At 39.9% G+C, this 436,115-nt stretch carries 373 protein-coding genes, 1 tRNA gene, 1 other RNA gene and 14 pseudogenes; 217 read left to right on the plus strand and 172 right to left on the minus strand.

From position 1 onward, the window contains the following. On the plus strand, positions 1-936 hold a 936-nt coding region (locus tag J4N46_RS02395), incomplete at its 5' end, for a leucine-rich repeat domain-containing protein (protein WP_208058028.1). A 3-nt stretch (positions 937-939) separates the two neighbouring features. Then, positions 940-1,449, plus strand: coding sequence for a GNAT family N-acetyltransferase (locus tag J4N46_RS02400; protein ID WP_208058029.1), 510 nt, complete (start codon positions 940-942; stop codon positions 1,447-1,449). On the opposite strand, the gene J4N46_RS02405 is transcribed toward J4N46_RS02400, so the two are convergent. After that, positions 1,439-2,161 (minus strand): ABC transporter ATP-binding protein, encoded by a 723-nt coding sequence (locus tag J4N46_RS02405; protein WP_009414983.1) that lies wholly within the window; start codon positions 2,159-2,161, stop codon positions 1,439-1,441. The two genes, J4N46_RS02400 and J4N46_RS02405, sit on opposite strands and share 11 nt — an antisense overlap. A gap of 96 nt (positions 2,162-2,257) precedes the next feature. Between J4N46_RS02405 and J4N46_RS02410 the strand changes: the two genes are divergently transcribed. The 10 genes and pseudogenes from J4N46_RS02410 (at position 2,258) to mltG (ending at position 11,964) form a co-directional block, all read left to right on the plus strand. After that, positions 2,258-2,920 carry a TrmH family RNA methyltransferase gene (locus tag J4N46_RS02410; RefSeq protein ID WP_009414984.1) on the plus strand — a complete coding sequence of 221 codons (663 nt, stop codon included), beginning with the start codon at positions 2,258-2,260 and terminating at the stop codon, positions 2,918-2,920. 10 nt (positions 2,921-2,930) lie between these two features. After that, positions 2,931-3,479, plus strand: a complete 549-nt coding sequence (locus J4N46_RS02415) for a tyrosine-protein phosphatase (protein WP_034556617.1) — start codon at positions 2,931-2,933, stop codon at positions 3,477-3,479. Between the two features lie 7 nt (positions 3,480-3,486). Then, a complete protein-coding gene (locus tag J4N46_RS02420; RefSeq protein WP_208058030.1) occupies positions 3,487-4,584 on the plus strand; it encodes a Nif3-like dinuclear metal center hexameric protein in 1,098 nt (365 codons plus the stop codon). A 1-nt stretch (position 4,585) separates the two neighbouring features. Then, entirely contained in the window at positions 4,586-5,371 is a 786-nt protein-coding gene (locus J4N46_RS02425) for a zinc ribbon domain-containing protein (protein ID WP_009414987.1), read from the plus strand. Positions 5,372-5,513: 142 nt separating this feature from the next. Then, positions 5,514-7,319 (plus strand): translational GTPase TypA, encoded by a 1,806-nt coding sequence (typA, locus tag J4N46_RS02430; RefSeq protein ID WP_009414988.1) that lies wholly within the window; start codon positions 5,514-5,516, stop codon positions 7,317-7,319. A gap of 150 nt (positions 7,320-7,469) precedes the next feature. Next, a complete protein-coding gene (gene rpsO / locus J4N46_RS02435; protein ID WP_009414989.1) occupies positions 7,470-7,739 on the plus strand; it encodes a 30S ribosomal protein S15 in 270 nt (89 codons plus the stop codon). 122 nt (positions 7,740-7,861) lie between these two features. Further along, positions 7,862-10,072, plus strand: a complete 2,211-nt coding sequence (locus J4N46_RS02440) for a polyribonucleotide nucleotidyltransferase (RefSeq protein ID WP_208058031.1) — start codon at positions 7,862-7,864, stop codon at positions 10,070-10,072. A 158-nt stretch (positions 10,073-10,230) separates the two neighbouring features. Then, positions 10,231-10,441, plus strand: a pseudogene (locus J4N46_RS02445) (hypothetical protein); the annotation flags it as partial. 4 nt (positions 10,442-10,445) lie between these two features. Beyond that, positions 10,446-10,868: an HXXEE domain-containing protein gene (locus J4N46_RS02450; protein ID WP_208058277.1), complete on the plus strand. Its 423-nt coding sequence runs from the start codon at positions 10,446-10,448 to the stop codon at positions 10,866-10,868. 76 nt (positions 10,869-10,944) lie between these two features. After that, positions 10,945-11,964, plus strand: coding sequence for an endolytic transglycosylase MltG (gene mltG / locus J4N46_RS02455; protein ID WP_208058033.1), 1,020 nt, complete (start codon positions 10,945-10,947; stop codon positions 11,962-11,964). Positions 11,965-12,030: 66 nt separating this feature from the next. Here the strand turns inward: mltG and J4N46_RS02460 are convergent, their stop codons facing one another. Further along, positions 12,031-12,285 carry a hypothetical protein gene (locus tag J4N46_RS02460; RefSeq protein ID WP_009414994.1) on the minus strand — a complete coding sequence of 85 codons (255 nt, stop codon included), beginning with the start codon at positions 12,283-12,285 and terminating at the stop codon, positions 12,031-12,033. Positions 12,286-12,355: 70 nt separating this feature from the next. Here J4N46_RS02460 and J4N46_RS02465 point away from each other — a divergent pair, with 70 nt between their 5' ends. After that, positions 12,356-12,655 (plus strand): DUF4286 family protein, encoded by a 300-nt coding sequence (locus tag J4N46_RS02465; RefSeq protein ID WP_208058034.1) that lies wholly within the window; start codon positions 12,356-12,358, stop codon positions 12,653-12,655. Between the two features lie 269 nt (positions 12,656-12,924). Beyond that, the gene (locus J4N46_RS02470; RefSeq protein ID WP_208058035.1) at positions 12,925-23,202 is read left to right on the plus strand and encodes a T9SS type B sorting domain-containing protein; all 10,278 of its coding nucleotides are present in this window, start codon (positions 12,925-12,927) and stop codon (positions 23,200-23,202) included. Positions 23,203-23,281: 79 nt separating this feature from the next. Here J4N46_RS02470 and J4N46_RS02475 read toward each other — a convergent pair whose 3' ends face one another. The 3 genes from J4N46_RS02475 to J4N46_RS02485 form a co-directional block, all read right to left on the minus strand. Then, entirely contained in the window at positions 23,282-23,404 is a 123-nt protein-coding gene (locus J4N46_RS02475; RefSeq protein ID WP_009416806.1) for a FeoB-associated Cys-rich membrane protein, read from the minus strand. 4 nt (positions 23,405-23,408) lie between these two features. Then, on the minus strand, positions 23,409-24,059 hold the full coding sequence (locus J4N46_RS02480; protein WP_236013594.1) for an SIMPL domain-containing protein: 651 nt from the start codon (positions 24,057-24,059) through the stop codon (positions 23,409-23,411). A gap of 89 nt (positions 24,060-24,148) precedes the next feature. Beyond that, the gene (locus J4N46_RS02485; protein ID WP_208058037.1) at positions 24,149-26,191 is read right to left on the minus strand and encodes an HD family phosphohydrolase; all 2,043 of its coding nucleotides are present in this window, start codon (positions 26,189-26,191) and stop codon (positions 24,149-24,151) included. 410 nt (positions 26,192-26,601) lie between these two features. Here J4N46_RS02485 and J4N46_RS02490 point away from each other — a divergent pair, with 410 nt between their 5' ends. From J4N46_RS02490 to prfA, 14 genes are all read left to right on the plus strand, one after another. Continuing rightward, positions 26,602-27,516, plus strand: coding sequence for a PorP/SprF family type IX secretion system membrane protein (locus tag J4N46_RS02490; RefSeq protein WP_208058038.1), 915 nt, complete (start codon positions 26,602-26,604; stop codon positions 27,514-27,516). A 40-nt stretch (positions 27,517-27,556) separates the two neighbouring features. Next, positions 27,557-29,509 (plus strand): OmpA family protein, encoded by a 1,953-nt coding sequence (locus J4N46_RS02495; protein ID WP_208058039.1) that lies wholly within the window; start codon positions 27,557-27,559, stop codon positions 29,507-29,509. A gap of 144 nt (positions 29,510-29,653) precedes the next feature. After that, on the plus strand, positions 29,654-31,642 hold the full coding sequence (locus J4N46_RS02500) for an OmpA family protein (protein WP_208058040.1): 1,989 nt from the start codon (positions 29,654-29,656) through the stop codon (positions 31,640-31,642). A 94-nt stretch (positions 31,643-31,736) separates the two neighbouring features. Next, positions 31,737-35,090 carry a transcription-repair coupling factor gene (mfd, locus tag J4N46_RS02505; RefSeq protein ID WP_208058041.1) on the plus strand — a complete coding sequence of 1,118 codons (3,354 nt, stop codon included), beginning with the start codon at positions 31,737-31,739 and terminating at the stop codon, positions 35,088-35,090. Between the two features lie 21 nt (positions 35,091-35,111). Further along, the gene (locus tag J4N46_RS02510; protein ID WP_009416799.1) at positions 35,112-35,381 is read left to right on the plus strand and encodes an Imm17 family immunity protein; all 270 of its coding nucleotides are present in this window, start codon (positions 35,112-35,114) and stop codon (positions 35,379-35,381) included. A gap of 218 nt (positions 35,382-35,599) precedes the next feature. Further along, positions 35,600-35,845: a hypothetical protein gene (locus J4N46_RS02515; RefSeq protein ID WP_009416798.1), complete on the plus strand. Its 246-nt coding sequence runs from the start codon at positions 35,600-35,602 to the stop codon at positions 35,843-35,845. After that, on the plus strand, positions 35,836-36,135 hold the full coding sequence (locus J4N46_RS02520) for a type II toxin-antitoxin system RelE/ParE family toxin (protein ID WP_208058042.1): 300 nt from the start codon (positions 35,836-35,838) through the stop codon (positions 36,133-36,135). Before J4N46_RS02515 ends, J4N46_RS02520 begins: the two co-directional genes overlap by 10 nt. Before the next feature lie 20 nt (positions 36,136-36,155). Then, entirely contained in the window at positions 36,156-37,409 is a 1,254-nt protein-coding gene (locus J4N46_RS02525) for an AAA family ATPase (protein WP_208058043.1), read from the plus strand. Positions 37,410-37,419: 10 nt separating this feature from the next. Continuing rightward, the gene (locus J4N46_RS02530; protein WP_208058044.1) at positions 37,420-38,103 is read left to right on the plus strand and encodes an RloB family protein; all 684 of its coding nucleotides are present in this window, start codon (positions 37,420-37,422) and stop codon (positions 38,101-38,103) included. A gap of 8 nt (positions 38,104-38,111) precedes the next feature. After that, positions 38,112-40,949, plus strand: coding sequence for an excinuclease ABC subunit UvrA (gene uvrA / locus J4N46_RS02535; protein WP_208058045.1), 2,838 nt, complete (start codon positions 38,112-38,114; stop codon positions 40,947-40,949). Between the two features lie 48 nt (positions 40,950-40,997). Then, positions 40,998-41,345 carry a four helix bundle protein gene (locus J4N46_RS02540; RefSeq protein ID WP_208058046.1) on the plus strand — a complete coding sequence of 116 codons (348 nt, stop codon included), beginning with the start codon at positions 40,998-41,000 and terminating at the stop codon, positions 41,343-41,345. 37 nt (positions 41,346-41,382) lie between these two features. Next, positions 41,383-42,825 carry an SWIM zinc finger family protein gene (locus J4N46_RS02545; protein WP_208058047.1) on the plus strand — a complete coding sequence of 481 codons (1,443 nt, stop codon included), beginning with the start codon at positions 41,383-41,385 and terminating at the stop codon, positions 42,823-42,825. A gap of 22 nt (positions 42,826-42,847) precedes the next feature. Beyond that, positions 42,848-44,686, plus strand: a complete 1,839-nt coding sequence (locus J4N46_RS02550; protein ID WP_208058048.1) for a HEAT repeat domain-containing protein — start codon at positions 42,848-42,850, stop codon at positions 44,684-44,686. A gap of 70 nt (positions 44,687-44,756) precedes the next feature. Then, a complete protein-coding gene (gene prfA, locus J4N46_RS02555) occupies positions 44,757-45,830 on the plus strand; it encodes a peptide chain release factor 1 (RefSeq protein WP_009416790.1) in 1,074 nt (357 codons plus the stop codon). A 72-nt stretch (positions 45,831-45,902) separates the two neighbouring features. Here prfA and J4N46_RS02560 read toward each other — a convergent pair whose 3' ends face one another. From J4N46_RS02560 to J4N46_RS02585, 6 genes are all read right to left on the minus strand, one after another. After that, entirely contained in the window at positions 45,903-47,813 is a 1,911-nt protein-coding gene (locus tag J4N46_RS02560) for a S9 family peptidase (protein ID WP_009416789.1), read from the minus strand. Continuing rightward, a complete protein-coding gene (locus tag J4N46_RS02565) occupies positions 47,813-48,940 on the minus strand; it encodes a heparan-alpha-glucosaminide N-acetyltransferase domain-containing protein (RefSeq protein ID WP_009416788.1) in 1,128 nt (375 codons plus the stop codon). Before J4N46_RS02565 ends, J4N46_RS02560 begins: the two co-directional genes overlap by 1 nt. A 12-nt stretch (positions 48,941-48,952) precedes the next feature. Next, complete coding sequence (gene rimM, locus J4N46_RS02570) at positions 48,953-49,480, minus strand: ribosome maturation factor RimM (protein ID WP_009416787.1); 528 nt, start codon at positions 49,478-49,480, stop codon at positions 48,953-48,955. 2 nt (positions 49,481-49,482) lie between these two features. Further along, a complete protein-coding gene (locus tag J4N46_RS02575) occupies positions 49,483-50,013 on the minus strand; it encodes a 30S ribosomal protein S16 (protein WP_009416786.1) in 531 nt (176 codons plus the stop codon). 138 nt (positions 50,014-50,151) lie between these two features. Next, positions 50,152-50,871, minus strand: coding sequence for a copper homeostasis protein CutC (locus J4N46_RS02580; protein ID WP_208058049.1), 720 nt, complete (start codon positions 50,869-50,871; stop codon positions 50,152-50,154). A gap of 26 nt (positions 50,872-50,897) precedes the next feature. Then, the gene (locus J4N46_RS02585) at positions 50,898-51,269 is read right to left on the minus strand and encodes a hypothetical protein (protein ID WP_208058050.1); all 372 of its coding nucleotides are present in this window, start codon (positions 51,267-51,269) and stop codon (positions 50,898-50,900) included. A 345-nt stretch (positions 51,270-51,614) separates the two neighbouring features. On the opposite strand from J4N46_RS02585, the gene J4N46_RS02590 reads away from it, so the two are divergent. From J4N46_RS02590 to J4N46_RS02600, 3 genes are all read left to right on the plus strand, one after another. Continuing rightward, the gene (locus J4N46_RS02590; protein ID WP_208058051.1) at positions 51,615-55,685 is read left to right on the plus strand and encodes a pilus assembly protein N-terminal domain-containing protein; all 4,071 of its coding nucleotides are present in this window, start codon (positions 51,615-51,617) and stop codon (positions 55,683-55,685) included. A gap of 3 nt (positions 55,686-55,688) precedes the next feature. Beyond that, the gene (locus tag J4N46_RS02595) at positions 55,689-56,564 is read left to right on the plus strand and encodes a leucine-rich repeat domain-containing protein (RefSeq protein ID WP_208058052.1); all 876 of its coding nucleotides are present in this window, start codon (positions 55,689-55,691) and stop codon (positions 56,562-56,564) included. 154 nt (positions 56,565-56,718) lie between these two features. Then, positions 56,719-58,863 (plus strand): suppressor of fused domain protein, encoded by a 2,145-nt coding sequence (locus J4N46_RS02600; RefSeq protein ID WP_208058053.1) that lies wholly within the window; start codon positions 56,719-56,721, stop codon positions 58,861-58,863. A gap of 80 nt (positions 58,864-58,943) precedes the next feature. Here the strand turns inward: J4N46_RS02600 and J4N46_RS02605 are convergent, their stop codons facing one another. Then, positions 58,944-59,567: an L-threonylcarbamoyladenylate synthase gene (locus tag J4N46_RS02605; RefSeq protein WP_009416780.1), complete on the minus strand. Its 624-nt coding sequence runs from the start codon at positions 59,565-59,567 to the stop codon at positions 58,944-58,946. Continuing rightward, positions 59,564-59,974, minus strand: coding sequence for a PaaI family thioesterase (locus tag J4N46_RS02610; protein WP_009416779.1), 411 nt, complete (start codon positions 59,972-59,974; stop codon positions 59,564-59,566). The genes J4N46_RS02605 and J4N46_RS02610 overlap by 4 nt, the downstream gene beginning before the upstream one ends. 235 nt (positions 59,975-60,209) lie before the next feature. On the opposite strand from J4N46_RS02610, the gene J4N46_RS02615 reads away from it, so the two are divergent. The 4 genes from J4N46_RS02615 to murC all read left to right on the plus strand — a co-directional run bounded on the left by J4N46_RS02615 (position 60,210) and on the right by murC (position 64,761). Beyond that, entirely contained in the window at positions 60,210-61,283 is a 1,074-nt protein-coding gene (locus J4N46_RS02615; RefSeq protein ID WP_236013657.1) for a metallophosphoesterase, read from the plus strand. Positions 61,284-61,392: 109 nt separating this feature from the next. Next, positions 61,393-62,475: an undecaprenyldiphospho-muramoylpentapeptide beta-N-acetylglucosaminyltransferase gene (gene murG, locus J4N46_RS02620; RefSeq protein WP_208058054.1), complete on the plus strand. Its 1,083-nt coding sequence runs from the start codon at positions 61,393-61,395 to the stop codon at positions 62,473-62,475. Between the two features lie 28 nt (positions 62,476-62,503). Further along, complete coding sequence (locus J4N46_RS02625) at positions 62,504-63,406, plus strand: hypothetical protein (protein WP_208058055.1); 903 nt, start codon at positions 62,504-62,506, stop codon at positions 63,404-63,406. An 8-nt stretch (positions 63,407-63,414) separates the two neighbouring features. Then, positions 63,415-64,761, plus strand: a complete 1,347-nt coding sequence (murC, locus tag J4N46_RS02630; protein ID WP_208058056.1) for a UDP-N-acetylmuramate--L-alanine ligase — start codon at positions 63,415-63,417, stop codon at positions 64,759-64,761. Between the two features lie 114 nt (positions 64,762-64,875). Here murC and J4N46_RS02635 read toward each other — a convergent pair whose 3' ends face one another. The 6 genes from J4N46_RS02635 to ettA all read right to left on the minus strand — a co-directional run bounded on the left by J4N46_RS02635 (position 64,876) and on the right by ettA (position 70,756). Continuing rightward, positions 64,876-65,412, minus strand: a complete 537-nt coding sequence (locus tag J4N46_RS02635) for a DUF4199 domain-containing protein (RefSeq protein ID WP_208058057.1) — start codon at positions 65,410-65,412, stop codon at positions 64,876-64,878. A 147-nt stretch (positions 65,413-65,559) separates the two neighbouring features. Continuing rightward, the gene (gene mscL, locus J4N46_RS02640) at positions 65,560-65,937 is read right to left on the minus strand and encodes a large conductance mechanosensitive channel protein MscL (RefSeq protein ID WP_009416773.1); all 378 of its coding nucleotides are present in this window, start codon (positions 65,935-65,937) and stop codon (positions 65,560-65,562) included. A gap of 149 nt (positions 65,938-66,086) precedes the next feature. Beyond that, positions 66,087-67,451: an oxygen-independent coproporphyrinogen III oxidase gene (hemN, locus tag J4N46_RS02645; protein ID WP_208058058.1), complete on the minus strand. Its 1,365-nt coding sequence runs from the start codon at positions 67,449-67,451 to the stop codon at positions 66,087-66,089. Between the two features lie 57 nt (positions 67,452-67,508). Further along, complete coding sequence (locus tag J4N46_RS02650; protein WP_208058059.1) at positions 67,509-68,408, minus strand: NifU family protein; 900 nt, start codon at positions 68,406-68,408, stop codon at positions 67,509-67,511. A gap of 2 nt (positions 68,409-68,410) precedes the next feature. Then, entirely contained in the window at positions 68,411-69,049 is a 639-nt protein-coding gene (locus J4N46_RS02655) for a ribonuclease H1 domain-containing protein (RefSeq protein WP_208058060.1), read from the minus strand. A gap of 15 nt (positions 69,050-69,064) precedes the next feature. Continuing rightward, entirely contained in the window at positions 69,065-70,756 is a 1,692-nt protein-coding gene (gene ettA / locus J4N46_RS02660) for an energy-dependent translational throttle protein EttA (protein WP_208058061.1), read from the minus strand. Between the two features lie 218 nt (positions 70,757-70,974). Here ettA and J4N46_RS02665 point away from each other — a divergent pair, with 218 nt between their 5' ends. Together J4N46_RS02665 and J4N46_RS02670 are read left to right on the plus strand one after the other, a co-directional pair. After that, on the plus strand, positions 70,975-71,574 hold the full coding sequence (locus tag J4N46_RS02665) for a hypothetical protein (RefSeq protein WP_208058062.1): 600 nt from the start codon (positions 70,975-70,977) through the stop codon (positions 71,572-71,574). Continuing rightward, positions 71,564-71,851 carry a winged helix-turn-helix domain-containing protein gene (locus J4N46_RS02670; RefSeq protein ID WP_009416767.1) on the plus strand — a complete coding sequence of 96 codons (288 nt, stop codon included), beginning with the start codon at positions 71,564-71,566 and terminating at the stop codon, positions 71,849-71,851. The genes J4N46_RS02665 and J4N46_RS02670 overlap by 11 nt, the downstream gene beginning before the upstream one ends. Positions 71,852-71,912: 61 nt before the next feature. On the opposite strand, the gene J4N46_RS12830 is transcribed toward J4N46_RS02670, so the two are convergent. From J4N46_RS12830 to J4N46_RS02715, 10 genes and pseudogenes are all read right to left on the minus strand, one after another. Next, on the minus strand, positions 71,913-72,038 hold the full coding sequence (locus J4N46_RS12830; protein WP_009416766.1) for a hypothetical protein: 126 nt from the start codon (positions 72,036-72,038) through the stop codon (positions 71,913-71,915). 26 nt (positions 72,039-72,064) lie between these two features. Next, on the minus strand, positions 72,065-72,493 hold the full coding sequence (locus J4N46_RS02675; RefSeq protein ID WP_208058063.1) for a GPW/gp25 family protein: 429 nt from the start codon (positions 72,491-72,493) through the stop codon (positions 72,065-72,067). A 3-nt stretch (positions 72,494-72,496) separates the two neighbouring features. Continuing rightward, the gene (locus J4N46_RS02680; protein WP_208058064.1) at positions 72,497-73,555 is read right to left on the minus strand and encodes a DUF2931 family protein; all 1,059 of its coding nucleotides are present in this window, start codon (positions 73,553-73,555) and stop codon (positions 72,497-72,499) included. A gap of 537 nt (positions 73,556-74,092) precedes the next feature. Further along, positions 74,093-74,422, minus strand: coding sequence for a hypothetical protein (locus J4N46_RS02685; RefSeq protein WP_208058065.1), 330 nt, complete (start codon positions 74,420-74,422; stop codon positions 74,093-74,095). A gap of 366 nt (positions 74,423-74,788) precedes the next feature. After that, complete coding sequence (locus J4N46_RS02690) at positions 74,789-75,154, minus strand: hypothetical protein (protein WP_009415478.1); 366 nt, start codon at positions 75,152-75,154, stop codon at positions 74,789-74,791. 297 nt (positions 75,155-75,451) lie between these two features. Further along, positions 75,452-76,357, minus strand: a complete 906-nt coding sequence (locus tag J4N46_RS02695) for a hypothetical protein (protein ID WP_208058066.1) — start codon at positions 76,355-76,357, stop codon at positions 75,452-75,454. Positions 76,358-76,385: 28 nt separating this feature from the next. Beyond that, positions 76,386-76,721: a hypothetical protein gene (locus J4N46_RS02700; RefSeq protein WP_208058067.1), complete on the minus strand. Its 336-nt coding sequence runs from the start codon at positions 76,719-76,721 to the stop codon at positions 76,386-76,388. Positions 76,722-76,758: 37 nt separating this feature from the next. Then, positions 76,759-76,935 (minus strand): annotated as a pseudogene (locus tag J4N46_RS02705) (RHS repeat-associated core domain-containing protein); the annotation flags it as partial. A gap of 39 nt (positions 76,936-76,974) precedes the next feature. Continuing rightward, the gene (locus tag J4N46_RS02710) at positions 76,975-77,370 is read right to left on the minus strand and encodes a hypothetical protein (protein ID WP_208058068.1); all 396 of its coding nucleotides are present in this window, start codon (positions 77,368-77,370) and stop codon (positions 76,975-76,977) included. Positions 77,371-77,496: 126 nt separating this feature from the next. Continuing rightward, positions 77,497-78,135 carry an NAD(P)H-binding protein gene (locus J4N46_RS02715; RefSeq protein WP_208058069.1) on the minus strand — a complete coding sequence of 213 codons (639 nt, stop codon included), beginning with the start codon at positions 78,133-78,135 and terminating at the stop codon, positions 77,497-77,499. A 96-nt stretch (positions 78,136-78,231) separates the two neighbouring features. Here J4N46_RS02715 and J4N46_RS02720 point away from each other — a divergent pair, with 96 nt between their 5' ends. Continuing rightward, positions 78,232-79,806 carry a Na+/H+ antiporter gene (locus tag J4N46_RS02720; RefSeq protein WP_208058070.1) on the plus strand — a complete coding sequence of 525 codons (1,575 nt, stop codon included), beginning with the start codon at positions 78,232-78,234 and terminating at the stop codon, positions 79,804-79,806. 130 nt (positions 79,807-79,936) lie between these two features. Here J4N46_RS02720 and J4N46_RS02725 read toward each other — a convergent pair whose 3' ends face one another. The 19 genes from J4N46_RS02725 to J4N46_RS02810 form a co-directional block, all read right to left on the minus strand. Then, positions 79,937-80,647: an ABC transporter ATP-binding protein gene (locus J4N46_RS02725; RefSeq protein WP_208058071.1), complete on the minus strand. Its 711-nt coding sequence runs from the start codon at positions 80,645-80,647 to the stop codon at positions 79,937-79,939. Further along, positions 80,644-82,194, minus strand: coding sequence for an ABC transporter permease/substrate-binding protein (locus J4N46_RS02730; RefSeq protein ID WP_394369218.1), 1,551 nt, complete (start codon positions 82,192-82,194; stop codon positions 80,644-80,646). Before J4N46_RS02730 ends, J4N46_RS02725 begins: the two co-directional genes overlap by 4 nt. A 4-nt stretch (positions 82,195-82,198) precedes the next feature. After that, positions 82,199-83,380: an efflux RND transporter periplasmic adaptor subunit gene (locus J4N46_RS02735; RefSeq protein ID WP_208058072.1), complete on the minus strand. Its 1,182-nt coding sequence runs from the start codon at positions 83,378-83,380 to the stop codon at positions 82,199-82,201. Positions 83,381-83,385: 5 nt separating this feature from the next. Further along, a complete protein-coding gene (locus J4N46_RS02740) occupies positions 83,386-87,717 on the minus strand; it encodes a CusA/CzcA family heavy metal efflux RND transporter (RefSeq protein WP_208058073.1) in 4,332 nt (1,443 codons plus the stop codon). Positions 87,718-87,802: 85 nt separating this feature from the next. Then, positions 87,803-88,123, minus strand: a complete 321-nt coding sequence (locus J4N46_RS12930) for a DUF6660 family protein (protein WP_009411032.1) — start codon at positions 88,121-88,123, stop codon at positions 87,803-87,805. Positions 88,124-88,206: 83 nt separating this feature from the next. Continuing rightward, on the minus strand, positions 88,207-88,587 hold the full coding sequence (locus tag J4N46_RS02745; RefSeq protein WP_208058074.1) for a hypothetical protein: 381 nt from the start codon (positions 88,585-88,587) through the stop codon (positions 88,207-88,209). Positions 88,588-88,881: 294 nt separating this feature from the next. After that, the gene (locus tag J4N46_RS02750; protein WP_208058075.1) at positions 88,882-89,229 is read right to left on the minus strand and encodes a hypothetical protein; all 348 of its coding nucleotides are present in this window, start codon (positions 89,227-89,229) and stop codon (positions 88,882-88,884) included. A gap of 262 nt (positions 89,230-89,491) precedes the next feature. Next, a complete protein-coding gene (locus tag J4N46_RS02755; protein WP_208058076.1) occupies positions 89,492-90,028 on the minus strand; it encodes a DUF4303 domain-containing protein in 537 nt (178 codons plus the stop codon). Positions 90,029-90,033: 5 nt separating this feature from the next. Further along, a complete protein-coding gene (locus tag J4N46_RS02760; RefSeq protein WP_208058077.1) occupies positions 90,034-90,603 on the minus strand; it encodes a hypothetical protein in 570 nt (189 codons plus the stop codon). Positions 90,604-90,787: 184 nt separating this feature from the next. Continuing rightward, positions 90,788-91,261, minus strand: coding sequence for a hypothetical protein (locus J4N46_RS02765; RefSeq protein ID WP_208058078.1), 474 nt, complete (start codon positions 91,259-91,261; stop codon positions 90,788-90,790). A 7-nt stretch (positions 91,262-91,268) separates the two neighbouring features. Next, positions 91,269-92,213, minus strand: coding sequence for a hypothetical protein (locus tag J4N46_RS02770; protein ID WP_208058079.1), 945 nt, complete (start codon positions 92,211-92,213; stop codon positions 91,269-91,271). A 14-nt stretch (positions 92,214-92,227) separates the two neighbouring features. Continuing rightward, positions 92,228-93,166 (minus strand): SIMPL domain-containing protein, encoded by a 939-nt coding sequence (locus J4N46_RS02775; RefSeq protein ID WP_208058080.1) that lies wholly within the window; start codon positions 93,164-93,166, stop codon positions 92,228-92,230. 36 nt (positions 93,167-93,202) lie between these two features. Continuing rightward, positions 93,203-95,149, minus strand: coding sequence for a DUF5018 domain-containing protein (locus J4N46_RS02780; RefSeq protein ID WP_208058081.1), 1,947 nt, complete (start codon positions 95,147-95,149; stop codon positions 93,203-93,205). A gap of 14 nt (positions 95,150-95,163) precedes the next feature. Beyond that, on the minus strand, positions 95,164-95,601 hold the full coding sequence (locus J4N46_RS02785) for a type II toxin-antitoxin system VapC family toxin (protein ID WP_208058082.1): 438 nt from the start codon (positions 95,599-95,601) through the stop codon (positions 95,164-95,166). After that, positions 95,598-95,849, minus strand: a complete 252-nt coding sequence (locus tag J4N46_RS02790) for a hypothetical protein (RefSeq protein ID WP_208058083.1) — start codon at positions 95,847-95,849, stop codon at positions 95,598-95,600. The genes J4N46_RS02785 and J4N46_RS02790 overlap by 4 nt, the downstream gene beginning before the upstream one ends. A gap of 355 nt (positions 95,850-96,204) precedes the next feature. Further along, positions 96,205-97,602 (minus strand): peptide MFS transporter, encoded by a 1,398-nt coding sequence (locus tag J4N46_RS02795; RefSeq protein ID WP_208058084.1) that lies wholly within the window; start codon positions 97,600-97,602, stop codon positions 96,205-96,207. A gap of 61 nt (positions 97,603-97,663) precedes the next feature. Next, positions 97,664-99,823, minus strand: a complete 2,160-nt coding sequence (locus J4N46_RS02800) for a S9 family peptidase (protein WP_208058085.1) — start codon at positions 99,821-99,823, stop codon at positions 97,664-97,666. Between the two features lie 535 nt (positions 99,824-100,358). Next, positions 100,359-101,390, minus strand: coding sequence for a hypothetical protein (locus tag J4N46_RS02805; protein ID WP_208058086.1), 1,032 nt, complete (start codon positions 101,388-101,390; stop codon positions 100,359-100,361). 401 nt (positions 101,391-101,791) lie between these two features. After that, positions 101,792-102,271, minus strand: coding sequence for a Dps family protein (locus tag J4N46_RS02810; RefSeq protein ID WP_208058087.1), 480 nt, complete (start codon positions 102,269-102,271; stop codon positions 101,792-101,794). A gap of 199 nt (positions 102,272-102,470) precedes the next feature. Between J4N46_RS02810 and polA the strand changes: the two genes are divergently transcribed. The 6 genes from polA to J4N46_RS02840 all read left to right on the plus strand — a co-directional run bounded on the left by polA (position 102,471) and on the right by J4N46_RS02840 (position 109,918). Continuing rightward, positions 102,471-105,260 carry a DNA polymerase I gene (gene polA, locus J4N46_RS02815; protein ID WP_208058088.1) on the plus strand — a complete coding sequence of 930 codons (2,790 nt, stop codon included), beginning with the start codon at positions 102,471-102,473 and terminating at the stop codon, positions 105,258-105,260. A gap of 11 nt (positions 105,261-105,271) precedes the next feature. Continuing rightward, positions 105,272-106,105, plus strand: a complete 834-nt coding sequence (locus tag J4N46_RS02820; protein WP_208058089.1) for an EcoRI family type II restriction endonuclease — start codon at positions 105,272-105,274, stop codon at positions 106,103-106,105. Between the two features lies 1 nt (position 106,106). After that, positions 106,107-107,072 (plus strand): adenine-specific methyltransferase EcoRI family protein, encoded by a 966-nt coding sequence (locus J4N46_RS02825; protein WP_208058090.1) that lies wholly within the window; start codon positions 106,107-106,109, stop codon positions 107,070-107,072. 15 nt (positions 107,073-107,087) lie between these two features. Further along, on the plus strand, positions 107,088-107,609 hold the full coding sequence (locus J4N46_RS02830; RefSeq protein ID WP_208058091.1) for a class I SAM-dependent methyltransferase: 522 nt from the start codon (positions 107,088-107,090) through the stop codon (positions 107,607-107,609). A gap of 23 nt (positions 107,610-107,632) precedes the next feature. Further along, positions 107,633-108,934, plus strand: coding sequence for a Na+/H+ antiporter NhaC family protein (locus J4N46_RS02835; protein ID WP_208058092.1), 1,302 nt, complete (start codon positions 107,633-107,635; stop codon positions 108,932-108,934). A gap of 69 nt (positions 108,935-109,003) precedes the next feature. Then, positions 109,004-109,918 carry a hypothetical protein gene (locus J4N46_RS02840; RefSeq protein WP_208058093.1) on the plus strand — a complete coding sequence of 305 codons (915 nt, stop codon included), beginning with the start codon at positions 109,004-109,006 and terminating at the stop codon, positions 109,916-109,918. 131 nt (positions 109,919-110,049) lie between these two features. On the opposite strand, the gene J4N46_RS02845 is transcribed toward J4N46_RS02840, so the two are convergent. The 4 genes from J4N46_RS02845 to J4N46_RS02860 form a co-directional block, all read right to left on the minus strand. Next, complete coding sequence (locus J4N46_RS02845) at positions 110,050-110,700, minus strand: HNH endonuclease (protein WP_208058094.1); 651 nt, start codon at positions 110,698-110,700, stop codon at positions 110,050-110,052. Next, the gene (locus J4N46_RS02850) at positions 110,697-111,926 is read right to left on the minus strand and encodes an AAA family ATPase (protein ID WP_208058095.1); all 1,230 of its coding nucleotides are present in this window, start codon (positions 111,924-111,926) and stop codon (positions 110,697-110,699) included. The genes J4N46_RS02845 and J4N46_RS02850 overlap by 4 nt, the downstream gene beginning before the upstream one ends. Positions 111,927-112,123: 197 nt before the next feature. Then, positions 112,124-112,603 carry an S-ribosylhomocysteine lyase gene (locus J4N46_RS02855; protein ID WP_208058096.1) on the minus strand — a complete coding sequence of 160 codons (480 nt, stop codon included), beginning with the start codon at positions 112,601-112,603 and terminating at the stop codon, positions 112,124-112,126. A gap of 59 nt (positions 112,604-112,662) precedes the next feature. Continuing rightward, positions 112,663-114,345 carry an alpha-1,3-galactosidase-related protein gene (locus J4N46_RS02860; RefSeq protein ID WP_208058097.1) on the minus strand — a complete coding sequence of 561 codons (1,683 nt, stop codon included), beginning with the start codon at positions 114,343-114,345 and terminating at the stop codon, positions 112,663-112,665. A gap of 266 nt (positions 114,346-114,611) precedes the next feature. Here J4N46_RS02860 and J4N46_RS02865 point away from each other — a divergent pair, with 266 nt between their 5' ends. Beyond that, positions 114,612-115,730: a glycosyltransferase family 4 protein gene (locus J4N46_RS02865; RefSeq protein WP_208058098.1), complete on the plus strand. Its 1,119-nt coding sequence runs from the start codon at positions 114,612-114,614 to the stop codon at positions 115,728-115,730. Between the two features lie 44 nt (positions 115,731-115,774). Here the strand turns inward: J4N46_RS02865 and J4N46_RS02870 are convergent, their stop codons facing one another. Further along, complete coding sequence (locus tag J4N46_RS02870) at positions 115,775-116,596, minus strand: leucine-rich repeat domain-containing protein (protein ID WP_208058099.1); 822 nt, start codon at positions 116,594-116,596, stop codon at positions 115,775-115,777. A 401-nt stretch (positions 116,597-116,997) separates the two neighbouring features. Between J4N46_RS02870 and J4N46_RS02875 the strand changes: the two genes are divergently transcribed. From J4N46_RS02875 to J4N46_RS02890, 4 genes are all read left to right on the plus strand, one after another. Then, positions 116,998-119,106, plus strand: a complete 2,109-nt coding sequence (locus J4N46_RS02875; RefSeq protein WP_208058100.1) for a glycoside hydrolase family 97 protein — start codon at positions 116,998-117,000, stop codon at positions 119,104-119,106. Positions 119,107-119,193: 87 nt separating this feature from the next. Then, complete coding sequence (locus tag J4N46_RS02880; RefSeq protein ID WP_208058101.1) at positions 119,194-122,133, plus strand: SusC/RagA family TonB-linked outer membrane protein; 2,940 nt, start codon at positions 119,194-119,196, stop codon at positions 122,131-122,133. A 9-nt stretch (positions 122,134-122,142) separates the two neighbouring features. After that, positions 122,143-123,768 (plus strand): RagB/SusD family nutrient uptake outer membrane protein, encoded by a 1,626-nt coding sequence (locus tag J4N46_RS02885; protein ID WP_208058102.1) that lies wholly within the window; start codon positions 122,143-122,145, stop codon positions 123,766-123,768. Positions 123,769-123,781: 13 nt separating this feature from the next. Next, entirely contained in the window at positions 123,782-124,861 is a 1,080-nt protein-coding gene (locus J4N46_RS02890) for a SusE domain-containing protein (RefSeq protein WP_208058103.1), read from the plus strand. 3 nt (positions 124,862-124,864) lie between these two features. On the opposite strand, the gene J4N46_RS02895 is transcribed toward J4N46_RS02890, so the two are convergent. From J4N46_RS02895 to J4N46_RS02905, 3 genes are read right to left on the minus strand one after another with little or no spacing between them, the layout of a single operon-like run. Then, positions 124,865-125,218: a DUF488 domain-containing protein gene (locus J4N46_RS02895; RefSeq protein ID WP_208058104.1), complete on the minus strand. Its 354-nt coding sequence runs from the start codon at positions 125,216-125,218 to the stop codon at positions 124,865-124,867. 37 nt (positions 125,219-125,255) lie between these two features. Continuing rightward, on the minus strand, positions 125,256-127,007 hold the full coding sequence (locus J4N46_RS02900; RefSeq protein WP_208058105.1) for a TonB-dependent receptor domain-containing protein: 1,752 nt from the start codon (positions 127,005-127,007) through the stop codon (positions 125,256-125,258). A 33-nt stretch (positions 127,008-127,040) separates the two neighbouring features. Then, positions 127,041-130,052 carry a tetratricopeptide repeat protein gene (locus tag J4N46_RS02905; RefSeq protein ID WP_208058106.1) on the minus strand — a complete coding sequence of 1,004 codons (3,012 nt, stop codon included), beginning with the start codon at positions 130,050-130,052 and terminating at the stop codon, positions 127,041-127,043. 190 nt (positions 130,053-130,242) lie between these two features. Here J4N46_RS02905 and J4N46_RS02910 point away from each other — a divergent pair, with 190 nt between their 5' ends. The 4 genes and pseudogenes from J4N46_RS02910 to J4N46_RS02920 all read left to right on the plus strand — a co-directional run bounded on the left by J4N46_RS02910 (position 130,243) and on the right by J4N46_RS02920 (position 132,317). Beyond that, positions 130,243-130,692 carry a hypothetical protein gene (locus tag J4N46_RS02910; RefSeq protein WP_208058107.1) on the plus strand — a complete coding sequence of 150 codons (450 nt, stop codon included), beginning with the start codon at positions 130,243-130,245 and terminating at the stop codon, positions 130,690-130,692. A 131-nt stretch (positions 130,693-130,823) separates the two neighbouring features. After that, a complete protein-coding gene (locus tag J4N46_RS02915) occupies positions 130,824-131,573 on the plus strand; it encodes a helix-turn-helix domain-containing protein (RefSeq protein ID WP_208058108.1) in 750 nt (249 codons plus the stop codon). Positions 131,574-131,709: 136 nt separating this feature from the next. Next, positions 131,710-131,793, plus strand: a pseudogene (locus J4N46_RS12935) (VOC family protein); the annotation flags it as partial. A gap of 104 nt (positions 131,794-131,897) precedes the next feature. Beyond that, on the plus strand, positions 131,898-132,317 hold the full coding sequence (locus J4N46_RS02920) for a hypothetical protein (protein ID WP_208058109.1): 420 nt from the start codon (positions 131,898-131,900) through the stop codon (positions 132,315-132,317). Between the two features lie 16 nt (positions 132,318-132,333). Here J4N46_RS02920 and J4N46_RS02925 read toward each other — a convergent pair whose 3' ends face one another. From J4N46_RS02925 to J4N46_RS02940, 4 genes are all read right to left on the minus strand, one after another. Further along, entirely contained in the window at positions 132,334-133,266 is a 933-nt protein-coding gene (locus J4N46_RS02925) for an IS630 family transposase (RefSeq protein WP_236013596.1), read from the minus strand. Positions 133,267-133,485: 219 nt separating this feature from the next. Then, a complete protein-coding gene (locus tag J4N46_RS02930; RefSeq protein WP_009414673.1) occupies positions 133,486-133,764 on the minus strand; it encodes a SemiSWEET family transporter in 279 nt (92 codons plus the stop codon). Positions 133,765-134,277: 513 nt separating this feature from the next. Continuing rightward, positions 134,278-135,501 (minus strand): hypothetical protein, encoded by a 1,224-nt coding sequence (locus J4N46_RS02935; protein ID WP_208058110.1) that lies wholly within the window; start codon positions 135,499-135,501, stop codon positions 134,278-134,280. A 32-nt stretch (positions 135,502-135,533) separates the two neighbouring features. Continuing rightward, positions 135,534-137,855, minus strand: coding sequence for a TonB-dependent receptor (locus J4N46_RS02940; protein WP_208058111.1), 2,322 nt, complete (start codon positions 137,853-137,855; stop codon positions 135,534-135,536). A 119-nt stretch (positions 137,856-137,974) separates the two neighbouring features. Here J4N46_RS02940 and J4N46_RS02945 point away from each other — a divergent pair, with 119 nt between their 5' ends. Further along, complete coding sequence (locus J4N46_RS02945; protein WP_208058112.1) at positions 137,975-138,934, plus strand: helix-turn-helix domain-containing protein; 960 nt, start codon at positions 137,975-137,977, stop codon at positions 138,932-138,934. Positions 138,935-138,999: 65 nt separating this feature from the next. On the opposite strand, the gene J4N46_RS02950 is transcribed toward J4N46_RS02945, so the two are convergent. The 3 genes from J4N46_RS02950 to J4N46_RS02960 form a co-directional block, all read right to left on the minus strand. Continuing rightward, positions 139,000-139,257, minus strand: coding sequence for a DUF6952 family protein (locus J4N46_RS02950; RefSeq protein ID WP_095913989.1), 258 nt, complete (start codon positions 139,255-139,257; stop codon positions 139,000-139,002). After that, positions 139,238-139,549: a thioredoxin family protein gene (locus J4N46_RS02955; RefSeq protein ID WP_009388481.1), complete on the minus strand. Its 312-nt coding sequence runs from the start codon at positions 139,547-139,549 to the stop codon at positions 139,238-139,240. The genes J4N46_RS02950 and J4N46_RS02955 overlap by 20 nt, the downstream gene beginning before the upstream one ends. An 84-nt stretch (positions 139,550-139,633) precedes the next feature. Continuing rightward, positions 139,634-140,269 carry a peroxiredoxin gene (locus J4N46_RS02960; RefSeq protein ID WP_107781890.1) on the minus strand — a complete coding sequence of 212 codons (636 nt, stop codon included), beginning with the start codon at positions 140,267-140,269 and terminating at the stop codon, positions 139,634-139,636. A gap of 186 nt (positions 140,270-140,455) precedes the next feature. Between J4N46_RS02960 and J4N46_RS02965 the strand changes: the two genes are divergently transcribed. After that, the gene (locus J4N46_RS02965) at positions 140,456-141,559 is read left to right on the plus strand and encodes an IS4 family transposase (protein WP_208058113.1); all 1,104 of its coding nucleotides are present in this window, start codon (positions 140,456-140,458) and stop codon (positions 141,557-141,559) included. On the opposite strand, the gene J4N46_RS02970 is transcribed toward J4N46_RS02965, so the two are convergent. From J4N46_RS02970 to J4N46_RS02980, 3 genes are all read right to left on the minus strand, one after another. Next, complete coding sequence (locus J4N46_RS02970; protein WP_236013597.1) at positions 141,556-141,948, minus strand: helix-turn-helix domain-containing protein; 393 nt, start codon at positions 141,946-141,948, stop codon at positions 141,556-141,558. The two genes, J4N46_RS02965 and J4N46_RS02970, sit on opposite strands and share 4 nt — an antisense overlap. A 111-nt stretch (positions 141,949-142,059) precedes the next feature. Further along, positions 142,060-142,338 (minus strand): SemiSWEET family transporter, encoded by a 279-nt coding sequence (locus J4N46_RS02975; protein WP_009414673.1) that lies wholly within the window; start codon positions 142,336-142,338, stop codon positions 142,060-142,062. Positions 142,339-142,788: 450 nt separating this feature from the next. Beyond that, positions 142,789-143,067 carry a SemiSWEET family transporter gene (locus tag J4N46_RS02980; protein WP_009414673.1) on the minus strand — a complete coding sequence of 93 codons (279 nt, stop codon included), beginning with the start codon at positions 143,065-143,067 and terminating at the stop codon, positions 142,789-142,791. Between the two features lie 692 nt (positions 143,068-143,759). On the opposite strand from J4N46_RS02980, the gene J4N46_RS02985 reads away from it, so the two are divergent. Genes J4N46_RS02985 through J4N46_RS03000 form a run of 4 tightly spaced genes read left to right on the plus strand, consistent with a single transcriptional unit; the run spans position 143,760 to position 146,115 of the window. Next, on the plus strand, positions 143,760-144,167 hold the full coding sequence (locus J4N46_RS02985; RefSeq protein ID WP_208058114.1) for an IGBP1/TAP42 family protein: 408 nt from the start codon (positions 143,760-143,762) through the stop codon (positions 144,165-144,167). After that, entirely contained in the window at positions 144,164-144,679 is a 516-nt protein-coding gene (locus J4N46_RS02990; protein WP_208058115.1) for a J domain-containing protein, read from the plus strand. Before J4N46_RS02985 ends, J4N46_RS02990 begins: the two co-directional genes overlap by 4 nt. A gap of 16 nt (positions 144,680-144,695) precedes the next feature. Next, the gene (locus J4N46_RS02995) at positions 144,696-145,136 is read left to right on the plus strand and encodes a hypothetical protein (RefSeq protein WP_208058116.1); all 441 of its coding nucleotides are present in this window, start codon (positions 144,696-144,698) and stop codon (positions 145,134-145,136) included. Between the two features lie 4 nt (positions 145,137-145,140). Further along, entirely contained in the window at positions 145,141-146,115 is a 975-nt protein-coding gene (locus J4N46_RS03000) for a LuxE/PaaK family acyltransferase (RefSeq protein ID WP_208058117.1), read from the plus strand. Here the strand turns inward: J4N46_RS03000 and J4N46_RS03005 are convergent. Further along, complete coding sequence (locus J4N46_RS03005) at positions 146,105-146,380, minus strand: Sec-independent protein translocase subunit TatA/TatB (RefSeq protein ID WP_009416387.1); 276 nt, start codon at positions 146,378-146,380, stop codon at positions 146,105-146,107. The two genes, J4N46_RS03000 and J4N46_RS03005, sit on opposite strands and share 11 nt — an antisense overlap. A 174-nt stretch (positions 146,381-146,554) precedes the next feature. Here J4N46_RS03005 and J4N46_RS03010 point away from each other — a divergent pair, with 174 nt between their 5' ends. The 21 genes from J4N46_RS03010 to J4N46_RS03110 all read left to right on the plus strand — a co-directional run bounded on the left by J4N46_RS03010 (position 146,555) and on the right by J4N46_RS03110 (position 168,980). Next, positions 146,555-147,532 (plus strand): M23 family metallopeptidase, encoded by a 978-nt coding sequence (locus J4N46_RS03010; RefSeq protein ID WP_034557476.1) that lies wholly within the window; start codon positions 146,555-146,557, stop codon positions 147,530-147,532. Positions 147,533-147,620: 88 nt separating this feature from the next. Further along, positions 147,621-150,053, plus strand: a complete 2,433-nt coding sequence (pheT, locus tag J4N46_RS03015; RefSeq protein WP_208058118.1) for a phenylalanine--tRNA ligase subunit beta — start codon at positions 147,621-147,623, stop codon at positions 150,051-150,053. Between the two features lie 9 nt (positions 150,054-150,062). Next, positions 150,063-153,920 carry an AAA domain-containing protein gene (locus tag J4N46_RS03020; protein WP_208058119.1) on the plus strand — a complete coding sequence of 1,286 codons (3,858 nt, stop codon included), beginning with the start codon at positions 150,063-150,065 and terminating at the stop codon, positions 153,918-153,920. 19 nt (positions 153,921-153,939) lie between these two features. After that, positions 153,940-155,139: a threonine ammonia-lyase gene (gene ilvA / locus J4N46_RS03025; protein WP_208058281.1), complete on the plus strand. Its 1,200-nt coding sequence runs from the start codon at positions 153,940-153,942 to the stop codon at positions 155,137-155,139. Positions 155,140-155,201: 62 nt separating this feature from the next. Beyond that, entirely contained in the window at positions 155,202-156,026 is an 825-nt protein-coding gene (locus tag J4N46_RS03030; RefSeq protein ID WP_208058120.1) for a ComEA family DNA-binding protein, read from the plus strand. Positions 156,027-156,261: 235 nt separating this feature from the next. Beyond that, the gene (locus J4N46_RS03035) at positions 156,262-157,404 is read left to right on the plus strand and encodes an acyl-CoA dehydrogenase family protein (protein WP_009416381.1); all 1,143 of its coding nucleotides are present in this window, start codon (positions 156,262-156,264) and stop codon (positions 157,402-157,404) included. Positions 157,405-157,425: 21 nt separating this feature from the next. After that, positions 157,426-157,878: an RrF2 family transcriptional regulator gene (locus tag J4N46_RS03040; protein ID WP_009416380.1), complete on the plus strand. Its 453-nt coding sequence runs from the start codon at positions 157,426-157,428 to the stop codon at positions 157,876-157,878. Positions 157,879-157,928: 50 nt separating this feature from the next. Beyond that, positions 157,929-158,192 (plus strand): SemiSWEET family transporter, encoded by a 264-nt coding sequence (locus J4N46_RS03045; protein WP_208058121.1) that lies wholly within the window; start codon positions 157,929-157,931, stop codon positions 158,190-158,192. Between the two features lie 178 nt (positions 158,193-158,370). Continuing rightward, the gene (trpC, locus tag J4N46_RS03050) at positions 158,371-159,201 is read left to right on the plus strand and encodes an indole-3-glycerol phosphate synthase TrpC (RefSeq protein ID WP_208058122.1); all 831 of its coding nucleotides are present in this window, start codon (positions 158,371-158,373) and stop codon (positions 159,199-159,201) included. Between the two features lie 22 nt (positions 159,202-159,223). Continuing rightward, positions 159,224-160,495 (plus strand): serine--tRNA ligase, encoded by a 1,272-nt coding sequence (gene serS, locus J4N46_RS03055; RefSeq protein ID WP_208058123.1) that lies wholly within the window; start codon positions 159,224-159,226, stop codon positions 160,493-160,495. A gap of 43 nt (positions 160,496-160,538) precedes the next feature. Continuing rightward, complete coding sequence (locus J4N46_RS03060) at positions 160,539-160,844, plus strand: hypothetical protein (protein WP_208058124.1); 306 nt, start codon at positions 160,539-160,541, stop codon at positions 160,842-160,844. Then, a complete protein-coding gene (locus tag J4N46_RS03065; protein WP_208058125.1) occupies positions 160,835-161,746 on the plus strand; it encodes a ribonuclease Z in 912 nt (303 codons plus the stop codon). The genes J4N46_RS03060 and J4N46_RS03065 overlap by 10 nt, the downstream gene beginning before the upstream one ends. A gap of 34 nt (positions 161,747-161,780) precedes the next feature. Beyond that, positions 161,781-162,362, plus strand: a complete 582-nt coding sequence (locus J4N46_RS03070) for a LemA family protein (protein WP_208058126.1) — start codon at positions 161,781-161,783, stop codon at positions 162,360-162,362. Positions 162,363-162,387: 25 nt separating this feature from the next. After that, positions 162,388-163,494: a TPM domain-containing protein gene (locus J4N46_RS03075; RefSeq protein WP_208058127.1), complete on the plus strand. Its 1,107-nt coding sequence runs from the start codon at positions 162,388-162,390 to the stop codon at positions 163,492-163,494. Positions 163,495-163,606: 112 nt separating this feature from the next. Next, the gene (locus J4N46_RS03080; RefSeq protein ID WP_208058128.1) at positions 163,607-164,602 is read left to right on the plus strand and encodes a DUF4837 family protein; all 996 of its coding nucleotides are present in this window, start codon (positions 163,607-163,609) and stop codon (positions 164,600-164,602) included. Between the two features lie 2 nt (positions 164,603-164,604). After that, on the plus strand, positions 164,605-164,808 hold the full coding sequence (tatA, locus tag J4N46_RS03085) for a twin-arginine translocase TatA/TatE family subunit (protein ID WP_208058129.1): 204 nt from the start codon (positions 164,605-164,607) through the stop codon (positions 164,806-164,808). A gap of 5 nt (positions 164,809-164,813) precedes the next feature. Beyond that, a complete protein-coding gene (locus tag J4N46_RS03090; protein WP_208058130.1) occupies positions 164,814-165,131 on the plus strand; it encodes a YbjQ family protein in 318 nt (105 codons plus the stop codon). After that, positions 165,131-166,189, plus strand: a complete 1,059-nt coding sequence (gene mutY, locus J4N46_RS03095; protein WP_208058131.1) for an A/G-specific adenine glycosylase — start codon at positions 165,131-165,133, stop codon at positions 166,187-166,189. The genes J4N46_RS03090 and mutY overlap by 1 nt, the downstream gene beginning before the upstream one ends. A gap of 128 nt (positions 166,190-166,317) precedes the next feature. Then, a complete protein-coding gene (locus tag J4N46_RS03100) occupies positions 166,318-166,728 on the plus strand; it encodes a single-stranded DNA-binding protein (protein WP_009416368.1) in 411 nt (136 codons plus the stop codon). A gap of 51 nt (positions 166,729-166,779) precedes the next feature. Then, positions 166,780-168,063: a gliding motility-associated protein GldE gene (gldE, locus tag J4N46_RS03105; protein WP_208058282.1), complete on the plus strand. Its 1,284-nt coding sequence runs from the start codon at positions 166,780-166,782 to the stop codon at positions 168,061-168,063. Positions 168,064-168,065: 2 nt separating this feature from the next. Then, positions 168,066-168,980: a glutaminase gene (locus tag J4N46_RS03110; protein WP_208058132.1), complete on the plus strand. Its 915-nt coding sequence runs from the start codon at positions 168,066-168,068 to the stop codon at positions 168,978-168,980. Here J4N46_RS03110 and J4N46_RS03115 read toward each other — a convergent pair whose 3' ends face one another. Beyond that, complete coding sequence (locus J4N46_RS03115; RefSeq protein WP_009416365.1) at positions 168,981-169,313, minus strand: MerR family transcriptional regulator; 333 nt, start codon at positions 169,311-169,313, stop codon at positions 168,981-168,983. Between the two features lie 91 nt (positions 169,314-169,404). Here J4N46_RS03115 and J4N46_RS03120 point away from each other — a divergent pair, with 91 nt between their 5' ends. From J4N46_RS03120 to J4N46_RS03185, 14 genes are all read left to right on the plus strand, one after another. Continuing rightward, the gene (locus tag J4N46_RS03120; RefSeq protein WP_208058133.1) at positions 169,405-171,657 is read left to right on the plus strand and encodes a hypothetical protein; all 2,253 of its coding nucleotides are present in this window, start codon (positions 169,405-169,407) and stop codon (positions 171,655-171,657) included. A 22-nt stretch (positions 171,658-171,679) separates the two neighbouring features. After that, a complete protein-coding gene (locus J4N46_RS03125; protein WP_208058134.1) occupies positions 171,680-172,501 on the plus strand; it encodes a mechanosensitive ion channel family protein in 822 nt (273 codons plus the stop codon). Between the two features lie 2 nt (positions 172,502-172,503). Next, on the plus strand, positions 172,504-172,827 hold the full coding sequence (locus tag J4N46_RS03130; RefSeq protein ID WP_208058135.1) for a hypothetical protein: 324 nt from the start codon (positions 172,504-172,506) through the stop codon (positions 172,825-172,827). Between the two features lie 232 nt (positions 172,828-173,059). Beyond that, the gene (locus J4N46_RS03135; RefSeq protein ID WP_208058136.1) at positions 173,060-173,218 is read left to right on the plus strand and encodes a hypothetical protein; all 159 of its coding nucleotides are present in this window, start codon (positions 173,060-173,062) and stop codon (positions 173,216-173,218) included. A 138-nt stretch (positions 173,219-173,356) separates the two neighbouring features. Further along, complete coding sequence (locus J4N46_RS03140; protein ID WP_009416359.1) at positions 173,357-174,445, plus strand: WG repeat-containing protein; 1,089 nt, start codon at positions 173,357-173,359, stop codon at positions 174,443-174,445. 3 nt (positions 174,446-174,448) lie between these two features. Further along, the gene (gene dut / locus J4N46_RS03145) at positions 174,449-174,880 is read left to right on the plus strand and encodes a dUTP diphosphatase (protein WP_009416358.1); all 432 of its coding nucleotides are present in this window, start codon (positions 174,449-174,451) and stop codon (positions 174,878-174,880) included. 44 nt (positions 174,881-174,924) lie between these two features. Beyond that, positions 174,925-175,665 (plus strand): DUF4292 domain-containing protein, encoded by a 741-nt coding sequence (locus J4N46_RS03150; protein ID WP_208058137.1) that lies wholly within the window; start codon positions 174,925-174,927, stop codon positions 175,663-175,665. A gap of 12 nt (positions 175,666-175,677) precedes the next feature. Next, a complete protein-coding gene (locus J4N46_RS03155) occupies positions 175,678-176,946 on the plus strand; it encodes a murein hydrolase activator EnvC family protein (RefSeq protein ID WP_208058138.1) in 1,269 nt (422 codons plus the stop codon). Positions 176,947-176,994: 48 nt separating this feature from the next. After that, positions 176,995-178,014 (plus strand): UDP-glucose 4-epimerase GalE, encoded by a 1,020-nt coding sequence (galE, locus tag J4N46_RS03160; RefSeq protein ID WP_208058139.1) that lies wholly within the window; start codon positions 176,995-176,997, stop codon positions 178,012-178,014. 4 nt (positions 178,015-178,018) lie between these two features. Beyond that, complete coding sequence (locus J4N46_RS03165; protein ID WP_208058140.1) at positions 178,019-178,558, plus strand: 3-oxoacyl-ACP synthase; 540 nt, start codon at positions 178,019-178,021, stop codon at positions 178,556-178,558. A 53-nt stretch (positions 178,559-178,611) separates the two neighbouring features. Further along, the gene (locus J4N46_RS03170) at positions 178,612-178,869 is read left to right on the plus strand and encodes a phosphopantetheine-binding protein (protein ID WP_208058141.1); all 258 of its coding nucleotides are present in this window, start codon (positions 178,612-178,614) and stop codon (positions 178,867-178,869) included. Next, positions 178,869-180,065, plus strand: a complete 1,197-nt coding sequence (locus J4N46_RS03175) for a beta-ketoacyl-[acyl-carrier-protein] synthase family protein (protein ID WP_208058142.1) — start codon at positions 178,869-178,871, stop codon at positions 180,063-180,065. Before J4N46_RS03170 ends, J4N46_RS03175 begins: the two co-directional genes overlap by 1 nt. A 13-nt stretch (positions 180,066-180,078) precedes the next feature. Then, entirely contained in the window at positions 180,079-180,675 is a 597-nt protein-coding gene (locus tag J4N46_RS03180) for a ribonuclease HII (RefSeq protein WP_208058143.1), read from the plus strand. Positions 180,676-180,822: 147 nt separating this feature from the next. Continuing rightward, positions 180,823-182,445 carry an IS1182 family transposase gene (locus J4N46_RS03185; RefSeq protein ID WP_208058144.1) on the plus strand — a complete coding sequence of 541 codons (1,623 nt, stop codon included), beginning with the start codon at positions 180,823-180,825 and terminating at the stop codon, positions 182,443-182,445. A 134-nt stretch (positions 182,446-182,579) separates the two neighbouring features. Here the strand turns inward: J4N46_RS03185 and J4N46_RS03190 are convergent, their stop codons facing one another. From J4N46_RS03190 to J4N46_RS03205, 4 genes are all read right to left on the minus strand, one after another. Beyond that, positions 182,580-183,845, minus strand: coding sequence for an MFS transporter (locus tag J4N46_RS03190; RefSeq protein ID WP_236013603.1), 1,266 nt, complete (start codon positions 183,843-183,845; stop codon positions 182,580-182,582). Between the two features lie 164 nt (positions 183,846-184,009). Continuing rightward, entirely contained in the window at positions 184,010-185,311 is a 1,302-nt protein-coding gene (locus tag J4N46_RS03195) for a carboxylesterase family protein (protein WP_208058145.1), read from the minus strand. A 26-nt stretch (positions 185,312-185,337) separates the two neighbouring features. Beyond that, entirely contained in the window at positions 185,338-187,308 is a 1,971-nt protein-coding gene (gene dnaG / locus J4N46_RS03200; RefSeq protein WP_208058146.1) for a DNA primase, read from the minus strand. A gap of 26 nt (positions 187,309-187,334) precedes the next feature. Next, positions 187,335-189,842, minus strand: a complete 2,508-nt coding sequence (locus J4N46_RS03205) for a hypothetical protein (RefSeq protein ID WP_208058147.1) — start codon at positions 189,840-189,842, stop codon at positions 187,335-187,337. 128 nt (positions 189,843-189,970) lie between these two features. Between J4N46_RS03205 and J4N46_RS03210 the strand changes: the two genes are divergently transcribed. Further along, a complete protein-coding gene (locus tag J4N46_RS03210; protein ID WP_208058148.1) occupies positions 189,971-190,624 on the plus strand; it encodes a peptidoglycan-binding protein LysM in 654 nt (217 codons plus the stop codon). Between the two features lie 146 nt (positions 190,625-190,770). Here J4N46_RS03210 and J4N46_RS03215 read toward each other — a convergent pair whose 3' ends face one another. Continuing rightward, positions 190,771-190,938: a hypothetical protein gene (locus J4N46_RS03215; protein WP_208058292.1), complete on the minus strand. Its 168-nt coding sequence runs from the start codon at positions 190,936-190,938 to the stop codon at positions 190,771-190,773. A gap of 180 nt (positions 190,939-191,118) precedes the next feature. Between J4N46_RS03215 and J4N46_RS03220 the strand changes: the two are divergent. Further along, a pseudogene (locus J4N46_RS03220) lies at positions 191,119-191,796 on the plus strand (hypothetical protein); the annotation flags it as partial. Positions 191,797-192,002: 206 nt separating this feature from the next. Here J4N46_RS03220 and J4N46_RS03225 read toward each other — a convergent pair. The 12 genes and pseudogenes from J4N46_RS03225 to J4N46_RS03280 all read right to left on the minus strand — a co-directional run bounded on the left by J4N46_RS03225 (position 192,003) and on the right by J4N46_RS03280 (position 205,754). After that, positions 192,003-192,419 (minus strand): hypothetical protein, encoded by a 417-nt coding sequence (locus tag J4N46_RS03225; RefSeq protein WP_009416343.1) that lies wholly within the window; start codon positions 192,417-192,419, stop codon positions 192,003-192,005. 272 nt (positions 192,420-192,691) lie between these two features. Next, positions 192,692-192,892: pseudogene (locus J4N46_RS03230) on the minus strand (IS1595 family transposase); the annotation flags it as partial. A 309-nt stretch (positions 192,893-193,201) separates the two neighbouring features. Further along, positions 193,202-193,942, minus strand: coding sequence for a 23S rRNA (guanosine(2251)-2'-O)-methyltransferase RlmB (gene rlmB / locus J4N46_RS03235; protein WP_208058149.1), 741 nt, complete (start codon positions 193,940-193,942; stop codon positions 193,202-193,204). Positions 193,943-193,947: 5 nt separating this feature from the next. Then, on the minus strand, positions 193,948-196,536 hold the full coding sequence (mutS, locus tag J4N46_RS03240; RefSeq protein WP_208058150.1) for a DNA mismatch repair protein MutS: 2,589 nt from the start codon (positions 196,534-196,536) through the stop codon (positions 193,948-193,950). A gap of 2 nt (positions 196,537-196,538) precedes the next feature. Continuing rightward, a complete protein-coding gene (locus tag J4N46_RS03245; RefSeq protein WP_208058151.1) occupies positions 196,539-199,010 on the minus strand; it encodes a DUF4982 domain-containing protein in 2,472 nt (823 codons plus the stop codon). Positions 199,011-199,020: 10 nt separating this feature from the next. Next, a complete protein-coding gene (locus tag J4N46_RS03250) occupies positions 199,021-199,215 on the minus strand; it encodes a hypothetical protein (RefSeq protein ID WP_009390311.1) in 195 nt (64 codons plus the stop codon). A 5-nt stretch (positions 199,216-199,220) separates the two neighbouring features. Then, positions 199,221-199,664, minus strand: a complete 444-nt coding sequence (locus J4N46_RS03255) for a DUF6934 family protein (RefSeq protein WP_009415318.1) — start codon at positions 199,662-199,664, stop codon at positions 199,221-199,223. A gap of 216 nt (positions 199,665-199,880) precedes the next feature. Then, complete coding sequence (locus tag J4N46_RS03260) at positions 199,881-200,363, minus strand: hypothetical protein (protein ID WP_208058152.1); 483 nt, start codon at positions 200,361-200,363, stop codon at positions 199,881-199,883. A gap of 193 nt (positions 200,364-200,556) precedes the next feature. Beyond that, positions 200,557-201,564, minus strand: coding sequence for a BtrH N-terminal domain-containing protein (locus tag J4N46_RS03265; protein ID WP_208058153.1), 1,008 nt, complete (start codon positions 201,562-201,564; stop codon positions 200,557-200,559). A gap of 2 nt (positions 201,565-201,566) precedes the next feature. Next, positions 201,567-203,216 carry an Ig-like domain-containing protein gene (locus tag J4N46_RS03270; RefSeq protein WP_208058154.1) on the minus strand — a complete coding sequence of 550 codons (1,650 nt, stop codon included), beginning with the start codon at positions 203,214-203,216 and terminating at the stop codon, positions 201,567-201,569. Then, entirely contained in the window at positions 203,216-204,535 is a 1,320-nt protein-coding gene (locus J4N46_RS03275) for a hydroxymethylglutaryl-CoA reductase, degradative (protein WP_208058155.1), read from the minus strand. Before J4N46_RS03275 ends, J4N46_RS03270 begins: the two co-directional genes overlap by 1 nt. Positions 204,536-204,557: 22 nt before the next feature. Further along, positions 204,558-205,754, minus strand: a complete 1,197-nt coding sequence (locus J4N46_RS03280; protein WP_208058156.1) for a porin — start codon at positions 205,752-205,754, stop codon at positions 204,558-204,560. A 274-nt stretch (positions 205,755-206,028) separates the two neighbouring features. Here J4N46_RS03280 and fabG point away from each other — a divergent pair, with 274 nt between their 5' ends. Continuing rightward, positions 206,029-206,763 carry a 3-oxoacyl-ACP reductase FabG gene (gene fabG, locus J4N46_RS03285; RefSeq protein WP_208058157.1) on the plus strand — a complete coding sequence of 245 codons (735 nt, stop codon included), beginning with the start codon at positions 206,029-206,031 and terminating at the stop codon, positions 206,761-206,763. Here fabG and J4N46_RS03290 read toward each other — a convergent pair. From J4N46_RS03290 to J4N46_RS03330, 9 genes are all read right to left on the minus strand, one after another. Continuing rightward, a complete protein-coding gene (locus J4N46_RS03290; RefSeq protein WP_208058158.1) occupies positions 206,754-207,974 on the minus strand; it encodes a beta-ketoacyl-[acyl-carrier-protein] synthase family protein in 1,221 nt (406 codons plus the stop codon). The two genes, fabG and J4N46_RS03290, sit on opposite strands and share 10 nt — an antisense overlap. 99 nt (positions 207,975-208,073) lie before the next feature. After that, positions 208,074-208,307 (minus strand): FoF1 ATP synthase subunit delta/epsilon, encoded by a 234-nt coding sequence (locus J4N46_RS03295; protein WP_009415328.1) that lies wholly within the window; start codon positions 208,305-208,307, stop codon positions 208,074-208,076. Positions 208,308-208,324: 17 nt separating this feature from the next. Continuing rightward, entirely contained in the window at positions 208,325-209,833 is a 1,509-nt protein-coding gene (atpD, locus tag J4N46_RS03300) for a F0F1 ATP synthase subunit beta (RefSeq protein WP_009415329.1), read from the minus strand. 197 nt (positions 209,834-210,030) lie between these two features. Next, positions 210,031-211,236 carry a hypothetical protein gene (locus J4N46_RS03305; protein WP_208058159.1) on the minus strand — a complete coding sequence of 402 codons (1,206 nt, stop codon included), beginning with the start codon at positions 211,234-211,236 and terminating at the stop codon, positions 210,031-210,033. Between the two features lie 373 nt (positions 211,237-211,609). Further along, positions 211,610-212,881 carry a leucine-rich repeat domain-containing protein gene (locus tag J4N46_RS03310; RefSeq protein ID WP_208058160.1) on the minus strand — a complete coding sequence of 424 codons (1,272 nt, stop codon included), beginning with the start codon at positions 212,879-212,881 and terminating at the stop codon, positions 211,610-211,612. Positions 212,882-213,313: 432 nt separating this feature from the next. Then, positions 213,314-215,107: a chloride channel protein gene (locus J4N46_RS03315; RefSeq protein WP_208058161.1), complete on the minus strand. Its 1,794-nt coding sequence runs from the start codon at positions 215,105-215,107 to the stop codon at positions 213,314-213,316. Positions 215,108-215,224: 117 nt separating this feature from the next. Then, entirely contained in the window at positions 215,225-216,994 is a 1,770-nt protein-coding gene (locus J4N46_RS03320; RefSeq protein ID WP_208058162.1) for an aminopeptidase P family protein, read from the minus strand. Between the two features lie 85 nt (positions 216,995-217,079). Next, positions 217,080-217,292 carry a hypothetical protein gene (locus J4N46_RS03325; protein WP_208058163.1) on the minus strand — a complete coding sequence of 71 codons (213 nt, stop codon included), beginning with the start codon at positions 217,290-217,292 and terminating at the stop codon, positions 217,080-217,082. A gap of 35 nt (positions 217,293-217,327) precedes the next feature. Beyond that, a complete protein-coding gene (locus J4N46_RS03330; protein ID WP_208058164.1) occupies positions 217,328-218,005 on the minus strand; it encodes an outer membrane beta-barrel protein in 678 nt (225 codons plus the stop codon). A 215-nt stretch (positions 218,006-218,220) separates the two neighbouring features. Here J4N46_RS03330 and gldB point away from each other — a divergent pair, with 215 nt between their 5' ends. From gldB to rplQ, 37 genes are all read left to right on the plus strand, one after another. Further along, a complete protein-coding gene (gldB, locus tag J4N46_RS03335; RefSeq protein WP_009415337.1) occupies positions 218,221-219,204 on the plus strand; it encodes a gliding motility lipoprotein GldB in 984 nt (327 codons plus the stop codon). A 6-nt stretch (positions 219,205-219,210) separates the two neighbouring features. Then, entirely contained in the window at positions 219,211-220,671 is a 1,461-nt protein-coding gene (locus J4N46_RS03340) for an NAD(P)H-hydrate dehydratase (protein WP_208058165.1), read from the plus strand. A gap of 93 nt (positions 220,672-220,764) precedes the next feature. Further along, positions 220,765-221,508 carry a YggS family pyridoxal phosphate-dependent enzyme gene (locus J4N46_RS03345; RefSeq protein ID WP_208058166.1) on the plus strand — a complete coding sequence of 248 codons (744 nt, stop codon included), beginning with the start codon at positions 220,765-220,767 and terminating at the stop codon, positions 221,506-221,508. 51 nt (positions 221,509-221,559) lie between these two features. Continuing rightward, the gene (locus J4N46_RS03350) at positions 221,560-224,037 is read left to right on the plus strand and encodes a hypothetical protein (RefSeq protein WP_009415340.1); all 2,478 of its coding nucleotides are present in this window, start codon (positions 221,560-221,562) and stop codon (positions 224,035-224,037) included. Then, on the plus strand, positions 224,030-225,697 hold the full coding sequence (locus tag J4N46_RS03355) for a nuclease domain-containing protein (RefSeq protein WP_208058167.1): 1,668 nt from the start codon (positions 224,030-224,032) through the stop codon (positions 225,695-225,697). The genes J4N46_RS03350 and J4N46_RS03355 overlap by 8 nt, the downstream gene beginning before the upstream one ends. Before the next feature lie 359 nt (positions 225,698-226,056). Continuing rightward, the gene (rpsL, locus tag J4N46_RS03360; protein ID WP_002679283.1) at positions 226,057-226,470 is read left to right on the plus strand and encodes a 30S ribosomal protein S12; all 414 of its coding nucleotides are present in this window, start codon (positions 226,057-226,059) and stop codon (positions 226,468-226,470) included. 32 nt (positions 226,471-226,502) lie between these two features. Continuing rightward, on the plus strand, positions 226,503-226,979 hold the full coding sequence (rpsG, locus tag J4N46_RS03365; protein ID WP_009415342.1) for a 30S ribosomal protein S7: 477 nt from the start codon (positions 226,503-226,505) through the stop codon (positions 226,977-226,979). An 8-nt stretch (positions 226,980-226,987) separates the two neighbouring features. Next, positions 226,988-229,108 (plus strand): elongation factor G, encoded by a 2,121-nt coding sequence (gene fusA, locus J4N46_RS03370; protein WP_208058168.1) that lies wholly within the window; start codon positions 226,988-226,990, stop codon positions 229,106-229,108. 15 nt (positions 229,109-229,123) lie between these two features. Beyond that, positions 229,124-229,441, plus strand: a complete 318-nt coding sequence (gene rpsJ / locus J4N46_RS03375) for a 30S ribosomal protein S10 (RefSeq protein WP_009415344.1) — start codon at positions 229,124-229,126, stop codon at positions 229,439-229,441. A gap of 175 nt (positions 229,442-229,616) precedes the next feature. Continuing rightward, the gene (rplC, locus tag J4N46_RS03380; RefSeq protein ID WP_009415345.1) at positions 229,617-230,234 is read left to right on the plus strand and encodes a 50S ribosomal protein L3; all 618 of its coding nucleotides are present in this window, start codon (positions 229,617-229,619) and stop codon (positions 230,232-230,234) included. Further along, entirely contained in the window at positions 230,234-230,863 is a 630-nt protein-coding gene (gene rplD, locus J4N46_RS03385) for a 50S ribosomal protein L4 (protein WP_009415346.1), read from the plus strand. Before rplC ends, rplD begins: the two co-directional genes overlap by 1 nt. Before the next feature lie 8 nt (positions 230,864-230,871). Continuing rightward, positions 230,872-231,159, plus strand: a complete 288-nt coding sequence (gene rplW, locus J4N46_RS03390; RefSeq protein WP_009415347.1) for a 50S ribosomal protein L23 — start codon at positions 230,872-230,874, stop codon at positions 231,157-231,159. 22 nt (positions 231,160-231,181) lie between these two features. Then, positions 231,182-232,009, plus strand: coding sequence for a 50S ribosomal protein L2 (gene rplB / locus J4N46_RS03395; RefSeq protein ID WP_009415348.1), 828 nt, complete (start codon positions 231,182-231,184; stop codon positions 232,007-232,009). 11 nt (positions 232,010-232,020) lie between these two features. Next, the gene (rpsS, locus tag J4N46_RS03400) at positions 232,021-232,299 is read left to right on the plus strand and encodes a 30S ribosomal protein S19 (protein WP_009415349.1); all 279 of its coding nucleotides are present in this window, start codon (positions 232,021-232,023) and stop codon (positions 232,297-232,299) included. An 8-nt stretch (positions 232,300-232,307) separates the two neighbouring features. After that, positions 232,308-232,718, plus strand: a complete 411-nt coding sequence (gene rplV, locus J4N46_RS03405; RefSeq protein WP_009415350.1) for a 50S ribosomal protein L22 — start codon at positions 232,308-232,310, stop codon at positions 232,716-232,718. Between the two features lie 8 nt (positions 232,719-232,726). Beyond that, positions 232,727-233,473, plus strand: coding sequence for a 30S ribosomal protein S3 (gene rpsC / locus J4N46_RS03410; protein ID WP_009415351.1), 747 nt, complete (start codon positions 232,727-232,729; stop codon positions 233,471-233,473). Positions 233,474-233,492: 19 nt separating this feature from the next. Further along, positions 233,493-233,915 (plus strand): 50S ribosomal protein L16, encoded by a 423-nt coding sequence (gene rplP, locus J4N46_RS03415; RefSeq protein WP_009415352.1) that lies wholly within the window; start codon positions 233,493-233,495, stop codon positions 233,913-233,915. A gap of 11 nt (positions 233,916-233,926) precedes the next feature. Beyond that, entirely contained in the window at positions 233,927-234,118 is a 192-nt protein-coding gene (rpmC, locus tag J4N46_RS03420; protein WP_208058169.1) for a 50S ribosomal protein L29, read from the plus strand. Between the two features lie 17 nt (positions 234,119-234,135). Further along, the gene (gene rpsQ, locus J4N46_RS03425) at positions 234,136-234,393 is read left to right on the plus strand and encodes a 30S ribosomal protein S17 (protein ID WP_002675041.1); all 258 of its coding nucleotides are present in this window, start codon (positions 234,136-234,138) and stop codon (positions 234,391-234,393) included. A gap of 2 nt (positions 234,394-234,395) precedes the next feature. Then, on the plus strand, positions 234,396-234,764 hold the full coding sequence (rplN, locus tag J4N46_RS03430; RefSeq protein ID WP_002675043.1) for a 50S ribosomal protein L14: 369 nt from the start codon (positions 234,396-234,398) through the stop codon (positions 234,762-234,764). Positions 234,765-234,783: 19 nt separating this feature from the next. Further along, positions 234,784-235,095: a 50S ribosomal protein L24 gene (rplX, locus tag J4N46_RS03435; protein ID WP_208058170.1), complete on the plus strand. Its 312-nt coding sequence runs from the start codon at positions 234,784-234,786 to the stop codon at positions 235,093-235,095. A 1-nt stretch (position 235,096) separates the two neighbouring features. After that, positions 235,097-235,648 carry a 50S ribosomal protein L5 gene (gene rplE / locus J4N46_RS03440; protein WP_009415355.1) on the plus strand — a complete coding sequence of 184 codons (552 nt, stop codon included), beginning with the start codon at positions 235,097-235,099 and terminating at the stop codon, positions 235,646-235,648. A gap of 4 nt (positions 235,649-235,652) precedes the next feature. Continuing rightward, entirely contained in the window at positions 235,653-235,922 is a 270-nt protein-coding gene (gene rpsN / locus J4N46_RS03445; protein WP_009415356.1) for a 30S ribosomal protein S14, read from the plus strand. 20 nt (positions 235,923-235,942) lie between these two features. Next, on the plus strand, positions 235,943-236,344 hold the full coding sequence (gene rpsH, locus J4N46_RS03450) for a 30S ribosomal protein S8 (RefSeq protein ID WP_009415357.1): 402 nt from the start codon (positions 235,943-235,945) through the stop codon (positions 236,342-236,344). Between the two features lie 22 nt (positions 236,345-236,366). Then, entirely contained in the window at positions 236,367-236,909 is a 543-nt protein-coding gene (gene rplF, locus J4N46_RS03455; protein ID WP_009415358.1) for a 50S ribosomal protein L6, read from the plus strand. Positions 236,910-236,920: 11 nt separating this feature from the next. Then, the gene (gene rplR / locus J4N46_RS03460; protein WP_009415359.1) at positions 236,921-237,277 is read left to right on the plus strand and encodes a 50S ribosomal protein L18; all 357 of its coding nucleotides are present in this window, start codon (positions 236,921-236,923) and stop codon (positions 237,275-237,277) included. Between the two features lie 6 nt (positions 237,278-237,283). Next, a complete protein-coding gene (gene rpsE, locus J4N46_RS03465) occupies positions 237,284-237,808 on the plus strand; it encodes a 30S ribosomal protein S5 (protein ID WP_009415360.1) in 525 nt (174 codons plus the stop codon). A 13-nt stretch (positions 237,809-237,821) separates the two neighbouring features. Next, positions 237,822-238,004: a 50S ribosomal protein L30 gene (rpmD, locus tag J4N46_RS03470; RefSeq protein WP_009415361.1), complete on the plus strand. Its 183-nt coding sequence runs from the start codon at positions 237,822-237,824 to the stop codon at positions 238,002-238,004. Positions 238,005-238,021: 17 nt separating this feature from the next. Continuing rightward, positions 238,022-238,474: a 50S ribosomal protein L15 gene (gene rplO / locus J4N46_RS03475; protein WP_009415362.1), complete on the plus strand. Its 453-nt coding sequence runs from the start codon at positions 238,022-238,024 to the stop codon at positions 238,472-238,474. 15 nt (positions 238,475-238,489) lie between these two features. Beyond that, positions 238,490-239,836 carry a preprotein translocase subunit SecY gene (gene secY / locus J4N46_RS03480; RefSeq protein WP_208058171.1) on the plus strand — a complete coding sequence of 449 codons (1,347 nt, stop codon included), beginning with the start codon at positions 238,490-238,492 and terminating at the stop codon, positions 239,834-239,836. Positions 239,837-239,842: 6 nt separating this feature from the next. Further along, complete coding sequence (infA, locus tag J4N46_RS03485; protein WP_009415364.1) at positions 239,843-240,058, plus strand: translation initiation factor IF-1; 216 nt, start codon at positions 239,843-239,845, stop codon at positions 240,056-240,058. A gap of 228 nt (positions 240,059-240,286) precedes the next feature. Further along, positions 240,287-240,403, plus strand: a complete 117-nt coding sequence (gene ykgO / locus J4N46_RS03490; RefSeq protein ID WP_002676536.1) for a type B 50S ribosomal protein L36 — start codon at positions 240,287-240,289, stop codon at positions 240,401-240,403. Between the two features lie 2 nt (positions 240,404-240,405). Further along, complete coding sequence (gene rpsM, locus J4N46_RS03495) at positions 240,406-240,780, plus strand: 30S ribosomal protein S13 (protein WP_009415365.1); 375 nt, start codon at positions 240,406-240,408, stop codon at positions 240,778-240,780. A gap of 15 nt (positions 240,781-240,795) precedes the next feature. Next, a complete protein-coding gene (gene rpsK / locus J4N46_RS03500; RefSeq protein WP_009415366.1) occupies positions 240,796-241,197 on the plus strand; it encodes a 30S ribosomal protein S11 in 402 nt (133 codons plus the stop codon). Positions 241,198-241,288: 91 nt separating this feature from the next. Next, entirely contained in the window at positions 241,289-241,894 is a 606-nt protein-coding gene (gene rpsD / locus J4N46_RS03505; RefSeq protein WP_009415367.1) for a 30S ribosomal protein S4, read from the plus strand. A gap of 26 nt (positions 241,895-241,920) precedes the next feature. Next, positions 241,921-242,913, plus strand: a complete 993-nt coding sequence (locus tag J4N46_RS03510; RefSeq protein WP_208058172.1) for a DNA-directed RNA polymerase subunit alpha — start codon at positions 241,921-241,923, stop codon at positions 242,911-242,913. Between the two features lie 31 nt (positions 242,914-242,944). Continuing rightward, complete coding sequence (gene rplQ, locus J4N46_RS03515) at positions 242,945-243,409, plus strand: 50S ribosomal protein L17 (RefSeq protein WP_208058173.1); 465 nt, start codon at positions 242,945-242,947, stop codon at positions 243,407-243,409. 95 nt (positions 243,410-243,504) lie between these two features. Here rplQ and J4N46_RS03520 read toward each other — a convergent pair whose 3' ends face one another. The 8 genes from J4N46_RS03520 to recF form a co-directional block, all read right to left on the minus strand. Further along, on the minus strand, positions 243,505-244,926 hold the full coding sequence (locus tag J4N46_RS03520) for a NupC/NupG family nucleoside CNT transporter (protein WP_208058174.1): 1,422 nt from the start codon (positions 244,924-244,926) through the stop codon (positions 243,505-243,507). Between the two features lie 17 nt (positions 244,927-244,943). Beyond that, entirely contained in the window at positions 244,944-245,552 is a 609-nt protein-coding gene (locus J4N46_RS03525; RefSeq protein ID WP_208058175.1) for a bifunctional nuclease family protein, read from the minus strand. A gap of 68 nt (positions 245,553-245,620) precedes the next feature. Further along, positions 245,621-247,066 (minus strand): sensor histidine kinase, encoded by a 1,446-nt coding sequence (locus tag J4N46_RS03530; RefSeq protein ID WP_208058176.1) that lies wholly within the window; start codon positions 247,064-247,066, stop codon positions 245,621-245,623. A gap of 18 nt (positions 247,067-247,084) precedes the next feature. After that, complete coding sequence (locus tag J4N46_RS03535; RefSeq protein WP_034556876.1) at positions 247,085-247,453, minus strand: SPOR domain-containing protein; 369 nt, start codon at positions 247,451-247,453, stop codon at positions 247,085-247,087. A 17-nt stretch (positions 247,454-247,470) separates the two neighbouring features. After that, positions 247,471-248,154 carry a hypothetical protein gene (locus tag J4N46_RS03540; protein ID WP_208058177.1) on the minus strand — a complete coding sequence of 228 codons (684 nt, stop codon included), beginning with the start codon at positions 248,152-248,154 and terminating at the stop codon, positions 247,471-247,473. Beyond that, a complete protein-coding gene (pyrR, locus tag J4N46_RS03545) occupies positions 248,151-248,705 on the minus strand; it encodes a bifunctional pyr operon transcriptional regulator/uracil phosphoribosyltransferase PyrR (protein WP_208058178.1) in 555 nt (184 codons plus the stop codon). The genes J4N46_RS03540 and pyrR overlap by 4 nt, the downstream gene beginning before the upstream one ends. Before the next feature lie 12 nt (positions 248,706-248,717). Continuing rightward, positions 248,718-251,258, minus strand: a complete 2,541-nt coding sequence (locus tag J4N46_RS03550) for an O-antigen ligase family protein (RefSeq protein WP_208058179.1) — start codon at positions 251,256-251,258, stop codon at positions 248,718-248,720. Positions 251,259-251,308: 50 nt separating this feature from the next. Then, complete coding sequence (gene recF, locus J4N46_RS03555) at positions 251,309-252,406, minus strand: DNA replication/repair protein RecF (RefSeq protein ID WP_208058180.1); 1,098 nt, start codon at positions 252,404-252,406, stop codon at positions 251,309-251,311. A 215-nt stretch (positions 252,407-252,621) separates the two neighbouring features. Between recF and J4N46_RS03560 the strand changes: the two genes are divergently transcribed. Beyond that, entirely contained in the window at positions 252,622-253,437 is an 816-nt protein-coding gene (locus J4N46_RS03560; protein WP_208058181.1) for a leucine-rich repeat domain-containing protein, read from the plus strand. A 163-nt stretch (positions 253,438-253,600) separates the two neighbouring features. On the opposite strand, the gene J4N46_RS03565 is transcribed toward J4N46_RS03560, so the two are convergent. Genes J4N46_RS03565 through J4N46_RS03590 form a run of 6 tightly spaced genes read right to left on the minus strand, consistent with a single transcriptional unit; the run spans position 253,601 to position 261,456 of the window. Continuing rightward, positions 253,601-254,755 (minus strand): HmuY family protein, encoded by a 1,155-nt coding sequence (locus J4N46_RS03565; protein ID WP_208058182.1) that lies wholly within the window; start codon positions 254,753-254,755, stop codon positions 253,601-253,603. Between the two features lie 54 nt (positions 254,756-254,809). Then, positions 254,810-256,966: a TonB-dependent receptor plug domain-containing protein gene (locus J4N46_RS03570; protein WP_236013623.1), complete on the minus strand. Its 2,157-nt coding sequence runs from the start codon at positions 256,964-256,966 to the stop codon at positions 254,810-254,812. Continuing rightward, positions 256,896-257,750 carry a lipocalin family protein gene (locus J4N46_RS03575; protein WP_208058183.1) on the minus strand — a complete coding sequence of 285 codons (855 nt, stop codon included), beginning with the start codon at positions 257,748-257,750 and terminating at the stop codon, positions 256,896-256,898. Before J4N46_RS03575 ends, J4N46_RS03570 begins: the two co-directional genes overlap by 71 nt. A gap of 8 nt (positions 257,751-257,758) precedes the next feature. Next, complete coding sequence (locus J4N46_RS03580) at positions 257,759-259,036, minus strand: leucine-rich repeat domain-containing protein (RefSeq protein WP_208058184.1); 1,278 nt, start codon at positions 259,034-259,036, stop codon at positions 257,759-257,761. A gap of 17 nt (positions 259,037-259,053) precedes the next feature. After that, positions 259,054-260,271 (minus strand): leucine-rich repeat domain-containing protein, encoded by a 1,218-nt coding sequence (locus J4N46_RS03585; protein WP_208058185.1) that lies wholly within the window; start codon positions 260,269-260,271, stop codon positions 259,054-259,056. A 15-nt stretch (positions 260,272-260,286) separates the two neighbouring features. Then, on the minus strand, positions 260,287-261,456 hold the full coding sequence (locus J4N46_RS03590; protein WP_208058186.1) for a leucine-rich repeat domain-containing protein: 1,170 nt from the start codon (positions 261,454-261,456) through the stop codon (positions 260,287-260,289). Between the two features lie 594 nt (positions 261,457-262,050). Here J4N46_RS03590 and J4N46_RS03595 point away from each other — a divergent pair. The 8 genes from J4N46_RS03595 (at position 262,051) to J4N46_RS03630 (ending at position 276,169) form a co-directional block, all read left to right on the plus strand. Then, positions 262,051-265,122 carry a thrombospondin type 3 repeat-containing protein gene (locus J4N46_RS03595; protein WP_208058187.1) on the plus strand — a complete coding sequence of 1,024 codons (3,072 nt, stop codon included), beginning with the start codon at positions 262,051-262,053 and terminating at the stop codon, positions 265,120-265,122. 460 nt (positions 265,123-265,582) lie between these two features. Then, the gene (locus tag J4N46_RS03600) at positions 265,583-266,737 is read left to right on the plus strand and encodes a leucine-rich repeat domain-containing protein (RefSeq protein ID WP_236013625.1); all 1,155 of its coding nucleotides are present in this window, start codon (positions 265,583-265,585) and stop codon (positions 266,735-266,737) included. A gap of 26 nt (positions 266,738-266,763) precedes the next feature. After that, positions 266,764-267,951: a leucine-rich repeat domain-containing protein gene (locus J4N46_RS03605; protein ID WP_208058188.1), complete on the plus strand. Its 1,188-nt coding sequence runs from the start codon at positions 266,764-266,766 to the stop codon at positions 267,949-267,951. A gap of 10 nt (positions 267,952-267,961) precedes the next feature. Continuing rightward, positions 267,962-268,750, plus strand: coding sequence for a lipocalin-like domain-containing protein (locus J4N46_RS03610; protein WP_208058189.1), 789 nt, complete (start codon positions 267,962-267,964; stop codon positions 268,748-268,750). Next, complete coding sequence (locus tag J4N46_RS03615) at positions 268,741-270,864, plus strand: TonB-dependent receptor plug domain-containing protein (protein ID WP_208058190.1); 2,124 nt, start codon at positions 268,741-268,743, stop codon at positions 270,862-270,864. Before J4N46_RS03610 ends, J4N46_RS03615 begins: the two co-directional genes overlap by 10 nt. Positions 270,865-270,879: 15 nt before the next feature. Then, positions 270,880-272,130 (plus strand): HmuY family protein, encoded by a 1,251-nt coding sequence (locus J4N46_RS03620; RefSeq protein WP_208058191.1) that lies wholly within the window; start codon positions 270,880-270,882, stop codon positions 272,128-272,130. Between the two features lie 62 nt (positions 272,131-272,192). Beyond that, the gene (locus J4N46_RS03625; RefSeq protein ID WP_208058192.1) at positions 272,193-275,279 is read left to right on the plus strand and encodes a thrombospondin type 3 repeat-containing protein; all 3,087 of its coding nucleotides are present in this window, start codon (positions 272,193-272,195) and stop codon (positions 275,277-275,279) included. An 11-nt stretch (positions 275,280-275,290) separates the two neighbouring features. Further along, positions 275,291-276,169 (plus strand): PorP/SprF family type IX secretion system membrane protein, encoded by an 879-nt coding sequence (locus J4N46_RS03630; RefSeq protein ID WP_208058193.1) that lies wholly within the window; start codon positions 275,291-275,293, stop codon positions 276,167-276,169. A 72-nt stretch (positions 276,170-276,241) separates the two neighbouring features. Here J4N46_RS03630 and J4N46_RS03635 read toward each other — a convergent pair whose 3' ends face one another. From J4N46_RS03635 to J4N46_RS03650, 4 genes are all read right to left on the minus strand, one after another. After that, positions 276,242-277,042, minus strand: a complete 801-nt coding sequence (locus tag J4N46_RS03635) for a TrmH family RNA methyltransferase (RefSeq protein WP_208058194.1) — start codon at positions 277,040-277,042, stop codon at positions 276,242-276,244. 1 nt (position 277,043) lies between these two features. Next, the gene (locus J4N46_RS03640) at positions 277,044-277,241 is read right to left on the minus strand and encodes a hypothetical protein (RefSeq protein WP_009751375.1); all 198 of its coding nucleotides are present in this window, start codon (positions 277,239-277,241) and stop codon (positions 277,044-277,046) included. Between the two features lie 547 nt (positions 277,242-277,788). Continuing rightward, a complete protein-coding gene (locus tag J4N46_RS03645) occupies positions 277,789-278,478 on the minus strand; it encodes a hypothetical protein (RefSeq protein WP_208058195.1) in 690 nt (229 codons plus the stop codon). Between the two features lie 5 nt (positions 278,479-278,483). Then, entirely contained in the window at positions 278,484-278,957 is a 474-nt protein-coding gene (locus J4N46_RS03650) for a DUF6884 domain-containing protein (RefSeq protein ID WP_236013628.1), read from the minus strand. A gap of 330 nt (positions 278,958-279,287) precedes the next feature. On the opposite strand from J4N46_RS03650, the gene J4N46_RS03655 reads away from it, so the two are divergent. From J4N46_RS03655 to J4N46_RS12630, 3 genes are all read left to right on the plus strand, one after another. Further along, positions 279,288-279,776: an SMI1/KNR4 family protein gene (locus J4N46_RS03655; RefSeq protein ID WP_009416532.1), complete on the plus strand. Its 489-nt coding sequence runs from the start codon at positions 279,288-279,290 to the stop codon at positions 279,774-279,776. 270 nt (positions 279,777-280,046) lie between these two features. After that, complete coding sequence (locus tag J4N46_RS12625; protein WP_236013631.1) at positions 280,047-280,226, plus strand: hypothetical protein; 180 nt, start codon at positions 280,047-280,049, stop codon at positions 280,224-280,226. 130 nt (positions 280,227-280,356) lie between these two features. Further along, positions 280,357-280,749 carry a transposase gene (locus J4N46_RS12630; protein WP_236013634.1) on the plus strand — a complete coding sequence of 131 codons (393 nt, stop codon included), beginning with the start codon at positions 280,357-280,359 and terminating at the stop codon, positions 280,747-280,749. Positions 280,750-281,190: 441 nt separating this feature from the next. Here the strand turns inward: J4N46_RS12630 and sppA are convergent, their stop codons facing one another. From sppA to J4N46_RS03675, 3 genes are read right to left on the minus strand one after another with little or no spacing between them, the layout of a single operon-like run. Beyond that, entirely contained in the window at positions 281,191-282,957 is a 1,767-nt protein-coding gene (gene sppA / locus J4N46_RS03665) for a signal peptide peptidase SppA (protein ID WP_208058196.1), read from the minus strand. 36 nt (positions 282,958-282,993) lie between these two features. Next, positions 282,994-283,275, minus strand: a complete 282-nt coding sequence (locus J4N46_RS03670) for a virulence protein (RefSeq protein WP_009751378.1) — start codon at positions 283,273-283,275, stop codon at positions 282,994-282,996. After that, on the minus strand, positions 283,263-283,472 hold the full coding sequence (locus J4N46_RS03675) for a hypothetical protein (protein ID WP_009751379.1): 210 nt from the start codon (positions 283,470-283,472) through the stop codon (positions 283,263-283,265). Before J4N46_RS03675 ends, J4N46_RS03670 begins: the two co-directional genes overlap by 13 nt. 220 nt (positions 283,473-283,692) lie before the next feature. Between J4N46_RS03675 and J4N46_RS03680 the strand changes: the two genes are divergently transcribed. Genes J4N46_RS03680 through sufD form a run of 6 tightly spaced genes read left to right on the plus strand, consistent with a single transcriptional unit; the run spans position 283,693 to position 291,874 of the window. Continuing rightward, entirely contained in the window at positions 283,693-285,555 is a 1,863-nt protein-coding gene (locus tag J4N46_RS03680; RefSeq protein WP_208058197.1) for a M1 family metallopeptidase, read from the plus strand. Positions 285,556-285,597: 42 nt separating this feature from the next. Continuing rightward, entirely contained in the window at positions 285,598-287,184 is a 1,587-nt protein-coding gene (locus J4N46_RS03685) for a DNA methyltransferase (RefSeq protein ID WP_208058198.1), read from the plus strand. A 4-nt stretch (positions 287,185-287,188) separates the two neighbouring features. Further along, positions 287,189-289,054 (plus strand): AIPR family protein, encoded by a 1,866-nt coding sequence (locus J4N46_RS03690; protein WP_208058199.1) that lies wholly within the window; start codon positions 287,189-287,191, stop codon positions 289,052-289,054. Then, the gene (locus J4N46_RS03695; protein ID WP_208058200.1) at positions 289,029-289,805 is read left to right on the plus strand and encodes a TdeIII family type II restriction endonuclease; all 777 of its coding nucleotides are present in this window, start codon (positions 289,029-289,031) and stop codon (positions 289,803-289,805) included. Before J4N46_RS03690 ends, J4N46_RS03695 begins: the two co-directional genes overlap by 26 nt. An 11-nt stretch (positions 289,806-289,816) precedes the next feature. After that, a complete protein-coding gene (gene sufC / locus J4N46_RS03700; RefSeq protein ID WP_009415948.1) occupies positions 289,817-290,554 on the plus strand; it encodes a Fe-S cluster assembly ATPase SufC in 738 nt (245 codons plus the stop codon). Positions 290,555-290,569: 15 nt separating this feature from the next. After that, positions 290,570-291,874, plus strand: coding sequence for a Fe-S cluster assembly protein SufD (sufD, locus tag J4N46_RS03705; RefSeq protein WP_208058201.1), 1,305 nt, complete (start codon positions 290,570-290,572; stop codon positions 291,872-291,874). An 8-nt stretch (positions 291,875-291,882) separates the two neighbouring features. Here sufD and J4N46_RS03710 read toward each other — a convergent pair whose 3' ends face one another. The 7 genes and pseudogenes from J4N46_RS03710 to J4N46_RS03740 all read right to left on the minus strand — a co-directional run bounded on the left by J4N46_RS03710 (position 291,883) and on the right by J4N46_RS03740 (position 297,589). Next, the gene (locus J4N46_RS03710) at positions 291,883-292,566 is read right to left on the minus strand and encodes a DUF6348 family protein (RefSeq protein ID WP_009415950.1); all 684 of its coding nucleotides are present in this window, start codon (positions 292,564-292,566) and stop codon (positions 291,883-291,885) included. A gap of 15 nt (positions 292,567-292,581) precedes the next feature. Next, positions 292,582-293,598: an SMI1/KNR4 family protein gene (locus tag J4N46_RS03715; RefSeq protein WP_208058202.1), complete on the minus strand. Its 1,017-nt coding sequence runs from the start codon at positions 293,596-293,598 to the stop codon at positions 292,582-292,584. Continuing rightward, complete coding sequence (locus J4N46_RS03720) at positions 293,591-294,607, minus strand: SMI1/KNR4 family protein (protein ID WP_208058203.1); 1,017 nt, start codon at positions 294,605-294,607, stop codon at positions 293,591-293,593. Before J4N46_RS03720 ends, J4N46_RS03715 begins: the two co-directional genes overlap by 8 nt. Positions 294,608-294,642: 35 nt before the next feature. Then, positions 294,643-295,579: pseudogene (locus tag J4N46_RS12940) on the minus strand (hypothetical protein). Between the two features lie 100 nt (positions 295,580-295,679). Continuing rightward, on the minus strand, positions 295,680-296,465 hold the full coding sequence (locus J4N46_RS03730) for an SDR family NAD(P)-dependent oxidoreductase (protein WP_208058204.1): 786 nt from the start codon (positions 296,463-296,465) through the stop codon (positions 295,680-295,682). Between the two features lie 24 nt (positions 296,466-296,489). Beyond that, positions 296,490-297,014 carry a hypothetical protein gene (locus J4N46_RS03735; protein WP_208058205.1) on the minus strand — a complete coding sequence of 175 codons (525 nt, stop codon included), beginning with the start codon at positions 297,012-297,014 and terminating at the stop codon, positions 296,490-296,492. Beyond that, positions 297,014-297,589, minus strand: a pseudogene (locus J4N46_RS03740) (Uma2 family endonuclease). Before J4N46_RS03740 ends, J4N46_RS03735 begins: the two are co-directional and overlap by 1 nt. Before the next feature lie 395 nt (positions 297,590-297,984). On the opposite strand from J4N46_RS03740, the gene J4N46_RS03745 reads away from it, so the two are divergent. From J4N46_RS03745 to ric, 8 genes are all read left to right on the plus strand, one after another. Next, the gene (locus J4N46_RS03745; RefSeq protein WP_208058206.1) at positions 297,985-298,812 is read left to right on the plus strand and encodes a universal stress protein; all 828 of its coding nucleotides are present in this window, start codon (positions 297,985-297,987) and stop codon (positions 298,810-298,812) included. Positions 298,813-299,216: 404 nt separating this feature from the next. Next, positions 299,217-299,480, plus strand: a complete 264-nt coding sequence (locus tag J4N46_RS03750; RefSeq protein WP_009415960.1) for a DUF6364 family protein — start codon at positions 299,217-299,219, stop codon at positions 299,478-299,480. After that, entirely contained in the window at positions 299,477-299,890 is a 414-nt protein-coding gene (locus J4N46_RS03755) for a type II toxin-antitoxin system VapC family toxin (protein WP_208058207.1), read from the plus strand. Before J4N46_RS03750 ends, J4N46_RS03755 begins: the two co-directional genes overlap by 4 nt. Positions 299,891-300,024: 134 nt before the next feature. Then, the gene (gene rimP / locus J4N46_RS03760) at positions 300,025-300,489 is read left to right on the plus strand and encodes a ribosome assembly cofactor RimP (RefSeq protein ID WP_208058208.1); all 465 of its coding nucleotides are present in this window, start codon (positions 300,025-300,027) and stop codon (positions 300,487-300,489) included. Between the two features lie 17 nt (positions 300,490-300,506). Next, positions 300,507-301,742, plus strand: a complete 1,236-nt coding sequence (gene nusA, locus J4N46_RS03765) for a transcription termination factor NusA (protein WP_009415963.1) — start codon at positions 300,507-300,509, stop codon at positions 301,740-301,742. 71 nt (positions 301,743-301,813) lie between these two features. Beyond that, positions 301,814-304,690, plus strand: a complete 2,877-nt coding sequence (infB, locus tag J4N46_RS03770) for a translation initiation factor IF-2 (protein ID WP_208058209.1) — start codon at positions 301,814-301,816, stop codon at positions 304,688-304,690. A 280-nt stretch (positions 304,691-304,970) separates the two neighbouring features. After that, positions 304,971-317,288 (plus strand): T9SS type B sorting domain-containing protein, encoded by a 12,318-nt coding sequence (locus tag J4N46_RS03775; protein WP_208058210.1) that lies wholly within the window; start codon positions 304,971-304,973, stop codon positions 317,286-317,288. A gap of 631 nt (positions 317,289-317,919) precedes the next feature. Continuing rightward, the gene (gene ric / locus J4N46_RS03780; RefSeq protein ID WP_208058211.1) at positions 317,920-318,642 is read left to right on the plus strand and encodes an iron-sulfur cluster repair di-iron protein; all 723 of its coding nucleotides are present in this window, start codon (positions 317,920-317,922) and stop codon (positions 318,640-318,642) included. A gap of 80 nt (positions 318,643-318,722) precedes the next feature. On the opposite strand, the gene J4N46_RS03785 is transcribed toward ric, so the two are convergent. Next, positions 318,723-319,718, minus strand: a complete 996-nt coding sequence (locus J4N46_RS03785) for a phosphatase PAP2 family protein (protein WP_394369221.1) — start codon at positions 319,716-319,718, stop codon at positions 318,723-318,725. 1 nt (position 319,719) lies between these two features. Further along, positions 319,720-322,272: a translocation and assembly module lipoprotein TamL gene (gene tamL, locus J4N46_RS03790; protein ID WP_317194289.1), complete on the minus strand. Its 2,553-nt coding sequence runs from the start codon at positions 322,270-322,272 to the stop codon at positions 319,720-319,722. Positions 322,273-322,579: 307 nt separating this feature from the next. Between tamL and J4N46_RS03795 the strand changes: the two genes are divergently transcribed. The 6 genes from J4N46_RS03795 (at position 322,580) to J4N46_RS03820 (ending at position 328,966) form a co-directional block, all read left to right on the plus strand. Further along, on the plus strand, positions 322,580-323,977 hold the full coding sequence (locus J4N46_RS03795) for an aromatic amino acid ammonia-lyase (protein WP_208058212.1): 1,398 nt from the start codon (positions 322,580-322,582) through the stop codon (positions 323,975-323,977). 86 nt (positions 323,978-324,063) lie between these two features. Further along, positions 324,064-325,731, plus strand: a complete 1,668-nt coding sequence (locus J4N46_RS03800; RefSeq protein ID WP_208058213.1) for a formate--tetrahydrofolate ligase — start codon at positions 324,064-324,066, stop codon at positions 325,729-325,731. Between the two features lie 85 nt (positions 325,732-325,816). After that, positions 325,817-326,521, plus strand: coding sequence for a MotA/TolQ/ExbB proton channel family protein (locus tag J4N46_RS03805; protein WP_009415975.1), 705 nt, complete (start codon positions 325,817-325,819; stop codon positions 326,519-326,521). A 12-nt stretch (positions 326,522-326,533) separates the two neighbouring features. Next, a complete protein-coding gene (locus J4N46_RS03810; protein WP_009415976.1) occupies positions 326,534-326,920 on the plus strand; it encodes an ExbD/TolR family protein in 387 nt (128 codons plus the stop codon). A gap of 9 nt (positions 326,921-326,929) precedes the next feature. Further along, a complete protein-coding gene (locus J4N46_RS03815; protein ID WP_208058214.1) occupies positions 326,930-327,745 on the plus strand; it encodes an energy transducer TonB in 816 nt (271 codons plus the stop codon). A gap of 3 nt (positions 327,746-327,748) precedes the next feature. Continuing rightward, positions 327,749-328,966, plus strand: coding sequence for a bifunctional folylpolyglutamate synthase/dihydrofolate synthase (locus tag J4N46_RS03820; RefSeq protein ID WP_208058215.1), 1,218 nt, complete (start codon positions 327,749-327,751; stop codon positions 328,964-328,966). A 35-nt stretch (positions 328,967-329,001) separates the two neighbouring features. Here the strand turns inward: J4N46_RS03820 and J4N46_RS03825 are convergent, their stop codons facing one another. The 13 genes from J4N46_RS03825 to J4N46_RS03885 form a co-directional block, all read right to left on the minus strand. After that, positions 329,002-330,075 carry a mannose-1-phosphate guanylyltransferase gene (locus J4N46_RS03825; protein ID WP_208058216.1) on the minus strand — a complete coding sequence of 358 codons (1,074 nt, stop codon included), beginning with the start codon at positions 330,073-330,075 and terminating at the stop codon, positions 329,002-329,004. A gap of 16 nt (positions 330,076-330,091) precedes the next feature. Continuing rightward, on the minus strand, positions 330,092-330,694 hold the full coding sequence (locus J4N46_RS03830) for a SprT-like domain-containing protein (protein WP_009415980.1): 603 nt from the start codon (positions 330,692-330,694) through the stop codon (positions 330,092-330,094). A 95-nt stretch (positions 330,695-330,789) separates the two neighbouring features. Next, positions 330,790-332,418 carry an apolipoprotein N-acyltransferase gene (gene lnt, locus J4N46_RS03835; protein ID WP_208058217.1) on the minus strand — a complete coding sequence of 543 codons (1,629 nt, stop codon included), beginning with the start codon at positions 332,416-332,418 and terminating at the stop codon, positions 330,790-330,792. Between the two features lie 10 nt (positions 332,419-332,428). Beyond that, on the minus strand, positions 332,429-334,468 hold the full coding sequence (locus tag J4N46_RS03840; protein WP_208058218.1) for a S9 family peptidase: 2,040 nt from the start codon (positions 334,466-334,468) through the stop codon (positions 332,429-332,431). Continuing rightward, entirely contained in the window at positions 334,468-336,531 is a 2,064-nt protein-coding gene (locus J4N46_RS03845; RefSeq protein ID WP_208058219.1) for a glycoside hydrolase family 97 protein, read from the minus strand. Before J4N46_RS03845 ends, J4N46_RS03840 begins: the two co-directional genes overlap by 1 nt. 16 nt (positions 336,532-336,547) lie before the next feature. Continuing rightward, positions 336,548-337,006 (minus strand): Holliday junction resolvase RuvX, encoded by a 459-nt coding sequence (ruvX, locus tag J4N46_RS03850; protein ID WP_009415984.1) that lies wholly within the window; start codon positions 337,004-337,006, stop codon positions 336,548-336,550. Continuing rightward, positions 337,003-337,299: a DUF2752 domain-containing protein gene (locus J4N46_RS03855; RefSeq protein WP_208058220.1), complete on the minus strand. Its 297-nt coding sequence runs from the start codon at positions 337,297-337,299 to the stop codon at positions 337,003-337,005. Before J4N46_RS03855 ends, ruvX begins: the two co-directional genes overlap by 4 nt. A 129-nt stretch (positions 337,300-337,428) precedes the next feature. Then, positions 337,429-337,767, minus strand: coding sequence for a TM2 domain-containing protein (locus J4N46_RS03860; RefSeq protein WP_009415986.1), 339 nt, complete (start codon positions 337,765-337,767; stop codon positions 337,429-337,431). 6 nt (positions 337,768-337,773) lie between these two features. Further along, on the minus strand, positions 337,774-338,184 hold the full coding sequence (locus J4N46_RS03865) for a hypothetical protein (protein WP_208058221.1): 411 nt from the start codon (positions 338,182-338,184) through the stop codon (positions 337,774-337,776). 11 nt (positions 338,185-338,195) lie between these two features. After that, positions 338,196-338,423: an AtpZ/AtpI family protein gene (locus J4N46_RS03870; RefSeq protein ID WP_009415988.1), complete on the minus strand. Its 228-nt coding sequence runs from the start codon at positions 338,421-338,423 to the stop codon at positions 338,196-338,198. Beyond that, positions 338,389-338,805 carry a bactofilin family protein gene (locus J4N46_RS03875; protein WP_009415989.1) on the minus strand — a complete coding sequence of 139 codons (417 nt, stop codon included), beginning with the start codon at positions 338,803-338,805 and terminating at the stop codon, positions 338,389-338,391. The genes J4N46_RS03870 and J4N46_RS03875 overlap by 35 nt, the downstream gene beginning before the upstream one ends. 133 nt (positions 338,806-338,938) lie before the next feature. Then, positions 338,939-341,017: a peptide MFS transporter gene (locus tag J4N46_RS03880; RefSeq protein ID WP_208058222.1), complete on the minus strand. Its 2,079-nt coding sequence runs from the start codon at positions 341,015-341,017 to the stop codon at positions 338,939-338,941. A 26-nt stretch (positions 341,018-341,043) separates the two neighbouring features. After that, positions 341,044-343,137, minus strand: coding sequence for a putative porin (locus tag J4N46_RS03885; RefSeq protein ID WP_208058223.1), 2,094 nt, complete (start codon positions 343,135-343,137; stop codon positions 341,044-341,046). Between the two features lie 179 nt (positions 343,138-343,316). Between J4N46_RS03885 and J4N46_RS03890 the strand changes: the two genes are divergently transcribed. After that, on the plus strand, positions 343,317-343,913 hold the full coding sequence (locus J4N46_RS03890) for a hypothetical protein (RefSeq protein ID WP_208058224.1): 597 nt from the start codon (positions 343,317-343,319) through the stop codon (positions 343,911-343,913). A gap of 317 nt (positions 343,914-344,230) precedes the next feature. Here the strand turns inward: J4N46_RS03890 and J4N46_RS03895 are convergent, their stop codons facing one another. Together J4N46_RS03895 and J4N46_RS03900 are read right to left on the minus strand one after the other, a co-directional pair. Further along, the gene (locus J4N46_RS03895; protein ID WP_236013641.1) at positions 344,231-344,629 is read right to left on the minus strand and encodes a hypothetical protein; all 399 of its coding nucleotides are present in this window, start codon (positions 344,627-344,629) and stop codon (positions 344,231-344,233) included. 83 nt (positions 344,630-344,712) lie between these two features. Further along, positions 344,713-345,060, minus strand: coding sequence for a hypothetical protein (locus J4N46_RS03900; RefSeq protein WP_208058225.1), 348 nt, complete (start codon positions 345,058-345,060; stop codon positions 344,713-344,715). Positions 345,061-345,200: 140 nt separating this feature from the next. Between J4N46_RS03900 and J4N46_RS03905 the strand changes: the two genes are divergently transcribed. Next, positions 345,201-346,268: a hypothetical protein gene (locus J4N46_RS03905; RefSeq protein WP_208058226.1), complete on the plus strand. Its 1,068-nt coding sequence runs from the start codon at positions 345,201-345,203 to the stop codon at positions 346,266-346,268. A gap of 156 nt (positions 346,269-346,424) precedes the next feature. On the opposite strand, the gene J4N46_RS12835 is transcribed toward J4N46_RS03905, so the two are convergent. The 4 genes and pseudogenes from J4N46_RS12835 to J4N46_RS03915 form a co-directional block, all read right to left on the minus strand. Beyond that, on the minus strand, positions 346,425-346,556 hold the full coding sequence (locus J4N46_RS12835; RefSeq protein ID WP_262897131.1) for a hypothetical protein: 132 nt from the start codon (positions 346,554-346,556) through the stop codon (positions 346,425-346,427). Between the two features lie 48 nt (positions 346,557-346,604). After that, positions 346,605-346,739: a hypothetical protein gene (locus J4N46_RS12840; protein WP_262897132.1), complete on the minus strand. Its 135-nt coding sequence runs from the start codon at positions 346,737-346,739 to the stop codon at positions 346,605-346,607. Between the two features lie 272 nt (positions 346,740-347,011). Next, positions 347,012-347,889 (minus strand): annotated as a pseudogene (locus tag J4N46_RS03910) (IS982 family transposase). Positions 347,890-348,508: 619 nt separating this feature from the next. Beyond that, the gene (locus J4N46_RS03915; protein ID WP_208058227.1) at positions 348,509-349,498 is read right to left on the minus strand and encodes a glycosyltransferase; all 990 of its coding nucleotides are present in this window, start codon (positions 349,496-349,498) and stop codon (positions 348,509-348,511) included. 121 nt (positions 349,499-349,619) lie between these two features. On the opposite strand from J4N46_RS03915, the gene J4N46_RS03920 reads away from it, so the two are divergent. Both J4N46_RS03920 and recJ read left to right on the plus strand, forming a co-directional pair. Beyond that, positions 349,620-350,486: a sigma-70 family RNA polymerase sigma factor gene (locus tag J4N46_RS03920; protein ID WP_009416000.1), complete on the plus strand. Its 867-nt coding sequence runs from the start codon at positions 349,620-349,622 to the stop codon at positions 350,484-350,486. 12 nt (positions 350,487-350,498) lie between these two features. Then, positions 350,499-352,193 carry a single-stranded-DNA-specific exonuclease RecJ gene (gene recJ, locus J4N46_RS03925; RefSeq protein WP_208058228.1) on the plus strand — a complete coding sequence of 565 codons (1,695 nt, stop codon included), beginning with the start codon at positions 350,499-350,501 and terminating at the stop codon, positions 352,191-352,193. Here recJ and J4N46_RS03930 read toward each other — a convergent pair. The 4 genes from J4N46_RS03930 to J4N46_RS03945 form a co-directional block, all read right to left on the minus strand. Beyond that, positions 352,183-352,854: a uroporphyrinogen-III synthase gene (locus tag J4N46_RS03930; protein WP_236013644.1), complete on the minus strand. Its 672-nt coding sequence runs from the start codon at positions 352,852-352,854 to the stop codon at positions 352,183-352,185. The genes recJ and J4N46_RS03930 overlap by 11 nt on opposite strands. A gap of 83 nt (positions 352,855-352,937) precedes the next feature. Further along, entirely contained in the window at positions 352,938-354,479 is a 1,542-nt protein-coding gene (locus J4N46_RS03935) for an Rne/Rng family ribonuclease (RefSeq protein ID WP_009416003.1), read from the minus strand. A 226-nt stretch (positions 354,480-354,705) separates the two neighbouring features. After that, positions 354,706-355,002 (minus strand): HU family DNA-binding protein, encoded by a 297-nt coding sequence (locus J4N46_RS03940; RefSeq protein WP_369797066.1) that lies wholly within the window; start codon positions 355,000-355,002, stop codon positions 354,706-354,708. A gap of 151 nt (positions 355,003-355,153) precedes the next feature. Further along, the gene (locus J4N46_RS03945) at positions 355,154-356,353 is read right to left on the minus strand and encodes a 3-phosphoshikimate 1-carboxyvinyltransferase (RefSeq protein ID WP_208058229.1); all 1,200 of its coding nucleotides are present in this window, start codon (positions 356,351-356,353) and stop codon (positions 355,154-355,156) included. A gap of 385 nt (positions 356,354-356,738) precedes the next feature. On the opposite strand from J4N46_RS03945, the gene J4N46_RS03950 reads away from it, so the two are divergent. From J4N46_RS03950 to J4N46_RS03980, 7 genes are all read left to right on the plus strand, one after another. Then, positions 356,739-356,810, plus strand: a tRNA-Arg gene (locus J4N46_RS03950). Between the two features lie 22 nt (positions 356,811-356,832). Then, entirely contained in the window at positions 356,833-358,104 is a 1,272-nt protein-coding gene (locus J4N46_RS03955; protein WP_208058230.1) for an HU domain-containing protein, read from the plus strand. 2 nt (positions 358,105-358,106) lie between these two features. After that, positions 358,107-358,634, plus strand: coding sequence for an acyl-CoA thioesterase (locus J4N46_RS03960; protein WP_208058231.1), 528 nt, complete (start codon positions 358,107-358,109; stop codon positions 358,632-358,634). An 11-nt stretch (positions 358,635-358,645) separates the two neighbouring features. Next, the gene (locus J4N46_RS03965; RefSeq protein ID WP_208058232.1) at positions 358,646-359,293 is read left to right on the plus strand and encodes a metal-dependent transcriptional regulator; all 648 of its coding nucleotides are present in this window, start codon (positions 358,646-358,648) and stop codon (positions 359,291-359,293) included. A 4-nt stretch (positions 359,294-359,297) separates the two neighbouring features. Then, complete coding sequence (locus J4N46_RS03970) at positions 359,298-360,068, plus strand: DUF3298 and DUF4163 domain-containing protein (protein WP_208058233.1); 771 nt, start codon at positions 359,298-359,300, stop codon at positions 360,066-360,068. Positions 360,069-360,080: 12 nt separating this feature from the next. Beyond that, positions 360,081-360,785, plus strand: coding sequence for a phosphoadenylyl-sulfate reductase (locus J4N46_RS03975; protein WP_208058234.1), 705 nt, complete (start codon positions 360,081-360,083; stop codon positions 360,783-360,785). 8 nt (positions 360,786-360,793) lie between these two features. Further along, positions 360,794-361,300: a hypothetical protein gene (locus J4N46_RS03980; RefSeq protein WP_236013647.1), complete on the plus strand. Its 507-nt coding sequence runs from the start codon at positions 360,794-360,796 to the stop codon at positions 361,298-361,300. A 72-nt stretch (positions 361,301-361,372) separates the two neighbouring features. Here J4N46_RS03980 and J4N46_RS03985 read toward each other — a convergent pair whose 3' ends face one another. Together J4N46_RS03985 and J4N46_RS03990 are read right to left on the minus strand one after the other, a co-directional pair. Further along, entirely contained in the window at positions 361,373-362,347 is a 975-nt protein-coding gene (locus J4N46_RS03985) for a deoxyhypusine synthase family protein (RefSeq protein WP_009416013.1), read from the minus strand. 60 nt (positions 362,348-362,407) lie between these two features. After that, positions 362,408-364,987 (minus strand): beta propeller repeat protein, encoded by a 2,580-nt coding sequence (locus J4N46_RS03990; RefSeq protein WP_394369222.1) that lies wholly within the window; start codon positions 364,985-364,987, stop codon positions 362,408-362,410. A 221-nt stretch (positions 364,988-365,208) separates the two neighbouring features. Here J4N46_RS03990 and J4N46_RS03995 point away from each other — a divergent pair, with 221 nt between their 5' ends. The 5 genes from J4N46_RS03995 to J4N46_RS04015 all read left to right on the plus strand — a co-directional run bounded on the left by J4N46_RS03995 (position 365,209) and on the right by J4N46_RS04015 (position 371,553). Further along, positions 365,209-366,144 carry a peptidylprolyl isomerase gene (locus J4N46_RS03995; protein ID WP_208058236.1) on the plus strand — a complete coding sequence of 312 codons (936 nt, stop codon included), beginning with the start codon at positions 365,209-365,211 and terminating at the stop codon, positions 366,142-366,144. A 260-nt stretch (positions 366,145-366,404) separates the two neighbouring features. Next, on the plus strand, positions 366,405-368,138 hold the full coding sequence (locus J4N46_RS04000; RefSeq protein WP_208058237.1) for a DEAD/DEAH box helicase: 1,734 nt from the start codon (positions 366,405-366,407) through the stop codon (positions 368,136-368,138). A 92-nt stretch (positions 368,139-368,230) separates the two neighbouring features. Beyond that, positions 368,231-369,562: a sodium:proton antiporter NhaD gene (gene nhaD / locus J4N46_RS04005; protein WP_208058238.1), complete on the plus strand. Its 1,332-nt coding sequence runs from the start codon at positions 368,231-368,233 to the stop codon at positions 369,560-369,562. 159 nt (positions 369,563-369,721) lie between these two features. After that, entirely contained in the window at positions 369,722-370,285 is a 564-nt protein-coding gene (locus tag J4N46_RS04010; protein WP_208058239.1) for a phosphatase PAP2 family protein, read from the plus strand. Further along, positions 370,285-371,553, plus strand: a complete 1,269-nt coding sequence (locus J4N46_RS04015) for a DUF2851 family protein (protein ID WP_208058240.1) — start codon at positions 370,285-370,287, stop codon at positions 371,551-371,553. Before J4N46_RS04010 ends, J4N46_RS04015 begins: the two co-directional genes overlap by 1 nt. Here the strand turns inward: J4N46_RS04015 and J4N46_RS04020 are convergent. The 4 genes from J4N46_RS04020 to J4N46_RS04035 all read right to left on the minus strand — a co-directional run bounded on the left by J4N46_RS04020 (position 371,536) and on the right by J4N46_RS04035 (position 376,759). After that, on the minus strand, positions 371,536-371,925 hold the full coding sequence (locus J4N46_RS04020; RefSeq protein ID WP_208058241.1) for a pyruvate carboxyltransferase: 390 nt from the start codon (positions 371,923-371,925) through the stop codon (positions 371,536-371,538). The two genes, J4N46_RS04015 and J4N46_RS04020, sit on opposite strands and share 18 nt — an antisense overlap. 15 nt (positions 371,926-371,940) lie before the next feature. Further along, positions 371,941-373,026: a Wzz/FepE/Etk N-terminal domain-containing protein gene (locus J4N46_RS04025; protein ID WP_208058242.1), complete on the minus strand. Its 1,086-nt coding sequence runs from the start codon at positions 373,024-373,026 to the stop codon at positions 371,941-371,943. 5 nt (positions 373,027-373,031) lie between these two features. After that, on the minus strand, positions 373,032-375,497 hold the full coding sequence (locus J4N46_RS04030; RefSeq protein WP_208058243.1) for an SLBB domain-containing protein: 2,466 nt from the start codon (positions 375,495-375,497) through the stop codon (positions 373,032-373,034). Positions 375,498-375,574: 77 nt separating this feature from the next. Continuing rightward, on the minus strand, positions 375,575-376,759 hold the full coding sequence (locus tag J4N46_RS04035; RefSeq protein WP_208058244.1) for a THUMP domain-containing class I SAM-dependent RNA methyltransferase: 1,185 nt from the start codon (positions 376,757-376,759) through the stop codon (positions 375,575-375,577). A gap of 64 nt (positions 376,760-376,823) precedes the next feature. Here J4N46_RS04035 and J4N46_RS04040 point away from each other — a divergent pair, with 64 nt between their 5' ends. From J4N46_RS04040 to purB, 7 genes are all read left to right on the plus strand, one after another. After that, positions 376,824-378,056 carry an exonuclease SbcCD subunit D gene (locus J4N46_RS04040; protein WP_208058245.1) on the plus strand — a complete coding sequence of 411 codons (1,233 nt, stop codon included), beginning with the start codon at positions 376,824-376,826 and terminating at the stop codon, positions 378,054-378,056. A 250-nt stretch (positions 378,057-378,306) separates the two neighbouring features. After that, positions 378,307-378,537, plus strand: a complete 231-nt coding sequence (locus J4N46_RS04045) for a toxin-antitoxin system, antitoxin component (RefSeq protein ID WP_208058246.1) — start codon at positions 378,307-378,309, stop codon at positions 378,535-378,537. Positions 378,538-378,554: 17 nt separating this feature from the next. Beyond that, positions 378,555-379,334 carry a TerC family protein gene (locus J4N46_RS04050; RefSeq protein ID WP_208058247.1) on the plus strand — a complete coding sequence of 260 codons (780 nt, stop codon included), beginning with the start codon at positions 378,555-378,557 and terminating at the stop codon, positions 379,332-379,334. Positions 379,335-379,350: 16 nt separating this feature from the next. Next, the gene (locus J4N46_RS04055; RefSeq protein ID WP_208058248.1) at positions 379,351-379,560 is read left to right on the plus strand and encodes a hypothetical protein; all 210 of its coding nucleotides are present in this window, start codon (positions 379,351-379,353) and stop codon (positions 379,558-379,560) included. Next, positions 379,532-379,822, plus strand: a complete 291-nt coding sequence (locus J4N46_RS04060; protein WP_208058249.1) for a type II toxin-antitoxin system RelE/ParE family toxin — start codon at positions 379,532-379,534, stop codon at positions 379,820-379,822. The genes J4N46_RS04055 and J4N46_RS04060 overlap by 29 nt, the downstream gene beginning before the upstream one ends. Before the next feature lie 17 nt (positions 379,823-379,839). Next, a complete protein-coding gene (locus tag J4N46_RS04065; RefSeq protein WP_009416031.1) occupies positions 379,840-380,970 on the plus strand; it encodes a DNA polymerase III subunit in 1,131 nt (376 codons plus the stop codon). An 18-nt stretch (positions 380,971-380,988) separates the two neighbouring features. After that, positions 380,989-382,323, plus strand: a complete 1,335-nt coding sequence (gene purB, locus J4N46_RS04070; RefSeq protein WP_208058250.1) for an adenylosuccinate lyase — start codon at positions 380,989-380,991, stop codon at positions 382,321-382,323. An 81-nt stretch (positions 382,324-382,404) separates the two neighbouring features. Here the strand turns inward: purB and secA are convergent, their stop codons facing one another. Together secA and J4N46_RS04080 are read right to left on the minus strand one after the other, a co-directional pair. Continuing rightward, the gene (gene secA, locus J4N46_RS04075) at positions 382,405-385,764 is read right to left on the minus strand and encodes a preprotein translocase subunit SecA (protein ID WP_208058251.1); all 3,360 of its coding nucleotides are present in this window, start codon (positions 385,762-385,764) and stop codon (positions 382,405-382,407) included. 131 nt (positions 385,765-385,895) lie between these two features. Then, positions 385,896-386,117 (minus strand): DUF2795 domain-containing protein, encoded by a 222-nt coding sequence (locus J4N46_RS04080; RefSeq protein WP_009416034.1) that lies wholly within the window; start codon positions 386,115-386,117, stop codon positions 385,896-385,898. 1,000 nt (positions 386,118-387,117) lie between these two features. Between J4N46_RS04080 and J4N46_RS04085 the strand changes: the two genes are divergently transcribed. The 3 genes from J4N46_RS04085 (at position 387,118) to J4N46_RS04095 (ending at position 390,111) form a co-directional block, all read left to right on the plus strand. Then, positions 387,118-388,506 carry a sigma-54-dependent transcriptional regulator gene (locus tag J4N46_RS04085; RefSeq protein WP_009416337.1) on the plus strand — a complete coding sequence of 463 codons (1,389 nt, stop codon included), beginning with the start codon at positions 387,118-387,120 and terminating at the stop codon, positions 388,504-388,506. Positions 388,507-389,120: 614 nt separating this feature from the next. Beyond that, complete coding sequence (locus J4N46_RS04090) at positions 389,121-389,456, plus strand: hypothetical protein (RefSeq protein ID WP_208058252.1); 336 nt, start codon at positions 389,121-389,123, stop codon at positions 389,454-389,456. After that, complete coding sequence (locus J4N46_RS04095) at positions 389,422-390,111, plus strand: toxin-antitoxin system YwqK family antitoxin (RefSeq protein WP_208057364.1); 690 nt, start codon at positions 389,422-389,424, stop codon at positions 390,109-390,111. The genes J4N46_RS04090 and J4N46_RS04095 overlap by 35 nt, the downstream gene beginning before the upstream one ends. 43 nt (positions 390,112-390,154) lie before the next feature. Here the strand turns inward: J4N46_RS04095 and J4N46_RS04100 are convergent. Further along, a pseudogene (locus J4N46_RS04100) lies at positions 390,155-390,655 on the minus strand (conjugal transfer protein TraG); the annotation flags it as partial. A 51-nt stretch (positions 390,656-390,706) separates the two neighbouring features. On the opposite strand from J4N46_RS04100, the pseudogene J4N46_RS04105 reads away from it, so the two are divergent. From J4N46_RS04105 to J4N46_RS13045, 7 genes and pseudogenes are all read left to right on the plus strand, one after another. Then, positions 390,707-391,105, plus strand: a pseudogene (locus tag J4N46_RS04105) (IS1595 family transposase); the annotation flags it as partial. Positions 391,106-391,295: 190 nt separating this feature from the next. Continuing rightward, entirely contained in the window at positions 391,296-391,877 is a 582-nt protein-coding gene (locus J4N46_RS04110) for a hypothetical protein (protein ID WP_208058253.1), read from the plus strand. Positions 391,878-392,112: 235 nt separating this feature from the next. Beyond that, a pseudogene (locus tag J4N46_RS04115) lies at positions 392,113-392,313 on the plus strand (IS1595 family transposase); the annotation flags it as partial. 211 nt (positions 392,314-392,524) lie between these two features. Next, positions 392,525-395,437, plus strand: a complete 2,913-nt coding sequence (locus J4N46_RS04120; protein WP_208058254.1) for a glycoside hydrolase family 3 N-terminal domain-containing protein — start codon at positions 392,525-392,527, stop codon at positions 395,435-395,437. Positions 395,438-395,512: 75 nt separating this feature from the next. Continuing rightward, positions 395,513-396,850 (plus strand): UDP-N-acetylmuramoyl-L-alanine--D-glutamate ligase, encoded by a 1,338-nt coding sequence (murD, locus tag J4N46_RS04125; protein ID WP_208058255.1) that lies wholly within the window; start codon positions 395,513-395,515, stop codon positions 396,848-396,850. A 32-nt stretch (positions 396,851-396,882) separates the two neighbouring features. Beyond that, complete coding sequence (locus tag J4N46_RS04130) at positions 396,883-398,139, plus strand: FtsW/RodA/SpoVE family cell cycle protein (RefSeq protein WP_009416114.1); 1,257 nt, start codon at positions 396,883-396,885, stop codon at positions 398,137-398,139. 344 nt (positions 398,140-398,483) lie between these two features. Then, positions 398,484-398,576: pseudogene (locus J4N46_RS13045) on the plus strand (IS1595 family transposase); the annotation flags it as partial. Positions 398,577-398,851: 275 nt separating this feature from the next. Here the strand turns inward: J4N46_RS13045 and J4N46_RS04140 are convergent. Then, positions 398,852-399,961 carry a hypothetical protein gene (locus J4N46_RS04140; protein WP_208058256.1) on the minus strand — a complete coding sequence of 370 codons (1,110 nt, stop codon included), beginning with the start codon at positions 399,959-399,961 and terminating at the stop codon, positions 398,852-398,854. 101 nt (positions 399,962-400,062) lie between these two features. On the opposite strand from J4N46_RS04140, the pseudogene J4N46_RS04145 reads away from it, so the two are divergent. From J4N46_RS04145 to J4N46_RS04165, 5 genes and pseudogenes are all read left to right on the plus strand, one after another. Continuing rightward, positions 400,063-400,242 (plus strand): annotated as a pseudogene (locus tag J4N46_RS04145) (IS1595 family transposase); the annotation flags it as partial. A 167-nt stretch (positions 400,243-400,409) separates the two neighbouring features. Then, positions 400,410-400,871 carry a hypothetical protein gene (locus J4N46_RS04150; RefSeq protein ID WP_208058257.1) on the plus strand — a complete coding sequence of 154 codons (462 nt, stop codon included), beginning with the start codon at positions 400,410-400,412 and terminating at the stop codon, positions 400,869-400,871. Between the two features lie 195 nt (positions 400,872-401,066). Continuing rightward, positions 401,067-402,086: a ferrochelatase gene (hemH, locus tag J4N46_RS04155; RefSeq protein WP_208058258.1), complete on the plus strand. Its 1,020-nt coding sequence runs from the start codon at positions 401,067-401,069 to the stop codon at positions 402,084-402,086. 36 nt (positions 402,087-402,122) lie between these two features. Beyond that, entirely contained in the window at positions 402,123-402,665 is a 543-nt protein-coding gene (locus tag J4N46_RS04160; protein ID WP_208058259.1) for a CopD family protein, read from the plus strand. Between the two features lie 18 nt (positions 402,666-402,683). Beyond that, positions 402,684-404,399 (plus strand): 1-deoxy-D-xylulose-5-phosphate synthase, encoded by a 1,716-nt coding sequence (locus J4N46_RS04165; protein WP_236013650.1) that lies wholly within the window; start codon positions 402,684-402,686, stop codon positions 404,397-404,399. On the opposite strand, the gene J4N46_RS04170 is transcribed toward J4N46_RS04165, so the two are convergent. The 13 genes and pseudogenes from J4N46_RS04170 to J4N46_RS04225 all read right to left on the minus strand — a co-directional run bounded on the left by J4N46_RS04170 (position 404,371) and on the right by J4N46_RS04225 (position 420,217). Then, positions 404,371-405,681 (minus strand): COG1361 family protein, encoded by a 1,311-nt coding sequence (locus tag J4N46_RS04170; protein ID WP_208058260.1) that lies wholly within the window; start codon positions 405,679-405,681, stop codon positions 404,371-404,373. The genes J4N46_RS04165 and J4N46_RS04170 overlap by 29 nt on opposite strands. A gap of 27 nt (positions 405,682-405,708) precedes the next feature. Beyond that, the gene (locus J4N46_RS04175) at positions 405,709-406,509 is read right to left on the minus strand and encodes a hypothetical protein (protein WP_208058261.1); all 801 of its coding nucleotides are present in this window, start codon (positions 406,507-406,509) and stop codon (positions 405,709-405,711) included. Further along, positions 406,506-406,940: a c-type cytochrome gene (locus tag J4N46_RS12645; protein ID WP_236013691.1), complete on the minus strand. Its 435-nt coding sequence runs from the start codon at positions 406,938-406,940 to the stop codon at positions 406,506-406,508. Before J4N46_RS12645 ends, J4N46_RS04175 begins: the two co-directional genes overlap by 4 nt. 84 nt (positions 406,941-407,024) lie before the next feature. Next, positions 407,025-408,779 (minus strand): annotated as a pseudogene (locus J4N46_RS04180) (quinol:electron acceptor oxidoreductase subunit ActD); the annotation flags it as partial. Positions 408,780-408,801: 22 nt separating this feature from the next. Beyond that, the gene (locus J4N46_RS04185) at positions 408,802-411,612 is read right to left on the minus strand and encodes a 4Fe-4S dicluster domain-containing protein (RefSeq protein WP_208058263.1); all 2,811 of its coding nucleotides are present in this window, start codon (positions 411,610-411,612) and stop codon (positions 408,802-408,804) included. Between the two features lie 11 nt (positions 411,613-411,623). Then, on the minus strand, positions 411,624-413,759 hold the full coding sequence (locus J4N46_RS04190) for a S46 family peptidase (RefSeq protein WP_208058264.1): 2,136 nt from the start codon (positions 413,757-413,759) through the stop codon (positions 411,624-411,626). A gap of 148 nt (positions 413,760-413,907) precedes the next feature. Further along, positions 413,908-416,262: a tetratricopeptide repeat protein gene (locus J4N46_RS04195; protein ID WP_208058265.1), complete on the minus strand. Its 2,355-nt coding sequence runs from the start codon at positions 416,260-416,262 to the stop codon at positions 413,908-413,910. Between the two features lie 82 nt (positions 416,263-416,344). Beyond that, a complete protein-coding gene (locus J4N46_RS04200; RefSeq protein ID WP_009416104.1) occupies positions 416,345-417,130 on the minus strand; it encodes a DUF3108 domain-containing protein in 786 nt (261 codons plus the stop codon). A gap of 132 nt (positions 417,131-417,262) precedes the next feature. Next, on the minus strand, positions 417,263-418,201 hold the full coding sequence (rsgA, locus tag J4N46_RS04205; protein ID WP_009416103.1) for a ribosome small subunit-dependent GTPase A: 939 nt from the start codon (positions 418,199-418,201) through the stop codon (positions 417,263-417,265). A 20-nt stretch (positions 418,202-418,221) separates the two neighbouring features. After that, a complete protein-coding gene (locus tag J4N46_RS04210) occupies positions 418,222-418,704 on the minus strand; it encodes a CvpA family protein (protein ID WP_009416102.1) in 483 nt (160 codons plus the stop codon). Positions 418,705-418,820: 116 nt separating this feature from the next. Then, positions 418,821-419,033, minus strand: coding sequence for a type II toxin-antitoxin system YoeB family toxin (locus J4N46_RS04215; protein WP_236013653.1), 213 nt, complete (start codon positions 419,031-419,033; stop codon positions 418,821-418,823). Further along, positions 419,033-419,254, minus strand: coding sequence for a hypothetical protein (locus tag J4N46_RS04220; protein ID WP_009415038.1), 222 nt, complete (start codon positions 419,252-419,254; stop codon positions 419,033-419,035). The genes J4N46_RS04215 and J4N46_RS04220 overlap by 1 nt, the downstream gene beginning before the upstream one ends. Before the next feature lie 597 nt (positions 419,255-419,851). Beyond that, entirely contained in the window at positions 419,852-420,217 is a 366-nt protein-coding gene (locus J4N46_RS04225) for a hypothetical protein (protein WP_009415478.1), read from the minus strand. A gap of 521 nt (positions 420,218-420,738) precedes the next feature. On the opposite strand from J4N46_RS04225, the gene uvrB reads away from it, so the two are divergent. The 8 genes from uvrB (at position 420,739) to dnaJ (ending at position 430,575) form a co-directional block, all read left to right on the plus strand. Beyond that, positions 420,739-422,733 (plus strand): excinuclease ABC subunit UvrB, encoded by a 1,995-nt coding sequence (gene uvrB / locus J4N46_RS04230; RefSeq protein ID WP_009415048.1) that lies wholly within the window; start codon positions 420,739-420,741, stop codon positions 422,731-422,733. Positions 422,734-422,800: 67 nt separating this feature from the next. Then, positions 422,801-423,034: an XRE family transcriptional regulator gene (locus J4N46_RS04235; protein ID WP_208058266.1), complete on the plus strand. Its 234-nt coding sequence runs from the start codon at positions 422,801-422,803 to the stop codon at positions 423,032-423,034. A gap of 71 nt (positions 423,035-423,105) precedes the next feature. Further along, complete coding sequence (locus tag J4N46_RS04240; RefSeq protein WP_208058267.1) at positions 423,106-424,653, plus strand: glycine--tRNA ligase; 1,548 nt, start codon at positions 423,106-423,108, stop codon at positions 424,651-424,653. A 62-nt stretch (positions 424,654-424,715) separates the two neighbouring features. Continuing rightward, on the plus strand, positions 424,716-425,318 hold the full coding sequence (locus J4N46_RS04245) for a PAS domain-containing protein (RefSeq protein ID WP_208058268.1): 603 nt from the start codon (positions 424,716-424,718) through the stop codon (positions 425,316-425,318). 395 nt (positions 425,319-425,713) lie between these two features. Further along, positions 425,714-427,831, plus strand: coding sequence for a peptidylprolyl isomerase (locus tag J4N46_RS04250; RefSeq protein WP_208058269.1), 2,118 nt, complete (start codon positions 425,714-425,716; stop codon positions 427,829-427,831). 206 nt (positions 427,832-428,037) lie between these two features. Then, complete coding sequence (gene pdxH / locus J4N46_RS04255; protein WP_208058270.1) at positions 428,038-428,676, plus strand: pyridoxamine 5'-phosphate oxidase; 639 nt, start codon at positions 428,038-428,040, stop codon at positions 428,674-428,676. A 216-nt stretch (positions 428,677-428,892) separates the two neighbouring features. Continuing rightward, positions 428,893-429,438, plus strand: a complete 546-nt coding sequence (locus tag J4N46_RS04260) for a nucleotide exchange factor GrpE (protein ID WP_208058271.1) — start codon at positions 428,893-428,895, stop codon at positions 429,436-429,438. Positions 429,439-429,450: 12 nt separating this feature from the next. After that, positions 429,451-430,575 carry a molecular chaperone DnaJ gene (gene dnaJ / locus J4N46_RS04265; protein ID WP_208058272.1) on the plus strand — a complete coding sequence of 375 codons (1,125 nt, stop codon included), beginning with the start codon at positions 429,451-429,453 and terminating at the stop codon, positions 430,573-430,575. Positions 430,576-430,665: 90 nt separating this feature from the next. Here dnaJ and J4N46_RS04270 read toward each other — a convergent pair whose 3' ends face one another. Then, positions 430,666-430,884 carry an antitoxin gene (locus tag J4N46_RS04270; protein ID WP_208058273.1) on the minus strand — a complete coding sequence of 73 codons (219 nt, stop codon included), beginning with the start codon at positions 430,882-430,884 and terminating at the stop codon, positions 430,666-430,668. Positions 430,885-431,105: 221 nt separating this feature from the next. Here J4N46_RS04270 and J4N46_RS04275 point away from each other — a divergent pair, with 221 nt between their 5' ends. From J4N46_RS04275 to ssrA, 5 genes are all read left to right on the plus strand, one after another. After that, a complete protein-coding gene (locus J4N46_RS04275) occupies positions 431,106-432,068 on the plus strand; it encodes a type I phosphomannose isomerase catalytic subunit (RefSeq protein WP_009415060.1) in 963 nt (320 codons plus the stop codon). A gap of 41 nt (positions 432,069-432,109) precedes the next feature. Beyond that, positions 432,110-433,114: a 3-oxoacyl-ACP synthase III family protein gene (locus J4N46_RS04280; protein ID WP_208058274.1), complete on the plus strand. Its 1,005-nt coding sequence runs from the start codon at positions 432,110-432,112 to the stop codon at positions 433,112-433,114. 6 nt (positions 433,115-433,120) lie between these two features. After that, a complete protein-coding gene (locus J4N46_RS04285; protein ID WP_208058275.1) occupies positions 433,121-434,107 on the plus strand; it encodes a DUF3078 domain-containing protein in 987 nt (328 codons plus the stop codon). Between the two features lie 5 nt (positions 434,108-434,112). Further along, positions 434,113-434,715, plus strand: a complete 603-nt coding sequence (locus tag J4N46_RS04290) for a thymidine kinase (protein ID WP_009415063.1) — start codon at positions 434,113-434,115, stop codon at positions 434,713-434,715. Between the two features lie 48 nt (positions 434,716-434,763). After that, positions 434,764-435,166: a transfer-messenger RNA gene (ssrA, locus tag J4N46_RS04295) on the plus strand. Between the two features lie 69 nt (positions 435,167-435,235). Here ssrA and J4N46_RS04300 read toward each other — a convergent pair. Further along, on the minus strand, positions 435,236-436,009 hold the full coding sequence (locus J4N46_RS04300; RefSeq protein WP_208058276.1) for a hypothetical protein: 774 nt from the start codon (positions 436,007-436,009) through the stop codon (positions 435,236-435,238). Positions 436,010-436,115: the final 106 nt, after the last annotated feature.

Raw genomic sequence — 436,115 nt, forward strand, 5'->3', positions numbered from 1 at the left:
TGGTTTATAGGAAACAAAGATACAGGCATAAAAGCAGCAGGCACTAATGGTAGTGATGGTACTACTCCTCATATAGGAGACAATGGCAACTGGTTTATAGGAAACAAAGATACAAAAATAAAAGCAGCAGGGGCTAATGGTAAAGATGGTTTACCAGGGAAAGATGGTTCGGTAATTTATGCTGAGGCAGGCAAACCTACTGCTGACAAAGGAAAGCAAGGCGACTATTATATAGACACTGAAACTAAAATGTTCTATGGTCCTAAAGGTGCTACTAATTGGGATTTGAGTACAGGCTTCTCTCTTACTGCGCAACAGCTTTCTTCAGAAAACTACGAATTGAGCAGCGATGGGAAAACATTACTAAAATGGAAGAATGAAAAAACTCGCTTTATTGATATGAATGCTGACCCTAAGCTCAGAGCTGTAGAGAAAATAGGCGACAATGCCTTTGCTCCAATAGGTTCACCAGCTAAGGAACTTACTACGATACTTATAGGCGATAACGTGACTGAAATAGGCAGAGCAGCCTTTAATTCTTGCTATCGTTTGAAAACAATTGATATACCCGAAGGGCTTACTAAAATAGGTGAAGAAGCTTTTGCTAATTGCGTTCGCTTACAGCAAATAGACCTTCCTGAAACGATTACTTCTGTTGAAAAACTTACTTTCACAGGTTGTATAAGACTCAATAATATAGTGATACCTTCAGGAGTAACCGCTATTAAAGATAGAGCTTTCTTGGGTTGTACGAGCTTGAGTAATGTGTTTATACTACAAGAAACCGCTTTTGTAATAAGCACAACTGCTTTTGATAGTGCTAAAGCATTACAAAATATCTATGTACCTACTAATATTCAAAATGCAAATGATAAAGATAAATTTGTAAATCAATACAAGGCACTAAACCCTACTTATGCAGCTAAAATCCGATAGGAAATGAATGATATTAAACTCCGTCCAGCACTTTATGCCGAAAAGGCTGCTATTTGGGATATATTGGCAGCTGCCATTGAAAGGCGAAAAGCCGATGGCAGCCAACAATGGCAAGATGGATACCCTAATGAGGAAGTAGTAGCTAATGATTTAAAAGAAAATTATGGCTATGTGTTGGAAAATAGTGGAGTGATAGTAGGTTATTGTGCGCTTATCTTGAATAACGAGCCTGCTTATGCAGCTATTGATGGCAGGTGGCTTACTAATGGCAGCTATGTGGTAATTCATAGGATAGCAATTTCGCCTGACTATATAGGTAAAGGGTTGGTGCAAGTGATGTTACAACAGATAGAAACATTAGTGAAATACGATGAAATCCCATCAATACGAGTGGATACCAATTATGACAACGCTCCGATGTTGCATATTTTGGAGAAAATGGGCTATCGGTATTGTGGAGAGGTTCGTATGCGAGGAGGGCTTCGTAAGGCTTACGAAAAGGTTATTTTATAAATAACTCTTCTAAGCGCCCGCTTTGGGTTTGAGCTATGAGGTTGGCAGGCGTGTCCTCCATCAAGATGCTTCCGTTGCTCAGTATGGCTAATCGCTGGCAGAAATCTTGAGCTTCTTGTAAGTGATGTGAGGTGTATAAAACCGACATACCCTTGGAGTTTAACTCTTTCAAATAGTTGATTATAATTTGTTTTGAGACGATATCAACCCCAACAGTAGGTTCATCTAAAAATAGGACTTCGGGTTGGTGCAATATAGCAGCAATGAGGTTGATACGTCTTTTCATACCGCCAGAAAAATGCCCAATTTTTTTGTCGGCAACTTCTAATAAATTAACTCTTTGCAAGGCAGTTTCGGTTGCTTTGTAAAGAGTTTTTCCTTTTAACCCATAAAGGCTACCAAAATAATGCAAGTTTTCGCGAGCGGTAAGGGTAGGGTAGAGGGCGTACTCTTGTGGTACAACCCCTATTTTATATTTAATAGATTTATCCTTATAAGTATGTCCGGCAATTTTGAAGCTGCCTGCTGTGGGCTGTATACTTCCGAAGAGAATAGAAAGCAAGGTGGTTTTTCCTGCTCCATTAGCGCCTAAAATACCGTAAATTTCTCCTTTTTTCACTCTTAGAGAAACATCATTAAGCGCAAAATAATCAGCTTCTTTATATTTTTTGTAAAGGTGATCTACCTCTATAGCATTTACAAACTCCGCCATTTGATGATAATTAAAAACGCCGCAAGGTAAGAAGAATTTTGCTCATACCAAAATTTTTTATAAATTTGCCCCGTACCCCCTTCTTACATTATAACAATGACATTATTAGATTATTTACAAAACTTTATCACAGAAGAGCGCAAACAACGCTTTTTGGAAATTATATCCCAGCGCACCAATCATTTTACGGTAGCTATGGAAGATGTATTCCAAATGCACAACACGAGTGCCGTAGTGCGTACCTGCGAAGTTTTTGGTGTGCAACAGGCTCATAGCATAGAAGGACGTTACGGAAAGCGATTGGACGAAAAAATAGCAATGGGTGCCCAAAAATGGGTGGATGTGTTTAGGTATGATGATACCCAGAAATGCATTGATATCCTTAGAGAAAAAGGCTACCAAATTGTAGCTACTACGCCACATAAAGATGCCTATTTGCTGAATGATTTTGATATTAGCAAAAAAAGTGCATTTTTTTTCGGTACTGAAAAAGAAGGTTTATCAGAAAAAGTGCTTGCCCAAGCAGATACTTACCTGAAAATACCAATGGTGGGCTTTACCGAAAGCCTGAACATATCGGTAGCAGTAGCCATTGTACTACAACAACTTACAGATAAACTTAGGCGTAGTAATATCAAATGGCAACTTACAGACGAAGAACGCTACAGCGTTTTAGAACAATGGACGAAAATATCTGTAAGAAACGTGAATGACGTAATAAAACGCTATAATGAACTAAATGCCAAAGCAGAGAAGTAATTCAGAATTTATGAAAAAAAACATCTTATTTTATTGTTTCTTGCTATGTGTTACACTGCTGAGCGCACAACACAAAGCTACCCTCATACACAAAGACGCCAATTTTTATAAGGTAGATGATTTGCTGTATCGCAGTGAGCAATTGGTGAATGAAGACAAAGAAGTGATAAAAAGCACCAATATAAAAACCATTATCAACCTGCGCTATTTTACCCGTACAGGCGATAAGAAAATATTTACAAATAAAGAAGATATTCATCTTATTAACCATCCGTTGCTTACGTGGCGCATCAAAGCCCCTGAAATAGCGCAAACACTTAAACTTATACGAGAACAACAAAAGAAAGGAGCTGTATTGGTGCATTGCTATCACGGAGCTGACCGTACCGGTATAATGGTGGCAATGTATAGGATTATTTATCACAATTGGACTATAAATGAAGCAAAACAAGAAATGTTGCAAGGTCCTTATGGTTACCACAGCGTATGGAAAAACTTAGAAGCTCTTTTTACAGAACAAACCGTAAATGAGGTGCGCCAGCATTTAGGAATTAAATAATAATGTAATGAAAATAAGAGAATTGATAGCATTACTTGAGGAGATAGCTCCTTTAGACTACGCAGAAAGCTTTGATAATGTGGGTTTGCTGGTAGGAGATAGGGAGGCAGAGGTGCAAGGCGTACTAATAGCTATAGATACATTGGAGGCAGTAGTGGATGAGGCTATTGCTAAGAAAGCAAATGTAATAGTGAGTTTTCACCCCATTATCTTCAGCGGACTGAAGTCGCTTACGGGCAAAAACTACGTAGAACGCGTGGTGATGAAGGCAATTGCAAATGACATTGCCATTTATAGTATGCATACCGCTTTGGACAACCAGCTGCAGGGGGTAAATGCTACTATAGCTGACAAACTAAAACTTACTAACAGACAGGTGCTTATACCACAAGCCCATACTATTTGTAAGCTCGTTACCTATATACCCCATAGCGGGGCAGCAATGTTGCGTGAAGCCTTGTTTGCAGCAGGGGCTGGAGCTATAGGCAATTATGACTGTTGCAGCTTTAACCTTGAAGGAGCAGGTACTTTTAAGGGGAATGATTTTTCACACCCCACAATAGGAGTCCGCAACGAGTTGCACACCGAACCCGAAACCCAAATAGGAGTAGTTTTTCCACGCCATTTGCAGGGAAAGATACTAAAGGCATTGCGCACAAATCATCCTTATGAGGAAATCGCTTATGAAGTATATACGCTTGAAAATGACCATCAGCATATAGGCTTAGGATTGCTGGGCGAACTTGAAAAACCTATAGAAGAAAAAGCGTTTTTGACCTATTTGCAAGAAGCATTTGCACTGCAATGTATTAGGCATTCGGCGTTGCGTGGAAAATACATAAAAAAAGTGGCTGTACTGGGCGGTAGTGGTGCTTTTGCAATAGAAAATGCAAAACGAGCAGGAGCAGACGCCTTTGTGACAGCAGACCTTAAATATCACGATTTTTTCAAAGCAGAAGACACTATATTACTTGCCGATATAGGGCATTATGAAAGTGAACAATACATAAAAAATCTTTTATTTGATTATCTTTCAAAAAAAATTACTACCTTTGCGGTCTCAATAACAACGGTTGATACCAATCCTATCAAATATTATTCGTAAAATGGTACAAAAATCAGACATTACTGTAGAAGAGAAATTAAGAGCGCTGTATGATTTACAGCTTATCGACTCTAAAATTGACGAATTGCAAAACACTCGTGGTGAACTACCTTTAGAAGTATCTGACCTTGAAGATGAAGTGGAAGGCTTGAAAAAAAGACACGTAAAATTCAAAGAAGAATTAGATGCTTTGCAAGCTGGTATTGCCGAAAAAAAGGCTAAAATAGAAGAAGCTAAAGGGCTTATAAAAAAATATACTACCCAGCAGAAAAATGTGCGTAATAATAGAGAATACACTTCTATAGCTAAAGAAATAGAGTTTCAAGAATTAGAAGTACAACTTGCTGAAAAACGTATAAAAGAAGGTAAAGCACAAGTAGATCTTAAAAAAGAAGCTATTAAACAAGTTGATGAAAAGAAAGCGGCTCGCGATGCACATTTAAAACATAAAAAAGCTGAATTGAGCTCTGTTCTTGCAGAAACCGAAAAAGAAGAAGCTTTCTTGAAAGAAAAAGCCGAAGAATACGCAGCAAAAATAGAAGACCGCTTGCTGAAAGCTTATCAGCGCATACGAGGCACCGTAATCAATCGCTTGGCAGTAGTGCCTATCCAGCGCGGTGCTTCGGGAGGCTCATTTTTTACAATTCCTCCTCAAGTACAAGCTGAAATTGCATCTCGCCGAAAAATCATCACCGATGAACACAGTGGAAGAATATTGGTAGACGCTGCTCTTGCCGAAGAAGAAAAAGAAAAAATGGAAGCATTGTTTAACAGCTTTCACGCTTAAGAATTTAGAAAATATAACGAAACGCAGTGGATTAAAAAAGTCGCTGCGTTTTTCTATAAAAGTAACTTGCTACAAATTATTGACAAATTGAAAATATTTTGTACTTTTGCACCCTCAAAAAAAATAAAACATAGATATTTATATGACCGCTATTAGAAATATAGCCATTATTGCCCACGTTGACCACGGAAAAACTACCCTTGTAGATAAAATATTGCACCATTGCGCACTCTTTAGAGAAAATCAGGACTCTGGTGAATTGATATTAGATAATAACGACTTAGAGCGTGAGCGAGGTATCACTATACTCTCAAAAAACGTATCGGTTATCTATAAAGATATCAAAATTAACATTATTGATACCCCTGGTCACGCCGATTTTGGTGGTGAGGTAGAGCGCGTACTAAATATGGCAGACGGCGTATTGTTGCTCGTAGATGCTTTTGAGGGTCCTATGCCACAAACGCGCTTTGTGCTGCAAAAGGCTATTGAAATGAAACTGAAACCTATAGTGGTTATCAATAAAGTAGATAAAGAAAACTGTACGCCCGATGAGGTGCACGAAGCAGTATTCGACCTGATGTTTGAACTCGGTGCGGAAGACTGGCAGTTGGATTTTCCTACAGTGTATGGTTCAGCCAAACAAAATTGGATGTCTGAAGATTGGCATAAAAAAACAGATAGCATAGCTCCCTTGCTAGATATGGTTATTACTCATATTCCCGCTCCTAAAATAGAGGAAGGCAGCTTGCAAATGCTCATTACTTCATTGGATTACTCTACTTTTACAGGGCGTATTGCTATAGGTAGACTACATCGCGGTACCTTGAAAGCAGGTATGAATATCTCGCTGATGAAACGCGATGGAAGTGTTGTAAAATCAAAAATAAAAGAACTACACTTGTTTGACGGTTTAGGTCGTAAAAAAGTAGAAGAAGTGCAAGCTGGTGATATTTGTGCTATTGCAGGGCTTGAGGGTTTTGAAATTGGCGATACTATTGCCGATTATGAAAATCCTGAGGCATTGCCTACCATAGCAATTGATGAGCCTACGATGAGTATGCTTTTCACTATTAACGACTCTCCTTTCTTTGGTAAAGATGGTAAATTTGTTACTTCACGACACGTGAAAGAACGCTTGGAGCGAGAGCTTGAAAAGAATTTGGCTTTGCGTGTAGAGCCTACCGATAGTGCTGATAAATTTATTGTGTATGGGCGTGGGGTATTGCACCTTTCGGTATTGATTGAAACAATGCGCCGTGAGGGGTATGAATTGCAAATAGGTCAGCCACAGGTAATTATCAAAGAAATTGACGGAGTAAAATGTGAGCCTATAGAAGAATTAACCATAGATTTACCTGAAAATGTAAGTGGTAAAGCAGTAGATTTGGTAACACTTCGCAAAGGAGAAATGCTAAGTATGGAGCCTAAAGGCGAACGAATGATTATCAAATTTATAATTCCATCACGAGGTATTATAGGTTTGCGCAACCAATTGCTAACAGCTACTGCAGGTGAGGCAATTATTCACCATCGTTTCTTGGAGTTTCAGCCTTATAAAGGAGAAATTGCAGGGCGTATTAATGGTTCGCTAATTTCTATGGAACAAGGTACTGCCATACCTTATTCGCTTGATAAGCTGCAAGATAGAGGAAAATTCTTTATTTTCCCAGGTGAAGAGATTTATACAGGGCAGGTAATAGGCGAAAACTCACGCAGTGGCGATATGGTGGTGAATGTGACGAAAACCAAGAAACTTACTAACGTACGAGCTGCGGGGTCTGACGAGAAAGTAAAATTGGCACCGCCTATTAAGTTTTCGTTGGAGGAAGCATTGGAATATATTCAAAAAGATGAATACGTAGAGGTTACCCCTAAGAATATGCGTATTAGGAAAATTTATTTAGACGAAAACGAGCGCAAACGCCGCGAACGCGAATTTAGTTAGTAGGCTGTTTTTAGAGTCCTAAAAGGTACGATTTTTCCCAAAGTTTAGGACTTCACCGAAAATATTCGTTATAAAATTTGCGTATATAAAAAAAAGGTTGTACTTTTGCAGCCAGAAAATGTACATAATAATCATTAAAATAATATTGGAATGTATTTAACAAAAGAAGTAAAAGCGGAAATTTTCAAGAAGTACGCGGGTTCAGAAAGCAATACAGGTTCAGCAGAAGGACAGATTGCACTTTTTACCTTTAGAATCAATCACCTTACAGAGCACTTGAAAGTGAATCGTAAGGATTTTAACACGGAGCGTTCATTGGTAAAATTAGTAGGTAAACGCAGAAGTTTGCTTGACTATTTGAAAAACACGGATATTGAAAGATACCGTGCGATTATCAAAGAGTTAAACATCAGAAAATAGACGAAAAAGAGAGGAGGCTTCAGCGCCTCCTTTCGTATAGTATAAGAAGAAATAGTTTTTCATTGGTTTCGCGACCCAGCACACAACAACACAACGCAAATAATTAAAAATTAGGATTAAAAATGATTCCAGAAGTAAAAAAAGAGATCATCGATTTGGGTGATGGACGTACCATCACCATCGAGACAGGCAAATTGGCTAAACAAGCCGATGGTGCTGTTGTGGTGCAAATGGGTAATGCGATGCTATTGGCGACAGTAGTATCTGCGCGCGAAATTAACCCCGAAACCGATTTTTTACCTTTAACGGTAGATTATCGTGAAAAATTTGCAGCGGCAGGGCGTTTTCCTGGTGGCTTCTTCAAACGTGAGGCACGCCCCAGCGACCAAGAGATTTTAACGATGCGCTTAGTAGACCGCGTATTGCGTCCGCTTTTCCCTAAAGATTATCACGCTGAAACACAGGTGATGATACAACTCATCTCGCACGATGAGAATGTAATGCCCGATGCCTTAGCAGGTTTGGCAGCCTCTGCTTGTTTGGCGGTATCGGATATTCCGTTTGATGGACCTATTTCGGAAGTGCGTGTAGGGCGTGTGAATGGAAAATTTGTGATAAACCCAAGTCGTGAGCAGTTAGAAGTTTCTGACATTGATATAATGGTGGGAGCATCGAAGGACTTTGTGGCGATGGTGGAAGGTGAGATGAACGAAGTGAGCGAAAAAGATATGGCAGAGGCTATAAAATTTGCTCACGAAGCTATTAAACCTCATATTGAAGCACAATTGCGTTTGGCAGAAAAAGTAGGTAAAACGGTAAAACGCACTTATGAGCCAGAAGTAGAAAATGAAGAAGTAAAAGCTAAAGTATATGATTTGGCTTATACTAAGTGTTATGCAATTGCAAAAGAAAATACTACTAAACAAGAGCGTGGAGAAAAATTTGACGCTGTAAAAGAAGAGTGTTTGGCTCTCTTTACTGAAGAAGAATTGGAAGAGCTTGCACCTATTGTAGGTCGTTACTTTGGCGATGCACAAAAAGAAGCTGTACGCAATCTTATATTGGAAGAGAATATTCGTTTGGATGGACGTAATACTACCCAAATACGCCCTATTTGGTGTGAGGTAGGTTATTTGCCTTCAGCACACGGTTCATCTATCTTTACACGTGGTGAAACCCAATCACTTACAACGGTTACTTTGGGTACTTCTCGTGAGGCAAACGTTATTGATTTACCTTCAGAACAAGGAGAAGAACGTTTTTACTTGCACTACAACTTCCCTCCCTTCTCAACAGGTGAGGCGCGTCCGTTGCGAGGTACTTCACGCCGTGAGATTGGACACGGTAATTTGGCGCAACGAGCTCTTAAACGTATGATTCCTGCCGATTGCCCTTATACAGTACGTGTGGTATCGGAGATATTAGAATCTAATGGTTCATCGTCAATGGCTACAGTGTGTGCGGGTACTTTGGCACTAATGGATGCTGGGGTGCAAATGGTGAAACCAGTATCGGGTATTGCAATGGGACTTATTAGTGATGGTGAGCGCTATGCAGTGCTTTCAGACATCTTAGGTGATGAAGACCACTTGGGTGATATGGACTTTAAGGTAACGGGTACTGCAGATGGTATTACAGCTTGCCAAATGGATATCAAAATAAAAGGACTTTCTTACGAAATATTGGAGAAGGCACTTAACCAAGCTCGTGAAGGGCGTATGCATATCTTGGGCAAAATCACTGATACGATAGCAAAACCAAATCCGACAGTGAAACCTCACGCTCCTAAGATTGTGAAAATGGATATGCCTAAAGAATATATTGGGGCATTTATTGGAACAGGAGGAAAGAACATTCAAGACTTGCAAGCTCGTACCAAAACTACTATTGTGGTGGAAGAAGTGGGCGATTTGGGAGTTGTAGAAATCTTAGGTACTGATGAAGCTGGTATACAAGAAGCTATAGATGCTGTAAATGCAGTGAAATTTGAACCAGTAGAAGGCGAAACTTATACCGTGAAAGTGGTTCGCTTGGTAGAATTTGGAGCTTTTGTAGAGTTTGTACCAGGTAAAGATTCTTTGCTTCACATCTCGGAAGTATCGTGGGATAGAATAGATAAAATAGAAGATGTTCTTAAAGAAGGAGATATAATAGAGGTAAAATACCTTGGTATTGACCCTAAAACTAAGAAAACAAGAGTGTCACGCAAGGCATTGTTGCCACGACCACCACGTGAAGATCGCCCAGCAAGAGAAGATCGTCCTAAACAAGACAGACCTCAAAATGGGAAACCACGTAATGATCGCGATCGTAAAGATGGGCATAAATCTTAGTTTTGCTAACGATAAACTGCTGAAAAGCAGTGATTAGTGAGTATTTTTTTGTGTTCATAGTATTTAAAAAAAACCGAAGATTTTATATATTTTGAAGTATAAAGTTTTCGGTTTTCTCTTTTTTTAGTACCTTTGCCTTCAGATAAAAGATTTCAAAAATGAAACCCTTTCTAATTTCAATAATAACTGATATGATTGAAGTGTCTGTAACATTGGTATATAATATTGTTACTGATAACAAGAACTTTCAGTGGCGAAAGGAAGTGGAGAATATTGAGTTATTAGAAGACAGATTTATTGAATATTACAAAGGCTGAGGATACACACTTTTTTAACAATATTCAAAAGAAAGAAAATGAGTATTATGCAGTATATGGAAACAAATAAATATATACATTTATGGCTACCAATAATAGGGTTACATACTCTTCATCAGTTAGAAGAAAGTATTTCTTTTTGGCAGTGGTATATTGATTTTGTGGATAAGATACCCCAATGGTTGCAATTTTCAAGAATTTTAGAGAGTGCCCATTTGGCTAATGAGCATCCTGAATATTTTGTAGGAGCTTCTGTAGGACAAATTGCTTTTGTAGTACTTATTGCTTTTTTGTGTAGAAAGAATGAAAAAGCTACAAGAATAGCGCTTAGCGTATATCTTGTAGGATTGAGTTTCTTTTTGGTATGGCATATTTTGATAAGCTATTTCACTCATTCTTATTCCCCCGTAATGGTAACTTGCCTTATAGGTATCTACTTAATACCAAAATGGATAACTAGGATGATTAGTAGCAAGTAATATGATAAAATTGAGAAGAGGCAGGAGAGAGCTTGTTATCAAATATAAAAAGATATATAAAACAGATATATAGACAATGAAAAAATGGATAATATTGGCTGTAGTAGCTATTATAGGTGTACTAGGATTTTTTATTTATCGTGCTGTATTTGCAAGTAATACAGCTTTTAACGAGAAAGAGGTGGTACTCTATATTCCTACAGGAGCTGATTTTAGCGATGTATTGCACAAAGTACGTCCGTTGCTAAAAAATAGCTTAGCTTTTGAACAAATAGCACAGCGAATGGGCTATTCTCATAGGGTGAGAGCGGGGAAATATATTATTAAAAAAGGAGCGAATAATATTGAGATAGTACGTGTGCTGCGTAGTCGCAATACCCCTATAAAAGTGAAGTTTAACAATCAGGAGCGGATAGAAGATTTGGCAGGGCGGATAGCCCAACAGATAGAACCTGATAGTACGGCACTGCTACGAGCTTTTTTAGATCCTACTTTTCTTGCTGAAAATGGTTTTACTGAAGCTACTGCATTGGCGATGTATGTACCTAATACATATGAATTGTATTGGAATACTTCGGCAATAGATTTTCGCAATCGGATGCTAAAAGAATATCTTCATTATTGGACTGAGGAACGCAAGGCATTGGCTGCCGCACAAGGACTTACGCCTGTAGAGGTGTGTATACTGGCTTCGATAGTGCAGAAGGAGACGGCTAAAGTAGATGAACGCCCTCGTATAGCAGGGGTGTATTTAAATCGGTTGCATATCAATATGATGTTGCAGGCAGACCCTACAGCTATTTTTGCAATGAAACACCATACGGGAGATTACAACTTAGTGATAAAACGAGTAACGGGAGTGCATACGAGTTTGGAGAATCCTTATAATACATATCAAAATTATGGCTTGCCTATAGGGCTTATCACTATGCCCGATTTATCATCAATAGAAGCGGTGTTGCACCCTGAAAATCACGATTATTTCTTTTTTGTGGCTGATCCTGAGAATTTTGGTTACCACAAGTTTTCGCGTACTTACTTGCAACATAAGGAGAATGCTAAGGAATACCGAAAAATATTTGATGTTAGTCGTTAGAAATCAGTCTGTTAGTTGTTAAATTTTGTATTTACCTAACGACTAATCGCTAACGACTAACTATGACTACAGACTATTTAGCTTTTGGATGAGTTCTCCAGCTTTTACTTGAAATTGTTTTCTTAAGTTTTTGAAATGAACTCCTTTGTTTTCAGCTGTTTTTTCAGCAAATTTATCCATTAAGCCGTCATAAGATTTGAGGGTTTCTCCTAATAATTTTTTACCCTCTTCGGTATTAGCTTTTCCTGTGAATAGAACAGCATCTATGATGTCACCCAAAACGCAGTTAATTTCTTTTTTTAAATTGCGAATACTTGCCATAATTTGAAATGTTTTTTAATATGATGCAAAGATAAGGATTATTTTTTGAAATACAATAAATGAAATAGTTATGTATGTATATAATTTAACAGCAGTAGTAGAACAAAGCGTACTTGCCGACTGGCAAGAGTGGTTTGCTGCAGTTTATGAACCAACTTTAGCAGCTCGAGAAGGACTAAAAGTGCGTGTCTATAAAGTACTTGGAGCCGAAGAAGCTCAGTTTGCTATTCATCACGAAATGAGTACTACAAGTGATTTACAAGAGTTTGTAAAAGGACAACTGCAAGCACTCGTCAACCAAGCAAGCAAACGCTTCGGTGAAAAAGTATTGTTTTTCGGTACTACCCTTCATTTAAATAAAGAATTTTGATTTAATAATTTACTTCTCCATTTCTCAATAATACTATAATTTTTGCTCTCCTCTCACGAACTTTGTCAAAATTGATTTTCTTGATAATCAACTTTCTCACAGTATAAGAGGAAAGAAAAGAATGAAAAGAAAATAGTTAAAATATTTAAATTAAAGTGTAAAAAAAAACTAAAAACAAAACTTGTGTAATATAAAAATAAGTAGTATCTTTGTCGTATTAAATAACCAAAGTTTCTACTATGATTAACCAATATCAAAAAAGTTTATTATTGATTTTTCTATTATTTTCTACTATATTATTAGGAAAGAATAAAAAGATTCTTATAGAAGCTCAAGACGATACATACACCGTTACCTATAGCACTGAAAATCAATTAGTAGGCAGTGTTTATGACAACGATCGTTATGGCACGGCTACCCCTACCGACAAAGAGGTGCAGTTTAGCTACGTTCGCAGGAGTACCGATGACAACGGCAAGTATATCAGTACGAGACGAGGCGGAATGCTCCGACTTCCTGCGGGTTTAGCTGTGGGTCGTCATTACGTATATTATAAGATTAGAGATATTAAAGATGTTACTCATTTTGCCACTGCTACCGCTACTGTAATTGTACTGCCTAAAGCCACAACACCTACAACCGAAACGCCCACAACATCAACATTTACTACCACACCTACTACTACCATACCCCTCACCGCTCAAGACGATACTTACACCGTTACCTATAGTACAGAACCTCAATTAGTAGGCAGTGTCTATGATAACGACCATTACGGCACGGCTACCCCTACAGATAAAGAGGTGCAATTTAGCTACGTTCGTAGGAGCACGGATAATAACGGAAAGTATATCAGTACGACACGAGGAGGAATGCTCCATCTCCCCGCAGATTTAGCTGTGGGTCGCCATTACGTATATTATAAAATCAGAGACATTAAAGATGCTACCCACTTCGCCACTGCTACTGCTACTGTAATCGTACTGCCCCAAACCACGACACCCACTACCGAAACGCCCACCACATCAACTGCAACTACTACACCCACCACCACAACTCTTACCGCTCAAGACGATACATACACCGTTACCTATAGCACTGAAAATCAATTAGTAGGCAGCGTTTATGATAACGACCATTACGGTACGGCTACCCCTACCGACAAAGAGGTGCAATTTAGCTATATTCATAGGAGTACCGATAATAACGGAAAATATATCAGTACGACACGAGGCGGAATGCTCCGACTTCCTGCAGCTCTATCAGTGGGTCGTCATTACGTATATTATAAAATCAGAGACATTAAAGATGTTACCAACTTTGCCACTGCTACTGCTACTGTAATCGTACTGCCCCAAACCACGACACCTACTACCGAAACACCCACCACATCAACCTCTACTACCACACCTACTACTACCACAAATACTACGATAACCCTTACTGCTCAAGACGATACTTACACTGTTACCTATAGCAACGAACCCCAAACAGTAGGCTGCGTCTATGACAATGACCATTACGGTACAGCTACCCCTACAGATAAAGAAGTGCAATTTAGTTATATTCATAGGAGTACCGATAACAACGGGAAGTATATCAGTACGATACGAGGCGGAATGCTCCGACTTCCTGCGGGTTTATCAGTGGGGTGTCATTACATATATTATAAGATTAGAGACATTAAAGATACTACCCACTCTGCCACTGCTACCGCTACTGTAGTAGTACTGCCCCAAACCACAACACCCACCACATCAACTTCTACTACGACACCTACTACCGAAACACCCACCACATCAACTGCAACTACGACACCTACTACCACAAATACTACAATAACCCTTACTGCTCAAGATGATACATACACTGTTACCTATAGTACCGACCCTCAAATGGTGGGTAGCGTCTATGATAACGACTATTATGGCACAGCTACCCCTACAGATAAAGAGGTGCAGTTTAGCTATATTCATAGGAGTACCGATAATAACGGCAAGTATATCAGTACGACACGAGGCGGAATGCTCCGACTTCCTGCGGGTTTGGCAGTGGGGCATCATTACGTATATTATAAGATTAGAGATATTAAAGATGTTACCCACTCTGCCACTGCTACCGCTACTGTAATCGTACTGCCCCAAACCACGACACCCACCACATCAACTTCTACTACGACAACAAGCACCACAACTGCAACTACTACACCCACCACCACAACTCTTACCGCTCAAGACGATACATACACCGTTACCTATAGTACAGAACCTCAATTAGTAGGCAGCGTCTATGACAACGACTATTACGGCACGGCTACCCCTACAGACAAAGAGGTACTATTTAGCTACGTTCGCAGGAGTACCGATAACAACGGAAAGTATATCAGTACGATACGAGGCGGAATGCTCCGACTTCCTGCGGGTTTGGCAGTGGGTCGCCATTATGTATATTATAAAATCAGAGATATTAAAGATATTACCCACTTTGCCACTGCTACTGCCACCGTAATAGTACTGCCTAAAGCCACAACACCCACAACATCAACTGCAACTACCACCCACACCACAGCAACCCTCACCGCTCAAGACGATACATACACCGTTACCTATAGTACTGACTCTCAATTAGTAGGTAGCGCCTATGACAACGACCGCTACGGCACCCAAACGCCCACTGACAAAGATGTGCAATTTAGCTACGTTCGCAGGAGTACCGATAACAACGGGAAGTATATCAGTACAGCACAAGGTGGTATGCTCCGACTTCCTGCAGGTTTAGCAGTGGGTCGTCATTACGTATATTATAAAATCAGAGATATTAAAGATATTACCAACTTTGCTACTGCTACTGCCACCGTAATAGTACTGCCCCAAACTACAACACCGACTACCGAAACGCCCACCACATCAACTGCAACTACTACGCCTACTACTACCACAAGTACTACGATAACCCTTACTGCTCAAGATGATACTTACACTGTTACTTATAGTACTGAATCTCAATTAGTAGGCAGCGTCTATGACAACGACCGCTACGGCACAGCTACCCCTACCGACAAAGAGGTGCAATTTAGCTATATTTATAGGAGTACTGATGACAACGGAAAGTATATCAGTACAGCACGAGGCGGAATGTTACACCTTCCTGCCAGTTTAGCTGTGGGTCGCCATTATGTATATTATAAGATTAGAGATATTAAAGATGCTACTCATTTTGCTACTGCTACTGCTACTGTAATCGTACTGCCCCAAACTACGACACCTACTACCGAAACACCCACCACATCAACTGCAACTACTACACCCACCACCACAACCCTTACTGCTCAAGATGATACTTACACTGTTACCTATAGCACAGAATCTCAATTAGTAGGCAGCGTCTATGATAACGATCGCTACGGCACGGCTACCCCTACAGACAAAGAGGTGCAATTTCTAAAACTCAATAGCAGTGTTGATAATAACGGCAAGTATATCAGTACAAGACGAGGCGGAATGCTACACCTTCCTGTGGGTTTAGCTGTCGGTCGCCATTACGTATATTATAAAATCAGAGATATTAAAGATCTTACCCACTCTGCCACTGCTACCGCTACTGTAATAGTACTGCCCCAAACTACGACACCTACTACCGAAACGCCTACTACATCAACTGCAACTACTACACCCACCACTACCACAAGTACTACGATAACCCTCACTGCTCAAGACGATACTTACACTGTTACTTATAGCAGCGAACCTCAAATAGTAGGCAGCGTCTATGATAACGATCGCTACAGCACGGCTACCCCTACAGACAAAGAGGTACAATTTAGCTACGTTCGTAGGAGTACCGATAACAACGGCAAGTATATCAGTACGATACGAGGCGGAATGCTCCGACTTCCTGCAGGGTTATCAGTCGGTTGTCATTACGTATATTATAAAATCAGAGATATTAAAGATGTTACCCACTTCGCCACTGCTACTGCCACCGTAATAGTACTGCCCCAAACCACGACACCTACTACCGAAACACCTACTACCACAACAAGCACCACAACTGCAACTACCACAAGTACCACCACAACCCTCACCGCTCAAGATGATACTTATACCGTTACCTATAGCAGCGAACCTCAAATAGTAGGCAGTGTTTATGACAATGACCGCTACGGCACGGCTACCCCTACAGATAAAGAGGTGCAATTTAGCTACGTTCGCAGGAGTACTGATAATAACGGAAAGTATATCAGTACAGGACGAGGCGGAATGCTCCGACTTCCTGCAGGTTTATCAGTCGATCGTCATTACATATATTATAAAATCAGAGATATTAAAGACGTTACCCTCTTTGCCACTGCTACTGCTACTGTAATCGTACTGCCTAAAACCACAACCCCCACCACGTCAACCTCTACTACGACACCTACTACTACCACAAGTACCACGATAACCCTTACTGCTCAAGACGATACTTATACCGTTACCTATAGTACTGAACTTCAAATAGTAGGCAGCGTTTATGACAATGACCGCTACGGCACCCAAACGCCTACCGATAAAGAGGTGCATTTTAGCTACATTCGTAGGAGTACCGATGATAACGGAAAGTATATCAGTACGACACAAGGAGGAATGCTTCGTCTCCCTGCAGGTTTATCAGTGGGGCATCATTACGTATATTATAAGATTAGAGATATTAAAGATGTTGCCCACTTTGCCACTGCTACCGCTACTGTAATAGTACTGCCTAAAACCACGACACCTACAACATCAACTGCAACTACTACACCTACTACTACCACAAGCACTACCATACTCCTTACTGCTGAAGACGATACATACACTGTTACCTATAGCACTGAATCTCAATTAGTAGGCAGCGTCTATGACAACGACCATTACGGCACGGCTACCCCTACAGATAAAGAGGTGCAATTTAGCTACGTTCGTAGGAGTACCGATAACAACGGAAAGTATATCAGTACGATACGAGGCGGAATGCTCCGCCTTCCTGCAGGGTTATCAGTTGGTTGTCATTACGTATATTATAAGATTAGAGATATTAAAGATGTTACCCACTTCGCCACTGCTACCGCTACCGTAATAGTACTGCCCCAAACTACAACACCTACTACCGAAACACCCACCACATCAACCTCTACTACGACACCCACCACCACAACCCTCACCGCTCAAGACGATACTTACACTGTCACCTATAGTACCGACCCTCAATTGGTAGGCAGTGTTTATGACAATGACCGCTACGGCACCCAAACGCCTACCGATAAAGAGGTGCAGTTTAGCTATGTTCGCAGGAGTACCGATGACAATGGAAAATATATCAGTACTGGACAAGGAGGAATGCTCCGACTTCCTGCAGGTTTAGTTGTGGGTCGTCATTACGTATATTATAAAATCAGAGATATTAAAGATGTTACCAACTTCGCCACTGCTACCGCTACTGTAATCGTACTGCCCCAAACCACGACACCTACTACCGAAACGCCCACCACATCAACTGCAACGACTACACCTACTACTACCACAAGTACTACGATAACCCTCACCGCTCAAGACGATACATATACCGTTACCTATAGTACCGACCCTCAATTGGTAGGCAGTGTTTATGACAATGACCGCTACGGCACCCAAACGCCCACCGACAAAGATGTGCAATTTAGCTACGTTCGCAGGAGTACCGATAACAACGGGAAGTATATCAGTACAGCACAAGGTGGTATGCTCCGACTTCCTGCAGGTTTAGCAGTAGGTCGCCATTACGTATATTATAAAATTAGAGATATTAAAGATGTTACCCATTTCGCTACGGCTACTGCCACCGTAATAGTACTACCCAAGACTACGACACCTACTACCGAAACACCCACTACATCAACTTCAACTACTACCACAAGTACTACGATAACCCTCACCGCTCAAGACGATACATATACCGTTACCTATAGCAGCGAACCTCAAATAGTAGGTAGCGTTTATGATAACGACCGCTACGGCACAGCAACCCCTACAGACAAAGAGGTGCAGTTTAGCTACGTTCGTAGGAGTACCGATAATAACGGAAAGTATATCAGTACAGGACGAGGTGGTATGCTCCGACTTCCTGCAGGGTTATCAGTCGGTCGCCATTACGTATATTATAAAATCAGAGATATTAAAGATGCTACTCATTTTGCCACTGCTACTGCCACTGTAATAGTACTGCCCCAAACCACGACACCTACTACCGAAACACCCACTACCACAACAAGCACTACAACTACACCTACTACGATAACCCTTACTGCTCAAGACGATACTTACACTGTTACCTATAGCACTGAATCTCAAACAGTAGGCAGTGTTTATGACAACGACCATTACGGCACGGCTACCCCTACAGATAAAGAGGTGCAATTTAGCTACATTCGTAGGAGTACTGATAATAACGGCAAGTATATCAGTACGATACGAGGCGGAATGCTCCGACTTCCTGCAGGCTTGTCGGTGGGTTGTCATTACATATATTATAAGATTAGAGATATTAAAGATGTTACCAACTTTGCCACTGCTACTGCCACTGTAATAGTACTGCCCCAAACCACAACACCCGCCACATCAACTGCAACTACTACACCCACCACAACAACCCTCACCGCTCAAGATGATACTTACACTGTTATCTATAGTACTGAACCTCAAACAGTAGGCAGTGTTTATGATAACGACCGATACGGCACGGCTACCCCTACAGACAAAGAGGTGCATTTTAGCTACATTCGTAGGAGTACCGATAATAACGGCAAGTATATCAGTACGACACGAGACGGAATGCTCCGACTTCCTGCAGGGTTATCAGTTGGTCACCATTACGTATATTATAAAATCAGAGATATTAAAGATGTTACCCACTTCGCCACTGCTACCGCCACTGTAATTGTACTGCCCCAAACTACGACACCTACTACTGAAACGCCCACCACATCAACTGCAACTACTACACCTACTACTACCACAAGTACTACGATAACCCTTACTGCACAAGACGATACATACACTGTTACCTATAGTACCGACCCCCAAATAGTAGGTAGCGTTTATGACAACGACCATTACGACACGGCTACCCCTACAGACAAAGAGGTGCAATTTAGCTATATTCATAGGAGTACTGATGACAACGGAAAGTATATCAGTACAACACGAGGTGGAATGTTACACCTCCCAGCAGGTTTATCAGTAGGTCGCCATTATGTATATTATAAGATTAGAGATATTAAAGATATTACCCACTTCGCCACTGCTACCGCCACCGTAATAGTACTACCCCAAACCACGACACCTACTACCGAAACACCCACAACATCAACCTCTACTACTATCACAAGCACCACCACAACCCTTACTGCTCAAGATGATACTTACACTGTTACCTATAGTACCGAATCTCAAACAGTAGGCAGCGTTTATGACAACGACCATTACGGCACTGCTACCCCTACAGACAAAGAGGTACAATTTAGTTATATTCATAGGAGTACCGATGACAACGGAAAGTATATCAGTACTGCACGAGGAGGAATGCTCCGCCTTCCTGCAGGGTTATTAGTAGGTCGCCATTATGTATATTATAAAATTAGAGATATTAAAGATGTTACCCACTTCGCCACTGCTACTGCCACTGTAATAGTACTGCCCCAAACCACGACACCTACAACATCAACTGCAACTACTACACCTACTACTACCACAAGCACTACGATAACTCTCACCGCTCAAGATGATACTTACACGGTTACTTATAGCACTGAATCTCAATTAGTAGGCAGCGTCTATGACAACGACCATTACGGCACGGCTACCCCTACAGATAAAGAGGTGCAATTTAGCTATGTTCGCAGGAGTACCGATGACAACGGAAAGTTTATCAGTACAACACAAGGAGGAATGCTCCGACTTCCCGCGGGTTTAGCTGTGGGTCACCATTATGTATATTATAAAATCAGAGATATTAAAGATGTTACCCACTTTGCCACGGCTACTGCCACTGTAATCGTACTGCCCCAAACCACGACACCTACTACTGAAACACCCACAACATCAACTGCAACTACTACACCCACCACAACAACCCTTACTGCTCAAGATGATACTTACACGGTTACTTATAGCACTGAACCTCAAATGGTTGGTAGCATCTATAACAACGACCGCTACGGCACGGCTACGCCTACAGACAAAGAGGTGCAATTTAGCTACGTTCGTAGGAGTACCGATAATAACGGCAAGTATATCAGTACGGTACGAGGCGGAATGCTCCGACTTCCTGCGGGTTTAGCTGTCGGTCGTCATTACGTATATTATAAAATCAGAGATATTAAAGATATTACCCATTTCGCTACGGCTACTGCCACCGTAATAGTACTACCCCAAACCACGACACCCTCTACGGAAACACCCACAACATCAACCTCTACAACCACACCTACTACTACCACAAGTACCACTATAACCCTTACTGCACAAGACGATACTTATACCGTTACCTATAGTACCGATCCTCAAATAGTAGGCAGTGTTTATGATAACGATCGCTACGGCACGGCTACCCCTACAGATAAAGAGGTGCAATCTAGTTACGTTCGTAGGAGCACTGATAACAACGGAAAGTTTATCAGTACAGCACAAGGTGGTATGCTCCGACTTCCTTCAGGTTTAGCTGTAGGTCGCCATTATGTATATTATAAAATCAGAGATATTAAAGATGTTACCCATTTCGCCACTGCTACCGCTACTGTAATCGTACTGCCCCAAACTACGACACCTACTACCAAAACACCTACCACATCAACCTCTACTACCACACCTACTACTATCACAAATACTACGATAATCCTTACTGCTCAAGACGATACATACACCGTTACCTATAGTACCGACCCCAAAACAATAGGCAGTGTCTATGATAACGACCATTACGGCACGGCTACCCCTACCGACAAAGAGGTGCAATTTAGCTATGTTCGCAGGAGTACCGATAATAACGGCAAGTATATCAGCACGACACGAGGAGGAATGCTCCAACTTCCTACGGGTTTATCAGTCGGTCGTCATTACGTATATTATAAAATCAGAGATATTAAAGATGCTACCCACTTTGCCACTGCTACTGCCACCGTAATAGTACTGCCCCAAACTACGACGCCTACTACATCAACTTCTACTACCACACCTACTACCGAAACACCCACAACATCAACTGCAACTACTACACCCACCACATCAACCCTCACCGCTCAAGACGATACTTACACCGTTACCTATAGTACCGACCCCCAAACAATAGGCAGCGTCTATGACAACGACCATTACGGCACGGCTACCCCTACAGACAAAGAAGTACAATTTAGCTACGTTCGTAGGAGTACCGATGACAACGGAAAGTATATCAGTACGATACGAGGAGGAATGCTCCGACTTCCTGCAGCTCTATCAGTGGGTCGCCATTACGTATATTATAAGATTAGAGATATTAAAGATGTTACCCACTTCGCAACAGCCACTGCCACCGTAATAGTACAGCCCCAAACCACAACACCTACAACCGAAACGCCCACCACAACAACTTCAACTACCACACCTACTACTACCACAAGCACTACCATACCCCTTACTGCACAAGACGATACTTACACGGTTACCTATAGCACTGAATCTCAATTAGTAGGCAGTGTTTATGATAACGACCGCTACGGCACGGCTACCCCCACAGATAAAGAGGTGCAATTTAGTTATATTCATAGGAGTACCGATGACAACGGAAAGTTTATCAGTACAGCACAAGGCGGAATGCTCCGACTTCCTGCAGGTTTGGCAGAGGGTCGTCATTATGTATATTATAAAATCAGAGATATTAAAGATATTACCCACTTCGCCACTGCTACCGCTACCGTAATAGTACTGCCCCAAACTACGACACCTACTACCGAAACACCCACAACAGAAGAACCTTTGCATCCTATAGCGGTTGCCGATGCCGTAACAACTCCTATGAATACTCCCGTTCTTATCGCTATATTACAAAATGATATACCTTATGATGCTGTTCCTTATATCTCAGCGTTTCCGTATAAAGGCTCTGTAACTCTCAACGATAGCAACGAGGTATTATATATCCCTAATAACAATACTACAGGAGCAGATAGTTTTACCTATGAACTTCGCTCGCCCGATGCTGCTATCTCATTAGCTACAACTACTGTTACGGTCAAAATTTGGTCTCCTATAACTCCTTGCACAGGAATTTCAGCCAATGGTGATGGTAAAAACGATTATTTTCATATTATGGGGATTGAAAATTATCCCGAAAACACGCTTACTATCTATGATAGCAATGCCAATGAAGTTTTTTCAGTAAGTCATTATGATAATGAAGTGTGTAGATTTGAAGGAGCAAACTTACCGCAAGGGGTTTATTTCTTTGTACTAACCTACCGTGATGAAGATGATAATTTAGAGCAACAAGTAGGTTGGTTTTATCTCAAAAAGTAGTTATAGTTACCTGTTAAATAAAAAACTTTGCCAAAGTTTTACTGCTTTGGCAAAGTTTTTTTTAGTAATGAGTACAAGTTTAGTGGCATTTACAATTGTGTTCGCCACAACTTCCTTTTTTTTTGCTGAAAAAGAGCTTCTTTATCAAGAAATAAGCAGCTATCATTACCAAAACGTAAGCTACAATACTCTGCATACTCATAATATTATTGTTTTAAAAGTTCAAAAGTTACCATTATAGAAGCCTCTATACTGATGTTACCTGGTGCTAAAGTCTGTTTAGAAGGACTACCCAAAGCAGCAGCTTCTTTCATTCTAAACACTACAGGTTCTTCATCTTGCACCCCAACTTCTTTGATAGTGAGTGCTTTACCTATGTTTTGGTCTAATGTAATAGCGTAAAGCAACGCTTTTTTGCGAGCGTTATCTAAGGCAGCAATGCGAGCATCTTGTGTTATTTTAGCTCTTTCCACTTCAGTAATGTCAAATGATATACCATCTATTTGGTTTACCCCCGCTTCAAACAACTTGTCCATTAGGGTTTCGTATTTAGACAAGTCTGTAAGTTTGATTTTGATATCTTGCGAAATGCGGTATTTGTAAGTTTTAGTATTGTAATCGTATTGTTTTTGAAGCGACACATAGTCTGTTTTAAAGTTTTCCAAAGGAATTTCTTGCTCGTTGATAGCTTGTATAACCTTCGCTATGCTTTCTCCGTTTTTTTGTCGTAGTAATTTCACATCAGTGCCTTCTCTCTCCACACTTAGCGAAATATTAACAATGGTAGGCTCTACATTTATGCTAGCCTCACCCACCACACTTACGGTAGGCACTACATTTTGTGCAACTGTTGTCATTGTTGATGCTAAAGATAATAATATGAATAAACGTTTCATTATAAATAAATTATTTAGTTTTATAGTATAAGTCCAATTACCGTGCCAATCTACTCAGGATAAGCAATCCGCACGTGGTAAATATTGATAAGTTTGTTTTTAAATACCCGTTTGATAGCCTCTATCTCCCTAAACGAAATATCCGAGTTAGCAAATTGGTTGTCGTCTAACTGCTTCTTTACAATCCTATCTACAAATTCGTTAAGTGCCTCGTAAGTAGGGTTTTTAAGGCTTTTAGTAGCAGCTTCTACCGAATCTGCCATCATAAGAATTGCCGTCTCTTTACTGAAAGGTGTCGGACCTGGGTAGCGAAAATCCTCCTCTTTAGCCTCAGGGTTCATCTCCAATGCTTTTTTGTAAAAGTAATAAGTAAGACTACACCCGTGATGCGTGCGGATAAAATCTATAATTCGTTTAGGCAGTTTGTGTTTGTAAGCAAGTTCCACACCATCAGTTACGTGACGAATAATAATTTTAGCACTTTCTTGCGGATTAAGTGTATCGTGCGGGTTATGGCTCGTCTTTTGGTTCTCAATAAAGTACTGTGGGTTTTTCATTTTCCCAATATCGTGATACAAAGCCCCCACACGCACCAATAACGCATTAGCCCCTATTTCGGTAGCTGCGGCTTCAGCGAGATTAGCTACTTGCATAGAATGCTGAAAAGTACCAGGAGCAAGCTCCGAGAGCTGCCGCAGTAATTTAGAATTAGTGTCCGAAAGCTCTAACAGCGATACATCCGATACCAATCCAAAAGCACGCTCGTAAATATAAGTAAAAGGCTGCGAAAAAAGAATTCCTACTCCATTAAGAATGAATAACACAAGTACCGATAGGTCTACCCCCTTCACAGTGCCCTCGGTAATCACGTAAAAAGCCAAATAAATTACTAAGTACGAAAGTGTTATAAGCCCTGCTGAAGTAAAATAACTCAACCTATAATGAGTGTTTTTAGGAGTAATCATTATTGCCATCGTAGCCATTATTTGTATAAAAACAAACTGAAAACTATTAGGCACTATAAACCCCATAATAAACACAGTGCAGATATACATAAAAATTACCGAACGCAAGTCAAAAAACGAACGTAAAATAAGGATCATCATTCCCACAGGCACTATGTAAATATAATGAGCAGCGTGCCTTGCTATTAGCCCCAACAATAGGATTGTACAGAGCATATTTAGCAGGATAACAATCATTTTTAGATTGTTGTGGTATATCTTAGGTTCGTATTTCCTCAAGTACAAGCACATAATCGCCAGCACTATAGCTACTAAAGCATAATAGCCAGCTACCGACCAATTGTAATTATTCTCACTCCACGTTTGTGCTTCATATTCTTCTTTCAATGAAAGCAGCGAATTGAGCTTCTCACCTTCCACCAGCTCCCCTTTGGCAATAATTAGCTTCCCTTTATTCACCCAGCCCCGTGTCGATACAATCTCTTTGAGGTTCTGTTGCAAAGCTTTTTCAGTAAATTTTTCATCTACTACCAAATTCGGACTTAAAATATCAAAGAAAAGGTCGTAATACACCTTGCAGTATTCATTGTAAGGAGCAGCCGCAAAAAAATGATCTACAGCTTCATTCAGCTGTTCCAATGATAGTATAGGTGCTGTAGGTATTGTTTTAATGTGATTGTTATCTTGGATAATTGCAAGCTCCAATCTGTTTTCTGAAGGTCTTTTTAGTAGTACTCCATTTCGGTAACTTTCAGTAATAAAAAGAGCCGCTTTGTCTAATAATTGCTCGCGTTTAGCTTGAGGTAAATGATTGAAATATTCGTTTTTTTTCTGCTGAAATTTTTGTAGAGCAGAAACCGTAGCCGAACTATCTTCGCGATAATAAACCGTAGATTGTTTGATAATCAGTTGTTCCTCCTCTTGTAGTTGTTCTTTAGTTTTTTTTAGCGGAAAGTCAAACGGTGCATAAAGGTTCTCGTGCTGCCACAATTCCCCCTTCCTGAATTCGTATTTAAATTTAGCCCTTTCAGGAAACACCTGCAAGATAAGCACCAAAACCACCACAAGCGCCAACAGCTTGCCATATATAGAAGTCTTAGCAAAAGTCTTAAGTTTTTTAAAGTCCATATATTAGTTGCTAAAGTATGCTGCAAAAATACAAAATAATTTTGAATTATGGATTCTAAATTGTGAATTTTCACCCCCCCCAATTCAAAATTCAGAATTCAAAATTCATAATTCCCCCATCGAACCTTCAGCGAAGGTTGAGCGAAGGTTGAGCGAAGGATGAGCGAAGGAAAGTCAGCGAGCTGGCGCAGCTGAGTATGTGACGAAGGATAAAAAACTATGCGGCTCGCACTGAAGAATAAATCACCTCACTAAGAAAATTTTCTACACTCAAAAAAAATAACAACAAAAAAAATGATAAAAAAATTGATGATTCAAAAAAAAAGTGTAACTTTGCAAAAAATATGCAGTGATTATTTTAGTATCTAACTAAATATCAATAACTAACAATACAAATACACTTTTAAAAGATGATTAAAAAGAGATTATTTTTATGGGTAGCAAGCTTATTTTCTCTTGTTACCTTTGCTCAACAAGAATCGCAATACACACAGTATATGTACAACACTATGCTGTTCAACCCAGGCTACACAGGTTCTCGTGAAGTAGGAAGTTTCTTTGGAATGTTCCGCACCCAATGGGTAGGGCTAAAAGGAGCACCTACTAACGGAAGTATTAGCTATCACCAGCCTATGCAATCTATGCGCAACGTAGGCTTAGGAGGAAGTATCTTTCGCGAAAGTATAGGCCCTCAAAACCAAACCGCTCTAAACGTAGCCGTGTCATACACTATCAATTTTGAGAACTCAAAATTAGTGTTTGGGTTGCAAGGAGCAGGCAATATTTTTGAAATAGATTATGACGAACTAAAGAAACAAGATGCAAGTGATCCATCACTCAGTGGTAAAGAGAGTGTATTCTCACCCAACTTGGGAGCTGGGTTCTATTGGTATACCAATAAGTACTACGTAGGATTTTCAGTACCTAATATGCTTGAAACTACCCACTACAAAGGCAATGCGGTATCAGTACTCAAAAATTCACAACACTTGTACCTTATAGGAGGTTATGTGTTCGATTTAAGCGACACTGTGAAGTTTAAACCAGCAGTGTTAGGAAAAATGTCCTTTGGGGCACCTTTGCAAATAGACGGCTCTTTGAACTTTATGTTTAATGACAAATTTGTGATAGGGGCATCTTACCGCTGGTCAGCAGCATTGAGCGTAATGGCAGGATTCCAAATAAACGATCGTTGGTTTGCAGGCTATAGTTACGATTTTGAAACCACCGACTTGTCTAAATACAATTCAGGTTCGCACGAAATATTCTTGCGTTACGAATTGGTAAAAACATACAAGAAGATCGTTTCACCACGTTTCTTCTAATAAAACAGAATTACAACTATATATTTAAAATATCTAACGAATGAGAATATTAACTTTTAGTGCAGCCTTATTAGGCACTACACTTCTTTTTGCTCAGCCCGAGAAAGAGCTGGAAAAGGCAAATGAAATGTACAACAACTTTTCTTATATCGATGCAATTAAAATTTACGAACGCATTGCCAAGAGAGGATTTGTTAATCAAGAAATGCTTGAGAGTCTCGGAAACTCTTACTACTACAATGCCGAATATAAAAATGCATTGCCTTGGTACAAGCAACTTTTTGAAGGTAATTACCAAATAAAACCAGAGTATTACTATCGTTATGCACAAGTGCTAAAATCTGTAGGCTCATATGATGAGTCCAACAAAATGATGGCTAAGTTCATAGAGCTTACTAATGCTAATGATACTCGCGCAGCAATGTTTGAGCAACATAAAGACTATCAGAAAGTTATTAAGAAAAATTCTGGTCGTTTTCAGTTGAACAACGCAAGCATCAACACCGAAAGCTCAGAGTATGGTACCGCTTTTTATGGTACTAATAAAATCGTATTCTCAGGAGCTGCAAGTGCTAAAAACTCTCGCGGTAATATATCTCAATGGACAGGGGAAGGTTTTTACGACCTTTACGAAGCCGACCATTACGACCAAAAATTAGGTGAAAGAAAAGATTTTTCATCTACTTTGAATACCCCTTTCAACGAATCTACTGCCGCTTTTACTAAAGATGGCAATACTATTTACTTTACACGTAATAACTACGTAAACAAAAAGTTGGGTACCGATATGGAAAACACTATCCTGCTAAAAATACTTCGTTCTACCAAAGATAAAAGTGGTAAATGGAGCAAGGCAGAAGAGTTGCCTTTCAATAGCGACCAGTACAACGTAGCTCACCCCGCACTTTCACCCGATGGTAAGTACTTGTACTTCGCTTCCGATATGGCTGGTTCATTCGGTAACTCCGATATCTATAGAGTTGAAATATTAGCTAACGGACAATTTGGAAAGCCCGAAAACTTAGGTAATATTATCAATACCGCAGGGCGTGAGTCATTCCCATTTGTGTCTGATGACAACGTATTGTACTACTCTTCTGACGGTATACCTGGTTTAGGTGGTTTAGATATTTTTGCTGTTAAATTTAAAGATGATGGCACCAAAACTAAACCTATGAATATTGGTATGCCTGGTAATAGTGCTGATGACGACTTCTGCTTCGTTATAGATGCGAGCACTCGTTTAGGATTCTTAAGCTCTAACCGTCCTGGTGGTAAAGGTCGTGATGATATCTACACTTTCCACGAAGATGTGCCTTTAGAATTTAGCTGCGAACGCCCTATAAAAGTAGTTATTAAAAATGCTAAAACCAAAGAAGTAATCCCTGATGCTACCGTTACCTTGTCCGACAAAGTAATGACTCAGTTAGACAAACAAAAAACGAATGCTGAAGGTGTTTATACTTTTGAAAAAATAGATTGTAATGACGACCCTCGTTACTACTTGCGCGGTGAAAAACAAAAATTTGAAACTGCCGAAGTAAACCTTACCTTAAAAGAAGACGGCGATGATGAGCTTTACGAAATATTGCTCAAACCAAAAGAAGTGAACCTTAAAAAAGGTATGGACTTAGCGAAGGTGTTTGAAATCCAAGAAATTAAATTTGATTTAGGTAAAGCTGATATCCGCCCTGATGCCGAATTAGAACTTATCAAAATTGTTGAGGCTATGAAGGAATATCCTCGTATGAAGATTGATATTCGTTCACATACCGATAGTAGAGGTTCTAGCAGCGCAAATATGAAGTTGTCTGACCGCCGTGCAAAATCTACTATGAACTGGATAATATCTCAAGGTATTGCTAAAAATCGCTTAAAAGCAAAAGGTTATGGTGAAAGTCGCTTGGTAAATCGTTGTAAAGATGGCGTACCTTGTACCGAAGAAGAACACCAACAAAACCGTCGTAGTGAGTTTATAATTACTGCTATGTAATTCCATAGTAATAAAAACATTACTAATCCAAAAGCATCCAAAACTTTGTCAGCGTCTTTTATCCGAAAAAAAGACGCTGGCAAAGTATTTGTTTTTACATAATCATATAAATATAAAAACATAAAACAACTGACAAATATTCTGATGAAAAAACTTCTTTTAGCAATTTTTGCTATCACTACACTACAAATTTCTCTTGCTCAAGATGAAAAAGACGCTTTGCGTAAAGCTGCCAAATATTACAAAAATTTGGACTATATGGAGGCTATTGCTGCTTACGAAAGTATTGCCCGCAAAGGGATAGAACCTCAAGAGCTCTTAGAGAACTTAGGAAACTGCTATTACTACAACGCCGATTATCAACAGGCGAATAAGTGGTATGCAAAACTCTTTACAGGCAAAGATGCCAAAGGAAAACCTTTTAACATCAAGCCCGAATATTATTACCGCTATGCGCAAACTCTTAAAAGTAAAGGCGAGTATGAAGAGTCTGACAAAGTGATGGATAAGTTCGTAGCTATTGCCGATAAAGACGATACTCGCGCGCTTCTATTTATAAAAAATAGAGATTACCAAAACGAGATAAAACGCAATTCCGATAGGTTAGAACTCAACCTGCTTAAGATTAACACTCGTAAATCAGAGTATGGTACAGCTTTCTATGGTGATAACATCGTCTATGCCACTGCCAGCGGGGGCTTCTTGCGCAAACGCTCTGAATGGACAGGCGATAACTTCTATTCGCTCTACGAAGCTAATACCGATAGCTTGCAGGCTTTTAAAAAATCCAAACTCAATGGTATCAATACCAAGTTCAACGAGTCGACAGCTGCTTTTACCAAAGATGGTAATACAATTTACTTTACCCGTAATAACTTTATCAACAACGAGGTAAAAACCAATGGCGACCAAACAGTGTTGCTAAAAATATTCCGTGCTACTAAAGATAAAAATGGCAAATGGGGCAATGTGCAAGAAATGCCTTTCAATAGCAATATTCACAGCGTAGCGCACCCCGCTCTTTCACCCGATGGTAAGTATATCTACTTTACTTCCGATATGAAAGGCTCTATAGGAGCTTCCGATATTTATAGAGCTCCGATACTTTCTTCAGGAGGTTATGGCAAACCTGAAAATTTAGGCGAAAAAATCAATACACCAGGGCGTGAATCTTTCCCTTTTGTGTCGGACGACAATATATTGTACTATTCATCAGACGGTTTCCCTGGTTTAGGCGGACTTGATATCTTTGCCGTAAAACTCAACGAAAATGGCGACCCTATCTCTAAACCTACCAATATTGGTAGACCTGCCAATAGTGCTGAAGATGATTTTTGCTACGTTATCAATAGCCAAACACACATTGGTTACCTTACCTCTAATCGTCCCGAAGGGCGTGGTAGTGATGATATTTATAGTTTTTATGAGCATACACCTTTGCGTTTTACCTGCCAATATAGCCTTAAAGGTATAGTGAAAGATAATGCCACAGGTAAAGTTATACCCCAAGCCAAAGTGAGCCTTTTCGGAGCTGATAAAAAACTAATGGAAGAAGCTGTAGCCGATGAGGAAGGTCGTTTTACTCTTAAATATACTGCCGATTGTGGCGATTTGCGTTTGCTTTTGAAATCTGAAAAAGAACAATACAACCCCACTGAACAGCCTTTGGCACTCAATAGCACCAAGGAGGTATTTACAGATTTGCGTATGACTCCTATACCTGTAGTGGTAGAAGAGAAAAAAGAAGAAAAAATGGAAGTGGGTAAAGACCTTGCTAAAATGTTACAAATTGATAATATCTATTTTGATTACAACAAGTCTAATATACGTAAGGATGCAGCAGAACAGCTTGCTAAGATTGTAGCTATAATGAAAGAACACCCTACAATGAGAGTAGATGTACGCTTGCATACCGATAGTAGAGGTTCTGATAAATACAACTTAGCCTTGTCAGAACGCCGAGCTAAATCAACTGTACGTTGGATAGTATCTAAAGGTATTAAAAAGAACCGCATTACAGGTAAAGGTTATGGCGAAACTCAGTTGGTAAATGATTGTACTAACGATGTGCCTTGTACTGAAGAACAACACCAACAGAACAGGCGTAGTGAGTTTATTATCATAAGTTACTAATTTAACAAAAGAGGCTCTAAAAAAGCCTCTTTTTTATTGCTTGTCGTGCCGCGACTTGGAAATTATTTATTACTTTTGCCACATTTCTTGATAAATGGTTATTAAAACGGTGGAATTATTACAGTTATTTTCGCAAAGTAAAGCTTATCAGCACCTCATCGAGGAGCTAAAACAACATCGCAACTGCCAAATTGATGGGCTGGTAGGAGCAGCGCTATCAGTAGTGGTAGCCAATCTTTTTTTTCAGAAAAAGCAACATCTGTTTTTGCTATTGCCCGATAAAGAAGAAAGTGCTTATTACTTGAATGATTTAGAAACACTTATAGGCGAAGAGCGGGTGCTCTTCTTTCCCGATAGCTATCGCCGTCCGTACCAAATAGAGGATACCGACAATGCCAATGTGCTACTGCGGGCAGAAGTCTTAAATCAATTGAGCCATAGCAATAAGCCGTTGGTAGTAGTATCCTACCCCGAAGCCTTGTTCGAGAAGGTGATCACTCGCAAGCAATTAGAAAAAAACACACTCAAAATCAGTAAAGGCGACAACCTAACCATTGATTTCCTCAATGAAGTACTCTTTTCATATAATTTCCACCGCACCGATTTTGTTACCGAACCTGGTGAGTTTTCGGTACGAGGGGGAATTGTAGACATCTTTTCATTTTCTAATAATGAGCCTTATCGCATTGAGTTTTTTGGTAATGAAGTTGAAAGTATTCGCATTTTTGATGTAGAAACTCAGTTATCAAAACTCCGATTAGAACAAATTACCGTAATTCCTAATGTAGATAACAAAGAAAGTGAAGAGGTGCGCCAATCTTTTTTGGAGTACATCAGCGAAAAAACGCTTTTTATAGCCAAAGATATAGGCTTGATGCCCCCAAAAATAGACAAACTTTTTGCTAAAGCTACCGATATATACAACAAAATGGAGCAAGGGGTAAAGCGTACTGCCCCAGAGGAACTTTATTGTCAATCAGGAGAATTGCAAAAACAGCTGGAACGCTTCCTGCAAGTGAACGTACATACCGCTTTTTCACCCACCAAAGCACAGCATCAAGAGGTGATACTTCCTTTTTCTACCTTGCCCCAACCTTCTTTCAACAAACAGTTTGAACTGCTCATTGCTTACCTAAACGACAAGCACGCCGAGGGCTATCAGAACTATATATTGTGCGGCACCGAGCAGCAAGCAAAGCGTTTTCACGATATATTTGAAGAAATGGAGCAGAAGGTAGCCTACCAAACGCTACAGCTGTCGCTACACGCAGGTTTTGTAGATAACGAACTGAAAATAAACGTTTTTACCGACCACCAGATATTTGAGCGCTACTATAAATTTCAGCTGAAAAACGGCTATGCCAAAAAGCAAGCAATAACCCTCAAAGAGCTGATGCAACTAGAGGTAGGCGACTATGTTACCCATATCGACCACGGAATAGGCAAGTTTGCTGGCTTGCAAAAAATAGAAGTAGAAGGCAAGCAACAAGAGGCTATCAAGCTGATTTACGGCGATCGCGATGTACTATTTGTCAGCATTCACGCCTTGCACAAGATAACCAAATACAACGGCAAAGACGGCAAGCCGCCCAAAATATACAAGTTGGGGTCAGGAGCGTGGAAAGCCCTCAAACAGAAAACCAAAGCACGAGTAAAAGAAATAGCTTTCAACCTTATTCAGCTATACGCCAAACGCAAAGAGGCACAAGGCTATGCCTTTGCGCACGACAGCTATATGCAGCACGAGCTGGAAGCCTCATTCCTCTACGAAGATACCCCCGACCAAAGCAAGGCTACTGCCGAAGTAAAAGCCGATATGGAAAGTACAAAACCTATGGATAGGTTGGTTTGCGGCGATGTGGGCTTTGGCAAAACCGAAGTGGCTATCAGGGCAGCCTTTAAGGCAGTGGATAACGGCAAGCAGGTAGCGGTATTAGTGCCTACTACGGTATTGGCTTTTCAGCACTACCAAACTTTTAGTCAGCGAATGAAAGATTTTCCGGTGCGCATCGATTATCTGAATCGTTTTCGCACCGCTAAGGAGAAAAAAATCATTTTGGAAGAACTCGCCAAAGGGCAGCTGGACATCGTTATCGGCACGCACCAAATAGTGGGCGAAAAGGTACAATATAAAGATTTGGGGCTGCTGATAGTAGATGAGGAACAGAAGTTTGGGGTAGGGGTGAAGGACAAGCTCAAAACCCTAAAAGAAAACCTTGATGTGCTCACGCTTACGGCTACCCCTATACCGCGAACCTTGCAGTTTAGCCTTATGGCAGCTCGCGACCTTTCGGTTATCAATACGCCACCGCCTAACCGCTATCCTATCGATTCGCAAGTGATACCTTTTAGCGAAGAGGTGATACGCGATGGTATTCGCTACGAAATACAACGCGGTGGACAGGTATTTTTTATGCACAATAGGGTTGAAAACATCAGGGAAGTTGCCGGTATGATACAGCGTTTGCTACCCGATGCCCGTATAGCCATAGGACACGGACAAATGGAGGGCAAAAAGCTGGAAGAAACGATGCTTGCCTTTATGGAAGGAGCATACGATGTGCTGGTGGCTACTACTATTATTGAGAGTGGATTGGATGTGCCCAATGCTAATACTATTTTTATCAATAACGCTCATAACTTCGGCTTGTCCGACCTGCACCAAATGCGTGGTAGGGTAGGGCGTAGCAATAAAAAAGCGTTCTGCTACTTCATCACCCCCCCACTGATAGCAATGAGCGATGATGCCCGCAAGCGTATAGAAGCAATAGCCCAGTTCTCCGATTTGGGCAGCGGACTTAACATCGCAATGAAAGACTTAGAAATCAGAGGGGCAGGCGACTTGCTTGGCGGTGAACAAAGTGGTTTTATCAACGAAATTGGGTTCGATACCTATCAAAAAATATTGCAAGAAGCCATAACAGAACTCAAAGAAAACGAATTTTCAGCCTTGTATCATACCGAAGAGGAAAATAAAACCTATTTAGTAGATACACAAATAGATACAGACTTTGAATTGCTCTTCCCCGACACCTATGTCAATAGAGTAGCCGAACGATTGAACCTATATAACGAGCTAAGTAATATCACCGATGAAGATGTATTGCAAAAGTACGAGCGCAACCTTATCGACCGTTTTGGTAAGTTACCCCCTCAGGCTATCGACCTGCTGAACAGCGTACGTGTAAAATGGTTGGCGACCCGTATGGGGATAGAGAAACTCGTAATGAAAAACGGAAAGATGACAGGTTATTTTATAGCCGACCAGAATAGTCCGTTTTATCAGAGTGCGCGTTTCCAAAAATTGCTTCTTTTCGTACAGCGATACCCCAAGCAATGCCGATTACAAGAAAAAGAAACCCGCAATGGGCTACGCTTACTAATACTCTTTGACAGTATTAACACCGTGTATCAAGCGTTGAAAGTGCTACAGCAAATAGAAGCGTAATAATTTTTAATATTAAACTCTATGAAAACATTATTAAAAGAATTGATAGGAAATAACCCTATTATACTCGGTATTATTTTTCTTTTGGTTACTGCTTTTGGTATTTGTTATATCATTGGAGCTGTAAAAAATTGGGATTGGCTATATAACCCAAATCCTTATGGAAGTTTGATTCAAAGAGCCAGTCATTTTTTAGGTCGTAAAACAGCACGTGTTCTTGGCTTTATTTTTGGTATTGTTTTAACAGTAATAGGGATTTTTGCCTTCTATGACCGTTGTTTTCCCCATTAATGTGAGCTCGTAGAATAAAGTTCAAAACTTTCCTAAAGTTAAACCTCAAAATTTATATACTATGCCAAACCTAAAGCATACCCTCACCGAACCTTGAGCGAAGGATAAGCGAAGGATAAGCGAAGGATGAGCGAAGGAAAGTCAGCGAGCTGTAAAATTATCAGTTCTTAATTGTTAATTGTCAATTAATTATTATCTTTGCCAAAAATATAAGGATTATGAGTGTAGTGAGATTACAAGCAACAATACAAGATTCGGACGTTCCATATTTAGAGAGATTTCTAAAAGGTATATCTGCTACTGATATTAAATTTGAAGATGAAGAAAATTATTTTGATATTCTTTCTACTGAAGACCTTGAAATGATAGCAATATCAAAAGAACAAGGCAATCTTGGTATGGTGACAAAAAATGAAGATGTTTTTAAGGAGATTAGAGAGCTAAGAGAAAGAAAATGGAAATAGTTTGGACTGATAAAGCAAAAGAAAGGCTTAAAGAAAATCTTGAATTTTGGGATATACATAATGGAACACCTTCTTTTTCAGATAAAATATTATTGGAAATTCAGAGATTAATGTTTGAACTTTCTAATAATCCCATTTTTTTAGGGCGTTATAACAAAGATTTAAACCTATATGTAAGAGCTATTCTTAAAGGTAGGTACTTAGTGTATTTTCAAGTTAAAAGTGAAGATAATAGAGAATATATTGAAATTCAATACTTTTTAAGTTCAAAACAAAAACAATTGTTTTAAGATAAAACAGCTTTAGAGATATGGTAGTGCTACAAGATTTTAGTTTTGGTAATTTTCGTTCGTTTAAAGATATTCAAACTTTGAGTTTGTCTAAAGCCCATTTGGCTTCAGCAAAAGATAAGTTATTAGAGCCTACTCACACTTTTGAATATCAGGCACACTCATTTCTGAAAACAAAAGCTATTTACGGAGCCAATGCCAGCGGTAAGAGCAATGTAGTAAAAGCCCTCAATACTTTCTTGAAAATATTATCCGATTCGGTAAAGAATGCAAAAATACTTTCAGAAGTAAATAGCTTTTTTATTAACAAAAGTACGCCTTCTTTTTTTCAGATGATTTTTTGGATAGATGAGGTAAAATATCGCTATGGCTTTGAGGTAGTAGAAGGCAAAATAACAGCCGAATGGCTCTATGCAGAGAAAGCTAAAAGCGAACTTTGTTATTTTATAAGAGAAGAACAACAAATTATAGCGTTAGATACTACTCACTTTGCTGAAGGGGCTATCTATATCAACCTTACCCAACAAGGCGAAGATACCCAAGAGTTACTTACCGATACCAGCTTATTTCTTACAGTGTTGGCATCGTTTGGCTTTGGTAAAACATCCAAACTTCTAATTAGCAACCTTAGCCAAATAAATATTATCAGTGGCTTGAGCGAACCTACAATGATGAGTTATGCCAAAGAAGCACTCAAAAATAAAGATAAGAAACGTTTTATACTCAATTTGCTAAAAAAAGGTGATACTTCTATTGAAAATTTACAATTATTAGATATTACCGACTTTGAAAATGCTGAAAATTCTCAGAAAGATTATTTGGTAGTAGCTAAAAGTATAGGCGAAGAAGAGGCTGATAGAGATATGATTTATTCTTTTGAGCATTATGAGTCGGAAGGTACTCGCAAACTCTTTGAGCTGAGTCCTTATCTGTATGAAGCTATAAAAGAGGGGCACCCCTTAGTGATAGACGAATTTGATGCGCGTTTCCACCCACTGCTTACCAAGCGTATAGTACAGCTTTTTAATTCGGAAGAAAACCAACATACCCAATTTATTTTTGTTACCCACGACACTTCATTGCTGAGCAATACTCTGTTGAGGCGCGACCAAATAGAGTTTGTAGAAAAAGATAAGCAAGGGGCGAGTCATCTGTATGCCTTGGCTGAAATAGAAGGGGTAGAGGCAGAAACTTCTTTTGAGAAAGATTATATACACGGCAAATATGGGGCTGTACCTTTAGTAGAAGATTTTACCGAATTAGTAACCAATTAACCAGAAAACAATGGGAAAGAAAACTAAAGCTGTAAAAGTAACCGACAAGGGAAAACCTTGGGAAAAACAGAAAGCCGCTTACCAATATCAGCCTCTGAAGTTAGCAAATAAAACTATACTGATAGTGTGCGAGGGGCAAACAGAAGAATGGTATTTTAGAAAGTTCTCTGTGGTGAGCCTTTCGGTAAAATGCGTCAATCTGCAAGGACAATCTAAGCTAAATTTGGTGCGAGCTACTGAAGAAATTATCAAAGATGATGATTACACTTTTGATGAAGTGTGGTGTGTATACGATATGGATGTACGCGATATAGATAAAGACTTTGCAAACTTTGATAACTCAATAGAAAAAGCTAAAAAGCTGAACTATAAAGTGGCTTATTCTAATGATTGTTTTGAACTTTGGCTCTTATTACATTATAAAAATATAGAAAATAAGTATAACAGAGATTATTATTACGCAGAACTCAGCAAAATATTTCAGATAAACTATATAAAAAAAGGTAAAAAGATAGATTTTTGTAAAAATCTTTATGGTTTATTACAAAAAGATAGTAACGCATCAGAACAAGAGGCAATAAAACGAGCCGAAAAACTATATGTTGCTAAAAAGCATCTACCTTATCATAAACAAAAACCTGTAACCTTAGTATATCAATTAGTGCAGTTGCTGAATGAATATAAGAAAGATTAAACAAGAAAATGAAAAAAAACACTACTAATATAACCCCTGTAGAAAACCTTGAAGTGCAAGGGGCACGGGTGCATAACCTCAAAAATATAGACCTTAGCATACCTCGCGAAAAGTTAGTAGTTTTCACAGGGCTTTCGGGTAGTGGCAAGTCGTCATTAGCATTCGATACTATTTATGCCGAAGGGCAACGCCGCTATATAGAAACTTTTTCTGCCTATGCTCGTCAGTTTCTCGGGGGGCTCGAACGTCCCGATGTAGATAAAATAGACGGGCTCTCGCCAGTGATTGCTATTGAACAAAAAACAACTTCCAAATCACCACGCTCTACCGTAGGTACTATTACCGAAATATACGACTTCTTGCGCTTGCTCTTTGCGCGGGCTTCTGATGCTTTTAGCTATACCACAGGTGAAAAAATGGTGAGCTATAGCGATGCCCAAATACAAGAGCTCATCACTAAAGAATACAATGGCAAACGCATCAATATATTAGCCCCCGTAGTGCAATCGCGCAAAGGACATTACCGCGAACTTTTTGAGCAGATAGCCAAACAAGGCTTCGTGAAGGTACGCACCGATGGCGAAATACGCGATATAGAAAAGGGTATGAAGCTCGACCGCTACAAAACACACGATATAGAAATCGTTGTAGACCGTATGCAGATAGACGATACCGATGATACCCAAAAACGACTGCAAGAAACCATCAAAATAGCGATGAATTACGGCGATGATGTGCTAATGGTATTAGAGCAAGACAAAACCAAAGCGCAGTACTTCAGTCGCCACCTGATGTGTCCTTCTTCGGGTATCTCCTACCCAATGCCAGAGCCTAACACTTTCTCTTTCAACTCTCCTAAAGGGATGTGCCCACACTGCAATGGTTTGGGCGAAGTGCAAGAAATTAACCTTGCTAAAATTATCCCCGACCCATCGCTATCTATCAAAAACGGAGGTATTGTTGCCATAGGCGAACAGAAAAGCACTTGGATTTTTAAGCAGTTAGAGCTCATCGTTCAAAAATTCGGGCATAAACTTTCTGACCCTATTGATAAGCTACCCCAAGAAGCTATGGATATTATTCTGCACGGCGGCAAGGATAAATATGCTGTAAAATCGGAGGTAATGGGGCTTACGCGCAATTTTGAAATTGATTTTGAGGGAATTATTAGCTTTATCAAGAGTCAGCACGAGAATACCGATATGACAGCTATCAAGCGTTGGGCAGAAGAGTTTATGGATAATGTGCCTTGCGAGCATTGTCACGGCACACGTCTGCGCAAAGAAGCATTATACTTCAGAATAGCCGATAAAAATATAGCTGAACTTTCAGCCTTAGACATTACTGACTTATTAGCGTGGTTTAAAGAATTACCCCAACATATTTCTACCAAACAACAGAAAATAGCTTCCGAAATCATCAAAGAAATTACTACCCGCTTACAATTTCTTATAGATGTAGGGCTTACCTACCTATCGCTGAACCGCAGTTCAAAATCGCTTTCAGGGGGTGAAGCACAGCGCATACGCTTAGCCACCCAAATAGGTTCGCAGCTCACGGGGGTACTCTACATTTTAGACGAGCCCAGCATAGGCTTGCACCAACGCGACAATCAGCGGCTTATCAACTCGCTCAAATCACTGCGCGACATAGGCAATTCGGTAATTGTGGTAGAACACGATGAAGAGATGATACAAGAGGCTGATTATGTGGTGGATATAGGTCCTAAAGCAGGAGTAAATGGAGGTGAAATCATCTTCAAAGGTACCCCTAAAGAATTGCTAAAAGCCAATACCCTCACTGCCGACTATATGAGCAGGCGCAAGCAGATAGAAGTGCCAGCCGAAAGGCGCAAAGGCAATGGCAAAGAGATTATTCTAAAAGGCTGCACGGGCAACAATCTGAAGAACGTAACAGTCAAATTCCCCTTGGGGGTGATGATAGGCGTAACAGGGGTGTCGGGGAGTGGTAAATCTACCCTTATCAATGAAACATTGTATCCTATCCTCAACGCTCATTTTTTCAACGGCGTAAAAAAGCCAATGCCTTATAAAAGCATCGAGGGCTTAGAGCATATCGACAAGGTTATTGATATAGACCAATCGCCTATTGGGCGCACACCGCGTTCAAATCCTGCAACTTATACGGGGGTTTTCAACGAAATACGCACTCTTTTCACCCAAGTGCCCGAGGCGCAAATACGCGGTTATAAACCTGGGCGTTTCAGTTTCAACGTCAAAGGCGGTAGATGCGAAACCTGCGAAGGCTCAGGAATGAAAGTAATAGAAATGAACTTCCTGCCCGATGTATATGTGCCCTGCGAGACCTGCAAAGGCAAGCGCTTCAATCGCGAGACCCTCGAGGTACGCTACAAAGGCAAGTCCATAGCCGATGTGCTTGATATGACTATTAGCGAGGCGGTGCAGTTCTTCGAGCCTATTCCTAAAATATACCGTAAGCTCAAAACTATTGAAGAGGTAGGGTTGGGCTACATCACTTTGGGGCAACAATCTACTACCCTTTCAGGGGGGGAAGCCCAACGGGTGAAGTTGGCTACCGAGCTTTCTAAAATAGATACGGGCAACACTTTTTATATATTAGACGAGCCTACCACAGGGCTTCATTTTGAAGATGTAAAAGTACTCTTAGAAGTCCTCGATCGTTTGGTAGATAAAGGCAATACCGTGCTGGTGATAGAGCATAATATAGATGTGATACGCAAGGTAGATTACATTATAGATATAGGCTACGATGGCGGCAAAGCAGGTGGCGAAGTAGTGGCTTTTGGCACCCCTGAAGAAGTAGCAAAAAACAAGAGAAGCTTCACCGCAGAGTACTTAAAATAATTCTGAATTTTGATTTCTGAATTATGAACCAATGTAAATAATAAAGTTATGAAAAATAATATTATTAAAGATAAGACTTTCGATTTTGCTCTTCAAGCAATTGAATTGTATAAGATACTGAAATGGCAAAATGAGTTTGTAATATCAAAACAATTATTGCGTAGTGCTACAAGTATTGGAGCCAATGTAAATGAAGCATTGGCAGCTGAAAGTAGGGCTGATTTTATTCATAAATTAGCAGTTGCAAATAAAGAAGCAAAAGAAACATTTTATTGGTTGCAATTGTTAAGCAGAAGTCAATTGATTAGCTTTGATTACACTACCTATATAGAGAAAACAGATGAAATTATAAAAATACTGACAAGTATTATAAAAACTACCTCTGAAAAAAAGTAACAGAAATTCAAAATTCAAAATTCAAAATTCATAATTAATGGAGATTTCGCAACAAAAAATTGAAGAACTTGCTCCGAATGCTGAAGCAGCAAAAAAAGGGCGAGAATTGCACAAAAAAGGTAAGTTCGCTAACCTGAAAATTAGTGCCGAAAAGAACCTAATATGGGGCGAGTGTGCAGGTAGTGGTAAGAACCCTTACTATTGTTCTGCCGACTATCTTGATGAGCACAACCCTGTGTTTCGCTGCAACTGCCCTAGTAGGCAGTTTCCGTGCAAACACGCTATCGGGTTGCTTTACTGCTATGAGGCTGATGCTTCGCAATTTGCTGAAGCTGAGGTGCCGGAAGATATCCTTTCTAAACGCAATAAAATAGAAAAAAAACAAGAGAAAAAAGCCCAAGAAAAGGAGAGTATTAAGGAAAAAGCCGAAAAACCTAAAAAGGTGAACAAGGCGGCTTTCACTAAGAAAATAGATGCACAGCTCACCGGTATAGAAACTGCCCAAAAGTTGCTGCGCGACATCGTAAATACAGGGCTTTCATCAGTAGATGCCAAACTGCGCGCTACTCTGAAAGCACAGATAAAAGAGCTGGGTAATTACTATATCGGCGGCATACAAACCGCCTTCAATAACCTGCTGCTATCAATAGAAGAAGTAGAAAACGAAGAATATACTGAGGTAGTAAACAATCTGAACTTCCTTTCGGCTTTACTAAAAAAAGCAACCGACTACCTCAAAGCGCGCAAAGAAGACCCAGAAGGCACGCCTGAATTGTCATCGGCTATTGAAGAGCAAATAGGCTACGTATGGAAGCTGGTCGAACTAATGCAATATGGTCAGTATGAAGAAAATGCAAACCTTGTACAGCTCTCGTTTAATAGTTACGACAATGAGGCGCGCAAAGAGTACGTGGATGAGGGTGTATGGCTGAACCTCAAAACCGGAAAAATATACAAAACACTCAACTATCGTCCTTATAAAGCCGCTAAATACATCAACGAAGATAACAGCGTATTTAGTGTATTGCAGCTAAAAGATTTGTACATCTACCCAGGTGACCAAAACCCGCGTATCCGTTGGGAGGCAGAGGGGAGTGTTGAGCGTCCGTTGCAAAAAGACGATTTGGCTACCCTCAAAAGCTGGGCTTCAACGCAGTTTGCCGAAACTGTCAAATCAGTAAAAAACACGATTAAAAACCCACTGATGGATAAGCAGCCCGTAGTGCTATTGGCACTGCACAAAGCCTACCTAAAAGGCGATAACTTGGTAGTAGAAGATGCTAATGGTTTTGCCCTTACCCTGAAAGATATTGAAGAAGGAGCGGTATCGCCTACTGCCAACCTAAGAGCCTTCTTGCCTGCCAATGCCGAAGGGCTTTGCCTAACAGTGATGATGCACAACGACATAAAAAGTGGCTTGCTATCAGCACAACCGCTTTCGCTCATTACCCCCGATAAGATTGTTCGTTTATTGTATTAGCAACTTAACAAATTGAAAAAGAATGAAACCTTTATACGAATTACAACAAGAATTAAATCGCTTATTTATAGCGGGAAGTAAGTTTGCTAAGAACGACCCTCGCTTGCAGAAGCATATTCCTATACTCAAAAAATTAGGCGAGAAAGCCCCTGTTTTCAATAAATTAGCCCAAGATGTAGAAGAATTATTGCAGCTTGATGCCCAGCAATCGGCTGAAAAGTTGTTATCACTTTCTACTTTGCTTTATTCTGTGCTTTATACGCAAGGCACTACTACTGAAGAGGGAGCAGCTGTAGCCAACCAAGTGCCGAATGTAGCCCTTTCTGACGTGAATACTCAGTACTCATACTTGCAGTTAAAACCTGTACTACAAGCTCTTACCGAAAGCAAATCAGGGCGTTTAGAGACTGTAAAAGATGCTTATGAGCGCGGTATTTTCAAAGACTCTCGTACCTTTGGCTATTTGAGTTTTGCCTTGGCAGACAAGTATTCAGAGTTAGCCGATTATATAATGGAGGTAGTAATTCCTGCTAACGGCAAGGCAATGTTACCTTTCTTAGCAACCGACTTTAAGTTAGAAGACAAGGTAGAGAATGTACGTCGTTTGCGCTTGCTCTATAAGCTCGGTTATGCCGAGGTAGACGGGCTTATCGATAAAATATTTGCAGAAAGTTTGCCCAACCTACAAGCCGAAGCTATAGCGATACTTTCGGATAAAAAAGATGAGAAGACCGAAGATTTTATCATCAGTCTTACAAGCGATAAAAATAAAACGATACGTGGGGCAGCCTATAAAGCATTGGCAAAAATCGGCACACAGCGCTGCATTGATAAGCTATACGAGTTGTACAGCAACAACAAGCAGAAAGGAAACGGGGAACTGTTGGCAGAAGCGATAGCCTCAGTTCCATTAGCCACGCAGTATCAGCCATTCCTTCAGAAAGTACGCGAACGCTTTGAAGCGCTGCTTTCAATGGACGAAGCAGACGAAAAAGCCCTAACAGCAGCCTTTGAGCGATTGCCTATAGAGTGGGAGATTCTCAAACACAAAGATTATCCTGAAACGTATGCACTATTGGGTGAGATTTTAAGCAATAAACGATTTGATGCAATGGCTAAAAAGCGTTCAGCAAGCAATTATAACATAGCCCCTTGCTTGAATGAAATACTCTACACTTTTGATAAAGATAAAGTATTGTCTTTCTATGAGCAATATGCTACTGATGTTTTCGGCAATACTTGGACATCGCCATTAGCTATAAACTATCTCTATCGTGTTTTAGATAGCAAAGAGCGTTTCAGCAGAGAGAAGCTATACGAGGTCTTTGCACCACAATTTAATAAAGCGATTAATGCCCAATATATGATAGAAGCCTTAGCAGGCACTACTTCAGGCACTACTTATCGTTATTATGGTTACTATGGTGGATATTACGATAAAAAACCTCTTGCTAAAGAAGAGTTAGACCCGCGTTGGGCAGACTTGCTTTGCAATTACTTAGCAAGTGCAAAAGGTGATAATAGTCTTAATACCGATGCCCTTATGGTGTTAGATCGTATAGAAGAAGACAGCGAGCGTGTAAACTATCTTATTACTAAGGCATTGGCTAAAAGTTCAGCTTATACTCTAGAACGTCTTTACCGCCTGATAATAAAGCGCAATATGCCTAATAAGTTTGAAGTGTTATATGAGTCGTTGGCAAAAATGCCTAAAAGCAACCAGTATTATTACTGCACAATAGTAGAAGATGATAACTTTTGGAAGCCTTTCCCTAAAGAATATGCCCAAAAGTTCCGCGAGCTACACGAGAAAACAAAGCTCGATATTTTTAAGGAAATAGCGTGGCAAATAGAGAAATAATAACACTTCTCATTTGTCATTTGCCATTAAATTACTATCTTTGCACCCTAAATAACAGAAAATAAACGATATGCTCGATAAATTAAACATCGTTAAACAACGTTTTGACGAGATTTCCGACCTCATTATTCAGCCTGATGTCATCGCCGACCAAAAACGCTATATCCAGCTCAATAAAGAATATAAAGAGCTTAAAGAGCTGATGGATAAACGCGATGAATACATCACCGTGACAGCAAACCTCACTGAAGCTGAAGAAATTATCGCCGATGGCTCCGACCCCGAAATGGTAGAAATGGCAAAATTACAGTTGGAAGAAAGCAAACAGCGTCTCCCTCAATTAGAGGACGAAATCAAATATATGTTGATACCCAAAGACCCTGAAGATGCTAAAAATGCTGTGATGGAAATACGAGCTGGTACAGGTGGCGATGAAGCTTCTATCTTCGCTGGCGACCTTTATCGTATGTACACCAAATACTGCCAAAGCAAAGGCTGGAGTACCTCTGTAATGGATTTCAACGAGGGGACTGCTGGGGGCTATAAAGAGATTATTTTTGAAATTACGGGTGATAATGTATATGGCACTTTAAAGTTTGAAGCAGGGGTACACCGTGTGCAACGCGTGCCACAAACCGAAACTCAAGGACGTGTACACACTTCAGCGGCTACTGTTATTGTGCTGCCCGAGGCTGAAGAGTTTGATGTAGAGCTGGATATGGCAGATGTCAAAATTATCCGCACTACTTCTACCGGACCTGGTGGGCAGTCGGTGAATACTACTTATTCTGCCATACAGTTACAGCACATCCCTACAGGCATAGAGGTGCGTTGCCAAGATGAAAAATCACAGCACAAAAACCTTGATAAAGCACTAAAAGTTTTGCGCTCTCGCCTTTATGAAATGGAGCTGGCTAAAAAAATGGAAGCCGATTCTGCCCGCCGTAAGTCAATGGTCTCTACTGGCGACCGCTCTGCCAAGATACGTACCTACAACTATCCGCAAGGGCGCGTTACCGACCACCGCATCGGGCTTACCCTATACGACTTGCAAAACGTTATCAACGGCGATGTACAACGCCTTATCGATGAACTCCAACTTGCCGAAAATGCTGAAAAGCTCAAAGAAGGAGATGTATTTTAATGACAAATAAATAATAAATAAAAAAGCTGGTTGAGCAATTGTTCAACCAGCTTTTTTATGGTTCTATATTTACTATTTAAGGGTTTCTTTTAGCCATCTGAAGAAAGTACGCTGCCATAATAGTCCGTTTTGAGGTTGCAATACCCAATGGTTCTCATCGGGGAAGTATAAAAGCTCACTCTTGATACCTCGCAATTGCGCTGCCGTAAAGGCTTGAAAACCTTGTTCTTCGGGTACACGATAGTCCTTTCCTCCGTGAATGATGAGTATAGGTGTATCCCACTCTGTTATTTTCTCTATTGGATTAAACTCCTTATATGATTTTTGCGCCACAGCATTCTCTTTTTCCCAATAAGCACCACCTATTTCGTGGTTGTTAAAGAAAAGCTCTTCGGTAGTGCCATACATACTTTGCAAGTTGAATACCCCACAATGCGCTATAAAGCTCTTAAATCGTTTCTGATGAATACCTGCCAAATAGTAGATAGAATACCCACCATAGCTAGCACCCACAGCGCCTAAACGTTCTTTATCTACGTAGGGCTCTTTAGCAATATCGTCTATTGCTGATAGATAATCGCGCATAGCTTGTCCGCCCCAGTCCCCACTGATTTGGGCATTCCATTCTACACCAAACCCTGGTAAGCCCCGTCTGTTGGGTGCGATGATTATATAGCCTTGTGAAGCCATTAGTTGGAAGTTCCACCTAAAACTGTAAAACTGACTTACGATTGATTGTGGACCTCCTTGGCAGTATAGTAGGGTAGGGTACTTCTTATTAGGGTCAAAGTCAGGAGGATAAATCACCCAAGCGTGCATATCCTTGCCGTCAGTAGTTTTAATAATGCGCTCTTTTATAGGACAATCAGCGATGCTTTTATAAGCCTCATCGTTAAAGTGCGAGAGTTGTTGCATAGTGTAGTAAGGCAACTTTTTCTTCTCTTTTAGGTTGATAGTAAATACCTCAGCCGCGTGATTCATAGTAGTACGCACCACTATCAATTTATCCCCCGATTGCCCTACTATCTGGTTTACGTCATATACCCCTTTAGTAAGCTGTTGGGGGGTAGTATCCTTGCCATAAACATCTACTACAAACAGCTGTTCAGTGCCTTGAGTAGGAGCAATCAGGTAAATCTGTTTGCCGTCATTGCTCCAGCGGTAGCTAAATATCGTGTTATCCCATTGGGCAGTGAGGTTGATGCGTTTGCCGTCTTTTAGTATGTAAAGGTCATTCTTGTCAGATTCATCGCCATCGTGTGCCATACTCAGCCACGCCAGTACCCCCTCTTTGCTGTACTGTGGGTTAGTGTCATAGCCCATCATTCCCTCCGTTAGGTTTCGGGTTTTCATTGTCTTGAGGTCATACTCATATATATCAGTATTAGTGCTGAGTACATACGCGGTGCCTGCTTTAGCTTTGGTTACATATAGCACTTTCTGCCCATCAGGACTCCATATATAGTCTTCAGCCCCTCCATAAGGCATTTGCGGACAGTAAAACGGCAGCCCCTCCATTAAATCTTTTTGCTTGCCCTCAGCATCTTCTGTAAATACGTGGTTGTATTTGCCTTCATTCCACGTATCCCAATGGCGGTGGTCAAGCCCATTATACAACTGCCCCGATGATTTAGACAAGTCTTCGTAAAAGTCCTTCCCCAGCACTTTGTTAATTTTCACCTCTTTATGAGTGAGCTTTAGGCTGCGGTCGGCATTGTATTTAGCAGTCAGTTTTTCTATTTCTGCTTCGCTTATTGGGATGGGTACCCCTCCCTTTACGGCTAATTTGTAGTACTCCTTCTTAAAAGTGTTTTCTGCTATATCGGGTGTACTTACGCTCAGCAATACGTATTGTTGGTCAGGGGTGAGCGCTATGGCACTCACGCGCTGCAATTGCCATAGTTTTTCAAGGGTAAGTGGTTGTGGTTGAGCATTTGCTATATAAGCCGTCATCATTACAAGTGTTGTAAATAGTTTTTTCATTATCTATTAGCTTTAATCATCATTTTTTTAGCAATAAAATGGTAGCATTCCACCAAAAACAACCATATTTCTTTTAGTACAAACCCAATACCTGCTTTTATAACAGGTTTTACTCGGTTGTACACCAAGGATATCAACACACACACTATTATAAAAATTGGAGCACCTATCACTACTTGGTAAGGTTTCAATTGCATTGCATAATGTTGTATAAGCCCATAGGAAGTAATACTACCATAAAGCAAAAAGCAGTGTATTACGTAGATAGAAAGTGTGTTTTGCCCTATGGTGCGTATAAACTTAGAGGTAATCACGTTGCGCATCAGTGTAAAGAAGCCAAAAACGAGCAGTACATTCCCCAATCGCAAATAAACAAAATCCTCCATCAATCGCTTAATAAACGAAGAATGCCCTATATAATAAAGTTGTTCTACTATATAATGAGATGCCCATAAGAGAAAAGCCCCCACCGAAAAAAACAACAGTATAGCATTTCTGTATAAGTGTTTATGGTGTTTATATTGCTGAAATAAGTACCCCATAAAGCCCCCAAACGATACGTAACCATACCAAGGAAATATCGTAAAGAGACTACCATTGTTATGAGTAAAGTAATTAGCAATAGGCAGCGGTAGCCAGCTAAATTTAAGCTCTTTATAAAAAGGTTCAAAGGTAAAAGCCAACAGCGTAGTAGTTATAAGTATTGTAGGCATTACCCACGATTTTCGGTTGTATGAAATAAGGTAAGTAGTGATGAGCATCAGTAGCGAAAGCCCTATACAGTGCAACACATCTACACTTTGAAAACTCATACGCAAAAGGTAAGCAATCCCAATGAGCATAAAACCACGCCTAATCCCTTTCTTTACACGTGGGTTACGCCAGCCCACTTTCGTAGCATCACTTTCTTTTACTAACAAGAAAGTGAATATAAAACCCGAAACGGTAAAGAACACAGGAGCCGTAATCCCTGTGCAGTAATACCAAAACCAAAAAATAGGATTCTTGAGGTCGCGATAACTATTGGCAAGTAGCCCATTCACAAAGTGCCCTTGCAACATCATACAGATAGCAAAAGCGCGGATTACATCTATAAAGTCAAGTCTAAATTTCTTAATCTGTTCCATAGTTGTATTTGTTTACTCCTCCTTGTATAGTTCAATAAGCCCTTCAGGAGTATTTACGGTAATTTTACGCCCTTCACGGTCTATTTTATCAAGAAAGTTTATAGGTATTAATATTTGGTGTTCAGCCTCATCTTCCACTTCAAAGAGGGGCTGCACTGTGTTGTCGTTTATGGCTGTAATTTTTCCCACATAACCATATTGGTTATCCATTACCTCAAAGCCAATCACTTCGTGGTAATAAAATTGATTACCCGTTAGGGTAGGCAGTGCCTCCAGCGGCAAGTAGATTTTGTGTTTCAGCAAGGCTTCAGCATCAGCTTCACTATCTACCTCCTCAAATTTTACACGCAATAGGTCTGATTTATGCAAAGTGCTTTTTTCAATAAAAAATGGAACCAAGTTATTGCCCAAAGCAATAAACACTGATTCCATTTCTTCATACATTTCAGGGTCATCAGAATCAAGTTTGATTAAGACTTCACCTCTAAAGCTAAATTTAGACACTATTGTTCCTATATAAAAACAATCGTTCAGTGTCATTCTTAAGCTTCAGTTTCTTGTGTTTCTGCAGCAGCTTCTCCTTCAGCTTGTTCAGCTGTAGCGGCAGCAGCAGCCTCAGCAGCTTTTGCAGCTGCATCGTTTTTACGTTTTTCGTTTGTTTCTTTTTCAGCGTCTAAGGCTTTAGCTTTCGCAGCTGCTTTCTCTTTAGCCAAACGTTCTTCTTTAGAAGATACTTTGTTGTTTTTAGCTTCTAGCCAAGCATTGAATTTTGCTTCAGCTTGTTCTTCAGTAAGCGCTCCTTTAGCTACACCACCCAATAAGTGATGTTTTAATAATACCCCTTTGTACGATAAAATACGGCGTGCAGTATCTGTAGGCTGTGCTCCGTTTTTCAACCATTGTACAGCAGCATCCACATTTAGCTCTATTTGTGCAGGATTGCTAATTGGGTTGTAAGTACCCAATTTTTCAAGGAATTTACCATCGCGTTTAGAGCGTGAGTTGGCAGCTACAATCCAATAGAATGGCTTGCCTTTTTTACCGTGACGTTGTAATCTAATTTTTACTGGCATAAAAAAATTTAATTTGTGAGGTGCTCGACCTCGTTATTAATTCGGGCGCAAAGATACAACTTTTTTATGATATAACAAGTTTTTCCACTGTTTTTTCTGTAAAATCCCATTTTAGCCCATTACCCGATTTTCTAATAATCAACCATTACCCATTATTTTTCGTATGATTTCCCTGTCAGAAACCCCACGCTTTTCTTCGTCCAGAAAGCGTTCTGTCATAAACGAAAAAGGTAGCTTAATCCCAGTAGACCCCAATACCATACCCGAAAAGTGTACTTCGCTAAAGCCTGCCGCTTTTATTTGCACAATACTTTCAGCATTAATACCCCCACCGGGCATAATCATAGGTTTCCCATTGCCTATGCGCTGTAGTTCTTTCAGCAAAGGAAGCCCCTCAATCGCCGATTTTTTACCTCCAGAGCTCAGAATGCGGTCTACCCCCAATTTTTTAAGCGTTTTTATTGCCGCTATAGGGTCAGGAGTACAGTCAAAAGCACGGTGATAGATAAATTCCATAGTGCCTGCCGCTTCTTTCAGCTTAGCCGTACGCTCCACATCTATGGTATTGTCGTGTAATAATACCCCTGTTACCACCCCTTGGCAGCCCAATTCACGACAAAGAACAATATCCCGCAGCATCACGTCAAATTCCTCTTCGCTATAGGTAAAATCACCACTACGCGGACGTATCAGGACACAATTACCAATGCTCAGCTCGTCCATTACTTTTTTTATCAATCCGTAGCTGGGGGTAATACCACCCACCCCCAATTCGCTACACAATTCTATGCGAGTAGCACCCGCAGCTTCAGCATTCTTAGCCGACTCATATGAGTTGGCACAAATTTCATATATCATTTATTTAATCCTTAGTTTTATAGTGATTAGCGATTATTTAACAATTTTTTCTCTTCAGTACTAAGTTTGCGTTGTACTTTCTTGATATCTTCGGCAGGCGGTAGTTTTTCGGGAGTGATACCTCTATCAATAAGCATGAGAAGAATGTCATCTATCTGTCTTTCAGCACCTTTAGCTAAAGTTATCATTTTGCTGACGTCAGCAAAATGATAGGCTACTTTTTCACCTGCACCTTCGCAAGTTACTTTTGCTTTTTGAATAATTAATTCAAAATTACGCCATTGTGCATATCCCAAAAGGGTTTGCAATTCTCTTGCGCTCCAGCATTCAATATCTTCTATTTGCTGCGCTGCCTCTTCAAATTTTTTAAAAAGGTCTTTTATTTCATCTGTTTTCATTGGTTAAAACGTATAAATTTTGATGCTACAAAAGTACAACTTTATTTTTGAATTAGCAAATTTCACTTCCCATTCTCCCCGCTGGCGCAAACTTGCAGCTTGTGCCCAATTCAAAATTCAAAATTCAAAATTCCCCACCCGTCCCACCCGTCTTACAAGTCCTACCTGTCCCACAAATTCAAAATTCAAAATTCTTCTGAGCGAAGGTTGAGCGAAGGTTGAGCGAAGGATAAGCGAAGAATTCCCCCCAACAATAATAAACGAAAAAAAAGCTACTATTTATTTTGCCTATTTATAAATAAGAATTATCTTTGCACCGATTTTAAATTAATTTTATACGTCTTTATGAAAACCTTCAAATTATTAACAGCAGGACTTGCTATTATTACCCTGCTATTCACATCTTGCAAAAAAGAAGAAGAAACGCAAGATGAAACTGCCAATCTCACTTTGGCTAAAACCTCACTTACTCTCAAAGTAGGTGAATATGAAAAAGTAGCTATCAAAACAGGTAACGGTACTTATACAGCTACTTCCAGCGATATTACTAAGGCTACAGTCACCTTAGTAAATAACGAACTTACCATTACTGCCCTTGCCGAAGGACTTGCTACAGTAACCGTAAGCGATGCCAAAAACCACACTGCCGATATTAGCGTAAAGGTACTCGACCTAGTAGTACCTGGCGAACATATCACCCTGCTAAAAGGCAATACAGCTACGCGAACGATCTCCTTTGGTAATGACTATAAAGTGGCTACTACCGATGCTGCCATAGCTACAGCCACAATAGCCAACAACTTGCTTACCATCGAGGCTATCAGCAAAGGTAACGCTTTAGTTACTGTAAAAGACCTCGTGAGCGAAAAAGTACAAACCTTTAGTGTAACGGTAGAGAGCCAGCCACTTGCGCTTTCAGTAGCTACAGTAGCACTTACCAAAGGCGAAAAAGTAGCAGTAGCCATCGTCAGCGGTAATGGTTCTTACACCGTCAGTGTTGCCGATACTGCTGTAGCTGCAGCAACAGTCAGTGGTACTACAGTTACGGTTACAGGAGTAGGGGTAGGTACTACCAAAATTACAGTAAAAGATGCCGATGACAAAACTGCTGAACTTTCGGTTACTGTAAATGCACTTTCTTTGGCACTCGAAAAAACAACTGTAGAAGTAAATGCCGATGCCGCTGTGGAAGTAGCTATCCGCAGTGGTAATGGTGACTATACCGCTCAGGTAGCCGATAACAGCAAAGCAACAGCTACTATTGTAGGCGATAAAGTGCGTATTGAAGGCAAAGCCGCAGGTACTACCAAAGTAACCGTAAAAGACAGCCAAAACAAAACTGCCGAAATCATAGTTACTGTAAAACCACGTGGTTTATCGCTTGAAAGAACCGCCCTTACTATCAATGCAGGCACTACTGCCGAAGTTGCAATTTTTAGTGGTAATGGTGGCTATACCGTTCAGGTAGCCGATAATAGCAAAGTTACCGCTTCAGTAGTAAATAACAAAGTGCGTATTGAAGCCAAAGCCGCAGGTACTACCAAAGTAACTGTAAAAGACAGCCAAAACAAAACTGCTGAAATCACAGTTACAGTAAATGCTTTTTCTTTAACACTTGAAAGAAATGCAGTAGAAGTAAATGCCGATGCCGCTGTGGAAGTAGCAATTACAGCAGGTAACGGCAATTATACGCTACAAGTAGCTGATAACAGCAAAGCAACAGCTACTATTGTAGGTGATAAAGTGCGTATTGAAGGCAAAGCAGCAGGTACTACCAAAGTAACCGTAAAAGACAGCCAAAACAAAACTGCTGAAATTACAGTTACAGTAAAACCACGCGGTTTATCGCTTGAAAGAACCGCCCTTACTATCAATGCAGGCACTACTGCCGAAGTTGCAATTTTTAGTGGTAATGGTGGCTATACCGTGCAAGTAGCCGATAACAGCAAAGTTACCGCTTCAGTAGTAAATAACAAAGTGCGTATTGAAGGCAAAGCCGCAGGTACTACCAAAGTAATCGTAAAAGACAACCAAAACAAAACTGCTGAAATCACAGTTAATGTAAATGCCTTCTCTTTAACGCTTGAAAGAAATGCAGTAGAACTAAACCCTGATGACACTGCCGAAGTAAGTATCACTAACGGCAATGGAAACTATACTCTGCAAGTAGCCGATAACAGCAAAGCAATAGCTACTATTGTAGGTAATAAAGTGCGTATTGAAGGCAAAGCCGCAGGCACTACCAAAGTAACCGTAAAGGACAGCCAAAACAAAACTGCCGAAATTACCGTTACTGTAAGAGCACGCGCTTTGACGCTTGAAAGAACCGCCCTTACTATCAATGCAGGCACTACTGCCGAAGTAGCAATTTTTAGTGGTAATGGTGGCTATACCGTGCAAGTAGCCGATAACAGCAAAGTTACCGCTTCAGTAGTAAATAACAAAGTGCGTATTGAAGGCAAAGCCGCAGGTACTACCAAAGTAACTGTAAAAGATGGTCAAAATAAAACTGCCGAAATCACAGTTACTGTAAATGCCTTCTCTTTAACGCTTGAAAGAAATGCAGTAGAACTGAACCCTGATGACACTGCCGAAGTAAGTATCACTAACGGCAATGGAAACTATACTCTACAAGTAGCCGATAACAGCAAAGTTACCGCTACCATTGTAGGCAACAAAGTGCGTATTGAAGGCAAAGCCGCAGGTACTACAAAAGTAACCGTAAAGGACAGCCAAAACAAAACTGCCGAAATTACCGTTACTATAAGAGCACGCGCTTTGACGCTTGAAAGAACTACGCTTACTATCAATGCAGGCACTACTGCCGAAGTAGCAATTACAGCAGGTAACGACAATTATACGCTACAAGTAGCCGATAACAGCAAAGCAACAGCTACTATTGTAGGCAACAAAGTGCGTATTGAAGGCAAAGCTGCAGGTACTACCAAAGTAACCGTAAAAGACAGCCAAAACAAAACTGCCGAAATTACCGTTACAATCAATCCTTTTAATTTATCACTTGAAAGAAATGCCCTTACTATCAACGCAGGCACTACTGCCGAAGTAGCAATTTTTAGTGGTAATAGTGGCTATACCGTTCAGGTAGCCGATAACAGCAAGGTTACTGCTTCAGTAGTAAATAACAAAGTGCGTATTGAAGCCAAAGCTGCGGGTACTACCAAAGTAACTGTAAAAGACAGCCAAAACAAAACTGCCGAAATCAGTGTAACTGTGAGCCCTCGTAATCTTACTGTAGAAAAAATGAGAGTAGAGCTAAATGCAGGAGCAAATACATTAGTGGCAATTACCAATGGTAATGGTGGTTATACAGCAGTTTCCGAAGATAATAACAAAGTAACGGCACAAATAGAAGGCAATGGCATACGCATCACTGCTAAAGCCGCAGGTACTGCTAAGGTAACTGTAAAAGACAGTGCCAATAAACAAGTAGAAATAGTAGTAGTAGTAAAACCCTACAACCTAACAGTAGATAAAACCGAAGTGGAAGTAAACGTAGGAGCTACTGCCGAAGTGGCTATTCGTAGTGGTAATGGTGGCTACAGCGCGCCAATGTATGACGATACCAAAGTGCAAGTAGCAATAGTAGGTAGCACTGTGCGTATTACAGGAAAGGCAGCAGGCGAAACATCAGTAACCGTAAAAGACAGCCAAGATAAAACAGTTGAAATTATCGTTACTGTAAAAGGTACTGATTTAGAGCTTGCCAAAGCTAATGTAGAAGTAAATGTAGGTGCTACTGCTGAAGTAGCTATTGTAAAAGGAACCGCTCCTTATACAGTATCAGTCATAAACTCAAGCGTAGCCACTGCCCAAATAATAGGAGGCAATAAAGTACGTATTACAGGAGTGGGTGCAGGCACTACCAAGGTAACCGTAGGCGATGACCAGGCTAAACAAGCTTTCATAATGGTAACTGTAAAAGCAGTAAGTACCGATGACCTTTTTGATATAGTAGAAGGTGAGGATATCGAAGAAGAGGACTACAAAAATGAGCGTGTGATAGAAGTAAAAGGTTCAGCTTCAGCTATTAGTGGTAATATAGTACTGCCAGCACGTGGTACAGTCTTAGCCGATAATACTTTAGAATACAGCAGTGTTAGTTCAGTAGATTTTAACAATGTGAAAATCATAGGCGAAGGTGCTTTGCATAGTAGCCGTAACCTTACCAAAGTACTTTTGAAAAAGGTTACCAAAATTAAAAGTATGGCTTTTGCCGAATGTGACAAGCTAAAAGAAGTACGTTGCAATATGAATGTACCACCTACAGTAGAAAGTGATGCTTTTGATGGTATTGCCGAAGATGCAGTACTTTGGGTGCCTCGTGGTAAAAAAGGAGCTTACGAAGACGTAGAGGCTTTCAGCAGTAGTTTTAGTGAAATCAAAGAAATACAATAAACAATGAAAAAGGATAATTTGCTATACGTAATACTCTTTGTTGGCTTGAGCTTGCTCTCTTGCCAAAAAGACAAACCAACCGAGCAACCGCAACCTACCCCACCACCTGCCAAACAGGTATATGACCTTAAGCTGAGTACAACAACCCTCACCATAACCGAAGGCGAGGAAGACTGGGTGGTAATAGAAAGCGGAAATCCTGCCTATACAGTAACAGTTACCAATAGCAACATCGCTACCGCTGTAGTAACAGGTACTACAAGTGTTTCGGTACAAATTACAGCTATAGCAGAAGGAACAGCTACTATAGTAGTAAGCGATAGCCAGAGTAAAACCTTTGAGATAGGACTTATTGTAGAAGCTTCACCTTTTGAACTACAAGAGAGTGGGGGTGAGGTGATTTTAACACTAAAAGAAGGTGCCGAAATACCTTCAGGAGCTATAAAAATTCCTGCTAAAGCTACGGCAATAGACGATGAGGTATTTATGAGTAACAGAGAAATTACCTCAGTGGAAATGCCCAATGTAAAACGCATAGGAAAACAAGCTTTTCGCGCTGCTGCCAATCTCAAAAAAATCGTACTAAAAGAAGTGCAACAAATAGAAGAACAGGCTTTCATCAGCTGCGGACTCGAAGAGCTAACGCTTCCTGCAACAGTAGAACGCATTGGACGTATGGCGTTTATGAACAATAATGAACTGAAGAAAATAACAGTGCTAAACCCAACTCCTCCTGTTATTTACGGAAATACTTTTGCTGGCAATGTAACTATCAAGCAAAAACGCGAATTGTATGTCCCCGAAAGTGCTTTGCAAGCCTACCAAGAGAACGAACAATGGAGCGCAAATTTTAGGACAATAAAAGCCATAGGCAAATAGTAACCCTATCAACCCTCTTTTTGTACCCCACACTTTGGCAAAGTTCAAAAGTCTTGAACTTTGCCAAAGTTTTTTAATACCCTCAGTTTTTCGCTCAAAAACACAAATTATTAAAAAATAATACTTACCTTTGTGGCTTGATAAAAATAGTGTTATGACCGAACAACAAATTTTAAAAAAAATAGAAGTATGGAGTGATGAAGACGACATACAAGCCGTAGTAGATTTTATAGAAAGCCTATCAGTAGAAGATAAAACCCCCGAAGTGCTCAACGAGCTCGGGCGTGCCTATAACAACCTTTATTGGCTAAACCCTACCGAAGAAAACAAACACTATTTGCGCCGCGCTATAGAAGTATTTAAATATATAGAACCCGAATTAGGCAATACCGACTCTTGGAACTACCGCATCGGCTATTCCTACTTTTTCTTAGGTGATTTGCCCAATGCAAAATATTACTTGCAAAAAGATATTTCACAATGGGGTGGTACTACCCAAGAACTCCTCAACTTTATTGCCATAGCCGAAGAGAAAAACCTTTCTCTAAGCGAAGTAATGGAAGGAGGACAGGGCGGAATAGAGTTCGTATTAGAACGCTTCATCAATACCCTACAAGAATACGCACCCCAAATGCTGAAAAAGCTACGTACCAAAGCTACCAAAAAATCAATAGACACCCTCGAAAAACGCTTACAATTTCTCTTCCCCGAAAACTTTAAACAGCTACACCGTACTTTTGACGGACAAGAACCTGGTACTACTTTCTTCTTTGGCAGACATACCTTCGTTGCTATAAACGAAATAGAACCCTTACAACAAGAGTGGCTTAACTTTGTGCTTACCCACTACGGCAAAAATTGGCAGCAAGTAACAATGCCCTCAGTACCCAAAGGCGTTGTGAAAAACCAATTATACAACCCCAAATGGCTGCCTATCATCAGCGTGCGCATCGGCGATGAAGATAAAGATGAAATACTAAGCTACATTTGTACCGACCTTGATAATGACTCAGAAGGCACCTATGGACAAATAATGGCAATAGTGATAGCCAAAGACCTCACCAAATGTAGCATTACCATATTAGCCGATGATCTTCAAGACTGGTTTGATTACTTTATAAGAAACATCAAAAACGGACTCTTCCAATATAACGAAGAAACCGATGACCTTATCATCCCCGCCGATCATTTAGAAGAGATACCTGTTTATTCCAAAGAAGAAAAGATAACGGTAGAACATTTCATAAAGAAAAAGTTTGGCAAGGTAAGCAAAGTACTACACGAAGAGTTAGCCCCCGATGTGTGGTGCGACATCTTAGTAGTAGCTCCTACTGCCCAACACAACTATTACACTCTTGTAACCAAAGATATGGGCGATTACCCTATGAACATACTTGCAGGAGACGATGAAACTGTAATCTGTGAAATGGTAATGCACTTGCCTCCCACTTGGAACAGCGAAAGTACAGCTGAAGAACACCGCAAACCTATAGAATGGATAAAAAAAGTAGTACAAATATCTTTAGAACAAGGGCTCTTCATCAGCAGAGGTCATACTGTATTAGTAGAAAACGGAACACTAAAATCCGATAAATTTGCTTTCCTCTTGGCTGTACCTACTTTAGATAATGACGGCGAAGAACTTTGTTGTAATATAAGCAAGCACAAGTTTGTCTTGTTCAATACCTTTGTGCCTATTTATACCGAAGAAATGTTATACCGCTGGGATAATGATGAAGAAGAACTATTGTCATTATTAGAAAATGACAAACAGCTAAACGACTTTATCATAGGCACTCCTTCACGAGCCAATCTATGTGCCAACTATGAGCCTATGATAGATGCTTCTCGTTTAGACAAGGTGCAGTGGGCATTCACCCAAGAGCCTTATTACAATATGGCGGATTTTTACGAAGCTTTTAAGCGTTATAATGACGATGTAGGAAATGATTTAGAAGATTTCAATCCCTTTGGCACTCTATTCCTTTCACCACGTGTAAAGGTACTTTATCAGGCACAGATAAAAGATGTAGGCGTACTAAACAGTTTTGAGTTCCTCACCAATGAAAACGCCCTTACCGAAGGAACGCCCGATGCCGAAGGCTTTTACGATGTACACATAGTAGCACAGCACGAAAGCGGCGATGGCGTTACCATAGGAGCATTAGAACTGCTATTCTTTATGCACAACACACTGCACAATAAATATTTAGGCAAACGCATCTTCTTTAATGGTTTCGAGCTACAGGGTTATGAAGATGACGGCACCCCCGTTATATTTATATTGTGTAGTGATTAAGCCTTATAAAATTTTTATTACAATTACACCACATACTTTGGCAAACTTTCAAAGTTTGCCAAAGTTTTTTTACCTTGTCCCTAACCAACTACCGAAATATCCCCCTTGCCCTCACGCACCACCACAGGCACATCGCCCGAAAGGTCTATAACCGTAGAAGCCACATTATCACCATACCCCCCATCAATAACAATATCCACCTTATTTTGCCACTTCTCATAGATAAGCTCAGGGTCGGTAGTGTATTCTATAACATCATCTTCATCGTAAATAGAAGTAGATACGATAGGATTGCCCAGCCGCTCCACAATCAGCTGCGCAATAGCATTATCAGGTACGCGAATACCCACTGTTTTTTTCTTCTTAAAATCCTTAGGCAAATTGTTATTGCCCTGCATAATAAAAGTATAAGGACCAGGCAGCGCACGTTTTAGCAGTTTAAAAGTACTACTATCTATTTGTTTCACATAATCCGAAAGATTCTTCAAGCTAGAACACACAAATGAAAAATTAGCCTTTTCCAATTTCACCCCTTTAATGCGAGCTATCTTTTCCAAAGCCTTAGTATTTGTAATGTCGCAACCTAATCCGTAAACTGTATCTGTAGGATAGATAATAAGCCCCCCATCGCGCAATACCTCTACGATTTTAGCAATCTCCTTTTCGTTAGGATTTTCGTTGTAAAGTTTTATGAATTGAGTCATATTTTAATAGTTGTAAATTTACAATAAGAGATAAGTTTGTTATCTTGGTTTGTAATATTGATTTCCCACAATTGTAGCGTGCGCCCCGCATTGATGCATTTTGCAGTAGCGAAAAGAGTGTCGCCTATTTTCCCAGAACGCAGATGGTTTGCACTCAGCTCAATACCCCGTATTTGCTCATTGGGTTTTCGGTGTAATAAGAAAGCAGCCACACTCCCTGCTGTTTCGGCAAGAGCAAGAGTAGCACCCCCGTGTAGCACCCCATCTATTTGCGTAACCTTATCCGTTACAGGCATCGTCATCACAAGGTAGTCTTCGCCCACTTCCGCAATCTCCATTTGCCACAGCCGCATCAGGTTGTTTTCAGGCAAAGTATCCCACTTCTGTTGTAAGTCTTGTTTATTCATTTTCACTAATAATCTGCCGCAAAGGTAACAAAAAATAAAAATAATTCGTACTTTTGCAGCAGATTAATTTATTTTTTATATTTTGACACGTTATCAAATCATCACATTCTTAGTAAGCATTTTCGTTCTCTACTTCCTATTAGCTTACTACGCCAGCAAGAGCCTCAAAACGCTTAAAGCACCCCGCTGGCTGCGCTATACTTATGCAACAATCACCATAGCCATCATTGTACTAATGGCATATCATTGGTTTGGCAAAGGCAAGACCGTCTGGAGTGCTCCACAGCAATATGCCGTAGCAGCCTTCCTCATCTGGTTTATTGTCAATTTAGTAACCAGCATAGTCCTCTTTGCCGAAGATATAACCCGGCTGCTGAGGTGGCTATTTACCAAAAAAAGAGGCAATACCTCCCATATGCCCTCACGCCGCAAATTTGTCAGTGCCTTAGGCTGGGGATTAGCAGCCATACCCTTTGCAAGCCTTCTGTATGCAATCTTCCAAGGAAAATACAACTACAAAGTACTGAAATACACACTCTATTTTCCCAATCTTCCAAAAGCTTTTGATGGCTATCGCATCACCCAAATATCCGATATTCATTGTGGTAGTTTTGATAATTACGACAAGATACGCTACGGGGTAGAACTCATCAATGCACAACAAAGCGATGTGATACTCTTCACAGGCGACTTGGTGAACAACCTCTCCGAAGAACTCTTGCCTTGGCAATCCCTTTTCAGTCAGTTACACGCACCCAGCGGCATCTATGCCATTATGGGCAATCACGACTACGGCGACTATTCATCTTGGGAATCTCCCGAAGCCAAACAAGCCAACATAGAACAATTACATAAGTTAGAAGAAGAAATGGGTTGGAAACTCCTCCTCAATACTCACACCTATTTGCACCGCAATGGCGAGCGTATAGCCCTTATAGGGGTTGAAAATTGGGGACACGGCAGGTTCTCCAAATACGGCGACCTCACCAAAGCAATGCAAGGCATCGCCGCCGATGATTTCAAAATACTGATGACCCACGACCCTACCCATTGGGAAGATATCGTGCAGCCACAGCACAAAGATATCGCTCTTACTCTTAGCGGACATACTCACGGTATGCAGTGCGGTATTGAAGTACCAGGCTGGCGTTGGAGTCCCTCTCAGTACATTTACAAACACTGGGGCGGTATGTACCAAGAAGACGGGCAGTACCTCAATGTCAATAGAGGCTTTGGATACCACGCCTTCCCCGGCAGAATAGGCGTATGGCCAGAAATCACCGTCATAGAATTAAAAACAAAAGAATAATAACCCAATTCAAAATTCAAAATTCAGAATTCTTCCCCCCTCGTTCCACTAAACTTTAAATAAAAGATAGAAACCTGTGCGGATCGCACTTATAAAAAACAATTTAAATATGAAAAAATTTATTATATCAGGAGGAGGTACTGGCGGACATATATTCCCTGCCATTGCCATTGCCAACGAACTCAAACAACGAATCCCAGATGCCGAAATATTATTCGTAGGTGCTAAAGACCGAATGGAAATGCAAAAAGTACCCCAAGCAGGGTATCCTATAGAAGGTCTTTGGATTGCAGGTATCCAGCGTAAGCTCACCTTCCAAAATCTCCTATTTCCCCTCAAGTTCATTTGCAGTATGTTCAAATCACGCCAAATTATAAAACGTTTTCGTCCAGATGCCGTAATAGGCACAGGAGGATTCGCCAGCGGAGCAGTCGTGAAAGTAGCTGCACAAATGGGCATTCCTACTTTCATACAAGAGCAAAATTCATACGCAGGAATTACTAACAAAATGCTCGCCAAGCAAGCCAAAAAAATATGCGTAGCCTATGATGATATGGAGAAGTTTTTCCCTAAAGAAAAAATAGTAAAAACAGGCAACCCCATACGCGAAGGACTTTTGCACGTACAACAACACTTGCCACAAGCATTAGAAGCCTTCGCTCTAAACCCCGATAAAAAAACACTCTTAGTACTTGGTGGAAGTTTAGGAGCAAGACGTATCAACCAGCTCGTAGAAGAACACCTGCCTCTATTTGCTGAATTAGGCGTACAAGTGCTTTGGCAGTGCGGTAAGCTTTATTACGATGAATATAAAAAATACGATAGTCAGCAAGTGAAAGTACACGCTTTTATAGACCATATGGAATGGGCATACGCCTTAGCCGATGTGATTATTTCGCGTGCAGGAGCAAGCTCCGTTAGCGAGCTATGTGTGGTAGGTAAACCCGTGATATTCATACCTTCACCCAATGTGGCTGAAGATCACCAAACCAAAAACGCACAAACCATAGCCAACAAACAAGCCGCAATTTTACTCCGAGAAAACGAGTTGGGCACACTATTTGCCGATACATTTACAAACCTTATCAACAGCGAGCAACAACAAGCTAGCTTAGCAGCCCATATACGCCTGCTCGCACAACCCAATGCTACCAAAGAAATCGTAGATACCATATTGGCATACCAGCATTAGAAATTTATAACCCTAAAAACAATTGCCTATGAAAAAGTTCATATTTTTAATAACAACAATAATATCGTGGGGAGGAATAGCACAAACCACTCTCAAGCCTTCTTATTATGTTGATACTAAAAGCGATGCATTCAAGCACGGCATAGTCGAAATAAAAGAATATGTAAATTATGAGCAATATCAGCAGTTGCAATTGCTAATGAAGAAAGGAAATGTAGGAAATATTAGCAACGAAATGATGCAACAAGCCTACGTAAGCAAGCGCGCTTCATTACAAAAAGGTAAATATATCATTGATAATGACGAACATCAATTTGAATTTGAAGTAGGCAACGGCGGATTGCTGATAGGCGAAGGTAAATACCTCAATAAAAAACGTAATATAGCCTCTACCTACATATTCAATAATGGTCGCCTTGCCGAAATTCACCTCTTTACCCCCGAAGGACGCTTGCGCAAAAAAAATGTCTTCAAAGGAAACCTCATAGAGGGAGTGGTGTATAACCACGAGGGAAATATAGCCCAAAAAATAGAAATACATACAAATTTAAAAGAAGGTTCAGACCAAGTTGTAACTACTTACCACAAAAACGGAAACGTAAGTAAAATTGAAGACCATATCAAAAAAACAACCAAAGAATATTACCAAAATGGCAAACCCAAAATGGAGCTAATTGAAAGCAAAAGTGCCGTAAAATACGACCCCGAAGGTAATATTATTGAAAAATGGTACATTAACGATAAAGGTAATTGCAAAGAAATATACGAAAAAGGAGTTATTACACTCAAAAACTGCGAAAGTAGAGGACTACAAGGAATAAAAATAAGCAATTATTATTACAAAAATGGTCAGTTAGAGTATTACACAATTACCGATGGTAAAACCAATAAAACTCAAAAATACGATTCTAATAACAATCCCATAAATTAATCATAACAATGATAGAAAATATTTATTTTGTAGGTATAGGTGGTATAGGAATGTCCGCATTAGCCCGATATTTTAAGCTGAAAGGAAAAATAGTAGCAGGCTACGACCGTACCCCTACCGAAATTACAGACAGCTTAATACAAGAAGGTATTGCAGTACATTTTACAGACGATGTAAATGCTATCCCCTTAGCCTTTAAGAACCCCGAAAATACATTGGTAGTCTATACCCCCGCTATTCCTAAAAACCACAGCGAATTATGCTACTTCCAGCAAAATGGTTACCAAGTACTGAAACGTTCCGAAGTATTAGGGCACGTTACCAATGATAGCTTTTGCTTTGCTGTAGCAGGCACACACGGCAAAACCACTACAAGTAGTATTCTTGCCCACATATTAGTAGAAAGTGGGACTTCAGTAAGTGCCTTTTTAGGAGGAATAGCCGAAAATTTCAATAGTAATATCATTATCAAAGGAAGTGATTACACCGTAGTAGAAGCCGATGAGTTTGACCGCTCATTTTTGCGCTTATCGCCCAATATTGCTTGTATTACCTCAATGGACGCAGACCATCTGGATATTTATGGCGATGCAGCTCATTTAATAGAAGGTTTTGGCGAATTTGCTAAAAAAATAAAGAAAGGAGGGAGCCTTATATTGCGCAACGGACTTACAATTGAAGGGCTTGAGTACGAAACTTACGGCTTAGATGACGATGCCGATTATACTTTTAGAAATATCCGTGTTATAGACGGCATCTACCACTTCGATTTTCATTATCAAGACAAAACCTACCGCGATTATACTTTTGCCAAACCAGGTAGGCACAACCTGCTCAATGCGCTTGTTGCTGTTTCAATGGCAGTGAAAGGTGGTTTTGATGCCGAGCAGTTGCTACCTCATTTAGCTACTTTTAAAGGAGTAAAAAGACGTTTTTCGTATATTGTAAAAGAAAAAGACTTTGTATTTATTGATGATTATGCACATCATCCTTCCGAGATAAACGCTTTATACCAAGCTGTAGCCGAAATGTACCCCCACACTCCCAAAACGATTATCTTCCAGCCACACCTTTTCACTCGCACCCGCGATTTTATGGATGATTTTGCAAAAAGCTTATCACAATTTGATGAAGTTATCCTATTAGATATTTATCCAGCGCGCGAGCTGCCTATAGAGGGCATTACCTCCGAGGTGTTATTAAATAAAATTACTTCCCCAAAGAAATGTTTAACAACAAAAGAGGATCTAATACCTCTATTACAGCAAAAACGCCCTAAATTACTATTAGCAGTAGGAGCAGGCGATATAGGAGCCGAAGTACCCCACATCAAAGAAGCAATGGCACACCAATAAATAAAAAGAGGCTGTCTAAAAAGTTTTTTTCAACATCCCCCCCCTTTTGAAGGGGGGAAGGGGGGATGTTAATTTCAAAGTTTGACAAAGTTTATTACACTGATAATCAATAAATTATCTAATCGGTTTACTCTTTTTAATAGCCCCTATAATAACCCCTAAAATAACACCACAAACAATAGAAGTTATGAAAGCTGAAATAAAATTAGCTACATCAGAAGGTTTTCTAAGATACAAAGCCTCACGAACTGTTTCAAATTGCTCTTCCGACATACTCCCCGCAAAAGCACTCATTTGTTTCATTGCCAAATCCACTACTTTATCGTAATAGTTAGGGTCTAACACGTTGGTATATAACAGCATATAACCTCCATATAGCACCCCAGCTATAAGCCCAGCCAAAACACCTACTTTAGCCCCATCGCCCACTGTAAGTAAGCCTCCATTATCTTTTTTGTACTGTTCAAGTGCCGCTACCAAAATTGCTGCCGAAATCACAACCCATACAACCAATAGCAAGGCAGATACAGCAAACTCATCAGTGTATAGCAAATCAGTAACGTATTGCAATACGTGAAACGCTATTGACGCCAACCCTAAGAAAAGACCGTACTTCAGTACGATACTTTTCAAATCTACATTTTTTTCCATAAGCTAAAAATTATTATTGGGGCAAAAGTAAAAAAAGCATCTTTAATTTCAAAGAAAACATTACATTTTAACAAAAAAAATACCACGCCGTTAAGCGTGGTTTAGTTAAACTTGAAATGTGTAGCATAGCGGTTACACGAGTCTTTCTTATTTATTCTTCAATAAATCTCTGATTTCAGCCAATAGCTCTTCTTGTGTAGGACCTGCAGGAGCTGCTGGTGCTTCCTCTTGTTTTTTCTTTAGTTTATTGATACCTTTTACAAGCATAAACAATACAAAAGCTACAAACACAAAGTTGATTACAGCCGCAAGAAACTTACCATAAGCCACCCCGTTCCAAATAAGAGCGTCCAATTTGTCTACTTGTGCTGCTTTTAGTGCAGGAGTTAATAACAAAGGCGTAATTACATCGGCTACCAATGATGATACAATAGCTCCAAAAGCCGCACCAATGATAACACCTATTGCCAAATCAACTACGTTGCCCTTTACGGCAAACTCTTTAAATTCTTTCAAAAATCCCATAGATTTTAATTTTTAGTTTACTTATTTTAATCAGGGCGCAAAAATAATACTTTTTTCTGATATACACAAAAAGAAAAGGGACGAATTTCTCAACTGTCCCTTTTCAATCACTAACTAAAAAACTCAATCACTATCTTTTTTCAGTATTACTACACCGTCATACTGAATATTTTTGTGTCGGGCATTTTGCGCTGTAATCGCATATCAAATGCCATACAAATATTTCTAATAAATGGCTTCCCTGCATCCGTAACATTTATTTGCTGTGGTGTTATATGCAGCAATCCGTCATTTTCCATTTCTTTCAAGTTCGCTACTACTTCATCTACCCCTTCAAAGGCAAGTTTGCTATCCTTCCACGAAGTGCTAAAGTTGCACATCAAGTTCAGTATATGCCGTCTGATGATTAAATCCTCTTCGTTCAAAATATGCCCTTTGCATACAGGTATCTCATTCGCAGCTATTCGCGCATAGTAATCATCCAATTCCTTTTCGTTTTGAGCAAAACCATACCAGCTATCACTAATTGCCGACATCCCCAATCCTATCATCACCTGTGTTTTAGAAGCCGTATAGCCCATAAAATTGCGGTGTAACAGGTGCTGTTCAAAGGCTTTATACATACTATCAGTAGGCAAAGCAAAGTGATCCATTCCTATTTCCTCATAACCCACTTTCAGCAAGTGCTGTTTGCCCACCTCGTATAGCTGTCGCTTTACATCACCCGTAGGTACATCTTCATCTTTAAAACCACGCTGCCCATTACCCTTTATCCAAGGCACGTGCGCATAGCTGTAAAAAGCAATACGATCAGGACGCAAACTATTGCTTTTATCAATTGTAAAAAGCACATCCTCCAATGTCTGAAAAGGCAATCCAAATACCAAGTCGTGGCTCACCGATTCGTATCCTATTGCACGAGCTTGCTCCGTTACGCGTTTTACATTCTCAAAAGGTTGCAAGCGGTGTATTGCCTTTTGTACCTTTTCCGAATAATCTTGTACGCCATAGCTCACTCTCCTAAAGCCTAAGTCGTAAAGCTGTTGCAAGTGCGCTTCCGAAGTATTATTAGGGTGTCCTTCAAAGCTAAATTCATAATGAGTAGCTCTGTCAGCGCGCTCCAAAATACCTTCTATGAGTCGTTTAAGTTCACTGGGCTTAAAAAAGGTAGGAGTTCCACCACCCAAGTGTATTTCTTTTATTATGGGGCGTATTGCCAAAAAATCTGTATATAACTGCCACTCTTTTAGTACCGCATCTATATAAGGTGCTTCCATTTCGTGCCGCTTGGTAATGCGTTTGTGGCAACCGCAAAAGGTACATAAACTTTCACAGAAAGGCAAGTGTATATACAAGCTAATACCTTCATTTTCATTGCTTTCCCCGTACGACTTTGCCAAGCTATCCAACCATTTCGCTACCGAGAATGTCTCGTTATCCCAATAAGGAACTGTAGGATAACTCGTATAGCGAGGTCCCGCTACATTATACTTCTGAATAAGTGATATTGCCATTTTTCATAAAAAAACGCTGCAAAGATAATAAAAATATTTTAATAAAAAAATATTTTATCAAATAGCTTCTACATTTATAGATGGATTTCCCAATTTATCTTTCAAAATCACCTCAATACCCTTTTTGAGCGTCTGTACCGATGACGGACAGCCACTACACGCTCCTTGCAATAATACCGCTACGTGATGTGTTTCGGCACAGTACGAAATAAATTGTATATTCCCTCCATCACTTGCTACTGCGGGGCGCACATATTCATCAAGTATAGCCACTATTTGTTGCGATACACTATCTGTTGTTACCATCGATAGTAATTTAGCTTGTGCAGCCTCTTGGTGCTTGCGCACCTCTTCACTGTCTATAAGCGTCCTTCCCTCACTCAAATACTGCCTGATAAACTCCCGCAGCTTGCCCGTAACCTCTTCCCAATCAGCTGATTCGCTTTTAGTAACCGAAATATAATTATTGTCAAAAAATACCTCTTCTACAAAGCTATAATTATCAAAAAGTAGCTTCGCCAAAGGCGCTTTTTCCGCCTCCTCTGCCGATTTGTACTCTATAATAGTAGGTACTAAACGCTTATTAGCTACAAATTTCATTACCGCAGGGTTTGGAGTAGTTTCGGTATAGATAGTTACCACCTCATTAGCAGGTTTCCCCGCCTCACCCAATAGTATTTCTCTTCCCGATTGTAAATACAATAGTACCTGTTGCGCTACCTCTTCCTGCACATCCTTCCATTCCACTATCGGGAAGCGTTTCAATGCAATAAAATTACTCGATATATAAACCGTCTTTACAAAAGGCAAGTAAAAAAGCTCCTTTGCCAGAGGTGCATTTTTAGCCTCATCCACGTTTTTAAACTCATAACTCCCTTTCACCAACGCTTTGTTAGCTTCAAGTTTTATAATATCAGTACTTGTGGTAGCTTGTACTTTCAGGGTAATATCCGTCATTATTATTTGTCTTTACGTCCAAAGTCAGCGGGGTTTTCTCCCCACGCTTGGGTTTCCCATTTCAAAATAAGGTTCGTATAGCTATGGCTGTGCAACCAGTTTTCAGCACGAGCTATCAGCTCAAAGATTTTTTCATTATGGGCGGTTTGTGACACTTTAGTTTTACACACTTTTTGCCGCACCCAGTTTATCGCTATTTGGCTATCCGAATAAATCGGTAGGTTCAAGTTCCGTTGTTCCATAAAAGCTAAGGCGTGTACAATAGCCAAAAACTCACCTATGTTATTAGTACCATCTTTCAGAGGTTTGAGTCTGAAAATTTCAGCTTTAGTTTCCGTATCCACCCCTCTGTATTCCATTACACCAGGGTTGCCACTACAAGCTGCATCCACAGCTATCGAAGGCAGTATCGGTTTGCCAATGCGCTGTAATTCCAAAGCCGATAGAGTAGGGGAGGTGGTACTTTTCTTGCCTTTGTATAGTTCAAAACTCTCTCCAAAAGCTTTTTCTGCCATCGCCAAGCTCTCAAAACTCTTAAATTTAGCCTGATGATAACCGTGAACCGCCTTTTTGCACTTATCCCACGAGCTAAAAACACCCGTTTCGTGTCCTTCCCACACTACATAATACTTTTTTGCCATTTCACTACCTTCCCACTACCTCACTAATTTCTTATATTTAATTCTTGTAGGGGTAACCTCTTTGCCAAGGCGTTTTTTCTTGTTCTCTTCGTATTCCGAGAAGCTACCTTCAAAGAAATACACTTGCGAGTCGCCCTCAAAAGCTAAAATGTGGGTACAAATACGGTCTAAAAACCAGCGGTCGTGCGAGATGACTACCGCACAGCCGGCAAAGTTTTCCAAACCTTCTTCTAAGGCGCGGAGGGTATTCACGTCCAAATCGTTGGTAGGCTCGTCCAACAGCAATACGTTGCCTTCTTCTTTTAGGGTCATTGCAAGGTGCAACCGGTTGCGTTCACCTCCAGAGAGGGTCGCCACTTTTTTGTTCTGCTCACTACCGCCAAAGTTAAAACGACTTAGGTAAGCGCGTGAGTTCACCTGCCTGCCCCCCATCATTATAAGGTCTTGTCCGCCCGAGAAGTTCTCCCAAATAGATTTTTCAGGGTCTATTTGCTTGTGGGTTTGGTCTACATAAGCTATTTTTACCGTCTCGCCTACTAAAAATTCACCACTATCAGGCTGCTCTTCTCCCATAATCATACGGAAAATGGTAGATTTACCAGCCCCATTAGGACCTATTACCCCCACAATGCCCGCCTGTGGCAATACAAAGTTAAGGTCGTCATACAATAGCTTATCGCCAAAGGCTTTGGCTACGTGGCGCGCCTCTATTACATTAGTACCCAAGCGAGGCCCGTTAGGAATGTATATTTCAAGTTTTTCTTCCAATTGCTTTTGGTCTTCATTAAGCAAGCGGTCGTAGTTTTGCAAACGCGCTTTTTGCTTCGCTTGTCGCCCTTTGGCGCCTTGGCGCACCCATTCCAGCTCGCGCTCCAATACCTTTTGGCGTTTGCTTTCGGTTTTCTGTTCTTGGGCAAGGCGTTTAGCTTTTTGGTCTAGCCAAGAAGAGTAGTTACCTTTCCACGGAATGCCCTCACCACGGTCAAGCTCCAATATCCAGCCCGCTACATTATCCAAAAAATAACGGTCGTGGGTTACAGCTATCACCGTGCCGGCATACTGCTGTAGGTGCTGTTCCAGCCACAATACCGATTCGGCATCAAGGTGGTTCGTAGGCTCGTCCAAGAGCAGTACATCAGGCTGTTGCAAGAGCAAGCGGCATAATGCTACACGGCGGCGTTCCCCTCCCGAAAGTACTTTGATAGGCGTATCAGGGTCGGGCGTACGGAGGGCATCCATAGCCACTTCCAGCTGATTGTCTAAGTCCCAAGCGTTCAAAGCGTCAATCTTGTCCTGTAGCTCAGCTTGCTTGTCCATCAGCTTTTGCATCTTGTCAGGGTCAGAATAGTTTTCTTCCAAGCCAAAAAGGTCGTTGATATGGTTAAACTCTTCCAATAGTTTTACCGTTTCAGCAGCCCCTTCGCGCACTACCTCTATTACAGTCTTATTATCGTCCAATTGCGGCTCCTGCTCCAAATAGCCAACCGTGTAGTTGGGAGCAAAAACCACTTCCCCTTGGTAGTTCTTATCAATCCCCGCTATAATTTTTAGCAACGAAGATTTCCCCGAGCCGTTAAGACCCAATATACCAATCTTAGCCCCATAAAAGAAACTCAGGTAAATATCTTTAAGAACTTGTTTGTTAGTAGATGAATAGGTTTTACTTACCTTATTCATCGAAAAAATAATCTTTTTATCGTCTGCCATATCTCAGTCTTTAGTTATTAATAACTCTGCTAAAGGTTCATTAAATACCCTTTTTGCAATGTAAAGAACATATCAATTACCACTGCAAAGATACTAAAAATCTGATAATTACCAAACCTATTAAACTTTTTGCTAAAAAAAGTTCCCTAAAAATTTGGTTTATAAAATAAACTACCTTATCTTTGCAGCGAATTTATAACATTAAATATTTTAAAACTATGGAATTACAAGTAGCCGACAGCTTGAAAATCATTCAATCTGTCATCAATCAACGAAAACAAAAGTACGAAGAAAATGGTTTTTTCCTCATCTTTTGGAGTGTGCTCATTATGCTTGCAGGCACAGTGCAGTTTGCAATGCTCATTGCCAACTATTATCCCAAACAATCAGGTTGGGTATGGGGAGTAGTGATGCCTCTTGGCTTTGTGGTGAACCTCATCATCAAGTACAAAGAAAAGAAAGTTGTTACACAAAAAAATTACGCCGATTGGTTAGATTGGATATGGGCAGTAGCAGGCATTAATGCAATTTTTGCTTTTCTAGTACCTTTAAGTCCTTTTGGCAAATTTCAAATAGCGATTTTGGTCATTTATTTGCCATTTGCTTTTGTAGCTTTAGCAATGGCACTGCAAATGAAAATGAAACTCTGGATAGCCACATCCTTAGTAGCTTTGTTGTTAATTTATGCAGCTATATTTGTACCATTTAGTTATGAAATCTATTTGCCTTTGGTATGTGTAGTATTAGCAGCCCTATTGTTCTTAGTACCTGGTATTCAATTTCATAACGAATATAAAAAGAGAAGTAATGTTTGCTGATTTAAATCCCATTTTGCATTCGCAATTGCGTTTAGCTATCATTTCGCTATTAGTTTCAGAAGAAAAAGCCGATTTTGCCCGTATCAAAGAAGTTACCAAAGCCACATCGGGCAATATTTCGGTACAAATTCAGAAATTAGAAGCCGCAGGCTATGTGAGTGTCAAAAAAACGTTCAAAGACAACTATCCCAACACCCAAGTACAACTCACCCCACAAGGACTTTCAGCCTTTGAACAATACGTAGAAGCACTAAAAAGCTATATTTTTAACCCTTAGTCAAAAGTCTTTAGGCGTTAGCTTACACCCTTGCTAACGCCTAATTCTCTCATTTACTAATTCACAAATTTGCTAATTTCCCTAACCCCCGCTGGCGCGAGCTTGTGTTCTCTGTTTCGCTCTCATTATAGCCCCACATACGTGAAGCACGTCTTAATATGCGATCTCTTATTCTATCTTGATTCATCTTTAATTCATTTTTAGATGTGTTTATTAATAAGACAAAGGTGCTATAAACAAATGCATCCTATACTCATAAGGGTTGTTAGTCTCTCTTATAAATCCTTTGATATAGATTATTACTTTCTTCTTTGTACGGGTCTTTTCTAAGGTACTCAGGTTTTGATTGGTTACCTCTACTTCAACCTCTTCTATAAATAAGCGTTTTTCGTGTCGCTGTATAGCTTCTTTCAAGCTCTCTTTTACCAAGAGTTTTAGGTTGGCATCACTTTTAAGCATATCAAAGTCTGCTTCCCAAAAGCCCGTGCCGAAGCCTTCATCAAACTTACACTCTCCCCAAGCTGTGGTAGCCAGTAGGAAGAGTTGCTGGTCAATGGAGGTTTCTAAGATGGTCTTGGCAAGGTCACGTTTCTCCATCAACGCTTTGAAGTCTATTGGGGTTTTGTAGTAAGTGCCTTTCATAGATTACTCTTTTGGATATAATTGAATGTCAAATGTACTATTAAATAGCTCAAACTCTACATTGGGGATTTCCTGCATTATATCATCTTTTTTTAGATATAGCTTAGGATTTTCAAACTTTTTATCTATTTCTAAATGTAGATCAAAGGGTTGTTTTCCTATCCTTTCATAAAACTCCTTAAAAATCTTTACAAGTTGTTGCTCTCGTTTGCGATATTGGTCATAAGGTAAAACAGAAAACTCCTTACCACCTACATTACCTGGAAATATCCTAAACTCATACCTCCCTCCAGGAGCATCAAAAGTAGTTGCCAATTCAATAGGAATAGGCTTAGGTTCAGGTGTAATAAAATAATTCACTTCATTAAGTTTTAACCTCTTCTCAGCATTGATAAACACAACGTGATTCTCTTCTTCTCCAACTATTTTTTCAGGATAATCATCTCTATCTACTAAATGAAATGTAAAGCGCCAAGGATATTTCACACTAATTTTATCCCAAATATCAGTGGGAATAGTATTATTATTTATTTCATTTAATGTTTGTTGGGGAAGATCTTTTTGAAAAATTTGAACATCCTGTTCACGTGTTAATGTATCTATATGAAAAAACATTTCTTTATAATAATTTTCATTTCCTATGACAATGTATTCTTGTGCTTGATAAATGCCTAATAAAAAGGTATTCTCACCAGTTAAATATAACATTACTTTTCCACCTGGAATAAGCACTAATTTAAAATCACCTCCCCCTTTTTTGTATATAACTTTTTGTTTAAAAAGGGCTTCAATATACTTATGATCTAAATCAAATTCACCTTTAAAGAATTTATTTTCCACATAGGAAAACCACTTAATTTCCATCTTATGAGGTATTGGGCGAAAATTATCTCCTACTATCATTAAACCAGAATCTCTAAATAAAGAATGTGTCAAATCTTGTTGTACAGTGGGGATAGAAAAAAAAATACCTTTTCTACATATAAATCCTCCATCTAATATTCTCATAGGATACCCTTCATCTGCTGATGTTAATATCAGCCATTCATAGTTATTATTCATATTATTATATATCTTTTTTACATAATCTGTATTTTTGATATAAAATAAAAATATAGAAAAAATACATGCTATGATTATTATACTATTTTTTCTCATAATATTTTTTAACCTTTTAAAACATCTCGTTTTTTAAAACTTCCATCTTCTTTTTCCCCCCGCTGGCGCGAGCTTGTAGCTCGTGCCCAATTCAAAATTCAGAATTCCCCGCTGGCGCGAGCTTGTAGCTCGTGCCCAATTCACAATTCTCTCCCCATCCTACTTGTCCCACTCGTCCTACAAGTCCCATAATCGCCTGTGTGGCTCACACCCCCTGCTGGCGCAAGCTTGCAGCTTATGCCCAATTCAAAATTCATAATTCACAATTCAAAATTCAAATTCCCCTCGCACTATTTAGAGCGCTTTATAGGCTTGAAAAACTCTTTTCTCTATGGTGGGTAAAAGGAAATAGTAGGGCAGTTCTTTTGTATTGTATTGATTGTTAATGAAATAAAATTTTAACAAAATATTTAAAACATTACCCATTATCACATTACCAAACTATTTGAATTCAATGGTAAGTTTATTATTACTGTCCTTTGATTCCCAATCTATTTTCCACAATTCTAGTATTTCCTGTATTTTCATATAAATAGTATGTTTTTTTAAAGCTCCACTATTATTAAATATCATTCTTATTTTTCTATAACCAAGCCAAGATGAAAATATATAGCAATTGATATCGTTAATATTTTCACATGCAATCTCTGGCAAATAAAATGCGTCTACTAATGCTTTCCTAAATCCTAATGGAGTTTTACATTTTCCTGAATTTATAATAGCCACATACTCTTTATTTTCTTCAAAAACTTCTTTCTTTTCGGTATTCATTATCTTATTCTTATGAAATTTTTATAATGAGAATTAGTATAATAAACTCTTCCATCACTACCCCCCGCTGGCGCAAGCTTGCAGCTTGTGCCCAATTCACAATTCTCTCCCCATCCTACTTGTCCCACTCGTCCTACAAGTCGCATAATCGCCTGTGTGGCTCATATCCCCCGCTGGCGCGAGCTTGTAGCTCGTGCCCAATTCAAAATTCAGAATTCAAAATTCACAATTCCCCTCGCACTATTTAGAGCGCTTTATAGGCTTGAAAAACGCTTATCTCTGATGGGTAAAGGAAAATTAAAGTTTAGTTCTTTTGTATTATGCTGATTAGTAAGTTGTTGTAATTTTAACAACATATCTGATACATTACCCTTTATGGTGATTTTTAAAATCAGTTGTTACCTCACACTCTCTTAGAAGGTAAGAACGTCCATCTGATAGAATAAAAGACTCCTTATCAATCCAGCCTACCAATATATGTAATAATTCAGCACTTCTTTTTAGTTGGTTTCGCCATCCTTCTATATCCAAATGATATTGGACAGAGAAAAACATATCTCCTTCAGGTGTTATTATGAAACAGCCATCTTCAACGACTCCCCCTTTTGTCGCTAATAAAGGCTTTTGTGCATTTACTATTTTGAAAAAATCATACTTCTCTGTTTTTTGTAAATATAGTATTTCTACACCTTCAATCTTTTCAAAACCTGATATTTTTACATAGTCATTCATACTATTTTGTTATTTTAAATTGAAAATTAGTAATTCCTGCTTCTTCAAAAATCTTTATATAATGATCTCTTAATTCTTTGGAGTTAGTATGATATATTACCCCCCGCTGGCGCGAGCTTGTAGCTCGTGCCCAATTCAAAATTCACAATTCATAATTCGCCAATTCCCCTCGCACTATTTAGAGCGCATTATAGGCTTAAAAAACGCTTATTTCTATGGTGGGTAAAGGAAAGATATTTTTTGTATTATACTGATTAATAAAGTATTGAAACTTTAACAACACGTCTGATACATTACCTATCTATCCAACATTTTTAATACCTCATCTTGCTGTACATTCCAAAAAGGGACTTCTAAAGGTATTTCGGCAAGGGGTGTGTTTAGTAAGGGATGATTAACGATAGGGGTTTCAAGTTGTTCTTGCCTGCGTAATAATTCAATAAGTTTTATTTCATAAGGAATAAAAGCAAAATTAAAGATTTCACTGAACTTAGCAGCTGTATGCATTGCACTAAAAATATGTTGATTGCAAATTTCATATAGAACCTTACCTAAAATTTCTAAGTCTTTGGTATCCCATACCGATAGGAATTTTTTATAAATAGTGTCTTCAGGCAACATTGTTAGGAAATCTTCATTTAGTTGTTTTGTTTTAAGTAAATCATATAGGGTAAATACAAATAAATGATGCTGTTCTCCATTCTTATAACTATTTTTATAATCACTGAAATACAAATCTATATATTTTCTAAAAACAGAACTCATTTCCTCTTTGCCCCAAATAGTGGAAAGTGCCAATAAGCCGCCTAAACCCTTACTTGAGGGTGCTATTACACTATACCGATCAGGAATTTGAGGCAAGCTGAATAATTCGACAATAATTTTCTCCTGCCAAAGCAAATTTTTAGTAAAGTATAGCCACGCCTCTTTATCTCCATTAAGCAACAAGTGCTTGGGCAGTGTATCCAAATGAATTCCTATGGAAGACCGCAAACAACTTGCTTTTTCATATCCATCTTCATTCTCTTTAATTTTCTTACGGATTCTCTGCTTAATCCCCTCTATTATTTCAGATGTTGACGACAGGCAATCATCATCTTTTTTAAGTTTTTTAATTTTTTTATTAAAGAAACTGATAATCTTACGCTCATCATCACTTGTTAATGAGGGTACTTCTGGTATTGTAATCGTTAAATGTTTCATACTTATTTTTTTAGACACATCTGATACATTATCCTGATACATTACCAATTTCAATATCTAAAAAATCAATAAAAAAATCTTTTTTTTTATCGACTAATTTAAATAGTCCTCCTAAAAAATGATTTGTAATATTATCTTCTATAAACAATAATTCACAGGCAGAGTCATTCCATTCTTGAAAATTTCCATAAAAACATTCGATATTCAAGCAATTCATATAAATATTATCTACTTGAAAAGTTATAGAATCTTTATAACCTAAAGAAATATCACACAAACGCATTTCTTTTTTATTAGTCAAGACCAAGTTTGTTTTTTTTAATATATCTTCAACATATTTTTTCTTTGATTTTTTTCTATCCATAATTATTATTTATATATTTTTATTGTTTTCCCCTCCGCTAGCGCGAGCTTGTAGCTCGTGCCCAACCATTAGAGTCGTGTACATATCCATAGAGAGCCACTCCTCCTAATAGCCCAATAGGGTCTTGCGAGATATAGCTACCTGTTTCAGGAGAGTAATACCTAAAGTGATTGTAAGCGAGACTTATTTCTATATCATAGTATTGTCCTTGGTATAAGAAATTACAAAAGTCTTTATCTCCTTTTAGTTTTCTTTATAACAAAATCTCTTTTTTCTCCTCTTTATTTATATCTGTATAGTATATTAATTTACTACTATACATACAATCTATATAAATTAGACTTTCTATTTTGCTAATATAATGAATTTCTAATGTATCTAAATTTATTTTTGTAATAATAAAACCAGATAAACAAAAACGCTTTATAAACATCGGAATGTATAAATACCTTTCAAAATATAAATATGGACTACTAAAAAATTTATTTTTTAACAATTCTTTATTGTTTACATATAAATTTCCTATCAAAGGAGAACCCTGACTAAATTCAATAATATTCTTATATTCTATTTTAAAACCATCTATTTCATCACAAAAACTAAAATTCCACGGAGAATAAGATGTTTTTAATTTATTTATGTTTTGCATTTTACTTTGTTTCTATCAATTTTTCGAGTTTTTATATTTTTAACATCACTATTGTTTACATTAAATTGTAGTAATCCTCCTAAATATTTCAATCCCCTGCTGGCGCGAGCTTGTAGCTCGTGCCTATTAAAGACTGAAAATTTTATTTAAAGCAATGGTAAAAGTTCCTCTAGGAGAGTTGTATACTGCCGATAGCATTTTTTCGGCTAATATTTCGGTAGGCATAGGGCGGTAACGTTTTAAAATGCCTAATTTGTTTAAAAAGTTAATAGTTTTCACCGAAAGATTCTCACCTGCTCTGTCGCTGTTGGAGCGGATGAGTACAGAGGGCTGGAAGATAAGCAGGCTTGGAAAACTAAGTTTTTTCACTGCCTCTTCTAAAGCCCCTTTCATACGATTGTAGAAGAGTTTAGACTGCGCCTTAGCCCCTGCTGCCGATACCAATACGAAGGTAGGTACTCCATTGGCTTTACACTGCTGGGCAAAAGCGTATTGATAGTCATAATCTACCCGCCATTGAGCATCTTTGCTACCTGCCACGGCTAAGGTAGTTCCCAAGCAAGAGAATGCCACATCGCCACGAACCAAATCTGCCCACGCCTCAGGGGTATCAAAATCAACCACGTGAGCGTGTAGCTTGGGGTGACTGATACTCATAGGCTTACGCACGAAGCAATGCACCTCGCTATAAGTGTCGTCAGCTAAAAGTTGCGACAATAAATCTTTTCCGGTAGCGCCTGTAGCGCCGATGATAAGTGCTTTCATAAGGATTAATTTATTAATGCAAAGATACAAAAATAGTCATCAATTATGATTAAAAAATATTTTTTACTATTTTTGCCGCCTCATAATTAATGACCTATGGTGCAATATTTCCCTTACTTATTACTCCTAATGGTGGCTATTATGCTACTGATAATGTTTGCAAACCGGCTCAAGGTGGCGTACCCTATTCTTTTGGTGTTAGGAGGATTGGCAATTAGCTTTATTCCCAATGTCCCAACCATTACACTGAATCCTGATTTGGTACTTATCATTTTCTTACCGCCTCTTCTGTATGCCGATGTTTTTTCGCTATCACTGAAAGAGATGTGGAAGTGGCGCCGCATTATCTTTAGCTTTGCTTTTATTGTAGTTTTTATTACGGCTGCTGCGGTGGCGTGGGTAGCCAATATGGTATTCCCTGGGTTTTCGTTGGCGTTAGGTTTCCTTTTGGGGGGCGTGATAGGCTCTACCGATGCGGTGAGTGCTTCAACGATAATGAAGTTTGTAAAGGTACCCAAACGCATCAGCACAATAATAGAAAGTGAAAGTTTGCTGAACGATGCTTCTTCACTAATAGTTTTTAGGTTTGCGGCTTTGGTAGTAACTACCGGTCAGCTGGTATGGACGGATATAGCGCTAAATTTCCTTTGGGTAGCTATTGGCGGAACGCTTATAGGCTTGGCAGTAGCGTGGGTGATGCGCAAGCTACACAAATTTTCCCCTACCGATGCTAATATGGATATTATCCTTACCTTTATTACTCCTTATATAATGTATATTGTAGCTAACGAAATGGGAGTGTCGGGAGTGTTGGCAGTAGTGGCTGGGGGTATGTATATGTCGCTCCACATTACTAGTATTCTTGCTGCCTCCACATACAACAAAGCGGTAGCGGTATGGGATATTTTAGGCTTTGTACTCAATGGTCTTGCCTTTATGCTGATAGGTCTTGCTTTGCCTGATGTACTCGAGGGTATAGAAGCCGAAGGTATAAGTCTTGCTATAGCTACAAATTATGGGTTGCTCATCACAGGGGTAGTAGTAGGGGTACGACTGCTATCGTCATACGGGGCTTTACTCATTACTCAAGTAATGAAACACTTCATTGCAGTAGCCGACAGGCGGAACCCTGGCTTTCGGTTACCTTTGGTACTTGGTTGGGCAGGAATGCGCGGGGTGCTTTCACTAGCGGTAGCCCTTTCTATTCCTCTAACTTTAGAGAACGGTGAGCCTTTTCCGCATCGCAACCTGATTCTCTACATTACTTTTATAGTGATATTGGCAACCCTACTCGTACAAGGGCTTAGTTTGCCAGCGCTTATCCGATGGGCTAAATTCCCTGATTATGAAGACCATATTCCTGAAGCTGAAGCAGAAAGTCTTATTCGTAAATCTTTGGCGCAAGCGGCTTTAGATTATATGCAAAAGCATTACAAAGAAGGAATAAACGATAGTCTTCTATTACAGAATCAGAAAGATATATGGCAATACCAACTCGATTTGTCGAAGAGCAATACTACTCCTGAAGAGCGAAAGAAATACATCGCTATTTTGCATCATCAGCGGGAAATATTGCAACAACTGAATAAGAACCCACGTATTGATGAAGAGCAAATACGCAATTTCCACCGACAGTTGAATTTAGAAGAAGAAAGATGGGAAGTTAATTAATATTAAAACCCAAACTTACCGTTTTATATGCCGAATAACTGGGTAATCTTTTTGGCATTTACACTTCTATTTGTAACTGCTGGGCATCGCCAGCTTTGTAAATAACGATAGCTTTCATTTTTATAAATTACTAATTTGCCAATTGTCTTACAAATTCATTAGCAGGATTGCTTTTAATCATTTCGGGGGTGTCGTATTGCTGAATAACTCCCTTGTCCAACACCAATACTTTGGTACCCAGTGTTAAGGCTTCGGTGATGTCGTGAGTAACAAATACGATAGTAGCCCCTGAGAGCTGATGCAATGCTTTTAGCTCGTGCTGTAGCTGCTTGCGGGTGATGCTGTCTAACGCTCCAAATGGCTCGTCCATTAGTATGATGTTAGGATTAGCAGCCAAGGCTCTTGCAATCCCCACTCGTTGTTGTTGTCCTCCTGATAGCTCGTGCGGAAAACGCTTAGCCAGTTCAGGAGCGAGGTTTACTAACTGTAGTTTTTCAGCAACAATCCGGCTGATGTCGCTTTTAGGATAATTCTTTAGCACAAGCACGTAGGCTATGTTCTCTGCCACGCTCAGGTGCGGAAAGAGAATATTACCTTGAATTACATAACCTATGTTGCGGCGCAAGGCAATGAGGTTTTCGTTCGCAATATTCTTGCCGTCAATGCGTATCTCCCCTTTGTCAGGCAATACCAGCCCGTTAATCATCTTCAGCACAGTAGTTTTACCAGAGCCCGAAGTGCCTATGATGGTCAGGAAAGTACCGCTTTCAATGGTCAGATTCAAGTTAGCAATAATTTCTTTACCATTATAATTTTTGTGTATATGAGAAAAAGTAATCATCGTTGTGGGTCTAAAAGTCCTTTTTGTAGCAGAAAGTTCTTAGCAACTTCTTCAGGTCGTTTTCTTTCAGTTTCTACTAAGAAGTTGAGGTGCGCCATCGTGGCATCGTCTATTAGCAGGTTCAGCTTTGCCAAAGTAGTGCGCAGGGTGGGGTAGGTGGTCAGTAGCTCGGTGCGTACCACTGTGCCTGCTTTATAGGAGGGGTACATATTACGGTCGTCTTGCAGTACCACCACCTCACTTACCGATAGCTGTCCATCGGTAGTGAAAACCACCATAACGTCAATCTTTTTATCACGCATCGCTTGGTATTTCAGTCCGATGTCCATATCGAGTACCTTTCTAAAGTGTATCCCATATACCTCTTGTAGAGCTTTGTAACCATCTTCTCGCTCAAAGAAGTCGTATTCAGCCCCAAAGATAAGTCGCTCGCTCACCTTAGCCAAGTCAGTAAAAGTTTTAAGCTGGTATTTTTGAGCCATTTCTTTGCTCACTGCCAAACCATAGGTATTGTTAAAGCCGTATAAGTTTGCCCATTCCAATCCGTATTGCTTTTTGTAGGCAGTTTCTAATTCGGCAAACTTTTTCTCGTTGTAAGGGTCTTTGCGTTTGAGTACTGCTTCCCACGCGGTGCCGGTGTACTCGGGGTACATATCAAACTCTCCACGCGCTATGGCAGGGTGAATGTTAGAGGTGCCACCCCCTACACCATTGGTCAGTCGCACCGAAAGCCCCGTGTCTTGTTCAATAAGTAAAGAAAGCATCTGCCCCAGCAAATAGCTCTCAGTCATCGGTTTGGTAGCGATATGTATATCTTTTGTTTTCTTAGGCGAAAGCACGAAGAAAAGAGTGATGAGCAGTGCCAAAATGCCTATCCCTACCAGCTTTAGCGGATTCCGCTTATAGGCAACTTCACGGTGCACCAATCGTTGCTCTACTTTTGCCAAAAGAAAATCAAAACCTAAAGCCAAGAGCGCAATCAGCACACTGCCTATGAGGGTCATCGCACTGTTATTGGTAGTGATACCTCTGTAGATAGCTACCCCCAAGCCCCCAGCACCTACAAACGAGGCAATCCCTGCCAGCGCAATGGTCATCGTTACCATATTGCGAATGCCCGACATTAGCACAGGCAGGGCTAAAGGAAGTTTGATTTTCCAAAGCAGTTGGCTGCGGGTACTGCCCATAGCCTCTGCAGCTTCTACAATCAGCGGATTGATTTGGGTAATACCCGTATAAGTACTGCGGATAATAGGCAGTAAAGCATAGAGTATTAGAGCAATAAGAGCCGTGAGGTTCCCTACCCCCGTAATAGTGATAAAGAAACCCAATAAAGCGATAGAGGGGATAGTATAGAGCACATTCACAGCCCCCAAGAGCCAAACGGCATACTTGCGGTACTCGCTGATAAAGATTCCCAATAGCACCCCTACAAGGGTAGCGATAACTATGGCTGAGAGCGAGATAACCAAATGCTCAGCAGTCAGGTGCAGGAAGAACGGTGCTTCGTCACGAAGAAGAGAAATAAGATCTGTCAAGATGTTCATTAGTTTAGTCTTCGTCTTCGCCGCTATTGACCAAGGTAGCATTGATAAAAAAGGCGCCTTTGGTAGCGATTGTTTGCTCGGGGGCGATCGGTTTTACTGGGGCGATAGCGGTATAGCCACTTTCGGAAGTGCCTTTGGCTACTTCTATTTTCTCGAAGGTAGTTTCCTTATCGTCAGTGTGGGTGATGACAAAGATATACGATTTGCCACTATCTTCTACGATGGCATCATTGGGTACCGCAGGTGCCGTTTCTTTGTCCAGACTTATGACTCCTGTTACGTTCATTCCGCTGATAAGCCCTTGTTTGTCCCCCTCTATGTGGCAATGTACGATGATACTTTTACTTTCATTCTCAAACGAAGCCGCAATGTTATACACTTGGGCATCATATTCGCGAGAGGTGTTATTGGTAGGGTTGAAGTGCACTTGTTGTCCTACCTTAATGTAAGGCAAGTCACGCTCATATACTTGCAAGTGCAAGTGCAGCGAACTGTTGTCGATGATCTCCACGATAGGGGTGGAGGCATCTACATAAGCGCCATTGTTAGTATATACTGCACTGATATTCCCACTGATAGGAGCTACTACGGCTAGGGTAGATTGCATCCCCTCATTGGTTAGGGTTTTGGGGTTCAAGCCCATTAGGCGTATTTGCTCTTCGAGGGCTGCTTTTTCAGTGCGTAAGGTACGTAGTTGGGTAGTGGCCGCTTGTAAGTTCTTACCCGTACCGGCATTGCCTTCGTAGAGGATCTGCTGGCGGTCAAGCTCTTGCTGGGCAAGTTCGATTTGGCTATTTACAGTGAGCAAGCGCTGTTGCTGTTGTAGAAAATCGGGATTGGAAATGGTGGCAATTACCTGCCCTTTGTGGACATAGGTGCCTATTTCTACCTTTACACTTTGGATAATCCCTGTATATATGGTCGATACCTTTGCCTGATAATCGGCAGGCACACTCAGTACTCCATTGGCTTTCAGGGTAGCGGTAAGGGCTTTTTGTTCTATATGCCCCAGGCGAATGTCTACCGTTTTGATTTGCGTTTGGGTCAGGGTGGTCGTATTTTCTCCTTCGTGGTGGTGTTCTTCTTCCGCTTCCTGGTCGTCAGTGGTAGAGGTGTTATTATTACAAGCGGATAAAGTGAAGAGTGAGATAAGGATAAAAGCGATTTTTATACTGTATTTTTTCATGTGTGTTACTGATTTAAAAGGGATTGGAGTTCTATTACTTTTTGATTGAGCGCCTCTATACTTTCAAGGAATGCCAAGCGAGTATCTACAGCTGTCTGTAGGGTATAGAGGTATTCTACATAGCTTATTTCACCGGCACTGTAGCCCAATTGGTTGGCCTTTACGATGCGCTGTGCTTCAGGGAGGGCTTCGTCTTTGTAAAACTGATACTTTTGCAAATTCAGTTGGTAGCTCTCCCACAGATTGATCCATCGGGTGTTGAGCTGTTTTTCTGTTTGCTTAGCTTGCTCTAAGGCGGCTTGCCTTTGGTATTCGTAGGCTTTTACTTTGGTGTGAGTGGCGGTAAAGAGCGGAATTGATAGCCCCACGGTGGCAAAGTGAAAGCGCTGGCTTCTATCGGCGTAGGATTCTACTCCACCGATGGTTTGCATTCCGATGAGGGACTGATTGGTATAGCCCAAAGTAAGATCGGGTAGGGCTTGGGCACGCTCCAAATGCTGATTATTCTGGGCGATGGTAGCCTCTTGGTAGCTTAGCTGTACTAAGGGGTGCTGAGAGAGGCTGGGGGCAGAGGTCTCTTTTAGCAACAAAGGTTCGTATGCAGTGGAGGTGGCGATGGTAAAGTCCGCTTCGGTTTGCATAAGGCTATGCAGGTTGCGATAAGCCGTCTGTGCCAAGGCTTGGTTTTGCTTTAGCAAGAGGGTAATCTCTCCTTTTTTTACCTGTGCGGTGTTGATGTCTATTTTCTTGGTGTCACCTGCCTTAAAACGTACCTGGGCAATACGGATAAAATCATTGAAAAGACTATCGAGCTGCAAGAGTTGCTGCTGCTTGAAGGCTAAGTACTGCAATTGTTGGTATAGGGTACGCACCTGTTGCTTAAGTTCATTTTCCTGAAGGTTTACTTTTCCTTGTTGTAGTTGCGTCTCTGCCAGGTAGCTTTTTTTGCGCGCACTGAATACCGTAGGGAAAGGAATAGACTGGGATATACCTACCGAGAGATCTTTCTCGGGGCTGCTATACTGGCCAAACTGCCCTGTAAGTTCGGTTTTGGGAAGCTCCCAGGCGGTGCGCTCTTTGGCGGTAGCCTCTTGTAGTTTGAGTCGTTCCGCCTTGATAAGCCCATTGTTTTCGAGGGCTATTTGCTCTATTTCAGTTAGGCTGTAAACGGTTTGTGCTTGTAGGGCAATGGGGCTAAGGAGCACAGCGATAATCACCAGTCCTTTGGCTGAGGGCTTTGCCCATTTGAAGCCATTGTTAAAAGCTAAGTAGAGCAAAGGCAATACAAAGAGGGTGAGGAAGGTCGCCGATACCAACCCCCCGATGACCACTGTAGCTAAGGGGCGTTGTACTTCTGCTCCTGCTCCTTGACTGAGTGCCATAGGTAGGAAACCTAAGCTCGCCACCATAGCCGTCATTAGCACAGGGCGTAAACGCATTTCGGCACCCGTAATCACACGATGCAAAAGGTTGGTCATTCCTTCTTTTTTCAGCTGGTTGAAAGTGCCAATAAGCACTATACCGTTGAGCACTGCTACCCCAAAGAGCGCGATAAAACCAATACCCGCACTAATACTAAAAGGCATTCCCCGAAGAAGCAAGGCAAATACGCCCCCAATGGCACTCATCGGGATAGCGCTAAAGATGAGCAATGATTGTTTTATAGAGTGGAAAGCAAGGTATAACAAGAAAAATATTAAAAGTAGGGCTACCGGTACGGCAATAAGGAGCCTATCGGTGGCTTTTTGTAGGTTCTCAAACTGACCGCCATAGGTAAAGTAATAGCCCGTAGGGAGCTTTACGCCCTTTAATTTTTGTTCTATATCACTCACCACACTCTGCACATCGCGCCCTTGCACGTTGAAGCCAATGACGATACGGCGCTTGCCTGCTTCACGGCTTACTTGTGCGGGGCCTAATTCATATTTGATAGTGGCCAATTGGCTCATCGGCACCTGCCCATTTTCGGTAGCTACCATCATATGCTGTACATCGTCAATTCCGGTACGATGGAGGCTATCGAGGCGTACCACAAGGTCGAACCTTCGTTCGTTCTCGAAGACAACCCCAGCCTTCTTACCAGCAAAGGCGGTACTGAGTACCTCATTGACCTCTTGCACCGAAAGTCCGTAGTTGGCCAAGCGTACCCGATCGTAAGTAACATTGATTTGCGGAAGTCCGCTTACTTTTTCGACCTGTGGGGCGGTAGCACCTTCTGTTTTCTGGATAAGTTGGCTTACTCTTTGGGCGTAGTGGGCGAGGGTATCCATGTTTTCTCCAAAGATTTTTATCGTTACATCCTGTCTGACACCTGTCATCAATTCGTTGAAACGCATTTGTATAGGCTGGCTTTTCTCAAAGAAGACCCCAGGAATATCCTTGAGCCGCTCAATGATGGCATCTCCTAATTCCTCATAGGAGCGACCACTTTTCCATTGGTCTTGGCTCTTGAGTACGATCACAATATCGGAGGCTTCCAGCGGCATAGGGTCGGTAGGTATTTCGGCAGAACCTGTTTTGCCTATCACCATTTTCACCTCGTCGAACTCACGAATCAGGCGAGAGGCCTGCATGGAAGTCTCCAAGCTCTGCTTCAGGGAAGTGCCCGGTGGCAGAATACATTCAAAAACAAAATCGCCTTCTTGTAGTTGTGGAATAAACTCACCTCCCATACGGCTGAAAATGCCTACCGCAAGAACGAACAGTACCACGATACTGCCTATTATCCATCCCCTAAGGCGGATAGAACGGACAAAGAGCGGTTGGTAGTGACGGTAGAGCCAGCTTATTATTCGCTCGGCAAAACTGCGCTTGTCACTTACTGTTTTAGGTAGGAGCAAAGCGCTCATGGCAGGGATATAAGTCAGGGAAAGGATCAGGGCACCCAAAATAGCAAAGACGACGGTTTGTGCCATAGGGCGGAACATCTTGCCCTCTACTCCTACCAAGGTAAGAATGGGAATATACACCATCAGGATGATAATCTCTCCGAAGGCGGCACTACTGCGTATTTTGGAAGCGGAATGGAATACCTCCTCATCCATTTGTGCTTGGGTAAGTCGTTGGTGGTTCTTTCGGATCGCCAAGTGGTGCATCACTGCTTCTACCACGATAACCGATCCATCTACGATAATTCCGAAATCTATCGCTCCCAAGCTCATCAGGTTGGCACTTACTCCAAAGAGGTTCATCATTCCTAAGGCAAAGAGCAAGGAGAGGGGAATGGCCGTGGCAACAATCAGTCCGGCACGCAGGTTCCCTAAGAAAAGTACTAAGATGAAGATGACAATCAGCGCCCCCTCTAAGAGGTTTTTCTCTACCGTATGGATGGCGCGTTGTACCAAGTCCGTGCGGTCTAAGAAAGGCTCTATCACTACATCTTCAGGTAGGGATTGCTGTATGGTGGGCAGTTTTTCTTTGATCCGACTGACTACCTCGTGGCTGTTTTCGCCCTTGAGCATCATCACTACCCCACCTACGGCATCTACTTCGCCATTATAGGTAAGGGCACCATAGCGGATGGCACTGCCCAAGCGTACCTCGGCTACATGCTTGATAAAGAGGGGAGGGGTGTGCTTGCCTACGGCTATATTGCCTATGTCTTCAAGGGAGCGAGCCATGCCTATTCCTCGGATAAAGTAGGCATTGGGGCGCTTGTCGATATAGGCACCTCCTGTATTTTGGTTGTTCTGCTCCAAAGCAGTGAAAATATCACTGACACTCACCCCCATGGCACGGAGGCGATCGGGATCTATAACCACCTCATACTGCTTGAGTTCGCCTCCAAAGCTGTTGATTTCGGCTATTCCTTTGGTACCATAGAGTTGGCGAGCCACGATCCAGTCCTGCATGGTGCGGAGGTCTTTGGCGGAATATTTGTTTTTGCTCTGTTCCGTAGGGCGAATGATATACTGATATACCTCCCCCAGTCCGGTACTCACGGGTGAGAGTTCGGGCGAGCCTATGCCTTGAGGGATTTGCTCCTGTGCCTCCTTGAGCTTTTCATTGACTAGCTGGCGGGCAAAGTAGATGTCCATATCCTCGCTAAAGACGGCTGTGATGACCGAGAGGCCAAAGCGGGAAATACTGCGTGTTTCCTCCAGCCCAGGAATATTGGCGATGGCTTGCTCAATAGGAAAAGTAACCAGTTGCTCTACCTCTTGTGAGGCCAAAGTAGGGGTAGAGGTGATGATTTGTACTTGGTTGTTAGTAATATCTGGAACGGCATCAATGGGGAGCCTTGTAGCACTCCATACGCCCCAAAAAATAAGCATAAGGGTCATGAATCCTACAAATAGCTTATTTTTGATGCTAAATAGTATGATTTTGTCTAACATTTCTAATAAGAATTAATGATTAGTTAATGACTAATGATGGGTGAGATGACTAATGAACAATCACTTGAGATGAAGAAAGAAAAGACTATATCTTGGGAGGAGTCCAGATATTCCCATAGTAGTTCGAAGACCATACGGTCAGGGGATAGCTATAGGAGGGAATGGTTGCGGTGGCTTGAGCAATGGTTAAGGCCTCATAAGTAGTGGGCGTGCTGATTACCATTTGGCAGCAAGTGCAAATGCAGAAAGGTGAACAGCTATCCAAATGAAAATGAGAGTGTTCCCCAGTTGGGGCTGTTACAAATTCATAAGAAGCTGAAGACTCCTCACCTTCAAGCATATCCGTACAGGGCAGCCCAGTGAGTGCCAACAGATATAAGCTAAGTATGAAGGTGAAAAATCTCATATTGGGGGCAAAGATAGTAAAATAATGACATATAGCAATCAATCAATGATAATTTTTTGCTAATTCCCAAATTTGCTAATTAGCTAATTAACATACGGGTTTATTCTTTCAAATTCTTCAATACTTATAGGCTCGGTACAGCGAATAAGATAAATATAGGTTTCGTAGCGAAATATCTTCAGGGTTGTTTCTTCATAACAAAAGATGTTATACGAAAAGTCGTATAGGTCGTATTTGTACTGCGAAAAGCCTTTGCGCTTAGTGAGTTCGTACACCAACTGAAAAAGGTAATATACGGTTTCTTGCGAAGCCCCAAAAGAGGCTTGTTCATAAATAAAGGTACGCCCTCCTTGCTTGAATTTTCGCAAAATATGGTCTTTACCAAAAGGAAGCCAGTGCTCTTCGCGTTTGCGAAAGAGTACACTAAAGAGGATAATGCCGAGTATTAATATAAAAACTGCCATACTTTTACAACGTTTATTTCACGGTGCAAAGGTATGGCAGGTTGGGAGTAAAAAACATTGAAGTAGTTCAATAAGTGCGAGCCACATAAGCAATTTGCCGATTTGCGAATTTGTCTTGTGAAGCTGTCCAAAAAGTCTTTAAAAGTACTACTTTGGCATCTCCCCCCCCTTTGAAGGGGGGAAGGGGGGATGTTAATAATCAATTAGTTACAAAAATATTCTGTTCATTAATAAGCTTGTTTTAAGCTAAAACAAAACTTTTTAGACAGCCCCCTCAGAACATATTGTTTTATATTAATCAGTTTCTTTTTCGTATTTGTCTCCGTGAAAGTAATCGTAAGCACTCACTTCCAATTCCCCACAATCAGAAATAAGACATCCTTCTTCATCGTATATACTATAAACTTGCTGTATGTTGCCTATGGGGCATTCACCGTCTAAGCCTAATAGCACGCTGTAAAACACATCGTTTAACAACAGGTCAATCACTTCTTCTAATTGTTCTTTTTGAGTACTGCTCAGTGCCATTTTTTTTATTTTGGTATTTACAGCTGAAGGATAGTCTGGTTGTACCTGAAAGCACGACTTTAAAAAATTTAGCTTTTCAATATAAAAATTCTTTGCAAATTCGTCTGAGGTCATAATGTTAATTTGTTAATTAGCTGATATGTCAATTTGTTCATTACTTAGTTTAATAATTGTTGGTAGATTTGGAAATCCTCGTCTTTTTTTGCAAAAGGTATTCTTTCTTTTTGAGTGTACGCTCGCTAAAAAGCGCACAAAGGGCTTCTATTTGTTCGGTTTCTCCGGAAATGTATTTAGTAAAGTGCTGTTGTAGGGTCATAAATCTATTTATAATTAGCTTATATGGGCAAAAGTTTTAAAATGTTATAAAAAAGAAATATCAGCCAAAAATACCAAGCCATTCCTCTATATTTTCAGCCTTATTAAAGTATAACGCTCTTTCTATATCGGTATCATCAGAGGGCATTAGTTCTACGTTGATATACACTTGTTCTCGTGGTTGGTTGAGGGCAAAAATACCCACAGCATCGAGTTTTTTCATCGCATATACCATAGCAGCAAGTCGGAGGTTGTATTCCTCGTTCCATTGTGCCTCATTGTTGTAATCCATAAGAGAATCACGCTCCTCAAATAATTGCTTTACCTGCCGAAAATATTCCTCATAACCAAAAGCGTAATAAGGGCTATCGGCAAATGAGTATTTGTAGTATGGTATTTCCTCTTTGGGGATAGATCTCTCATTTACCAATCGCTCTAAAGCTTCCACCGACCACGCCGCAATACAAGGTGGAAGAGCCTCACCCGTAGTGAGTAGCACACAATAGTAATAATGCTCTCCGTTTTCAAAGAGTTTTAAAAATGCTTTTTGAGTAGCCTCAAAAATAGCTTCGACTAACGGTTGTAGTTCAGGGGACATTTTGTTTATTTAAAAAAATCTTCTACTTCTTCTATTAAATCATCTAATTCACTTTTGAAAATCTCTTTATAGCGCTCCTCACTCTGTATCATTTGGAGCAGACTTCTCAGTTGTACTCCGTCATCAAGTTCATAAGTGTAAGCAAGAAAATAGATTTCTCTAAGTACTTTTTCATCTAAATAATAATCTCTAAAAGGGAAGGTTGATATCTTTGTAACTACAATGTATTTTAATGTATTTTCTTTGTCTAATAGAAAGAACAAATTATCAGTTACTTTTTTAACATCCAGATTAAATATTGTACTTTGTGTGGTATAGCTAAAAATAAGCATATCATCACATAAATACTGACGAATATTGTCAATCTCCTTTCCTTCAAAGCTAAAATCTCCTTTTTTTATCTTAGAAATGGGTAGATTCTCATCTATTTCAGTATAGAAAGGTGCTATAAGAAGAGATAAAGAACCTACATTATGCAATAACTGTATTTTTAGATAGCATAATTGTTGTTCGCTGTCAAAAGCAAAGACATCTTGAAATGCTTCCACATAGTTGGTAGCTTTTCCCCATTCCAAAATTATATTTCTGTATATAATCTCATTGGTTATCATACTTTCTTTAATAGTTTCTTAAAGCCATTTCTCAACACACCCCTCCCGCATTTAGATAACCTTTTAAGTATTTTATTGTCAGTGCTTTCCATACGATATAAGCTATTATTTTGTCGCAAAAATACACTTTTTTTGCGACAAAACAAGTTTATTTTATCGGTATACTTATCCCTGCCGAAAAGCGAAATTTTCCCGTTTCAAAAGGATAGTTGCCATTTGTATTGCCCCAAGGGAAAGCGTAACCTGCTTTTATATAAAGAAAGAGAATTTGTATACCCGCTTCAGGGGCGAAGTAATAAGGTGAAAAATTCAGCTGTGGGCGCAAGAGCAAGACAGGAATATCAACAAAGCCTCCTCGCTCATTATCGGCTCTTATCCACGCCGAGAGTTGCGCTTCGCCTATAGCGATAAGTTGTTTGTTCTCACTGCGGAAGTTACCAGCAATACCCGCTAATAGTGCTATATTATTGCTGTCGTAATAGTTGTAATGCAACCCCAACTGCCCATAGGTAGACCCTTGTTTAAGGTAACTGGCATCTATTACGTATAGAAGTTCTTTAGAACTTTGGGCTACAGCAGGAACTGATGCCCACAGCAATAGAAGTAAAAAAAGTTTTCTCATTAAGCTGTTATTTTTTTAGCATCAGCATATTCACTTCTTGTATAAAAAAGTCTATATTTTGATGAAGCGAATGTATTACCGACTGCATTTGGTCGAACATCTCGGCACGGGTATGCAAATCGCCTGCATAATAGATACCCCCATCGCTGAAAAGCACTGCTTTTAGTGCCTTTTCTTTGTCGTTATCAAAAAGATTCTTCACCCACCTTTGTTGCATATGCTGCAAAATAGAACCTTCTCCCGAATTGGTAAAGCGGTGTTCGTTAATCATATACCACACAAAAGGAGGAAACTCACCATTGTTCTTTTCAGTCATAAACGAGCGTAACAAGTTGCGCGGGTGCTTTAGCATTACTTTCTTCCCTTTCGGATTCAGGGTAAGGAAACTCAGTCCAGCCCCCAGCACTCCTCCTCCTGCGGCAATGGCTTTATCCCAACCATCGTCTGCTATATAAGCTCCTGCTACCGAAACGGCAGCTCCTATAAGGATAGAAGCAACTGTAAGCCTGCTGATATTTTTATCGTTGAGGTTACTAATGGTAGTCGCTATTTGGTCTATCCGTTCCTCTTCGCAATCCAACTCTGCGGTTACGGCATTCATTTGCGAGAAAATAGCCGTAATCTTGCTGTGGATTTCCAATTGCAGCGTGTTGCGCTTTTGTTGCGCTTCGTTAGAGGGGGCATCGTCTAAGGCAATCAGTGCCAATAAAGGTTTGTCTATATGCGAAGCGTAGGCAATAAGAATGTTTCTGTCAGATAATTTTCCGTTAAAAAGCTTTTTATTCAGTGCAAATTCTTCAGCATCTATTTCTATAGGAGCTTCTTTATCCGAAGTTATGGTATATGCTGGGGGAACACAATAATCCTCAGGAACTATAATTTTCTTAGGAGAAGCACAGCCCACACAAAGCAGCAGGAGAAACAAACAAAAGAGTTTAAAGCTGTTTTTCATAACTATCTAATACTTTAAGGAAGATTTAGTTTTTTAAGTTCGCCTGCGGGCGTTAAGAACATCACCTCTTTGTTTTTGTTTCTTTCAGGGCGATTTACACTCATTTTCATCTCGTAAACAATTTGTATAACAGGCTCGGTGATAATAGGGTTCAGTACTACATCAAAATCTTTATCAGCAATAGGCTGGTAGTACTGCGTTACCGATTTGTTAGCTTGCAGTATATTGCCTGCGCGTTTGCCTTGCAGCGAAGCACTGTTGTAGGCTTCGTAGCTTTTGTATTGCTGTGAGGGCGAAGTCTGTACAAACCCATCAATTATTTTCTTTTCAGCAGTAGCAAAGCTTTCGCCAAGGGTCGTTTCATAGAGTTTTTGCTTGTCCGCAAAAGCAGCTTTCACTTTGCTCATCAGCTCTTTTTTTACCGACTCGAGGTTGCTAGCGTAGTAATCCATTCGCACAAGGTCGTAAATCTCGCTGTTAGAAAGCAAGATGATAAGTTCATTTAGCTGAGAAGCCTCTTTTATTCTGATGTGGAGGTTTTGCTTCAGTTCAAAGCCCACCGGCAGTTCGTTGTAAGTACGCTTGCTGAACACTTTTTTCTCAGTTTCGTATTCGTACATAGGCACAAACGAAATCATATCTACAAAAAATTCAAAGTTTTTAGCCTTAAGAGCAGACAAGGCAGACGAAAGACGCTGAACCATCAGTTGCGTAGCTTCTTCAGCCGTTTTGCCTACTTGCACTATACTAAAAATAGCTACAAAGGCATCAGCTTTTACATTCGCCAAGCCTTTGGCTGTTACTACCATTTCGTAATTGAGCGGAAAATCAAGAGTCGTATCATCGTTATTCCAGCTACTGCGGTTTCTGTCTTTATAATTTACATTGCCAGAGGCTTGCCCAAACGCAAAAGAAGAGCATATTATGGCAGCGGTCAAAAATAAATGTTTCATATCGTTTTCTGTTTTTATATAATTGTCTTATCAAGCCTAATATACTTCTGTGTTGAAGTATACCCTGTATTCCCTGCCGTTTTCTTCTATTAGCGCATAGCCATCAAGTTCGTTTTCTACTTCGTTATAAGAGTCTTTGTCTAACTTGGTAGTAAGCACAGTGTTAGTATATTGCACAAGGTTAGCAATCCTGATGTTGTGAGGATACACTATTTCCTTCACACGGGCACTGCCAAAAGCTTCGTTAAAGGTGAGCTGTACTTGGCAAGGAAAGTATTGGTTGTATTTGCTGTAAATTAGAGCTTTCGTTACACGCAATCGTGGGTGCGTACTTTCAGGCATACGCACTCTTATAGTGCCCTCATATCGCTCTGATTCGGTGTCTACATTCAACAGCCTTACCCAAAATTCATACTCTCCAGCAGGTACTTCATCGTTAATTTTATAGGTTACACTTCTATCCCTATCAGCACGCACTTTATCTACAAAAACACGCTTCATGGACTTTTCTAATACCAACATATTCGGTAGACTTTCGTGCATAAAGTCAAAATTCAAATTCCTACCATAAACGGTTATCTCTTGCCCCTTATCTACTACGTTTCGCGAGATAGAAGTAATCACAGGTTTGTTAGCCACAAGCACCTCTATAGGCTCTTGCTTGTGATTTACAAAAGGAAATACGTATTCGCGCCCGTTTACTTTTATCACAAAGTAAAAATCGCGCCCACTTTCTAGGGGAGTACCAGGCAGGTTAGGCATTTCCAAATACTCTACATTGTATTTTCGTATAAAAGGATAATCTACACCATTTTTGCGCAAGAAGAGTTCGTATTGGCGCATATCTTTGCCGTATAGGTATACTTGAAAGTCTTCTTTAGGGAATACCAATGTTTTATAAGCTTTCCCACCAGAATACGATTGTACCCCCGCAAAGTAAGGCAGCCCATTGTTGAGTAATACAAAAGGTTTTTCATTAGGAGTTTTGCCGTCATAGCTTACGTTTAGATAATAGGTACAGCTGTAGTAGGTACTGGGAACTTCAGCGGTGATTTTATTGCTTGCCTTGTCTATGCTCACCACTCGCAGAGGATAACTCAGTTGCGGGTTGATCACAGAGGTAATAGTAAGGCTTATATCCTCTTTTTTGCTCGGCAAGTAGTTCGTTTTTATGATTATCTCGTCTGCCTTTGCACCGTTGTTGTCAATTACGTTCACTTGCGAAATCGCTATATAACGAGGTAGTAGCTTGCGTACCACCACTATAAAGTCCCGCTTGTTGCCTTCAGTGTCAGTAACGGTATAGCGCACAGGCTGCGAGAAATCCACTATGCTATCATCGGCAGGCTGTACCGTAGCGCGCTTGTCTTTCAAACGGATAATAGTACGTAGCCGCTTGATGTTATGTTCGTCGTCTATTTCAAAGGTATAAGTAGTAATACCCCCTGCAGTAGCTTTTGTACCAGTAAAATAATGACGCTCGTCTTCGGTGCTAAGTGAAAAGTGCTCCACTTCGGTAGAAGTATCAATCTTTACGGTAGCGTAATATTCCTTTTTGCTGCCATCTTCAGCCGTAACCGTATACGTTACAGGCGGATGCATAAAATTCACCTCTTGTAATGAATACGGACTTACATCTGCCTTTGGCGACACTTCTACCATAGGTTTGAGTCCCGTCCAATACTTTTCAGCATTTACAGGCACTACTACTGTAATGTTCGTACCGCTAATAGTACCAGCAATCTCACCATACTGACCAAAGTGTATTTTAAAGCTAAGAATATCTTTTTCGCTACTCAGCTGCGTAGTCCCCGATTGTGTAGTGGGGGTAGTAGTTCCCGTTTGAGTAGTAGAGGTAACTTGTCCCGTCTGTGTAGTAGGCGATGAGGTATTAGCAGGTGTAGGATCTGGCGTTTCCTCTTTGTTACAAGCGATAAAGATTACAAATATCGCCAATAAAATAGTTAAAAGTTTTCTTTTCATATTTTTCTTTTTATTTATCTTGGATTATGAATTACTTTAGCCCCTTGCGCTTCATAAAAAGGGAATTTATCATCACACGAAATGAGTGGCATTCCTACCCCAATAGAATGCCCAATGATAGCAAGGTCATTAGGGTCGTTATGGTTAGAAACAAACTTTAATCGAGCTGCTATCAAAGCATCTTTCTCCTCAAATGGGAGTATATTAATGATGGGAAGTTCTTTTAGAATGTGCTTAATTATTTTCTCACCATCATCAAACTTTTCACTTTCATAATCTACTCCATCAATTCTTCTCTTACGGCATAATTGGGCTATTTCTAACAGAGAAATAGTACTTACATAAAAAGAATTAGCCTCATCGGTCAGTATTGTTTTTATACTATCTGTAATCTCTTTTCTTCTGCCCTGAAATAAGATAAGTACGATGTTAGTGTCAAAAAAGTACTTCATAACTTTTCTTCCTGCATTAATCGCGTCCACATATTAGGACCAAAAACCAAATCTTCATCTAAAACCCTAATCAAAGGTTTTTTTTCAAATTTCAAAACGTAATCCCACATCGTCATTTTTTTCTCAGGGGTCTCGTTTTCGGCTGTTGTTACTTTATTTTCAACAGCTTCTTCTTTTTTTTCAACAAGTGTCTCCATAATCATTGAGTATTTTTCATTCTTACTGCAAAGATACAAAATAATTGCCATAATACAAAAAAATAAGGTGTCCGAAAAGTTTTTAAAAGTATGATTACATATTGCCCGAAAAGTTTTAAATAGTACAACCGCAACATCTCCCCCCTTTTTGAAGGAAGTCCGCGAGCTGGCGCAGCGGAGTATGTGTTAAGGGGGGGATGTTAATAATCAGTTACAAAAATACTTTATCTATTAATAAGCTTGTTTTAAGCTGAAATGAAACTTTTTGGACAATCTCTTGATTATATTGATAATCAATCACTTTTATTCATATTGTAGGGGCGATTTGCAATTCGCCCTCACAAAAAAACTTTTCGGACACCCGCTGCGTACTATTACAGTACTTTTATTTTTTTATATTGCTTGGTTATTTCACACCGTGCATCATCTGTTGTAGCTTCTTGTTTAGCAAGATCATTACCAATCCACAAAGAATTACAAATGCCGAAATAGCAGTAAAGATAACACTTGCACCTAATTTTTCTACATATGAAGCAATGAAACCTCCTGCTGCATTAGCAAAAAATGCCGCTGTCATCCACACACCCATTAGCAAGCCTGCCAATTTTGGCGGTGAAAGTTTCGTAACAATAGAAAGCCCTACGGGCGATAGGCATAGCTCACCTATAGTGTGTATTAAGTAAGTGAGTACCAGCCACGCAAGACTCGCTTTTACGGCTACATCAGTAGGGTCATTACCTATAGAGCCTCCGCGTTCGTATACAGCTCCCAGCATAAAGAAGAACCCTACCCCCAAAAGAATCATACCCATACCCATCTTGAAAGGCGTAGTGAGCGTTTGCCCAAACTTGCTGCTCCAAATACTTGAAAACACAGGTGCTAATAACACTATAAACAGCGGATTCACCGATTGGAACCAAGCTGTAGGAATTTCATACCCCAATACATTCCTATTGATATAGTTATCAGTGTATAACGTAAGTGAAGACCCTGCTTGTTCAAAGCCTGCAAAAAAGAATATCGCAAAGAAGAAATACACAAAAATTACCACAATACGTTCTTTTTCTTCTTTAGTAAGTGGTCTGTGAGCTTCAGCTTCCGATACATTAGCTGTTTTCTTTCCTCCTTTAGGATGCAAACCTAAGTCGCCTAAATATTTTTGAGCAAATAGAATAAATATCACTTCACTCACAAGCATTCCCACAGCTGCTGCCGCAAATCCGTATTTATAACCATACGATATTATCACCTCGCCCGTTTCGGGATTAGTAACGTTGCTCGCAAAGATGTTATCAGTAAGCAACCCTGTAAGTAGCGGAGCCAAGAAAGCCCCAAGGTTGATACCCATATAGAAGATAGAAAATGCCGAATCTAAACGCTTATCACCAGGCTCGTAAAGTCCACCTACAAGTGCCGAAATATTAGGCTTGAAGAACCCATTACCAATAATCAGCAGGAACAGACCTAAGTAAAGCCCAAAATGAGAATGTATCGCAAAGAGCGTAGCCTCTCCCAAGAACATTATAAAGCCCCCTAACAATACCGATTTTCGCTGACCTAAGAAGTTATCAGCTATCCATCCACCTATCAGTGGCGTAAAATAAGTAAGACCTGTGGCAAATCCATAAATAAGTGAGGCAAACTGAGGGTCAAAAGCCAAACCACCCTCCAGCCACGTCTTGGTAAGGTATAGCATTAGGATACCACGCATTCCGTAGTAGCTAAAACGCTCCCACATCCCAGTCAAAAAGACTAAATAAAGCCCTTTGGGATGCTTCTTTTTCTCATTTGTTACATTTTCCATCGTTTATAAATCTATTTTAATTAATTTTATTTGTTAATCATATTCCCAATTCCCTAATTTGCTAATTTCCCATCGCCTCTTCCCAAAACCGTGTCATTTGCTGGTATAGCAGCCAGCGCGTATTGCCCGTATAATCGTAAATGCCGTGATTTTTATCAGGGTAGATACGCCAGTCAAACGTTTTTTGTTCTCCAATAAGCGTGTTTATCAGTACCATAGCATTTTGCACGTGTACGTTATCATCGGCACTGCCGTGTATCAGTAAGTATTTACCCTTAAGTTTGGCAGCGTGTGTAATAGGCGAATTGTCGTCATAACCTGCCGCATTTTCTTGTGGTGTACGCATAAAACGCTCTGTATAGATAGTATCGTAAAAACGCCAATTGGTAACAGGAGCTACCGCTACGGCAGCCTTAAATATATCACCGTGCTGGAATAAGCAGTTAGACGACATAAAGCCCCCAAAGCTCCAGCCCCAAATACCTATGCGCGAAGCATCTACATAAGGATAGCCCCCCACAATTTTAGCCGCTTCCGCTTGGTCTTCCACCTCGTATTTGCCTAATTGTTGGTAAGTGCATTTCTTGAAGTCAGCTCCTTTGAAGCCCGTACCGCGCCCATCTACGCACATCACTATATAACCGCGTTGGGTGAGCATACTATGCCAAAAATCATCATTTCCCCACCATTTGTTAGCCACCTGTTGCGACCCTGGTCCCGAATATTGGTAAAACAACACAGGGTAACGCTTGTGAGCATCAAAGTCTACCGGCTTTATCATATAAGCATTCAGGGTAGCCTTGCTTGTTTTTAGTTCAAAAAACTCCTTTTTGGGGAGGTTATATGCCTTTAGCTGTTCCGCATAAGCCTTATTGTCAATAATGTTATGTTGCACTTGCGCCGTTTTGCTATCTCTCAGCACGTATTGTGGTGGCGTTTGTGCATCCGAAAAACTATGGATATACCACTTGTAATCGCTGCTAAAAGTAGCCCCATTAGTACCTGCTGCTGCCGATAAGGCTCTTTTGCCCTTGCCGTTTAGCCCTACCGCATAAACGCCTCTATTTATAGATCCGTTTTCGGTAGATTGATAGTATAATTCCTTGCTGGTAGTGTCATAACCGTAAAAATCGGTTACCTCCCACGACCCTTTGGTAAGCTGGGTTAGCAATTTGCCTTCAGAGTTGTAATGGTACAAATGCCTATAACCATCGCGTTCCGATAATCTTATAAATCCCCCGTCTTCCAAAAATGTTATAGGAGTATCTTCTATTTCCACATAAGTCTTGCTTTTTTCTTGCAACAGCAGGGTGGTACTTCCAGTAGTCCCTATTCGTAGCAGCTGCCAGTCATTTTGGTGCCTGTTGAGTGTCTGCACTACAAAATTCCCTTTTTTATCGGCTTGCAAACGCGGAATATAATAAGCCGATATGGGCGATACAAGCGTTTTACCACTTGCCACATCGTATAAATGCAAGCTCACTACCGAATTAGCCTCCCCTGCCTTAGGATATTTAAAACGATCTTGGGTAGGATATAACCCATCGCCATATAAATCCATAGAAAATTCAGGCACTTGTTGTTCGTCTGAGCGCACAAAAGCCAATGTACTACCATCAGCACTCCATTCAAAGAGGCGCACCACCCCAAATTCCTCTTCGTATACCCAGTCGGCAGTACCATTGATGATTTTGTTTTTAGCGCCATCAAAAGTAATTTGTCGTTCCTCTTTAGTAGCTATGTTGTAGTAATAGAGGTTGTTAGCGTGAGCATAGGCTAAGCGTTTTCCATCGGGGGAAAAGTGCGGTTCGGTAATTTTTTTGTTGCTGATACGTTGTAGTGTTTTGTTTTTGAGGTTGTATAAGTAATAATCGGCTACAAATGAATGACGGTAAATGTACTCGCTGTTGGTAGCAATCAGCAGAGTAGTTTCATCAGGTGAAAAACTATAGTCGTCTATGCGTTGTATTTCTTGGTTCGCAGCATAAAGCCTACCCACTTTTTTAAGAGAGGCAAAATCGTATAAGTTGATTTCTTGCAGATTATTTTGATTGTATTCCAAAATAGTATATTCAGCACTATGGTTCAGTGCCTTAAGACTGCGAAGGCGTTCAGGATAGAAAGTCCCCTCCTTCCATATATTTTCTAAAGTAATTTGTTGCGCTTGTTGCGCCTGCAAGTAAAACCCACAAAGAGTGAGTACAATAAATAGAAACCGCATAAAATACAAGTAATTTAGCTACAATAATTGCATATAGTGCGCAATATTATGAAATATTTTTAATATAATCGTAATAAAATCCGATTTATTTTCTTTGATTTTTCTTAATATATTGATTATCAGCAAGAAATAGTCATTAATCCAAAGCCATTAGCTTGCACCACACACTTTGGCAAACTTTCAGAGTTTGACAAAGTTAATTGCTCTGATAATCAATCACATTGTAGGGGCGATTGGCAAATCGCCCTCACAAAACACAAAAAAAGAGACTACCCGAAGGCAATCTCTTTTTATGTTACAATTCCACCACGCACTTTGGCAAACTTTTCAGAGTTTGCCAAAGTTTATAATCGCTCTGATAATCAATCGCTTTTATTCACATTGTAGGGGCGATTGGCAAATCGCCCTCACAAAACAAAACTTTTTGCTCCCCCTCTGAGCCGCACAAACATAAAAAAAGAGGCTGCCAGAAAGGTTTTGTTTCTGGCAGCCTCTTTTCATTAGCCTTTCTTAATTGTTTAGATTGAGGTATATACTAAAGAGTAAAATCAAAAGTATGTGTCTTACTTTGGCAGTTTAGTTGGCAAGCATAGTATTTATTCACTTCTTTGCCATCAACAAAAAGATGCGCATCGTAAATACCCAAAGTCAAGCCTTTCACTACCTTGCTTTCACCCGCATTTAGTTGGTATTCCTTGCCGCTCATTTTCACTACACAAGCTTTGCCTGTATTGTTTTTCAAGGTAATTTCACCACGTTCAGCTACTGTAAATTTCACTGTAAATTTACCACCATCTTTAGTTTTTATAGTGCCTTTTGCTTCGCTGCCACAAGGCATCTTTGCCACGTATGCAAAGTCAGTATTATCTTTAAGCACAAAGGTAGCTACTCCTTTTTCGTTGGTAGGACGTGTTTGCTCGTCTACTGTAATTGTAGCATCTTTCACAGGTTTGTTTTCGCTGTCTACCGCTGTAAATGATACCTGTACTTTGGTAGCCAAGGCAATAGTACCTTCTTTAGGTTTGCCGTCCAAGGTCAAAGCAATTTCCTGTACAAAAGGTTCTTCAGCAGTTACCACAAAAAAGTAGTAATCAGGAATATTTTCGTTACGTTTAAAGGTAAAAGTAACCATACCTTGTGCATCAGTAGTGCCTATGAGCGATACACTACCCTCAAAAGCAGGATTTTGTCCCTGCCAGTTGGCTATTTCAGTTTTAACCCCTTGGAAAGCCAAGTCTCCAGCAATGCCATACACTTTCCTGTCTGCCAAAGGCTTACCTCCTTCGGTAACCTTTATTTTTACCACCTGTTGGGCAGGCTGAGCAGGTTGGGTAGTACCTGTTTGTGTGGTACCTGTTTGGGTAGTAGGCGTTTGTGTAGTCGTACCCGATTGTGTAGTGCCTGTTTGCGTAGTACCTGTTTGGGTAGTACCCGTTTGTGTAGTAGGAGTCTGGGTTGTAGTGCCCGTATTAGGCTTTTCAGGGGTAGGGGTGTCGTCTTTAGAACATCCCAATACAAAAAGAACGGTTAGGCACATTAGTGCCAAAATAGAATAAAAACTTTTCATTGTATGAATAATAATTGATTAATTTTCAGTTTTATAACGTTAGTCGTAGTCTTTTTGTTTTTACACTACAAAAGTAATACATTTTTTAATACCCACCAAGAAAAATCTTAACTTTTTTTATAATTTCTTTAGCAGGCTTTAATTTTTTGTGTGTTGGTATAGATAAATTACAAAAAAAGAGACTGTCCGAAAAGTTTTAAAAGTATGATTGCGTCACACACTTTGTCAAACTTTCAAAGTTTGACAAAGTTAATTACTCTGATAATCAATCACTTTTATTTATTTTGTAAGGACGATTGGCAAATCGCCCTCACAAAATAAAACTTTTCGGACAGTCTCTCAATGATTAGTTTTAACCTTCAGTCCTTAGATTGCAATGCTTTCTAACGGACTAATTCCTTTTAAATCCTCTCGTTAAGATAAGATTTAAGCATCCATACGTTCTTTTCTTGTTCCACAACAAAATCACTGATAAGTGTATTAGTACCCTCATCGTTTATTTCGTCAGAGAAAGTAAGGAGTTCCCTTTCCAAAGGTAGTAAAGCACTAATAGTGTCAATTACCAAGCGTACTGTTTTCTCATCGTCAAAGATGTTTTCACCTACAGGTACAGTAGCGTGCTGTACATAGCTGCTTAGGGTATGGAAAGGCACGCCTCCAAGTGTAAGGATACGTTCTGCAATTTGGTCTACTTGTTCTTGAGCAGCTGTGTAAAGCTCTTCAAACTTTATGTGTAGTTCAAAGAAACGTTTCCCTTTGATGTTCCAGTGCACTCCACGAAGGTTTTGGTAATACGTTTGGTAGTTCGCCAACAAAATGTTTAGCAATTCCACTTCTTTTTCTACTTTGGCTTTGTCAAGCCCTAAGGTATTTAAACTCATAATATTTCTTTTTTTAGTTTTACGCTGCAAAGATAATAAGTTTTTTCTCTAAAAGAACAAAAAAATAATAGAAAATATTAATTTTAATATAATGAGAGCTTAGTATTTCTCCAACACCACTTTGGCACTCTATTTATCATCAGCTATTCGTCATTTGTCATTATTTTACTATCTTTGCGCTCTAAAAAACGTTACGGCTATGAAAAAACGTCTCTTCTTACTCGATGCCTACGCCCTTATCTTTAGGGGCTACTATGCTTTTATTAAGAACCCTCGTATCAATTCCAAAGGACTGAACACTTCTGCTATTTTGGGTTTTATGAATTCTCTTTTTGATGTAATGAAAAAAGAGCGACCTCATCATTTAGCAGTGGCTTTTGACAAGGGGGGAAGTGTAGCTCGTACAGAACTCTTTACCGACTATAAGGCTAACCGCGAAGAAACCCCTGAGGCTATCCGTATAGCTATCCCTTACATACATCAAATTCTCAACGCCCTGCATATCCCTATTATAGAAAAAGAGGGCTACGAGGCGGATGATATTATCGGTACTCTTGCCAAACAGGCTGAAAAACAAGATTTTGAAGTCTATATGGTTACCCCCGATAAGGATTATGCCCAGCTGGTGAGCGACAATATCTTTATGTATCGCCCTGCCCGCAATGGCAATGAGGTAGAAATATGGGGGGTGAAAGAAGTACAAGAGAAATTTGAAGTACAAAACCCTTTGCAGGTGATTGATTTTCTCGGTATGATGGGCGATGCAGTGGATAATATTCCTGGGCTTCCTGGCGTGGGCGAAAAAACCGCTAAAAAACTCATTGCCGACTTTGGCTCTTTGGAAAATCTTCTTGCCAATACCGACCAACTGAAGGGTAAGCTACGCGAAAATATAGAAAACAACAAAGAAAAGGGTATCCTCTCAAAGCAGCTGGCTACTATTATGCTCGATGTGCCCGTAACTTTTGATGCCGAAGATTGTAAGGTCTCTACTCCCGATTTTGAAGCGGTAGGAAAACTTTTTGACGAGTTGGAATTCCGTCAGTTATTAGTCAATTTTCAGAAAGTGTACCAACCAGAAGTGGTGGTGCAACCTAATCAGAATACTGCTCCTGCGCAGTTAGACCTTTTTGTACAAGGCGACCTTTTTGCTGAACCACAAATGGCAGCAGTAGAGAGAAAAACCGCTGCCAATACAGAACACTTGTATCAGTTGGTCGATACGCCTATGGCTTGTCAGTTGCTTTTGCAGAGCTTGTTGCAGCAAAAAGAGGTGTGTTTTGATACCGAAACTACTGCTATTGATGCTCTTGAGGCAGAATTGGTAGGTATTTCGTTTTGTTGGTCGGCTCATAAGGCTTATTATGTGCCTTTTCCAGCTGAAAAAGAGGCGGCTACTGCCTTGCTAAACGTTTTTCGCCCGTTTTTTGAACATAAAGATATCGCTAAGGTAGGTCAGAATTTGAAATATGACTTGAAGGTACTGCAAAACTATGGTCTTGAGGTACAGGGGGCTTTGTTTGATACGATGATAGCGCACTACCTTATCAACCCCGATATGCGCCATAATATGGATTTGCTGTCCGAAACTTATTTGGGGTATACACCCATTGCTATTGAACGCTTGATTGGCAAGGGGAAATCGCAGCGCTCAATGCGTACTGTCCCTTTGAATGAGGTGAAAGAATACGCTGCTGAAGATGCCGATGTAACTTGGCAGCTGAAAGATATTTTTAAGGCTGAACTGCCTAAAGTGAACGCTCAGAAAATATATACCAGCTTGGAAATGCCTTTGCTGAAAGTGCTTGCGGCTATGGAACGCGAGGGGGTAAATCTAGACGTGCCTTATCTGAAAGAATACGCCAAAACCTTAGATGCCGAAAGTGCCCAATTGGAAACTGCCATAGCCGAGCAAGCGGGAGAAGCCTTCAACTTGGGGTCGCCTAAGCAATTGGGTGATATTCTTTTTGAAAAGCTGAAAATAGATAGCAAACCCAAGAAGACGAAAACGGGGCAGTATGCTACTTCCGAAGAGGTGTTGGCGCCTTTTGCTGCTAAACACAAGATAGTAGCCGATATATTAGAATGGCGACAAGTGCAGAAGCTAAAATCTACCTATGTAGATGCCTTGCCTTTGGAGGTGAACCCTCGCACAGGGCGGGTGCATACTACTTATATGCAAACGGTGGCTGCTACCGGTAGGCTTAGTAGCAACAATCCCAACTTGCAAAATATTCCTATTCGTACGCCTCGCGGTCAGCAGGTGCGCAAAGCGTTTATTGCCCGTAATGAAGATTATATACTCCTTTCAGCCGACTATTCGCAAATTGAATTGCGCATTATTGCAGCTTTGAGCGAAGAGCATAATATGATTGAATCGTTCTTGCACGGCGAAGATATTCACCGTGCAACAGCAGCAAAAGTGTTTGGCGTGCCTTTAGAAGCGGTAACGCGAGAGCAGCGCAGCCACGCCAAAACAGTGAATTTTGGGATTATCTACGGAGTGTCGGCTTTCGGGCTTTCGGCTCAAACCGACCTGAGCAGGTCGGAAAGCAAGGAGCTGATAGATACGTACTACGCAACCTACCCCAATTTGCGCAATTATATCAATAAACAGATACGTTTTGCTCAAGAACACGGCTATGTAGAGACGGTATTGGGCAGACGCCGTTATTTGCCCGATATTCACTCGCGCAATCAAGTGGTGCGCGGAGCGGCTGAGCGCAATGCGGTGAATGCACCTATACAAGGGTCGGCAGCCGATATTATTAAAATTGCTATGATTCGCATTTATGAGCAACTGCAAGCGCAGCAATTACAAACGCGTATGCTGCTACAAGTGCACGATGAGTTGGTGTTTGATGTTCCTAAAAATGAATTGGAAGTGGTAAAACCGCTTGTAAAAGAAGCTATGGAAAATGCCTTTCAGCTTTCGGTGCCTTTAGTTGCCGATTTAGGTATAGGCAACAACTGGCTCGATGCGCATTAAAAAAATGTAATATGTCTAAAAAGAATCAATCAAACCGATTAACAACCCAACATACAGCATCAAAAGGGGTAGTAGGTATATTTGGTGCTGAATCGAAATGGCACGATCTAGCCGTAAGTGAGGTTTCTCAACTTGTAATGGAACAGCTTCAAAAAGATTTTCCATTACTCTCTTTTCGGTATAGAACAAGTGTAAAAAAGCAAGAAATAAATGTGGCTTTAAGAAAAATAGATGTGGCTTTAGGACAAACACTCTTTCTGCCTAATGCTAGTATTATTCCCGATGGGGGCTTGATAGAAGTGAAAGATGATAAAGGTAATTGGAGAATAATTTTAATATCGGAAGCTAAACATCAGGGTAAAGATATAGAGAATATTAGGGCAGGAAAATTGGTAGGAGTGAATGATGACCAAGACTTAATGCGTGCGGGGAATGCTATAGAAAGAGCTCATAAGAATATAGCCGAAATGGCTAATTTGATGTTAGCAGAGTCTCATTTTCCGTATGTATTGTTTTTAGAAGGTTCTAATTTCTTGACTGAAACTATTGAAGTAATACGCACTGATGGAAGAGTGGTAACACTTGAATATAATTCGGCTAAACTCAATAGATTGGATAAACTTACAGCAGCTAATTACGGAATGCCCATCAACACTAACTTATGTGAAAATAAATTTGTAAAACACAAAGATAAGTTGATTATGTTACAAGCAGCATCAATATATACACAAGGGAATGGTGAAAAATGGAATCCCCAAGCAATGTTTGATGTGATGCTTGTGGTCTCTAAAACTTCTTTGAAAGTATTAGGTAGTGAATTGTTTGTTCAATTAACTCAAAAATAAAATGGCACGAAAAGCGACAAATATCTTGTTACAAAAGGCTAAAAAATCTAAAAATGACGAGTTTTATACCCAACTTTCGGATATTGAAAAAGAGTTGCAATATTACAAGAGTCATTTTCAGGATAAGGTAGTGTTTTGTAATTGCGATGATCCATATACAAGTAACTTTTTTAAGTATTTTGTTTCAAACTTTAAGGAATTAGAGCTTAAAAAAGTTATAGCGGCTTGTTATAACGAACAAACACTTGATTTGTTTCAGCCTAAAGAAAAAGAAAAGGGTTTTTTTGCTGAATATAGCGGAGATGAAATAGAGGTGAAACAGTTTAAAGGAGATGGTGATTTTCGTAGCAAAGAAAGTATTGCATTACTTCAAAAAGCTGATATAGTAGTAACCAATCCTCCGTTTTCGTTATTTCGCGAATATGTAGCACAATTAGTAGCTTATAACAAGAATTTTTTGATTATAGGTAATATCAATGCGATTACTTATAAAGAAATCTTTAAGTTGATACAAGAGAATAAAGTGTGGCTGGGCGTACATTTTGGCAGAGGAATTTCAGGTTTTATAGTGCCTGAATACTATGAACTTTATGGTACAGAAACCCAAATAGACGCTTTTGGTAACCGAATTATATCTCCTAATAATTGCTTATGGCTTACAAATTTGGATAATTTTAAACGACACGAAGATTTAGTACTTACTAAAAACTATTTTGGCAATGAAAGCAATTATCCACAATACGACAATTATAATGGTATTCATATTGATAGAACGGAAAATATACCATTAGATTATACGGGGGATATGGGTGTTCCGATAACTTTTCTGCATAAATTTAATCCTAATCAGTTTGAAATTGTGAAGTTTAGAAAAGGAGATAATGAAAAAGATTTATCGGTAAATGGTAAAAGCCCTTATTTTAGAATATTAGTAAAGAATAAACGTCTTTCTTTTGTTAATTGTTAATTATCAATTTTATTTATGTACAAAACCTTTCCTAAAAAACGCTATCAAAAAACGTTGAGTATTTTAAAAAAATATGCTCCTCAGGGGAGTACTATTCTAGATGTAGGGGTGAAAAATCCTTTTACGGAGGTTATGCTCAAAGAGGGCTATAAAGTGCTGAATACTTCGGGGCAGGATTTAGACTTTCAAGCCGATACGCTACAGGCTTTTGAAGCCGACTTTACGGTTGCCTTAGAGATATTAGAACATTTGGTGAATCCGTTGGCGGTATTGCAACATATCCCTACTAAAAAAGTGCTTATCACGGTGCCTTTGCGCTTGTGGTTTGCTAAGGCTTATCGCAATACTTCCGACCCTCGCGACTGTCATTACCACGAGTTTGAAGATTGGCAACTAGATATGCTTATAGAAAAAGCAGGCTTCCGCATTATTTATCGCGAAAAATGGACGCACCCCGTAGGTAAAATAGGCTTCCGACCTTTGTTGCGTTATTTTACTAACAGATATTACGCTGTAGTGGCTGAAAAACTAAAATAATCACATCTATATAAATATAAAATATGACAAAAAAACTAACAATTGTAAGTATTATCCCGCTACTGATATTTGTAGCTATTTTCTTGAGCAGTGGTTTGTATTTTGATAACTTTTACTCGCTACCTGCTCCTATTATTGCACTTTTTGCAGTGGTGATAGCGCTTCTTATTTACAAAGCACCTATGAATGAGAAAATAGCGCTTTTCTTTAAAGGTGCTGGTGATAGCAATGTGTTGCAGATGTGTGTCATTGCTCTTTTGGCTGGGGCATTTGCATCGGTAGCTAAAGCCTCTGGTAGTATTGATAGTATTGTGAATATGGGTATGTACTACATTTCGCCTCAATACTTTCCTGTAGGTATATTTGTTATAGCATCGTTTTTGTCGTTTGCTACGGGCACTTCGGTAGGTACTATAATGACACTTTCGCCAATAGTTTTCAATTTGGCTACTGAAAGTCATTCCAATACCGCACTTATAGGGGCTTCGTTGCTTTCGGGGGCTATGTTTGGTGATAATCTTTCGCTGATTTCCGATACTACTATTGCCGCTACTCAGTCGCTGGGGTGTAAAATGAACGAAAAGATGAAAGCCAATGGTAAAATAGCCCTGCCAATGGCGCTACTTTCAATGGTAATACTCATTTTGATAGGCAACCCCGAAGCGCAAAACTTCACTCATAGCGAAGCCTACAACAACTTCAATGTAGTGCTTATCCTGCCATATATAGCGGTAGTAATCATTTCGCTTTTTGGGATAAATGTGTTTGTCTCGCTCTTCTTGGGGATACTCTTTGCGGGGGTAACAGGAATGGCTTATGGCAAATACGGCTTTTTAGACTTTACGCAGCACACCTATAAAGGCTTTATGGATATGGCTGATATCTTCTTCCTGTACTTTATCATCGGTGGATTGGCACTGCTGGTAGAGCATTTTGGGGGCATTCAGTACCTGATGAACTTGATTGCGAAGCGTATCAAAGGGGCATCTTCAGCATTGCTCGGTATGGGCTTTTTGGTAACCGTAGCCGATGTGTGTGTGGCTAATAATACGGTGGCTATACTTATTGTTTCAAAGATTAGCAAGCGCATCAGCGAGGAGTTTAAAATTCCGTTGCGCAATGCGGCTTCGGTGTTAGATATTTTTTCGTGTTACGCACAAGGGCTCATACCCTATGGAGCCCAAGTAATTGGTTTGTACCAATTTGCTCATACAATGGACTACGGAGAGCTGGTAATGTACTCTATTTATTTGCATCTGCTGCTGATAGGTACATTAGTATATATCAAGCTAAACACTCAGAAACCTTCTAAAACTAATCTTTAACTATTGTTTAACAACGAGAAATATAAAAAAGTATTACATTTGCAGGAAATTTAAAAAAAAAACGAACAGATGAAAAAGATTTTACTAAGCTTTTTAGCCACAGCTACAATTTTGGTGAGCTGTAACAAAAATGACGACACACCCAACAATCCCCAACAGAGCTCAAACTTGCTAAAGAAAATCATTGAAAAAGATGAAGAAGGCAAGATAGGCGAAGTGCGTGCGTTTACCTATAAAGATAACCACCTTACTACAATCGCTACTGATGAATACAATAATGGTGTACAAACAGGTACTACTATGATTACCACTTATAGCTATGAGGGGAACCTTTTAAAAGAAATGAAGACACCAGAAAGCGAAGTGAAATACTACTATGAAAATGGGAAGATTTCAATAAAGACTGAAAAGTATACACAGCGTACAGGTTATATTAGTAGCTATACCAACCAATACACCTATGAGGGCAACCAAATTGCTACTATATTGCGAACTCAGTCGGCAACTGTATTTGTAAATGGTGGTGCGCAAAGCGGTACAGCCCATTGGAAAAAACAATACACTTATAGTGGTAATACTATAACCGAAGTAGTAACCCATTATACTAAAGATAAAAATGGAGCTGTTATACAAAATTACTTTGGTTCTTATACTAAAACCACTGTTTATACCATTGCTAATGGTAATATACTAAAAGTAGTAAATGACGAAGAGACTACAGAATATGAATATGACAATCACCCTAATCCTTTATATGAAATACAACAGTTGGCTACTATAGAAGATATAGAACTATTGCTTGATGAGGAGAATACTAAAAATAACATTACAAAAGTTATTAGAACAGAGCAACGTTTATCAAAGAAGAAGGTAACGACTTGTGAATATCGTTATAACGCTGCTGGATACCCTATTGAAAATAAAGTATATAAAGAAGATAATGGGGTACGAGAACTTGAAGGTAGTGCCGAGTATCAATACTAAAAAGAATTACGCCAAAGGCTCAGAATAAAAAAAATCCCCGTGCTGGTTTTTAGCACGGGGATTTTTGTTTATTAAACCTAAAGTTTTGTGTTTTGGCAATAGTGTTGTAGGTTATAATTATAAATTGAGTTTTAGGAGTTTTTATTCCAAATAATATCTTGAGCAAATTCACGGAGGAGCTTAGGATTATTTTGTATGATCCAATACTTAAAACCCAAAAACTCTCGATTTATGGTTAATTCCTCTTGTAAAACAAGCCTTGTTTGTTCATTATCAGCTATCAAGAAGTTATTGATGGCTTTCTGAAAAACATTCATTTTACTGAGAAAATCTTCAAAAAAGCGTTCTTCTTTTGTTTTTCTCATTTTATGAGTGCCATTGAAAATTCTCTCTAAAAGAGAGAGCGTTTGTTGTACTTCTGTAGAAGCAGAAATACCTACCTGCTTAAAGACTGCTTTTTTATTGAGATAATCTAACTCTTGAGTAATAAGACTTTCTATAGGCTCTTGGGCAGGATTCAATATGTTGTCAAAGAGATTACTTTTCTTGCCATTACAATAACTACAAGATAAAAAAAGATTATGCCAATCGTATTTTTCTTCGGGAAAATGTTCTTGGCTATGAAGGTGTTCCACTTGGAAATCAGTAGTTAGCACTCGCTCACACAGATAACATTTACCCTGATGATCGGCGATAAGTTGCTGTTTTACCTCTTCAGAATCATATTTTTTTTGAACACTTAAGGATTCAGGTGATGTTGTTTTTTTGAATACTTTTATCATACTTCCAAAGAGTTTATAACAGCTATATATTGGTTCTTCAAGCGAAGGTATTCGCCTACTATCAAGGGAGAAACAACTTCGGGGATTTTATCAAAATCATTGATAAGGCTTTTTAGTTCGCTTTTTTCACTGCTCAGGAGTGTTTCCTTTTCTAAGAGCTTTTTGAGCTTATCCAATTGCATTTCGGCATAGCTAGAAGAGGTTCTTACCCCAAAATATCCCTCTGCCAAAGATTCATACGAATATTCGGTAAGATCATCTACCAACTCTTGGTGCTCTAAATCAAAAGCAATGGCATTACCTATAGAGTTTAGTACAAAAGGAGAATGGGTAGTAACGATAAATTGTATGTTGGGGAATAGCTGGGTGAGCAAAGGTAATACCAAGCGCTGTAGTTCTAAGTGCAAATGCGTTTCTACCTCATCTATCAGCACGATTCCTTCCTGCTGGTAAGCTCTAGTGAGGGTGTCCTTGCGCTGCATTTTTAGGATAAGGTCTATAATGATTTCCAGCACAGCCGCAAAACCATCAGACATTTCAGTAAATTTAAATGTTTTGCCTTGGGTAAGTATCTGAAAAGAATAATCTTTGTAATTAAATAGCAACTGAAGCGCATCATCTTGAAATACTTTCTTTAGAAGTATTTCAAAATCAACAAACCAAGTTTTTATGATATCAGCTTCTCTATCTAAATTTTCATTACGAGCTAAGGCTTCTTGTATTTTAAGGTCGGACAAAAAGTTTAGGAACTCCCTTGTAGCGATTTCTTTAGTATTCCATACTTCTTTAATAGCGGGTTTGGTAGGGTTTAGGGGTTCATTAATCACTACCTTTCGGTTAGCTTGATAGAAAGCAATGATAAATTCCCCTTTTTGGTATTTACTTATAAAGTCATCTATATTGTAGAAATCAACTTTTACTTCACCAAAATAAAAAGCATATTGTTTTTTGTTGTTTTCCAACCATTTCTCATCATCAACGCTATTGCTTCCATTATTTAGCTTATCTTCATAGTATTTTATATACTGTTCATAGCTTAAAAAAAAATTATAAGAGTTATATGCTATTTTATCGAAAAGATTAGCTATAGCCTGAAGTACAGAAGTTTTCCCGCTCCCATTTTTCCCAGTAAGGATAAGATGAGGGTAAGTGTCATTCTCTATAGGAATGTCTATGTTCTGAAGGTGTCGTATCTTATTGATATGTATTTTGTGGATATATCTCATAACAGACTGAAAAATGTTTGTTTTTGCAAATGTACAAAAATATATTAACAAATATGTGTTTTATTGCTTTCTAAATTATAATAATCTAATTGTTACCTAACTTCTAGGTTGCCTTCTTTTTGATGAGGCTGTCCTAAAAAGTTTAAAACAAACTTTTAAGACAGCCTCATTTTTATTTACAGTGCATAAAATTCTTTTTAAGCAGGGTAGTTCAGATTTTCATCTGTAAGGTGATAGAGTGTTTCTTCCAAATACTTTTTAGCTTCGTATTTAGCCATAGGCAAGTTGTTGTTGTAGAAATTGCCGCATTCCATAGCCGAAGCACCAGGGATTTCCCCTTCAAAAGCAGCGATATATTCAAAAAGTTCGGTGATGAGCGGGGCAATATCTCGTGAAGTATAGTCGCCAGCCAAGATAAGGTAATTACCCGTCATACAGCCCATTGGTCCCCAGTAAATAATTTTATCCTTCCACTGAGGGTTGTTGCGCAGCCAAGTGGCAGCAAGGTGTTCAATCGTATGTATTTCGGGGCTGCCCAATACAGGTTCGCGGTAGGGTAATTTCATACGAATGTCAAACGAAGTAAGCACTTCATTGCCTACGTAATCTTTACGTGATACATAAATGCCACGAGCGAGTCGCAAGTGGTCTATACAAAAGCTTGCAATTCTATCCATATAGTTTGATGTTTAGTGTTTAAGGCACAAAAGTAGTAAATTAATTGATAAAAAAAGTATTATTCATTAATCATCACATTTTTTCCACGTTCTATCTTAAAGCGTTCTTTATTCCAGTGGAATGGTTTAAAGTCGTGGTTTTTGATGATTGTATTATTCTTATAAATAACATTTTCTACTGATTTGGCGTACAATATAGGCTCGTCAAAAGTCTCAAAAATATTATTTTTTATACGAATGTTGGAGTGAAAGTATTTTTTTTGCTGCTCCAAGTTAGGTATTTCAGGATAAATAGAAATAATTGCATTTGTAAATTGATAGTTAGCCGTCAAAGCGTTTACAAAGCGATTGTGAGCGATAGTAACATCCCTACAAGCACCCGTTTCGTACCAACCATTGCAGTCGCCACAAAGCAAAATCGCCGCTCCGTGAGTGTGATCAAATAAGTTGTGAGAGCAAATTACCTTTTTGGGCGTACTAAACAGCGCCCCACGTGCCCTATTATTTCGGATAATATTATGCGAAAAAATCACTTTAGGAGTAAGCGTTAGGTTTTCTATTCCGCAATTTAATTGCCCCGATATTTCATCTGGAATTTTTTCAGAAAAACGAATTTCAAATGTTTTAGCTCCCTTGTCAGAGGCACTATCAGTAGCTTTTATAGCCTCAATACGATAGGTTTTGTCGCCTATGGTTTCCATAGTTTCGGCAGCTACAAATTGTACTTCATCACCCGCTTTCCCCCAACTAAATCCCCACGATTGAGGGTGCATATACCGAGCCGTGATGCTATGACTTGATAGCCGTTCAATCACTTTTAGGTAAGTTCCGTGCACGTTGATAGCATCATCAGCCATTCCCTCATAAAGTCCTTTTTCTGAACGAATAGTTCCGCTACACCCCGAAAAATGAGTAGCATCGGCTTGAGTAGTAAAAAAACGCTCCGACCCCTGCTTGATTGCTACTTCAAAGCCTTTGAGCGAGATGTTTTCAGTCAGCTGCGCTAGGAGTCCCATTCCGTAGGCGTTGTGTACTTTTACATTTTCTAACTTTATGTTTTTGCTATCAGTGATAAATATAGCAGGGGTAGGGCGCAGGTAGTTGCGCAGCACCAAGCGTTCATCTTTTTTCAAATAAGGCTTAGCACCCATCCCCTCTATTTGCAAAACATTAGGAGCCAATTCCTTTACATTGGTGGGCTCAAAAGGCAATTCAACCCGTTGGTAAGTCAGGTGTTTGTTAGGAGCAAAGAAAATACCGCTCACAGGGATATCTTCGTAATCTTCGCCATAAAATAGCAATTTGCCGTCTCTTACCTTGTAATTACCCTCAGGAAAAAGTTTCCCAACAATCGTGTTGTTTAGCGAATCCACTTCGGTAATGTGCAGTTGGCGCATATGAGGAATCGCAAAATCAATTGAAAAATTTTTAAGAGTAACATTGGTGCAATGATTTAGTACTATCGGCAGGATAGTGCCGTGAAATACAAAGTCGCTACCATTGCCGTCAATTACCACATTATGAGCATTTTCCAAGTATAAAGCTACTTTTTTAGGGTTTGTTTGGTCGTGGTTAGAGATGTATAGTTCTTTTTCGCAAGTTTCGGACAAGTGGAAGTTGTAAGTGTCTTTTTTTAGTGAAAAGCGTTTGTGTTGCTGAGTGTCAATTTTAGAAGGGTGAGTAACCGAAGTTTTACAAGCTACAAGAGCACAGCACATTAGTATGGCATAATGTATTTTCATAAGGTATATTTTTGTGGTTTGTATTTTTTCAGGCTACAAAGATAGGAGAAAATTAGAGAATTAGCAAATTGGAGAATTAGCAAATTAGGAAATTAGAAAATTAGAGAATTAGCAAATATACCATTAAACACATATCCCCAGCGAACCTTGAGCGAAGGATGAGCGAAGGATGAGCGAAGGATAAGGGGAGGATAACGCTTGTGCGGCTCGCACTGAAGAATAAACATTATTTTGTATCTTTGCCCCATCAAAAAATAAATCAATTAATGAACATCGCTTTAGACGCTAAACGCGCTTTCCACAACACACGCGGGCTCGGTAACTATAGCCGAGACCTTATCCGTATTCTGCAAGAACACGAAATAGGTCATCTATACCTATTCAACCCTCAAAAACGCAAATTTTTAGGGGTGAAAATAGATAACAATACTACCGAAATTACGCCTCAATCCTTCTTCTGGAAAAAGCTGAAAAGCCTATGGCGCAGCCTGAAAATTACAGCAATAGCTCGTGATTTGCCTATTGATATCTATCACGGACTTTCGGGCGAAATTCCTCGCAATATTCATCGCTACATTCCCACAATAGTTACCATTCACGACCTCATCTTTATGCGCTACCCGCAGCTCTATTCCTTTTTTGACAGAAAAATGCACTACCGCAAGTTTCTGTACGCTGCCCACAACGCCCAGCATATCATCGCCATTAGCGAACAAACCAAGCAAGATATCATTCACTATTTAGGCGTTCCCGAAAATAAAATAAGCGTTGTTTATCAAGGTTGCCATAAAGCCTTTAAGCAAACCTATACCGAAGCCGAAAAAGCAGCAGTACGCACCAAATACCAGCTGCCCGAACGCTTTGTGCTAAATGTAGGCGCGATAGAGCCTCGCAAAAACGCTCTCGAAATAGTAAAAGCAATTGCTCCTTTGCCGGACTTCTCACTGGTGCTGGTAGGCAAGCAAACGGCTTATTACCAGCAAATAAGAAACTATGCCCAGCAGCACCATATGGAACACAGAGTGCAAGCCCTCAAAGGCGTAACGATGGAAGAATTGGCGATTATCTATCAGCTATCTGAGGTGTTTTGTTATCCTTCGGTATTTGAAGGGTTTGGTATTCCTATTATTGAGGCGCTCTTTTCGGGCGTTCCTATAATAACCACACAAGGCAGCTGTTTCCCCGAAGCGGGGGGCGAAGGGAGTATTTACATTTCGTTGGATAATGCAGCTGATGAGATACGCGAGGCGATACAGCGCATCAGTAGCGACCGTGTTTTGCGAGAAGAGATGATAGAGAAAGGCTATGCCCACGCGCAGCATTTTACTGACGAAGCCGTATATCAGCAGCTAATGGCAGTATATAAAAAAAACGAACAGCTATAAACTGTTCGTTTTTTTATGTTTTAAACTTTTTGGGGACTGCCCGTTTATGGTTTAGGGTGTATTTTAGCAGCGTAAGTACTCCATTTGGCGGCTGTTTTATAATCATTTACTGATATAGCAGGTACATAGATATTAGGGATTTGGTCTGCATTCAAGCCAAAGAAGATATCATCACCTAAAGTAGGAGGGTTGAGCGCATCAATAGTAATGCTTTGCAATGCGCTACAGTATCCGAAAACAAGGTCATCAATCTTTTCTACAGAAGCAGGTAAGAATACTTTAGTAAGAGCTCTACAGCTAGCAAAAGCTACTTCGCCTATTTGCTTAACTTCTGAGCCTCTTAAGTCTACTTGTGTAAGAGCCTGACAAGAGTGAAATGCACCTTTACTTATAACCCCTACTTTCCCAAAAGTTACTTCTTTTAGATGGTAGCAATTAGAAAACATACTATTAGAAATTTCAGTAGTATAAGGCAATTGTACAGATTCTATATCTGAGAAATAGAAAGCTCCTTTGCCGAAAACTACATTAGAGGTAGTGTTAAACTTTACACCTCCTGTAAGTTTTGTGCCTGCAAAAGCACTTTCACCTATTTCTTTCAAACTATTAGGAAATACAATAGAGGTAAGATTTGAACCTTTGAAGGCTTCAAATCCTATAGTGTTTACTCTTTGCAGCTTGCTGTCAGCTTGCATATCAAGAGTAGTGGTGCTGCTGTTTGTCCATTTCACTAAAGTAAGTCCGTCTGCGTTTAATTGATAATCGCTGGCAGGCACATCGTTTTTGTTTTTGTTGTCATCGCTTTTACTACAACTTGCAAAAGCTAAAACAGCTAAAGAAGCTGCTAAAAAAATGCTTTTTTTCATATTGATTTATTTTTACAATAAAATTTGCAGCAAAAGTACAGCTTATTCCCCAAACTTGCAGTTAAACAAAAGTTAAATTTGTGTTTTGATGTACAAACAATTTTCTCTTTTTTATAGAAAAAATTTCTGTCTACAAACGATATAAGAGCAATATAAGAAGAGCGAAGAATTGCCGAAGTATAAACGCCTATTCGCACCACTCGCCTTAATAATTAATTGCTTTTACTTACCTTGTAAGAGAATTATTTTTCAACATTACAAAGCAGAATTTTGTAATCTCCTAATTATCAAATTAGCAAATCAGTCAATTGTTTTTCTTCTTAAAAAATATATAAAATTATTTGGCAGATAAAGAAAAATATCGTAACTTCGCAACCAAATAAACAAAAAGAAGAAAAAAGATGAGAAGAATAATTTTATTGCTGAGCTTTTTGATGCTTCAGCTTACAATGGCACAACAACAAGCTTCTCCCAACGGTGATGTACAGCTCTCTTTTTCGCTTTCAGCTAATGGCACTCCTACCTATAAAGTTAGCTATAAAGGAAAAGAGGTAGTAAAAGAGAGTACGTTGGGGTTCCTTCTAAAAGAAACAGACCCTCTTACTGGTGATTTCAAAGTAGTAAATAGCAAAAAAACTACTTTCAAAGAAACTTGGAAACCCGTATGGGGCGAAGAAAGCGAAATTCTAAACCACTACAACGAACTTTTGGTAGAGCTACGCCAAGAGAAAACCAATCGCTTGATGAATATACGCTTCCGCGTGTATGATGAAGGGGTGGGTTTCCGCTATGAGTTCCCTACACAAAAAGAGCTTACTTATTTTGTGATAGAGGAAGAATTGTCGCAATTTGCAATGGCAGGCGACCATACTGCTTGGTGGATACCCGGTGATTACGATACCCAAGAGTATGATTATATGGAAAGCAAGCTATCTGAAATACGCGGCTTGATGAAACAAGCGGTTACTGAAAACGTATCGCAGTATGCTTTTTCGCCTACAGGCGTACAAACTTCGCTAATGATGAAAACCAATGATGGCTTGTATATCAACCTCCACGAAGCAGCATTGGTAGACTACTCGCTGATGAACCTCAATTTAGATGATAAAAACTTTATCTTCCAATCGTGGCTAACCCCCGATGCTAAAGGTGACAAAGGCTATCTTTATACGCCTACCAAAACTCCTTGGCGTACTATAATGGTGAGCGATGATGCTCGCAAAATATTGGCTTCACGCCTTATCCTCAACCTCAATGAACCTTGCGCTATTGCCGATACTTCTTGGATAAAACCCGTGAAATATATAGGGGTATGGTGGGAAATGATTACAGGCAAAAGCTCTTGGGCTTATACCAACGACTTGCCTACCATAAAATTGGACGAGGTAGATTACAGCAAAGTAAAACCTAATGGAACTCACGCTGCTAATAACCAAAAAGTACGTGCTTATATTGATTTTGCTGCCAAACACGGCTTCGACCAAGTGCTTATAGAAGGCTGGAATATAGGATGGGAAGACTGGTTCGGGCACCGCAAAGATTACGTGTTTGACTTTGTAACGCCTTATCCCGACTTTGACCTCAAAGGGCTTAACGACTACGCGCATTCTAAAGGCGTAAAACTGATGATGCACCACGAAACTTCTGGTTCTACTCGCAACTACGAACGCCACTTGCACCAAGCTTACCAACTGATGAAAGATTATGGTTACAACTCAGTGAAAAGTGGTTACGTAGGTGATATTTTGCCTATAGGAGAGCATCATTATAGCCAATCTACAATTAATCACTATCTTTATGCAATAAAAGAGGCTGCCAAATACAAAATTATGGTAAATGCTCACGAGGCAGTGCGCCCTACGGGTCTATGCCGTACTTATCCTAATATGATAGGCAACGAGTCTGCACGCGGTACTGAATACGAGGCTTTTGGAGGCAACAAACCTTTCCACACTACTATTTTGCCTTTCACCCGCTTGCAAGGGGGACCTATGGACTATACCCCTGGTATCTTCGAAACCGAGATGAAATACGTAAATCCTAACAATAATAGTCAGATACGCAGTACCTTAGCAAAGCAATTGGCGTTGTATGTAACAATGTACAGTCCGTTGCAAATGGCAGCCGATTTGCCTGAAAATTACGACCGCTTCCTCGATGCTTTTCAGTTTATTAAAGATGTACCTGTAGACTGGCAAAAAAGCGAATACTTAGAAGCTGAACCTGGTCGCTACATCACTATTGCGCGTAAAGACAAGCACAGCGATGATTGGTATATAGGTTGTACTGCTTATGAGGGCGGACACGCTTCAGAATTGTTGCTCAGCTTCTTAGATAAGGATAAAAAATACGAAGCTACTATCTATGCCGATGCTAAAGATGCTGATTATATGAAAAATCCGAAGGCATATACAATTACTAAGCAAAAAGTAAATGCTAAAACTAAGCTGAAGCTAACAGCCGCTAAAGGAGGTGGATACGCTATAAGAATTAGCAAATTAGCAAATTAGCGAATGAACAAATTAGCAAATAAACTAATTGGGCGGTATGTACATTTGCTAATTTTCAAATTTTCAAATTTTTCAAATTTTATTTGTATGAAAGTAAAAATGAACAGGCTACTTTATGGAGTAGTATTTTTCTTGTGTGCAAGCCTTATGGGTTATGCACAGCAAATCACTGTGAAAGGAACAGTGAAAGACGCTTCAGGCTTGCCCTTGGCAGCAGCAAGCGTTGTGGTGAAAGGTACCTCACACGGTACTGCTACCGATTTTGATGGGAACTTTGAGCTCACAGCCAATAAAGGCGTTGTACTTGTAGTCTCGTCATTGGGGTATAAAAACCAAGAAGTGACAGTGAAAGGGGCACAGATGAATGTGGTGCTTCAAGAAGAAATGCAACAGTTAGACGATGTGGTAGTTATCGGTTATGGGGTTGCAAAAAAGAAAGACCTTACAGGTTCGGTAAATATGGTTACCGATAAGGATTTTAACAAAGCTCCTGCCGTAAATGCCGACCAGCTAATACAAGGTAAAGTAGCTGGGGTGCAAATGAGCAGTGGTGGTGGAGCTCCTGGTGAAGGACAAAATATCCGCGTACGTGGTAATGGTTCGTTGTCGTTGTCGTCTAACCCACTTATCGTAGTTGATGGGATACCTATGAACGATGGAGGTGTAGGAGGTTCGCGTAGTATTTTCAACTCTATCAATCCGGAAGATATCGAGAGTATGACAGTGCTTAAAGATGCTTCATCTACTGCTATTTTTGGTTCGCGTGCTGCTAATGGGGTAGTAATGATTACTACTAAAAAAGGTAAAATGAACCAAGATTTGAAAATCAGCTTTAATACTAGTATGGCTATTCAGGATGTGAATAAGTATGTAGATGTAATGAATGCTGATCAGTTTCGCGAAACAGTAAAAAGCCTTAACAATCCTTCAGCTACAGCTCTTTTGGGTAATGCTGATACTAATTGGCAAAAAGAAATATACCAAACAGCTCCTATGAGCAATAGTACTCTTATCCTTTCAGGAGCTTACAAAACACTGCCTTATCGCGTATCAGTAGGACATTCGTATGCCGATGGGGTATTGCGCACCGATAACTTTAAGCGTACTAATGCTAAAGTTAGTTTAACGCCTACTTTCTTTGATAGAGCATTGAAACTAGAACTAAATGCCAATGGTACTTATATGCAAAACCGTTTTGCTAATAAAGATGCTATTGGCTCTGCAGTAACCTACGACCCTACCCAGTCGGTATTTGGAGGGCCTGCTAAATACGGCAATTACCATACTTGGATAGATCCTTCTAGTAGAAATCGTTATAATTTGGCTCCTACCAATCCTATGGCATCGCTTGCTTTTCTTGAAGATACTTCAAAAGTATACCGCTTTATAGGAAATGCAAAAGCCGACTATACCTTGCCTTTCTTTAAAGATCTTATCGCAAGCGTAAACTTTGGTATTGACTATAGCAAAGCTGATGGTGATAAAGTTACCGATAATCGTATGCCTACCGCTACCGCAGGTTTTGATGGTGCTAAAACTACTTATACTAATAAGGCTACTAATAAGCTTTTTGATGCTTATTTGAACTATACTAAAGATATTAAAGAAGCTCACAGCTTAGGACTAATGGTGGGACACTCTTACCAGTCATTTGAGTTTGACGATAATAAATGGGATCATTCTTATTATGTGAATAAGGCAGATAATAAAGATATTAACACTATTGATAAAAGTCGCAACGTGTTGATGTCATTCTTTGGTCGTGCTAACTATAGCTATAAAGAAAAATATTTGCTAACAGCTACTCTTCGTGCTGATGCTTCTTCAAAATTATCAAAGAATAATCGTTGGGGCTACTTCCCTTCAGTAGCTTTGGCTTGGAATATCAAAAATGAAACATTCCTAAAAGAAAGCGAGAAAATAAACGACTTTAAATTGCGCTTTGGCTATGGCGAAGTAGGTAACGTAAATGGATTAGGTGATTATATCTCATATACAAACTATACACGCAGCCAAGATGGGGCTTCATACCAATTTGGCAATCGCTTTTACCAAAACTATCGCCCAGAGGTTACTAATAAAAACCTTCGCTGGGAGCGAGGAAATACCCTCAATGCTGGTATCGACTTTGCGCTGTACAACAACTTGATAACAGGTACTTTAGATGTATATAGAAAAATCACTAAAGATTTGATAGCTAATACAGCTATAGACCCTTTTACTAACTTCCGAAACCGCGTAAATGCCAATGTAGGTGATATGGAAAACAAAGGGGTAGAATTTGGTGTTACAGTTACTCCTATACGCGATACCGAAAAGAATATCCGCTGGAGCTTAAATTACAACGTGTCGTATAACGATAACAAGATTACACGTATGCCAGACGACCAACCTACAGGTGGTATTCAGGGAGGCAATGGTAATAAAGTACAACTGCATCGCGAGGGTTATACACCTAGTGCTTTTTATGTATATCAACAAGTATATGACGCGCAAGGAAAACCTATAGAAAATACTTTCGTTGATAGAAATAATGATGGGAAGATTGATGCTAAAGACCGTTACCTCTATAAATCGCCTTTTGCTCCTGTAACTATGGGCTTCGGTACCGACCTTACCTATAAAAATTGGGATTTGAACATTACTACTCGTGCCAACATCGGTAACTATGTATATAACAACACCCAATCGCGTTTAGACCAATCTACAGAAATAACAGCTAATAATATACTATCAAACGTAAAGGCTAATTATAACGATACAAGATTTGTTCGTCATGACGACCATTCTTGGTTTAGCGATTTGTATGTGGAAAATGCATCCTTCTTCAAAGTAGATAATGTTACTCTTGGATATACTTTCCCAGGTACTGATAAGATGTACATCCGACTTTATGGTACCGTGCAAAACGTACTGACACTTACCAAATACAGCGGTTTAGACCCTGAAGTATTTGGAGGTATAGATAATAATTTCTATCCTCGCCCACAAACCTACTTGGTAGGGCTTAATATTAACTTTAAATAGTAAATGCAGATGAAAAAATATATTATACATAGCGTTTTGGGGCTTACAATGGCACTTACGCTTAGTGCTTGTATGAAAGACTTAGACCAAGAACCTATAGACCCAGATAGCGTTACCGAAATAGAAGTGTACAAAAATGCAACTGAAGCAAGAGGAGCTTTAACTAAAATCTATGCGGCGATGTCGCTCACAGGTCAAAAAGGACCTCACGGAGCTGCTGACATTGATGCTGAAGACGAAGGAGAAAATGGTTATTTGCGTAATTTGTTTTATGTACAAGAGTTTAGTACTGATGAGGCTATGACTGTTTGGACTGACGGAGGGGCGCTTTCTTTCCACGCTATGGATTGGACATCTTCTAATAAGTTTATCAATATGTACTACAATCGTTTAGGACAACAGATAATGTTTGCTAATTCGTTTATTGATAATGCTCAGCCTTTGGCTGCTGATAGAGAAGTACAATATTATATAGCCGAAGCGCGTTTCTTGCGTGCTTATGCCTATTATAACCTCATAGACGCTTTTGGGAAAGCTCCTTTGCTAACTTCATCAAGTGTTGAGGAGAAACCTTTTCAAAAAAGTAGGGTAGAGCTTTTCAACTTTGTAGAAAGTGAACTAAAAGATTTGGAAACTAAACTAAAAGCTGCAGGGAGTAATGAATATGGGCGTGTAGATGCTGCTGCTGCACAGGCTTTATTAGCGCGTTTGTATTTGAATGCCAAAGTATATACAGGCGTAGAACGCTATACCGATTGTGTTACGTATGCTAAAAAGGTAATCAATACAAGTTATCGTCTTCACACCACCGACCGCAATAACAATGGTACTGCTTATGACGATTTGTTTCTTGCCGATAACGACCGCAATGATGCTCAAAACGAATTTATATTTGTGGTTAGTTGTGATGGTTTAAATACTAAGTCGTATAGTAGTGCTACTTTTCTCATCCACGCAGCTATCGGGGGTACTGTGCCTGCAGCAGCCTTAGGAATGAATGGAGGCTGGAATGGAACAACTACCACCAAAGAGTTTGTAAATAAATTTGAAGTACAAGATAGAAATTCTAAAAGCGAACCTACCTCTTGGAAGGATAAGCGCGCTATGTTCCATACCGATGGACAAAGTTTTGAATCACAAAATCTTACTAATTTTCAAAAATCAGGTTATGCAGTAACTAAGTTTAAAAATATAACCTCTCAAGGTCAACCAGGGAAAGACCCTGCTAAGGAATTTGCAGATACTGATTTGCCTATTATTCGTTTAGCCGAAGTGTATCTTACTTATGCAGAAGCAGTACTACGTGGTGGTACAGGAGGCGATAGGGCTACTGCTTTAGATTACATCAATCAGCTGCGCACTCGTGCCTATGGCAATGCTTCAGGCAATATAACTGATACTCAGCTTACTTTAGATTTTATCTTAGATGAGCGTGCTCGTGAGCTTTACTGGGAAGGGCTTCGCCGTACCGACCTTATCCGCTATGATAAGTTTACTACCAATAGCTACTTATGGTCGTTTAAAGGAGGAGCAATTTCAGGGGTAGCAGTACCTGCATTCCGCAATATATTCCCTATCCCCGATGATGCGCGTAGTGCAAATAGTAACTTACAACAAAACCCAGGCTACAATTAATAAAGAGAATACTATGAAAAATATTTTAAAATCAATATTATTGCTATCGGGGCTTACCTTATGGGTGGCTTGCGAGAAAGACGAAGAAAAAGCAATACTAAATGCGGATGCTAAAGTAGTTTCAGAGCTATCAGCCTCATCAGTAGTGCTTGAAAAAACGCAATCGAATACAACTGCACTTACTGTAAAATGGGAGACTAAGAACTTTAATATCCTATTAAAGAAATCCTATTCGTTAGAGTTTGTAAATGGTGATAAAACAAAAGTACTTTCAGTAGAACACTCTCCTTTGGAAATCAAGGGTAAAGAGCTTAACGATTATGCTTTAGCTATAGGTTTGGCACCAGAAGAAGCTACTAGGATCAAAGTACTTGTAAAAGCACTCCTTAGTGACCAGCGAAGTTTGGTTTCTGAGCAATCTCTTACCATTACTCCTTACCCCGATGCGCTTAAACCTAGTGAATGGAGCGTGGTAGGTGCATTTACTGAAGGCGGATGGAAAGAAGATAGAGGTATTCCTTTCTGGAATTACGAAGGAGATAAGTTGGCTACTTACATCACACTTCCTGGAGGTAATCCTGAAGGAAGAGAGTTTAAATTTGTGAAAAATAAGAAATGGGATGGTTCTTTGGGTGATGACCAAAATGATGGAGTAGTAACTGCAGGGGATGATAATATCAATAAAAAGGTTAAAACATACTTAGCAGGTACTTATCAGGTGATTTTCAATCCAAAAGATAATACTTATCAGATGAACACACCTTATTCTTGGGGGCTTGTAGGTGATTTTAACAATTGGGGAAATCCACTTCATAACGGCACTATACTTCCTGATAAGCCTATGACCTATGACGGCAATACCAATACTTGGGTGTTGAAAGATATGGTGTTAACTCAAGAAAGTGGTGTTAAAATTCGTTTAAATAGTTCGTGGAGCGTGAATATAGGTGTTGATGCCGATGACGATACCACCAACTTAGAAGGTGCTGCCAAAGCTGGTGGTAAAAATATTAAACTACCTGCAGGTACTTATGATATAGTGTTCTCTTTCAATATAGAAAACAAAGGTACTTATAAGATAGTACGAAAATAAGAACTATAAACAACAATAATTTTTAATAGCCTGCATAAGAATAGGCAACGCACTTTTATCAATCACCTTGCTCGCAGTGAGCAAGGTGATTTTTTTATGTGCTTTTAGTTGTTCGCAAAAAGGAGCAAAGGCAGCATTGGTAGCCAACTCTTCGCTGTAGTCTTTTTTAAAGGCTTCGTAATCGTTGTCTTGGTGATAACGCTGCCTCAGTAGAGTAGAGGGGGCAATATCTTTCGCCCAAAGGTCTAATGCCAAAGCCTCTTTTTTGATGCCACGAGGCCAAAGCCTATCAGCAAGAACGCGAAAACTATCGCTGTCATCTTGCTCGTTATATACACGGCTTAATGTAATTTCCATAGTATTTAGTATATAATCGTTCGTTATAGATTGCGGCTTATTTCTTTCCAAGTCCGAACAAAAAGCGTAAGCCCCCGTATATCTGTAAGCCTTGCGAATGGTAATAAGCCCACAATTCGTGGTTTTTAGCACTCAAATTATTGGCTTTCGCAAATAGCTGGAAGTGCTTGTTCAGCGTATAGTCGGCGTGCAGATTTACATCTATATAACCATTTAGCGTGATTTTTTTAGGCTCAATAGTGCCTATTAGGTAATCCAAGTCGTAGCGATTGCCTATATAGAAAATGTCAATCCCTGCAAATAAGTTAGGCAATATTTTAAAATCGCTGTATAACGACACCTGTATTTGTGGCAAATTCCAAGCAATGTGCTCATATTGGTTATCAGCCTTGTAATAGTTGTATTTGCCTTCCAAAGTAAAGAAAAAGAACTCTTTTAGGTTACCTTCCATAGCTACTTTTCCTTCAATTTCGCTTACCCTGTCATACACTACCCCAAAAGCGTTGTAGTATTGGTAAGGCAGAGGATTGTTGGGGTCTATAGGGCGTTCGGTAAAAGTAGTGATGAGCGGTTTTTCTTTGCTCAGCCTATAGCTACCCTGCACGCGGTATTGCAAGCCCGTAGCCACCTTGCCATTAATGCCCACAAAGGCATCAGCTTGCACATTGGTAGGTTTCAGTTCCAGCATTGGGGCTAAATAAGGATTGCGCTCGCTTAGTTTGGATAGTGTATTTTGCTGCATTGTTCCTTTTATGCCCCCGTGTAGTATCGCATCGGGGGTGAGAGCGTACGAGGCTTCCACATCGGGGTAAGCCTTAAATTTGTCATCATCAGTTTGGTTGGCATCTACGTATAGCATAGAAACTCCCAATTTGGCTGATAAGTTCCCTGCTTTTAGGTGATAAGCAGGTTGTACCCCAAAGAGCATCCAGCGGTTTTTAATCTCATTCACAAAGTTATCTTGCCTTGTAAAGTTTCCTTCGTAATAGTCAAATAGCAATTTTCCTTGCACCTGTTGCCCATCAATGAGTGGCACTTCAAACGAAGGTTTTACTTTTAGGTTTACCTCTTGGCTATTAAAGCTATCCGAAAGTGCATCTACCGAGAAGTCGAACCCTTTGAAGTAAGGATTTGCCCATTGCAAATAGGCGTTACCCCCATAGTTAGTGTAAGCCTGCTGCATATCGCTTATTTTATCTATCAGGAACGTTTTGCTGAACACATCAGGGCGTATGCCGTAGTAGTTGTGCATTCGCCTGCCAAGGTAGCCGTTGATGCCCCAAATAAGCGCTTCATTTTGGTAGTTATAGCCCAGCGTACCTTTGGTATTGGCATAGTTCGTTTCAGGCAAAGCGTCAGGCACATCGCCGTTGCTCGACAAATGGTCGGCTACTAACGAAATCTTACTATTTTCGTTCAAGTCGTAGGTAATGTTAGCCTCGCCCATTAGCGTATTTAGCAACCCTAGCCCTGCACCTATATATGAGTTTAGGTAATCCTCGCGAACAGTGCGTTTTTCTATAGGGGCAGCTTTTCCTTTTTCAGGCACAAAGGTAGAAGCTACAGGCACCGAGTTGAAAGTATACTTTATCGTCTTCTTTTTCACCGTGATAGAGTCGTTTTTTATTTTTACTTCATCACGTTTTTTATAAGCGTCGGCTATAGTAGGGGCATATGATTTTACCACATCCACCACCTTTGTTGTTAGGCTGTCCTTTCGGCTTTGCGCACTTAGTATCATAGGGAGTGCCAGAGCCCACAAGCAGATATATATTCTATAATTAGTCATTATTATTTTGTTCTTATGGTTATAAAATTAATCCTATTGCTTTACCGATGAGTTAGTTTTGGCTGTTTCGGCTTTTATGGCAGCCAATTCTTTTTTAGCTTCAGCTACTATTTCGGGCATATCTTTAAAGCTTTTTGCTACGCTTTCAAGTACATAAGTAGCCTGATAGCTGTCTTTTTGCCCATAAAAGTTCTTAGCCATCACGATAAGGCTTTTGGCAGCGTATTCTTTTTGTGCCCCATAGTCTTTAGCAATTCGTTGCACTACTTCGTTAGAGGCTTTGTAATCTTTATCTTTATTTTTGTAATAAGCATCGTAATACAAGGCTTCTGCAGCCACGTTCTTGTTTTCGGTGCCTGTTTTTTCCACCTCTTTGTAGTATTTACGAGCCTGAGCATCATCGCCTTTTTTGAAGTAAGTACGAGCCAATACCACATAAGCATCAGCCTTTACGCGCTCATCTATTTGCTTGTCGGCTAATACCTTGTTGGCATATTCGTTAGCCTTGTCATATAGATTTTCGTTATAGCACACACGCATTAGGTTACTGCGAGCAAAGGTGCGGTTTTGGCTGATAGTCGCTCTTTTTTCAAGCTCTTCCAAGTAAGGTTTAGCCTTTAGGTAGCTGCCGGCATCTAATAGTATTTGGCACACGCGCACCAATGATTGTTCGCTGAAGTCGTTAGAACTACTCTTGTACACTTTCTCAAAATAAGTGAGAGCGTTGGCTTTGTTACCCTTGTTGAAGTACGATTGCGCCAAGTAAAATTCGGCATTGGTACGTCTCATTCCGTTAGGGTACTGTTTGATGTATTTTTCAAAACCAGCAATAGCCTCATCTAAGTTGTTTTGCAAATATTGTCGTTCTGCCGATTCGTAAGTGGCTGCTTCAAGTTCCAAATTGGTAACCTCTACATAGCCCAAGCTCTTTGCCCAAGCGGCATATTCATTCACCTGACCCATATCTACATAAATCATCTTTGCCGAAGCCACCGCCTGCGAAGCCTCATTTGTATTGGGGTAATCTTTAGCAATTGTTTTGAATAGTTGTAAGGCTTTTTGCTCTTCACCTCTGCTATAGTACACCAATCCTTGTCGTAATAGCACACGAGGCACTAATACATTTCCTTTGTAGTTTGTAGAAAGCTGCTCGTAATATTCCATACCTTTGGACATATTTCCTTGCGTTACGTAGGTACTACCCAATTCGTATAGCGCATTGGGGCGCAAGTTTGAGTCGGGGTAGTTTTTTATAAACTTTTCCAACTCCTCAATTTTGTTATTAGCACGGTCTACAAAACCATAGCTAATAGCCTTTTGGTATGCAGCGTAATCCTGATTCTCGGTTTTTGCTTCTATCAGTTTGTTGTAGCCCTCCATTGCAGGCCAGTACTTACCGGTTACAAAATACGAATCTGCCAATCGCAACATTGCATCTTGTTTCCAAGCCTCATCTTTAGGGCTTTGTTTCAAATAATTTTCAAAGTTTGTGATAGCATTAGCGTATTGGTGTTGGTTGAAATAGCTATAAGCCAAGCTGTAATACACCTTGCTGTATTCATCAGTTTTTGTTGCCGAAGGATTTGCTAAGAATTTGTCGAAGAATGTTGTAGCTTTGCTGAAGTTTTTTAGCTGATAAGCACTTTCACCAGCCCAGTAAGCCGCACGAGCCGAGATAGTGCTGTTATCGGTAATAGCACGTTCCAAATACTTAAGAGCTTCGGTGTATTGCTGATCGTTGAACAGTTCCGCACCCCTGTAGAAAGCTACTTTTTTGTAAAGCTCCTTATCCTTTGCATCGGTTGATTTTTCTAATATACTTATTGCAGCCTCATAGTTGCCCGATGAGATATACGAATCTACTAGTAGCGATTGTATTTCTTCCTTGTTGTCTTTAGGATAAGCTTTGGCATAGCCCATTAGTACCGAAGGCACTGCTTCATAAGCATTTCCTATTTCATAGCTCAAGCGAGCGTAGTTTAGGTAAGCATCTTTTTTTATTTGCTCGTCAAAAGCCATTTGCGAAGCATTTCTAAAAGCGTTTAGAGCCTCTTGCTTTTTATTGGTTTTTAGGTAGCATTCTGCCAAGTGGTAGTAAGCATTTTGGGCTACTTCATCATTCCCGTCTATAATCTTGTTAAATTGCGAGATAGCTCCCTCGTAATCGTTGTTTTTGTAGAACGCATACCCCATATAATAATAGTCGGTATTAGAAAGTTTCCCTTTTTTGCCTTTGTACAACATCAGGTGAGGCAAAGCCTCTTGGTATTTTTTAAGGTTGAAGTAACTTTCACCCACAATTTTGTGCAGTTCCGAAATTTCTTGTGCATTTTTTGTTTTGGCGAGTTGTTTTTCGCCTTCCTCAATAGCGTCATCGTACAACGCCTGACTGAAGTACATATTTGCCTGAAAATAGCTCACATTCTTATCACTATCGTTAGCACTTAGTTCGCCAAATAGCTTTTCAGCTTTTTGGTAGTCATCGGCATCGTAAGCCATATAGCCCAAGTAGTATTTAGCATCGTTGCCGTAAGTGCTACTGTTTTGCACCGCCTCAAAGTGTGAGCGCGATTCGCTTTGTTTGTCCAATGTAAAAAGAGCATATCCCTTTTGGAAGTTTAATTTTTCTTTTTCGGCACTATTTAGCCTGAGTGGGTCTACAGAGGCATACCATTCTAAGGCTTCTGTATAATTTCCTTGTTCGTAATAAAGGTTTGCCATTTGCAAATAAGCATCGGCACTTAGTGGCGACTCGGGGTGGCTTGTAATAAACTTATTTACCAAAGTTTCAGCCCCCTTTTGTCCCAAAATAGCAGCGATTGTAGCCACATAATATTCACTTTGAGTGCGTATCGTTTTATCAGAACCATTGTTCATCGTTTCCCTAAAGATAAGCTGAGCAGGCTGATAAAGCTTTCGCACAGATAGTCCCAACCCTTTTTGATACCGTTGTTGTGCATTGGTATCGCTTGAGGTTTCTTGTGCTATCAAAGTACCACTACTTATCAATACCCATACCATTAGTAAGAAAAATCGCTTCTTCATAAATATATTTTTTTGAATAATTGCTGCAAAGATACAAAATAATGTTTAATGGATAATGATTAATGCTTAAAAGTTTGCTTAATATTGAGTCGAAACTGAGTTATGTTATCCTTGCTCTTCCTTAGTTACAATTTTGCTCATTTGCTCATTTGTTGTATCTTTGCGTGAAGAATTAATAAATACAATTTCTATGAAAAACATTTTTTTATTCTGTTTAGCCCTTGTGGGCTTTGCAGCAACAGCACAGACCTATGAATTTAAGGTCGTAACAGCAGTAGAATCGGTAGTGCCTTCTGGTATGGGGCGTTCACGCTTGATTTCGACTAATGAAGAGCGCAATTACAAAGATTTTACCACTACCCGCTCCGAAGAAGGCGATGAGCGCAATAAAAGCGACCGCGATGAGATTCGCGTAAAAGGCTTTGACGAAACCAAGTTGCTGAACTTTTTCAATATTGCGGGGATTCGCTTCCAAAATATCGCTGCCAACGATGCCCTTATCACTTCCAAACTCAATGCGATGAGCGAAGAAGGCTGGGAACTAGCCTTCGTTACCAGTGGTGTAGAAAGCAATTCAGGCAAAGAAGATTCTACAGGGCTTTTTATCACCCGTTTTGTGTTCAAACGTTTGAAGAAATAGCTGTTTTACGCTTCCCCTTTTGCGCCACACACTTTGGCAAACTCTTAAAGTTTGCCAAAGTTAATTACTCTTTGAAACGCTAATCAATACCGCAGCTTGTGCACTTATCGCTTCGTTCCTATTATCACCCTATGCAATCCGTTATTCCTGCGGAAGAAAAAGAGGTTACTTATACCGAGTTTCTTCCGTGTGAGGCTTTGCGTTCGTTTATTTATTGCTATTGGGAACTGAAATCACCTCCGCGTAACACGCCTTTTTGCTACCGAGTAGTTGCCGATGGCTGCATCGACCTGTTTTTTGAATGCAACGCCCCACAGATGAGTTCCCTTATGGGCTATTGCAATACGTATGTAGAGATTCTTATAACGGGGGCTTTTCATTATGTGGGGGTTCGCTTTTTGCCTAGTGCCTTTCCGCTACTTTTCGGTCAGGATGCTTTTGAAATCAGCGCACAAGAAATACCCTTGCGCGAGGTACTGCCTGCACTGGCTACTTATATTGCTCAGCAGTTGGAAATTCCCCTTTCGTTAGCTGCCATTGCACAGCACTTGGACAACTATTTTCTTCGCCACCTATCACAACGCCCTTTGCAGACGGACAACCGCTTTTTCTCCGCCCTTTTGCAGATATTGCAAAGCAAAGGGAGCATACACATCAGTCAGTTAGATACCGGTATCAGTACCCGACAGTTGCGCCGCCTTTTCGACTACTACATAGGCGATAGTCCTAAAGCTTTTAGCAATATTGTGCGCTTTCAGCATATACTAAGTACAAAAGCCTATCACAACCATTCTTTTTTAGACACCTATTACGACCAAGCCCACTTTATCAAATCGTTTAAAACATTCTATGGCGATACCCCGAGTAAGGTGTTAGGCTGAAGAATGTCCGTTTTTTACAATCGTATTCCCTGCGCTTGCGGTACTTTTGCCCCCGAATAACAAATATATTATCAGAATGAAATTAAACGCAGGTATTATCACCGAGAAATTAGCTGAGAGCAAGGATTTCTAATAAGAGCCTTGGGGCGACCGCCATTTTGCCATTGTAGATCCTAACGGCATCGATATAGATATCGTAACCTATTCCGCCCCTGAGTAAAAATGAAAATCCTCACTGAAAGAAAAATCTATCAGTGGGGATTTTTTTATTAGAAAATTATTTACTACTTTTGCACTCATCATTCGTAATTCGTCATTAAAATTATGCCTCATACCTCTTCATTACTTTGCAAGGCAATTATAATAGAGACTATAGTTGTTGTTATTTCAGTATATATATTAGGAACAATCTATGGCGGAACAGATGCAGCTGGTTCAATTATAGGAATCATCTTTATCCCCCTACTTGCAGGAGTAATTCCCTCTTTCTTAATAGCTAAAATCATAGAAAAGCACATAAAACTCACTTCTAAAAACCCAATAATAGGTGTTCTTCTATTTTTTGTACTCACCTTTATTTCCGTAAATATAGGCGCTATAGTTTTCAGTTTTTTAAAAGATGGTGAATGGATTGAAAGACATCATTTATATGAAATAGGAGAAGCATTCTTCTATTCCTGTGGTATACAAACCTTAGGGGTAGCCATTTGGTTAGGAATAAAACTCCTGACTTGTCCGGATTAGTGCGACAAATTTATAGTCAAAAAGAAATGGTTTGCGAATTTATCAAACGGAAATTGAGAGTTAGAAGTGACTCTAACTCCTTTTTATAAGTATGTATATTATCAAAGAAATTCCTTATAGCATCTCGGAATTCTGTCTTGTTCCGATAGAAACCCGTATTGATTACTTTTTTTCGTAAGAATTTCCACAAGTGCTCTATTAAATTGAGGTTCGGAGAGTATGGAGGCAAGAAAATTTGCTTGATTCTATTATCTTCTACCCAGTTTTGAAGCTCTTTATTGTGATAATAGCGAGCATTATCGGATATAATATAAATATTTTTAGCGTTTGGATGCTTTTTAAGAGCTAATTCGTAAAGTTCTTTTGTTGATTCTGCATTAACGCATTCACAATCAAGAGCTATTACATCTGTAACATCATAAGCATTAAGCAAACCATTGATATTCACTCTATCACGTCCACTAACTGTTGGTTGTTGAAACTCTTTACCTTTCTCTATCCAAGCATAAGTGGAACGGCTGTTGTGCGTAGGATGAACACCATCGGCAAAATACACCACATCCCCTTCTTCCTTTTCTTGAAGAATTTTAGAGAGCGCTTCAGCAAATAGTTTTTGTTTTAAAGGATCCGCCTCACAAGGCACTTCGGTTGTTTTCTTGTAGGAAAAACCAATTCTGTTAAGTAAATCAGCCATTCCTTGTGGAGTATAGGTAACTTCAAAAGTGTCTTTAACCCATTGAGATACTTGTTTTGCATCTGTATAAAGATGTGTGCGTAACTCTTGTTTTAAGGATTCTATTTGAAAAATATTAAGCAGACCTTGATAACCTTTATAACGATTCTCAAGAAGTTTATCTAGTCCTCCTTCAAGATATAAGGAACGATAACGATAAGTAGTAGAAATATCTATACCCAAGCAATCAGCAACAAAAATAGGAGTATTGCCCATAGAAAGCATCAAAATGCAGGTAACTCGGGCATAATCCAGCGACCTTGCAAGTTGCGTTGGAGCTTTCTAAGTTCCTCTATTTCTGTTGGTGATAATGTTAGTTCCATAGACAGTGCAAAGATAATAAATCTTTTATTTATTCGCAATCTAAATATATTCCAATGTAGGGATTAGTGATCGTTTTTGCTTTTGCCGAAAAAGCAGAAACATACAGTAGCTTTAAAGTGAAGTAATAAAAGTTAAGAATCCTAAAACTACCCCTACCAAATTGGGGATAATGAGAATATAATCTGGCTTAGGCTCTTTTGTCCAGCCATACACCACCCAGATAAGACAAGACCCAGCTGCAAACAAAGGTTGCCAAGGTTGTGCTTTGTGCCCCTCTAAGTTGGCCATAATTTGAGGAATATAGGCTACAAATACAGCCACTCCTATAAAGGCTCCTATGGAACCTATAAGCAAATTAATTTTTTGCTTGATATTTCTTTTTTCGTTCATAATAATATGGTTTTCTGCAAAGATAGTAATAATTTGCGATTTTACAAAGAAACTTCAAAAATAATTAGAAACATTTTTATTTTACACTCTGCGTAACGAAGCCTATAATCTCCGAATATAAGGGTCTTCCACTACATCAATAATAGCTAAAATATCAGCTGGAATACGCATTGATGAGTGAGTAATATTAAGCTTTTTTGTCAATTTCTATAGTCAAAAAGAAATGGTTTGCGAATTTATCAAAATGCAGGTAACTCGGGCATAATCCGAGCGACCTTGCAAGTTGCGTTGGAGCTTTCTAAGTTCCTCTATTTCTGTTGGTGATAATGTTAGTTCCATAGACAGTGCAAAGATAATAAATCTTTTATTTATTCGCAATCTAAATTTGTTTGACTATAATTCGGTTGCTTTTGCCCATAAAGTGATGAGCATTGTTTCAGGTATTTTGTTCATAAAGCTTACGAATTAGAATCAAGGCCTGTCGAACGTGTCAAACAGGCCTGATTTCGAGAGTTAGAACTCGTGAAAGAACGCTGGGTTGCCTACAGTGGTTAGTATTTGCTCTATTGTACCAGTAGCGGGGTCGTACAAAAATAGTCCGCGTTTATCAGTACCAAAGGCAGCAAATACAGCTTTATCCTTGTACTTGCTGATGAATACACTATACCCATCGGTAAGAGGTATGCCTTCTATTTGCTTAATAGTTTTAGCATTAAGGTCTATAATAACAGCCATCGAGCTTTTGGCAGTATAAGGGTTTGCCGTATAGAGTTCAGAAATACCTACATAAGCAGCTACTTTGCCGCTACCCATATACTGTGCGTTAAGTACGCAAGCGGGTTTATAGGTAGTACCTTCAATAGTGGTGGTAGATATATCCCACGTTTTGGCAGTATCAAATTCTGTTTCCGATACAGTGTTAGCATTTGGTATGCATATAAATCCACTTTTTTTATTAGCAGGGTTGAAGCCAAAATATCCTACAGTAGCTATATACAGGTCTTTTGTTTCGGTAACGAACATCATTCCTCTACACTGAGCCATAGGGCGTGTAGGGAAAGTAAGTCCTGAAGTAGTTTCAGAAATTACTTTTTCTACTACGTCTGTTTGTGGGTTGATGATAGCCACATCACATTGTAGGTAGTCAGCGTAAGGTTGCCAACCACCACCTGGGTTTATTTGGGTAAGGCTTAGGTAGTATTTACCGTTGTGTAGTATACCCATAGCAGGGTCGGGACTGGTATCGCCGTGAGCGTATTTAGTAAGACTTATTTCACCTTTCTTTTCCAAAGTTTGTGGGTTGATAATCCACACAACGCCTATACCGTACAGAGGTAGATATGCTTTGGTAGGACTAACGATGGTTAGGTTTCCTACCATTGAGTTAGCAGGTGTCGATAGGTTAGCTTTTTTAGTAAAGCGTTTGGTAGAGGGGTCGTAGGTATAAAGGATTACGCCTCCGGTACTTTTGATAGTATCGAATAGGTAGATGTTATTACCTTCTACCTGAACAGAGCTACCAAACTCTACCTGCTCTGCCAAGCTATTATCAATAGTGCCCGACAGCGAGCCGAAAAGCTGTAAGTATGAGCTACCACTCATACCATCATTGGTTAATGAGGTTTCGAGGAGGTAGTTACCCATTCCTCCTTTAAGGATAGTTTCGGGAGTGTCTTCTTTTTTGCAAGACACAGCGATGAGTGCTAATGAGCACAAGGTTAAGATTGATTTTTTCATGGTTTTATATGTTTTTGTTATTAATTGCGTTTTTAGAATATAACTCTAATCTTCACTCCCCCATTGATTCCAGGGAGCGGACGGTTAAATTCTGATAAAGTCTTTTCATTCGTTACATTGCGCAATTTACCCGATATAAAAAGTTTGTTGTTCAGAAAACTGTGTTCAAAGCCTATATCAAGAGTAGTGCTGCGCGGTATACGGCGTTTCTGCAACTGGGTCATTTCAAAATCGTAAAAATATTCTTCTACGAAAGCTACATCGGCAAACAGACGCGTATTCTGACCGCTGCCGCCAAAAAGGTTTTCGCGGTGAAACTCTACCCCTGCATTTGCCATCAGGTAGGGTATGTTGGGCATACGCTTGCCTTTGGTAGGGTTGGGCACGGTACTAGCCGGCTCGTAATCGCGAGTATCGCGTAGGTCTTGGTAGGTAGTATTCACATAGGCGTAGAGCGAGGGTAGCACATCGGCTTTAGCTTCAAACTCCATACCTAGAGTGCGCATCTCCCCAAAATTCTGATACTGTGCCCCTATCAGTCCAGAGGTGTAGCGTATCATATCTTGCAGATACATATAAAAGAAGTTCATTTCTATCTGCGCATTGCTGCGGTGTTTGCCGGTTAGGTCAAACAGAACCCCTATATTCGCGCTGGTGTTGCGTTCAGGCAATAGGTCAGCACTGGGCACTACACTAATACCATCTCCCAAAAGCTCTGTTTCTGAAGGGATACGCACCTCATAACCTGCCGATAGCTTACCCATTAGCGAGGGCAAAAACCGATAGCGCAAGGCGTTGTTCACTCCCCAATTGCTCTTGTGTACATCTACATCATACTTACCAGGTACAAACAGCGGTGCCATTTGGGTATGCATAGTGTATTGGTAGTAGCGCAAGGTGAGCGAATTCAGAAATACATCATTAAGCGACCGCAGGTCATAGGTAAGACCACTCACCCAGCTGTGCATATGCGAATCAAAATTCACCTGCTTGCCTAAGCTGCGCGTCTTCAGCTCATCTTTAGGGGTACCTTCTGCTATAGAGAGCACACTGTTGAAGTTAAAAGAATGACGTTCGTTTATGATATACTCTAAGTTCGTTTTGTTGATGAAGGAGAGTTTTTGGTCGTCAGAGTCCGAAGGGAAGTTATACCCCGCCTCACCACCATAGCGCGAAGGGGTAGGGTAGGAGGTACCGTCCCATTCATAGCGACGAGTAGCTTTATCGATAAAATTCATTTGGGTGAGTACCAATCCGTTGAACATATCAAGGTTAAGCCCTTCGGTAAGGAAATTGTCTTTGGTGAATTTGTTAGCCAAACCTGCCATTAGCGATTCGCTATAGGCTTCGCGTATGTCGTACTCTATACCTTGCACTTCTTTGTAGGTCTTCACCAATACGGGCTCAAACTCTACCTTGTCAAACCACCATTTTTTAGCGGTAAATCCACCTCCTATCAGGTATTTGCGATACTTATCGTGGTTGCGAGTGATGCGCAATCCCTTGCGGTAGGGCGAGTCAAAAGTATAGTTATTATCAGAAGTAGTATAACCACCCCCGATACCTAAGGTATATCCGCGTTCTTTTAGGTTGCGTTTAAAAACTCCTTGTACTTTATGGGTATTGAAACTCTCATAACCATAGCTGAGGTCGGCATATTTATCGGGGTACTCGCGAATGACGATATTGATAGCTCCTCCCAAAGACGATCCTCCAAAGCGGGCAGGTACCACACCTTTGTAAATCTCAATGCGGTCTATCATATCTACCGGAATATCATTGATGTCTAAATAATCGGTCTGCTCAGTCATTGGCAATTCATCTATAAAAAAGCCAATGCGCTTGCCCTCTAAGCCTCGTACCGAAATACGCGAACTACTACCTACCCCTCCAGAAGTCCGCAGAGTGATGCCTACCGTCTTGGCGAGGATATCTTGCACATTGCTCACCGTACCCCGCATATTGCTCATATCAATTACCGTGATAGGCATACTCTCTTCTTTTTTTTGGTGTGCTATAGTCTTTGCCGATACTATTACTTCGCTTATTTGCTCAGCTTGCTCTTTTAATGATATGTCTATGCGTGTTTGTTGACCGGTGCTTACTTTTTTAGTAGCAGTCTGATAACCTAAGTAACTGAATATGATGGTATAATTACCTTTTGGCAAGCCAGCCAACTCATACTCTCCATTAGCATTAGCAATACTCCCTTTCTTCAATTCTTTAATGTAAACAGTAGCTTGTGGCAAGCCGATACCCGTACTTTTGTCAGTAATGGTACCGATGAGTTTATACGTATTCTGAGCCGATACTGAAGCAGAAATTAACAGTAATAAATAAAAAAATCTGTTCATAAATTTGCTTGTTTGGTATAGATTATTTACTTTTGTTCTAAACAATGAGTTTCTGAAGGCAAAAGTACAGCAAAAACACACGCGAGACTTTAATCTTATTAGCAAAGATTTTAATTTGAATGGCTATGATAAATGAAGTAACATTACCGTTGATAACCAATGAAGAAGAAATACTTACTTATTACGAAGGGGTAAGCGAGCAAATAGCTCATTTTCAGTTAGAGCAACAAGCCTTAGGGCATCATACTTACTACCGTTGGCAAGCGCAAGTAAAACAAGAGGCTACTTTCGAAGGACGTATGGATATCCCTTCTTTGCGCCTCTATTTTGTAACCCAAACCCACAAAGGCATTCAGATAGAGGTAGATAAATCTATTTCCACTGCCAAGGCAGGAACGCATAATATCTTTTTCGGACGTGAAGAATGCACAGGCAAAGACTTTTTGCATAAAGACGATACTATAGAGGTCATTACCTTAGCCATTAGTGCCGAGCAGTTTGAGCAGATAGCTACTCAGTACCCCGAAACCTTTATGAGTTGGTATGAGCGTTACCAGCGCAGCGGCAACTTTATCCTTTCACCCGACTATGCTCTGCCTACTACTTTTGCTATGCAAACAGCGCTAAGCCAATTGCAGCAAGCCTCCTTATTGGGCAAGGCTTCCCGCCCTTATGCCGAACTCAAGGTACAAGAACTTCTCCTCTTGCAGCTCTATCAATACGAACAACAGCAGAGCCAAAATTGCCAGTATTGCAAGACCCAAACCGATGTACAGAAGATGTACGAAGTGCGCGACCGCCTTATAGCACAATTAGATGCCACCCCCTCTATTACCGATTTAGCTCGTGCAGTAGGTATTAACGAAAAGAAGCTGTGCTACGGATTTAAAGAAGTGTTTGGCAATACCGTCTTTGGTTATTTATACGAGTATAAGATGACCTTAGCGCGCCAGCTACTCCTCCATACCGATAAGACCATCAGCGAGGTCGCCCTCGCTTGTGGCTACGACTATCTGTCGCATTTCTCAACAGCCTTCAAGCGCAAATACGGCATCAATCCCAAACAGCTCAAAAATTAACCATTAAAAAAGCCACAGCTTTAGGCTATGGCTTTTTCGTTCTTAGTTAGTGAAATAATAATAATTTACTTGTCAATCGACCCTACTACGCGCTTCATAAAGCTGTTTAGGGCTTCTTTCTGCGGAGTGCCGGCTTTTATCATATTATCCACCTCAATGGCTCCGTAGAAATTAGAGAGCAATTCACCTATTACGTCAAGCTCCTCATCTTTGAGTTGCTCACATTCTATGAGATTTTCGAGAGTCTCTACCGTCTCATTCACATAATCCTGATCGTTGGTTTCAATAAACTGAACGATGTGTTTAATTACCGGTAATCTCATCTATAAATTGCTTTAATATTTCGGCTTTATTAGTTTGCACTTGGTTTACCAAAGCACCATTTTTGAAAGCCGCAAAAGTAGGTAGGTTATCCACTTTAGCCAGTTTGCGCGATTCTGTAAACGCCTCAGCATCTACATATACGAAAGTAGCATTAGCGGTTTCGCTAGCGTACTTTTTAAACTTTGGTTTCATTATTTTGCAATTGCCGCACCATCCAGCGCCAAATTGTACGAATACAAGCGGATTAGCAGCTACTACTTCTTGCAAGTTATCTTGGGTTAGTTCTGTCATACTGATAAATTTTAATTGAGTGAGTCTTTTAGTCAGTGCAAATAGATAGGTTTACAATGATTAAGTTATTATGAAAAATTATAATTAGTGCGATGCTAAATAGCTAGCAACTCCTTTGCGGTCAGCATTCATGGCATCTTTACCTTCTTCCCAGTTAGCAGGGCATACTTCACCGTGTTGTTGTACGTGGGTGTAAGCATCTACTAATCTAAGGTATTCTTTTACGTTACGTCCTAGAGGCATATCGTTGATGCTTTCGTGGAATACTTTACCAGTTTCGTCTATGAGGTAAGTAGCGCGGAAAGTAACATCATCACCTTCTAAAAGGTAAGCGTCAGCTACTTCGTCATATACCTCGTTAGAGTCAAGGATACCAAGTGTACGAGCAAGGTTGCGGTTGCTATCAGCCAAGATAGGGTAAGTAACACCCTCAATACCACCATTGTTTTTAGGGGTATTTAGCCAAGCGAAGTGTACTTCAGCAGTATCGCAAGAAGCGCCGATAACCTTCACGTTGCGTTTTTCAAATTCAGCCAAAGCCTCTTGAAAAGCGTGTAGCTCAGTAGGGCATACGAAAGTAAAGTCTTTAGGATACCAGAAAAGGAGTACTTTCTTTTTATTGTTTACGGCTTCGTTAAGCACGTTTATTTTGAATGTGTCCCCAAGGTCGCTCATAGCGTTAACCTCAATGTTAGGGAATTTTTTTCCTACGAATGACATATTTATGATGTTTTATGGTTTATTTTTCTGGCGGCAAAATTACTATCATTTTTTATTGAAGAAATAGTTTTCTAATTGAAAGAATTTATAAAGCAATAAGTTTAATACATGACAAAAAACAATATAGAAGGTACTTGACAAAAGAGCTGAAATTCTTTATATTAGAGTTTCTAATCTACCACAATTATGACTCTAAAAAAGAATATCAGCTCAGGAGACAAAAGTACAAATTTATTATCTATATTCCAAGGGTATTTTTCCGGCAAATTTAATTTAGCAAGAATTAAATTTATATGCTTGTTAATCAGTTCTTTATGCAAAGTAAAGACTGTCAATTTTCAAAAGTTATCAATAGGATTTGATAATAAAGCAGCTACCTCAAGTAATTATAGACGGATTCAACGTTTTCTTGCAGATGTAATCCTACCTATGAGATGGATAGCTCAACTTATTTTTAGTTTATTACCTGAGAAAAATAACTTGATATTAGTAATGGATAGGACTAATTGGAAGTTAGGAGGGAAAGATATCAATATCTTAATGTTAGGGATAAGTTATAAAAATATTGCTTTTCCATTAATGTTCAAGATGTTAGATAAGAGAGGTAACTCCAATACAGCAGAAAGGATTGCCTTAATAAATGATTTCATAAGTTGGTTCGGTTCCGATTGTATTGATTGTTTGTTAGCAGATAGAGAATTTGTAGGGAAGGAGTGGATTGCTTTCTTAAATGACAATGGGATAGCTTATCACATTAGGATAAGAGAGAATTTCATGGTTTTTGACCCTAAGAAGCAAGTATTATCCAAAGCATGGCATTATTTCAACAATCTAAAGATTGGAGAGATAAGACATTTCCATAGAATAATGGTAATTAATGATGAATATTGTTATCTTTCAGGAATGAAAACAATAAAAGACAATAAAATAGAGTTTTGTATTGTCATTTCTTTCAATAAACCTGAAGAATCTTTAGAAAAATATGCAAAGAGATGGCAAATAGAAACACTATTCAAAGCTTTTAAGAGCAGTGGTTTTAATCTCGAAGATACCCATGTAACGCAGATGGATAGAATAAAGAAATTAGTTTTATTGGTAATGCTTGCTTTTGTTTGGTGTTATAAGATAGGTGATTATATTGATACAAACATAAAGGCTATTAGAATAATAAAACACGGCAGTAGAGCCATAAGTATCTTTAAATACGGCTTGGATTACCTATCAAGGATATTAATTTCAGGAATTAACTGTCTTAAAATCAATGTTTATCAATTTTTGTCGTGTAGTTAGCCAATTCTGTTAAGTAAATCAGCCATTCCTTGTGGAGTATAGGTAACTTCAAAAGTGTCTTTAACCCATTGAGATACTTGTTTTGCATCTGTATAAAGATGTGTGCGTAACTCTTGTTTTAAGGATTCTATTTGAAAAATATTAAGCAGACCTTGATAACCTTTATAACGATTCTCAAGAAGTTTATCTAGTCCTCCTTCAAGATATAAGGAACGATAACGATAAGTAGTAGAAATATCTATACCCAAGCAATCAGCAACAAAAATAGGAGTATTGCCCATAGAAAGCATCAAAATGCAGGTAACTCGGGCATAATCCGAGCGACCTTGCAAGTTGCGTTGGAGCTTTCTAAGTTCCTCTATTTCTGTTGGTGATAATGTTAGTTCCATAGATGGTGCAAAAATAACAAATTTTTTATTTATTCGCAATCTAAATATATTCCAATGTAGGGATTAGTGATCGTTTTTGCTTTTGCCGAAAAGCAGAAACATACAGTAGCTTTAAAGTGAAGTAATAAAAGTTAAGAATCCTAAAACTACCCCTACCAAATTGGGGATAATGAGAATATAATCTGGCTTAGGCTCTTTTGTCCAGCCATACACCACCCAGATAAGACAAGACCCAGCTGCAAACAAAGGTTGCCAAGGTTGTGCTTTGTGCCCCTCTAAGTTGGCCATAATTTGAGGAATATAGGCTACAAATACCGCCACTCCTATAAAGGCTCCTATGGAACCTATAAGCAAATTAATTTTTTGCTTGATATTTCTTTTTTCGTTCATAATAATATGGTTTTCTGCAAAGATAGTAATAATTTGCGATTTTACAAAGAAACTTCAAAAATAATTAGAAACATTTTTATTTTACACTCTGCGTAACGAAGCCTGTAATCTCCGAATATAAGGGTCTTCCACTACATCAATAATAGCTAAAATATCAGCTGGAATACGCATTGATGAGTGAGTAATATTAAGCTTTTTTGTCAATTTCTATAGTCAAAAAGAAATGGTTTGCGAATTTATCAAAATGCAGGTAACTCGGGCATAATCCGAGCGACCTTGCAAGTTGCGTTGGAGCTTTCTAAGTTCCTCTATTTCTGTTGGTGATAATGTTAGTTCCATAGATGGTGCAAAAATAACAAATTTTTTATTTATTCGCAATCTAAATATATTCCAATGTAGGGATTAGTGATCGTTTTTGCTTTTGCCGAAAAGCAGAAACATACAGTAGCTTTAAAGTGAAGTAATAAAAGTTAAGAATCCTAAAACTACCCCTACCAAATTGGGGATAATGAGAATATAATCTGGCTTAGGCTCTTTTGTCCAGCCATACACCACCCAGATAAGACAAGACCCAGCTGCAAACAAAGGTTGCCAAGGTTGTGCTTTGTGCCCCTCTAAGTTGGCCATAATTTGAGGAATATAGGCTACAAATACCGCCACTCCTATAAAGGCTCCTATGGAACCTATAAGCAAATTAATTTTTTGCTTGATATTTCTTTTTTCGTTCATAATAATATGGTTTTCTGCAAAGATAGTAATAATTTGCGATTTTACAAAGAAACTTCAAAAATAATTAGAAACATTTTTATTTTACACTCTGCGTAACGAAGCCTGTAATCTCCGAATATAAGGGTCTTCCACTACATCAATAATAGCTAAAATATCAGCTGGAATACGCATTGATGAGTGAGTAATATTAAGCTTTTTTGTCAATTTCTATAGTCAAAAAGAAATGGTTTGCGAATTTATCAAAATGCAGGTAACTCGGGCATAATCCGAGCGACCTTGCAAGTTGCGTTGGAGCTTTCTAAGTTCCTCTATTTCTGTTGGTGATAATGTTAGTTCCATAGATGGTGCAAAAATAACAAATTTTTATTTATTCGCAATCTAAATTTGTTTGACTATAAAAAACAATCATCAAACAACAATATAAGAAAAACAACAATTTTATCACCCCCCCAATTCAAAATTCAAAATTCCACCATACCTTCAGCGAAGGTTGAGCGAAGGTTGAGCGAAGGTTGAGCGAAGGATAAGCGAAGAATAAAAGCCTGTGCGGCTCGCACCGAGCTGGCGCAGCCGAGTATGTGACGAAGGATGAGCGAAGGATAAGCGAAAAAAATCAAAATTCATAATTCAAAATTCATAATTCAAAAATATTTTGTATCTTTGCCCCAAAAATACAGTAATTCGCTAAGCAAATGGTATATTATAGTATTCTCGCTGTTATAGTGGCATATATTTTGTATATGCTTATAAGGCAAGGTATTGCCAACTATAAACGCGAAAAATCAATAGAAGAATTAAGAGATAAATGGCAAGCTGCCTTAGTAGACGAAAAACAAACTCGCGAAATTATTATGGGGCTTGTAAAATCTACCTATGGCGAAACCACCGTCAATGCTATTGAAAAGAATATATATACTGAAGGTATGCCCAATTTTTTAGTAAAACTCGCTTTAGGACGACCCCAACAGGTGCAAAGTGCTGTGTTTAGAGGGGCTACTACCGAGCGTTGGCACTACAAAACCCTTACCCTTACCTTTCAAAACGGGCGACTTATAGGCTGGGAAGATAATAACGATAATACTCGCAAAGCTGGAATATGATACTGAAGGACTACTATGAAATATTGGGCGTAAAACAAAAGGCTACCCCCGAAGAAATACGCGATGCTTATAAAAAGTTAGCCAAAGCCTACCACCCCGATAAACATCAGGGCGACGCTTTCTTTGCCGAAAAGTTTAAAAGCTTGCAAGAAGCCTATGCAGTATTAGCAGATGAAGATAAACGCAGAGAATACGACACCAAACTCGCCGAACAACTCAACGCACAAAATACCCAAAAAAAACAACACACCCCCACAAACAACCAACAGAAAAATACCGCAGAGCAACCTTCACCCAGCCACTCGGTAGTAGATTTGCCTACTTTGGTAGATATGTATTTCCAGAAAAGAGTGGCTACGGTGCAAGCGCGCAAATTCTATGACGGCTTTATTGCTACCCCCAGAAAACGTTACATCTCTTGGCTTAAATTTATCATAGCACTCCTGCTATTGGCAGCCAATATCGCTCTATTACACCCCACTTGGGGCGTATTTAAAGATTTGTTACCCTAATTAAATTATCTATACAATGAAAAAGTACTTTTTATTAGCATTCGCAATGGTAGCTACACTTGCTACTGCCCAAACTGAAACTTACAAAGAAGGCAACCTTACAGTAGCCTACCCAAGTAGTTTTAAAGCTAAAAAAACTGCTAACAACGCGGCTACTTTCAGTTCGCCCGATGAGTCTATAATCTTCTATGCTTATAAACCCAAAAAAGCAGCGTTGCCTACTGATATAGACCTTAAAAGAGATAGCTACGTTATAACTCCCTCATTTGAAGGCGACAAAGTAGCTGGATATACTTACTACGATGGTAAATACCAACACTTTTATGAGTTGGTTACCAACGAACAGAAAAATATTTATTACGTACTTGGCTTCCGTTTTAATAACGAAGAGTCGATAGGTAAATATCGCGAAGAGTATTCTGCTTTCCGTAAATCATTAGAAGACCAACGCAAATAATCATTTGCTTACTATACCTCACATACAAAACGATGATGAATTTATAACGGCTGCTTTATCTGTATTTCGCTATCAGTACGAAAACAATAAGGTATACCATCGTTTTTGTAATTTATTACATCGCTCACCTCACAATGTGCATACGCTCGAGGATATACCTTTTCTGCCTATACACTTCTTCAAGACAGAAAAGGTATATTGTGGCGATACCCCACACCAAGAAATCTTTACCAGCAGTGGTACTACAGGGGCGCAAACTTCACAACACTACGTAAAAGACCTCAGTATTTATCAGGAAAGTTTTCGCAAAGGCTTCCAACACTTCTACGGCGATGTGCGCAACTACACCATATTAGCCCTATTACCCTCATATTTAGAACGCAAAGGCTCCTCACTCATCACAATGACCGATGACCTCATCAGGCAATCGCAAAGTGAAGAGAGCGGTTTCTACCTGCACAACTACGACCATTTGGCTGCTACCCTACAACGTTTGGATAAGGCTGGGGGGCGGGTTTTGCTTATAGGCGTATCCTTTGCCCTACTTAGTTTGGTAGAGCAATACACCTTTCAGCTAAAAAATACAATTGTAATGGAAACAGGAGGAATGAAAGGAAAACGCAAAGAGCTGATACGCGAAGAGTTGCACCAGCTATTGAAGGAAGGTTTTGGCGTGCCCCATATCCATTCGGAATATGGTATGACGGAATTGCTATCACAAGCCTATTCATCGGGGGAAGGTATTTACCGCAGTGTCCCTTGGATGAAAATACTCATACGCGACACCAACGATGCCCTCAGCTATTTGCCAACGGGCAAAACAGGCGGTGTAAACGTGATAGATTTAGCAAATATTCACTCTTGTAGCTTTATTAGTACGCAAGATTTAGGCAAGCTACACCCCGATGGCTCTTTTGAAATACTCGGTCGTTTTGATAATACCGACCTCAGAGGTTGTAACCTAATGGTTAGTCTTTAGGAAGGTGATTACCAGCTACTTCCTCTTTTATTTCTTCTATATCTTCCTTTATTTGTTCTATCTCTTTTTGAGTTTCTTCAAGCAATGAGTTGCCAGCACTACTGCCGTGCTGCACTGTGTGTTGTATCTCGGTTTTTATTTCATCAGTAGCATCGCGCACTTGGCGAATGGTTTTACCCAAACCGCGCGCTACTTCGGGCAATTTATCTGCCCCAAAAAGTATCAGTACTGCAAAGAGTATCAGTAAAATTTCAGAAAATCCCATAAGGTTTGTAATTAGTCGTTAGGTGTGAGCCGCACGGGGAATTTTGGGTGCAGGTAGCACCGGCAATATCATAGATGGCTTGTGCCGCTCGCATAGCACTTAATAATTGCAAAATTACAATTTTTTTTTAGAAAGAATACGCTTCTATTCAGTTTTTTTTGTACCTTTGCCGTTATGAAAAAGGTAAAGTATTATTATGACCCCGACACGCTTTCCTATAAGCGTATCAGAAATAAAAAGCGCACTAAAGTACGTAATGTATTGGTGTTCTTGATGGCGGCTGCTCTCTTTGGTGCTTTGTTATCTGTAGTAATGAATAATTCGAGCCTATTCTTTACCCCACGCGAAGTGTCTTTAGCCCGCGAAATAAAAAACTACGAAAATAACTATCAGATTCTCAATAAAAAAATGGAACTGATGGAGGAGGTACTTGCCGATTTGCAAGAACGCGATAACAATATGTACCGCTTGTACTTCAACGCTCCTATTATCCCTGATAGTATCCGTAAGGGTGGGTTGCGCAATCCTAACAAGTACAAAGATTTGGAAAAATATGGCGGCTCTAAGCTCATCGCCGATGCTACCAAGCGAATGGACGTGTTGCGCAAGCAAATAGTTGTGCAATCGAAATCGTTGGATAACATTACAAAGTTATCCAAAGAAAAAGAAAAATTCTTGGCTTCTATCCCTGCTATACAGCCCGTGAATAACAAAGACTTGAAGCGTATGGCTTCGGGCTATGGCTGGCGTACCGACCCTTTTACAAAAGCGCGTAAGTTTCATTACGGTATGGATTTTTCATCGCCTCAGGGTACTCCCGTATATGCTGCTGGCGATGGGGTTGTTATTCGTGCTGATGACGGGTCATCGGGCTATGGTAATCACATCCGTATAGATCACGGTTATGGTTATGTAACACTTTACGGACACCTATCAGCTTATAATGTGCGCGCTGGGCAAAAAGTAAAACGAGGCGATTTGATAGGTAAAGTGGGTAGCACAGGGCGTTCGGAAGCTCCTCACTTGCACTACGAGGTAATGAAAAACGGCGAGCATATCAACCCAATACATTTCTATTACGGCAACCTTACTCCTGAGGAGTTTGCCGATATGCTACACGTATCAAACCAAGAAAATCAATCTTTGGATTAGTGATTTAGTCATTAGAAGTTAGTGAGATTGTACGGGCAATGAAAGTTTGCCAAATGTAAAAAAATAAAGAAAGATAAGCAATTATATTATGAAAATATCTTATAACTGGTTAAAGCAGTATTTGAAAGTAGATAGTTCGGCAGAAGACACAGCGGTAATTCTTACCGATTTGGGTTTGGAAGTAGAAGGTGTGGAACTTTATGAGAGTGTGAAAGGCGGACTGAAAGGGGTAGTGGTAGGGCACGTGCTAGAGTGTGTTAAACACCCCAACGCCGATAAACTCAAGATTACCAAAGTGGATGTGGGCAGTGAGGCTCCGCTGCAAATAGTGTGTGGGGCTCCTAATGTAGCTGAAGGGCAAAAAGTGCCTGTAGCTACTATTGGCACTGTATTGTACGACAAAGAGGGCAATGCTTTCCAGATAAAGAAAGGAAAAATACGAGGTGAAGAAAGCTACGGAATGATTTGTGCCGAAGATGAATTGGGCTTGGGCAATAGCCACGAGGGTATTATGGTTTTAGACGATAAATACGCCGTGGGTACCCCTTGTAGCGAGGTATTTGAGGTGGTTACTGATGAGGTCTTCGAGATTGGGCTTACTCCTAACCGTGCCGATGCGATGAGCCACTACGGCGTAGCGCGCGACTTGCGTGCAGGCTTGATGCAAAAAGGCACGCACTTAGAGCTTATATCACCTTCGGTAACCAAGTTTCACGTAGATAATCGTTCTTTAAAAATAGACATTGAGGTAAGCAACCGCAAGCTGGTGCCTCGTTACACGGGGGTAACCATTAGCAATGTGCGTGTGGGCGAATCGCCTGCGTGGTTGCAACACCGTCTTAGGGCAATAGGCATCACCCCTAAAAACAATGTAGTAGATGCTACTAATTATGTGCTTCACGGCTTAGGACAACCGCTTCACGCCTTTGATGCCGACCATATTATAGGGCGCAAAATTGTAGTGAAAAACGCTCAAGCGGGTACTAAATTCAAAACCCTTGATGGCGTAGAACGTACCCTTGATGCAGAAGATATTATGATTTGCGATGCCGAAAAACCGCTTTGCATAGCAGGGGTATTGGGTGGTGAAAACTCTGGTGTTACCGATTTTACGCGCAATGTGTTTTTAGAGAGTGCTTATTTTGACCCTGTAGCGGTGCGCAAAACGGCTAAAAGGCACGCTATCAATACCGATGCTTCCTATCGTTTTGAGCGTGGTATCAATATTGAAGAATGTAAATTTGCCTTGATGTATGCTGCGGTACTGATTGAAAATATTGCAGGAGGGGTGATTTCATCAGATGTTATTGATTTTTACCCTAAAAAATACGAAGATTTTCAGGTATTCCTTGCTTTTGAAAACGTAGACAAGCTCATAGGGCAAAAAATACCTCGTGATACTATCAAATCTATATTGCACTCGTTGGATATTAAGGTCAATTCGGTTACCGAACGCGGTTTGGGCTTGCTGATACCTACTTATCGTGTTGATGTGCAACGCGAAGCCGATGTAATAGAAGAAATATTGCGTATTTATGGCTATAACAACATTACTTTTTCTGAAAAGATAAACGCTACAATGTCGCATTCGTCTAAATATGACGACCTGAATATGCAAAATGTAGTGGCTACACAACTTATAGGTCAGGGGTATTACGAAATAATGACCAATAGTTTGGTTTCAGAAAAAGAAATCACTACCTATACTACCCACCCCGAAACGGCGGTGAAATTGCTAAACCCGCTGAGTGCCGATTTGGGCTATATGCGTAAAAACCTTGTGTTTTCTGGCTTGGAAGTGATAGCATATAACATCAACCGCAAGCGCACCGACCTGAAATTGTTTGAGTTTGGCAAGAACTATCACTTCAATAATGGCAAGTATAGCGAAAGCAAACACTTGGCACTTTATCTTACAGGCAATGCACAACCAGAATATTGGGGTGCTCCTGCCCAAAAGGTTACTTTCTACGAGCTAAAAGGGGTTGTAGAACGTATCTTGGAACGTGTAGGCATACAAGGAGTTACAATGCTACCGCTGCCCGAAGGGGCTTGCTCTTTTGGGCAAGAAGGTTTGCGCTTGCAAGTGGGTGATACAGCATTAGGGGGTATAGGCATCATCAAGCCGAGTGTGCTAAAAGATTTCGGCATCAAGCAAGAAGTATTCTTTGCTGATTTGCAGTGGGAAGCTATCCTACAACTTGCCCAAGGGCATAAGGTAGTTTATAAAGAAATTGCTAAATACCCCGAAGTGCGCCGCGACTTGGCATTGCTTATAGATGAGCAAATTAGCTTTGCACAAATACATCAGTTGGCATTCCAAACCGAGAAGAGTTTGCTGAAGAGCGTAAACCTTTTTGACGTATACCAAGGTGATAAATTACCAAAGGGCAAAAAGAGCTATGCTGTGAGCTTTATCTTGCAAGACGAGAACAAAACCCTTACCGATAAACAAATAGAAAAAACAATGACGCACCTGCAAACGGCTTTTAAAGAGCAATTAGGTGCTGAGTTGCGATAGTTAGTAAAAATGACACCAGAAGTATTTGCTACCTTTCAGAACAAATTAAAAGTAGGCAACAGGCGTGGAGTACATCTCAACGCCTTGCCTGCCAATTCTCGCTATAAATTTGATATAGCGCGCTTATCGGCTATTGTGCCTACACTGCCACAACAGTTTGTAACAGAACTGATGAGTGTGCGCAATGTGAAATTTTCTTTTTCTATTGAAAATAGCAAGAAAAATGAGAAAGAGGAAGCGCTACTACAAAAAATAGTGAGTAGTGTGGAAAACCTTATCTTTCAGAATGAGGTAATTTGGGCTGAAAAAGGTGTAAATACATTGGGCTTTGGCTACCCCATACTGCTAAGGCGCGATAGTAACGATGGGCAACTTACGGCTGCCCCTGTGCTGATATGGCAAATAAAGATGAAACCTACCTCACAGATGAACACTTGGGAACTCTCTCGTAATGAAGATGACCCTATTTACCTGAACGAGGTACTCATCAACCACTTACAAAACGATTCGGGGATTAGCCTGAAACCCATTCCCGATGAGATGCTCGAAGACGGCATTATTGATGCCAACGAGCTTTACACCCTTTGCGCCGACTTGCTGCAACAACTAAAAGTAGAGCAATCATTGGATTTTCTTACCGATGATAAAGCTGCTATGGGGGCATTGAAAACCAAACAGGATTATGAGGCTCTATTGCCCAATCGCGGAGATGCTTTGATAGAAAAATGCGGTATATTATCGCTTTTTGAGGTACAGAAACAAAATATCATTGCCGACTATCAGTGCCTGATAACGCAATTTAAGCCCGAAGAGTTTGCTGCCAATGATACTTTTCAAACACTTACCTCTGTTCCCACCGACCCTTCCCAACAAAGTATATTAGAACAACTGCGCCAGCAGCGCAAAATACTCATACAGGGTCCGCCAGGTACGGGCAAGAGCCAAACGCTTACGGCACTTCTTATCAATGCACTTCAAAACAAACAAAAAACCTTAGTGGTATGCGAAAAGCAAACCGCTCTGGAAGTGTTGTACAACGCCTTACAGCAAAAGGAACTGGGCAACTACTGCACTATGATAAAAGACCCCGTTACCGACCGCCGATTGATAGTGGAAGCAGTACGTAATATTATTGACAGTCAGGATTTTAGGAAACCTTCTAACAATGTAAGCGAAATACTTGTTGATAAGCAAGTTGCGGCTATGCAAGAGCACAAAAGGCACATCAATGCTATTCACGAGAAACTAAATAGCGTGCTGATAGCAGGACAAACGTGGACGGATATAGTTGCCGCAATGATGCAGCACGAGCCGCAAGCCGAAAAGCTAAACCTCACAGGCTTACACTTTGCCTTTACCGATGAAGAATGGCAAATGCTCACCCCTTTGTGGGAGCAGGGGCAACGCCTTTACGAGGCTTTTAAGCCTTATAAGGCAAGTGATTTCTTCAATCCTGTTACCCTTACTGCCCAGAATCTATTCACCACACAACAGCTCTTAGCCGAAGCTTTCCAACAATACGAGCAGCAAGCCCAAGCCATAGGCGACACCGTAGAGAACTACCGCAAATATTACCACCAAAAACGCCAAGAAGAGTTTGACACCCAGCTGCAAGAGCTTACCGCTTATCACAACGAATACGACCTGCTCACCGCTATGCTGCCCGAAAATTCGGAGGTGTATCAGCCTGAAAAAACAGCAGGGTTCTTTTATAAATTGGCTTCGGTATTTTCGGGAGCGAAGAAAAAAGTATTGCGCACCCAAGAACGCCTTATTGCTATCAGTACAGCAGTGAAGGCAATGAGCACGCATCCCAATTTGCAGCCTGTAGATATTACGGCAAATCTTTATCACAACAAATCTGTTATTACCGATTATTTGCAGAAAATAGTTGCCTTACAAGCTAATTTTGACGAACGTATATCTGAAGACTTTGCGGCTCTAAATCTTTTGGGTTTTAACAATGCTGCTTTTGCCGATGTTAGTTTGCAAACGCTACAATCGCAAGTGCAACAGCTTAAAACACAGCTTACTAATGATAAGTGGTTAAAACGCACCAGCTGGGGGAATACCTTTGCCGAGTTCAGCAAAGCCCTGCAAGAAGTAGTGAGCACCTACAAGCAATATCAGGCAGATGCCGCTCACCCGCTGAAACTCATTTATGAGTGGCAACAATGGTATTTGTCGCTTACCGCTTTCCAACAACAGTGCGTGCAGCTATTACAATCTGTAACGCATTGGGAAGCCTCATTGCTGATGGCATACTACCCGCTGTTATTACAGCACCACGCCGATGCGTCTTTAAACTTTTCAGCTCACCATTATTCCGATTTGGACACCCTCTTGAAAGACTTTGCCGCTACCCAACAACAGTTTATAGAAAACTATTGGAATGAGCAGCAGCGTTTGGCTGTAAAAGCCTTTGAGGATAATCATAACGAACTTACGGTAGCCAATTTGTACAACAAGCGCAAAAGCGAAAAGCACAACCGCTTGCCGCTGCGCCAAATTGCGATGCACGATGTGAATCTCTTTACTAACTTCTTCCCTATAGTACTCACTACCCCCGATGCTTGTTGTAACCTGTTTGAAGGCAAAAACTTCTATTTTGATAATGTAGTTTTTGACGAGGCAAGTCAGTTGAAATTGGAAGACAACTTGCCAGCGATGCTCAAAGGCAAAACTGTAGTTATTGCAGGCGATGAGCACCAGATGCCTCCTTCCAATTACTTCAGTAAAGTATTTGACGGTACTGCCGAAGACGAAGATGATGACGAAAGTGAAGGTGAGGTGATTAGCTATAAAGATGCGATGCTCAATATAGAGTCTTTGTTGGATTACGCTCTTGAGTATCAATTCAATAAAAATCACTTAGATTTTCATTACCGTTCTAAACACCCTCACCTGATAGATTTCTCTAATCACGCTTTCTATAACGCCCGCTTGCGTCCTTTGCCTAATACCAAGGTCTTTACACCTATAGTATTCAAGCAAGTAGACGGGGTTTTTGATGAACACATCAATAAAGAAGAAGCGGCTGAGGTGTTGCGCCTATTGGAGGAGCTGCCCGCACGTGCCGATGGCTCTTACCCCTCTGTGGGGATAGCTACCTTCAACATCACCCAGCGCAATTACATACGCAAGCAGTTGTTGCAAAAGCAAAACGACCCTGCCAATAAGGCATTTCGTGAGAAAATCGCTGCACTTGAGGCAGCAGGCTTATTCATCAAAAACCTTGAGAACATACAAGGTGATGAGCGCGATGTGATTATCCTTTCGGTTACCTATGGCAAGAAGAAAGACGGCAAATTTGTACAAGCCTTTGGTCCTTTAAATCATACCAAAGGTTATAAGCTGCTGAATGTAATCATCACTCGTGCCAAAGAACAAATATACGTGTGCAACTCTATTCCGCAAGAAATTTACGCAGCCTATAAAGACGCTTTGGCACAAGAGGGTGCCAACAATAGGCGCGCTGTGCTATATGCTTATTTGGCATACAGCAAAGCCGTGAGCGATAATAACGAAAGTGCGAGACAAGAAATCCTTGCCGAATTAGACCGTTATGGGCATAAGCACAACAATATAGCTCATAGGGCAGAAAGCCACTTCAAGAACGAAGTTTATAAAAAGCTCAAAGCACAACACCCCGACAGCGATATTACTCAGGATTATCACTTTGGCGGTTATACTATAGATGTGCTCTTGCGCCCCGAAAACAACCAGCCTGCTGTAGCCGTAGAATGCCTTAGCAAACCACTATACGCTGGCGAGCTCGCTTACCTTGAAGACCTTCATAAAGAGAAGATACTCACCGCTGCAGGCTTTCAGTACAAGCGTGTTTGGGCACACGAAATGATGCGTTAGTGATTAAAAAAAACAAAAAATAAAACTATTGGAGAATTTTCTTACTGCAGCTGAACACTTAAAGGACGTGTTGCTGCCAACACGGTTGATTTATAGTCCTATATTTAGTGAAGAATCGGGGAATTTAGTTTATATAAAGCCTGAAAATCTACAGAAAACGGGTTCGTTTAAGCTGCGTGGCGCTTACAACAAAATACGAAAGCTTACCGAAGCCGAAAAGCAACGAGGGGTGATAGCCTCTTCGGCAGGCAATCACGCGCAGGGGGTAGCCTATGCAGCTCGTGAACTTGGCATAAAGGCAGTTATCGTAATGCCCAAAACAACGCCTCTCATAAAGGTAGAATTTACTAAAAAATACGGAGCTGAGGTGATTTTGCACGGCGATGTTTATGACGATGCCTACCAAAAAGCCAAAGAATTAGAAGCCCAAGAGGGCTACGTATTTGTGCATCCTTTTGACGACCCTGATGTAATTGAAGGGCAAGGTACAATTGCCCTTGAAATATTAGAAGAATTGCCCGATGCCGATGTAATTGTAGTGCCGATAGGCGGGGGTGGACTCATATCGGGGGTGGCTTGTGTAGCCAAACACATCAACCCTAATGTTAAAATTATAGGAGTAGAGCCTAGTGGAGCTGCCTCTGCAACAGCTTCTTTACGGCAAAACCACTTAGTAACTTTGCCTGAAGCTAATACCATAGCCGAAGGTACTGCTGTAAAACGTATAGGGGAACTTACCCTCGCACTCATTAGAGAGTATGTAGATGAGATTATTACAGTTGATGATTACGAGCTAACTGAATCGTTTTTGCTATTGGTAGAAAAACATAAAATTATAGCTGAAAACTCGGGTATATTAGCTATGGCAGCATTGAAAAAACTGCAAGAACGAGCTAAAAAAATAGTGCCGATAGTGAGCGGTGGCAATATTGATGTATTGATGATAGCCTCGATGATTAGCAAAGGTTTGGTTAGCCGCAATAGGATTTTTAATTTTGCAGTAAGTATCCCCGACAGGCCTGGTGAACTTGCTAAAATTACTCAGATTATAGCTGAAGAAGGTGCTAATGTGATAAAATTAGCACATAATCAGTTTAAGAATTTATCTCGTTTTCGCGATAAAGAAGTGTTAATAACGGTAGAAACGAATGGTGCAGCCCATATAGCACAGCTGATAGCAGCTTTTCAGGCTAAAGGAATAGCTGTAGTAGCCTCGTAAAGGCTGCCTGTTTTTGCAAAAAAAACATTACCAGACTAAAAATATAAATTAAGAATAAAAAAATGTCGTTTTCGCACCAACAATTACGCGGTATATGGATAGTATGCGTGCTGATAACAGCAGCCGAAGTACTACTCTATTACTACAACCAGCAAAAAAGAGACTTCAACAACCACATAGTAACAAGTTTGGACAGCGAAATAGACTCCCTGCGCTCGCTTGCCTCTCACCACAAGCACGATACTATTTACCCCTTCAACCCCAACTTCCTTACCGATTACAAAGCCTTCAGAATAGGGCTTACACCCGCACAGTACGACCGCTTGCAAGCCTTTAGAGCGCAAGACAAATACCTCAATTCGGCTAAAGAATTTCAGCAAATTACCAAAGTAAGTGATAGTGTATTGGCAAGGATAAGTCCGGCGTTTAAATTTCCCAGCTGGGCATCACAAGCGAAAAAGACACATGAACAACCAAAGTTGCCCCCTAAAGAAGATATCAATACAGCTACTGCCGAAACTTTGATGAAAATCTACGGCATAGGCGAAGCATTTGCCAAACGCATACTCCAATACCGCGAAAAATTAGGTGGATTTACCTATATAGAGCAAGTAGCAGAGGTATATCATTTAGAAAAAGAAGTTTATGAGCGCGTAGCCGAGCGTTTTGAAGTAAAAACAGCCCCTGTAATAGAAAAAAAAGACATCAACCAACTCAATATGTACCAATTATCTAAGATACCCTACATCAATTACGGCGAAGGAAAAAAGATAGTAGCTCTCCGTTCTTCTTTAGGAAAAATACAAAAAATAGAAGATTTACAACAAATAGAAGGCTTTAGCCCCCAGCGCATACAACGTCTACAACTGTATTTGTACGCCGACTAATGACTAACTACTAATTTTTGCAGTTTCAAAAATATTTTGTATTTTTGCCTCGTGATTTTAAGCATAGCTTCAGCGAAGGATAAGCGAAGGATGAGCGAAGGATGAGCGAAGGATGAGCGAAAGATAAAAGCCTGTGCGGCTCGCACCGAAAGATAAAAGCCTGTGCGGCTCGCACCAAAGGATAAGCCCCCTGCCCCCCTCTAATAAATTAGATTGTAAAAAAAGAATATAATAAATGAATTTTAGTTATTCGGAAACACAACAGATGGTAGCACAAGCAGCAAAAGAATTTGCTGAAAAGTACGTACGCCCACACGTGATGGAATGGGACGAAACGCAAGAGTTCCCTGTAGAAGTATTTAAAAAAGCAGGAAGCTTAGGATTTATGGGTATCTTAGTACCCGAAATATATGGCGGCTCAGGATTAGACTACCACTGTTACATTGCAATTATTGACGAAATTTCAAAGGTAGACCCCTCTATAGGGCTTTCTATAGCAGCTCATAACTCACTATGCACTAACCATATACTAAGTTTTGGCAACGAAGAACAAAAACAACGCTGGTTACCCAAGCTCGCTTCAGGCGAATGGATAGGCGCTTGGGGGATTACAGAACACAATACAGGCTCGGACTCTGGCGGTATGGCAACTACTGCGGTGAAAGACGGCGATCACTGGGTACTGAACGGAGCTAAAAACTTTATTACACACGGCAAAAGCGGACAATTAGCCGTAGTTATAGCACGTACAGGCGAAAAAGGCGACAAACACGGCATCACTGCCTTTGCTGTAGAACGCGGAACAGCAGGCTTTAGTGCAGGTAAAAAAGAAAACAAGCTTGGGATGCGCGCCAGCGAAACTGCCGAAATGATATTTGATAACTGCCGCATACCCGATGCCAACCGCTTAGGCGAAGTAGGTGACGGTTTTATTCAAGCAATGAAAATATTAGACGGCGGGCGCATTTCAATAGGAGCACTTAGTTTGGGTATCGCTAAAGGTGCTTACGAGGCTTCCCTTAAATACGCCAAAGAACGAATGCAGTTTGGCAAACGCCTGATAGACCTTCAAGCCATAGGGTTTAAACTTGCTGATATGGCTACTGAAATAGAAGCTTCAGAGCTCTTGCTACACAAATCGGCATACCAAAAAAACAATCACCAGCGCGTAACCCTATCGGGGGCAATGGCAAAAATGTACGCCTCTGAAGTATGCGTACGCGTAGCCACCGAAGCTGTACAAATACACGGAGGTTACGGATATACTAAAGACTTTCCTGTAGAAAAATTCTTTAGAGATTCCAAGCTATGTACCATAGGCGAAGGAACTACCGAAATACAAAAATTAGTAATTAGCAGGCAGATAGACAAACAATAACAATAATAAAAAAGAATAATTATGCTGTCCAACTCAAGCAAGTACGCCATTAATGCAGTAATTTATTTAGCAGTACACTCATCTGTTACACGTAAAATAGGCGTAAAAGATGTAGCCGAAGCGCTCCATATACCCTCACCCTTCTTGGCAAAAATATTACAAACACTTGCGAGAAAAAACGTAATCAGCTCTAATAAAGGACCAGGAGGAGGATTTTGGCTATCCGACCAAGAAAAAGAAGCCCCTTTGATGAGCGTAGTGGAACAAATAGGCGAAGCTGATAAGTTTATTCGCTGTGTGATGAGCCTAAAACAATGCTCAGACGACAAGCCCTGCCCTATGCACGCGAGCGTAAAACCCTTTAGAGATGCCTTTAGGCAAGAACTTTCTGATAATTCTATCGCTTCTTTTGCCCAAAAAGTCATCAACCAAGAAGTTTTCCTTCTCCCCATAGAAGACGATTATACTGATTAGCCTAAAGCCCTTAGGTGAACAGAAAAAAGAAAATTTTAAAATAATTCAATATGGAAAACAACAAATTTTTTACAGTACTAAGTTATGCAGCTGCCATTATGGCGGTAGGGATGTATGTATCATACATACCCCAAATTGCTGATAACCTTGCAGGACACAAAGGCAACCCCATACAGCCTTTGGTAGCAGCTATCAACTGCACCCTATGGATTGCTTACGGCTTGCTGAAAAAGCCCAAACGTGATATGCCTATAATATTTGCTAATGCACCAGGTATCATTTTTGGACTTATAGCATTCCTAACAGCGTTATAGAGCTTTAGAGAGGCTGTCCGAAAGGTTTTGTTTTGTGAGGGCGATTTGCCAATCGCCCCTACAATGTGAATAAAAGCACCTGATTATCAAAGTGTGTGGCGCAATCATACTTTTAAAACTTTTCGGACAGCCTCTTGCTTATCCTGATAGACCAAAAATAACCAAAAAGATAAAGATAATGACTATTTTAGAACGTATTATTGCAGATAAACAACGTGAAGTAGCTTATAAAAAAGAGCTAATACCGCAGTTGCAATTGGAACAGAGTGTGCTTTTTGAGCGCAAAATCAACTCGCTTGCTGAAGCTATCAAAAGTAATGCAAGTGGAGTAATTGCAGAACACAAACGCCGTTCCCCTTCCAAAGAAGTGATAAACCAATCGCTCAATTGCTTTGAGGTGGTGCAGGCTTATGAAAAAGCAGGAGTAGCTGCCATTTCGGTACTCACCGATGGTAAATACTTTGGAGGCTCATTGGACGACCTATTGGTAGCACGTGCCAACACCACCCTGCCTATACTGCGCAAAGATTTTGTAATTGATACCTACCAAATAACCGAAGCCAAAGCCTATGGAGCCGATGCTGTATTGCTCATAGCCGCAGTGCTTACCCCAGAGCAAGTGAAAAACTTTGCCGCTTATGCTCACTCTATAGGGCTTGAAACACTCTTAGAAGTACATAATGCCGAAGAAGTAGCCTCACACCTCATCAGCGAAGTAACCATAGTGGGTGTAAACAACCGAAACCTAAAAACCTTTGAAGTAAGTATTGATGTGAGCAAAGAACTTTCTATGAAAATACCTTCGCAATACGTAAAAGTATCTGAAAGTGGTATTTCCGACCCTAAAGTTGTTAAAGAACTCAAAGGATACGGCTATCAGGGATTCTTGATAGGCGAAAACTTTATGAAAAGTGATGATATTCTCACTGCCACCACCGAATTTGTAACTGCAATTACCCAAAAATATAAAAAACCATCGAGCATATTGCGCTGGAACAAAAAGAAATAACAACAATCTATACCTAAAAACTATGTTGCAACTAAACACTATTAGAGAAGAAAAAGACCGCGTAATAAGCGGACTTAAAAAGCGTAATTTTAAAGAATTAGCACTCGTAGATGAAATTATCACCCTTGATGAAAAACGCCGAAGCACACAGCTGGCACTAGATGAAACACTTGCAAAATCTAATACCCTATCTAAAGAAGTAGGGAACCTTTTTAAAGCAGGCGAAACCGACAAAGCCAATGCCTTAAAAGCAGAATCGGCGACTTTGAAAGACGATATTAAAACACTTACCGACAAGCTAAACGATACAGTAACTGCACTAAACGACCTCTTGTACCGAATTCCTAATATCCCCTGCGATTTGGTTCCCGAAGGAACTTCTGAAGCGGATAACGTAGTAGTTTACGAAGCAGGTACTATTCCTAATTTACCTGCCGATGCACTACCTCATTGGGAATTGGCTAAAAAATACGACATTATAGATTTTGAATTGGGCGTAAAACTCACAGGGGCAGGATTCCCTGTTTATAAAGGCAAAGGAGCTAAATTGCAACGCGCCCTTATTACCTACTTTTTAGATAAAAACACCGAAGCAGGCTATAATGAATACCAAGTACCCCACGTGGTAAATGAAGCTTCAGGCTATGGCACGGGGCAACTTCCTGATAAAGAGGGACAAATGTACCACGTAGGCTTAGACGACCTTTACCTAATTCCTACTGCGGAAGTGCCTGTAACCAATATCTTCCGTGATACGCTCCTCAATGAAAACGACTTGCCTATTCTTTGTACTGCCTATACTCCTTGTTTCAGGCGTGAAGCGGGTAGCTATGGAGCGCACGTGCGCGGGCTAAACCGATTGCATCAGTTTGATAAAGTAGAAATTGTACGCATAGAGCACCCCGATAACTCTTATAAAGCCCTCGATGCTATGGTAGAACACGTGAAAGGTATTCTAAATGAACTACAATTGCCTTATCACATCTTGCGACTTTGCGGTGGCGACTTAGGATTTACTTCGGCAATTACCTATGATTTTGAGGTGTATTCTACCGCACAACAAAAATGGTTAGAAATTAGCTCGGTGTCTAACTTTGAGACCTTCCAAGCCAATCGCTTAAAATTGCGATTTAAAGATGGGCAAGGCAAAAATCGCTTAGTACACACCCTCAACGGAAGTTCGCTTGCCTTACCACGTGTGTTGGCAGGTATTTTAGAAAACTACCAAACCCCCGAAGGAATTGTAGTTCCCGAAGTATTAAGGAAATACACGGGTTTTGACCTTATCAATTAATAAAGAGGGTGCTGATAATCTCACGAACTGACGACTAAAGAATATGACCCAAATAACCTTAAAAAAAGAAGATTTATCTGGCTTAGCGCAAGGGGTACAAGCTGGAGACTTTGGTGCTCAGCACCTTATCATATCTCTATCCCCCGATGAAAATTGGAATATAAAGGACTTAAAGCCGCTGCTGGCTATCGCAAAACTACAAAATGAACAATACCGAAAATCGGTAGTGGTGGTAAGTGCAGCACTTGCTTCGGCTGAGGCAGATAGTACCCTAAATATAGTCCCCACTGTGCAAGAAGCCCTTGACCTTATAGAATTAGAAGAAATAGAACGTGAGTTATGGAGCTAACCATTTTGGGTTGCCATAGTGCTACCCCTCGTAACAATGCACGACCTACAGCCCAACTCTTAGAAATGAGAGGGCACCTTTTCCTGATAGATTGCGGTGAGGCTACTCAAATAGCCTTGCGCAATGCCAATGCCAAGTTCTCACGCATTAAGCATATCTTTATCTCACACTTGCACGGAGACCACTTCTTTGGACTCTTTGGGCTTATCTCTACTTTTCAGCTTTTGGGCAGAGAAGCCGAAATGCATATTTACGGGCCTAAAGGCATCAAAGAAGCTGTATTGTTGGTGCTGAAATTGGGTGGGGCTTATACACCTTTTCCCTTGTACTTTCACGAATTATCGGGAGACACATCGGAAGTGCTGTACGAAGATGATAAAGTGCTGGTACGTACTATCCCGCTACGCCACAGAGTGTATACCAACGGCTTTTTCTTTCAGGAAAAAGAAAGCGAACGCCGACTGGATATGACAGCGATAAGCAACTATCCTTCTATTGAAAAATGTGATTATCAGAACATAAAAAGCGGAAAGGACGTTGTACTGGAAAACGGAACGATAATACCTAACGAAGAACTGACATTTGCCCCTCACAAGCCGCAGAGTTATGCTTTTTGTAGTGATACCTTGTATTTTGAGTCTTTGGCAGAAGAGATTAAAGGAGCAAGAGTGGTATATCACGAGGCTACATTTTTGAAAAACAACGAAGAATTGGCAGCCAAAACGATGCACTCGACAGCCTACCAAGCGGGGCTAACTGCCAAAAACGCTAATGCTGAGGTGCTAATACTGGGGCACTATTCGTCTCGGTATAACGATATAAAACTTTTTAAGGAGGAGGCGAGTGAGGTGTTTGCTAATGTGTATTTAGCCGAAGACGGCAAGAAATTTGTATATCAATAAATAGAAAAAAACAAAAAAAATAATTAATTGAACTATGAAAAGTAAAAAGTGGATTTACATTGGTATTGCTGTTGTATTGGGCTGGTTTGTTATCAGCACTTATAATGGATTGATTGTACAAAAACAAGAAGTAAAAGCGAAATGGTCGCAAATAGAGGTACAATTGCAACGCCGTACAGACCTTATTCTCAGTTTGGTGAAAACGGTGAAGGGGTATGCAAAACACGAGAGTGAAACACTTGAGCGAGTGATGTTGGCTAGGGCGAAGGCTACTCAGATAACTGTAGACCCTACTAAACTGGACGAGGCTACGATGGCAAAACTATCGCAAGCACAGGGTGAACTTTCACAAGCCTTAGGGCGCTTGATGGTTGTGAGTGAAAACTACCCCGAGCTGAAAGCTAATCAGAATTTTATGATGTTGCAGACAGAGATTGCGGGCTGTGAAAACCGCATAGCGGTAGAGCGCAAGCGTTATAATGATGCTGCTAAAGTATACAATACATCGTTGCTTAGCTTTCCTAAAAACCTTGTAGCGAGTTTTTTAGGTTTTACAGAAGTGGCTTATTACCAAGCTGAAGCAGGCTCTAACAAAGCCCCAGACTTTGAATTTTAGTACATTACAATAAGATTTTACGACAATGAAAAGGTTTGTTATCGCTCTCCTTATAGCAACCTTGTTTCCCTTGTGCGCTATAGGGCAAACCTCTACTGAGGCTGAAGAACAACCCTCAAAAGGCTATACCATAGAGCAAGTACCCAATGTACAATTAGAAAACGCTGCCCATTATGTAACTGACCCACAGGGGATTTTGAGTGCGCAGCAACGCGATTCGCTTAACGCTATCAGCAGGCAATTGCGCGACAGCACTACTACCCAAATGGCAATAGTTATTCTCCCAGCTATAGACCGCGAGAAGTATGCAGATGCTCGTGAGTTTGCCTTTGAGCTCTTCAATTATTGGAAGTTGGGCGAAAAAAAAGTAGATAACGGGCTGTTAATTTTATTGCTCACCAACCCCGATGAGCGTGAAATTACTTTTGAAGTGGGGTACGGGCTGGAAGAGTACCTGCCCGATGGACTTTGCAAATACATACAAACTGAACTGATGATTCCTAAAATGAAAGGTGGCGATTACGGTGGAGGACTTATTGCTGGAGCTACTGAAGTAGATAAAATCATCAAGAAAAAGTCGGATTTTGCTAATCGGTATTACGAAGGAGAGAAAAACAAAGAAAGTAATGCTGTAAAAGGGATTTTAGTTTTTGTGGGAATACTAAGTAGTTTGGGTTACCTCTTTGGGCTGCGCCCTTTGCAAAGAATAAGCAAAAACCCTCACTTTTCGGGCTACAAAAAGTATGCACTGATGAAAGAAGATAGAAACTCTTTTGGCTGTCTTGTATTTTTGTCATTAACTTTGTTGCTGCCTATTGCCATTCTTTACGGCATAGTGATAGATAGAATGAAACGCCGCCAGCTAAAAGCGATAGTATGTGAAGGTTGTGGTGCTACCAATACGCAAGAGGTGAGAAAAACCGAAACCAGAGAAAGTGCGTATCGCTACATTATCAACTATTTATTTACTTGTAAAAAGTGTGGTAGGGTACATAAAGAAACAATATATAAAAATATACAGCCGCGCAATATTGGCGCCTCAGGAGGTCTTTTTGGCGGAATGAGTGGCGGTTCGGGCGGCTCATTTGGCGGCGGAAGTTCAGGCGGTGGTGGCGCTTCAACTAAATTTTAATGCGTTATGCTCTTTTGAAGACTTTTGGGGCAGTCGTATAAAAAAATATTTTACGAAAAAAGTAATTTTGGAACGATTTTGGTAGGTGTTTTTAGTGGAAAAAGATATTTTTATGAAACAATTGTTATTGAGTTTGATAACAGCTTTATTACTTGTAGGTTGCACCGATAAGGGTAGCAATAACGAGAAGTATTTACCAGCATCAGTAGGGAAGATAAACACAGTTTCGGTAGTGATAGACGATGAGCTGTGGAAAGGTGCTGTAGGCGATACTATAAGGCGTTATTTTGCGGCTGCTATAGATGGGTTACCCAATGAAGAGCCGCTTTTTACGCTTCGCCAGATGCCACCACAAGTATTTCAAGGCAATACTCGTAATAGCCGTAATATACTTATAGTGCAACGCGGCGATAAACCAAAGGTAACTATAGAAGAAGATGTGTATGCCCGTCCGCAAGTTATCGCTACTGTACAGACGAATAAAATACGCGAAATTTGTTGTAAAATAGAAGAATACAACCAGCAGCTCATAGAAGCGTTTAGAGAAAATGAGCTGAAGGAAACGCTACACCGCTTTGAGAACTCATTGAATACTGAAACAGCTACTGTAGAAACCTTAGGGGTAAAGCTAAAGATGCCTTCGCTGTATAAATCGCATAAATATGGAACTAATTTCTTTTGGATAGAACGCGACATTAAAGGAGGCAAAGCAAGTGTTATCCTCTACGAAATGCCTTTGGGGAGTATTCCCAACGAAGGGGTGGCAAGAGCACAGGCTATCGTAAAGATGCGCGATTCTATAGGAAAACTCTATATACCAGGGCCTGAAAAAGGAATGTATATGGTTACCGAAAGTTATCTTGCGCCCAGCATTAAGCTTTTCACTTTCAAGGATAGAAAAACAATAGAAAGCAAGGGCTTATGGGAAGTGAAGAACTTTGCGTTGGGAGGTCCTTATATCAATTATATTATTGAAGATCAGGAGAACAACCGCTTGCTTGTAGTAGAGGGCTTTATGTATGCCCCACAGATGCCTAAACGCGATGTAATGTTTGAGCTTGAGGCAATTATAAAAAGCATAGAATTTAAAAATAACAATAAACAATAACTATGAATTTGAGTATATTTTTAGGAATGGTAGGGCCTTGGCAAGTAATTATAATAGTAGCACTTATATTACTGCTATTTGGAGGTAAAAAAATTCCCGAACTGATGCGTGGTCTTGGTACGGGTATCAAAGAATTTAAAGATGCTACCAAAGGTACCGATGACACTCAAGAAAATAAAAAAACAGAAGAAACTACTAAAAATTAATAACGATGATTCTTACAACAACACCTACAATTGAAGGACGACCTGTAAAACAATATTTGGGTATCGTAACAGGTGAAACTATTATAGGGGCTAATGCTATAAAAGACTTTATGGCATCGCTTACCGATTTTTTTGGGGGTAGATCTACTACCTACGAGCAAGTGCTTATAGAAGGTAAAGAAACTGCTCTCAGAGAAATACAAGACCGTGCTGCACAATTAGGCGCTAATGCTATTGTGGGTATTGACCTTGATTATGAAACTGTAGGTGCCAATGGGGGAATGCTAATGGTTACTGCCAGCGGTACAGCCGTATTGGTGTAATGCCTACGGATAAACACACTCATAAGCATTTGTGGTTTAGCGACAGGCTCATAGCGTGGTTTGCTACAGCACAACGCACACTGCCTTGGCGGGGAACGACTAACCCTTATAAGGTGTGGCTATCGGAGATTATATTACAGCAAACGCGCGTAGTGCAAGGATTGCCTTACTACGAGCGTTTTCTTGCTACATTCCCTACCGTGCAGCACTTAGCCAAAGCTGATGAAGCGCAGGTGCTGAAGCTATGGCAGGGCTTGGGCTACTACTCACGAGCTAAAAACCTGCACCACACAGCCCAATATATAACCTTTGAACTGAAGGGCGTGTTTCCTACTAATTATGAGGGGTTGGTGAAACTAAAAGGTATTGGTGATTATACGGCAAGTGCTATCGCTTCGTTTTGCTATAATGAGCCTTGTGCGGTAGTAGATGGGAATGTATACCGCGTGTTATCACGTGTTTTTGGTATAGAAACGGCTATTAATAGTACCCAAGGAGCTAAAGAATTTAAAGAGCTGGCGGTACTATTACTCGATAAGCAGCAAGCTGGCTTGCACAACCAAGCCCTAATGGAGTTTGGAGCATTGCAATGTGTGCCACAATCACCTGATTGTAATGGCTGTGTGCTGCGTGATAAGTGCTGGGCTTTTCAGCATAAAAAAGTAGAAGGATTGCCTGTAAAGGAGAAAAAGCTGACGATAAAAAAACGCTATTTCAACTACATAGTTTGGCTTTCGGCAGATAAAAAAACACAATTGCAACGGCGCGAAGCGAAGGATATATGGCAGGGATTGTACGAGTTTCCGCTAATAGAAACTACTGAAGTGGCTACAGCTACAACTATTAAACAACAGCTTGCCCTCACGGACGAAAAAGCATTGAGCTTGTACAACGAACAGCCTATAGTGCACAAGCTGACGCATCAGCATATTTATACCCACTTTTGGATTGTAGAAACGGAGACGCTTGGCAATGCTATAACAGTGGAGGAACTGCACGAGTATCCAGTATCGGCACTTACTGCTAACTTTATTGCGAGCTTTTGGAAAATGATATAAAAATATTTTGTGTGTTTTTTTGGTAGTTATAAAAAATATTGTAATTTTGTGGTTACAAATAGACCTTAGTCATTAATGATTGGAGGTTAGACCTTGAGAAAAGAAAGAATTTAAGAAATTAAGTATATATGAATGGGACTTTGAATAAGGTAATACTCATTGGGAGAATGGGTGAGAAGGTAAAGTTAACTTATTTTAATGAAGGAAGTTGTATAGGTCAGTTCCCTTTGGCTACAGATGATGAATATCTGAACCGCGCGACCAATGAACGTATTGTAACTGCTGAGTGGCATAATATAGTGGTGCGCAACAAATTGGCTGAAATAGTAGAGCGTTATACTCATAAAGGAGATTTGATATACGTAGAAGGGAAAATAAGAACACGCAAATGGCAAGCCGAAGATGGTACTATGCGTTACCTGACGGAAATACAAGCCAGTGAGGTGAATTTTTTACCAAACAGGCGTGAAGGAAGGAGTTCATATCAGGCGGAAATAGAAAAAGACGATCCAGATGTGAGTACTACTCCCTTGTTTTAATAATAAAACCTTAATATTTTGGAAATAGAACCTCTGACGATACAGCTGTTGATGCCTTTACTGACGATAGATACAGGTTTAGTAATTCAATTTGCTGTATTTTTTGTATTATTACTATGCTCGGCACTCATTTCGGGCTCTGAAGTGGCCTTGTTTTCACTTTCGCTTACAGAGCTTGAAAACCTAAAAGAAGAGAAAACTACGCAATCCGATTTGATAATCACGCTAGTAGAAAATCCGAAGAAACTATTGGCTACTGTGCTAATAGCTAATAATTTGGTAAATATATCTATCGTATTAATCTCGGCAGACTTGTGTGAATTTCTTTTTGGAGGTATAAAAAAACCTATTCTTAAAGATGTAATGAATATAGGGGTGGTTACCTTTGTACTCTTGCTATGCGGTGAAATCTTGCCTAAGATATATGCTAATAGGAATAACTTGGCTTTTTCACGGAAGGTTATTTACGTTATATATACTTTTGATAAGTTCTTTACACCTATAAGTCTGCCGATGAAGGCTTTTACGGTATGGATACAGAAGTTTTTGGGCAAGAGAAAAAGTAATATATCGGTGGGGCAGCTTTCGCAGGCGTTGGAGCTGGCATCGGTGGATGATACTACTAATGAAGAAAAGAAGATATTGGAGAGCATTGTATCTTTTGGCAATACCGAGACGCACGAAGTAATGGTGCCGCGTGTGGATATATTTGCTCTTTCGGATACGCTTTCTTTTAGGGCGCTGCTTAGTGAGGTGTTGCGCATTGGGTATTCGCGAATACCTGTATATCACGAGAATTTGGATAACATTACGGGCGTTATTTACATCAAAGACTTGTTGCCACACTTAGATAAAGACGATTTTGAATGGACACAGGTGATGCGCAAGGCTTTCTTTGTGCCTGAAAATAAAAAACTGAATGATTTGTTACAGGAGTTTCAGGAGAAGAAGATACACCTTGCGGTAGTGGTAGATGAGTATGGCGGCACGTGTGGTATTATAACGCTGGAGGATATTATAGAGGAAATTGTGGGGAGCATCAACGATGAGTTTGACGATGATGATGTTACATATACCAGAATAAACGATCATACCTTTATATTTGAGGGTAAAACGGTGATGAAGGATTTCTATCGGATTATGCAGATAGATGATACTGAAGAGGTATTTTTTGACGAAAAACGGGGTCTAGCAGAGACTCTTGCGGGCTTCTTGTTGGAACTATCGGGGAATTTCCCACAAAAGGGCAAACCTATACAATTTGGGAAATATAAATTTATAGTAGAGGCTTTTGACAAGAAGCGAATAAAGGAGATAAAAGTAGTGGTACTTTAAATATGAAATATTCAAAAATTATAGAAGATATTTACAAACAGGTGCTTTCGGAAGATAATTTGGGTACGGCACCCACATATATTCCAGAGTTGGCACAAGTAGACCCCAATAAATTTGGGGTATATTTATATAGTTTGAACAAGCAGTCGTATGGGGTGGGTGATTGTGAGGAGCGTTTTTCATCACAGAGTATTGCAAAAGTACTATCGCTGTGCTTGGCATATAGTATTATAGGTGATAAACTTTGGAAGCGTGTGGATGTAGAGCCATCGGGTACCTCGTTTAACTCATTGGTGCAGCTGGAGGCAGATAATGGTATACCGCGTAATCCGCTCATCAATGCGGGGGCTATAGTGGTGTGTGATATATTGCTCTCTATACTGGAAGATGCGGAGGCTGATTTTTTGAATTTTGTGCGTGAATTAGCCAACGATGATAGCATTAATTACTCTGTATTGGTAGCCGAGTCGGAAAAATCAGTAGGGTATCGCAATTTTGCACTTTGTTATTACATAAAGTCATTGGGGAATATAGAAAATGAGCCTATAGAGGTATTGAATTTTTACTTTAAAATGTGCTCGCTGGAATTGAGTTGTAAGAGCTTAGCTTATATATTTTCATTTCTTGCCAATGATGGTATTCGTATGCACGACAGGGTGCAAATACTTACCGAAACTTGTACTAAGCGTGTGAATGCCCTGATGCAGACTTGCGGTTTTTATGACGAATCGGGGGAATTTGCTTTTAAGGTGGGACTCCCTGGCAAGAGTGGTGTAGGAGGGGGCATAGTAGCGTTGTTGCCCAACCATTACAGCATAGCTGTATGGTCGCCAAAACTGAATGAAAAGGGGAATTCTTACAGAGGAATGAAGTTTTTAGAAGAGTTTACAGCACAGACACATAGTTCGATATTTTGATTACTCTAAGGCGTTTTTGATAGCGATGAGAGTTTGTTTTATGTGCTGTAGTTTGCTGATAAGGTCGTAGTTGGAAAGCGTTTTTTGGTTTTCTTCTTTCAATCGTTGTCGGGCACCTTCTAAAGTAAAACCTTTTTCTTTTACGAGATGATAAATAAGCTGTAGTTTTTTTACGTCTTCGGGGGTAAATTTGCGAGATCCTGTAGTGCTCTTGCGCGGACTTATAATGGCAAATTCTTTTTCCCAAAAGCGTATGAGCGATGTATTTACGCCAAAGGCTTTCGCAACTTCGCCTATGCTGTAATAGAGTTTATCGGGCAGATTGATTTCCATAGGATAATTAGTAATTTGTATTTCAGGCAAAAATAGTAAATTGGCAGGAGATACACAAGTTTTTTTTGAATAACTATAAAAATCTATAATTATGAGTAGAATGTATTTTATATTACTGGCTTTGTTGCCTGTACTATCATTTGGGCAAGCTGAAAAGCCATCTGGGCTATATCAATCGGATAAGGCGAAAGAGCAGTTTCAGTTTCGTTTTAATAATGATAATACGGTAGATATTATCACCGCTAATGGTGTGTATTCAGTAAGCAACGAAGTGGTTACCATTGATCTTAAAACCCCCGATAGCTTTACTCTTACTAAAGAGAACGGCAATAGTGCGGCACTACAGATTAGTTTTGAGCCTTTAGATGACTTCTTTGGTTTGGCTACACGTTATATATACATTGGTTATGAAGACGATAAAGGTGAAGTGCAATACGTTAGCCTCTATAACAAAGCACAAGGAGAGGGCAATGAAAATGACGATAAGGTGACAATTGAAGTGCCTCGTACTGAGCATTTGTACTTAGCAAATGCTTATGCTACTGCTTACAAAGGCAAAAATGCTGAAGTGAAAATAGAAAAATATGCTATTGGCAAGAATACCAATGCGCTAAAAATACAATTTAATGCACGTGGTGCTGTTTCACGCTCACTAAAGTTGGTTCGCGACTCTCAAAACCCAGAACATTATGTGCTAAACGAACCTGAAATTTATGAAACCCCTGTAGTATTTACAAAGGTTACTAATGAACCCTCGCTATCTTTGCGACCTCAAAGTACTGAGGCTGTGAAAAAATGGAAACACCTCATCGCTTTTGAAGAAGAAAGTAATATTCCTGAATATAATCCTGAAAAATCTAAAAACGCTATTGCTCCTGTAAAAGAGCATAAATCGCTTAATGAGGCTTTGGCGGCAGCTGCTAAAAACAAACGTTTGCTACTTGTATTTTTGCAGCCTAATAACAATACGGCTAAAGAAGAATTTAACAGCTTGCTAAATAGCTATAGTAGTGGTAGTAGTGATGACGACGAGTATGCATACAGCAACAAGTTTAGATACGAACTCTATTTGGCAACTGCAAAAGAAGCTAAAACGCTTACAAAAAAAGGAATAGGCGGTGGTAACCAAGTGGTGCTGCTAAACGCTGCTGGCGATGTAATTTACCACCAAGAAGGTACTATTGCACAACAAGAAGCCGAAGACCTATTGGAAAATGGCAGGTATGAAAACATCTTTCAAACTCTTGCTATAGCTTATGAACTTGATAAGGTGCTGGGTAACCCTAAAAGTACTACTAAAGAGGTGGAAAATACTTTTAGCAACCTCCTTAACAATGATTCTTCACAAATATTTTTATTGGCAGAGAATCGTCCTAAAGAAGAAGACGCTGATGACCAAAAGACTTACGAAGAAAATACTAAAGACTATCTGAAAAAACTGAAGAACCCTAAAGGATTCCGCAAGCTACAACTCACCCCTGCAACGCTTGAAAACCAATGGAAACGCGTAGTGGATAGCCACCTAAAAGACAAGAACTTAGATGCTAAATACGCTCAACTATTGGTGCTGGCAGGCGTAACTGAATACTACGAAAAAGTATTTGCCCAAACTCCTACTCCTACAGCTACTTATATGGATGTAGTAGATTATCTGTTGCGCTTTAAAGACGAAATTGCTGCACATAACAAAAAAGTATTGGGCAAAGACCCTGATGCTACTGATGAAGATTATATACCTTATAGTGAACGCATAGAAAAAGGAGCTATAGAGGTGAGCTACAAGCAACAATGCAACGGCTTAGAAAACTTGGCAGAAAAGAATAAAGACCTATTGCCACGTATTAAAAGTATCTATGAAAAAGGATTGCAATTGGGGGTATATGAGCCTAATGACTATTTAGATTTCTTGTACGAAAACGATGCTGAAGGTGCTGGTGTGTATTTTGCTGAATATTTCAACAATATCACTCAAAAAGACAGTAACTTAATTGCTGCCTTGGACAAAGCTTATACCGAATCTAAGGATGCCTACAGCTGGCGAACCTTCAAAATGTACTTTGCCAACCGCGCTAATAATATCGCTTGGAAAGTGTATCAATACGACCATACCGATAAGGATAAGCTAAAAGCACCTTACCAATGGGCAAAAGCCGCAGTGCAATTAGAGCCTGAAAATCCTTTCTATATAGATACTTTGGCACATTTGGTGTATGTGCTTGAGAGTAAAGAAAAAGGGATTGAACTTGAAGAAAAAGCGGTGCAGCTGATGGATAAATACGAAGATGGTAGTGAAGCTGAACGTGCTGAAATTAAAAAGAACTATGAAGCTATGAAAGCTCGCTAATTATAAATAATTACTTTTTACAATGAAAGAATTTTCAGCAGCAGATTTTGAAGCTCTTATTAAAGAGTGGATTACGAGCCTTATAAAATTTGCCCCAGCACTTATTGGGGCTATTGCCCTATACTTTGCAGGAAAGTATTTGATAAACTTCATTGTGAAGATGGTAAGCAAACTGATGAACAAACGCGAGGTGGAACCTACCCTGCAAACTTTCTTATTGCAGGTGATACGCTGGGTGCTACACATTGCTTTGTTCCTTACAATTGTACAGGTTATAGGCTTACCCGCTACACAGTTTATCGCTATTATCACCTCAGGATTTGTAGCCGTAGGTCTCGCCTTGCAAGGTTCGCTATCCAACTTTGCCAGTGGGATAATGATTCTTATATTCAAACCCTTCAGAGTGGGCGATATTATTGAGGGCAAAGGACAAAAAGGCACCGTTAAAAACATTGGTTTATTTGCTACCACTCTCAACAAGCCTAATAACGAACAGGTAATTATTCCTAACACACAGCTATTTAGCGATAGCATTATCAACTATAGCAGGGAAGAGAAACGCCGCGTGTTTATACTCGTGGGTATAGGCTATGGTGATAATATACAGAAGGCGCGCGAAGTGCTCTTGCAAATTGCTAAAGACCAGCCCCTTGCCCTTTCTACTCCTGAACCTGAAGTAATGGTGGAAGAACTTGCGGAAAGCTCAGTAAATTTGTCATTGCGCTATTGGTGTATGTCTGCGGATTATGCCGTTTGTTATTTCAGCAGCTTGGAAGAAGTGAAGAACCGATTTGATGCTGCTAATATCAATATACCTTATCCTCAAGTACAAATTAATCAATAGTTATGAGCTATTCTAAGGATTATAAAACCAGTGAGCGCATAGATGAAGCCAAAAACAAGAATACGAACTCTCCTAAAGAAACACAATCAATAGGTTTTTTGTATAGGCATCGCGGGTTGTTTTGGTTGGGAGGTGCCATAATCATTTCGAGTGTGATAATAATGATTTTTGGTATGACAGCAGTGGTATATCCACAGATGTTAGAATCCCCATCGATGTTGTTTTTTATTCTCTTTGTGCTGACGTTCTATATCACCACTTTTGGGAGTGTTGCTTTTATAATCCTCTGTATTATCTATTATTTAAAAGACAAGAATAATGATTAATACCACAAGTGCCCCCCAAAAAAAATATGAATTGGGAAAATATTAAAAAGCAATGTGCCTCTTTGGGTACATTGCTTTTTTTTGTGATATCGCCAATTCCACCCACAAGTGCAATTCTCCTGTAAAAATAAACATTTAAAACGATATAAAATAGCTTATTTGTACAAAAATGTAAAAATAAACCTTTGTTGCCAAGCTTATTTTTACCATCTTTACCTAAAAAATATTTATAATGAAACACTTGGTACTTATTCCAACTGAAAAAATAATAGCGCGCTTGCAGTACGAAAACACTTGGTGGGTAAATAATAAAATACCTTCGGCTATTTATGCCTACAATGTAGGAGCCAATATGGTAAATCTTATTCCCCTACACTTCACCGAAGGTTGAGCGAAGGTTGAGCGAAGGTTGAGCGAACGATAAAAGCCTGTGCGGCTCGCACTAAATTTTTCATTAAACATTAATTATTGACAATTGAACATTATTTTGTATCTTTGCCGCTGAATAATTAATAAAAAAGAAATAACTATGAATGAGCTTAATGATGAACTATGGCGCGCTAAATATCAAGAAACTCTTATGACTACCTCTGGAGGACTAACTGCTGCTAAACGCAATGATAAATGGGGATTCGTAAACCATAATGGCAAAGAAATATGTCCGTTTAAATACGATAGCGTCCTTCCTTTCCTGATGGGGACAGCTACCGTATCTATAGCCAACCAATGGGGGGTGATAGATGATAATGGTAAAGAAATAGTGCCTGTGTATTATGACAAAGCTTTCTATTTTTCTTACGAGCTGGCACAAGTTATCAAAAACGGCAAAACAGGATTCGTAAATAAACGAGGCGAAGTAGCCATTCCCCTAATATACGATGAACTCCACCCCTTTATGAGCTATATCACTTGTGCCAAAAAAGACGGAAAGGCAGGCTATATCAACATTAAAGGTAAAACAGTTATAGATTTTGTTTATGACGAAGCACTCCCTTTCTTTGAAAACCTCGCTGCTGTAAAGCGCAATGATAAATGGGGATTTATAGATAAGAAAAACAACCTAATTATTGATTTTCAGTATGACGATGTGGAAAATTTTTGGGAAGGGGTAGCCAAAGTGAAAAAAGGCAACCATTGGGGGCTTATAGACGATAAAAACACATTGCTCATTCCTACTGAATATGACGATGTAGTGCGCTTTGTAGAAGGATTGGCACCTGTAATGCGCAATGATAAATGGGGCGTGATAGATGCTAAAGGCAACCTCATCTGTCCGCTACAATATGACGAAATATACGATTTTCACAACGGTTATGCCATTGTAGAACTAAACGAAAAATTGGGTTATATCAATAAAAAAGGCGAGGAAATATGCGCTCCTAAATACGATGAGGCACGCGATTTTAAAGGTAAAATGGCGGCGGTGTGCCAAGATGATAAATGGGGCTTTATTGATGAAAAGGGCACAGAAATTGTAGAACTAAAATTTGATGAGGTCTATGACTTTGATGAGAATCCTTTCACCTTGGGAATCATAGATGATGAAGAATGGGTAGTGTGGAATAACGGACACACAACTTCATATGAAGAATTTAAAAAACAAGCAAAAAAGCTATAACAAATGATAGTAAAAATAATCAATACCTCTACCAATGAGCTTCCCGCCTACCAAACCGCAGGTGCTGCGGGCTTAGATATTAGAGCTAATTTGGAAGAGCCCATAGTGCTGGCACCGCTACAGCGTACGCTTGTGCCTACGGGGTTGTTTTTGGAAATTCCCGAAGGCTACGAAGTGCAAGTGCGCCCGCGTAGTGGTTTGGCTGCGAAACACGGCATCACGGTTATCAATGCCCCTGGTACTATAGATAGCGACTATCGCGGCGAAGTGAAAGTGCCTATTGTAAATCTATCTGATGAAAGTTTCACCATTGCACACGGCGAGCGCATCGCTCAAATGATATTTGCTAAATACGAACGAGTAACATTTCAGCAAGTAGAAGAACTTTCTGATACCCAAAGAGGTACCGCAGGCTTTGGAAGTACCGGAAAATAAGGGATAATGATTAATGATTATGTTAATTATTAATGGTAAATGGTATGAAAAAGATATTTTTTTTAATAATAGCCTTGTTGGCGTTGGTAAGTTGCAAGCCTAAACAACAGCTCGTAACCGTTACAGGCAAAGTAACTGAAGCTGAACAAGCGGGTGAAGTTATCAATAAGCACCTCAATAAAACACCTTCATTCAGTACCCTTAGTGGTAGTGTGATGACCAGCTATAGTGAAAATGGCGAAGCCTCACAATCAATGCCCTTTTCGCTGCGAATGGAAAAAGGCAAGAATATATGGCTATCAGCACCTTTGGGCGTAGCCAAAGCCCTCGCCACTCCCGATAGGCTCTCGTTTTACAATCGTTGGGACAATACTTCCTTTAGCGGCGATTTTGATTACTTGACAGAACTCTTGGGCTTCTCGGTAGGTTTCAATGAAATTCAAAACCTACTGTTGGGCAATATAATATATTCTGTTACGCCTAATATAAAGCTACTTGCCAACGATAGCAACCGCTATGTGTTGCAATATAACGATGGTAGCCTTACCGTTACCTACAAGCTCTTGCCCGATAGCTATAGGGTGGAAAGTGCCCTGCTACAGCACAACGTAAAAGAACAACGAGCACTTATTACCTACACCTACCAAAAAGTAACCGATGAGCTACTGCCAGCTACTATAAAAATAGAAGTAGTAAACGGAGATAATCGCAATGATATAGTTTTAGAACTAAAAAGTTTAGAGCTCAACGGGCAAGTTAGTTTTCCGTTTAAAATGCCTGAATAGCATAAAAAATTAATGAAATTAAAGCTAAAAATAATTGTATTACTACTGTTATTGCCATTAACCCTGATGGGGCAGCGGCAAAAAGACTTAGAGCAACGCAAGAAGGCACTGTTGGAACAAATAAAACAGATGTCGGCACTGCGCCAACAACAAAGTCAGCAACACCGCACCACCATACAACAAATAGAAGCTGCCAATGAGAAAATACAAATGCGCACGCGGCTTATACAAATAAATCAGCAGCAAGCTAATATGCTGTCTAAAGAAATTGCTAATAATGAAAAAGAACTCCGTACGCTTAAAAAAGAATTAGAATATCACCAAGGTGAATATGCGAAAACCATACGGCAGTCGTACAAAAGCAAATCTGCCGAAAATAGATTGTTATTTATACTCTCATCGGAAAGCTTTGGGCAAGCCTACAAGCGGCTTACCTATATGAAACAATATGTAAATTACCGTCACGACCAAGTAACGCAAATACAGACGAAAACTGAGGAAATAAGGCGTATTAACGATACTTTGGTTGTACAACGCAACGAAAAAAATAAAGTTCTTGCTGAACAGCGCCGTGAGCAAGCCTTGTTGCAGCAAGAAAAGCGAGAATTGGAACAGCTGGCAGTAAATATACGTCAGGTGGAGCGCAATTACGAAGCCCAAATACGCGAAAAGCAAAAGCAAGCAAATGCTATTGATAAAAAAATACAGCAACTCATACGCTTGGCTATCATAGAGGCGAATAGACGCGAAAGCAGCAAGGTGAATGCCAATACAGGAGGTACTGCTGTTGCTACTACACCTCCTCCGGAAGAAGACGATAGTACTACCGAAGTGGCTTTTGTACTTACTCCCGAAACACGGCGTGTGGCGAATAGCTTTGAAGCCAATAAAGGCAACCTGATATGGCCTGTGGTAAAAGGCTACAAATCACAAGGTTTTGGGGTGTACTACGACCCTGTGTATCCTGAATTGCAACATTATAACAACGGTGTTACCATTGCTACGGAGCGTGATGCTGAGGCTCGTTGCGTGTTTGAAGGTGAGGTGTCGGCGATACAATCTATCCCAGGTAGTAATAAGGTGGTGCAGGTACGGCACGGGAATTACATCACTATTTACTATAATTTGACAGAGGTGTATGTGAAAAAAGGCGATAAAGTACGTGCTAAAGAGCCATTAGGAAAAATATTTACTAACAGTAAAGGGAAAACCGAAATGAAATTCTTTCTATATAAGAACACTACACGCCTGAACCCTGAGTTTTGGATACACAAATTGTAATTGGGGATTAGTAAATGAAAGGATTGACTTTTACAAATTAATATAAATATGAGTAAAATAGTAGTAACGGGTGGACTTGGTTTTATTGGGTCGCACACTGTAGTAGCCTTGCAAGAAGCAGGCTTTGAAGTTGTTATTATTGACAACCTGTCTAATGCTGAAGAAAGTGTATTAGGCAAAATTGCTAAAATTACGGGTATTACCCCTGTGTTTGAGAAATTTGACCTTAGAGATAAGGCTGATGTAAAAGACTTTTTTAAACGCCATAATGATGTGCAGGGGGTGATACACTTTGCTGCCTCAAAGGCTGTGGGTGAAAGTGTAGAAAAGCCTTTGCTTTACTACGAAAACAATCTTAATTCGCTTATTTATTTGCTTCAGGAACTTAGTGCTTTGCCAAAGGCTAACTTTATATTTAGTTCTTCTTGTACCGTTTATGGTCAGGCAGATGAATTGCCCGTAACAGAAAACGCTCCTGTGAAGAAGGCTGAATCGCCTTATGGTAATACCAAACAAATAAGCGAAGAAATCATCGTAGATACTTGTCGTGTAACGCCCAACTTGCAGGCTATTGCTTTGCGCTACTTCAACCCTATAGGGGCACACCCTTCAACAGAAATAGGCGAGCTTCCTATAGGCGTACCTCAAAACTTAGTGCCTTTTATCACACAAACAGCAATAGGCTTGCGCGAAAAACTATCGGTATTTGGTAATGATTACCCAACTGTTGATGGTACTTGTATCCGTGATTATATTCACGTAGTAGATTTGGCACAAGCACACGTAGTGGCTTTGCAACGCCTTATCGAGGGTAAGAATACCGAAAATTACGAAGTATTCAATATCGGTACGGGCAAAGGTAGTAGCGTGCTGGAGGTGATTGAAAGCTTTGAGCGCGTATCGGGCAAAAAACTGAACTACCAAATTATAGGCAGGCGCGCAGGTGATGTGGTAGCCGCTTACGCCAATACTGATAAAGCAAACAACGTATTGGGCTGGAAAGCAAAAAGCACCCTTGACGAGGCGCTTCTATCGGCTTGGCAATGGGAACAAAAAGTAAGACAATAACCCAATGAAAACCTGTACCATACAAAACAACACAATTAGCCTGAACCATTCGGTTATTTTTACCGAAAAGGGTATCCCTCTTGCTGAATTTGCTAAAAAGGCACTGAAAGCCTTGCGTGTGGAATACGCCAAGTTCTACAAGATGGATACCCTTAGCAAGATGGCTTTTTTGGCAGCTGAGGTACTTTTAAGTCCGTTTTCGCAAGAGGAGAAAAATGGGATAGCGCTTGTATTTGCGAATCGTGCTGCGAGTTTGGATACGGACTTGAAACATCAGGCTACAATAGCAGATGAAGGAGAATACTATCCGAGTCCGGCGGTATTTGTATATACACTGCCTAATATTTGCTTGGGCGAGATAAGTATCAGACATCAGCTTAAAACCGAAAATGCTTTTATGGTATTTGATAACTACGGGCAAGCAGAGGTGTTTTTCAAAGAGTATAGTCGGCAGCTAATAGCCGAAAAGTCAGCTGAAAAAGTGCTTTGCGCGTGGGTGGAAGTACTTGAAGATGAATGTGAAGTGATAGCAACACTTTACTAGATTTGTGTAATTGCTAATAAATGGCTATCTTTGCACTCTAAACTATTATATTAATGGACGCACTTATTTTAGAACTGAAGAAAAAAATTATTGAAGTATTAAACCTTGAAGAGGTAACTCCTGAAGATATTCAGGACGATGAGCCTCTGTTTGGTACGGGTTTAGGCTTAGACTCCATAGATGCCCTTGAACTAATTGTACTATTAGATAAAAATTACGGCATCAGATTGGACGACCCCAAGAAAGGGAAAGAAATATTTCACTCGGTAAAAACAATGGCTGAATATATCACAGCACACCGCACCAAATAATGCCTCCTAAAATAGTTGTAACGGGTATGGGTATCATCTCTTCAATAGGTAATTCTGTTGAAGCGAATTTTTACGCACTCACCCACAAGCGCACAGGGCTTTCTGTTATAGAAAACCTTGTTACGGCACATAAGAACAATATCAGGGTGGGGGAGGTGAAGCTCACCAATATTCAACTTGCTGAAAAACTACATCTTCCTATTGTAAATGCCTACTCACGCACTTCGCTGCTGGGGATTATTGCAGTGAAAGAGGCAATAGCCAATGCAAATCTTATTCCTAAACAGCTTGGCAATGCAGGTTTTATCAATGCTTCTACGGTAGGCGGTATGGATATGACTGAGCGTTACTTTTTTGAGTATGAGAATAGTGAGTCGGTAAGGCGTTACATCACCACGCACAATATAGGCGATGTTACCCATCAAATTGCTGATTATTTTCGCTTGAAAGGTATAGTAACAAGTGTGAGCACGGCTTGTTCATCATCGGCTAATGCTATTATTACTGCGGCGCACCTGCTCACTACGGGTAGGGCTGATTGCCTAATAGTAGGGGGGAGTGATGCGCTCTCAAAATTTACTATCAATGGCTTTAATAGCCTGATGATACTCTCGGATAGCGAATGTACGCCTTTTGATGCACATCGCAAAGGATTGAACTTGGGTGAAGCAGCGGCTTATTTGGTATTGGAAACTGAAGAGAATGCTTTAAGGCGTGGTGCAAAAATAAAGGCTGTACTTAGTGGCTGGGGCAATGCAAATGATGCTTACCACCAAACGGCTTCTTCTGAAGATGGACAAGGGGCTTATTTGGCTATGCAACAAGCACTACAAATAGCACACTTACAGCCCGAAACTATAGACTACATCAACGCTCACGGTACAGCGACCCCTAATAACGACCTTTCGGAAAGTAGGGCTTTATTGCGTGTTTTTGGTGAGTGTGTACCTCATTACAGTTCTACTAAACCTTTTACGGGGCATACTTTAGGGGCGGCATCGTCTGTAGAGGCTGTTTTTAGTGTAATGGCACTGCGCAATGACATTGTATTTCCTAATTTGAACTATCAAACTCCAATGCCCGAAGTGCCTATACGCCCTCAAACAGAATTATTACACTTGCCTGTAAGGCACGTGCTTTCTAACTCGTTTGGCTTTGGGGGGAACTGCTCGGCACTTATATTTAGCAAAAAATAAATATATTATAAGAATGTTACAGCTTTACTATCATTGTTCATCAGAAGCTGGTACCGATGAAGCAGGGAGGGGGTGCTTGGCAGGACCTGTAACCGCCGCAGCTGTAATACTTCCTGCTGGCTTTAGTAACAATCTTCTTACCGATTCAAAACAGCTTACAGAAAAGCAACGCAATATATTACGCCCTATTATTGAGCGTGAGGCTGTTGCCTATGCTGTTTGTCATATTATGCCCCATGAGATAGACCAATTGAATATCCTTAGAGCTTCTATCACTGCTATGCACCGCGCAATAGCACAGCTTAATCCTCAACCTACTTTTATAGCTGTAGATGGCAATAAATTTGTGCCTTACAATAGTATTCCACACGCTTGTATCGTAAAAGGCGATGGCAAAATACAGACGATTGCTGCGGCTTCGGTACTTGCTAAAACTTATCGCGATGCTTATATGGAAACCCTTGCAGCTGATTATCCTGAGTACCATTGGGAGCAAAATAAAGGCTATCCAACTACCGAACATCGCAAAGCTATAGCCGAATATGGTGCTACGCCTCATCATCGCAAAACTTTCCAGCTACTACCTGCCCAGCAGCTTTCGTTATTTTAAACTATAAAACGAAGAGCCTGTCCGAAAAGTTTTAAAAGGCTGATTATCAGTAATGAATAAAAAAGAGGCTATCTTTTATCGGATAGCCTCTTATTATTTGGTGTTTTACCACAAATTTTGTATCTTTGTGGCTCCTAAAAAAACACTATGACAAAAATATCATTTAAATCTGAACCTGACAAATTTTTAACACTTTTTCCCGAAAATATTTTTGATAAAATAGATAAGAACCATCCTGCTAAACTAGTTGAAATGGTTGTTAATCAATTAGATATAAAAGATATACTTCAAAAATATAAGGGGGGAGGATGTTCTGCGTATCATCCTCGTACGATGATAAAAATAATCTTTTATAGCTACCTTTCTAATATTTATTCTTGCCGTAAAATGGCTCTCGCAGTTAAAGAGAATCTTCCTCTTATGTATTTGGCAGGTGGTACAACTCCTGATTTTAGAACTATTAATGATTTTAGAGGCAAAACTCTGAAAGATTCTCTGCAAAAACTTTTTGCTGAAATTGTAAAACTCTTAGTAAAAGAAGGTTATCTTAGCCTTGATATTCAGTATATTGATGGTACAAAAATAGAGTCAGCTGCCAATAAATATACTTTTGTGTGGAGAGGTTCTGTAGAGAAGTACAAGGAAAGGTTAGAAGCAAAAATTAATAAAGTACTTTCTGATATAGAAGATAGTATACAATCTGATAATCAAGAAATTAACAAAAAGGAACTTCCTAAAGAAATTAATGCAGAAGCACTTAAAGAGCAATTATCCCAAATCAATAAAAGGCTAAAAGAACCTACTAAAAAACAAGAAAGAGAGTTACAAAAGCTTCAAAATGAATATCTTCCAAAGTTAGAACAATACGAAAAAAGTTTAGAGATAATGGGAGATAGGAACTCTTATAGTAAAACAGATACTGATGCTACTTTTATGCGAATGAAAGATGATCATATGAAAAATGGTCAGTTAAAGCCAGCTTATAATGCTCAAATATCTACTGAAAATCAGTTCATTACTCACGTTAGCATCCATCAAACGCCAAGTGATACTACTACATTAGAAAGTCATCTAAATGGGTTTGAAAAGAATTATCAGAAACAAAGCAAAGAAGTTTGTGCTGATGCAGGGTATGGCAGTGAAGAAAACTACGAAATACTTGAAAGAAAAGGTGTTAAGGGATATATAAAGTTCAGTTTTTTTCATATAGAACAGAAAAAGAAGCAAAAAGAAGACCCATTTTTAGTTCAAAATATGTACTATAACCTAAAAGAGGATTATTATGTATGTCCAATGGGGCAAAAACTACGAAATGTAGGGAAGGGGAAGCGAATATCGAGTAATGGATATAAATCAGAAATTGCTTATTACCAGGCACAAAGATGTGAGGGGTGTCCGCTTAGAGGTTTATGTCATAAATCAAAAGGCAACCGAAGAATAGAGGTTAATTATCGATTAAATCAGTTAAAATCACGAGCGAGAGCATTATTAACCAGTGAAAGAGGTCAGTATCATCGTAGAAAGCGTCCGATAGAAGTTGAAGCAGTATTTGGACAGCTAAAAAGTGATAATAAGTTTAATCGGTTCACACATAGAGGTAAGGAAAAAGTAGAAATGGAATTTTTACTAATGTCAATTGGTCATAATTTTAGAAAATTATTGTCTAATAGGAAGAAGACCGCCCAATTGGAAGCAAAAACTAATAAAAACACACTAAAATCTTCTCAAAATACAACTTTTTTATTTTCTTACCTTTTACAAGCTGCTTAAGAATCCAAAATCTTGAATATTTTAGAAAATATAAAATAAAATCTTAAAAAAGAAGGCTGTCTTTAAAAGTTTAAACAAAACTTTTCGGACAGCCTCTTCGTTTTGTAATTGTTTCTGCTTATAATCTGTTTTGATTAATCAACTTTGATGTCGGTATTTACGTTCTTACTACCTGCTAAAGCGTAGAATAGCAAGTAAGCAAGAGCAAGTACTATTACCCAATAACTTTGTATATAACCTACTACATCGGCTACCCAGCCTTGCAATGCAGGCAAAATACCTCCACCACACACCATTACCATAAAGATACCTGAAGCTGCTGCGGTGTATTTTCCTAATCCGTTGGTGGCAAGGTTGAAAATACCTCCCCACATTACCGAAGTACACAATCCACAAAGCACAAAGAATAAGATGCTAATAGGGACTTCAGCCATTGCAAACGATAGGTTTTCTTGTAGGGCTGGTACTGTTACGGTTACGCTTTCGGGCATAAAAATAGCCACTGTTACTAATATCAACCCTAAAGCTGATACAAACGACAACATTGCCTTACTAGAAATAACGTTGCCCAAGCCTCCGCCTATAAATCGTCCTATAAACATCAAAAACCAATAAGTACCTACTACCGAGCCTGCTACAACTTCAGCTATACCTAAATTTTGCATATATACGTTGCTGATATTTGCTATTCCCACTTCTATCCCTACATATAAAAAGATAGCTACCGCTCCTAATACAAAGTGACGGAATGATAGCGGACTTATTTTGCTATCTGCTTCTACGCGGCTGCTTTCTGCTTGAGGTTCTGGTATTTGTACCATTGTAAGCACTATAAAAGTAAGTGCAAAAATACCCATTGCCAAGAACAACACAGGGTTTGCATTAGCAATCTTGGCAGTAGCGAGGTTTCCTATAAGGTATCCACCTAATACGGGTGCTATAGTAGCCCCAATAGAGTTCAGTGCGCCACCAAATTGCAATAGCTGGTTTCCTTTTTTGCCACCACCACCTAGTGTGTTGAGCATTGGGTTTACTACCACGTTTAGCATACACATAGAGAAGCCCGCAACAAACGCTCCTGCAAGATATACCCCAAAACTATCTAATACCCCTGAAAAATAGGTGATACATACCCCTGCAAAACCTACTACTATAGCAGTAAGTGCGGTTTTTTTATAACCTATGTTTTGCAACATTTTCCCTGCGGGGATACCCATAAAAGCATAGGCAATGAAGTTTGCAAAATTACCCAATTGTGAAAGCAATACTGAGGTGTCGAATTGGCTTTTTACGATTTTACCTAATGGGTTTTGTAGCCCTGTTACGAATGATATCATAAAGAAAAGCGCAAACATCATTACGATGGGCAATAAGTAACTTTTTTTTTCTTGATTTTCCATTATTATATGTTTTTTGTTATTTTATTTACTTGTTATAAAAAGGTAATAAAAGAAATTACCCCTTCACTATCAGCCATATAGGCAGGCGTTTTTCAAAAGATTTATTAAAACGACTGCAAAAGTAAATAATAATAATGAAAAACGCAACTAAAATACTAACTTTTTTAAGGTTTATTTATGAAATTTTTTACACCACCTTTTATTTTTATAGGGGTTGCTTTTCTATTTATTTCGTAATCAGTGATTCGGGAGCTGCGCAGGTAAAGTTCTCTGTCTTTTATTTCTGCCTCTATTCTTGCTGAGGGTCGTCTTCTTCGGAATAAATAATATGGGTAACCTGTATTGAAATATCCTTGAAAAGTGAGCCTTTCCTCCCCGCGTAATACTGTAATTTCTGTAGGGTCGCCTGCTCGCTTTTTGCTCGTGTACATCATAGGGATAAATGGCGAACTAACGCTGTCTTTTTCCAAAGCTATCACTATATCACCTTCTTTTACGCCAAGCCGCTTAGCGGTAACAGTGTCATTCTTAAAGCCAGCAACTTTCAGTCCGTTGCCTTTGTAGTTATAGTCAAATTTTAATCCCAAATCGGCTTTGTTGTTGTAGATTTTTACTCGCTGCTGTGGCTTGTGCCATTCGGCTTTTGCGCTTGTGGTATCTATCGCTTTTACCCTTAGCCAACCGATGCCCTTAGGATTTTGATAATCAGAAGTTTCCCATACAATGCGCATAAGCGGTTTTCGTGTATGGCTGCCGATAAATTGCAATAAATTATCCTCTTCAGTATCAAAATAGCCCATAAAGTGGTCGCCAGCGAGGCTGCGAAAAGTAATATTAGGGTTTTCTGTCTTCAAAAAGTCAATAGTAGGTGTAATTTGTTCTATGGGATACAGCGTATCGCTATAGGTATTTACGATGTAGAAAGGCTTTTCGTTGGTATTACAAGGGTAAATTTCGTCTTCGCCCAGCATACTTGCTACTTTTATACTGCCATTTAGGGCGATAAATCCTGCAAAATCGGTAGGATAAGTCATAGAGAAATAGTAAACTCCCGATGCTCCGTCCGAAAAACCTGCCAAAAACACTTTGTTTTCGTCAATTTTATACTGTTTCTTTACAGCTGCAATTTCGTCTAATACCATTTGGCAGCCTATTTCGTCAAACCAAGTGCAGCCTTTTTGCCCAAACGGAAAGAGCAAATAATAATCTCCTCTGTCGGCTAAGCCAACAAAAGGCGATTGCTCTACGTATTTTTCAGGATTCGGACGAATAGCTGGCGAACCAATTGCCCCGTGCAAAAATACTACCAAAGGCTTGCCGCCTTTTTTTGCTGATGTAGCTTCTTTAGGAGCGTACACCACATAAGGACGTGTTTTCCCGTCCGCGCACGTTTGTTCGTAGGTCTTGAAATTTTGCGCCTGACCTACCAAGCCGCATACCAAGAATAAAAATCTAAAGTATTTCATAATAAGTGTGTTAATGTATTATTATTCTAAAAATTTACCACTACATTCAGTTTTTTAGCCAATATTTTTTGCAGTTGTATATAGCCCATTATATGGTCTATGAGTTCGTTTTTTTGCTCATCGGTAGCTGTTTGCAGCTGCTCGCTCAGTTGGGCTATAAGGTGGCGCACCAGTAGCGTACGGATATTCAGTATGGTATCAGCTACAAACAGATGCACGTCTTCGTCTTTGTCTTTGGCAATGATGTTTCGTTTTTCCCATTGGTCTAAATGCCGCGCCTCATCTTCCATCAGCAATGACGATACCTTTTCCGATAATTCTATAGGCAGCTCATTCACTATATGGTTGATGTTGTAATCAGGGTTTTGGTTTAGCTTGGCTATTAGCAAGTCGTAGATGTGTTTAAAGTCGGGGTTAGCAAGTTCTATTTCGTCTTCTTGCAGTTCTAAGAATATCTTTTCGTATATCTTCAGTGTCTGCTGTACGGTTTGTTCTTCAAGATTGCCGTCTTCAGTTTCGGTGAGGATAGTATCGGTAAAGGTACATTCGCGGTTGCCGTAAAGCAGCAGGTTTTTTATCAGGTCGTGTTCCAAAGTCTCCAATTTGCTTACACTACGCTTTTGCACCGCTTCGGGGGTATTGTTTACTTGCATAGTAGCTTTGCGGCGTTCTACTTTTTGCCCCTCGTATAGTTCTTTTTTCTGTATTTGAGCCAAAGTACCAAAAAGCACCTGTTCCGAAACTCCCATCAGCCCAGCGCATTCACGCACATACACCTCTTGCTTGATGAGGTCGGGAATTTTGGCTATACTTTCTACCATATCTCTAATAATTCCCGCTTTTTTTATAGGGTCGTCTTTTGCTTCTTCGATGAGCAATGAGGCTTTGAAACGTATAAAGTCGGTGGTGTTATTGGCAAAATAAGCCAATAAATCTTCATAAGCCGTTTTGCGAGTAAAGCTATCAGGGTCTTCACCTTCGGGGAAAGTACACACTTTCACATTCATACCCTGTTCCAAAATCAAGTCAATCCCCCTGATAGATGCCCGTAGCCCAGCAGCATCACCATCGTAAAGCACTGTAATATTGGGCGTTAGCCGATGTATAAGCCGTATTTGCTCTACGGTCAATGCCGTTCCACTCGATGCCACTACGTTTTCAATGCCTTTTTGGTGCATCTGTATCACATCGGTATAACCTTCCACAAGGTAACAATTATCAGCTTTAGCGATAGCTTGTTTGGCAAAGAAAATGCCGTATAGCACTTTGCTTTTGTGGTAAATATCACTTTCGGGCGAGTTTAGGTATTTAGCTACATTCTTATCGTTGGTCATAATGCGCCCGCCAAAGCCCAACACGCGTCCGCTCATAGAGTGAATGGGGAACATTACCCGCCCTTTGAAGCGGTCGTAGCGTTTGCCTTCGCTATTTACGCCCGTCAAACCTGTCTTTTCCAAAAACTCCAGCTGATATCCTTTTTTTATAGCCGTATCTGTAAAAGCAGTCCATTCGTCCAACGAATAACCTAATTTGAATTTTTTGATAGTATCATCGGTAAAACCGCGCTCTTTGAAGTAAGGCAGAGCGATTGCCATTCCCGCCTGCGTTTGGTGCAGTGTATCCTGAAAGTATTGCTGAGCGTATTCCGAAACAATATACATACTTTCGCGCTCGTCTGCTTTTTCTTTTTCTTCCGAAGAAACTTCTGTTTCCTCTATTTCAATATGATATTTTTTAGCTAAATATTTGATAGCCTCAGGGTAAGTAAAGTGTTCGTGCTCCATCAAAAAAGCAATCGCGTTTCCACCCTTTCCACTACTAAAGTCTTTCCATATCTGTTTTACGGGCGAAACCATAAAGCTCGCCGTCCGTTCGTTGGTAAACGGACTTAAGCCTTTATAATTAGAACCAGAGCGTTTCAGTTGAACGAAGTCGCCAATAACCTCCTCCACGCGCATTTGGTCGTATACCTTATCTATTGTGTTTTTTGTAATCATTACTAGTCTATTAGTAGGGTGATAGGCTATTCCAGAAAGCCGTAGGCATATACTCCTTCTTCCAATTTCCTTGCCAATACTTCCATTGCTTTTCGCAGCGTGTCTATTAGCTGGTTGTATTGTGTGTCTTCACTTTTGCTATTCATCTTTTCTTGGGCATTTTTACCCTGAAAATGCAAGCGAATGTCGTACAGCGAACCATTTACATTCACTTTAGGCTGAGCCAAATAGTAGCGCCACAAGGCTCGTCCTGCTGCAAATACGGCTTGGGCTTCTGCCGAAAATACTATCGGACTGCGGTGATAGGCTTCCGTAGGCTCGCATACTCTGAAAAGGTCGGGGTGCGAGAGTGGCGAAGGCGATACTTTTCCTGCTATATAGTCCGTCATAAAGTGGCTGCTAAAGTTATCGGGGGCATCTACCTCTTGTTCGGTAAACGGAATCCAATGGTTTATGCCTTCTTGTGCTGTAATCCGATTTTGTGAGTGAAAGAGTGTAAAGGCGAGGCAATCGGTTTGAAACTCACGGTCGTACAACCAATCTTCTTTAGGGAATAAGAATTGGTCGCGGTCGTTTAACCACGTAGCAGGTATACAATGCCGAACCGCAAAGTAAATAGCAAATTGTATCAAATTATTGTTGGTAATATTCAAACAATATCTCTTTTGTGGTTTTGATAAGATAGCCAATTGGTTGTTATGCTGAAAATCGGGCGCACAACTCACTATATAGCCTGCTATTTCTTTAGCTTTTTTATCTTCAAATGTACCAATCCATTTGTTGATAGTGTTCAAAGAACCTCTTTTTATTTTTTTATGACCTACAAATTCTCCTTTGCGGTCGTATACAGCTGCTTCAATCTCTTTGAAAGCTACTTTTTTTGCCCCATTCCACACCTGAAATGAAATAGCAAATTGCCCTGTAACATTATCAAAAGTATTGGCAGGCACTAAAAACACCTTTTCAAGTTTAGCAAGATATTCAGCCCTGAAATCAATAAAGTTGTAAGATTGTAGATTTTTTAATTTAGAAAAATTTCCTATCTTACAACCGGGTATTTCTTTGTATATACGTATCAAAAACTGAGCAAAGAGCTCATTAGCTGCTTTTTTTATTAGGTTTTTATACTTTTCACTAGTTCTGTTGCCTATAGCTGTGCCTGCTTTGTTTTCACCTGTGCCCCTAATAGTTCTTGCTGTTGTGGCTTCCGCATAAGGCGGATTGATATAAATCACCAATTTCTTCCGTTTTTCCTCATTACTGATGATGTCATAAAGCCCATCGGGCAATTTTCCTCCTTTTGATTGGGGTATAAATTCATCGTTCAAGAAATCGAACTGAAAAATATGACTATTTAGTAGCATCGCCCCGTGTGCTATGCGTTCTTGCATTACGTTCACATCGGCTTGGTCAAGGGTGCTTGCCCACAAATTGTATTTATTGGTAAGCCCTGTTAGTAGGTTGCCCGTGCCTGCTGCACAATCCCACACGTGGTATTCTTCTTGCCAATCTTCACCCAAATAGTCCGCAAGGTATTGTTGCGACAAACTCACCCACTGGCGAGGGGTAAAAAATGCTCCTTTGCGCTCTCGTATATCTTGCGGCACCAATAGCTCCCGCCGCTCAATAATGTAATCGTGATAGGCAGAGTGCGGCGGACGCTTGTATAGCTTCCAAAAGTTCTTGTACACGTCCTTCTGCTTGATGCTTACAATCGAATCAAAGATAAGCCCTGTATTCTCTCGCGGTATCTTATACCCCTGATTTTCAAATTGTACAAACAGATTGGCATAAATAGCGGTATCATCGGCAATGTCATCGGTATCTTTGTCATCTACAAATAGGTCGGCAAGATAAAAGTCGCAGTCTAAGATGTTAAATTCTCGTTTCAACCTATCCCAGTCTACCGAAATAATAGGTTTTATCACTTCCAGCCAACGCAAGTAAATAGGTAGGAAATTATTTTTGTTAATGGTTTGTCGTGCTTTATCAGTAGCTTTTGCTATATTATGGCTAATAAAAAAACGCAACGCCTCAGCATCTTTTTCATAGCTAAATACAAATGTATTTTCTGCCAAAATGCTTTCTATACGCTCTTTTACCAACAAAAATTCTTTGCTCTCGTGATTTGAAGGGGTAACCTTCCAGTTGAAGTCGTTGATAGAAAAAATATCCTCAATAGCGTTGTAAGGAACAAAAGCAAATTTCTGATAATCAAAAGCCCCCAGAAAAGCAGGGGGTAGCATACGCGTAAAAGTACGCGCTTTGCCGATGGTAAGTATCAGTTGTACAAACATCGTAACGGTATCGTAATTGCCCGTTTTTGCTTCAGCCCATAGCAGGGGTATGTTGTGGAAAATATCGTCTTTGTTAGGAAATACCGAAAAATCAATATTGCCAATAATGCGGCTTGTATCAAATTCTCCAAACCAATCATTGGCTACTTTATTTTTTAGTTCTTCCTCGCGTATGTCGTTATAAATCATTGTTGATGCTATTGATGCTGCAAAGATACGAAAATAATCATTAATCATTAATAATTGCTATTTGGCATTATTTTTGTATCTTTGCCCCCGAATAATTTTAAGCACGCTGCAATACAATGTTTTTTTATAACTAACATATTGTAATACAGCTGTAAGTCTTAAAGAAAACAAATTTTATGAAATTAGTAAAAAAGAGGTATCTGTTTGCCGTTATGGTATTCCTATCGTTAGGTTTTACCACAGAAAATGAAGAGAGAAATATCTATAGTGTACCTATGGATTATTTAGTAGAAGTACCTCAGTTGGCTACTGTTGAGCCAGCTCAAAATTATAACAGTCATCAATCTACAATCAGTTTTAGCTCTTTTGATGAGAAAAAAACTTTCGTAGATTTTAAAGAATCCTTAGCCCATAGAGAATCTCGAGGCAATTACAGCGTTGTAAATCGCTTTGGTTATATGGGTAAATACCAATTCGGAAAGCGTCTTTTGCGCTTCTTTGGTGTAACCGATACCGATGCTTTCCTGCAATCACCTCAGTTGCAAGAGCAAGTCTTCTCGCTCAGCCTACAGCGCAGCAAATGGTTCCTGCGCAAAGAAATCGCTCAAAATGTAGGTAAAAAAATCAACGGAATAGAAATTACCGAATCTGGCATATTAGCCGCAGCACACCTCGCTGGCGCTACTTCTGTCAAGAAATTTTTTAAAAACAAAGGCAATTACAACTTCGCCGATGGTAATGGTATTACCTTACAAAATTATCTAAAACATTTCGCTGGCTACGATACTTCGCATATTGTACCCGAAGAATCACCCAAAATCACTGATTAATATCTAATGAATGGGCTATAATAAAAAGAGCCTGTCCGAAAAATATACTGAATCAGGTATAATACAGATGCTATACAAAATGTTAATATGAGGGTGCTTGTGATAAGGCACCCTCTTTTATTAATATTTTGGCAGCTCCTATGCCTTTAAAAAACCATCACTTTTCGAGCTATTTTAGCCTCTTTTTTGACTGAATAACTATCTAATTTCCTTTTGATTGTTTTTGCTGAACAAGCGTGTTTTTCGGCTAATTGAGCATAAGTTTGTTTACCTTTAACATACTCTATCCAAAGCTGTTCTTCATCTAAAATCAATTTCTTTTTGACTAAGAATTGTTTCCCACAAGCATAACATTTGTAAACTTGAATACCATTTTTCTTAGTTATTTTACTATTATAGTAAAAGCATATTTTTTATTCATATTTTCAAATGCTTGCAAAGGTAGATAAAATAGGGCTTATACAACTTTAAAGCAACCTTTTTGTCCATTACGCCAAAACTACCTATCGCCCTTTATGGACGCTTGGCAGGGAGGAGCACAAGACCAATTACAGGGACAAATAGCCTCAGCTAAAATACCACTTTAAAGGATGATTTCTTCGCAGCTCTATTGGGTGATGACAGGTGATGATTTTTCGTTGGATATCAATAACCCCAAAGAACCTAAAATCCTTTGTGTAGGCAACAATCCCGATAGGCAGAATATTTACTCGGCAGCTTTAGGCTTGTACAATTCACGCATTGTAAAGCTCATCAACAAGAAAGGACAACTCAAATCCTCTGTAATTATTGACGAGTTGCCTACGATTTATTTCAGAGGCTTAGACAACCTAATAGCCACTGCCCGAATTTCTCACAACTTACCCGTGATTACGGGGATAAAGAAAGCAAGGTAATACAAAATACGGTAGGGAATATCTTTAGCGGACAAGTAGTAGGCTAGACAGCGAAAACGCTCTCTGAGCGATTTGGAAAAGTACTGCAAAAGCGGCAATCAATGACTATCAACCGCAATGATATCCTTCACCGATGCCAACGGCAACGACACCACCAAAGAACAGGTAGAAGCCAACTACCGCCAAATAAAGTTAGATGTCGTTGAAATCATTGAACGCGAAAAAGAACGCATCGTCAACGACCCTGAACTGAGGCATTTGGTGGAGAAGGATTAATTACAATTATTAAATATTGCGTCAGGTTTGTAAAAATTACCTATGTGATAGAAATGGATGACCCCAGATAACTTTGTAGAGTCTTTTTCACATCTATTGGTAGAAAACATAGCAATCCCATCAGTACTTCTATAATTTTCAATATACTCTCTAAGATAACTTCTGTTTTTCGCTTCTTTCCTTTCTTGTAGTATAAATTCTGTTATCTATTTACAATGATAAATTAAAGTGTCAATTTCTCTTTTTTTACCCTTTAAGCCAGCATTACCATAAAAGTGAAAACGACCAACTAATTTTGTAGTATCTTCTTCACATTTTAACACGAAATAATCAGCAATATTATCTTCTGGATAATCGTATAATGCATTATCTGAAAAGCCACCATCTATATCTTCTTTATTATCTAAAAAATAACTTGTATCCCAAGTATATTTATAAAATTGGATACGATTTTTATGACGATTTTTTATTATAAAGCTAATTAGTTGGTCTTTTAACAAAGAATCATTTTCTATAGAGTTTCTTACTAAAATAAGACTGGGTATGGTTTCAGACTGTATAAACTCAATTTTTCTATTACAAGAAATAAAAATAACTAATATTAAAAAGAATATTTTCTTCATAATTGTGGTTTTTTTAGGATTCTTTCATTTAAAGTTTCCCCTGCTGGCGCGAGCTTGTAGCTCGTGCCTACTATAATAAGAGCGTGTCGCTCATTCCTTATCAATTACTTCCCCGCTGGCGCAAGCTTGCAGCTTGTGCTCAATTCAGAATTCAAAATTCCTTTTGCCGCCCGCACTCTCACCCATCCCATTACTCTCATTACTCCCATAATCGCCCGTGTGGCTCACACCCCCCCCTGGAGGCTGTCTAAAAAGTTTTTTGAGGTGCCTATTTAGCTACATACTAATTGACTTTGGGAAACGGAAGAACGCTCTACAATTCTTTTCATTAATTTATTAAAGATAGTATCTTTATTTTGTGAGCGATTAATTCTAAAACTGTATTCCGCTAAATAGCGGTTTATATTAAACTCTGAAACCCAAGAATATATACCTCTTATCCAAGATTTTACTTGATGTATTACCTTATGTAATGTAGAAGCTGTCCAAAAAGTCTTTAAAAGTACTACTTCGGCATCTCCCCCTTTTGAAGGAAGTCCGCGAGCTGGCGCAGCGGAGTATGTGTTAAGGGGGGATGTTAATAATCAATTAGTTACAAAAATATTCTGTTCATTAATAAGCTTATTTTAAGCTAAAATAAAACTTTTTAGACACCCTCTTAATTACTCTGATAATCAATCGCTTTTATTCACATTGTAGGGGCGATTGGCAAATCGCCCTCACGAAACCAAACTTTTCCGACAGGCTCTTAAAATTCAAAATTCAAAATTCAAAATTCAAAATTACTCTCGTTGTCTTACTGCTTCATACAAAAATACGGCACAAGCTACCGAAACATTCAGCGACCCAATTTCGCCTGCCATAGGCAATTTCACTCGGCTATCTACCACTTTTAGTACACCTCCCGAAATGCCTACATCTTCGGCACCCATTACTATTGCCAAAGGAGTGGTAAAATCTTCGCTATAAAGCAGATTATTAGTCTTTTCTGTAGCAGCTACTACCCTGATGCCACTACCTTGCAAGTAATACACAGCATCAATCAAGTTGTCTACTTTGCATATAGGCACTCTGAAAACAGCTCCTGCCGAGGTTTTTACTGCATCGGCAGTAACGCTTACACTCCCGCGCTTCGGAATTATAATCCCCGATACCCCTGTACATTCAGCGGTACGCACTATAGCGCCAAAATTTCGCACGTCTTGCAAGTGGTCTAATACCAAGAAAAGAGGCACTTTGCCACTCTCGGTAACCCCAATTACCAATTCTTCAAAATCTTGATATTCTACAGGCGACAAGGTAGCAATTACCCCTTGGTGGTTTTTCTTACTCATTCGGTTGAGCTTCTCTATAGGCACGTATTGTGTAGCTATTTGTGCCCCTTGCAGTGTCGTCAATAGTTCTTTATAAAGTGTCCCTTGCAGTCCTTTCTGCAAAAATACCCTATCAATGGTTTTGCCTGCATTCACGGCTTCTATTACCGCTCGTATGCCATATATTTGCTGTTCTTGTATTTCTTGCATTTCAGTTATTTATTAGTTTTAAAACGTGCCTTCATTTCATTTAGCTTCATCAAAGCCTCAATAGGGGTTAGGGTATTGAGGTCTAAGCCCAACAAGTCTGCTTTTAGTTCTTCCAGCAGAGGGTCGTTGAGGTCAAAAAAACTAAGCTGCATCTCTTTATTGCTATTTTTCAAAGATGTTTGCGGTGCTATATTGTGGTTTTCTTCTAGCTTCTGAAGCATTTTGTTTGCTTTCTGTATTACATATTGGGGCATACCTGCCATTTTAGCTACGTGTATCCCAAAACTATGTGCCGAACCTCCTGCAACCAATTTGCGCAAAAAAAGCACGCTGTCAGTGGTTTCTTTTACCGATACGTTGTAGTTCTTGATGCGTTCAAAGCTCTCTGTCATCTCATTAAGCTCGTGGTAGTGGGTTGCAAATAGCGTTTTAGCGCGCGAAGGGTGCTGATGCAGGTACTCTGCTATAGCCCACGCTATCGAGATACCGTCATAAGTACTTGTCCCCCTACCAATCTCGTCCAAAAGCACCAAGCTGCGTTCCGATATATTGTTTAGTATTAGTGCCGCTTCGTTCATCTCTACCATAAAAGTAGATTCTCCCAGCGATATATTATCACTTGCCCCCACACGAGTAAAAATCTTATCAATAATCCCTATGTGTGCTGAGGTAGCAGGCACAAAACTACCTATTTGTGCTAATAATACGATGAGTGCGGTTTGCCGCAATATTGCCGATTTACCCGACATATTAGGACCCGTAATCATTATAATTTGTTGTTGCTCACGGTCTAAATACACATCGTTAGCAATATAAGGGGTATCTATAGGCAATTGTTTCTCAATTACAGGGTGTCGCCCTTCCTTGATGTCTATTACATAGTCATCACTCATTTCAGGCTGCTGGTAATTGTTTTGTAAAGCAAGTGTTGCAAAGCCCGCAAGGCAATCTAGTTGCCCTACCAAGATAGCGTTCTGCTGCACAGGGGCTATATATTCAGCTATATAGTTCAGAAGCTCAGCATAAAGGGCTTGTTCCAATTGCCCTATTTTCTCTTCAGCCCCCAGTATTTTTGCCTCATATTCTTTCAGCTCATTGGTGATATAACGCTCAGCATTCACCAAAGTCTGTTTGCGCACCCAGTCGGCAGGTACTTTGTCTTTATGCGTATTGCGCACCTCAAGATAATAACCAAAAACATTGTTATTGTCTATTTTTAGCGAAGGAATACCCGTGCGTTGGGTTTCTCTTAGCAGCAAATCGTCCAAATACGACTTTCCCGAATGCGATAATCCTCGCAATTCGTCCAATTCTGCTGAATAGCCCGCAGCAATAGCATTACCTTTAGCAATATTCACCGGAGCCTCTTCATTGAGGGTTTCGCGTATGCGTGCACACAGCTGCTGGCAGTCGTGCAATTTGTCGCCCAATAAGCTTAGCGATTCGTTGCCCGAAGTCAAGCATAGTTGTTTTATTTGCGGAATATGTTCCAATGAGCTACACAATTGTACCACCTCTCGCGGATTAATCTTTTGTGTAGCAACTTTCGATATCAGCCGCTCAATATCACCTATGCGCGCTATATGCTCTTTTATGCTTTCTAATTCGGGTAGTTGTTTCAAGAAGTAAGCTACTACCTCGTGTCGTTGTCGTATTTTTTCTATCTTTTTTAGCGGAAGTGCCAGCCATCGCTTCAGGGTACGGCTGCCCATCGGCGAAAGCGTCTTATCAATCACATCCAGCAAACTCACCGATTGTGCCGAACTACCCGTATAAAGCTCTAAGTTCCTAATCGTAAATTTATCAAGCCACACATAAGCCTCTTCGGCAATTCGCTGTATACGTGTGATGTGCTGTAACTGGTGATGTTGCGTTTCCGATAGATAGTACAATATAGCCCCCGCGCTAAGCAAAGCATCGGTAAGCTCTTCTACACCAAAGCCCTTCAGAGAGTTTGTTTGAAAATGCTTGGTGAGCAGTTGCTGGGCATAATCTTCTTTAAATACCCAATCTTCTAAATAGAAGCAATGAAAATCACTGCCAAAAGCTGCGGCAAATTCTTTCTTTTGATGTTTAGCGATAAGCAATTCGCTAGGATGAAAGTTTTGTAGTAATTTATCTATATAGCTCTTGTCGCCTTGCGATACCAAAAACTCTCCTGTCGATACATCCAAAAAAGCAATCCCATTCACTTGCTTGCCTATCCATACCGAAGCCAAAAAATTATTGCTTTTAGATTGTAGTATGTCATCATTTAGGGCAACACCAGGGGTAACTAATTCAGTAACACCCCGTTTTACGATTCCTTTCACCGTTTTGGGGTCTTCCAATTGGTCGCATATGGCTACTCTATACCCCGCTTTTACAAGGCGTGGCAAATACGTATTGATAGAGTGATACGGAAAGCCCGCCAACTCCGAGCGCTCCGTGCCGTTATTTCGGTTAGTAAGCACTATATCAAGCACCGCAGCTGCTTTTACCGCATCTTCTCCAAAAGTTTCGTAGAAATCACCAACTCTGAAAAGCAATAACGCATCAGGATACTTGCTCTTTATCTGGTTGTATTGCTTCATTAGCGGGGTTTCTTTTGCCATAATTATTCACTTATAATTGTTATTTCTCCCTTCAATCGCTTGCTTTGTGCTTTTAGTGTTGTTTTGCCTTTCTCCTCACCCGATTGTACTATTACTACCAATTTTCCATTGAAAAGATGCATCTTAGGCAAGTGGAATACATCAGTACAAGTAGGGTCGCCATTAGCTGCTGCGCGATAGCTTCCCACGCCTTTTACGCTGAAGGTTACCAAATCATTCACATTGGGGCACAAATTGCCATCCTTGTCCACTGCCTCTACAGTTATGTAAGCAAGGTCTTTTCCATTGGGCGAAAAAGCCGTTTCTTTATGAGTTGTAAGGCGTAAAGCGTAAGGCTTGCCTGCGGTGCGTATTTCTTTTTCCGCCACCGCTTTGCCATTGTTGTCATAAGCTACTACTTTCACTACCCCCGCTTCGTATTTAGTGTCCATCCACATCAGTCTGTAACGCTTTTGGCGTTCCAAATCTTCAGGGTTCCCATCTTTTTCCTCCTCTTCTAGTTTGATGCTGAGATCTTTATAGCGCTTTCCTTGGCTTTTTCCATTGATGAAAAGCTCTGCCGAAGGATAATTAGTATAAACGAATATAGGGGTTGTTTCTCCTTCGCGCCCTTCCCAGTTCCAATGCGGAAGAATATGAAGCGTTTCAGCCTCTTTGTTCCAATGCGAGCGGTATAGGTAGAAGCGGTCTTTCGGAAGCCCTGCTAAATCTACAGCACCAAAATAAGAACTATGCGAAGGCCATTCCACATAGTAGGGTGTAGGCTCTCCTAAATAGTCAAACCCTGTCCAAATAAATTCACCTATCATATAAGGCAAATCTTCTTGGTGTATCCAGTCGTCTTCTGGTAAATTCGACCATCCACAGTGCTCTACATCGTATGACGATGACTGCATATCATCATACTTCGCCATCGATTTTCGTACCACAGGAAATTTGTACACCCCACGCGAACTCACCGTTGAAGCCGTTTCGCTACCCAAAAACAAACGCTGTGGCAACTTTTTATAGGCTTCTCGGTATTTAAACGGACGGTAGTTGAACCCCGCCAATTGCATTGTCGCTGCCATATTGTTGCGCAAAATGTCTTGCGGTCTGTCCATACCATTACTCACGGGGCGTGTAGGGTCAAGTTTTTGTACGATACTTTGCAGATAGTAAGCTACTTGCGAACCGCTTTCAGCACTTTGTTCTTCTACCTCGTTGCCTATAAACCACATCAGTACGCTTGGGTTGTTGCGGTAGTGTTTTACAAGGTTGGTGAGGTCTTTTTCAGCCCATTCTTTGAAGTATAGGTGATAGCCGTTTTCTACCTTGGCAATTGCCCATTCGTCAAAACTTTCCACTGCCAATAGCATTCCCAATTCATCTGCAGCACGCACATATTCAGGAGCAGGCATATTGTGCGATGTGCGAATTGCATTAGCACCCATATCCTGCATTGTTCGTATTTGGCGGCGAATAGCACTCTCATTCACGGCTGCCCCAAGTGCCCCTAAATCGTGATGCATACATACCCCTTGTATTTTTATTTTTCGCCCGTTGAGGTACAATCCATCGTCAGGTTTTAGTTCTATAGTGCGAACCCCAAAAGTGGTACTTATCTCATCTTTTAGCTGTCCATTCTCATACAATTTGGTAACAGCTTTGTAAAGATTAGGCTTGCCAATATCCCACAAAAGAGGTTTGTCAATATATAGTTCTGCGGTAATTTTGTCAGTAGTATAGGCTGTCGCTTGGTTGCTGCTGTGGGCTACTTTTTCGCCCCGTTGGTTAAAAATAGTAGTTTCTGCCGCAATGGCTTCTTTTTTAGCAGCTACAAATTCTGTGTTTACCACTACTTTCGCAAAGTTGTTAGTTACCTCAGGAGTAGTAATTTGTATGCCCCAAATCGGGATATGAGTCTTGTTTTTAGTGATGATATGCACATTGCGATACAAACCTGCCCCAGGGTACCAACGCGACATTTGTGTAAGGTTGTTTAGCCGTACGGCAAGTGTATTGTTTTTAGCTTTTACATACGGAGTAATGTTCAAGAAGAAAGTGTTGTAACCATTGTGCCACTCGCCAGCTTTTTGCCCGTTTACGTACACTTCGGGGTTGCTCATTGCCCCATCGAACTGTACGAAAACCTCTTTGTCGTTAGTAAGTGTCGAAACATCAAAGGTTGTGCGGTACCAGCCCACACCCACAAAAGGAAGTCCTCCTGTACGACCAGTGTGTTCAATAGCCGCTTTTTGTCCATCTTGTTTAATGGCTGTGCGCTGAATGTCGTTTTCCATATCAAACGGACCATAGATAGCCCAATCGTGCGGCACTGTAACACTTTGCCAATGAGCATCGTTATAAGCAGTTCCTGAAAACTCAGGATTATCCTCTCTGCTAAATTTCCATCTCTTCTGAAGGGTCTGTTCTTGTCCCCAGCTGTTTATAGTAGCCAAACTCATCAATAGTAAAAGGTTGATTTTATTCATTTCTAAATGTTTAATTTACAATAGTTTTAGGTAAGCCTACTTTTTCTAATTTTTCATTTACACGCGCTAATTTTTTAGTAAAAATAGGTGCATTTAGATATTTGTCTAGAGAGGTATCTACCTCTAAGACTGTATAATGAGATGTTTTTCTCAAAGGTTTTTTCACCATAGGGTGATTGTTTATTTGTTTTTCTTTTGTGCTCATAGTCTTTATTTTCTTTTTATCGCAAAGCCTTCATAATTAACTTTAGGGCGAAATTCCTCCCATTCTCCATTCAAAAGACATAACAAGTGAAAATCTCTTATAACAATATCAAAATATTTTACAATTTTCATTTGGTATAACCTTGTTCTGGAAGGGGTACTCCCTTCAGCGTATATCCACACATTAGGGAAAAGTTCTGTGAAATCATAAATAACAGAAACAACAGTATTTAATACCTTTTCTGTATCTCCATTATTAGAAACTACTTGATCATCTAATTCTCCGGTGATAGGATTTTCATCTACAAGTCCTAAGTTATAAAAATTGTTTATATTAGTTTCTTGAAAAGAGATGATTTTGATAATCTTCCCTTTGCTTCCTTCACTAATAAAATTATAGATAAGAGCTGTTTCACCAATTTTCACTTCATATTTTGGTAGATTACTCATAATAAAAAAGGTTGTTTAATTTTCTTTAAATTCCCTCTGCAAAGGTACAAAAATAATTCTAATCACAAACTTTTATAAAAGTAGTCTTACTTCACAATTTCTAAATATTACAACAATCTATTAATTCTCTCCACTCCTACCAATTCAAAACGCACTTGTGTTATGGTTAGCAAATGATGTTTTTAGCAATACATCTGAAATATTAATCTTATCCTATTATAACAATGATTTTATATACAAATTTTTTGCAGTCTCTTCCCCTTTTATAATGTCTAAAAGTTCATCTCTTTGTTTTCTATACTTTATATTATCATATTGATAGAGGAAGAAAAAAGGGGTTTTATTCTTATACCCATACAAATCAAATAAATCTAAACACTCCTCTTCTGTAAAGTCTTCAGCATAACTAATATGTAAAAAATATCTTTTCCAAAAATGTAATTCAATATCTTTAGGATATTTCTCTATTCCTAAATCTAATACTTTTAGAAACTCATCACCTCCTTTTTTTACCCAATATTCTGGAATATTATTAGGGATTGTAAATTCATATAATTCAAAAGCAAAACTCCAATATAGAAAACTTAAATTAATATAACAATCAACTATAACACCATCTCTTCTAATAAGAGTTTCATAAGCATCAACAGCCTTTATGTATTCTTTCTTTATATCATAAATAATTGCCGTTGTTTCCATATATTTCATTTTGGTTCTTAATACCTACATTTATTATTTTTCTATTAATAGTTTGAATCCAAACTTGCTTCCCCTTTCACATACTCGCTGGTTGCGACTTCCTCCAAAGGAGGGGTAAATAGACTCACACTCCCATCAATTCAAAATTCAGAATTCAAAATTCAAAATTCTCTTTTGTTAGCAGTTATATTCTTTATTTTTTATTCTTTGCGACACCCTTTAGTTTCTTAAAAAAAGCCTCTTCTCTTTCAGCGATACTGTACAATTGCGCAGAGAGTGCGCTGTACACATCCGCTTGAGTGCTTCGGTTTTTATACAATCTCGCAATATTTACTGCAAAATCACGCCACGCATCGCCTATATCTGTAATTTCTTTAGAGAGTGCTATTAAGGCATCGTTTTTCAAAAGTTTACCCGCTTCTTGCAAAAAAGCTCCGTAAATAAACCTAAAGCCTCCCCCGCCAGTGCCTATCTCTTCTTGCATACGTATTAGCTGTGCAAGGTAATAGTTTGTAGTTTTAGCACCCAACTTTCTATGCCATTTCAGTATATCTTTGCTCAGTTTCTTAATGCCCGCAACGCCCACTATAGGCATAGGGGCAAGCATAGTTTTGCAGGTCTGCCCAATACCTTTCCATATTGCTTTTTCCAGCGAAAGCTCTTTAGGCAGCTCAGTAGGGTAGTACAGATGTCCTTTTGGGGCAAGCACCCCACTAGCAAAGCGCACTTTGCTAAGCTCTTGTGCGCTAAGCCTATGCACCGATGGCATCACAGGGTCGCTTACCAAATAGCTGTCGCCTTCTTTGCCATACACCACTATATTATGAGCGTTGAAGTGAAAACGATACTCATCAGGAAAATAAGGCAGGTTGAATACCCCTACTTGCAAGCCTGTCGGAATGCCTTTCTGAAGATTCGCATCAAGTACTTGTGCCGCCTTTTCGGGCGAAGAAAACTTTTGTCGTTTTACTTTAAAACCCAAGCGTTTAGCTACTTTACTAAAAATATGACCCGGCATAGTGCGGTAGCTAATAGCAGGCGCTTGGTTTACCTTTAGCCACGGAAAGTAAAAAAACAACAAACCAGAACCTATGCCAAACACCATTGGCTCACTTAGCTCTATTCCGTTGAAACGCAATAAATTGCAAGCCACACCATTTTCACAGTGTGCCGATTGCTTATGTTCAAATTCTATAACCATTTCTAATCTTTTAGCAGCCAATTCTCTTCTATTTCCCAGTTGGCTCGCAGTTCCATTTCTTTGCCTAAAAACCATACGCGTTCAGGCTGTAGATGTTTTAGGAAATTACCCGTATCCCACTTGTCATTGCCATTGCGGTCTTCTATAAGCCGAAGTTGGTATTTGGCAGGGGTAATGTATTGTAGTATGTACAAGTCTTGAGGCTTTTCAAAGTGGTAGGTTTCTTTCACCTCCTTGCCTTTGCTGTCTGTCAGCTGTAGTATTATAGGGAACTGCAATGCTACCCCCTCGCCTTTGATAGCCAATTTCAGTACCGATAGTTCTTCTAAGGGCTTTGTGCTGATAGCCACCTTCAGGCTGTCGTTGCTATGCCCAAAGAAATCAACAATAGCTTTGGGCAGTAGTTGAATGTTGAATCGTTCGCCGTTTTTCTTGTCAAATTTTAAGTAATATATGAGCTTGTCGGCACTCAGCTCTCCTTTAAAATCTATTTTTTTAGCCAATGAATCTTTCCCCTGAGTGATTTTTATTTTAGAAGCATCTACCTTTGCCAAAGGAATATTGCTTTTAAAACCAAAGTCCTTGTTCATAGGCAAGTCTGCTGAAAAAAGTTTTTCTATTCGCAAGCTGTCTGGTTTTATATCTTTGCTTTCGCGTAGTCGTACCCTGAAAGTATCCACTTTTTGCTGATGCGCTACAGCAATTACCAACGAATCTTTCTGCTTCGGAGAATACCAAATGTTCAGCGTATCTTTTTTGGGGTCTTTAGCAACTACATATTTAAAGTCATCGCCTACGCCTATAGGTTTCACCGTAAGGCTATGGGTAGCCCCTTCGTAACCCAAACTAATGCGGTTAGTAGCAGCCTGCCAAGGTCGGCTCGCTTTGTAAGGCAATACTTCTTTGAACAATCGCAACTTAGGATAAACCCCCTGCGACTGCCCTTTTAGGTCGTGCACGCTAATAGGCGCTTCCAGAAAACCGATTTTGTCGCTTTTAGGATTGAATAAGTAATTGTTATCCTTGTCTTTTAGCGCAATAAGTTTGTACTTGCCCTCTTTTAGATATTCAAAAGCAAACGAATTAAGGCTGTCTAATGTATTGGTTACGTATAGTGGCTTTTGCTTGTATACTATTGAGTCGTTGTATTGTTCGTTGTAGGGGTACAGCATTACCGTTACAAAGTTATCGGTTGTAGGCTCAAAAGCGTCTGCTACATCGCCTTCATACCACAGCGTATCAATCGTTCGCCCTGTCGAAAATACATATTTAAAATCTCTATAAGGGTTATTCTCGTTGTAATCTTGTATGCTATTGCCAAAGTTCAGCACATAGGTAGTGTTGGGTTGCAAGGTATCTGTAATTCTTATTTCCAACCATTTAGAAGCCGAATTAGGCAATATTGTAGGGAAATTATTCATCGGCGGAGAGATGATAAGCTGCTTGCGAAGGTCTTTCGTAACTACAAATTCATCAAAGCGCAAACGTATTTTATTCCCTACAAAGTTTGTAGTTCCCGAAGGGGGAGTAGCCAATAGTAACTCTGGTGGCGTTTCGTCTTTCGGACCTCCCGTAGGGGTGCCTCGCCGTGCGCACTGCCATAAGCCCAACGCTATAAGTACTATTGTCGTAAAATATAAGTATTTCCTCATTAGTTATTTGCGTTAGTAGTTAGTTTTAATCGTTCCAGCTCTCTCTTCACCTCACTATGTGTTACCGTTTTATCTTTGAAGTAAGCTGTAAGCACTTTCTTCTCTTCCTCATTTGCTTGTAGCTGATTCAGTATATTGTTCAGGTGCATCTTCATATGCCCTTTCTGAATGCCTAAACCTATCAGCGAACTCACTGCCGAGTAGTTCTGTGCCAGCCCTACACTTGCTACTATCCCCATCAGCTGTCGTGCTGTAGGTTTTTCCAAAATTTCTAACGCTGTTTTCACCAAGGGGTGCAAGTTGGTAAGCCCACCTACCGTCCCCAGTGCCAACGGCAACTCCAAAGCAAAATGAAATACACCATCTTCTATCCAAGCCTCCGACAAACTCCTGTAGCTACCCGTACGAGCCGCATAAGCGTGAGCACCAGCCTCTATGGCTCTAAAGTCATTACCCGTAGCTAGTACTACTGCATCCACGCCGTTCATTATTCCCTTGTTGTGAGTTGTAGCGCGATACACATCAGCATTGGCAATAGCAAGTGCCTGCACAAATTTGTTAGCAGCCGTCTCTCCCTCTAAGTGCGCTATTTTTAGCTCACCTACAGGGCAATGCACCTCTGCACGCACCACACAATTAGGCACGTAGTTAGAAAGTATCGACATCACAATCTCGTATTGCCCTTGCATAGTAGCCTCTTTTTCAGCTTCCTCTCTAAAGGTCTCTGCAAACGATTCCAAACAACTGTTGATGAAGTTAGCCCCCATAGCATCAAGAGTCTCAAAAGTAGCCGATAGCTGGTAGTAATGCGCCAAAGCCTCCGTTTTATCTACCAATACAAGCGAGCGAACGCCCCCTCCGCGCTTTTCCATATTAGCTGTAATAGGGGCAGCTTGTTGCAACATTATAGGGGTAGTTCTATCTACAAAAGCCTGCAATGCTTCCTTTTCTCCATAGAAAAAGAAATGCACCTGCCCCGTTTTTTCAGTGGCTACTACTCGCGTGTGAAAGCCTCCCTTGCCTTGCCAGTATTTTGCAGCCTTGCTTGCCGCAGCTACTACCGAACTTTCCTCTATTGCCATAGGTACTGTATACGTTTTCCCGTCAATAAGAAAGTTAGGAGCTACAGCAAAAGGCAAGTAGTAGTTAGTTACTGTGTTTTCTATAAACTCATCGTGTAGCTTTTGCAGTTCACTATCAGTGTTGTGATACCTTTCAAATAAGGCAGCGGCATCACTCACATCACCAAAATAAGTGCGGCACAACCACGCTATCTTTTCCTGCTTACTAAGTTTTGAAAAACCCTCTATTTGCTTCATTTTCAGTTGTATGTCGTTAGTGTTAGTTCTTAGTTTTTAGTATAGGCAATGTGTAATAAGCACCTATAGCAATTCTGTTCAGCTGCTCATTTTTGCGGTGCAAAGCCTCGTAATACGATATAGTGTTACCCACATAAGCCACGTAAAAACGCAAATCCTGCCCCTGTAGTGGTGCGTATTGCACAGCTCCAAAATATATCCAGTTAGCACGCAATTGCTCACTTAGCTGCTGAGTGCTACCCGCAAGCTCTACACCCACTTTGGCAGACAAGCTCCAGCGGTCAGTAAGCTGATAATCATAGCGCGACACCGCACGTTTATAAACAGCATCACCCTCCATCGTAGGCGTGCCCACTCCTGCCAAAAGTTTAGATACCGTAGTGCCGTAATCTGCTGCCATATGCGAGTAGCTCAAGTCCAAATACACGCTGTGTTTGCCACTCTTGTAGCTGTTTCCCAATGCTACCGAGTGCGTTAGCTTGTCAGTAGCATACTGCGATACATTGTACGAATAGCGCAATTTGAACTTTCCAAAATCAGCATACCAATACAAATAAGCTCCTATAGGCGTTTTAGAAGCCTTAAAGTTTCCTGCCGAAAGTCCATTAGCCTTCAAGTGTTCAGCAAAAGTATTGTTAAAAGTATTGTGCAATTGCACACCCACACGCTGTTTGTCATCAACTTTATAGCCTAAGTTCAACCCCGACAAAAACACATTGTTGTAAACCCCGTTCAAGTAATCACTAAAAATATATTCATACAACGGATTGATTTCCTTTTCAAACGAACCAAAAGCAGCAAGCTGTTTCCCTAATGTTACATCCCATTGCCTAGCCCCACCAAAGCGATAAGTAATAAAAGCATAATCCAAAGCACTAGCCCCACCATCTTGACTGTTAGCCGTAAAAGGACGACTAGGGCGAAAACGCAAGCGGTAAAACAAATCCTTATTGAAATCACCCTGAAAGTTCAAGCGCGCATTGTCAATCACAAAGCGAGTGTTGTTGCGAGCATCATTGTCATAACTATCTGCCACCATACCTCCTCTAAAGAAAAGGTCAATATTTAGCTTTTCAGCAAATGAAGGTACCGCAGGCTTCGCTTCAGCAACCACCTTTATTTCTGTAGGTGTTACCCCCTGTGGGAGCGAATCAGTTATCTGAGCGTTAAGCCCTCCAAAAACACCCAAAACCATTACTGTAAAAAACATTTTTTTCATTGAATTACTTTTTATTTTAATTGATTGTTATATTATTTTAATTGCACATTTTTTTTCGTTTAATTGCGCAAAGATATAAAACTTTTTTGTATATTTGCTGCAAGAAATAAAAAAATAACCCTTCCCCCAATTTCCCCCAACCAATCGCCAAAAGAAAAGCTGGCTATAGCCGAGTATCAGCGAACGTTGAGCGAACGAAAGTCAGCGAGCTAACACAGCCCCCAACTAATAACTAACGACTAACGACTAAAAACTAACGACTAAAAGATATACTATGAGAAAATTTGCAGTCATTACAGGTGGTTCAAGAGGAATAGGGCGCGCCATCTGTGAAAAATTAGCCCACGACACCGATTATCACCTCCTGATTACTTATCAGTCTAATGAAGTCGCAGCACGCGAAACCTTAGACCATATCAAAAAATTAGGACGCGATGGTAATATCGTCAAATTCGATGTCTCAAACCATCAAAGTACCATAGAGGCACTCACGCAGTGGCAAAACGATAATAAAGATGCCGTTGTAGAAGTAATTGTAAATAATGCAGGCATCAATCGCGATGGACTATTTATGTGGATGCCTCCCGAAGATTGGAAAAGCGTTATCGATACTAGCCTCGGCGGATTCTACAACGTTACTAATTTCTTTATACAACGTATGTTGCGCCACCGCTACGGGCGTATTATCAATATCGCTTCTGTTTCAGGAGTAAAAGGAACAGCAGGGCAAACCAACTATTCTGCAGCCAAAGGAGCTATTATTGCTGCTACTAAAGCACTTGCTCAAGAAGTTGCCAAACGGCACATCACCGTAAACGCCATAGCACCAGGATTCATTCGCACCGATATGACCTCTTCTCTCAACGAACCCGACTTGGTAAAACTCATACCCGTAGGGCGTTTTGGCGAAGCCGAAGAAGTTGCCGACCTCGTTTCTTTCCTCGTGTCTAAAAAAGCAAGCTATATTACAGGAGAAGTTATTAATATCAACGGAGGTATTTATAGCTGACGCACTATTATTGCCGAATTAGTACCCCCAAAGCCAAACGAATTACTCAAAAAAGTATCGATACGCTGCGGGGTCGTTTCGGCTATAATGCGCAACCTACCACTATCAGCATCAGCAGTCTCAAAATTCAAGTTAGGTGCTATAAAACTATGTTGCATCATTATTACTGAATATACAATCTCACTCGCACCAGCCATCCAGCATTCGTGCCCCGTGAGCCCCTTAGTAGAACTTACAGGAGTATTCCCTCCAAAAAGCTGATAAATAGCCTTCGCTTCATTGGCATCACCTATAGGGGTAGAAGTAGCGTGCGCATTGATGTAATCTATGTCCGTAGCCCGCAAACCAGCATTCTGCAAAGCACGTTCCATAGCTCGTGCAGGACCTTCTACATTTGGGGTAGAGATATGCCCCCCATTAGACGAAAAGCCATAGCCAACTACTTCAGCAATAGACGTGGCACCACGCTGCATAGCGTGTTCATAACTCTCCAAAACCAAAGTAGCAGCCCCGCCACTGGGCACCAACCCATCACGAGCAGCATCAAACGGACGCGAAGCTCGTGTAGGATCATCTTCCCGCATCGAGAATACTCCCAAACCATCAAAGCTACCCATACTATACTTGTTGATTTCTTGCGCACCACCACATACAATGCAGTCTTGCAAACCACTTTGTATCAATAAGTAAGCCAATCCTACAGCGTGCGAACCACTTGCACAAGCCGCACTGATACTCATATTGATACCTCGCAAACCATATAATGTAGAAAGATTCATCGTAACGGTAGAGTTCATCGTTTTGAACACTGCCCCCGAGCCTACTAAAGTAGTATCGCGTTTTTCTCTAATCTTGTCGTTTGTTTCTATTACTGAACCTGCTACGCTATCGTTGCCGTACAATATACCTACTTCATTTTCGCGTAGATAGTTAGGAGTGATAGCAGCTTGTGCTAAGGCTTCTGAAGTTGCCATATAAGCAAATTCGCTTTCCTGCCCCATCGATATGCGCTCGCGCCTCCCTAATAGCTGCTTGAGGTCGGGGTTGGGTACATAGCCAGTGAGAGCTGAGCGGTAACCATACTCCTTGCGCTCAGGTAGTAGTACAATCCCCGATTTACCTTCGTACAACGATTGTCGCACCGCCTCTATATTTGTTCCTATGCACGAGTATATCCCCATTCCCGTAATAACTACTCTACGATGATTCATAAACTAAAAAAGTAATTCAAAATTAGAAAAAAGACTGTCCAAGAGTCGTAACTCTCAGGACAGTCTCCCACTTAAAATTTATCTCTGAGCACAAACTCTTTAATCAGCTAAAATAATAGCTTTGTTGTGGTTGAACTCAATGGTGCCGCCTACAATAGCTATATTTTTAGTTTCTTTGCCATTTACTAGTACTATTTCGCCTTCAGTGAGTAGGGAAATAATAGAGGCGTGGTGTTCTAAAACTTGGAACTTACCCTTAGCGCCTGGCAAGGTAATGGCAGTGGCTTCGCCTTTGTACAACAACCTCTCTGGGGTCAAAATTTCTACTGTCATAATAGGTTATTTAATAGTTATGAAGCCTCAGCAAGCATTTTTTCACCCGCTTCTATCACTTCTTCAATAGTACCTTTTAGGTTGAAAGCAGCTTCGGGTAGGTGGTCAAGCTCACCGTCTAATATCATATTAAAGCCTTTGATAGTATCTTTAATATCTACATAAGCACCAGGTAACCCAGTAAATTGTTCAGCTACGTGGAAAGGTTGCGATAAGAAACGTTGTACGCGGCGTGCTCTTGCTACAGCTATCTTGTCTTCTTCCGATAGCTCTTCCATACCCAATATAGCGATAATGTCTTGCAATTGTTTGTAATGTTGCAATAGTTCTTTTACACGTTGCGCGCACTCATAGTGTTCTTTACCCAATATTTCGGGGGTAAGGATACGCGAGGTAGAGTCGAGCGGGTCTACAGCAGGGTAGATACCTAGTTCGGCAATTTTACGCGAAAGTACCGTAGTTGCATCTAAGTGCGCAAAGGTAGTAGCAGGCGCAGGGTCGGTAAGGTCGTCCGCAGGTACGTATACCGCTTGTACTGAGGTAATAGAACCGTGTTTAGTAGAGGTGATACGCTCTTGCATAGCCCCCATTTCGGTAGCCAATGTAGGTTGGTAACCTACGGCAGAAGGCATACGTCCTAACAAAGCCGACACTTCTGAACCCGCTTGGGTAAAGCGGAAAATGTTATCAACGAAGAAAAGCACGTCTTTACCTTGTCCTTCGCCAGCACCATCGCGGAAGTACTCGGCTATGGTGAGCCCTGATAGAGCCACACGAGCACGTGCTCCTGGTGGTTCATTCATTTGCCCGAATACGAAAGTAGCTTTAGATTCTTTCATAGCGTCTTTGTCTACTTTGCTCAAGTCCCATCCACCAGCTTCCATAGATTCCATAAAAGCATCGCCGTATTTAATAATGCCCGATTCGAGCATTTCGCGCAATAGGTCATTTCCTTCGCGGGTACGTTCGCCTACTCCTGCAAATACAGATAGCCCTCCGTGTCCTTTAGCGATATTGTTGATAAGCTCTTGAATAAGTACTGTTTTTCCTACTCCAGCACCTCCAAAAAGTCCAATTTTACCACCTTTGGCATAAGGTTCTATTAGGTCAATTACTTTGATACCTGTAAAAAGTACCTCAGTAGAAGTAGATAAGTCTTCAAACTTAGGTGAAGGGCGGTGTATAGGAAGTCCGTTATCACCGTCTTTAGGTAGGTTGCCCAGCCCGTCTACGCCGTCACCCATTACGTTGAATAATCTTCCGTATATATTATGCCCTACAGGCATTTTTATAGGGCTACCCGTAGCGATTACTTCGGTATCGCGGCTTAGCCCTTCGGTAGAATCCATTGATATGGCGCGTACTACATCTTCGCCTATGTGAGATTGTACTTCTAATATCAGTTTAGTACCATCGGGTTTTACTACTTCCAATGAGTCGTAAATGCGAGGTAGCTCATTATCAGAGCCAAATTCTACATCCACTACAGGCCCAATTACCTGTGATACTTTACCTTTTTGAGACATCTTGTTATATTTTATTTATTAAATTTACTACTAAATATGTTTTGTTTTTCTACTTTGTTTTTTGTAGATTTCCTTTTGGTTGGAAAGTCTGATTATTTTTGTGCAAATGTAGAAACTTTTAGTAATAAAAACAAAAAAAAGAGTTACTTTTTTCTTAAAAAAATAACTCTTTTTGTATACCTTATTGATTTTCAGTATTAAAGATCAGCCCACCATCCGTCTTTTATTTCCTGAACGGTCCAATTTTTACCTTTTAGTTTACTAATAGCTTGGCTTGTAACCACGTTGTTATCACCAACGTTAAGCTTGATTATGATAGTTCCTCTTTCTCCTGCAGGAATTGTACGAAGGCTTTCTACCAATTCATTAATAGCCGCTTCCGAAAGTTTATTGTTAAACACCATTATTTGACCAATACTATTATTGTTTTCAAATTTTATCCTAGTAATCTCGTTTTTAACATTTTCAGGATCATCTAATGAGCTTACCAAGAAAGCTGTTATTTTACCGTAGATTGTAAACTCTTGAGAAGCAATAGTATACTCTTTTTGAGCTTGTGATATTCTCAAATCGCCTCTGTCAAACCTTCCGTTATTGTTAAAATCAAAAAATGCTTCGTCTATGTCAGCAGCTTCAATATCAAAGTGCAAAGAGCTACCTACAGGCTTATCGGTTTTAACAAAAATACGAGGTAAGTTGGCAGCACCATTGTCGTTTTGAGCTTCTTCTTCAGTAAAGTCAGAGATTCTATTGCCTCCTTCGTGTTGTTTTACACCCCATTTTTGTGCTTTAGCTGCTTTTAGCACTTCGGCATTAGACTGGTTGTGCTCTTCAGTACCAATGCTCTTGTCTTTCACTATGATAATGTGTGAAGCTTCAGTAGCACTTTTGCTGGGTAGGCTTTTTACCAAGAACAACAAATTAGCAGCTGTTAGCTCATTATGGCTTACGTCTAAAGTATTTAGAGAGGTATTGCCAGCTACATAACCTTGAATGATTTTGTTATTCGCTACGTTTATTTTACGTACCTTTCCGTACACTACCCATACTTTGTTAGTAACTTTGAAAGTTACAGGAGCACTAAAGTTGCTTACTTTTGCGTCAACACCATTATCAAAAACACCATTGTTGTTGGTATCAATCCACACTTCTGTGCTTGAGTATAAAGGGTCTATTTTTATACTTAGTGGAGTGTTGGCATCATTCTGTGTTTGAAACACCATATAAGGAGCTTCAACATTCACATTAGGCTTTATAACCCATTGGTTTACACCTGCGGGTGTTTGCACATTGACAGTAGTAGTACTTTGTTGTTCTTCAGTACCTTTTTTTGAGCAAGCTATAATAGATGCTCCCACTAATAGGGAATAAATCCCAGCTTTTAACAGGGTTTTCTTTTGCATAGTTAGAAATATTATTACAATTCGGGGCAAAAATATAAAGATTTTTTGAAAAAAGCAAATAAAAATGTATTTTTTTGAATTATATGTAAGAATATTTTTATATTTAATGATTTTAACGATTTTGAACTAAATAATACTGAAGAAAAATAATTACAATAGGTTACTTTGTTGTATTTATAATTAATGCATTAAATTATTAGTTTTTTATTGTTAATAATAGTTATTCTTAGTATTTATATATAATTATTAGTCATTAGTGAAAGAAAAAAAAGAGACTACCTTTTTCGGTAATCTCCTTTTTATAAATCGCTATAAAACTTATCAGATTGCTTTATAAACTAAAATCGCTTTATTTATATACTTAGTCGTTTTTCTATTGGTTACCAACGGTAGTCTGCATAATAGTACCATCGGCTTTTTGTTTGAATACTTTCCATTTCTTTTCGCTGCGGAGCTTTGTTACTTGAGCATCGCTGATTTCGTTTTGCTCATTAGCCGCTTCAGAGAATACAAGAATCAAACCTTCTGTATTTACTTTCAGTCCGTTGATTAGCTGAGTATATGCAGCTGAGCTGATACGATTTAAGCTACAAGCTACAAGTTTCATATTAGGATTAGAGCGGAAATCAAGTGCTGTGAGCCTATTATCACTTACTTGTACCTCTTCTAATTGAGTTAAGCGACTGAAATCTAAACTTGTAAGCTGATTAGACCCTGCATCAAAATCTTTTACTTTAGTATTCTTACTAATATCTAATGTGGTAAGTGAATTAACTCCTACATACAAAAGTACAAGCTCTGTATTTTTGGTAACATCAAGTGTTCTGATTTTGTTTCTTGTACAAGCAAACTGTTGTAAGGCTACGTTCTTTGTAACATCAAGGCTCGTAAGCTGATTGCCTGCACACGCGAAAACTTCAAGAGCTACGTTTTTACTAACATCAAGACTTGTAAATTTATTACTATTTAACGACAATGTTTTTAGTTTTACATTGTTGTTTAGGTTGATGTTTGTTAAAGGAGTTTTGCTAATTACTAATTTTTCTAAGGCAGTATTTTGCGACACATTTAGTGATGGCAATACCACGCTTTGCAAGAGCAATTCTCGCAAATCAGTCTGGCGACTAAGGTCTAAACCTGTAAGCGTAAGGGTTTTGGTACCTGCCAAGGCAAGAGCTTTTACCAGCGTATTCCCAGAGAGATCTACCCCTTTTATTTTTTCGTCCATTATAGCAAAACGAATTACCTTACCACATACGGCAAAATCTCTTCCTTTTAGTTCGTACTCGGTATAAGAAGCTCCTTTTGTGTAATCTCTTTCAAATTTAGTTACAAGGTCATCAGTATCTTCATCATAAGTACCATTGTTATTCCAGTCTATAAACACATCGGAGCGTTCCGTTTCACGAGCGTAAATTAACAATTTTACTTTTTCACCAGGCCCCTTTTCGGTATTTACCACAATTTTATGGGTTGCAGCACCAATGATTTTCTTTACAGGTGGTACTTTGGGCTCTGCGGGGCGTGCCTCAGGGGTAGGTCTAAAAGCTTCATTATCTTTAGAGCACGACACGCTTAGCGTTCCTGCTACAAGGAGTGTTGCCAATGGCAATATCCCTTTTTGGAGAAGTTTCTTCAGATTCATCGTTCAATTTGTTTTTAGTTTTATACTTCAGTTAAGCTATTATTCGCCGCAAAGGTAAAAAACAATTTTATTAATAACAAACTTTTTTAATTATATTTTTCTGAATATTTTTTCATTAACCTTTCTTTAACAATATAAAAATTCTTATTTTATTGAATATTTTTCATTAAATATATTCATTTTATTGATAATGTAATAGTGTTTCATTATAATTGTTGATTTTTTTAAAATAATATTTTTTTTTGTGTTTTACTGATATTTGTGATATATGTAATTGCATTATTAACAAAAAAAGATGTTTTTTGTTGTTTTATATATAATTTTTTTTGGGTGATAAGATTGCTCTGAAAACAAAAAAACTTTAGCAAAGTTTCAATACTTTGCTAAAGTGTGTGGTGCTTTTGCCTAACTTATACTATTAAGGTGTAACAGTTACTGTGTGAAGTAAATCAGCTTGCGCCTGTAAATGCTCAATAGTTTTGATTTGCTAATAAACCCGTAGTACTCGCCATTTTTCACCACAGGTAGATTCCAAGCTCCCGTTTGCTGAAACTTATCCATTACAGAGCTCATTTTGTCCTCACCCATCGTAATTACGGCTGGTGGCAACTGCATTAGCTGCGTGGCATCTATCTTGTCGTATTGGTCAGTATCAAACATTAGCTGACGTATATCGTCTAATAACAATATTCCCTTCAGTGTATTGTGTTCTCTATCGAGTACAGGGTATATATTTCTGTTGGAATAGCGCACTACATCATACACTATTTCCCTGAGTTTCATATCGGTATATACGGGTGTGAAGTTGTGTTCTACTACCTGCTCAAAGTTCATTAACGTAAGTATTGATTGGTCTTTGTTCTGCGAGATGAGTTCGCCTTTGCGCCCTAATTCCATCGTATAAATAGAGTATTTATTGAAGGATTTGGCTACCAAGAACGACACTGCTGCTGTGAGCATTGCGGGCACTAATAGCGAATAACCGCCTGTTACTTCAGCAATCAAGAAGACTGCTGTAAGTGGTGCGTGTAGCACTCCTGTCATCAGGGCGGTCATTCCCACCATTGTAAAGTTGGGCAATTCAGCTTTATAGCCCAGTACGGGGAATTGGTTGATAATCCGAGCCAAGCAGTTACCCATTACCCCTCCCATAAACAGCATAGGCGAAAAAATACCTCCCACTCCTCCTGCACCAAAGGTAAGCGAAGTGGCTACTACCTTAGCAAAAGTAAGCCCTGCAAGTAGTAATATGATAATCCAAGCGTTCGTTAAATCCCAATTAAAAATATTAGAGCTTAAGGACAATTCAGGATGTCCTTCTTTTAGATGGTTGATAGTTTCGTGTCCTTCACCATATAGCGGTGGCATTATAAAGATGAGCAACCCCAATAGTGCGCCTCCAATTATAATCCGTAGGTAAGGTGAAGCCAACTTTTTGAAATAGGCGTTGAGCTTTTCATATACATAAGTAAAGTAAGCCGACATCAGTCCGCCCACAACTCCTAATAATATATAAAACGGAATACCTTGTAGTGAAAAACCCTGTGTGATTTGTATCGGGATAAGGGCTTCATTACCAAAGAAAAAGTAAGAAGTAAACACCCCGCTAAGCGAAGCAATAAATAGCGGTATGAGTGAAGAGAGCGTAAGATCGAGACCGAAGACTTCTATGGCAAACAATATTGCTGCAATAGGCACTTTGAAAATAGAAGCCAATGCCGCTGCGCAAGCACACGCCAACAACAGCATACGGTTGGTTTGGTTGATATGAAAAAAAGTACAGATATTGGAACTTATCCCAGCACCTGTAACCACCATAGGTCCCTCTAAACCTACCGACCCCCCAAAACCAATAGTAATAGGTGCTACTAACAAACTACCATATGCCTGAAAGCGCTTCATCACTCCTTTTTGGTGCGCTACAGCATATAGTATCGAAGGAATCCCGTGGTTCACATCATTGCGTACTACGTATTTCTTCACCAAATACACCACCCCAAAACCTATAGTAGGCAGTATAAAGTAAAAGCCATAAGTAATGGTTTGTGCCAATTGCCCGTCTAGCAGCCATTGCACCAAGTGTGTAAAGCTACGCATAGCCAATGCTGCCAAGCCTGTAACAATGCCTATTACCCCGCTCAGTATCAGTATAAAATGCCGCTCACTGATGTGCTTTACACGCCATATCAGCAAGTCTCTTACAAAGTTTTTCTGTTCTACCCCCATAATTCAAAAAAATAACATATAAAAACTTTGCCAAAGGTCGTGAGACGACAGTCTGTAGAGCTTTGGCAAAGTTTTTTAATAGCCAATGTGGCTTGTGCCTAACGACTACCCATTAGCTTACAACGGCTTTACTAATTCTAAAAACCACGCTTTTACTTCACCTTCCAATAGTGGTGCCAATTTTTCTTCGCAAGTTTTGTGGTAATTGTTGAGCCATTCTCTTTCCACATCTGTAAGCAATGATACATTGATAGCCGAACGCATAAACGGACAAAGAGTAAGCGTTTCGAAATCGTAGAAAGTACCAAATTCATTTTGGGCAACTTCGCGTACTGCTATTAAGTTCTCGTGCCTAATACCATATTGGTTTTCAAGGTAAAAACCAGGCTCATCAGAGCATACCATACCTGCCAAAAGCACTTGTGGGTTCATATCTTTACGAATGTTTTGAGGTCCCTCGTGCACATTCATAAAACTACCTACCCCGTGCCCTGTGCCGTGTCCGTAATCTTTATGACACTTCCAAAGAGCCATACGAGCATAAGCATCTAATTGTACCCCACGTGTGCCTTTAGGGAATTGTACCATTGCCAGCTGTATCATACCTTTTAGTACTAAGGTAGCATCGTCAATAAATTGCTGAGAAACTTTTCCTAAAGGTATTGTACGTGTAATATCGGTAGTACCTTCAAGATATTGTCCTCCTGAATCTACCAGAATACTACCTTCAGCTTTCAATTCACTACTGCCTTGTTCGGGTGCTGAATAATGCACTATGGCGCCATTGCCCTGATAACCAATAATACTACCAAAACTTTCACCTACAAAGTTAGCCCCTTCGGCACGGAAATCGCGTAATTTGAGCCCCACACTATATTCGGTCATAGGTTCTTTGCCTACATTGTGCGTTAGCCAATACAAGAATTTTACCATAGCCACCCCATCGCGTACCATTACTGTGCGGAAACCTTCCAGTTCGGTAGCATTTTTTACGGCTTTCATCAGGTTGCCTGGTGTGGGCAGTTGTACTAATGTATTGTGAGTCCCTATTGTATCAAAAATAGCTTGATTGCTATTGGGTGACAACAATATAGTTTGTCCTTTTACCCCAGCTAAGTAAGTAAAGAAACTATCGTAAGGAGCTACTTTCACGTTTGCCGCTTTTAGGTGAGCTTCCACTTCGGGAGTAACCTTTTGAGTATCTACGAACAAGGTAGCATCTTTGTCAGTTAAAGCAATATAGCCTAAAAATACAGGGTTGAATTTCACATCGCTACCGCGCAAGTTCAGTGTCCAAGCCACATCGTCAAGGGCTGTGATGAGGTGCAAGCCCGCTTTGTGTTGAGCCATAGCTTTACGTATAGCTGCTAATTTATCGGCAACGGTTTGTCCAGCCCATTTATCGGGGTGAACGAAGATAGTGTGCAACGGGTCTTTTTCGCGGTTTGTCCAAACAACATCAATCAATGGCTGATGTTGTAGTTGTATTTTTTTTGTTTTGAGTGTATTTTGTAGTTTTTCAAAAGCGAGGTGTGAAGTAGCCAAAGCATTAAGAGCTACAACGCTACCTTCGGGGAGCTCCTGTAGTAGCCAGTCGGCATAGTCGGGGGTACCTTCTACACCCTCTTTGAAAAGTGTAATGCCAGAGTCTTTAAGTTCAATAGCTGCTTGTACAAAATAGCGGGAGTCTGTCCATACTCCTGCTTTATTTAGCGTAACTACTACAAAACCAGCTGAACCTGTAAATCCTGATAGCCAAGCACGTTCCAGCCATTCTTTAGGCAGGTACTCACTCAAGTGAGGGTCGGCACTGAATACGATAAAAGCGTCAATTTGGTGCGCTTTCATTTCCTTACGCAAAAGCGATAGTTTTTCTACTGTTTTCATTATTAATTGTTATATTAGTTTGTTTTTCTGTCTTATTTATCTTCATAATGCCCATAACAACTAAGCAACACTACTTTGATTTTCATTATTTTAAAAGTCTTTGTCGCATTTCTTCTCTGTTTATTTTCACTTCTTTACTTGCCATAGACTGGGTTACCATAGCACGAAAATCACTTTCTGTCATAGTAGTTTCATCTTTTTCTAATATTGTAGTCTTTATCTTCAACATTTTAAATAAATGTTGTATAGTAGGTAAATCTACATCATTTATAGTTGCTTGTATAGTTGTTGCACTCATAATTCTATATTGTTTTTATCTAATTTATCATATAACTATTTTTTGTTGTTTGTATTTCTCTTTCCTATTTTAAGTCCTGCGCTTGCTGAAATGGCTACGTGTATACTTCGTGCCTCTCTAAAATCTAAATATTTCATACTTCTTTTTGAAGCCATAGGGGTAAGGTTTACAGAGAGCCTACCGTCAATCATAAATACTACACGGGGCAAATCCCACAAGATACCTCCTCCTACATTGAGGTCTAATACAGCCCTGTTAAAATGTTCTGTGACATCAAAATTTTTATCTTCTTCTTTATCATACAATATAGCTTCTCCCAAAAACTTAGGGGCTATACCCAGCTGCCCAAAGCCTCTAAATTTATTGGTGCCTTCACATTGCAACAGCAAAGGCATATTCAGATATTTAAACAGATACAGATGGCGTTCGCTGGGAAACCAATTAGCCCCACGCGGACTAAAACTTACGCTTTCGGTGCGGAATAAGGTTTCGCCGTGAAATGTGAAATGCCGTGAAAAAGGCACTCTTACAAAAGCACCTCCTTGTAAAACGCCTAAGTAGGCAAAGGTTTCTATATCATAAGGTACTGTAGCTTTGGGTACTGTAATTATACTTGTGCTGCTAAGAGGGTTACTCAGTTTTACCCCTATTGTTACCTGAGCCCAGCTGTGTAGCCCAGCCCATAAGCATAGTATTGTAAAGAATCCTTTCATAATTATACGTTTTATGAAAATTACTCTGCAAAGATACAAAATAATTTTGAATTATGGATTGTGAAATTTGATTTTTTCGCTCACATACTCGGCTGCGCCAGCTCGCCGACTTTCCTTCGCTTATCCTTCGCTCAACCTTCGCTCAACCTTCGCTCAAGGTATGAGGTGGTAGTTAATCATTATTTTTGTATCTTTGCGCCAAAATTAATAATAAGATGATAAAAAGAATCATATTACCCTTATGGTGCTTGTTGGTAGCCTGCACCAGTAAGCAAGAAAAGGAAATTGCGCAAATACCTATGCACTTCAGTGTCATACGGTTAGACTCTCTTTTTGTAAAAACACCCGATGACCAATTCGCTAAACTGTGTGAGCAGTATCCTTATTTTTTTACCTCGACCATATCTACTGAGGAATGGTTGCAAATACGTAACGGACTTATTTTTCCTGAACAGCCGTCTTTTAAACTTTATTATTCTGATATTTATTCTGAAATTCAAAAAAATTTAGGTGACTTTTCTGCTCAAAAGAAAGAACTTAAAAATCTCTTTCAGCATCTGAAATACTACTTTCCTAAGTTTGAACCGCCACGTGTGGTAACTTTCATTAGCAGGGTAGATTACGAATCGAGGGTTATTTATGCCGATAGTCTCTTGCTTATTGGTAGCGATAACTATTTAGGTGAAAAACACCCTTATTACACTGATATGCAGCAATACATCAGTACGGAACTTGACAAAAAATACCTTGCTGTAGATGTTGCCGATGCTTTTGCTAACAAACTTGTGCCTCGTGGTGCTCACCTCACTTTCTTGGACAATATGATTTACGAAGGCAAAAAACTCTATTTAGCCCATAAACTACTTCCCAAAAAAGACCTTGCTGCTCTCTTGCGTTACAGCGATGAAAAATACCAATGGGCTGAAGATAACGAGCCCGAAATATGGCGTTATTTTATAGAAAAACAACTGCTTTACCAAACGGATAAAAAGTTGCTTTTGCGATTTATTTACCCTGCTCCTTTTTCTAAATTCTACTTAGAGCTGGACAGCCAATCGCCTGGGCAAATAGGCAAATTTATAGGTTTGCGGATAGTGCAAGCTTATGCCGAACGCAACCCCGATACGCCTCTTGTGAAGCTGCTCACTCTTAGCAGCGAAGAACTTTTTAATAAATCTCTCTATAAACCTAAAAAATAACACGTTATGAAAATACTTACCCCCCTACAGCTTAAGCAAGCCGATACGCTTACCTCGCAAAAACAGCATATCACTTCGTGGCAACTAATGGAACGTGCGGCTTATAAACTGCTTTCTTGGGTTACCCAATACGTTAGTAAATCCGACCCTATCACTATACTTGCAGGTGCTGGTAATAACGGTGGCGATGGACTTGCCCTTGCGCGCTTGCTACGCGAAAACAACTACCAAGTGCAGGTGTACCTCCTTGCCTTTGCGCCTCTTTCGGCTGATTGTAAAATCAATAAAAAAAGACTGGAAGAAACACAGGTATCCCTCACTATCCTTAACCAAGCTCCTACACACCCCATCACTCTTTCGCCTGTAGTTATAGATGCTATCTTCGGCACAGGGCTCAACCGTCCTGCCCCCCAATGGGTACAAACTATTATACAACAAGTTAATAACTCGGGGCGCTTTATTATCAGTGTAGATATGCCATCGGGTCTCCCCACCGATGCGCCACCTTTCCCGAATGCTGCTTTTGTGAAGCCTACCGTAGTGCTTACTTTTCAAACGCCTAAACTGCCTTTTTTCTTACCACAGACAGGACAATACATTCACGATTTTGTTATTTTAGACATTGGCTTGGACGCCCAATACCTCACTGAAACAAATACGACTTATACTTACCTCACTAAGGATAGCTTACCCCAGAGAAGATGTCGCCCTAAATTTTCACACAAGGGTACTTACGGGCACGCCCTTTTAATAGGTGGTAGCTATGGCAAAATGGGAGCTGTAATACTCAGCGGTACTGCTGTATTGCGTTCGGGGGCGGGTTTGCTAACGGTAGCAGTACCACAATGTGGTTATGAAATTCTGCAAACAGCCCTCCCAGAAGCTATGGTACTCACCAGCCGTCATCCTCATCATTTTACGGGGGTTACGATTCCCTTTACGCCATCGGTTATAGCGGTGGGTGTAGGCTGGGGTACTCACTTGCACACTGCCCACGCTCTTTTTAAGCTATTTGAGGCTTACCCTCAAGTGCCTTTTGTTATTGATGCCGATGCTCTTAATATACTTGCCGCTGACCCCCAGCTGTTATCACAATTGCCACAGGAGGCGATACTCACCCCTCACCCCAAAGAGCTACAACGCCTGATAGGAGATTGGACAGATGATTATCAGAAACTTGCTAAAGCTAAAGCCTTTGCGGCTAAATATGGGGTAGTGCTCGTCATCAAGGGGGCTCATACTATCATTACGGATGGTTCACACTACTGGATTAACAGCACGGGCAATTCGGGAATGGCAACCGCAGGTAGTGGTGATGTGCTTACAGGTATTATTACGGGCTTACGAGCTCAGGGTTACAGTGCCTTGGACGCTGCTTTGCTGGGAGTATATCAGCACGGGGCTAAAGCTGAAGAGGCAGCACTCAAAAAGGGCTACAATGCACTTATGGCAAGGGATTTGTATTGATGGTGATACCAAAGTGTGTGGCAGAGGAGGGGATGCAATTATACATCAAATAAATTACGATTTAAAAAGTTAGAAAATTAAAAATCAAAATAAATGGAAAATATTTTAGAAAATATAGCGGTTATTAAAAAACGTATAGCGGCGGCTTGCCAACGTGCTAATCGCAATCCTGAAGAGGTAAAACTGCTTCTTGCGACTAAAACGGTAACACCCGAACGTATCAAAGTAGCACTGAAAGCGGGCAATACGCTCATTGCCGAAAATAAAGTGCAGGAACTCAAAGAAAAATATGAAGCCTTAAAAGATACTCCTCATACGAACCATTTCATTGGACATCTGCAAACTAACAAAATAAAAGAAATACTTCGTTATGAGGTTTCTTGTGTAGAATCTGTGGATAGATTGGATTTGGCGCAGAAATTGCATACTCGGTTAGCAGCTGAAGGGCGTGAAATGGATATCTTTATACAAGTGAACACTTCTGGTGAAGAAAGCAAATTTGGTGCACACCCCGATGAGGTTCTCACTCTTGTGCAACAAGTAGCCCAGCTGCCTACGCTGCACATCAAAGGGCTGATGACTATTGGGCTCTTTAGTGCCGAAACTGAAAAAGTACGTGTTTGCTTCCAGCTACTTAAACGCTTGCAACAAGATATTTTTGCGCTACAACTGCCTAATGTAGCTCCGCACGAACTGTCAATGGGAATGAGCAACGACCTTGAAACGGCTATTGAAGAGGGTGCTACTATAGTGCGCGTAGGTACGGCTATCTTTGGACAACGCATTTACCCTGATAGTTATTACTGGTGCGAGTCGCAAGGGCAATGTAGTCATTAGTTTTTTGGATAGTCTCTTGAGATGTAATAAAAATTATTAAAATCAAAATAAATGAAAATAGAAGATATTAAAGGCGATTTTAGTTATCGCGAAAACAGCATTAAATGGTTTACTTTAGAAAACTACCTTTTGGTAGTGAAAGATGAAGATCACCCTGATAAAATTGTAACGCCCTTGCTATACGTGGATAGAAAGGCGGGCAAAGCCCAAAATATAGACCGCTACGATATGGATAAGGTGCTTGTAAACCTTAATATTAATAAACCTGAATTGGGATTTGACCGTTTTGAAAATCAATACCAAGTTATAAAAATAACCTACGGGAATATTATAGCTAATAATTCTGATGACGAAAATGCTCCTAAATGCAAAACTTTTGCTAACAATCTGAACCCGACTTCTAAAAATGAAATTGTAGAAATTATAGAAGCTGACATCTTGGAGGCTGAAGCTAAAATCCGCATCAAACAGCCTAATCTCAATACGCTCCTTACTGATGTATATGCCAAAGATAGTGCTCCTATATTCGTAGAAACTGAAGGTAAAATTATAGGTCCTTTTCTTATCGTAGGACAAGAAGAAGCGAATTGTTTTTCTATACAAAAATATTTGCGCAAAGATTTTTCTTTTGGTGAATATCGTATTACTAATAATACTTATGTGGAGTTCTTGCACTACAACATCAATCGCAAGTTGCACGTGGTGGGCTTTAATAGGCTTGATTTTATACAAGAAATAGATTTTAAAGATGATAAAGAAATACTAAACGAATTTGTAAGCCGAGTGAGCAATTCTCCTGAATTGTTGAACCCTGAACAGATGCAACAATTTCTGAATTTGATAGACGAGGTACGTAATGCTAAAGAAATAAAAAACTACATAAAAGATAACAAACGCGTATACGATTTATTAGAAAAAGCTAATGAAAAACTTATTGCTGATTATAAACTTAGCAATCTTTTTCCGCAAAAAGTAAATATAGACAAAGCTATAGAACAGCTGGAAGAACAAGAAACGAACCTGAAAAACAATATCGGTAACAAGCAAAAACAATTGGAAAAACTGCAAAATGATATTGTAGAAATGGAGGAACGCGTGGCGAACCTAAAGGAAGAAACCCAAAAGAAAATTGCTGAACAGGAAGAAATTATAGCCCAAGAACTCAAAGACTTACGCGAAAACCGAGAAGCTATTAGGCAACAAGTAAAAGAGGAAATAAAAGAAGAGGAACAAACCCTTGTACAACTACGCCAAGAAAAAGAAGACCTTACAGTAATTGTTAATAGCCTGCAACAACAAAACAAAAAAACGCAAAAAGATAGCTACCAAGAGCTGCTGAATATCATTCGCAACAAAAAGTACTTTGATATTTTTAGCGGTAAAGAACTTGCTGACCTACAGGAAGAACAACAACCTACATTTATTAATTTTTCGGTAACTGACCAATACCAAGAATACCAAGAATACCGCGATAAAATAAAAGAAATACTCGGCAAAAACGGGCGTAATTTTGACAGTCATTTTGTGGATAACCTCCTGATAGCGATTCACCAAAATACGCTCACTATTCTTGCAGGGCTACCCGGTACGGGAAAAACGAGCCTTGCGCGCTTGCTTACCCAAATATTAGCCCCCAAAGAGCGTGTAACCGAAGTATCGGTAAGCAGAGGCTGGTCGTCCCCCAAAGACCTTATAGGTTTTCAGAACCCACTTACCAATAAGTTTCATTCAGCCCCTACTGGAGTGTATGAGCTCTTGCAACAGCTGAACTACGAGGTAGAAAACAATACCTATCTGGCATCGCCATTGGCATACATCATCTTGGATGAAGCTAACTTGAGCCCTATAGAGCACTATTGGTCTAACTTCTATAACCTTACCGACTCATATGCACAGCAAGACCATTGTCTTTCTATACAATTGGGCAACAACCATACGCTGCAGTATGCTAACAACTTGCGATTTATAGCTACTATCAATTACGACTATACCACTGAAGCCCTCTCGCCCCGTGTGATAGACCGTACTAATATTATCCAACTGCCCGAAATGAATCACTCGGTGAGTTTCATTACCAAAGAAGAAGTAGAAACGCTGAAAATTTCGTTTGAAAAGTGCATTGCTTTTTTCCAGCTGTTGGATTTTCAAACCGCTCCTAACCTTGATATTTCTTTCAGTGACGAAAATACTGAAATATTCCGTGAGATAAAAGAAGTATTTAAAAAGCTACGCCTTCCTATAAGTTATAGGGTAGAGTTGGGGATTAAGCGTTATTGCAATATGTCTAAATACATAGATGACCTAAACGAAAACATATTGCTGGACTATGCTATTGCGCAACGCCTCTTGCCAATGATAAACGTACAAGGCGAGAACCAAAAAGCTCATATAGATAGGCTTTCACGTATTTTTAGTGAGAACAGGCTAAGAGTATCTGAAAAGATATTGGATAAAATTATAGAAATAGGCGAAAATAATGAAATATTAGGAGGTAACTACAGTTACTTCTTAACCTTATCGTATGCTTAGGATTTTTGAAACTCATAATGACGGCAAACGCGAAGTGTTGCCCGAAGAGGGAGTCTTCAACGTTCTTGAATTAGGACTCTACGAACTGCACTACCTGCCCAATGAGATAAAACCCATACAGGCGAGTGTGGAAGGCACCCCTATACCTTCTGCCTACCTACGTATGGAAGACAATACCTTTATATTTGCTGAAAATAGATATTTTGAAGATTTTTTTGGCGGTATAACCCTCCTTATTGATGGGAATACTTTTGCAATAAACGTACGTATAGGGAAACTGAAACTCTCGGAAATAGAAGATCTTTTTGCCTACCTATGGCGCAAAGAAGAGCGATTTTTAGATGCCTTTTACGCCAAGAACAGCAATATAGAAGTACGCCAAAAGCAAAGCGAAATTACCCAAATTACTAATTTTTTCTCCTTTGTAAACACGTTTGTAAGCGTTTTGGAAAAGTTGTTGCCTTATTTTGAAAAACAACCCCACTTTGTACTTCGCAAGAAGAATACAATGCTCCCTTTCAACTCTAATAAAATGAGCCCTAACGCTATACAATGGATACTCAACAACTTGGACGAAATACAATTTGACGAATCTTATAAGGGGCATTACAAGGCTATACAAATAAAAGACCGCTATGGGCTGATAGATAACATCAGTACAGAAGTGGAAACCAAAGATTTCAATACCTATGAAAACCAAGTGATAATGGGTGCTTTTTTTATCATTATCAAAAGGCTAAAGGCACTAAAGAGAGATATAGAAATAAAATCTAATATCAGGAATACGAGTTTTGATGCTGATAAATACGTGGACTTTAAAGACCTTCGCCGCTTGCCTTTCATCAGATTGCTGGACGAGGCTATGGCGGTGGAACGCAAGGTGCGAGTGCTTGAACGCCGCTATAGCAGTATTTTTGCCAATGTATCGCCCAAGATAGAAAAACCTGTGCTTACCTCTATCTTCAGCCAGAAGCCTCACTACAAACGTGCTTATGAGCTTATCAAAAACTTGGGCAATTATAAATCTGTACAGATAGGGCAATCTAAACTGCTAAATATTAGCAAGCTGAGCAAGCTGTACGAGCTTTACAACCTCTTCCAAATAATAGATACTATTAAGGCAAGTCTTAAGCTATCACTCTTCAGAGTAGATAACGTTTGGAAAAAAGAAGAGCCCGTGATTGAAAAAATGGCTTTTACCAACGATGACTTTGAGGTTAATTTGTATTACGACCACAAGTATTACGGCGAGGGTGTGGGCTATAACGACACCTTATTGAGACGCATAGATAAAGACAAGGACGATTTTTATCAACCTGATTTTATCATAGAGATTATCAACAAAGAGCAGCACAAGCACAAGTATTACCTTTTTGATGCTAAATACTCTATACTAAAGAATGTGCGAACCATACACTTGCCCAGCTTGGAGAAGAAATATTTGGTACGCACGGGTATTTATGGTAGCAGAAACCGAAAAATAAGTGGATTGTACGCCCTCTTTCCTGACACGCAAGGTGAAAAAGTAGTGGAACACCCTTATTACGAACCTAATATAGGGCTTATAGCCTCTAAACCTATGGTGGAAGATGAACTTAGGACGTGTATACACAATATTTTGCGCGAAAACTTGCATTTAGAGTTTGTGCAAATGAAGTAATGCCCTCATAATAGCTTACGATGAGGGAATGATAGCTATATGGTATGTACAAAATATATTTGCTTGCAGAAAATTATTTTGTGATATTTGTAACAAACTGTATAAAGCTTCTAAAATGCGATATAAAGACGATTGTTATATAAAATATTGATAATAAACGAGTTATGAATTTATTATAAAATTGTATTTATTATAGAGTCTGAAGGGGTAAATAAATAAAGCTGCATAAGTTTTTTGTAATTCAAAAAAAAGTATTACTTTTGCAGTCTGAAAATCAGCATATAGAACTGCGATAGGTGCAGGGGGCTATGCTAAAAAGGCAAGTAAACAAATAAAATTAATATATAGTATTGTAAATTATGCCAACAATTTCACAATTAGTACGAAAAGGAAGAACCAGAATTACCAAGAAGAGTAAATCGGTGGCTTTGGATTCGTGCCCACAACGTAGAGGCGTATGTACTCGTGTATATACCACAACGCCTAAGAAGCCGAACTCTGCAATGCGTAAAGTAGCGCGTGTACGTTTGACTAATGGCAATGAGGTGAACGCATACATCCCTGGTGAAGGACACAACCTCCAAGAGCACTCGATAGTATTGGTACGAGGCGGAAGGGTAAAAGATTTACCAGGTGTTAGATACCACATAGTGCGCGGGGCGCTAGATACTGCTGGAGTAGCAGGACGTACGCAACGCCGCTCTAAATACGGTGCGAAACGCCCTAAACCAGGACAAGCCGCTGCAGCACCAGCTAAAGGTAAGAAAAAGTAATTTAACACACAAAATCTTTTAACTAAAAAGAAATGAGAAAAAGACAGGCTAAAAAGCGCCCACTTTTACCAGATCCGAAGTTTAACGACCAGTTGGTAACGCGTTTTGTGAACAACTTGATGTGGGATGGTAAGAAATCAGTGGCTTTTAAAGTATTCTACGATGCACTTGACATTGTAGAACAAAAGAAAAATAACGATGAAAAATCGGCGTTGGAGGTATGGAAAGATGCGCTAAGCAACGTAATGCCTCACGTGGAAGTACGCTCACGCCGTGTGGGTGGAGCTACTTACCAAATACCTATGCAAATTCGCCCAGACCGCAAAGTGTCTATGGCAATGAAATGGCTCATTGGATATGCACGTAAGCGCAATGAAAAATCTATGGCACAGAAATTGGCTGCTGAGATTATTTCGGCTTCAAAAGAGGAAGGTGCAGCTGTAAAGAAGAAAATGGATACACACCGTATGGCTGAGGCTAACAAAGCCTTCTCACACTTTAGATTTTAATTAAAACAATGAGTAGAGATTTAAAATATACAAGAAACATAGGTATTGCAGCACACATTGATGCTGGTAAAACGACTACTACAGAGCGTATTCTATTTTATACAGGTAAAACGCACAAAATAGGGGAAGTGCACGATGGGGCTTCTACTATGGACTGGATGGAGCAAGAAGCAGAACGCGGTATTACTATCCAATCGGCAGCGACTACTTGTAAATGGAATTTTCCTACCGAAAATGGAAAACCTACAGCTGATGCTAAGGAGTATCACTTCAACATTATAGATACTCCCGGTCACGTGGACTTTACAGTAGAGGTGAATCGCTCACTACGTGTATTGGACGGATTGGTATTCTTGTTTTCGGCAGTTGATGGTGTAGAACCACAATCTGAAACTAACTGGCGTTTGGCTGACAACTACAAAGTGCCTCGTATTGGTTTTGTAAACAAAATGGATAGACAAGGTGCTAACTTCCTAAACGTTTGCAACCAAGTGAAAGATATGCTAAAATCAAACGCGGTGCCTATCGTGTTGCCTATTGGTGATGAAGCAGACTTTAAGGGTGTTGTAGATTTGATTAAAAACCGTGCTATTGTATGGCACGAAGAAAACTCAGGTTCTACTTTTGACGTAGTAGAAATACCTGCGGATATGAAAGAAGATGTAGCTAATTACCGCGCTCACCTTATAGAAGAGGTTGCTGGTTATGACGAAGGTCTTCTTGAGAAATTTATGGAAGATGAAAACTCTATCACAGAAGAAGAGATACACAAAGCATTGCGTGCTGCTGTAATGGATATGGCAATTATCCCAATGGTGTGTGGTTCATCTTTCAAAAACAAAGGGGTGCAATTTATGCTTGATGCTGTATGCCGCTACTTGCCTTCACCACTTGACAAAGAGGCTATTGAAGGTACTAACCCTGATACAGGTGAAGTAGCATTACGCAAACCAGCAGTAGATGCACCTTTTGCAGCATTGGCATTTAAGATTGCTACTGACCCTTATGTAGGACGCTTGGCATTCTTCCGTGCTTACTCAGGACACTTGGATGCGGGTTCTTATGTATTGAACACTCGTTCTGGTAACAAAGAGCGTATTTCTCGTATCTACCAAATGCACGCTAACAAGCAAAATCCTATTGAATACATTGAAGCAGGTGATATAGGGGCAGCAGTAGGTTTTAAAGATATCAAAACAGGTGATACACTTTGCGATGAGAAATATCCTATTGTACTTGAAAGTATGGTATTCCCAGATCCTGTGATTGGTATTGCAGTAGAGCCTAAAACAAAAGCAGACGTTGATAAACTAGGTATGGCATTGGCTAAATTGGCTGAAGAAGACCCTACCTTCCAAGTGAAAACAGACCAAGCTTCTGGACAGACTATCATCTCGGGTATGGGTGAGTTGCACTTGGATATCATTGTAGACCGCTTGAAACGTGAGTTTAAGGTGGAAGTAAACCAAGGTCAGCCACAAGTAGAGTACAAAGAGGCGATTACAGGCAAGGCAGATCACCGTGAGGTTTATAAGAAACAAACTGGTGGTCGTGGTAAATTTGCTGACATCGTATTCCGTATGGAGCCAGCTGAGGAAGGCAAAGTGGGATTGGAATTCATCAATGAGATAAAAGGTGGTAACATTCCTAAAGAGTATATTCCTTCAGTAGAAAAAGGTTTCAAAGAGGCTATGAAAAATGGTCCATTGGCAGGATTTGAGATGGATGCGATGAAGATAGTTCTTATCGATGGTTCATTCCACCCTGTGGATTCGGATTCATTGTCATTTGAATTGGCTGCTAAATTGGGATACAAAGAGGCAGCACGCGCAGCGAAAGCGGTACTAATGGAGCCTATAATGAAATTGGAAGTAATTACTCCAGAAGAAAATATGGGTGATATAGTGGGTGACTTGAACCGTCGTCGTGGACAAGTGAACAATATGGACGACCGTAATGGAGCTAAAGTTATCAAAGCGTTTGTGCCACTATCAGAAATGTTTGGTTATGTAACAGCGCTTCGTACGCTTTCATCAGGACGTGCAACTTCAACAATGGAGTTTTCACACTATGCAGAGACTCCAAGTAACATTGCAGATGAAGTAATAAAAGCCGCAAGAGGCAATTAAAAAATTGGTAATCAGATGAGCAATCAACAAAAAATAAGAATAAAGTTAAAGTCATACGACCATAACTTGGTAGATAAATCGGCTGAAAAGATTGTAAAAACAGTGAAGGCTGCAGGTGCAGCGGTAGTGGGTCCTATTCCATTGCCTACACACAAAAAAATCTTTACTGTATTGCGTTCGCCTCACGTAAACAAAAAGGCACGTGAGCAATTTCAGCTAAGTTCGCACAAGCGTTTATTGGAAATCTACGGTGCATCGGCAAAGACAGTAGATGCGCTTATGAAGCTTGAATTGCCAAGTGGTGTAGATATCGTAATCAAAGTGTTGGCTTAACGATACTTAAAATGTCCCGAAACTGCGGGTTAGGGAAAAACGGAAAAAAATGATTCAGGGTTAAAAAGCCTAAGGCATTTTTTTGACCCTGAACCATTTATAATGATTAATGATTTATTGCGAATTATTAATTGTAACGAGAGAATAATAACTAATTTAATTAATATTTAATTTTATGTCTGGGTTAATTGGAAAGAAAGTAGGAATGACCAGCATTTTTGATGAGAATGGTAAAAATATACCATGTACCATCATAGAGGTAGGTCCTTGCGTAGTTACCCAAGTCAGAACCAAAGAAGTAGATGGCTATGAGGCACTTCAATTGGGTTTCGATGACAAAGCAGATAAGCGTGCAAATCAAGCGGAGCTTGGTCACTTTAAGAAGGCGGGCACGTCTGCAAAGCGAAAACTCGTTGAATTTAAAGGTTTTGACAATAACTACAAGTTGGGTGATGTAATCACTGTGGCTTATTTTGCCGAAGGGGAGTTTGTAGATGTTACAGGTATCTCAAAAGGTAAAGGTTTTCAAGGGGTTGTACGCCGTCACGGTTTTGGAGGAGTAGGACAGACTACTCACGGGCAGCACAATCGACTAAGAGCGCCAGGTTCAGTAGGAGCATCGTCATATCCATCACGTGTATTTAAAGGTATGCGTATGGCTGGAAGAATGGGTGCAGAGAATGTAACAGTGCAAAACTTAAAGGTTTTGAAGGTGGTAGCTGAAAAGAACCTATTGGTAGTAAAAGGATGTATTCCGGGTCACAAAAACGCTTACGTAACTATTCACAAATAATGGAAGTAGCAGTATTAAATAAAGAAGGTAAAGAGACAGGTAGAAAGGTAACGCTTTCGGACGCTGTTTTTGGTATAGAGCCTAATAATCACGTGGTATACTTGGACGTGAAACGTTACTTGGCAAACAAGCGTCAAGGTACTCACAAGGCTAAAGAGAGAAATGAGGTAGCGGGTAGTACTCGTAAAATTAAAAAGCAAAAGGGTACAGGTACAGCTCGTGCAGGTAGTGTAAAATCGCCTGTATTTGTGGGCGGAGGTCGTATATTTGGTCCTCGTCCTAAGGATTACACACAAACGCTTACTAAGAATGTAAAACGTTTGGCACGCCGTTCGGCATTGAGTGCTAAGGTGAAAGACCAAGCGTTGGTAGTAGTAGAGGATTTGAGTTTTGCGGCTCCTAAGACTAAGGATTTTACTGCGGTGGTAAATGCTTTGGGGCTATCAGAAAAAAAATCGTTATTTGTGTTGCCAGAAGTAAATAATAACGTATATTTGTCATCTCGTAACGTAGAGAACTCACAAGTGGTAACTGCTTCGGAATTAAATACTTACCAAGTAGTGAATGCGGCTAAGGTGGTTCTTACAGAGAGTTCGGTGGCAGTATTAGAGTCAATTTTAACAAAATAAGAAGAACAATGGGCGTATTAATAAAACCTGTAAGTACAGAAAAGACTAATAAGGATAGCGAAGAAAGAAGCTGCTATACCTTTGAAGTAGCGAAGAGCGCTAATAAGATACAGATTAAGAACGAGGTTGAAGCTGCTTATGGCGTTAAAGTGAAAGAGGTTCGTACGCTTAACTACGGGCCAAAGCGTACTACGCGTTATACTAAGACGGGCTTGCAAGTGGGCAAGACTAATGCAGTGAAGAAGGCAGTAGTACAGCTTGAAGAAGGGACTATAGATTTTTATAGTAATATATAAAGTGTTTAACAAATAGACGAAGATGTCAGTTAGAAAATTAAAACCGATTACCCCTGGTCAGCGTTTTAGAGTAGTAAACGAATTTGACACCATTACTACTGATAAGCCGGAAAAGAGTTTGCTTGTTCCGTTGAAAAAGACCGGAGGTAGAAACAATCAAGGAAAGATGACCATGCGTTACATAGGTGGTGGTCACAAAAAGAAGTACCGTATTATTGATTTCAAGAGGAATCGATTTGGGGAAGGTGCAAAAGTGGTTTCTATAGAGTATGACCCTAATAGAACTGCATTTATCGCTTTGGTGCAATATAATGATGGTGAGAAGCGTTATATTATCGCTCCTGCTGGATTGAAGGTTGACCAAGTGATTGTTTCGGGGCAAGAGAATGTAGCTCCTGAGATAGGGAATGCGATGCCACTTTCACAAATTCCGCTGGGTACTGTAATTTCTTGTATTGAATTGCGTCCTGGGCAGGGGGCTAATATAGCTCGTTCTGCTGGTACTTTTGCACAATTGATGGCAAAAGATGGGAAGTATGCGACAGTAAAGTTGCCTTCAGGAGAGACACGTATGATTTTGCTTACGTGTTTAGCAACGATTGGAGCTGTATCGAATTCAGACCACCAATTGGTATTGTCTGGTAAAGCGGGACGTTCTCGCTGGTTAGGTCGTCGTCCTCGTACGCGTGCAGTAGTTATGAACCCTGTTGATCACCCAATGGGTGGTGGTGAAGGTCGTGCTACAGGTGGACACCCACGTTCGCGTAAAGGTATCCCTGCTAAGGGTTACAGGACACGCTCTAAGACGAAGGCAAGTAATAAGTATATTGTAGAACGCAGAAAAAAATAAGAGACTAAGAGATGGCACGTTCATTAAAAAAAGGACCTTACGTTCACTATAGCTTAGAAAAGAAGATTCAACAGAATATAGCGTCTGGTAAAAAGACGGTAATAAAGACGTGGTCACGCGCTTCGATGATTACGCCTGATTTTGTGGGTCAGACTATAGCGGTGCACAATGGTCGTCAGTTTGTTCCTGTATATATTACAGAAAATATGGTGGGACATAAATTAGGAGAATTTTCACCAACGCGTTCTTTTAGGGGACACGCTGGGGCGAAAAATAAAGGTAAAAAATAATAAAGGCTATGGGAGTTAGAAAAAAATTAAGAGCAGACGAGATAAAAGAAGCTAAAAAAGGCTTGGCATTTGCGAAGTTGAATAACTGCCCTACTTCGCCACGCAAGATGCGTTTGGTAGCGGATTTGGTACGTGGTGTACAAGTGGATAAAGCCCTTGCTATTTTGAAATTTAATCAAAAAGAGGCAGCTGCGCGTTTGGAAAAGTTGTTGTTATCGGCAATAGCGAACTGGCAAGCTAAGAATGCTGATGGAGATGTGGAATCGGCAGGACTTTTTGTTAAGGAGATAAGAGTGGATGGAGGCGCTATATTGAAGAGATTGCGTCCTGCACCGCAAGGGAGAGCACACAGAATTAGAAAACGTTCTAACCACGTAACAATCGTGTTAGGGGCTAAAAACAATAATACAGAAAGCTAAGATAAACTATGGGACAAAAAACAAATCCAATCGGGAATCGCCTTGGCATTATCAGAGGATGGGAGTCTAGCTGGTATGGTGGCAATGACTACGGAGACAAACTAGCTGAAGACGACAAAATCAGAAAATATGTTCAAACTCGTTTATCAAAAGCTAGTGTAGCTCACGTAATAATAGAACGCACATTCAATCTTGTAACGGTAACTATCACTACGGCACGTCCTGGTATCATTATAGGTAAAGGTGGGCAAGAGGTAGATAAACTGAAAGAAGAGTTGAAGAAAATCACTGGAAAGGATGTTCAGATAAACATTTTTGAAATTAAACGCCCTGAATTGGATGCGGCGTTGGTAGCGGCAAGTATTGCACATCAAATAGAGGGTCGTGTTTCTTACAAACGTGCGATTAAGATGGCGATAGCTTCGGCTATGAGAATGAATGCTGAGGGTATAAAAGTGATGATTTCGGGACGCTTGAATGGTGCTGAAATGGCACGTTCTGAAAGTTTCAAAGAGGGACGTATTCCTTTATCTACTTTCAGGGCAGATATAGACTACGCTATTGGAGAAGCACATACTACCTATGGACGTATGGGTATTAAGGTGTGGATTATGAAGGGCGAAGTTTACGGTAAGAGAGATTTATCACCGCTTGTGGGAATGAGCAAAAAGAATGTAGGTGGTAGTGGTTTCTCGGGTAAGAATAGTGACAAGCCTGCAGGTGGAGCACCAAAGAAGGCGCGTCGTAAAAAGTAATTAATAAAGAGAAAAAGAGATGTTACAACCTAAAAGAACGAAATATCGCAAACAACAGAAAGGTAGAATGAAAGGGGTGGCTCATAGAGGTACTTTGCTTTCAAATGGTATGTTCGGTATCAAATCTTTGGATTCTGCATTTATCACTTCGCGCCAAATAGAGTCGGCTCGTGTGGCTGCGACTCGTTATATGAAACGTGAGGGGCAGTTATGGATAAAGATTTTTCCGGATAAACCTATTACGAAGAAGCCTTTGGAAGTGCGTATGGGTAAAGGGAAAGGAGCTGTAGAATATTGGGCAGCTGTAGTGAAACCAGGTAGAATATTGTTTGAAGTAGGTGGAGTGCCTATGGAGGTAGCTAAGGAAGCGTTGCGCTTGGCTGCACAGAAATTGCCTGTGAGGACGAAGCTTGTAGTAGCGCGTGATTATCAACAAAATTAATTCAAAGAGCGATGAAGCAGTCTGAAATTAGTAAATTGACAGTTACCGAGCTACAAGATAAGCTTGGTGAGTATAAGAAAACGTATGCTGAACTAAAACTACAGCACGCAATTTCTTCAATAGAGAAACCTATACAGTTACGTACTTTGAGGAGAACGGTAGCGAGATTGTATAGCGAGTTAACTAAAAGAGAATTACAATAATTCTGGAGAGTTACCTTATGGAAAAAAGAAATTTAAGAAAAGAAAGGATAGGAGTTGTTACGAGCAACAAAATGGATAAATCTATCGTTGTATCGGAAGTAAAACGTGTAAAACACCCTATGTATGGTAAATTCGTGTTGCGTACAAAGAAATATGTAGCGCACGATGAGAAGAACGATTGCAACATTGGAGATACAGTGCGCATAATGGAAACACGCCCATTGAGCAAGACCAAATGTTGGAGATTAGTAGAAATCATTGAAAGAGCTAAGTAATTATGGTACAACAAGAATCGAGACTAAAAGTAGCTGACAATACTGGGGCAAAAGAGGTTTTAACGATACGAGTACTTGGCGGTACCAAGAGACGTTACGCTTCAGTAGGTGATAAGATTGTGGTAACTGTGAAAGAGGCTACCCCTAACGGTAACGTAAAGAAGGGGCAGGTATCGACCGCAGTGGTAGTAAGGACTAAGAAAGAGGTACGCCGTGCTGATGGTTCTTATATCCGTTTTGATGAGAATGCTTGTGTTCTATTGAATGCGGCAGGAGAGATGAGGGGTACCCGTGTATTTGGGCCTGTAGCAAGGGAGCTTCGCGATAAGCAATTTATGAAGATTGTTTCGTTGGCGCCTGAAGTACTTTAATATTTAAATTGCAAAGTTGATGAAAGTAAAAATTAAAAAAGGTGATACCGTAAGAGTTATTGCTGGAGACGAAAAAGGTAAAGAAGGCAAGGTGTTACGTGTGGATCGTGAGAAAAACAGAGCGATTGTTGAGGGACTTAATTTGGCGAGCAAACACACGAAACCTAGTGCTCAAAACCCTCAAGGAGGCATAGTGAAAAAAGAGGCATCTATTCACGTATCGAACCTTTCGCTTATAGACCCTAAGACGAAAAAAGCGACTCGTGTGGGTTATGAACTAAGAGAAGGTAAGAAGGTGAGAGTTTCTAAAAAATCTAATGTAGTAATATAATATGGCTTACGTACCTAGATTAAAACAAGAATACAAAGAGCGCATAGTGGCGGCTCTAAAGGAAGAATTTGGCTACAAGAATGTAATGCAGGTTCCCAAGCTTGAAAAAATAGTGGTGAGCCGTGGAGTGGGTTCGGCAGTGGCTGATAAGAAGCAAATAGATTATGCTATTGATGAGCTTACGAAGATTACAGGACAGAAAGCGATAGCTACTTACTCTAAGAAGGACGTTGCGTCTTTCAAATTGCGTAAGGGAATGGCTATTGGAGCTAAGGTTACATTGCGCGGGGAGCGTATGTATGAGTTTTTGGATCGTTTGATTACAGCGGCATTACCACGAGTAAGGGATTTTCAAGGGGTAAAGGCAGATGGTTTTGACGGTCGTGGAAACTATAATTTGGGTGTTACGGAACAGATTATTTTTCCTGAAATAGATATTGACAAGATCAATAGGATAGCGGGTATGGATATTACGTTTGTAACATCGGCGCATACTGACAAGGAAGCGAAATCATTATTGAGCGAATTAGGATTACCTTTTAAAAAGAACTAAGTATATGGCTAAAGAATCAATGAAAGCCCGCGAGGTGAAAAGACAAAGATTGGTGGCAAAATATGCTGCGAAACGCAAAGCATTGAAAGAGGCTGGGGATTATGAAGCACTACAAAAGCTTCCTAAAAATGCTTCGCCTGTACGCTTGCACAACCGTTGCAAACTTACAGGGCGTCCTAAAGGGTATATGCGTACTTTTGGAATTTCACGTGTATTATTCCGCGAAATGGCAAACAAGGGATTAATTCCTGGAGTAAAGAAAGCAAGTTGGTAATTAATTAAAAGGACAGAATTATGTATACAGATCCTATCGCAGATTATTTAACAAGAATTAGAAATGCTAATAGCGCTGGTCATAGAATAGTGGAGATTCCTGCATCGAAATTGAAGAAGGAAATTACAAAGATTCTTTTTGACCAAGGGTATATACTTAGCTATAAATTTGATGATGAGAGTACAGTGCAAGGTACCATCAAAATAGCTTTGAAATACGATAAGGTTACTAAAGAACCAGTTATTAGGCATATAGAAAGAGCGAGCCGTCCAGGACTTAGAAAGTATGCTGGGGCTGATAATCTTCCACGTGTATTGAATGGCTTGGGCATTGCTATTATCTCGACATCACAAGGAGTGATGACAGGTAAAAAGGCTCGTGAGCTAAACATAGGAGGGGAAGTAATTTGTTACGTTTACTAATCAATTAAAAAGACAAAAAAGGATGTCAAGAATAGGTAAAGCACCCATCAATATTCCTGCAGGAGTTACTGTTACCATAAAGGATAACGTAGTAACTGTAAAAGGGAAATTAGGCGAATTGACCCAAGAGGTTAAAGACATTGCTGTAAAGCAAGAGGATGGACATTTAGTGTTTGAAACTACGGCTGATACAAAAGACCAGAATGCGAAACACGGTTTATACCGTGCTTTGGTGAACAATATGGTGATAGGAGTATCGGTAGGGTTCACTAAAGAATTAGAATTAGTGGGGGTAGGTTACCGTGCAACAAATCAAGGGCAAAAGCTAGACTTAGCTCTTGGTTTTTCGCACAATATTTTGTTGGAGTTGCCAAGCGAGGTGAAGCTTGAGACTGTGAACGAAAAAGGTAAGAACCCAATAATAAAGTTGACTTCTCACGACAAACAACTTTTAGGACAGGTAGCTGCTAAGATACGTAGTTTCCGTAAACCAGAGCCTTACAAAGGTAAAGGGGTTAAGTTTGTGGGTGAAGTGTTGAGAAGAAAAGCAGGTAAATCAGCTTAATAGATAGAATTATGGCATTAACAAAAATAGAAAGAAGGCATCGTATTAAGAGCAGAATCAGGAAGATAGTAAAGGGTTCTGCAGAGCAACCACGATTGGCTGTTTTTAGGAGCAATAATGAGATTTATGTGCAACTCATAGATGATACTAAAGGGCATACACTTTTATCGGCTTCATCACGTGATAAGGAAATAAGTGCTGCAAAGGGTACTAAGACTGAGAAGGCTGCATTGGTGGGCAAAGCTATTGCTGAAAAGGCTTTGAAACAGGGTATTGAAAAGGTATCTTTTGACCGAGGTGGTTATTTGTATCACGGGCGTGTAAAATCGTTGGCAGATGGTGCGAGAGAAGGCGGACTTAAATTCTAATTAATTATGTATCAGAAGTATAGAAATGTAGAATATGTAAAGCCAAGTGGATTGGAATTGAAGGATCGCTTGGTAGGCGTGCAACGAGTTACTAAGGTAACAAAAGGGGGGCGTGCATTTGGTTTTTCGGCTATAGTGGTAGTGGGAGACGAGAATGGCGTTGTAGGGCACGGCTTAGGGAAATCTAAAGAGGTTTCGGAAGCTATTGCGAAAGCGGTAGAGGATGCAAAGAAGAATTTGGTGCGTATTCCTTTGAATGGTACTACTTTGCCTCACGAACAAAAAGGTAAATTTGGTGGTGCGCGTGTATTTTTACAGCCTGCTACTGAGGGTACTGGAGTGATAGCTGGTGGTGCGGTACGTGCGGTATTGGAGTCGGTAGGGATTCATAACGTGCTTTCTAAATCACAAGGTTCGTCAAACCCTCACAATGTGGTAAAGGCTACGTTTGATGCTTTGTTGCAGCTTCGCAGTGCGAAGACTATTGCGGCACAACGTGGTATTACATTGGAAAAATTGTTTAAAGGTTAATAGTCAAGGAACTATGGGAAAATTGAGAGTAACACAGGTGAAGAGTAGCATTAAGCGTCCTAAGAACCAAAAACTTACGCTTGAGGCTTTGGGTCTTACACGTATAGGTGTGAGTGTAGAGCACGATGCTACGCCCAGCATTGTTGGGATGATTAATAAGGTAAAACACTTAATTTCTGTAGAGGAAGTTAAATAATTATTTTGTGCAAAATTATGAGTTTAAGTAATTTACAACCCGCATTGGGTTCAACACACAAAGATGGGAAGCGCGTGGGTCGTGGACAGGGTTCTGGAAAAGGAGGGACATCTACACGTGGTCACAAAGGAGCGAAATCACGTTCGGGCTATGCTCGCAAGGTAGGTTTTGAGGGTGGCCAAATGCCTTTGCAAAGACGCGTACCAAAGTTTGGTTTTAAGAACTTTAATCGTAAGGAATACGTGGGTATCAACCTTTCTAAATTGCAAGAATTGGTGGATGCAGGACGTGTGAAAGATGAGGTGAGTTTGGAAACCTTAGTTCAGTTACACCTTGTAAAAAGTACTGATAATGTAAAGATATTGGGTGGAGGAGAACTAAAAGCGAAACTAAAAGTATCGGTTCATAAATTTACTGCTAAAGCTAAGGCTGCGATAGAGGCTGCTGGAGGTGAGGCTGTAGGTTTGTAATACTAAAATTTATTTATGAAGAAGTTTATCGAGAACTTGACCAATATTTGGAAGATAGAGGAGCTTAAGAATAGGATTATACTTACTTTGGGAGTATTGTTGGTATATCGTTTTGGGGCTCATATTGTATTGCCAGGTATTGATTCAGCACAACTACACGAGCTTGCGAGTAGGACTTCTGGAGGTGGCTTGTTGGATATATTGAATGCGTTTACCGGTGGGGCGTTTTCCAATGCTTCTATATTTGCATTGGGGATTATGCCTTACATATCGGCTTCGATTGTTGTACAGCTGATGGGTATTGCGATTCCTTATTTACAAAAGTTACAGAAAGAGGGTGAAAGTGGGCGTAGGAAGATAAACCAAATCACACGTTGGCTAACGATAGCTATTTGTCTTGTACAGGCGCCTGTTTATTTGTATGGTATTAACCAGCTTGGTGTACCTGACAGTGCGTTTGTATTGGGCAAGGGCTTGGGCTTTATAGTTCCTGCGGTAATTATTTTGGTTACTGGTACTATTTTTGCTATGTGGCTGGGCGAAAAGATCACTGATAAGGGTATTGGTAATGGTATTTCGTTATTGATTATGGTGGGTATCATAGCTCGTTTTCCTCGTGCTTTTGCGGCGGAGGTTGCGTCTCGCTTGACGGCGAGTAACGGTGGGCTGATGCTTATACTGATAGAGGTGATTTTGTGGTTTGTAATTGTATTGTTGTGTATTTACCTTATAAAGGCGGTGCGCCAAATTCCTGTACAGTATGCTCGTAGGACTGCTGATGGTGGTGTGGCAACTGAGAAGAATGTATTTGGAGCGCGCCAATATATACCTTTGCGATTGAACGCTGCGGGTGTGATGCCTATTATTTTTGCTCAGGCATTGATGTTTGTACCTGCAACGGTGGCTGGTTTATCACAGTCGGAATTTGCAAAGAATGTTCAGGCTGCATTTTCGGACATCTTTGGTTTTTGGTATAATTTATTGTTTGCGGCTATGATTATACTTTTCACGTATTTTTATACTGCAATTACAGTGCCTACTAATAAGATGGCTGATGATTTGAAGCGTAGTGGAGGTTTTATACCTGGGATACGCCCTGGTAAGGAAACGGGTGATTATTTGGATAAGATAATGTCGTTGATTACTTTACCTGGTGCTATATTTATAGCTTTGGTGGCTATCTTCCCATCTATGCTTAAGATTATAGGTATGCAGGATCAATGGGCGTTATTTTATGGTGGTACTTCACTATTGATTTTGGTGGGTGTTGCTATTGATACTATGCAGCAAGTGAATTCGTACTTGTTAAATCGTCATTATGATGGACTGATGAAGACGGGTAAAAATAGAAAAGCATCTTAATTGTATATGGCTAAACAGGCAGCAATAGAACAAGACGGTACGATAGTGGAATCGTTATCAAATGCGATGTTCAGGGTTGAATTGGACAATGGGCACGTGGTGATAGCACATATATCGGGTAAAATGCGGATGCATTACATTAAGCTTTTACCGGGTGATAAGGTGAAGCTTGAGATGAGTCCGTATGATTTGAGCAAGGCTCGTATTACCTACCGGTATTAGGTGTTTTTTGAACATTTTTTTTCTGGTTGCTAATTTTTCAACGTTTAGGGTTGAAGAATTAGCAATCATAAAAAAGTACTGATACATAGTATCTTAGGTGATAATAATGACGCAAAAATGGGGGTGTTGTTGCAATGATTTGTAATATTTTTGGCATAATAATGGTGCTAATATAAAAAAAAGTTGTAGCTTTGCACACTCATTTCCAATTTTATATAAATAAAAAGAATGAAAGTAAGAGCATCAATTAAAAAGAGGAGTTCCGAGTGCATTATAGTGCGCAGAAAGGGACGGTTGTATGTAATCAACAAAAAGAATCCTAAATTTAAACAAAGACAAGGATAATTATGGCACGAATTGCAGGTATTGATTTACCAAAGAACAAGAGAGGGGTTATTGGTTTAACTTACATCTTTGGTATCGGAAAAAGTAGAGCTAAAGAGATATTAGATAGAGCTCAGGTGAATGAAGACACAAAGGTAAGCGAATGGAATGATGATGAGATCAGCCGTATTCGCGAGGTGGTTGCGTCTTATAAGATTGAGGGTGAACTACGTTCAGAGATTCAGTTGAACATTAAGCGTTTAATGGATATTGGATGTTATCGTGGTATTCGCCATCGTAATGGTTTGCCATTGCGTGGGCAAAAGACGAAGAATAACTCTCGTACAAGGAAAGGTAAAAGAAAAACTGTTGCTAACAAGAAGAAGGCGACTAAATAATAATTAGTTAAAAGTATGGCAAAACAGAATGCAAAAAATGCAAAGGTCTCTAAGAAGAGGAAAGTTGTAGTAGAGTCGGTAGGTGAGGCACATATCTCGGCTACTTTCAACAACATAATCATTTCTCTTACGAATAAGAAAGGGGACGTGATTGCGTGGTCATCGGCTGGGAAGATGAATTTTAGGGGTTCTAAGAAGAATACTCCTTATGCTGCCCAAGTGGCTGCAGAAGATGCTGCAAAGGTGGCTTTTGACGCTGGACTAAAGAAGGTGAAAGTGTATGTAAAGGGTCCTGGAAATGGTAGGGAATCGGCAATACGTACAATTCACAATGCGGGTATTGAGGTAACTGAGATTATTGATGTTACTCCGCTACCACACAATGGATGTCGTCCTCCTAAAAAACGTAGAGTTTAATAAAGTAGAGTACTAACAAGTAAAAGAGGGGTTAAATTATTATCGAAGGAATGCCTTAATTCATAATTACCTTTCACATAAACTAATAAAAATGGCAAGATATACAGGACCAAAAACTAAAATAGCTCGTAAATTTGGTGAAGCTATTTTCGGGGATGATAAATCGTTTGAGAAGAAGAATTATCCTCCTGGACAACACGGTATTGCACGCCGCAGAGCGAAACGCTCGGAATATGCTATTCAGCTACAAGAGAAACAAAAGGCTAAATATACTTATGGTATATTGGAAAAGCAATTTCATAATTTGTATGAAAAGGCAAAAAGGAGTAAACACATTACAGGTGAGGTGCTTCTTCAATTGTGTGAATCACGTTTGGACAATGTAGTGTATCGTATGGGTATTGCGCCTACACGTAGTGCTGCACGCCAATTGGTATCGCATCGTCACATTACTGTAAATGGTGAGATCGTAAATATTCCATCGTATACATTGCGTCCTGGTGATGTAGTGGGTGTGCGTGAGAAATCGAAATCACTAAGTGTTATAGAGAATTCATTGGCTGCAAATAGCAGTGTATATGAATGGCTTACTTGGAATCCTGAGAAGTTGGAGGGCACTTTTGTAGCAGTGCCTCAACGTATTCAGATTCCTGAGAATATTAAAGAACAGTTAATCGTAGAGTTGTACTCTAAATAATAAATAAAAAAGACAGCAGTCATAATATGGCATTATTTAACTTTCAAAAACCAGATAAAGTTATAATGATTGAATCATCTGATTTCGAGGGGCGATTTGAGTTTCGCCCTTTGGAACCAGGTTATGGTTTAACCGTTGGTAACGCATTGCGCAGGGTGTTGCTTTCTTCGTTAGAAGGTTTTGCTATTACTTCTGTGAAATTTGATAAGGTAGAACACGAGTTTTCTACGATACCAGGTGTAAGGGAGGATGTTACAGAAATCATTCTGAACTTAAAACAGGTGCGTTTCAAACACCAAGTGGAGGATATAGAAGAGGAAACGGCTACTATCAATGTTTCTGGTAAAAAGCAATTGACTGCCGGTGATTTTCAAAAGGTACTCTCTAATTTTCAGGTGTTGAACCCTGAATTACTTATATGCAATATGGAGACTACCGCTTCTTTTACGATAACTATTACCATAGAAAAAGGACGTGGTTATGTATCGGCAGAGGAGAATGTGAAACATAACGCACCGATAGGGACTATCGCTACGGATTCGATATTTACACCTATAAAGAATGTTAAGTATTCTATTGAGAATTACCGTGTTGAACAAAAAACTGACTACGAAAAATTAGTTTTTGATATTAAAACGGACGGGTCTATACACCCAAAATTAGCCCTTACAGAGGCTGCTAAAATACTGATACATCACTTTATGCTGTTTTCGGACGAGCGTATTACGCTTGAGGCTGATGAGGTGGCGCAAACGGATGCTTATGATGAGGAATCATTGCATATGCGCCAGCTGCTTAAAACAAAGCTTGTGGATATGGATTTATCGGTTAGGGCGCTTAACTGCTTAAAGGCGGCTGATGTAGAGACATTAGGAGAATTGGTGTCGTTTAACAAAGCTGACTTGATGAAGTTCAGAAACTTTGGTAAGAAATCGCTTATAGAGCTTGATGAGCTTGTGGCGAATAAGGGGCTTGTTTTTGGTATGGATATATCAAAATACAAATTAGATAAGGATTAACTTGCTTTCTGGCATTATTTAATTAGAAACAATGAGACACGGAAATAAAATAAATCATTTAGGAAGAAAAACTGCTCATAGAAATTCGATGCTTGCTAATATGGCTTCATCTTTGATTGAGCACAAACGTATCAATACGACTTTGGCTAAAGCTAAGGTTCTTAAATTGTTTGTAGAACCTTTGGTAACAAAATCTAAAGAAGATACTACGCACAATCGCCGTATTGTATTTAGCAAATTGCGCAACAAATATGCTGTTACTGAGCTTTTCAAGGAAGTAGCTACTAAAGTGGGCGACCGTCCTGGAGGATATACTCGTATTATTAAATTGGGTAATCGTTTGGGCGATAATGCTGAAATGGCGATGATAGAGTTTGTAGATTATAATACTACTTATAATGCTGCAAAAGTAGCTAAAAAACGTACTACTCGCCGTGGTAAGAAGAAAGTTGCTACTGAGCAACAAGCTGCTGCTGAAGCTCCAGCTGCTGAATAAATGATAAATAAAGAAATAAAAAAGCTGCCCATTAAGGCAGCTTTTTTGTTGATTAGATATTTATAATTATGAGTATCTAAAATATTTTTTTATCTTTATCCTATTATCATTCCTGCAATAGTAGCTGACATTAGTGAAGCTAACGAGCCGCCTAAAACGGCTTTTAAACCGAATTCTGATAGGGTTTTGCGCTGGTTGGGTGCAAGTGCTCCTATACCGCCTATTTGTATGCCTATAGAGGCAAAATTAGCAAATCCGCAGAGCATATAAGTGGCAATGATGACAGACTTGTTGTACATCAAATGGGGGGCGCTCGCTATATCTTTTAGAATACTTAACTGTGTATAAGCTACAAATTCTGATGAGGCAAGCTTAATACCTAATAGTTGCCCCATTAGCATCACATCTTCTTTTGCAATGCCTATCAGCCACATTACAGGTGAAAAGATAGTTCCTAATATCATTTCGAGTGAAAGTCCCGAATAAACAGTGTTTTCAGCAATAATTTGGTTTAGTGAAGGTATATTATCTGTACCCAAACCTCCTATCCAATTGAGTATGTAGTTGAGCATTGCTATAAAAGCTACAAAAACTAAGAGCATTGCTCCTACATTGGCTGCTAATTTTAATCCATCGGTGGTACCATTAGCAATAGCATCTAATACATTAGAGCCTACATTTTCCATAGATACGTGTGAATCATTAGAAAATTTTTCTGTTTGTGGGTATAGTATCTTAGAGATAACGATTGCGCCTGGGGCTGCCATTACCGAAGCTGCCAATAAATGCCTTGCAAACATCAATCGCATAATAGGGTCATTACCCCCTAAATACTGTATATACGATGCCATTACGCCTCCCGCTACGGTTGCCATACCTCCTATCATAACCAATAAAATTTCAGAACGGGTCATTTTAGAAAGATAGGCTTTTATCATTAGGGGTGCTTCGGTTTGTCCTAAGAAGATATTCCCTGTTACCGACAAGCTCTCTGCACCAGAAATATTCAGTAGCTTAGAAAGGACTAAAGCCATAGCACGTACTACCACTTGTATTATTCCTAAATAAAACAACAATGAGGTAAGTGCCGAGAAAAACACAATCGTGGGTAGCACTTGAAACACAAATATATACCCCACACTCTCAGTATTTACTAAGTTACCTAATAGAAAATCACTTCCTGCACGGGTGAAATCCAAGATTAGTACAAAGATACCTCCCACAAAATCAAATATTTGCTGAACAAAGCTTACTTTTAAGATTCCAATGGCGATACCTATTTGCAGTAAGAGCCCTATGCCTACGGTTCGCCAATTGATAGCACGCCTATTGCTACTGAAGATAAAGGCTATTAATAAGAGACTTACCATTCCAATCACCCCACGTAAGAGGCTTTCGGCAGTGAGTCCTTCGCATTTTACTACCTGAAAGGTAGTCGTGCTACTTGCCGTATCTTGGGCAAAAACTGCCAAAGAAGTAAAGGCAGTTAACAAAGTAAATAGTATTCTTTTTTTCATTCTTTTTTGTTTTTAACTCATTCAAAGGAACCATCCCTACGTATAATTTCATCACGTATCAGGGCAGCTTCGTCATAATCTTCCTTCGCTATGCACTCATTTAGTAGGGTTTTCAATTCTTCCAATGAAAAATTACTATAACGGTTATGAGTGTTTTCTTCTTCTATATAATTATTAGGTACATCAGTACCTTGTTTTTTTTCTTCGTTAGTAAGTGGAATGTCAATTCCTGCTTTTTCTATAATTTCTCTATAAGTATAAATTGGAGCTTTGAAGCGTAGCGCTAAGGCGATAGCATCACTAGTACGAGCCTCAATAGTATATTCTTTTTTGCCCTGTACGCACAACATATTCGAGTAGAATATACCTTCTTCTAAGCGGTAAATCACTACTCGTTTCATCTTGATATTAAAAGTATCGGCGAATATCTTAAATAGGTCGTGAGTGAGTGGGCGAGGGGGGATAATATTCTTCTCCAGCTCTAATGCTATAGATTGTGCCTCAAAAGCCCCCACTACAATAGGCAGTTTTAGGTCGGATTCTAATTCGTGCATTATCAGCACAAAAGCATCGTTCTGCGACTGGTTATACGATATTCGTTTGATAAATAAGCGTACTAACTCCATAACTGTTTGGCTTATAAGATGCTATAATATTTTTTTGAGGGCAGCAAAGGTACAACTTTTTTCCAAACCTACAAAAGTTTTTTTAAAATTATTACAAACTCACTCCCTTTGCCTTCCTCACTACTAAAACTAATTTGCCCGTTGTACGACAATACAATGTTTTTTACCATTGCCAGTCCCAGCCCGCTACCACTGCTCTTAGTAGTAAATTTAGGCTCAAATATCTTATCGCGATCCCGCTCGGCAATCCCCGTTCCATTATCCCTTATCTTTATTGTAATGTGCTGTTTGTCAGCAGTTAAAAACACCTCTATTTCAGGGCTTGTTACATTTTCGGTAGCCTGCAACGCATTCTTTACGAGGTTGGTAATCACACGCCCCAGCTGGTCTTTGTCAAATACCGATATTATTTCATCAGCAGAACAAACAAACCTAATATAAGGACTATTGAAAATGTCTAAAGTACGCTTTACAACCGTTACAAAGTCAAGCCGTTCATCATTTTTAGGAGGCATATTAGTAAGTGCCGAAAACGCAGTAGAGATATTGCTCAGTATATCAATCTGTTGAATGAGCGATTCGCAAAATTCATTGGTATCTTCTATCGTTTGTGCTTCGCGGTTAGCTTTTCGCTGATAACTTTGCACCGATAGCCGCATCGGCGTAAGCGGGTTCTTAATTTCGTGCGCTACCTGTTTTGCCATATCGCGCCACGCCTGTTCCCGTTCCGATTGTGCCAATAGCGCCTTGCTATTCTCAATCTCGTCTATCATACCATTATAAGCAATTACCAGCTCACTTATTTCCGTAGGTGCCGATTTTAGTTTTATCTTCTCATTTCCTGATAAGCGCGTCTTTTGCAGCCTGCTTTCTATCGTTTTGAGCGATTTGGTAATGTATTTAGAAATGATATAAGCCACCCACAACGCCACTACCAACAACGATACATATACAATCCCCAATTTGTAAAGCGACCCCTCCAAAGCACGTTCGTTGAAAGTGTCGTTCTCAAAATAAGGAATATTGAGTATAGCAATAGGCTTAAATTGCAGGTCGGTGATATAGCTATAAGAGGTTTGGTAGCCACGTCCCGCAAATTCGTGTTGTTCTACAATTCGCTTATCAACGGTGGATGACAGTTGCTGAAGCACATAAGGCGAAATAAAAAAAGCATCTTGGTCAGGTGATAGTGAAGCTTTCGAGCTCTTTAGCAAAAGCCCGTCAAGGTCATAAAGTGCAAAATTCAGGTTCTGAATATTGGCAATAGTATAAATATCCTCTCTGAATATCAGGGGAATATAATGAGTTTCAACAGGGAAAGTAGTTTGAGAAAATACATACTTGATTTGCATCTTTATTTGGTTTTCCTTATCTATCAAGCGCTCATCGTGATATTCTAATGCCTGATTGCGGTATTGCTTTATAAGCACAAATGCCAATATAGCAAATGATACCACCACCAATAAGGTCATACTCAAAAAAATCTGAAATCGCAGCGAGTTTTTCTTAAACATACTTCTTACGGAAACCCACTATTGTTTTAGTCCCACAACAAAAGCAGCAGGATACGTTTTTTTTATTTCTAATAAATTCTTCTCAGCCTCTAAGCGCGTGCGGAAACTTCCCAAACGCACTTTGTAGTTCGGCGACTCAAATACTAAGGATACAGGCTGATTCTTTTGCGAGTTTTTAAGCTCCAAAAGCACACGGTTCGCATCGTTGATGTTCCCATTGTACACCTGCACTTGGTAAGCACTCTCATTGCGAGCCACTTCTTTTTTCAGTTCCATAAGCTCAGCTATACTTGCTGGCTGGTTGATAGTTACTTGTCCGTAACAAGCCACACTACCCACCGTCAGGAAAGCACTAAAGGCAATGAATGTTATAAGGTTTCTTTTCATAATAAATTGTTTAAGTATTATAGTTTGTTTTTCTGTTTTAGATGCCAATAACCCTTGTTTAGCCCGAAGCCTATGGCAAAGAGTGTGATGAAAAATACAAAAGTAGCACCCAGCACTTTCAGGTTTAGCGGTTCGCTTTGGGGCACGTAGATGATTTGTCCATTGGCAGTACTGATAAGCCCCAGTAGCGTAATGAGCAAGCTAATAAGAAAATGCAGTTCCAGCCTGAGGTCTTTTTCGGGCAACAAATTCTTTATTCCCAAGGCACCCCCTACAATCACGGCAAAGGCTATCCCGCCTACACCCAAAGCAATTTGCGCAAATGATACCCCCGAAAAGTAAAATATCGCCTGAGTGAGTGCATAAAACAAAGCAGGAAACAACAATAAGTTAGGATACCACTGCAATATGTTGTGCCATTTGCTTTCTTTGCCCTTAAAAACACATTGCAGTGCTACAAAGCAAAACGCCATACACACCCCCGTTTCTACCGTGAGCAACACCGTGATATTGCTCAGCACATTAGGGTTGTTTAGCAAGCCCTCTAAAGTTACTTGCGACTGTTCCGAAGCATAATCCGTGCACAACCACACAAATAAGAACGTAATAGCCCCAAAGATAGCAGACTGCCACGTTTTCCAGAAACTCAGTTTCAAGAGAGTGTTAAGCACTATAAAAGCCGTGAGTAATGATATAATCATAATGTTTCGTCTTTTTTACGCTCTATATATACCGCATCTTCGCCAGCGTTTTCTTGCCAATGTACTACCACCCGCTCTTCATTGATAGCATCTACTTGCTTCCCTGTATAGTCGGGTTGTATGGGCAAGTGCCTGCTAAAGCGTCTGTCAATTAGTACCAATAAAGCCACTTCCGAAGGTCGCCCAAATGATTGTAGTGCCGTGAGGGCAGCCCTGATGCTGCGCCCTGTGTATAGCACATCGTCTATAAACACCACACGTTTGTTTTCTACTATAAAATCAATGGCAGTAGAGTTCGCCTCTAACGGACGCGCATTACGCCTAAAATCATCACGGAAAAACGTAATATCCAATAACCCAAAAGGAATATTCTTAATACCGTAGTGCGTAGTGAGTAGTGCCAATAGTCGCTTAGCCAAATAAGTACCACGAGGCTGAATCCCGATAAATACCGTATTGCAAAAATCATTGTGATTTTCTATCAGCTCGCAAGCCAAGCGGTGTAACATCACCTCTATCTCCTTTTCCGTTAGAATTTGTTTTTTATACATAGCTCATTATTGTTAGAAACTAAGTGTACTTAAATTCTTTTTAGCATCGGCATTCCCTTCATTTGCTGCCTTTTCAAAATACACTTTAGCATTAGCTTTATTGCCCAGCATATAGTAGCACGAACCGCGATAGTTGTTCAGTACAGGGTCTACCACTACGCCCAACGCCTCTATTTGGTTAATATCGGCAATTACTTTTTGATACTGACCCAAGTTATAGTAACAGAACGCACGCAAGCGGTACGCCTCTATATGCGCAGGTACTTTTTCTAAGAAAGCCGAAAATACTTTAGCAGCCTCATCAAAACGCTGAGTATTGTAATAATTTACCGCTTCGGCATAAAGTGGCATAAATTGCTCCACCTGCACTCGTGAGGTAAGTTTGTTACGGTTATTTACAATATCAGCATTATCAGGAATATATACAAAAGCACTATCAATAGTAGCTTTGGCATCGGCTATCATTCCGTTCTTTTCTTGCAAGTAAGCCAAGGCATTCCACGCTTGTGGCTCACTGGTGCGCTTGTAGTACATCGCTGCCTCATCTACATCTATACGGAATTTTTTAAGTGTCTGTTTCCATTTAGGTATTACCGCAGTACTATCTTTTTCTAAACCTAAATACTGTTTTAGCAAGTGGATAGATTCTTGTTCCTTGCCCATATTGTTCAGCGCAAAAGTTTCTAAGTTTAATGCCCCAAAGAAATTAGGTTTTATCATACGCGCTTTGTGAGCGTATTTATAAATACTGTCGTTGTTCTTTTCGGGTTCCATAAAGTACGATACTGCCATAAAGTATTCAGGACGCGCATCGTAAGGGTGATAATTGATAGTTTGTAGCACCTTGCGCGCTTGGTCAAACTTCTGTTCGTCTATCAGGTAGCGTGCCTTTTCCACATCCACAGGCTCTGCCACCGCTGTAAGGTTGGGTACATGTGGATAGTTGCGTATTAGGAACTCACCAGTTGATTTGGTAGGGCGCACATTGCTTTGTTCTTCTTTTATCATACGTTGCATTTTAGAAGAATCGAAGTACATACGTTCTACCACCACATTTATCGCTGCTGTAGCCAAAGCTATTAAGCCTATAAAGCCTACAGCCATTAGCGGCAACTGTTTAGGAGCACTTTCACTAGCCTCCTCGCGTTTCTTTCGGTAATAAATTACACCCAATCCCACAGCTATCCCTACGAAAATACTAAATAAGGCTTGTATTTCAGGGCGGTCTTGCGGAAAGTTAAAGAAAGCATCAAATGAGTAAGCAAAAAGCCCAAAGAGCGGTAAGAAAAACCAATACTCTTGCTTGCTATCCTTGCGCCTATAAGTACTCCATAAAAAGTAATAAGCTGCCAAAAGGAAGATAGCCACAAACGCCAACCCTGCAAAAATACCCGCTTCGGCAGTGAGCTCCAAAAAGTCATTGTGGTTTTTGTACATATAAATATAGTGCGGACTGTACGAGTTTTCGTATTGCAAAAAGCGCACTTTCCAGTTTCCTATTCCTACCCCCAAGATAGGATCGTTAGGAATCATATCGGTAGCGGTAACTAACCAAGCTGTTTTACGCAAGTTGTTACTGCTGTTTTCTTCGCTGGCAACGGTAGCCAAACGAGCCCCAAAGTTGGTGCTTTCGCGCAACTCTTGTGGGTATAAGAAATTTTGTACAAATGAGAATATACCAAAGGCAACTAAGGCAATTGCTAAGTGCATCAGTACTTTTTTGCCAATTTCACGGCGTTTGAATACGAAAAAGTCGATAGCACCATAAACAATAAAGATGATAATCGTGATAATCGTAGCCAAATAGAACGAACGGGTACTCATAAAGAAGATAGCCATTGTGCCTGCCAATATACCTGCGGCACCCAAAGTACGTTGCCACATTTCTTTTCTGAAGTAAAACAACCAAATGGCAAAAGGCAGCTTGATAAACATTGCCGATGCCAAGATGTTCTTGTTAGAGTATCCCCCTTTGATATTGTAACTAAATGAGGTATCCAACCCTTTGATGATACCTTTTACCCCTTGTATGGTGATGATAAAATCATAAAGCAATAATAAAGTCATTGCCACAGCTAAAGGCACGAGATTCTTTTTATTGAAAATTACTAGTGCCGATACCATCCACGCGGCTGTAAATACGATAAATATTTTAGAATAGTGTAATATAGCCTCTTCCACATCAATCGCTTTAGAGAACGACAGCAAGGCGAAAACCATAATCACACAATAGGCAATACCTATTTTGTTGCTAAAAAAGCCAAAGAGCACTTGGGTGCGGTCTCTAAACTCTTTGATGAGAAACACCAAGGCTACCACTATGAGGTTAAGGATAGCAAAAGTGTAGAACTTAGTAGCGTTAGAGTCAAAAGCCATCCAGTTGGGGGTGATTACCGTTACGTAACCATAAGCTATTAGTAGCAGTGCTGCCAAGGCGTTTAGCAGCCAGTTTTGGGGGGCATCACCTGTTTTTGCCGTTGCCGTTACAGGCGCAGACTTTGCAGGGGTAGTAACTCGTGTTGGGTTGGTAACAGTCGCTTTTTTCTTGCTCATTGTTAGTTATTGTTATTTAGTATTTAGAATTAGTCCTTAGTCTTTAGTTGTTACTCTTGCGGCTCGCACTTTACCTCAATCATTTCATAAGGTAGCCCTATTTGTTGTACTACAGCTTCGGTACGATCCTTATGAGTATCAGTGATAAATAGCTGCCCGAAGTGCCCTTGAGTAACCAATTGCACCAATTGCGTTACACGACTGTCGTCCAGCTTGTCAAAAATATCATCTAATAGCACTATAGGCTTCTTTTGCAGTTGCTGTTTTAGCAATTCGTATTGCGATAATTTTAAGGCTATCAGGAACGACTTTTGTTGTCCTTGGCTGCCGTATTTTTTTATGGGGTAGCCTTCTATTTCAAATAGTAGGTCGTCTTTATGAATACCTGCTGTGGTATATTGTGCCGACAAATCCTTACTGTAGTTCTCGCGCAATAAAGCCGCCAAGCTGTTGTGGTGTAGTGCGCTATGGTAGTGCAGACTTACCGCTTCGGCTTTACCTGCAATATAGCTGTATTGTTTGCTGAATTGCGGCTGGTATAGCTGCATAAAATCACTGCGCTTTTGGTAAATAAGTTGCCCTATAGGGGCTAATTGCTGGTCGTATATAGAGAGAGTCTCCGTAGTAGTGATGCCCGTTTCAGCCATTTGTTTTAGCAAAGTGTTGCGCTGCAGTAGCAACCTATTGTAACGCAGCAACAGCTCTACATACTCGCGGTCTGTTTGGGCAATAACACTATCCAAAAACTTGCGGCGTGTTTCGCTGCCTTCGGTAATTAGATCTCTATCAGCAGGCGAGATAAGCACCATTGGGTATTTGCCTAAATGGTCAGCAATGCGTTCGTAAGCCTTACCATTGTGTTTCAGTACCTTTTTCTGACCTTTTTTTAGGCTACATACTATTTGTTCCTGTCGTTGTTCGCTTTCAAAGAGTCCCTCAATCAAATAAAATTCCTCATTATGCCGAATATTTTGCAGGGCGTTACTACTAAAATAACTTTTCCCCATAGCCAAGTGATAAATGGCATCTAATAAATTTGTCTTTCCAATGCCATTATTACCTGTAAAACAGTTGATAGTAGCACTGAAATGAAAGGTTTTATCGCTGATATTCTTATAGTTAAGAATAGTTATTTTCTTTAAAAACATAATTAGTGAGGCAAAAGTACAAAATAATTACGAATACACAAAAAAGTATGTGTTAATTTTTACGCCAATTCCACCCGCCCGTCCCCTTGCCTGTGCAGTTCACATTTTCATCTGCTCTAAAGAACTCTTAATTTTTTCTTAAATTGTTCATCGCTTGTGATTTACAAATTATTATTGTGTATTTTTGCAGCGTTAATAATAAAAAAATAGAACATATGAAGAAATTACTACTTGCAAGCCTATGTGCACTTTTCTTGATAGGCTGCAAAAAAGACAAAAACGAAAATGATAATGACATTCCTGCTTCAGCGTATGAATTAAGTGCTGACGGACTTACCCTCGTGAAGTGGAAAGACAACTCGCTTAATTCTGTAAATATGGAACAGGATAGCAAGCTGCAAAAAGTTACTGTAATAGGCGAACGCGCTTTTGAGGACAATAAAAGTGTTTCAAGCATTGTTTTCCCTAAAGCACTCAGGGAAATTAAGCCTTATGCTTTTAATAGAGCCAATCTTGATATGCGTGTAACCTTTACAAATTACGACCCTAATACTAAATTGGTGCTGGGTAATGATGTTTTTGCTAGATCAGAAATAAGAGAAATAAAGCTACCCCCAGTAGATTTGATTCCTTTAAGGGCTTTTGGCAATTGTAAAGAACTCAGAACCATAGAGTTTACAGCGGCTAAAGTAGTAGGTGGTAATGCTTTTTTGGAGTGTGAAAAATTAGAAGTGTTAGATTTTGGCAATACTAATGTATATGATATACAACACGGGGCAGTAGTGCAATGTAAAGCCCTAAAAAAGGTAGTATTACCCGAAACTGTTAGGACTATAGGAAAACTTGCTTTTTACTATAACGTGAATCTCGAGTCGGTAACCATTAATACCCTTATACCACCTACGGTAGCTGCAGACACTTTTGACGATTGTAACCTTATAAGATTCTACGTGCGTAGTGATGTGCAAAATTATTTCAAAACAGCTACTAATTGGAGCAAACATAGCAGCAAAATTTATCCTAAACCATAAGGTTTAGTCGTTAGTAAGAAGAAGTCATTAGTCGTTAGCTTGCGGTATGCGCTAACGACTAATAACTAACGACTAATAACTAACGACTAATAACTAACGACTAACGACTAACGACTAATGACTAACGACTAACGACTAATAACTAACGACTAACGACTAATGACTACAATTCTTCATACTCAAAAGCTGGGTAACCTCGCTCGCCTTTGTCGTCTTTCAGGCGTAGAAATTTCAGCTTGTAATATCTGCCTTCACTATCACGTACCACAGCAAATAGTTCATCGCGCACCAAATTACCTACTTGGTTATCACGCCAATTGCGCCCTATTGCCATTTGGGTGTTATAACGCGCATTGCCAAAAGCTATTTTTGCAGCTTTTTCCTTGCTGTAAGTATTGTAAGGAGTAGTACGAGTGTCGTACAAGGTCGCTTTAGTACCTCCGTGCAGGTTGGTAACTACCAAATCGGGGAAGAAAGTAACGCTGTTTTGAGGGGATAGTATTTTTTCTTCATCGGTGCTAAACCAGCTCGTAGCAGCGGTAAAACATAAGTCCCAATTAGTTTTTGGAGGTTGCACTTGTACTATTTTCTTATCGTGTAGGCTGAAGAAAATAAAGTTATACAGTGGGTTTTTATTAATAGTAACTTCTTCTATCTTTTCGCCCTTAGTGTCGGCTGTTACATAGTTGTGGGCGTATAGCATTCGGTAGGCATTGCCACGCCTCATTATCTGCACTTTCATCCAGCCCCTATCACTACCTTTGAGGTCTACACTACCTATTTCAGGGGTTTTAGTACTGATGTTGCTACCTAAGTTCAGCAAATACACTTTGTTATCTACATCATTCACAGCTATTTCTGCAATAGCAGTGCCTGTACCTTTTATAACCTCGTTGGTAGTGCTATTCACGCTGGGCGATAAGTGCCCGCGAGGGTCATCTATAATATGCGATGAGATGAGCACTTGCGAGGGTAGGGTAGGGTCATCGCTTAGCAAGATACTTGGCACCGTATGCACAAATTCGTTGATGTTACGAGTTGTAGCCGTTACGGTCATTGCTATAGCAGGGTTGATAATCACCCTGAAATCATCGCCACAATAAAAAGCAATATCCCACGCATCGCGTCTTACTTTAGTGATTTGCTTGGTAGCGAGGTCTACATACACTTGGTAAGGCTCATTAGCACCTCCCATATCCACTTCCACTTGGTTTTTAGCTACTTTTGGAGGTGTAGGGATTTCCTTAGGACCCTCATCTTTTTTCTTACAGCCTACAACTACAAGCGCTGCGGCTATCAATAATAAATACTTTTTCATATGATGGTTTGTTATGTTTTGTCTATCTTAGTGATTAGCGCGTGCGGCTCGCACCTAACGATTAACAACTAAATTATACGTTAATTTAGCGTAGAAACTTCGTCCGTAGCCCAAGGGGTAGTTTAGGCGTATCGGTTGTCCCTGCAAGGGCGTTTGGGTAAGACTCACATCTATAGTATTTAGCAAGTTCCTAGCCCCCAAACTCACCTCCAAACGCTTTTGTAAAAAACGCTTTTGGGCAGAAATATCAAGCCAACCATAAGGGTCTAAGTCGCCCATTACATAGCCTGTCCCGCTCATTAGCCACATTTGTGATTTGCCTACAAACTTGTAATACGCAGAGAAAGCACAATCCCACGCTTTGATATTGTAGCTGGCACTCGCATTAGCGTTGATGTTTAGCAAATAACGACTATCAGTTTTAAAACGATCAGTGTCTATACGCTGCGAAATCCATACAAACGATGCCCCAGCCGATAGTTCTAAACTATTCAATTTTAAGCTATTAGTAGTAGTAATATTAAAGTTGCGGTATTGGCTCACGTTGATGTATTGAGTGTGAGGCGTACCACCGTCAAGATTTTGCAGTACGTTGTGTATTTTGTTGTTGATGCGGTTATAGCTACCGTTTAAGGTATTCATCAGTTGTGTTTTCTCCCCCAAAATACTACTTTTCTTAGCACTGATTTCTGCCGATAAACCATCTTCGGGCAATAAGTGTTCGTTGCCCAAAAAAGCGTGTCCCATAAATATATTCCGAGTATACAGCTCCTCAAAGCTGGGGGTGCGGTACGATTTCCCTACCGAAGAGCGTAGTTCAGTGCGGTGTGGCAATAAGTACCTGCCGCTCAGCGAATAAGCGTATTGGTTTTTGAATAGCCGTTGCACCGAATAGCGCATACCGGGGCGCACCGATAGTTGCTTGCTGAGGCTTACCTCAGCCACTGTGTAAAGGTCGTAATTATCTACGTTCTTGCGCACTTCTTTCAGGGTACTCCCCGCATCGGTGATAAGTGAAAAACCCTTGTTGTGCGTTAGCTCGTAGCCCAATTGCCAATTGAGTTTGTTGCCGAAGAAAGCACGGCTAAATGTACCCACACTATACCACACGTTCATATATTGGGTAGTGCGCTTGCGGTGGTTGATATCCTTGCCTAAATTGATGATATACCTATAGTTATCCTCCTCGCGCTCTTGGTATTGGTATGATCCTGAGAGATTGTAACGCCATTTGCTCCAAGCGCCATTAGCATTGAGGTGATGAAAACGCCGCAAATATGTATCGTGCCTATCATCGCCAAAAGCGTAATAACCATATGTGCTGCTATAAGAGTTTTCAGGCGAGCGGTCTATGAAGTAGAAATCATCGTTCATATACTCAAATTTGTATAGCAGCTGGGTATGTGGCAACTCGTAGCTTAGTACTATGTTGGTCTGTAAGCTATTATTAGGGGGTGATTTGTAGCCCCGCTTGTTGTCAGTAAGGTAATGATGCTTGCCTTGGTATTCCCCCCAATAGCCATTGTACAAGTTGCGATAAGTACCTACAGAGGCATAACCATTTTTAGCAAACTGATACGCTGCCTTAAAATTCTGTATATGCCTTCCTTGGTCGGTAAGGCTGTACTCCTTGCCTATGCTCTCTTCTTGTAGTGAGTAGGTCAGTTCCCAAGGGTGTTCGCTTTTCTTTTTGGTAATGATGTTTAAAATACCTGTTACCGCATTAGCACCGTGAGTTACCCCCATAGCCCCTTCCACAATCTCTATCCGTTCCACATCTTGCATATTTACCTGTGAAAGGTCGGTATTGTTGCCTAATCCGTTTTCGCTCACCAAGGGCACATTGTCAATCAGCACTTTGAAGTAGTTACCCCCCAAACCAAACAATGATACCGTTTGCTTACCTGTGTTTAGGTTAGGCTGCACCGTGATGTTGATGTATTGGTTTAGCACATCGGCAAGGCTTACAGCACCCATTTTCTGTATTTGAGCGTTGCTAATTACTTGCACGTTTTTCACTGATTTTGCTACTGCTTGCGGAGCTATCTGTCCCGATACCACTACCTCGCTCAGTTGTATTACCTTTTGGGTAGTAGGGCTCACTTGGGCGAAGCTCAACAAGGGCAGCAAAAAGAGTAGTTTAAAAATAATCTTCATACTTCTTGTCTTTTCGGTAGATAGTTTCAAGAGCGTGTCCACTTCTGTTGCCATAAATGTGCAAGTTGCCATTCTCAAGGTCAAAAATCGTATTGCCTACAAAACCATTTTTCTTAGAGCTAACGATAATTTTAGTTTGGTTCTCCGATACTTTATAACTACCTTGGTAAATAGTTTCTTTACAACCTTCACTGCCAATGTCGTATTGGTAGATAGTAATATCCGTTTCGGTAAATACAATCTTTTCTTTGGTTTTGCATTGTCCGCGTGCAAAGTCTTCATCATAATTATACAACCCGTCTATCCACCAGTGGTGTACATACCAAGTGCCAATGAGCTCTTTAGCAGGGTTGTAAGTGTAATCTTTTTGATAGAAGAATGTACTGCTAACGCTGTCACCATTGGGCAGTGTTGCGGTAAGCACCAGTTGCAGCTGTTTGTCTTTCAGGGTATAGCTGTAAGTTTCGGTTTCGGTGCCTATCAGCTGCAAGGTATTGGTAGCGGTGATGGCTACGTCAAATATCTCATTGCTGTGCTTGCAAGTGCCTTCGCCTCTGTCAGCACTTTCACCTTCCGAAAGTGCTAAGTGATAACGTACTTCTCGGGCTTTGCGTCCTTCTAAAAACGTAATTGAGCTATGCCTGCGGCAGTTGCTCAAGTTGCGTTCTTTGCCTTTGTTGTTGCTGTCGGTAATTTTCATAAGCTGCCAGCGTCCTATCAGCGGGGTGTAAGCATCGGCACCCTCTTTTGGGGGAATTTTCTCTGATGGTGAGTCCTTTTTACAAGCACTCACCACCAAAAGAAAACTCAATAATAAAATAAAGTTTTTGTAGTTCATTTCTGTAGTTAATTTACAATAATTTCCACTGCCAAACGTTTGCCCGAGAAGGTATCGGTAATGATAACCTCTTCGTTACCTCTTTGTAAGCCTTTCACCACCAGCTCGCTTTTAGTAGCGTTATAGGTAATTTGCGCAAATTGGGTAGCTGCTATTTGGTAGTTACCATTGCCTGTTACGGCTATCGTTTTGGTTTCGCCTACCGATAGGCGTAACACATTAGGCGTAAGAGTAAAAGGAGTTACCACCCGCACGTTTAGTGTTTTTTGGGTTTGGCTTATCTCATCTATAAAAGTAAGAGTAGTAGCCCCTTTTTCTCGCCCGTATAAGCGAAAACGAGCCTTGTTGTTTTGCTCTTGAGCGTAAGCTACTATCACCTTGCTTTCTTCGCTTTGTACTATTTTGTAATCACCATTGCCACTCTCTACACTGAAGTCTACAAATTCACCCTCGTTTATCATAAATTCTGTTTGGCTAAGGGTTAGCGGCTTAAACCCTAAGTGTCTGTTGATTTTTGCCGCAAAGTAGTGCCATTCCTTTTTGTCTCGGTAGTCTTGTGTAGCTTCTTTCGGCACTATAATATCCGTAAGTGAGGGCGGAAAAGGCGATATAAAGCCTGCACCTCTTTCTCCTAATCTCAGTTTAGGCGGAAAAGTGCCGTAAAGTGTGATTTTTACCAAACCAGAATCTTCAAAAGCCGCCGTACTAATGTCGCTCACGTTCTTGGGTATTTCTATCTCTTTTAAATTTACACAGCCTGCAAAAGCTTGTTTTTCTATAGAGAAGAAATTTTCGGGCAGCTCAATCTTGTTGATACCGCTATCGGCAAAAGCCAATATCCCAATAGTCGTGATATAAGGCGACAGCTTTACGTAGGTGAGCTTGCTGCAATCCTGAAAGGTACCTCGTTCAATTTTGGTAATATGCTCGTTGTTGCTCATTACAAAATCACTCAGGTTACTGCACTTGTAGAACGCAAATTCCCCTATATGCTCAATCTTGTCAGTTAGCTTTACCTGCGTAAGTGCCGTGCAGCCCGAAAAAGTGTTAGCTGCAATGTGGGTAATGTTGCGCAACACAGGGTCGGTGGTAAAATCTATTGTACTGAGGCTATTGTCGTTCCACTTCAGCAACGTTTTTTTGTCCTCACTTAGCTTATAAGCTGTTGCAGGAATACCCTTTTCGGTAGGCTTTATAGGCGTTTCCTCTTTAGGTTTTTCCTTTTGGCAATTGGTAAAAAAGAAGCTGGTTATTACAATGGTTGAACACAAAATGATTTTTCTCATTATATTTAGAATTGTTTTTAGTTTTTTGCTTTAGCCGATAGTGGTTTGTATTTTATATTGCTATCCTCATTTTCCACCAATCCCCAATTTTCATCTTTCTTGTAAGTTTCTACAAGTTCATCGGGCACGTAAATAAAGTGCAAGTTTTCAAAATCATCTATCGTTACCACATCCCAGCGGGGGAGGGTCTTGCTGGGTAGTACCAAGTAATCTACATTGCTACAACCCGCAAAAGCATCTCTTCCTATAGCCTTTACGCTAGCGGGTATTTCTAAATGAGTGATTTCGCTACAATTGTCAAAAGCCATAGCACCTATTACCTCCAGACCCTCTTGCAAAGTAACCTCCACTAAATTTTCATTGTTAGCAAAAGCCGCTTCGCCAATGTGTTTCACGCTGTGAGGGATTTTTAAGCGCTCTAAAGGTAAGTTAGAGAAGGCAAACTTGTCAATCTTCTCAATACCCTCGCTAAGATTCACACTTTTAAGTTTTTTACAGTACAAGAAACAGTTTTCGGGTACTATTTTCAGTCTACTGGGTAGTGTGGCACTTTCCAAGAAAGCCATTTCACCAAAAGCGTTAGTGCCAATACTGCTCACCTTGTCCGAGAGGATAATCGTAGTAAGCGCATAAGGCAGCGTTGCATCCTCACTTTCGCCGTATGAAAAGCGGAAAGCCTCATCACCTATGTGTTCTACATTGGCAAGTTTAGGGTCAGAGCGCATATCCAAGTGCAAGGTGCGGAAGTTCGTCCAAGCAAGGAGTGTTTTGCCGTCTTTGCTCAAGCGGTAGTTAGGCAACTGCTGAGGTTGTCCCCCCGATTTGTCCCCCATTTCATAACCTGTCCCCCAGCCTTCAGCCGTTTTAGGCCCATATAGTTTAGAATGATTAGGGTTGCTGCTGTTTAGTTGCAAATACAAGTCGCCAATATTTCCTTTATCAGCGGCAGGACGCGTAGTGCCCGAATAAATAGTATTGCCTACCGAATTGGGTTCTACTAAAGCAATAGGATTGTTGCCCCAGCCCGTATCTGTTTTAGGACCGTAGAGTTTTCCCGATAGTTTGTCTAAGTAATAATCACCCTTGCCTCCCACATCGGCAGCAGGAGCTCCATTGCCAGGGATAATCATACTTCCTTTATTTACAGTAACGCGTTCTATAGCCTCTTTGCTACAACTGCTGCTAAGAGTCGCTGTAAGTACGCAACTCATAGCTATAAAAAGTAGATGTTTCATAACAAAAAAGGTTTATTAATGAATAGCTTTAATTAAATTTTTGATGTCCGAGCCCGAAAAATGGTTTATATACTCATCTAAATACTCAGTAGGCACTAATATTTCGCTCAATGAACCAGCTTCGCGAAAAGCATCTTCAGCAATACCAGTTTCGGGATATGCCCCCAAGAAAGTAACCTTTTTTACCCCCGAACCCTTAAATACTGCACTGCCTAAGGCTTTCAAGCTGCGTGGCAATACTACCGATTGTAAAGCGGTACATTCTTCAAACACGTTTTGATGTATGTTTTCTAACCCTTCGCCTATTTGCACATCAGTAAGCGATTTGCACTTTTCAAAGGCAGCAAATTTTATACTTTTACAGCTACCTGGTATTTTTACGGTAGTGAGCCCAGAGCAGTTGTGAAAAGCCTTTTGCTCTATCACTTCCAATCGGTTAGGCAAGTTTAGTGTAGTTAGGTACCAGCAGTTTTCAAAAGCTGTTTCGTCTATCTCGCTGAGGTTTTCGTTAAACACTACTTCCTCTAAGTAATAACATTTTTTGAAAGCCGAAGCCCCTATAGTGTTAAGCTGAGCCCCAAAAATCACCTTTTGTATTGCTTTATTTCCCGCAAAAGCAGCCACTTCTATTTTTTCTACCAAGTTGAGAGGTGTTTTGCTCATATCAATAATTTGCGATTTGTAGTTTATCCAAGCAAGGAGCGTTTTGCCGTCATTATCCAAGCGATAGTTAGGCAGTGAAGCATCAGGGTCAGTATTAGTACCCTCGTTCGGAGCACCACCTATGAGGATACCGTTACCCCAAAGATTACGCGTGCGAGGCCCGTACAATTTGCGGTTTGCAACGTCTATATACCAATCGCCCTCTTTGTATTTAGGGTCAGTATTGCTGGGAGCACCACTTCCCGAATATATTTTTGCATTCCCCACATTATCCTGTTTGCCAAAACGCCAAGGAGTACCCCAACCGCCGTTTTCAGTTTTAGGACCGTAAATTTCAGCAGTAGTTTCGTTGATATAGTAGTCGCCAATTTTCCCGTCAGAGTTTTGAGGCGGCACATTACGGCGGATAATGTCCGTACCATTTTGAATTTCTTCCCGTTCTTCTACAGGCGTTTTGCTACATTCCACAAAGGTAGCAGCGCAAAACAATGCTGTTGCAGCACAAATAATTAACTTTTTCATTGTATAATGGTTTTTAATGTTTTTATATGTTTTATTATGTTTTTTGATATTTTTCACCGCTGGCGCAAGCTTGCAGCTTCTGCCCAATTCAAAATTCAGAATTCAAAATTCAAAATTCTTTAAGAGTTTGCCAAAGTTTTTTCTCTCCTCCACTTTTTTAGAGTATCACTTTCACCACTCTCAGCGAACCTTCACCGAACCTTCAGCGAAGGATGAGCGAAAGATACACCGCTGGCGCAAGCTTGCAGCTTATGCCCAATTCAAAATTCAAAATTCAAAATTCAAAATTCTTCTCAGCGAAGGATAACCCCTCTAAAAACGCTGCAAAAGTACTGATTATTTTTATTAACACCAAATAAAACTGAATTATTTTTACTATTGTTTTCTTATCGCTTCGCTAATAATATCAAAAAAGTTAAAATTATATATAAAATTTAAGAATTTCAAATGTTAAAATTTAAACTTTAAATTCTTGAATTATTGACATTTAACAAATTTATCAATTAAAATATTTTGATTAAAATTTGTCATTCCAAAAAAATGTAATAGATTTGCAGCAATTTTATAATAATTCTAATTTACAACTAAACAAATATGACCTATAAAATCTATCAGTACTGTTGTTGGTTGTTATGCCTTACTACCACAATAGGATATACGCAAAGCTATTGGAATGAGGATGTTAGCACTCAAAGAGCCAATGCTAATATTTCTTCTCCTTACAAATATTACACCCTCAACAAAGAAGATTTTGCAAAAGCACTTCACAGTACCACCTCTCGGGCTTATAATCAGTACACTATAATTACCCTTCCTGATGGTAACGGAAATTTGGAAAAATTTAACGTAAAGCCTTCAAGCGTATTATCGCCCGAATTGGCATTGCGTTACCCCGATATAGAAACCTACCAAGGCTATGCGGTAGACAATCCCGAAAAGGCTGTAAACTTCACCTTTTCACCCGCAGGGCTGTCGGTAATATTTACCGAAGGATTTCATTATGCCTTTGTGCAGCCCACTGATAAAAAAGGCTTACACCACAAAGCCTATGTCCGCCAAATAGCAGTACCTCCTATGTACTTTGGTTGTCATATCCCAGCGCAAGCTGTTCAAGACGCCTTGCGCCGAGAGCAAACCGACTCACAAGCTCATTTCACCCAGCGCAACAATTTCCAATCGCAAAGTGTAGCTCGCACTATCAAAATAGCTGTAGTAGCCACCTATGAATATGTAAAATATTTCGGAGGCGATAAACGTGTAGCTTTGGCTCAAATAGTCTCTACCGTTCAGCGTGCTAGCCAAGTGTATAAAACACAAATGGGAATTGATTTTCAATTGGTATCGGGCGAAGAAACAATCCTAAGCAAAAAGTCAGAAAGTGCCATTTCCGATTTAGTAGAAAAAGCATCTTTAGGCTCAAATGATTGGACTGGTGCCCCTATACAAAAAATATTAGACGAAAAAGTAGGCAACTCACGCTACGATGTAGGGCACTTATTCCACGACACTTACAACCCCAATGGCAATGCAGGTTGTATAGGCTGTGTGTGTGATGACAACAATAAAGGCAAAGGTTTTTCAGCAGGCAACTTCAAAGCTTTTGAAGATTTAGATAGGTTCGATGTTGATTTCTTCTGTCACGAATTAGGACACCAAATGGGGGCAACCCACTCGTTCAACCTTTCTCGCCCTTATGAAGGATATGGAACACAAATAGAGCCCGGCAGCGGCACTACCATTATGGGTTATGCAGGTATCACAGGGGCAAATGATGTACAACCCCGCACCGATGCTTATTTCAACCACCTCAATGTAAAACAAATAGTAGATTATATCAAAAAACAAAGCTGCCCACGTTCCGAAAACTTTGAAAATAAAGCCCCTCAAATAGATAGTTTGCTGCCTTATACAATCCCTAAAGGAACTGCCTATGTACTACGAGGGCACGCTACCGATGCCGATAACGATCCCCTATATTACTCTTGGGAACAGAGCGACAACTCTAGTGCCATTAGTGCTGATAGATTTTCACCCAATAACAGTTCAGGCCCTATGGCACGCTCACTACCCCCTAATCCTTCACCCGAACGCTATATACCACGCTTATCACGCATCTTGCAAAATCAGCTTACTGAGCGCGCTCCCAACCGCAATAGCGAATGGGAAACGGTGAGTAACGTAAGCCGTAACCTCAATTGGAGCTTAATGGTAATAGATAGAAAAATGACCGCCCGCAATAGGCGCTCTGGCGATAATACCTTAGGTACTACCAGCTTTGCCAATATGAAAATAAAAGTAGTAAGTACCGCAGGCCCCTTCGAGGTAAGCTCTCATAGCCAAAAAAGCTATTGGTTCTACGGCACTACCCAAACCATTACTTGGCAAGTAGCCAATACCGACAAAGAGCCCGTAAATACTCAAAAAGTAACAATACTCTTTGCCCCCAATGGCAGCGTTTTCTCTATCACAATAGCCGCTCATATCCCTAATAATGGAGTCTATACTTTTACCGTTACCGATACCTATAGCGCCACCGCAGGACGTTATATGATTACTGCCGATGACAATATCTATTTAGCCGTCAATAAAGGAATAGTAGTAGTTAAAGAAAACGGCGATATAGACGGCGACGGCATACCCGATAACCGCGATAATTGCGTAGAAACTGCCAATCCCAACCAACAAGACACCGATAATGACGGCATTGGCGATGTATGCGATGACGATTTAGACGGCGATGGCGTGCCCAACAACCGAGACAACTGCCGCAATACGCCTAATCCTAACCAAATAGACACCGATAATGACGGCATTGGCGATGTATGCGATGACGACCGCGATGGTGACGGTGTCCCTAACGACCGCGATAACTGCCCCAATAAACCAAACCCCGACCAAAATCCTGCTATCTGTAGTGGCGACCAAGACCAAGACGGTATCTTAGACGATGACGATAACTGCCCCGCAACACCCAACCCCGACCAAAAAGATACCGATAGCGACGGCATTGGCGATGTGTGTGATGACGACCGCGATGGCGATGGTATCCCTAACGACCGCGATAACTGCCCCGACATCTCCAACCCCGACCAAACAGATACTGACGGTGACGGCATTGGCGATGCCTGCGACCCCGATGCCGATGATGATGGTATTCCCAACGAACAGGATAATTGCCCTTATATACCCAACCCAACTCAAACAGATACCGATAAAGACGGTATTGGCGATGCTTGTGATGACGACCTCGACGGCGATGGAATTCCTAATAATACCGACAATTGCCCCTCAACACCCAACCCCGACCAAAAAGATACTGATAAAGATGGTATTGGCGATGCCTGCGACCCCGACCTTGACGGTGATGGTATCCCAAACGAATATGATGAAGAACAAGATACCGTCCTAATACCCAACGCTTTTACCCCCAACGATGACGGTATTAACGATAAATTCTTTATACATAGACTTACCGCTTATCCCGAAAATAACCTGAAAATATACACTACCGAAGGAACGCTTATTTATGAAGCTCACAATTACAAAAGCCAGTGGAAAGGAATTGGTAGCAATGGGCAACGAGTACCCCGTGGGTACTATTACTACAAGCTCACCCTGAAAAAAATAAATGAAACCAAAGAAGGCTGGTTGTATATTAATTATTAAAAATAAACATTACTCTTTAGCTGTTAATCCTTAGCCTATATAGCTCGCTTCTGACGGCTAATGATTAAAGACTGACGACTAAAAATAGATTATTCGCAATAAAACTATGTTTTTGTTGCGAATAATTTATTTTTATACCCCAAACCTTTATTGTTACTTCTTGTAAAAAGATACCCCGCATAAGAAGGTGAGGTAGTCAGGTGAAAAATAGCTTATTTTTTAGTGCTAAAATTCATAGTTGATTATCAATGTTTTAACATCTTATTAAACAATACCATTCTAAATAACAGTTTTCTGATAAAAAAAGTGTTAATATATTTGTACTGTAATTAGCACCAGCTTAATTTTGTTCAATATAAATAATAATAACTATTTATACTAATTATACTGTTTGTAATGTTTTTGCTAAAACATTGCAAAAAAAATAATTTTAAAACTCAATAATATTTATCGGTTCAAAATGAAAAGATTATTAATCGGTGCAGCTATTTGCTGCACACTCACGGCAACAGTAACAAGTTGCAAAAAACAAACAATTGAAGAGCGTACCGAAGTACAAGAAGGCTCTGATATCCGCCGCGGACAAGTACCCCCAAGTAATGATGAAGGTAAGGTAGGCGACTACTATATCAACGAAACTACTTATGAAATATACGGGCCTAAAACGGCTCAAGGGTGGGGAGTAGCTGTCAAATTTGGTAGTGCTCACAATGAAAGTTCCAAAATACGCTCTGGTGCTGGTGCTCCTTCACCCAACGAAGGCTACGAAGGCGATTGGTATATAGACCTTGAAAACAAAGTACTCTACGGGCCTAAAACTTCCAACCAATGGGGAACAGGTATCTCTTTAGGCAAAAATACCAACAATGGCACAAACCAAACCCCCGATAGCGAATTGCCTAACTACCGCCTCAGCAGCGACCGCACTATACTTCTTTATTGGTCAAATCCTAAAACTCAAGTGTTGGATATGAACCAAATTGCTGAACTTGCCAATGTAGAAACAATAGCCGAAGGTGCTTTTGCCCGAAAACGCGCCTTGAAAAAAGTAACAATAGGTAATAATGTTACTAAATTTGAAGGTGCTGTATTTGAAGGCGATTTATACCTTGAAGAAATTGTCTTTGGCACACAAGGCAAATTACGAGCTATAGATGTAGATGCTTTTGCGCGTTGCTATTCATTGAAAAAAGTTACCTTGCCCAACGGATTACAACAATTAGGATACAATGCCTTTGCAGAATGTATAGGCTTGAAAGAGGTAACTGTACCAAGCTCTTGCGAGGCTATTTTGGGCTTGGCTTTTGAAAAATGTACTGCACTTACCCAAGTAACCCTTAACGAAGGATTACAACAAATACAAGAAGGCGTATTCAAAGGTTGTACTGCTTTGCAAAAAGTAGTATTCCCTGCTTCACTTACCTTAATGGGTGATAATCCTTTTGAAGACTCTAGCGTAACCGAAATTACTTTCAAAGGTGATGTGCCTCAAATGAATGGTCAATTTATCCCTGTGAATATTACCAAAATATACGTATTACCGGCTTACCTAAATAATTATAAGAACTCTCCTCACTTTGCCGAAATCAAAGATATGATTGAGCCTTTAAACTAAGTAAATCACCCTAAAAAAATCAGATGATGAAAAAAGTTATTACAGCTGCCTTATTGGGGGTGATGTTACTTACTTTGCCTACGGCTTGTGTCAAAGAAACACTTGAAAAAGTAACCGTAAAACGCGGTACCAAAATATGGCTAAACGCAGGAACTCCAGCATTAGATACTGGGCGTATAGGCGACTACTATATTGATAGACTTACAGGATTGCTCTATGGGCCTAAAGCCGAAACAGGCTGGATAGGCACACCTATCCGTTTGGTGAGTAGCCATAGCTTAGAAGAACCCAATACCATACATTCGGGTGCTACCCGCCCTGCAACAACAATAGGTAAAATAGGTGACCTTTATATTGATACTCAAGCCGTAAAACTTTACGGGCCTAAAACAGCACAAGGCTGGGGACAAGGAGTGGAAATTGGCGGAGTACCGCAAACTCCTCCCAATGATTTACCAAACTATAGGCTGAGCGAAGACGGCACAACTCTATTAGCATGGTTCAACACACAAACACTATTTATTGATATGCGCACAGATAGTCGTTTAAATAAGGTAACCGAAATCGCTGCCGGCGCATTCAGAAATGAATTAGAGTTCGGAATACCAGAGTCGTATGCCGTCCGCTCGCTTATAATCAATCGTGGAGTGAAAAAAATAGGAATGCGCGCCTTTTCGGGATTGCAATACTTAGAGGCTATTACACTACCAGGGAGCTTGCGCAAAATTGAACGCGGTATCCTTACAGGTTGCGAAAGGCTTAAGTATATCAATTTAGAAGACGGTATAGAAGAAATTGGCGAATTTGCCTTTGTGGGCTGCATAGCCGAAAGTATCAAAATACCGCATACCGTGAAAAAAATAGGACGTGATGCCTTCCACGAATGGAAAAACATTACCGAACTGAAACTGCCCGAAGGGGTAGAACAAGTAGATAGTAATGCTTTCGCTTTCTGTACTTCACTGAAGGTCATAGATCTCCCAGCAAGCTTGGGCAGAATGGGTAGTAATACACCTTTTGAACGTTGTTCCAACGTGCAAAGTGTGATTATCCGCTCCAAAACACCACCTGCTTATCCTGCTTACCACATCTCATTTGGGAATAGGGTAAATATCTACGTGCCCGATGAAAGTATAGAGACTTACAAGAATAGCGACTGGGCTTCTTATCTCGATAAAACAAAGATTAAACCTTTATCATCATTCACCCGATAAGTAAATATATATGAAAAAGAGTTTATTTATCATAGTGTTATGTGTGTTGTGCGGCTTGGTGGCTTGCAATAAAGAACAACAGCCAGAGGTAACCCCCGATGTGCCCGAAACTCCACCTCACCCCATAGTAGGTGAATGGCGTTTGATGAATATTATCAATAACAAAGATACACTTATCTTAGAAAATTGTGCCCGCAAATCATCGCTATTGTTTAAACGAGATGGAACGCTCACTCGTACCTTCTACCAAAAAACAGAAGATGACTGCAAGCCTATACCTGAAGCGCTTACTTATACGGTTACTACCAACAAGGTCGTGTTGCAAACAGACGCTAATACCGAAAATTATGACTATACCATTGTGAGCAATACACTCACGTTGGTATATAAAAACCAATCGGGAGGCGTGCAAACAAGTACTTATGAGAAAGATTACAAATATGACTTGCAAAAAGAGCTCATCGGTACTTGGTACATACACCACCTGAGGCGTGATGGCAGGTATGATTATGACTGGGTGCTTACCAATAGCAACTGCCGCAGCCAACAAAAAATTGTCTTTGACGGGAATAATATTGAAATTCACCAATATAAGATAAAAGCAGGTTGCAAGTTAGTGCTTTTTGAAGGTACTTATAGGGTATTGCCCAACTTGAGAGTTATAGAGGCTCGCTCTAAACGCTTCAATAAAGTGGGGCTTACCGAATTTGAATATACCAAAGACCAACTCATCATTTACCGTTGGGTGGGCAACGAGCTGGAAGAAGAAATCTATAAGCGTACCCCACGATGGAAGTAACAACCCTTAAAACTTGGCTGTGCATAATAGTACTGATGCCCTTAGCGGTATTAGCACAACCCAATGATGAAAAAGCCGATAAGGTAATAGATTTGCAAGAGGTGGTAGTATCTGCACAAATAGAGCCACAATCACTTAAAAAAGCAGTGCAAAACGTGCAAGTAATCAGTAGTGCCCAAATAAGCAGAATGGGCGCTACTACCCTTGCCGATGTACTCAATCAATACCTGAATATCACCATTCGCCCCGATGAGAATACGGGTAAACAAACCGTATCGCTCTTCGGTTTAGATGCTAAATACTTCAAAGTGCTGGTAGATAACGTACCCTTGGTGGGCGAAAACGGTTTTGGTAACAATACCGACCTTTCGCAGGTAAACTTGGAAGATGTAGAGCGCATAGAGATTGTAGAAGGTGCTATGGCGGTAACGCACGGGGCTAATGCTGTAACAGGAATACTGAACATCATCACCAAACGCACTACCCAACAGCAATGGCAATTGCGCTACTCATTGCAAGAGGAAGCCATCGGCAAAGAATACAATTGGGTGAATAAAGGTAAGCACTTGCAGAACTTCAAAGCTACAGCGCAACTTGCCAAAGGTTGGGTGGCTTCATTGGGTACTAACCGCACCGTGTTTAATGGCTATTACGGCGAGTTTAAAGGTAAAAATTACTTAAAAACCGATGAAAAACGTGGCTATAAGCGCAGTCCTTATGAAATGTTGCAAACCTCGGCTATGCTCTCATACCAGCGCAAAGACTTTTCGCTGTTGTACAAGTTTGAACGTATGGACAACCTCTTCAGGTTCTTCGATCGTACTGCCGAAACTACCTATAGCCCTATCTATGATGAATATACCTATGGCGATGACAGGCGCACTAAGTTTATGCGCAACTATCACCACCTGAACCTCAATGGCAAAGAAGGACTATGGCGTTACAACGCTTCTTTTTCTTATCAATATCAGGAACAAGAAGAAGATAAATTCCGCTATATGATAGAATACCAGCAGGAAATAGGACACGAAAAGCGCAAAACACAGTCTATGAATGTGTATTACAGCACCGGCTATGCCAGCCGACCGTTTGCTAACAAAAGGTATAACCTGCAAGTGGGCTATGAGCTTACGCATAATATTGGCTTTTCCGACATCAAAAACGAAGGACAAACCATCAAGCAAGTAACCAAAAATGTAGATAATTACGACCTCTATTCGGTACTGGAAGTAAATCTCACCGATAAGCTTTCATTACGACCTGGAGGGCGTTACTCTTTTCAAAAATTGTTTGATAACCAATACGCTTATTCCCTGTCGGGCAGGTATCTGTTTGGGCGTAATATAGAGTGGCGTGCTTCGGCAGGACAAGCCTACCGCACCCCTTCGTTTGAAGAGCTCTACACGCGTAACATCTTCAGCGGACACTCGTTTATAGGCAATGAAAACCTCTTACCCGAACGCTCACTCACCTTCGAGACAAATGCCAAAAAAACAACTGTCTTTGATGATAAAGGTAGCCTAACAATGGTAAATAATTTGGCATTGAGTTATAACAATATTACCAATAAAATAGAAAATGCCTTGCTCGATATAGAAAATGGTACTCCAAGTATGCAATTTATCAACGTAAGCAAATATTATAACTACAACGTGATTACTTCGCATAATTTCAAAATAAACAAATGCGAGCTATCTTTGGGGGCTTCCTTAGTATGGATAAGTCAGCAAATGAAAACCGAAAAGTTTTATACCGATGACAGGTTTTTGCTAAACCTGAATGCCAATCTTGGCGTAGCCTATCAGTTTAGTCCGCTTTTTTCGGCTGCGGCATACTATAAGTTTGTAGGGCGCGCACAACGTTGGGTAACCACTTCCACAGGCTATCAGGTAGCAGATACCGACCCCTATGGCTTTGTAGATGCTTCGGTACAGAAACTTTTCTTGCACAAGCGCTTAGAATGTTCCTTAGGAGTGCGTAACCTCCTGAATGTGGTAGATATCAATTATACACGCACTTCGCTCACAGGGCAAACTACTACGCTAAACTTCCCATTGAGTGCGGGGCGTAGCTTTTACGCAAAACTCACTTTCAACTTGAATATTAATCATTAAAAAACATCATTTCATATGAAAAAGTTTATTTTATTTATTTCAGCAATGAGTATGTTGGCAACAGTAGGTTGCAAAAACGACGAAGATACTAACGAGGTGAAAAAAACTCTCCCTACGCCCGATAAAGGTACAGTAACCAATACTGCGGCTACCAATGAAACTTCACCAGAACCGCTACCCGATGACGGCAAAGCCAATGGTTACACTACAGTTACCCCCGAAACACGCTATCTGATAACTCCCAATGTAGGCGGAGCTAACGAGCCTAACCAAGTGTACGTAGACCTTTCTACCAAAGAAACTTTTGTAGTAAAACGCGATGCTTGGGACTTGGCGTTCTATTGCGGTAATGACGACTTTCGCGTTATCCTAAACGCTTCTTTGGCAATGACTGTTAAGCCTACTGATAATGATAAATTAGAAACCTTTATTCAAAAAGATGAGTCTATGATAGTGGGTAAAGATAACACCAATCTTAATATGCCTATTGCCAATCATTATATTGACGAACCAAGTGGTTTGTTTAGAGGAAATGGAACAAAAGGTACAGGTACTGCCATTGCCCAAATAGCCGAAAGAGACCAAGACAACAAAATATACTTGCTAAATATGGGCTATACCGTTAGTGAGGTAGAACCCAAAGTAGGAGGGGTAAATACGCTGGGCGACCACCGTGGCTGGAAGAAAATTAAAATTGTACGCCACGAACAAGGGTATAAAATTACTTATGCCGATCACAATGTTTCACGCCCTGACGACTTTAAAACAATTATCGTAAAAAAAGACCCTGCTTACAATTTTGTCTTCCTAAACTTAAGCACAGGCAACTACGTACGCGTTCAACCTAAAAAGAAAAATTGGGACTTGTGCTTTACTACCTATACCAGCTGGAGAGGAGCTAACAGAGAACAAGCAAGTAACCCTGCTAATGGAGTAGCCTTTTTTCCCGATATTGTAACCGTAAATATACACGGGGGCACTCGTAACACTTTCTTCAAATACACTGATAAAGAAGAAAGAGACCGCCGTTATCCATTATATACTAAAGAAAAAGCATTGAAAGTGAATTTTAATGATGAAAAATACAATAACCAAATGTATTTTGGTAGAGTTTGGCGTGACCCTATTAACGATAAATTGCGTGATGACCTTATTTTTGTAGTGAAAGATAACAACGAAAACTATTTCAAAATAAAGATGCTGGGCTATAAAAATGATGAAGGCAAACGTGGTTATCCATCATTTGAGTATGAACTACTGAAATAAGAGCGTAATTTTGGCAAAGTTTTTGCGGCAAAAATATTCGTAATATATAAATAATAGTATCGATGTACAGATTAGCAATTATCATTTACTTCCTATGCCTAGGAAGTGTATTGGCGCAAGGGTACTGGCAGCCGCTTGACGGTAGCTCACGGCGTACCCACAACAATAGCCCACAAGCAGAAGGCTATTACTACTATTCTCTTGATAAAAAGCTCTTTGGAAAAGCTTTACACGACCGAAGCTCCCAGCGTGGCGAGTATATCAGCGTGCAATTGCCTAATGGCAAAGGCGAATTTGAGATGTTTCAGGTAAAGAAAATACAAGTGCTTTCCCCCGAAATGGCAGCCAAGTATCCTAAAATTGAATCCTATGCAGGCTATTCGGCTACCAACCCCACCAAAGAGGTGAGCTTTACCTATTCACCCGCAGGCTTAACTGTGATGTTTAGCGATGATTTAGACTTCTCATTTGTGCAAGCCGATGACAAAAAAGGCAAACGCTATAAGGCTTACAACCGCTCGGCTGCACAAGAGGCAATGCGCTTCACTTGTAACACTACAACCCAAGGTGGCGCTGCGATAAACACTCACGAAGACAACGATGGGCTCACTCAGCGTTCCCACACAGCACGTAACGACTATAGTTCGGGTAATAAGTTGCGAAAAATACGTATCGCTATTGCTACTACCCACAACTATACCCAACGCTTCGGTACAAAGGCTGCTACATTGGCACAGTTAGTATCGGCAGTGCAACGCGTAAACCAAGTGTATAGACGACAAATGTCTATAGAATTTCAGTTGGTATCAGGTGAAAATATAATCATTGATAACAAATCAGACGATGTGTTTGAGGGAAGGCTTAATATGTATTGGACAGGGAAGCCTCTGCAAGACTTTTTGGATACCAAAGTGGGCTCTGCCAACTACGATGTAGGGCACGTTTTTGACAATACAACCAGAGCTAATGGTAATGCAGGCTGTATAGGCTGTATATGCGAGGCTGGCAAAAAAGGTGGTGGTTTCTCTGCGGGTGATGTGAGCGTGGGGCAAGATTTAGATAGATTTGATATCGATTTCTTTGCGCACGAGTTAGGACACCAAATGGGTGCTAACCACGTGCATAACCTCAATGGAGAAAGATCGGGAGTGCAAGTAGAACCTGGTAGTGGCTCTACCATTATGGGCTATGCAGGTATATCAGGAGCCGATGATGTGCAACCTCGCTCGGATGCTTACTTCAACCACGTAAACGTAAAGCAAATTATGGAGCATATGAAAACACGCCCTTGCCTTACGGTTACTCCCCTAAGCAACACCCCTCCCGAAATAGGCGATTTGCCTGAATATACCATCCCTAATGGTACAGCTTATTTGCTAAAAGCTACCGCTACCGATACCGATAACGATGACCTTTACTACACTTGGGAGCAAGAAGACGATGCTAATGGCTCTATTAGCTATGAAGTGTTCTCATCAGTTAATAAAAAAGGACCTTTAACACGTGCTATACCACCTACTCGTTCCAACGAGCGTTATGTACCTCGCTTCTCTCAAATATTAGAGGGCAAGCTCACCCAGCGCAACCCTACTAATCGTAGTTCGTGGGAAACAGTAGCTACTGTAAAACGTTCAATGAAATGGGCTTTCGTGGTTTCCGATAGAAAATTTGGAGGCGACCGTGCCGACCGCGATACCGACCAAACCGCTGGTAGCACCGTTTACAGCACTACAACTATAAACGTAGCCGAAGCAGGACCCTTCGAAATTACTTCTCAGAAAAAAGATGCTTATTGGTTCTTCGGTACTACCCAAACCATTACTTGGAACGTAGCCGATACCGATAAAGCTCCCATAAACACCCGAAGTGTTACTATCTACTTTGCTTTAGATGGTCAAAACTTCAATAAAACAATTGCCGAAAATATCCCTAATACAGGTTCTTATACCTTTACAGTTACTAGTACATTGGCTACTCGGCAAGGTAGAATAATGATTAAGCCTGTAGGAAATATTTACTTGGCAGTAAACCAAGGTGAAAAGGTAATCGTGAAGATAGATGAAGATACCGATAATGATGGCTTATTAGATAGCCAAGACAACTGTATCTTTGTTGCCAATTCCAACCAAGCCGACAGCGATGGTGATGGCATAGGCGATGTGTGCGATAACGACCGCGATGGTGATGGTGTGCCCAACGCCAACGATAACTGCCCCGATACCCCTAATGCCGACCAATTGGATACCGATAGTGATGGTATAGGCGATGCTTGTGATGACGATGATGATGGTGATGGAGTCTTAGACGTGGATGACAATTGCCCTAAAGTTGCAAATTCAGGTCAAGAAGATGCTAACCACGATGGTATAGGCGATGTATGTAGTGATGACCGCGATAATGACGGTATCAAAAATAACAACGATAACTGCCCCGATAAACCTAACCCCAACCAGTCTGATATAGACGGAGATGGTATAGGCGATGAGTGTGACTCCGATATGGATAATGACGGTGTACTTAACGGACAAGATAATTGCTCTAAAGTATCCAACTCTTCCCAAACAGATACTGACGGAGATGGTATAGGCGATGCTTGTGATGACGATGATGACGGTGATGGAGTCTTAGACGTGAATGACAATTGCCGCACAGTAGCCAATCCAGACCAAGCCGACCTTGATGGTGACGGCATAGGCGATGTTTGTGATGACGATATGGATGGTGATGGTATCCCTAACGACCAAGATAACTGCCCTCGTACTCCTAATACAGACCAAGCCGACACCGATAAAGATGGTATAGGCGATGCCTGCGACCCCGATATTGATGGTGATGGAGTAGCTAATGCACAAGACGATACCCCTAATGAGATAGTACTTATCCCTAATGCCTTTACCCCTAATGGTGATGGTATCAATGACAGATTGTACATTCGCCGTGTGTCGTTCTACCCCAATAACAACCTGAAAATATATAATGGTAACCAACAGTTAGTGTATGAAAAGAGTGGTTATAATAGTCAGAATGAAAATGAAGGCTGGGACGGTATAGGTATTGACGGTAAGAAAGTGCCACAAGGTAGCTATTACTACAAATTTACTATAGCTGGTAAAACTACCCTCGAAGGTTGGATATATATTAATTATTAACCCCATATAAAATGAAGAAAATATTATTATTATCAGTAACAATGTGCTATGTGTGGCTTGCCAAAGCCCAAGAAACTAACTATGTGTTTTATCACCAATTGCAAAACGTGGTGAATCCTGCAGCTGCAGGTGCCGAGAAGGGGCATACTTTCTTGCTTAACCTTCGCAATCACTTGCAGGGCTCTGATAACCACCAATTGCAATCCTTTAACACCACCCACCGCATTACCAATAATGTAAAACTCGGTGCTCAGGTAGTAAACCAAAAAGTGTTTGTGCAACGTCAAACTGCTATCTATGCCGATTTTGCTTATGGTCTTGCTATTGATAGTGTATCTACACTGCAATTGGGACTAAAAGCTGGGGGCGACCTATTTAATATTGACGCTACCCGTTTTAGAACTTTCAACCCTCAAAACGACCCTTATTTGCAAGGCGTTTCAGGAAAGTTCCAACCCAATGTAGGGGTAGGGGTCTATTACCAAGCTCACAAATGGTACGCAGGTTTATCAGTGCCTAATTTATTGGCTTCCGATAAAACTAAGGTAGAAAACGAGGTAGTAACTTCCGTTTCATCTCAAATGGTGTTCTATGCTCAAGGAGGGTATTACTATACACTCACCCCCGATTTTACCTTGCGCCCTAGTTTGCAAGCTTCAATTACCCAAGGCGGAGAGGCACAAGCTAATATCACTGCAGCGCTATTGTACCGCAATGTGTTAGACGCAGGGCTTACTTATCGCAGTCTCAATACGATGAATATTTATGCGTTATTCAATATCCCTAAATATTACGTATCAGTGGGTTATGGTTTTGAAACCGTCTTCCAAGAAGGACTTAACGCCAAATTGAAGAATACACACGAATTTGTTCTGAAAGTTACTTTTTAACAAAGAAGACCAATAACAAAGCTGCCCAGAAAGTCGCAAGACCTTCTGGGCAGCTTTTATGATTCTAAACAATTACGCTTTGCGTTGTCGTTTGGCTTCAAATATAAGTACGGCAGCCGCTACCGATACATTCATAGAGTCTATTACACCCTCCATAGGAATAATGATATTCTGAGTGCTTTGCTCCAGCCATTCATCGGTAAGCCCTTCATCTTCAGTGCCTACTACTATAGCGGTACGCCCTTTGAGTGATACTTCGTAATAAGGCTTCGATGCCGTAAGTGCCGCACAATAACTATTGATGTGCTTTGTTTGCAAAAAGTTTAGCACTTCGGCAGTAGTGCCCATCGCTATTGGCACGGTAAACACACAACCTACACTAGAACGTATGATATTAGGGTTATAAAGGTCGGTTTTGGGGTTAGCGATAATAACACCATCTATATGAGCCGCATCAGCGGTACGCAATAGGGCACCTATATTCCCCGGTTTTTCGGGGGCTTCGGCTACCAATAGCAGCAAATCCTCCTTGTCGGCTATAAAACCCTCTAAGTTGTGGTTTTTAGTATGTGCTACCGCTATAATCCCCTCGGTTGAGGAACGATAACTGAGCTTGGCATACACCTCTTTGCTGATAGCAATTACCTCAGTAGGCTTATGATATGTAGTTAGTAGTTCTTGTAAGACACTTTCACTTAGCAATTCAGGCTGATAGAGTATTGTTTGTAGCTCGTAGCCACCCCGTATAGCCAATTGTACTTCACGCAAGCCCTCAATTACGCATAATCCTTCTTTTTTACGCACTCGCGACTTCTCGGCAAGCTGCAGCAACTTCTTTACAAAAGGGTTCTGCGCACTAATGATTTCCTTCATTTTATTTTTCTATCAGTGTTACACACTGCATCAGTTCAGGTTTATTTTTAGTATAAACGTTTAGCCATTCTTTGAGTTCTTCTACCTCATAAGGCAATAGTGAATTAACGGCTTTTTTAAGCTCTCTGTAGAACAAGTTGGGATCAAAACTTACTTTTGAAAGAATCAACTTGGTATATTCAATCATAGGTCGTTTCATAATACTTACTTTTTAAATTTCTACTGTACAAATGTACATCTTTCTTTTTTAAAAAGCAAATATTTTCTGTTAATTTTTTTTGCTGATTAACAGTGCAAAGCAGCTAAAACTTTCTCCTACTATCTTTTATATCCAACCTACCTTAACCAAAACACCACTTAACACAATGTTAGGCGGTGTTTTTGTTATAAGGTTATTATAGTCTATTTAGCACTTATATAACTCTGATAAGTAGGAAGCAATGCCTTATAAGCCGTTACACTACTTGCAGGCACATAGATATGCTGAATCCTATTCTCTTCAAAAATAGTTTTACTATTCTTATCACTTTTTATCGGAGGTGTAGTTCCTTCAAAAGTAATGCTAGTAAGACGATTATTCCAAAAAACTCATTCTTTTATTTCTTTAACTGTAGCAGGTATAGTAAGGGTAGCTAATTTATTGTTGCCAAAAGCATTTTTGCCAATTACCTGTACACTATTATGGGGTTTCGGGGGCTGCCCCTTTGTTAAACTAGTCCGCTAATAATTTTTTGAATTCAAAAAAATTATACCTCTACAATAGTATAATAAAATTCTATATCTTTATTTTTAACTTTATCCCACTTTTTGATAGTATATTCATTATCTAACCATATAGCAGAAAGTCTGCGTTTAGTAGACTCTGCTACCTCACCTACCCAATCTAATTTACCTTTATGCTTTATATCTTCCTCCATTGTAAATGTTTTTGAAGCTCCTCTAGGTGTATTAGTATAACTTTGGTCATTAGTCATAAAAATACAAAAACCTGCAACTATATTAGGCGTGAAATATTTTTTTACTACTTCTAATCGCTCTACATCTTTCCAAAAAGAGTATCTACCTATATTTTGGGCTGCCTGATTTTTTAAAAATTCTATACCTTCTATCTTTTTTCCAAAACGTTCCAAAAAACCTTTATTTTTTTCAACTAATTTTGTTTTATACTTAAGTTCTATAGGGTAAAAACTTCCATCTTTTTCAACTACAATATCAATTCTAATGTCTGTTTCTACTTTAGAACTATCATCCATAGTATTTAAATATAAGATTGAAGCAGGAAGTGAATATTCTAAGAAAATATTATCGTAATAATTCTTATCTTTCAAAAAACTTGCTAAATGCATTTGAAAGTCACGTTCATTGTGAAAGAAATTCTTCTCTTGCTTTAAAAACTCTTCTATATGATTCTTTACTGTTTTATTATAAAATGTCATTTCATCTATTTATTAAATTCTTGTTCTAATCTATTTATCTCTTCATTCAAAGTTCTAAGTCGCACTCCTTGTTTTTGCCCTTTTAGGGGTAATTCTATATTCTCTAATCCTTTTATTTGTTTTAGATAATTCTCTCCTGCCAAAATGATAAACTTATCATTTTTTAAATCTGCCACTTGCTCTAATTGTGCTATCACCTTTTTACCCCAAGCCTTTTTTTCTTCAGATGACATATCTTTTATAGAAATATCATAGTACTCTACTTTATTTTCAAGCCCTAATAAATGATATTTATCTGAAAGAATATAGATAGCATCAGGCTTTCTTAATTCAGCATACCTTTTTCCTTTTTTAAATAAACTACTTGTATACAAATCCTTTGCCCTAACTTTTACTTGTGTTTTCTGTTTCTTTTTTGAGCAAGGTATCAATACAATTGTTTTTTTCTTTGCACAGGGCACTAATACTATTTCTGCCATATTATCCTTAATATATTGAAGCTGTTTAAACTTTTTCCTATAATAAAGTAAAAGTTCTCGAAAATTAGTAATTTTGTGTTTGAGAAAAAAGAACACCAAAATTCAGGAACTCTGTGCAAAGATACAATAATTCATTGGATTATTAGTTTTTTAAGTGTAGAAAATTTAATAAAGGAGTGCAACCAGATGTTTATTTTCTTGATGTAACTTGAAATAGAATGTTCCTATTAGATTTTATCTCCAAGTTTCTCAAAAATTTTATGCCCAAAAACATTGACCCAAATACTTCATTGCAAAAAAAATAGTATCTTTGCAAAAAAATAGAAAACCATGAGCACATTCCAAGAAAACCTTACAATACTACAAAACCTATTGCAACAAAGTGCAGGAAAGCCTATTCATTATGGCAATGAAATGTATCGCTTTACCCAACAAGCAAAGGTTACCGAGGAAGAACTTGCCAGCTTTGAACAACAATATAACGTTCGCCTACCTGAGGACTTCAAAACTTTCCTCCTTACCTTGGGGGCTTGCACTCTTTTTGAAGACGAAAGAGGTTTTTCCGACCAGTTCTATGCACCAGAACAATGGGAATCCTATGCTAAAGAGGTCTTCGAGGGGACAGGTGTCTATTTATTCCCTCATATCCTTTTAGTCTGCTATCCCAATGTAGGTCATCAGGCAGGATTTGTATTGGGCGAAGAAGATCAGTTTGGGGTGTTCTATTCTGATGTTCCTCCTGAGGAATGGGAAGAGGATACGGATCTTATGCCTTTCTCTCAGTGGCTTGAAGAAGAAATGGAAATTTGTAAAGGATGAAAAATATTTTGCTATTTAAAATAATAGCATTATCTTTGTAGGCATAAAGGAGAATTTTATGAAGTATTCAGAGTTGGAAAAAATACTACGGGAAGCTGGTTGTTATGATACAAACAAACAGGCTAATGGGCATCCTGTATGGTATAGTCCTATTACAAATAAAAAATTCAGATTAAGTAATCGAAGCTGTTTAAACTTTTTAGAGAAGTAAAAGTTCCCTAAAATTAGTAATTTTGTGTTTAGAAAAAAGAACACTAAAATTCAGGAACTTTGGGCAGAGATACAATAAATAAATGGATTATTTCCTTTTTAAGTGTAGGAAAAAGAGGATTTAAAAGTAATTTTGATTTAGCTTCAATATTTTTATTGATTCTCAAGAGATTAAAAACAGGGGTACAATGGAGAGAACTTCCAATTGAAAGCTATTTTGAAAAAGGTGAAATCTCTTAGCAAAATGTCTATTACTACTTCAACAAATGGAGTAAAGACGGTAGCTTTCAGCGAATATGGTTAAATCTATTAAGCAAAAAAAAAATCTGTAACCACAAATAGCATTTTTTTGTGTGATAATAAAGGGCAAATGATAGCAATGGGGAGTCCTAAAGCAGGAAATCACAATGACTTATATGAAATAGAAGAAGTACTAAAAGAAATCTTAGCTTTTTTAGAAGAAGCAGGAATAGAACACAAAGGACTGTTTCTCAATGCTGATGCAGGATTTGATAGCAAATCTTTTAGAGAGTTTTTAGAAAGCAAAGAAATTATAGCAAATATTAAACCTAATCCCCGAAATGGAGAGCAACCAGATGTTTATTTTGATGAAGAATTGTACAAAAATAGGTTTAAGATTGAACAAGCAAATGGTTGGCTTGACGGATATAAAGGTTTGATAATGAGATATGAGTATCTTGATGTAACTTGGATTGGAATGCTTTTATTAGGGTTTATCTCCAAGTTCCTCAAAAAAGTTTAAACACGTTTATTTTAATAAAATATAGTATGACGATTGTAAGTTATAAACTTTAAGGCATAACTATAATAAAACAATGACAAAATATTATCATACTAACCAATAGAATAAAAAATCTAGCACAAAATTACATCTCCCTACAAAAATATAAAAGTCCAATCCTTTACAATAATTGTGTAACTTCCAGTAGTAAGTGCAATTTTTTAGGAGTTCTTTATAGTTTAGCAAAAAAACTAAATTTTGGAATAGTAGAAAGCCTAATCAAAAACTTTAGTTAACCTGAGTTCAGCCTAAGAAAAGTAGATTTTTATAAATAAAAAAAGATAGTTTTAGTAACTTTATAGTTTGAAAAACAAAAGTTTAACTAAAAACTATCCTTAGTTTTTTTTGAGTTATAGCTGATTTTTAAAAAACTCGTTGCAGCCTAAATCAAACACACCTCAATTATCGTATGTTCAGGTCGTATTCCATACGCGCTTGTATACCCCGCTGATTGCTAATGCGTTTCACTTGCTGGTAAATTTGGTAAGCAGGAGCACCCATCTCTTGGCGCAAGTTTTCGCCCATTAGGCGTACCCCAAAACGCTTGAATACATCTTTGAAATCCATTTCAAATACAGGGTACGATATTGTTTTGTAGTCTTTTAGTCCGTTTTCTTTAGCAGCGTAGACAATTACATCGTTTAGGCTGCCTATTTCGTCCACCAAGCCTTTGGCAAGTGCCTCTTTGCCGCTCCATACCCTGCCTTGTGCAATGCTATCTATTTGAGCAGTCGTTTTGCCACGCCCTTGTGCCACTCGGTCTAAGAATATGCTGTATATCTGCTCTATAGATTCGGTCATCTCTTTGCGAAACTGCTCCGTAGGTTTTTGAAAGCTGCTGTACAGTTGTGCATTGGGGTGAGTAGCTACAGTTTCAGCACTGATGCCCCAATTTTTAGCCAGCGTGCTCACATTGGGTATTACGCCAAATACCCCTATAGAGCCTGTAATAGTCCCCTCTTCGGCAAAAATCTTATCAGCAGCACAAGCAATGTAATAACCGCCCGAAGCCGCATAGTTCCCCATCGAAACGTATACGTTTTTCTTAGCCTTAGCCAAGCCAATTTCGCGATGCATCAGTTCCGAAGCAAACGCATCACCACCAGGCGAGTTGATACGCAACACAATAGCCTTTACTTCCTCATTATCAGTAGCTTTTCGCAGTGCCTCAATAATAGTTTCATCGCCAATAACGCCCGAGCGTCCTTGTCCCTGCATAATTTCACCATCGGCATAAATTACCGCTATTAGCTCTTTTTTCTTGCTTGTGTCAGGTTTTATTACCGCTTCGGCATAATCTTCTATGGTAATAAAATTGACGTCTTTAATATCTTCTTCACCCACCTTTTCGCAAATGATTTTTTCAAACTCATCGCGGTATAGCAAGCTATCTACCAAGCCGTTTTGCTCAGCCAAAACAGCCGTTCTACCCCCCAATTGGGTAGTGATTTCATTCACTTTTTCTACGGTCATTCCTCTGCTTTCGGCAATACCAGTAGCCAATACGTCCCACATAGCTTTCAGCAGCTCGGTAGTTTGCAAGCGGTTATTGTCACTCATTTGGTTTTCCAAGAAAGGTTCTACCGCACTTTTGTATTTGCCGTGACGGATAACTTCCATTTTCACCCCCGTTTTTTCTTGCAAATCTTTAAAAAATAAGATTTCAGAAGAGAGACCACGCAGGTTTACACTTCCCAGAGGGTGCAGATAAATCTTGTCGGCAACCGTTTGTAGGTAGTAATCCAGCTGAGAGATGTCGTTGTTATAAGCCAATACAAACTTACCCGAAGTTTTAAAGTCCTGCAAGGCTTTTCTCAGTTCTTGGGCAAAAGCCACGCCCCCAAGGTTACCCTCGCTTTTTAGGACAATACCCTTGATATGTTTGTCGGTTTTAGCGTTTTTGATAGCTCTTAGCACAGAGTTAAGTCCGTTGTATTCTTCGTTAGTAATATCAAAGTCTTTGAAGAACACCCGTTCGCCGTAATCAACCAAAGGTTCACTTAGCGAGAGTTCTAATACCGAATTGTCTTCAATGCTAATGGTCTCTTTGCTACTGCCCATTACTGTGCCCGCCATTATAGAGATAAAGAGTAAGAAGAAGATAAAGCATACCGCTATAGCGATAAAAAAGCCTAATATAGAGGCTAATAAAGTTTTAAAGAAATTCATATATAATATATTACAGATTAAGTAAGGTTTTATGTGTTAAATAGTTAGTTTAAATTCTTCGGTAAAGTCCGAATAATCTTCTATTTTGAAAGCACGTATATCTCTTACAGATAGACAAAACCAACGTAAATTTTTTAGACTTTGTATAGCGCGAAAAAGCACCTTTAAATTTCCTTCAGTGGCATAGGTACTTCCTTGTATCCAGAAAAAACCATTTTCCTCTAAGACCTTTTTTACTTCTGCATAAGCATTGTTATAAGGGTCTTTGTAATGTTTTTTTAATTCAGAAATAATCAAGTCGAATGCTATAGCGTACATAATTCTAATGCTTCTAAAGATTTGAACATATCTTCTTTTTCAAAGAAAAGTTCCCCACTGTCAGTTTTTACATTGATAACAATCCCTACAAAAGGATTGTTATCTATTTGAGTGATAGTCGCTTCCACCCAGTCTGTTTTATTTGTTAGCTGCGGCGACACCCATACCCGTTGCCCTACTTTAAATTTACTTTTCATATTCTCAGCAAATCTTATTTTATTGGCGCAAAGGTAGTAAAATTTAGCAAATAAACAAATTCGGAGCGAGCCCCACAGGCTTTTATCTATCCCTTATCTTCCCCTTACCTTCCCCTTATCTATCGCTTAGGTGTGAGGGTGAATTGGCGTACTAAACACTAACGACTAACGACTTTTTTTGTATCTTTGCACCCTGAATGTAATTAATATAAGAAATATAATGAAAAAATCTATCCTTACACTCTGTGCTTTCGCTTGGACTATCGGCATTTTTGCTCAAGACAATGCTTGGCAACAACAAGCTGACTATCAAATAGATGTGGCAATGAACGTCAAAAACTTTCAGTACAAGGGTGTGCAAAAACTTACGTATACTAATAATTCCCCCGATACGCTCTCTACCGTATTTTTTCACCTTTATTACAATGCGTTCCAGCCCAATAGCGAAATGGACGCTAACCTGCAAAACCTACCCGACCCCGATAGCCGTATGACAATTAACAAAGGAACACGTCAGCAGCCGATATATGAAAGTAGAATTGCCAAACTTGCCCCCGATGAGATGGGCTACCTGCGCATTAAATCGCTTACACAAGATGGCAAAAACGCTACTTTTTCGCACGAAAGTACAATTCTGAAGGTAATACTTCCTACCCCTATATTGCCTCATAGCAAAACAGTTCTCAACCTAAACTTCGAAGGTCAGCTGCCGGTGATGATACGCCGTGCAGGGCGCAATAGTCCTGATGGGGTAGCGCTTTCTATGGCACAATGGTACCCCAAAATGGTCGCTTACGACCACAAAGGTTGGCACACTACCGAATATTTAGGGCGTGAGTTTTACGGCGTATGGGGTAATTTTGATGTGAAAATCACCCTTGATAAAACCTACCTTGTAGGTGCTTCGGGCGTATTGCAAAATCCTAACGAAATAGGCTTTGGCTATGAAGATAAGGGAGTAAAAGTGCCTGCTACTAAATCGCCTACCAAAACGTGGCACTTCATCGCAGAGCGCGTACACGATTTTACGTGGGCTGCCGACCCCGAGTATGTGCACGACAAGCACCAATTGGCTGACGGCAAAACGATTCACTTCATCTATAAAAAATACCAAGATACGTGGAAAAAAATACAACAGCCTATGTTGCAGGTATTCGCTTACTACAATCAACTTGTAGGTAAATACCCTTGGCCTCAGTATTCGTTTATACAAGGCGGAGACGGTGGTATGGAATACGCTATGTGTACCCTTATGGTAGGTAACGAAAAGTACGAACGTTTAGTAGGCACTGCTGCACACGAACTCGCTCACGCTTGGTTTCAGCACCTACTTGCTACCGATGAGGCAGCTTATCCTTGGATGGACGAAGGCTTTACTTCTTATATAGAATATCTTGCCGAACACTATGTTTTGAATTTGAACCAAAGCGATGACCCTTTTGAAGATGCTTACGAAGGCTTCTTTAGAATGGTAAAAATGGGACTGCACGAGCCCACCATTACCCACTCCGATCGCTTTGCTACAAATCGCGGCTATACCGCTACCGCCTACTATAAAGGCTTGCTATTCCTCACCCAGTTAGATTATATTATGGGTAATGAAGCGCTGATAAAAACTCTTAAACGCTATTATAAAGAATATGCTTTCAAAAATCCTACTCCTAATGATTTTGTACGTATAGCCGAAAAAGTATCGGGGATGCAATTGCAGTGGTTCCTCAACGAATTTATGGAAACAAACCACACCGCCGACTATGCCATTGACAAGGTAGAAAACAAAAACAACAAAACCGAAGTAACGCTAAAACGCTTAGATAGACTTCCTTTGCCTGTGGATATATGGGTAACCGACAAGGCAGGTAAGGTGCGCTATATATACATACCTTTGCGAATGACTTATGCCGAAAAGCCTAATGTTTATCCAGCTTATGAGCGTACCGTGTTGCCCGCTTGGGGCTGGGGAAACCCTACATACACTTTCACACTCGATATGCCACTAACCGACATAAAAAGCATTATTATAGATCCTAAAAATAGGAGTATAGACATGAACAAGGATAATAATTTGTATAATTCAAAATAATATCCGACCTTTGCGACTTAAAATATAGGAGCACATAGTGTTATGCTAAATACAAATCAATACTTTACATTGCAACAAGCCTCATTGTGGGCAACGGAATATATGGGGAAGAATGTTACTTCCTCAAATATCTCCTATTTGGTACAATATGGTAAAGTAAAGAAATTTGAAAATAATGGTGTTACCCAGATAGATAAAGAAGAACTAAAATCGTATTACGATGCTTTGGGTATAAATAGGGCTTCGCAATGGAAAGACAAATTAGGCGATGACCTCAATTGGAATCTGTCGTTTGAGCAATACAAGGAAGCAGAAACCACTAAGCACGTACACCGCTTGCACCCATACAAAGGAAAATTTATTCCGCAGTTAGTAGAATACTTTTTAGATGCCCATACTGATGCATTCAAAAAAGAAGTCTTTTTTAAAGCAGGCGATATAGTCCTCGACCCTTTTTCAGGCAGTGGTACTACTATGGTGCAAGCCTCAGAATTAGGAATGCACGCTATAGGGATAGATGTCTCGGCTTTTAATGCGCTCATAGGCAATGCTAAGGTAGGACATTACGATTTGGTAGATGTGTATAACGAAACGCACCGCATTACCCAAGCCTTAAAGGAGTTTTTAGCAGAAAAACACATACTTGCTTTTGATGCTGAACTTACCGAAGCACTCAATAATTTCAATAAAGAGTTCTTCCCCGTACCCGACTATAAATACCGCTTACAGCGCAAAGAGATAGACGGCAAAGTATACGGGGCTGAAAAAGAACAAAAGTTTTTACCTATTTATCAAGCACTTGTAGAAAAGTATCACATTCAACTAAAACAAGCTAAAGCTGATACTTTCTTAGATAAATGGTATATACAGCACGTACGAGAGGAAATAGATTTTGTGTTTAACCTTATTAAACAGATTGCTAATCCCGCTACCAAGCGTATAGTTACCCTCATTTTGAGCCGAACCATTCGCAGTTGTCGTGCCACCACTCACGCTGATTTAGCCACGCTAATAGAGCCCATAACTACCTCTTACTATTGTGCTAAACACGGCAAGGTGTGCAAGCCTCTATTTTCTATATTGAAATGGTGGGAAACCTATACCAAAGACACTATCAAGCGTTTGCAAAAATTTAAAGAATTGCGTACTAATACCTACCAAAAGTGTTTGCAAGGTGATAGTCGTACCATTGATATCTTTGAGGCATTAGAGCATAAGATCCCTGAGTTTGCAGCTTTAGCAAGAAAGCAGAAAATAAAGGGTATTTTCTCATCACCGCCTTATGTAGGGCTGATTGATTATCACGAGCAACACGCCTATGCTTACGACCTTTTTGGTTTTGAGCGCAATGACGATAAAGAGATAGGTCCCCTTTACAAAGGACAAGGGCAGGAAGCCAAACGTATGTATGTAGCGGGTATTGCTGAAGTGCTTACCAATAGCAAACGTTTTTTAGCCGATGATTACGATGTATTTTTGGTAGCCAACGACAAGTACGGCTTATATCCCGAAATAGCTGAGCGAGCTGGAATGCGTATTGTAAACCAATACAAACGCCCTGTTCTCAATCGTACCGAAAAAGACAAAAACGCATATGCTGAGATTATATTTCATTTAAAAGAAAAATAGGAAAATGAAAAAAAAGATAGAAAAATATACTGAAAAATTTATAGATAATAATTTTGGTAAAAAAGAAATAGCAAAAGAAGACAGTTTAAAATTTGAATGGTTTGCTAACTCCTTACATTGCTGGGAATATTCAAGTCAATCGTACAATTCAAAACAAAAAATAGGTAAAGAGATATCCTTAGGGTCTGCTCAAGGAGGCGATGCATTCTTTTTATTGATCTCTAATAAAATATATTCATTAGAAGATAATATCGAAGAAATAAAAGAAGCTATATTATATAATGATAATAAAATAGAATTTCATCTCATTCAAACAAAAAAGAGTCTAAGAGCAGACTTAGGTGATTTTAAAAAATTTGTTGAAATTCCTATAAAAGTAATAAAAGGCGAGGGGATTTCTGAAACAGATACAATTTTAATGAAATTGGTTAATTTTATTAGAGAGATAAAAGCAAACCCAGAATTAGAAGCCTCCTTTATTCTTACTTTTTACACACAAAAAAATGAAAATGATATTGAATGTTTAAGAAGGGATTGGGATGCTGATATTACTTATGTTAAAAATCAGTATGCAGATTACGGTCCTGTAGAAATACATTTAGAAGGTTCTAAAAAACTCAATGAGTTATATGAACGATTTAACTCTAATCAATATAAGCTAATAATTCCAAGGGATAATTGCAAGTATGAGAATAATTACTTAATAGGTTTCATAAATGCTAAAGAATTGCTTGATAGTATAGCACCTATGCAAGAAAGTGGAATTAGGGCTTTGTACCCTGATGTTTTTAAAAATAATATTAGACTTTATTTAGGTCATACAGAAGTAAATAAGAATATTGAAAAAACACTTATTGAAGAACCTAGTAAATTTCATTTATATAACAATGGACTAACCATTACAACTAAGCAGATAAATCCTGTTTTAGAAAACTATATTATTAGCCCTATAAATATAGTCAATGGTTGCCAAACAGCAAATAGTATTTACAACATTTTTAAAAGTAACCAGTCTAATATAGAACTGGTTAAAATACCTGTTAAAATTATTATTGCAAATGATGAAGAATATGAAAAGATAACAATCAGAACAAATAGTCAAAATGGTATTTCAGAGAAAGATCTATTATCAATTAAAAATATTCAAAAAGACTTGGAGGACTTTTTGCAAAAAAATAAGTTTCAAGCAAAATCTTTCTTGTATAAAAGACAAAATTCTATTGATTGTATTTCAAATGATGTTGATTATATTGTGAATATCAATGATATTCTAAGAGCTTTCTTTTCTTCTGTATTATATCTTCCACATAAGGTTTCGGGGTATTTTGATATTACTACAAATAAATTAATTGATATTATATTTGAAGATAGGTTTATAAAACTATATCAAATAATAGTATCTCTATATAAAGTTTTAGAAGATCATATTCAACTCAATTATATTGAGTATAAAAAAATAAGATTTCATATTTTATACCTTCTATATAAGTTTATAAACAGAGATACAGACATTGATTCTATTGAAAAGTATTTTATTAAGGACAAAAATAAAAAAGATTTTGAAGAGTTGGAAGGAGAGAGTTTACAAGAACAAACTCAACTTATAAATAAAATATACTCTAATTTATATATCTTACAAGATGAGGAATCATTTAAAAAAATTGTAGATTACATAATTACAACAATACAAAACAATTATCCTTTATTGAATAACCTTGATACTAAAGAAAAAGAGAAAATACTTTATAAAACAGTTGATAAAAATCAAAGAGGAGAAAAACTTTTTGAGAATTTTGAGATAATTTTCAATAAAAATATTGAAGAATTACTAAATATGAAAGAAAATGCTAACCCCACAACAAATAGCTAATGTAGAAAACACCCTTAGGCATAGTCTTAGAACAAAGTTTCAGCACTATAACCCTGAGCCTGCGATGATGCCTTTCCATACACGCTTATTGGGTAAAGACCGTATGGCATTGTTTTCGTTTATTCATTCTTTGAATACTAATTTTGGCACGAGCATTTTTGAGCCTGTGGCTAAATCATTAGCTGAATCTCGGTTTAAGGTTGCTAAACTACAAGCGGTAGCAGGTGATAAGATAAGTGAAAAAGCACAACGGGTTATTCAGGATATTATGGACAACCTTACTATAAATGGTAACCCTAATAAGATAGATGAAATAGAAGCTATTAGGGCTGTTTGTCAGGAAGGAAAGATGAACATCGTAAAACCTACCAAAATAGATGTGTTGTTAGAAAGTCATTCAGATGAGCTTTTCTTGTTTGACATTAAAACAGCTAAGCCTAACAAAGGAGGCTTTAAAGAATTTAAACGCACTCTATTAGAGTGGGTAGGCTGTGTATTGGCAGAAGACCCTAATAGAAAAATACATACTCTTATTGCTATACCTTATAATCCGTATGAACCTAAGCCCTATTCACGCTGGACAATGGCGGGAATGTTAGATTTAGATAACGAACTAAAAGTAGCCCAAGAGTTTTGGAATTTTCTCGCAGGAGAGAATGCCTATCAAGATTTGTTAGATTGCTTTGAGCGTGTAGGTATAGAACTACACGATGAAATAGATGAATACTTTAAAAAATTCAATAAATTATAAAATAAATAACGATGTTAATAATAAAAAATCTCCACGCTGGTGTGGACGGCAAAGAAATCCTTAAGGGGATTGACTTAGAAATAAAGGCAGGTGAAGTACACGCTATAATGGGACCTAATGGAGCGGGCAAATCAACGCTCTCTTCAGTGGTTGCTGGTAATGAAAATTTTGAGGTAACAGAAGGCGATATTCTCCTCAATGGCGAAAGTCTGTTAGAAGATGCTCCTGAAGAGCGCGCTCATAAAGGTATCTTTATGTCTTTTCAATATCCTGTGGAAATTCCTGGTATTTCGGTAACCAACTTTATCAAAACAGCTATCAACGAGAGTCGCAAGGCTCAAGGGCTTCCTGATATGCCTGCTGCCGAGCTGCTCAAAAAAATACGCGAAAAAGCAGCCCTTTTAGAAATCAACCCCGACTTTCTGTCGCGCTCTCTCAATCAAGGGTTTTCGGGGGGTGAGAAGAAACGCAACGAAATCTTCCAAATGGCAATGCTCGAACCTAAGGTTGCTATTCTTGACGAAACCGATTCTGGTCTCGACATCGATGCGCTGCGCATTGTCGCTAATGGCGTAAACAAACTCAAAAACGAAAACAACGCTGTGCTTGTCATTACTCACTACCAACGCCTTTTAGACTATATTGTGCCTGACTATGTACACGTGCTTTCCGATGGTAAAATCGTAAAAACAGGCGATAAAAACCTCGCCTTAGAATTGGAAGCAAAAGGCTATGATTGGCTGAAATAATTAGCAAATTAAACTATGGATTTAAAAGAAAAATGGGTGGCTTCATTTGAGGCTTTCCCTCATAAAGACGATATATTAAAAGATATTCGCAAAGAAGCCCTTAGTTTCTTTGCCGAAAAAGGTTTCCCACATAAAAAAGTAGAAGCGTGGAAATACACTTCACTCTCCAACCTTCAAGCTACTGATTACAGCTTGTGGCAGCCTGCCAATGAGAAGACAACTCTTTCGCCCGAAGTGTTACACCAGTATAGTATCAGCGATTGCTATTTGCTTGTGTTTGTAAACGGCTATTACAGCCCAGAGATGTCCAGCAAAACAATTGCAGGCGTTACTGTTACACCCTTATTGGAGGCTCTACACAAGGGCGGTGAAGCGTTTATCAAAAAATACTTCAATACCAATACCGAAAAAGGCGATGTATTTACAGCCCTCAACACTGCTTTTGCTTCAGAGGGGGTATATATAGAAGTGCCCAAAGGAAAAGTGGTAGATAAACCTATACAGCTGCTGTATTTCAACGACAGAGCAGAAACTACTTGCTACCAGCCGCGCAATATTATTGCAGTGGGCGAAAATGCACAACTCAAAGTTATTGAAGTGCACCAAAATGTATCAAATAATACCGCTACGACTATCCTTACCAATGCCGTTACTGAAGTGTTTGTAGCCAAAGACGCTTTCCTTGACTATTACAAATTGCAAAACGACCGCCTGACGGCTTCGCTCATTGATAATACTTATATTTCGCAAGAAGCTAACAGCCACGCCAGTGTGCATACTTTCTCGTTTGGCGGTACACTCACTCGCAACAATCTCAATTTCTATCACCAAGGCGAGTATTTAGAATCAACCCTCAAAGGTTTGAGCATTCTTAAAGGCTCACAACACACCGACCATTATACGCTGGTGAACCATGCTCACCCCAATTGCGAGAGTCATCAGGACTATAAAAGTATCGTAAATGATGAAGCGACCAATGTATTCAATGGGAAGATAATGGTAGAGCAAATCGCCCAAAAAACGAATGCTTATCAGCAGAACGACAATATATTACTATCCGATAAGGCAACAGTGTACACCAAGCCACAGTTAGAGATTTTTGCTGATGATGTGAAGTGTTCGCACGGCTGTACGGTAGGTTCGCTTAGTGATGATTCGTTGTTTTATCTGCAATCACGTGGCATAGGCAAAAAAGAAGCTTCAGCTTTGCTTACCTATGCTTTTGCTAATACCGTATTGGAGAGTGTAAAGATACCTGCACTTTCAGCTTATATCAATGCTATTATTGCTGAAAAATTAGGCGTAACGGTAGATTTTTAAAAGGTTCATTATGATATAGGTTCATTATGTATTGCGTCACAAAGGCGGAATATTAATAGTTGTTTTATAGATAGAAATGAAGCATTGTCTTGCCAAACTTGGGCGTATTGTCGCAGACGTTCTGCTCCTTCAAGCCAATCTTCATTGTTTAATAAACATTCGGCTACATATCCGCCTTTTGTGCGTGCTACAAAACATTTCAGTGACTGGATACGGTATTTTGTAGTGAAATTTTGAGGTAAAATATCTATTAAAAGGTTATAGAAATCTCTTTCATTGCGAGGCGTTTGCCATTTTCCTAACAAATATAGTTTGCCTATAGAGGTATGCCAATGATAATTGTCCCGATAAATGTCGCAACCTTTATCAAAAAGACAACTTAAACTATTGATGATGGTTTGGAATGTAGTGGAGAGGTAATTTTCTATGAATGAATCTATTTTTTCTTCATCAGTATCACCAAAACCTGCTATATTATCCAAAATTCCTTGTGGAAAAAATCCATCTTCTAAATAAGTACCTATATGCATTGGCAACACACTTTTATGAATGTCAGAGGTGATGGGAATAGGCTCGAGCTCAATACGCATTTTGTCGCCTATTCGTATCATAAGATTAGGCAAATCAGGAGTAGCGTCATACCCTTGATCTCTTATCTGTTTAGAAAGTTCTAAAAGGATTATTTCTTCCATAATATCTAAATTTTATTAGCTTAGTTTTTCTAAAAATTCTAAGAAAGTTCCCGATACTTTACGCCATTTCCACTGACCTGCACCGTGGGGTGCTTTGTAGATGGGAGATTCATTTCCGTCACTTTTAGAAAGGTCGAGTATATAAGGATCGGCATCTTTATCAGCGATTACGAGCCAATGGGCTTTCCAATCGGGAAAGAGCTCATCATTGGGGCTACTGAAAGCATAACCACATTGATGCGCTATTAAAGTATTAGCACCATACAGATTGATGTCTTTGAGGAAAGCATCCTCGGCAGGCGAAAAGCGTTCTAAGAAAGTGAGATAGACCGCAGGCAGCTGCCAACGTGTTTTAATCTCCTCGATAACTTGCTTTTTGGGTACTTCCAAAATAGTGCGGTTATATTGATATGATTTTACGTGCCAAAAATCTCTCTCTTTTGCTAAAACCTGCTCTATTTTAGCCATTATTTTTTCTAAGTTGGTTTGTGGATTTTGTATCAAAAAAGAAAACTCGTTTTGAGCTTGTTTTTTTGGATAACCTTGTGCCTGCCATTCAAGTACTTTTTCCATAGGTAGGGTTTCCCAATAAGCAGGGTCAGAGGGCAAATCGTTATTAAAAGGCTGTCCGCTATGCTCGGCTAAGGCAATGATAGCGCTTCCTTTATTTTCTTTGTTACCCTTCTTTTGCAAGTAGTCTACTAAAAAAGGATAGCACTTGTCGCCTTCTACTTTCAGCAGTCCGCTAAAAGCCCAATAGGGTAAGCCTTTGGTTATCATTTCGTAGAAGAAAGGCGCGAGCGCAGTGTCGTTTTCGGTCACAAGTTCCGAGATACGTGCGATTACAAAGTTGCGAGCGTGGGTAATTTTGCTTTCTTTTACTGCTTGTACTAAGGTTTGTAAGGTCTCCCGATGCATCTTCTCGCCGTACTTCTTCACTATTTTTCTTACCAATTCGTGATACTCACTACCATCGGTAGTGGTGAGGAGTTTTTGAGAGAGGTCGCTGAAATCTTTTTCTTGTTTAGTCATTGTTTACTTGTTCAAAAATTACGGTTACATTGGGGAATTTCTTAAGCGCCTCAATACGCTCTTTGAAAGCACCTAAAATATACTCTTCCCACGGGATACCATACTGGTCGTTGTAGTACAATTGCATTTTTTTGCTGTACTCTAAGCGGTCGGTAACAGCTTTGTTTTGTCGCCAATTCAGCGCTTTGAGGGCATCATACACTTTATCGTTTTTAGTAGGAATAGGACTTACCCGCACATAGAGCGTTCCGTCTATATATCGCGGAGGGGTGCTTTCTATTTCATTTTCAGTTGTATATACAAAGGTCTTCTCGCCTATTATGGGGATATACTGTTGCAGAAGTTGCACCAATTCTTCATCGGATAATAATCCTTGATAGGTTTGGGTAAAACGTGGCAACACACGTGTGAAATCGGTGAGTTTTCGGCTGTAAACTTCTTGTATTACTTCTCGTTGCGCCTCGTTGCTTATATAAGGCAGGTGACTTTGTAGTAGGCGGGTAATATTCTCGTAGAAATCACCTTCACTGCGTACGAGCGACCCCTCGTATATATCGTTCACCGAGTTGAGCATCTCATAGAAAAAGAAGTCTTCGAGGGTGTTTGCCAATAGCTCAGCCTCGTCAGAATCGTGTTGCAAGAGTACTATAGGACACGAGCTGAAAGCTCGCGCCAGCGATGGGGGGTTGGGAGCGTTTTGGTCGTACAAAAAGCAATAATAATCACCGCCCCCTGTTTCTCCGAATGGAATAAAAAGGTAATTGGGATTGATGTTGAACCAACTCTCCTCGCCGTTGAGTTCTTCGATAGCTTCGGCAATATTAGCAAGTGGTATCAACTCAAAATCACCACTGTACAAAAAGAGTGGAGGGTGATTTTTAAGTCGTGGATATACTTCCTTGCTCCAATGTGAAGTATATTCGCCTATATCGAGCATTTGGTCAGCATAAAGCCGATGATATAGTTCAGGATATTGAAATTGGTATTGTTGTTCTAAGGTTTTTAACATAAGAGGAAATTAGTGAATTTTAATACTTCTCTTTATTAGTACTCATATTTCTCAATAGTACTGTCATACCCATCTATCACTTTGGTAATTTTAGTAGCGTAACTTTGCGGATTATTAGCTTCATTTTTATATTCTGTACTTAAGTATGGGTTACCTGTAGTAAGTCCTAAGTTGGGATTGTCAGAGTCTTTTAGTTGTTGGGTTCGTTCGAATACTTTCACTACAAGGTTTTTGCTATTAGTGGCTTCATAAAGCTCATAAAAGGTGTAATTTTCTAAAGGAGTGTTTGCTAACGCGATAAGTTGTATTTGCAGGTTTCTCTTCGGGTTTTTCTTCTGTAAGTCATATTCATATAGATAGGTCTTTCTAAAAGAAACTACTCCATTTGTGAGATTATCGTACACTTTCTTTATCAAGTTGCCTTCTGGACTAAAAGTATAAGTATATGTGTCGTATCCAGAATCTCCCGTTGCCACCACAGTATGGGCGTCTGGGTAGGTAAGATTGTAAACTGCTGAAGGGATAGGGGGCAAATTTACTTAGCTTCCCATCTTTGTATTCAAAAGTAATAGACATAGAAAACTTTCCTAATTCACTTTTTTTAATTTCAGTAACTTGGTCTTGGTCGTTGAAGCTGAATTCTACAACTTCTTGAGCGATACCATCTTTATCAATATCTATTCTGGCAGGAAGCTTTTTACCTTTTAGGGGGGTAATCATCAAATGTTTGACCTCCTTTCGTTCTGATCCAGAAATTTCGTACTCTTTTGCATCTTTGATAAAACCATCCTCTACGGTGTAAACCATTTCGGTGGAACTATCTGCTGAATATTCTATGATGTACTTTTTAGGTAATATAATCTTTTCTTCCCACGGGTCAGGGATGTTGTTTTTATTATTGTTGTCATCATCATTTTTGCAACAAGCAACTCCAATGACAGCAAGACTTCCTAAGATTAACAGTTTCTTCATAACGTTTTTTTATTAAATTAGGGAATAAAGATAATGTTTTTTGTTGTAACATAATCCAAAAAATAATTAATTATCAGAGCAATCAACTTTGCTAAATTGACTAATTTGTCAATTTGTGAACGTGAATAGCATCTGCTTGATGCAGCGGAGTGACAGTAATATCAGTAATTTGAATTTTGTCAGGCAGATTGACGATATAGGCGATAGTGTCGGCAATATCTTCGGCATATAGGGGTGTAATGCCTTTGTACACATTATCCGCTTTCTGCTGGTCGCCTTTGAAACGTACCTTGCTGAAATTAGTTTCTACCAACCCTGGTTTTACGTTCGTTACCTTTATGTTTTTGTCCATTAGCTCTATGCGCATTGCATCGCTGAGGGCTCTTACGGCAAACTTGGTCGCACAATAAATACTGCCATTGGGGTAGGCTATTTCCCCCGCTACCGACCCTACATTCACGATCGTTCCCACCTTGCCAGTGGCGAGCATCAGCGGAATCACACTATTAGCGACATAAGTAAACCCTTTAATGTTGGTATCAACCATCTGGTCTATATCTTCTGGGGCGTAGGTGTGGAGGTGTTGCAATCCTATTGCCAAACCCGCATTGTTGATGAGCATATCAATTTGTCGCCATTTTTCAGGTAGGGACTGGATATTTTTCGCCACCTCTTGGTAGTTTCTCACGTCAAAAGCTAAGGTGATGACCTCCACAGCGTGTTCTTTTTCTATTTTAGCTTTTAGTTCAGCTAAAACATCTGCTCTTCGTGCACATAGAATAAGGTTTGCCCCCATTTGAGCCAATTTTTCGGCTACTGCCTTTCCTATCCCACTACTGGCACCCGAGATAAAAGCAATTTTTCCTTTAATACGATTTATTTCCATTTGTTTAGATATTTAAGTGTTAGGTTATTTCCATATTTTCTTCATTACCTCCTCCACAGTAGGCTCGTGATACTTACCTTTTTTATCCTTGGTGGTATTAAATGCCATAGGGTCAAAATGTGGACAGTTAAGTTCTAAAAACTTATAAAAGTACTGATGTCCGTAGAACATATAAGGCATAAACTTCTCTTGAAAATCGTTTTTGCACTCAAATTCATTGTCTATAATGATACGCGCAAAAGTAGCGATATCTTCACGAGTGAGGTCGTTGTGCTTTACAGGGTCGGGCATAGCCAAATCAAAAGCAAAAGCCTCAATACCATTACACTCCCACCATTCCCATAGCCAAGTATCGGAAAGGTCTTTACTAGTGAGTTCGCTGAGGTATTGCTCCATTGCTTTGTATTCTTTATCAAATACTTCCTCAGGTGTGTCTTCACTTTGGGCATCATGAAAGGCTTCGTAGTCTTCCAAACGTTTTAGTACAAGCGGGAACAGCTTTTCTGCTGTCGCAAAATCAGGGCGAAGTTCTTTTCTTAGTGTTTTCATTATTCTTCAAAAATTTTATTTGCAGGAAAGCGCAAGGCAGGATAACTCACCGATTGCACCTCATCGTTTTCTAAAATAGGCGAAAGCGCAATATAGTTGCCTTCGCGGTACAGATAAATTTGCACCGTTTTATGGTAAGGATCTACTACCCAATATTCAGGCACCCCTTGCTCTTGGTAAAGGTCAAATTTTAGTTTGGTATCGTTGTATTGAGAACCTCTTGAAAGAATTTCAATGATAAGATTAGGAGCCCCTTCACAGCCTCGTGAGGTGAGTTTCTGGCGGTCACATATCACACAAATATCAGGCTGCACTACCGACTCTTTGCCGTCAGCGCTCTTAAAAAACACATCAAATGGAGCAGAATAAATCTTGCATTGTTATTCTTTAAAAAAAGGAATTAGTAGGGCGTTGAGGTTCGTAGAAACTTCTTGATGAAACCTTGTTGGTGCAGGACTCATTGCAAAGATTTTTCCTTTAAAGAGCTGTATTTTCTCTTTGAGTTTCCATAGCAAATAATCCGCATAGGTATAACTACCTAAAGGGTCTAACTGACTGATATGCGTAATCTCCATAGTTTTAAAAACAAGTAATTAGGACACAAAGATAAAAATAATTTATCAATTAGCCAATTGAAAAAATGAAAAATCAACCAAAGCGAAGGTTGAGCGAAGGATAAGCGAAGGATAAGCGAAGGATAAGCGAAGGAAAGTCGGCGAGCTGGCACAGCCGAGTATGTGACGAAGGATAAGCGAAGGAAAGTCGGCGAGTTGGCACAGCCGAGTATGTGACGAAGGATAAGCGGAAGATAAGCGGAAGATAAGCGGAAGATAAGCGGAAGATAAGCAAAAAATAAAAAAAACACTAAAAAAAATTGTTTATTCAAAAAATATTTGTACCTTTACATCGTCAAAAAGAAAATTCTGAATTTAGAATTAATAAATAATAATTAACTTAAATATATAACCTTATGAAAAACATTCTTGTAACTACCGATTTCTCTGAAAAATCTATCGCATCACTACACGTAGCGATAGGATTAGCAAAGCAGCACAAAGCCAAAATATACTTGTTGCACGCCATCGAGTTGCCCGTGCGCTTGATGACCAACAGTCAGGCTTCTGTGCCAGAAACGCTCTATTTCTTGAGGCTCACCAAGCAACGCTTTGAAGAGCTTCATAAAGAACTTGATACAGACGTAGAAATTATAGACCTTGTAGAAACATCATCACTACCCGATGCCGTAAATGAAGTTGTTGAAAAGCACAAAATAGACCTTGTGTTTATGGGTTCTAATGGCGCTTCAGGAGCTAAAGAATTATTTATAGGCTCTAATGCTGAAAAAGTAGTGCGTTCGGCAGCAGTGCCCGTTTTGGTCATTAAAAACCCTCACGAAAAACTCAAAATCAAACAAATGATGTTTGGTTGCGACTTTTCAAAACGCTTTTTAAAACCTTTTGAAAAAGCTGTGAAGCTCGCCAAGCTATTTAATGCCAAAATAGATTTGGTGTATGTGAATACCCCTTATCAGTTTCTTACCACTGCAGAAATCAATAAACGTATGCACGAATTTTTGAAAGAGCAAAAAGGCTCACTCAAAAAGTTTGAAACACACGTTTATAACGATATACGAGTAGAAACTGGGATACTGAACTTTGTCAAAGAACACAAAGTGGATCTTATTTGTATGTTCCCTAATGGGCGCAAAGGTATTGCTCATTTTTTCAATGGTAGTATCAGTAGTGATTTGGTAAACCACTCCGATACTCCTGTGCTTACCATAAAGCTTGAAAAGTAACGGACGGTGATGTGCTAATTCGTTAATTAAAAAAAATAGACATTAATCATTAAACATTGATATTTATTTTGTATCTTTGCACCGATAAAAAAAGAGAAGGCAGCAAGGAGCTCCAACTCCCGCTGCCTGCCCGTTAATATTTGATTTTAAAAATAAACTTCTTATTAGAAATTCTTATTAAAATAATAACGGGTTTGAACTTAAAATGTAGCTTTAAATTCATACTTTACTCTTTTTTATCACAAAACACCTGCCCGTTTTGCATAGGCACCTTTGGCTTTCAAAGGTGCTACAAAAGTAGGTGATGCTAATGAATTTAGCAAAATTTTAACAGTAAAAAATAAAGGTTGCTTGCTTTTGTAGGCAGCCTTTATTATGATTAATTCTCTAAAAACTAATAAGCAATGAATAAAATAACAATAAACCCTACAATTCTGGAAAAAGCACAACGTTATGCTGAAGAAAATGAGATAAACCTTACTGAATATATAGAAAAACAACTCAAAAGTTTATATATTCAAGAAGAGCTTTTTGGTAAAGAAAGAAAAAATAGAGATATTACAACTCTTTTAGAGAATATTAGCGGAATATTACCAGAACTAACCGATGAAGAAGTGAAAAAAGAATGTGCTGACTATATTGAAGAAAAATATTTTGCATTAGGATGAAAAGAATATTTATTGATACCAACATTTTATTAGATTTGGTAATGGCGAGGCGCAAATTTTATCAAGATGCTAATAGGTTGTTCCAATATTGTGAGCAGCGAGGTATAAAAACCTATATATCATCTATTTCTATAGCAACAATTAATTATTTGTTGTTGAAGTCCTATAAAGAAGAAGAAGTGAAAAATTTTTTAGAAACAATATATAATCTTACAGAGATACTTCCTTTTTATAAAGATATTATCTTTAAAGCACATCAGTCTAATTTCAAGGATTTAGAAGACGGATTTCAATATTTTACAGCGAAAGAAAATAACTTAAAAATTATTATTACACGTAATCAAAAAGATTTTAAAGTAGATGATATCTCAATACTAACACCTAAAGAATTTGTAGATTATCGTTTCTAACGCTCTTGATGGAGCAATGTACTCCAAAAAAACAAAAAAATCCTACAAAAAATTGTTATTCTAAAAAAAAGTTGTATCTTTGCAGCGATAATTAATAGGTGAGGGGGCGTTTAAGTCCCCTCTTTTTATAGAAAATGAATCTCGTAAACGATATTAATGCATTGGTAAATAAGGCGTTAGAACCCTATCCTGCCTTATTCCTTATCAAGCTAAACATTACCCCTGATAACGTTATCAAAGTAATTATTGATGGTGATAACGGCGTAGGCATAGATGATTGTGTGAATATAAGCAGAGCCATTGAAGGACAAATAGATGAAGAAACTGATTTTTCTTTAGAAGTAACCTCCTTTGGTGCCGAAGAACCTTTTGTAGTACCACGACAATACCAAAAGAACGTAGGCAGAATCGTGCAAATTACCACTACCGACGGCAAAGTGCAAGAAGGTGTCCTAAAAGGTGAAAACAATGGCATAGTAGTGATAGAGACCGAAACACGCGAACCTAAACCCATAGGCAAAGGCAAAATAACCATAAAAAAAGAACATAATTTTGCCTTGCAGGATATAAAAGAAGCTAAAGTAATTATTAAATTTTAATTGAACGTCAAAAAAATATGAATAGTCTTGAACTAATAGATTCCTTTTCAGAATTTAAGAGCGATAAATTAATCAATCGTGAAACCCTAATGGCGATCCTTGAAGAGGTATTTCGCAATACCTTGAAAAAGAAATACGGTTCTGATGATAATTTTGATATTATCATCAATCCCGATAAAGGTGATTTGCAAATCTTCCGTAATCGTGTAGTAGTAGAAGACGATAACGTAACCGATGACAATAAAGAAATCGCCCTTTCGGTAGCACGTAAAATAGAGCCCGATTTTGAAGTGGGTGAAGACGTTTCCGAAGAAATTAAAATTGATAAATTAGGTAGACGTACTATCTTGGCACTTCGCCAAAACTTGATAGCTAAAATACACGAGTACGATAGTATGAATATTTACCAACGCTTTAAAGATATCATTGGGCAAATACACGTAGCCGAAATACACCACATTCGCCACAAAGCGGTTATTTTGTTGGACGATGAGGGTAATGAAATCATTTTGCCTAAAGAAAAACAAATACCATCTGACTTTTTCAAAAAAGGAGAACATGTGCGCGGTATCATCGAAACGGTAGAGCTAAAAGGTGCTAAACCCACGATTATAATGTCGCGTACTTCACCTTTATTTTTAGAGCGTTTGTTTGAACAAGAAATACCCGAAATTGCCGAAGGGCTTATCACTATCAATAAGGTAGTGCGCGTACCAGGCGAAAAAGCCAAAGTGGCTGTAGATTCTATTGACGAGCGTATAGATGCGGTAGGAGCGTGCGTTGGGGTACGTGGCGGTCGTATTCACGGTATTGTACGCGAACTTGGCAATGAAAATATAGATGTAATTTCATTTACTAACAATACACAACTGCTTATTACTCGTGCTTTAGCACCTGCTCACGTGAATTCGGTAACCATTAACGAAGAAGAAAAACGTGCGGATGTGTTTTTAGCCAATGAAGAAGTTTCTAAAGCTATAGGTAAATCGGGGTATAACATACGATTGGCAAGCCAGCTAACGGGCTATGAAATAGATGTTTACCGCGAGGGGCTTACCGATGAAGATATAGAGCTTACCGAATTTGATGACGAAATAGAAAGCTGGGTGATAGAAGAACTGCAAAAAGCGGGCTTAGACACTGCAAAAAGTGTATTGGAACTTACACCTGAAGAGTTGATGAATCGTACCGATCTTGAAGAAGAAACCATTAGCGAGGTACAGCGTATCTTAAAAGCAGAGTTTGAAGAATAATTAACTATAAAAGCACACAACTAACACAACTAACGTCATATATAAATAAAAAAAACTGACGACTAAAAAATATGAGTGAGGGAAAAACAAGATTAAGCAAAATAGTAAAAGAAGTAAATATCTCGGTAAGTACTGCCGTAGAATACCTTAGAACTGAAAAAGGTATTGAGGTAGAGGAGAATCCTAATGCTAAGGTATCGGACGAGATAATAAACTTGCTTTACCATAAATTTAAAGCTGATAAAAACAAGCGGGCTGCCTCAAAAGAAATTATAGAGGATAAGCGTAAAGACCGCGAGGCTATTCGTATGGAGCAAGAAAAAGAACAACAGGAAAAACGCAAACAGCAACAGGAAGTGATAAAAGCTAAAGGTAGCTTGCCAGGAATAAAAACCGTAGGCAAAATAAACCTTGATGCCGAAACCACTACTCCTGCGCAAGCTCCTGCTGCTACACAAGAGGTTACTCCTGAAAACACACTTGTTACTACGCAAGAACCTGCTAATACCGCTGCACCTGCTACGCCTCAGGAAAAATTTACTAAAGAAGCCGAAAAAGCCACTATGCAACAACCACACTCAAAACACGACAGTAAAGACAAGAAAAAAGAGAAGGATACTATGCAGCAGAAAGTCAAGTCGTCTGTTTATCAAAACCCACTTGTTCAGCAAGTAGCCGAACAAGCTAAAAAGAAAAAAGAAACCCCTAAACACAAAGAGGTAGACGAACTAGAAGTATTAGAACCTATAGGCGTTATAGAAACCCAGTACCAAAAACTTACGGGTCCTAAAGTAGTGGGTGAAAAGATTGACTTGAGCCAATTTGAGAAAAAACGCAAGAAAAAACGAGGCGGTAGCGGTAAAAAAGAAAAAGAAGCTGCTATTGCTGGAGCACAAGCTGCCGAAGGTGAAAAACGCAAACGCAAACGTATCCGTAAAGATGAACCTAATGCTGCTATCACTGGGGCTAATGGCAAGCGTGCCGATACTGCTGTAGGTACTAAAAAAGAGAAGAAAGGTAATAAAATTATTACTAAAATAGAACCTACTGAAGAAGAGGTTCAAAAACAAGTACGCGAAACCCTTGAAAGGCTACAAGGTAAAAATGCTAAATCTAAAGGTGCTAAATACCGAAAAGAAAAACGCGAAATTCACCGTCAAAAAGCTGAACAAGAACTCGCAGAACAAGAACAACAAGAAAAAGTACTGAAACTTACTGAGTTTGTAACAGTAAACGAATTGGCTACAATGATGGATGTGCCTATCAACAAGGTCATAGGTGCTTGTATGTCGCTGGGAATAATGGTAACGATGAACCAACGCTTGGATGCAGAAACACTAAGTATAGTAGCAGACGAGTTTGGTTTTGAAGTAGAATTTGCTACAGCTAATATAGAAGAAGCTATCCATATAGAAGAAGATAAACCTGAAGACCTTGTGCCTCGTGCTCCTATAGTAACCGTAATGGGACACGTAGACCACGGTAAAACTTCACTGCTTGACTATATTCGTAAAGAAAATGTTATTGCTGGCGAAAGTGGTGGTATCACTCAGCACATTGGGGCTTATAGTGTAAAATTAGAAAGTGGCGAACGTATTACTTTCCTTGATACTCCTGGGCACGAAGCCTTTACAGCGATGCGTGCACGTGGTACCAAAGTTACCGACATTGCTATTATTGTGGTAGCTGCCGATGACGATGTGATGCCACAAACCAAAGAGGCTATTAGCCACGCTCAAGCTGCTGGTGTGCCTATTGTGTTTGCTATCAATAAAATAGATAAGCCTAATTCCAACCCCGATAAAATAAAAGAACACCTTGCGGGTATGAACCTCTTGGTAGAAGAGTGGGGGGGTAAAATACAATCGCAAGATATTTCTGCCAAAAAAGGTATCGGTGTACAAGAGCTTTTAGAAAAGGTATTGCTCGAAGCCGAAATCTTGGAACTAAAAGCCAACCCTAAAAAACCTGCAATAGGTACAGTAGTAGAGGCTTCACTTGATAAGGGTAGGGGATATGTATCTACCGTATTGGTTGAAACAGGTACGCTACGTGTGGGCGATTATGTGTTGGCAGGTACTAGCACTGGTAAAATACGAGCTATGCAAGATGAGCGTGGGCGCCGTGTGCAAGAAGCAGGTCCTTCTACACCTATTAGTATATTAGGTTTGGATGGAGCGCCACAAGCAGGTGATAAGTTTTACGTATTTGAAGATGAAAAAGAAGCTAAACAAATAGTAGCTAAGCGCGCTCAGCTACAGCGAGAACAATCGGTACGTACACAGCGCCACATTACACTTGATGAGATAGGCAGACGTATTGCGCTGGGCGACTTCAAACAGCTCAATATCATACTAAAAGGAGACGTAGATGGTTCAGTAGAAGCACTTACCGACTCATTCCAAAAGCTATCTACCGAAGAAATACAAGTGTCAATAATACACAAAGGGGTGGGAGCGATTACAGAATCGGATGTGTTGTTGGCATCGGCTTCGGATGCGATTATCATAGGGTTCAACGTACGCCCAATGACAAATGCTCGCGCTTTAGCAGAAAAAGAATCTATAGATATACGCACCTACTCAATCATTTACGATGCTATCAACGATTTGAAAGATGCGATGGAAGGTATGCTTTCACCAGAATTCAAAGAAGAGGTTACTGGTACTGCTGAAATACGCGAACTCTTCAAGATTGCCAAAGTGGGTACTATTGCGGGCTGTATGGTAACAGACGGAAAAATATTCCGCAACTCTAAAGTGCGTGTAGTGCGTGAAAATGTTGTAGTATATACTGGCGAGCTGGCTTCACTAAAACGTTTCAAAGACGATGTGAAAGAAGTAAGCAAAGGTTACGATTGTGGTTTGCAAGTGAAAAATTACAACGATATACACGAAGGTGATGTGATAGAGGCTTTCCAAGAAGTAGCCGTAAAAAAGAAGCTTTAATTGTTAAAGTTTTATATATAAAAAGTTAAAAAATAGCAGTAGCAAGGAATCGTAATAGGTTTCTTTGCTATTGTTATTTTTTGGGTATATTGTTAATTATGATAGAGTTAAAGAATGCATTAGGCTGTGATACGCAGCTTTTCAAATCTTAATACAGAGTATTATTATTTAACAAATCAGGAGAAAAGTTTTTGTTATGTCGGTAAAAAAGCGTACTTTTGTGCATTAAAGTATGAAGAATACTGTTGTTTCAAGAATAGCATATATAGCATTAAGCACTATGAAAAAGTTTTTTCTAACAATTTTCTTTTTACTCATAACTACGGTGTCGGTAATGGCACAGGTGGCATTGAACAACTTTACCGTTGGTACAACACCGGGCGAGTGTAAGGCAGATGCAAAGCTGAATGTAAACTTGCTCAGCACTATGGGTCCTTCAGGTACTCAAGTGCAAGTAAAGTTGGAAGTTCCCAATGACCCTAATGGCAAGACGCAAGCCCTCAAGGTAGGAATATCTGGGCAAAATAGTTATGAATTTACAAGTTTGAAAGCGGGGATATATACCGTTACAGTAATAGAGGTGGCTACCAACAAAAAGTCTTCACCTCGTGTAGTGAATGTAACAAGTAATTATATACCACCTACCTTCAAAAATGTTTTAACTTTTGGTCCCTCTTGTAGTGGTTCAGGCAATGATGGTAAAATTATTGTTACCATACGCGGGGGAGCTAAGGGGCCTTTTGATGTAAAACTCTTCAAGGCAGGTGCGCAAATTTACAGCCAGCGTCATACAAAACCTAATGCGGCTAATGAACTGGATATTACTATAGGTGGCGGAGGTGTACAAATGCCTTCAGGTTCTGATTATCAGCTGGTTGTAGAAGACTTTGCAGGAAGTTCTACCCCTAACCCTACTTGTGGTGAAACTAATAAAACAGCCATTACAATACCTCCTGCATCACTTTCGCTCAACTGTTTAGAGCTGGAGTTGGGGAATGGTAATGGTATCCGCGTGGGCGCAAACTGTAAGTTTGGGCTCTCGTTCTCATTGCATAGAAAAGACAACGGTTCGCTTGATGACTATGAAACTGCTATACAAGCAACAGGTTCGGCTATAGTAAAAGCCTATACAGCGGGAGGTACACTTAAATATGGGCCTGTTGATATTAGTTCTACTTATCGCAGTGCTTGGCGTGGCAACAATGTAGCCGCAGCTTATTCATTTATAACTGATTATGTATTTGAAGAAGGAGATGTGGTAGAATTATCTATCAATGTGGGTAAAACTCCTTTTACCAAAAAGATAAAGATAGACCGCAATGTAGTGGATGTAGCTCTTAACACTACTAAAGGTAACAATGCAAGTACCTTTATGGTACGTTCTGGTTCGGCACTTATAAGTGCTGATAACCGCTCTGATATTGCAGTTCCTCCTGTACCTTGTCCTACAGGTACTGAGCTTTTGCTGGCAGTAGATTTTAATTCGCGTGCTATAGAATTACCCGAAGACGGAAGTACCAATAAAGTAGGCTTCCAATACTATTGGCTTAATGGATTGGCTAACAACTGGATAGCTAACCCTTCTTCACCAGGTGCTGGTTATTACTACGAAATTTATAAGTATTTAGGTTCAGGCTACCCAGGTTGGGATGCTTCGTTCACAAATAATAATATGGACGAAACGGATACTAGTAAGTGGCAACTGTTGTCATCGCCTATTGATTATACGTGGGTGAATAAAAACTACGCTGAACTTACAGGACAGCCTAATGGTTACTATTTGGTGAAGCTTGTAATGCGCGATGCGGGAGGTAATAAATTCTGTTATTCTCCTAAACGTGTAGTAGAAATGCGTCCTAAACCTACTTCTATAGGACGACAATTTCACTATATAGAGAAAGATAAAGGTATTTATAAGAATACAGCTACCCTACGCAAGTGGCTGTCACCTACTGATTTTAGTTACCCTATCACCGTAAAACTCGATTTGAAGAACGGTGGTACAGGTACACGTACTGTTAACTTTGATACAGCACTTCCTTTTGAGAATGTACGCAGTGTAACTTACACATTCCCAGTAATAAAAACTATATTGAGTCCTGATGCAGGAGGTGATCCTACGTCCTTTAGCTTTGGTGACTTGCCTACAGGCTTGGGTGATTATCGCATTACCATTACTGATGCCTGCGGCAATACCAGCTACCGTGACTATAATTTGGACGATGTAGCGATGACCTATACCCGCGATGTGGTAAAAGCAGAAAGTATCTGTAGGAATACCTCAAAAATATCATATGATATAGCTACCACACCTAATGGTACGCTTAAAGGTGCTCTATTTGAATTGTTTAAGAAAGATAATGCTGGACAGTATAGTATTCATATAGGTAGCTCACGTGATCTTGCACACACCTTTAATAACTTAGAGCCTGGTGATTATGTGCTTCAATCACGTGGATATTACTATGCACAAATAAAACGTGGGGTTTGGAAGGATGACAACCAAAGTGGCAACACAGGGGTGATGAATTGGGAAAACTTCACCGATACCAATGCTGCTATTAATGGATGGACTTTGGTAGAAAACACTGATACAAACAACCCAAGTAACCCTAACCACCACACAGGTGTATTGCACAATAGCCGTGTATACCTTACTATTACTCCTACAGGAGAATTGGATGTAGATGTGGTGGGTACTTCGTGTAATGCTTCTGCCAACTCTGGTTTGGTGGCTATACAAGTAAAAAATCCAGAATACATACGTTACCCACTGCAATTCTTGCTTAAGAGAACCAATGGTACTACTGTTACTTCATCGGTAGTGTTCCAAAGTGCTTCGCAAGTATCTAAATATGTGTTTAAGAATGTAGCCAATGGTAACTATGTAGCAGTATTATCACACGCTTGTGGTGATATACCTCAAGGAGTGAGTGTGAATACTAATAGTTATAGCCAGCCTGGTATTACTTATTCTTCACAATCACTGAATCCTTGTAATGGTGATGTGATGGATATAACCTTTGCAGGCTCGCCACAATTATATAATATAGAGTGGTTCAGAGTAGAGACTGATAATTCTGAAACTTCTATTGCTATAGATACTAAAACAATAAGCGAGACAGTGCGCCGTGATACTAAATATATAGTGCGCTATAGCTTGATAGACGCTACACTCTGTGCGGGTGGCGGTACAGGCGTGGCTTCAGTAACGGTGAGCTTTGGTAAAGATACGGTAAAACCTGTGATAACAGGTTGTCCTTCGGGGACTATTACGGTGAATACGCTGGCTAACCAATGTTATGGTGTAGCTACTTGGGGTGTAGTAACCGCTACCGATGACTGCCGTATAGATACTTGGAGCCAAACGCACCAAAGTGGAGACCGTTTTGATATAGGTTTGCACACGGTTACTTATGTGTTTAAAGATACTTCAGGAAACGTAGCTACTTGCTCGTTCAATGTAGAGGTAAAATCTAAAGCCATAGATATGGAGGTGAAAGATGCCTTTGTAGATGGTACTAATGGTGTGATAAGCAACCGCAAGCTGGCGAATTCTGAAAGTTTTGCTTATAGAATTACCTATCAAAACAAAGGGGTAGAGAATGTAACTTCTGCAACTATGGAAATTACATTGCCTAATCACCCTGCTCTTATTATAGGTACACCAGACTATTCGGGGGCTACTGAAAACTTGAATGCTCCTGTAGAAATGGGAAGGACTTCTAATACTATTACACTTAGTATCCCGATGCAAACTTTGCGTGCGGGAGGCCCGTTGCGCACCATCTTGATTCCGTTGCGCCTCAATGGTGATTGTAATGAGATAGGCAAGCCGTGTATGAACAGCCTAACAGCCTCATACTCATTTAAGTTTGAAGGTCGTCGTCCTACGTGTGTGGTGCCTGTACAAGAAAGTACAAGTTCTAAAACGCTTGAAATATCTACTGATAACTGTGTGCGTACCGAGATGTTCTGTCCTGGTACTAGCAATGTGCGCCTAACAGCTATCACTGGCTTTGACCAATATATATGGTACCAAGATGGTAACCTTATGGCAAACCCACTAAATAATAACTACGTAGATGCGCCTGCTGTAGGTACTTATCGTGTAGAAAAAGTGAAGAACTGCAATGGTACTACACTTACCTCTACTGAAACGATGCAGCTTGTAGATATAGATAACGTTACTGACCCTATTAGAGCACAAGCTAATGGTGGTGACCGTTGTGGTAGTGAAGATATATGGGTGAGTCACTTTATATTGTGTAACCAAACTTCAAAAACTATAACAGCTAATATTCGCGATACGCGTATCGCTTGGCAAAAACTGAAGAGCGGTGAAGCACCTCGAGCCTTGAACTGTCCTGAAACAGATGATAATAAATGGGAAACTGTAGGTACCGATCGCGATTTTGTGATTAGTACTACAGCACACTACCGCTTGCATTTGACTAATGCTGGAGGTGATTGTAGCAAGAACTTCTATTTTGATGTTTTCAACAGTGCACTTTCAGGTGAAATAGATAATACATTTACTCGAGATATCTCTGATTACCAAAATGGTAATATTAGGATTAATATGGCTACTTCGGGGCTTACTTATAAATATGTACTTAAAGATTCTAACGGAAACGTAAAAGCTACTTTCCAAGGGCTATCATCGTCAAAAGACTTTGTAATCAGCACTCCTGACACCTATACAGTAGAAGTAACTGCATTGGGCTTGCCAAGTACTTGTAAAGCTACCTTTACACAGAAGATAGAAAAACAAGTGCGCCTTGTACCTAAAGTTACAGCTAAGAATTGGAAAGGCTGTAACCTACGTGTGCTAAACTTCCAAGCTGGAGGTGGCGATGCTCCTTATGACTTTGCAGTATGGAGTATAGATGGTGTAATACTAAACGGTTATACTAACTATACCGATGTGCCTGATACTAACTATATAGCTACAGGTATACCAGCAGGTAATGCAGGTACTGATAGAGATATTAACATTATGCAGCCTGGTACGTATGTATTCTTGGCACGTGATGCGCAAAAAGCTTATGCGCTTACCCCAGCTATAGATATTTATCCTGATGAACTATTGGGCTATACGATAAACACTACTGATATTAAGTGTGGTTCGCTAAGCAATACAGGTGTTATATCAATTACTTATAATACACGCCAAAATGTGAAATCAACTTTGTATAAGTTTGACGAAAGCAATAATGAAAGCTATATAGATGAAAACCATACAGGTTACTTTAGTAACTTGGTGGCAGGTAAGTATAAATTGAAAATAGAAGTTACGCTTGGCTCATTGTACACTTGTACTTATGTAAATCCTAATCTTGAGATAAAAAGTATGGATAGCACCCTAAAAGCGTATGCAGGGGTGTTGGAAGATATCTCGTGTGATAGTGCTTCGCCTACAAAACAATATAAGGTGCGTATTAATAACGTATCAGGAGGTACAGGATTTGGCTATGAATATAGTTCAAATAACGTAAATTACTCTAACAACCCTGTACTAATGGTAGGTTCTACTGTGAGTGTGGTGTACGTGCGCGATAGCAATAAGTGTGTAACTGAATTGCCTATCAAGATTGTACCTATAGTACCACCAACGGTTACCAACACAGTCGTTACTTATGATTGTGATGGACGTGGTACCTTTACACTTACTACTACTCCGTCAGGAGCATTTGAATACCATATTAGTAATGCAGCAGGCACTATGAGCGAAACACGTACAAATAATGTGTTTACACTCAACCCAGGTGTATATAGTATCTATGCAAAATACACTCCTGCTATGGCTACCGCTACAACGCCTAATGTGTTGTTCAACGAAGATTTTGGTACAGGCTTAGATACTTGTGATAGCGACTCGGTATTCCTTACTTGTAACACAGCAGGTACAGCGCTTACCAATAACCAATACGTGATTACACGTCAGGTAACAGCAAACCCAGCTTTGTGGGTGTCACCTACACCAACTGATGCATCAGGGGTAACTGATGGTCGTTACTTGGCTATCAATGGGGCTTCTCCTAATAATGATAGTGGTGTAGTGTACAAACGCACTATTAAGGATGTAGTTCCTAATCAGGAATTGAACGTATCGGTGAATTTGTTTAACTTGATACCAAGTAGTTACGCAGGAGGTACGAACCCTAACTTGGTGGTACGTATTTACAACCCTGGTAACTTGGCTCAGTATGTGGAAAAATCAATAGGTGAGCTACAACGCAGCAATAGCTGGGTAAATAAGAAAGTAACTTTTGCAGCAGCTCAGGTTGCATACAATAGTGTAATATTTGAAATTAGAAATACAGCACCTACATCGGTGATAGGTAGCGACTTAGCGGTAGATGATATCAAACTATGGCAACCTACCAAGCTATGTGCGGTGCGTTCGGAAGGTATTTCAGTAAATGTAGAAAACAATAGACAATTCAAAGCTCGTGGTACTGCTTACGATGAAAAATGTGGTAAAAACGATGGTGAAATTGCCTTAGTAGTAGAAAATGCTCAGGGTGCTACTGTACAATATCAAGTGCGTGGTACTACAAGCTGGACTACAGTTACCCTTTCGGCTACAACTGCTACTCAGGGGGTAGCTACTATCACAAACTTATCGGCAGTACAAAGTGGTACGCTCTACGTGCGCAAGACTAATGAGCCTACTTGTATGACAAGCTTTGATTATACAATTAAGAGACCTACTCCTGCAGTGGTTACAGCTACTATTGTAGCACCTGTAACTTGCTTGGATACACACGCTTCAGTACGTTTCACTGCTGAGGGTGGTGCTAAACCTTATCAATCATTTAGCTATGCACCTACAGGAGGTGGTACAGCACCTGCTACTAAAGCAGCGGTAAATAATGAAGCTGACTTCAACTTAGAAGCGGGTACTTACCGTATAGAAGTGAAAGATGCTAATGGTTGCGTAACTACCAATACTCTGGTAGTAGCTAATGCTAAACCTCTACGTATAGAGGTGGTAGATTTAGCTCCTTGTTTCCAAGGTGGTACTACAGGACGCTTACAGGTGAAAGTACTTGAAGGTAATGGTGATTACCAATTCAGTAAAAATGGTGGTACTACTTTTGAAAATGGTAGTGTGGCAAGCGGTACTTCTATTATTTATGAAGACCTAACAGCAGGCTTATACAATATAGTGGTACGCGATGGCGGTGCTTGTAATGCAAGTGCTACCTACACAATAGCGAATCCGTTGCGCATACAAACAGTGCCTGTTACGCCGCTAAATTGTGCACCTAATAGTAGGGCTAAATTTACGATTACTTATACAGGCGGTAGAACAGGTACTAGAGAGTTCTTGTGGAGCAACAACGCTACGACGGGCTTCTCTACAGCTATAGGAGCTGGGCTTTCATTGTCATCTTCGGGTAATGTATATACTTTTGAAAGTAGTGTGGAAGGTGTGTACTATTTCAAAGTTCGTTATTTAATGGATAATGGCGAATATTGTGAAGTAGTATCCGACCGACAAGAAGTGAAAGTAGTGAAACCTTACTTTACAACTACACCTACTGTAGAAGATGTAAATTGTGCGGGTGCTACTACTGGTAAGATATTGATAAATAACCGAAGCATAGCAGGGGGTGTACCTCCATTCTCAATATTGCTAAACAACGGTACGCTTACAAATACACATAATGCAGCCGACTTGGTGTCATTGCCAAAAGGTGTTTATACTCTTACCATAGTAGATAGCGCACAATGTAAATCGGAGCCTATGGCGGTACGCATAGCCGAAGTGCCTGCAATGGTGGTTACAACTACCCACACAAGTTTGGCTTGTAATGGTTCGGGAGTACAATTGGCTGATATTACCGCTATGGTTACGGCTGGTGGTACAGCACCTTATAAAGTTACACTTATCAAAAACGGTACTGCTATCGCTTCGCGTACGGGTGTAACAGCTAACGATATGCAAACCTTTAATGGTATGGACATCGGTAGATACCAAGTGCTGGTGGAAGATGCTAAAGGCTGTCAGTTTACAGATAATTTCCAAGTAACATCAGAAGCTAATGGTTTGGATATACGCCCTGTATCTGCTCAATGTACTGCTAACTCTGCTGATGTAGCAGTATCGGTATATGACAGATTGGGTGGTGTGATAGGCAACGGACAGTATATTGCTATCTATAAAGAAGGTATGGGACGACCTACAGGTAGCCCTATTGCTCCTACAGTGAGCGTAACCGATGCTGATGGTGGTACTACTATTTGGTACAGAGCTGACCCACCTGTAGATACTACACTATCGGATGGTGTAACTGTAGTGAAAGCCTCTACCTATACCTTTACATCACTTTTAGGTACAGGACTTACCCCAGGGGTGCGTTATACCTTTGCAGTGTATGACTCTAATTCGGGTTGTTCATTCACTAAGGAAGCGAGTGCTCCACTACCATCTCAGTCGGCTTTAGAATCTCAAGTAACATTGGTACGTCCTACAACTTGTAGAGATGCTGATGATGGTAAGGTAACCTTCTTCTTGAAGAATTGGGGTGTATCTGGAATTACTAACTATAGGATATACAAATATCCACCTACAGCACCAGGATTTACAGATCCTACAGACCATAATGGTGGGTCTGTAACTGTGGGAGGTACTATCACACACCTTGCTTTACCTTCAGTAGGTGAAAACTATACCGCTCAAGGTATCCCTGCAGGACGTTACTTTGCAGTGTTTACTGATGCAGGAACAGGTTGCGTACAGGCATCGCCAGAATTTACCATAGAGCGTTCGGCATCACAACTTACTGCTTCGGTAACAGTAGCCAAGAAAGCGAACTGCAAGCAACCACAACCTATCGGTATGGGTAGGGTAGTGGTAGATGCTCAAGGAGGTCAATCGCCATATGAATATTACTATGAAGGTATTAGCTCACCATTAGCACCTGTGCTTTCAGGTGTTACCTTAGATAATGCCTTTACAGCGAATGCTCACGGAGCAGCACGTGATTTGATTTCAGGAATGTATCGTGTATACATACGTGATGCGGCAGGTTGCTTGGTACACACTATCACTACGGTAGATTTAGACCCTAGTCCTGCTATAGCTTCAGTAGATGTATTGGATGCTTGTTCTGATAACTCCGACTATCCTGTAAATGTAGTGTTTGCTACTAAGGGTGTAGGACAACATCAGTATAAAATAGATGGTATTAACGATTGGCAAAATCTTACAATGCCAGCTGTAGCAAGTGAAACGAATGTATTGTTGCCTATACGTTTGGCTCCTAATACTTCATCATATACGTTATCAATACGTGATGGTAATGGTTGCGAAACAAGCACTACCTTCAAAGTATATGACTATATAAATTTTGACGCATCGCATACGCCAATAGTACCTTGTGGTAATGGGGCAGCTACTATTACAGTAAGCAACATCACAGGAGGTACAGGTTCTTACAAGATTAGCTTGTATCGTGTGGTAGATAGAGATTCAAGCACACAACGTGCTGTACCACTTATCACTGCCGATAACGTAACGGGCAATAGCTATGTAATGCCAGCCTCTACAGGTGATGGTATCAGAGAAGGTGATTACCGCATCAGTGTATATGATGCAGCTACCTTTGGTACTGCGGCAGAATGTGCTAAAACACTTATGTTCAGAGTAGCACCGCCTGAGATGCCAAGAATAGAAGTGTTATCGGTAACTACTCCTACTTGTTATCAAGATGAGGCTACCGTACGTGTAAAGGTAACCCCTGTAGCTGATGGGCCTTACGTATTCAAGATTACAGCTCCTGATGGTTCGGCAGTGAGCCATACACTTACTGCAAATGCTAACTATGCTACTTTTGCAGGATTGATTTCAGGACCTGTTTCTTTGGGTGGTAAAGGTTACTTGATAACTGCTGAGTCAATACGTAGTTGTACAGTGGAAAAAGTAGTAACGGCTACTTCGCCTGATATTGTAAGTATCACAGCAGGAGCTCTTACTAAGAAAGACTACGAATGTGAAGTAGATGATGCAGGCTATCTAACAGGCGAATCGCTTTATCCACGATTGATATTTGACCTTGATGCTGTGAGTGGTGGTACAGGTATCTATGAAAGGATTGAGTTTAGAACAGTAGTTTCTAATACTTTGGTAGCTCAAAAAACAGTAGAAGCGGGCGAAAATATATATACTTATACTTTGCCTAACTACTTAACTGCTGATACCGACTATTACGTACAGGTATATGATAGCAACGGTTGCTCTATGACCAGCACTGTAGCTACTGTATCATCTACCTTGATAATGAGTGCAATAACAGCAAGCCAAACACAAGCACTTACTTGTGCAAACACAGGTGAGAAGTTTGATATAACCGTAAGCACCACAACGGTGTACAACAATGAGCCTATAGAGTATACCATTACTAAAATAGGTGAAATTGCACCAATTATAACGCACTCGGCTACTTCGCTTACATTTAACAATGTAACGATTACCGAACCTGGTTATTATGTAGTGAAAGCAGTGAATAAGAAAACATCGTGTGAGGTGAGTGTAAACTATACGGTGCTTGATCCTCAAACATTGTTGCTTGAAGCTAAAGATCCTCAGCATATTACTTGTAAGGGAGGTACTGGTGAGATAACCTTTGAACTTTCTGATACACGTCTTTCTGACGGCGACCAAGTAATTGATGGTTTCAACTTTACGATTTATGACCTTGCTAATAATAGTGCGGTATTTAGTGGTACTACACACGGCACTACTACCCCAGGTAAATATCAGCAAACGGGTATCAGTGCAGGTAAGTATCGTGTAGAAACAACCTCAATAATTACAGGTTGTAAAGCTTATGCTACGTTTGAGCTTATAGAAGCAGATCAAAAATTGGATGTATTTGCTGAAGAAACACATAGTGTAACTTGTGATGGTAACCGTGCCGAAATAATGGTGAGAGTATCTGGAGGTTGGGCTCCTTATGAGATTACTATTAATGGTGCAGCAGTACCGTCTAAGATATTAAGCGAAGATGGAGGTAAGATACTATTTACAGGGTTATCGGCAGTGCCTACACCAGGAGCTGTAACCAGCTATACTATTAGTATTAGTGATAAATGGGGCTGTACTGTATATTCAGGTACGCACGAGGTAGGTATTATTTATCCTGATGCTATTTCGGGTACAATTACTGTTACTCAGCACGCTACTTGTTCGGGTAGTTCGGATGGTATCATACAAGTAGTAACCTCTACTATTACAGGTGGTTCAGGCACATATAACTATACATTGTATAGAAATGGTAGGGTATTGTTTACCCCAGAAAAAGAAGAGTCTAAATCGGCTACCTATAAAAATCTTGCACCTGGTTTCTATGATGTAGAGATAATGGATACTTGGGGTTGTTCGCTTATAGAACGACAAATAGAGATAGTAGAACCTGCTCCTATTACTGTTTCGGTAACATCTCAAAACCTACAAGTGTGCTACAAAGGGCGTGATGGTTCTATATCCTTCCACGTAGAAGGGGGTCGTCCTCCTTATACAGTGAAAGTGGTGGATAAATATACTAATATACCATATCACAATGAGTCTGGTATCTATAGCAGTACGCCAGTGAACGTTCCTAATATGGTAGGCGCACCGCCAAGTGTAGCTTCTGAACAGTTGCCTGCAGGTGATTATAGAGTTTATATAACCGATAGCGGACAAGGCACGGGCGTAGGCTGTACAATGTCGCCAACGTTTGATTTCTCAGTTATTTCAGTGCCCGACTTGGAGGCTACTACCTCACAAGGCTATAATTGTGATAACAATGAGTTCTCTACGTGGATAGAAGTTCGTTTCAAAGACGAAATAGATTTCAACAGAATGACCTTTAGCCTAAATGGTAGCACTCCGCTAATGTTCTCACGTAACAACGGCGATAGCAACCGCAAAGGTAATATAGGGTATATAGACCAAACACGCTTTGATATAACTGTAGCTACGCAAACTATGGAATTGTTCTATACAAGTGTACATTCAGCTACAGGAGCTGTAAAATCGTGCAGCCATACCCTTACTAATCCTGTGCATATTGAGGAAATCTATCAGCTTTCCGAAATCGTAAAAACTCCTACTACTGTGGTAAATACACTACAAGTGGAAGGTAAAGATGGTAAGAAACCGTATAAGTATGAGTTCAACGGTGAGTATTATGACGAAACAAACCTTTACGAACTTAAACTTAACGACCCCGACTATACCAACCCTGTAAGCGGCAAGAAACTCAAAGCCGTGAATGTAGTAGTATACGATGCCGCAGGCTGCGTACGCTCACGCACATTCTATGAAGAGTACTTTGATATTCTTATACCAAACTTCTTTACACCTAATGGTGATGGTATCTATGATACTTGGGTGCCTATAAATGTAGAGAAGTACCCTCAAATAAGAATTAGTATCTTCGACCGCTTCGGACGCCGCTTAAAGGTATTGAACTACCGAGAGTCTTGGGACGGTAAATATGAAGGCAATGATATGCCAACAGGTGACTATTGGTACATCATTGAAATGAACGATGAAAATGACGATCGTACCTTCAATGGTAACTTTACGTTATATCGTTAATAATAAAAAAGAAAACAAAAAAAGCTGCCTTTTTAGGCGGCTTTTTTGTTTTCTACAATAAAATATATCTAAACCGAATTATACGAGCTTTAAAAGCTCTTCTGATGCACAAAAAAAAGAGACTGCCGAGAATCCCTTCTCAGCAGCCCCAGAATTTAATAATAAAAAAGAAAACTTAAAAATAAAAATTATGAAAAAAACTTTTTTTTTACAATTTTACTTTTTACCACACAATTTTGATAGTTTGGTAACGGTTTATGAAAAAGTCTCATATCTTTTTAACGCTGCAAAGATACGCTAATTTTATGAACTACCAAAAAATCTCTTAAAAAATATTTAAAAATATTATCGTATTCTAAAAAACATCCCATTTTTACAATGATTTTTTCGTATTTATTCGCTAATATTCTACTTTTTTTCTTTATAAAGACTTCTTTTTAATAAATAAAAACTAAACATATCATTAAAAATATAATAATAATGCAAAGAGTGTTAAAGTTTATTTTCTGCCTAAAATAATTCTTGTTTTTTCCTATCAAACCCCATTATAACCTTATTAATAAAAAAGATACAAAATTCTTTTATTATCTTAATTCTTTTTCTTACCTTTGCACCATTAAATAATAACACTATGAATTTTGATAACAAAACTATCGGAGAAATAGTAGCTGACGACTTCCGTACAGCTGCCATATTTAAAAAACACAACGTAGACTTCTGCTGCAAAGGCGGACGTACTATTGACGAGGCTTGTGAGAAAAAAAATATAGACAAACAAGCGCTTATTAACGACCTACAATCATTGCCAAGCGGTAATAGCAATGAAGTAGATGTACGCGACTGGCCGCTCGACCTCCTCGCTAATTACATCGTGCGCATTCACCACCAATACGTGCGCGACAAAACTCTTATGCTACTGCAGTTCCTCGATAAAATCGCTAAGGTACACGGCGACCACCACCCCGAGCTACACGAAATAAACCGCATATTCCAAGAAAGTGCCCGCGACCTTGCTTCGCACTTCGTAAAAGAAGAAAACGTACTGTTCCCTTATATAGAACAGCTCGTGCGTGCTAAGCAATCAGGGCAACCTTTAGGAGAAATACCTTTCGGTACTGTTGAAAATCCTGTGGCTATGATGATGCACGAGCATAGCGTAGAAGGCGACCGCTTTGAGGAAATTGTAAAGCTTACCAATAACTACACTATTCCTGCAGATGCTTGTAACACCTACCGCGTGAGCTTCCAAATGCTACAAGAGTTCGAAAACGACCTCAATAGGCATATTCACTTAGAAAACAATATCCTTTTCCCTAAAGCTATTGCTTTAGAAAAAGAATTGCGTGGCAAATAGTAATACTTAACCATTTACAAAAAAGACAGCCAAAGTTTGCCTAAACTTTGGCTGTCTTTTTTTACTTGCGTTCTTCACGCTCAAAATTGCACATTTACTCCTAATAGTGCATACCCATCATACGTACGCCCACTACACCACTGCCACTTGTATCGTTGTTTTTCAAGTATTTTAGCAGTGTTATTAGCTTCATTGTCATATTCCTTGGTAATACGCCTATCTGCAATAGTTTTGCCCGTAATATAGCCTAAAAATAAGGCGATAGGATAATCAGAAGCCCAATGCACCTTGCTTTGCATCATCTCGTAGCACATTAGCCCCAAAGCAGTGTACCCCACAGGGCGTATCCATCGCTGGCGCGGATAGTTCTCAATAAGTACCGTTAGTGCCGACATTGCCGTAGTTAAATGCCCCGAAGGCATCGCATCGTATAGCGGAGTATGCTCCTGATACGCCTTAAAACTCGGTGCAAACGTCCATCTACTATGCCACCTGCCTGCTTCAGCCGTAATAAACGGACTTTCACGCCCCGTGAGCCGCTTAAAAGGCTGTACAAAAGCCCCCGATACCAAGATACTTTCCAATAATTGTAACGATACACTCTTGGCGCGATAATTATCGGTAATGAGTCCATAGGTAGCCAGCCCTCCGCTGATGATAATAAAAGTAGTACCATTCCCTACAAAATATAAAGCCGAATTTACATCCGCAGGCACAATCTTCAAGAATCCTAATTTTTTATACGTATGCGCTTCGCTGAAACCTATGGCTTCCCCTAAATTTCTGCTTTCGCGAATAAGCCAAGGGTCAGCAGGCAATATAGCCAACGTAGCCCCCAAAGCCCCCAGCCCGTAAGGATAATACTTGCGCGAAACCATACTGCTGGCAGATTTGCCTATGTTGCGCGGCAACTTATCTACCAAGTGTATCAAGCGTGGTTTTTTATATACATACGTAACCCCATCGCCCACCTCATAACGCTGGGTAGGGGCAGAGCTTACCCCCAGCGTATCAGCCTCTTGCGCCATAACACAACTGCTCGCAATACATAACAATCTCAAAAAAGTCTTTTTCATACTAAAACGGATAATTAATACCAAAATTAAACACAATATCGCGCAGCTGTACGTTCTTAATCCATCGGTCGCCGATGTCCCCCGTAGGCACATAAGTAGGTAGCCCCATATCCAGCCTAATAACAAAAAAGTTAAAGTCATAACGCACCCCCAAGCCTGTGCTTAGCCCCACATCTTTTAGTGATGAAAATCCCTTAAACTTATTTTCCTCAAAACGCGTATTATCAGCCACATTCCAAATATTTCCCACATCGGCAAACAAAGCACCTTTAATAGCACCCAAGATAGGAAAACGATATTCACCATTGAGCGTAAGCTTCATATTAGCCTCGTTGTAATCAAAAAAAGAATGACTACTACCCGGTCCCAGCCTATAAGCCTTAAAACCTCTATTATCGGTAGTACCCCCAGCAAAATAACTCTGCGAGAAAGGAATGTTGTCCGAGTTGCCATAAGGAATAGCAACCCCCAAAAACGACCGGAATGCCAGCGAACTTTGTTTGCCTATAGGAAAATGCTTGATGTAATCCAGCTCTACCTTTGCATATTGAGCGTATTCTACCCCGAAAATTTTATTTTTGTCATTCTTATTATCTACCACGTTATACATCGTATAAAGCAAATTTAGCAGCCCACCAGCCGCCTCACCCTTGATGCGAAACTGCGAAAAATCACGTTCAAAAAACTTCGATTTACTGTTGATGATATACGTAAAGCTCGAAGAAACAATAAAGTCATTGTTAATAATCCTATTCATTCGTTCCAAAACACCAAAGAAAGGTACATAATCATCAGAATTTAGGATAGTATTGCCCCTCAATATATCTTCCATAAACAAATAAGCCCCCCTTGCAGGCGTTAAATTCCCTCTATTATCCACATAATTACTACCCAAATGGTATTTGCGAGCAATAGCATTCAGTTTTTCATAAGTACTTTGGTAAATATTGAAAAAGTTAAGCGGATTTAAGTTGTTTACGTACTGCACATTCACAAGGTCAAAAATAGCCTTATCTTTTTGTTTGTGAGGATTCCACACATAGCGCAAAATCCCCGATGAGGTACGTTTATCCAGCCCTATATTCTTTTGGTAACTCACCCCCGTTTGAAAAATTGTTTGAGGAGTCATATAGTAAGGAATGAGCCTTTCGGTATTAAGCGGAAACATTATAGACGGGAAAATCAACCGAATATCACCACTAATTTCCGAAGTGTTAAAAAAGTGAGTGTCATTCAGCGAAGGTTGAGCCGCAAATGTACCTTGCAAGTTCAATTCCAAAGTCTCAGCCCCTCTGAAAATATTACGAGCCGAAAACGAAGTCCCAAGCCCAATACCAATAGCCTCAATTTCCGACCGCTTAATTTCACTATTAACCCGCAATGAAAATTTATCTAAAGCCGAAAGATAAACATTAGCATCCAATTTATTTTCAAGCGTATCTACCGTAGCATATTTAAAATCGATATTCGGATAGCGAAACACACGCAAGTTATTTAGCTGTTTATAAGTATTGCCACGTTTCAAGTCAGAATACACCTGCCCGTGCTTAAAATCCAAAGCGTGAGCCAGCACCTTAGGGCGATAGCGCAACTTGTCTTTGTAATAAATCACAATATTCTTATACGCCAAAGAGTCCATAGCCGCTTTGGCGCTACCCGTCTCATAGTCAGTATACACCCTTATTTTGTTCAGCCTGTGCACTTTGTATTTTTTCTGAGTAATCACATCGCCATCACGCTCTATCAAGTCGCCTATGATTGTTGTAACCTGTAATTTCCTATCTTTAGAAGTCCCCACAGTATCGCGCACCACCTCAAAGCCTATAGAACTTTGCTGGAAGGTATAAAAACCATTATTCCTGAAAAGCTCGTAAAGTCGCGCCTTTTCAGCCGAGAAATCAGCCAACTGATAAGCATCGCCCGTTTTCAAAATACGTTTGCTTATATATTTTTGATATACAGAATCTATTTGAGGCGAAGAGATAGACGTCTTCAAGCTGTCAATCAAATAACGGTCGCCAGTATTGATGTAATAGCCCACCAAAGCATATTTGTCGTGCTGGTTTTGTTTCAGGAAAATACTATCTTTCACCTTAGCGTTGAAGTAACCAATACTTTTAAAGTAAGCCCCCAGCTGTTTAGTACTTTTGCGCACCATAGCAGTATCCAATACCGAAGGAGCTTCGCCTATACGCATCAGCTGTCGGTCTATTCCCGATACCAAAAAAGACTTTTGCAGTCTGCCCACTTGTTTTTCAGAAAGCAATCCATTCAGGAAGCGATGCCAGCGAGGGTGCTTTTCCAGCCACAAGTCAAAATCCTTTTCAGCATCAGGGTTTCCCCAGTTGTATATATACAAGCTTAGCGGCATACCCAGCACGTATGAATTGGGTTTTTGCAGTACAAAGTTATTCACTTTACTGTCATCAGTAGGCACTCCGTTTATATAAGCAGTATAGTTGCGCAGTAAAACTTTATTTTCAGGCACCCGTTTAGAAACCTCACAACCAGCAGAGAGCAGCAATCCCCCTATAGTACCGCTTAGAAATAATATTTTTAAAAGAAAGTTTTTCACTATATAGATTTTAGGGCTCAAAATTACAAAACAATTAGTAATTAGCAAAAAAAAATAGTTGTTAGTCCTCCGCGCCAATTCAAAATTCAAAATACAAAATTCATAATTTCCCCCAGCGAACCCTGAGCGAAGGTTGAGCGAAGGTTGAGCGAAGGTTAAGCGAAGGATAAGCGAAGGATAAAAGCTTGTGCGGCTCGCACCGAAGGATAAAAGATTACCACATAAATTAATCATTAAACATTATTTTGTATCTTTGCCGAAGAAAAAAACTCCATAAAATACCCCTATGACACACTACATCTCAAACCAAGTACTTGTATTAGAGCAAATAGAAGCTCTTATTGAAAGCAACAGCCAGCTAAAATTATCCGAAGAAGCCCTGCTCAATATCCAAAAATGTCAGCATTTCCTGCAAAATGCCTGCAATACCCCACCACTACAATACCTCACACAGTTGGAAGGCAAGCAACACCAGCTTTTGCGCAACTACGCCTGCGGTATAGGTAGCAAGCTGCCCAACCACATTGTCAAACTAATGCTCCTCTTAAAAATACAATCTTTATCATATGGTTATAGCGGCGTACGATTAGAAGTTGTACAACGCCTGATAGACTTCTACAACCAAGAAGTTTACCCCGTAGTCTATACCAAAGATATTCCTGATGAGCGCATCGCACTCGCACACCTTTCCCTGCCACTCTTCGGCGAAGGCGAAGTCTCTATACAACAAAAAACCTATGCAGCACAAGAATTACAAGCCAAATATGGCTGGCAACCCCTATCACTTACCCCACGCGAAGCCGAAGCACTCATCAACGGCACCCAACTTACCACTGCCTATTGTGCCTACAACCTCATCAAAGCACTTAAAATCATACAATGGGCAGATATAGTAGCCTCTATATCTACCCAAGTATTTGGAGGTAGCTTAACAAACTTCTCACCAGCCATACAAATTGTACGCCCCCATAAAGGACTTATAGAAACCACCGAACACCTTCGCAACCTTCTCAGCACCCACACCGCTCCTGCTGAGAATAACGATTTTAAAATCCTCCCCGAAGCGTTCAGCTCTATACCCCAAATACACGGTGCCGTGCGCGAAACCATCGCCTCTATACGAAAAGTTATCAAAACCGAAATCAACTCAGCTACCGATAACCCCATACTGTTTCACGAAAACAAAGAAGTCATCTTTGGAGGGAACTCACACACACTCCCACTATCCCTCAGTATGGATTTTCTCGCTATTACCCTCACCAGCTTAGGCAACATCAGCGAGCGCCGCGTATTCTACCTAATCACCAAACACCAAGAACAAAGTGAGCTGATAGAATATCCTATATTCCAACGAATTATTGAAGGAATTTTAAATGAAAACAGACGGCTATCCACACCATCAAGCATAGAAAGCCCTATTTTGTTTGAAAAATCAATAGATATTAAAGGAATGGGAGGAAGTGCAGCCGTAAAATGCGAACAAATCATTCGTAATATAGAACAAATATTAGCAATAGAGCTCATTTTGGCAGCTTCAGTATGGAAAATGAGGAAAATATCTTCCTATTCAGCTATATTTGAAGAATATTTATCCTTTATGGCAGCAAATGAAGGAGATAACACTCTAAAGCAAAAAATAGAAAACACCCTATCCTTCTTTAATAAATGCAAAGACAACATTTAATAACAAATACAACTAAAAAACAATGTACGTTTTTTTGCACATCACCATTTAATTCCCTACCTTTGCCCTGAAAAAAATTAAGCAATATGACAGACCTTGAAATCGCTCAAAACGCAACGCTACTCCCTGTAAAAGAAATAGCTAAAAAGCTAAATATCAACGAAGATGATATAGACCCTTACGGAAAGTATAAAGCTAAACTCCCTCTGCACCTTATAGATGCCCAAAAGATAAAAAATAGCAAATTGGTGCTTGTTACCGCTATTACCCCTACACCAGCAGGCGAAGGCAAAACTACTGTGAGCATTGGGCTTACCGAAGGACTTAATAAAATTGGCAAAAAAGCCATCGCCGTATTGCGCGAACCTTCATTAGGTCCCGTATTTGGCATCAAAGGGGGTGCTGCGGGCGGTGGATACTCGCAAGTAGTGCCTATGGAAGATATTAATCTCCACTTCACAGGCGATTTTTCTGCTATTGAAAAAGCCAACAACCTCCTTTCGGCAGTTATTGATAACAATATCCAAAGCAAAACACACAGCATCGGTATAGACCCTCGCACCGTAGTATGGAAACGCGTAATGGATATGAATGATCGTGCTCTACGCCATATCGTAGTAGGCTTAGGCGGAAGTACTCACGGCGTACCACGCGAAGACGGCTTCAATATCACCCCTGCCTCAGAAATTATGGCTATCCTATGCCTCGCCGAAAACTTCTCCGACCTGAAGAGGCGTATTGGGAATATCTACGTAGGAAAAAAGTTTGACGGGACTCCTGTTTTTGCACGCGACCTCAAAGTTGTAGGAGCTATGGCTCTGCTACTAAAAGAAGCTATCAAGCCCAATTTGGTACAAACCTTAGAAAACAACCCCGCTATATTGCACGGAGGTCCTTTTGCAAGCATTGCTCAAGGCACCAATACTGTTTTGGCTACCAAAATGGGACTTTCTTTAGCCGACTATGTAGTAACGGAAGCGGGCTTTGGTGCCGACTTGGGGGCTGAAAAGTTCCTCAATATCAAATGTGTATCGGCAGGGTTAGCCCCCAATGCTGCTGTAATTGTAGCTACTATACGTGCGCTACGCCACCACGGAGGTGCTAAAAAAGAAGAATACAATACCCCCGATTTGCAAAAAGTGAAACTCGGTATTGCAAATCTTGAAAAACACATAGAAAACATACAACAATTTGGGCTTAAGGCTGTAGTAGCTATTAACTACTTTCCTCACGATAACGATGAGGAAATCGCTTTTGTACAAGAATTTTGTAAACAAAAAGGGGTAGAAGCCATCGTAAGCAAAGGCTTTTCTGAAGGGGGCGAAGGCACTAAAGCACTCGCACAAGCTGTAGTAGCCATAGCCGAAAGCAACGAAAGCCATTTCCAACCTCTTTACGACCACCAAGCAAGCATAGAAGATAAAATAGCAACCATAGCCACCAAAATATACGGAGCTCGACAAGTACATTACAGTAGCAAAGCCCTAAGTCAGCTAAAACAAATTAACAAATTAGGCTTTGATAAGCTACCGGTATGCATCGTAAAAACGCCAAAATCATTGAGCGATGACGAAAAGAAACTTGCCCGTCCCGCCGATTTTGATGTAACGGTACGCGAGTTTGAATTTGCCTCTGGTGCAGGCTTTGTAATCCCAATTTTAGGCGATACGGTACGTATGCCAGGACTGCCAAGTGTGCCTGCTGCCGAAGGTATGGATATAGATGATGAAGGCATCATCACAGGCTTGTCGTAATTGTTAAAATTGTTAATGTTTTGTTACCAATTACGTTATTTTTTGTACTTTTGCAAGATTTTAAAAGATAAATTATTAAAGAAAAATGTTAGGATTGCAAACTACAGCTACAGCTGCCGCAGCAGCTGCGAACGACACTGCACAAGCAGCCCAAGAGAAAACACTTTCAATTATGGATATGATTGTAGGAGGAGGAGCTGCAAACGTTATTATCATTGGCATTCTTTTTGTTATGCTAGGGGTAGCACTTTATATTTACTTTGAACGCTTGCTGGCTATCAGGGCAGTATCTAAAGTAGATAATACTTTCATATACAAAATACGCGACAATATCGCTTCAGGAAAAATTGAAGCTGCTAAGTTGCTTTGTGCTCAATCCAACTTGCCTGCAGCACGCCTTATAGAAAAAGGTATATCACGCATAGGCAAGCCATTAGAGGATATCAACAAAGCTATTGAAAATGCAGGTACACTCGAGGTATATAAGTTAGAAAAGAATACAGCTATTTTAGCTACCATAGCAGGGGCAGGTCCTATGATAGGCTTCTTGGGTACTGTAGTGGGGATGATACTTTCGTTTCACGAAATGGCAAGTGCTGGTGGGCAAGCCGAAATGGGTGCTTTAGCAGGCGGTATTTATACTGCAATGACCACTACCGTAGCAGGACTTATTGTTGGGATTATTGCCTATGTAGGCTACAACCACTTGGTAGTAAATACTGATAAGGTTGTACATACAATGGAAGCTAATGCAGTAGACTTTTTAGACCTATTGAACGAACCTTTTTAAAACAAGCTATCTATGAAGATAAAAAGCCGAAATAAGGTAAGTCCAGAGTTCAGTATGTCGTCTATGACCGACATAGTGTTCCTATTGCTTGTATTCTTTATGATTACAGCCAATAGCCCCAATGCACTCGATTTGCTACTGCCTAAGGCAAAAGGAAAATCTACTAACACGCAAAACGTATCGGTAAGTATAGATAAGAACCTAAACTTCTTTGTTGATAAAAAACAAATCAATGCCGAGAACTTAGAATCTGAACTAAAAACAGCCCTCAATGGTGTAGAAAACCCTACAATCATTTTGCGTGTAGAAGAAAGTGTGCCTATAGAAAATGCCGTAACCGTAATGGATGTAGCCAACCAAAACCAATACAAAGTTATTTTGGCAGTACGTCCCAAATAAAATTACTTTATGAGTTTCATTAAAACAGAATACGAAAAAAAATCATTTGCTATTACTTTATTGGTAATGGGGCTATTGGTGCTTTTACTTTTTTTGGCAGGAATGCGCTATTTAGACCCCGCACCCGAAAGCGGTGTGGAAGTAGTCTATGGTATAGATTTGGAAGGCTCTGGCAAGTATACTCCTCCCCCCTCACTGCCTAAGCAAGAAGAAATACCTACCCCCAACACCCAACCTGAAGAGGCTACCTCGCCCGAGGTAAAAGAGAACCTATTGGCACAAGATAACGACGAAGAAGTAGCTGTCCCCGAAGTACCTAAAAAACAAGAAAAAAAGAAAGAAACCCCTAAAGAAGAAAAAGAAACTCCTAAACAACAAAAGCCTTCACGAGAGGCATCGGATGCGCTTTCTAATATATTAGGAGCTGCCAATGCAGGTGGCAATAATACAGGAGGACAAGGCGATTCTAACCACTATGGCTATCAAGGGAAAATAGATGGTAGCCAGTACGCCGACAGTTATTATGGTGCTGGTGGTGGAGGTAATACCGGCAAAGGTTGGGGGCTGAAAGGGCGCACCATTGCTTCGCAAGGAGAAGTACTACAAGATTGTAATGAAGAGGGGCGCGTAGTGGTGCAAATAGAAGTAGACCGCAGTGGCAAGGTAGTAAAAGCTACCCCTGGAGTAAAGGGTACTAATAGCCCTGCTAAATGCCTTTGGGAAGCAGCCGAAAAAACCGCCTATAAGCATACTTGGAACGCCGATCAAAACGCTCCTATACGACAAGTAGGCTTCATCGTAGTTAATTTTAAATTAAGAGAATAAAAAGTGAATTATCAAGAAACACTAACTTGGATGTTTGCCCAACTACCAATGTTTCAATCACAGGGGCGAGCAGCACTGAATAACAAACTCGATAATATAATAAGCTTTACCAACTATTTGGGCAATCCTGAAAAACAATTGCGCACGGTGCATATAGCAGGCACTAATGGTAAAGGCTCTTCCAGTAGTATGATAGCTTCTATACTTCAGGAAGCAGGATATAAGGTAGGGCTTTACACTTCACCGCATTTGAAAGACTTCAAAGAGCGTATCAAAATAAATGGGAAAGAAATAAGTGAGCAATATGTAGTAGATTTTATAGCTAAACACAAACCTTACTTAGAGAATTTTAAGCTCTCGTTCTTCGAGATGACTGTAGGGCTAGCCTTTAGCTACTTTGCCGAAGAGAAAGTAGATATAGCAGTTGTTGAAGTAGGCTTAGGCGGCAGGTTTGATTCTACTAATATTATCACACCAGATGTCTGCCTTATTACCAACATCTCTAAAGACCATACTGATATATTGGGGAATACACTTGCCGAAATAGCTTTTGAAAAAGCTGGTATCATCAAGTATGAAACACCTGTGGTAATAAGCGAATATCAAGAAGAAACAGCCCCTGTATTCATACAAAAGGCTGAAGCGCAAAAAGCACCTATTCTCTTTGCCGATAAAACTATATCTACTACCTTCACCACCGATTTACAGGGTAGTTACCAAGAGAAGAACATCAAAGGAGTTGTTGCTGTTATACAGCTAATGATAGATAAAGGTTGGGCAATAAGTACAGCGAATATAAGTGAAGGATTGATGCACGTAGTTCGCAATACCCATCTACAAGGTAGGTGGCAAACGCTTAGCGAGCACCCCACAATAGTATGTGATACAGGGCATAACATCGGAGGGCTTACTTATGTAGTTGAACAACTTAAAAAACAACAATATACCCACCTTCATATAGTATTAGGCTTTGTAAAAGAGAAAGATGTAAATGCTGTATTAGCACTCTTTCCTCGTGAGGCTACTTATTACTTCTGTAGCCCACATATAGCAAGAGGATTGGATGTAACTACACTACACCAAATAGCTACCAGCAAAGGACTGCAAGGCGAGGCTTACCCCTCAGTAGCAGAAGCTTTGGCAGCTGCCAAAGCCAATGCCACAACTACCGACTTTATCTTCGTAGGTGGCAGTACCTTTGTAGTGGCAGAAGTTTTATAAAAAAAGCTACCTTTTTAGGGTAGCTTTTTTTGTCTTTAATGTAATCCCCATTTGTTTTTTACTTCGGCAGCAACTTCTTTGATGTGTTGTTCTTTTGCCTTAGGGTAAATGAGTAGCACATCATCTCTATCTACAATAATATAATCACTGAGGTCTTCTATGATGATGTATTTCTTATTTTGAGTGCGAATAATGTTGTTTTGAGCATTTCTTAGCAAGGTGTACGCATTGATAACTGCATTTTGTTGCTCATCTTTTTCGGTTTTATCATAAAGAGAGCCCCAAGAGCCCAAGTCGTTCCAATCAAAGGAGGCGGGTAATACGTATATATTGGGGGAAGGCTCTAATATAGCGTAATCCACCGATATATTTTCAGCCAGCGGATAAGCTTCAGTTATAAAATCAGGTTCCTCAGGGGTATTATATACATTTTCTCCACGACTGAAGAGGTCGTACATTTCGGGCTGATACTTTTTGTAGGCTGCTAATACCGTATGAGTACTCCATACAAAAATACCTGCATTCCAAAGGAAATTGCCTTCTTGCACAAAGATTTTGGCAGTTTCATAATTAGGTTTTTCACGGAATTGGAGTACTTTCTTAATTGTATTCGCATCATTGTGAGCGTGTTGTATATAGCCGTAGCCCGTGTTCGGAAATGTAGGTTTAATACCAAGTGTAAGGATATGCGGATTGTTTTGGGCAGCTTCAAAACAAGTAATTACATCGTTTTTGAAAGCGTTTTCGTCTTCTATCCACGCATCGCTGGGAGCTACAATCATTACCGCATCAGGGTTGCGCTTATTAATTTTCATAGCGGCATAGGCTATACAAGGAGCTGTATTACGCATACAAGGCTCTAATACTAAGTTTTGAGGCTGTATATGGGGTATTTGTTCTTCTACGATACCTTTGTATTGCTCGTTGGTAAGAATGAGGATATTTTCAGCAGGAATAAACTTCTGCAAGCGTCCATAGGTACGTTGCAAGAGGGTTTGCCCTGTGCCAAGCATATCGTGAAATTGTTTAGGGTACTGGGTGGTACTTACAGGCCAGAAACGAGACCCTATACCGCCTGCCATAATAACGGCGTAATAATTACTATTCATTAATATTCTAACTTTATTATCCTGCTTTGATGATTTCTACTTCGGCGTGAGGCTGGAATATGTATTTTTTGCCAGTACTCACTTCGGTACAGTCATAACATTTTATGCGGCGTTGTCCTTTTACAAACACACGTCCGTCTTTGATACGAAAAGTACTACCAATGGGTAGCTGATATATAAAACTCACAGTTTCGTTCTCGTCATATTGTTTGAGTGCAATAGCCAAAAGAGGGTCTATATCACTACTGGACATTGGGTTTAGGAAATGTCGTAGCAATACACTAAGCAGTTGTTGAGGGAATATTTCAGGAATAAGAAAAGGCTTCATCATTTGTTGGAAAGTGTATTTCCATTCATTACCGTGAGGTTTTATAAGTTTGCCGTATCTTTGGAATGCTATTAGGTGAGCAACTTCGTGAATAAAAGTAATTAGAAAGCGGTATTTATTAGTGGTAGCGTTCATAGTGATGAGGTGTTGCCCTTCTTTTAATTGCCGATAATCCCCGTGCCTTGTTTTTCGCTCATTTACAATTTTCAAGTAGATATTGTTTGCCTTGATGAGCTCGAAGCAAGGGTTCACTGCATATTCTGGCAAATATTTAGCGAGTATTTCTTTCATAGCATTTTCATAGTGCGCAAATGTACGAATTATTTTTGAAAAGTGCAAATTTATTTTTTTACTCTTTAGCCTGCCAATTCCACCCTCAGGTACAATCACTTATTTGTTTTCTGAAATGTTATCTCTCCTCGCTTCTTCGCTATAGCATATAAGAAGATAAAGAAGGCTAAAAATCCTGCAATACGCGCTATATAATCTCCCATACGCACATAAAACGTTACTTCTTCATTAAGTGCAATAGTGCATCGTAGCGTGTTGAAATCTCTATATGGTAGTGCTTTAAGTATGTCCCCGCGCCCATTGATAAATGCCGAAATACCAGTATTGGCACTGCGGGCTACGCTGCGGCGTGTTTCAATGGCTCGCAAACGCGTATAACTGAGCAGCTGCTTGTAGCCTTGTGTGTCGCCCCACCAAGCATCGTTGGTCAGTATTGCTAAAAAATTAGCTCCTTTCTTGATGTAGTCAGTTACAAATTCTCCATAAACTGTTTCATAGCAAATAATGGGAGCTGCTTTGCCAGCTGTTTCTCTCCCTGTAAATATACTTCGTTCTCTTTGAGTCGTTTTTAACGCTATGGTACCACCCAAGTCGATGAGCATATCTCCCAAAATAGGCTTTAGTAGGTGTTGATAAGGAAAGTTTTCTACGGCTACCACCAATTTGCTTTTGTGATATAGTGGCAAAGTGTCGCTGCGAAAGTAATCGTAATTGAGCAAAAAAGCCGAATTATAGTCGTTGTACCAAATGTCCTTCTCGGCTAAATAATTGCTTTGTGCAGTAACATCTTTCTTGTCTTCTATAAATTTCAGTAACGAAACTCCAACTACCCAATTTACTTGCGGAAAAGCTAAAAACAAATTCTTCAAAGTGTTTACAGGGGCACTATTAGCCAATTCATCAATGAGTATGTTCCTTGCAAACATCGTTTCGGGAGTAATGATGAAATTAACTTTATGGTCTAACTTGTCAAGTAAAAAATAGCTTATAGCTTCTGAGGTGCTCTCGTTGCTAAACTGATATTTCTCTTCATAAGGGTCTATATTAGGTTGCAATACTACTACATCGGCTGTTTTAAGTCCTTTTTCGCTGTAGTTGATGTAGCTATAATATGATATAACAACAGGTATTGCAAAAAATAACATCGCAATACCTACTCTTTTAGCTAATAGAGCGCGGTTTTTGTCGGTAAGATAGTCTTTTGCAGCAATATAAAAAATAATATTTAGTAGCCAAACCCATAGGCTACCGCCAAAAGCTCCCGTATATTCATACCATTGTATCCAAGTGATTTTTTCAGAGAATACATTGCCTAAGTTTAGCCAAGGCCAAGAAATGTCCCACCAAAGGTGAAATTTCTCAAACGATAACCATATAGCTACCAAAAAGATAAGTGATAGTTTTTGGGTAGTACGTTTGGCTACGAGGTGGTATAGCAAAAAAGTAAGTGTCATCAGTAAGCTGTTGATTGAGATAGCTAATACAGCGCCTACTTGGGTAGAGTTCCATATCCACCAAGTGCTTACGATGTTCCAAATGAGGAAAGCGATATAACTAAGTATAAAAATCTTTCGTTTGGTGTGCTTGTAGTGGCTACGAATGTGGCTATCGGCAAGCAATAAAGGTACGAAAGCTATAAATATTAGCGGAGTAATACCATAGGTTACCCACGATGCGGCTAACAAACTTCCTGATAGTATGGCGAGAAAGAAATTTTTTTTCATATAGAATATTTTATTGTTCTAAACTTAATAAAAAAGCGTATTCTTTAGCAGTTTCTTTTAGTGATTCGTACCTGCCTGAAGCGCCTCCGTGTCCCACTTCCATATTTACATCCAAATACAGCGGATTATTGTCGGTTTTTAGGTCACGCAGTTTGGCAACCCACTTTGCAGGCTCAAAATACTGCACTTGCGAGTCGTGCAAACCTGTGCTTACGTACATCGCTGGGTAGTCTTGAGCTTTTACTTGGTCGTAGGGCGAATACGATAGCATATAGTCGTAATACGCTTTTTCGTTAGGGTTGCCCCATTCGTCATATTCACCTGTAGTCAGAGGGATTGTTTCGTCAAGCATTGTGGTTACTACATCCACAAAGGGCACTGCAGCAATTACGCCTCGGTATAATTCTGGTGCTTGGTTGATTACCGCTCCTATCAATAAACCACCTGCCGAACCTCCTTCGGCATATAAATGAGCTGGCGAAGTATAACCTTCGGCTATCAAATAGCGCGAGCAGGCAATAAAATCGCTAAATGTGTTTTTCTTTTTTAGTAATTTACCGTCTTCATACCATTGTCTGCCTAAGTATTCACCGCCTCGCACGTGTGCAATGGCAAAAATAAACCCTCGGTCTAATAAACTCAATCTGCTGCTCGAAAAATACGGATTGATAGTAACTCCGTAGGCGCCATAGCCGTAAAGCAATAGTGGGTTATTGCTGTTTAAAGATATATCCTTGCGGTAAATTACCGAAATAGGCACTTTTACCCCATCGTCTGCTGTAGCCCATAGGCGTTTTTCGGTATAATTGCTACTGCTGAAGTGAGGGTCTATCACCTCTTGAGTTTTTAGCACACGCTGGGTGCGTTGCGCCATATCATATTCAAAAAGCGTAGCAGGAGTTGCCAGCGATTGGTAGCTATAGCGAAGCAGATGAGTGTTAAAATCTACGTTTTGCGTAGTATAAGCCGTATAAGTTTCGCTTTCAAAAGGCAGGTAATAAGCCTCTCCTGCTTCCCAAGGGCGTATTTGTATACGCTCCAAGCCATTATAAGTTTCCTCAACTACTAAGTAATCCGCAAAAAGTTCTACATCATTTAGGCGCACTTCGTTGCGGTGGGCTATAACCATTTCCCAATGCTCTTTAGTAGTATGGTTTTCGTGAGTGCGCATTAGGCAGAAGTTCGTAGCGCCATCTTTATTGGTGAGTATGTAAAAATAATCGTTGTAGTGGGCTATGCCATACTCCAAACCCTGAGTGCGCTCTTGGAATATTTTGAAATTGCCTTCAGGAGTATCAGCTCGTAATATTCGGCTTTCCGAGGTAAGCGTACTTTCCGAACTGATAACGATGTACTTACGAGATTTTTCGCGGTATACATAGCAGTCAAAAGTCTCGTCTTTTTCATTGAAAACAAGAGTGTCCTCTTTAGGATTGTTGCCCATATGGTGCCTGTATATTTTACAAGAGCGAAGCGTCTTTGGGTCGTTTTTTGTGTAGAAAATAGTGCGATTATCAGCAGCCCATACTGCCTGCCCATTAGTGTTTTTTATTTGGTAGGGCAATATTTCACCGGTGCCTAAATGCTTTATTTGCAGTGTATATTGTCGGCGCGAAACCGTATCTACGGCATATACCACCCATTGGTTATCATCACTTATGGCAAAGCTCTCCAAATGAAAGTAAGCATAACCTTCAGCCATCAGGTTGCAGTCAAATAATAACTCTTCGGGGGCTGTCATATTTTCTTTGTGTCTGAAGTAGATAGGGTATTCCTTGCCTGCTTCGTAGCGGGTGCCATACCAATAGCCGTTGTAAAAGTAAGGCACCGAACTATCGTCTTCCTTCATCCGTCCTTTCATTTCAGCAAATAATTGCTGTTGTAAGGGTAGGGTAGAGGCAGTCTGTTCTTGGTAATAGGTATTTTCTGCCTCCAAATAGGCTAATACCTCACGGTTGCCACGCTCGGCAAGCCAGTAGTAATTGTCTATGCGTTCGTTACCAAACTCCCGCAATATATGGGGCTTTTTAGTTGCTTTGGGTGCCTTCATTACTTGTCTTCTTTTATGCTGATAGCCACCCCTCCACTAGGGGCAAGCCGTTGTTTTATAATTGTTTTATGATGTATCTTTTTGCTGCTAATTTTATAACTTTTAGGCTGAGTGCGCCAATCGGCATCTTTACCATCGGCATAAATAGTAGCGGTATAGTTTTTCCCTGCGGGTAAAAAACTGAAGTCTATCACTGCCTGCCTTGCTTCCTCGTTGGTAATGCCGCCCACATACCATTCTTGTTTCCCTTTCGCCTTTCGCGCTATGGTAAGGTAAGCTCCTGGTTCTGCTTCCAATACGTAAGTATCATCCCAATCGGTAGCTACATCTTTTATAAACTGAAAGGCATCTAAGTGCTTTTCGTAGTTTTCAGGCAAGTCGGCTGCCATTTGCAACGGACTGTACATTGTTACATATAGTGCCAATTGTTTCACTAAGGTAGAGCTCAGTTTGGCTTTATTATCGCCATATAGGCTAAGGTCGCCTTCAAAAATTCCTGGCGTATAGTCCATAGCACCTCCTTTTATACGGGTAAAGGGGAGTATAGTTGTATGATTAGGAGCAATACCCGTAAACGATTCAAATTCTGTCCCCCTCGCCGATTCTTGTGCTATCCAGTTCGGGTAGGTACGACTTAAGCCCGTAGGGCGCACCGCTTCGTGCGAATTTACCATAATTTTGTAGCTGGCAGCTGTTGCTGCTACGTAGTTGTAATGGTTCACCATCCATTGGCTATCGTGGTACTCGCTGCGCGGAATGATAGGACCTACATAGCCCGTTTTTACAGCATCATAACCATTGCGTTTCATAAAATCAAACGCTTGGTGCAGTTGCCGCTCATAATCCACTACCGAAGAGGTTGTTTCGTGATGCATTATCAGCTTTATCCCTTTAGAGGCAGCATAATTGCGAAGTTTGGCTACATCAAAATCAGGATAAGGTTCTGTAAAACTGTAAATGTGTTCTTTGTAGTACGCAACATTGTCTTCCCAACCCTTGTTCCAGCCTTCCACCAGTACAGCATCAAAACCGTGAGTAGCGGCAAAGTCTATATATTTCATCACGTGCTGAGTGTTAGCAGCGTGGTAGTGATGAGAGTTTTCTTTGTATGCCCAAGTCGAACCTCCTCCAATAAAGTATTCCCACCATACCCCTACGTATTTTATAGGCTTTATCCACGAAGTATCTTCTATTTTGCAAGGCTCATTCAGGTTGAGTATCAGGTTAGAAGCTATAATATCACGAGCATCATCACTTACAATAATAGTGCGCCAAGGGCTCATTCCCCCTGTTTGTATATAGCCACGCACCCCATTCTTGTCGGGTACTAAATGTGCGGTAAGCAGATGCTCCTGTGCGTTCAGGTTCAGCATCAGGGCAGGAAAATCTACCAAAGCTGCCTCGTGAAAATGCAAGTAAAGTCCATCGTCAGTCTTTAGTAGTAAAGGCGTTTGTACGGCTACGTTTTCAGTAGGCGATTTCGCAGCCAAAGGCTCTTCGCGCACTTTGTCTATAAGCGAAGGTATAGCCTCCAAACTGCTGATAGTGGTAGGAAACTCATTAGTATCATAGTCAGCAGGCAACCAAAAAGCCTTGTGATTGCCCATAAGTTTAAAAGCAGTATGTTCATTGCCTATAGCAAAGTGTCGCAAATGCGGCTGTTCTGGAAATTCATAGCGAAAGCCCAAACCATCGTCAAACAATCTAAACCTAATATGCAGTACATAATCAGTGTTCCATTGTTGCAATTTCACTAATAATTCATTGTGATGATCTCGTATTTGGCTATATTCACCCAAAACAGGCTGCCATACACTATCTTTTTCCATTTTGTAACTGCCTTTCAGCTCAAAACCAGCGTTCAAGTTAGTCGCAGGCATAATAGTAAAGCCCATTTTGCTATCAGCAATCACCATTTTTCCTTTGTATTGTAGTGAATACATAGGTTCGCCCTCTTCAGTAAGCGAAAAAGTAAGTTGTAAGTTTCCATTGGGCGAAGATAAAGTTTGCGCCCTCAAAAGCCCTGTAAGTATTACAAGGCTCAGTAGCATTAAATGTTTCATTGGTAATAATGTTTTTTTATTTTCCCAACCCTTCTATTAGGTTAATTCCCAAATGAGGGTGGTTGATTTTCTTTTCCAAGAACTGCTGTAGTATCAGCGTAGCACTTATTTCATCTATAAGTGCTTTGTCCTGCCGTTGTTTCTTTTTTAGCCCGCTGTCTATCATCGTCTGAAAAGCTATTTTAGAGGTAAAACGCTCATCTTGCCTATATATAGCAATGTCAGGAAATTCTTGTCGCAGCTGGCTGATAAATGCTTGTATCAGCACCTCCACATCACTATCTTCGTTGTTGAGTCGCTTGGGTTGCCCTATCACAAAGCTCTCTATAGGCTCTTCGGCTGTATATTTTTTCAAAAAAGGCAACAATTCATTAGTAGCTACCGTACAAAGCCCCGAAGCTATCATTTGCAGCGGGTCGGTAATTGCTATTCCCGTACGTTTGCTGCCGTAATCAATGGCTAAAATTCTTTTCACAATCCTTTTTGTATGTTCCAAATCCAGTTCAGCACTATCAGTACTCCAAAAATAATACCTATAAAGCGATATTTTTTCACCATTTGCCCTATAGCTCGTTCGCTGTGGTATAGGGTAGGGGTTTTGGTATAAAAATCATAGAGCAACCAGCACGGAAGCACTACCCCGCCCACTGCCACTATCCACGATAGCGGATTGAGCCACAAAGCCTCCTGCCAATTGCCTAACCATAATTGTATCACCCCTCGTGTAGTACCACAAGACGGACAAGGATAACCCGTAATATGCTTCACAGGGCAACTTATGAACCCTATTCCCCTGCTGTTTAGCCAATAATTGAATGCTACCCAGCAGGGAATCAGTAGATAAAATACAACTACAAGCTTGTAAAATTGTGTTATCTTCAATAGTAATGCAACTTATTAGTTAATAGCTGCTGCCAATAGTTCAGCGTTGCGGTCGCGAGTGCTATCCATTATCAGAAACCAATCCACAATAGTCCATACGCTAGCACCTCCGCAAGTAAGCAGTTTTAACAGCCCAAGTGTAGTATTGCCAATATAAAAACGATCAATACCTAAATAACCCAAAAGAATAGAAACAATAAGAGCGGTTGTTGGGTCTTTATACCCCACCGATTGTATTGCTCCCCATTTAGAGTCGTCCAATGATAGTAGCTTCTCACGTATTGAAGTTATCATAGTAGGCTTGAAGTAGCGCGCATTGGCTACTATAAACATATCCACTTTTTGTGCGTCCATTTGTTTTTATGATTTTGTTAGTTCTTTTATTTTTTTGTCGTTTATCATTAGCACACTTATCACAGCCTGCACGAGTATCAGTACAAAAGTACCCCCACCCATAAATGCCAATTCGTAAATAGGGTTTATTTCGGGGTGAAGTGCTTTGCTCAATGGTATTTCAGCAATACTTATTCCTATAGTCTGCAGTAGTAGCCCCACTACAAAGCCAAAAGCCGTATAAACTCTGAAAAAGTAAAAAGTAGCAAATACAATGAGCATTGCCACCAATGATAAGCCCGTGTGCAATAACCCTATAGTGATAGCGGGGTAATACAAGCCTATTCCCCACAAGTTTGTACATTTGTCAGCAAGCACATAAAGAGCGGTGCCTACTATTACAAGTACACATAAGTAGATGCCAATATATTTCTTCATTATACAAGCGGTTAAGGTTCTTTACTCATTTCAATAGCTTTCTTAATAATAGTGTATATTGCCCCAGCTACGCCCAATAATGAGCATACAATCGTACAGAGCGAATAGTCATTGGGTAGCTTGCTATCCAGCCATACCCCAAAAAAACTACATACCCCTATAGTGATAGCCATTTGCAAGCCCGCTTGCGAAAAGTATATCCACTTATTTAATTGGTTTTTCTCCTGCTGGTTTTTCATTGCCAAAACCTTTTGCTCCCTTCATAGCACAAGATACGTTGAATACAGCGCCAGGTTCAATAGAAAGTTTATCTACAAATACCTCGCCTTCCACCACTGCAGTCGATTTTAAGCTAAGTAGGCTATTCACCTTTACTGTGCCTGTTACTTTTCCTTCAATATCCGCATTTTCGCAGATAACAGTACCTTTTATAACACCAGTACGCCCCACTACCAATTTCCCTGTAGTTTGAAAAGTACCTTCCACTTCTCCATCAATTCTAAAATCCGATTTAGAGTTGATTTCTCCCTTAAACTTAGTCTCTGCAACGATACGGTTGCTACTTCCCGAAGTATTGTCTGCTGCCATAGTTCTCTTGTCTTTGTCTTTACTGTTAAACATTTTTTTGTATAATTAGTGTTTTGATTATTTCTATATAAGAATATTGCGCCAAAGGTATGGTAAAAAAATAATAAATGCAAATTTTTACTGTCTTTTTTCTTAGTCGCCAATTCCTCAACTTTGCTTCCAGCAATCACTTCACCCCGTGCATCAGTTTCTTTACAAACGGATTGATGAGAATGATAAGTGTCCCCGCTACGGCAGGTACAATGGTGAATATCAAAAAGAAAGTAGATAAGCTGTATTCTTTAGTAATATTGTCTATTTGTCCTCCCACAACAGCTGCCAATTTATGCCCAATAGCCACTGCCAAATACCATACGCCAAACATAAAGGCAATCATTCGCGCTGGTACCAATTTAGATACGTACGACAACCCCACTGGCGACAGGCATAGCTCTCCCATAGTGTTGAACATATAAGCAAATACAAGCCATAGCATACTCACTTTTACCCCCTGAGTAACCCCGTATGCCCCTATAGCCAGCAGTCCAAAACCTATAGAGAGCATCAGCAATCCTATTCCGTATTTCACTGCGGCTGGCGGATTAAAGCGGCTGTCCCACCAGCGCGAGAATAAGCTCGCCAAGGCAATGATAAAAAATGAGTTTAGTATTGAAAACCACGACACGGTTACCTCCACCCAATTGTCGCGCACTTCTTTCACTTGCGCAGGTATCAGTCCGCTGTCTTTAGCCCCAATAGAGGCAGCGTGCTGTTTTGCCCACACTTCTTTAGAAGCATCTACAAAGCCAAACGAAGTGTTTTTATTGTTTTTACTCAGTAGTTTTATGGGCGAACCTTCCTTCAGTTGCAGGTCAGCAACACCTATAATAGTACTGCGTTCCACCTTTTTTTTGCCTAAGTAGGCACTCGCATTCGCATTGTATTCCGTTACGGGTACATAAGTAATAGAGCCATCGTCATTAGCAATTTCGTATGCCATATAAGTAACGTTGTAAGCAGTCGTGTTAAAGTCCCGTTTAAACATCCAGCCCACAATACTCCACACCAAAGCAAAACATAGCACCAACATCACAATAGCAGGCAGTATTTGTTTATAAGTCCTTTTGATAAGCAAGAACATCACATAGCTAATCAGTAGCAGCGGTATGAGCGTTAGCAAAGCGTTGCAAATGTTATAGGCAATTGCCCAAGTGCCGTGCAGTTCGCGTTCTACACTATCCCGTGCAAAGATAATAAGCGAAGAAGCTCCTTGTTCAAAAGACAGCCAGAAAAACACTACAAAAAAACCAAATATCACCACCGTAAGCATACGATCGCGCACCACTTTGGTATAACGCATAATGCGACTGCCCACTACAAAAAAGAAAGCAATAAGAGCAACAATTACCACCACGTATTGCCCTTTTAGGCTGTCAGTAGCAGCCCAGCGGAACAAGTCTACTTTCCATATTTTCGACAGAGGGTCATTTAGCGCATAGCCCACCCCAATAATAGCTGTAAAGGCAATGAGCAATTTGTCTATTAAGGTAAAAGGATTGCGTTTGTCTTCGTCTTTAAGTGTCGTTTCAGACTTAGCCGTTGTTTGTTGTTTTTGCTCAGATGAAGGCACATTCCCTATTTCCCCAAAAAGAGGTTTGGCAAACCAAAACTGAATCGTTCCCAAAAGCATAAAAATACCTGCCAAGCCAAAGCCCCAGCTCCAGCCAATACGTTCAGCCAAATAGCCGCAGAGCATCATTCCAAAAAAAGCCCCCGAATTAACCCCCATATAGAAGATTGTATAAGCAGCATCCTTTTTTTCAGGCAAATACTTGTACATTTCCGAAACAAACGACACCATATTAGGTTTAAAGAACCCTGTTCCTATCACTAGCAATGCTAGTCCCAAGTAAAGTGATTTTTCAGTTTCAAAAGCCATCGAAGCGTGTCCCATTGTAATTATCACAGCCCCAATGATTACCGCCCAGCGGTAGCCTGTAAGTTTATCAGCTATGATACCCCCCAATATAGGCGTAAGGTAAAGCAACATTACATAAGTGCCAAAAAGAGCCCCAGCGTTTTCTGTGCTCCAAGCCCAACCAGGATTATAACCAATAAGCGTCATTGTCAAGAAATTGACAAGCAATACCCGCATACCGTAAAATGAAAAACGTTCCCACATTTCAGTGAAAAACAACACAAATAATCCCGCCGGATGCCCCAATACCTGTGCATCAAAAATCGTCTTATTACTCTTTTCTGTCATATTTATGTAAAAATAATGTTTAGTTATTAATTAAATAAGTTCCAATTGATACCCAGTCGCAGTATAAAGTCCCTATAAGGTTGGGTTGGCGTACTGTAGTAGCGATACGGATTGCCCAAAGGCATCCAGCTAATATTACTAATAGGCACTTGCCATTGTTCCAATGAAAAGAAGATACGCATTGTGCGCACTTTAGCGTTGATAAACAAGTCAAGCGCAGGAAAGTTGCCTATTTTCCTTTCCGTTTGGGTTGCGTATTCACCCAATAATGGATTGTATTCATTAGCGTAGTATTTTGTGAAGTAATTCAGTCCGATACCCGCTTGCAGTATCATTGCTCGCTGAAACATCGGCGTTTTGATATACAAACTATTGCGAGTTACTATTGTAGGCACATTCAGCACCTTGCTATCTTGCACTACCTGTTGGTACAAAATAGTGTTGTCAAGTCCAAACTTGCCTACCCTGATGTCTTTGTACAATTTCAGTTGTAAGTATTGTATGTTGCCACTATATTGCTGCGGACGCACAATGCCTCTACCTTCGCTTGCAAAATAAGTATAATTATTAATATTTGTAATGTCCAAATGCGCTTCCCCCCATTGTGTACGCACGCTTCCGTAAAGAGTTTGGTAGTTTTCTTTCTGAAAACTATCGTAGTTATTCCAGTTAAAACGCTTGTAATCACTTTGGTAAAGCAAAAAGTTAAAGTTAGGCATCGCCGAGTGTAGTGTCATTCCCGCCGATAGTTTATTTTCAGCGTTGAAAGCATAAGCCAACGTTGCTGCAAGGTGCGTACCCGTCATTTTGCCAATAAAAGTCTGTTCCCCCTGTGCATCTATGCTAAAACCCTTCACCTTTTTGTGCCATTCTACCCCCAAACTCATATCCGTATCCTTTATTTGGCGGCGTTGCAATACCCCCGATACGTAGTAAGCATTAGGGAAAAAGTAGTTGTAATGGTACGCGTTTGCAAAGAGGAATGTTTTGCCCAAATAAGGCAATTCCACTTCCACCCCTAGTTTGTTAGTCATTTTTCTCAGGTTTACACTATCCAGCAAACTTTCACTTACAAAAGCATCACCCAAAAAACTATTGCTACGGCTTTGTTTAAAGTTGTAGTGTTCTTTTTCATAGCTAAAAAGATGCCTAAAGCGCAACTGTTTATTAGTTTTTAGCGAGTCCGAAGTACGCAATAAAGCATAGTCGTGTTGCAGAAAAAAACGCTTGCTTTCGCGGTTATTTTCAGCGTCCAATAAGTTGATATTTATAGTAGCGCGGTTTTTAAAAACGCGTTCCCCCCCTTCAAACTGACTGAGGGTAACAATCCCCCCGTTCTCTTGGCTATAAGTGTCGTTAGTAGCGTAATGCGTAAATACAGTGTATTTTTTGTTGGTAGATACATAGCTGAAACCCGTTCTAAAATTACCATTACTCACAAGGGCACGCCTATATTTCCCCAGCGAACGCAATCCCCTATAAGCTATAAAAAAATTAAACTGAGGCGTTAAGTTAGCCGAGAAAAGCACATCCAAGTTCTGCCCCTGTTCCATACCCGTTTTGTATGAAAATTGTGAAACAGGCGTAGGGATATAGTAATAAGTAATCTCTTCAGGAGTTAGGTACAGCTGTTTTTTGGCTGTAGCCCCCATATCAGGTAAGTAAGCACGCCTTCTAAAATCGTAGCTAAGTGAGTTGTAAGGTTGCGCCATATTACCCATTGGCATTTTGCCAAACAAATCCTTTTGCCAAGCGTTGTTGCGGTAATATTTTGCCATACTTATAGAAGTGTCTATAACTGTAGTATCCCGCAAGTAAGTGATGATTTTGTAGTCATTAGCTGTAAAGGTAATACTGTCTTTTTTCTTTTTAGGGCGCAAACTCTTAAAGCCAAGTCCCTCTTTATCATTATTGTTGCGGTTATTATCCCTATTATAGCGATTGTCGTACGAATTATTGTACGAATTGTTGTAAGAGTCGTTCTCATACGAATTGGTATCGTATGAATGATCCGAACTCTTATTAAAACGCTTAATATCATCAATCTGTGCCCACGATATAGAGGGGCAAACCCATAACGAGATAAAAAATATATAGAAAAGATATTTTGTCCAATACATAAAAAGCTATTTGAGGGGCAAAGATACAAATAAATTATGAATTATTAATGATTAATTTTAATACAGAAGCCGCCCTGCCAATTCATAATTCATAACCCTTCTCACCCGTAATCTTTATTTTAATTCGTTAGTATTAAAAAAATATTGTATCTTTGCACTAAATTAAAAAGGTTATAAATATGAAAAGACAAATTAAAAAAATTAGTGTTTTTCTCTTAGTCCTTTTTGTGTGCGCTTGTTCAAGTACAAACACATCAGGAACAGGAGAGACAGGAAAGGGGCAAGATTCTGTAGTGTCTAACGAAAAAGAAAGTTTTTCAAACACTACAGTTGCCAAATTATTCAAAGAGTATGATGATATTTATAGAATTCCTCGTAGGGAAGATATTTTAAAGGACGAGTATTCTTCTATAGAGGAGTTGTTGAAAAATACTTATCCTAATCGTTGGGAAACAGTTGTAGAGAATAGTAAAGAGGAAATTAAAGAAGCAGAAAAAATAGCAAAAACTAAATTTTTTTGTGCTAAAGATAGGGATGGATTTCCTAAGGATATCTATTTTGGCATAGATGATCCAAAATATGATTTTGCTATAATGTATATAGGGGATATTTATGTTTATAAACTAGACAAATATTCAACAAAAGAATATATTGAAGAAGGAACCCCTTTTGTATTACATCAGTCCCTTAGAGATAGTTTGGATATTAAATCATTAGGTTTAGACCCATCCTCCGAGAAGAAACTATTAGAAGCCCAAAACTACAAGGGAATTTAAGACCAACGGAAAAAAGGGAATACAAGACTTAGAGACTGTCCGAAAAGTTTTAAAAGTATGATTGCACCACGCACTTTGTCAAACTTTCAAAGTTTGACAAAGTTAATCGCTCTGATAATCAATTACTTTTATTTACATTGTAGGGGCGATTGGCAAATCGCCCTCACAAAACAAAACTTTCTCAGTCACACTCCAAAATGCAAATAAAAAGAGGATATCTTTTGTTAGACATCCTCTTTTATTTGTTACAGAGCCTATTAGAAAAACAATAGGCACTTTATATTACTTATTTTGCTCCTTTTCTGCTGTTATAACTGCTATGCATTAGCTGCAAATTCATTTTTTAATCCTCCCATAAGCATCTTTCTCATCTCTTCACGACTAATTTCGTGTTTTTTTCCTGCTCTTGCCCTATCAATCATTGTAAAATACTCTTTCTCAGACATTGAAGAATCATCATCTTCTTCTAAAATATCTTTAACCATTAGATTTACATCAGTATATCCCTTTATAGAATGTCTGTTTTCTCTCATCTCTACAAAAGCCTTATGGGTTTCCTCATTAGGAATAGATTTTTCTGTAGGGATAGTTTTTTTCTTATTATCTATTGGGGAAGTATCTAAAATAGTAGTTTTTATTTTAAGTCTTTCAAATAGATGTTGAATTATAGGAAAATCTGCATTACTAATAGTTGCTTGTATAGTTATCGCATTCATATCTCTATGTTTTTTGCAAAGATAATATATATTTCAATAAAAACAAAATCTTACACTAAATTTAGCCGCCTGCCAATTCTACTTCAAAATTCAAAAAACAACTTCGGGAATAGTACCTCTATAGGTTTCTTTACTAAGAAAATCTTAAGCGTAGCCCACAAAAAACCTACTCCATAACTAAAAAATTGCAGCAATACAGCCCATAAAGTAAGTACTCCTATTACCAAACTCCTGTTTTTTAGCGCACTATCTATATAAATAATCGTAAAATACCCCATATAACACCACCAAAAGAAGCTAAATCCCATAAAAAGTGCTGTTATAGCTACCAAAAAACCTATACTGAAGAGCGTAGGAAACCAAAAAGTAAGTTTGCGTGTGTGGGGGTGCCAATAGTTCAGTATGGCACGCGTTTGCCCAAATTTATTCACTTGCCCCTAACGCAACCCCTGAGACTCTGCGCGCTTTTGAAGAAAACTTAAATAAAATGAAGGAGGTTAAATAATGTGCTAATTTGCCAATTTGAAATTATTTGCTATTTTTGTGGTGTTAATTCAATTTTAAAATAAGAATGATGTTAAAAATATGCTTTTTAATCGTAGGAATTGTATTTGTGGTATATATTTTAGTAGGATGTTCTTTAACCAATGCTGTTGAGAAAAGAATTTCCGATGCAATCTTACCTTCAAAGTACAAAAAATATGCGGATATTCATCAAGATTCTATTTCTTATGAAGGAAATACTATGGTGAAATTTAAAATGATGAGAGGTGCTTTTGTCAATCAAAAAAATGAACTTATCGTAGGTGATGACAACCCCTTAGGTTACTTAAAGTATGACGTTTATGCAAATGTTATTGATAAAATAGAAACCAAACAATCAGATGGTACAGAAAGTCTTTTAGATGGATTTTATGGAGATTATCTTATGGATTTTAAGGGGAAACGTTATTGTTCTTGGTTAATAGACGGCGATAAGTCGTTTAAAGCAATGGAATTAGTTCCTCATTCTGAAGAGTGGGATGAAGAAGCTCAGTATAACTTTTACTTAACAGAGATAAAAGGTAAATCGCCTTATTACGATTTTGTAGATGGTAACTTTTACTTTTTTAAAGATAATAAATGGAGCTATTTTCCTGAAAATATGTACTATTATCATATTTTACATCTAAAATATGGTTGGGGGGAAGACTCTGATGAAAAAGAACTACAAGAAGGAAAATGTATTAGCATCTTCTCACGTGATAAAAGAGAGTTTATGCCCAAAGAGAAAAGTAAAAAGCGCGATAAAATTATCCCTGAATATTTTAAAGTAGAAGAAAGGGATGGTGATTGGGGGTCTAATATTGGCGGTGGTTCTGGATCTTATCTTACCACTTGGAAAAATGGTATCTTCTTCTTTACACTACAAGTAAACGGACAAACTTTTGGTCTTAAAAACAAAGAAAGTATCTATAATAGTCCTATTCGCCATACAAATATAATGAAAGATAAGACCAATTACTTTCAGATGTACGGAGGTATTTTGGAAAATTGTGGGAAATACGATGTCTATACTCACCCACAATTGAAATTTGCTTTGTTCGCTCACAATACTTACTATCGTAATGACGTATTTATCATCAAAAATAGAGAATAACCATTATAGAACATACTCAAGTACAGCGTATTGAAAAACAGAAAGATACATTTATGCAACAAGCTGTTGCACAAATGGTAACAATAGAGAAAACTCTTTCTGTTGTATATAATATGGATATTTCAGAAATAGAAAAGATATTCAAAAAGTCTGTTACTACTCAAACAAATAGGAGGTCATCGACATACTCCCCAATTCTCTGTACTCATTCCATACAGTAACTTTTCGCTCTTTTCCTGCGGCACCAAGGGCAACCAATAGCGGATAGAAATGTTCGGTGGTAGGCACCGCTAACGAGGCATTCCCCCGCTGGCGCGAGCTTGTAGCTCGTGCCTACTATAAATAGAGCTTGTAGCTCGTGCAAATTTGCCCGTGCGGCTCGCCCCCCATTACTCCCATTATTCCCACTACTCCCACTACTCCCATTACTCTCACAACTCCCATTACTCCCATTACTCCCATTATTCCCACTGCTCCCTAAAAAACCGCCCGTGCGGCTCGCACCCCATTACTCCGATTACTCTCACTACTCCCACTGCTCTCACCCCTAAATTTGCTCATTTCCTAATTATACACTACCTTTGCCCTATAATTTGCAAATTTAGAAATTTGCAAATCAACAAATTAAGAATGATGCTTTCATCTTCCCATTGTGTAAGGCACAATACAAGGAGTATTGTCTATTATTAAATACCTATCTAAAAATGAAAAAAAAACTTATTTTTATTAACCCGTTGTGCATTTTAAATAATAGAGGCTTTTAGATTGTGGATTTCTCTATTTAATATAAACTTATTGATGTATTGTATCAATGTTAAAGATGTTATCTTGCTGAATATCCGTGTTTTAAAACCTTCAAATGATTTTGCATAATTACGTTTTATCATAAATTGATCACACAGTTGGGAAAATAAAGTCTCTATTCGTTTTCGTTTTTTTTAAAGAGCCTAAATTGAGGTCTGTAGTCTTTTTGATTAGTCCTTTTAGGTGTATCTAATTGAATATTAGCATAGTTGAACAAATCTATTTGTACTTCTGCTGAGAGATAACCTTTATCCCCTATCAAAGTACAGTTTGACAATTGTTCTTTCACATCATTAAGATATCGGATATCGTGAACCGAAGCAGGACTCATATCGATAGACTGAAAAATTCCATTTAAAGAACAGATAGCGTGTAACTTATATCCATAATAATATAGCTTTTGAGAAGCACAATAGCCAAAATCAGGGCTTGAATAATCAAACTCCTTACATATATGTGAGCGTTTTGCTCTTGAGTTTTCACAGACTTTCAGAGGCATACTATCTACCATAAAAACATCTTCAAATTCGTTAAAATGTTGTGCAATTTTAGTCCTAATTTGCTCTATATAAGGGAATAATTTTCTTCTTCTACGATTAAAAACACTTCTTTCAATTTTACTTTTGATAGATTCAGGTATTTTTCTAAACAACTGACACTCAGAATCTATACTCAAGTATTCAGCAGTTAGAGCTAAACTAACTACTTCTAAATCAGACATTTTAGGTTTTCTTCTTTGATAATTTTGAAGTTTCTTTCCAAAGAATTTTGATAATACTTCAAGAATTTTTTTGTAACTTTGCTCCAAGTTGTTCATTATATTTAATTGTTTGGAATTCAATCAAATATACGATTTTTTAATCAAATGAACAACTTTTTTTATTTTTTTAAAATCAAAATGCACAACGGGTTATAAAGTAGACAAATATTCAACAAAAGAATATATTGAAGAAGGAACCCCTTTTGTATTACATCAGTCCCTTAGAGATAGTTTGGATATTAAATCATTAGGTTTAGACCCATCCTCCGAGAAGAAACTATTAGAAGCCCAAAACTACAAGGGAATTTAAGACCAACGGAAAAAAGGGAATACAAGACTTAGAGACTGTCCGAAAAGTTTTAAAAGTATGATTGCACCACGCACTTTGTCAAACTTTCAAAGTTTGACAAAGTTAATCGCTCTGATAATCAATCACTTTTATTCACATTGTAGGGGCGATTGGCAAATCGCCCTCACAAAACAAAACTTTTCTCAGACACACTCCAAAATGCAAATAAAAAGAGGATATCTTTTGTTAGACATCCTCTTTTTATTGTTACTGAGCCGCCTCGCTAATTCTACCCATTCCCCCCCCTTTTTGAAGAGAAGTCCGCGAGCTGGTGCAGCGAAGTATGTGTTAAAGGAGAGATGTTAACTTCTCTCTCCAATTCAAAATTCAAAAAAACAACTTCGGGAATAGTACCTCTACAGGTTTCTTTACCAACAAAATCTTAAGCGTAGCCCACAAAAAACCTACTCCATAACTAAAAAATTGCAGCAATACAGCCCATAAAGTAAGTGCTCCTATTACCAAACTCCTGTTTTTTAGCGCACTATCTATATAAATAATCGTAAAATACCCCATATAACACCACCAAAAGAAGCTAAACCCCATAAAAAGTGCTGTTATAGCTACCAAAAAACCTATACTGAAGAGCGTAGGAAACCAAAAAGTAAGTTTGCGTGTGTGGGGGTGCCAATAGTTCAGTATGGCACGCGTTTGCCCAAATTTATTCACTTGCACCCTAAACTTGCCCCACGAAATACGCCTTTTGTGATAAACGTAAGCATTGGGAATAAAAGCCGTCTGAAAACCAGCCCCCCACAAGCGGATAACCAAATCGGGGTCTTCACCTGGGTGTATATGCTTAAAGCCCATAGTAGCTTCAAAAGCTCGGCGCGAAAGCCCCATATTGAAGCTGCGAGGCTCAAAACGCTGTACGCGGCGTTTGTTGCCACGTATGCCCCCTGTGGTTAGCAAAGAAGTCATAGCATAATTTATCGCCTTTTGAATATCCGTAAATTGAGCATTGGCAGCATCAGCCCCGCCAAAGCAGTCCACATAGTGGTTTTGCAAGTAAGCGTCTACTGTAGCCAAGTAGTGCGGAGGCACAATACAGTCAGAATCTAAGATGATAAAATAGTCGTGTTTCGCCCGCTGCATACCGTAATTACGCGAATCCCCAGGACCCGTATTTGCTTTGTGGTAATAGCTGATGTCCATTAAAGGATAGCGCAAGCATATAGCTTCTAAGGGCTGCGGCGAACCGTCATCTACTACCACTACTTCAAAATCATCATTGTATTGTTGCGCTGTCAAACTTTGCAAAAGCTCATCAAGCTCATCAGGACGGTTATAAATAGGAATGATAAAACTATACTTCATTGTTAAACTATTGTTAATTTTACACCTTGTTGTAACATACACGCCGTTTTACTCGTATAATAGGCAATGTAAGACCAATAAGAGTCTTATTTAAAAGTACAAATTTAAATATTTTTTCTGAATGAGGCAATTAAAAATCACAAAACAGGTAACAAACCGCGAAACTGCATCACTTGATAAGTATTTACAAGAGATAGGCAGGGTAGATCTTATTACTGCTGATGAGGAGGTAGAATTGGCACAACGCATCAAAGCAGGCGATAATGCAGCATTGGAAAAGCTCACAAAAGCAAACTTGCGCTTTGTGGTATCGGTAGCTAAACAATACCAAAACCAAGGGCTCACCCTCCCCGACCTTATCAATGAGGGAAACTTGGGACTTATAAAAGCGGCTCAACGTTTTGACGAAACTCGTGGCTTCAAATTCATCTCCTACGCTGTGTGGTGGATACGCCAATCCATACTACAAGCGTTGGCAGAGCAATCGCGTATTGTACGCCTTCCGCTCAATAAAATTGGCTCTATCAACAAAATCAATAAGATGTATGCTTATTTGGAGCAGGCTAACGAGCGTGTTCCTTCGGCTGAAGAAATTGCTAAAGAGCTGGATATGTCGGTAAACGATGTAAAAGAATCGATGAAAAACGCAGGCAGACATATCTCTATGGACGCTCCTTTGGTAGAGGGTGAGGACTCTAACCTTTATGATGTGATACGTAGTAATGAATCACCCAACCCCGATAAGGAGTTGATGCTCGCCTCATTGCGTACCGAAATAGAACGCTCTTTAGAAACCCTTACCCCTCGTGAGGCTGATGTGTTGCGCTTGTATTTTGGGCTTGGCGACCAGCACGCTATGACGCTTGAAGAAATAGGTGAAACTTTTGACCTTACCCGCGAACGTGTGCGCCAAATAAAAGAAAAAGCCATACGCCGCCTAAAACACCCTTCACGTAATAAAACCCTTAAATCTTATTTGGGAAGCTAAATAACCACCTTTATGAACTATCATTGGGATTTCAAACCGTTACCACCCTCGCAAATAATTGATACTCTTCGCCAAATAGGCTTTAAACCGCCTTTTGATACTTTGTTGGCACTGCGTGGCATTAGCACGCGCGATGAGGCTTATCACTTCCTGAACCCTTCGTTGCAATTGTTGCACAATCCTTTCCTAATGAAGGGTATGCAACAAGCAATTGATAGAATACAGAAAGCTATTGCTGCCCAAGAGCGTATCCTCATTTATGGCGATTACGATGTTGATGGCACTTCGGCTGTCTCGCTAATATACCGCTACTTCAGCAAGCACACTCCTCACTTACTTACGTATATCCCCGACCGCTATACAGAGGGCTATGGGGTTTCTTTTCAAGGGATAGACTATGCCGCTGCTCAAGGTTGTAACCTGATTATCGCCTTAGATTGTGGCATCAAAGCAGTGGATAAAGTCGCTTATGCTACCCAAAAAGGTATCGATTTTATCATTGCCGACCATCATCGCCCTTCCGATGACATTCCCGATGCGGTTGCTGTTCTCGACCCTCACCAAGCTGATTGCCCATACCCTTACAAAGAACTTTGTGGTTGTGGGTTGGGCTTCAAAATAGCACAGGCTTACCAGCAACACATTCAGCAACCCTTTGAAGAACTCCTCCCGCTACTCGATTTGGTAGCCATAGCCACTGCTGCCGATATTGTCCCTATGACGGGCGAAAACCGCATCCTAATGCACTTCGGTTTGCAACAGCTCAACACTCAGCCTTCCGAAGGGGTAAAGGCTCTTTTTGGGCAGCATCAAGGGAATATCAATACTAGTGATGTGGTGTTTAAGGCGGCACCTCGCATCAATGCAGCAGGTCGGATTGAAAAAGGTATTTATGCAGTAAATCTTCTTACTGAAAACAATAAAAAAAAGGCTATCGATAAAGTGAAATTTATTGATAACCTTAATCAAGAACGTAAGGAATTGGATACTACTATCGCTGCCGAAGCACTGGCGGCTATTGAAGCTAATAACGAACAACAGCGTTATACTACTGTGGTGTTCAATCCGCAGTGGCATAAAGGGGTTATTGGTATTGTTGCCTCACGCCTTATAGAACATTATTATCGCCCTACGGTGGTTTTTACCCAAAGTGGTGATAAATACGCTGCTTCGGCACGCTCGGTAAGTGGTTTTGATATTTACGAGGCTTTAGAACAATGCCAAGACTGTATAGAGCAATTTGGCGGACATACCTATGCGGCGGGGCTTACACTTCGCCCCGAACAATACCCGCTCTTTAAAGAGACTTTTGAACGGGTAGTAGCTCAAACCATTCCCCCCGATTGCCTTACACCTAAACTGCTTATAGATACTTATTTGCCTTTACAACAGCTCAGCCTAAACTTATATAACAACATAAAACGCTTTGAGCCTTTCGGTCCTATGAATCTCAGCCCCGTGTTCTACGCCAATAACGTAGTAGATACAGGCGTTGCTCAATGTATAGGCAAAGACAATAGCCACCTGCGCCTAAGCCTTCGCCAAGTAGGTAGCACCAAATTCTTCTCAGCCATAGGTTTCCATTTAGCCGATAAACTCCCTATAGTGCGCTCTGGTATTCCTTTCCAAATTGTCTATACTCTTGAAGAACAATATTGGAACGGCAATACTACTTTACAGCTGCAAATAAAAGATATTAAGCTTTAAGAGAACGTACCACACCTTCTATTACACTGTCTATAGTAGGCACATCGGCAATGGTGAGGTCTTGCCAAAAGTGTTGTGCCGTATCGGCAGTGGTGGTGCCTATACAAAATACCTTCTCGGTACGCACCAAATTGCAAATACAATAGCTTACAATTGCCGAAGGGCTGAAAAACAAGATAATATCGGGCTGCTCATCTATAATGCGCGGTGCAGGAACCGATTGGTAAGCTAATATTTCTTCTACATTGATAGCGTTTTCAGCAAAAAAGTTGGGAAGGGTAGGTAGCTTGCTGGTGCCTACAAAAAAAGCAATCTTCTCCATTTGCTGAAAGCGAGCTAAATCGGCTTTCATATAATCTACAAGCAAGGCAGCATAAGGCTCGCTGTGTTCTACCGTAAAGCCAGCTTCGGTAAGCAGTTCGGCTGTTTTTTGCCCTACACATAGCACGGGTACGTTTTTTAGCTTTTCAGCTTCGGGGTGTTGCAAGAAGCTATTCACAGCATTTTTGCTGGTAAATACCAAAGCACTATACGGAGGGTTTAGCTCCTTAATTTTTACAGGCAGTGTCCTGATAAAATCGTGTTCTACAATAGTAACACCTTGTGCCAATAGCGGTGCTTTTTGGGCATCGCTTAGTTTTTTTGTTGATAATACAATCATAATTGTTTTTATTGTTAATTTGTTATTTACCGATATGTAAAAAGCTGCCCAAGTATTTTAGGCAGCTTTGTTTTTTAGTAGGTTTAAAGAGGAGTCCCTTCTTTGGTTTTAAAACGATATTCTAAATAAGTATAAGCGTCTCGGGGTAACACCTTTATCCATCGCTTGTATTTTAAAAACCATTTAAAACGGATAGAGAACAGACCCTTAGTAATATAAGCCGCTATAAAAGGGTGTGCGTTCAGCACAATTTGCCCTTTATAGGCTTCCTCCTTAATAATGCTTTCAAGTTCTATGTTGATTTTATCAATCAGAACGATTGGGGCTTCTATTTCACCCTCTTTGCTTGGATTTTCTTCTTTGGTTTTAATGTTGAGTTCTTGTCGCACTCGTTGCCTTGTAATTTGTATCAATCCAAATTTGCTAGGAGGGAGTATTTTGTGTTTAGCACGGTCTTCAGCCATTTCATCGCGTAGGTGGTCAAATAGGATACGCCTATTATCACTATTGCTCATATCAATAAAATCTACCACGATGATACCTCCCATATCCCTTAGGCGTAGTTGTCGTGCTATTTCGGTAGCTGCTATCAGGTTTACCGATAAAGCGGTCGCCTCTTGGTCGTTATTTTTATTGGAGTGGTTGCCGCTATTCACATCTATCACGTGCAGTGCTTCGGTGTGTTCTATTACTAAGTAAGCCCCTTTAGGCATTGATACTGTACGCCCAAAAGCAGTTTTTATTTGCCTTTCTATGTGAAACTTCTCAAATATAGGTACCGATGAGCGATAAAGTTTCACTATATTTTCCTTTTCGGGGGCTATTTCTTGCACGTATTTTTTTATTTGCTCATACAATTGTTCGTTATCTACTTGTATGGCAGTAAAGGTGTCGTTAAACATATCGCGCAATATTGCACCTGTTCTGTTCACCTCGCTCATTACCTTCGAGGGGTAAGTTGCTTTTTGGATTTTTCGGCACATTAAAACCCAACGATTGAACAAATTTTGTAAATCTTTGTCTAATTCCGCTACTTTTTTACCTTCGGCTACGGTGCGTACAATCACCCCAAAGCCTTTAGGCTTAATGCTTTGTAGTAACTTTCTGAGGCGTTCCTTCTCGGTACGGCTTCCTATTTTTTGTGAAATAGAAATGCGGTCGGAGAAAGGCACTAATACCAAATAACGCCCCGCAATAGAGAGTTCAGAACTGATGCGAGGTCCTTTGGTAGAGATAGGCTCTTTTACGATTTGTACCAATATAGGTTGATTGGGTTTCAGCACATCGGCTACAGTACCGTTTTTGTCAATATCGGGTTCTAAGGGAAAGTCCTTTAAGGAAAAGTCTTTTTGTTTGCCCGATATTACTTGTTTCAGGAACTTGAGTAGTGATGATAGCTGAGGTCCTAAATCGTGATAATGCAAGAAAGCATCTTTTTCGTGCCCTACATTCACAAAAGCAGCGTTTAGCCCTTGTATAGGCTTGCGCACTTTTGCCAGCATAATATCTCCCACGCCAAGCCCATCGGTATCTTCTTCTTTGTGAAGCTCAATAAGCCTACCGTCACGCAACAAAGCAAAATCTATGTAAGAGGAACCAGAACGTATGATTAATTCTTTTTCCACTTTGTTGGATTTTTTTAGTTAATAAATCAAGGTACTTGTTATGGCATTATATTCACAATACTATGCTAAATAATACCGCTAATTTTAAGCAAGAAAAAGTAGTATTACACTACTTTTTCTTTTTGTGGCGATTAGCTCTCGCTCTTTTCTTACGTTTGTGGTTAGCCACTTTATGTCTTTTTCTTTTTTTTCCGCTTGGCATAACTTAATTATTTTTATATGATTATTAATTTACTTGTACTTTTTTCTTTACACCTTCTACAAACACTTTGGCAGGCTTGAATGAAGGTATGTTGTGTGCGGGTATTTTCAAGGTTGTATTTTTAGAAATATTACGACCTGTTTTTTCTGCACGGGTTTTGATAATAAAGCTTCCAAAACCTCTTAAATACACGTTTTCTCCTTTTTCTAATGAGTTGATTACCTCTTGCATAAAGTTCTCAACTGTTTGCTGAACTTCTGTTTTATCAAGACCCAGTTTTTCTGAAATCTTTGATACAATCTCTGCTTTTGTCATAGTTATATTTTTATATATGTATATTCGTCTGTGGCAAAATCTTTTTTCAGGGTGCAAAGATAGTAATTAATTATTTAATAAACACTATGTTAGCATTTTTTTTTATCTTTTTTATCCCTTTATTTTTTTCGAAACATCGTAAATGATTTATATTCAGTTATTTACAAAATTCCATCACCTCTGCAAAATCGTCCCAAAAGTTAGGATACGATTTGCTTACTACCTCCTTATCGGCTATCTCAAAGTCGGTTTTTAGTAATAAAGGGGCGAATGCCATTGCCATACGGTGGTCGTTATAGGTGCTGATACTCACCCCACTACCCAGCTGTGCCCCCGCTGCCAGTTCTAAACTGTCTTCTGTAATAGTTACCGCTGCTCCCAATTTTTCCATCTCGTTTTTCAGAGCCTGCAAACGGTCGGTTTCTTTTATTTTTAGGGTGTGCAAGCCTGTGAGGGTAGCCCCAATGCCCAAGCCTAAGCAAGTTACCGCAATGGTTTGCGCAATATCGGGGGTGTTGTTTAGGTGTGCTGTGTAATGAGCGGTTGTAGGGGTGCTTACTTTTTCAATCACAAGGGTAGTTCCTTGAAAAATAGTGCGTACGCCCAGCGGGAGGTATAATTGCTGCAAAGCGCTGTCGCCCTGCAAGCTATCTTGTTTGAAGTGTGATAATTTTAGCTGAGTGCCCACTTGCGAAAGTGCCACGCAACTATACCAATACGATGCCGATGACCAATCCGATTCCACCTGCCAATGGTCGTGCAGCAGTTCATCGCAAGGCTTTACTATAATGGTGTGCTCATCTACAAACTGCGCCACATTTTCGCCCAGCATATATTGCAGAAAACGCACCGTCATTTGCAAATATGGCAATGAGGTGATTTCGCCTGTGAGGTTCAGCGTCAGTCCTTTAGGTAATGAAGGGGCAATGAGCAGTAGTGCCGAAGCGTATTGGCTACTTACATCGCCGCGCAAGCTTACTTGGCTGCCTTTTAAGGCTCGCCCTCTGATGCGTAGTGGGGGGTATCCTTCGTTTTGGGTATAAGTAATATCAGCTCCCAATGCCCTGAGTGCCTCCACCAATACGCCTATAGGGCGTTCGCACATTCGTTCAGAGCCCAATAAGGTAAGGTCTACCCCTCGCTGGGTAGCAAAATAAGCTGTAAGAAAACGCATTGCTGTTCCTGCGTGGTGTACATCAAATAGCGGACTCATATTGAGTAGTGCTTTTTGGAAGATGCGAGTGTCATCGGCAATAGCGAGGTTGCCGATAGTCATATCGGGGAAGAGTGCTTGCAACAGCAGTGCGCGGTTACTTTCCGACTTAGAGCCTGAAAGCAATAATGATAGAGTACTCATATTAATTATTTTGGAGTGCAAAGGTAATAAATATTTTTGATATGACACTTTATCCTTCGGTGCGAGCCGCACGGGCTTCACATACTCGGCTGCGCTTATCCTTCGTCACATACTCGGCTGCGCCAGCTCGGTGCGAGCCGCACAGGCTTTTATCCTTCGCTCAACCTTCGCTTATCCTTCGCTCATCCTTCGCTCAACCTTCGCTGAAGGTTCGGAGGAAGCTCGGAGGAAGCTCGGAGAAATAAGTGGAGGCAGGGGGTGTGTAGTTTGTACTTTTAAATGCTATAAATCAGCATATTACAATATGGAGGTTCGTTAAAATGAAAAAAAACATTGTTATTTAAAAAATATTTTATACTTTTGCAGCAAATTTTCTGAGAAAGAAGGTCTTGTAGTTCAACGGATAGAATAGAAGTTTCCTAAACTTTAGATCCAAGTTCGATTCTTGGCAAGACCACATTACCTTATAACTTTTATTGATGAAGGACTTAAACGTATACATAGAAGAATTACTATATAAAAGCCAATGTGTGATCATACCTCGCTTTGGTGCTTTTATATCCAATAGAAAATCGGCAACAATTGCCGATGACAAATCATTTGCCCCACCAAAACGCGAATTAACTTTTAACCCCAGCCTTAATTCTAATGACGGATTGCTCGTAAAATACGTATCGGAACAATCGGGCATAGACTATAACCTTGTTGAAGATTATATAAACCTTGCTGTAGATGGCTGGAAACGCATTTTACAACAAAATCAGCCATTGGTGCTGGATAAAATAGGCACTTTGCAACAAATAGGTGAAGGACGTGTTTCTTTCACCCCCGCAGATGATGTAAATTATCTTACCGACTCGTTCGGTATGACTCCTTTTATACCTCACGAAATCCCTAATGCGAGTATGCAAACAAATGAAATAAAACCCACACTTAACCCTACCCATACCCTACCACCTGAAGAAGAAATGCCTTTGGTAGAAAGCCCAATCACTCAGGATCTTACTCCCGAAGTTCCTGCCGACAAAGGTAAAAAAGCTAAAAAAGAAAAAAGTAGCAAAGGCGGCTTTAAGCTACGCCCTTATGTGAAATATACTGCTGTAGCTGCTGTAGGGCTACTTATCTTGGCTTATGGGGCTTACCTTTTCTTTGGTGAAAAGATAACTAAAGAAGGAGGCGAGGCTGATAACCAATTTGTAGTAAATGACAGCTTGGTGCAAGAACGCCTCAACCAAAAACTGAGTGAGGCTGGGGTATTTACGCCTCCCATTACGATGCCTACTGTGCCTATGCCTGTAGAAAAAGTGAAAGTAAAAACAAGTACTAATGCAGCTGCTACCGAAACCAAGACTACTACGGCAAGTAGTGGTAGTACCGCATCGGCAGGTAGTAGCAATAGCGGTAGTAGTGCAGGAAGTACAGCATCAGCAGGTAGTAACAATAGCGCTAGTACTGCCGCTACAACAAATGGTGGCAAGGGCAGTAGCAGTAGCAACAGTGCTATGGCAAGCAAGAAATACCAAGTGATAGCAGGGGCTTTTAAAGAAGATAAAAATGCCCAAAAACGCGTGAAAGAACTGCATAAATTAGGCTATAAATCTGCTTTTGTATTGGGGACTAATGCTAAAGGATTGGTGCAAGTGAGCTATGGTGGCTTTGATACTATGGACGAAGCTAAAGCACTGCAAACTGAGATTAAAAATAATAAAGAGAAAAAGAAACTTGACGGTGGGTGGATACTCACACAATAAATATGGAAAAGAAAACACCTTCGGCATCACGCACTGTGATGACCGATTTGGTATTGCCTGGTGAAGCTAATCACCTAAACGCTATGTTTGGGGGCGAACTGCTTGCTCGTATGGATAGAGCAGCAAGTATTGCCTCGCAAAGGCATTCGGGCTGCGCTACAGTAACAGTATCAGTAAACCACGTAGCTTTTACCCATAGTATTCCTGTGGGAAGTGTAGTAACTGTAGAGGCTGCGATATCACGAGCTTTCTCCAGCTCTATGGAAGTGTATATAGATGTGTGGATGGAAGATATGCACGGACAACGGCTAAAAGCTACTGAAGCTATATACTCATTTGTAGCGGTAGATCACAATGGAAAACCTGTGAAAGTACCCGAACTATTGCCTGAAACTCCCTTAGAGCACGAACGCTATCAGGGTGCCCTACAGCGTAGGCAACTTAGCCTAGTGATAGCAGGCAAAATGAGCCCTCACGATGCTACCGAACTAAAAGCACTCTTCACCGAATTAGAAAGTGTAAAAGGCTAAGAAATCATACAATGACCCTATCGGAAGAAAACTATCTGAAAACCATTTTTCATCTGTACCAAGAGGAAAAAGAACCGGTATCTACCAATGCTATAGCCGAAAGATTGGCTACCAAACCATCATCGGTTACCGATATGATGAAAAAATTGGCTACCAAGAACCTTATTAACTACCAAAAATACCAAGGTGTAACACTCACCGAACGCGGAATGAAAAAAGCGACACTTATCGTGCGCAAACACCGCCTTTGGGAAGTGTTTTTGGTAGAAAAACTTCATTTCTCTTGGGACGAAGTGCACGATATAGCCGAAGAACTTGAACACATACAATCGGAAGTACTTATTGATAGGCTTGATGCTTTTTTAGGTTCACCAGATAAAGACCCTCACGGCGACCCTATCCCCAACAAAGAAGGTGTATTTTACAACACTATTAAAACTTTGCTAAGTGAGCTTGACAACGGCGATAGTGGTACTTGTGTGGCTGTGAAGAATACCTCAAAAGAATTCTTGGTGTATTTAAGCAAAATGGGCATTGCTTTAGGTAACGAAATAACAGTAGTGAGCAAAGAACCCTTTGATAATTCAATGACGATACGCATTAGTGATAAGATAATACAACTCTCGGCAATGGTGTGCCGTAATATCTACATCAATTAAAATTATGAAGAAAGTATATATCATATTAGCAGCCCTGTTATTAATAGTAGCTACTTATTTTATCTATAAATATTACTTTGCAATCAATTTTGAAGAGGTAACTGTAGAACGTACTACCGAAAATTGCGAGGATAATTGTTTCTCTGTAAATCTTAACTACCTCAAATGTAAAGGAGCAAGCGAATTTGCTACTAACTTCAATAAAGAAATAGAACTGCAAATAGCTAATTTCTTACTCTGTAATGACGATGACTCATTGCAAATAGATGACGTGAGTATAGAAAAAGCTCTTGATAACTTTTTGAGTGATTATAACACCCTACACGAGCACTTTCCCAATATCCCTGCTTACGAGCTTACCCTCACCGATAGTATTATGTGGCAAAACGACAAGATGCTATCGCTCATCTCAAACCGCTATTCTTTTACAGGGGGTACCGATGCTGTACAAAAAAAAGTGTACATAAACTTTGCTTTGGATAACGGTGAGGTAATCACCAATGAAAACCTCTTCACCGATGAAGATAAAGTACTCGCAATAGCCGACAAATACTTCAGAATAGCACACGATACTGCCCAAGTAGAATCTCTTGATGGTAAGAGCTTTGACTTTGAAGACGGCAAATTCCGCTTGCCTAAAAGCATAGGCGTAGGTAAACAAGGCGTATTATTGTTTTATGAACCTTTTGAGATTGCGCCTTACTTAGATGTACCTTTTGAGGTAGTTATACCAATGGAAGAGGTAGAAAAATACCTTACTTTTTCATCTAAATAAAAAACAATTCACGTGGAAGAACAACTAAATGACTTATATAACGAATTAACCAATTTAAACGAAGTAGAAGGACTACGCTTTTTGGCAGCTCAGTTTCCTGATGAGATAGTCTTCTCTACCAGCTTTGGGCTTGAAGACCAAGCTATTAGTCATTTGATACTCGCCAATGATATTCCTATAAAAATATTTACGTTGGAAACGGGACGTCTCTTTAGCGAGACCTATTCGGTATGGGAAAGCACCAATGAGCGCTACCATACCCATATTATACCTTACTACCCCGAAGCTCAGGCAATAGAAAAACACGTAAAGGATAATGGTCCTATGGCTTTTTATCGCTCAGTAGCCTTGCGCAAGGAGTGTTGCCATATTAGGAAGGTAGAGCCGCTTACACGAGCTCTCAAAGGCAACAAAGTATGGGTAACAGGTATCCGTGCCGAGCAAAGCAACGCCCGCAAAGATTTACCCCTATTAGAGTGGGACGACACCTACAAGCTCTTCAAATACAATCCCCTCCTACATTGGACGTGGCAACAAACCAAAGATTTTGTTAAAACGCACAATATACCTTACAACGTGCTGCACGACAAAGGCTTTGTGAGTATAGGCTGTGCTCCTTGCACACGCGCTATCAAAGAAGGTGAAGATTTCCGCGCAGGACGCTGGTGGTGGGAAAGCAATAGCAAAAAAGAATGCGGATTACACGAACATAAATAGATTATATCGTGAGAAACTACCTCCTTTTTTGCCTTAAAGCTACTAATCAGCACGGGGTACATTCTCCTTTTATATTTAGTTTTGTAACCCAATGCTTGTATAACAAACACTTAGTAACCCCTGCCGATTTCCCACAAACCACTTCGCTTACTACAAAGCAGTATACTCTATTACTGAAAAGTATCCGTTACTTTCAGCCCAAGCATATATTTACCGATGAGCCTTTGCTGCAAGAAGCTATGACAGCTTCTGCCAACCTCAATACAACCCTGCAGCAAACCTTGTATGATTATCTCTTTATCAATGGCAATTACGCCTCGTACGAATCTTTTTTAGGTAATATGCATAACGATAGTGTGTTGGTTATCAATGGGCTACAGCAAAAAAGCCGCTATGCCCTTTGGCAACAGCTCACTCAAAATCCTCAAGTTACTGCCTTTGTTGATGTCTATACACAAGGCTTTGTATTTATTCGTAAGGAACAACTACATCAAGGCTTTATGATAAGGTATTAATACCATATAAAAAAACTACCCGAAAAAGCTATAAAACTTTTTCGGGTAGTTTTTTATAGGCTTTTTAGCTAACTATTTTCCTAATAAATAAGCAAAAATAAGCGGAGCTACGATTGTAGCGTCAGATTCTACTATAAATTTAGGAGTATTGACGTCCAATTTTCCCCAAGTAATTTTCTCATTAGGTACAGCTCCTGAATACGAACCGTAGCTAGTGGTTGAGTCTGAAATTTGGCAGAAATATGACCAGAAAGGCACATCTTCCCATTCCAAGTCTTGGTACATCATTGGTACAACACAGATAGGGAAATCACCCGCAATACCTCCACCTATTTGGAAGAAGCCAACCCCTTTACCACCTGAGTTTGCACGATACCATTCGGTGAGGTAAATCATATATTCTATACCTGTTTTTACTGTCGAAGCCTTTAGGTTGCCTTTTATCACGTTGGCAGCAAAGATATTTCCTGTAGTAGAGTCTTCCCAGCCTGGGCATACAATAGGCAAGTTTCTTTCAGCAGCTGCCAATATCCAAGAGTTTTTAGGGTCTATTTCGTAGTATTGTTCCAATACCCCCGATTTCACTACCTGATATAAATATTCGTGAGGGAAGTAGCGTTCACCTTTGCTTTCAGCAGCGTGCCACACATCTTCCAAGTGTTTTTGCAAGCGGCGGAAAGCCTCTTCTTCAGGAATACAAGTATCTGTTACGCGGTTGTAGTGTCCTTCCAAAAGCTCCCATTCTTGTTGAGGTGTAAGGTCGCGGTAGTGAGGTACACGCTTGTAATGAGAGTGTGCCACGAGGTTCATCACATCTTCCTCAAGGTTTGCACCAGTGCACGAAATAATATCTACTTTTCCAGCGCGTATCATTTCGGCAAGCGATATTCCCAGCTCGGCAGTACTCATAGCTCCTGCCAAAGCCACCAACATCTTTCCACCTTCAGTAAGGTGTGTTTCATACCCTTTTGCAGCATCCACTAAAGCTGCCGCATTAAAATGCAAAAAGTTACTCTCAATAAACTGAGAGATAGGTCCTTTACTCATCTTATCAATTATTAATTAGGTTGCAAATATAGTTATAAAATTTCAATATACCAAATCTTATTAATTCACCTCCAGCGAACGCTCTTCATCAAAGCCGTCAGGAAGCGTAAAAACCACCGTATAACGCCCTTTGGGTAGGTAAATATTCCCATCGGTAGCCGTGCGCAAGAATATGCGCTGCACACTCTTTTCGTAAGCTGTTTTGCCTGCTTCCGAAATAGTTAGGTTATATGGAATGTAGTTAAACCCTTTATTTGTCTTATACACCCATTCTTGCAGCGTAACACGCCCTTTTATAATTTTTATAGGTATTTCTTTACCCGCTTGAGAAGCAAAACCCAACAAATACACTTGCGGTTTTACGGGTGTTTCCCACTCATTGGCAGCATTTCCCCATTGTGCCGAATAAGCAATAGTTGTAGGAGCTTCCAGAGGATAAAACTCTTGCGAAGTAATAGCAATGCGAAGCTCTTGCATCATTTTGATAGAAGTACTATACACCCCACTACCCAATGTAGCCACTTGCATTTCCCCCGTGCTCTCGTTTATATAAATATCACGTATTCCCGTTTCGGGTAAGCCCTTGCTAAATGCTTGCCAGCTTTCGCCCAAGTTGAACGATATATAAAGCCCGTTATCGGTACCTACATACAAAATCTGTCCGTTGATAGGGTCTTCTTTCACCACATTCACCCGTCCTTCGGGAAGGTTTGAGCGAATGTCCGTCCAGCTTTTTCCGTTGTCGTTACTCATAAACACAAAAGGCTCTGCTACCGTTTTATCGGTAGCAATGAGTGTAGCTATCACACGGTTGCGCTGGTGGCGTGAAGCAATTAGGTGATTTACTCGCAAGGCACGCGGGAAAGCATTGTAAATTTTTCGCCACGTAACCCCACCATTGTCGGTAGTGTAAATCATTCCATCATCACTACCCGTATATAGCAAACCAAACATAAAAGGCGATACAGCGATTGCCGAAATCGTCCCGTAAGGTCTATTGCCTTGTTTGCCCCCATTGGTGAGATCGTCCGAGATAGTACGCCAATTCTTACCCCTATCTATGGAAAGATGCAATTTATTGCTACCTGCAAACATAATATCTTGATTTTGTGCCGAAATTGCCAGCGGGATACGATTGCCAAAGCGCAAAGGTGCTTTGTTCTCACCATAAAACAAGTTCCCCCAATCCTCTTTGGGTGTCAAGCTATTGTCTAAATTGGCTATTTGCACCGCTTGTGGTACATTCTTCGGTTCAAAGCTCTTTCCGTTGTCATACGAAACCAACAAACCATTATTGGTATTGCAAAACAAAGTGCCACCTTGCATATAAATACCCTCATAACGTTTCTCTAAACTTACGGGCTGCTTGCTACGCCACGTAACACCCCCATCTACTGATTCCAATAAAGGGTATCCTCCTATAAACAAATGGTCTTTATTGCTATCCTCTACTGCTATTCCGCCAAAGAACTCACCATCTTGGTAATACGTATCGTTTAGCGGTAGCGAATGCGTTTTTTCCCAGTGCAATCCCCCATCTTTGGTTACATACACTTCGGCACCCACTACTTCTTTGGGATTCAGCTGCAAATAATTCAGCAAGCGCGAAGGCGAAGTTACTTCCGCAGCAATCATATCTTTTAGCTGTTGCGCTTTGTATTTGTGATTCTCACCAATATTTGCCAGAAAAAACTCCAACCGCTGATTGTCCAACGCCAAAAAGTCCGTTTTACTCATTCCTTCAAAATCATTAGCCGAAAGATGAATTTTATACGCCTTTTGCAACTCATTATCAGTATTATTTGCTTTTTTTATAGTACGGTTATCTACCACAGCATAGTAAGTATTTTTATCAAAGAGAGCCACCCCTATTTTTCCTATTCGGTTCCCCTCAAGAAAACCATTTCCACTGATTTTGTTCCACGTATCGCCCCCATCTGTACTTTTGTAAATAGCGCTATTGCTGCCAAAAGGCACACTTTCCCACTCGCTGTTGTTGCATTCCCAAGCGGTAGCCAGCAATACAGCCCCGTCTTCCGAAGCTACCAAGCCACTCACCCCCGTGCGAGTACTCAAAGCTAATTTCTGTTGCCACGTTCTGCCCCCGTCAGTAGTTTTAAAAATACCACGTTTGTCGTCTCCTTTGTAAAGGTTGCCCATAGCCGTTAGTAGCATTTCCTGCGGATTATTGACGTTTAAATAAATCCCACTGCTGCGTTCAGCAGGTACCGCCCCACGAAACTCAGTAGTCGCACCCCAGTCAGCCGATACAAATAAGCCGTATGGCGTAACAATAGCCAGCACACCGCGCTGCCAATCCACCGCCAGTGCACGTACCTGCATTGTAGGCATTGTAGTACATAGCGGTGCAAACGTTACCCCTCCGTTTTTTGTATGCCATATTCCCCCATCTTCAGGCGAAATAACAAATTCGGCACTATTTTTCTGATTTACACACAATGCCACCACACGGCTACCCGCAGCCTTTACCTGCACCCGTTCAAAAGGCGTTTCGCTCACCCACGAATTAGTTTTAAGTTCTTGTTTTTCCCGAAAAGATAGCGGCAAAGCCACCTGCGCCTGCACACCACCCCCCATTACCAAGAGCCACATCCACGATAGAAAATATTTTTTCATCATTACAAAAAGTTACAAGTTTGTTGTTTTATAGCACAATACCCTTCTGTCCCCTTAACCTAATAAATCGGCTATACCCAATTTATCCAACCGTTATCTTCAGAGCGAACCTTGAGCGAAGGATAAGTGAAGGAAAGTCGGCGAGCTTTAATTTCTTTAAAAACGACTGCAAAATTACAAAAAAAAGTAATACCTTTGCCCTTTCAAACTAAATATTCAATACAATGGAAAACGGAATTTATGCCAAAATAACCACTGCCAAAGGGGATATTTTAATCCAACTTACCTACCAGCTTACCCCAGCTACTGTAGGAAATTTCGTAGCTCTTGCCGAAGGAACTATGAAAAACACCCAAAAACCACTCGGCACACCTTATTATGACGGACTTACCTTTCATCGTGTGATTCCTAATTTTATGATACAAGGCGGTTGCCCGCTGGGAACAGGTACCGGCGACCCTGGTTACCGCTTTGATGATGAGTTTCACCCCTCACTAAAGCACGACAAGGCAGGCGTCATATCAATGGCAAATGCAGGAGCAGGAACTAATGGTAGCCAATTTTTTATCACTCACCTCCCTACACCTTGGCTCGACAATAAGCATACTGTCTTCGGACAAGTAATTGAAGGGCAAAACGTAGTAGATACTATTGCTCAAGGTGATAAAATTGAAAAAATAACCATTATAAGAGTAGGCGAAGAAGCTGAAAAATGGGACGCTCTTAAAGCCTTCAATAGTTTAAACGAAGCCAAAGCCGCACGCCTTGCCGAGCAAAAACGCAAAAACGAAGAAGCCTTCGCTAAAGAAATAGAAGGTTTTGATAAAACAGAAAGCGGATTGTACTACAAAATTACCCAATACGGTAATGGTAAAAAACCACAAGCAGGACAAAAAGTAGCAGTACATTACACAGGTATGCTTCTTGATAAATCAGTATTTGATAGCTCTTATAGTCGCCGACAGCCACTAAACTTTACCGTAGGAGTAGGGCAGGTGATAGAAGGCTGGGACGAAGGCATCCTTTTGCTTCACGAAGGCGATAAAGCCCGCCTTGTAATCCCTTCCGACCTCGCTTACGGCGCCAGCGGCGCAGGTGGAGTAATTCCACCCCACGCCCCCCTCATTTTTGATGTAGAGTTGGTAAAGGTTAATGATTAAAGTACACTTTGGCAAAGCCCCAAGCTTTGCCAAAGTTTTTTATATATTGATAATCAATTACTTTTAGTAGTGCAAAAATGTTTCACCCCCCTCTATTAACCATTAATCACAAACAAAAGTAAGATGCTGATTTTCAGCACATACGAAAAAGAAGTGAAAATATTTTTTCTACAATCATAGCTAATTACAAATAAATAATTACCTTTGTACCTTAAATAGAGTGAATAAACAACAAATCAACTCTTTCACAAATCACATCAATGAATCCATTTGAACAATTAGGGCTCGAAACACCCATCCTCAAAGCCATTACTGATATGGGCTTTGAAACTCCTTCCGAAATACAACAAAAAGCAATCCCTACGCTACTTGGCGAAGATACCGATATGGTAGCTCTCGCACAAACAGGTACAGGCAAAACTGCTGCCTTTGGCTTTCCTCTACTGCAAAAAATAAATACTGATAGCAAACACACACAAGGTCTTATCCTTTCGCCTACGCGTGAACTATGCTTGCAAATAGCTTCTGAACTTAAAAACTATGCCAAATACCTCCCACAAATAAATGTGGTGGCTATTTATGGCGGGGCAAGCATTGACGACCAAGCTAAACAGCTCAAAAAAGGGGCACAAATCATCGTGGCTACCCCTGGTCGTATGCAGGATATGATCAAACGCAACTTCGTAGATATTACCAATATTAGCTACTGCATCTTAGACGAAGCTGATGAAATGCTCAATATGGGCTTTTACGAAGATATTAACGCTATACTTTCATACACACCACAAGACAAAAGCACGTGGCTCTTCTCGGCTACAATGCCTAACGAAGTAGCCAAAATTGCACGTAAATTTATGCGTAAACCTATAGAAATTACCGTAGGCACACGCAACCAAGCAAGTAATACCGTACAGCACGAGTATTATTTAGTAAACGGGCGACACCGCTATTTGGCTCTAAAACGATTGGCTGATGCCAATCCCGATATATTTTCAGTAGTATTTTGCCGCACCAAACGCGATACACAAGCCGTAGCCGAAAAACTTATTGAAGATGGTTATAATGCAGCAGCATTACACGGCGATTTAAGCCAAAACCAACGCGATTTGGTAATGAAATCCTTCAGAGCAAGGCAAATACAAATGCTTATAGCTACCGATGTAGCTGCACGAGGCATAGACGTTGATGATATTACCCACGTAATCCACTACCAGCTTCCCGATGAAATAGAAACCTATAACCACCGCAGTGGTCGTACAGGGCGCGCAGGCAAATCAGGGATATCAATGGTAATATTGCCTAAAAGTGAGATTAGAAAAATAAAAGAAATAGAACGCGTTATCGGGCAACATTTTGAGCAAAAACAACTACCTACAGGGATTGAAATATGCGAAATACAACTGTATCACCTTGCCAATAACCTCAAAAACGTAGAGGTAAACCCCGATATAGAAGACTATTTACCTGCTATACACAAAGAATTACAAGATTTAGACCGCGAAACACTTGTAAAGAAAATATTTTCAGTAGAATTTACTCGTTTTTATAACTATTATAAAAATGCCGAGCACCTATCTATTTCCGATGAAGGCGGTACTAAAAACAATGAAACACATAGCGGCAACAGCGTACGCTACTTTATCAATATAGGCGAGCGAGATGGTTACGATTGGCGTACCCTTAAAGACTTCCTAAAAGCAACGCTTAATCTCGGCAAAGATGAAGTATTTCAAGTAGATGTAAAGAACAGCTTTTCTTTTTTCAATACAGAGAGCAACCATACCGCCTTAGTGATGGATACCTTCAACGATTTCAGGTTGGATGGGCGTTTTATCAATGTAGAGATTTCAAATAAGGGCGCAGGACGAGGACGAGGTGGCAAGCGTGAAGACGAAGGGCGTAGCAAGAAAAAATCACAGCCCAACAGCCGAAAACAAAAAACCATTGAAGCCTTTGACAAAGCTTTTGGAGGGAAGAAAAAGAAGAAGAAATAACTTACGTTAATTTTTAAAGAAAAATATTTGGAAAGTAATAAAAAGATTTTGTACATTTGCGCCGTTAAAAATTATTAAAAATATTATTTTATATGGAAGCTTGGATTATTGCCGTTTTCTTTATCGGCTATTTCTGTATCACTACTGAACATCAAATAAAAGTAGACAAAACTATTTCGGCTTTAGCTATGGCTGTCATTTGCTGGACTATCCTAAAAGTGTGGAATATTGGTGTAATGCACATCGAGGGCAGCACTTTAGTTCCTGTAAGTACCGATGCTATGGGGAATGCCAATGCCATAGATGCGGCACTACAACACCACTTGGCTGAAACTGCCGAAATCTTATTCTTCTTAATCGGTGCAATGACTATCGTAGAGGTAATTGATATGCACCGTGGCTTTGAAATTATCAAGCGTATTATTCGTACCAAAAGTAAAGTAAAACTGCTGTGGATTATCGGTATTATCGCTTTCTTCTTATCAGCTATTATTGATAACCTTACTACTACTATTATCCTTATCACTATTGTACGCAAACTAATCCCCGACCAAAAAGAACGTATTTGGTATGCATCACTTATTGTAATTGCTGCCAATGCAGGAGGAGCTTGGTCGCCAATAGGAGACGTAACTACTACAATGCTTTGGGTGAAAAACAAAGTGAGCGCAGCTAAATTAGTAGAATATGTATTTATCCCTTCCACTATATGTTTAGTAGTACCATTGCTTATCGCTTCGTTCTTACCTGTCTTTAGAGGTAAAGTAGAAACAAATAGTAGTGATGAAGTTACTATTTACAAAAGCAGTATGCCGGTATTAGTAACAGGGTTTATCGCTATTATCTTTGTACCTATTTTTAAATCGGTTACACATTTGCCTCCTTATATAGGAATGCTTTTTGCCTTAGCTACAATGTGGTTTGTGGGTGAAAAACTAAAACCTATAAGCGAATTGAATGACGAAGACAGCGAAAAATTTGGGATACACCGCGCTTTAAGCCGTATTGAGTTTTCAAGTATATTATTCTTTTTGGGTATATTATTAGCGGTAGCTTCATTGCAAACCATCGGTACGCTATTCAATTTTGCACAAACACTGAACGAAACTATTCCTAGCAAAAACGTAGTGGTATTACTATTAGGATTTGCTTCGGCAGTGATAGACAACGTGCCATTGGTGGCTGCTAGTATGGGTATGTTCCAAGAAGGATTGGATAATGGTATATGGCATTTTATAGCTTACTCAGCAGGAACAGGTGGTAGCTTGCTTATCATAGGTTCGGCAGCAGGAGTTGTAGCTATGGGTATGGAAAAGATTAGCTTCTTTTGGTATGCTAAAAATATTCTTTGGATGGCACTATTAGGCTTTATATTAGGCTATCTCACCTTAGTGACATTTGAGGCAATGCACGTATTTGGTTAATAATTAATGATATATAAATCAAGAAAAGTCGGTTAGGAATATTACTTAACCGACTTTATTTGTTAAACTTACTCTTTGTGATAGTAAAATTAAATTCATAGTTTAGCGTTCAGAATTCAAAATTATTTTGTATTTTTGCAGTACTTAAAAATCAACCTTATGCTGGAATTTATTATTCAGAAAGACAAAGATTTGCTTTGTTTCTTAAATAGTTGGGGTAGTTCTTCAGCCGATTCACTATGGCTGCTGATTACCAATCAATGGACTTCACTACCGCTATACTTCTTGCTCTTATATTTCTGTATTAAACACTTACATTGGAAAAAGACGTTATTTGTACTACTATGTGTAGGGCTGCTTATCGCAACTACCGACCAAGTAGCAAATGTTTTTAAATACGGTTTTGAACGCTTGCGTCCCTGCCACGATGAAACTTTGGCAGGGCAAATGCGTTATGTGATTTGTGGAGGTAAATATGGGTTCTTTTCGGCTCACGCTGCCAATACAATGGCTCTGACAGTATTCTTTACTTTGTTGTTGAAAAAATATTTAAAGTATATAGGAGTGCTGTTGGTATGCTGGTCGGTAATCGTAAGTTATAGCAGGATTTACCTTGGGGTGCACTTCCCAGGAGATGTGATAGTGGGCTGGTGTATTGGCTCTTTGTTTGCCTTGCTTTATTATCGCTTATGGCTGATGATAGCTGCTAAGATAAATGGCTGATGAAAGAGGATTTTTTGCATTATCTTTGGCGTTATAAACGAGTGCCATTGCATTGTGAGCTTACTTCGGGCGAGAGGTTAGAAATTCGTTGTTTTGGCACTTATAATAGGCTTGCTGGTCCTGATTTTACGGGAGCACAGCTGGTTATTGGTGAGCAGCTTTGGGCAGGCTGTGTAGAGATGCACCTAAAGTCTTCCGACTGGTACTTACACGGACACGAATATGATACAGCGTATAACAATGTGATTCTACATATAGTATGGGAGCACGATATAGAAGTATTTGATGTGAATAACGTGCCTATTCCTACCTTAGAGCTTCGGAATTGGGTGTCTGAAGAGTTATTGAGTACCTATCGGGAGTCATTGGCTGGAGGGTATAAGTTTATTACTTGTGAGCGGTTGTATAATACCGTGCCTGCTATTACTTTGCTTAGCTGGAATGAGCGGCTTTTAGTGGAACGATTGGAAGAAAAAGCTACTCTTGTACGACAACTGTGGATAGATTGCCAATACGACTGGGAAAAGGTACTTTTTATGTGTTTGTTGAAACACTTTGGAGGAACTGTAAATGGTGAGGTTTTTATGCAGTTGGGTAGGGGAGTGCCTTTTTCAGTTATCAGAAAAGAACGAGTACACCCCTTGCGATTAGAAGCTTTGCTGTTGGGCTTGGCAGGCTTGTTACCTGAGGAAACCGAATGGCAGTATGTAACAAAACTATATGAGGATTTTGTGTATCTGAAACAGAAGTATAGTTTAGGGCTCTTGCCTCTGCGTATGAATTTTAAAGGATTACGCCCACAGGGTTTTCCTACAATTAGATTGGCACAGTTGGCACAAGTATATGAAAGTAAGGAGGGGCTTTTTTCGCAATTGATAGAGGTAAAAAGCTTTAAAGATTTGAAAACACTTTTTAAAGTTAAGCTATCGGAGTTTTGGGAAACGCATTATACCTTTGGTAAGGTTTCTAAAAAGGTAAGAAAGCCGTTAAGCGATAGTTTTATAGCTCTTATTTGGGTGAATGTGCTTATTCCATTAAAGTATCTTTATTATAAAACGCAAGGTAGAGATGTGAGTGAAGAACTAATGGAGGTAATGAAGCTACTACCTGCCGATAATAATGGAGTTATAGATGCTTTTAAGAACTTAGGAGCAGAAATGAAGTGTGCTTTTGACAGTCAGGTGTTATTGCACCAGTACAAGTATTATTGCCAACGTAAGCGTTGTTTAGATTGTGCGGTTGGGGTTGCATTATTGGGTAAGAGCTAATAACTGATTGTAAGCACTCTCAAAAGCAAGAAGATTGATAGAGGTATTTATTTTTAGAGCTTGTAAGTATGTAAGGAGTTTTTCGGTAGGTAGATAGCCGCCGTTCCCTCTAATAGCACTATAAAAGCGCCTGTTACCCTCTTGGTAGTTTTTCGCAACAGCTTCCAGAGTAAGAGGTTGCCCAATGAGAGATGTTTCATTGTCTAAAAGAAGGATTTGAGTGTTGCAGTGTGAATAATCTAACTGAGTGGTTAGCTCTTGTAACTCACTTTTTAAGGCAATAGCATAAAATCCTACAGCCAATAAAGATTGTAGATAATCTTTATTGGCTGTAGTTACACACTCTATAAGTTGTAAGTTGTTATTGAGCATCTTATAAAGGCTGTTTTAGTCATTGTTATTTACTTGTTTTTCTTTTAGGGCATTTCTGAAGTCTTTCAAAAATACACTACCTATACCTATAATGAGCCCTGCAAACGTCCAAATAGCTATGATAAGTGCCTTTTTAGGCTTAGTACGCTCATTGGGTACACTTACAGGTTCTATAATGGTAAAAATAGGTTGATCTTCTTTTAGTTTGATACGTTTGGTTTCCAACTGTTTGGCTAACTCTGTATAAACGCTAAAAGCGAGGTTGTATTCCGCTTGCAGTTGTTGTAGCCTTGTTTGTGGTAAATTACTAAACAAGTTGCGGTTTTGGTCTTGAAACTGAGCTACAGCATATTGTTTAGATTTGAAGTCTTTTTCAGCTTCTATACAACGTTTTGCTACAAAATCATATTCCTCTTTGGCTTTTTGCAGTTTAAAGCTGGTTACTACTTCTTGCAACAGTCGCTGAGCATTTTGTAACATCTGTGCAGCGGGCAAGGCTTCAGGCATCCTAAACGATAGATTTATATAACCATCCTTCTCGTTTATATCTAAACTTATATGCCCTCCGATACTATTGAGGATACCTCTTTCTTCAGGAGTGAGGGTTGTAATAATAGTGTCATTTACTCCAGTAGTAGGAGCTGTTGTTGCTGCTGGTTTGCTTCTAAATATACCCATAATACGTCCCATTAGGCTGGGTTTGCTATATTTAGTGAGGTACTCTTCATAGGTAATGTCATTAGGCAAATCTTTAAATGTAAGCTTGGTTTGTACTAATTGCTTCCTAAAAGGGATACTTGCTATAATTTTATCGTAACTTTTTAAAGGTATAGCCTCTGAAGAACTACCACTTAAGTTAATACCTGCTAAAGCCGCCAAGCCTCCTAAACCACCACTACCTCCTTTGTCAGAAGTTTGTGGAAGCATAATAGTAGTAGCTGTATATTCGTTGTCGGCAGTGAGGGCTGCTACCACTCCTATTATCAGGAATAGTAAGGTGAATATAGCTATTCGTTTTTTTGCTTTTAATATCTTATTGAGCAGAGCCAACAAGTCTATTTCGTCTTCTTTATCAGTGAGTTGTTCGTTTGTTACTGCCATACTATTTATTTTATTACATTGTAAATTAATACACCCATAGTAGTGATTGCCGAGATAATACCAATAGTTTCACCAGTAGTCATTTGTTTGCGTTCTGGTTTGGTAGGAACTATGATAATAGCTCCTGGTTCCAATTTAGGATAGTTGTTAAAGAACAATGATCTACGTGTAGATTTAATACTTCCGTTGGCATAGAGTACATAGATAGCATTTCGTTTAGAAAGATTAGAAAAACCACCCGCTTGGTCTATATACTGCCTAAGAGAGGTGCCTTTTTGGTAGCGCACCATTGAAGGTGCTAATACTTCTCCACGTATTTCTACTGTTTGCTTTTCTGAAGGTACTAATATTTTATCACCTTCGCTAAGTAACAAGTCGTACTTGCTGTGTTTGTTTTTTAGTATTTTATTTATGTTTAAGCCTATGCGGTATTCATTGGTGGTCTTAACTATCTTTTTTAATGATTTACCTTTAGCATCGCTCGCATCACTCTCAGCATCTACTAAATCTTCCAAGAAATCTTCTTGTTGTAAATCTCCTTCATCTGTTTTTTTGCGCACCAAAGTCACTCCCTGCTTATAAGCAAACGGCGTAAAACCTCCAGCTCGTTCCAACAAGTCTGAAATGCGTTCGCTTTTAGACTCTATGCTATATATACCAGGGTATAATACCTCGCCCATCACAGATACCGTCTGCATTGGGGTAAAACCTTTTTGGTAACGCACCGATACCAAGTCATTGGGTTGTAGAGCCATTCCTTCACCTTGAGGTATCAATTCATTGTTAGTAGATACCTTAAACGTCTGGCTTAGTTTTGTAAAACTGCCGTCATTAAGTTCTCGAAACACCTCTATTGTTGAAGGGTCAGCACCATTAGAGAGCCCTCCTGCTAAGAGTATCGCATCTTCTACGGTCATATTCTCCATATAAGGCAATTCTTTAGGAGTATTTACAGCTCCATCTACCTTTACAAAGCGTTTGTATTGTAAGGCATCTTTGTAGAAAATATGAATACTATCATTGTCTTTTAGGGGTATTTCGGTATTCTTTTCTAATAATTCTTTTACTGAGAAGCTCAGTGTTTGGTAATCTGTTTTGTTTTCGGTACGGAAGATGAGTCCTTTGTTGAGCGAAGCATCTTTTTTCACACCATTAGCTCTGTTGATAAGGTCAAGGGCAGTCATTCCGTCTTTAAACTCATATACCCCAGGTTGATACACAGCACCGCCTATGCTCAGTCTGTTTTGGTATTCTTTAGTGATAGAATGCACTTTTAGCCTATCCCCATTTTCCATTTTCAGTTTTGATATTTCTGAAAAAGCAATTTCTTTTACTTCGCGTTTAGCGTTGTTTATACGTTCTAGCACAAGTGTATTGGTGAAAGCATCCGAAGTAAACCCTCCAAAAAAGCTTACCAAATTAGCTAAAGTTTCACTATCTAAAGTTTCATAGAAACCTTGTCGTTTTACTTCGCCTTCCACCCATATACGGTTTTTGTAAGGCGGCACTATCAGCACGTCTTGGTCTTGCAATCCTAAATTGCCTTTTTCAGAACCATTGAGAAGAAATTGGTAAATATCAAAAGTAGCTATTTTCTTGCCCCCTCTGAAAAGGTTTACTTCCCTAAACGATCCATTTTGCGAAGGACCCCCACAAGCATATAAAGCGTTAAGCACTGTTGAAAGCGAACTTAGTGAATAAGTTCCTGGTACTACCACCTCGCCTATGATATTAACCTTCACGGTACGTACCTGACTGATGGTTACCCCTGTATATATCTTGGCATAGCTGCCATCAGGAGCAGAGATACCCGAATAGATACGTTTTAAGGCACTGTTTATTTTTGCTTTAGTGTCTGAGAATGAAAGTCCACCTACGTGTATACGTCCTACTCCGTTCAAGAAAATGTTCCCTTCAGCATCTACTTTTTGTCTAAAGTTCCCTTCGGTAGCACCCCACACTTCTACTAATAACTCATCGCCAGGACCTATTTGGTAGTTGTCAGGGGTGGGCATATTAAGGTTAGGAGTAAATGATATTTTAGGGTTTTTAAAGAAATCTAAGCCAAAGATTGCCTTATTTTTATCGTCCCCTTTAGTCGCAAGTTTTCTTTTATCTTCATTACCTGTATAGCCAAAAATGTCTTCTTCATCAGCAGGTTTTCTCATTTTATCAGTAGCAGCAGTAGGAGCATTGTTTTTTACATTGCTAAGTTGCATAATGCGCTGCCTTAGTTTCATAGCTTGCATCTCTTGCATACCACGAGCGCGAGCCATAGCTATAAGCTGATCTACAGTGTAGCCCTGAGCTTGCGCTCGTGCCCACATAGTCTGTACTTGTGTATCCGACAAGTTGTCTACATTCACCTGTGTGATGTCTACATTGTTAGCAGCTGCTTTCTCATCTACTTGAGCAATAACTATAGAAAAACCTAATAGAAAGCAACTTAAAAGAAATTTTAATCTCAACATTTTCTTGAACAAAAACAATTACGGCTGCAAAATTACATCTTTTTTTGCAATTAACTGCTATACTTTATCTTTTTTATTTATTTTTTAGTATTATTCACATTTTCAGTTTGATACTTTGCTTTTTTGCTACCCTCATACATTCTGTATTGTAGCAAGCGGCTTTCTAGCTTGCCGTTGTATAGCTTTATTTTGCGTGAAGGGCGCAAGCCTACGAACTTCATTCCCTCAAGGTTTGAGGTGATAAACCACGCATCAGTGTTGGGGTAATGGTTTTTCAGTGTATCGCCTATTGAGGCGTATAGTTTTTCGGTATCAATAGGCAATCGCTCATTGTAGGGCGGATTGAAAACGATGTGCAAAGGAGCTTCTTTGTTTTCTTTTTTGGTGGTAAAAAAGTCTTTTTGTTCAATGGTTACATATTGAGCCAAATCGGCATTGCGTAGGTTATCTTTAGCTTTCATCACTGCCGAAGGAGCTTTGTCGTACCCCACTATGCGATGGTGAAACTCACGCATTTTCTTGATACAACTATTGAAGATTACATCAAAAAGTTTCTGGTCGAAGTCGTTCCAGCGTTCAAAAGCAAATTCTTTGCGATGGATATTAGCAGGAATATTGCAAGCTATCATAGCAGCCTCTATCAGGAAAGTGCCGCTACCACACATCGGGTCTAAAAAGTCACACTGCCCATCCCAGCCACTCATTAAGAGGATGCCAGCAGCAAGTACCTCGTTGATAGGTGCGATATTAGTAGCCATACGATAGCCCCGTTGGTGCAGCGAATTGCCTGAACTATCAAGAGAGACGATTACCTCGTTGCGCTGAATATGGATATGCAACTGCACATCGGGGTGGTGTATATCTACATTAGGACGCTTGCCTGTACGCGCTCTAAAAGCATCAACTATGGCATCTTTAGCTTTCAGTGCTACGTATTGAGTATGATTGAAAAGCTCTGTTTGCAAAGTTGCCGAAATAGCAAAAGTTTGGTTAACCCCCAAATATTCTTCCCAATCAAATTCGTAAAGTTTGCGGTAGTATTCCTCTTCCGAACGCACGTAGAAAGAAGCAATAGGCTTGAGTATCTTCAGAGCTGTACGTAGGCACAAATTGGCTTTATACATAAAACCTTTATCGCCTACAAACTCTACACTACGAACGCCCTTTACTACTTTCATAGCTCCTAAATTCTGCAATTCTTCTGCCAATATATCTTCAAAACCAAAGAAGGTCTTGGCTAACATTTTATAATTTTTATCCATAAACTTCAAATTTACCGCAAATATATATTATTTTTGTCAGCTGAAAAAATAAAAATAATAAAAAATGAATTTACTACATACTGCCGATTGGCATTTAGGGCAAACCTTTTACCAATACGACCGCTATCACGAGCACGAGCATTTTCTCAATTGGTTATTACAAACTATTGAAAATCAGAAGATAGACGTGTTGCTCATCAGCGGTGATGTATTTGATACGGCAAACCCTGCGGTAGAGTCGCTTAGGTTGTTTTATCATTTTTTGCATCGGGCAATCACTCGTTTTCCTCAGCTACAAATTATTGCTACCGCAGGCAACCACGATTCGCCTGTGCGTTTAGAGATGCCTCAGCCACTTTTAGAGGATACACGTGTGCACCTCATCGGACACGTAAGGCGCAATCTCCAAAAGCAGATAGATTACGATTCGCTTATCATTCCGCTTTACAAAGGTGATACTATTGTTGCTTACTGCCTTGCTGTTCCCTTTTTGCGTTTGGGCGACTATCCTAAAAACGAAGAGCAAACTCCCAATTACGCCAAAGGGGTTACGCTTTTTTACAACCAAATTACCCAACGAGCTTTGACAATAGCACAAGACAAACCGCTGATAGCTATGGGGCATTTGCACGCCACAGGTGCTGAAGTGAGCGATGACGATACTGCCGAACGCCCTATTATCGGTGGGATAGAAGGGGTGCAGACAACCGCTTTCCCTACTCAATTGCAGTACGTAGCATTGGGGCATATTCACAAGGCACAGGCTTTAGGAGGCAAAGAGTATATTCGCTATAGTGGAAGTCCGTTGCCTCTTTCTTTTGCCGAACGCAATTACAATCATCAGGTAGTGTGTATACAGCTGATAGAGAATAAAATACAGCACATACAACCCCTTGCCGTGCCATTACACACCCCGTTACTCAGTGTTCCTGCACAACATCAAAACCCCGAAAAGGTACTCCAAGCACTTCAAGCACTGCCTGAAAGTGCCGTTACAAATAGTGAGCCTCTGCCTTTTTTAGAAGTGAAAGTACTCCTTAACGAACCTTCACCGGAACTCAAAAGTGAAATACTAAAAGCCATCGGCAACAAACACGTACGTTTGGCACGCATAGATGTACGTTTGCAGCAAGGTGAAAACGATGCTGAAGCTCCATTGCAAAGCGAACTCGCCCTCAACGACTTACAGCCCATAGACGTGCTAAAACAAATTTATGAAAAGAAGTTTCATACTTCTCTTCCAGAACGCTATGAAGCCCTTTTTGAAGAAGCATTGGCGTTGGTACTTAGTAGTTAGCTCGCTCGGTGCGAGCCGCACAAACTTTTATTTTTCGGTGCGAGCCGCACGAGCTTATCCTTCGTCACATACTCGGCTGCACCAGCCCGCCGACTTTCCTTCGCTTATCCTTCGCTTATCCTTCGCTCAACCTTCGCTCAAGATTCGGGGGAGCTTGTCAGGGAATTGGCGTGGGAACGAAATTAATCATTAAACATTGATAATTAAACATTATTTTGTACCTTTGCCCTGTAAATAAAGATAATAGAAAATGAATGCAATTTTAACCTCACCTCCACAAGGAATTTCTATAGAAAATGCTTTAAATATACTCAGAAGCCTTAACTTTAATATTCTTAATGTTGAAGAACTAAATACAAAAAAAGATATTCCCAACCAAGAAACAAAAGAAGCTATGGCTGAGGCTGAAAAATTGATAAAGGATAAAGAAACGCCTTTCTATGATAATGTTGATGATTTTTTTGCATTCTTAAAAAACTAAACTTAAACACTAATTAAATGGAAGTACTTTTTACTGCCGATGCCCTTGTGGCTCTTATTACCCTTACTTTTCTTGAAATTGTATTAGGGATTGATAATGTGATATTTATATCAATAGTAACGGGAAAATTACCCGAAAATAAACGCAAACGCGCTACTCGTATAGGGTTATTCTTAGCAATGTTTTTGCGTATTGCCCTGCTGTTGGGTATCTCGGTGTTAGTAAAACTTAAAGACCCTCTGTTTTCTATTGATTGGGGGTGGTTCTCGGCACACTTCAACGGGCAAGCTCTTATTTTATTAAGTGGAGGTATCTTTTTGCTCTACAAATCTACCAAAGAAATACACGCTAAAGTTAATCACATTGAGCATGTTACCGAATCGGATGCTCCAAAAGCAAATCAACACGCTTCTTTAGGAGGGGTTATTGCCCAAATATTGCTCATAGACCTTATTTTTTCGTTAGATAGTATCCTCACTGCGGTAGGTATGACCAATGGTTTGGGCGGGGCTATTTATATAATGATTGCTGCAGTAGTGCTTTCAGTAGCTATAATGATGCAGTTTGCTACTCCAGTAGGCAACTTCGTAAATCGCAACCCATCTATCCAAATATTAGCTCTTTCGTTTTTGATACTTATCGGCTTTATGTTAGTAACCGAAAGTATGCACCTTTCAGAAGCTGTATTGGCAGGACAAACTGTAGGAGCTGTACCTAAAGGATATTTGTATTTTGCCATAGCCTTCTCTTTAGGGGTAGAATTTTTGAATATGAGAATGAGGAAGAAAGGACAGTAATAAAAAATAATGTTTTATGAATGCAATAGAAATTGAAGAAACAATAGTTTCAAAAGAAGTAAGAAATATAAAAAGTGTATTTAATGATGATACACTTACTGAAAAAGAGCTTTTAGAAATAGAACTTTCTAAAAAAGAGACACGTGCGGGTTTGTGGTTTAGTCATTCAGAAGTACAAAAAGATGCAAGGGAGCGTTATGGAAGTGAGATGGTCGTTAAGGGCTAGAATAAATTATCTTGACACCCTTGATTTTTGGTATAGACATAATAAATCATATGCTTATTCTCAGAAAATTATAGACGCTGTAGACGCTCTTGAAAAAGAACTGAAAGAAACTCCTTATTTCTTAGCAAATTATATAGAGCATTTAGAATTATATAAGAAGAGCTTTCTTAATTATAAATTTGCAGTATATTATGAAGTTTTGGAAGAGGAAGGGGTTATATCAATTATACATTTCAGAAGTAATAAACAAGAGCCTTTGTAATTAAGAAAAGGACAATAATGGAATTTAAAGATATTTTAGGATACGACCACATTAAAGGGTATTTAAAAGCAAGTGTGGAGGCAGGGCGCATACCACACGCTCAGCTTTTTGTAGCTGCCGAAGGGCAGGGTGCATTGCCTATGGCGATAGCTTATGCCTCACTTCTCTTAGCGGCGAATAATCCTAAAGCACAAGCCCAGTGTGCCCAATTAGCACACCCCGATTTGCACTTCGTTTTCCCCACCGCTGCTAACGACAAGGTGAAAAAAGACCCTGTAAGTTCCTTGTTTATGACCGAGTGGCGTGCTTTTCTGCAAGCGCAACCCTATGGTACTTTGTTTGATTGGCTTACTTATTTGGGGGTAGAAAAAAAACAAGCTAACATAGGCGTAAACGAAGCCAAAGAAATAACAAGCAAGCTCGCTCTAAAATCATTTGAAGGAGGCTATAAGGTGATGATTATCTGGATGGCTGAAAAGATGAACGTGCAAACGGCTAATAAACTACTGAAACTTTTAGAAGAACCTCCTGAAAAAACATTGTTTCTGTTGGTTGTTGAAGACGAAAATGCACTGTTGGACACCATCAAATCGCGCTGCCAGCTACTGCGATTTCCTCCGCTGAGCGAACAGGCTATTAAAGAAGGTATTTTAGCACGAGGGGTCAGTGAAAATAAAGCTACCCAAATAGCTATCCGCTCACAAGGCAACTTCAACAAAGCTTTGCTACTAATGCAAGACAAAGAAGATGAAGAGGTGGTGTTTGAGCGTTGGTTTATAGCGTGGGTGCGAACGGCTTATCGTGCTAAAGGCAATAAAGCCTCTATACACGGACTTTTGCAGTGGAGCGAAGAGGTGAGTGCTACAGGGCGCGAAACTCAAAAACAATTCTTGCAGTATTGTGCCGAAGTGTTTAGACAAGCATTCTTGTTAAACTATACCGCTACGGGCTTGGTGTATATGCAATTCACCGACCCTACTTTCCAGTTACAAAAGTTTGCCCCTTTCATACACGGCAATAATATTGAAAAAATACATAACCTAATAGAAGAAGCTACCTATCACGTAGAGCGTAATGGCAATGGCAAACTCATCTTTACCGATTTGGCTATCAAGCTAACACGCCTACTACACACTAAAAATAACTAAAAAATTAAGATTATAATTATGAGCTTACACGCAATATCACCTATTGATGGCAGATACGCCGACAAAACAGCTGCTTTGGTGCCTTTTTTCTCGGAAGGAGCACTCATTCGCTATCGTATATTGGTGGAAATAGAGTATTTTATTGCTTTATGCGAACAGAAATTACCACAACTGAAAGATTTTCCTAAAGAACGCTATGACGAGCTGAGAACTATTTATCAGATTTTTACTACAGATGAGGTTCTTGAAATTAAAGGTATAGAAAAGGTTACCAACCACGATGTAAAAGCGGTGGAATACTATATCAAAAAAGTATTTGATAAGCTACTGCTGAAGGGCTACAAAGAGTTTATTCACTTCGGGCTTACTTCACAAGATATCAATAATACAGCCATCCCACTGAGCATCAAAGAGGCAATGGAACAGGTGTATTACCCATCATTGGAGCAGCTTACCGAAAAGCTAGCGCTATTGGCAGAAGATTGGGCTGATGTACCCCTATTGGCACGCACACACGGGCAACCTGCATCGCCTACGCGCTTAGGCAAAGAACTACAAGTATTTGTAGTGCGTATCAAAGAGCAATTGCGCTTGCTCAAACAAGTGCCTTTTGCAGCTAAATTCGGAGGGGCTACGGGTAATTACAATGCCCATAAAGTAGCTTATCCTCAAATAGATTGGAAAGCTTTTGGCACACACTTCGTGGAAGATGTTTTGGGGCTACATCATTCATTCCCCACTACTCAAATAGAGCATTACGACCATTTAGCAGCCCTTTTTGACGGACTAAAACGTATCAATACGATACTAATAGACCTCAATAGAGACATCTGGACATACATCTCTATGGATTACTTCAAACAGCAGATAAAAGCAGGCGAAGTAGGTTCATCGGCGATGCCTCATAAGGTGAATCCGATAGATTTTGAAAATTCCGAAGGTAATTTGGGGATTGCGAATGCTTTGTTAGAGCATTTAGCCTCAAAACTTCCTATTTCGCGCTTGCAACGCGACCTTACTGATAGTACCGTATTGCGCAATGTAGGGGTGCCTTTTGGGCATACACTCATTGCTTTGCAATCTACCCTCAAAGGACTAAATAAGTTGCTGCTAAATGAGGCTAAAATACGCCAAGACCTCAATGAACATTGGGCTGTAGTAGCCGAAGCTATACAAACTATATTGCGCCGAGAGGGTTACCCCAATCCGTATGAAGCACTCAAAGGGCTTACCCGTACCAATGCCGCTATCACTGCCGAAACTATTGCGCAATTTATAGATACTTTGGAGGTAAGTGAAGCTATAAAAGCCGAACTAAAAGCTATTACTCCTGAAAACTATACAGGGATATAACACAAATCATAACAACAATAAAATAGGCTATCTGAAAACTTTCTTCAGGTAGCCTATTTTAGTGTCTATGAAAAAAACTTACTATTTAGGAACGATAATCCAATCTCCGCTATCAATAAGCGAAGTAGCTTGTTTGTACTTCATTTCTTTGCGCTCACCGTTACGGATATTTTGCACAATAACTTTATCATTACGCCCCACTTTAGGTTGCTCACGCACTATGGTTTCTACTACCGAGCGGCGTTGCGAAGCCTGTTCACCCACCTCGCGAGCGCGTTGTGCCATCTCATCACTATTGAGAGTTTCTTCCTTATTAGTTTGATAGTTGTCGCGTTGCCTTACAGGAGCGTGCGCTTCTTGTACAGGGGCGTTTTGATTAGGCAATTCGGCTTTGAACAAGAATGATACGATTTCTTTATTCACCTTATCAATCATTGTTTTGAAAAGCTGGTAAGCCTCAAATTTGTAGATGAGTAGCGGGTCTTTCTGTTCGTGTACCGCCAATTGCACTGATTGTTTCAGTTCGTCCATTCGGCGCAAATGTGTTTTCCACTCTTCATCAATAATAGCTAAGGTGATATTCTTCTCAAAATCACTGATGAGCTTCTTGCCTTGTGTTTCGTATGCCTCTTTTAGGTCGGTAACGATATTGAACATCTTTTGCCCATCGGTGAAAGGAACAACGATGCGCTCATAGGTATTTGAAGGGTTTTCATACACTTCTTTGATAACAGGGAAAGCCGTAGCCGCATTGCGTTCTGTTTTTTCCTGATAGTGGTTTAGCACCTCGTGGTAAAGTTTGAACGTTAAATCGTTGTTAGAACCTTTTGCAAATTCACTCTCACTGATTTGAGTCTTTAATGAGAAGTATTTAATAAGCTCAAACTCAAAGTTCTTGTAGTTATTACCACCTTTATTGTTTTCAACGATTACTTCGCAGGTATCAAATATCATATTTGCCAAATCCACCTTTAGGCGTTCGCCCTCTAAGGCGTGGCGGCGGCGTTTGTAAATCACCTCGCGTTGTGCGTTCATCACATCATCGTATTCCAACAAACGCTTACGGATACCGAAGTTGTTTTCTTCTACTTTTTTCTGAGCTGTTTCTATACGTTTGGTCATTATAGAGTGCTCTATTACATCACCTTCTTTGTGTCCTAATCTATCCATTAGGCGAGCGATGCGCTCAGAACCGAATAGGCGCATAAGGTTATCTTCCAACGACACGTAGAATAGCGAACTTCCTGGGTCACCTTGACGACCAGAACGACCACGTAACTGACGGTCTACACGGCGTGAATCGTGTCGTTCGGTGCCTATGATAGCCAAACCGCCAGCAGCTTTCACCTCTGGGCTTAGCTTGATGTCGGTACCACGACCCGCCATATTGGTAGCGATGGTTACTACTCCTGATTGCCCTGCTTCGGCTACAATTTCAGCTTCTTTTTTGTGTAACTTAGCGTTCAGTACATTGTGTTTTATTTTACGCATTGTAAGCATACGGCTAAGCAGTTCCGATACTTCTACAGAAGTAGTACCGATAAGCACTGGGCGACCAGCTACCGATAGTTCTACTACTTTGTCAATTACAGCGTTGTATTTCTCGCGTTTAGTTTTATAGATAAGGTCGTTGTGGTCTTTGCGCGCAATAGGGCGGTTGGTTGGGATTTCCATTACATCCAACTTGTAGATTTCCCAAAACTCACCAGCCTCAGTAATCGCCGTACCTGTCATACCCGATAGCTTGCTGTACATACGGAAGTAGTTTTGCAAGGTGATAGTAGCGTAGGTTTGGGTAGCCGCTTCAATCTTCACATTCTCTTTAGCTTCAATCGCTTGGTGCAATCCGTCAGAGTAACGTCTTCCGTCCATTATACGACCTGTTTGCTCGTCTACGATAAGCACTTTATTGTCAATTACTACATACTCTACATCTTTTTCAAAGAGTGTGTAGGCTTTTAGCAGCTGGTTGAGGGTATGAATACGCTCACTTTTTACGCTGAAGTCTTTAAAAAGTTTATCTTTAAGCGCGGCTTCTTCTTCAATAGGCAGTTTTTTGTTCTCTATTTCAGCAATTTCTACCCCTATATCAGGAAGTACAAAGAAATCTTTATCACCATCGTAGGCGATGTCCGCAAATCCTTTGTCGGTAAGTTCTATTTGGTTGTTCTTTTCGTCAATCACGAAGTACAATTCGGCATCCACCTTTGGCATTTCGCGATTGTTATCCTGCATATAGTAGTTTTCGGTTTTCTGTAGCAATTGTTTTACACCTTCTTCGCTAAGGAATTTGATAAGGGCATTGTTTTTAGGCAGCCCACGGTGTACGCGCAATAGGAGGAATCCCCCTTCTTTCGTATTTCCTTCAGCAATAAGTTTGCGGGCATCGGCAAGCACTTTAGTAAGATAAGTACGTTGTTTAGCTACCAAATCGGCTACTATAGGTTTAAGTTCGTTGAACTCGTGTAATTCGCCTTTAGGAGTAGGTCCTGAAATGATAAGCGGCGTACGCGCATCGTCAATAAGTACCGAGTCCACCTCATCGACAATGGCGTAGTTGTGAGCGCGTTGCACCAAGTCTTCAGAAGTGTGCGCCATATTGTCGCGCAGGTAGTCAAAACCAAATTCGTTATTAGTTCCGTAAGTGATATCGGCGTTATAAGCGTTGCGGCGAGCGGCAGAATTAGGCTGGTGATTGTCAATACAATCTACACGCAAACCGTGAAACTCAAATAGGGGTCCCATCCAAGCACTATCGCGGCGTGCGAGGTAGTCATTGACGGTTACCAAGTGCACTCCATTGCCAGTAAGAGCGTTGAGGTATACAGGAAGCGTAGCCACGAGAGTTTTACCTTCCCCTGTTTGCATTTCGGCAATTTTACCTTGGTGAAGCGCTATCCCCCCGATAAGTTGCACATCGTAATGCACCATATCCCAAGTAACATCTTTTCCAGCGGCATCCCAATGGTTTTTCCAGATAGCTTTATCGCCATCAATTGATACGTAGTCGTGTGAGGCAGATAGCTCACGATCACGTTCAGTAGCTGTTACGGCAATAGTCTCGTTGTTGGCAAAGCGGCGTGCTGTTTCTTTCATAGTAGCAAACGCTTCAGGCAAAATTTCGTTTAGCACTTTTTCCGAAACCTGATAAGCCTCCTGACTTAGTTTGTCTATCTCCACATAGAGGTCTTCCTTAGCGTCTATGCTATCAGTAGCGTTAGCCTGCTCTTGTAAGGTAGCAATTTTGCTATCAAGAGCAGTGCGAGCTTCTTTTATTTTATTTTTAAACTCAATGGTTTTAGCTCGCAGCTCGTCATTGCTGATGTTTTCAAGTTGCCCTGCGTAAGTTTTAATTTTTTCTACTATGGGCTGAATCGCTTTTAAATCGTTTTTGGCTTTGTCGCCTACGAATATTTTTATTAGGGAATTGATAAGACTCATTTATATAATTATGAATTTTGAATTATGAATTATGAAATGTCAATAAATATACCAAAGGGGGTAGAGCTGACAAATTGTCAGTTTGTTTTGTTATTTTGTTAATTAAAAAAAGTCTCTCGTTGGAGACTTTTTTAATATTCATCTTCATTCCAAAGGAAATCTTCTTCAGAAGGATAATCAGGCCATATTTCATCAATAGATTCATACATATCGCCTTCGTCTTCCATTTCTTGCAGATTTTCAACTACTTCCATAGGGGCTCCTGTACGGATAGCATAGTCTATAAGTTCGTCTTTGGTAGCAGGCCAAGGGGCATCACTTAGGTGTGAAGCGAGTTCTAACGTCCAGTACATAAAGTTTGTATTTTGAAAATTTTCGGCAAAAGTAATATTTTTTATTGAGTATGCAAATTTTTCAGAAGAATTTTTTGTTTCTTGCCAAATCTCCCTATGCGCACCCCCTGCCCGTGCAGCTCACCTACCTTTCCGAACCTTCAGCGAACCTTCAGCGAAGGTTGAGAGAAGGATAAGGGAAAGTAAGGAGAAAGTAAGGAGAAAGTAAGGAGAAAGTAAGGAGAAAGTAAGGAGAAAGTAAGGAGAAAGTAAGGAGAAAGTAAGGAGAAAGTAAGGGGAAGGTAAGGGGAAGGTAAGGGTAAGGGGAAGGTAAGGGGAAAGTAAGGGGAAAGTAAGGGGAAAGTAAGGGGAAAGTAAGGGGAAAGTAAGGGGAAAGTAAGGGGAAGATAGCCCCTTAAACCCCTTTAAATCAAAGAAACTTCAACGTTTAAAGACGTAACACCTACTTATGAAAAACTGTGTAATTAAACAATAATCGTATCCTTTATTAAGGTTTTTATAAGAAAGTATTAACAGCGTAATTTGTTGATAGTAAGTGCGTTTAAAAAAATATTTTTCTATTTGATATAGTTTGGCACGATTTTTTCATATTAAAATATGTAACGTTTGATTTACACTTGTGTATACTATAGAATAGATGAATGATGATTTCTAAATAAGATTGGTATAAAATTAAAATACTGAGAAGAAATTGCTAAAAGAAACATTGTTAGATAAGAAATCATTAAAGCGAAACATTCTGAAAAAACTAAATTACATTGTGTTGTTGGGAAACAACTCCTATAGAGAACATTGCTAAAGTTTTTAATTGCTTACCAAGTCATTCATTGGGCAACTAACACGAAGTTAGTAGTAGTATTTATATTATATGCATTGAGAAAGGCTTCCTTTTTTGTGAAAGGAAGTCTTTTTTTACGAATATTGTGTTTTGTATTGTTTTTTTTTGTACATTTGCACGCTTTATAAACTTATAAATAATTTTATTATACAACAAGCAATTATGAAAAATTCCATTCTTTTAGTGGAGGACGATATAGTTTTCTCAAAGATGCTAAGTCGTTTTTTAGAACGTAATGGTTATGATGTAATAGGGTGTTATACGCTAGAAGAAGCGGGAAAAAACCTTGATATGTCAATAAAAATGGTTTTTACAGACCTTAGATTACCCGATGGAGATGGTATCAGCTTCCTCAAACGTGTAAAAAACGCTTACCCTACAATGCCTGTAGTGGTAATGACAAGTTATGCCGAAGTATCTACAGCGGTAGAAGCTATGAAATTAGGAGCTTTTGATTATATATCGAAACCTTTTCAGCAAGAAGACGTGCTGAATGTAATAAAAAACGCCCAAAATAGTATGCACAATATAGCTACAGCGGGCACTATTTTTACCGAAAAACCAGCCGATAATAGCGTACCTGCTAAAGTAGCCAAACTACCTGTTATAGATGACGATAACCCTTATATAGAAGGGGTAAGTGCCGCTTCTAAAAAGTTAAGCAAGTTTATCAACCTCGTAGCGCCCACCGATATGTCTGTTTTGATAATGGGTGAAAGTGGTACAGGTAAAGAAGTGGTTGCAAAATCTATCCATATGAAGAGTAGCCGCCGCAATAAGCCTTTTATACCGGTAGATTGTGGTGCTATTCCTAAAGAAATAGCAGCAAGTGAGTTTTTTGGACACGTAAAAGGTTCGTTTACAGGAGCTATTACCGATAAAAAAGGTCATTTTGAGGAGGCTAATGGCGGTACTATCTTCCTTGATGAAGTGGGTAACCTAAGCTATGAGAACCAAATACAGCTACTGCGCGCTTTGCAAGAACGCCGTATAAAACCAATAGGTAGCTCTAAAGAAATAGAGGTAGATATCAGAGTGTTGGCAGCTACCAATGAAGATTTGTTGGAGGCTGTGAAAAAAGGCGAATTTCGCGAAGATTTGTACCATCGCTTGAATGAGTTTTCTATCAACGTGCCTTCATTGAATGAGCGAAAAGACGACTTGATGATTTTTGCATCTTACTTTTTAGAAAAAGCGAACCAAAAATTGCATAAAAACGTGCAAGGCTTTACTGAAAAAGCAGTACAAAAGATGTCGATGTACACTTGGGGGGGTAACTTGCGCGAACTTTCAAATATGGTGAAACGTGCCGCACTACTTGCTACGGGCAATTATATTACAGAAAATGAGTTGCCCGATATGGTGATACACGAAACGCGTCATTTCCCTACCGAGCGATTTACTTTTTCGACTAAAGAAAATGAACGCGAACTCATTATAGGGGCATTGCACGAAACGCAAAACAATAAGACGGAGGCTGCCAAACTATTGGGCTTTACGCGTAAGACACTTTACAACAAGCTAAAAGCGTATAATATTGACGAATTTTAGTATAAGACAAATAACAAATGAGAAATAGTAACATTGCCAAAGTTTTTTGAACTTTGGCAATGCTATTTCATTACCTTAGTAAAAAGAGAGAATTATGAATTTTGAATTTTGAATTTTGAATTGGTGGGGCGAGCAGTGATTGATTATCAGAGCGATTAAGAGGGTGTCCGAAAAGTTTTGTTTCGTGAGGGCGATTTGCCAATCGCCCCTACAATGTGAATAAAAGTGATTGATTATCAGAGTAATTAACTTTGGCAAACTCTGAAAGTTTGCCAAAGTGTATGGCGCAATCATACTTTTAAAAACTTTTCGGACAGCTTCTTTTTATATAGAACCTAAATTAATTGACATAGGGGAAGCCAATCAAGAATATGCAGCCCCCGCTGGCGCGAGCTTGTAGCTCGTGCCTATGATATTAAGAGCTTGGGTAATGTAGGTAATATATCAGATGGGTTGTTAAAATTTCAATAGCTTTACAATCAATACAATACAAAAGAACTGCCCTGCTATTTTCCTTTACCCATCATAGAGAAAAGAGTTTTTCAAGCAAGCCTATAAAGCGCTATAAATAGTGCGAGGGGAATTGGCAAATTATGAATTTTGAATTATGAATTTTGAATTGGGCACAAGCTACAAGCTTGCGCCAGCGGGGGGATTATGACAACAAAATAAGAATATTTAAAGATGATTCAGAGTTAAGAAGACAATGGTTGATACGAAATGAAAGAATAGCTAACATATATCAAGTAAAATTTGAGAAACATCACATGAAAAGATCTGAAAATATACAAAAATCTTATGAAAAGATTAAAGAGTATGATATTTTTAGATTTGAAAAATCAAAAACTGATAATATATTAGATTATCATAATAAAAGAATCTCTTTTACTCAATGGCAAATAAAAATTATGCAGAATGAAATTGAAAAATATTACAATGATAAGGAATAAAATAATATACATTGGTTGTTTATTTATATTTTTTATGGAGGGATATGCTCAAAAAATTGAACCTATTCCTTATAATTATCATTTGTATAAAAAAATAGATTCATCAGATGTAGTAAGCCCTTTTGATGAAATAGAAATTGCCTCTTTTGTAAAGAGGCATAAAATAAATAAAAAAGGGCAAATTTTAGAAATCCGTTTGGATGATAAACCTCAATATATAATTGAACATAATATTTCTCTTTTAAATAATTATTTTTCTAAAAAAGTAACGATTGGATTAGAAAAAGTAACAATCTTAAATGGTTATTCTGTAGAATATGAAGTGTTCTATTATCAAAAAGACAAAAGGTTAACACTGAAAAAAATAAGCTATAAAAAAGGGACGATAAATGGGGTATATATAACAAAAGATATGAACGACAATCTTTTATATAAAACCCAATTTACAGATGGTTCTGGTTACTGGAAAGATTTTTATTATGAAAGTGGAAATATAAAAGAAGAAGGCAAAGTAGAGAACAATTGCAAGGTAGGAGAGTGGAAATACTACAACAAAAATGGCACTATTGATAGCCTAAAAATCTATTCTATAAAAGATAGTGTAGATGTCCGCTTTCCTCATTGCTTATTTAATAAAAATGAACCTTGCTATTGAGAGAACATAGCTATCCAATTTTCAAGCGGATAGCCTTTTTTGTTTATTCTCCTTCTTTCTCCATCAAATGTCTTAGCTCAGGGTCGTTGGTGATGCGTTCTTTTTCGCGTTCAATAATTTCAATGATATCTAACTTTATTTGGCGGTAATTGGCTTCTACCTGTTCTTTGGTGGTGTCGTTACCGTTGGCATCGGTAAAGGATAGGACTTCAGGTATTTTCTGGTAGGTTTTAGTCTCTGCGGCTACTTTGGCGTTGTCTACAACTATCTGCGCGTGGAATATCTTCTGCTCGATGCGTTCATCAAAATTGTCGGAAACAGCTCCTACAAACATCCCTTGAGTAAGATTGGATATTTTGCTGGCAGGAATTAAACTATCCAGTTGTGTAGATATGGAGGTAGAGGTGTCATTGCGGTTGATAGTAGTAGATTGCCTTTTCTGTAATACCTTTCCAAACCGTTCAGAAAGAGTTTTAGCAGTTTTCCCTACTACTTGTCCGCTAAAGATATTTCCTACCGTATTTTGTATTACTTTACTTTCTTTTTGAGGTGTCTAAATAATTTCATATATTTGCACTCTGAAAATGAATGTATTATGGAATTATTTAAGGGACAAAGCCTCTTAGAGTTTACTGAACGCTTTAAAACAGACTTAGATTGCGAAGAATACTTAGCTTCCATAAAATGGGAAAAAGGGTATTGTTGCCGTAAATGTGGTCATAAAAAATACCAAGTTCGCAAAGATTTTTCACGTACTTGTAATATCTGTGGAGATACGGAAAGTCCTACTGCTGGAACACTATTTCATAGACTAAAATTTGGGTTACGTAAAGCATTTTTTATATGTTTTGAAATGACAACTACAACTAAAGGGTTATCAGCCTCACAAGTTGCTCGTCGTTATGATATTAGTCGACAAACTGCACATTATTTTATGCAAAAAGTCCGTGAAGCTATGAAATCCAGTGAGTCACACAAAATGAATGATAGCGTTTAGGTTGATGAATTTACCATAGGAGGAAAAGAGGAAGGAAAACAGTTTTAGAATCAATCGCTCACAAAATAAAGATACTATCTTTAACAGTTTAATAAAAAGAATGCTTGAAAGAGAACCTATTTTCCAACCTCTGTTAATATGCCATTAACTTGATACCTCAATGGTAAAATTTAAAAGTAATAAAAAAATGAAAATACTATACATTTTATTAGCAGTAATATTCTTTTCCTGTAAAACAGAAAACAAGCAAAAAGTTGTTTATGCAGATGCTATTATAAAAACCAACGACACAGTTGTCATAGATTTTGAGGCATTTAATGAGGCAAAATTTATAGGAAAAACATATCAATATTTAGATGAGTTCAACGAATTTAAAGATTGTAGATATGGTGGCTTTGAGTTATTACCAGAATGTGGAGAAAAGAAAATAGATATAGTAAAGATATACCCCAATGGGAGTGAAAATCCGCAGCTCCTCCTATTGATTGAGAATGAGGAAAACGGGAAAAACAAGATTACAGATATTTTAAATCTATCGAAAGAAAACTTATTAAAAACTGGAGAGAATTTTGTCCTCATTTCGGATAGATATATAAATAGTGGAAAGACAATCAATAAACCTATTGCAGCCATCACAAGAATAGAATCTGAAAAAGAATATTTTACAGCTATACACAAAGTTTGGAGCGTAGACTGTAAGTCAGGTAAATTTGTAGAAATTTCCACAAAAAACATAAAGGTTGAAAATGAAGAATATTATGGCATTTAAAATTCATAATAAATATAAATATTTCATACATTTCTCTAAAAACCCTTACCTTTGCAAAACAAACAAGATAGAACAATGAACAATCTACTCACCCATTATCCTATAAATTGGATAGACGGAATGAAGCTAAGCAGCAGCCATTTTACTGCTGTGCGACAGCGTTAGAGATGCCATAGCCCTGCAAACCACAGACCTTAACTATGGCTGGTGATTCGGTAAAGATGCACGTGCTGATGGATCACTATTTCATAGACTAAAATTTGGGTTGCGTAAAGCATTTTTTATATGTTTTGAAATGACAACTACAACTAAAGGGTTATCAGCCTCACAAGTTGCTCGTCGTTATGATATTAGTCGACAAACAGCACATTATTTTATGAAAAAAGTCCGTGAAGCTATGAAATCCAGTGAATCGCACAAAATGAATGATAGCGTTTAGGTTGATGAATTTACCATAGGAGGAAAAGAGGAAGGAAAACAGTCAGTTCGTTTAGTGGGAGATAATGGGAAAGAGGCTTTTATAGAGCCTAAATTAATTGACATAGGGGAAGCTAATCAAAAATATGCACCACCTTTTGATAACTAAAATATAAGGCTAAAGGAAACATAATTATAAATATTTTGTACCTTTGCCGAAAATACTAACAATGAAACGTATATTATCACTTTTTTTAATTTTTGTAACTATAACTACTTGGGCTCAAAACCCTTTAACTGCCTCTAACGCTAAGGCTCAACAACAATGGGTAGAGGATACTTATGCCAAAATGACACTCGATGAGAAAATAGGTCAGCTGTTTATGGTATCGGTGTTTTCGAGTCATATAGGTACCAAGCGTGCTGACGAAATTACAGATTGGATAAAAAAATATCATATAGGAGGGATTATCTTCTCTAAAGGAGGTCCTAAACGTCAGGCTAAACTGACTAACAAATGGCAGCCACTGAGCAAAATACCAATGTTTATGGCTATGGATGCTGAATGGGGTTTGGCGATGCGCTTGGACTCTACTTACGCTTATCCGTGGAATATGACAATGGGTGCTGTAAAAGATAATGCGCTGATAGAATATGCGGGCAAACGAATAGGAGCACACTGCAAAGCTTTGGGGATGCAATTTAACTTTGCTCCTGATATAGATATCAATACCAATGCTCAAAACCCTATCATTGGCAATCGCTCATTTGGTGAGGACAAAGAAAACGTAGCCCAAAAGGGGCTTGCTTTTACGCGAGGTATGCAATCGGTGGGGGTGTTGGGCAGTGCAAAACACTTTCCTGGTCACGGTGATACGGCTAAGGATTCGCACAAAACGTTGCCTACTATCAACTTTACTGCGAATAGGCTAAATGAGGTGGAGCTTTATCCTTTTAGGATACTCTCTAAAGAGGTGGCGAGTGTGATGGTGGGGCATCTCAACGTTCCTTCGTTGGAGCCTAAACAGGGCTTGCCTTCATCGTTATCAAAAGCTATTATCACTGATTTACTAAAAACGAAGATGCACTACCAAGGGCTTATTTTTACCGATGCGCTTGGTATGAAAGGGGTATCGGAATACTTGCCTGTGGGCGAAGTGGAGGTAGAGGCGTTTTTGGCAGGAAATGATATACTGCTGATGCCGGCTAACTTGCCCAAGGGCTTTGAAGCAATGAAAAAGGCGTATGAAAAGAAACGCATTAGTGAAGAGCGATTGGCGCACTCGGTAAAAAAGATATTGGCGGCGAAATACAAAGTGGGGCTTACGAGTTTTAAGCCTATTGATGAGGCTACGCTAAAAGAACAATTGCATACTGAAGAAGATGATTTGCTAACAGAGGTGTTGTTTGAAAACGCTTTGACAGTGGCACAGAACAAAGATCGTATTTTGCCTATAAAAGATTTGGAAAAGCGCCGCATTGCTTATGTGAAATTTGGTAATGATAGTGGTTGGACTTTCTATACAACTTTGCGAAAATATGCAGATGTAACGCTTATAGAGCCTCAGAATGACCAACAGCTTTACAATGCAATAGCACCTTATGACACGGTTATTATTGGCTTGCACAAGCCAGACAAAACGCCTTGGGATGCTTATAAATTTACGGCAGATGAATTGCGTTGGTTAGAACAATTGGGCAAGAAAAAGAAGGTGATTTTGACTATATTTACCCGACCTTATGCGATGCTTGATGTGAAGCACATTGAGCAATTGGAAGGGATTGTATTTGCGTATCAGAATCACAAAGTGGCACAAGATAAGGCTGCCCAGCTTATTTTTGGAGCACTTGAAGGGAAAGGGGTATTGCCTGTAACGGCTCACCCTGATTTGCCTGTGGGTACGGGTATCAATACGCCTTTTATAGGGCGATTGGCTTATGGACTGCCAGAGAGTGTGGGGCTGAAAAGTAGTGAATTGGCAAGAATAGATACGATAGCAGCTGAAGCTATTAACGAAAAAATGGCGCCAGGGATGCAGATAGTGGTTGCTAAAAAAGGGAAAGTGGTGTATCAGAAGAATTTTGGTACTTTAGATTACGATACTGCTCACCCTGTGAAAGATTACACTATTTACGACTTGGCTTCGCTGACGAAAATATTGGCGACGCTGCCAGAGCTGATGCGCTTATACACTAAGGGGGATTTTAAGCCTACGGATAACTTTGAAAAGCTATTGCCACAGCTGAAAGAGACTAATAAGGGGGGTATGGTGATGAAGGATGTATTGTCGCACTACGCTCAGTTTCAGGCGTGGATTCCTTTTTTTAACCGTACTTTGACGGCAGAAAAGCGACCTTCGCCCGAGTATTACCGCACGGTGGCGAGTGATTCGTTTCCTACGCCCGTAGCTAAGGATATGTATTTGCGCGAGGGCTACACCGATACGATTTATAAACGTATAGACGAGAGCGAACTAAAAAAAGACCGCAAATACTTATACAGTGATTTACCTTATTATTACTTTAAGAAGTATATAGAAAAAAAAAACAAGAAACCTTTGGAAATTGCAGTGCAAGAGCACTTTTATAAGCAGCTGGGAGCGTATAAGTTAGGCTACTTGCCTTTGGAGCGTTTTTCAGTAGATAGTATTGCCCCTGCCGAGATAGAAAAAACATTTCGCTGCCAGAAGATACAAGGCTACGTGCACGACCAAGGCGCTGCTATGCTGGGAGGCGTAGGTGGACACGCGGGTTTGTTTGGTACGGCTAATGATGTTGCCAAGATGATGCAACTTTATTTGCAACAGGGCTATTACGGAGGTGATTGGCTTTTGCAACCACAAGCAGTACAGCTGTTTAACACTTGCCACTATTGCAATGAGGGCAACCGTCGAGGATTGGGTTTTGATAAGCCACAGTTGGGTAAAGCAGGTCCTACGTGTGGCTGTACGCCTATGGAGAGCTTTGGGCATTTGGGCTTTACGGGTACTTTTGCATGGGCAGACCCTGTAAATGAAATTGTGATAGTGTTGCTCTCTAATCGTACCTACCCAACGGCTGATAATAAGCTACTTATCAGTAGAAATATCAGGCAAAGAGTGCAAGGTGTGGTGTATAGCGCAATGACAAAAACTGAAAATTGAATTGTGAATAAAAAAAATTGCTTGTTTGAGAAATTATTTATACTTTTGCAGAATGAATGTAACTGCTGAAAACTAATGAAACGATTAGCTATATTAGGAGGTGGCGAGAGTGGCGTAGGTACCGCTATTCTTGCAAAACAAAAAGGGTGGGAGGTGTTTTTATCCGATAGAGGAAACCTAAAGGCTGAATACCGAAAACAACTTGATGATGAGGGGATTGCCTACGAAGAAGGAAAGCATACCGAAGATAAAATATTAGGGGCAGATTGTATAATGAAAAGCCCAGGGATACCTGATAAAGCACCTATAGTGGTGAAAGCTCGTGAGCGAGGTATTGCGGTGATTTCGGAAATAGAATTTGCAGCACAATATACTGACAAGCCGATTATTGCTATTACGGGTAGCAATGGCAAAACAACCACTACGATGCTTACCTATCACTTGCTGAAAGAAGCGGGCTTATCGGTAGGCTTGGGCGGTAATATAGGTTATAGTTTTGCCGAGCTGGTAGCACATAGCAATCCTGACTATTATGTATTGGAAATAAGTAGTTTTCAGTTAGACGGTATTGCGACCCATTTTGCGCCTCATATAGCAATGTTGCTGAATATTACGCCTGACCACTTAGACCGCTATAACTATCAGTTTGAGAACTATATAGCCTCTAAATTCAGGATAGCGATGAACCAAACGGCTAACGATTACCTAATATATGATGCAGATGATGAGGTGATTGCAGATTGGCTTCGCCATCATAAGGTAGCTGCAAAATTATTGCCCTTTACGGTGAAGAAAGAAGTAGCAGAAGGGGCTTACCTGAAAGATAATAAGATATATATGAAAATAGACGAAAAGACTACTGAAATAGAAGTAGATGAAATAAGCCTAAAAGGGATACACAATGTTAAAAATACTATGGCAGCGACCATAGCGGCGCGCTTATTGGCAGTGCGAGACCAATCGTTGCGCCAAAGTCTTAAGGGCTTTAAAGGAGCAGACCATCGCTTGGAGGAAGTGAAGGTAGTAGATGGGGTTACTTATGTGAATGACTCAAAAGCTACCAATGTAAATTCGGTATTTTTTGCACTCGATACAATAAAAACACCTATAGTGTGGATTGTAGGCGGACAAGATAAAGGAAACGACTACCAATCGCTGATGCCTTATGTACAGGAGAAAGTGAAAGCGATTGTGTGCTTGGGGGTAGATAATACGCCGCTGTTGCGCTCGTTTGCAAGTGTGATGCCTAATCTTGTAGAAACGCGCTCGATGGAAGAGGCAGTGCGCTTGGCTAAACATTTTGCTGCTTCGGGAGATACGGTGCTTCTATCGCCTGCTTGTGCAAGTTTCGATTTGTTTGACAACTATGAGCACAGAGGTAATATGTTTAAAGAGGCGGTAGCTAAGCTTTAAAAAATAGTTAGGCTTTATTCATCTAAAAAAATATGAAAGAATTTCTTGATAAGTATCTCAGGGGTGATCGCTACCTTTGGGGTATAACATTGTTCTTTACACTCTTCTCGCTGGTGGTTGTGTTTAGCGCAGTTACCAATTTGCGCGATAATAGTACCCCCACACAATACCTTTGGCGACATCTTGGGTTTATTGTTACGGGGCTTGCAGTAATGTGGGTAGCTCACGCCTTTGCTTATAGGTATCACGCTTTGTTTTTTGCTGTAGCCGTATGGATAACAATCTTCTTACTTTTTTATGCGGCTTTTTTTACTACCGGAAGTGCTGAAAATACGATGGAAGCCCTCAATGAAAGGGTTACTAATGATAGGCGCTGGGTGCGATTATTCAATACTTTTACAATACAACCTGCCTTATTTGCGTGGATAGCTTTTGTGGGCTATGCGGCTCACTTCTTTGCTATTAACTACCAAAAGAAGATTACGCGCAAGCGAATGATGTTCTTTTCACTTTACTTTTTTCTAATTGTGATGCTGGTGGTTCTAGCAAACTTTTCGACTGCATTTTTGATTTTTTCTTCGGTAGTGCTGTTGGCATTCTTGGCTTACTTTCCTATGCGTTATATATTTTGGGCAGTAGGAGCTATTATTGCTGCCTTTGCTCTTTTTGTGCTAATAGCCAAAGCAGCTCCCGACTTGTTTCCCAACCGTGTGGATACTTGGGCGAAGCGTATAGAAAATTATGTAGCAATCATAAAACCTGATATGCTTACGGAAGAACAAAGGGAAAAAGTGGATGACTACCAAGTGGAACGTTCCAAAATGGCAATAGCTAAAGGGTACTGGCTGGGGCAGGGTCCTGGGGAAAGCACAATGAAAAACTTCTTACCACAAAGTTCTTCCGACTTTATTTATGCAATTCTTACTGAAGAATACGGAATGGTAGGTGCGCTGTTCCTGATGGGCTTATATGTGCTATTGTGTTATCGTATTTTTTTGATAGCTAAAAATGCAAATAGTTTTTTTGGGAAGCTACTGGTGCTGGGCTTTGGAGCTGTGATAATGCTACAAGCGGTGGTAAATATGGCAGTAGCCGTGGCGTTTATCCCTGTTACGGGGCAGAACTTGCCTTTTATTAGCAATGGGGGTACTTCACTCATTACTACTTATTTTATGATGGGGTGTATCCTATCGGTAAGCGCACAACCCCGCAAAGGTGAGGAGATGGCAAAAGATATGACCATTGTAGAAACTTTTGAAGATATGCAAAAGCAATACGACAAATTGTAGCGGTAGTAAATTGTAAATCAGGGGTTAAAAATAAATAATTGAGGTGTTTAAATAATTTCATATATCTGCGCTCTGAAAATTAATGTATTATGGAATTATTTAAGGGACAAAGCCTCTTAGAGTTTACTGAACGCTTTAAAACAGACTTAGATTGAGGGTGTCCAAAAAGTTTTATTTTAGCTTAAAACAAGCTTATTAATGAACAGAATATTTTTGTAACTAATTGATTATTAACATCCCTCCTTCCCCCCTTTTGAAGGGGGGAGATGCCGAATAGTACTATTAAAGACTTTTTGGACAGCTTCTTCCATAAAATGGGAAAAAGGGTATTGTTGCCGTAAAGTTATGAAATTAGTCGTCAGACTGCACATTATTTTATGCAAAAAGTCCGTGAAGCTATGAAATCCAGTGAATCGCACAAAATGAATGATAGCGTTTAGGTTGATGAATTTACCATAGGAGGAAAAGAGGAATACAGTTTTAGAATTAATCGTTCACAAAATAAAGATACTATCTTTAACAAATTAATGAAAAGAATTGTAGAGCGTTCTCCCGTTTCCCAAAGTCAATTAGTATGTAGCTAAATAGACGCCTCAATTCTTTTTTTTCTTCCTCTTGTGAAGGATTTACCTCTATTTTTTCCATTTTATACGCCGTGATTAGGAAAAATACACTTATTATATATAATACGTATTTCATTATATGGTACATTTTAGTGTCTATTATCTATTAATACTTCAATGATAGGTTCTTTATTGCTTACAAATTCAATAATATCTCTCCCAAAGGCAGGACTAAAGAAACCATATAATACCATAGGTTTCCCCTTTAATATTTCTCCTGCCCATTGGTGAAAATAATAGTCTACATCTTCTACACCTTCTGCATTTAGAGGGAAAAGTTCTTCTTCAAATTCATAGTAAGTATATGCTTTTTCAAAAATAATCTTTTTCTTTTGAATGTCTTCAATAATAACATAATAAGCAGTAATTTCCATCTCTTTTTTAAAGGTCTGTACATAAAAATTATAGTTTCCCTTGGAGAAGGAATAGGCTTTTGAGAAAGGAAAACAGTCTGTACGAACTGCCAGCAAGTTAGGATTTATTTTATAAGGAAACTTACTCTGGGGGATTTCTTTCCATTTTATTTCAAATTTCTTCCCTACTTGGAAAGGGTTTTCCTGCCCTACAAAAGTATAATTAAATCCATTAGACCCTTTATAGGATTTATCTTGATTATCTACAATTAACCCATATTCAAAACTATCTACTTGTTCATCTCCTTCGTTGTAAGCATTAACATAGGCTTTTGCTTTCATATTTTTTACTGGGAATCTCATAATAGAGTCAGTATCTATTTGATAAATAAAAATACTATCCGTTTCTTTGATACCAGCCTTTTTTAAAATAAAATCTCTTCTCTTACTATCAAGAGGGAAGCTATTTTTTTTCTTTTCGCTTGCCGTAATAAATGAATCAGGCAAACCATCTCCTTCAAAGACACTCTCCGATAGGTTAAGAAAAAATCCAGATGTTCTATACATTTTCATATTAGAGATTTTCGGGTTAATTATTGAAAGAGAGTCATATACAGTACATAGAATTTTACCATTTTTGGTATTATTAATTCTTGTAGCAGTGATGGTATCATTATAATTTTTATATGTATCCTCTGAATTTTCTTGTTGATTATCTTTTTCATTTGAATAGTGTATATTCTCATTACCATCTTCGTCATTATCTATTTTACTTGGATCTTTCTTTGATAGTTCACAAGAGAATAAAAATAGAATTACCATTAATAATGTAAATGAATATTTCATAAATAAAATGGAATTAGTATAAAATTGACCTGCAAAGATAAATATATTTTTTGAGGTATCAAAATAATTTCATACATTTACACTCTGAAAATTAATGTATTATGGAATTATTTAAAGGACAAAGCCTCTTAGAGTTTACTGAACGCTTTAAAACAGACTTAGATTGCGAAGAATATCTAGCTTCTTTAAAGTGGGAAAAAGGGTATTGTTGCCGTAAATGTGGACATACAAAATACCAAGTCAGAAAAGATTTTTCACGTACTTGTAATATCTGTGGAGATATTGTAGAACGTTCTCCCGTTTCCCAAAGTCAATTAGTATGTAGCTAAATAGACGTCTCAATTTTTTTATTTGATGGTCATTTGATAGAAAAGCCCTTTTAAAAATTAAATCACTGATAATCAATTAGTTTTTATTTGATGGTTATTTGATAGAAATGTAAAAATATATGAAACTAACATTTATCTTTACTCTTGCTTGTATTGTTAATACCTTTGCTCAACTCTCACCACAAGCCTTAGACTCCTTACAGCAAGTGAGATATATCAAAGCAAAGTACGTATTGCACGCCGACCAAAACATCTCTTTAGCCCCAAGCAGACTCTATACGTTAAAAGGTGAAAAATATTATGGCGAATATGTAACCAAATACGACCACCAAGGCAGCGCTCTTGAGTTTTACAACGCAGGTTCAGAAGGTTATATCCTTTACAAACGCTACAGCACCTATGGCAAAGACCTGCCTTTTGAAGCCGATATGTACGAATTCCATATCAAAATAGACAAAAAGCACGGCACTATCATCGACAATGGGGAAACAAGGCGCAATTTTCACTTCATCAAAGGCGAAAAGAAAATAAAAGTCCCCACCAACTCCCAAGGTCGCTTTATCATTTATGAGTATTTATAGAAATTATTTCTTATCTTTGTACGCTGGATAAGAGGAATTAAAAGATTGGAACGTTCTCCCGTTTTCCAAAGTCAATTAGTATGTAGCTAAATAGACACCTCAATTAAAATAATTACTACATTAGTTTTTTTTATATAAATAGTATTGGCAATAGTGGGAAAAAGTAGTATCTTTGCCCGCTATTAATAAAAAGAAATGCCAAAAAGAGGAGTACTGTTGGTGAATTTGGGTTCGCCCGATTCATACGAAATAAAAGATATAAAGCGCTATCTGAAAGAGTTTTTGATGGATGAACGAGTGATAGATTATCCGTATTGGTTGCGCTACTTAATTGTATGTGGGATTATATTGCGTGTACGTCCGCCAAAGACGAGTCGTGCCTACCAAAAAATATGGTGGGAAGGAGGTTCGCCGCTGATTGTTATTACAGAGCGTTTTACGCAAAAGCTACAATCATTGCTTTCAGAACCTGTAGCGATGGCGATGCGTTACGGAAATCCTTCAATTACCTACGGGCTGGAACAGCTTGAGAAACAGGGGGTAGAGGAGGTGCTTTTAGTACCATTATACCCACAATATGCAATGGCTACTACTGAAACGATTGAGGTACTTGCTGAAAAATTGGTAGCCAAACGCTTTAAAGGAATGAAACTGACAAAAATGCCTCCTTTTTTTGGTAAGCCACAATACATAGCGGCACTTGCCGATGTGGTACAGAAGCATACGGCTCATTATCAGTATGACCATTTGTTGTTTTCGTATCACGGGGTGCCAGAGCGGCATCTGTATAAAACAACGCCTACAAAGGCTCATAAACATATTACTGAAAATACCGATTGTTGCGACCCTTATACTGCTGAAGGGGCACATTGCTACCGCAGCCAATGTTTTGAAACAACCCGTTTGCTAGTAGCCGAATTGGGATTGCCTTCAGATAAATATTCGATATCATTTCAATCGCGATTGGGGTACGATAAATGGTTACAACCTTTTACCGATAGTACAGTTGCAGCACTTGCACAACAAGGGGTGAAGAAATTGGCAGTGATTACTCCTGCTTTTGTATCGGATTGTGTAGAAACGCTTGAAGAGATACAAATAGAAGGTAAAAAAGTATTTACGGCTAACGGAGGAGAGGAATTTGTGATGATACCTTGCCTGAACGATAGCGACTTATGGGTGCAGGCTATGGCACAAATGATTGATGAGTTGTAAAAGAAAATATTTCTAACGAACTAAAAACTAAGAACTATGCTGGACTTTGGGATTGCTAAATCGATACACATTATTTTTGTAGTGAGCTATTTTGCGGGGCTTTTTTATATGGTGAGGCTTTTTATCTATCATACTGAGGCGTTAGAAAAAGACGAACCCGAACGCTCTATTCTTCACAAGCAATTTAGCTTTATGGAAGAACGTTTATGGAACATTATTACAGTGCCTGCACTTGTACTGATGACGGTATCGGGTATTTATATGTTCTACACTATGGATTGGGCTTACTTCACTCAGGGCTGGATGCACGTGAAGTTGCTGTTTGTATTCTTCTTATATATCTATCATTATTATTCTTGGAAACTGATGCGTACCTTGCAAGGGGGTAAAACGGTACTTACATCGGTGAAGCTTCGTATGCTAAACGAGGTGGCAACGCTTATTCTTTTTGCGGTAGTATTTGCGGTAGTGCTTAAAAATCAGTTTGTTGATTTTTGGTATATAGCTCTTACAGCATTTATAGCTATGGGAGCTTTGATAATGCTAATCGTAAAATTGGTGAATGCAGGAAAACGATAACACCTAAACAATCTGCTGATGATAGAGTTGCTTAGAAAAACACCAGTTGAAGAACTACCTGCTATCGCAGCACAAATACGCAAACGTATTATAGAAGTAGTAGCGATGCGGGGGGGACACTTAGGCGCAAGCTTGGGGGTAGTGGATCTTACCATTGCGCTGCATTACGTGTTTAATACTCCTGATGATGTGTTGGTGTGGGATGTAGGTCACCAATGTTATGCACATAAAATACTCACGGGTAGGGCAGAGGCTTTTGACGAACTACGTGCAATAGGGGGTATTAGTGGTTTTCCTAAACGCGATGAGAGTGTGTATGATGCTTTTGGTACGGGACATTCTTCTACTTCGCTTTCGGCAGTATTAGCAATGGCAATGGCTTCGGCATTAGAAGGGAACACTACAAGGCAACATATAGCTGTTATAGGTGATGCTTCAATAGTTAGCGGAATGGCATTTGAGGCGCTAAATCACGCAGGTACTACCACTGCTAATATGCTTATTGTACTGAACGATAACCAAATGGCTATAGACCCTACAGTGGGGGCACTACACTACTATTTGCAACGACTACAGCATCATAATAAAGATACTTTTTTTACGGACTTAAATATTCGCTATAAAGGGGTAGTGGATGGACACGACCTGAAGGCGCTCGTTGAGACTCTGGAGGCAGAGAAAAACGAAACGGGGGTGCGCTTGCTGCATATACGTACTACCAAGGGCAAGGGTTTCAGAAAGGCTGAAGATGAGCAGGTAACTTTTCACGCTCCTCCTCAGTTTGACAAAATAACGGGTGAGGCTTTGCCTAATAATACGCAATTACCTGCTAAATACCAAGAGGTTGTGGGGGAAACGCTGTTGCAATTGGCTACTGAAAATCCTAAGATTGTGGCTATTACTCCTGCAATGAGCAGTGGTAGTGGCTTGCACAATATGCAACTGGTTTTTCCTGATAGGGTGTTTGACGTAGGCATTGCCGAACAGCACGCTGTTACTTTTGCGGCAGGCTGGGCAGCTCGTGGTTTTGTACCTTATTGTGTGATTTACGCTACATTCTTACAGCGTGCTTACGACCAGCTTATACACGATGTTGCCTTACAACAACTGCCTGTAGTGTTTTGTATAGACCGTGCCGGCTTGGTAGGCGATGACGGGGCTACCCATCACGGGGTGTTTGATATAGCTTCCTTGCGACCTATTCCTAATTTGATAATTGCAGCTCCGCGCAATGCTATTCAGTTACGCAACTTGCTATATACCGCTCAGCTACCCTTGCAGCAGCCTATAGCGATACGCTATCCTCGTGGCAGATGTAATGATACTAATTGGAAAGACCAGCCTTTTGAGGCTATTGCTATAGGCAAAGGGGAACAAATAAAAAAAGGCACCGAAATAGCAATAATTACTATTGGTGCCCTTACTGATACGGTACTAAAATGTATAGAAGCTACTAAAAATCCTTTGCGTTATGCTTTGTATGATGCTCGCTTTGTAAAGCCGCTTGACGAGGAACTACTACACAATATATTCTCTTGCTACCAGCGAGTTATATCGGTAGAAGAAGGGGTAGGCAAAGGAGGTTTTGGCAGTGCTTTAGCTGAGTTTGCTTGTGCTAATGGCTATACTACTCCTTTAGAAATTGTAGCTCTTCCCGATACGTTTATCGGTGTTTCTTCATCAGATTATATGAGTAACCTTATTCTTAGTCATCTTCGTGATCCTCTATTCTAATGTTGAAACTGTCATTCCAACTATTGCCGTAATCATCAACGATAGCAATATTGATAGGAATTGTGGCACCAGCAGGAGCATTAGCATCTACCGTGAAATTTAATACAGCTCTGTAAGTCTTCGGAAGTCCTTCTTGCCAAGCAGTAGTATGAGCGCGTATGATGTCGTACGAAATAGCGGGCGTACTATTATAGTCTATTACATAAGGACTATTGGTAGTGAAAGTAGCCTTTACCTTGCGTGCTTCACTACTGCCTATATTTTTGAGGGCTACATTCACTTTTGCCTTCTTGCCTCGTAATACCTTACCATCGGGGGTTTCAATGTCTTTTATTACATAATATTCGGCAAAAGCTATATGCGCAGCGGTAGCTTTTACCACTACTTGAAAGTCAGCCTGCCATTGGTTGTTGAAGGCATCGGTAATGGCTATCTGTATGGGAATTACAGTGTTATTGGGTGTATCGCGTTTCACTTCAAACGACAATACGTAATCACTTTCTTTGCTGAGTTTGTACTTATAAGCACTGCTGTTGCCTGCAATGTTGCGGTAGGAGGCTTCAGGAGCATTTACGTTGATTACGTATGCACTATTGATAGTAAAGGTAGCTTTTACATCTTGAGCAGTACTACTACCGCTATTTTTGAGGGCTACATTCAGCTTGATGCGTTCTCCTTTATTCACTTCTTTGTCGTTGTTGTCGTCTTCTTTTATATAGTATTCGTGAAAACCTATAGTAGCATCAAGAGCTTCAACAGTAACTGTGAAAGTAGCTTGCCAACTATCGTTGCCGTTAGTCATCAATACATTTACGGGTATGAGCGTACCTGCAGGCGTAGTATTGCTCACCGTAAAACCAACGGCATAGTCGCTGTCTTTTTCTCCCTGACCCTTATAGGCAGTCATACCTATAGGCATAGTGCCGTAAAGAACGGGAGTGGTAGGGTGAAAATCAATTACATAAGCACTATTGGTGCTAAAAGTAGCTTTTACATCGGTAGCAGTAGCGGTACCTGTGTTTTTGAGCGCTACGTTTAGGCGTACTTTTTCTCCTTTGCTGATGTGCTTATCGTTATTGCTGTCGGCATATAAGTACACATCTTGTAGTACAATAGTAGCTTTACCCTCCTCTTTAGGTTTAGGCTCAGGTTGTGGTACGGGTTGTTCGGGAGTAGGTGCTGGAGGAGTAGGGGAGGGGGTAGGCTTTTGCGGTTGTTCTTTTTCTTTGCAAGCAATACAGATAAAACTTGCGAGTAAGCTAATAAGTAAGTATTTTTTCATATTGAATAGTATTTAAAGGGTTAACAATCAAGATAGTAAGACTGCTATGTTGAGGTATTGTCCTAATAAAACCGATACGGCTACGGCTATCAGCCATTTAGGGTTACGCTTGTTGTGGGCACTCATCAATCCTACGAAAGGCACTACAAAAGTCAATGCCAACATTAGCAATACTGTTGGAGCATAGCCATTAGTCCACCATCGTTGGTAGTAGGCAGTTTCTTCAGGAATATTAGTGTACCATATCAGCATATATTGCGAAAACCACAAGTATGCCCATACAAAAGCAAAAGCAAAGAGGTATTTACCTAAATCGTGCCAGTGTTGCGGTTTTACTTCGGGCAAATATCCCTTTCGCTGTGCATATACAGCCGCAACAATAAGCAAGGCAACCCCCGAAAGAAGAAAACTACTAAATACATACCAGCCCAACAAGCTACTATACCAATGCACTGCAGGAGGCACCAACCAGTCGTAGGCTATAGGGGTAATGCTAATAAAGCTAAATATCAGCAATAGTATCTCATATCGTTTTGATTTCTGAAACAAAGCGTATCTATATAAAGCATAGCCTGCCATATATAGCAACGAGCGCCCCAATAGCCATAAAGGTTGAGAATAGCCACTATCGGCTTGCAAGGTTATGAAAGCAAGTACCCCCCATAGCGTAGCCATACACATCCACAACGGAGCCGTAAGCACACGTGTTAGTGGGTATAAAGGGGCAAACCATTCGGCATTGCAAACTCTGTTGATAGCTCCAAACACCAACAACCCTACTAATGTAAGGCTACAAAATACCGTTGTTATGTACAGATAACTTATCATTGTGGGGCAGCTATTTGTTCTACATATAATGTTACTTGCCAGCGTTCTTTTTCGGTAAGCTGGGTAGCGAAGTCGTTCATTGCATTTCTTCCGTAGTAGATAACGTGATAGATACTTCCAGCGGTAATATCAATATTTTTATAGTTGGGTACTCCAAATATTTTTCCTCGTTCTATCAATATCCCTTTTCCGTCTCCCTTTTCGCCGTGGCATAGCGCACAATAGATGTCGTATAGCACTTTGCCCTGTGTAAGGTGTTGGCTGCGCTGTAGGCTATCGGCTGCCAAAGGATTTTGTAGCTGTTTTTTAGCCTGCTCGTAGCCTTCTAAAGTGTTGGGGTAGGGGTAAGGAAGGTCGCCGCGTTTTATTGTATTGGCAGGAGGTGCTAAAGGGGGAAGTTCGTAAGCCTCGTAGGCAGCACTTTCGTACATATCGGGGGCAAATGTAGCTGTAGGAAGCTCATTGTTCCTGCACGAAGCCAATAGCAACAAGCCTACTAAAGGCAGCACCCGCGTGATAACAAATTTATTATCAGTACTTTTTCTGATAGGATTAGTAGCTTTTTGAAATGGGAATAACCTACTTCGCCATAAGAAACTAAGTACTAATAAATGAGCTGAAAAATACACTATAAATTCAAAAATAATAGGTACGAACGAAGGTAAGTTCTGCCAAAAAGTTTCGTTAGGTTTGCCGCCAAAGTTTTGAGGCCAGCTCTCTATCATAGTATAGTAACACAGCCAGCTGCCAAAGAGCAAGCCCAAGCAACCATATACAAAAGTAGCCTTGCCCAATCTACTCTCTTTTATTCCTAACGCCTTATCCAACCCTTCTACAGCAAAAGGCGTATATACTTCTTTTATAGCAACTTTCTCTTTTTTTAATTGACTTACTGTCAATAGCAATTCTTCTGCTGTTGCACATTCTATCGTCTCGCTATTGGTGTTGCTTGCTGCTTCTTTATCTCCAATTACGGGTGTTACAGCTTTTATTTCCCATTGAGCTATCATCGGGAAAGTACGTGCGTATAACAAGAAAAGAGCTAAAAAGAGTCCCAAAGTACCTATAAATATGCCAATATCAATGTACGAAGGACTAAAAAGTGTCCAAGATGAGGGTAAATAATCCTTGTGCAACGAACCTACTATGATTACAAAACGCTCAAACCACATTCCCACACACACTACAATAGCTATAAATACAGAAAAAGCAATACTTTGGCGCAGTTTTTTCAGCCATAATAGTTGTGGTAAACACACATTACAAACCACCATCAACCAAAAAGCCCAAGCATAAGCCCCTGTAGCGCGGTTGCTGAATACGAATAACTCGTGAGGGTTGCCCGATAGCAGCGCCACAAATAATTCGGTGAGATAAGCTACAGCCACAAGGCTCCCCGTTACTAATATGATACTATTGATAAGGTTAATGTGTTGTAGTGTAATATATTGTTGCAATTTGCATACTTTTCGTAAGATAATCAGTAGCAGGCTCACCATTGCAAAGCCCGAAAAGATAGCACCAGCCACAAAGTAAGGCGGGAAGATAGTAGTGTGCCAACCCGGTATTACCGAAGTAGCAAAATCAAAAGACACGATGGTGTGTACCGAAATTACTAAAGGCGTAGCAATGCCCGCAAGCAGTAGCATCACTAGCTCCAAGCGTTGCCAGTCTTTGGCTCGCCCGCTCCATCCAAAGCTCAAGATGCCGTAAATATGCCGTTGCAAAGGTTTTACAGCTCGGTCGCGCAGCATAGCAAAGTCGGGGAGTAACCCTACCCACCAAAATACCAACGATACCGAAAAGTAAGTAGCTATGGCAAAAACGTCCCATAGCAGGGGTGAGTTCATATTATCCCACAACGACCCATATTGGTTGGGCACAGGCAGCATAAAGTGCAACAGCCAAGGTCTGCCCATATGCAGTATGGGGTAAATACCCGCTTGTATTACTGCAAATATAGTCATGGCTTCTGCCGAGCGGTTGATGGCTACGCGCCATCGTTGTCTGAAAAGCAGTAATATAGCCGAAATAAATGTTCCTGCGTGTCCTATGCCTATCCACCATACAAAGTTTGTGATATCCCACGCCCATTGCACCGTGTTGTTCAGCCCCCACACACCTATCCCTTGGCTTACGGTCAACCACATACACCAGCCTCCCCAAGCAGCAGCACTACAAGCTATTGCAAAGGCAAGCCACCAACCTTTAGTAGCTTTGCGCTCTATAGGGCGTGCTATATCATTGCTGATGTTGTGATAGGTATTCATTTATTATAGATATTCAAAGTTATTAATTCACCACCAATGTTTGGTACACCACATTAGGGTCTGTTCCTATTTCTGCCAATAATTGGTACATACGGTCGCTGGCTGTTGCGGCAGCAATATCGCTTTCGGGGTCGTTGGCATCGCCAAATACCATTGCGCCACTATTGCAGGCAGCGGCGCAAGCCACTACATTCTTAAAGCCGTCTTTGCCTATAGCCTTGCCTTCTTTTTTAGCCTTGAGTATCACCTCTTGGGTGCGTTGTATGCACAGCGAACATTTCTCCATTACCCCACGCGAACGCACGGTTACATCGGGGTTCAGTACCATACGCCCTATATCGTTGTTCATATGGTAGTTGAAAGCATCGTTTTGGCTATAGTCAAACCAGTTGAAACGCCTCACTTTATACGGGCAGTTGTTCGCACAATAGCGCGTACCCACACAGCGGCTATACGCCATCTGGTTTTGCCCTTGGGCACCGTGCATTGTTGCCCCTACAGGACATACATTTTCGCAAGGTGCATTTTCGCAATGCTGACAGAGCATTGGCTGGAACCCTACATTCTCGCCCTCAGCTTCATAGCGGTCTATGCGCAGCCAATGCATATCGCGTTGTTTGGCTACTTCTTCTTTGCCCACTACGGGGATATTGTTTTCAGCATTACAAGCAATCACACAAGCAGCACAACCTGTGCAAGCATTCAGGTCTATAGATAGCTTGAAATGATGTGGCGAAGGTGTTTTTTTTGTGTTGGGAGCTATTTTGGGGCGAGGATTCCACTGCTCGGCAGGCGAGTTGAGAAAATCATTTAACGAAACACGCCTCAGTAGGTCAGTTTTGCCTGCCAAGTCTTTTTGTACTTGCACGCAGGCAAAAGTGTGGGTACCTTCAGCCTTTTTTATCGTTACCCGTAGTACCTGATCTTCTGCCTCGTAAAAAGGATAACCATTCACGCCCACTTGCAGTTCGGCAGGCAAGCCTATGTTACGCCCGTAGCCCAAAGCCATAGCAGCACTGCCTGCGGCTTGTCCTTGTTGTATAAGTACAGGTACTTCAACGCTGATGTCTTTAGGGTTAGTAATACACACCTTGTCCGCCATTAAAGCACCATTGCTGTCTTGCCAATTACGCACCCCTAAGCGCTGCGCATCAGAGGGCGAAAGGCTGAGGTAGTTATCCCAGCTAATGCGACTGATAGGGTCGGGAAGCTCTTGCAGCCAAGGGTTGCTCGCTTGCTGCCCATCGCCCATTGCTACCGATGAATATAGTGTAAGTTCTACCTTATGAGCAGGTATTTCAGTATTTACAAAAGTAAGCCCCAATAGGGGAGTCGCAACTCCCTCTTCTTCCACCCATTGGCGAGGTTTCAGTGCTGCGGTAGCCGCTTCTTGCACATAAGTGCCATTTTGCAAAGCCTCTTCCCAGCGTTTGCCTTTTAGTAGGTTATTTTCCCAATAGGCTTTTATATAATCGTAATAGGTTTGCGCACTGCCCATCCATTGCAACATACAGTCCTGCCATTGGCGCGTACCAAAAAGCGGACGTATCACAGGCTGCATCAGTCCGTAATGATGTTTTTTAAAGACAACATCACCCCACGATTCTAAATAGTGTGAGGTAGGAACAAAATATTTCGTTAGTACGCTTGTTTCATTAGGTTTTAAGCCGAAAGTAGCCGTAAAAGGTACCTCTTGTAGCTCGTTGGCAAACCGCTTACCCATAGAAGAACTAAAAATAGGATTTAGCTCGTTGATAAGTAGCACCCCCACCTTGTTGTCGCGCATCAGGTAAGTGAGCTCGTATAGGGCTTGGGGGTTACCTTGCTTTGTCAGTACGGGGGTAGCTGTGCTATAAGCTTCGCTGCGCAATTGTTCATTGATACAATAGGTGATATAATGTGCCTGCCACGAAGACATTCCTGTAACCACTACCGCTTGGCTGCCAGCTTGTTTCAGCTCCTGTGCCAGCTGTTGCATACGGCGGTCTATAGTTGCCGATAGCTTGTATTCGGTATCAACGTTTTCGCCCGTAAGGTAGCTGTAAAGTTTAGCTAAGGCTATGTATTGCGAGCTGGGGGCAAGGGCAATGCGTTCATCAGCTTTGGCTCCCGTGATAGTCATAGCCGCTTCTATTTGAATATGGCGCGACATCCCATTTTCTTTATTCGGGATACGTCCTTGCGCATAACCTGCTTCATAGCCCCCTGCGTACCAGTCGCCCAAAAAGTCGGCTGCAAATGAAACGATAAGCGAGGCTTTGCCAAAATTGTAGTCAGGCAAAGCGCGCTCACCATAAAGTTTTTCAAAAGCATCTAGAGCGTGATGTTCAGTAACAGCATCATACTCTATAAGTCTAAAAGTAGGATATTTTTCTTTAAAGGCAGCCAGCAGAGCGTAGGCTGATGGGCTTGCCAAAGTGTGGCTCAATAGCACAATCTCTTTGCCCTCTTCTTTGGCTTTGTTTAGGGCAGCTATGGTTTCTTGGTTTAGCTTATCCCATTGGGCAGGTTCGCTGTTAGGGTGCTTCCTGCCCTCGTCATACAAGCCCAACACCGAAGCCAATACCCGCGCATTGGTTCCCTTGCCTGCTAAGGCTTCGGGGTTGTTCCCTACAAAAATAGGTCTGCCTTCACGCGTCTTTACCAATACGCTGGCAAAGTCCTGTCCGTTAGCTATACAAGTAGCGTAATAGCTCGCTTCACCAGGTACGATAGTTTCTGGTTGAATAAGGTAAGGGATAGTTTTATGCACAACCCCTTCACAGCTCGCCAATGCCGCAGCTGCAGTACCAAAACCTAAGTATTTCAAGAAATCACGCCTTGTGGTAGCCATTTTGTTGTATGTTATTTTATAATCTTCATTTCATCTATCAGATAACTTGCATCGGCATATTTATCAATGATAAAAAGTATATACCGGATGTCCACCATTATATTACGACATATTTTAGGGTCGTAATACACATCGCTCATTGTGCCTTCCCACACACGGTCAAAGTTTAAGCCTATCAAGTTCCCTTTAGCATCAATCGCTGGGCTACCTGAGTTGCCTCCGGTAGTGTGATTAGTAGCTATAAAGCATACAGGCATCTTGCCATCTTTGCCATAAATGCCATATTCTTTCCGCTCGTATAAGTAGCGCAGCTTTGCAGGTACATCAAATTCGTAGTCGTTAGGTATGTATTTTTCCATTACCCCGTCCAAATAAGTAAAAGGTTCGTATTTTACAGCATCAGCAGGCGAATAACCTTCCACCTTGCCATAAGTAACCCGCAAAGTACTATTAGCATCGGGGAAAATACGGTCTTCAGGTGTAGCAAATTCCAAGATACCTTTCATATACTTGCGCTGCAACCCTGCCAATTTATCAGTAATTTCCTGATAAGGCGAGGCAACCTCTACAAAGTAATATTCTACAATTTGCTGTATAAACTGCATACCCACATCTTTCTTCAAGATACCTTTAAAAGCCGATTCAGGCAGCTGTAGTGTCTTTTCAATTCCTTCATAAGAAGCCAAAAATGAATTGTTGTACAATTTGCCTGTTAGCAGTTTAGCGTTGAAGTTTTGTAAGTTAGGAGGTAAAAACTGTTTAGGCATATTTTTAGCGTAGTAAGCCACTGCCTTTTCAAAAACAGCCTTGTCCACTGCTTTGTCATAGTTTTTGTATGAGGTTTTAAAACTTTGCAACAATTCAGCTTTTTTCTCGTTAAAAGCTTCCTCACCGCGTTGCAAAAGCACGTTTTGCAGCTGCATAATTTTATAACCATTGTTTAGCAAGTCTATATGCCGCATAAATTCCGAAAACAAATCACTCGCTACCGAATAGTCAAGCGCTTGGGCGTAGAGTTTTTCCATTTCCGGCAATACAGTTCCGTATTCTGCCTTTCGGCTGTGAGATTCTATATCTTTTTTAAACTCCTCTTCTTGCTTTTGCTTTATCGCTACAGCCCCCGATTTTTTAAGCCCTTGTGCTTCACCTATCCATTTTTTCCAATAATTGGCAATACTAGCGTATTTAGAGGCGTATTTTATCTTTATTTCAGGATCGTTACGCATAAAGCTGTCTTGTGTTTTCAGTATCACATCGCGTATCCCTATTTTCATAGGGTTTATCACATCTGCCATTTGTGCCACAGCTATAGCAGGCAAATACTCTTGGGTGCGACCAGGGTAGCCAAACACCATTGTAAAATCACCCTCTTTTACCCCTTTTAATGATATAGGGAAATAATGCTTAGGTTTGTAAGGTACATTATCTTTAGAGTAAGCCGCAGGGCGATTGTTTTTATCAGCGTATACCCTGAAAAGAGCAAAGTCGCCCGTGTGCCTTGGCCATACCCAGTTGTCCGTATCCGAACCAAATTTGCCAATAGAGGATGGAGGAGCCCCTACCAAACGCACATCTTTAAACGTTTCTACGATAAACAATAAGTACTGATTGCCCTCGTAAAAAGCACGAACTCTACACTCTTGCCACGCCTCTTTAGGTGTGTTGCGCAATACATTATTGATATTACTCTCTATTTTTGCGGTACGCGCCTCCTCATTCACCAAAGCTTCGGTATCTACTAGTACTTTAGAGGTAATATCCTCTACCCGAACGATAAAAGTAACTCTCAGGTTTTCATTAGGTAGTTCTTCTTCTTGTTTTTTAGCCCAAAAACCGTAAGTAAGGTAATCATTAGCCAGTGTAGAATGTGATTGTATTTGCGAATACCCACAATGGTGATTAGTAAGCAGTAAGCCCTTGTTGGAAATCATTTCAGCAGTACAGCCCCCATTAAAGTGAGGTACAGCATCCTTTAGGCTCGATTTGTTTACTTCGTAAATATCCTTTACCGACATTTTCATTCCCAAGGATTTCATTTCCTTAGCGTTCATACCTTCCAACAGCGAAGGTAACCACATACCGCCTTGCTGGGCAAAGCCACTTAGCCAAAATAGTAGTAATGCAAAAAGTAATGTAATTTTTCTCATTTCTTCATAAAAAGTTAATCGGTGCAAAGGTACGAAATAATGTTTAATAGTCAATGATTAATGATTAATTCTTTAGAACTATATAATACTCAACAAAAAAGAACTGCCGTTGTGAGCAGTTCTTTTTTCTTAATTTATTATGAAAAACTTATTTTTTAGTTACTACTTTCAGCATTTCGCAACCACGTTGTTCACCATTGTCGCAAGCTTGCTCAAACCAATCAGCAGCACGACTATCCGATTGTTTTAAGCCTTCGCCGTGGAAGTAGCAGTGTCCTAAACGATATTGAGCCAATGCGTAACCTTGTCGCGCTGATTTTTTGTACAATTCTGCTGCACGCTCAAAAGAACGTTCAGTACCTGTACCATTATAGTAACAATTAGCCAATTTGAAACAACCTATAGCAGAATTGTTGTTAGCTGCTTTTTGGTAAAAGTTGAATGCTTGTGCATACTCTTGTTTGTCGTTGTAGAAATTGCCTAATTCATCTTGAGCCTCTACGTAGTTTTGTTCAGATGCTTTATTAAGCCATAGCAAACCTTTTGTTTCATTCAAACGTTTCATAGGTGTTTTTGGCTTAGCTATAGGTTTCAAACCTGTTTTAACAGCCGAACGGTGTGATGGCATACCGCGATGAGTAGCTGTAGTAGTGCTTGCTACTGCAGTTGTAGCTGTGTTTGTTTTAGCTTGGGAGGCTTGTGCTTTGCCTTTTTCAGTTGTATTAGTATTGGTATCGGGTACCATAGTCATATAGTATTTACCCAAGTTGTATTGTGTTTCAGCATCGCCTTTTTTAGCTACTTTTTCTTGCCAAGCAATTGCTTTTTCTTGGTCTTTTTGTGGGTTTTTAGCGTCTAAATAAAACTCTATCAATCGTTTTTGAGCTGTTGTATTTTCTTGTTTTGCTAATTTTTCGTATAGTGCAAAAGCTTTTTCAGTTGATTTTCTAACCAATTTGCCGTAGTAATAACCATCGGCTACTGCCAAAATCATTTCAGGAGTTGGTGGGTCTTTAGGGTCATTAGCTTCTACTCTCTTCAACAAATAATCAAATGCTGTTTGATTACCTAAATTAGCAGCTTTTACAGCCCATTCAGCGGCATCTTTTTCTGATTTTTTCACACCTTTACCATTGGCATAACATTGCGACAGTAGGTATAACACCTCAGCATAGGCTTCGTTTTCTTGTTGATAGAAATACTCTAGCGACTCGTTTTGTTGTAGGGGTTCTTTTTGAGCAGCTTTCAGATAGTACTCAAAAGCACGAGTGTGTGATATATTAGTATATCTACCATTGTAGTGCAAATCACCTAGTTTTTTGAGAGCCAACAAATTGTTTTTGCTAGCGGCTTTTTCAAGGTATTCAAATCCTTTTCTTACATCTAAAGTAGCCTCTTCTAAAAATATAGCCCCTAAATTGTACTGGGCCATTACATCTCCTTCATCGGCTGCTTTTTGGAAAAGGTCTATAGCTTGTTGTGGTGAAGGACGTGTACCATTACCAGTAGCGTAGCACACACCTAAGTTGTTTTCGCTCACAGGGGTAGGGCTGCTGTTTACTGATTTTGATATCCAGTTAAACGCATCGCGGAAAGATTGAGATTCGCCTATACCATTATATAAGCATACAGCCAGCTGGCGTTGCGCATCGGCATTGCCTTTAATAGCAGCGCGAGTGTAGTACTCTATTGCTTTTTTATAAAATTTAGGTATTAGCGGACTGTTGCCATAAAAATAATAATTACCCAATTTGTAAGCTGCATCAGGATTGCCTTTAGCAGCTGCTTTTTCAAACCATTCTATTGCTTTTTCTTCAGATTTTTGTACGCCTTTTCCTTCCAAGTAAGCCATCCCTATTGTATATTGAGCATCGGGGTTTCCTTTTTCAGCTACTTTCATCAATTGTTGCAAAGCGTCTCCACTATTAGGATTAGCTTCGTACGCCCAAGAAGCCACAAGGTATTCAGCTTCTAAATTTCCTTTAGCGGCAGCTTTTTGTGCCCAAGAACGTGCTTTTTGCAAGTCTTTAGCAACACCATCGCCAGTTTGGTAAGCTTTAGCGAGAGCCAATTGTACTTCGGGGCTTTCTTTATCTGCATTTTTTTCAATCCACTGGTAGTATTTTTCAGTAGATTGAGCTACTCCTTTACCATCACGGTAGCACAATGCCAATTGGCGTTGCGCATCTACATTACCGCCATTTGCAGCTTTTTCAAACCATTCAGCTGCTTTTTCTTCAGATTTTGCTACTCCTTGTCCTATAAAATAGCATTGTCCTAATTGATATTGTGCTTTAGCATCACCACTCTCGGCTACTTTTTCTAACCACACTACTGCATCCTGATAAGAGCGATTCACCCCCTTACCATTAAAATAGGCATCAGCCAATTCCGCCTGAGCTTGTACATCGCCTTTCTCGGCGAGTTTCGTTAACTTTTTTATGTCTTGCGAGTAGGTGCTCACTGCTAGCAAGACCGAAAACATTAAAATGAAGTTTTTCATAGCGTTATATTTTTTACGGATAAAATATTATATTTTGGACTGCAAATATACGTATTTTTTTTATATTACCTAATATTTCTTCTTATTTTTTTAAATTTGTTTCGTATTTCAAATAATTAAAACCGTCCAGCTCGGCAGTCATAGAACCTACACGCAAGGCTGCTTTTAGCTTCACGGGTATTTTATTTTTGTCGTCTGTTATCCACATTGTGATGCCTTCTTCTTCTCTAAACACGCGTCCGTCTTGCACTATAGGGCAGAATTTCAGTGTTTTAACACTACCAAATTCAGTGCTTATCGTTTCGCGACCTAATAGTTTTAGTTTGAATTTGTAAATTTCGTCATCGTCAAAAATAACGTCCAGCACAATTTGGTCGCCTGCTTTCATTTTATCCACATTGGGATAATTGCGCAATGCATAAAATGCCGAAATTACATCTTGCAATCCCGGTTGGAAAGCTATTTCGGTGCTTTGTCCATTTTCTACATTGTCTATTTTTACTTTATTGTTGCTGTGGTTGAAGTACATTTTGAGGTGCTTGGTATAGCCTCCTTCGTAAATATTTCGCACAAAAAGGCGAGGTTTGCCATCGGTGATGCCAAAATAACTTTCATAAAAATCTTCCACCTTGAAGAATACCCGCGCCAACCCTGTAGTTTTGCCATAGCCCACTGCGTGAAATACCTTTTCGCCGTTGTACATTTCTTCTTTTACGTGCAAAGTAGCCACGCTTGCATTGAAAATGCTATACTTTACCTTAAAGCGAAGCCATTCACCATTTTTAAAAGGCAATTCGTTGTTTTGCCCTACGGCTACACTACTTATTAACGTTACTAAAATTGCTGCTAAAATACTTAATTGTTTCATTCTATGTTAGTTATTAGTCTTTAGTTATTAGATTGCCCCATACCTTTTCACAAAATTTCAGAACCTACCAAATTCAAAATTCAAAATTCATAATTCATAATTTCTTTAGGCACAAAAACTTTGCCAAATTCATCATTCGTAATTCATAATTCTGTAACTCTCCTCGTCCCCTTCCAATATTTGCAGGTAGCTTTTGTAGCGTGACCAAGCAATTTCGTCATTTTCTAATGCCTCTTTCACGGCGCAATGAGGTTCATCGGTATGCAAGCAGTTGTTGAACTTGCAGTCTTCTTTTAGGGCGAAGAATTCTGGAAAGTAATCGGTGAGCTCGTGTTTGTCTATTTCTACCATACCAAAGCCTTTAATGCCGGGGGTATCGATGATGTGAGCTCCAAAGGGAAGGTCGAACATTTCGGCAAAGGTGGTAGTGTGTTGTCCTTGCTGGTGTTGTAGAGATATTTCGCCTGTTTTGAGTGCCAATTGGGGCGCAATAGCGTTGATGAGTGTAGATTTTCCTGCCCCAGAATGTCCCGATACCACACAGGTTTTGCCCCGCATCGTTTCTTTTACTTTTTCTATATTTTTGCCTGTAGTAGCCGAAATGCCTATACATTCATAGCCCACCTTGCGGTACAACTGTGCCAAGTACTTCACTTCTGCCAATTCATCGGGGGTGTAGGTATCTACTTTGTTGAATAGCAAAACAGTTTTGATGCTATAAGCCTCAGCGGTAACCAAAAAGCGGTCTATAAAAGTAGTGGAAGTAGGCGGATTATTAAGCGTAACAACCAAGAAAGCAAGGTCTATATTGGCAGCGATAATATGCGTTTGCTTAGATAAGTTTACAGACTTGCGAATGATGTAGTTTTGTCGTTCCTCAACGGCTGTAATCACCCCTTGCAGTCCTTCTTCTTGCTGAAAAGCTACATAGTCGCCCACTGCCACAGGATTGGTATTTTTGATACCTTTTAGGCGCATTTTTCCTTTGATGCGGCACTGGTAAAACACTCCGCTATTTTCTTCTTTTACGGTATACCAGCTCCCTGTAGATTTATACACAAGTCCTCTCATTCAAAAATAAGTATTTTAAATTATTTAGGAAACACCTTATCATACACCATATTGCTTATGCCTTTTACGGGGGCATAGAGCACAGATTCGGTTAGCAAACTTCCCGACAGCCATTTGTCGGTTTGCAAAGTACGTTCTAAGAACAAAAACAAAGAGCCTATAATGACGGCAGCTTTGAGCATACCAAAGAGTGCCCCTGCCAAGCGGTTTAGGAAGCCTAATTCGGCATCTTTGAGCATTTTAGTAATAATTTTGGCGAGAGTCATCAGCAGTAGCATCATTACCAAGAGGGTAATGACAAAGGCGATGACCTCTAAGGTTTGTTTTTCTACAGAAAATATATTACTTAACAGATTAGCGGTATAGAACGAAAAGTGTATTGCCCCATAAATACCTACTACAATAGCCAGTAGCGAAGCCATTTCTATAATAAGTCCTCGCATATAGCCCCTTACTAAGCCAAAACCCAAGATTACTGCTAATATAATGTCTATTTTATTCATATTCGTTATTTTGCTGATTTAAAGGGTATCATATCTTTTCTTTATTATGATTGTGCCACACCCCCGCTGGCGCAAGCTTGCAGCTTGTGCCCAATTCAAAATTCAAAATTCATAATTCATAATTCCCTTGACCATACATCTCTTACTCCATATCCTTTTAAGGCTTCAGGTTTTCCTGTACCTTTCTTAGGTGTTTTTCTAAGTTCTTTTAGAAAATCTGCTATTTTAGAAAGTATTTGCTTATTACCTCCTTTGGTAAATTTCTTTATATCTTTTAAATACTCTTCAGAATAGGTTGTTATATAGTTTTTTTCCTCTTGTATTTCCATTATCCTAACAACATTTTATCCATTTCTTCATCACTAATTATTTTTCCCTCTTGGGAGCGTGCTTTATCTATTCTTGCAAAAAATGTTTCTTTGGAAATTCTTGTATTATTTTTTTTAGCTGCAATATCCTGATATTTTACCTTAAACTTTTTAAATAGCTCTTCAAACAGATGAAAATCAGCTTCTTTTATTTCTACTTTTTCTAATATTATGGTGCTCATAATGATTTATTTTTCTGAATACTTATTGTTATTAAAAATCAATTTGTGTGATATGTTTAACTTTGACGACAATGTGTGTGCCACAATCGTACTTTTAAATAGATTGCGGCAAAAATACAGAAAAATAATTATCTTTGCAATCTATCACTCAATTTCTTTTTATACTTAGCAAAAATCCCCCCGCAGGCGCAAGCTTGCAGCTTGTGCCCAATTCAAAATTCAGAATTCATAATTCCCTTTGCCGCCCGCACTCTCACCCATCCCATTACTCCCATAGCTCCCATAATTGCCCGTGTAGCTCACACCCCATTATTCCCATTGCTCCCACAATCGCTCCTCACAAATAGCACAACTGCAGCATTTTCCCCTTTTGAAAGGGGGGTAGGGGGGAATGTTACTTTATTTCCATCCCCGTCCCACAATTCAAAATTCAGAATTCAAAATTCATAATTTGCCAATTCCCCTCGCACTATTTAGAGCGCATTATAGGCTTGAAAAACTCTTTTCTCTATGGTGTATAAAGAAAAATAGTAGGGCAATTCTTTTGTATTATACTGATTAGTAAGTTGTTGTAATTTTAACAACATATCTGATACATTACCCTTTATGGTGATTTTTAAAATCAGTTGTTACCTCACACTCTCTTAGAAGGTAAGAACGTCCATCTGATAGAATAAAAGACTCCTTATCAATCCAGCCTACCAATATATGTAATAATTCAGCACTTCTTTTTAGTTGGTTTCGCCATCCTTCTATATCCAAATGATATTGGACAGAGAAAAACATATCTCCTTCAGGTGTTATTATGAAACAGCCATCTTCAACAACTCCCCCTTTTGTCGCTAATAAAGGCTTTTGTGCATTTACTATTTTGAAAAAATCATACTTCTCTGTTTTTTGTAAATATAGTATTTCTACACCTTCAATCTTTTCAAAACCTGATATTTTTACATAGTCATTCATACTATTTTGTTATTTTAAATTGAAAATTAGTAATTCCTGCTTCTTCAAAAATCTTTATATAATGATCTCTTAATTCTTCGGAGTTAGTATGATATATTACCCCCCGCTGGCGCAAGCTTGTAGCTTGTGCCCAATTCACAATTCACAATTCTCTCCCCCGTCCTACCTGTCCCATTTGTCCCATTTGTCGCACCCGTCCCACAATTCAAAATTCAGAATTCAAAATTCAAAATTCTCTCCCCTCCGCTGGCGCAAGCTTGTAGCTTGTGCCCAATAATCACTTCTATTCATATTGTAGGGGCGATTAGCAAATCGCCCTCACAAAACAAAACCTTTCAAACAACCTCTTTTATTTTTTGGCAAAGATAGTAAAATAATAACAAATAGCAAGTGCTATCTTGGTGCTACTTTGGTGCTACCTTGGTGCCATTTTTATCCTTCGCTTATCTATGACTTTTGATTGGTAAGATGATTTGTCATTTATCATTATTTCGTATCTTTGCACCAAATTATCAACACCGATGAAATTCTCTATAGTCTCTGAGTTTGCCCCTACAGGCGACCAGCCTCAAGCTATCAAACAATTAGTAGAAGGCATAGAAAAAAACGACAAATACCAAGTGCTATTAGGCGTTACGGGTTCTGGTAAAACTTTTACCATTGCCAATGTGGTAGAGCAGGTACAACGCCCTACCCTTGTGCTGGCTCATAACAAAACGCTTGCCGCCCAACTGTATTCGGAATTTAAGGCGTTTTTTCCTAATAATGCGGTAGAATACTTTGTATCGTACTACGACTATTACCAGCCTGAAGCTTATATCCCTACTACGGGTACTTATATTGAAAAAGACCTTTCTATCAACGATGAGATTGAAAAACTGCGCCTTAGCACTACTTCTGCCTTACTATCGGGCAGGCGCGATGTGCTCGTGGTAGCCTCTGTATCTTGCCTCTATGGTATTGGTAACCCTGTGGAATTTCAGAAGAATGTGATTACCATTAAACGGGGTGATACAATGCCCCGCACTAAACTGATGCATCGGCTTGTACAAAGTCTCTACGCTCGCACTACTGCCGATTTCAGGCACGGCAATTTCCGCATCAAAGGCGATGTGCTGGATGTGTTCCCAGGGTATGATGATAACGCTTTTCGCATTCACTTCTTTGGCAATGAAATTGAAGAAATAGAACAATTTGACCCTACTACCAACCATATTTTAGACCATTACGACAGTCTGAACATTTATCCTGCTAATATGTTTGTTACTTCGCCTGATATTCTGCAAAAGGCGATATGGAACATTCAGCAAGACCTGACCAAACAGGTGGAATTCTTTGAAGCATCGGGGAAACCCTTAGAGGCTAAACGGCTAAAAGAGCGCACTGAATTTGACCTTGAGATGATACGCGAACTGGGCTATTGTTCGGGTATTGAAAACTACTCGCGCTATTTAGATGGGCGTGAGGCTGGTACGCGCCCTTTCTGCCTTATAGACTATTTTCCTGATGATTTTTTGATGGTAATAGACGAAAGCCACGTAACGGTGCCCCAAGTGCACGCTATGTATGGCGGCGACCGCAGTAGGAAAGAAAACTTGGTGGAATACGGCTTTAGGTTGCCCGCAGCTATGGACAACCGTCCGCTGAAATTTGAAGAGTTTGAAGCCTTGCAGCGCCAAGTGATATACGTGAGTGCTACCCCTGCTGATTACGAGCTACAGAAAGCACAAGGGGTATACGTGGAACAAGTGATACGCCCTACAGGACTACTTGACCCCGAAATAGAAGTGCGCCCAAGCCAAAATCAGATAGACGACCTTGTAGAAGAAATACAAGTGCGCGTAGAGAAAGACGAGCGCATACTCGTAACAACCCTTACCAAGCGTATGGCTGAGGAACTCACCAAATACCTTACCCGCATAGGGGTACGATGCCGCTATATCCACAGCGATGTGGATACTTTGGAACGCGTAGAGATTATGCAAGACCTCCGCAAAGGGCTCTTTGATGTACTCATTGGGGTAAACCTGCTACGTGAGGGGTTAGACCTGCCCGAAGTGTCGCTTGTGGCTATCCTTGATGCTGATAAAGAAGGCTTCTTACGCTCTACCCGCTCGCTTACCCAAACCGTAGGACGGGCAGCACGTAACGTGAACGGCAAAGCCATAATGTACGCCGACAAGATAACTGACAGTATGCAGCGCACTATTGATGATACTAACTATAGGCGTGAAAAACAAATGAACTACAACAAGGCTCACGGCATCACACCACAGCCACTGCACAAGAAGATAGAGAACAGCCTTAGCAAGAGCCCCATCAGTGAATTTCATTACGACCCTACCTTTGCCACCACTAAAGCCGCTGAACCCAAAGCTGAATATTATAGTGCTAAAGAATTGGAGAAAAAAATTAAAGAAACTCGCAAACTAATGGAAGCTGCAGCTAAAGAGCTCGATTTTATGAAGGCTGCCCAATACCGCGATGAGATAAAGCGATTGGAGGCTATGAAGTAAAATTATGAATTTTGGATTCTGATTTCAGAATTATTTTATATCTTTGCAAATAAAAACATAAAGAAATATGAATGCAACATTACAAAATATACCTATACCGCAAATTTTAACAGATAGTAATGGCGATGGAATTGCAATTATTTCGGCAGATGAATATAACTATTTGCTAAGTGCTACAGAAATGTATGAAGATATGATGGATATTCAAGAATTTGAAGCTGCTAAAGGACAGGAAAAAGTTCCTTTAGATATAGTTTTAAAACGATTAGAAGAGAAAAGAAAGAAAAATGGAATATCCTAAAAAATAACTATAGAGGTTGTAACAATAGGACATCGGAAAGATGTATATAAAAAAAGATAATTATAATTACAATGGCAAAAACTGAAGATTTGTTTAAAAAAGTAATCGCTCACGCTAAAGAATACGGTTTTATTTTTCCTTCGAGCGAAATATACGATGGGCTTAGTGCTGTGTATGACTACGGTCAGAATGGTGTAGAACTTAAAAAAAACATACGCGACTACTGGTGGCGCGCTATGGTGCAACTAAACGAAAATATCGTGGGTATTGATGCCGCGATCTTTATGCACCCTACTACTTGGAAGGCTTCAGGACACGTAGACGCTTTCAACGACCCTCTGATTGACAATAAAGACTCTAAAAAACGCTACCGCGCCGATGTGTTGGTAGAAGATTACGTAGCTAAATTGGACGAAAAAATTGAAAAAGAAGTTGCTAAAGCGCAAAAACGCTTTGGTGAGGCTTTTGACTTGGAACAATTTCTAGCTACTAACCCTCGCGTACTAGAATACAAACAACGCGGACAAGAAATTTTATCGCGCTTGGCTAAATCGTTAGAAACGGATAACCTTGCCGATGTGAAAGCACTCATTGAAGAATTAGAAATCGCTGACCCCGAAACAGGTTCTCGCAATTGGACTGATGTAAAGCAATTCAACCTGATGTTTGGTACCAAAATAGGTGCTTCGGCTGATGCTTCAATGGATTTGTACCTTCGTCCTGAAACGGCTCAGGGTATTTTTGTAAACTTCCTGAACGTTCAAAAGTCAGGACGTATGAAAATACCTTTTGGAATTGCTCAAACAGGAAAGGCTTTCCGCAACGAAATCGTAGCACGCCAATTTATATTCCGTATGCGTGAGTTCGAACAAATGGAAATGCAGTTCTTCATCAAACCTGGTACGCAACAACAATGGTATGACTATTGGAAACAAACGCGCCTTGCGTGGCACCTTTCGTTGGGCTTGGGCGAAGAAAACTATCGTTTTCACCCTCACGAAAAATTAGCTCACTACGCCGATGCAGCTTGCGATATAGAATTCCGCTTCCCATTTGGCTTCAAAGAGCTTGAAGGTATCCATTCTCGTACTAACTTCGACTTGGGTAACCACGAAAAATATTCTGGACGAAAACTACAATATTTTGACCCTGAAACGAATGAAAGCTACACACCTTATGTGTTGGAAACTTCTATTGGCTTAGACCGTATGTTCTTGGCTATCTTCTCGAATGCTCTTCAGGAAGAAACATTAGAAAGTGGCGATACACGTACATTGCTAAAATTGCCTTTTGTATTGGCTCCTACTAAAGTAGCTGTACTGCCGCTACTAAAGCGCGATGGATTACCTGAAAAAGCTGAAGAAATTGTAAACGAACTGAAATACTACTTTACGGTGGCTTATGACGAAAAAGATGCGGTTGGTCGCCGCTATCGCCGTCAAGATGCGGTAGGTACGCCTTTCTGTATCACTGTAGATCATCAAACCTTAGAAGACAATACGGTTACACTACGCCACCGCGATACTATGGAACAACAACGTATTGCTATACCTGAACTACAGGCAGTAATTGCCAAAGAGGTAGATATGAACCAATGGTTGCGTAGATTAGGGCGTTAGTCATTACGGAAATAGAAGATGTTTACTAAAACTTTTACAAAGATTACACATAGCATTAGAGAATGACAGAAACTCCTACAATAAAGCGTCCTACCCCTATAGACGAGGAGGTGATTTGGGACAAGCGCTCTACCTTGATGAGTCGCACGAATAAACACGGGCATATTATGGCAAGTAATGAGGCTTTTCAGGAAGTATCGGGCTATACAGAAGCTGAACTATACGACCAGCCTCATAGCCTAATACGCCACCCCGATATGCCTAAAGTAGTGTTTAAAATACTGTGGGAAAACCTAAAAGGTAGGCAGAACTTTCACGCTATCATTAAGAACTTATCAAAAAGTGGTAAATACTATTGGGTAATTACTAATTTTGAGATTATTCGCAATGAGAAAGACGAAATTACAGCTTTTGTATCGTACCGCAAGGCTCTACCCAAAAGTCTTATCAACGAACATATAGCGCCACTTTACGAGCGACTGCTGAAAATTGAAAAAGCTAATGGTATGGAGGTGAGTGAGCGTTATTTTAAAGGCTTTTTGGAAGATCGCAAAACTACCTATGACAAGTTTATCAGAACGTTGCTAAAAGAAAACGCTGAAGAAATACGTGCTTTTTACAACAATAAAGATACAGATAGCTTTCTTACCGAACTGATTGGGTAAAGGGAATTTTGAATTCTGAATTTTGAATTAGTGGTTAGGTGCGAGCTGTAATCTAACCACTAATGCTTAATGACAATAGTTTTTAAAGGAGAGTAATTACAATTTTTATTTTAAAAACTATTGTCATTGTTGTGGTGAAGAGAGAAAAGTAACTGTAGCTACACCTCTGTGTTATAGTTGTTATACCAAATAATCGTAAAATAAAAGATATGACCCACTTGTTACTCAAAAAATAATGGAGTGATATTACATTAGCTACTAAAAGTGGTAAAGTAAATAATTGACTTTGTGATGAAAAATAACATTATTTTTTTGGTGTTTCAATAAAAAGTATTAATTTTGCGGTTTGATTGATAACACTAAACAATTTTATACTTTTATAAATATTATAAACAATGGCAGTACTTGAGAAAATTAGAAGTAAGACTGTATTCCTGATTGCGATTATAGGGCTTGCACTATTTGCTTTTATCATTTCAGACTTTATAGGAAAAGGGAGGTTTAGCAGACTTCAACCTACCGAAATTGGTACGGTAAATGGCGAAGATGTGCCTATTGACGCTTTTCGTTTGCAAGTGGAAAACGCTATTCACCAAGCTAATGGACAGGCGAGTAGCATTGAAGCAGCTAAATATGTATGGGAACAAAACGTTCAGCAAATATTGTTGAACCAACAGATTGAAAAATTGGGATTGAGCGTAGAGAAAGACCAAATCATCTCTATCTTGGAAAAAACGCCTTTGGCTAAAAATCCTCAATTTACCAATGAATACGGTGTGTTTGACGCTGTAAAATTTCAAACGTACTTGAGTACGCTAAAAACTCAGAATCCTGATGCTTACAGCCAGTGGAAAATACAAGAAAACGCTTTGATTGAAGGAGCTAAACAACAAATGTATATCAACCTTATCCGCGCTGGCTTAGGTGCTACTGATACTGAAGCTGAAATTGCTTATCACCAAGAAAAAGACTTGGCTGACATTAACTATGTGGCTCTGCAATACAGCTCTATAGATGATAAAACTATACAAGTGAGCGATAGCGAGATAAAAGACTACATTAAAAAACACGAAAAACAATTTAAACAAGAGGCTTACCGCAATATTCAATATATTGTGATAAACGAAAAACCATCGGATGCTGACCTTGCTGAAGCAAAAAGTGGTATTGAAAAGCTTTTGCAACCTGAGGTGGTATACAACGTTAAAAAACAAAGTAACGATACGGTTCCTGGTTTTGCTACTACTAAAGAGATAAAAAGTTTTGTGGATAGATATTCTGACAAGGCTTATGACAGTACTTTCGTAACTAAAGACAAAATCAATTCGGCTTATGCTGATACACTTTTTGCCTTGGGCGTAGGGAAAATTTATGGTCCTTATGAAGAAGACGGTAGCATTAAAATAAGCCGTATGGTGGCTAAAGAACCGGCAGGAGCTGTAAAAGCAAGCCATATACTTATTGCTTACACAGGTAGCCAAGCTGCTACTCCTAATACTACACGCTCTAAAGAAGAAGCTAAAGCTAAGGCTGAAGAACTATTGGCACAAGCTAAAGCTGCTGGTGCTGACTTTGACCAATTGGCACGGGACAATTCGGAAGAACCTGGTGCAATGTATAGTGCTGGTGACCTTGGATTCTTTGTGAAAGGTACTATGGTTAAACCTTTTGAGACATTTGCTTTTTCTAACCCTGTAGGTACTATTGGTTTGGTGGAAACTGATTTTGGTTTTCACGTAGTAAAAGTAACTGACAAGGCTGAAGCGGTGAATATTGCTACTATAAGTCGTAAGGTAGACCCTTCGGATGCTACTCTTAGTTCGCTATTCTCTAAAGCTACTACTTTCCAAATGAAGGCGAGTGAAAAACCTAAAGAATTTGGTAGTGTAGCAAAAGCTTCTGAACTATCGGTACTTCGTGCTGATAACTTGCACAAAAATGATGATCAAATTATCGGTTTGGGGGCTAATCGTCCTATTGTACAATGGTTGTACGAAAAGGATACCAAAGTGGGTGATATTAAAATGTTTACTACTAATGGAAACTATGTAGTGGCTCAATTGGTAAAAAAAGGTGAAGAAGGATTGAGCGAAGTGCAAGATGTTGCTGCTTTTGTAAAACCTATCCTCATCAAGGAAAAGAAAGCTAAAATTCTAAAAGATAAAGCAAAAGGTGGCAGCTTAGAGGCTATCGCTTCGGCTAATGGTGCTACTGTAAAAACAGCTACAGGGTTAACAATGAGTAGCCCTATCATCATAGGTGAAGGTCGTGAGCCAAGAGTTGTGGGTACTGCCTTTGGACTAAAACAAGGTGCTATTTCTAAGCCTATAGAAGGTGAAAACGCAGTGTATGTAATACAACTTACTTCGGCTACAGTAGCTCCTGCTACTAATGATTATAAAGTGTATGCTGAGACAATAGAAAAAATACGTACCGAACGCGCTGCTCAGTCTATACTTAAATCATTAGAAAACAACGCTAAGATAAAAGAAAATATCAGTACTTTCTATTAATAGTAGCAACTTACACCCAAAAAATCTATAAAGAGGTAAGAGGAAACTCTTGCCTCTTTTTTCTGATGATTGATAAATCAAGAGGTATTTTTAAGAAGTTTTGTTTTGTGAGGGCGATTTGCTAATCGCCCCTACAATATGAATAAAAGTGCTTGATTATTTGTTTTGTAATAGACTCTTGAATTTAGAACTAAAAATATAAAAATATGGATTTAAGTAATTACCGAAAGACATACGAAAAGCGAGAACTCTTGGAGAGTGATGTACCCGAAAACCCTATGCAGCTATTCCAAACGTGGTTTTATGAAGCTGATGAGGCTGATAGTGTGGAGGAAGCGAATGCAATGTCGGTAGCAACAATAGGCTTGGACGGATTTCCCAAAACACGGGTGGTACTACTAAAAGAATACACTTATGAGGGATTTATATTCTACACCAATTACGAAAGCGAAAAAGGGAGAGCTATTGCTGCAAATCCGCACTTGTGTTTGTCGTTTTTTTGGCCTTCATTGGAACGGCAGATTATCATTAAAGGGATTGCTGAACGTGTAGAGGCACTAACATCGGATAATTACTTTCATTCGCGCCCAGTGGGCAGTCAGTTAGGGGCTGTGGTATCGCGCCAGAGTGAGGTGGTAACACGTGCACATCTGGAAGAGGAACTAAAACGCCTTGAGGGACTATATGAGGGAAAGGAAATACCCCGACCTGACTATTGGGGGGGCTTCTTGGTACGCCCTGTATCAATGGAGTTTTGGCAAGGACGCCCTAACCGCTTGCACGACCGCTTGCGCTATCGGCTGACTGATGAGTATGACTGGATATTGGAACGAATGTCTCCGTAATACGAGCTACACGAAACTGACAGTGCGTGCCATTTTGTCATATATTGTAATATGGCAAAGATTTTGTAATAAATAAGCGGAGATTGTTCGGAAAGTTTTGTTTTGTGAGGGCGATTTGCCAATCGCCCGTACCAGCCTCTGTGCGGTGCAATTGTTACTATTAAAGACTTTTGGACAGCATCAACATAAAAAAAACTCAAAATAAAATATAATATAATGAATACAGAAGATAACAAAGATAAGGACTTGCAGGCTGAAGGCACAAGTGCTGAGACTGCTGAAAACGCTACTAATACAGGTAATACAATTGGTAATGAAACGGAAGATTGTGAAGATCTTTTGGCAAAAGAACGCGACAGATATTTGCGTTTGTTTGCTGAATTTGAAAACTATAAAAAGCGTACGAGCCGTGAGCGTATAGAGCTTTTTAAAACAGCAGGGCAGGACATTTTGTCGGCTTTGTTACCTGTAGTAGATGATTTTGATAGAGCTTTGGCAGATTTGGCGACTTCGGCTGATGAGCAGACGCGCAAAGGGGTGGAACTTATCTACAATAAACTGATAGGCATCTTGAAAAACAAAGGTTTGGAAAGAATAGAAGTGGCTGCAAACGATGCGTTTGACAGTGAGCTACACGATGCTATTACGCAAATTCCTGCTCCTACCCCTGAAATGAGTGGAAAAATTATTGACGTAGTGCAACAGGGCTATAAATTGGGAGATAAAATTATTCGTTTCCCCAGAGTGGTAGTAGCCCAATAACAATACGAAAAGATGAAAAGAGATTATTACGAAATATTAGAGATTTCCAAAACAGCTACGACTGCTGAAATAAAAAAAGCATATAGAAAGCAAGCACTTAAATATCACCCAGATAAGAACCCTGGCGACAAAGAGGCAGAAGAGAATTTTAAGCTGGCTGCAGAGGCTTACGAGGTGCTAAGCGATGAAAATAAACGCGCTACTTATGACCGCTATGGACACGCTGCCTTTGAAGGTGGTATGGGTGGTGGCGGTGCTACAATGGAAGATATTTTTGAGCGTTTTGGTGACCTTTTTGGTGGTCATTTTTCGGGATTTAGTGGCTTCGGAGGCTTTGGGGGCTTTGGAGGCGGTCAAACACAGTCTTATGTGAAAGGTGATAACCTTCGCATACGTGTGAAAGTTACCTTGGAAGAGATTGTAAAGGGGGTAGAGAAAAAGATAAAAGTACGCCGTAAAGTGAAAGGCGAAGATACAACCTATCATACTTGCCCTACTTGCCAAGGGCGCGGACAGACGGTTCAGCAAATGAATACTGCTTTTGGTGTGATACAAACAGCAACGACTTGTCCCAAATGTGGCGGTGCTGGGGAAATTATTGATAAACGAGGCAAAGATACTGATAGCCAAGGGATGAAAACGGTAGAGGAAACTATTCCTATCAATATTCCTGCTGGGGTAATGAATGGTATCCAACTAAAAGTGGCTAACAAAGGAAATGAGGCTCCTGTGAAAAACAGTGTTCCTGGTGATTTATTGGTGGTGATAGAAGAAGAAGAACACCCTACTCTAAAACGCGAAGGTGATAACTTGCATTACGATTTATACATCAGCTTCCCTGATGCGGTATTGGGGGCTAGCAAAGAGATAGAAACTGTTACGGGCAAGGTGCGTATAAAATTGGAAGAAGGGATACAATCGGGTAAAATACTGCGTTTGCGCAACAAAGGGGTGCCGAGTTTGCAAAACCATACTACTGGCGACTTGATTGTACACGTGAATGTATGGACACCGAAAAACCTTACTGATAAACAAAAGAATTTTTTCAAAGAAATGCAAAATAATGAGAACTTCAATCCTAAGCCTGACAAGTGTGAGAAGTCGTTTTTTGAAAAAGTAAAAGAGATGTTTTCCTAATTGATGAAGTAGCTGTCCAAAAAAAGTAGTGTTTGTGTGGCACAATTGTACTATTAAAGGCTTTTTGGACAGCTTCTTTTTTATTCATCATCATTCATAAAGCATATCTAAAAGCTCTTGTTTAGAAGCTTTTATTTTTTTACTAGCTCTAGCATCATCTATCATTGTAAAAAAGTTCTCTTGTGTCATAGTAGTATTATCTTCTTTTTTATCTAAAATAGTAGTTTCTATTTTTAGCTTCTTAAAGAAATTTTGGATCATAGGAAAATCCACCTCATTAACTGTTGCTTGTATTGTTATTGCATTCATACTTCTATTCTTTTGAACTGCAAAGATACAAAATAATTATTAATATATAATGTTATAAATATCAATTTCCTACGAAAAAATTATTTACAACACTCTCACTTTTCTCTAATCTGTCATTAATCAAATTATTTTTTCTATATTTTGACCTAAACAAATTTATAAAAGTTTTAGGAATTGAAAATTATTTTGTAACTTTGCAACTCATTAATAACATTACTAAAATGTATCCAATAAAATTTAAGCCTATTCTCAAAGAACGTATTTGGGGTGGGCAACAACTGAAAACGTTATTTAACAAGCCTATAGTGAGTGATACTACAGGTGAAAGCTGGGAGGTATCGGGGGTGCCTGGTGATATTTCGGTAGTAGCTGATGGGGCTCTGAAAGACAAAAGCCTAAACGATTTGATTGCTGAATACCCTAATGAACTTTTAGGCAAACACGTACACGATAGATTTGGGAAGGATTTTCCTATTTTAATTAAATTTATTGATGCTCGCGAGGATTTATCAATACAGGTACATCCTAACGATGCTCTTGCTAAAGAACGCCATAACTCGTTTGGAAAAACTGAAATGTGGTATGTAATGCACGCTGAACCTGATGCTAGCTTGATTGTAGGCTTCAACCGCAGTGTGAGCAAGGAAACTTATCAGGAGTACTTGAGCAGTGGCAAACTTACTGAGCTGCTGAACTACGAAAAAGTGAATGATGGTGATGCTTTCTTTATCAACACTGGAAAAATACACGCTATTGGAAAGGGTATCTTGATTGCTGAAATACAACAAACAAGCGATATTACTTACCGCGTGTATGACTTTGACAGACGTGATAAAAATGGCAACTTACGAGAACTGCACACCGAACTCGCCCTTGACGCTATTGACTACGAGCGCAAAAACGACTTCAAACTACAATACAATCGCACTGAAAACCAAGTGAATAACGTGGCTAAATGTCCGTATTTTATTACTAATTACTTGAAATTGAACGGTGATTTCAAGAAGAACTTGGCAGCTGATGATTCTTTCCATATTTATATGTGTGTGAAAGGTAGTGCTGTACTGAGCGACGGCTCTACTGAAGTGTCGATTGCTCAGGGTGAAACTGTGCTTTTCCCTGCGTGCTTAGAGCAATTGGTGGTAAAAAGTAACGGTGTGGAATTATTGGAAGTGTATATTTAAGGTACGAGCCGCACGGGCTAATCACTAAAAACTAAAGAGTTATGTATCGTTCAAAAATAAAGGGTTTGGGTTACTATGTGCCTGAAAATGTAGTAACTAATGATGATTTATCGAAATTGATGGACACGAGTGACGCTTGGATACAAGAGCGCACGGGCATCAAAGAAAGGCGACACGTGGTGAAAGGTACAGATACCACAACTACGATGGGTGCTAAAGCAGCTTTGAAAGCGTTGGAGGCTGCGGGCGTAAGCAAAGAGGAAGTGGATTTTGTTGTTTTTGCTACTTTAAGTCCGGATTATTATTTCCCTGGTTGTGGGGTATTGGTACAAAAGGAATTGGGACTAAAAACGGTGGGTGCATTGGATATTAGGAACCAATGTTCGGGATTTTTATATGCACTATCGGTAGCTGACCAATATATAAAAACGGGAATGTACTGCAATATACTTGTGATAGCTTCGGAAACGCAATCGCCTGCGCTTGATATGAGCACGCGAGGGCGTAATATGGCGGTATTATTTGGCGATGGAGCTGGTGCAGCGGTGGTATCGCGCTCGGAAGGTGAAAACGGGATTTTATCTACTCACCTGCACAGCGAAGGTGCTTATGCTGATGCCTTGGCAATGATAGCCCCAGGTGTGGGCACTAAATGGGTGCCTGAAATATTGGCTGAAAACGACCCTGACGATGTGTCGTACTACCCTAATATGAATGGTCAGTTTGTATTTAAGAATGCGGTAGTGCGCCTTGCAGAGGTTATCAATGAAGGATTGGAGGCTAATGGGCTGACAGTAGGCGATATTGATATGCTGGTGCCTCACCAAGCGAACTTGCGTATCTCACAATTTGTACAACACCAATTTAAACTAAGTGATGCACAGGTATATAACAACATTATGAAATATGGTAATACTACTGCGGCATCGGTGCCTATTGCTTTGGCTGAGGCAGTGGGTGAAGGCAAAATAAAAGAAGGCGATGTGGTGGTATTGGCTGCTTTTGGTAGTGGTTTTACGTGGGCAAGTGCGATTATTAGATGGTAATGAGTGATGAGAAAATGGATATTGGTAGCATTGTTACTATGTAGTGTTACGGCTTTGGCACAAGTACGCAAGGCTAAGGCTCAGATAGTATCTGCAAAGGTGGAGCCTATAAAGATGCCTAAAGATACTACTACAATACGACTGACATTTAACCGAATGAAGCGTGCGGAGGAAAAATGGTTTAAATTTAACCAAGTTACGCTGAATATGAGTGAGGTGGCGTTCTCTAACTGGAGTGCTGGAGGTGAAAACTCGGTATCGGGGCTTATGACGGGGCGTTTTAGGAGACGGTACAACGAACGTACTTTTTTTTGGGATAATATATTGGAGATTGATTATGGTATCAATGCACAAACGGGACGAGAATTGCGAAAAACGGACGATAAGTTTTTGATTGTATCATCGTTTGGCTATAGGGGGAACACTCAATCATATTGGTACTATACAGCTCGTTACCAGCTGCTTACACAGATGAGTAACGGATATAAATACCCTGATACGGATCATCCTATTTCAAAATTATTTGCGCCTGCCTATATTACTTTTGGTTTGGGGGCGGAATATGCGCCACAACGGATAAAGCTCAATTTATTTCTATCGCCTATGACGCTAAAAACGACTGTGGTGCTAAATAAGGCACTATCGGAACAGGGGGCTTTTGGGGTAGAACAAGGCAAGCGAACCAATTCGGAACTGGGTTTTTCAATATCGGGCAGGTGGGATAAAAAGCTGATGGAGAATATGGATTTGAACACGAATTTCACGCTGTACGGTGATTATTTGAAGAACTTTGGGAATATAGATATAGACTGGGAGACGGGCTTGAACCTGAAGGTGAACAACTATGTACAAGCACGTATTGGGTTGCATATAAAATATGATGACGATGTGAAGTTTGAGAGCTATAAAGACAATGCAGGCGTAACACATTCTTATGGGGCAAGGACGCAGTTTAAGCAGTTATTGGGGGTAGGTGTATTATATACTTTTTAGAGCTGATGTTTTTAGAAAATACAATCAATAATGCCGAAAAATCGGGGTGGATAGAGGTGATATGTGGTTCGATGTTTTCGGGGAAGACAGAGGAATTGATAAGGCGGTTGCGGCGGGCACAATTTGCCAAGCAACGGGTAGAGATATTCAAGCCTTCGTTTGACACTCGTTATGACGACACTAACATTGTATCGCACAATGCCAATGAGATACCCTCTACTCCTGTGGAGGCGGCAGCGAGTATACTGTTGCTTGCCGATGGTTGTGATGTGGTGGGAATAGATGAGGCGCAATTTTTTGACGATGAGATAGTGAATGTGTGTAATGCTCTTGCTAACAGAGGGGTGCGGGTGATAGTTGCGGGTTTGGATATGGACTATAAAGGGAGACCATTTGGGCCGATGCCAAACTTAATGGCTACAGCAGAATATGTTACTAAAGTGCACGCTGTGTGTACGCATACGGGGAATTTGGCACACTACAGTTATAGAAAAGTGGCTAATAATGAGCAACGTATGCTGGGTGAAGCTGATAGTTATGAACCTGTAAGCAGGGCTGCTTATATACGGCTGATAGAAGGTGAAGAAAAAAAAGTTGATAAAAAATAGTGTTGATTAAAAAAGTTTTTGTACTTTTGCAGCGTAAAAATGACACTTGGGGTCGACCGGTTTTGACAGTAAGTGACATTGAAGAGTAAGCATACCGAGCTGTGAAATGAATGCTCGATAAAATCTATTTCAAAAGTTTAAATGGCGAGAATAACTACGCTCTTGCTGCTTAATCTGAAGTAATAGTAGGATTTTAAGCTATATCCCTACAGGTAGGGAGGCGAGATGTCTCTAAAAAGCCCTTGTTGACGGCGTTTTGTACAGAGGCACCATAAAAGTCAACATTGAGCCTGCGGTAAGCTTCTGCTAAGGGTTCGTGAATAGAGGAGGCTAGGCGTAAAGTGGGCGGTTTTTGGTCAGCTTTACGAAGAAAATGAAACAAAAACTAAGTATGTAGAAAGCTTTTTGATGGCTTATTTGGACGAGAGTTCGATTCTCTCCGACTCCACGGGGGAAGAAAGGGTTGCTTGGGGGTTCTTCGGAACTTTTGGGCAGCCTTTTCTATTTGTATTTAGTAGAATCAGGAGAAGATTTTGATGATGTTATCTACTATGCCATAATTGAGTTTTTTGGCTAATTGTTGTAATTGTTCCTTTATGGCGTGACGTTGGGAAAGTTTGGTTTTCTTGGTGCGTTTTAGGGCAATGAGGTATTGTTGTATTTCTTCATAATATTGTGTTTTCCAATGGGGTTGTCGTCTCGACTCTAAAAGAGGAATGCTATCGTCAAAAAGATGGAGCATTTCAACAGTTTGTGCTGCGAAATTGGTATCGCGTTCATAGACGAAATTTTTGGATTGATGTTCTACTGGGTCTTCTGACAGGAATAGTTCTTCACTAAAGCTGTTGTAAATTTCTATAGCAAAATCTATTCTACCCATCCAAATGAGGGCGTTGCAGAGTTTGGAAATGAGTATATCGGGGGTATGGAAGTATTCGCCAAAAACGTGTAGAGGTTTGGCGATCAGGTTGCGATTGAGAGCAGCCTCGGCAATGCTCACTACTTGCTTTTCATTGCCGTGTAGGTGGGCTTGTATTACCTTGGCGATAGTGTAACGGGTTTCAGGGTAATGAAAGAAGCTGTCGGGGTACTCTTTGTATATGCTTTCTATGTATTTATCGGCGTTTTTAATGTACTTTTCTACTTTTTTGACCGTTTCTCTCCCCCCCCCGTTGCTGGCGAAAAACGCTCCGTATGCAAGGAAAGAGTTTTGGCATACGCGGAGGTGTTCTAAGGGGTTGGTAGTGAGGTAATGTTCTATGAGTTGCACGTAGGACGGGTCTTTACTTTGCACCCTGAAAATAAGAAGTTATTTTCAAAGAAAAGCAGAGGAGAATAAAAGTCTGTTCATTCTGCCTCTGCCCGTTCTTTGAATACCCTGATTTTCAAAATAGAATGGT

Source organism: Capnocytophaga bilenii, assembly GCF_017565765.1.
Lineage (GTDB): Bacteria > Bacteroidota > Bacteroidia > Flavobacteriales > Flavobacteriaceae > Capnocytophaga > Capnocytophaga bilenii.

What these genes read in the sequence shown, in the direction of transcription:
- lnt (WP_208058217.1), bottom strand. Translation starts at nt 332,418, where the DNA reads ATGAAAAAAAATTTCTTTCTCGCCATACTATCAGGAAGTTTGTTAGCC.
- J4N46_RS03745 (WP_208058206.1), top strand. Translation starts at nt 297,985, where the DNA reads ATGAAAAACATTCTTGTAACTACCGATTTCTCTGAAAAATCTATCGCA.
- rpsL (WP_002679283.1), top strand. Translation starts at nt 226,057, where the DNA reads ATGCCAACAATTTCACAATTAGTACGAAAAGGAAGAACCAGAATTACC.
- J4N46_RS03565 (WP_208058182.1), bottom strand. Translation starts at nt 254,755, where the DNA reads ATGAAAAAGTATTTATTATTGATAGCCGCAGCGCTTGTAGTTGTAGGC.
- sufC (WP_009415948.1), top strand. Translation starts at nt 289,817, where the DNA reads ATGTTAATAATAAAAAATCTCCACGCTGGTGTGGACGGCAAAGAAATC.
- J4N46_RS02595 (WP_208058052.1), top strand. Translation starts at nt 55,689, where the DNA reads ATGAAAAAGGATAATTTGCTATACGTAATACTCTTTGTTGGCTTGAGC.
- J4N46_RS03985 (WP_009416013.1), bottom strand. Translation starts at nt 362,347, where the DNA reads ATGAGTAAAGGACCTATCTCTCAGTTTATTGAGAGTAACTTTTTGCAT.
- J4N46_RS03520 (WP_208058174.1), bottom strand. Translation starts at nt 244,926, where the DNA reads ATGAAAAAAAGAATACTATTTACTTTGTTAACTGCCTTTACTTCTTTG.
- J4N46_RS04040 (WP_208058245.1), top strand. Translation starts at nt 376,824, where the DNA reads ATGAATTTACTACATACTGCCGATTGGCATTTAGGGCAAACCTTTTAC.
- sufD (WP_208058201.1), top strand. Translation starts at nt 290,570, where the DNA reads ATGGATTTAAAAGAAAAATGGGTGGCTTCATTTGAGGCTTTCCCTCAT.
- J4N46_RS03060 (WP_208058124.1), top strand. Translation starts at nt 160,539, where the DNA reads ATGACCCAAATAACCTTAAAAAAAGAAGATTTATCTGGCTTAGCGCAA.
- J4N46_RS04085 (WP_009416337.1), top strand. Translation starts at nt 387,118, where the DNA reads ATGAAAAATTCCATTCTTTTAGTGGAGGACGATATAGTTTTCTCAAAG.
- J4N46_RS03185 (WP_208058144.1), top strand. Translation starts at nt 180,823, where the DNA reads ATGACAAAAATATCATTTAAATCTGAACCTGACAAATTTTTAACACTT.
- fabG (WP_208058157.1), top strand. Translation starts at nt 206,029, where the DNA reads ATGAGAAAATTTGCAGTCATTACAGGTGGTTCAAGAGGAATAGGGCGC.
- J4N46_RS03125 (WP_208058134.1), top strand. Translation starts at nt 171,680, where the DNA reads ATGAAAGAATTTTCAGCAGCAGATTTTGAAGCTCTTATTAAAGAGTGG.
- J4N46_RS02600 (WP_208058053.1), top strand. Translation starts at nt 56,719, where the DNA reads ATGACCGAACAACAAATTTTAAAAAAAATAGAAGTATGGAGTGATGAA.
- J4N46_RS03345 (WP_208058166.1), top strand. Translation starts at nt 220,765, where the DNA reads ATGGAAAATATTTTAGAAAATATAGCGGTTATTAAAAAACGTATAGCG.
- J4N46_RS03045 (WP_208058121.1), top strand. Translation starts at nt 157,929, where the DNA reads ATGGAAAACAACAAATTTTTTACAGTACTAAGTTATGCAGCTGCCATT.
- J4N46_RS02800 (WP_208058085.1), bottom strand. Translation starts at nt 99,823, where the DNA reads ATGCGGTTTCTATTTATTGTACTCACTCTTTGTGGGTTTTACTTGCAG.
- mscL (WP_009416773.1), bottom strand. Translation starts at nt 65,937, where the DNA reads ATGGGATTTTTGAAAGAATTTAAAGAGTTTGCCGTAAAGGGCAACGTA.
- J4N46_RS02750 (WP_208058075.1), bottom strand. Translation starts at nt 89,229, where the DNA reads ATGACCTCAGACGAATTTGCAAAGAATTTTTATATTGAAAAGCTAAAT.
- J4N46_RS02740 (WP_208058073.1), bottom strand. Translation starts at nt 87,717, where the DNA reads ATGTTAGACAAAATCATACTATTTAGCATCAAAAATAAGCTATTTGTA.
- J4N46_RS03670 (WP_009751378.1), bottom strand. Translation starts at nt 283,275, where the DNA reads ATGTACGCTATAGCATTCGACTTGATTATTTCTGAATTAAAAAAACAT.
- J4N46_RS03140 (WP_009416359.1), top strand. Translation starts at nt 173,357, where the DNA reads ATGAATGAGCTTAATGATGAACTATGGCGCGCTAAATATCAAGAAACT.
- J4N46_RS02490 (WP_208058038.1), top strand. Translation starts at nt 26,602, where the DNA reads ATGATTAAAAAGAGATTATTTTTATGGGTAGCAAGCTTATTTTCTCTT.
- J4N46_RS02520 (WP_208058042.1), top strand. Translation starts at nt 35,836, where the DNA reads ATGGAAATAGTTTGGACTGATAAAGCAAAAGAAAGGCTTAAAGAAAAT.
- J4N46_RS02900 (WP_208058105.1), bottom strand. Translation starts at nt 127,007, where the DNA reads ATGACTAATTATAGAATATATATCTGCTTGTGGGCTCTGGCACTCCCT.
- J4N46_RS04220 (WP_009415038.1), bottom strand. Translation starts at nt 419,254, where the DNA reads ATGAGCACCATAATATTAGAAAAAGTAGAAATAAAAGAAGCTGATTTT.
- J4N46_RS12830 (WP_009416766.1), bottom strand. Translation starts at nt 72,038, where the DNA reads ATGAATCAAGATAGAATAAGAGATCGCATATTAAGACGTGCTTCACGT.
- J4N46_RS12630 (WP_236013634.1), top strand. Translation starts at nt 280,357, where the DNA reads ATGATAGCAATGGGGAGTCCTAAAGCAGGAAATCACAATGACTTATAT.
- J4N46_RS03115 (WP_009416365.1), bottom strand. Translation starts at nt 169,313, where the DNA reads ATGGAAATCAATCTGCCCGATAAACTCTATTACAGCATAGGCGAAGTT.
- J4N46_RS02550 (WP_208058048.1), top strand. Translation starts at nt 42,848, where the DNA reads ATGAAACCTTTATACGAATTACAACAAGAATTAAATCGCTTATTTATA.
- J4N46_RS03625 (WP_208058192.1), top strand. Translation starts at nt 272,193, where the DNA reads ATGTACAGATTAGCAATTATCATTTACTTCCTATGCCTAGGAAGTGTA.
- J4N46_RS02920 (WP_208058109.1), top strand. Translation starts at nt 131,898, where the DNA reads ATGCCTCATACCTCTTCATTACTTTGCAAGGCAATTATAATAGAGACT.
- J4N46_RS02420 (WP_208058030.1), top strand. Translation starts at nt 3,487, where the DNA reads ATGAAAATAAGAGAATTGATAGCATTACTTGAGGAGATAGCTCCTTTA.
- J4N46_RS03580 (WP_208058184.1), bottom strand. Translation starts at nt 259,036, where the DNA reads ATGAGAAAAATCATTTTGTGTTCAACCATTGTAATAACCAGCTTCTTT.
- J4N46_RS03080 (WP_208058128.1), top strand. Translation starts at nt 163,607, where the DNA reads ATGAAACAATTGTTATTGAGTTTGATAACAGCTTTATTACTTGTAGGT.
- J4N46_RS04000 (WP_208058237.1), top strand. Translation starts at nt 366,405, where the DNA reads ATGAATCCATTTGAACAATTAGGGCTCGAAACACCCATCCTCAAAGCC.
- J4N46_RS02700 (WP_208058067.1), bottom strand. Translation starts at nt 76,721, where the DNA reads ATGGATAGAAAAAAATCAAAGAAAAAATATGTTGAAGATATATTAAAA.
- mutY (WP_208058131.1), top strand. Translation starts at nt 165,131, where the DNA reads ATGCCTACGGATAAACACACTCATAAGCATTTGTGGTTTAGCGACAGG.
- J4N46_RS04250 (WP_208058269.1), top strand. Translation starts at nt 425,714, where the DNA reads ATGGCAGTACTTGAGAAAATTAGAAGTAAGACTGTATTCCTGATTGCG.
- J4N46_RS03955 (WP_208058230.1), top strand. Translation starts at nt 356,833, where the DNA reads ATGAAGGACTTAAACGTATACATAGAAGAATTACTATATAAAAGCCAA.
- J4N46_RS02840 (WP_208058093.1), top strand. Translation starts at nt 109,004, where the DNA reads ATGAAAAAGATTTTACTAAGCTTTTTAGCCACAGCTACAATTTTGGTG.
- recJ (WP_208058228.1), top strand. Translation starts at nt 350,499, where the DNA reads ATGAACTATCATTGGGATTTCAAACCGTTACCACCCTCGCAAATAATT.
- J4N46_RS02745 (WP_208058074.1), bottom strand. Translation starts at nt 88,587, where the DNA reads ATGGCAGTTTTTATATTAATACTCGGCATTATCCTCTTTAGTGTACTC.
- J4N46_RS03615 (WP_208058190.1), top strand. Translation starts at nt 268,741, where the DNA reads ATGGAAGTAACAACCCTTAAAACTTGGCTGTGCATAATAGTACTGATG.
- J4N46_RS03260 (WP_208058152.1), bottom strand. Translation starts at nt 200,363, where the DNA reads ATGGAAACAACGGCAATTATTTATGATATAAAGAAAGAATACATAAAG.
- J4N46_RS02765 (WP_208058078.1), bottom strand. Translation starts at nt 91,261, where the DNA reads ATGAGAAAACTTTTTTTACTTCTATTGCTGTGGGCATCAGTTCCTGCT.
- J4N46_RS03675 (WP_009751379.1), bottom strand. Translation starts at nt 283,472, where the DNA reads ATGAAAAGTAAATTTAAAGTAGGGCAACGGGTATGGGTGTCGCCGCAG.
- rplE (WP_009415355.1), top strand. Translation starts at nt 235,097, where the DNA reads ATGGCTTACGTACCTAGATTAAAACAAGAATACAAAGAGCGCATAGTG.
- secY (WP_208058171.1), top strand. Translation starts at nt 238,490, where the DNA reads ATGAAGAAGTTTATCGAGAACTTGACCAATATTTGGAAGATAGAGGAG.
- rpmD (WP_009415361.1), top strand. Translation starts at nt 237,822, where the DNA reads ATGGGAAAATTGAGAGTAACACAGGTGAAGAGTAGCATTAAGCGTCCT.
- polA (WP_208058088.1), top strand. Translation starts at nt 102,471, where the DNA reads ATGAAAAAACGTCTCTTCTTACTCGATGCCTACGCCCTTATCTTTAGG.
- ettA (WP_208058061.1), bottom strand. Translation starts at nt 70,756, where the DNA reads ATGGCAGACGATAAAAAGATTATTTTTTCGATGAATAAGGTAAGTAAA.
- J4N46_RS04035 (WP_208058244.1), bottom strand. Translation starts at nt 376,759, where the DNA reads ATGGATAAAAATTATAAAATGTTAGCCAAGACCTTCTTTGGTTTTGAA.
- J4N46_RS03870 (WP_009415988.1), bottom strand. Translation starts at nt 338,423, where the DNA reads ATGAAAAACCAGCAGGAGAAAAACCAATTAAATAAGTGGATATACTTT.
- J4N46_RS04225 (WP_009415478.1), bottom strand. Translation starts at nt 420,217, where the DNA reads ATGAATGACTATGTAAAAATATCAGGTTTTGAAAAGATTGAAGGTGTA.
- J4N46_RS04020 (WP_208058241.1), bottom strand. Translation starts at nt 371,925, where the DNA reads ATGCTCAATAACAACTTACAACTTATAGAGTGTGTAACTACAGCCAAT.
- J4N46_RS04240 (WP_208058267.1), top strand. Translation starts at nt 423,106, where the DNA reads ATGGCAAAAACTGAAGATTTGTTTAAAAAAGTAATCGCTCACGCTAAA.
- J4N46_RS04165 (WP_236013650.1), top strand. Translation starts at nt 402,684, where the DNA reads ATGATAGAGTTGCTTAGAAAAACACCAGTTGAAGAACTACCTGCTATC.
- J4N46_RS03630 (WP_208058193.1), top strand. Translation starts at nt 275,291, where the DNA reads ATGAAGAAAATATTATTATTATCAGTAACAATGTGCTATGTGTGGCTT.
- J4N46_RS03340 (WP_208058165.1), top strand. Translation starts at nt 219,211, where the DNA reads ATGAAAATACTTACCCCCCTACAGCTTAAGCAAGCCGATACGCTTACC.
- J4N46_RS04060 (WP_208058249.1), top strand. Translation starts at nt 379,532, where the DNA reads ATGGAAGTGAGATGGTCGTTAAGGGCTAGAATAAATTATCTTGACACC.
- J4N46_RS02870 (WP_208058099.1), bottom strand. Translation starts at nt 116,596, where the DNA reads ATGAAAAAAAGCATTTTTTTAGCAGCTTCTTTAGCTGTTTTAGCTTTT.
- J4N46_RS02680 (WP_208058064.1), bottom strand. Translation starts at nt 73,555, where the DNA reads ATGAATAATAACTATGAATGGCTGATATTAACATCAGCAGATGAAGGG.
- pdxH (WP_208058270.1), top strand. Translation starts at nt 428,038, where the DNA reads ATGGATTTAAGTAATTACCGAAAGACATACGAAAAGCGAGAACTCTTG.
- J4N46_RS04210 (WP_009416102.1), bottom strand. Translation starts at nt 418,704, where the DNA reads ATGAATAAAATAGACATTATATTAGCAGTAATCTTGGGTTTTGGCTTA.
- J4N46_RS02545 (WP_208058047.1), top strand. Translation starts at nt 41,383, where the DNA reads ATGGAGATTTCGCAACAAAAAATTGAAGAACTTGCTCCGAATGCTGAA.
- J4N46_RS02980 (WP_009414673.1), bottom strand. Translation starts at nt 143,067, where the DNA reads ATGAACGAAAAAAGAAATATCAAGCAAAAAATTAATTTGCTTATAGGT.
- J4N46_RS03180 (WP_208058143.1), top strand. Translation starts at nt 180,079, where the DNA reads ATGTTACAGCTTTACTATCATTGTTCATCAGAAGCTGGTACCGATGAA.
- J4N46_RS04185 (WP_208058263.1), bottom strand. Translation starts at nt 411,612, where the DNA reads ATGGCTACCACAAGGCGTGATTTCTTGAAATACTTAGGTTTTGGTACT.
- J4N46_RS02485 (WP_208058037.1), bottom strand. Translation starts at nt 26,191, where the DNA reads ATGGACTTTAAAAAACTTAAGACTTTTGCTAAGACTTCTATATATGGC.
- J4N46_RS02990 (WP_208058115.1), top strand. Translation starts at nt 144,164, where the DNA reads ATGATACTGAAGGACTACTATGAAATATTGGGCGTAAAACAAAAGGCT.
- J4N46_RS04260 (WP_208058271.1), top strand. Translation starts at nt 428,893, where the DNA reads ATGAATACAGAAGATAACAAAGATAAGGACTTGCAGGCTGAAGGCACA.
- J4N46_RS02825 (WP_208058090.1), top strand. Translation starts at nt 106,107, where the DNA reads ATGGCACGAAAAGCGACAAATATCTTGTTACAAAAGGCTAAAAAATCT.
- infB (WP_208058209.1), top strand. Translation starts at nt 301,814, where the DNA reads ATGAGTGAGGGAAAAACAAGATTAAGCAAAATAGTAAAAGAAGTAAAT.
- mutS (WP_208058150.1), bottom strand. Translation starts at nt 196,536, where the DNA reads ATGGCAAAAGAAACCCCGCTAATGAAGCAATACAACCAGATAAAGAGC.
- J4N46_RS03730 (WP_208058204.1), bottom strand. Translation starts at nt 296,465, where the DNA reads ATGGAAATAAATCGTATTAAAGGAAAAATTGCTTTTATCTCGGGTGCC.
- J4N46_RS03155 (WP_208058138.1), top strand. Translation starts at nt 175,678, where the DNA reads ATGAAATTAAAGCTAAAAATAATTGTATTACTACTGTTATTGCCATTA.
- J4N46_RS02580 (WP_208058049.1), bottom strand. Translation starts at nt 50,871, where the DNA reads ATGATATATGAAATTTGTGCCAACTCATATGAGTCGGCTAAGAATGCT.
- J4N46_RS02790 (WP_208058083.1), bottom strand. Translation starts at nt 95,849, where the DNA reads ATGGCAATTATTTTGTATCTTTGCAGTAAGAATGAAAAATACTCAATG.
- J4N46_RS03880 (WP_208058222.1), bottom strand. Translation starts at nt 341,017, where the DNA reads ATGACAGAAAAGAGTAATAAGACGATTTTTGATGCACAGGTATTGGGG.
- J4N46_RS03830 (WP_009415980.1), bottom strand. Translation starts at nt 330,694, where the DNA reads ATGAAAGAAATACTCGCTAAATATTTGCCAGAATATGCAGTGAACCCT.
- J4N46_RS02755 (WP_208058076.1), bottom strand. Translation starts at nt 90,028, where the DNA reads ATGTCCCCTGAACTACAACCGTTAGTCGAAGCTATTTTTGAGGCTACT.
- J4N46_RS04170 (WP_208058260.1), bottom strand. Translation starts at nt 405,681, where the DNA reads ATGAAAAAATACTTACTTATTAGCTTACTCGCAAGTTTTATCTGTATT.
- gldE (WP_208058282.1), top strand. Translation starts at nt 166,780, where the DNA reads ATGCCTTTACTGACGATAGATACAGGTTTAGTAATTCAATTTGCTGTA.
- J4N46_RS03810 (WP_009415976.1), top strand. Translation starts at nt 326,534, where the DNA reads ATGAAGATAAAAAGCCGAAATAAGGTAAGTCCAGAGTTCAGTATGTCG.
- rplF (WP_009415358.1), top strand. Translation starts at nt 236,367, where the DNA reads ATGTCAAGAATAGGTAAAGCACCCATCAATATTCCTGCAGGAGTTACT.
- rpsS (WP_009415349.1), top strand. Translation starts at nt 232,021, where the DNA reads ATGGCACGTTCATTAAAAAAAGGACCTTACGTTCACTATAGCTTAGAA.
- J4N46_RS03280 (WP_208058156.1), bottom strand. Translation starts at nt 205,754, where the DNA reads ATGAAAAAAATGTTTTTTACAGTAATGGTTTTGGGTGTTTTTGGAGGG.
- J4N46_RS03290 (WP_208058158.1), bottom strand. Translation starts at nt 207,974, where the DNA reads ATGAATCATCGTAGAGTAGTTATTACGGGAATGGGGATATACTCGTGC.
- J4N46_RS02830 (WP_208058091.1), top strand. Translation starts at nt 107,088, where the DNA reads ATGTACAAAACCTTTCCTAAAAAACGCTATCAAAAAACGTTGAGTATT.
- J4N46_RS02405 (WP_009414983.1), bottom strand. Translation starts at nt 2,161, where the DNA reads ATGGCGGAGTTTGTAAATGCTATAGAGGTAGATCACCTTTACAAAAAA.
- serS (WP_208058123.1), top strand. Translation starts at nt 159,224, where the DNA reads ATGTTGCAACTAAACACTATTAGAGAAGAAAAAGACCGCGTAATAAGC.
- J4N46_RS03885 (WP_208058223.1), bottom strand. Translation starts at nt 343,137, where the DNA reads ATGTATTGGACAAAATATCTTTTCTATATATTTTTTATCTCGTTATGG.
- J4N46_RS03165 (WP_208058140.1), top strand. Translation starts at nt 178,019, where the DNA reads ATGAAAACCTGTACCATACAAAACAACACAATTAGCCTGAACCATTCG.
- J4N46_RS04010 (WP_208058239.1), top strand. Translation starts at nt 369,722, where the DNA reads ATGCTGGAATTTATTATTCAGAAAGACAAAGATTTGCTTTGTTTCTTA.
- rplW (WP_009415347.1), top strand. Translation starts at nt 230,872, where the DNA reads ATGGGCGTATTAATAAAACCTGTAAGTACAGAAAAGACTAATAAGGAT.
- J4N46_RS02940 (WP_208058111.1), bottom strand. Translation starts at nt 137,855, where the DNA reads ATGAACAGATTTTTTTATTTATTACTGTTAATTTCTGCTTCAGTATCG.
- J4N46_RS02675 (WP_208058063.1), bottom strand. Translation starts at nt 72,493, where the DNA reads ATGAAAGGCACTTACTACAAAACCCCAATAGACTTCAAAGCGTTGATG.
- J4N46_RS04215 (WP_236013653.1), bottom strand. Translation starts at nt 419,033, where the DNA reads ATGGAAATACAAGAGGAAAAAAACTATATAACAACCTATTCTGAAGAG.
- J4N46_RS02575 (WP_009416786.1), bottom strand. Translation starts at nt 50,013, where the DNA reads ATGCCAGTAAAAATTAGATTACAACGTCACGGTAAAAAAGGCAAGCCA.
- J4N46_RS03245 (WP_208058151.1), bottom strand. Translation starts at nt 199,010, where the DNA reads ATGAATAAAATCAACCTTTTACTATTGATGAGTTTGGCTACTATAAAC.
- uvrB (WP_009415048.1), top strand. Translation starts at nt 420,739, where the DNA reads ATGAAATTCTCTATAGTCTCTGAGTTTGCCCCTACAGGCGACCAGCCT.
- J4N46_RS03070 (WP_208058126.1), top strand. Translation starts at nt 161,781, where the DNA reads ATGAAAAGTAAAAAGTGGATTTACATTGGTATTGCTGTTGTATTGGGC.
- J4N46_RS03120 (WP_208058133.1), top strand. Translation starts at nt 169,405, where the DNA reads ATGAGTAGAATGTATTTTATATTACTGGCTTTGTTGCCTGTACTATCA.
- J4N46_RS03805 (WP_009415975.1), top strand. Translation starts at nt 325,817, where the DNA reads ATGTTAGGATTGCAAACTACAGCTACAGCTGCCGCAGCAGCTGCGAAC.
- J4N46_RS02910 (WP_208058107.1), top strand. Translation starts at nt 130,243, where the DNA reads ATGAAAAACATTTTTTTATTCTGTTTAGCCCTTGTGGGCTTTGCAGCA.
- J4N46_RS02510 (WP_009416799.1), top strand. Translation starts at nt 35,112, where the DNA reads ATGAAAACATTATTAAAAGAATTGATAGGAAATAACCCTATTATACTC.
- rsgA (WP_009416103.1), bottom strand. Translation starts at nt 418,201, where the DNA reads ATGAGAGGACTTGTGTATAAATCTACAGGGAGCTGGTATACCGTAAAA.
- J4N46_RS02925 (WP_236013596.1), bottom strand. Translation starts at nt 133,266, where the DNA reads ATGGGCAATACTCCTATTTTTGTTGCTGATTGCTTGGGTATAGATATT.
- nhaD (WP_208058238.1), top strand. Translation starts at nt 368,231, where the DNA reads ATGGAAGCTTGGATTATTGCCGTTTTCTTTATCGGCTATTTCTGTATC.
- rpsM (WP_009415365.1), top strand. Translation starts at nt 240,406, where the DNA reads ATGGCACGAATTGCAGGTATTGATTTACCAAAGAACAAGAGAGGGGTT.
- infA (WP_009415364.1), top strand. Translation starts at nt 239,843, where the DNA reads ATGGCTAAACAGGCAGCAATAGAACAAGACGGTACGATAGTGGAATCG.
- J4N46_RS02540 (WP_208058046.1), top strand. Translation starts at nt 40,998, where the DNA reads ATGAAAAATAATATTATTAAAGATAAGACTTTCGATTTTGCTCTTCAA.
- ykgO (WP_002676536.1), top strand. Translation starts at nt 240,287, where the DNA reads ATGAAAGTAAGAGCATCAATTAAAAAGAGGAGTTCCGAGTGCATTATA.
- J4N46_RS03550 (WP_208058179.1), bottom strand. Translation starts at nt 251,258, where the DNA reads ATGAGCAAGAAAAAAGCGACTGTTACCAACCCAACACGAGTTACTACC.
- J4N46_RS03785 (WP_394369221.1), bottom strand. Translation starts at nt 319,718, where the DNA reads ATGAAAAAGACTTTTTTGAGATTGTTATGTATTGCGAGCAGTTGTGTT.
- J4N46_RS02400 (WP_208058029.1), top strand. Translation starts at nt 940, where the DNA reads ATGAATGATATTAAACTCCGTCCAGCACTTTATGCCGAAAAGGCTGCT.
- rimP (WP_208058208.1), top strand. Translation starts at nt 300,025, where the DNA reads ATGAATCTCGTAAACGATATTAATGCATTGGTAAATAAGGCGTTAGAA.
- J4N46_RS03715 (WP_208058202.1), bottom strand. Translation starts at nt 293,598, where the DNA reads ATGACTAAACAAGAAAAAGATTTCAGCGACCTCTCTCAAAAACTCCTC.
- J4N46_RS04080 (WP_009416034.1), bottom strand. Translation starts at nt 386,117, where the DNA reads ATGTACTGGACGTTAGAACTCGCTTCACACCTAAGTGATGCCCCTTGG.
- J4N46_RS02465 (WP_208058034.1), top strand. Translation starts at nt 12,356, where the DNA reads ATGTATGTATATAATTTAACAGCAGTAGTAGAACAAAGCGTACTTGCC.
- J4N46_RS03110 (WP_208058132.1), top strand. Translation starts at nt 168,066, where the DNA reads ATGAAATATTCAAAAATTATAGAAGATATTTACAAACAGGTGCTTTCG.
- J4N46_RS03305 (WP_208058159.1), bottom strand. Translation starts at nt 211,236, where the DNA reads ATGCAAAAGAAAACCCTGTTAAAAGCTGGGATTTATTCCCTATTAGTG.
- J4N46_RS02410 (WP_009414984.1), top strand. Translation starts at nt 2,258, where the DNA reads ATGACATTATTAGATTATTTACAAAACTTTATCACAGAAGAGCGCAAA.
- J4N46_RS02885 (WP_208058102.1), top strand. Translation starts at nt 122,143, where the DNA reads ATGAAAAAATATATTATACATAGCGTTTTGGGGCTTACAATGGCACTT.
- J4N46_RS03575 (WP_208058183.1), bottom strand. Translation starts at nt 257,750, where the DNA reads ATGAACTACAAAAACTTTATTTTATTATTGAGTTTTCTTTTGGTGGTG.
- rplD (WP_009415346.1), top strand. Translation starts at nt 230,234, where the DNA reads ATGGAAGTAGCAGTATTAAATAAAGAAGGTAAAGAGACAGGTAGAAAG.
- J4N46_RS03970 (WP_208058233.1), top strand. Translation starts at nt 359,298, where the DNA reads ATGAAGAAAGTATATATCATATTAGCAGCCCTGTTATTAATAGTAGCT.
- J4N46_RS03720 (WP_208058203.1), bottom strand. Translation starts at nt 294,607, where the DNA reads ATGTTAAAAACCTTAGAACAACAATACCAATTTCAATATCCTGAACTA.
- J4N46_RS03585 (WP_208058185.1), bottom strand. Translation starts at nt 260,271, where the DNA reads ATGAAACATCTACTTTTTATAGCTATGAGTTGCGTACTTACAGCGACT.
- rpsK (WP_009415366.1), top strand. Translation starts at nt 240,796, where the DNA reads ATGGCAAAACAGAATGCAAAAAATGCAAAGGTCTCTAAGAAGAGGAAA.
- J4N46_RS04150 (WP_208058257.1), top strand. Translation starts at nt 400,410, where the DNA reads ATGAAACTAACATTTATCTTTACTCTTGCTTGTATTGTTAATACCTTT.
- J4N46_RS04095 (WP_208057364.1), top strand. Translation starts at nt 389,422, where the DNA reads ATGAAATTGAAAAATATTACAATGATAAGGAATAAAATAATATACATT.
- J4N46_RS03915 (WP_208058227.1), bottom strand. Translation starts at nt 349,498, where the DNA reads ATGAAGTATAGTTTTATCATTCCTATTTATAACCGTCCTGATGAGCTT.
- J4N46_RS03170 (WP_208058141.1), top strand. Translation starts at nt 178,612, where the DNA reads ATGGACGCACTTATTTTAGAACTGAAGAAAAAAATTATTGAAGTATTA.
- J4N46_RS02770 (WP_208058079.1), bottom strand. Translation starts at nt 92,213, where the DNA reads ATGAAAAACAGCTTTAAACTCTTTTGTTTGTTTCTCCTGCTGCTTTGT.
- J4N46_RS02500 (WP_208058040.1), top strand. Translation starts at nt 29,654, where the DNA reads ATGAAAAAACTTCTTTTAGCAATTTTTGCTATCACTACACTACAAATT.
- J4N46_RS02805 (WP_208058086.1), bottom strand. Translation starts at nt 101,390, where the DNA reads ATGAAAAGTTTTTATTCTATTTTGGCACTAATGTGCCTAACCGTTCTT.
- J4N46_RS03320 (WP_208058162.1), bottom strand. Translation starts at nt 216,994, where the DNA reads ATGAAAACAGTAGAAAAACTATCGCTTTTGCGTAAGGAAATGAAAGCG.
- J4N46_RS02995 (WP_208058116.1), top strand. Translation starts at nt 144,696, where the DNA reads ATGAAAAAGTACTTTTTATTAGCATTCGCAATGGTAGCTACACTTGCT.
- sppA (WP_208058196.1), bottom strand. Translation starts at nt 282,957, where the DNA reads ATGAATTTCTTTAAAACTTTATTAGCCTCTATATTAGGCTTTTTTATC.
- J4N46_RS03695 (WP_208058200.1), top strand. Translation starts at nt 289,029, where the DNA reads ATGCTAACCCCACAACAAATAGCTAATGTAGAAAACACCCTTAGGCAT.
- J4N46_RS03355 (WP_208058167.1), top strand. Translation starts at nt 224,030, where the DNA reads ATGCTTAGGATTTTTGAAACTCATAATGACGGCAAACGCGAAGTGTTG.
- rplO (WP_009415362.1), top strand. Translation starts at nt 238,022, where the DNA reads ATGAGTTTAAGTAATTTACAACCCGCATTGGGTTCAACACACAAAGAT.
- J4N46_RS02450 (WP_208058277.1), top strand. Translation starts at nt 10,446, where the DNA reads ATGGAAACAAATAAATATATACATTTATGGCTACCAATAATAGGGTTA.
- J4N46_RS02875 (WP_208058100.1), top strand. Translation starts at nt 116,998, where the DNA reads ATGAGAAGAATAATTTTATTGCTGAGCTTTTTGATGCTTCAGCTTACA.
- J4N46_RS03075 (WP_208058127.1), top strand. Translation starts at nt 162,388, where the DNA reads ATGAAAAGGTTTGTTATCGCTCTCCTTATAGCAACCTTGTTTCCCTTG.
- pheT (WP_208058118.1), top strand. Translation starts at nt 147,621, where the DNA reads ATGAAAATATCTTATAACTGGTTAAAGCAGTATTTGAAAGTAGATAGT.
- J4N46_RS03920 (WP_009416000.1), top strand. Translation starts at nt 349,620, where the DNA reads ATGAGGCAATTAAAAATCACAAAACAGGTAACAAACCGCGAAACTGCA.
- J4N46_RS03845 (WP_208058219.1), bottom strand. Translation starts at nt 336,531, where the DNA reads ATGAAACATTTAATGCTACTGAGCCTTGTAATACTTACAGGGCTTTTG.
- J4N46_RS03735 (WP_208058205.1), bottom strand. Translation starts at nt 297,014, where the DNA reads ATGAAAACACTAAGAAAAGAACTTCGCCCTGATTTTGCGACAGCAGAA.
- murD (WP_208058255.1), top strand. Translation starts at nt 395,513, where the DNA reads ATGAAACGATTAGCTATATTAGGAGGTGGCGAGAGTGGCGTAGGTACC.
- J4N46_RS04065 (WP_009416031.1), top strand. Translation starts at nt 379,840, where the DNA reads ATGGAATTTAAAGATATTTTAGGATACGACCACATTAAAGGGTATTTA.
- J4N46_RS03275 (WP_208058155.1), bottom strand. Translation starts at nt 204,535, where the DNA reads ATGAAGCAAATAGAGGGTTTTTCAAAACTTAGTAAGCAGGAAAAGATA.
- J4N46_RS03840 (WP_208058218.1), bottom strand. Translation starts at nt 334,468, where the DNA reads ATGAAGGCACCCAAAGCAACTAAAAAGCCCCATATATTGCGGGAGTTT.
- J4N46_RS02625 (WP_208058055.1), top strand. Translation starts at nt 62,504, where the DNA reads ATGAAAAAGTTCATATTTTTAATAACAACAATAATATCGTGGGGAGGA.
- J4N46_RS04030 (WP_208058243.1), bottom strand. Translation starts at nt 375,497, where the DNA reads ATGTTGAGATTAAAATTTCTTTTAAGTTGCTTTCTATTAGGTTTTTCT.
- J4N46_RS03655 (WP_009416532.1), top strand. Translation starts at nt 279,288, where the DNA reads ATGAGCACATTCCAAGAAAACCTTACAATACTACAAAACCTATTGCAA.
- J4N46_RS02835 (WP_208058092.1), top strand. Translation starts at nt 107,633, where the DNA reads ATGACAAAAAAACTAACAATTGTAAGTATTATCCCGCTACTGATATTT.
- rpsJ (WP_009415344.1), top strand. Translation starts at nt 229,124, where the DNA reads ATGAGCAATCAACAAAAAATAAGAATAAAGTTAAAGTCATACGACCAT.
- J4N46_RS03330 (WP_208058164.1), bottom strand. Translation starts at nt 218,005, where the DNA reads ATGAAAGGATTCTTTACAATACTATGCTTATGGGCTGGGCTACACAGC.
- J4N46_RS03205 (WP_208058147.1), bottom strand. Translation starts at nt 189,842, where the DNA reads ATGATTAATGATTATTTTCGTATCTTTGCAGCATCAATAGCATCAACA.
- J4N46_RS03890 (WP_208058224.1), top strand. Translation starts at nt 343,317, where the DNA reads ATGAAAAGACAAATTAAAAAAATTAGTGTTTTTCTCTTAGTCCTTTTT.
- J4N46_RS02720 (WP_208058070.1), top strand. Translation starts at nt 78,232, where the DNA reads ATGGTGCAATATTTCCCTTACTTATTACTCCTAATGGTGGCTATTATG.
- hemH (WP_208058258.1), top strand. Translation starts at nt 401,067, where the DNA reads ATGCCAAAAAGAGGAGTACTGTTGGTGAATTTGGGTTCGCCCGATTCA.
- J4N46_RS03895 (WP_236013641.1), bottom strand. Translation starts at nt 344,629, where the DNA reads ATGAATGCGATAACTATACAAGCAACTATTAGTAATGCAGATTTTCCT.
- J4N46_RS04025 (WP_208058242.1), bottom strand. Translation starts at nt 373,026, where the DNA reads ATGGCAGTAACAAACGAACAACTCACTGATAAAGAAGACGAAATAGAC.
- J4N46_RS02460 (WP_009414994.1), bottom strand. Translation starts at nt 12,285, where the DNA reads ATGGCAAGTATTCGCAATTTAAAAAAAGAAATTAACTGCGTTTTGGGT.
- rimM (WP_009416787.1), bottom strand. Translation starts at nt 49,480, where the DNA reads ATGACACTGAACGATTGTTTTTATATAGGAACAATAGTGTCTAAATTT.
- J4N46_RS02710 (WP_208058068.1), bottom strand. Translation starts at nt 77,370, where the DNA reads ATGCAAAACATAAATAAATTAAAAACATCTTATTCTCCGTGGAATTTT.
- J4N46_RS03865 (WP_208058221.1), bottom strand. Translation starts at nt 338,184, where the DNA reads ATGAAGAAATATATTGGCATCTACTTATGTGTACTTGTAATAGTAGGC.
- J4N46_RS04160 (WP_208058259.1), top strand. Translation starts at nt 402,123, where the DNA reads ATGCTGGACTTTGGGATTGCTAAATCGATACACATTATTTTTGTAGTG.
- J4N46_RS03930 (WP_236013644.1), bottom strand. Translation starts at nt 352,854, where the DNA reads ATGATTGTATTATCAACAAAAAAACTAAGCGATGCCCAAAAAGCACCG.
- J4N46_RS03315 (WP_208058161.1), bottom strand. Translation starts at nt 215,107, where the DNA reads ATGGGGGTAGAACAGAAAAACTTTGTAAGAGACTTGCTGATATGGCGT.
- J4N46_RS03645 (WP_208058195.1), bottom strand. Translation starts at nt 278,478, where the DNA reads ATGACATTTTATAATAAAACAGTAAAGAATCATATAGAAGAGTTTTTA.
- J4N46_RS02810 (WP_208058087.1), bottom strand. Translation starts at nt 102,271, where the DNA reads ATGAGTTTAAATACCTTAGGGCTTGACAAAGCCAAAGTAGAAAAAGAA.
- J4N46_RS03270 (WP_208058154.1), bottom strand. Translation starts at nt 203,216, where the DNA reads ATGAGGAAATACTTATATTTTACGACAATAGTACTTATAGCGTTGGGC.
- J4N46_RS02975 (WP_009414673.1), bottom strand. Translation starts at nt 142,338, where the DNA reads ATGAACGAAAAAAGAAATATCAAGCAAAAAATTAATTTGCTTATAGGT.
- J4N46_RS03040 (WP_009416380.1), top strand. Translation starts at nt 157,426, where the DNA reads ATGCTGTCCAACTCAAGCAAGTACGCCATTAATGCAGTAATTTATTTA.
- J4N46_RS03570 (WP_236013623.1), bottom strand. Translation starts at nt 256,966, where the DNA reads ATGGCAACAGAAGTGGACACGCTCTTGAAACTATCTACCGAAAAGACA.
- J4N46_RS04235 (WP_208058266.1), top strand. Translation starts at nt 422,801, where the DNA reads ATGAATGCAACATTACAAAATATACCTATACCGCAAATTTTAACAGAT.
- J4N46_RS03135 (WP_208058136.1), top strand. Translation starts at nt 173,060, where the DNA reads ATGAAACACTTGGTACTTATTCCAACTGAAAAAATAATAGCGCGCTTG.
- rpsO (WP_009414989.1), top strand. Translation starts at nt 7,470, where the DNA reads ATGTATTTAACAAAAGAAGTAAAAGCGGAAATTTTCAAGAAGTACGCG.
- J4N46_RS03535 (WP_034556876.1), bottom strand. Translation starts at nt 247,453, where the DNA reads ATGAAAAGAAACCTTATAACATTCATTGCCTTTAGTGCTTTCCTGACG.
- J4N46_RS03860 (WP_009415986.1), bottom strand. Translation starts at nt 337,767, where the DNA reads ATGGACGCACAAAAAGTGGATATGTTTATAGTAGCCAATGCGCGCTAC.
- J4N46_RS03650 (WP_236013628.1), bottom strand. Translation starts at nt 278,957, where the DNA reads ATGGCAGAAATAGTATTAGTGCCCTGTGCAAAGAAAAAAACAATTGTA.
- rpsH (WP_009415357.1), top strand. Translation starts at nt 235,943, where the DNA reads ATGTATACAGATCCTATCGCAGATTATTTAACAAGAATTAGAAATGCT.
- rlmB (WP_208058149.1), bottom strand. Translation starts at nt 193,942, where the DNA reads ATGCAAGAAATACAAGAACAGCAAATATATGGCATACGAGCGGTAATA.
- J4N46_RS03005 (WP_009416387.1), bottom strand. Translation starts at nt 146,380, where the DNA reads ATGGGATTTTCTGAAATTTTACTGATACTCTTTGCAGTACTGATACTT.
- J4N46_RS02610 (WP_009416779.1), bottom strand. Translation starts at nt 59,974, where the DNA reads ATGAATAAACAAGACTTACAACAGAAGTGGGATACTTTGCCTGAAAAC.
- J4N46_RS04130 (WP_009416114.1), top strand. Translation starts at nt 396,883, where the DNA reads ATGAAAGAATTTCTTGATAAGTATCTCAGGGGTGATCGCTACCTTTGG.
- rpsE (WP_009415360.1), top strand. Translation starts at nt 237,284, where the DNA reads ATGTATCAGAAGTATAGAAATGTAGAATATGTAAAGCCAAGTGGATTG.
- J4N46_RS03640 (WP_009751375.1), bottom strand. Translation starts at nt 277,241, where the DNA reads ATGAAACGACCTATGATTGAATATACCAAGTTGATTCTTTCAAAAGTA.
- J4N46_RS02590 (WP_208058051.1), top strand. Translation starts at nt 51,615, where the DNA reads ATGAAAACCTTCAAATTATTAACAGCAGGACTTGCTATTATTACCCTG.
- J4N46_RS04175 (WP_208058261.1), bottom strand. Translation starts at nt 406,509, where the DNA reads ATGATAAGTTATCTGTACATAACAACGGTATTTTGTAGCCTTACATTA.
- J4N46_RS02525 (WP_208058043.1), top strand. Translation starts at nt 36,156, where the DNA reads ATGGTAGTGCTACAAGATTTTAGTTTTGGTAATTTTCGTTCGTTTAAA.
- J4N46_RS02855 (WP_208058096.1), bottom strand. Translation starts at nt 112,603, where the DNA reads ATGGATAGAATTGCAAGCTTTTGTATAGACCACTTGCGACTCGCTCGT.
- J4N46_RS03965 (WP_208058232.1), top strand. Translation starts at nt 358,646, where the DNA reads ATGACCCTATCGGAAGAAAACTATCTGAAAACCATTTTTCATCTGTAC.
- J4N46_RS03635 (WP_208058194.1), bottom strand. Translation starts at nt 277,042, where the DNA reads ATGAAGGAAATCATTAGTGCGCAGAACCCTTTTGTAAAGAAGTTGCTG.
- tatA (WP_208058129.1), top strand. Translation starts at nt 164,605, where the DNA reads ATGAATTTGAGTATATTTTTAGGAATGGTAGGGCCTTGGCAAGTAATT.
- J4N46_RS03905 (WP_208058226.1), top strand. Translation starts at nt 345,201, where the DNA reads ATGATGTTAAAAATATGCTTTTTAATCGTAGGAATTGTATTTGTGGTA.
- J4N46_RS02965 (WP_208058113.1), top strand. Translation starts at nt 140,456, where the DNA reads ATGACTCTAAAAAAGAATATCAGCTCAGGAGACAAAAGTACAAATTTA.
- J4N46_RS04280 (WP_208058274.1), top strand. Translation starts at nt 432,110, where the DNA reads ATGTATCGTTCAAAAATAAAGGGTTTGGGTTACTATGTGCCTGAAAAT.
- mfd (WP_208058041.1), top strand. Translation starts at nt 31,737, where the DNA reads ATGGTTATTAAAACGGTGGAATTATTACAGTTATTTTCGCAAAGTAAA.
- J4N46_RS03150 (WP_208058137.1), top strand. Translation starts at nt 174,925, where the DNA reads ATGAAAAAGATATTTTTTTTAATAATAGCCTTGTTGGCGTTGGTAAGT.
- rpsN (WP_009415356.1), top strand. Translation starts at nt 235,653, where the DNA reads ATGGCTAAAGAATCAATGAAAGCCCGCGAGGTGAAAAGACAAAGATTG.
- J4N46_RS03960 (WP_208058231.1), top strand. Translation starts at nt 358,107, where the DNA reads ATGGAAAAGAAAACACCTTCGGCATCACGCACTGTGATGACCGATTTG.
- rplP (WP_009415352.1), top strand. Translation starts at nt 233,493, where the DNA reads ATGTTACAACCTAAAAGAACGAAATATCGCAAACAACAGAAAGGTAGA.
- J4N46_RS04050 (WP_208058247.1), top strand. Translation starts at nt 378,555, where the DNA reads ATGGAAGTACTTTTTACTGCCGATGCCCTTGTGGCTCTTATTACCCTT.
- J4N46_RS03020 (WP_208058119.1), top strand. Translation starts at nt 150,063, where the DNA reads ATGACACCAGAAGTATTTGCTACCTTTCAGAACAAATTAAAAGTAGGC.
- dnaJ (WP_208058272.1), top strand. Translation starts at nt 429,451, where the DNA reads ATGAAAAGAGATTATTACGAAATATTAGAGATTTCCAAAACAGCTACG.
- J4N46_RS02935 (WP_208058110.1), bottom strand. Translation starts at nt 135,501, where the DNA reads ATGAAAAAATCAATCTTAACCTTGTGCTCATTAGCACTCATCGCTGTG.
- J4N46_RS02930 (WP_009414673.1), bottom strand. Translation starts at nt 133,764, where the DNA reads ATGAACGAAAAAAGAAATATCAAGCAAAAAATTAATTTGCTTATAGGT.
- J4N46_RS03010 (WP_034557476.1), top strand. Translation starts at nt 146,555, where the DNA reads ATGAAAAAGGTAAAGTATTATTATGACCCCGACACGCTTTCCTATAAG.
- J4N46_RS04190 (WP_208058264.1), bottom strand. Translation starts at nt 413,759, where the DNA reads ATGAGAAAAATTACATTACTTTTTGCATTACTACTATTTTGGCTAAGT.
- J4N46_RS02495 (WP_208058039.1), top strand. Translation starts at nt 27,557, where the DNA reads ATGAGAATATTAACTTTTAGTGCAGCCTTATTAGGCACTACACTTCTT.
- J4N46_RS03540 (WP_208058177.1), bottom strand. Translation starts at nt 248,154, where the DNA reads ATGATTATATCATTACTCACGGCTTTTATAGTGCTTAACACTCTCTTG.
- J4N46_RS03875 (WP_009415989.1), bottom strand. Translation starts at nt 338,805, where the DNA reads ATGTTTAACAGTAAAGACAAAGACAAGAGAACTATGGCAGCAGACAAT.
- rplX (WP_208058170.1), top strand. Translation starts at nt 234,784, where the DNA reads ATGAAAGTAAAAATTAAAAAAGGTGATACCGTAAGAGTTATTGCTGGA.
- J4N46_RS02670 (WP_009416767.1), top strand. Translation starts at nt 71,564, where the DNA reads ATGTTTGCTGATTTAAATCCCATTTTGCATTCGCAATTGCGTTTAGCT.
- mltG (WP_208058033.1), top strand. Translation starts at nt 10,945, where the DNA reads ATGAAAAAATGGATAATATTGGCTGTAGTAGCTATTATAGGTGTACTA.
- recF (WP_208058180.1), bottom strand. Translation starts at nt 252,406, where the DNA reads ATGTTTTTAAAGAAAATAACTATTCTTAACTATAAGAATATCAGCGAT.
- rplR (WP_009415359.1), top strand. Translation starts at nt 236,921, where the DNA reads ATGGCATTAACAAAAATAGAAAGAAGGCATCGTATTAAGAGCAGAATC.
- murG (WP_208058054.1), top strand. Translation starts at nt 61,393, where the DNA reads ATGAAAAAATTTATTATATCAGGAGGAGGTACTGGCGGACATATATTC.
- J4N46_RS02565 (WP_009416788.1), bottom strand. Translation starts at nt 48,940, where the DNA reads ATGGAACAGATTAAGAAATTTAGACTTGACTTTATAGATGTAATCCGC.
- J4N46_RS04275 (WP_009415060.1), top strand. Translation starts at nt 431,106, where the DNA reads ATGTATCCAATAAAATTTAAGCCTATTCTCAAAGAACGTATTTGGGGT.
- J4N46_RS02860 (WP_208058097.1), bottom strand. Translation starts at nt 114,345, where the DNA reads ATGAAAATACATTATGCCATACTAATGTGCTGTGCTCTTGTAGCTTGT.
- J4N46_RS04045 (WP_208058246.1), top strand. Translation starts at nt 378,307, where the DNA reads ATGAATGCAATTTTAACCTCACCTCCACAAGGAATTTCTATAGAAAAT.
- J4N46_RS02955 (WP_009388481.1), bottom strand. Translation starts at nt 139,549, where the DNA reads ATGACAGAACTAACCCAAGATAACTTGCAAGAAGTAGTAGCTGCTAAT.
- J4N46_RS03690 (WP_208058199.1), top strand. Translation starts at nt 287,189, where the DNA reads ATGAAAAAAAAGATAGAAAAATATACTGAAAAATTTATAGATAATAAT.
- atpD (WP_009415329.1), bottom strand. Translation starts at nt 209,833, where the DNA reads ATGTCTCAAAAAGGTAAAGTATCACAGGTAATTGGGCCTGTAGTGGAT.
- J4N46_RS03595 (WP_208058187.1), top strand. Translation starts at nt 262,051, where the DNA reads ATGACCTATAAAATCTATCAGTACTGTTGTTGGTTGTTATGCCTTACT.
- J4N46_RS03995 (WP_208058236.1), top strand. Translation starts at nt 365,209, where the DNA reads ATGGAAAACGGAATTTATGCCAAAATAACCACTGCCAAAGGGGATATT.
- J4N46_RS04195 (WP_208058265.1), bottom strand. Translation starts at nt 416,262, where the DNA reads ATGAAAAACTTCATTTTAATGTTTTCGGTCTTGCTAGCAGTGAGCACC.
- J4N46_RS02945 (WP_208058112.1), top strand. Translation starts at nt 137,975, where the DNA reads ATGGCTATGATAAATGAAGTAACATTACCGTTGATAACCAATGAAGAA.
- gldB (WP_009415337.1), top strand. Translation starts at nt 218,221, where the DNA reads ATGATAAAAAGAATCATATTACCCTTATGGTGCTTGTTGGTAGCCTGC.
- J4N46_RS02530 (WP_208058044.1), top strand. Translation starts at nt 37,420, where the DNA reads ATGGGAAAGAAAACTAAAGCTGTAAAAGTAACCGACAAGGGAAAACCT.
- rpsQ (WP_002675041.1), top strand. Translation starts at nt 234,136, where the DNA reads ATGGAAAAAAGAAATTTAAGAAAAGAAAGGATAGGAGTTGTTACGAGC.
- J4N46_RS03030 (WP_208058120.1), top strand. Translation starts at nt 155,202, where the DNA reads ATGTCGTTTTCGCACCAACAATTACGCGGTATATGGATAGTATGCGTG.
- nusA (WP_009415963.1), top strand. Translation starts at nt 300,507, where the DNA reads ATGAATAGTCTTGAACTAATAGATTCCTTTTCAGAATTTAAGAGCGAT.
- J4N46_RS03090 (WP_208058130.1), top strand. Translation starts at nt 164,814, where the DNA reads ATGATTCTTACAACAACACCTACAATTGAAGGACGACCTGTAAAACAA.
- typA (WP_009414988.1), top strand. Translation starts at nt 5,514, where the DNA reads ATGACCGCTATTAGAAATATAGCCATTATTGCCCACGTTGACCACGGA.
- murC (WP_208058056.1), top strand. Translation starts at nt 63,415, where the DNA reads ATGATAGAAAATATTTATTTTGTAGGTATAGGTGGTATAGGAATGTCC.
- J4N46_RS03825 (WP_208058216.1), bottom strand. Translation starts at nt 330,075, where the DNA reads ATGAATAGTAATTATTACGCCGTTATTATGGCAGGCGGTATAGGGTCT.
- J4N46_RS03265 (WP_208058153.1), bottom strand. Translation starts at nt 201,564, where the DNA reads ATGGTTATAGAATTTGAACATAAGCAATCGGCACACTGTGAAAATGGT.
- J4N46_RS02685 (WP_208058065.1), bottom strand. Translation starts at nt 74,422, where the DNA reads ATGAATACCGAAAAGAAAGAAGTTTTTGAAGAAAATAAAGAGTATGTG.
- J4N46_RS03800 (WP_208058213.1), top strand. Translation starts at nt 324,064, where the DNA reads ATGACAGACCTTGAAATCGCTCAAAACGCAACGCTACTCCCTGTAAAA.
- hemN (WP_208058058.1), bottom strand. Translation starts at nt 67,451, where the DNA reads ATGGCAATATCACTTATTCAGAAGTATAATGTAGCGGGACCTCGCTAT.
- J4N46_RS02905 (WP_208058106.1), bottom strand. Translation starts at nt 130,052, where the DNA reads ATGAAGAAGCGATTTTTCTTACTAATGGTATGGGTATTGATAAGTAGT.
- J4N46_RS12645 (WP_236013691.1), bottom strand. Translation starts at nt 406,940, where the DNA reads ATGTACGAAAGTGCTGCCTACGAGGCTTACGAACTTCCCCCTTTAGCA.
- J4N46_RS03130 (WP_208058135.1), top strand. Translation starts at nt 172,504, where the DNA reads ATGAGCTATTCTAAGGATTATAAAACCAGTGAGCGCATAGATGAAGCC.
- J4N46_RS02780 (WP_208058081.1), bottom strand. Translation starts at nt 95,149, where the DNA reads ATGAAAAGAAAACTTTTAACTATTTTATTGGCGATATTTGTAATCTTT.
- rpsG (WP_009415342.1), top strand. Translation starts at nt 226,503, where the DNA reads ATGAGAAAAAGACAGGCTAAAAAGCGCCCACTTTTACCAGATCCGAAG.
- J4N46_RS03605 (WP_208058188.1), top strand. Translation starts at nt 266,764, where the DNA reads ATGAAAAAAGTTATTACAGCTGCCTTATTGGGGGTGATGTTACTTACT.
- J4N46_RS03795 (WP_208058212.1), top strand. Translation starts at nt 322,580, where the DNA reads ATGACACACTACATCTCAAACCAAGTACTTGTATTAGAGCAAATAGAA.
- galE (WP_208058139.1), top strand. Translation starts at nt 176,995, where the DNA reads ATGAGTAAAATAGTAGTAACGGGTGGACTTGGTTTTATTGGGTCGCAC.
- J4N46_RS03590 (WP_208058186.1), bottom strand. Translation starts at nt 261,456, where the DNA reads ATGAAAAAGTTAATTATTTGTGCTGCAACAGCATTGTTTTGCGCTGCT.
- J4N46_RS03295 (WP_009415328.1), bottom strand. Translation starts at nt 208,307, where the DNA reads ATGACAGTAGAAATTTTGACCCCAGAGAGGTTGTTGTACAAAGGCGAA.
- J4N46_RS02785 (WP_208058082.1), bottom strand. Translation starts at nt 95,601, where the DNA reads ATGAAGTACTTTTTTGACACTAACATCGTACTTATCTTATTTCAGGGC.
- J4N46_RS02415 (WP_034556617.1), top strand. Translation starts at nt 2,931, where the DNA reads ATGAAAAAAAACATCTTATTTTATTGTTTCTTGCTATGTGTTACACTG.
- J4N46_RS02795 (WP_208058084.1), bottom strand. Translation starts at nt 97,602, where the DNA reads ATGGAAAATGTAACAAATGAGAAAAAGAAGCATCCCAAAGGGCTTTAT.
- J4N46_RS02440 (WP_208058031.1), top strand. Translation starts at nt 7,862, where the DNA reads ATGATTCCAGAAGTAAAAAAAGAGATCATCGATTTGGGTGATGGACGT.
- J4N46_RS02775 (WP_208058080.1), bottom strand. Translation starts at nt 93,166, where the DNA reads ATGAAACATTTATTTTTGACCGCTGCCATAATATGCTCTTCTTTTGCG.
- J4N46_RS02665 (WP_208058062.1), top strand. Translation starts at nt 70,975, where the DNA reads ATGGAATTACAAGTAGCCGACAGCTTGAAAATCATTCAATCTGTCATC.
- J4N46_RS02850 (WP_208058095.1), bottom strand. Translation starts at nt 111,926, where the DNA reads ATGAGATATATCCACAAAATACATATCAATAAGATACGACACCTTCAG.
- rpsC (WP_009415351.1), top strand. Translation starts at nt 232,727, where the DNA reads ATGGGACAAAAAACAAATCCAATCGGGAATCGCCTTGGCATTATCAGA.
- J4N46_RS03620 (WP_208058191.1), top strand. Translation starts at nt 270,880, where the DNA reads ATGAAAAAGTTTATTTTATTTATTTCAGCAATGAGTATGTTGGCAACA.
- J4N46_RS04285 (WP_208058275.1), top strand. Translation starts at nt 433,121, where the DNA reads ATGAGAAAATGGATATTGGTAGCATTGTTACTATGTAGTGTTACGGCT.
- J4N46_RS03510 (WP_208058172.1), top strand. Translation starts at nt 241,921, where the DNA reads ATGGCATTATTTAACTTTCAAAAACCAGATAAAGTTATAATGATTGAA.
- J4N46_RS02585 (WP_208058050.1), bottom strand. Translation starts at nt 51,269, where the DNA reads ATGAAAACAGATGAAATAAAAGACCTTTTTAAAAAATTTGAAGAGGCA.
- J4N46_RS03350 (WP_009415340.1), top strand. Translation starts at nt 221,560, where the DNA reads ATGAAAATAGAAGATATTAAAGGCGATTTTAGTTATCGCGAAAACAGC.
- J4N46_RS03945 (WP_208058229.1), bottom strand. Translation starts at nt 356,353, where the DNA reads ATGAGTACTCTATCATTATTGCTTTCAGGCTCTAAGTCGGAAAGTAAC.
- J4N46_RS03250 (WP_009390311.1), bottom strand. Translation starts at nt 199,215, where the DNA reads ATGAGCACAAAAGAAAAACAAATAAACAATCACCCTATGGTGAAAAAA.
- J4N46_RS02820 (WP_208058089.1), top strand. Translation starts at nt 105,272, where the DNA reads ATGTCTAAAAAGAATCAATCAAACCGATTAACAACCCAACATACAGCA.
- J4N46_RS04015 (WP_208058240.1), top strand. Translation starts at nt 370,285, where the DNA reads ATGAAAGAGGATTTTTTGCATTATCTTTGGCGTTATAAACGAGTGCCA.
- J4N46_RS04290 (WP_009415063.1), top strand. Translation starts at nt 434,113, where the DNA reads ATGTTTTTAGAAAATACAATCAATAATGCCGAAAAATCGGGGTGGATA.
- J4N46_RS02605 (WP_009416780.1), bottom strand. Translation starts at nt 59,567, where the DNA reads ATGACTCAATTCATAAAACTTTACAACGAAAATCCTAACGAAAAGGAG.
- J4N46_RS02695 (WP_208058066.1), bottom strand. Translation starts at nt 76,357, where the DNA reads ATGAAACATTTAACGATTACAATACCAGAAGTACCCTCATTAACAAGT.
- dut (WP_009416358.1), top strand. Translation starts at nt 174,449, where the DNA reads ATGATAGTAAAAATAATCAATACCTCTACCAATGAGCTTCCCGCCTAC.
- rplB (WP_009415348.1), top strand. Translation starts at nt 231,182, where the DNA reads ATGTCAGTTAGAAAATTAAAACCGATTACCCCTGGTCAGCGTTTTAGA.
- J4N46_RS03815 (WP_208058214.1), top strand. Translation starts at nt 326,930, where the DNA reads ATGAGTTTCATTAAAACAGAATACGAAAAAAAATCATTTGCTATTACT.
- J4N46_RS02560 (WP_009416789.1), bottom strand. Translation starts at nt 47,813, where the DNA reads ATGAAAAAACTATTTACAACACTTGTAATGATGACGGCTTATATAGCA.
- J4N46_RS03195 (WP_208058145.1), bottom strand. Translation starts at nt 185,311, where the DNA reads ATGAAATACTTTAGATTTTTATTCTTGGTATGCGGCTTGGTAGGTCAG.
- J4N46_RS02475 (WP_009416806.1), bottom strand. Translation starts at nt 23,404, where the DNA reads ATGAGTATGCAGAGTATTGTAGCTTACGTTTTGGTAATGATAGCTGCT.
- J4N46_RS03190 (WP_236013603.1), bottom strand. Translation starts at nt 183,845, where the DNA reads ATGGAAAATCAAGAAAAAAAAAGTTACTTATTGCCCATCGTAATGATG.
- J4N46_RS02895 (WP_208058104.1), bottom strand. Translation starts at nt 125,218, where the DNA reads ATGGAAATTACATTAAGCCGTGTATATAACGAGCAAGATGACAGCGAT.
- J4N46_RS03175 (WP_208058142.1), top strand. Translation starts at nt 178,869, where the DNA reads ATGCCTCCTAAAATAGTTGTAACGGGTATGGGTATCATCTCTTCAATA.
- J4N46_RS02635 (WP_208058057.1), bottom strand. Translation starts at nt 65,412, where the DNA reads ATGGAAAAAAATGTAGATTTGAAAAGTATCGTACTGAAGTACGGTCTT.
- J4N46_RS02725 (WP_208058071.1), bottom strand. Translation starts at nt 80,647, where the DNA reads ATGATTACTTTTTCTCATATACACAAAAATTATAATGGTAAAGAAATT.
- J4N46_RS02730 (WP_394369218.1), bottom strand. Translation starts at nt 82,194, where the DNA reads ATGAACATCTTGACAGATCTTATTTCTCTTCTTCGTGACGAAGCACCG.
- J4N46_RS02650 (WP_208058059.1), bottom strand. Translation starts at nt 68,408, where the DNA reads ATGACGGATATTACCCTGAAAGTACAAGCTACCACAAGTACTGATATT.
- J4N46_RS03255 (WP_009415318.1), bottom strand. Translation starts at nt 199,664, where the DNA reads ATGAGTAATCTACCAAAATATGAAGTGAAAATTGGTGAAACAGCTCTT.
- J4N46_RS03750 (WP_009415960.1), top strand. Translation starts at nt 299,217, where the DNA reads ATGAATAAAATAACAATAAACCCTACAATTCTGGAAAAAGCACAACGT.
- J4N46_RS04055 (WP_208058248.1), top strand. Translation starts at nt 379,351, where the DNA reads ATGAATGCAATAGAAATTGAAGAAACAATAGTTTCAAAAGAAGTAAGA.
- J4N46_RS02890 (WP_208058103.1), top strand. Translation starts at nt 123,782, where the DNA reads ATGAAAAATATTTTAAAATCAATATTATTGCTATCGGGGCTTACCTTA.
- J4N46_RS03100 (WP_009416368.1), top strand. Translation starts at nt 166,318, where the DNA reads ATGAATGGGACTTTGAATAAGGTAATACTCATTGGGAGAATGGGTGAG.
- J4N46_RS02845 (WP_208058094.1), bottom strand. Translation starts at nt 110,700, where the DNA reads ATGATAAAAGTATTCAAAAAAACAACATCACCTGAATCCTTAAGTGTT.
- J4N46_RS03065 (WP_208058125.1), top strand. Translation starts at nt 160,835, where the DNA reads ATGGAGCTAACCATTTTGGGTTGCCATAGTGCTACCCCTCGTAACAAT.
- J4N46_RS03225 (WP_009416343.1), bottom strand. Translation starts at nt 192,419, where the DNA reads ATGAAGAAAATATTCTTTTTAATATTAGTTATTTTTATTTCTTGTAAT.
- ric (WP_208058211.1), top strand. Translation starts at nt 317,920, where the DNA reads ATGAATTTTGATAACAAAACTATCGGAGAAATAGTAGCTGACGACTTC.
- J4N46_RS02735 (WP_208058072.1), bottom strand. Translation starts at nt 83,380, where the DNA reads ATGAAAAAATACAGTATAAAAATCGCTTTTATCCTTATCTCACTCTTC.
- uvrA (WP_208058045.1), top strand. Translation starts at nt 38,112, where the DNA reads ATGAAAAAAAACACTACTAATATAACCCCTGTAGAAAACCTTGAAGTG.
- J4N46_RS03680 (WP_208058197.1), top strand. Translation starts at nt 283,693, where the DNA reads ATGAAAAAATCTATCCTTACACTCTGTGCTTTCGCTTGGACTATCGGC.
- prfA (WP_009416790.1), top strand. Translation starts at nt 44,757, where the DNA reads ATGCTCGATAAATTAAACATCGTTAAACAACGTTTTGACGAGATTTCC.
- J4N46_RS03775 (WP_208058210.1), top strand. Translation starts at nt 304,971, where the DNA reads ATGAAAAAGTTTTTTCTAACAATTTTCTTTTTACTCATAACTACGGTG.
- dnaG (WP_208058146.1), bottom strand. Translation starts at nt 187,308, where the DNA reads ATGATTACAAAAAACACAATAGATAAGGTATACGACCAAATGCGCGTG.
- J4N46_RS04120 (WP_208058254.1), top strand. Translation starts at nt 392,525, where the DNA reads ATGAAACGTATATTATCACTTTTTTTAATTTTTGTAACTATAACTACT.
- J4N46_RS03325 (WP_208058163.1), bottom strand. Translation starts at nt 217,292, where the DNA reads ATGAGTGCAACAACTATACAAGCAACTATAAATGATGTAGATTTACCT.
- J4N46_RS04200 (WP_009416104.1), bottom strand. Translation starts at nt 417,130, where the DNA reads ATGAAACAATTAAGTATTTTAGCAGCAATTTTAGTAACGTTAATAAGT.
- purB (WP_208058250.1), top strand. Translation starts at nt 380,989, where the DNA reads ATGAGCTTACACGCAATATCACCTATTGATGGCAGATACGCCGACAAA.
- J4N46_RS02690 (WP_009415478.1), bottom strand. Translation starts at nt 75,154, where the DNA reads ATGAATGACTATGTAAAAATATCAGGTTTTGAAAAGATTGAAGGTGTA.
- rplQ (WP_208058173.1), top strand. Translation starts at nt 242,945, where the DNA reads ATGAGACACGGAAATAAAATAAATCATTTAGGAAGAAAAACTGCTCAT.
- J4N46_RS03610 (WP_208058189.1), top strand. Translation starts at nt 267,962, where the DNA reads ATGAAAAAGAGTTTATTTATCATAGTGTTATGTGTGTTGTGCGGCTTG.
- J4N46_RS02960 (WP_107781890.1), bottom strand. Translation starts at nt 140,269, where the DNA reads ATGTCATTCGTAGGAAAAAAATTCCCTAACATTGAGGTTAACGCTATG.
- J4N46_RS02425 (WP_009414987.1), top strand. Translation starts at nt 4,586, where the DNA reads ATGGTACAAAAATCAGACATTACTGTAGAAGAGAAATTAAGAGCGCTG.
- J4N46_RS04245 (WP_208058268.1), top strand. Translation starts at nt 424,716, where the DNA reads ATGACAGAAACTCCTACAATAAAGCGTCCTACCCCTATAGACGAGGAG.
- J4N46_RS04110 (WP_208058253.1), top strand. Translation starts at nt 391,296, where the DNA reads ATGAAAATACTATACATTTTATTAGCAGTAATATTCTTTTCCTGTAAA.
- J4N46_RS02880 (WP_208058101.1), top strand. Translation starts at nt 119,194, where the DNA reads ATGAAAGTAAAAATGAACAGGCTACTTTATGGAGTAGTATTTTTCTTG.
- J4N46_RS03600 (WP_236013625.1), top strand. Translation starts at nt 265,583, where the DNA reads ATGAAAAGATTATTAATCGGTGCAGCTATTTGCTGCACACTCACGGCA.
- rpmC (WP_208058169.1), top strand. Translation starts at nt 233,927, where the DNA reads ATGAAGCAGTCTGAAATTAGTAAATTGACAGTTACCGAGCTACAAGAT.
- rplC (WP_009415345.1), top strand. Translation starts at nt 229,617, where the DNA reads ATGTCTGGGTTAATTGGAAAGAAAGTAGGAATGACCAGCATTTTTGAT.
- J4N46_RS02970 (WP_236013597.1), bottom strand. Translation starts at nt 141,948, where the DNA reads ATGGAACTAACATTATCACCAACAGAAATAGAGGAACTTAGAAAGCTC.
- J4N46_RS03990 (WP_394369222.1), bottom strand. Translation starts at nt 364,987, where the DNA reads ATGATGAAAAAATATTTTCTATCGTGGATGTGGCTCTTGGTAATGGGG.
- J4N46_RS03755 (WP_208058207.1), top strand. Translation starts at nt 299,477, where the DNA reads ATGAAAAGAATATTTATTGATACCAACATTTTATTAGATTTGGTAATG.
- J4N46_RS02515 (WP_009416798.1), top strand. Translation starts at nt 35,600, where the DNA reads ATGAGTGTAGTGAGATTACAAGCAACAATACAAGATTCGGACGTTCCA.
- J4N46_RS12930 (WP_009411032.1), bottom strand. Translation starts at nt 88,123, where the DNA reads ATGAGATTTTTCACCTTCATACTTAGCTTATATCTGTTGGCACTCACT.
- secA (WP_208058251.1), bottom strand. Translation starts at nt 385,764, where the DNA reads ATGAGTCTTATCAATTCCCTAATAAAAATATTCGTAGGCGACAAAGCC.
- rplN (WP_002675043.1), top strand. Translation starts at nt 234,396, where the DNA reads ATGGTACAACAAGAATCGAGACTAAAAGTAGCTGACAATACTGGGGCA.
- J4N46_RS02985 (WP_208058114.1), top strand. Translation starts at nt 143,760, where the DNA reads ATGGTATATTATAGTATTCTCGCTGTTATAGTGGCATATATTTTGTAT.
- J4N46_RS03035 (WP_009416381.1), top strand. Translation starts at nt 156,262, where the DNA reads ATGAATTTTAGTTATTCGGAAACACAACAGATGGTAGCACAAGCAGCA.
- J4N46_RS03310 (WP_208058160.1), bottom strand. Translation starts at nt 212,881, where the DNA reads ATGAATCTGAAGAAACTTCTCCAAAAAGGGATATTGCCATTGGCAACA.
- rplV (WP_009415350.1), top strand. Translation starts at nt 232,308, where the DNA reads ATGGGAGTTAGAAAAAAATTAAGAGCAGACGAGATAAAAGAAGCTAAA.
- J4N46_RS04140 (WP_208058256.1), bottom strand. Translation starts at nt 399,961, where the DNA reads ATGAAATATTCATTTACATTATTAATGGTAATTCTATTTTTATTCTCT.
- J4N46_RS03710 (WP_009415950.1), bottom strand. Translation starts at nt 292,566, where the DNA reads ATGGAAGAAATAATCCTTTTAGAACTTTCTAAACAGATAAGAGATCAA.
- trpC (WP_208058122.1), top strand. Translation starts at nt 158,371, where the DNA reads ATGACTATTTTAGAACGTATTATTGCAGATAAACAACGTGAAGTAGCT.
- J4N46_RS04270 (WP_208058273.1), bottom strand. Translation starts at nt 430,884, where the DNA reads ATGAATGCAATAACAATACAAGCAACAGTTAATGAGGTGGATTTTCCT.
- J4N46_RS02715 (WP_208058069.1), bottom strand. Translation starts at nt 78,135, where the DNA reads ATGAAAGCACTTATCATCGGCGCTACAGGCGCTACCGGAAAAGATTTA.
- J4N46_RS03525 (WP_208058175.1), bottom strand. Translation starts at nt 245,552, where the DNA reads ATGGAGTTAGTACGCTTATTTATCAAACGAATATCGTATAACCAGTCG.
- J4N46_RS03210 (WP_208058148.1), top strand. Translation starts at nt 189,971, where the DNA reads ATGAAATTAGTAAAAAAGAGGTATCTGTTTGCCGTTATGGTATTCCTA.
- J4N46_RS03530 (WP_208058176.1), bottom strand. Translation starts at nt 247,066, where the DNA reads ATGTTTAAGAAAAACTCGCTGCGATTTCAGATTTTTTTGAGTATGACC.
- pyrR (WP_208058178.1), bottom strand. Translation starts at nt 248,705, where the DNA reads ATGTATAAAAAACAAATTCTAACGGAAAAGGAGATAGAGGTGATGTTA.
- J4N46_RS03560 (WP_208058181.1), top strand. Translation starts at nt 252,622, where the DNA reads ATGAAGAAATTACTACTTGCAAGCCTATGTGCACTTTTCTTGATAGGC.
- rpsD (WP_009415367.1), top strand. Translation starts at nt 241,289, where the DNA reads ATGGCAAGATATACAGGACCAAAAACTAAAATAGCTCGTAAATTTGGT.
- J4N46_RS02480 (WP_236013594.1), bottom strand. Translation starts at nt 24,059, where the DNA reads ATGACAACAGTTGCACAAAATGTAGTGCCTACCGTAAGTGTGGTGGGT.
- J4N46_RS02615 (WP_236013657.1), top strand. Translation starts at nt 60,210, where the DNA reads ATGGCATATCATTGGTTTGGCAAAGGCAAGACCGTCTGGAGTGCTCCA.
- J4N46_RS03685 (WP_208058198.1), top strand. Translation starts at nt 285,598, where the DNA reads ATGCTAAATACAAATCAATACTTTACATTGCAACAAGCCTCATTGTGG.
- fusA (WP_208058168.1), top strand. Translation starts at nt 226,988, where the DNA reads ATGAGTAGAGATTTAAAATATACAAGAAACATAGGTATTGCAGCACAC.
- J4N46_RS02915 (WP_208058108.1), top strand. Translation starts at nt 130,824, where the DNA reads ATGCAATCCGTTATTCCTGCGGAAGAAAAAGAGGTTACTTATACCGAG.
- J4N46_RS02655 (WP_208058060.1), bottom strand. Translation starts at nt 69,049, where the DNA reads ATGGCAAAAAAGTATTATGTAGTGTGGGAAGGACACGAAACGGGTGTT.
- J4N46_RS02865 (WP_208058098.1), top strand. Translation starts at nt 114,612, where the DNA reads ATGAACATCGCTTTAGACGCTAAACGCGCTTTCCACAACACACGCGGG.
- J4N46_RS02950 (WP_095913989.1), bottom strand. Translation starts at nt 139,257, where the DNA reads ATGAGATTACCGGTAATTAAACACATCGTTCAGTTTATTGAAACCAAC.